Genomic DNA, 461,373 nt, shown 5'->3' with positions numbered 1-461,373 from the left:
CTTTGATAATTCATTTAGAATCTCACCTTTTATCGAGGAATAAAGATAAGCAGAAAATTGTCCCTTTGCTGGATCTGCTTTTAGCCATGCCCTCCATACCGCAATAGAAGCAATATGACGATAGTAATCAAAATCCTTGTAAATATGAAGCTGCGTAAAAATGGCTGTAATCATTGGTTGCACAGCCTCTAAAATTTCTTCAAAAGATTGTGTTAATGAAAGCTTGTGATTGTTGCGAATGGACATACCACTCTTCCTGTCAACTGTGCACAGTTTTATATTCCTAGGTAACACAATCTTAGACTGTCATGTTGCTTGAGAGCTAATGCCCATTTTCAACATTTCAGCGCGCAGAAAGAATAAAATGCCTGGCATATTTAGTCATAATTCCTCCAAAGTTATTGCAAAAATTATCTATTTTCTTTGGTATTTCATACATATTTAAACGATAGTTGGACAAATTACTACTAAGGAGGCGATATAGATGAATTTTCAAATAAGAGATGCAATTACAGCGAATGTACATGGTCAATCTGCCGCAGAATTCAAAGACATTGTGGAAGATGCTATTAATCGCGGAGAAGAGCATTTACTACCAGGGCTTGGGGTGTTTTTTGAAAAATGGTGGAAGCAATCCAGTCCATCAGAACAAGATGAATTTGTTCAAAAACTAGAAAAAGTATTTGCTAACTGATTTTTAATGAACTGTGCATTCCATTTCCAATAAATGCGTGATAAAGTTTTACTTATCAGAAAATTTTGGAGGGATTGGAATGACTGTTGCAGTAGAATTACTTGTCAATCAACTCAAACAGGTTTTATTAGAAGAACAAGTGTCAACAAACGAAACGGTACGACAGCTACATGGAAAGGATGAATCTCATCATATGATGAGATTACCTGATATCGTTGTCTTTCCCCGTTCCACAGCTGATGTCAGTGCCATCTTAAAAATTGCACATGCACAACGTGTACCAGTTGTACCATTCGGTGTTGGCTCCAGCTTAGAAGGAAACGCGATTCCTATTGCACATGGTATTTCTATTGATTTCTCTGAAATGAATAAGATTTTAGAAGTTCGACCTGACGACCTTCTTGTAAAAGTTCAGCCTGGCGTCACGCGCTCTCAACTGAATAAGGAGTTAAAAAAACACGGTCTACAATTCACAGTGGATCCAGGTGCAGATGCAACACTAGGTGGCATGGCTGCGACGAATGCTAGTGGTACGACTGCTGTGCGTTACGGTGTTATGCGTGATCAGGTTCGTGATTTAGAGGTTGTCCTTGCAGATGGCTCTGTCATCCATACAGGTAATTTAGCCGCGAAATCCTCTTCTGGTTACCATTTAAATGGTCTATTTGTCGGCTCTGAAGGAACACTTGGCTGCTTTACGGAGTTAACGTTAAAAGTGTATGGTATACCTGAATTTGTGACAGCGGGGCGAGCTGTTTTTGACACAGTTGGAGATGCTGTTAGTGCTGTTACCGCCTTATTACAGGCTGGTATTTCAATTGGTCGAGTGGAATTGGTCGATGAATCCTCTATGAAGCAGGCCAATGTCTATAACGATACATCCTTTAGCGAAAAACCAACATTGTTTTTAGAATTCCACGGAAACGAAGCGGGTATGCATGCGGACATCGCATTTGCTACAGAAATTTTTGAGGACTACAGCTGTCTATCCGTCGAATTCGAGCAAGATAATGCTGCTCGTAATAAGCTTTGGGAAGCACGACATTCTTTAGCCTATGCATATATTCATGCTTATCCTGGTAAGAAGCTCATGTCAACGGATGTCTGTGTACCAATCTCTGTGCTTGCTGAAACCATTTTATATGCACGAGAACAGCTTGATCATGTTGGACTCGCAGGTGGGCTTGTGGGCCACGTGGGCGATGGAAATTTCCATGCACTTTTAATGTTAAATCCAAATGACGCCGAGGAGCAGGCAAAAGCGGATCGCTTCAATGAACAAATTGTGCAATATGCATTACTTCGAGGTGGCACATGTACGGGCGAGCATGGTGTTGGCATTGGCAAAATGAAATACCAAGCCACTGAGCATGGTACCTCTTTAGTCGTCATGAAAAGCATAAAAGCAGCGCTTGATCCACTTAACATTATGAATCCAGGAAAGATTTTCACACTATAATTAACATTAAAACCCGCTGATTGACTAGAGCATCAGCGGGTTTATCATTATAAATCATAACGGAAGCTCTTGACTAATATATCTCCCTTGTAAAATTCCTTCGACTCATCTCGCACAAAACCTAATGATAAGTAAAGATTTATGGCAGCCTGCATCATATCACCTGAGTGTAAATAAAGTGCCTGATCCTGTCTCTTTCTAGCAAAGGCAAAACTTTCATTTAATAATTTCTTAGCAACCCCTTGCCCTCTGCCTTTTGGATGCACACCTAATAAGCGCACAATCGTCGATTGAATATTTAGCTCTGGCAAGCCATACGCTTTCCCTGCATCCGTAAATAGTTGTAATCCACCTAATATGTCATCTCCGCGTTTTGCAATTAGAATTGTTTCTGCATTCGGATTACCAACCGAAGCACGGATATCACTTAAATATGATTGCCAGCGCTCTGGGTCTTCATAGTCCTTTTCATATTGCGCATAGCTCTCAACTAAAACTTCAAGATAGTTTGCATAATCTTCCTCTTGTAAATGTTCAATCACAATGTTCGCTACTGTCATTCTAATTTCCCCTTTCTATGATGAAAAACCGCCTTTACTATAGGCTGTTACTCTTTTTTCAATTCGGTGTGAAACCCATTCTACTATGATTGAAATTCCCCAATAAATAAGACCAACAGCAATAAATGACTCTAAAAACTTTAAGTTCATGGAAGCAATAATATTTGCCACACCGGTCAATTCTTTAATGGATAGGAAAAATGCTAATGATGTAGCATGTAAAAAACCAATAAAAACATTCGTTAAGTTGGGAATAGATTGCCCAAATGCTTGTGGTAAAATATAACGTCGCATCGCTTGAGGAAATGTTAATCCAATCGCATATGCTGCTTCTAATTGTCCTTTAGGTACAGCTAATATCCCTGAACGAATAATTTCTGAGGCATAAGCCCCTGCACTAAGTGTTAAGGCTAGTATGACAAAAAATAAAATAGGAATAGAATTTGATTGTATCTTTAAATGAAGCAAATTAGCTACACTATCAACTAGCATTGGCAAGCCAAAATAAACGAGCATGATATGCATAATGATAGGTGTTCCTCTGAAAAATGAAACATAAAAATTAAGTACAGATGAGACTATTTTTATCTGTTGAATGCGCACGAAAGCTACAATTATGCCAATAACGATTCCTAATAAAACAGGTGTAATAGTCATGAATAAGGTTAACGGTATTACTTTACTAATTTCTCGTAATGCTTCTCCTATAAAAGCGATATCAATGGTCATAGCATATTCCCCCTATTGTGAAGCAAGCTCCTTTGGCATATAGCGATTAAAATAGCGTTCATTAAATTTAAATACTTTTTCAAGGATTATAACGATGACATAGTAAACAATTGACAAAGCTACATAGATTTCAAACGCTCGTGTCGTAGAAGCAATCAAGGTTTCTCCCCTCCCCACCATATCCATTACACCGATGGAGAATGCTAACGATGTATCTTTTAATGAACTAATCATTGTATTTGCTATATTTGGAAAAGCAACACGTATTGCCTGTGGAAAAACAATTCGCATAAAAGCCTGTGATCCACTTAAGCCTACTGAATAGGCCGCCTCCATTTGACCCCGATCAACGGTTAAAATTGCTGCACGAAATATTTCGGCAAAGGCTGCCGCATTGCTGAATGTGTACGTAATAATAACAAAATACATTGCATCCATTCGTGTCACATCAATATGAATGAGCTTTAACAATGCGGGTATACCGTAAAATACTAAGAACAACTGCACTAAAATGGGTGTACCACGAATAAAGGATATATAGATTGTAATAATTTGCTTCAATATTGGTATGTGAAGTAGCTTTGGTATGGCTAGCACAATCCCAAGCATCATACCAAAAAGTATGGAGAATACTAGAATCTCGAAAGTTATGGGTAAATACTGAAGCAATGTTGGAAGTACTTCCGCAATTAGCACGACATCAAAGTTATTTTCCATACTGCCATCTTCCTTTCCTATTCATTAGAAGTCTACTGTATAATCATCACCCAACCACTTTTTACTAAGCTCACTCACTACCCCCTCATTCTTTAATTCAACGATCGCTTCATCTAAGCGCTCCTGTAACTTCACTTCATCTTTATTGAGTAAAAAGTAGACCTTTGAATTTAATAATGCATCACCTACAACCTTTTGCTGTGCCTCATTGCTTTCGTTATAGTATCGAACAGCAAACGGTGTGGTAATAATGGCATCAATTCGTCCCGTTGCAAGTTGATTATTAACATCGACAGAGCCAGAAGAATAAACGATATTTGCTCCTAAATTATGCTCTTTATTATACTTTTCAATAAAAACAGCAGAATTACTTGTTGGTGAAACACTCACATTTTTCCCTTTTAAATCCTCAATGGATTGAATTGCATTATTTTTCTCGTTGACTGTCACCTTTAATGGGAAAACATTATACGGCTCTTTATTAAATAAAAACTTCTCTTCACGCTCACTATTAACTTCCATTTGATGGGCAATAAAATCTATTTTTCTTGTTTCTAAACTTAGTAATAAATTGGAGAATTCCAATGTTTTAAATTCAAACTCATATTCTGGTAGCTTCTCATCAATTGCACGAACAAGCTCTACATCATAACCAGTTAAATTTCCCTTGTCATCTAAAAAACAGATGTTTGGAAACTGAGTTCCCGTACCAACTATAATTTTTTGAACATCCTTGCCACTCTGTGCTGTTTTTTGAGCACTTGCGTCACCAACTGTTTTTTCTGAGTTTGCACACGCAGTTAATAGCGCTGCTAGCACAAGTAGCAAATAAAATGATATTTTTTTCATAAGATTCCTCTCTCCTTCTGTTATGCATATGAGGGTAGATTCACAGCAAGTGCCTTCTGTAGATGCTCTAAACCAATTGCCGTTACGGCTCTATAGATACCTGTTTCACTTGAACCAATTTCTACAACGGGTACATGTCGAACACCATACTTTATATCAAGGATGTCTCTAAAATTATCATTAGACGTGACATCAACTGTTTTGTAGGAAATATGTCGTTCTTGTAGATATGCTTTTATTTCCTCGCAATAACTACAACCTTGCTTCGACCAAATAATTATATCTAAACTTTTTGTCATATCATGACCTCCCTTAGATTACCTTCACCTTTTGCTGTAACTGCAAATGGACAGGACTTAAAAGTTCAAACGAACGTTGACGTTCAAATTCCTTCAAGATGGGCGTATGCAAAATAAATTCATCAATTTGGAATCGTACATGGTAGTCATCTAAATTGGCTCTAATGTCTTCTGCTGTACCGTATAAAATATCGGCTTCATACTGTTCCACTGTATATTCCTCTCCAGATTCCTGACCAAATTTCTCTGCTTGCTCTACTGATTGTAGCGTCAGGCTTCTGCCACTTGCTAAATGCACCTTTGTAATTTTTTGATCTCCTATTAGTTCTTTCGCTTCCTCTTTACTTGGAGCAGCAAGTGCAGCAATGGAAATCGCAAAAGTGCCGTTTGGATGATGACTGCGATAGATTCTAGCCGCTTGCGCCAAAACATCATTATCACTATTAATAAATCGAGCAAAGACAAATGCAATGCCTAGTTTTCCTGCAAGAGCAGCACTTTCAGGGCTAGCGCCAAGCAAAAATAATGTCGGCTTTGCCTTTGGAATCGGCGTTGCTTGTATGCCATATAATTCGTGCTCTTTTGGTATGGATTGCTCAATTAATTGCTGTAAAAATATTAGTCTCTCTTCAAAATCTTCCCCTTGATTGAGTGTGCCATATTGTAGAGCCTTCGTGGAAAGTGGCAAGCCACCAGGGGCTTTACCGATTCCTAAATCTACACGTCCTGGCTCCAATGATGCTAGAACATGGAAATTTTCTGCTACTTTATAGGGACTATAATGCTGTAGCATAACCCCACCTGATCCAATTTGAATGGATTTGGTTTTGGCAAGTAAATAAGAAACCAATACTTCTGGAGAAGAACCTGCTAATGACTCTGTATGATGATGCTCCGATACCCAAAAACGTGAATAGCCTAACTGCTCAGCTCGTTGTGCTAAAGTCACCGTTTTTTGTAATGTTTGTTCATTGCTTGCTCCTTCAATAATAGGGCTTTGATCTAATATGCCTAATGTATAACTCATACAACCCCTCCTAATTTCTTTTATTCAAATAAATTTACTAGGTTTTTAGACAGACTGTTTAACATAGCGACTTTCCTTGAATGGTAAACCTAAATTCCCACGCAAAGTATCTGCCTCATAATCTTTACGATATAGCCCTCTTGCTTGTAAAATTGGCACTACTTTATCAACAAAATCTTCAAGAGCACCAGGTACTGTCACGCCAATAATAAAACCATCTGCTGCTTCCTTTTCAAACCATTCTTGTACAAGATCTGCTACTTGCTCAGCTGTCCCAAAAAAGGCTGTTTTTGGTGTCGCCTCGCGTAAAGCGACTTGACGTAATGTCAGACCCTCCTGCTTAGCATAACGTTTAATATAATCGGTTGTGCTTCTAAAGCTATTGGCTCCAATATCCCCTAGATCAGGAAACGGTGCATCCACATCGTATTGGGTAAAATCATGATGGTCGAAGTAACGTCCAAGATAAGCAAGAGCACGGTCTATGGAAACTAACTCAACAATTTCTTGATATTTCGCCTCTGCTTCCTCCACCGTATCGCCAATAATTGGTGATATACCTGGAAAAATCTTTACTTCTTCGGGATTTCGTCCAAATGTTGCCACCTCTTTTTTTACTCTCGAGTAAAATTTCTGTGCCTCTTCAATAGATGCCCCATGTGTGAAAATGGCATCTGCATCTTTTGCAGCTAATCGAATGCCTGCATCAGACGACCCAGCCTGGAAAATAACGGGCTGGCCTTGCTTTGTTCGACCAATATTGAGTGGTCCTTGGACTGAAAAATATCGCCCTTTATGATGTAATGTGTGTAATTTTTCTGGATCAAAAAATTGATCTTTGTTGACATCTGCAATAAACGCATCATCATCCCACGAGTCCCATAAGCCTTTGACAACCTCTAAGTATTCTTCCGCAATGAGATAGCGTTCTGCATGGCTAGGATGTTGGTCGATTGTTTTGTTATAGTTCAAAGCAGTACTTTCTAATGGTGTCGTTACAACATTCCATCCAGCACGCCCAGCACTAATATGATCTAATGAAGCGAATTGGCGTGCTACTGTAAATGGTTCGCTATAGGAAGTTGAGACTGTTCCAACTAACCCAATGTTTTTCGTCGCTACTGCTAAAGCCGATAAGATTGTAATAGGTTCAAATCGATTTAAAAAATGAGGGATGGATTTTTCGTTAATAAATAAACCATCCGCAATAAATGCTACATCAAATTTTCCCTGCTCTGCTTTCTGAGCCTGCTGAATATAGAAAGGTAAGCTTACACTTTGATTGCTCGCCACCTTTGGATGACGCCAACCAGAAATATTTCCTCCTACCCCATGAATAATTGCTCCAAATCGAATTTTATCCTGTCTAGCCATGTCAATTCCTCCTCAATCTTTATTTTACTAAACATAGTGGTTAAGTATGTTTTGTTGGATTGAGAATGATATTACCGTTCCTTTAGACGATATGCAATAGGTACAGTAATAGAAAAAATTTTATGTGGTGATAAAATTTTTTATCAATACGTGTCTCCTATGCTTTCAAAATGCTTAGCTGTTTCACAAATTGTCTGCCAAAAGGATGATGGCAACGTCTCTTTCTCTTTATAGGTTAAAAATATATGTTGATTCATATCCAGCAAATGCTTAACGTCTATCTCCACAAATTCACCGCTTTCCAGTTCCTTTTTAATGCATAGATGTGGTAAAAAGCTTAGATAGTCTTTTGTCCGAATAAACTCTTTGGCAACTTCTAAATGATCTGTTCGTACCTCAATATTGGCTGCTACTCCCTCTACCTCGAACATTTTATGCACATAATTCCAATCAAACGCGCCACATTCAAAAAACACCATTTTCTGTTGAGCTAATTCTTTTGCTTGAATAAGTTCATCTAGTTGTAATGGGTGATCACGGTGTTTGACAAGTTTCACTGTATTGTTCAATAAAAGCTCGTTCTCAATGTCATCCCCATGTACATATTGAATAAAGCCTAGATGAATTTGGTGGCTTTGTAGCTTTTCTAAAATGTTTGTTGTGGAACCTGTAAATAATTGAAAACGCAAATAAGGAAATTGCTCTTTCCATTTAGGCAATGCATAGGCTAAAAAATACTGTGCTGTTACACCGTTTGCACCAATACATACCTCATCGGTCTCCTGCGTTTCTTCTAATTGCTTCTTTCCTTGCTGAAATGTTTGCACAATTTGCGTGGCAAATGGTAAAAAATCTTTCCCTTTCTCTGATACGCTCACACTTCTTCCATCTCGGTAAAATAACTCAACACCTAGCTCTCGTTCTAATGACTTAATACGTGCAGTTACAGTCGGCTGTGAAAGAAATAATGCATTGGCTGCTTTATGGATACTTTTGTAATGGACAACATATAAAAATGCCTCGATATGGTCTATATTCACGAGGAGTTCACTCCTTCATTACTTATTTAACCTATTATATAAATAATCCCTTATATTCTCTATAACTTATAAGAAAACTATGTTTTATATTTTTGACAAAGAAAAAAAGTAACCCAGCGTCTCCCAGGTTACTTTACTATGTAGCGATGTAGCCATCCATCTTGACAACAAACATCGCACGTGGTGAACATCCCTCTGTCTGCCTACCACTTTTATGTTATTCACATGAACACCCTCTGTTGTCCATGTAAACTCTATCTATCGTACTTCTCAACTCGAGAAAGCATATGTCTCAATTTAAGCTAAAATCGATGCTAATACAGCTTTTTGAGCATGCAATCTATTTTCGGCTTGCTCAAAGATGTAAGAATTAGGTCCGTCAATAACTGAAGTCGCAACCTCTTCCTCACGATGTGCTGGTAAGCAATGTAAGAACATATAATTTGGTTTTGCATAGGCTACTAGCTCATCATTAATTTGATAGCCAGCAAAATCTTGTAAACGTTTTGCTGTTTCTTCCTCTTGACCCATAGATGTCCAAACATCAGCATAGACGACATCTGCATTTAATACTGCTTCAACAGGATCATTCGTGATCATAATCGTACTGCCATTTGCTGCTGCAATGGCCTGTGCTTTAGCGATGACTTCCCCATCACATTCATACCCTACAGGTGTCGCAACAGCTACATTCATGCCAACGTGTGCTGAAGCTACTACGAGTGAGTGTGCTACATTGTTGCCATCACCTACATAGGCAATTTTAAGTCCTTTTAACATGCCTTTATTTTCTGCAATCGTCTCTAAATCAGCTAATGCCTGGCAAGGATGATAAATATCCGTTAATCCATTGATGACAGGGATTGCTGCATGCTCTGCAAGCTCTTTGACCATTTTATGAGAGTTTGCGCGAATCATAATGCCATCTAAATAGCCAGATAATACATGCGCTGTATCGTAAATTGATTCACCACGACCAATTTGCAAATCACGTGCATGCATAAACATGCTTTTCCCACCTAATTGATTCATACCAACTTCAAATGAAATACGTGTACGAGTTGAATGTTTTTCGAAAATCATGCCAAGCGTTTTACCTTCTAGTAATCTTGGACATTTCCCCTCTTTTGTAATCATCTTAAGCTGTGTTGCTAATTCAATAAGATCCTGGACCTCTTGACTTGTATAGTCTAGCAAAGTTAGTAAATCTTTTCCCTTTAAACTAGACACTAACTTTAACTGTACTTCTTCGAGTAATTTCATAGCCTTCGCTCCTTATATCGTTGCTGTTGAAATTAGTATAACATGCATAAATATAAAATCAACTGAATTTTTATAATTAATCTTAATTATTATTCATTTGTTATTAAATGTGTCAAAAATTCGTCAAAGAGAATATTTATACATATTTTCTTTTTTACTAAACATTCATATTCTTAAATAATTGCATTATAGTTTATATATATTTATAATTAATATGCATTAACTATTGAGGCGGTGAAAAAATGGAAAAAGAGCTGATACAGCTGGTCAAAGAGCTGAACCAAGTAGAATATGAAACAAATGTGATGCTAACAGAAGAATTCTCCACCCTATTAGATGAAACATTAACTACAAAGCAGGCACTATTTTTAAGTCTTCTTCAAACACATGGCCCTTTGCAAACCTTCGAATTAGCAAAGTTGATGGGGACATCTGCTAGTGCTGTAAGTCAATTAGTAGGAAGATTAGAACAGGAGAGCTTTATAAAAAGAACCATAAATCAAAAGGACCGTAGAGAGATCATCATCGAGTTAGATACGCGGGGCTTTGATTATTTTCAAAAACAGGAAGAAATTGAACTAGCCATTATCAATAAATACTATTCACAGCTCTCTAAAGAGGATTTACTGCAATTAAAAGAAATATACACGAAACTCCATGCTATCGTCTCTAGCGATCAAAAAAATTAGAGATTGAAAAGGAGGAATATTTGTGGATTTAAATGATTTAAAAAAGGATATTTTTAAAATTGCTTATCCTTACGTAAAGACTCGTCCGAATGTAATCCTATCCATTGGTGTTATTTGTCGTAATCTAGATGCTGCTTTTATATTCAACGGCTCAAATGTCACATATGATAAAAAACCCTATGTCTATGAAATTGGGTCAATCTCTAAAGTTTTAACAACATCCATGTTTGGGGAAATGATTCAAGAAGGAATCGTGAAGATAGAAGATTCTATCGCCAAATACTTTTCTGAAATTCCCGATAATCACCCTGTAACTTTGAGGCATTTTGCAAATCACACATCTGGTCTACCGGGAATTGGTGTACTGAAGAACATCTATAATCTTTTTGATAGCCAAACACCTCGTGACCCCTTTTGTCCCTACTCATTGAATGAGGCAATACAGTATTTTAAAACCCATACCCAGGAGCCTAAAGTTAAGTTTAGATATTCTAATGTAGGAATGGGCCTTTTAGGATATTTATTAGCAAATGAACTTCACACTGACTTTGAAACAGCCATTACTCGTAGAATCGTAGAACCTTTAAATTTAACGAATACCTTTATTTCTATCCCCCCCTCTAAAGAAAATACCGTATTGAAGGGATATTCTGTTCGGGGACATAACAAGCCCCCACTTGAAATGAATGAATTTATGGCAGCTGGCGCTCTACGATCCACTGTTGATGATTTATTAAAATTTTTAAAAATACACATTGGCAATCAAAATTCAGGCTATCTATTAACACATCAAGCTACTCATACTATTTCAAAAGATGTAAGCATCGGATTAGGATGGGTACTTGAAGACGATATTATTTGGCATAACGGATCAACGAAAGGCTTCTCTAGTTATCTAGGATTTAATAAAAAACAGCAAACAGGTGTCGTGATTCTATCCAATTATCGATCCTCTATACTAGCAACAAACCCTCTTGAAATGGGGAAAAATATTCTACAGCTCTTGCAAAATTCTTTATAGCGAAAATGGGGTGTTTCTTGAATGGTATAAACGGGAATACCCTATTCTTCACAAGAACTACTTGTAGCTCCTATACATAGCTTGAAACCTGTCAACCTTTACTCATTCTTAATAGTTCTATGCTTGTTAAACGCTTCTAGAAGCTAGCAATGATTCTTGTCATAAGCTAACTTAACATGGGCTGTTGCTCAGCACAGCAACAATCAATTTACTTGCAGCTATTTTCCATTAACCTACAAATTAATACTTCTCTATATTTTGATTTCTATAAGAGTCTTACTCACTAATAAGAATGGGACTTGTGTTTATAATTACTATTCATATTAGCAAGTCTAATTGTCTTGGAATGATAAAAAAGCCTCCTAACATTTTGTTAGAAGGCAAAATCATGCTATATCTTTTTAGCAGTATCAGTCAAAAGTAATTTTATTGACTGCATCACGGTCTAATTTTTTAATGACTTCTACCATTAATTTAACGGCATTATCATAATCATCACGATGTAGGATACCTGCATGTGAATGAATATAGCGTGTTGCAATACCGATTGATAGTGCTGGTACACCATTTGCTGTTACGTGGATGGAGCCAGCATCTGTACCACCGCCAGCCATCGCTTCAAATTGATATGGAATATTGTGCTCATCTGCTACATCTAATACGAATTCACGTAAGCCACGATGTGAAACCATAGATGCATCATACACAACGATTTGAGGGCCTGCACCCATCTTACTCGTTGATTCTTTTGCTGTAACTCCAGGAGTATCTCCTGCTACACCTACGTCCACTGCAAATCCAATATCTGGTTGGATTTTATGTGTAGCAGTTTTTGCACCGCGAAGTCCAACTTCTTCTTGTACATTCCCTACAGAATAAAGAATATTAGGGTGCTTTTCATTTTGTAACGCTTTCATAACATCAATCGCGATTGCACAGCCGATACGGTTATCCCAAGCTTTAGCTAATAGATACTTATCATTTTTCATTACATTAAATTCAAAGTACGGTGTTACCATATCGCCAGGACGTACGCCCCACTCAAGTACTTCATCTTTAGAAGCTGCACCAATATCAATAAACATATCTTTAATGTCTACTACCTTATTACGTACATCCGCAGGTAAAATATGAGGTGGCTTTGAACCAATAACCCCAATCACTTCATCGCCCTTACGTGTAGTAATCGTTACACGCTGTGCAAGCATAACTTGGCTCCACCAGCCACCCACTGTTTGGAATTTGATAAAGCCTTTGTCATCAATTTGTGTAACCATGAAGCCTACTTCATCTAAATGTCCTGCTACAACAATTTTAGGACCGTTTTCATCGCCAACTTTTTTAGCAATGACACTACCTAAGTTATCTGTTTCTACAGTATCTGCATATGGTGCGATGTATTTTTTCATGACCTCACGCGGTGCACGTTCATTACCTGCGATACCATTCGCATCTGTTAAATCTTTAAACATTTGTAATGTTGGATCTAGTTGTGTCATCCTTTTGCCTCCTACTTCTTGTATCTATTTTATTATACTTCGTTTACCGAAATATTCCTAGCTTAATCGTCTGAAAATTGGTGTATTTCTTAATTTAATAACCTGAACGCTGCCGATGATAATTTTCTTGATTTTTTTCAAGATAAGCACCAACTACATCCTCAAATGTAAAACCGAGATTATACGCTAGTAATCCATAGTATTGCCAAATAGCTAAATAACGCTCCTCTGTAGGTTGATGAATAAATGCTAAAATAACACTTTGTGTTTCTAAAAAAGTAGCTGTTAAATCTTTGTTTTCTTCTACGAAAGGCCACATTTCAATCGATGTATAGCCCTTTAATAAGCCAAGAGATAAGATAAAATGAATCGAATCTACATATTCTTCTAAAATGACTTCACGTGCTGATGGTCCCTTTGTGCTCCAAAATTTAAAGCAACGTGTTTCATTAGCAAGCTCAGCTAGTTCCACTAGTAAGGCTAAGCCCTTTTCCTGAAACACATCTTGCTGAATATTTTGTGTTTGCTCGATAAAATCATCAAGCTCTTTTTGCATGGTAAACAATTGTTGTAAATTCATTTTTTTCTCCTAAATTTCTAAAAAATTTTTTATAAAAAGTGAAACTATTTGACCCTTCTAATCGTATAGGAAAGAATAACCTTTCTTCAAGGGGGAAATTTAAACATGTTGCCGTTACTAATTCGACTTGCTGTAATAGCGCTTATTATCTATGTATTTTACAAAGCGATTCGTTATATAACTGATCCTAAACGCAAACTTGATGAAGCCTATGAAAAAGGCCAGTATTATTTCTATGATGACGTTAAAAATGTCCGAAAAAATTTCTTTATTTCCTATAAGGGTGCTCTTTTTGAAGGTGAAAAATACCTAGGCACAACAGAGGATGCATTTGAGGTTGTAACCATTTTCGTCGGTGCGCGCGATGCTGCAACATTACAAGGCTTCAGCAAAAGCGACTTTGAATATTTGCAGCAAGAAATATTATTGAACTATCCAAGCGCCAAAATCAATTGGAAGCAGCCCATTGAACAGCTTATGCGAAACACATCCTCATCATGAGGATGTGTTTTAATTATTCTCATTTATGTCCAAAGCTGCACAATGATAAAAATTTGTATGGCTGCAAGTAGGGGAAAACCAAATGCAAAACGATTATGACGTGTTTTGTGGCGGAATAAATACATACCCAATACACCTCCAGCTGCCCCTCCTGCTATGGCTAGTGTAAATAATGTACGCTCTGCTATACGCCATTCATGATTCTTTGCGCGTGATTTATCCATCCCCATTAATATGAGCAATACAATTGATACAATGCTCATATAAGCTAATAATGCTTGTCCCATTTCTTACTCCTTTAAAACCGTGATACTATTAATCTAACACAAAAAAGACTGATGGAAAAACCCATCAGTCTTTTTATTGCACTTATGATATTTTGCACCTGTCGCTACGCTTTCGGTGCAGAAATAATAGTGAATGTTGTCAGCTATTATTTAGCTACTGCTTTTTTAGCAGCGTCTGCTAATTGAGTGAATGCTGTAGCATCAGTTACTGCAAGGTCAGCTAACATTTTACGGTTAACTTCGATACCTGCAACTTTTAAACCGTGCATTAAACGGCTATAAGAAAGACCGTTCATACGAGCAGCTGCGTTGATACGAGTGATCCATAATTTACGGAAATCACGTTTTTTCTGACGACGGTCACGGTATGCATATTGACCTGATTTCATTACTGCTTGGTTAGCAACTTTGTATAATGTATGTTTTGAACCATAGTAACCTTTAGCTAATTTCAATACTTTTTTACGACGTTTGCGCGTCACTGTTCCGCCTTTTACGCGTGGCATATGAATTACCTCCTGCTTTTCATTAAAAAATGAATGTTAGTATTTTTTTGTAGTCAATTATTTCATGTAAACAAGTAAAGATTTGATGCGTTTGAAGTCACCAGATGATACGATGTTCGCTTTACGTAGGTGACGTTTTTGTTTCGTAGATTTGTTTGCGAATAAGTGGCTTCCATAAGCACGGTCGTATTTTAATTTACCTGAACCCGTTTTTTTGAAACGTTTCGCAGCTCCACGGTGAGTTTTCATTTTTGGCATGTCGAATTCCTCCTAAACTGTTCGTCTAATATTATTTCTCGTTCTTTGGTTGAAGAACTAAGAACATGCTTCGGCCTTCCATCTTCGGTTTTTGTTCTACCGTTGATACTTCAGCACAAGCTTCAGCAAAACGATCTAACACACGTTGACCAATCTCTTTGTGTGTGATCGCACGACCTTTGAAACGTAGGCTACATTTTACTTTATCGCCTTTTTCAAGGAATTTAATCGCATTACGTAACTTCGTTTGGAAATCATGCTCATCGATTGTTGGGCTCAAACGAACCTCTTTCATTACGATGACCTTTTGATTCTTACGAATTTCACGGTCTTTCTTTTGCTGTTCAAACTTAAATTTACCATAGTCCATGATACGAGCGACTGGCGGCTTGGCTTGAGGGGCCACAAGGACAAGATCCAAGTTTACACGAGCGGCGATTTCTAGCGCTTCATTACGTGTCTTTACACCAAGCTGGTCACCATTGTGATCGATTAATCGAAGTTCACGTGCGCGAATGCCTTCGTTTACATACATGTCTTTGCTAATAGTAATCCACCTCCAAGTAGTTGTCGCGAATACATGGTTTGGGCAAAGCCTTGCCCGGTTGAACGGTACATCCTCTCGTCATGTCCATAAAAAAAGGACGGACATTTTTGAAGATGTCCGCCCGCTATATGTGCATGCGCAAGTCTACGCAAAACAATTCAACGTGTCATACCTGTTCACAGCCTTTAAAGCGTTGTATCAGGTGAGAAGCGGGCAGCCTCTACTTCAACCACAAACTTTGTATTCATTAACCTTAATTATATTAGCATGTATATGATAAGCTGTCAAATATTTATTTTCTTATCTGTGCTAACATAACCAAAATGAAGCTATTCTATACAAATGCAAGATTTATTTTAACTAGAAACCCTCACTTTGGCAAGCGAGGGTTTCTAGTTAAAGCTTATTTTGTAATTTCTGTTTTTATAGCTGCTAGGAAATCCTCAAAGCTAATTGTTTCGGAATCTTTCGAGCCATAACGTCGAACATTTACGCCATTTGCCTCAACCTCTTTATCCCCGATAACAAGCATATAAGGAATCTTTTTCATTTGTGCCTCACGGATTTTATAGCCTAATTTCTCTTCACGATCATCCATTTCCACACGTAAACCAGCCGCTGTAAGTTGCTCTTCAATTTGCTTTGCATAGTCGAAGTGAGCTTCATTCGATACTGGAATAACTTCAACTTGTACCGGTGCTAACCAAGTTGGGAATGCTCCTTTGTATTCTTCAATTAAGAAGGCAACAAAACGTTCCATTGTTGATACAACACCACGGTGGATAACAACTGGACGATGAGGCTTACCATCTTCCCCAACATAAGTTAGGTCGAAGCGTTCTGGTAATAAGAAGTCTAATTGAACTGTAGATAAAGTCTCTTCTTTACCAATCGCTGTTTTTACTTGAACGTCAAGTTTAGGACCATAGAATGCAGCCTCACCTTCCGCTTCAAAGTAGTCTAAGCCAAGTTCATCCATTGCTTCTTTTAGCATACTTTGTGCTTTTTCCCACATTGCATCATCATCGAAGTATTTCTCAGTATCTGCTGGGTCGCGATAAGATAAACGGAATGAGTAATCATTAAGGTCGAAATCTTTATAAACCTCTAAAATTAACTGTACTACTTTTTGGAATTCCGCTTTAATTTGATCTGGGCGAACAAAAATATGGGCATCATTTAATGTCATCCCACGAACACGTTGTAAGCCTGAAACAGCCCCTGACATTTCGTAACGGTGCATAGTGCCAAGCTCTGCAATACGCAATGGTAGGTTACGATATGAATGCATGCTGTTTTTGTACACCATCATATGGTGAGGACAGTTCATTGGACGCATAATTAATGTTTCATTATCCATTTCCATTGGTGGGAAAATTGAATCTTGATAATGATCCCAGTGACCAGAAGTTTGATAAAGCTCTTTAGAACCTAATACTGGTGTATAAACGTGCTTATAGCCAAGTGATAATTCTTTATCGACAATATAACGTTCAATAACACGACGAATTGTTGCACCATTTGGTAACCAAAGTGGTAAACCTTGGCCAACTTTTTGGGAAGTTGTAAACAGTTCTAATTCTTTTCCGATTTTACGGTGATCACGTTCTTTTGCTTCTTCTAGCATTTGAAGGTGGTGTTTTAATTCCTCTTTTTTGAAGAACGCTGTACCATAAATACGTTGTAACATTTTGTTATCAGAGTTCCCTCTCCAGTAAGCACCCGCTAATGATAAAAGCTTAAATTCACGAAGTTTACCCGTAGATGGTACGTGGATACCACGGCAAAGATCAAAAAACTCGCCTTGATAATAAATAGATACTTGCTCATCTGCAGGAATTGCTTCAAGTAATTCTAATTTATACTCATCGCCAATTTCTTCATAAAGGGCTTGTGCTTCTGCACGGCTTACATTTTTGCGTTCTACCTCAAGGTTTTCAGCAATAATTTTCTTCATTTCTTTTTCAATGGCTGGTAGATCTTCAGCAGTGATTGGTGTTGGTGAGTCGATATCATAGTAGAAACCACCTTCAATTACTGGACCAATCCCAAGCTTTACATCTGGGAATAGACGTTTAATAGCTTGCGCTGTTAAATGGGCAGTTGAGTGACGTAAAATTTCAAGTGCTGCCTCATCATCTTGTGTAATGATTGCAATTGTTGCATCCTCTTCAATTGGTGTTTTTAAATCCACTAACACACCATTAATTTTACCTGCATACGCTTTTTTCCGTAAGCCAGGGCTAATAGATAATGCTACGTCATCAGTTGATGTGCCTTTTGCAAATTCCTTTACAGCGCCATCTGGGAAAGTTAATTTAATCATTTCTGACATATCCTTTGCACTCCTTTGTTTTTGATAAATACATAATGCTTGATGATTGGCTGGAGCAATGTTTGTGTGACTCTACGGCTTGGTTTGAGCGGAGTCATTGCTTTTTTAAGCATTTCTCTGTTCAATCGGAGCGGCATCTTCATGTTTCTGAGCGGTTTCTTACTCTCTATGAGCGAATTTACCACTTTCGCGAGCGACTTATCTCCCTATATGAGCGGAGCCACCACTATTTCAATGAAATCTGAGAAAAATAAAAAAAGCTCCGTCCCTCACAAAAGGGACGAAGCGTATGCTCGTGGTTCCACCCTTCTTCCTTCCGACTTACATAAAGTCAGACGAAGCTCAAGGCTAGCTAACGGGCTAGGGACCGGCGAAAGATTATCCCTTTCGCTGCTCAGTAGGTAGTAAATAATGTGCCCATACTAGGAAGTTTTCAGCCGATGACTTCCCTCTCTAAAAGCTGATACACAAAATTCATGTCCTCATCAATGCATATTGATATTAAGTATATGAGTCAGTATACGCTCGATTGTCGAAAAATGCAACTATCAATGTTACATCCGACGATTTTTGCCTCGCATTTCGATCGGCACTGTTAGGGCTTTAATTCGCTCCATAATTCGTCCCGCTTTAACAACCTCAATATCACCTTTTTGTGACTGAGCTAAGTGATGCTCTAATTCTTCATAGTTAAAATTAGACGTAATAAAAGTTGGCAATTGCTCTGCCATCCGATAATGGAAAATAGTCCCCAATATTTCATCACGTGTCCAGGCAGTCATTGTCTCCGCACCTAAATCATCTAGCATTAAGACAGGAGCCTTTTTAATATAATCAATTTTCTCATTCAATGTATTATCGCCAATGGCATTTTTCATTTCTCGTAAAAATTCTGGAACGAAAACTACCACAGAGCGGATTTTAATAGAGGCTAATTCATTGGCCAATGCCCCAAGTACAAAGGATTTCCCTACACCGAATTTACCATATAGGTAAAAACCTTTTGCAGGTAATTGACCAGTTTCTTTTGTTATTTTAACAAATTGAGCTGCTTTTTGTGCAATCGCCACACGTGATTCATCATCAATACTTAAATCATGAATTGTTGCTTGTAGCACATCTTTTGGCATATGCATACTTGCAATCATATTCGCAACATCTCGGCGTTCTTCTTCCCTAATCTTTTGCTCACAGCGCACATAGTCCATTTCAATAGAATTCCGAACAACCCTTAATGTCGGGATGAATCCTTTTAAATAGTTTGTACAATGTTCGGTATTATCACACCCACAGCACTCAGTAGATTGACTAATAAACTCATGCAGTTTAGGTAAATTTCGCTCAACATTGTCATAGTTTAATTCATCTGCATGCTGCGCTAAAAATCCCTGCACATGCGGGTGCTCTAAAATTTCACGTCGCATGGCTTCATAGCGTTCTTGGAACGAGGGTACATTAATTGCTCGCTTTAGTGGTCCATTTATAGGTTCGATTACTGCTCACCTTCTTTACTATTCGCTTTTTCCTAGCATCTCTAATATTTTTTGTCGCTCTTTTTCAAAATCTATAGTACTAGAAGTAGATTCCTCTTGATTGTCATTTCGTTTATAGAACCATTCAGGCACTTTTTCTTCACGTTGATATCTTGAACGTCCTTTAGTCTGTTGACTCGTTTTATTGGACGTTTGCGGCTTGTTTTTCCAAGCTGTATATTTATCATGCTCTTGGCGTGCAAGTTCCATTGCTTCCTTAGCGGTCTGGACATTTTTTCGTACCCAATGATCAGCAATCGTTTCCACATATTTTTTAGGGAGCTTCATATCTGTTGTTAGCATAACGTATTCTAACAATGCATTAACCACTCCAATTGGCATGCCATGTTGAACGATTAAATTTTCTGCAAGTTGGACTGAGGTTTGTAATGGTTCTTTACCATTATTTATATCTCTTAAAACTTGGACAGGTGCCGTTGTTTCTAAATAGTGTTGAAGTTCCTGATCCTTCGTTTTTTGTCCCGCTTCTGCTACTGGTAGAGGATCGGTGACACGGGCAAGTTTTGGCGGCTCCTTGGATACGGTTAATTTATAAAAATCAGCAGCAGCCTTTCGTAAACGTTCCTGAGAAATTCCTAAATCATCATCTAAAGCAAGTATGACTACTTTTTGCATATCAAGGGCTGTTAAATGATATAAAAATGCCAACTTGGCTATAGCTTCACGCACTTCAAATGTCAACAAATTGGAAGGTACCAATTGCTCAGACAAACCTGCTTGCAATAAATCAAAATCGAATTGCTCCAAATAAAAAGGATATACTTTTTGTTGTTTATCCTTATGACTCGTATCCACTTGTAAATCTGATGGGATATTGGCATGAACAGGCTTATAGACATCAATAAAAGCACGAGATACATCCTTAAACGCCGAGTCCTTTACAGGTGACATAAAGCGCTGACGTAAGTTGCGATAAGCCTGCTCTCCAATTTTACTAAACAAAAACATCGACAGCAGCGGGTCTTTCATAAAGCTATCTGCATCTAATGGGCGCTGTAGCTCATATAAAAAACTACGCTCACCAGCATTTTCTTTTTTCCATGTACGCAACAAACCAATAGCTTCTAAAGCAATACGAGCCTCAAACACTTTACCAATTGGTAGCCCTAGCACATTCATTAAATAATAATGTGTCATTTGCTGCTTTGGCATTTGCTCTGCTTCTGCCCATAATGTTAAATAGAGGCTAACTGGCTCTGATCCCGTTAATGGTTGATAAAATAATGTAACTAATTGACGCTCTTGTGTAGAAAATGCATGAGGTAGACGAATGTCGAAAGGATCGCCAGGCTGCAATTCCTTATATAAATGAATCAACGTCATTCATCCTCTCTGTTTGCTATGATTTCTTCTCCGTTTGACGTTGAATAATGTCCTTTATTTCTTCAATAAAGACATTGATATCTTTAAACTGACGGTAGACCGACGCAAAACGCACATAGGCAACCTCATCAATTTTGGCTAAGCGGTCCATGACCATTTCGCCAACATCTTCTGAGCGTACTTCCGAATTTCCAATACGACGAAGATCTTTTTCAATGGACAGAACAAGTTCCTCCAGCACATCAAGTGCCACTGGGCGTTTTTCACAAGCACGAATAAGCCCACGAAGTACCTTCTCACGGCTAAACTCTTCTCGTGAACCTTCCTTTTTCACAACGACTAATGGTGTCTCTTCAATTTTTTCAAACGTTGTAAAACGGAAGCCACATGACTCACATTCACGACGTCTACGAATTTCTTTATTATCATCTACTGGCCTCGAATCCACAACACGCGTTCCGTTAAATTGGCAAGATGGACATCTCATATAATTACTCTCCTGGTTTACAACAATTTAATATATCTATTATAACAAATTTCCTACATGTAAGAAAAGTGCATTCACGTTTGTGGGCTCATGATAAATCTAAAGCACCTGAAGTACAAGAATAGTTTCTGTAAAAAAAGAGCACATTGAAACCTTTTCGATTTCAATGTGCTATCTATAGAAATTATTACGCGTTTACCGTTTCCAAAGCATTTGCCACTTTTTTCACAAGGTCAACAACGCGTGCAGAGTAGCCCCACTCGTTATCATACCAAGCAAGTACTTTTACTTTGCGGTTGCCTAACACCATTGTAGAAAGTCCATCAACTGTTGAAGAATAAGTTGTTGTATTGTAATCAGAAGATACTAATGGCTCAACAGAGAAATTAAGGATACCCTTCATTGGACCTTCTGTTGCCGCTTTTACAAATGCTGCATTAACTGCATCAACTGTTACATCTGTATTTAAATCTACTACAAGGTCAACTAAAGATACGTTTGGTGTTGGAACACGAAGTGCCATACCATGAATTTTACCCTCTAATTCAGGTAACACTAATTTTAAGGCTTTCGCTGCACCTGTAGATGTTGGGATAATGGATTGGGCGCATCCACGTGCACGACGTAAATCTTTATGCGGATTGTCTAAGTTCTTTTGGTCATTTGTATAAGCATGAACTGTTGTCATTAAACCATTCTCAATACCAAATGTGTCATTCAATACTTTTGCTACTGGCGCTAAGCAGTTTGTTGTACAAGAAGCATTTGAAATAACATCATGTTTCGCAATATCCAATTTGTCATCATTTACACCTAAAACAATTGTGACATCCTCGTTTTTACCTGGTGCTGTTAAGATTACTTTTTTCGCTCCTGCTGCTAAGTGCATTGCTGCTTTATCACGTTCATTAAATTTTCCTGTAGCTTCAATAACGATATCTACACCCATTGTAGACCAAGGTAATTTTAAAGGATCACGTTCACTAATAATTTGAACTCGTTTACCATTTACAACTAAAGCATCGCCTGCTGGTTCTACCGTACCTTCAAATGTTCCGTGATTTGTGTCATACTTAATCAAATGTGCTAACGTTTCTGCAGGATAGCTAGCGTTAATTGCAACGATGTTTAAATCTTGTTGTACGATAGCCTGGCGGAAAACCATACGTCCGATACGCCCGAAACCATTAATAGCAATTGATACTGTCATTTATAATATCCTCCTGTGAGTACATACTCAGATTAATTAATTATATACTTTATGGTGATTAGTATAACACAATTTTAAAAAAGATGAACATTATATATTGAGAATATAAAAGTTCTTATTTTCTGAAAAATTATTCTTTATTATGGCGTTTCCCCATAAAAAAATGCGTAGCAAGGTCGGCTTGCTACGCATTATAAAAGAACTCATGAAATAACATCCCAATAATGCAGGATTTTTTTTAATTGTTCTTCTGTACTTTCTATATTTTCATTATTATAAATGACCGCATGTGCACCCTTTTCTTTGACAGACATCGGCAGTTGAGAGTGCATACGTGCCAATGCATCTTCTTTAGATAAATTATTTCGTTCCATTAAACGTCGAAGCTGAACTTCTTCACTGACCGATACCACAATGATACGTTCCACAAAATGTTGAAGCTTACTCTCAAATAACAAAGGAATGTCCATCACAACATGTTCATGTCCTGCTTCTAAATAAGCATCACGCTGACGTAACATTTCTTTTCTGATTGCTGGATGCATGATATCATTTAACGTTTTGCGTTTGGCAGGCTCATGAAATATGATATCTCCCAGCATAGTTCGATTTAAATTGCCGTCCTCAAGCAAGATAGCTTGTCCGAAGCTTTCAGCAATCAATGCTAATGTCTCAGTTCCAGGTTCTACGACATCTCGTGCTACAACATCTGCATCAACAATCGGTAAACCCAGTTCGCTCATCATTTTAGCTACTGTACTTTTTCCACTTGCAATACTTCCTGTTAGTCCGATAATCATTGCTAAATCCCCTTTAATGTTGACAATTTGGGCAATAGACAGAGGTACGCCCTCCAATTGTCATTTGACTTGTTGCCGTTTCACATGCTGGACATACCTTTTTCCCATACATTTTTAATCGATTCTGCATACTCCCTGCTTCCCCATTAATATTCCGATAATCAGAAATAGTTGAACCACCCGCTTCAATGCTTTGACGTAGGACAGCAACAATCTCCTCAAATAATGCTCGCTTCCGCTTTTCACTAATGCGGCTCATTTTGCGTGCAGGGTGAATTTTCTGAGCAAACAATGCCTCTGTTGCATAAATATTGCCACAGCCCGAAATGACTTGCCCATCCATAATTACTTCTTTTACGGCTTTATTTTCATATTTCGGTAGCTTAGATTTTGTTATAAAAAAATCACATGCATGCTCATCAAATGGCTCTGGTGCCATTTTTGTCAATGGCGCATGATCTTCAATTTTTGTCAGAAAACGAAGTTCACCGAATCGACGAATATCTGAATATATCAAGTATCCCCCATCTGCCATTTCAAATGTCGCATGGATATGCTTTTGAAATTTCGCCTCATTGATTTCTTCGGGTGAATTCACAACAAACCAAGCACCTGTCATCCCTAAGTGACTAACAAGAACATATGGAACATCATCCTTCAGCAAATGAAAGAAAATATATTTTGCTCTTCGTTCAATTTTGGTAATGGTCATCTGGGACAAAGTACTTTCAAATGCATCAGGCGTTGCTTGTTTGACAATACATTGTTTACCCTCACTAAAAGAGAAATGTACTCGTTCAGAAAGCTGAACCTGTTGAATGGTACGTCCTTCAACTGTTGGCTTCAATGCCTGGACGACACCCTCTACCTCTGGTAATTCAGGCATTTGAATCCCTCCTTATTTTGCCTCGTACCAAGTTGAGCCATGGTTAAAATCTACTTTAAGCGGTACAGCAAGCTCAATAGCGTTTTCCATGACTTCAGGTACAATTTTTTCGAGTAAGGCAATCTCTTCCTTTGGTGCCTCAAAGATTAGCTCATCATGCACTTGAAGTAGCAGTTTTGCCTGCATCTTTTCTTTTTTCAATCGAGCATCCATATCAATCATTGCCTTTTTAATGATATCAGCTGCACTACCTTGAATTGGCGTATTCATCGCCGTACGCTCAGCAAAGCTTCTTAAATTAAAGTTTGAGCTTGTTATATCCGGTAAATAACGGCGTCTATTTAATATCGTTGTCACATAACCATTAAATTTTGCATTTTGTACAATGTCATCCATGTACTGTTTTACACCAGGGAAACTTGCGAAATACTTTTCAATAAAATTAGCCGCTTCCTTACGCGTAATATCTAAGTTTTGTGATAGACCATAATCACTAATACCGTAGACTATTCCAAAGTTAACAGCTTTCGCTGCGCGACGCATATTACTATCAACCTCATCTTCTGACACATGAAATACATCCATAGCTGTACGTGTATGAACGTCCATTCCTTCACGGAAAGCCTCAACAAGGTTTTTATCTTCTGACATATGTGCAAGAACACGTAATTCAATTTGCGAATAGTCAGCAGAAAATAATATCCAATCCTCTTTTGAAGGTACAAAGGCTTGACGAATTTTGCGGCCCTCCTCCAAACGAATTGGGATGTTTTGTAAATTAGGATCTGTTGAGCTTAAACGCCCTGTTGCAGTTAAAGCTTGCTGGAAGCGCGTATGCACTTTACTATCTGATACATGAATCTCCTTTAGTAAGCCTTCAATATATGTGGATTGTAATTTTCCAAGTTGGCGATACAACAGAATATGTTCGATGATAGCATGCTCTGACTGTAATTTTTCTAGGACATCTGCAGCAGTTGAATAGCCTGTCTTAGTCTTTTTAATCACAGGTAGCCCTAGCTTATCGAATAGAATCACACCTAATTGTTTTGGTGAATTAATATTAAAGGTTTCTCCAGCTTCTGCATAAATTTCTTGCTCAATTACTACAAGTTTATCATTAAGCTCTTGCCCCATTTTCTCTAACGTAGCGCGGTTAACCGTAATCCCTTCGCTTTCCATTTCACCTAAAATTCCTGCCAATGGTAGCTCTAGGTTTTTATAAAGATCGAATTGTTCATTTTCCTTTAATAAGGCTTCCAGTTTCGGCTGTAATGACCATACTGCAAAAGCTTTACGGCTAACATGCTGTGCAAGTTGGTCCAAATCAGGTATTGCACGCTTGGCACCTTTTCCATATACCGCTTCATCTGCTTGGACATCATAGTAGCCTAATTCCCTTGCAAGTGTTGCGATATCATCGCCACTTAATGCTGGATTATTAATATAAGAGGCAAGTAGCAAATCAAAGTCAACGCCAGCTAATTGAATCCCAGCTCGCTTTAATGATGCTTGAGCTGCCTTAGAATCGGACATATATTTTATTTTTGTGGCATCTTCAAGCCAACGACAGAGAATATCTGATTTTGCTGCTTTATCAAATGGAATATATTGCGTCTTTACGCCATCTGATAAGGCAATTCCCAGCTGCTGACAAGTATGATAGTGCTCGTTTTCGAGCTCTACATGCACAGCCATCACGTCTTTTAAATCCTCAGGTCGAACTTCCTGGACAAGGTCATAATCGAGAGGCGCCTGTTCTTCTTCTTGCACTGTAAAGTCACTTTTATCAAGCAGCGATTTAAAGCCAAGCTCACGCCACACATTGATTAATTCATCTTCTTTTGGCCCATTATATGCAAGATCAGCCAGCGAAATGGTGATTGGAGCATCCGTATAAATCGTTGCCAGCTTCTTACTCATGATGGCTTGCTCTTCATTAGCTACAAGCTTTTCCTTCATTTTAGAAGCTTTCAATGTATCCATTGCTTCATAAAGTGCTTCAACGGAGCCATGCTCTTTTAATAATTTTACAGCCGTTTTTTCCCCGACGCCTGGTACACCAGGAATATTATCGGAGGAATCCCCCATCAAGCCTTTCATATCAATAATTTGGAGCGGCGTTAACCCATACTTTTCCGCAATAAAGGCTGGTGTATTTTTCTCTATTTCCGTAATACCTTTTTTCGTTATATAAACGGTTACTTGCTCTGTCGCCAGCTGAGTTAAATCACGGTCTCCAGAAACGATGATAACATCCATATCCTGCGACGAAGCCTCTTTAGCAAGCGTTCCGATAATATCATCCGCTTCATATAACTCCTGCTCATATTGCTTAATACCATACGCATCAATGAGCTTTCGTAAATAAGGAAATTGCTCTGATAATTCTGGTGGTGTCTTTTGCCGTCCTCCTTTATATTCTGTAAAGGTTTCATGGCGGAATGTTGTTTTCCCAGCATCAAAAGCAACCAATATTTTGGTTGGCTGTTCTTCCTCTAATATTCTTTGTAGCATTGTTGTAAAGCCGTATACAGCATTAGTATGAATGCCACTATCATTCGTTAGCAATGGCAACGCAAAAAACGCGCGATACGCTAAACTATTACCGTCCAATAATAGTAATTTTTCCTTGGTCATGATTTTATCCTCCTGCGTTGTCTTCTTCTTCTACTTTATCATAACAATACATTTCAAGTAAAAAAAGCAGGCGTCCACCCTCAAGGTTATCCATTATTTTTAATGGTTTATCCACCACTTTTAAGACTTTATCCGCTACTTTAGCATTCCTATTCATTCAAAAAAGCCAACCGCGCGCAGCGGTTGACTTGTTTAAAATATTTTAACTCCTTAACGCATATTACCTATAATAGATGAACGACTATCCTGCATTTTTTTTACAAAATTAGTCATTACATCAAAAGCCTCATTTCGTTTACTATTCATGCTTTGTAAACGGAGCATATCCATTTGACCTTGCTGTGCATTCAAATCAGCTAGCTGTTGATTTCGTTGTTGAACATCCTCTAGTTGATCCTTAAGCTGATTTTCTAACAGCTGTGCTCGCTGTGATTGGACTGCTTGTAATGCTGATTCTAGATCCATGCCTTGAATATCAATTGGTTGAATTAGGCTATTAGCAGAGGATTGCCCTGCCCCACTAAATAATAATCCGACTGCTAAAGCACTTCCAAACACGACCTTTTTCATCTTTATTACCTCCTATTAAAATGAATCTTTGCTTATCATACATACTAAAGGTTAAAACTAGGTTAAAAAATTCAATATGGTATGTATGCATCTGCCTATCAAGTTTAGTCATTGACTATTCTCAATAACTTGACTGTACTACAGATTAAATAAGGGCAATACTGACAAATGTTAATAATTTACGTATTTACAAGGCATAAGACGTATTACATCCATTACTAAAAAGCAAAAACTTTCATTCAAGGACAAGTCTCCTGTAAATGAAAGTTCTTAATAGTTGTTATTGATTTGAAGTACGATAAAAAACTTCTTCATAGATGACAGTTAATATAAATGCATTCATAAAAGCAAACACAAGAAATAACGGCATGCCGCCTAATTGTGGATATGTTAGCTCTTGATTAAATACCATTACTGTACTAATTTGTGCCAAAAAGAAGATTAAGCCAATTCCAACTTGCCAAATAGGACGCTTGACCTTTCTTTTTTCATACCAAAATAATTTCTTAAAAAGGTTTCTTACATCATCTGCAATAATGATACTGATTAAAAAGATACAAACAAAAAATACTGGTATATGATAAACACTTTTCGTCACCCACGAAAAATCGGATAGACGGTAGAAAAGTGTTAATATCGAAGCTATACTACAAGCAATCCCTAAATTTTGGAGCCATTTGCTAATTTGTAATTTCAAAGCCCTTACCCCCAACTATTCTTTTTTAAACATTATCATTCTATCAAATTATAGCTGATTCGGGAATACAAACTTATAAATTTCTATTATTTTCATACTATAATAATTCGATTTCACGGATAGTTATAATTTGTGCAACAAAAAAGTCGTCTCCTTCAAGACAGAGACGACTTTAAACTGCGTTTATTTAATATAACCAGACAAGATGTTGGCATATGGTGAAGTAGCTGGCAAGATAATAACCGTATCTTCCCCAATCGTTTTCTTATAGGATTCTAATGTGCGGTATAAAGAATAAAATTCAGGATCTTGAGAGAAAGATTTATTGTAAATCTTTGCAGCCTCTGCTTCTCCTTCAGCTTGAATTAAAGCAGCTTCTTTACTTGCTTTAGCAAGCATTTCTTGTACGTGTTGATCCGTTTGTGCCTCAATACGACGTTTCTGTGCATCTCCCTCTGAAAGATACTTTTGTGCAATTGATTCACGATCTGAAATCATATTCGTAAAAACGGATTGTTCATTTTCAGTTGGTAAATCAATGCGACGTATACGTACATCTACTACTTCAATACCATAGTTATCATTGGAAAGAAGTTCATTAACACGTTCAGTTACTTGATCATTTATGCTGCCTCGAGAAGAATCCTCATCATTTATAATCTCCGTATAGTTAATTCGGCCAAGTTCAGAGCGAATAACAGAATAAATGAACTCTTCCATACGTGATTCAACTTTTTCTATCGTACCAGCATTCGAAATCAATAGCTTAGGATCCGTAATACGCCATACAGCATAATTATCAATAATAATTCGTTTTTTATCCTTTGTATTAATTTCTTCTTCCGAAATCTCATATGTCATTTGGTTTTTTGGTAACTTTGTGACACTTTGAATAAAAGGAATTTTCATATTTAAACCTGGTTCACGCTCAAATTTAACAACCTCTCCAAACTGCCGAACAACAGCATACTCTGATTCTTTAACTATATAAATATTCGTTAATAAAGTAATCACTAGAGCGAATATGACCGTTAAGGTTACAGCTAGAGAGATATATTTTTTAGGATTCTTCGGTCCTTTCTTCGACATTTTAACTACATTGTCTCCTGAATCACCTTCTGAAGGAGCAGCTTTTTTACTTTTGCCAGATAAGAAATTGAGGAATTTTTCTAGATCCTTATTTTTTTGGTCCATTAGTTACCGCTCCCCTCTTTTTTCTCTGTTTGTGTCTGTTGCGACTGTTGAGGCTGTAGTTGCTGAAGTGGTAAATACTTCATCGTACTACCATCATCATTCATAATGTAAATTTGTGCTTTCGGTAGGACATTTTCAAGCGTCTCTATAATTAACCGCTCTCGTGTAATTTGCTGATTGCCCTTGTATTGCTCATACATTTTATTAAAGACCGCTACATCCCCTTGTGCTTGCTCGATACGGGCTGTTTTAGTTCCTTTTGCTTTCGACATAATAGCATCACGTTCGCCTTCAGCTTCACTAATGCGTTGGTTTTCATATTTTTCAGCTTCATTTATTTTTGTATTTTTCATTTCACGTGCATCTGTTACAGCAGTGAATGCTGCACGCACATCTTTATTTGGCAATTCTACATCTTGCAATTTCACACCTAACACGCTTATTCCAATATCGTATTTTTCAATAAGAGAAACTAATAATTGGCGAGTATTTGCTTCGATGTCAGCTTTACCTTCTGTTAACGCTGCATCGATAGAAGAGCTTCCGATTATAGAACGAATGGCACTCGATGTCGCGCTATGTAATATTCTTTCTGGATCCTGCGAATTAAATAAAAACTTGTTAGGCTCTGTAATTTTCCATTGAACAACAAGGTCTGTTAAGACAATATTTTCATCCCCCGTAATCATTTTTGTTTCGGCATCGTATGCCTCTAACTCACCTGCTTTATTTTGTTTATAACCAAATTGCAGACTAAACGTTTCTTTTGACAAAATTTCTACGGATTGGACGGGCCAAGGTAATTTAAAATGAAGACCTGGATTTGTTACTGTATCATCGGCACGACCAAATGTAATAACCACAGCTTGCTCTGATTCATCTACCGTGTACCATGAAGTAAAAACTGTAATAAGTGCAATAATTCCAAATATTCCAAGTCCAACAATCATTAGTGTCCTTTTCACACTCATGTCTGTTCCTCCTTTTGCTTAGTACTATTGTTTACGGTGAACCCTTATAAAAAGTTTCAAAATATTTTCATATAATGATTGTAAAGGACAGAATCCTCTGTATCTCACTCTTAACAAAAGCTTATCAATGCAAAAAAATCCTGTTACCTTTTAGGGCAACAGGATATTGATAACCAGATGTTCAAATACTGGGAAAATGGTAGTGGATAATACAATACTAATTAATGCAGCAACGATCATCGCTAGACTAGCAAATGTGCCTTCTAGCTCTCCAAATTCAAATGCTTTTGATGTACCCGTTCCATGAGCACCCATACCAAGCATTAATCCTCTAGATGAAGGTCTATGAAAACGACATACTTTGATAACGATTGGTGCTAACAAGCTTCCTAAAATACCAGTCGTCATAACGAAAACAGCTGTAAGCGTAGGAGAACCACCAATCATATTAGAAATATCCATCGCAATAGGTGTTGTTACAGAACGTGGCACTAAACTATGCACCAACTCATCATTTAAGCCCACCAATAGAGCCATCATAAAGGATGACACAATAGCAACCGCTGAACCAACAGCAATGCTGATGAAAATTTCAAATGCGTGTTTTTTTAATAGGTTGACATTTTTATATATAGGAACGGCAAACGCAACGGTTGCTGGTCCTAGTAAATTTGTTAAGACACTCGCTCCAGAATTGTAGGAATTATAAGATACACCTGTCAGTAGTAAAATACCTATAATGACTAAAGGTGTAATCAGCATAGGTGTCAGCCATTCTTTTTTATATTTTTTATAAAACATTTTACAAATATAAAAAATAGCAACGGTCCCAAGTAAGCTGACAATGGCGATTAATAAAGTCATATCGCATCACCCTTCTTTCGCCGCTCTAGCCATTGTGCTGTATACCCCGTTACAAACATTACCACAATGGCACTCACGACAATGACCAGCACAACCTTCATTCCCTGCACACCAAATAAGGCATGATAATCAATAACACCAATGGCAGATGGAATAAAGAATAATAAGAGTTCACTTAATAGTACGGCTGCTCCTAATTCAATCCATTCAAGCTTGATTATATGAAACTGTAACAGTAAAAATAATAGGACAAGTCCTATTATACTCCCTGGAATCGGCAAGTGAAGTAGGCGTGCAATAGTATTTCCGATTAATAATAGGATATAAAGATAGCCGATTTGCACGATACTTTTGACGATTTTCATGGTCATCCTTCTCTCATTTTTTTCTCTGCCTCAACAGTCAGGAAAACACGATTCGAATGATAAGAAGATTGATTCACTGACTGTCAAAGCGTTCGTCTAACAGACAATCGCGGGTAAGATGGTTGTTAAACTTTATGCTACTATACTTTACACCTATTTACGTTCCCTGTAAAACAGAAAAAGAACCTAGTGTCTAAAAAACACTAAATTCTTTCTGTGGGGAATATAAAGCAGTTAAAAATCTTCTATTAGATTTTTATGGTCATCGTCTTAACAATCATATTGGGGGTTTCTAGAAATAAGTATAGTGCCCAAATATGAATGTAACATGTTGTTCATGTAAAGGATTTGTTAATTTTTCGGAATCATGACAATCATTTTAGTTCCTATGCCGACTTCACTCTCTACTTGAATTCGGCCATGATGCGCCTCGACTAAATGCTTAACAATCGCTAAGCCTAAGCCTGTTCCACCAGAATTACGACTTCTCGCTCGATCCACCCGATAAAATCTTTCAAAAACGCGCGCTATTTCATGTTTTTCAATACCAATTCCTTGATCCTCTATTTCGATAATGCCATGTGTTTCATTTTCCTTTAATCGAATAGAAACAGTCGTGTTTTCAGGTGAATATGTAATCGCATTGGTAATTAAATTCGTCACAATCTGAATGATACGATTGGCATCCCCCATAACCTGGACATCTCGTTCGATATCCACCTGGAAGCTCATATTTTTTTCATCCAATCGCGGAGCTGTCAATTCTGCTCCACGAATTAGAACATCCTGTAAGCCCATCGGCATAATATTGACAGTAAAACCATGCTGCTCGATCTTTGAGAGCTCTAGTAAATCTTGAATCAGCATTTGAAGTCGATTACTTTCTTTATATATAATCTCCAAAAAGGAAATCAGCATTTTTTCGTCTTTATAGGCCCCATCCAATAAAGTTTCTGAAAAGCCTTTAATAGATGTAATAGGTGTGCGTAATTCATGTGATACATTCGCAACAAAGTCTTTCCGAATTTGTTCTAATCGAACTAGTTCCGTTATATCATGCATAACGATAACAACGCCTAGCCATCGTCCGTGGTCCCCGATGACCGGTGCCCCATAAACTTCTTTGTTATAAAGTTCTTGCTGTACTTCCATTTTAATTTGTTGTCGATAAGGCATTTCTGTCAGAAAAACATGATCGATAAATTGTTCTAATGATTTAGGTAAGCCTATTGTACGAAAAACCTTTCCTTGTACATCATCAAGCTGCATTCCAAAGCGCTCCAGAAATACTCGATTTACAATGGAAATATTCCCCTCACGACCAATCATCATAAGGGAGCTCCCCATATTTTCAATTAAGGTTTTCAGTCTTTCTTCCTCTACTTCACGTATCGTTGTAATATCTTGCAAATTCCGTGCCAATATGTTTATGGAATGACTCAGTGGTATCATCCGTTCATGCTCATTTTCTTGAGCACGTGCACGATAGTTACCCTTTGCAAGCTCAAGGGCAGTGTCTGTCACATTATCAATCGGTGCAGTAAAGTTACGTATCATATAACGACTTATAATTGCTATTAATATCAACGTGATGGTAAAGAGAATAGCCAGTACTCCGTAAAGGCGAGCACGCACATAGTTCAATAAGGATTCGTCTCGTTCCATAGCCTGAGCTGCGTACAAAGCTTCCTGATCTTCCTTCGTTAAATCCATTTTGCGTTCATCGATTACTTGGTCCATTGATGTCCGTATCTCAGTGGTTGCTTGCTCGTTATATTGCTCGATATAAACAGGAAAAAGCTGACCTATAACAATCATTAGGACAGCTAGTATCGTTCCAAGTAAAAGCATGAATGTCAAGAATAAGCGGTTGCTCATCGATTTCATGTCGTTTTCGGCTCCTCAAATTTATAACCAAGACCTCTAATTGTTTTTATAAACATCGGCTTACGGCTATTTTCTTCAATTTTATCGCGAAGGTGGCTAATGTGTACATCCACAATTCGAGTATCGCCAGCAAAATCATATTTCCATACAGCACTTAATAGCTGATCACGTGTTAATACACGATTTTTATTTTCAAGTAAATAGATGAGTAGCTCAAACTCTTTTGGTGTAAATTCCAGTGCCTCATCCTGTAAAAATACTTCAAATCGCTCTGGGTACACTCGCAATTGTCCAAACTCATACATTTTTTCCTGCGCCTCATCCTTATCATCTGCGACAACATTTTGCGTGAAACGTCTTAATACAGCCTTGACACGCGCTAAAACTTCACGAGGACTAAAAGGCTTTGTCATGTAATCATCTGCTCCCAACTCAAGACCAAGAACTTTATCAAATTCGTCATCTTTAGCAGTTAGCATAATAATTGGCGTATTCATACGTTGCTGTCGTATTTGTTTACAGACCTCCATGCCATCTAGTTTTGGAAGCATCAAATCTAAAAGAATTAAATTTGGCTGTAAGTCGATTGCTTTTTCAAGCCCTTCCTGACCATCAGCAGCCGTTTCCACTACATAGCCTGCCTGTTCTAAATTATATTTCAATAATGTTGCAATCGAAAATTCGTCTTCAATTACTAAAATCGTTTTTGTCATGTCTAATGCCTCCGTTAGTGATTTGAAACCCCCATTTCAAATCTCAAGACGTCTATAGCGCAAGTGGTGGAGTCACAAGCAATAAACCTTCAATTACAAGCTGCTTCTGCTCATTATATGAGTGGACAGATACAGTGATGGTATTGTCATATTTATTGATTGCTGTAACCTCTAATAGCGTATCGAACAATTCATAATGATAGAGAGGTCCTAAATATTTCAAATGTTGCTCAATAATTCGTGCACCTGGTCCTGGAATATACTTTGACACAGCTGATGTAATAATACCATTTAACATAATTGTCGGCACAATTGGCTTTTGAAAAGGTGTCATAGCCGCATAATCATGTTGAATATAAAGCGGGTTACTATCGTTTGTAAGGCCTAAATAAAGCAATAGATCCCTATCTTCAATTTTTTCAGTGATATGGATTTTCTCGCCAACTGTAATTTCATCGATTGTGAGACCAAGTTTACTATTTTTTTGAAGCAAAGATACGCCAACCCCTTTTCTATCATACTACATTCATAGTATCAATTTTATGCTAAAAGTACAATGAAAAGCAGAAGAACCTTACCTTTCTCAACCCTGGAAACATAAAAAAACGAGCAGGAACATTCCCTACTCGTTTTAAGACTTAGACTGATATTCTACACTAAAATTTTCATCACATTACGAACTGCTTCTGCCGATTGATCTAAAGCTGCTTTTTCTTTGTCCGTTAATTCTAACTCAAAGATTTTTTCAATACCGTTTTCGCCAAGTAATGTAGGAACACCTAAGTATAAATCATGATAGCCGTACTCGCCTTCTAAATAAGCAATAGATGGTAAAATACGTTTTTGGTCTTTTACAATAGCTTCAGCCATCTCTATTAGTGCCGCAGCAGGCGCATAATAGGCTGAGCCGTTACCAAGTAAGTTGACAATTTCTGCTCCACCATTACGCGTTCGGTCAACAATTTCTTCTAAACGTTCAGCAGAAATAAGTGATTCTAACGGAATACCACCAGCAAATGAATAACGTGTTAACGGTACCATTGTGTCACCGTGACCACCTAATACAAAACCCGTAATATCTTTCACTGAAATCTTAAGTTCTTCTGCCACAAATGCACAGAAACGAGCCGTATCAAGAACACCTGATTGACCAATTACACGGTTTTTAGGGAAGCCAGTTTCTTTGTATACTGTGTATGTCATGGCATCAACTGGGTTTGTCAGTACAAGGATTGTAGCATTTGGTGAATGCGTAGCAATCTCTTTTGAAACAGTTTTCATAACACTCTGATTGATTTGAACAAGGTCATCACGGCTCATACCTGGTTTACGTGCAACACCAGCGGTAATGATCACTACGTCAGAATTCGCCGTATCTGCATAATTGGAAGTACCTTGCACATAAGAGTCAAACCCTTGTATTGGTGCTGCCTCCCACATATCTAGCGCCTTACCCTTTGTAGGGTTTTCTGCTTGTGGAATATCCACTAATACGACGTCACCAAGTTCTTTCTGAGCTGCTAAAAATGCTGCAGTAGCGCCTGTAAAACCGCCACCGATAACTGAGATTTTTTTTCGTTTCAGAGACATTTGAATACGCTCCTTTAAAATTAGGTTATATATTTTAAAAGAGGGAGGAGACTTCCATCTCACTCCCTCAATTAAACAAGTTTATCGTAAATATTCAATTAAAATTTACTGTCACCCTAATTATATCGGCAGAAAAAAGCATCCGCTTTAGCGATAAATTCTATTGTAGAATAGAAAATTATAGGTTTTTGATTAACTCATTAGCGAATTCTGAACATTTCACTTCTGTAGCGCCGTCCATTAAACGTGCGAAGTCATAAGTAACAACTTTAGAAGAAATTGTTTTCTCAACAGATTGAGTGATCATGTCAGCAGCTTCTTGCCATCCTAAGTGTTCAAGCATTAATACACCTGAAAGTAATACTGAAGATGGGTTTACTTTATCTAAACCAGCATATTTTGGAGCTGTACCGTGAGTAGCTTCGAAGATCGCATGGCCAGTAACATAGTTAATGTTAGCTCCTGGAGCGATACCGATACCACCAACTTGTGCAGCTAAAGCATCAGAAATATAGTCACCATTTAAGTTCATTGTAGCTACTACATCGAACTCAGTTGGACGAGTTAAGATTTGTTGTAAGAAGATATCAGCGATAGAATCTTTCACTAAGATTTTGCCAGCTGCTAAAGCATCAGATTGAGCTTTGTTTGCTGCTTCTTCACCTTGTTCAGCTTTGATAGCATCGTATTGGTTCCAAGTGAAAGTTTGATCAGCAAATTCTTTTTCTGCTAATTCATAACCCCATTTTTTGAATCCACCTTCAGTGAATTTCATGATGTTACCTTTATGAACTAAAGTAACAGATGGGCGTTTATGTTTAATTGCGTATTCGATAGCAGAACGTACTAAACGTTCAGTACCTTCTTTAGATACAGGTTTAACACCGATACCAGAAGTTTCTGGGAAGCGGATTTGATTTACACCAAATTCAGATTGTAGGAAGTTGATGATTTTTTGAGCTTGTTCTGAACCAGATTCGAATTCAATACCAGCGTAGATGTCTTCTGTGTTCTCACGGAAGATAACCATATCAACGTCTTCTGGGCGTTTAACTGGAGAAGGCACTCCATCAAAGTGACGTACTGGGCGTAAGCATACATATAAGTCAAGTTGTTGACGTAATGCTACGTTAAGAGAGCGGATACCACCACCGATTGGTGTAGTAAGAGGACCTTTGATTGCAATTAAGTATTCATTAATTTTGTCTAAAGTTTCTTGTGGTAACCATTCACCAGTTTGGTTAAATGCTTTTTCACCAGCTAAAACTTCTAACCATTCAATTTTCTTTTCACCGTTATAAGCTTTTTCTACTGCTGCGTCAATTACGCGTGATGCTGCTGCCCAGATATCTGGACCAATTCCATCACCTTCGATGAAAGGAATTACTGGATTGTTTGGTACATTAAGTACGCCATTTTCAACTACAATTTTGTTTGACATTCTGTTGCCTCCTAAATTCATAATCATAGGACTGTGTTAGTGATAACACAGTCCCAAACATTCTAGCATATTTTCCAAATTAGCGCTCGCTGATTGGAACATATTTTTGCATGCCTGGTCCAACATACTCAGCACGTGGACGGATTAGGCGGTTATTAGCATATTGCTCAAGGATATGTGCCACCCAACCTGAAGTACGTGATACTGCGAAAATTGGTGTGAACAGGTCATGATCAATACCTAAAGAATCATACACTGACGCAGAGAAGAAATCTACGTTTGCAGGTAATTTCTTTTGTTCTACGATCATGTCATGGATTTTAACTGACATTTCGTAAAGCTCTGGTTTACCAGTTAGCTCAGTTAATTTTTTAGACATTACGCGTAAATGCGGAGCACGAGGGTCGCCTTTACGATATACACGGTGACCGAAGCCCATGATTTTTTCTTTGTTGTCTAATTTATTTTGAATATAAGATTCAACATTTTCAAGTGAGCCAATTTCAGTTAACATTTTCATAACTTGCTCATTTGCTCCACCGTGAAGTGGTCCTTTTAATGCACCGATCGCTGCAGTTACACCTGAATAAACGTCAGATAATGTAGCTACACATACACGTGCAGTGAATGTAGATGCATTTAACTCATGGTCAGCATGTAATACTAATGCTTTGTCGAATGCTTCAATTTCAATATCTGCTGGCTCTTCGCCTTTAAGCATGTATAAGAAGTTTGCCGCATATCCTAGTTCAGGTTTTGGTGAAACTGGTTCTAAACCTTTACGAACACGTGCAAAAGCAGTTACTACTGTAGCAATTTTAGCTTGAAGACGAATTGCTTTACGGTAGTTTGCTTCTGGATCCATAACATCCGCTTCTTCATCGAATACACCAAGTAAAGATACTGCAGTACGCAATGCAGCCATTGGATGTACAGTTGAAAGTGGGTATGTTTTAAATTGGTCGACAATCGCTTGCGGAATTGACATGTTGTCTGCCAATTGTTGTTTTAATTCAGCTAGCTCGTCCTCTTTTGGTAAACGAGTATGCCATAACAGGTAAATTACCTCTTCGAATGACGCATTTTCTGCTAAATCATCAATGTTGTAACCAACATATGTAAGTGTGTCATCGATAATTGAACTGATTTTAGATTCCGCTGCTACGATACCTTCTAAACCTTTAGTTGCTGACATAAATTATCGCTCCCTCATACTTATTTTTTTGTTGCAAATGCGTTTTTTATGTTGCATTTACGAATTTTGCTCATATGAACCATTAAGTAAATCGCTTACATTGCTATTATAATCATTTTTGACAGCTTTGTGAATGAAAATCCTCCAAATAAAGAAAAAGACGTCCGAACGACTATATAATTGTCCTAAAGAGATTTTTTTGTATATTTTGACATTAATTTATCAATTGGTTTGGGGTGAATTTGTAAAAATGAGGAATTTAAAGTATTTTTCATACGAAAGAACTACGAGCGTTTTGCTATTTATTTTTTATTTAGTCATACTTTGGTTTGTATTACCTGTGTCACTCGCAATTTTTTTATCATTTTCGACGTATCCTATCATAAATTTTTTACACAAATATTGTAGGATTGCGTATTGGATTGCAGCAATTATTGTGGAAGTATTAATATTAACCTGTATTTTTCTACTAGTTGTCATATCTATTAACAGTATTATCGTCATTTTCCCAGAAATTCGAGAGACTTTACAAAATTTCCCGCTTTTCAGTGAATATGAATCCATGTTTGTACAAGTTTTAAAAGAAAAATCACTGTCCATTTTCGATTCCATCATCGTATATACAGCAGATCTTTTCCAATTATTAATGAAGCATGTCATTGAGGTTTTCATCTTTTTAGTCGCTTATTACTTTGCGCTTCTAGAAACACGTAAATCACGCTATTGGTTCTTTCAATATGTGCCTAAAAAATATCGTCAAGAGTGGCAATCTCATTTTGCAAAAATCATGCAACTTTTTCATTATTTCTTATTTGTAGAGTTTCAATTATTTACGATTACCCTACTCATTCTTTGTGCTGGCTTTATGATCCTTCAATTTGAACAAGCCATTATTAAAGCATTTATTGTAGCATTTGCAGATGTACTACCGTTTTTCGGAATTGGCGTTTTTCTTGTGCCAATGAGCATTTATTTTTATTTCAATGGCAATACCTTTTTATGTGTGGCCATTTTACTACTCTATTTATTTGTACAATTAACAAGGCAGCTAGCCGATTCGATGCTTTGGTCCAATACGCTTCAGCTACGCACATTCCATACATTCTTTATCAGCGCTGCCTCTATTCTATTATTTGGCTTTTATGGTATATTACTGAGCCCCATCTTTTTATTTCTAGCTGTAAAACTGAAAGAAAACTCTATCTTTGAACGATGATGAATTGACCTTTTTTCATTTTTTTACGCATCCAGTAATAGACAATAGGTTGGAACATTTTTCGAGAAAATGGCATGAGTAGGAATAAACCTAGGACATCTGTTAAAAATCCAGGTAACGCTAAAAGCAAACCACCACCAAAAGTTAAGAAAGTATCCACTAATGCAGCTCCTGGCGCTTCTCCGCGTGCCAATGTATTTTTCACATTTTGAACAGAGTTCATACCTTTATTTTTCATGACATAAATCCCAATCACACTCGTAGCAATAATGAGCAATAATGTACTTAAAACACCAATATTTTGTCCAATGACTATTAATAACGTCAATTCGGCTAATGTGTAGACAATGAAACCAAGAAAAATTTTTCGCATATTTTTCTCCTTTCTACTTGAAAAGCTATACCTTTTATACGTTATTATAGCCCGTTTAGTTTCATAAAAAAATGAATAGACCTATTCTATGAGAAAGCAACTTCTGTTAAAGGAAGGAATTAATAGTTTCCATAAAGTGTGTGTACAACCTTTATGGAAAAGCTCTAGTACAACAAACCGCACTAGAGCTTTTTGTTAATTATTAAAGAACGCTTGCATGTCCTTTGTAAATCACACCTGTTTCAGCGTCCATTGTAATTTCTTGACCATGACGGATTAATGTAGTTGCTTCCTTTACACCAACGATTACTGGAATACCTAGGCTTAACCCTACAACTGCTGCATGGCTAGTAAGTCCACCTTCTTCAGTAATTAGGCCAATACAATTTTCTAAAGCAGGCATCATATCACGATCTGAACCGACTGTAACAAGAATGCATCCGTCTGTATCGTAGGCAAGTGCCTCAGCAGCATTTTTAGCAACCACTGTTTTACCAACAACTGATGCTTTTCCGATCCCTTGTCCGCGTGCAAGTAAATCTCCAATAATGTGAACTTTCATTAAGTTTGTTGTACCCGCTTCACCTACAGGTACACCTGCTGTAATGACAACTGCGTCTCCATGTGTAACAAAACCATGCTTCAAGCTTTCATCCACAGCTAGTTCTAAAATTTCATCTGTTGTTGTCACACGTTGACACACAATTGGGTATACGCCCCATACTAGTGTTAATGTATGAGCTGTATTTGTAGAGCCTGTTACGGCAACAATTGGCACTCCTGGTCGATATTTCGCAATCATTCTCGCTGTATTACCACTTTCAGTTGGAGCTAATACGGCTTTCACCCCTAAGTTGATAGAAGTATAAGCTACAGCTTGTGAAATTGCCTCTGTCATATTTGCTTCTTTCTCACGACTACGTGTAGAAACAATTGATCGATAATCTAATGAATTTTCAGTACGTTGTGCAATTTTATTCATCGTTTGTACCGATTCAACTGGATAAAGACCTGCGGCAGTTTCACCAGATAACATGATAGCATCTGTTCCATCAATAATTGCGTTGGCTACATCACTTGCTTCTGCACGTGTTGGTCGTGGGTTACGCTGCATGGAATCTAACATTTGAGTTGCCGTAATTACCGGTTTACCAACTTGATTACATTTTAGAATTAATTTCTTTTGTACAAGTGGTACTTCTTCTGCTGGAATTTCAACACCAAGATCTCCACGAGCAACCATTAAACCGTCAGATACCAGGATGATTTCATCGATGTTATCGACACCCTCTTGGTTTTCAATTTTGGGGATGATCTGAATATGACTACCACCATTTTGTTCAAGCAATTCACGAATTTCAAGAACATCTTTTGCACGACGAACAAATGAAGCAGCAATAAAATCAACACCTTGTTCGATACCAAATAAAATATCTTGTGCGTCTTTTTCTGTGATACCTGGTAGTTGTACAGAAACACCTGGTACGTTAACACCCTTTTTATTTTTTAGTACGCCAGCATTTTCAACAATTGTATGAATTAATCCTTTTTCCATATCCGTTGCTAATACACGTAGTTGAATTAGTCCATCATCAAGTAAAATAATTGAATTTTGCTCAACGTCTTCAATTAAGCGCTCATATGTGACAGAAAAGCTCGTCTCAGTACCTTCTACTTCTGTCATTGAAATATCAATTACTTGACCAGCTGACAAATGAAGCTCGCCATTTTTCATGTTATGTGTACGAATTTCCGGTCCCTTTGTATCAAGTAAAATTCCCACTGGTTTATTTAATTTTTGTGCCACTTCACGAATTAAATGGATACGCCCTGCATGTTCCTCATGTGATCCGTGTGAAAAATTCAAGCGGGCTACATTCATACCTGCTTCGATTAATTTTTCTAAAATTTCTGGTGACTCACTTGCAGGTCCAATTGTACATACGATTTTTGTTTTTCTCATTTTTGCCCACTCCGTTTTATAACAAATTATATTGATAGTTCTTTCATTAGTGTATATAGGCTTATATCAGCCTCATGATTCTTTTCAAAAGCCTCTGGCATATCATAATCAATGACTTGATGATTGCGAATACCTACTGCTCGACCAGCCTTGCCTTCCATAAGTAATTCAACTGCATGTGCGCCAAACTGACTCGCTAATACGCGATCTCTTGCTGTAGGTGATCCACCACGTTGGATATGACCTAATACTGAAACACGTGTTTCTTTTCCTGTTTTTTCTTTTAACAGTTTTGCCAGCTCACTTCCTGACATAACACCCTCTGCCACAATAATAATACTATGCTTTTTACCACGTGCAGCACCACGATCTAAGCGTGCGACAATATCATCTAAATTATAATCTTCTTCTGGAATTAAAACTGTTTCAGCACCAGCAGCAAGACCTGCCCATAAAGCGATATCTCCTGCATCACGTCCCATTACCTCTACAATGAAAGAATTTTCATGAGATGTAGCAGTATCTCGGATTTTATCAATGGATTCTACTACTGTATTTAGGGCTGTATCAAAGCCAATCGTATATTCAGTTCCAGGAATATCATTGTCAATTGTTCCAGGTACCCCTACAACTGGGAACCCTTTTTTCACCAAATCCATGGCACCTCGATAAGATCCATCACCACCAATGACAACAAGTCCTTCAATACCAGCAGCTCGTAAATTCTCAATACCTCGTTGCTGAACAGCATCTTCTTTAAATTCTGGGCATCTTGCCGAATTCAAATGCGTTCCACCACGTTGAATAATACCACCAACTGCACCTAAATCAAGTTCTTCCATAAATCCTTTTACTAAGCCTTCATAACCATGCTTAATTCCGACAACATCAATTCCATGAAATGCTGCCTTACGAACGACCGCTCGAATAGCAGCGTTCATTCCAGGCGCATCTCCACCACTAGTTAATACAGCAATTTTTTTCATTGTCGAACCTCCTGCAGTTACTATTATTATTCACATTAACATGAAAAAACAAACTATGTAAGGGTTCTGGGGATACAAAAACATAACTTTTACATAAAAAATGAAAAGAATGCGCTTTCACACACTCTTTCCACCTAAAAACATCCTAAATCTAACATTTTTTCAAGAAGTCTGGCGTTTATTATGCGCTATTATCTTCTTTAATTTTTATAGCTTTTTAATATGTTAAGAAACAAATTTTGTCTCTTATCGAGCAAATATATAACTTTTAAATTTTATATCCTATTAAAGTAAACAACATTCATCTTTTTACAAACAGATTTACACTTCTGTATACTGTCCAATTTTTTTAAATTTTTCATAGCGATCTTCAACTAATTGTTCTCCATTTAAAGAATTTAATGCATGAAGTGTGTCACTAATGCATTCTTTAATAGAAAGGGCCTGTTTTGCTACATTGCGATGTGCTCCACCAATAATTTCAGGAATAATGCCATCAATTACACCAAGTTCTTTCAAATCAGGTGCTGTGATACGCATGGCTTCTGCTGCCTGCTTAGCCAGACTACCATCACGCCATAAAATAGATGCCGCTCCCTCTGGCGAAATAACAGAGTAAGTCGAGTTCTCAAGCATAAAGACACGGTTTGCTACACCTAATGCTAATGCACCACCACTTCCTCCTTCACCAATAACGATACTAATTACAGGCACAGTTAAGCCAGCCATTTCTACAAGGTTTCTAGCGATTGCTTCACTTTGACCACGTTCCTCAGCAGCTTTCCCTGGGTAAGCACCTTTTGTATCAATAAAACAAATAATTGGTCGTTTGAATTTTTCAGCTTGCTTCATCAAGCGTAGTGCTTTTCGATATCCCTCTGGATGAGGCATACCAAAATTACGACGGATATTTTCCTTAGTAGACTTACCACGTTGATGTCCAATTATTGTTACTGGTTGCCCTTCGAAAATGGCAATCCCACCAAGAATGGCTGCATCATCACCAAATGTACGATCACCATGTAATTCAATAAAATCTTCACACATTGCTTCAATATATTGAAGCGTTGTAGGTCTTTCTGGATGCCTTGCTACTTGCACACGATCCCACGGCTTCATATTGGCATAAATCGATTGCTCTAATTGTGATAAACGTGTTTCAAGCTTCTCGATTTCACCAGACATATCAACTTCTGCTTCAGCAGCAATTGTTTTTAATTCATCAATTTTCTCACGTAATTGTACGACTGGTTCTTCAAATGCTAAATTTTTAGACATGTTGTACGCCGCCTTTCGTATGCATTTTTACAAGTAAAGAAACTTGGTTACGTAAATCTTTGCGATGGAAAATGGCATCAAGCTGACCATGCTCTAATAAAAATTCTGCTGTTTGGAAATCACTTGGTAGTTTTTCTCGTACAGTTTCTTCAATTACACGTCGCCCTGCAAAGCCAATCAATGCCTGTGGCTCTGCAATATTTATATCACCAACAGAAGCAAAGCTTGCTGAAACTCCGCCTGTTGTTGGATGCGTTAAGATGGAGATGAACAATAAGCCTTGATCACTGTGGCGTTTTAATGCGACACTAGTTTTCGCCATTTGCATTAATGATAATACGCCCTCTTGCATACGAGCACCACCACTAGCGGTAAAGATAATAAATGGTACACCTAGTTCAGTTGCCTTCTCTACTGCTCGCGTAATTTTTTCACCGACTACAGAGCCCATTGACCCCATACGGAAGTGCGAATCCATAATCGCTACGACAATTTCTTCCCCATCTATTGTACCAACGCCTGTTAGGACAGCCTCATTCAAGCCTGTTTTCTCTTGGTCTGCTGCAATTTTTTCAACATACGCTGGGAAATTAAGGGGATTACTTGTTTGTAAATGATCATCCATGGATTCGAATGAGCCTTCATCTAAGAAATAGTCCACACGTTCTTGAGCAGTCATTTTGAAATGATGACTACATTTTGTACATACTTTATGATTTTTTTCTAATTCTTTTGTTAATTGAATGTGACGACATTCAGGACATTTTGTCATTAACCCTTCTGGAAATGCCTTTTCTTGCCCGTCCTCTTTCTTTTTTCGATTACCACTAAATAAGCTACGTATTGCCATGTTCGACTCCCCCTTTGTTGTTGTCTAAATGCTCTGTACAGTACTCATCCACTGCTCATAAGCTTTTAATGCTTCTTTTTCGTAACCCAGCTGCATCGATTTCAACATCGTTTGAATCATTAATTTTTCATCTTCTGTTGAGTTTCGATTTAAACGGTCGCCATCATAAGCTGCTAATTGAAACCAGATTTTTAATGAAAGACGATTACCTGTCGTAATTAATAGTTCTCTTAAAATATCTCGACAATTAATTGTACCTTCTATTTCTAGTTTCACAAAAAAACTATCCCACACAGGTAGTGTGCGAAGAATCTCTGTACAACTTATTACGCGGATTGCTTCCATTTCATGAATTTGTCGCGTTAATTCGACATCTTTTTTTGATTTTTCATCTTCTAATATAAACATCGACAGTATTTCTACGAGCTGATGCTTATGTGTGGACGCAAGAAAAGTACCACCACCATGTCTCGTTTCAATAAGCCCTAGCAACTCTAAGCTTCGCAAAGCCTCTCTCACAGAGGATCGCCCGACACCTAGACGCTCTGATAGAACTCGTTCGGAAGGTAGCTTCTCACCTGCTTGAATTTTTTCCATTTTAATGAGTTGACGTAGTTGTTGGACGATTTCTAAAAACACTTTTTTTTGTTCGGTTTTTTTATCCATACGACTAACTCCCCTTATCAAAAAAGTGGTCTGACCACTTTTTAACGTTGACTCTAGCTTACAAAATAACTGTGCAAAAGTAAAGAAAAAACTGCATAAAATTTAATGCAGTTTCTAATTTCTTGTTTCATTTTATATCTTTTCCGTCGTTTGCGCATGTTTTACTTTGATTTGCGGCTTGCCAAAACGTCTTTCCAAAACACCTTCAATCCATAACATTTCCTCCTCTACCAGCAGGTCTTGGACTAACTGAAAGGTTTGTGGAAAAAATGTAGTGGAAACTGTTCCAAACTCATCCTGTAGCTGAACAAAAGCCATTTGTTCACCTTTTTTCGTACGGATTTTCTTCACTTCTTCAATCAGACCAATCATTTTTATGGAGGTACCATCACGCTTCTGCTTCAACTCTCGACAGGTACTATTGATATCCGCCCAGAAGAGTCTTTCCTGTGCAACTGGATGGGTAGAAATATAAAAGCCCAAGCTCTCTTTTTCATGCATCAATTTTTCCTTCTGGGACATTGCTTCTGCCTGCATATATTTTGGTTTACCAAAACTAAATGCCATTGCTGATGCTAAATCAATATCTTCAGTTGGCCTTAAAAGTTCTGCGTGTTTCAAAGCTGCCTCAACTGTCATGATGAGGACGGCTCTATCTTTTTCTAGATAATCAAGCGCCCCAGCATATATCAATGATTCCAACACTTTTGGCTTAAAATGCTGCGCACTTAAGGCAACAGCTAGATCAAATAGGTTATTTAATACCTCTGGATTTGTTTGACGGAATCCATGTATTTTTTCTATAAATGTATGAGGCACACCTTTAATTCCTAATAAGCTGTAGCGAATGCCTTCCTTTTCCACCGTAAAATATTTCGTACTACTTTTTAATGAAGGTGGATAAAATGGGATGCCCTTATCTTTTGCCTCATGGACAAATTGTTGAATCTTTTCTACATTTCCCGTGGCATTTGATAATAACGCTGCATAAAAGTTTTGAGGGAAATGCGCCTTTAAATAAGCCATTTGATAGGAAATAACACTATAGGCCACAGCATGACTTTTAGGGAAACCATAATCCGCAAAGCGTACAATCAGTTCGTATACTTCTTCAGCTAAACGCTGATCAAAGCCTTGGCGTAGCGCCCCCTGAACAAATGCTGTGCGTTGCTCCTCTAAAACTTGTCGATTTTTTTTACTCACTGCTCGGCGAAGCAAATCTGCCTGTCCCATTGTAAAGCCGGCCAGTACTGATGCAATTTTAATAATTTGTTCTTGATAAACGATCACACCAAAGGTCTCTTGTAAAATAGGCTCTAGCACTGGATGTGGCATCGTTACCATTTCTCTGCCAGCCTTCCGTTTTGCATAGACAGGAATAAAATCCATTGGACCTGGGCGATAAAGTGCATTTACAGCCACAATATCTAAAAAGGTTGTAGGGCAGATATCACGCAAGGCTTGCTTCATACCGTCTGATTCTAATTGAAAAATCCCCAGCGTATCCCCTCTTTGTAATAGTTGAAACGTCTTGTCATCATGCAGTGGGATTCGCTCAAATTCTATCCAAGGACCACCAGCTTTATAAATTGACCAACGTATTTGCTCTAAAATAGTGAGATTGCGCAAGCCTAAAAAATCCATTTTGACGAGACCACATGCTTCAATATCTCCCATTGGCCATTGCGTACTATAAATACCATCATGCCCTTCTTCAATCGGTACAGTATTCACTAAAGGCGATGGAGCGATGACAATACCAGCTGCATGTATAGACGAGTTTCTTGGTAGGCCCTCCAATTTTAACGCCACCTCGTACCAACGCAAATGCTTATCATTCTCCGCTAACCAGCCTTGAAAGTCCTGTGACTCTGCTACAGCTCTTTGTAATGTAATTCCCGGCTTATTTGGAATCATCTTCGAAATTTTTTCTAGCATTTCCGCATCAAAGCCAAATACCCGTGCAACATCCCTGGCAACTGCTTTTGCAGACAATGTACCAAATGTAATAATTTGTGCGACATTTGCTTTGCCATACTTTTGGGCAACATACTGAATGACTTGATGCCTTTTACTATCAACAAAATCGATATCAATATCAGGTAAGGTAATTCTTTCAGGATTTAAAAAACGTTCGAATAATAAACCATAGGCAAGTGGATCTACTTGGGTAATCGAAAGACTATATGCCACAAGCGAACCTGCTGAGGAACCACGTCCAGGTCCCGTCAAAATTCGATTTTCTTTTGCATATCGCATAAAATCCGCCACAACCAAAAAATAGTCAGCAAAGCCCATAGAGCAAATAATTTCTAGTTCATACTGTAATCGTTCATGGTAAGCACCGGGTATTGCCAGTTGCTTGAATCGCTCTTCTAATCCAGTAAATGCTTCTTTAACAAGCAAGCTTTCAGCTGTTTCACCTTCAGGTACAGGAAATTTAGGCATTTGCACAGGCATTTTTGGTAAATCAGCTTTACAGCAAGCAAGCATTTTCGTACTGGCATCAAGCCAATCTGGACGATCCGCAAACCAATTTTGCCATTCGAATGCTGTTGGGGCAAAATAGCCCTGTACATCAGCTGTTTGCATAGTATTACCAAGCTTTTCTCCTGTATCAATTGCTCTTGCTACTTCATAAGCAAAATGATCTTCTGGACGCAAGAAATAACAGCTTTGAGATGCTACAAGTGCAATAGCATGTTCTTCACACCAAGAAACGAAATCATCTTCTTGTTCAGCTTTTATCCCTCCAGGTCTAGCAATCCCCATATAGAGGTGATGGTTAAACAGTTGGACCAAAGCAGAAACCATTGCCTGCCAGTCATCTACATCTGTTAAATCGTCTGAAGAAAGTAGCGCTATACAACCTGCTGAATATCCCTCAAGCCATTTCCAAGGCAGCATATCATCTTGTCTAATTGAAATCGCACTACTAATCTTTAATAAATGTTGATAGCCCTCCTGTGTCTGCGCATACAGAACGAGGGGAAGCGTTTTATCATGCCACTGAACGTTAACCGAAAGCCCTATAACCGCATGGATATTTACTTGCTGCAATGCTTTACAAAAAGGCAAAAGCCCGTACAATTTCGTATTAACGATTGCACAGGCTTGTGTCTTTTGTTCTTGTAAAAAAGGAATCAATTGCTCAAGCCGAATTGTGCTTTTCAATAAATCCGCGCTCGTATGCATCTTTGTATATACATGTGTCAAATGAATCCCTTCCTTTTCTCTGTTAATGATACGCTTTACAAATCTCTTTTAATCTTGCAATAACGAGGTCTGCTTCTTCCCATGAATAGGCAGTAGCACCAGATGCAAGCGGATGTCCGCCACCGTTAAATTCTTTTGCTAATGTATTGATAACGGGACCCTTCGAACGTAATCGTACACGGATCTGATCCCCCTCTTCAATGAAAACAACCCATGAGCATATATCTTTAACACTGCCTAGGCAGCCTACTAATAAAGAAGCCTCAGATGGCACAGTGTCATGCTCTGCCAGTAATTCTTTTGTTAGCTTCACATAGGCAGCTCCATGCTCATCCATTGTAAAGTTTTGATAAATATATCCCTGTAAATTAAGTAATTTTTGCTCCATTTCGTACATGCCATCAAATAGTTGGTTTCGATCAAAATCATATGTAATCAGATCCGCAGCAACTTTAAATGTTTTAGCTGTTGTACTTGGGAATTGGAATCTGCCTGTATCGCCCACTATTCCTGCAAATAATAAGCGTGCAGCAGCATCTGAAAGTTTCCAGTTTGCTACTTCCTTGCCTTCTTCATATAATTCATAGATCATTTCACTACAAGAGCTTGCTGTCGTGTCCACCCATAAAAGATCACCATAAGCATCATCATTTGGATGATGATCAATTTTTATCACCATTTTTCCTTTTGTGTAGCGTTGGTCGTCAACACGTTCTGTATTAGCCGTGTCAGTGACAATAACTAAAGCATTTTCATACACTTCATCCGCTATTTCATCAGGCTGTGCCATAAAAGATAATGAAGCATCATGTTCCCCTACAGCAAAAACCTTTTTCTCAGGATAATTGGCTAAAATAATCTCTTTTAAGCCTTGCTGTGAGCCATAAGCATCAGGATCAGGACGTACATGACGATGGATAATAATGGTTTCATTGGCCTCAATTGTGTCGATGATTTGTCTTTTCACAATAATTTCCCCCAAAATGATAGTAAGAACCGTTAGCATTTTTACATAATTATCGTTACAATAATGTCTAGTTATGCTAGGAGGTTTACTATGCTCAATTTAATATTTGTGTTTGCGATTATCATATCTTTTGTTTTTTATTTTTATTTTAAAACAAAACAATTCCGTTCTCCATTACCTATTGCTAAAAACTGGTATAAAAGCAAAGCGAACATCGGCTTAGGTTCCTTAATATTGTCATTTGCTTTAAATCAAGCTTATTTATTCCCGAGCTTATTTACATTTATTATTGTAGCAATTCTTGCCGCGCTCGGCATCTTAGTTATTGTAGAAAATATAAAAAAAGCACGTCATTATGGACAATTTGTTGAGGAAGAATTCCGCATTAATCAATAATATATGTAACAAAGGGATGACCAAGCAATTGCGCTAGGCCATCCCTTTTCAATACTTAACGTTCTAATAGTTGGAACATCATCATTGCCTTACCAACAAGCATTTGTTGATTATACACTTCAAAATCCATCTTCACAAACTTACGACTCATATCTAAAATCCGAGGCTTAACAGTTAGCGTACTTTCCATTTGGACTGGTTTAATAAAGTAAATAGTCATATTCTCTGCCACTGCATCTCCACGTTTACGTCGTTTTAATGCGAATGAACCGACCTCAGCTAGTAAAGTTGTAAAAGCACCGTATGAAATTGCTCCATATTGATTAGTCATTTGTGGTGTGACTTTAAATTCAACGATGAGTTCTTCATCACCTAATACCTTCATTTCATTTTTCACTAAATCATCAATCGTTTCACCATGCTGTGGCTGTCTTTGTGCTAATTGCAACGCCTTCAGTACATCTTGACGGCTAATAACACCCTGTAAAATATTGTCGTCATCTACAATTGGTAAGAGATCAATCCCCTCCCAAATCATTCGATGCCCTGCCGAAGCGACACTCATTTTCATGGAGCCAGCAATTGGGTTTTTCGTCATTACTTTTTCAATAAGCTCGTTTTCTTCACGACCAATGACGTCTTTTACGGTAATCATACCGACCAATTTATTTTGGTGGGTAACTACAGGAAATGCACCATGGGTTGTACGTTCATTCAGCTTCTGGAAATGATGAATTGTTTCATCATTTTTTAATGCTGCAGTGTCAGTCATCGGTACATAAATGTCTTCGATAAAAAGAATATCTTTTTTAATCAATTGGTCATAGATTGCCCGGTTAATCATTGTTGCTACTGTAAACGTATCGTAGCTTGTTGAAATAATTGGTAAATCTAATGAATCTGCAAGCAACTTATTATCTTCCGTAGTATCAAAACCGCCGGTGATTAAAACAGCTGCCCCCGCTCGAAGGGCATTCTCATGTGCTTTAATACGGTTACCAACAATTAATAAGCTACCTGCATCAGTGTAACGCATCATGTCCTCTAATTGCATAGCTCCAATAACAAATTTTGTTAGTGTTTTATGTAGACCTGATTTACCACCTAAAACTTGGCCATCTACAATATTAACAATTTCTGCAAAAGTTAAGCGCTCAATATTTTCTTTCTTTTTTTTCTCAATACGAATTGTTCCAACACGTTCAATAGAACTTACTAAGCGACGATTTTCAGCTTCCTTAATTGCACGGTAAGCTGTTCCTTCACTCACTTGCATTTCCTTTGCTATTTGCCGTACTGAAATTTTATCGCCCACGGGTAGTGATTCGATGTATTGTAAAATTTTCTCATGTTTTGTAGACAAAATATCACCTATTTCCTAAGCTTCAATTCTGCTCTTAGTGTACCATATTTTTTATTAAAATATTTAATATAAAGTGATGAAATTGTTTAACTTTCCCCATCATTTCAACTACCAGCGTGGTGTCAATTCATATAGTACAGCATTACCAACGATTAGAAACAGTTTACTTTTTCGCCAGCTTTCAAAATTTGAACTTCTGTATTTTGTACTAAATCTGCAAAAATCTGTGGATCTTGCTCGATTGGTGGGAATGTATTGTAATGAATCGGTACGACAATTTTCGGCTTTAAAAACGAAACTGCACACGCTGCATCCTCTGGCCCCATTGTAAAATTATCACCAATTGGTAAGAATGCAATATCAATTGGATGTCGTTCACCAATTAGTTTCATATCACCAAAAAGAGCTGTATCGCCCGCATGATAAATTGTTAATCCTTCAATAAATAATAAAATTCCAGCAGGCATGCCCATATAAATTATTTCGTTATTTTCTGTTACATAAGAAGAGCCATGAAAGGCTTGTGTAAACTTTACTTTACCGAAGTCAAATTCCTTTGCACCACCTATATGCATTGGGTGTGTTTTTACACCTTGCCAAGAAATCCAATTAGCCAGTTCATTTGGCGCAATGACTAGCGCATCTTTTTTCTTCGCTAATTCTACTGTATCTCCAACATGATCATTATGGCCGTGTGTAAGTAAAATAATATCTGGCGCTTCGTCAGCCACTTTTAAGTCTGTTTGCCCATTGCCATTAATAAAAGGGTCAATTAATATCGTTTTTCCATTTGTTTGAATTTTGACAACTGAATGTCCATGATAACTTATTTTCATCTTAACATCCTCCTCGATTAACAAAGTACAGTCCAACATTTTAATTCGCTACCCATGCGCTTTTTCCCTTTTTTTGATATGCTTGTACAGAGAATAATGGTAGTATTCTCTAACAGCTTTATACCCTGTTAGAGCATAATTATTCAGTACTCGATAAGAAACCTCGCTACTTTTTTCGGCAGTCGAAGCTTTCTTACGTAAAAAATTTTCCATGCACTAAAAGGAGGACATATTAATGTCAAAGGTTGAAGAAATCCAACGTTACTTGCAGCAAAATCATATCGATGCAGCATTCGTAACAACACCTGACAATGTTTTTTACGTTTCAGGCTTTAAAAGTAATCCACATGAAAGATTACTAGGAGTCATGATTTTTAAAGATGCGGAGCCTTTTCTAATTTGTCCACAAATGGAGATTCCAGATGCAAAGGCTGCTGGTTGGTCTTATGAGGTAATTGGTCATCAAGATACAGAAAATTCGATGGAAGTTCTTGCTCAAGCGATTGTAGCACGCCAAATCACCCCAGCTACATTTGCTATTGAAAAAGCACAACTCATTGTTGAGCGCTTGGAAGCTTTACAGCAATCTTTCCCTCAAGCTAGCTTTGTGCGTCTTGACGAAAAAATTAATGCGATGCGCGTAATCAAAGATGAAAGTGAATTAGAAAAATTACGTAAAGCTGCTGAATTGGCCGATTATGCAATTGAAATCGGTTGCAAGGAAATTGCTGAAGGTAAAACAGAAATGGAAATCCTAACAGCAATCGAAAGTGCCATTCAAGATAAAGGCTGTAAAATGTCTTTTGAAACAATGGTATTGAGTGGTCCAAAAACTGCCTCTCCTCACGGGAAGCCAGGTGCACGTAAAATTGAAAAAGGTGATATGGTACTATTTGACCTTGGCGTTATTTACGATGGCTATTGCTCAGATATTACACGTACTGTAGCTTTTGGGGAGCCTAGTGAAGCACAAAAAGAAATTTATCAAACTGTTTTAGCTGCCAATACAAATGCTGTCGCAGCAGTAAAACCAGGTGTTCGTGCGATGGACTTAGACAAAATTGCGCGTGATACAATTACAGAGGCTGGTTATGGTGAATATTTCACGCACCGCCTTGGACATGGTCTTGGTATTTCTGTGCATGAATTCCCATCTGTTACAGGTGCCAATGAGATGACGATGGAAGAAGGTATGGTCTTTACGATTGAGCCTGGCATTTATAAATCAGATGTAACAGGCGTACGTATTGAGGATGATGTTGTCGTTACAAAAGATGGCGTTGAAGTATTAACAAAATTCCCGAAAGATTTAATCATTCTATAATGCAAAAAAGGAAGCAACTAGTGTGCTTCCTTTTTCTCTGTCTAGCAAAGTTTATTGAATTAACTCATCCACATTGACAAATGGTAGTCCTTGCGAATCTGCCACTGCTTTATAAACAAGTTGTCCATCTAATGTATTCACACCTTTTTTCAGTGCTGCATTATCAAGGCAAGCTTGTTTGTAGCCTTTGTTGGCAATTTGAAGTGCATATGGAATTGTATTATTTGTTAAAGCAATTGTAGAAGTACGTGGTACCGCACCAGGCATATTTGCAACTGCATAGTGTACAACGCCATGCTTCACATATGTTGGATCATCATGTGTTGTCACACGATCAGATGTTGCAAAAATACCACCTTGGTCAATTGCAATATCAACTACAACAGAGCCGGCTTGCATTGATTGAATCATTTCTTCCGATACAAGTTTCGGTGCTTTTGCGCCTGGAATTAATACAGCACCAATAACTAAATCTGAATCTTTCACTGATTCTGCAATATTATATGGATTAGACATTAATGTTTGAACATCGCGTCCAAACATATCTTCTAATTGACGTAAACGTTCTGGGCTTAAATCGATAACTGTCACATCAGCACCCATGCCAACAGCAATTTTTGCAGCATTTGTACCCGCAATACCACCGCCAATTACTGTCACTTTTCCACGTTGTACACCCGATACACCACCTAGTAAAATACCTTTACCAGCATGGTTTCTCTCTAAGAACTGTGCACCAATTTGTGTAGCCATTTTACCAGCGACTTCACTCATTGGTGTTAACAAAGGTAATGAACCATTTGCTAATTGTACTGTTTCGTAGGCAATTCCTACAACTTTTTTATTTAAAAGTGCCTGAGTTAATTCAACCTCTGGCGCTAAGTGTAAATAAGTGAATAAAATTTGACCCTCGTAGAAGTAATCATACTCAGAAGCTACAGGTTCTTTTACCTTCATAATCATTTCTTGGGACCAAGCTTCTTTAGCTGTTTGAACAATATGAGCACCTGCTGCAATGTAATCAGCATCCGTAAAGCTTGAACCTAGCCCCGCTCCTGTTTCAATGTACACTTCATGCCCTGCATGTGTTAAAGTGACAACTCCTGCTGGTGTCATTGCTACACGGTTTTCATTGTTTTTAATTTCCTTTGGAATACCAATCTTCATTGTTTCCTATCCCCTTCCATAACGTAAGAAATAAGCATCATTTATGTAACTAAACTTGATGCACCCCTTGCACTTCCATATTACCAAACAATTGCAAAAAAAGCTTTAACTAATGCAAATACAGATAAAATTTATAAGATTTCCAAAATAACAAATATTCAAACGTTGTATATCATTATAAATTACTATATTTAAAAACTAAAAAGGAGTATAGGTAGCAGTTAATGGAGCTGATTCATGTGTAGTTGAAACCAATCAAAAGACGTTTACACACTGCAAATAGTGGGAATTAGATATTTATAATTAATTAACATTTCTACATGAAATGCCTTCACATTTTCATAATTTTTCTTGCGGAAAGTATTTCCTTTAGAAAATCATTTGGTATAATCAACATATACAAATCAGGGAGGTTTTTCAAATGGCTAATCATTATAAAAGCATTGTTGTTGCAGTAGACGGTTCAAAAGAAGCTGAATACGCGTTTCGTAAATCAATTGATGTTGCAAAACGAAACGAAGGTGCAGTGTTAAATCTAGTAAATGTAATCGATACTCGTTCATTTGCTGCTATCGAAGCATATGACCGTTCCATTGCAGAGCGTGCTCAAGCATTTTCTGAAGAACTATTAAATGGTTACAAAAAGCAAGCTGAAGATGAAGGTTTAACGAATGTTAATCTTATCATCGAGTATGGCTCTCCAAAAAATATCATAACAAAAGAGCTTTCTAACATCGTAGACGCAGATTTAATCATTTGTGGTGCAACTGGTCTAAATGCAGTAGAACGCTTCCTAATCGGTTCTGTATCTGAGGCTATTGTACGTTCAGCTAAATGTGACGTACTAGTTATCCGTACGCCTGAAAACTAATTTGTAATACATAAAAAGGTATCCTTGTATAGGATACCTTTTTACTTGCACTCAAGAGCAATTACTTGCCCTCTTTCCACATCTTCACTTTTTCAAAGAATAGCGCAAGTGCCTGCTTATTCTGCATATTTGGTACTTTAGCTAATAGGACTTCTTTAGGTGCTTTCAATTCCTTCGATTGTTTTTGTAAAATCACAATGCTCTTCTCTAATGATTTATTTGCAAACATCGAGTCAGGTAATTGAATAATCGCTTGAATCCACGCATGTTTTTGAATGTATTTGTGTAATTGCTTAGACTGCTCTGACTCAAACAGATGAGATGGTGCAAGGAAAAATAAATAGCCGCCATCCTTTGTATAATTCATTGATTGCTCGATGAATAAATGATGGGCATAACTCATCCCCTCCGCTGGACATAATTCATAATCGAGCGCCACTTCTTCATTTGGATAATAACCTACAGGTAGATCACAAACAACGGCATCCACTGGATTGACCAATAAATCTTCTAAGGCATCTTGACGGTATAAAGAAATAGGTTGTTCTGTTAAGTCAGCAGTTGCCGCAGCAAGACGAATAAGTAGCTCATCCACCTCTACACCTGTTGCTTCCACTTTTCCATCTAATAAATTCATAACCGTCAGTAATAAATTGCCCGTGCCTACTGCTGGGTCCATGATCGAGATCTTTTCATTTTCAAGACGCTCTGCAAAAATCTGCTCCACAAAGTAGCCCACTAATAGCCCTAACGTGTCAGGAGTCATTTGATGATTCGGCTGTGAGCCTTTGCGCATCCCTTTTAAAATAGCAATTTGAATAGCTTTACGAATATCCTCTTTTGTTGCATCTTTTTGAGAAAAATCAACTTCGCCATCAAGCCATGCCTCTAACCCATCTAATAATCCTTCTAGTAACGTTATATTGTGTTCTTTTTCGATTTTTTCGGCATGCTCATTTAGCAAACCAAATAACTTTTCGATATTTTCCATATCTAACTTCCTTTCACGCAGAAAAGAGCCGTGACAAACACTTGTCACAGCCCCTTTGTCTAGTATTATCTTAGCCTAAAAGCAGCTTATTATGCTAGTGCTTTGACAGCTGCAATGGCCGCTTCATAGTTTGGATGATCTGTAGCTTCAGGTACATATTCAACATATGTTACTTTATTGTTTGCATCCACAACGAATACTGCACGTGTCAGAAGACGTAATTCTTGAATGTATACGCCATATGCCTCACCAAATGAAAGGTCGCGGTGATCTGATACAGTTTGGACAGCATCTATACCTGCTGCACCACACCAACGCTTTTGAGCGAATGGAAGATCCACAGATACTGTATAAATGACTACATTATCACCTAAGTTCGCTGCTTCCTCATTGAATCGACGTGTTTGCGCATCACATACACCAGTATCTAATGATGGTACAACACTAAATAAACGAATTTTTCCTTCTGAATCATTTAATGTTACAGGTGATAGGTCATTCGCTAATACCGTAAAATCTGGAGCTTGATCGCCCACCTTTACTTCATTTCCTACTAGTGTCACTGGACCATTTTTAAATGTTACTTGTGCCATCTAAACGCCTCCTAATCATCATATGTACATAATATTACTAAATGAAGGGAATTAATTGCAACTATGATAGCTTACATACATAGAAATAGATAAGACTGTCTCCTAATTTGAGACAGTCTTATGTTTATTGTTCATTTTTTTCCTCTAGCTTGGCTAAGTCTATTTTTTCTTCTTGCACAGTAATTTCTATATGTTCTTCTTGTTTTGGTAAAGTAGTCGGTGTTGAAGCCTTTTCAATAAAGATCTTTTCGTGCACCACTGTTGTATCGGCAAAATAATCATGTAAGCCTTGATTTTCTGGCAAAATCACTACCAAAATATACAGTGGCATAAAAATATTATTGATGATACGACCAATCCAATCACGGAATAACACATCTGACCAAGTTAGCTGATCGTGCTTTAATGAAATTACACGTAATCCGAACACCATTTTCCCTAGTGTTTGCCCAAAGAACTTGGTCATCAGCACAAAATAGCTATAGTAGAAAATTGCTGTAATAATAGAAATTGGCGCATACCAAACCGAATCAGATAAAGACCAATCCATTAAATAGAAGATAGGATTGACGAGTATTCCACCTACAGCAGAAATGATGAATCCATCTAATAAAAATGCCCAAAATCGTACCCAAAAACCAGCAGTTTTTAATGCATAGTTTTTTTCATGTGCCGATTCTCCTGAAGTGTTTATATAGAAGCCATTTTCCAATGAGGGTGAACCTTGCATAACAATTTCATTGTTTGTCATTGTGCTCCCCCCTTAGTATTCCCCATATAGATACATCATTTTCGGAGCGCTATAGTCCGTCATGATTTTCATTAGCATTTTTTCTTCGGCAGAGGGACCGAACATGGAGCCAATTTTCATACCTACGTACGATTGCCAGCCACCCATATCGTATGAATACTCAAATAAAGCTGCATCTTCAAGTCCATAATCCTCACGAAGAGCTGCAATGGCCGCTTCTTCATCACCAATTTCATCAATTAACCCTGCTTCAAGTGCTTTTGTACCGCCAAGAATACGACCATCTGCAACCTTCTTTACTTCTGCTTCAGACATATTACGTCCCTGCTCTACAATATCTACAAATTCTTCGTACGTTTCATTAATCATATCTTGCATCATTGCACGTTCCTCTGCTGTCACTTCACGCATTGGACTTAGCATATCTTTATGCTCTCCCGATTTAAACGTTTCAAATTTGACTCCTACTTTTTCAGCCAGCTCTTGATAGTTAATTGATTGCATGATGACACCAATAGAGCCTGTTATTGTATCACGATGGGCAAATATTTTATCTGCTGGTGCAGAAATATAATAACCACCTGAAGCTGCCATAGAATCCATTGATACATAAATTGGAATTTGTCGTTCTTCTTTTATTTTTAGTAGCTTTTTATAGATATCTGCAGATTCCTTTACACCACCACCTGGTGAATTAACGCTTAAAACAACACCCTGTATGGACTCATCATATAAAATATTATCCAATTGTTCTAAGAAAAATTGATGATCATAGGCAACTGGTTGCCACAATGTACTTGAGCCGATATCTTGAATCGTTCCATCTACCTTTAAATAAGCAATTCGCTTATCAAAATTCTCCCCTTCAATGACATTTTCATATACATCTAAGCTATTACCTGCCATTAAGCTATCAAAATTACCTAGGAAATCTGCTTTAAATAGCGCAAAAATGGTATTAATTCCTAACGAAAATAGTAAAAGAACACCAGCCACTACTAAAGCAACCCACCTTTTTACATTCATGTCTTTCCGCCTCCTCAACACGTAATACGTATGACTTGCCAATTTGTTTCATTTTTTTGCAATAATTAAACACAAAAAGCTTTAAGCTATGTATTTCCTCATATTACCTTACCTAAAAAAAATAAAAAAATCAAAGTCCATACCTTTGATGAACTTTGATTTTCGACATTATTTCCTAGGAAATATTATAATTGGAGGTGTTTGATTTCTTGTTGCCGTAATTCGACACGTCTAATTTTCCCAGAAGATGTTTTTGGTAGTTCCTCTACAAATTCAATAGCACGTGGATATTTATAAGGAGCAGTCAATGATTTAACATGACTTTGGAGTGTTTGAATAAGCGCTCCATCACCTTTTTCACCATTGCGCAGAACAATAAATGCTTTGACAATATTTCCTCTTACTTTATCAGGGCTCGCTATAACAGCAGCCTCTTTTACAGTTGGATGTTTCATTAAAGCATCCTCTACTTCAAAAGGGCCAATTGTATAGCCTGAGGAAATAATAACATCGTCTCCTCGTCCGTCAAACCAAAAGTAGCCATCTTCATCTTTATAAGCACGATCTCCTGTAATATACCAATCCCCACGAAATTGTAAATTTGTACGTTCAGGATCATTTAAATATTTTTTAAAGAGTGCTGGCGTTTCGCGATGAACAGCAATATCACCAACTTCTCCGATTGTAACAGGTTTGCCCAAATCATTAATAATTTCAACAGTGTTGCCAGGAGTAGGTTTTCCCATAGAACCAACTCTCGCTTCCATCCCTACCATTGTGCCTACCAATAATGTATTTTCCGTTTGTCCATAGCCATCTCGCACTTGTAATTTGAATGTTTCCAAGAATACTCTAATAACCTCACTATTTAATGGCTCACCAGCTGATACAGCTTGGCGAATTTCACTTAAATCATATTCATGTAAATTTTCAAGCGCTGCCATAAAACGATATTCAGTTGGTGTACAGCATAGTACATTGATTTTGAATCTCTCAAGCAATGCTAAATAAGAAGCTGCTTCAAATTTACCTTTGTAGACAAATGCAGTAGCACCACTGCCTAAAGTAGCTAGAAATGGACTCCAAATCCATTTTTGCCACCCTGGTGCTGCAGTCGCCCAAACAATATCATTTTCTTGTACACCCAACCAATGTGGTGCTGTTGTTCGTAAATGAGCATAGCCCCAACTATGCGTATGCACTGCTGCTTTTGGATTTCCTGTTGTTCCGCTTGTATAGGCTAAAAATGCATTGTCTGTGCTTTTTGTTGGGATAGGATTTATGTAGGTTGTAGGTTGATTATTCATTTTTTCAAGTATGTTCTGCCAAGGTTCATGTGCATTCCCTATGACAAATTGCAGTATGTCTTGTAAATTTCCCACTTTATCGAACTGTTCAATATAGGGTTCAAATGCAATAACTGCTTTAGCATTTGCATGATGAATTCGATACTCAATATCCTTTGTTCTTAACATCTCAGAACTTGGAATAATAGTTAAACCCGCTTTCAATGCAGCAATATACACAATATATGCTTCAACCGAACGTGGTACCATTACTAAAATGACATCACCTTTCTTTAAACCTTGCTTGGTGAATACATGTGCTGCTTGATTCGCTTTTTCCAATAAATGTGCATATGTAATACATTGGATGTCTTGGTTTTCTTCATAAATGATTAAAGCATTTTTGGCTGCATCCTGAGCATATTTTTCAATTTCCTCTACTATGTTATACCATTCTGGTGCAACTAAATCTTGTCTTTTCATGGCAATTGCCCCCTTTTGTTATGACACATTATAAAACTCTTTTTTCAGCATTTTCAATGGTTTGTGCTTAATTTCGGTAAAGTCATGACAACTATCATACCCTCCTATATGGCATCGGTCACATTTTATCTATAGGAAAACTTGCTATTGAATACAAATGAAAAGTATGGTACATTTTGGTCAACTAAAAGCAAGATTGCAGGGGGACTCGTAAGAGTTGAGAAGGTAAAACCTGACCCTTTGAACCTGTTAGTTAATACTGACGTAGGGAGCAATAAACATCGTTTTCAGATGAAAGGCTCTTTTCGTGCATTTTTACACAAAAAGAGCCTTTTTTGCATGCTTACGTCCATCCCTAAAGGAGGACTACAATGATTTTTCAAACAATTCGTCAACAGCAACCACTTATCCATTGTATAACCAATTATGTAGTGGCAAATTTTCAAGCAAATGGTTTATTAGCGATAGGTGCTTCACCAGTAATGGCCGATGACTACCAAGAGGTAGAGGAGATGGTGGCCATTGCTCAAGCATTATTAATTAATATTGGAACACTTAATGATCGCACAAAAAGTGCCATGTTATTAGCAGGTGAAAAAGCCAATAAACTTGGTATTCCTGTTATTTTAGATCCTGTCGGAGTTGGAGCCACAACTTATCGTAAGGAAACCGTAAAATACTTACTGGAAAACATACACTTTGCCGTGATTCGCTGTAATCTCGGCGAGCTAGCAGCAATAGTTGGTGTAAATTGGCAACAAAAAGGTGTTGATAGTGGTCATGGCACTATCGCTATGGAATTAGAAGCCACATCATTGGCTCAACGCTATCAATGCATTGTTATTGTCACAGGAGAACGCGATTTTATAACTGATGGCAAGCATAGCCAATGGATCGCTGGTGGTCATCCACAAATGACGGAAGTAACGGGTACAGGTTGTTTACTTAGCGCAATTTGTGGCGCAGCCTATAGTGTAAGCCATAATCCTTACCAACAATTAACAGAAACACTTACTTACTATAAAAAAGCAGGTGTACTGGCATCCGCATTTACTGCAGACATTGGTGATTTTCAAATAGCCTTACTCAATGCTATACATCGCTTATCAAAGGATGGTGCAGCTTCATGCATATTGTAACAACAATCGCTGGCTCAGATAGTGGTGGTGGCGCGGGTATACAGGCTGATTTAAAAACATTTCAGGAATTAGAAGTGTTCGGTACTTCTGTTATTACTGCTCTAACTGCTCAAAATACTTTGGGTGTAACAGGTGTTTGCCCTATTGACGTTTCCTTTATAAAAAAACAATTAGAGGCCTTAGTAGAAGATTTTCCAATCGCTGCGATTAAAACAGGAATGCTTTATTCCTCAGAAATTATCAAAGCAATTGCACACAAGATCAGGGAGCTAAACATTCCGCTGATTGTTGATCCGGTGATGATTGCAAAAGGTGGGGAAAGCCTATTACAGCAAGAAGCTATCGATGCCTTACGCTCAACTTTATTACCACTTGCTACGGTTGTTACGCCCAATATACCCGAGGCAGAGACACTTACTGGGAGATCTATTCATCATTTTGAAGATATGAAAGAAGTAGCTCAAAGCTTGTTACAGCTAGGTGTACAATGTGTCATCATTAAAGGTGGTCATTTAGCAGATCCACTTTATGCCATTGATTATGTATTTTGCAAAAATGGACGTTCTTTTTCTTTGCAGTCTCCACGAATCCAAACAAAAAATACGCATGGTACTGGATGTACATTTTCCGCAGCACTTACTGCTTTTCTTGGACAAGGATTTGCTCTGGAAAATGCCATTATAGAAGCTAAAAAATTTATCCAATTAGCTATTATGTTTAATTTATCGATTGGAAATGGTCATGGACCCACTAATCATTTTGCTTATCAACAGTATAAGGAAGGCTGTGAGGTGATTATTCATGAAACGTGAGGATTTGGAGCTTTATTTTATTATGGGTACGAGCAATGTTCCTCCTCAAGAACAACCTATCTATATCCTAGAAAAAGCCTTGCAAGCAGGCATTACAATGTTTCAATTTCGTGAAAAAGGTCCTCACGCGTTAACTGGACTTGCGTATGAACAATTTGCACGCCAATGTCAAAAACTATGTCATCACTATCATGTGCCCTTTATCATTAATGACGATGTTGATCTAGCGATACGACTAGGGGCTGATGGTGTTCATATCGGACAAGATGATTTACCTGTAAGTGTAGCACGTAAAAGAATCGGGGATATGATTCTTGGTGTATCTGTCCATTGCGAGGAAGAATTGCAAATAGCTATTAACCATCAAGCTGATTATGTTGGTATCGGTCCAATCTTTCCAACATCCTCTAAAAGTGATGCACAACCACCATGTGGTACATCTTTTTTACAGGAGGCACATTCATTACATCCTGAATTACCAATTGTAGCAATTGGTGGAATAAATTTCACAAATGCACATTCTGTATTTCAAACGGGGGTTGATGGTGTTGCTGTTATTTCAGCTATTTGTCAAAGCAAAGATGTTGATCATACAGTAGCTACATTTAGATCCTTATCTCGTATAAATAAATGATCAATAAACAAACTAAAACCAGTGCCTTTTACGGTCACTGGTTTAAGTTTATAAATGCTTAATCAGCATTTATTGGTTGTTGTTTGGCATACCTTTTAATTGAGATTCTGCCATTTGTACAAGACGTTTAGTGATTTCACCACCAACGGAACCGTTGGCACGAGCTGAAGCTTCAGCTCCTAATTGAACACCAAATTCTTGTGCAATTTCGTATTTCATTTGATCTAGTGCTTGTTGTACACCAGGTACTGCAAGCTGGTTTGAACTACGGTTGTTGTTTGAAGCCATGTTTCTCACCTCCTTGTGAATATAGAATGTGCGATATTAGATTTTTAATACAAAAAATTTAGAGGTAAATTGTACCTCTATTGGAATAACAATATCCATACAAAAAAGCCGTCTCAAAATGGGCTTTGAGACGGCTTTTGAATCCTTATAGTAGATCTGCAAATTTATCTTGTTGTTCTTCTTTCTTAGGGAAAATATAGACCTCGCGATTCTTCACTGCTCGCTCGATCAATTCATCAAAGTCAGAGAAGCTTTCATAATGCTCAACCTTTTCAAGCTTCGGTTTTGTTTTTGGACTTGCTGGTGTAAAAATCGTGCAGCAATCTTCAAATGGCTGAATAGATGTTTCGTATGTGCCGATTTTTTCTGCAATATCAATAATCTCTAATTTATCAGTTGAAATCAGCGGACGAAGGATAGGTGTATTTGTTACTGCGTTTATTGCTGTTAAACTTTCAAGCGTTTGACTCGCCACTTGTCCAAGACTTTCGCCCGTTACAATAGCAAGTGCACCAATTTCCTCACGCACCTGATCAGCAACCTTCAACATCATTCGGCGTGTTGTCGTCATCGATACATTAGAAGGTACTTTTTCTTTAATAAGAACTTGTATTTCAGTAAAAGGAATGACATGCAAACGAATACTAGCACCAAATTTTGTTAATTCATTGGCAAGCACTTTAACTTTTTCCAATGAATTTTGGCTTGTATAAGGTGGACTAAAGAAGTGAATTGCCTCTAATCGCACACCACGCTTCATCATTAAATAACCTGCGACAGGGCTATCAATACCGCCAGATAGCATTAATAAAGACTTGCCATTTGATCCTACAGGCATTCCACCTGCACCAGGAATGACTTGTGCCATCATATAAGTTGCATCATGACGAACTTCTACACGTAGCTCAATATCAGGCTGCTTCACTTTAACAGATAAATTTTGAAATTGTGGTAAAACATAGCCACCGATCTCACGTTGGATGGCATGAGATTCTAAAGGAAATGTTTTATCAGTACGTTTTACCTCTACTTTAAATGTATGTGGCTCATCTTTAAATGTCTCCATAATAGTGATAGCGAGCTTTTTCATACTGTCCATATCTTTTTCGCATGCAGCGACAGGGCTAAATGATTGAATACCAAAAATTTTAGGTAAACCTGTAATTAGCATTTGCATTTGTGCTTCGTCTTCTATGGCAATAAACATACGGTCACGTTCTGTGCGAATATGCAGTTGTCCTAAATCTGCAAAGGCATGACGAATATTTTCACGTAAACGGCGGATAAAATCCATTTTGTTGCGACCTTTTGTAGAAAGCTCACCATATCTAATTAAAATTTCTTTCCAAATCATTTACTTTTTTTCTCCTTTGAGTTCCAACATTACTTCTGCTAGTACTTGTTTAAAGTTTTCTATATCTTCTATTGTGTTATGTGCGCCAAAGCTAAGGCGAATCACGCCTTTTTTATAATGCTCATCAAGGTGAAGCGCCTCGACGACATGACTTGTTTTCGTTTGCTTGGAAGAACATGCACTTGATGTCGACACAATGACACCACGTTTTTGCATAGCATTAATAATGACTTCCCCTTTTAAATCACAAACACTAAATGACACAATATGCGCAGCTCCCTGTGGCGTTGATAAAACATGGACTGCTTCGCCATAACTTTCTAGCTGAGTTCGGATTTCATCGTGCCATTGACGGTATTTATTTGAGCGTTCGTTCATTGTTTCAACAGCAAGTCGAGCCGCTTTCGCTAAAGCAACAGCTTGCGGAACTGCTACAGTACCACTACGCATACCAAATTCCTGACCTCCACCAAGAGCAAAGGGCTGCCATCTTATGGGTTTACGGAATGCTAACACTCCTGAGCCTTTAAAGCCATGAATTTTATGACCAGAGATAGAAATTATGTCAGGTCCTTCTTCTTTAAAGGATATTGCTAATTTCCCAAAGCTTTGCACAGCATCAACATGAAAGGCAGCACGACTCATTTCATGAATCATTTTTGCTGCTTCCTTAATAGGCTGAATTGCACCCATTTCATTATTCACATGCATGATGCTAACTAAAATTGTTTCTTTTCGTATTTTAGTACGAAGCTCATCTAGAGAAATCACACCTCTTCGATCGACACGAAGATATTCAACATCAAAGCCCTCTTTTTCAAGTTGTTTCATTGTTTCTAGCACTGATGGATGTTCAATTTCAGTCGTTAAAATATGCTTTCCTATATGCGTATTACTACGTGCTATGCCAAAAATAGCTGCATTATTTGATTCTGTACCACCTGAAGTAAATAGCACATTTTTTGCCTCTGTCTGCAAAATATCTGCTACTTGCTCACGCGCACGTATTAATAAATCATTTGCTTCAACACCCATAGCATGGATGGAAGCAGGGTTGGCATAATACTGCTCATTTACAACCATAAAAGCCTGCATAACCTCTTTTAAAGGCTTCGTTGTTGCACTATTATCCAAATAAATTGTATTAACCATAACTTTTCACACACTTTCAAAACGTTGATTTAACGGTATTTATCATAACGCAATCTTTGGCGATTGACCACTAACTTTAACAATTATTTAAATTTTAATTGATATCCTACATTTTTTTCACCATCGTGACAAACTCTGTTGGTGTACTAAATTCAATTGCTTTAAGAAAACCAAATTTTTCATAAAGATGGATTGCTCTCTTATTAAATAGTGCAACTGTTAAACGTAATGGCAGCTGATATTCTTCTTGAACTGTTTGAACAATAAACGAAAAAAATGCCGTTCCTAATCCTTGACCCGTTAGATTTGGCTTCAACCCAATTCCAATATCTATACAGTACTCTTCATACGCCCCAAAACCTTGCCCTTTTGGCACTTGGGCTGCTTTACCTGTACAATAATAGCCAATTAGTTCACTATGATTATTAAAGATCGCAAAGTAAGGATTATCAAGCATTTCTTGTACATTTTCACCCGATAATTCATTATTGTAAAAATCGTAAGGTGCTACATATTGCCATTGTAAAATTTCACTTGCGAAATGTTCATTCATTTCTTTGATGGACAATTTCATACTGAATCACATCCTAATCTAAGCATAAATAGAAAGCTGTCTAAAAAGTAATCGCTATACTTTTTAGACAGCTCAAAATGTTATTTGAATTATTTTGCTATGAATTCTTCGGCAACCATTTCTTGAATACGCTTTAAGGCACCTGGCTCCATTTCTTCCACTGCTGTACCTGCTTCTTCTAAAGCCTTTGCATAACGGAATTGATGGAAAGCCTCTTCTGCTTCTCTTAAACGTCCGTTCAATTTTGGGTTCGATGCGCGATGACGATTACCGTACTGAATAATACGCTCAATGAGCATCACATTTTCTATTAACTCATGTGCCTTTACTTTAACATCCTCTACACAGAGTGTTGCTGCATTTAGATTATTATGAACAGTACCCATATTAAGTGGTACTTCTTGCAAGCTTTGCATGACAACATAGATGTGCTCTGCTGCCTCATCAAGTCGTGCATCCATCTCCTCAGGAATTCCTGGAATATTTGCCTTGTTCAATAAACGATCAGTATCCTGTAATATTTTCTTTAAGTTTTCGACTTGAGCGCGTGCCTTATTTTCATCTATTCGAAGTTTCTTCATTGTATTCGACAGATGACCTTGTTCTTCGTGAATTCGTTCAAGCTCTTCACTAATTTCGATTAACTCTTCCTGTAAGCTAGAATAAGCTGATTTTTCTTCCCTAACTCGCATAGCTAATAGATCATAGCGACGTTGCAGTGCTTCCAATTGTTTTAAAGCGGCTTTTGGAATTTCGGCATCTTTTTCATTTAAATGATAACTTTGCTGTACATACGTTGCCTCGTCATTCACTAATTTTGTTGAAGAAATGACATTGGTAATAGAACTTAATAAACGATCACAATTTTGATCTACATAATTTTTAGCAATAACCTCTTTTTCAAGTAAATCATAAAAATGGTCGATTTCTTCATTTATTTCTGTCACACGCGGTTTAACAACTTTTAAATTCAGCTCTGCAAGTTCGAGTTTTAATGCCTCGAATTCTTTTTCATATTTATTAAGTGCATCTGTCAATTCTAAATGCTGTAAATAGTAAGATTGGTCTTCCATTTCACGCTGACCATTACGCAATTCCTGAACCGCACCTGGTAGCTTCACTTGAATTTCCGTTAAGATGGTTGGAACATCATTAATATATTCGAATGTCTGCTGCGATTCTTGATTTAAGCTAATGACAATTTCTCGCGCTTGCAAATAATTACCTTCATTCGTTAGGACATCGAACTCTTCAAATTTTTGAACAAATGTCTCTAGCTTCTTCTCTAATGCAGGTAATGCTACACCGAATGAATGCTGATGAGCCAGCAATGTCTTTCTTGCAGAGCGATAGTATTCTTTTAATTGTTCGATTTCAATTCGATTTTTTTCTTCGCTGCCAATTAATTCATTCAGTTCTTCTAAAATTTTATTTTTATCTTGGTCGCATTTCTCAATGTAATCTTCAATTTCACGTTCTATTAAAGTTGCCCTTTTAAAACGAAGTCGATTAATTTGATCCTCAGCATCAAATAGAAGAGAATCGATTTTAGTCATATGTACGTCGATGACTTCATCCCAAGTATTGCGCCATCGTTCAAACATTTCTTCCGTTTCACCGTTCATGTTTAAAGATTTTACTTTTGAAATTTCTTCATTTATAGGATTATGTTGTATTTGTAATTTTTCATTTTCTAGTTTTGCAATAATTGCAACATGTTTTCTTCGCATCATAAATCCTACTATGGCTAAAATTAATAGTAGGATAATCGGAATGATGATATACTCCATCGTAAGCCTCCTATTCTACAATAAACGAATTGGCTAGTTGTATTTATTATATACTATGTTTTCGCCTTTTGTACTAAAATTTAAGTGTTTTTCAGAAAACTGTATTTTCGCTATTGTGAAATATTTAAATAGCGTATCTATAGAGCTAAAGGAGTGGTAAATTATGAAACGTGATGGGCATATACATAGTCCTTTTTGTCCACATGGCACTACGGACTCATTCAAGCAATATATTGAAAAAGCAATTTCTCAACATTTCACAGATATAACATTTACAGAACACGCCCCATTGCCCAAAAGTTTTGTCGATCCAACCCCGCAACAAGATAGTGGCATGAATCCTGATGATCTCATGTCTTACATTGAAGAATTGCAACATCTACAACAACAGTATGCACAAGATATTCGTATCCGCATCGGACTAGAAGTTGACTACATCCAAGGCTACGAACAAGAAACTCGTCAATTCCTTGATACCTATGGACATCTTTTAGATGACGCTATTTTATCAGTCCATTTTTTAAAATGGCAAGATACCTTTGTATGTATCGACTTTTCTTCTGAATGCTTTATTGATTTTTCAAAAAAAGTTGGCTCTGTTGAACTGGTATATGATTTATATTATGATACTGTCCTACAATCGATTAGTGCAGATCTTGGACCATACAAACCAAAACGGATTGGACATCCATCACTTATTCATAAATTCCAACTAGCGCACAACGAAAAAATCAATGACACCCCACGTATCAAAGAAGTATTAGACAGCATGAAATTCGCGGGCTATGAATTAGATTTAAATAGTGCAGGTTTAAGTAAACAATATTGTCAGGAGCCATATCCACCATTTGCCCTTATCAATTATAGTCAAACTATTAAACTACCATATGTATTTGGTTCAGATGCACATTGCGCAGAAGATTTACATCAACACTATAATGTTATATTACCAATTTAAATAACTTTTAAACGAGGTGCTTAGTATGTTTACACAAATTAATTACGAAGGATCAATTGCTGACCAGTATCTGACATTATCAAAACAATTAGATGCACTATTAACTGGCGAAACCAATCAAATCGCCAATTTAAGTAATGCCTCTGCTCTGTTAAATCAATTTTTAACGAACATTAACTGGGTTGGTTTTTATCTCTTGCAGGATAATGAGCTTGTGTTAGGACCATTCCAGGGTCTTCCTGCCTGTGTTAGAATTCCTATTGGGCGTGGTGTTTGTGGTACAGCTGTGGCAACAAGAGAAACAGTTGTTGTAAAAGATGTACATGATTTTCCAGGGCATATTGCCTGTGATGCTGCATCGCAGTCTGAAATTGTTATACCGCTAATGAAGCAAGGTGAAATTATTGGTGTGTTAGATATCGATAGTCCTATCGTGAATCGATTTTCAGTGGAAGATCGTAATGGCCTAGAGAAATTTGTTAAAACACTTCTTAACCATTTATAATACAATATTAAAAATTGCCCTGAAATGTTTTATATTGTCATTTCAGGGCGATTTATTTAAACAACCATTTACGTTTTGCTTTATAATCCTATGAATTCGTTTGGAACGATCCATTGTGAGTACAAAAGCGATTTTTCCCGCTGTTTTTCGCCTCATACAAGGCTGTATCTGCATGTAAAAACACAGATTGGAATGCTGGTCGATCTCGCTCATCCCATGTTATAAGACCCGCAGAAATGGTTACTTGTGGATCTGTGGTACTTGGGATGACTTCCACAATGGTTGATGCTAATTCTAAAGCTTCTTTTTCATCGATGTTAGGGACATAGACAGACATTTCTTCTCCACCCCATCTTGCACAAATTCCACGACTTCCAATAGTTTCTTTTAATTGAACCGCAATCTGAACAAGAATTTTATCTCCAACTTGGTGACCATACGTATCATTAATGCGTTTAAAATTATCAATATCAATTAACAAAAACATACCAGATTGATCATATTCAAGCGATTTTTCTACAAACTGATCGAGGTAACTACGAGCATACAGTTTCGTTAAATGATCCAAATCGACCATTTCCTGAAGCTGTGTTCGTAAAATTGAGTTTGCAATGGCTAATGATGAATGGTGAATTAAAGATTGCATTAATTTGAAACTATCGAATGAAAAGAAATATGGCTCTTTATGTAAGACAATACTAAAACCATTAATCTTTTCCTCCATAAGTATAGGAATCGCCATAATAGAGCGATACTCAATTTGATTAGGAGTTAGACGGCTGAAATCGGCAACAAATAGTGGATCATTCGTTTGAGCAAAGTGCTGTTCAACATGTTTTATATAACTTTGACCGTTTTCTGAATGGAACAGGGAGGTACTTGCACCTGTTATTTCAAATGTATCGTGTTTTTTAAATGCGAAACATACTTCCATTGGCTGAAAGGATTTCAGTAACTGCTTTTGTAGGAAAAGTAACATTTCATGAATGTCAATTCGCATATTTAAACGATGCGAAGTTTCATTGATGAGTTGTAAGTCACTTACGAGGCGATGCGATTGATGATATAACTTTGCATTTTCAAGAGCATTTCCTGAAGCTTGTGCCAGCATCCGTACAAAATCTTTTTCGGTTGTTGAAAAAAGATAAGTGGTGGGTGCACTTACTTGCAAGATGCCATAAATAGCTTGCCTGCCCTTAATCGGTGCATTTAACAACCGACAATTTAAATCGCTCGCTAGCTCTGTCGTCAACTCTCCTGATACAAAGGCTTCAATTGTAGCAGGTCTTTCTGATAAATAATCAAAAAGCTTAATATCGATGGTCGTGTGTCGATCTTGATCATTCGATAAAATAAGCTCCACATTAAACTCAGGAAAATTATCCCGTATATTTTTTAATACATTTTCTAAAATTAAATCAATATCCATTGTTGAATGAAATAAGTCAGTCATGTTATATAGTTTTCTATATTGGTCTTCATTTATTTTGACATCTAAATTGTCTCTAATCATTTGAAGAACCTTTGAAAGTGTTTCTATACACTCTTCACCATACTCCGAGGTCATAAAGTCTGTCCAAGACTCTGTTGCCTCCACAAGTAATATACCAATGGGATTTTTGCCCTCTGCTTGGAAAAGCACCATATCTGTCATCATTGAATAGGCCTGTCTTGCTTTCAATATATAAGGAATTTTCACTACTTTTTGTTGATAAAAACTAGCTTCAATCATCAGCCATGACACAGCATTTAGCTTTGTTTCAATTGTTAATGAAGCCATCTCTTCGATTGGGATTAAGGAATTACCTTCAAAACTAAGAAAAGCAGCATTATCAATTTTCAAGCGCTTCTTTAGAAACTGTTTCAATGAACAAAAATACCCATTAAAACTAGTTTGTTCTTCATAAGAACTCACCCAAAAGCTCAAAACATCAGATTTTATATATTTTAGCGTTTGTAAATGGTCTGTCATGAAATCACCTTTTCTATATAACGTCCAAATCAATTACTATTAACTTATAATATATTATACATAATTTGTGTCATTTTGACTATGTAATTATCCCTTACTTTTACAATTTACATAACACAGCGTATCATTAACTATTCCCATATTATTTTAAATAGGTAGTGAGGAATTTCCTACTATGTTCTTTTATATTTTTTTACTAGCTAATAATTGACGTCCTTGTCCGAAGCAGTTACAATGGAGGTTGTGTAAAATAAACGCAGCAGTGGTATAAGCTTATGATTGTATTTTATTCCTCTATTTTCTGATGTACAACCACTTAGATGATCAGCAATGAAAATTAGATGGTGTATTGTGTAACCTAACGGCTGCATAGGCGAAAGTACATGAAAATAAAATGCGTGTAAGAATGGGTACTACTGGTTTTTGTTTTACAACAAAAAAACCAAATTTAAAGGAGGAGACAACAATATGTCTCGTTATACAGGTCCATCTTGGAAATTATCACGTCGTCTTGGTATCTCACTAAGCGGTACAGGTAAAGAAATCGAAAAACGTCCTTACGCACCAGGACAACACGGTCCAAACCAACGTAAAAAATTATCAGAATACGGTTTACAACTTCAAGAAAAACAAAAACTTCGTCATATGTATGGTATGAACGAACGTCAATTCCGTACTCTATTTAACCGCGCTGGTAAAATGAAAGGTGTTCACGGTGAAAACTTCATGATCCTTCTTGAAACTCGCCTTGACAACTTAGTTTACCGTTTAGGTTTAGCTCGTACTCGTCGTGGAGCTCGTCAATTAGTTAACCACGGTCACATCTTAGTAGATGGCAAACGCGTTGATATCCCATCATACAGCGTAAAACCAGGTCAAACGATTTCTCTTCGTGAAAAATCTCAAAACCTTGCTGTAGTAGTAGAAGCAATCGAAGTAAACAACTTCGTACCTGACTACTTAACATTCGATGCTGACAAAAAAGAAGGTACATTCACTCGCCTTCCAGAGCGTTCTGAATTATCAGCTGAAATCAACGAAGCATTCATCGTAGAGTACTACTCTCGTTAATCAATTGATGCTAATAAAAGCCCTGAAATCCCTTGTATACCAAGGCTTCAGGGCTTTTTTTCTATGAACAATCAATTAGAACCTACGTTTTTTCCGCTTTTAATCATTAGCGCAAAAACTAATCCAGTACCGAGTATTGTAGCAAGTAGGAGGAAGGCTACAGTAAAGCTACCAAATTGTATGAAATAAGCAGATATGAACGGTGCAACACTTGTTCCAGCAAATAAAATTACTGTGTACATAGAAACTGCAATTCCTCCCATATTCCAACCTAACTGACTAACAAGCGTTACTAATGAAGGAACAGCAAGTGCAATCCCACCAACAAATAAAATACTACTGATTGTTAAACCGGCTATAGTTGAAATAAAGCTCATCGCGGTCAGTGCAATAATCGAAAGAGTTAAGGCCATTTTCAGTACAAACAGCACATTAAAACGCTTTGCTATTTTCCCCGCAAATGGTGACATAACCATCCCCACTATCCCAAAGATACGAATGTAAATAAGGTTCTGACTTTTCATACCAAAGAAATCACTCGTTAAATAAGCCCCTAAAATAATGTACATACTGACAAATGACATTATTAATACAAACGCAATGATATAACTAAAGATCAAATTTCTATTGGTGAAAATAATACCAATTCTCTTCAGAGGAGCCCATATATTTTTAGTTTCAATCTGAATTATTCCCTTCGGTAAGATCCACACGACTAACAAAGCAGTCATAACATACACTACAGCAAGTACATAAAAGATGACGTGCCAATGACTATGGTCGCTTACATATCCACTAAACACCTGACCAACTATACCCGCTACAAGAAATCCCGTACTGATAAAACCTACTGCCCCAACTTTTCGATCATTTGGAAAAACCTCAAGAGTATAGGCAAGTGCTACTGGTGAAAATGTTGCTGCCGCAAGCCCCTGTAATCCTCTCAATAGAAGGATAAAAGAAAAGTCATTAACTAAACCTAGAAGTAACGTTATTACGCTTAATAAAAAAAGCCCAAATACAATGATATTTTTACGACCATATTTTTCTGATATCGCACCATAGAAAAAACACCCTAGTGCAAATCCAAGTGAAAAAACACTAGATGTTTGGCATCTTCTCGATTTGTATCACTTGAAGAAGACATTTGAATCAGTTCAATATACGGCTCTACCCCTAATACAGGTAAATTATCTTCATGTGTTAATCCAAAGCAAGAATTTTTATTTTCACTGATTTCTTCAAAATGATGCACTACTTTTTTAGCGCAGACGCATTGCCCAGATTATTATAACCAACAATAATTTTCTCTCTTATATTGTGGCAATTTTATGTACTTTAAAATAACAATTACATAGTTTCAAAATAACATAATCACTACCTTTATAATAAAAACAAAATATCAGTTATTTACTATTCATTAGATCATCAAAATAGAACTGTTTTCCAAAAAATATATTTTACTTTCATAGTAAAATATTTTTAAAACCTTTTTAAATTCAATATTCTACAACAAAACAACATTCCAATGCTCCTATCATCACCTTAACTTTTTTGTAAAATAATAACATGAAGAAATTTAACAATTTTAATAAAAATACGAGTTGAACTTTTACAAAAAATAGAATACGATGAATTGCGAAAGGTGGTTCACCATCATTCAAGCAATAATAATTTTTTAAAAGGGGTTGGAAATATGTCAGACGTTCTAAAGCAATTTGTTATGCCGAAAACAAACTTATTTGGACCTGGAGCAATTCAAGAAGTTGGTAAACGCTTAAATGATTTAGAAGTGAAAAAGACATTAATCGTAACAGATGAGGGTCTACACAAATTAGGTCTCTCAGAACAAATTGCAAACATCATTACAGCTGCTGGAATTGATGTAGCAATTTTCCCTAAAGCAGAACCAAATCCAACAGATCAAAACATAGAAGATGGCATTTCCGTGTATCATGCGGAAAACTGTGATTCTATTGTTTCTCTTGGAGGAGGCAGCGCACACGATGCAGCAAAAGGTATCGGACTTATTGCTTCGAATGGTGGACGCATTCATGATTATGAAGGCGTTGATAAATCACAAAATCCACTTGTGCCATTAATTGCAATTAATACAACTGCTGGTACTGCCAGTGAAATGACTCGTTTCACTATTATCACGGATACAGCACGCAAAGTAAAAATGGCCATTGTTGATAAGCATGTGACACCGTTACTTTCTATAAACGATCCTGAATTAATGATTGGTTTACCTCCTGCTCTTACGGCAGCTACTGGGGTTGATGCGCTAACACATGCTATTGAATCATTCGTTTCTACGAATGCTACACCAATCACGGACGCATGTGCTGAAAAGGTCCTTCAGCTAATTCCTGAATATCTACCACGTGCCTATGCAAATGGAGCTGATATAGAAGCGCGTGAACAAATGGTATATGCACAATTTTTAGCGGGAATGGCCTTTAATAATGCATCACTTGGCTATGTTCATGCAATTGCTCATCAATTGGGTGGTTTCTATAACCTACCACATGGCGTGTGCAACGCTATTTTATTGCCACATGTTTGTCGATTTAATGTCACAGCACGTACAGAGCGCTTTGCTCGTATCGCTGAATTATTAGGAGAAAATGTAGAGGGTTTAAGTAAGCGAGATGCGGCTGAAAAGGCTATTACAGCTATTGAGAAGTTATCACAAGATTTAAATATTCCTAGCGGCTTCCGTGAATTAGGTGCAAAAGATGAGGATATTGAGATCTTAGCAAAAAATGCATTATTAGATGTGTGTGCTGAGACGAACCCTCGTAAAGCAACACTAGAGGATATCAAACAAATCATCACAAATGCAATGGGTCCTATTGTGAAAAAAGAAGAGTCACTCGAGGCAGTTGCCCTTTCTTAATCGACGGTTTCCTATAAGCCTATACAAAGGATGGAGAAAACAAATGTTTTCTCCACTTTTTTATGGACTCGATACACACACATTGTCTATCAAGGGAACTCTCGCTATACTTTTCTTAAAAAGAATAGGAGAAAATAATATGCGTTTAATTTCAATTTGTCCTAGCAATACAGAATTAGTCGCCTATTTAGGGCTGTCAGACCAGCTCGTTGGAGTTGATGATTATTCTGATTGGCCATCATCGGTTAAAGATCTACCACAGCTTGGGCCTGATTTATCAATTAACATGGAGGCATTAGAGGCATTACAGCCTGATCTTGTTCTGGCTTCCTTGAGTGTACCTGGTATGGAAAAAAACATTGAGGCACTAAAAGAAAGAAATATTCCTCATATTATTTTTAATGCAAACTCATTAGAAGAAATTGCGCAAGATCTTCTGACACTCGGGAAAGCTTGTCAAGTGGAGGAACAAGCAAAGACAATTGCTGAAGAGTACATGCATTCCATCGAAAAAATGTATTCCATTGCACAAACAATTCCGAAGAAACCTACCCTGTATTGGGAATGGTGGCCGAACCCTATTTTCACTCCTGGGAAAATAAATTGGCTAACAGAAATTAGCGCTCTTGCTGGTGGCATAAATCTATTTCAAGATGTTGAGCTTGCTAGTGTTCAAACAGATTGGACAGATGTTGTTAAACGCCAGCCTGACTATATCATGATGGCTTGGGTTGGTGTCGCATTTGAGCGTATCCAACCTGCTAATTTATTAAAACGTCCATATGCCAAAGAGTTACATGCCATTCAATCGGAACAGCTCCATGTAATGGAAGAATGGCTGTATTGTCGCCCTTCTCCACGACTTATTGAAGGTGCTATAAAGCTTGGAAAAATACTGCATCCTAAAGAATATGAACAAATAAAACCTCCAAGTTTCTTATGATTAAAAAACCACATCCAGTGTTTTTGGGGATGTGGTTTTGCAAATAGAAATTAGATAAATTTCACCATATGATATTTTTTCTTACCTCGACGGACAATGCTAAATGCATCCTCTAAACGATCCTTCGCATCGACTACATATTCTAAATCTGTTACCTTTTCACCGTTTACACTAATAGCACCATTTGATACATCTTCACGTGCTTGACGTTTGGAAGAGGAAATGCCAGCCTCCACAAGTAGATCCACAATGTTTTTATCATCTTTAGTCATTTCAATAGAAGGAACATCTTTAAAAGCGTCCTTCATTTCTTCGGCTGAAAGTGCTTTTAGATCTCCTGAGAATAAAGCAGCTGTAATACGGATGGCTTGCTCTAATGCCTCTTGACCATGTATTAAACGAGTCATTTCTTCAGCTAGCGCCTTTTGTGCCTTACGTAAATGTGGCTCCTCCTCTACAGAAACGGCTAAAGCTTCAATTTCTTCACGAGATAGGAACGTAAAGATTTTTAAGTATTTTATGACATCTGCATCAGCTGCATTGATCCAGAATTGGTAGAACTCATATGGAGAGGTTTTCTTACCATCTAGCCAAACAGCACCACCTGCTGTTTTACCAAACTTTGTGCCATCTGCCTTTGTTACTAATGGAATCGTAATACCAAAGGCTTTCGTTTCTTCCTCGTGTGTTTTACGAATAACCTCTAACCCTGTTGTAATATTACCCCATTGGTCAGAGCCACCTACTTGAATACGGCAATTGTAGTGATTGTATAAATGATTGTAATCAATACCTTGAATTAACGTATAGGCAAACTCTGTAAACGAGATTCCTGTGTCAAGACGAGAAGCAATCGTATCTTTTGCTAACATATAGTTTACGTTAATTAGTTTCCCGTAATCACGTAAAAATTCGATTGTGTTTATATTACCAATCCAGTCACGATTGTTCACAAGCTGAGCACCATTGCCATCTTCCGCAAATTCGAAAATACGTTCTAATTGACTACGGATTCCTTGAACGTTTTTATCGATTTGCTCTACTGTTTGTAATTGGCGCTCTTCTGAACGGCCAGATGGGTCACCGATCATCCCTGTCGCACCACCAACAAGTAAAATTGGACGGTGGCCCGCTTTTTGGAATCGACGAAGCGTTAACAATGGAACAATATGTCCAATATGCATGGAGTCAGCTGTTGGATCTACCCCACAGTATAAAGATACAGATTGTTCATCTAATAATTTTGCCATGCCTTCCGCATCTGTTTGTTGGTATAGCAAACCACGCCATTCTAAATCTTGTAATAATTCGTTTGTCATGTTCATTCCTCCTAAAATGGTTAAATTCATTACGTGCATGGACATGTTTAAATAAAAAAAGTCCCTACACGCAAACAATTGCATGCAGGGACGTTAAGTTGCAAACTAACGCGGTACCACCCAGCTTGAAGATGTCATCCACCTTCCACTTCATTCAGCCGCCTTTATCGCAGGCGCGCACGTCTAAGCTCCAAGCACGTAATTCGTCTCTACAATATGACCAGTTTTCACCAACCACTGGCTCTCTAAACAGGGAATATAGACACTACTGCAAGCTCTTCATCACCAGAAAACTATAAACATAATTTTATACGATTCTTTTTAAAAGTCAATAACTATGTTCGTGCTAAAACAATATGTGCTATAATAGACAAGATTTTAGGAGGTCGATACATTGAAAGATTGGATTGAAAAAATCAATGCAAAGATCGATGAATTACTTGAACAAAAATGGATGAAGAAATTACGTATTTCAGGTAGTGTTACCTGGAACTTATTTTTACTATTTTTAGTCTTTGCATTGGTTGGCACTGTATTTGTCGGTTCAGTTGGAGCTGGTTATTTTGCTTCTCTTGTAAAAGAAGAACCGTTACGCTCAAAACAAGAGTTAAGGGATCAAATTTTTAGCTATGAAGAAACCAGTGAGATTTATTTTGCCAACGATATTTATATTGGGAAATTAAGGACAGATTTAGATCGACGTGAAACTTCGCTTAGCAATGTTGCACCAGAGGTCGTGAATGCTGTTCTGGCAACAGAAGATGAATATTTCCGAGAGCATAACGGAATTGTTCCTAAAGCAGTTATTCGTGGGTTATTACAAGATGTCACAAACTCTGCAACGCAGACAGGTGGTTCTACACTTACCCAGCAGCTTATTAAAAACCAAGTACTAACTAATGAAGTATCATACGAGCGTAAAGCTAAGGAAATTTTACTAGCGATGCGTTTAGAACATTTTATGACGAAGGAAGAAATATTAGAGGCTTATTTAAATATCATTCCCTATGGTCGTAACTCTTCAGGACGAAATATTGCAGGTGTTGAAACAGCTGCGGAAGGAATTTTTGGCGTAAAAGCAAAAGAATTGTCTCTTCCTCAAGCTGCGTACATAGCTGGTATTCCACAGGCACCATTTGCTTATACACCATTTACAAATACAGGTGAACTGAAAAGTGAAGAAGCTTTGAAACCAGGTATTGATCGTATGAAAACAGTACTTTATCGTATGAAAGAAGCTGGTTATATTGATGATGCACAGTATAATGAAGCGTTAAACTATGATATTGCTGCCGATTTCCGTGGACCAGAAATGCGCGCGGAGGATCGTTATCCTTGGTTGACTTATGAGCTTGAAGCTCGTGCAAAAGATATTATTGCTGAAAAATTAGCAAAAGATGATGGGATTGACCCAGAGCGCTTAAAGTCAGAAAAAAAATTAAAGGATAAATATACGATTTTAGCAGATCGTGATGTTCGTTCAAAAGGCTATCGTATTTATTCAACCATTAATAAAGATATGTATGATGCGATGCAAAAAGCAGCAAAAGACTTCCAGTATTATGGTCATACGTATACTGGTAAAGGGAAAGATCCTGTTACTGGTGAAGAAATTGATATTGAGATGCCGGTACAAGTAGGTAGTATTTTAATAGAGAATACGACAGGTCGTATTTTAAGCTTTGTCGGTGGTCGAGACTTTAAAACCACTCAAGTAAACCATGCAACACAAGCTTATCGTTCTAACGGTTCTACAATGAAACCATTACTTGTTTATGGACCTGCCATTGAGTATGGCGTAATCGGTGCGGGTAGTCCATTAGTTGACGTGAAATTCTCAATCGGTTCTTGGAGTCCAAGTAACTATATTACGAGTGATGAGCGAGGTCTTATTCCAGCACGTGAAGCTTTAGCAGATTCTCAAAATATTTCAGCACTACGTTTATATAATGATATTATTAGTAGACGCCCTGCAGATTTGTTAGTAAAAATGGGATTCTCAAAATTACATCCAGATGATTTTACTAACCTAGCAACTGGGATCGGTGCTTTAAGCGAAGGAACTACTGTTGAAGAAAATACAAATGCATTTGCTACCTTTGCAAATGGTGGCCAATTCATTGACGCTTATATGATTGATCGAATTGAAGACCAAGAAGGAAATATTGTTTACCAACATGAAGTAGAACCTGTTCAAGTATTTAGCCCAGAAACATCTTATATCGTGACAGATATGCTACGTGATGTTCTCACTAAAGGAACAGGGACAATGGCACGAAATACATTAAAATTCTCTTCTGATTTCGCTGCAAAAACAGGGACTTCTCAAGAATATAAAGATGTTTGGTTAGTTGGTTATAACCCTAATGTATCTCTTGGTGTTTGGATGGGTTACGATCAACCTCGTACACTTTATGCATTTAACAACACCTATTTACAGCCAAGCGTTCGGGTGAATAAGCTATGGGGTACTTTAATGAATGCTGTTTACGATGCGGACCCTCAGCTAATTGACCCTCCAACAAGTTTTAAGGCGCCTAAAAATGTTGTGACAGCATCATTCTGTGGCATTTCCGGCATGGCCCCTTCTGCAGCTTGTGCTAGCGCAGGTCTTGTACGCTCAGATTTATTTAATGCGAAAGTATTTTTACCATCACAACCTGATGATAGCTTAGCCTCTTCAAGTGTTGTGACGATTAAAGGAAAAACTTATAATGCGTTGCCAAATACACCAGCAGAGTTTGTAAAAGCAGGTGGCGCAGGCATTAATCAAGACTTTATTAAACGAATGTTAGGTAGACTTGGCGGGAACCCTGCTAGTCTGTTACCAAAGAATTCTACATTGTCGAATTCATCTGTATCAGCAGTTGATTTCCCAGCGGATGGTAGCCCTCCAGCAGCTGTCTCAGCTTCAGTAAATGGCTCTACATTATCATGGTCAGAGTCATCGAATGATGTTGTTGGTTATCGTATCTACAACGTTACGAATGGCGGTAATACACTTGTAACGTCCGTACTAGAGTCAACACAAAGCATTACGGTTGCTAGTGGACAAGCTTATGTAGTGGTCGCTGTAGATATTACAGGTTTAACATCACCACATTCCAATGTTGTGTCTACTGGCGGTAGTGAAAATGAACCTGACCCAGAGGAAAACGACCAAGAACCAATACCACCTACAACGCCACCTACTAATGGCAATGGTAATGGTTCGGGTAGTAACGGCAATGGCTCCAATAACGGGAACGGGTCTGGTAATAACGGCAATGGCTCCAATAACGGGGATGGTTCTGGTAACAATGGCAATGGCTCCAATAACGGGGATGGCTCCGGAAGCAATGGCGATGGATCTGATAACCCCGGAGATGGCACAAACGGAGGAGACAATGGTAATACCACTACTCCAACTGAAACATCAAGACGCTAATCCATTATGCCTTAGCAAAAGCATTTGTATTAGATAATCAATTAAACAGACTTACTGCATATTCCTTATGAATTGTAGTAAGTCTGTTTTTTTGTCATTATTAAGAGGACTACTATTTTGAAGGGGTGAAAATATATGAACATATTGATTTTAGGAGGCACACGTTTTTTTGGAAAAAAGCTAGTTGATCTTTGTATTCAAAATGGACATAAGGTAACGATTTTAACACGTGGTCAAAGTGGCAACCCCTTTGGTACACATGTTAAGCAATTAGTAGTAAATCGTAATGATCGTGATGCTTTAGAACAGGCACTAGCCAATACAACATGGGACATTGTCTATGATAATATTTGCTATTCGCCCAACGAGGCACAAGCGATTTGCGAGATATTAAAGGGAAAAACGAAAAAGCTCGTCTTTACTTCTACTCTTTCAACATATGAGGTAGATGGTAAGATAAAAAAGGAAGAAGACTTTGATCCATACCAGTATCAAATTCGTATGGGACATCAAGAGGAATTTTCTTATGGAGAAGGAAAACGACAAGCGGAGGCAGTCTTATTCAAAGAAGCTTCATTCCCAGTCGTAGCTGTACGTTTCCCAATTGTGATGGGTGAAGATGATTATACTCGACGTTTACATTTCCACGTTGAACATATTTTACAGAATCAGCCGATTACTTTACCGAACATTGATGCAAAGATGAGTTATATTACAGATGGGGAAGCTGCTGAATTTTTATACTTTGCGGGCGTTACTCCTATTGAGGGACCATACAATGCTACCGCATCAGGGGCCATATCTCTCAAAGATCTAATTGCGCTAATTGAAGAAGCAAGTGGTCAGCGCGCAAAAATTTCCTTCATTGGTGGTGATGAGGAATCACAGTCTCCTTATGGGGTGCCTGCTGATTGGTATATGTCTAATGCTAAGGCTGAGAAGGCAGGATTTACGTTTAGTCAGCTTGAAGATTGGTTACCAAAATTAGTGGCAACATTAGTAAAACAGCTACAATAGCATTTATAGCGCAAAGAATCTGCTCATATCTAGCAGATTCTTTGTTCATCCTAATGTCTAGTCATTTTTGCCGCTAATGCCTCACTTTCTGCTGAACGAAAGTGTATTTTCACGGTAATATGTTCTTTAAAATAGCTACTGCTTTGTCAATCTCTTCCTTTGTGACCGTTAATGGAGGCAAAAGACGAATAACTGTTGGCCCTGCCCCTACTAATAAAAGACCACTTTCTTCCGCTGCCGCGATATAAGGCGCAACTTCCGTGTCCCCACAGCCAATCCCTAACAAGAGACCCTGGCCTTGAACAGTATAGCTAGAAGATAAATGAGCCCTTAGTTGTGCCACAAAATAGGCAGATATTTCTCGTACCTGCTGTAAAAAATCCGGCTCAAACACATGATTTAAAACAGCTTGTGCCACATTCATCGCAAGAGGGTTTCCACCGAATGTTGTACCATGTGTTCCTGGACTAAATGTAGCATGAAGCTCAGCAGTTCCGAGCATTGCACCAACAGGGAAACCACCACCTAAGCCTTTTGCCAAAGTTACGATATGTGGCTTTAATACCGTTTGTTCAAATGCATAGCGTGTTCCTGTTCTTCCAATGCCCGTTTGCACTTCATCAACAATTAGTAGTACACCTTGCTCCTCACAGACTTTTGCAATAGCTGCGGCAAATTCTGCTGATACACTATTGACGCCACCCTCTCCCTGAATCATTTCTAGCATTATAGCTGCAACTGAATCATCAACGGTTGCTTCAAGTGTAGCAGCATCATTAAATGGCAAAATCGAAAATTTTTCTACGAGTGGTCCAAAGCCATTATGTACTTTGCCTTGACCTGTTGCAGACATTGCTCCAAAAGTACGACCGTGGAATGATTTTTCAAATGTAATAATATGATGTTTGCCTGTATGCTTACGAGCTAATTTAATGGCCGCTTCATTAGCCTCAGCCCCGCTATTACAAAAAAAGGCATGTGAAAAGTGTGTATTAGCAATTAATTTTTCTGCCACCTTTTCCTGACCTGGTATTTCAAAAAGATTTGAAATATGCCATAGCTTTTGGCTTTGCTCTTGAAGTGCCTGTACAACGGCTGGATGGGCATGACCAAGACTCACCACAGCAATGCCACTAGTAAAATCCAAGTATTGCTTCCCTGTTGAATCCTCAACAATTGTCCCCTGACCTTTAACAATTTGTGCACGACGCTTGCCGTAATTCTCAAATAAAACACTCATGTTATCATCTCCACTATCATTTAAAATAGTTTCTTTCAACAACTATACTTCTCAAGCTATCCTATTTAGAACACTAGGAAGAAAGAAGTTCACTTGTGGCTACAATTGTTGTACCAATTAAAGTTGCGCCTACAATTTGTACAGAAGGAATCCCTGCCCGTAAACAGTCAATCGCTCCTTGCACTTTCGGAATCATTCCACCGTAAATATGGCCCTGCTCTGTCCATTGATCTATAAGACTAGGTGTAGCTATTGCTTGATATTCATCTTCAATACGGATACCACTCACATCTGTCACGAGTAGTAAGCTATCTGCTCCGACGGCTAAAGCAATTTCACTTGCTACCGTATCGCCATTAATATTAAGAGCCTGACCTGCTTCGGTCGTACCTACGCAGGCAATAACAGGTACAATCCCTACACCCATTAAAGCTTCCAATAAGGATGTATTGATATTTTTAATAGCTCCTACATACCCGTAAGTCTCTTGATCTAAAAAGTCTACGACTATCAACTGATTATCAAAGCCATTTAATCCGATGGCTGCTATACCAGCTGTTGTTAACTCATGAACTAATGCAGTGTTTACTTGCCCTATTAGGGTCGATTGGACAACTTTAATTGCAGCCTCGTTCGTGACACGTATTCCATTTAATGTATGTGATTGTAGGCCTTGAGCAGCTAGTTCTCGATTTATGGCTGGCCCACCCCCGTGGGTAATAATAAGCTCTACCCCACTCTCTTGTAATCTTTTAAAATTATCAAAGAAAGCCTCATTTAAACCTTCCAGTGTACTGCCCCCAAGCTTAATGACCACACGTTTATGAGCGGTATGATGCATTGATTTGGACATAGTCATATGTTAAGTCACATCCCCAAGCATGCCCCTTACCATCACCCACACCAAGGGACACATAGATTTTTACTTCATGCATTTTTAATATTTGAATTAACTCGTCCTCAGAAAAGGGAATTGGTTCACCGTTTTCTACCATAGTAGCACCACCGATTTGGATAGTAATTTTATCTGGATCAACTGTTGCGCCACTATACCCTACTGCTGCAATAATACGCCCCCAGTTGGCATCACAGCCGAAAACTGCAGTCTTTACAAGTGGTGAACCAACGACTGTTTTTGCAATTTTACGTGCCTCCTCGTCTGAAATTGCACCAACAACTTCCACTTCGATAAGCTTCGTTGCTCCTTCACCATCTTTGGCAATCATTTTTGCTAAATCTTCCGCTACTGTTTGCAAAGTGTTAAAGAAATTTTGCCAATCTGGATGCTCTGGAGTTAAAGAATTATTCCCTGCCAAGCCATTAGCCAATATTACCACTGTGTCATTAGTGGATGTATCCCCGTCAACTGTAATAGCGTTAAATGTTAAATTAGTAATAGTCGATAAAGCTGCTTGTAACACATCAGATTCAATGTTGGCATCTGTTGTAATAAAGCCTAGCATTGTTGCCATATTAGGTTCGATCATACCTGAACCTTTTGCTACACCAGCAATGATAACTTCCTTGCCATCCACAGTTGTACTATAGCTTGTGTTTTTCATGACGGTATCTGTTGTCAAAATAGCCTGCGCAAAGTCAATCGCACTTTCTAAATTGTCCTTTGGCTCTAACTGAAGAATACCATTTGCTACTGGCTCTAATTTCATCATTTCTCCAATAACACCTGTCGAGCAAACTCCCACCAAATTTGGTGCAATCCCTAATTTTTCAGCAGCTAGCGCTTGCATTGTTTGGGCATCTTTTACACCTTGTTTACCTGTACAAGCATTCGCATTGCCTGAATTCACGATCATCGCTTGCATTTTCTTAGTTGCATAAACAACTTCCTTCGTGACTTTTAATGGTGCTGCTTGCACAGCATTTGTAGTAAAAACACCCGCAACACTTGCTGGGACTTCACTTACTAAAAGGGCTAAATCCTTTTTCTTATGTTTTAAACCACAGTGTAATCCGGCTGCCTTAAAGCCTTTTGGTGAAACAATATTTTTACTTGATAATTTTTTCATTACATTCGTTGAAGTGGTAACTGTCATCCGAAATTCCTCCTTAGATTAATAAATAAGAGAAGCATACAGTTGCCTGCATGCTGTTAAATAAAGAACGGTACGACATCTAGCCCTGTCGTTTGTGGTAAGTCAAATTGCACATTCATATTTTGGATAGCTTGCCCTGCTGCTCCTTTGACAAGGTTATCAATTACACTAACAATTGTGGCGCGATTTGTACGGGAATCTACTTTCACTAGAATGTCACAATAATTTGATCCCTTGACACGATTTGTCCCTAAACTAGATGCATCCGTAACGATTCGAACAAATGGATGATTCTCATAGGTTGCCTGTAAGCAAGTGATCAATTGCGACTCTGTAATTCCCTGCATTACTGGTGCATAGGATGTCGCCAAAATTCCCCTGGTCATTGGAACCAGATGCGTATTAAAAGTAACCTTTGTATCTGCTTGAGCAAACATGGAAAGTGCCTGTTCAATTTCGGGAATATGTTGATGTGTATTTACTTTATAGATTGAAAAATTCTCATTTGTCTCACTAAAATGGGTAGTTTGTGAGGGCTTATTGCCTGCTCCTGAAATACCACTCTTTGCATCAATAACTAGAAAACTAGGATCAATTAAACGTTCTTTTACAAGTGGTAGTAAGGATAATAAAACTGCTGTTGGGTAGCAACCCGGATTAGCAACAAGTGTTGCTTGACGTATAAGCTCTTCATTCCATTCTGTTAAACCATATACACTTTGTTGAACACTATGGAACGGTGCAGCTTTTTTGCCATACCAGGTTTCATAGCTTGCTAGATCTTTTAACCGAAAATCACCAGATAAATCGATTAGCTTTGGTCCTTTCCCAACCAAAGGCGGTAATAGCTCACTTGTCACCCCAGATGGTGTACTCGTAAAAATAACATTGAATTTTTCTAAAGTGTCATACGCAATCTTTTGTAACGGTGTATCAGCTATCCTAACAAGATGGCCAAATTTCGAAGAAAATTGGACACCCTCTTCTGAAGAAGTAAATAAATCAATTCGTTCTACAGCTGGATGATTATGTAAAAATCGAATAAGTTCTAGACCACCATATCCAGTTGCTCCAATAATACCTACTTTCACTGCACTCACCTCTGAAATAAGTTAAAAATAGTATACGTCTGCATATTTATTAAGTCAACTGAATTTTTATTTAATTCATTGTTTTTTGAAATAGATAATATTTCACCTACTCTCACCTCTATACTATTGTAAATCCAGAAAAAAGAAGGCAAGAATCCTTTCGCCCATCGAATGAATCCCTGCCTTCTTTTTATGCACATGTTGTATAAATATCAATTGATGTTTTAGATAATTAATCTTCCATGGTTGATAAATCACCAGTTGGTAAATTTAATTCCCAAGCTTTCAAAACGCGACGCATAATTTTACCACTACGTGTTTTTGGCAATTTATCTTTAAATTCTATTTCACGTGGTGCTGCATGTGCAGATAAACCTTTTTTAACAAAATCACGTATATCTTCAATTAATGCATCAGAAGGTTCTACCCCTTCTCGTAAGGATACAAAGGCTTTAATGATTTCACCTCGCACCGGATCTGGTTTCCCGATAACACCCGCTTCAATCACATCTGGATGCTCAAGTAGCTTACTTTCTACTTCAAAAGGTCCTACACGTTCACCAGCCGTCATAATGACATCATCCACACGCCCCTGGAACCAGAAGTAACCTTCATCATCCATATAGGCTGAATCTCCAGACACGTACCATTCTCCTTTTAGGAAATAAGATTCATAGCGCTCTGGATTGCCCCAAATTTGGCGCATCATGGCAGGCCAACCACGACGAATAGCTAGATTCCCCATTGTAAATGGTGGAACCTCATTGCCTGCATCATCTACAATCGTCGCATGAATACCAGGAAGAGGTTTCCCCATTGAACCTGGCTTAATATCCATCGATGGATAATTACAAATCATATGCGCTCCCGTCTCTGTCATCCACCATGTATCATGTATACGATGACCTAGTTCCTCTACTCCCCAGCGAATAACTTCTGGATTCAAAGGCTCACCAACAGACAGCACATGGCGTAAAGATGTGAGATCATAGCTTTCAAGCAAGCCACTACCTGCACCCATCAGCATTCGGAACGCTGTTGGTGCACTATACCACACTGTCACACTATAATCTTCAATAGCCTGATACCATGCTTGTGGTGAAAATCTTCCTCCGACGATTAGCATTGTTACACCGTTTAACCACGGACCAAAAATGCCATAGGCTGTTCCTGTAACCCATCCAGGATCAGCTGTACACCAATAAATATCATCTTCACGTAAATCAAGTACCCATTGTGTCGATTGATATTGCTGAATCATAGCATTATGGACATGCAATACACCCTTTGGAGCACCTGTTGATCCAGAGGTATAGTGAAGAATCATCCCATCTTCTCTGTCTACCCACTCTATATCAAAATGAGCTGAAGCTTCTTTTAAATGTTTAGTAAAGTCTAGTATTTGAGCTGTTTCCTCAACGCCCTCCCCTACTAAAAAGATATGCTCCAATTTAGGTAATTTAGCTAAAGGTACACGTTCAAGTAAAGCAGGTGTCGTGACTAATACTTTCGCCTCACTATCAGCAAGTCGATCATACACAGCACCTTCCATAAAAGCTTCAAACAATGGTCCAACAATAACCCCCATTTTCAACGCACCTAATAATGAAAAATAAAGCTCAGGTGAACGAGGCATAAAAATAAATAAACGATCACCTTTCTGCAGATTAGTAGTCGCTTTAAAAACATTTGCTGCTTTGTTTGTTAACCTTTTCATTTCATTAAATGAATATGCCTCTTTCCGTTTACCATCATTAAAATACAATGCCACCTTATTTTTGCGATGTGTTTCTGTATGGCGATCAATAGCCTCATATGCCATATTCACTAAACCTGTTTCGCTCCAACTAAATGCCTTTTCCGTATCTGCCCAATTATGAGATTCTGCCACTTCTTCATAATTCGTTAAATGGTGTTGACCAGGTAAAGCCATTAACTTCTCCTTCATTTTCATCCCCATGAAAATACCCCTTTCTTTGCTTTTGTTTTTGACTAAATTTCAACAATCCCCCCTGTTGAAATTCAGAGAATTTCCCAAAAGCAAAATTGATATGTAGCAATTGTTATATAACAGTTATCCATAGTATTAATGTCCGAATCCCTAATAGCACTACTTTTATCTGTTAAATAACAGAAGCAATATAATCTTATTTTACACGAATTCAGATAGATTGTCTCAATATTTTTATTTTTCCAAAAATACAGGTATATTTTGCAAAAATAAGCGTTTTTACGCAAGAAATCAGCTATAATGGAATTATTAAACTCAGGTGGTGTAATTATGGAACATAAAAAAACTTTTTTTTCTGTCACAAAGGAAACAAAGCATGGTACTGTGTATGTGGAAGGACCTGTGCCTCCAGAAAAATTAGCTACATATTCATTCCATGAAGGCTTGGTTGCCTTCAGACCTCCAAAACAGCAACAGCAGGCCATTATAGAAATTGCTGGACTACCCGAAGGCCGTATTATTATTATTCGAAACGAAGATATTATTGTAGGCTATGTTACCTATCTTTACCCTGATCCACTTGAACGATGGGCAGAAGATCGTATCGATGACATGATTGAATTAGGTGCCATTGAAGTCATTCCAGACTACCGTGGTACTGGTGCTGGGAAGGCACTACTAGCCGTTTCATTTATGGGGGATGAAATGGAAGATTATCTTGTGATTACTACCGAGTACTATTGGCATTGGGATTTAAAAGGAACTGGTTTAAATGTTTGGGATTACCGCAAAATGATGGAGAAAATGATGAGCTCTGCTGGTTTCGAATATTTTGCAACAGATGATCCTGAAATTACATCACATCCAGCCAATTGCCTGATGGCGCGCGAAGGAAAACGGGTGCCTCCTGAGACAATGGAAAGATTTGATAGACTTCGTTTTAGAAATCGTTTCATGTATTAAAACTAATACAAAGGGGATGCATATATGATTGTAGAAGAAATTATGAATGATAAGCCTTATACATTAGCTCCTACCAATACAGTGCAGGAGGCACTAAAGTTAATGCGTGAAAAGAAAGTTCGTCATTTACCAGTTGTAGATGATGAACACCACGTTTTAGGTGTAATTACTGAACGAGATATTAAAGAGGTCTTGCCCTCATCTTTGCAGGATGAACCAAACTCTCCTATTTTTAATGCAAAAGTAGAGGATATTATGGTGAAAGACCCCCTTATAGGTCATCCATTAGATTTTGTTGAAGAGGTGGCACTTACGTTTTACGAATCAAAAATAGGCTGTTTACCTATTGTCTCTGGTGGAAAATTGGTAGGCATTGTTACGACAACAGATTTACTCTATACATATATAGAGCTGACTGGTGCTACAGAGCCTGGGTCAAAAATCGAGATTCGGGTATCCGATACCCCGGGAGTTTTATTTGAAATTACAAAAATATTTCATCAACATCATGCCAATGTCCAAAGCGTCTTAGTTTATCCTGACTCTGAAAATACACAAAACAAAATTTTAAGCGTCCGAGTAAAAACACTAAATCCTTTAGCAATGATTGAAGATCTACGCAAAGAGGGCTTTGATGTCCTATGGCCAAATTTACCGGGTGTTTCGCTATAATGAAAAAGGCCGTATTCGTATACTCGCCAGAACAACTCGGATATAAATTTTCAGATACACATCCTTTCAATCATAAACGCTTGACGCTAACTATGGATCTACTAAAAAATATTAATGCACTCGATGATGTAGATATTGTACCAGCACGTGTTGCAACGGAAGAAGAGCTATTGCTTGCACATGATTCAAAATATATAGATATTGTAAAAAAAGCAGGACATGGTGAATTATCAGAAGCACAATGTGAAAGCTATGGGATTGGCACTGAAGATACCCCTATTTTTGAAAATATGCATGAAGCAAGTGCACAGCTAGTTGGTGGAACTTTAACCGCTGTTGATTATGTAATGGAAGGAAAAGCCGAACACGCCCTTAACCTTGGAGGAGGACTCCATCATGGTTTCCGTGGTCGTGCATCAGGTTTTTGTATTTACAATGATAGCACAGTGGCTATTCGTTACTTGCAGGAAAAGTACAACGCTCGTGTACTTTATGTAGATACAGATGCTCATCATGGGGATGGTGTCCAATGGAGCTTTTATGAGGATCCTAATGTTTGTACACTGTCCATACATGAAACTGGTCGTTATCTATTCCCTGGAACCGGAAATATTACTGAGCGCGGCAATGGGCAAGGCTATGGAACCTCCTTTAATTTTCCAATGGATGCGTTTACTGAGGATGAAAGTTTCCTAGAGATCTATGAACAGTCAATGCGAGAGATTTTTGAATTTTTCAAGCCAGATGTTGTATTAACACAAAATGGGGCAGATGCACATTATTTTGATCCATTAACACATTTACATGGAACAATGAATATTTATCGCGAAATTCCTAAGCTAGCTCATCAATTAGCACATGAGTATTGTGATGGTCGATGGATTGCAGTGGGGGGCGGTGGCTACGATATTTGGCGAGTGGTGCCCCGTGCCTGGTCCATGTTATGGTTGGAAATGACTGACCAAGCGTTACCAATGGGGCCACTCCCTCAAGCATGGCTGGATCGCTGGCAACCAGAAGCACCTGTTCCTTTTATTCCAACATGGGAGGATCCGATTCCTTTATATGAGCCAATTCCTCGTAAAGCGGAAATAGAGGAAAAGAATGCTCAAATGTTAGCCAAATCGCTACATATTATTCGGAATGAAAGACGGGATTAATTTCTTGGCCTCACGATATTCGTGGGGCTTTTTAAATTAGATGAATGCTTTTGGTGGTATATCCATCAATTCTTTTGTTCTATCCCTCACTTTTGAAACGCTATCCTCTATTTTTGACGTTCCATCCAGCAAATAAAAACACGCAAATCCTTCATAAGCGATTTACGTGTTAGTATCATTATTTACTTTTGACAGATTGTCGATGCTCAATACGGTGTGGTAAAATAACCGCTTCGTCCTCGACAGTTTCCTTGCTCATTAATTTTGTCAGCAGGCGCATTGCAACAGCTCCAATATCGTAAAGCGGTAGCGCGACACTTGTTAACTGTGGGCGAACCATTCGTGCTAACTTTGAGTTCTCAAAGCTGATAACTTCAATATCTTCTGGAACATTTTTGCCCGCATCTTGTGCGCCATGAATTAAACCGATGGCCAATTCATCACTTCCTGCAAAATAAGCTGTTGGTGGCTGTTCAAGAGCAGATAAAATCTCCCAAGCCTCTAAGCCCATATCATAGCTGGACTCTTCTGCAGCAATTAATGCTTCATCTATTGGTAAACCAGCATCCTGCAATGCTTTCTTATAGGCTGCTAGCTTGAATTTTCCGTTAATTGTATACGAAAGTGGGCCAGTTACAAAACCAATCCGTGTATGGCCATTTTGAATAAGTAATGAAATAGCTTCATAAGCCGCCTGGAAATAATCGATATTCACAGTTGCAATTGTTTGGGATTCATCCACAGAGCCTGCAAGCACAATTGGTACTGGCGAATGATCCATCGTTTGCTGCATCTTTTCTGTAACCTCATCACTCATCATGACAATACCATCAACCTGTTTTCCAAGCATTGTATCCAGTAGCTGTAACTCTTTATCTTCATGTTGATCTGAGTTGGCTAAAATAATATTGTAACGATACATTGTGGCAATATCCTCTACACCACGAGCCAGCTCCGCATAAACATTGTTTGCAATATCTGGGATAATCACGCCAACTGTTGTTGTTTTCTTACTTGCTAAACCTCGCGCTACTGCGTTTGGACGGTATTCTAATCGTTCAATTACTTCTAGTACTTTTTTTCGTGTTGCTGGTTTTACGTTTTGATTACCATTGACTACACGAGAGACCGTTGCCATGGAAACATTTGCTTCTCTTGCAACATCATAAATTGTAACAGTCATCGTACGTGCCTCCCTTTTTTCCTATTATAGCCTTATCATACGATAATTTTCATATTATTTTCAAGAAGAACTACGTAAAAACCAAGTACTAATAGTCCTATTCTAGACATTATTTTGTCACGATATAATAAACACCGCCTGCCGAAGTAAGCAAGCGGTGTTCGCTGTTAACAATTAAGCATGAATTTCATGGTTTTTCATGAATTTTTGTAGCGTTTCATAGAATGCGTCAAATGTTGGGATGTCCATTTGTTGTTGTGAGTCAGACAATGCCACAGATGGATCTGGATGCACCTCTGCCATGACGCCATCAGCACCAATTGCAATAGCTGCTTTTGCACAAGGTAATAATAAATCACGACGCCCTGTTGAATGTGTAACATCTACGAATACTGGCAAATGCGTTTCTTGTTTTAAAACTGGTACGGCTGAAATATCTAATGTATTACGAGTTGCTTTTTCATAAGTACGAATACCACGTTCACAAAGGATAATGTTTTCATTTCCTTTAGACATAATGTATTCTGCAGCATGAATGAATTCATCAATTGTTGCAGCTAAACCTCGTTTTAATAAGACAGGTTTATTTGTTGCACCTGCTGCTTTTAATAATTCAAAGTTCTGCATATTACGTGCACCAATTTGGATGACATCAATATAATCCAATGCTTCCTCTAAATGACCTGGTGTCACGATTTCTGTAATAACACCTAAACCATATTCCTCGGACACACGTTTTAAGATTTTCAGACCTTCTAATCCAAGACCTTGGAAGTCATAAGGAGAAGTACGTGGCTTATAAGCACCACCACGAATTAACTTTTCGCCTTTTGCTTTAATAGAAGCAGCAACTGCTGCTACTTGCTCATAAGACTCAACCGCACAAGGACCAAATACGAAAGATGGTTTTCCTTGCCCAATTAATTCACCATTGATATTAATAATTGTATCTTCTGACTTCTTCTTACGAGATACAAGCAACTCTTTCTTTTTATCAGCCTCAAGTTGTTTTAAAGCTGTTTTAAAGATTTGCTTAAATATATAATCAACCGTCATTTGGTTTAATGGACCTTGATTGTGTTCTTTAATAAGATCAAGCATGTGTCTTTCACGCAGCGGATCATAGCGATTCACACCTTGTTTTTCTTTAATTTTACCGATTTCATCAACTACAGCTGCACGTTCATTAATTAGACGAAGAATTTCTAAGTTTAAACCGTCTATTTGACTACGTAAGCTTTCTAAATCTTTTTGGCTCATGCTTTCTTGCTCCTCTCCTCATGACAGACACTTTCAGAACTCTGAAATGTATGTTACATTTTTAGATAATAGCATTATTATAATCAATGTTGTTCAGAATGTCACGCATTTTTAATTTAGCGCTTCAACTCGCTAAATTATTTTCAAGTATGACGCGAAAGGAAGCGATTACATTGAGTTCTAAACTATTCGCACTTGATATTGGCACTCGCTCAGTGGTCGGGATTATTCTCCAAGAAGAAAATGATCATTTTCATGTGGAAGATATTTTAGTAAAAGAGCATAAAGAACGTGCCATGGTAGATGGACAAATACATAATGTCATGTATGTGGCAGAATTAATTAATGAAATAAAACGTGAACTTGAAGAGAAACATGGGCCTCTCACAAAGGTAAGTGTCGCTGCAGCAGGTCGATCTTTGAAAACTGAACAAGCTAGTGTGACCATCAATATTCGTAATCGACCAATTTTTACTGAAGAAGATATTAGTCGCTTGGAACTTCAGGCTGTTCAACAAGCACAGCAGCAACTCTTGCAACAAAAAGAGGATGCAAAAATTAGCCACTATTATTGTGTAGGTTACTCAGTCCTGTATTATCGCTTGGATGGCGAGGAGATCGGAAGCTTGTTGGATCAACAAGGGGATGAAGCCCAAATCGAAGTGATAGCAACGTTTCTACCTCGTGTAGTTGTGGAATCATTGATTGCCGCTCTTAAACGAGCTGATTTAGAGATGGAAGCATTGACGTTAGAACCGATTGCTGCCATTAATGTGCTGATTCCTCCAACGATGCGTCGCCTAAATGTGGCACTTGTTGATATAGGAGCAGGTACATCAGATATTGCCATTACGGATAAAAGTACAGTTGTAGCTTATGGCATGGTCCCTACAGCTGGCGATGAAATAACAGAAGCTTTAAGCGACCACTATTTGCTAGACTTCCCTGTAGCTGAAGAGGCTAAACGTCAGCTACAAACCTCTGAAGAGATATTGATTCAAGATATTCTAGGCTTTGATCAGTTCTATCCAAAGGAAGAGGTTTTTTTAGCAATTGAGCCTGCAGTGAAACAGTTGGCGAAGTCTATCGGAGAAGAAATTCTACGACTCAATAACCGAGTAGCACCCAAAGCCGTTATGCTGGTTGGTGGCGGTAGTTTAACACCCAACCTTACTACAGAACTAGGTCAAGTTCTAGATTTACCAGCTAATCGTATTGCTGTTCGAGGCATTGATGCTATTCAAAACTTAACAAAAGAAGATCATATAAAAGCCTCACCTGAATTAGTCACACCTATTGGTATTGCCATTGCTGCTAAAAAGATGCCGATTCAATATATGAGTTTAACAGTCAATAACCAAGTGGTACGCCTTTTTGAACTAAAAGAAATGACTGTTGCAGATGCCTTTCTAGCTGCAAATATTCGCGCAAAGCAATTATATGGAAAACCAGGACATGGACTATCTATCAGTGTCAACGGACAGGACATATTTATACCAGGTGGACATGGTCAGCCTGCTGAAATATTGGTAAACGGGCAACAGGCATCAACAAAAAGCCTGATTAAAACTGGAGATGCCATTCAGTTAATAGAAGGCCAAGATGGGCAACAGGCGACGGCTACAGTAAGAGATCTTATAGATGATGCAGCAATAAAGACTGTGACAATCCAAAACACCAAATATGTGATTGAGCCCAAAATTTCTGTCAATAACTCTTCTGCATCACTCGATACCGTTTTAAATGATCGTGATATCGTCGTTTTTGATATTGCCGAAACAATTGAGGATGTATTCAAAATCACTAATAATTGGCATTTGTTAAAGCAATTTGAGTCCTATACGATTCAAGTAGATGGACAACCTTTATATTTACCAGAGTTCTCTTCTCAGCTAATGATTAATGGAAAAGTAGCCAAATTGAGCTATGCTGTACAAAATGGAGATGTGATAAGCTTCCAACAACCATCTCTACCAACAGTACAGCATATCGCAGACCAAATGAATCTTTTGCTAGAGGATAAAATCATTATTCATTTCCAACAGGAAGTTTTGGAACTAAAGAAGACTGCAAATGAAGCGATTGTTAATAAAATGGTTGTGTCACCACAATCCACTGTACCCAATGGAGCGACTTTAGTATTTAAAGAAAAGGATCGTAGTCGTTGGATTTATCAAGATGTTTTCCGATTCTCTAATTGGCAGCTGCCAAGTGCCTTTAAGGGGAATTTTACGATTTTAAGAAATGGTCAGCCAGCGAGCTTTGATACAGAGATATTTGGTGGTGATCAATTAGAAATAATATTAGAAGCTACACCTATCATTTAAAAAAAGGGATACGTTACAACTTTATCTTGTAACGTATCCCTTTATATTATGCATTATGCACGAACTTCTTCATTTGTTTCTTCTTTTTGATCTGCTTTTTCTGTCGTTTCTTCGGCTTTTGGTTCCTCACTTGGAATATAATCCTCTAATGGTTCTTCCCCTTCAAAGGAAACCGTACCATCATCAAAAACAGTTGGTGCTTTTGCTGTTTTTAGTGTTTTTACTTTCTCTACTAATTGTGTAGATTGCTCTTGAATTTGTTTAGAAAGTTGAACTGTTTTATCTTTTGCAGTTGTCGAGAAGTCTGCACTCTTATCTTTTAGCTGAACAGCTTGTACAGCCACATCACTGCGTAAATCTTTTCCTGATTTTGGAGCTAACAGTAGACCTGCAGCAGCCCCTACGATTCCACCAACTAATGCGCCAATCACAAAATCTTTCATGTTTACACGCTCCTCTTCATAAATCGAGTCTTGCGGATGATAAAGCTGAGGCAAAGAACTTTCAAGCTGCTGTTCCTTTACTTCGTTAAAATTTGGCTTTTGAGTTGTCATGCAACAATTCCTCCCCATCTAATTATCAAATTTGTCTAGACTGGTTGTCCATCTATTTTCACAGATGCATCTTCAACTTATATGTCTAAGACTTTATTTTTATTCAGCCAGCATAGAATACTCACTGAATAATTATCATTTTTTACGACCCCATTTTCTTTTTGGTGTTTCTTCTACTTGCACAGTTTCAAATGCATAAGCATCAGGTGATACCGTTTCCTGCTCGATGATTTTTCGCTTTTTCCATTTATCAGCAATACCCATCGCAACATTACTCCATTGTACAACTTGTGCAATTTTTTCTTCATTTTGTTCTACGCTTTTAGAGACAGAAGTAGTAATCTGCTGAACAGAATTATTTAAACCATTAACGGAGTCACCAATACCTTTAACAGCTTGAACAACTGAATTTAATTGTTCAGATTTATGTTGAATATCCTCTGCTAAGCTATTTGTTTTTGATAATAAAGAAGTTGTTTCGCGTGTAATGCCTTCCATTTGGCCTTCAATCCCAGATAATGTCCCTGCTAAGCTGTTTAAGATGGATTTAAGCGAGAATAATGTCATGCCCACGCTCACACATAAAATTAAAAAACCGATTGCAGCAATAATGGCTGCAATATACAAAATCACTTCCATAAGTTGACCTCCTGCTAGTAAATTGTCTTTACTATTACTTTCCCTATCTTCGACAAAAAAAACGGAATTCCTGCTTAAATTTGAGAAAAAACAGCTTAACCCCTACGGACTAAGCTGTTTCATTGTTTTTAAGCACGTCCTCAAAAGCATCTTGGAACTTGTGAACATCACCAGCGCCCATAAATAAAAATACTGCGCCATTATGTTTTGTTAATATATCAATTCCTTCAGTGGTAATCACTGCACTGCCTTCAATAAGTGACGCTAAATCATGAATAGAAAGCGCGCCTTGCGTTTCTCTCGCAGAGCCAAATATATCACATAAATAGGCTGTATCTGCAAGGCTCAAACTATCCGCAAAATCTTGTAAAAAAGCTTGTGTACGTGTAAATGTATGTGGTTGGAAAATCGCAACTAGCTCACGTTCAGGAAATTTTTGTCGTGCTGATTGAATTGTCGCGCGAATTTCCGTTGGATGGTGTGCATAGTCATCTATTAAAACATTATCCCCTATATCCGTCTCAGTAAAACGTCTTTTTACACCTTTATACGTGTGTAAACGCTCCTGAATAATATCTGGAGAAATGCCTTCATATTCACATAGCGTAATAACCGCCAATGTATTTAAAACAGCATGATCCCCAAATAATGGGATAAAGAAAGTGCTATAAAATTCATTACGTACAAAAACATCAAATTTTGTACCCTCAGTTGTTTTTTCAACATTACGAGCTTCAAAGTCATTTTCAGCACCAAATCCATAATACACAACTGGTACTTTTGCTTGAATACGTTGAAGCTGTTCATCATCACCACATGCTATAATTGCTTTTTTCACTTGTAATGCTAATGATTGAAATGCAGAATATACGTCCTCTATATTAGCGAAGTAATCTGGATGATCAAAATCGATGTTCGTCATCACAGCATAATCAGGATTATATGCTAAAAAGTGACGGCGGTATTCACACGCCTCCATTACAAAGAAATCAGCATTTTCATGACCTGCCCCAGTACCATCACCAATTAAATAAGATGTCGGTTTATAGCCACCTACCACATGTGCCATTAAACCAGTCGTAGATGTTTTACCATGTGCACCTGTGATGGCAATAGATGTATAGTTGCCAATATATTCACCTAAAAATTTATGGTAACGAATGACTTCTACACCTATTTCTCGAGCACGTACTAATTCAGGGTGATCATCGGAAAATGCATTACCTGCGATCACTGTCATACCTTCTTTAATATTATCTGCATTAAATGTAAAAATTGGAATATTACGTTCACGTAACGGTTGCTCCGTGAAGAAATATTTATCGACATCTGAGCCCTGTACTTGTTCACCAGCATCAAATAAGATTTGTGCAAGCGAACTCATGCCAGAACCTTTAATGCCTGTGAAATGAAAAACTGTCATTAATTAAACCCCCCGGGAATTTCAATATCCCATCTATCATCTATTAGGTGTATCGTATTATTTCACGAATGGTTAGGTATTAATACCTTCACAAGTGTTAAAAAATACGTACTATTCAACACATCTTGTCTATTATAGCACTTTTTATGCATAAGGATAGATGTGTAACTTTTCTAAAAAAACTAAATTCGACGTAAATTAGATAATCTAGACGAAAACAATGCAATTCTTATTCAAACATAGTAATTAAATCTTCTTCTGTAATGTAACTTTCACGTGGCTTACTTCCTCTTGCTTCCGAAACAAAACCATGTGATTCTAACATGTCAATTAAACGAGCAGCACGATTATAGCCAATATGATACTTTCGTTGAATCAATGAGGTAGAAGCGCCACCTTGCTCATAGACAAATCGACAAACATCTTCAAATAAATCGTCCTGTTCTGCGGACACCTCTGTTTTCTTTAATAATTCCTCTTGATCGAAAATATAATCAGGCTCACCCTGTTCACGAACATGCTCAATAATCGATTCAATTTCATCATCTGTAACAAAAGTTCCCTGTAAACGCACGGGCGCTGACATACCATTACCTAAATATAGCATATCCCCTCGACCAAGTAACCTTTCAGCTCCCTGCCCATCTAAAATGGTACGAGAATCAATTTGAGAGGAAACTGCAAAGGCAATACGTGTAGGGATATTTGATTTGATTAACCCTGTAATAACATCCACTGAAGGTCTTTGCGTTGCAACAATTAAATGAATACCACATGCACGTGCCTTTTGAGCAATACGGCAAATGGCCTCCTCTACATCTGCTGGAGACATCATCATTAAATCTGCTAACTCATCAATAACAATTAAAATGTAAGGCAACTTCAGGCTATGTTCATTATTTTTATCCGCTATGGCATTAAAACGTGTAATATCACGTGCACCTGCATGAGCAAATAGTTGATAGCGACGCTCCATTTCCTCAACTGCCCATTTTAGTGCAGCCGTTGCCGCCTTTACATCTGTAATGACAGGACTAACTAAATGCGGAATATGGTTAAATGGCGCCAGCTCTACCATTTTAGGGTCGATCAGCATGAGTTTTAGCTCGTGTGGTGCAGCTTTATATAATAAACTAACCAAAATAGAATTAATACAAACGGATTTACCCGAACCCGTTGCACCAGCGATTAAGCCATGTGGCATTTTACGCAGATCTAACGTAACAGGTTTTCCAGTCAAATCAAGTCCTAATGCTGCCTCTAATGGTGAATCTGACTCAACGAAGGAGGCACTATTTGTTACCTCAGATAAGCGAACAGCTCGTGATACTCGATTTGGGATCTCAATACCGATCGAACTTTTCCCAGGAATTGGTGCTTGAATACGAATATCTTTTGCTGCTAGGGCAAGTTTTAAATCATCTGCTAAGTTTCGAATTTTACTCACCTTTGTACCATGGCTCACTGTTATTTCAAATTGAGTAACAGCAGGACCTTGCATAATCGATTCAATTTGCGCAGAAACTTGGAAATAAGATAGTGCTTCGACTAATGTGTCGCCCTGTTGCTCCATCCAATCCGTATCCTGTGTTTTTTCCTCTGGTGGCTCTAGATATTCATCCGTTGGCTTTTGATAGACGTGTATAGGCTTTGCTGGTATCTCAGCTTCTACTTCTACTTCTACTTCTTGTGGTGCTACTTGATTCTCAACAGATTCTACCGGAGCATACTCTACAATTTCTGAAACTACTTCAGGTTCGATAGCTAGTTCTGGTTCTGACACTTGGTCCCGTTCTGAAGATAGTTCAAGTTCTGGTTCTAACTCAAGCTCTGGCTCAATAGTTGCAGAAATTTCATCAGCAGCTGCTTTTTCAATTTCTATTCTTTCATTTGTTGAGATACTTGACATTGATGTAACAGGAGCCATTGTAATTACAGCAATAGGCTCTTCAGCACTACTTTTTGTAGGGACACTTTCTACTTCATCTTTTACCTCAAGTTGCACTGGACCATCTACTTGCAATTGAACAGTCTCTGACATATGGAAATCGTTGTCATCTTCTGGTGGTGAAACGGACATTTCATTTGTTGTCATGCTGTCTAAGGACGATGATTTTTCTGGCATCACATCCACTAGTTTGTTTTTCTCTGTTTCTGGCATGCTCTCTACACGTATAGGCTGCTGAGCCATCTTCAATTGCTGTTGGATTCTCCATTTTTCTTTATCTGTTTTTAACATTAGTACATTAAATGGAATTCGACTTTTTTCTTCCCTCGATGCAGTATCAGGAGATTGGTCATCCATTGACGGTTGAACGACAGTAACTTCTCCAATATGGATCGTAGAATTTTCTATTTGTACTTGTTCCACAATCATTTCTTTGACATGGATTTCCGATTGATCTGCTGAAAGTTGTTGAACTGTTTGATCTTGAACAACAGCTTCCTTCTCTTGCCCTTCAAAATCCATAGCAAAAGAAGTCGTTTGAGGCACAGCTACATTTGATGACAAATTTTCCTTATCATCGTTCTCTTCAACCAACAGTTCTTCCTCAAAAATAATTGGTTCACTTACTGTCGAAAGTTCTTTCGATTGAATAATCTCATGGTGTTCCGTTAAAACCGTTTGGTTTGTGCTAGCCGGCTCTTTTTCTTCTAGTATATTTTCATTGACCTCATTTGTTGTCGCTTCTTTTAAAGGCTTTGCAACAGTAACCCTTTCAACTGCCTGTACATCGGTTTCTTGCTTCTCATATTCCTCTTTTCTTTTATCTAATAAATCTTTGATGGGACTTGGTTTTGCAAAACCATAGACAGGTGAAGGCACATCTGTTGGAACAAATCGTTTGCGATTCTCAGGCATAATATTTTCAACTTTTTGTTCTTTTCGCTGACTCTTTTCTTTTGGTGCAGGTGCAGTCATAGGACTTATAGTAGCTGTTTCATTTTGTGCATCTCGAAACACTAAGCTTGCTCTTGAACGAAATTCTTGTTCTGAAGGGTGACTTTTCATCATTGTTTTTCTACCTGTACGTTTAGAGCGATTTGCTAGTAAATCTCGAATTCCTGAAACCTCAACATCATAAACACTAGAATCGACAATATGATGATTTAAATGTTTTGGTAACGATAAATCCCCAATTTGTCCATAATCATCATCTTCCATTTGATCAAACATTTCTTTTGAGTGCGTATAGGATGCTTCACCTTCATCATCGTCAATCAAAGGGAAACGGAAAGTCTTTTGCTTAGCGATTGGTGGTTCTTTTTGTGTATGTAATTGCTCCGACTGAACTTCTCCATAATCCTCATAATATTCTTCATACTCATAGTCTTCATCTTCTTTATTAATAAATTTACTAATTTGTTTTTTAAACCAGTTCACTTCGTTTCACTCATTTCTCTTACACTTCATTTATAGCATTGTCTAGTTTTAAATTTATCAATAGCTCAATGTCTACATCAAAAAGCATACCATAAAAACGGTCTTGAAACTTGCATTTAGAGGCTCATTCTAAACAAAAAAATCGTTATGCTACTAGCATATTAGTAACATAACGATTTAGGGCATTTCACCTTGACACAAGGAATAATATCATGATAAAACATTTAAATTTTAATAATTTCTTTTTTAAATAGGGGAATTTTTATTTAGTTGGTGATTCAAAAGCACTACCAACTATAGCATCCTCTGGTAATACTAAAATTCCTTTTTCAGATGGTGCATTAGGAATCGCTAATTCACGCGCTGAACAAAGCATGCCGTAAGACTCAACACCACGTAAATTTCCTTCTTTAATAAGCATTCCCGAAGGCATTACGGCACCAATTTTCGCAACAACTACCTTCTGACCTGCTTCTACATTAGGAGCTCCACATACAATTTGTAGTATCTCATCTCCTACATTGACTGAACAGATACTCAATTTGTCAGCATTTGGATGCTTGTCCTTTGTTTCTACATAACCAACCACAAATTTTGGTGAAAAATCAACATCAAGATTAATATTAGCTCCATTTTTTTCGATTGCCACCGCTAGCTGTGCTACTAATTCTGGTGTCACTTCTACTAAGCCTTTAGCATCTGTTTGGATGTAACTGCTCGCATTAAATAAATTGAAGGCTTTAATTTCTCCCGTTTGAGCTTCCCTTAAAATAGCAATATCACCAGCACGTTCTACTTCTGTTTTCACAATAGCCTCCGTTGATAGTTGAACTAGTAAGACATCTCCTACATGCTCTTTGTTGTAAAATACGTTCATTGTTATTCTTGCTCCTTTTTCACTCTGTTTTTTGCTAAGATAAAGATTGGTTCTAGTTCTCCATCTTCATAAATAAAAGATAATGACGTAATCGGTACAGTACCGACTGCAAAGAAATGCATCGTCATCTGTGCTAATACATCATACCCTGTTTCATTACGAATATCACCTATAATTAATACATCTTGATGAGGCACGGATAATGTCATATCGCCCTCCACTTGTGCCTGCATTTCTTTTAAAAAGCTCTCATTTAAAATACGGCTAGCATCATAGCCATCATTCACATTGACAAAATAAAAAATATTACCTGCTACCTCATCTTTTTTATAGGCGGTTGGTAGTTGTTTCACCGAAAAGCGTGCCATTTCTCGAATTTGTTCTACCGTTAATTGTAAGGCTTCTAGCATGGATTCATCAATAAAGCGATAGGTTTTACCTAAATCGAGTGCATAAAAAACGCGCGTTTCAGCTGTATGCTCAGTTGTAATAAAGGCATGCCCTTCTTTCGATGCCTGTGGATAAGAAGCGGCACGAATCACGGGATAAATCTGTGTAGTCGTTTGGAAACCCTGTTCTTTTTCTTGTACCATTGCATTAAAGGTTTGCTCAATTGTATATACAACTTCTTCAATCGCTGACTCTTGCTTGTCATTATATTTTGCTAAGATCCCAGGTAAGGAGAGCTCCATCCCTTTTTCAATTGTCTTATGATTCAAGCGTAATTTATCGTACTTTTTATCAAAATGAAATTCATATTTCTCTTCAGTTAATTGCTTTTTTAATAGCTCGACTAGTTGTTCAGACTTCATTCGCTTCATCTTTTTCACATCCTAACTTCAAAATGAAACGGCTCACATGTTTGTGAACCGTTCTGTTCATTCCTTCTATTTACTTCATCTTAACCGAATGAACGATTTTCGTCATCTCACGCAAATTATTTTCAATTTGTTTTGCTTTTGAAATGGTTGTCATCTTCACACCACCACTACTAACAATGAGCTCCAATTCATTTTCTTCGTCCGTTTTTAGAACCGCTGTGAAGCCAAAACGACCATCCTTATCAAAAGTCGATTCCTCGATAATTTTGTCCGCTTCATTTTCTTTTAAAAGATTATAATAAAGTTTACTGTCTTGTGCTTCACGATCATTGATAAAAAGAATGTAGCTTTCTTTGCCTTTTGAAATCACAATATTATAAGCATCTGAACTGTCTTCAATTTTAAAGTTTGAAGGTAAGTATAATTTGATATCCCCAATTTCTACTGTATGTTCTTCTGGCTCTTCAGCAAAAACCTTCTCCGTTAATTGGAGCCCATTAGCAATTTGATCATCAATAGATTGATTGCAGCCAGAAAGGACAAGAAGTATAAGCATTAGGCCAATTGCTCTTAGCCATGAAAATAACATGTCTCTCTTCCTTTCACTACTAACTTTTTTCTATTTTAAAAAAATTAATCATAAGATGCAACCTAACTATCCTCTCACCACTAATTCTTTTTAACTATTTTTGTGAAAATGTGAACAAATATTGACCAACTAAAAGCGAGACAATATGCTCAAACATCATCTGTCTACTAACTAAACCTTGCGTAAAAATACCTACAGCACCTGCGCCTTGACGAATATCTCGACGCTTTGTATATTGCTCCATAATCGGTCCAAGTTCTCCACCAGTTCTTATTTCCTGGGCAATTTCTTTTGGCAGAATAATTTGTGCGCCAGCAGCTGTAAACATTGTTCCATCTGACACAGTTAATGCACCCCAGTTACAAACATACATGTCATCATCGATTTCAGTTACGCCACCTTCTAAGCCAAATGATAATTCTGCATCCGTTAAAATCAAGGCGTTTTTAGCACGATTCATTGCCCCTAATCTAGTTTCTTCATTACTTATCGGTTGATCTGATACTTCAGAAGCAGCTTTGACATGAGTAAAGAGAGAATCCTCAAAGTATTTGCGAACAATTACTTCAACTGCTTCTGTTTTGGCCTTATTGGTTGTGCCAATGGCTATTTTCATTTAATCCCCACTTTCTTTCCATAGAAAAAGATGCCTTTAAAAGGCATCTTCCTAGCTTCTTATACATTAGCGTGAATTGACTCTAATGTCGAACGATCTGCTTTTTTCACTAATTCAACAATTAAAGCTTTGGCAGCTGCATAATCATCAATGTGAATAATTGATGCTGATGTATGAATATAACGTGAGCATACACCAATAACTGCACTTGGAACGCCATCGTTTGCCGTATGCACTCGACCAGCATCTGTTCCACCTTGGGAGACAAAGTATTGATAAGGGATATGATTGGATTCAGCCGTATCTAAAATGAATTCACGCATACCACGATGTGTTACCATTGTACGATCTAAAATACGAAGTAAAGTACCTTTGCCGAGCTGTCCAAATTGACTTTTTTCACCTGACATATCATTGGCAGGAGAAGCATCTAGTGCAAAGAATAAATCTGGTTTAATCATGTTTGCTGATACTTGTGCACCGCGCAAGCCAACTTCCTCCATTACATTTGCACCTGAGTATAAATGTGAACCTAATTTTTCGTGCTGTACTTCTTTCATTAGTTCAATCGCTAGACCACAGCCATAGCGGTTATCCCAAGCTTTAGCCATAATTTTCTTCGGATTAGCCATTGGTGTGAATGGACAAATTGGTATGATGGATTGTCCAGGACGAACACCCATAGACATAGCATCTTCTTTATTATCAGCACCAACATCGATAAGCATATTTTTTATATCCATTGGCTTCGCTCGTTCTGCATCTGTTAATAAATGGGGTGGGATGGATGAAACTACACCAGGAATTGCCCCATTTTTCGTATATACTTCTACACGCTGTGCAAGCATAACTTGGTTCCACCAGCCGCCCAATGTTTGAAAACGGATCATTCCATTATCTGTGATAGAAGTAACCATAAATGCTACCTCATCCATATGACCAGCAACTAATATTTTCGGTGCATCCGTAACATCACTGTGCTTAACACCAAAAATACCCCCCAAATTATCTTGAACGATTTCATCCGAGTACTTTTCTAACTCAGAACGCATGAACGCGCGTACTGCGTGTTCATTACCCGGAGCGCCTGGTAATTCTGTTAATGTTTTAAATAATTGTAATGTTTCCTCATTCATGATGACTCTCTCCCCACGAAGTAGAATATTCTTCCTTGCCTATTGTAACACAATTATTTCCGAATTCGAAATATTGATACATTTCCTCAATCCGCTTAATTGTGAACGTGCATTCACTCTATAGGCTATGCTAAAATAAAGGTATAGAAAAAGGAGGAAAAAAGTATGAAATTACGTGATTTTTTAATTGGTGTCGCAACTGGCTTAGCTGCCGCAGTCATTATTAAAGAAGCTAGTGAAAAAGTTTCTCCGTTCGTACCTGCAGGACAAGTACTTGAAAACATAAAAAGAGAATTTAAAAAGGATTCACCGATTGATGGTTCTTGGATTTTTATGAAAACTGAAGATTTTACAAACGGTATTATTACCATCCCAGTATATCGTGGGGGGATCTCGCGTATGCATGAAGGTGAGATGCAGACATTCGAATTTGCTGCCGATGCACGCTCTGGTGTTGTCGTGGAACTAACAGAAGTTTAATTATGTATATACAATAGAAGCCATCTCATAAATTGAAGATGGCTTCTTATAATATTAAAAACAAAACATTTTTGTGAAAGGTGAAAAGAGATTTCCAATGCGCTGGCGGAACGGAAATCAACCCCTCACCTTGCTAAAGGGCCTTTTCTGCTACTCATAATATCTAATTCAACAACATAAGAAGCCATCTCATAAAATGAAGATGGCTTCTCTATGTTATTCGGATAAACCTTTATTATTAAAGTACTTTTTATACTTACGGTAATAATTTAAATTATTGAGTGTTAGTTTCACCCAACGCTTCGCATTCATATCCTCGTTAAAGTAAAGAGAATTTGTGTATTTACCCTCACTAATTAATTTTTTTGCTTCTAGTTTGAGCTTTTCATTCGATGCATATTTGAATAATACACCTTTAGGAATAATCATCCATAAATGCTTGTCCTGCACATATGTGACTTCTTGCTCGATATTTAACATATGGTCATCCGCAACATACTTCATTAAATTATGCCCACTTGCTGTTACATAATAGCTAGAACGCCCATTACGTAAATTGATTTCAAAAAGTTTATATTGCTTGTCTCGAATATCATATTTCATATCAAAATTCGCAAAACCTGTATAGCCAATGTCCTCTAGGAAGAAACGTACTTGATCCATTAATTCTTTATCATAGGTTGTCACGATGGCTGCATAACTTCCGATTCCTTCAGGAGAGTGTTCTTCTAGAATAGGATTACCTAGACACATCAGCTTCACTTTTCCATCCTTTCCTACATAGGCATTTAACACACGCATATAGGAATCGTCCCCAGGAATAAATTCTTGAATAATCATTGTATCCTGATAAGTAGAGCTATAAATAGCTTTTAATATAGCCGTTTTTTCCGCTTCATCATGTGCAACAAATACTTTTTTCTTCCCAGGGAATTTACAAGCCCAATATTCTACAGAGTTGGAAGCCTTTAAAATGATAGGGTAAGCAAATGGTGGTGTAAAGTTTTCATAGTTGTCAGCTGTCACCGTTGTTGTACCTGGATATTTAAAATTATATTGATCACACATTTTATAGAAATTTTCTTTCAATAAAATTTCATCCATCAACGATTCGTCGATATAAGGTACGGTAAAATGCTCTTGTAATGCTGGCTTATTTTTGATGATCAGCTTGGCATAATCGTCCCCACATGCTAAAAGTAATAGTTTTTTATCAGCATATTTTTTTGCAACTTCTGCAAGGGCAGGTGCAAAAACATCTTGTTCATTTAAACGGTCTATTTCTTGAAATTGTAGGATATGGCTATCTTGTGTTGCTGTTAAATGAGAACGTCCTAAAACAAGTGGTTTAATACCATATGCTTCATAAAACGCACGTGCCATACCATATGCATTCATATCTGATCCAAGTAAAACGGGTAAAAATGGTTGTTCAGTTGCCATGTTTATTTCAACTCTCTTTTGTATTTTAGTATCGTGTTAAGTGTATCATATTTTCTATCCTGTTCACGAACAAAAACGCGAGGTATTGACATTTTATATGCCAAATACCTCGCCTTTGCTTGCTCGATTAAAATGTAATAACAGCTTGTCTACTACGCTCTAGTTTATCCACAATCTCTTTGCCTGACTCATCCCATCGAATCATACGGTAATAAGCATCGTGATAGAAAATAAAGCCATAGTTATTTGCAAGGGCTTCTTTCATCAGTCGCTCTTTTGCAAATACACTTGTCATTGGATAATCGTCATAGGCTAATACCCATAATGGATTTTGATGAGCATGAGTCGGCATAATATCTGCCATATGCAATAACACTTCATCATTTTGCGTTAGCTTGATGACAGCATGTCCCTCACTATGACCACCAGTATGAAGCATTTCGATTCCAGGTACTACTTCCAATGACTCTTCGTAGGTTTCAACTAAATGCTGAACTGGCTCCCAATTTTCTTTCCAATAAGTATTTTTAGAACGGATATTGGGGTTACGCATTTCATCCCATTCAATTTTCGTTACAAAAATCTTGGCATTTGGGAAAGTTGGTACAAGTACATCCCCTTCCCACTGCGTTAACCCCCCAGCGTGATCAAAATGTAAATGCGTCATTAACACTGCATCAATATCTGCTGTCGTTAATCCTAACTCTTGTAAGCTATCAGCTAACGAAGATTCTTCTGTTACACCAAAGTTTCGTAGCTGCTTTTCATTTAATTTGTTAAAGCCAACCCCCGTATCAATAAGGTAGTTTTTGCCCCCAAATTGAATAAGGATAGGTTCTGTTGGTAATTCAATTTGGTTTTTTTCATTGACTGGATATTTGCGGGACCAAAGAGGCTTTGGTACAACACCAAACATCGTACCACCATCTAGGCACGTAACACCCCCGTTTAGCCATGATAATGACATATTGTGAAACTGTAACTGATCCATCCATATTCCCCCTACAATTTAGTGATAAATTGCGATTCTAAGCGATAAATCGGCTGCCCCTTCGCAGAAAACTTCTCTTCATATTCTGTCATCACATTATCCTCTGGCATATTTGCATGCAGGTCGAGAGATACATACTTTAATAACATCCCATATTCAGACATACTGATTAAAGAATACTCGAAAAGACCTCGGTTATCCGTTTTAAAATGGACTTCCCCATTATCCACTAAAATCGACTCATATAATTTCAAAAAATCCCCGTGCGTTAAACGTCTTTTTGCATGTCGTGTTTTTGGCCAAGGATCTGAGAAATTCAGGTATACACGTGATACATCGTTTTTGTCAAAGAATTTATATAAATCTGCGCCATTTACTTTTAGTAAACGTAAATTCGCTGGAGATTTTGCCTCTAGCACTTTTTCTAGTGCACAAACAATCACACTATCGTAAAGTTCAATGCCAATATAATTGATTGTTGGATTTTGCAAAGCCATACCGGTCACAAATTGTCCTTTTCCAGACCCTACTTCAATATGAATAGGGTTGTCATTGCCGAAAACAGCCTGCCAATTTCCTTTAAAGTCTTCAGGATTTGGAATAATCACCTCTGGGTGATCTGTAATCATTTCCTCTGCCCAAGGCTTATTTCTTAATCTCAATGTTGTTCCTCATTTCTTTCTTGTGAAATTATTGATTTTTTTATAGTATAACGTATTCCCTTATAATTCGCATGAAATTATTGCACAATGATATTTTTATGAATCCTTAACAATAACCTGCCAAGCATTTTGTTGTATTGTACAGTGGATATTGGTCTCTTGATTGACAATGCCAATATAATTACCATCCGTATGGCAGTCAACCTTATCTGCTACGATAAGATCAAAGACCTGCCCCTGTAAAAAAGTAACTTCCTTAAATTTTGTATGTTTTTCAAAAAACACAGTGACAAATACCAGTAATAATTTGATACGAGAAATACCATGTACAATTGTGATATCCACTTGCCCATCATCTGCTTTTGCGGCAGGTGATATTTTCATGCCGCCTCCAAAATAAGGTTGATTACTCATCGCCACAAACCACGTCTGCTGAAATTGCCATTCCTGTCCCTCTGAACGTATCGTTATGTCAAAGCGTTCAAAGCGAAATAACCCTCTAATTACAGCGACAGCATACGAAAGTTTCCCTAGTCCAATCTTATTGAGATAAAACTTAAGACGAGAAGTGTTAATTGATTTTGTCACAAAGGCATCGAAGCCTATGCCAGCATTATTAACAAATATTTCTTTTCGTTGATTATCAATCTGAACGATCCCTGCATCCATTCTTACATTAGCCAAGGTAGTCTTTACATAATCCTCGATTTGCTGGGCATTGGAAAAGGTATGAAAATAACGTGCAAAGTCATTACCAGAGCCAGCACGAACTACACCAATTATGATGTGTTTATTATGTATAACACCACTAACTACTTCATGAATGGTGCCATCACCACCAACAATGACAAGCAATTTCTTCTCTTGTTGCTGGTGTGCCCATTGTTGAGCGATTTCCTGTCCATGTCCTGCATATTCAGTAAAAGCCACTTGATAGGAAATCGTTAGATGCTCTTGAAGTTGGAGCCAAACTTTTTTTCCTTTTCCATTCCCAGCGGCCTCATTGACAATAAATAGAACGTTCATACATCATTCCTCTGTTGGCTGAGATGCTTGCTGCCATATATCTCGGTTAAAGGAGGTGGTTTGGACCGTATTTAAAATTGTCTGTGCAGCTCGGATTTGCATATGCTTCATAGGAGAGGAAACTTTTCTTAAATGCTCTATCCATTCATGGTAATTTCGACGATCAACAAAGCGTACCCCAAATGGTGAACCAGGATAATCAAAATACCCATTACGAGATAGCACAACCTTACGGATGGGCATATCAATATCCTCTTGTTTAAATAATTGCGACAGTACCGATTCCATCCGCCCTAAGTTAATCGTTGGATTCAAAACTTTAGAATCCTTCGTCCCTACTTTTTTAATCCAGAAGCGATCGCTGCCACCTACATATACAGCTTGATTTTCAGCCTCTAAGACCGTAATACAAATACACTCTGTCGGCGACATTAACACTACATCTAGCTCTATAGGTGCTTTTCTAATTTGTAGTATTGGATAATAAAACAATAGATAATTATCTGGCAATGTTTGCAATAGCATACGGAGCAATGAGTCACGCATGAAGCGAGGATCTACATATGATTTTTCCCGTAATGTTGAACTAGCCCATTTCATTTGAAAATGAAAGAACTGATCAATAAACATTCGTTTCAACTCATGGATGGATTGTGGTGCATACACAATTTTAGGTTCAAATGTGAGTGTCGTTTCTTCTTCAGGAATTATATCCTCATCGCTGACAAGCTCATTTGATATTTCTACTTCTTCAACATCATCTGTTGTTTCCTTTTGCCGCCCAGCAAACCATTTTTTTATGAAGGTAAAACGTTCTTTTTCCTCGTAAGCCTCCGCTTCCACCTCATTGTCGACATGTTGCCACTCGCTAATATCTTCTCCCAATTCCCACTGTCGCTTAATGCGCTCCCATTGGTTTTTCTTCAAGCGCACAAATTGTGTTGGGTATCTCGCTAAATCAATTTGATAGCGTGAAATGTAATCTTGTAATTTCACCAATTGTGCCATGTAAAGGTCACTCCATTCTTACTCACCATATCTATAGTTCTCTTTTTATCTAGATTGCTTTGGAGAAAAGAGGCATTGTATTCAATACATCGACAATTATTCTACAAATTTCAATCTGTAAAATTATTCATTACTATCCTTTTTATTTTACATGACGATACCAAACATTACATCCATAAAAAAGAGAACTACCCTTATCGATAGTTCTCTTAAACGGTTCTTTTATTTTGAATTCAAAGAAAGTGGTAATTTCGCCTCAAAAGCTTGTTGCAATTTACGCGTCCATTCACCTGGCACTCCAGTACCGATTTGGTTTCCATCCACATCAATAACAGGAGTAACTTCTGAAGATACAGAGGATACAATAATTTCATCCATTGTTAATAAATCAGCTTTTGTCATTGGTTCTTCAACTACAGGTAAACTAATCTCTTCTGCACATTTTAAAATGACCTGACGAGTAATACCGTTTAAAATGAAATTATTTGCTGGGTGTGTATAAAGCTTACCGTCTTTAATCCCATAAACATTTGCTGATGAACATTCTGTTACGATATCCCCGCGATGTAAAATTGCTTCGTAGCAGCCCTTTTCAGCTGCCTCTTGTTTTGCTAATACTGCACCAAGTAAGTTTAAAGATTTGATATCACAGCGCAACCAACGAATATCCTCTACAAACGTAGCCTTAACCCCTTTTTCAAAGTTTTCATATGCACGTTCACCAGCTTTCACATTACCAGTTAATACAGCTGGAACACTTGCATCTGGGAAAACGTGATTACGTGAATTGGCACCACGTGTAATTTGGAAATAAACATGCCCTGTATCAAGATTATTTTTTTCAATCAGCTCATGTAATAATTTGTGTAAGACGTCTTTTGTATAAGGAATAACAAGACGAATTTTTTCGGCGCTTGCATAGAAACGATCAATATGCTCTTGTGCTGTAAACATATTTCCGTTATAAACTTTGATTACTTCATAAATACCGTCACCAAATTGATAGCCTCTATCTTCTGGTGATACTGCAATGGATCCTTCTTCAACAATTTGATCATTCCATAATGAATATGCCATGTTTTGTTCATCCTTTTCGTCTTTGAGTTATTTTTTTCCTGCAAGTTCAACAATTGCTTCAGCATAAATTGCCGCTGCTTTTACAAGGTTTTCAACGACAACAAACTCATCCGCTCGATGCGCTACATCTGGCTCCCCTGGGAAGAGCATGCCAAATGCCACGCCTTTTTTCATCACACGTGCATACGTCCCACCACCAGTTGATAATAAAGGTGTTTCTGTATCTCCCGTTTGACGTCTATAGATAGCTGCTAATGTCTGGATGAATGGATCATCTTCGCTGACATAATGTGGCTTGGAGTCGTCTTGTATGTCTAGAGAAAACCCTTTTTCTACCGCTAAGCGTTGTGCTGCTGTTATTTTTTCATCGAATGGATAGGAAACTGAATAGCGCATACTAATTACTAAACTGCCGCCTTTATGGACATCATAGCTTACGATCCCTGGATTTAATGTTGTTTGTCCTGACATTGTATCCTCAAACTGCAGATCGAGCTGACTACCATAATGATCCTGATAAAAAACATCTGCAATAAAGTCGACAAATTGTTTACTTGCTTCTGTCGTCAACTCTTGTTGTAAAAATGCTGCAAGATAAACAGCTGCATTGATACCTTTATCTGGTTCCATTGCATGGGCTGCTTTACCTTTGATAGTTATTATATAGCGAGACTCCTCCATTAATAAAGAGCCTTCTAGCTGATTTTTACTTAAAAATGTTTGAAAATTCTGTTCGAATGATGCTGTTACGTGCTGAATTATTGCTTTTGCAAAATCAGGTACCATATTTGGGCGCTTTCCTGCATTAAATAGTAGTAGTTGTTCTTTCGTTGCATCACCCACTTTATTTTGAGAGAACACAAGCTCTGCAATGCCTTTTTCTGCATTGATGAGCGGGAAATCCGCATCTGGTGCAAAACCAATTGTCGGCATTTCCTCCTGTTTAAAATAGTGGTCGACACAGCGGAATCCTGTTTCTTCGTCTGTACCAATAATCATTCGTACTCTTTTTTCTAACGGAATACCTGCATCTTTCACAAGTTTCATGGCCATCCATGCCGCAATCGTAGGCCCTTTATCGTCAATCGCACCACGTGCAAATAATTTACCATCAGCTACTGTGCCGCTGAAAGGAGGGTAAGTCCAATCTGCTTCTTCTCCAATTGGGACAACATCAACATGACATAAAATACCAAGTAAATCTTCACCAGTTCCCATTTCAATATGTCCAGCATAATTATTAACATTTTTCGTGAGCAGGCCTTCACTTTGACCTTTTGCTAGTAACCATTCAAGCGCTTGAAGTGGACCATCTCCAAAAGGTACTTCAGTAGTTATTGTATCCTCATCGAGCACACTATTTATTTGCACAAGCTCCTGTAACTCTTGTATTAATTCGTCTTGCCTTTCTTTTGCAGCTTGTAACCAATCCATACCATGTACCTCCTTCAAAGTATTAACATTATTCTACACCTTACAACATATATGACAATCAGCTTTCTGACAACTATTTTCAGTAACTTCTACTGTCACTACCATATATAGCACGTTTTTCACGTATTCCCACAAAATACAGTATAAATTTTATATATTAATTGTAAATTTCTCTTGCATTCACTAGAAAATTAAGTAGTTTTTCTATATAATAAAGTTATCAGAATAATTGTTCTGACTATAAAATTAGAAAAGGGGATGTCTAAGGCAGCTACTTATTAGCCTAAGTGCACTCCGCACATATTGTCGTCCGCTAGTCTTTGCCAAGAGAATTAAGATGAAGGAGTGGTTCATTTAATGAAACCAACTACTGATCGAATGCTTAATCGTATTAAAGACGTGTACATGTTTATTTTAGACAAAGGAACCGTGTCTACACAGGATTTAGTCGAAGAGTTTAGTATCACTCCTCGCACCGTTCAAAGAGATTTGAACGTGTTAGCCTTTAACGATTTGGTGACGAGTCCAAGTCGAGGCAGATGGACAACGACGAAGAAAAAAGTAAAATTAACGTCTTAGTTTTACGTTTTGTACGTAAAGCATTGTGTATGGAAAAAGAATGACCTTTCGTCGGGGTCATTCTTTTTTGTCGTTAGAAGATTATTAGATTTTTTTCCCACTTTGCTTACTGACTTCTCCAGCTTGCTTTCTGTGTAAAGTAATTATTTTCATCACTTTTTCAGTCATCTATCTATGCAAGCAATGATTTTTATCTTACTTCCATTCATCTATATAAAACGATTATTTACATTGCTCCTTTACCCTTCAATCTGAGCCTCACATCTTAGCATAGCAACATAAATCTGCGCGCCATTATCTGCTTTGTGCTCTTTCAAGATTATTTTAACTATTTACAGTTGCTTAACAATCCGTTAAACTCGAAACATTCTAAATGTTGAGAGGAGGATTTTATATGACTTTGTCAAAGTTGTTTCATCCATTAGTTTGGATTATTTTAGGTGGAACAATTTTTACACGTATTGCAAGCTTTATGGCAATGCCTTTTTTAGCTATTTATTTACATAATGAAATTCAAGCCTCTCCCTTACAAATTGGATTGACAATTGGTATCGCGCCGCTCATTTCCACAGTAGGTGGATTTTTCGGGGGTTATTTAACAGATCGCTTTGGTAGAAAAAGCGTTATTCTATTAACAATTATCGTTTGGAGTCTTGTGTTCTTTGGCTTCGCAACAGTTCATGCTGTTTGGCTTTTTATTCTATTCAATGCTTTGAATGGACTTTGTCGATCATTTTTTGAACCTTCCACACAGGCATTGATGATTGATTTTACACCTGCCGATAAAAGAAAAAGACTATTTTCCTTACGTTATACAGCCATTAATATTGCAGCGGTTATTGGTCCAATTATTGGCGTGTATATCTCACAGCTCTCCAGTCCAAGTATCCCTTTTATGCTGACAGGGATGATGTATATTATTTACGCAGTCTTTTTATTTTTTGTGTTAAATCGCTATCAAATGCAGCAACCCAAAGCGGTTACACAAACAAAAATACTCAGTACATTCACAATTCTTTTGACAAATCGTGTGCTGCTTAGCTTTATATTGGGTGCCATTTTAATCAATATTGGTTACTCGCAATTTGACTCAACGCTACCACAAATTATCGAATTAAAAATTGATGAAGGTGCGAAACTTTATTCGTTATTAATCTCTCTCAATGCAGCAGTTGTGTTATTACTACAATTACCTATTAGTATAGTATCAGAGCGCTTTTCATCTACAGCAACATTATTAGTAGGTGTACTGTTCTTTGCTATTGGATTATGTATGTTTGGATTCTCCAATAATTATACGCTCTATATCATTGCCATGATTATTTTTACCATAGGTGAAATCTTTGCCTTCCCTACAATGAATGTTATGATTGATGAAATTGCGCCAGATACTCAAAAGGCAACCTATTTAGGTGCTGCACAATTTAAAAATTTAGGTGGCTTTATTGGCCCAATAATAGGCGGTTGGCTCTTGACTCATTATATGAACGCTATGTTTCCAGTCATCGCTGTTCTTGTATTATGTAGTTGTATCTTTTATAGAACAAAAATAGCTGCTCATTAATAAACGCCCCATTGCTATCAAAATAGCTAATTATGCTATCGATAGAATGGGGCGTTTTTTAACTAATAAAATCCTCGTCAGCAGCGACCTCTGCAAAACTAGAATATTGATCCTTACCAGCATTTTTGGATTGATAAAGCGCTTTATCGGCCCGTTCAAATAAGCTCATTTCTGTATCCTCAGCATGATTATAAATGGCTCCGCCCATGCTCACAGACAACACAGACCATTTCTCGCTAGCTTGGCCATCATATCTAACTGACCTTATTTGAGTCAAAATGTCCTCTGCTATGTGCTGCATCTGTTCCTCTGTTGTATCGTATAAAACAATGGCAAATTCATCCCCACCGAAGCGTACAACAAAGCCACTTTGTTTCACAACATGCTTTAAAATTTTCGCTGTTTCAATGAGGATATGATCTCCTTCTACATGACCAAATTGATCGTTTACTTGTTTAAAGTTATCTAAATCAATTAACAATAAACCTGGCACATTCATTTTTCTTTTTCTTAATAAATTATCAATTTTCCTAATATATGTAGCACGGTTGTAGACACCAGTTAGCGGATCGAAGGTAGCTAGGTGTATTGTTTTAGATAAAATTTTATTAATAACTAACAGCATAATAAAGGATGTTAGTAGGGCAATAGACAGTAAGATCCAAAATTGCTTTGTATTTTTTTGGAGAGCTTCCATTTTAGTGAAATTGATAAATTTCACATAGACAATTCTTTTGGATGACTCCCCTCTCACTGTCTCTGCTTCATAGGGCAGAAAACGATGTGTTTCTATATAACCATTGTCTAATGCCTTTTCATACTCAACTGGCTCCATTGTTTTCTTAGCTAGCTCGAAGTATTTTTGAAATTTCTTAGATTGCTCCTGTACAGTGATTCTCTTCGATCTCGAATCATTAAAGAAAACGCCACCTGCATTAATAGCTTGCACATCCACTAAATCAATATACTTACCTATTAAGTACTGTGCAGTTTTCTCAAAATTAAAGGTTTGGAAGACAGGATCATTTAGTAGGTCTATACCTAACTCGAGCAAATATTTCTTATCATGTGTTGCCAGATAGCCAAATTTTCGATATTCACCTGTTGATGTTGAAATATCGAGTCCATCTGTAAAAAATTCGCCACTAGCGCGCCGTTCATCTAATAAAGCAGAAAAACGTTGACAGCAAAGCGAGAAATCCAAGCCAATATCTTTGGCAAAAGTTGTGTAAACTACTGTATTTGATTGATCCACTATGTAAATATCCACACCATGTTTCTTTTTCATTTGCTGCAAATCCCAAGTAGCTACATTAGGGTTTTCATGGTAATAGTTTTTTAGCTGTCTAAGCTCCTGTTCCATTTTGTCTGAAATATTATTATCAAAATAAAAATGGGCATCATCGACAGTTTGCATATCTGTCAAAATATGATTTTCAATTAATAGTTTATTCATGCTCACTTGCTTTTCTATCTCTGTTACCAGTATTTGTCGGTTCACATATGAAATAACAGCAACAAGTATGACTGCAAATGCTATTAGAGATAGTAATAATTTAATACGCAGGTTCTTCATTTAATTGTCCTCTACTTATTTTATACCATCGTCTTTTGGGGAATATTTCAAAATATGATACATTCTATGACTATATCACAATAACTCATTTCATATTATACAGTTACAGTCATATTACTGTATATAAAAATCCCCGATGCTATGTGATGCATCGAGGAATAATATGTTTTAATGATTGTTTTGTAGACCGTTTAGCTCTTCAGCAGTGAGCTCACGATATTCACCTAACGCTAGATTTTCATCTAATTTCAGGCTTCCCATGGAAATACGCTTTAAATATGTTACACGTTTTCCTACAGCCTCAAACATTCGCTTTACCTGATGAAACTTGCCTTCTTGAATCGTTAGCTCTATTTCAGATTGCTGTGCAGACTTTAAGATCACAAGCTTTCCAGGTTTTGTAACATAGCCATCATCTAGCTCAACACCATTTGCAAATTTCTCGGCGTCTTCTTCTGTCACAACGCCTTCAATCTGTGCGTAATAAACTTTTGGCACATGCTTTTTGGGAGACAATAAATTATGAGCTAATTGACCATCGTTTGTTAATAAGAGCAACCCTTCTGTGTCTTTATCTAATCGACCAACAGGAAACGGTTGAAAATGCTGGTGTAATGGCTCTAATAAATCAATGACTGTTTCATCTCTTAAATCTTCAGTGGCAGAAATAACACCAGGCGGTTTATTCATTATAAAATAAACAAATTCTGTATAAACAACGCGCTCTCCAAACACTGATACAATTTGCTTTTCTGGGTCTACGTGTAAAGCTGCATCCTTGACATAATCACCGTCTACTGTGACAGCTTTTTGCTTTAATAGCTGCTTCACTTCCTTACGAGAGCCGTACCCCATATTTGCTAGTAATTTATCTAAACGCATCGTTCCACTCCTATTTCAATCCCAGTTTACTCATAATACGGGTTAATCGTTCACCTAATAGCTTTTGGGCTAAACCTAGGCGTAATGATAAAAAGCCATAAACAGCCGCACCAACACCCGCACAAATAATTGAGAATAGTAATGCTGAGAATTTACTATCAACTGGTCCCATTAGTAATTCCAATAATTTATGCACAATCAGCACGCTAATGGCCATCGCCATTGTCAATAAAGCAATTAGCATGACACGACGCACAACCATTTCTGATCGATAATTCAACGTTTTTCGTAACACAAGCATATTAATGATAATCGAAACACTGTAGCCAATAGCTGTAGCTACTATAGCACCATCAGCCTCTAACCAGCGAATTAAAGGAATATTTAATGCTAGCTTTACGAAAATTCCAGATAATAAGCTAAAAACAATCCACTTTTGAAAATCAATTCCTTGAAGTAAGGCTGCTGTGACTTGAAATAACGCAAATAAAATCGCGACAGGTGCATAATGCGCTAAAATGGTTGCCCCCATTTCGCTTTCTGAATAAAGCATAAAATAAATTTCATTGGCTAATAAAGAAATACCAACCACAGCTGGCAATGTAATAAAGATTAAAATTTGATAGGTCTTATCCATTGCATGGCGGAGCGCTAAATACTCCCCCTGTGTAAAATACTTTGTAATTGTTGGTACAAGCGCCATCGAAAATCCAGTCGCTAGCATAACAGGGATGATAACAACTTTATGTGTCATAAAGTTAATCATTGATAAATAAGTATCTGTTACTTCTGCTAAACCAATGGACGTCATTGCTCCATTAAACGTAAGCATGTCGACTAATTGGAACAATGGATTCGCCACCCCTACAAACACCATTGGGATGGAATAGGTAATCACTTCTTTATAAATATTGGACATTGGTAGCTGTGTGGAAGTCACACTTTGGCTACGTAGTAGATTAAATTCAGGCTGATATTTTTTCCAGTAGTAATAAAGAACACCTAATCCACCGATTGCTCCGATAAATGCAGCAAACACAGCAAAGGAGATGGCTGTCTCTGGTTTTCCTTTAAACACAATCACCACTAGGAAAGATCCACCAAGTAACACAACAATTCGCACAATTTGTTCCACCAATTGTGAAACGGCAGTAGGCTCCATTTTGTCGTAGCCTTGGAAGAAGCCCCGCCATAGACTCATAAATGGCACTACGATTAAGGCAAAACTAACCCATCGTATTACTGAAGCAATTTGTTCAACTGTAAAGACCTGTTCCTCACTCTTAATAACTAGCCCTGCAATTGGCGTAGCAAGTAGAAAGAGGGCAATAAATGCTGCAAAGCCAGTCATCATCATAATAAGAATGCCAGATTTCATCAGCTTGCGACCCGATTGATAATCTCCCATTGCGTTATATTTGGATACAAATTTAGAGACGGCTATTGGCGCACCTGAAATGGCGATTGCCAGCATAATTGAATAGGGAATATATGCATATTGGTAAAGCGCAATGTTCTTCTCGCCAACAATTGCATAAAACGGAAAAATATAAATTAATCCGAGTACCTTCGATAAAAACATCCCCATTGTTAATATCGCAGTACCTTTCATTAAATTGGACATCATACCCATCCATTCATTGTAAAATCAATATTATTATCGTAACACTTCAAAGCATACTTATAAAACTTTTTCGTTTTAAAACAAACGATATGCAAGCGCTGTCACTCTAAGAGCAATAAAGTAAACCAACTGTAATCTTAACATATTTATAGGAAATGAGACGCATAAAAACACCAAAAAGTTCATTCATAAAGAAACTTGATGAAAAAAGGCCTTAAAATAATCGGTGAGGAATTGAACATCCCCACCGATTAGGTATTTCTTATACCATGTCCACAAAGAACTTTTTATACCATACTAGGAATACATAAACTGTCCAAATATAACGACCGCGATTTGCTTTCCCTTCGTAGTGCTCATCTAGATAGCCAACTAATTGTTTTGTATCAAAAAATTCATTTGCAAAGTCAGTTGTAAACATTTCTTTTACCATACTGTAATACTTTTCTTCACGTAACCAGTGGCGAATTGGCACTGGGAATCCGAGTTTCGGACGCTTTGCCCATTCTTCTGGCAATTCCTGATGCGCAGCTTGACGTAGAACATATTTTGTATCGATATCATTCACACGGTATCTTGAAGGAATATTTTTCGCTAATTCCATTACTTCTTTATCTAAAAATGGTACACGTAATTCAATTGAGTGTGCCATACTCATTTTATCTGCCTTTAATAAAATATCACCAGGCATCCAAAGATTTAGATCTAGATACTGCATTTTTGTCACATCATCATCGCCAGGTACTTCATCATAAATACGTTTTGTAATCGATTTTACAGATGGGGCATTTTTATAAGCTGGCTTTAAAACATTAATAGCATCCACTTCATCCCAAACTACCGCTTCCCCAATAAAACGCTCTTCTACTGTTTGAGCACCTTTAATAAGGAAATTCGTGTATTGATTTTTCGGTAGGGCTTCTGCCATTCCACGTAATGTTTTACGAAGACCTAATGGTAATTTTTCGTATTTTTGCATTCTTCCTGAGTTTTGATACCAAGCATACCCACCAAAAATTTCATCAGCACCTTCACCTGATAAAACAACCGTTACATCTTTTGAAGCAAGCTCCGAAAGGAAGTAAAGTGGCACTGAAGATGGATTGGATTGTGGTTCATCCATATGCCATTGAATTTTAGGTAGCGCTTCAAAGCACTCATCTGCGGTAATGTATCTACGTTCATTTTGAATATTCAACGTATCTGATAAATCTTTTGCAAGATTTGTCTCATTGAACATATCTTCATAGTCCGCAAACCCGACTGAGAAGGATTTATCTGGGCGTAATAAAGACGTAATATAACTAGAGTCAATACCACCCGATAAGAATGAACCAACTTTTACATCACTGATTTGATGAGCCTCTACAGATTCTTTAACAGTTGAACGAATTTCTTCAATATATTTTTCGATTGGTGCTTCTTTTGCATGGAATTTTTTATCCCAATATTGCACGATTTGCTTTTGTCCATTTTGTATCAGCATATAGTGAGCTGGTGGTAATTTAAAGACACCTTTAAAGAATGTTTCATCCATAGATGAATACTGGAATGTTAAATAGGGGCGAAGTGCCTGTTTATTTAACTCTTTAATAAATGATGGGTGTGGTAAAAACGATTTAATCTCAGAGCCAAAAATAAACGTACCGTCTGTTGTATGCTCAGAGTAATACAATGGTTTGATTCCAAAGCCATCGCGCGCAATGAACTGTAAATCATTCTTTTTATCCCAAATACAGAAGGCAAACATCCCACGCAGTTTCTTCACAAAATCTACGCCATATTCTACATAGCCATAAATAATGACTTCACTATCTGACTGCGTTTTAAACGTATGACCTTTTTCAATTAAATCTGCACGCAGCTCTTGGAAGTTAAAAATCTCTCCATTAAATACAAGCACGATATTGCCGTCTTCACTATATAATGGTTGATTCGCTACGTCTGATAAGTCAATAATACTTAATCGACGGAAACCTAACGTTACTTTATCGTCACTATGAATACCGCCGCTATCCGGTCCGCGGTGAATAATTGTATTCATCATATTTTCTATCGTCTGATGATGATCAATCACATTTGTTCCATTAATATAACCTATAAATCCGCACATTCTATTTTTCACCTCATAATTTAGTGCATAACCTTTACCATAATAGCACGAAAAGACATTCATTTCATGCTGACAATGCTAATAAAGGAAAACTTTCATTCATCCAATTGTATAACAAAGAATATTGTGTTTCATTCTACTGTATAAGCTCTTCATCCCAAAAGAAGAGATAAAGAATTATAAAACACTTTTCTATTATTTTCAATGTCAAAGAAAGTCCCTCTCTATATAGACTTCATGTATAATAGGAAAGATTCCTAATTTGAACAGAAAGTGAGTTTCTAACTATGTATGATGTAATCGTGATTGGTGGTGGCCCATCTGGTTTAATGGCGGCGATTGCTGCTGGAGAGCGCAAAAAGAAGGTGTTATTGTTAGAAAAAGGCACAAAACTAGGCAAGAAATTGGCCATTTCTGGCGGAGGACGCTGTAATGTTACAAATCGTTTGCCTGTTGAAGAAATTGTGAAACATATACCCGGTAATGGCCGTTTTCTCTATAGTCCATTTACCGTTTATAATAATGAAGATATAATTGCATTTTTTGAAGGGCTTGGTGTCGCCCTAAAGGAAGAGGACCACGGTAGAATGTTCCCTGTATCCAATCGCGCACAAGATGTCGTTGATGCGCTGATTAGACAGCTACAACGTCTTCATATTGAAGTTCGTTTACACACAGCTGTCAGTAAGCTTCTAATGGATGAAGATAAAATTTTGGGTGTACGTCTTGCTGATGGCACCGAAGTCCGTAGTCAAGCAGTCGTTGTAGCTGTTGGGGGCAAGGCGGTTCCACAAACAGGCTCAACAGGTGATGGCTATCCTTGGGCTGAACGTGCGGGTCATACAATCACTACCTTATTCCCAACAGAAGTCCCTGTTATTTCAAAAGAAGATTTTATTCAAGCACGTGAACTACAAGGACTAGCATTGCGTGATGTTGCTGTCTCCGTGCTCAATAAAAAAGGTAAGACACTCGTCACCCATCAAATGGATATGCTCTTTACCCATTTTGGTTTAAGTGGTCCTGCTATTTTGCGTTGTAGTCAATTCGTTGTGAAAGAATTAATGAAGACAGGCTATGAGCCCGTGACAATGCGTATTCAAACACTGGTACATTATAATGAAGAAACATGTCTACAATATTTAAATAAATTAATAAAAGAAGATCCGAAAAAGGCTGTGAAAAATGTTTGGAAAGGCATAGCACCTGAACGATGGCTCTTGTTCTTATGTGAGCGAGCACATATTGATGTTCAATTGACGGGCGCTGAATTATCCCAAGAGAAAATTCGTCAGCTAGCACGTTTACTAGTAAACTTCACGTTAACAGTGAGTGGCACACAGTCACTTGATAAGGCGTTTGTAACAGGTGGCGGTGTCTCTGTAAAAGAAATCGAGCCAAAAACAATGGCCTCAAAGAAAAAAGAAGGACTGTTCTTTTGTGGAGAAATTCTTGATATTCATGGCTATACAGGCGGCTATAACATCACTTCAGCCCTCGTAACGGGACGTATTGCAGGAATGCATGCGGCATTATAATAGGAGAAAAAGCGTGTCCGTGGAACAACGGACACGCTTTTTTAGCTTTCACTAGACATATAAACTTCTTCAAATGGTTGGATAATGACAAAGCCCTCACCAGAAAACGCCATCTGGATGGATTCTCCACTGCCTCGGCCGATAAATGTACGGAAGCTAATATCTGTTTTAAATTCAGGTGTTAAGTTGCCTGACCATGCAACAGTAGCATGCGGATCAGTATATACTGTTTCACCTGGTTTCACTAATAATGTCAGTGGTTCAAAATGAGTTGTAATCGCAACCTTCCCTGTTCCTTGAAGGGTTACATTAAATAAACCACCTGACATGATGCCAGCCATTTTACGCATCAAACGTATATCCCATTCGATGCTAGGCTCAAAGGCAAGTAAATCATTGCCATTGACACAAATACTGTCGTTTTTCAAATCAAAAACAGTTACTTTCTTTCCTTGATCCGCTAAGTAGAGTCTGCCCTTTCCGCTAGCTTTCATCAATTGCGTACCTTCACCCGTTAAAGCCTTTTTAAACATTTTGCCAAGACCATGCTCCAAGACGCGCTCACGTTCAAATTTAATATCACCTGTATAGGAAATCATAGCGCCCATTTTTGACCACACTTCACCGTTTAGATTAACCTCTAATACACGTTCAGTTTCCAATTCAAAATAATCATTCTCATTATCGTCCTGCTGTGTTTTATGAACAAATTCATCTAAAGAAAATTTCCCCATGATTGATCCCTCCCTAATTACTTTATATACGTTGTTCTTTGAGAAAAGATTCAATTTTTAATAGTTTGTTCCTCATCATGAATTTCGTTACAAAATTTCTCTTTTAATTACGAAATCACTTTATTTCCAGTAATGTTATTGACATCAGACATGCGCTGTTATACATTAAACAAAGAAATTACAATTGTTATATAACAATCACTTCAAAAAAATAACTATATAAGTGCCATCCACGAAATGACACCTATATAGTAAATTGAAAGTTCATATTATTGTGTAGCAGATACATCTCCAACATTTTGCGCTGCTTTTAAAGCTGTTTGCTTACGTACATCTGCACGTAACGTTAAGGAAATAATCAACGAAGCTGCGATTAAACCTGCGAATACATAGAATACAGGAATATAGCTTCCGTACGCATTTTTGATTGCACTTACTAACAATGGTCCAAAAACTCCACCCAATGACCACGTTGTTAATAAATAACCATGAATCACACCAAGTTGCTTTGTGCCAAATAAATCACTTGCAAATGCAGGTAGATTTGAGAACCCACCACCATAGCAACTAACAACTAAGAAGATAAGTGCTTGGAAAATAATTACGTTAGTTGTATGTGGTAAAACGATAAATGTGATTAGCTGTGCAGTAAAGAAAATAACGAAAACGTTAGAACGACCGATATAATCAGACACAGCGGCCCAGATTAAACGACCACCACCATTAAATAACCCCATAATTCCTACCATTGCGGCAGCACCTGCTACTGATAGACCGACAATTTCCTGTGCCATTGGTGAAGCAACAGAAATCATCATAATCCCTGCTGTTACATTAACTAAATGCATGGACCAAAGCATCCAGAAGTGCTTTGTTTTAACAGCTTCTCGTGCTGACATAACAGCTAAATCTTTCTTAACTACGTCCTTACCATTATTGGCAGCTGCTTTCATATTAGCAGGCATATAACCTGGCTTAGGTGGTGCTATATATGAAGCCCCTAAAATCATTAACGTGAAGTAACTTGCCCCTAGAATAAAGTATGTTGTAGAAATGCCAACTGCCTCCATTAAGTTGGCTGCGACTGGTGCTGTAATAAGTGCACCCGATCCAAAACCAAGTACGGCCATACCTGTTGCTAGACCACGACGGTCTGGGAACCATTTTACAAGTGTTGATACAGGTGCAATATAGCCAATCCCCATTCCTAATCCACTAAGAACACCATATGTTAACCAATACATAACAACAGAATCCATTGAAATGGCTACACCAGCACCAGCTTGTCCTGCTCCAAATAAGACAGCTGCTACCATCGCCGATTTACGTGGTCCCATTTTTTCTACTAAACTACCAAATAATGCAGCTGAGAAACCAGCTAATCCCATCATAATGGTAAAGGCAATCGTTACCTTTGTTTCACTCCATCCCATTTCTGTGACAATCGGTAGCTTGTATACACTGTATGCATAGGCTCCACCGATTGAAAGGTGAATAGCGATTGCAGATAATGCAATTAACCATCTATTTTTATTCATAAATTCTCATTTCTCCCCTCTTTTGCTACCTGTGAAAATTCTATGAACGTCCATGTAAAACAATTTACCACTTAGAATTATTCAAATGCAAGATGTTTTTCTAAAAAATATTATTTCTCCAAAAAGTTTTTCATTCTTTTCTTAAAAATTAAAATCAAACAAATCTTACAGCCTCTAAGAAAAATGAAGTTTTACAAACTAAAAAATCCGCATATACTAGATTTTATTATTTTTCTACTCTACTTTATCGTTATATATTAATTATTCTTAAATAATTATTTTTGTGTATATATTCACATACTGTTTATGAATAAAATCTTAATTAGAATATCAATTCTATTATTTATCTACAGAAAGAACGTTTTCTTTAGTTTATTTACGCTAGAATTTTTAAGAACAGAAGAGAAATTCGAAACTATTTTCTACAAGATTTTCACTTTTATATGTATGAATAAAAAGCTGATTCCCGTCTTTTATTTCCATATTTTTTATTTTATTTAAAAAATCAATAATACAATCAATGTATATTTCAAATTATTTATTGAAAGTGAAATATTTTTTATTATTCAAATATATATATTAGAGTGCAATTTTCTGGCATATGTACGCCACTACAACAATATAAATCATATTTATCATTTGTTTTGTTATACTACACAATAAAAAAAATACTCTTCAACAAATCTTGTATTACAACAGCTTTGTTATTTATGGTAATTTAGTATAAACTAAGAATTTTTAGCAGGTTTTAAGGTAAACATGCTTATTTTGTAGAATTGGGGTGATGAATGTATAAAAGAAAGCTAATAGCTATCGCTCTTTTATATGTCTATGAAAAATATATCTTTACGTCTAAAAATGTTTATTTTTTCATTTATTATTGTCCTTTTTTCTATAGCAACAAGTGGTGCTATCATGATCCATAACCTTTCGGGTGCATTTGAGAAAGAATTTGGAGCACGAGCCATTGCTATTGCGAGAACCGTTTCACAACTGACAGATGTACAAAATAATGTTGGGAAACCGAATGGATTTGAAGTTATTCAACCCATTGCAGAGAGAATTCGTTTAACAACTGATGTTGATTATATCGTGATTATTGATATGAAGAAAATCCGCTATTCTCACCCTTCTGAGAGCAAACTTGGCACAGTTTTTGAGGGTGGAGACGAAATAGAAGCTTTTTCACAGCATGAATACATATCAAAAGCTCAGGGAGTGCTTGGCTATTCCATCCGTGCATTCGTTCCTATAATGAATGAAGAAGGTACACAACAAGTTGGTGTTATTACAGTTGGGTTACTCACCCCAAAATGGTACAACCTACTAGATGAATATCAATTTGATATATTGATTTCTCTTTTTTGGGGACTAGCTATTGGATTAGGTGGTTCAGTCTGGGTGGCTAATCACCTAAAGCGTCAAACATTTAATTTAGAGCCATACGAAATCGCTCGCTTAGTGGAAGAGCGATCTGGCATTATACAGGCAATGGATATTGGTATATTAGCAACCGACGAAAGAGGTAATGTATCATTTATTAACCGCCTCGCAAGGCAATATACTCATTTCTTTGAACAGAGTATTTCTCGCAAAGAATTATTTAATGGGACATGGCTTGCGGAAGACATTTTACAGCAGCATGAAATATATAGACCTCTACTTATACATGACCAGATGTATTTAGTACGCACCTTCCCTATTCGAATTTTAGATCAAAATGCCGGATATCTTATAATGTTAACGGATCGTAAAGAGGCAAATATGTTAGCTGAAGAATTAACAGGGATTAAAATGCTTGTGGATTCCTTACGAGCTCAACAACATGAATATATGAACCGTTTACATAGTATTGCAGGATTAATTCAACTAGATCGTAATGATGAAGCTCTGAGTCTTATTATTGATGAAATTACGGATGAAGAGGAAATTATACAAATTTTACATGATAAAATACTTGATTACTCGATTCAAGGTTTACTACTTGGGAAGTACTCGCGAGCAAAAGAACTCGGCGTGGAACTGACCATTGATGATGATTCAAAGCTAGCCGATATTATGAGCGGTTTTTCTAGTGGTGATTTGGTAACTATAATTGGAAATTTGCTTGATAACGCGATGGAAGCATGCTTTGAATGTACGTATAAAGATGTACGATTAACGTTAATTGGCGATAAGCATTATCTATATATAGAAGTACAGGATAGTGGCTTGGGGATAATAGGTTTACCGCAACGAATTTTCGAATATGGTTTTACTACCAAACAAAAGGAAGGACATGGTATTGGCCTTGCACTTGTTAAACAAATTGTAGAATCTAATAACGGAAATATACAAGTTGAATCAACGGTCAATATCGGTACAAATATTACTATTGAGGTAGGGGTGATAGAAGAACAATGAGCAAACTTTCAGTTTTTATTGTAGAAGATGATCCAATGGTGCTTGAAATAAATAAAGGTTTTTTAAATAAAATGATTGGTTTTCAGCTTGTAGGCGAATCTATCACTGGTCGTGATGCTTACGAAAAAATTAAAGTGAAAAAACCAGATTTAATTTTACTAGACATGTTTTTACCAGATATGACCGGTATGGATTTATTTTTAAAACTCCGTTCAGAAAGGATTCCCTCAGATATTATTCTGATAACTGCTGCGCGAGATGCACCGACTGTTCAAGAGGCTTTACGATTTGGTGCAAGCGATTATCTCATTAAGCCCTTTCGCTTCGAACGTTTTGAAAAAGCTTTACAGCAATATAAAAATAGCTCTAAATTGTTTACTAATTGCACAGCCTTCAATCAAGAGGATATTGATAGTTGGCTAGGTATACAACAAGAGTCAAATGAATTACCTAAAGGCTTAAACAATTTAACGATGAAACAAATATTAGATTATTTAACAACATATCGAGTAGCTATAACCTCCGAGCAGCTGGCTCAAAATGTTGGAATGGCAAGGGTCACAGTTAGGAAATATTTAGATTTTTTAGCAACTAAAGGAACCGTTAGCATTGAACTACAATATGGAACAGTTGGACGACCAACGAAATATTATTCCATAAAATAGTTAAGCATAAATAGTTATAAAAATAAAAACTCATATAGAATCTGCTATTTTTCTTATTATGCATAGGTTTATGATGCTTTACTATGCACATTAATAAAAGAAAAGTAAGCAGATTCTTTTTTCTCTAGCAATTATCTTGTATTATAACAATTTATCAATATAACTAATTGTTATATATCATAAATACCAAAATGTTCATTATAACCATAATATTGAATATTTATTCGTATAAAATACAATAGAAAGCGTTCACATCTTATACAGTTAGGAGTGAATTAACATGTGGCGTAACCCTATAAAAGTACTTTTCTTAAACTTATGTTTTTTAACCATCCTCATAGGTTGTCAACAGCAGACCTATCCAACTGACAATGAGCAATTAAGTCATGAAGAACAAATTGTCATTCGCTTTTCACATGTTGTTGGTGAAAACACCCCTAAAGGAATGGCAGCAATTAAATTTGCAGAGCTTATTAAGGAACGAAGTAATGGTCATGTAGAAATTCAAGTTTTCCCGAATGGTGTACTGTACAAGGATGGTGAGGAGATGAATGCTCTTTTAAGAGGAGATATTCAGATGATTGCCCCTGCCATTTCAAAAATTACTACGTTTGTACCCGAATGGTCTGTCATGGATTTACCTTATGCATTTAAAAATGCACAAGAAGTTCATACATATGTTGAAAGCGAAGTTGGACAATCATTAATGAAGAGATTAAATAAACACAATCTAATCTCGATGGGCGTATGGGATAGTGGCTTTAAACAGTTAAGTAATAGTATTCGTCCCATCCAAAACTTAACTGATCTACAAGGTTTACGCATGAGAATAATGCCAAGTGATATTTTAGCAGAGCAATTTTCCATTGCCGGTGCCTATCCTAGACGAATTGATTTTAATACGGTCTTCCATCAACTACAAAAAGGCAATGTTGATGGGCAAGAAAATACGCTCACTAATATTACAAGCAAAAATCTACATTCACTTCAAGATTACTTAACTATTAGTAATCATGGTTATCTAGGCTATTTGTTATTAATGAATAATGAATTTTGGAATTCCCTCCCTAAAAATGTACAGGAGCTTTTGATTGATACTCTTGAGGAAGTACAAAAATGGGAGTGGCAACAAGCAGAGAATTTAAGTACGGAAAGACTTCAGGAAATGGAAGCATGTCAATGCATACAAATTCATTATTTAACGGAGGAAGAAATAGAGGATTGGGAGAACGCCTTTAAACCTGTATACGACTATTATGCAGAAAATTATGGTTTTAAATATATTGAGGCACTTCCTAAAAATCAATTTCATTAACTAGGGTTTAAAAGGTTGCCCTTTTAACTATAAATATAAATTTTAGGGGGATATAGAATGAAAAAATGGCTTTTCATGTCATTCATGGCTTTGCTTTTACTAGTACTTGCGGCTTGTGGTGGCGACAAAAAAGAAGCAGCTTCTGCTCCAGCAGCTGAGGGAGATGGTGGCTACACCAAAGAAAAACCTCTTGTTATTAAATTCTCTCATGTAACTTCAATTGATAGTGTTAAAGGTAAAGCAGCTGAGGCATTTGCAAAACTAGTGGATGAAAAAACAGAAGGTAAAGTGAACGTTGAGGTTTATCCATCCTCACAACTATATGGAGATAATGATGAATTAGATGCCTTAGTATCAGGAAATGTGCATATGATTGCGCCTTCTGTAACGAAAATGGTAAAAATCGATCCTCGTTGGCAATATGTTGATATGCCATACCTTTTTGAAAATCAAGAGCATGCTCGTAAGTTCTTTAATTCAGATGTTGCAAAACTGATTCTAGAATCTGACCAACTAGCAGCTAACGATATTAAAGGTCTCGTGTTCTGGGAAAATGGCTTTAAACACTTTTCCAATAACAAACATCCACTTGTGACAGTGGACGATTTTAAAGGACTAAAATTCAGAGCACAAGCAGGTAAAGTTTTAGAATCGCAGTTTAAAGCTTTGAATGCTGGTTCTGCGACCATTGCATTTGGTGAAACGTACGCTGCCTTACAACAAGGAACAGTAGATGGACAAGAAAACACATTTAATAACTTTGATACTCAAAAATATCAAGAAGTTCAAAAATACTTCTCCGTATCTGAACATGGTCGTCTAGACTATGCTATCTTTGTAAACAAAACATTCTGGGAAAAAATACCTTCAGAGCTATTGACAGCAGTTGAAGAATCATTAAATGAGGCAACAACGTTAGCTTGGGATTTAGCTGCGGAAGAAAACGAAAAATCATTCGAAAACATTAAAAACTCTGGTATTGAAGTCCTTGAGCTATCAGATGCTGAAAAAGAAGCCATCAAAAAACAACTGGAACCAGTTTATGAAGAGTTTACTGATGTTATCACAGAAGAACTAATTAATGGTATTCGTGATTTAAAATAAACATGGTTCTTAAAAAAACTTACTATTCCAACAATTAGTTGATGTAAGGAATAGGAAATCGCAACAATTTCTTGGGTATTCTTTGTTAGGAAGTTGCCCGTAGTAGTGAGTTATCGTCAATATCAATAATTTTATTAGTATATCGCTTACTTACAAACGGGTGCTAAGAAGCTCACTTCAAACAGCAACATTTACAGTGGGAATAAAAGCATCCGTTTTTAACTTTAAATAAAGGAGGCTACAACATGAAGGCCGTTTATAAAATATGGGGCTACTTAGAAGAAATTCTTGCTGGAATTTTTTTCGTAGCAGGTGTCGTGCTCATTTTTTATGGGGTTATTATGCGCTACATATTTAATGAACCACAAGCATGGGTAGAGGAATTAGCACGCTATTCTATAATTTGGGGTACATTTTTGGGGTTTGGCTTAGCTCTTCGCCACAATCAGCATATACAGGTGGATATTCTATATGACAAATTAAAGCCATCGAAAAAACGTCTATTAGATTTAGTAGCAACAGGCTTGAGCATCGCCTTTTGCTTAATTTACACGTACTATGGTTTTGTTTTAGTGGAAAATCGCTATACATCTGGTATGGTTTCACTTGATATCGGGATTCCAATGTGGATTGTATATTTAGTCCTACCTCTTTCAGGTATTTTATTTTTACTAAGATTCGTAGAACGATTAGTTAATATTCTACGAGGAAAGGATGAAGAATATGCTAATCCTCTTACTTAGTTTCTTTTTGCTATTATTTCTACGCGTACCTGTTGCTATTAGCTTAGCACTTTCGACAATTCTAGTGTTCTTCCAAATAGATTTTAATATGAATATGATTCCACAGCGCATTTTTACTGCATTAGATTCCTTCCCTATGATGGCCATCCCAGGATTCGTGCTGGCTGGCGTATTAATGGCGCGCGGTGGGATATCCAAATATTTAATTGAAGCTTTACGTGCATGGATTGGGCACCTTCCAGGTGGTCTTGCAGTTGTTACAATTGTTGCCTGTGCTATTTTTGCCGCTATTTCAGGCTCTTCACCTGCCACAGCAGCAGCAATCGGCTCTATTATGATCCCTGCAATGATTTCAGCAGGCTATAAAAAACGTTATTCCATGGGACTTGTGGCAGCAGGTGGTACATTAGGAATTTTAATACCACCGAGTGTTCCACTAATTATTTATGGTATCACCTCGGAGCAATCAATTGGTGAGTTATTTATGGCTGGGGTTCTTCCTGGATTAGCTTTAACAGGAATTTTAATTATTGCTGCTATCGTTTATGCGAAACGCAATGGATTTAATGGAGATCAACCAGCTTCTTGGGAAGAACGTGGGCGTAAATCTTTAAAAGCCATTTGGGGAGCATTTTTACCTTTTTTAATTTTAGGAACAATCTATTCAGGAGTTGTGACACCAACTGAATCAGCGGTGATAGCTGTTTTCTATGGTCTTATTGTATCCTTGTTTATCTATCGTGAAATGAAGCTAAAGGATTTCCGCGAAGTATTAGTAGAATCTATTAATATTACCGCTATGATTTTCTTAATAATAGGTGCCGCTTCGTTATTTGGACTCTATTTAACAAATGCACAAGTACCACAGCAAGTGGGTGCATGGATTGCAGAAAGTGATTTAAATAAGTGGATTTTTATGATAGTTGTCAATATTTTGTTCTTTATCATGGGTATGTTCTTAGAAGCCGTCTCCATTATTCTAATTACTTTACCAATTTTATTACCAATCCTTGCACACTTCGATATAAATTTAATCCACTTTGCCATTATTATGACGATTAATATGGAATTAGGAATGATCACTCCACCAGTTGGATTGAATCTCTTCGTGGTTAGCGGTATTGCAAAAGAAAAACTTGGGGAAGTGGTAAAAGGCGTTATACCGTTTATCATTTTAATGATTATCTTCTTAGCACTTGTTGTCTTAATCCCACAACTTTCTCTCTGGTTACCAGAGCAAATGAAATAAGGTTTTAAGATGGGCATAAATACAAAGGGTTATTCAATAAGAGATCGCTCTTTTTGGACAATTGTCATTAGTTTGGGCGGGGCTTCTGTTTTTGTCTTTGCAGCAATGTATTCTGTTCAGCCCCTGCTCCCCTTCTTTACAGAGCAATTTCATATTTCTGTATCCGTTGCAAGTCTATCCGTATCTATGACTACTCTATCAGTAATTCTTGGATTAATCGTACTAGGTTTTTTATCAGATCGTTATGGAAGAGTTTTGTTCATTCATTTATCCATAGTTTTTACTATCATACCTTTTTTTTTCATGCCACTAACTGATTCTTTTTCTACTATTATTTTATTACGCTTTATTCAGGGCTTTGCTATTGCAGGTGTACCTGCAGCAGCACTTGCCTATCTTAGCGAAGAAATTGATCAACAATCAATGGGCTTTGCCACTGCATTGTATATTTCTTGTAATGCACTAGGCGGAACAATTGGTAGACTCATGATGGGGTATGTCACTGAATATTTTTCATGGAAAATGGCATTTGTTTCATTAGCCATTATGGGGTGCATCGTTATGGTAATTGTCTGGTGGATGCTACCTAAATCCAAAAATTTTTCGGTACAACAGCGTACGATTCAACAGGATTTACAAGGCTTTTGGTTTCATTTGAAAAACCCTCAATTATTGATGCTTTTTGGATTAGGAGTTATTTTACAATTATCCTTTACTGGAGTTTGGTCATTTATTCCCTATTACTTAACAGCGCCTCCTTTTTTATTATCTTTACAAAGTATTTCTTTTATTTTTTTAGCCTATGGTTTAGGTATTATTGGTTCGCCTATTGCTAATTCACTTGCAGGAAAAGTAGGATTACATACCATTCGAACATTTGGTGTTTGTTTATTAACTGTGGGAATACTTTTTACATTAAGCAAGTCACTTTTCATTATTGTAATTGGACTTTGTCTAGCATGTTTAGGTTTTTTTACTGCTCATGCATTAACTTCCTCATTGGTAAGTCGGCTAGCTCTTTATCAAAAAGGAAGCGCCTCTAGTCTATATTTGGTCGCTTATTACCTTGGGGTGGCCTCTGGAAGTACAATACTAAGCCCTGTTTGGTCATTATTTCAGTGGCATGGTATCGTAATCATTACTGCTTTTCTGCCAATAACATACCTATTTATTTTAAATTCGCTACAGAAACAGCAAAAAAGAGATGTACTCAAAAAATGAGCATCTCTTTTTTTGCTAATTCATTGTTTTTTTTACAAGGACAATTGCTTTAATTTCTTTATAATAAATACACAACAAAATTCCTACTAAAATAAATAAAGAGCCATATATTTGAACACTTGTAGGGAATTGTTTTAAAAATACAGCACTCAATAGCATGGCTATAGCTGGCTCAAAGTTTAACAACAACGACGCATTTGTTGAGCCGACCTCCTTCATTTTTTGATTCCACATTAAATTGCTTACCCCATGAATAATAATCGCTGATAAAATGAGCAAAAACCAGTAGGGTATTGCAACTTGCCAATTCGTCTGCGGCAAAATAGTAAATGAAAACGGTACAAGCACCAGTAAACCTATTAAATTTGTATAGAACGTAATCGACTGGGCTGACATTTTCAGACTAAGATGATTGACAATAATGAGGAACAAAGCAAAGCTTAGCATTGTAATTAAGCTCAGCACCTCACCCTTACCGATTGAAATGGTGATAAGTGCCCCTTTTGTAATGATGAGGCCAACACCAACAAATGAAAGTATTGCACCTAGCCAAAATATGCCGTTACGTGATTCATGATAGATCATTTTATTCAGCAGAGATGTGACAATCGGTGCACAGGCTAATATTAAAGCCGCAGTGATAGGAGAAGTGTGCTGGAGACTAGCATAAAAGCTATAGTGATTAATGGAAACGCCCAGTATTCCTGCAAGAATCAATAACAATAAATCATTTCTTGTAAATGTTGTTCGGTAGATTGCTTTCCAACTAATCCCCCCTAAAAAGAGAACAATGACAATCAATCTAAAAATGGCAACCGTTAAAGGATCCCAATGTTCAATTAAAATAGAGCCAATAATGAAGTTACTGGCCCAAAAAAATACACAGCTAAATAAAATCATATAGATTGTTAGTTGTTTCATATTTTATCGCACCCGCAAATAAAGAGATTTCTACATAAGTAATGGCAAATCTACTTCCCTTTCCTTTATTCATCTTTTCTATTAAAACATAAGTATAGCAAACTAGAAAATTTCTAGTTTGCTATGTTATCTAAATAAGGGGGATTTAGATTTATGCTTAATTGATAAACTTTCCTTTAGACATAACCACTCGGTTGGGTGGTTTACGTGCAATAACTTCCGCGCTTGATACTGCGTCAAAGAATACAAAACTTGCTTCGTCCTTCACATTCGGCCAAACCTTCTGACCATTTGCATCTAATGGCGTGACACCACTTGTAATATATTTTAATGTTTGTCGAATAGAGCGTTCGTCAAGTTTACGAGAAATATCTGCAAAAGTAGTCGCTTTTTCTAAAATATCTCCTGAGCCATTAGGACTCCAAGAATCATAAAAGCCGTCACAACCAAAATGGACATCCACGCCGTGCTCTGTTAGTAATTCAATCGGTGGAATTAATCGTCGCAAATCAAATGGCACCGTTGACATTATTTTTACTTGTTGTTGTGCTAAACGATCTGCAATTTTATGTTGCTCCATGATAGATACATCACCAAGTGAAAAGGCATGACTTATTGCCGTTCTCCCCTGATATTTGGCATCCTCCACGATGTCTATCCATTTATCGATTGTATAATACCCAACATGCCCACCATCATGTAAATGAATATCGACATCAACATTAAATTCCTGTGCAATATCCATCACTTCATAAAGAGAAGGCTCGATCGAGTTATCGATGCCCGCTGGATCTAGGCCGCCAATCATCGTCGCTCCATTGCGTAAAGCTTCACGCAATAATTTAGGGACATCATCTCTTAGTAGACCATGCTGTGGAAAGGCAATGACTTCGGATGTCACGACATCTTTATAATCGTCCAATGCCGCTAGTACACCTTCTAAATTTTTTAATCCAATGTATGGATCGATATTGACATGTGTACGAATATGATTCGCACCATTCTTAAGGATTTTTTCAATCATTGCAGCCGCACGTTGTTTACCTGTTGTAGCAAGAACGGATAACTCTTGTGCTTCACGATCTAGTCGTTCCTTTAAATTCTTTACGGGCACACAAGCCTTCCACGGTAAAGATAAGTATGTTTTATCTAAATGATTATGCATTTCCTTAAAGGCAGGTAATAGCAGCTTCCCTTTCATATCTGTGACTTCGTTTTGAGAATCGATTGCGTCTGTTGCGGGTACAATTTGCGAAATGAAGCCATCTGTAATTTCAAGATGAAAAAGCTCCACTTTCGTTCCAACTGTATCATTTTCCTTTAGATATTCTCCTGTTTCAAGTAGAACATTTGTAAGCCAGTGCTTCATCTGAATTCTCCTTTCAACTCTCCTACATCCTGTTGGTGAATCATTTTGCCTTGTGAAATGACCGTAGTAATTGGGCATCTTCTTGCTATCACATGGGCAGTGCTCACGCCATCCACTAACAGCATATTCGCTTTATCACCAACTTGTGGCCAAACACGTTCTCCTACATCATTCAATGGTGTGATACCACCAGAGGCGTATTTCCAAGCTCGACTTAATGAATATTCATCAATAAAACGGAATCTCTCCGCCATGACATTTAATTTCATAATCGTATTACCAGTACCATATGGTGACCAATGATCTGTTAAGCTATCATGTCCCACAGATACCTTTACACCATTGTTATAAAGATAAGGAATTGGTATTGTCGAACGGTTCAAATCGATTGGTACAGTTGTTGTTACATCCATTTGTACCTCAGCCATGGCTTGAACTAAATTTTCTAAACGTGACTGTTCTAAATCAGCAAGTGCCATCGCATGGCTAATTGTGACTTGACCTTCTTTTTTCGCCTGTTTCGTTAACTCAATCAGTTTATAAAATTCAAATTCGCCTAGCGTGTTCGCTGTGTGAATATGAATATCGATCCCTGCATTATAGTCTTGTGCAATACCCATCGTTGTTTGCAATGACTTTTCGATATTGCGATCTACAATGGATGGGTCAACGCCTCCAACAAGCGTTGCTCCCATCGCCATTGCCTCACGGATTAGTCCCTCTACATTGGAGCGTAATAAGCCATGCTGTGGAAAGGCTACAATATCATAGGTGATTTGATCTTGATAGTTTGCTAAAACCTGTTTTGTAATTTCAATATGCTTTGTCCCAATTTGTGGGTCAACATTACAATGTGAACGAATATGTGTGTGTCCTTGGGAAATGAGCCACTTCACCATTTCCTCAGCTCGATAAGCAGCTGTCGGCAATTGTTTAGGTAGTAGTGTTCTTTCTTCTTCAATGCGTGTTAAAATCCCTTTAGTAATGGGTCTTGGTGCCTGCCATTCTCCGCCGAAATACGTTTTATCAATATGAATATGCATTTCTCGGAATGAAGGGACTAATAGTTGCTGTTGTGCATCTATTACTTCTACATCTTCATCAGCCACTATATCCTTATCTACTTGTTGAACATGTCCATCTTCGATTAGAACATCATAAATACCTGTACGAGTAGCAACAATGTGTTCATTTTCGCGCTCATATGCTTCTTCTAATCTCACATTTTTCAGCAATAGTTTACTCATAGTTTCCTCCCAATTGGTATTTTTTCGTCTATCACCAAATTTGATTACTCTACAATTTCAACGCCACTGATCATCGTGTAGTTAGATGCATCTAACCAGAAACCTTTTACAGCATTGCTGTAAACTGCTAAATGCTCATAGTTACGCACTGGAATATACACAGCTTCGTCTAACTCGATTTGCATTGCTTTTTTGTAGATTTCATTACGTGCCTCTTGGTTTGCTTCAGAACGCCCTTGCTCAATTAGCTTGTCTACTTCTGGATTTGAATAGTAGAAATGGTTTCCTGGAGGCCCCATAGATGCAGTGTGGAATAGATTGTATTGGTTATAATCAGCATCACCCGTTGCATTACCCCAACCACTAATAAAGATTTGATGCTGTTCTTTCGTAATTTCAGAAATAAAGGCACCATACTCCATTACTTGAATATCAACATCTAATCCGATTCCTTTTAATTGAGATTGAATAACCTCCGCCATGTTGATACGCTCTTTACGGTCACTTGTCAGTAATTTAACTTTTGTTCCCTCTTGAACGCCAGCTTCTTTTAACAATTCTTTAGCCTTCACTACATCATAGTCATACGGTTTCGTTTCACTAGAATATCCAATAATTTTTGGACTCATTGCAGAATTTGCAAGTGTTCCTACATTATCATAAATACCGCTAATAATTGCTTCACGGTCAACAGCATAGCTAATAGCTTGACGTACTTTTACATCAGATAATAACGTATCTTTCACGTTGAATCCGATAAATTCTACTGCTAGTCCTTCTGCACGGAATAAATTCATCGTTGAAGAATTTTCAATACGATCAATCTCTGTTACAGGTACTTGTTCAGCAATATGTGCTTCTCCACTTTCAATCATTGCTAGACGAGTAGAATCCTCTGGTACAACTTTAAATGTTACTTTATCTACTTTCGGTACAGTCCCCCAATAATCTTTATTCGAAATTAAAGTGATTTCTTGACCAGATTTCCAAGTTTCAAATACAAATGGGCCTGTCCCTACTGGATGAGTTGCTAATTCGTCCGCTGCTTCATCAATCGCTTTCGGGCTCATCATGCTACCCTCTTGACTGGCTAAAATAGATAGAAGCGGAGCATATGGTTCTTTTAATTTCAACGTTACAACATATTCATCATCTACCACTACTTCACTAATCATAGATAATTTATCACGCTGTGGTGATCCAGTTGCAGGATCTAGAATTCGGTCAAATGTCGCTTTTACAGCCTCTGCATTAAAATCTGCTCCATCATGGAATTTAATGCCTTCATTTAATGTAAATGTCCAAGTGACTTCATCTTTTTGCTCCCACTCTTTTGCAAGTAATGGAACAATTTTACGATCTCTATCAAAAGCGACAAGTGTTTCATATACCTTGCCATGAATAATATTTGCTGATGGAATATCTGTAATAAAGTGAGGATCAAGACTTGTTGCATCTGCTGCTCTTAGAACAACTAATTCTCCTCCTACGCTTTTTGATCCCTCTTTGGAACCTTCTGTACTATTATTGCTAGCAGTAGAGCAGGCTTGCAGAATAAGTACAGTTATTAGTGCCATGAATAAAAACAACTTCATTTTCTTCATCAACATTTCCTCCTTGTGTGATTTGTTCCTTACATTTCGAATTATAAAGAAATAAAATTCACTTGTTTTTTAAAATTTTTACGTGTTTTTTAAATTTTCTGACTAATAAGCCATAAAATATTTACATTCTTTACGCTTTTCACTAAATTGAAATCAAATCAAATAGAAAAGGAGTATTCGATATGAATAAAGTAACAACTACTATTGATCATTCTGTTTTAGTAAATGCACGCAAGGCATCTAGAAAAAAGAATCTTGTTTCTTTCCTAAACAAAATCAAAAAGAATAAAGCAGCTGTCGTAGGAGGCATCATCATTCTTCTATATATATTGATGTTTCTTATCGGGCCCATTTTAGCCCCTTACGATCCCTACGACGTACAATTAGATCAAAAATTACAAGGACCAAGCGTTGAACATCTAATGGGAACGGATGACAAAGGGCGAGATATTTTAAGTCGAATTTTATATGGATCACGTTTATCAATTGGTGTTGGTATTTCAGCTGTTTTATTCGGTGGTACAATTGGCACTTTCTTAGGTCTTATTGCTGGCTATTATGGCAGATGGGTTGATTCTATTATTAGTCGAATTTTAGATATCATGCTTGCGTTCCCAGGTATTTTGCTAGCTTTAGCGATTGTTAGTGCATTGGGGCCGAGCCTTATCAATGTCACAATTGCTGTTGGTTTTTTCTCTATTCCTATGTTTGCTCGTATTGTACGTGGCTCAACAATGGAGGTTAAAAAATTAGAATATATCGATGCTGTCAAAACACTTGGAGCAAATGATATGACGATTTTAATTAAGCATATTTTTCCAAATATTTTATCACCCATTATTGTACAAGCATCTATGCGCTTAGCAACCGCTATTCTATCTGCAGCAGGACTATCATTCTTAGGTTTAGGTGCTCAGCCACCATCTCCTGAATGGGGTGCCATGCTTTCTAACGGACGAGATTTCCTATTTACCGCTCCTTATATGGCGCTATTCCCAGGTATTATGATTTCTATACTTGTATTAGGTTTTAACTTATTTGGTGACGGTTTACGCGATGCGCTAGACCCAAGAATGAAAAATTAAAGGAGAGAAGACACATGACATTATTTATCTTAAAACGACTAGCTCAAATTATTCCAGTAACACTTGGTGTAACGCTTGTTGTTTTTCTAATTATGCAGATGATTCCCGGAGACCCAGCGATTATTTTAGCAGGAGAAGGAGCTTCTCAAGAAACGGTTGCAGAATTACGTGAAAATTTAGGGCTCAATAAACCATTAGCAGTTCAATATACAGACTATATTAAAAATCTTCTACAAGGAGATATGGGTAACTCTTTAAAAAATAATCAACCAGTATTCGAGGAAATTACCTCCCGATTACCGATTACCATAGAGCTAGCCTTTTATAGTATTTTAATCACCATTGTTCTGGGGCTTATTGCGGGTATTATCTCCGCTATCCGTCCTTATTCTTTGATGGATGTAGGATTAATGGTAGTCGCTTTATTAGGGATTTCCCTTCCAAGCTTCTGGTTAGGAATTTTATTAATGTATGTATTCTCTGTACAGTTACACTGGCTTCCTGTAGCAGGCTGGGATAGTGCCAAACATATTATTCTACCAGCTGTCACACTTGGTGCTGGTGGAGCTGCCATCGTCGCTCGTATGACTCGCTCTAGTATGTTAGAGGTTGTAAACCAAGACTATATACGAACAGCGATAGCAAAAGGCTTAAAAGGATACATCATCATTTTAAAGCACGCATTACGCAATGCCTTGATTCCAGTTATTACAGTAGTAGGCTTACAGTTTGGTAGTTTACTTGGCGGAACAGTTTTAGTTGAATCTGTTTTCGCTGTAAACGGATTAGGACGAATGATTGTAGATGCCATTCGAACACGTGATATACCAGTCGTACAAGGTGGCGTTCTTGTTGCCTCATTAATATTTGTTTTCATTAATCTTTTTGTAGACATATTGTATCGATTCTTTAATAAACGAATGGATTTAAACTAAGGAGGGGAAAAACGGATGAAACAAGAAACCGTGTTGGAAGTAAAAAATTTACAAACCTATTTTTATTCGAGTGAAGGGGTTGCCAAAGCTGTCGATGGGGTATCATTTACTCTTCAAAAAGGAGAAACACTGGGCATTGTTGGTGAATCTGGTTGTGGAAAATCCATGACTTCCCTGTCATTACTTCGTTTAGTACCATCGCCTCCTGGTAAAATCATCAATGGCGAAATTTTATTAAATAATACAGACATATTGAAGCTCTCAGATGAAGAGCTACGTAAAATTCGGGGCAATAAAATTTCGATGATTTTCCAAGAGCCTATGACAAGCTTAAATCCTGTATTATCCGTTGGAGAGCAAATTGCTGAATCCATTCGATTGCACCAAGGCTTATCACGTAAAGAAGCATGGCAAAAGGCTGTCGATATGATTCGCCTAGTTGGGATTCCTGCACCCGAAAAAAGAGCGAAGCAGGAGCCTTATCAGTTAAGTGGTGGGATGCGACAGCGCATTATGATTGCCATGGCACTAGCGTGTACACCAGATGTGTTAATTGCTGACGAACCGACAACTGCCCTTGATGTAACTATTCAAGCTCAAATTATTGATATTATTCAAAACCTGCAAAAACAACTAGGCATGAGCATTATCTTCATTACCCATGACCTTGGTGTTGTAGCAGAAATCTGCGATAAGATTGCTGTTATGTATGCGGGACAGGTTGTAGAAGAAGGCACAACAGAAAGTCTTTTTGAAAAACCGCTACACCCTTATACAAATGGATTAATTCAATCATTACCAAAGCTATATGAAGACCAAGAAGAATTATCTACTATTCACGGAACTGTCCCAAGTCCCTATAATTATCCAATTGGCTGCCGTTATGCAGAACGTTGCCCATTTGCTACAGATTTATGTCGTGAACAACAGCCTGAGCTTTTGACTGTTGAGCAAGGAAAAAAGGTAAGATGCTGGATGTACAGTAATGAATGGCAAGGAGAAACACTTATGAAGGAGCTGACAGTATGACAACAGCGCAACATACACAACCACTATTACAAGTAAATGATTTAAAGCAGCATTTTTTCTTAAAAAAAGAAAAGCTCTTCGGTCCACAGCAGGTTGTAAAAGCTGTGGATGGGGTGTCTTTCGACATCATGCCTGGTGAGACGCTCAGTATTGTTGGAGAATCTGGCTGCGGAAAATCAACTACTGGTCGTTCTATTTTAAGATTAGATGAGCCTACTGCTGGAGAGGTATTATTATTCGGTAAAAATTTAGTGAATATGAACAAAAAAGAGCTTCGTGCTGCACGCAAGGACATTCAAATTATTTTCCAAGATCCCTATGCGTCCCTTAACCCACGAAGAACCATTCGTAAAATGTTAACAGAGGCCATGTCTATTCAAAAAATTGTACCACCTGAGCATCAAGAAGCACGCATGATTGAATTAATGTCTCTTGTTGGGTTACGTCCTGAATACTTAGAGCGTTATCCACATGAATTTTCGGGTGGTCAGCGTCAGCGGATTGGTATTGCCAGAGCCCTTGCTGTTAATCCTAAAATTATTATTTGTGATGAGTCTGTTTCTGCCCTAGATGTTTCCATTCAAGCTCAAATACTAAATTTACTAAAACAACTACAAAGAGATTTAGATTTAACCTTTTTATTTATCTCACACGATTTAAGTGTTGTTCGACATATTTCAGACCGAATTATGGTGATGTATCTTGGAAAGGTCGTAGAAATTGCTGATAAGCATTCCCTTTTTACTCAGCCACATCATCCTTATACAAAAGCACTGTTTTCTTCTATACCTGTTATTGATAAGCAGTATCGTAAGGAGCGTATTATTTTAAAAGGTGACCTACCATCACCTCTTAGTCCCCCTACTGGCTGTAGCTTTCACACACGTTGCCCATTCGCAACGGATAAATGTAAAGCAGAAGTGCCAGCACTACGAGCGATCACTGCAACACATAAGGTAGCTTGCCATTTCGCAGAAAATTTAGTTTAATGTATCTTACACTTACAAAATAAACGGAGAGGTCATTATGTTACAACCAGAAACCTTCAACATATATATTCTCCTATGTGTAATTGCTCCAATTATTGGAGCTTTTCTGCTTACTTTTATATTTATTTTCGAAAAGCAAATCGATAGCCTTGAGGAGGAAAAAAGAAATTTAGAGCTTGAGCAGGATTTACAAAGAGCAAATATTCTCCAGTTGAATCAGCAAATACAGCCACATTTCTTTTTTAATGCATTAAATTCATTATTAAGCCTAGCTCGCATCAATCGTAAGGAAGATTTGGTTGCGGGCATTGAGGCTTTGGCAACATTTTTTAAATTTAAATACAATAATCATGAGGTGTTAATTGCGTTAAAGAACGAGATACAATTTGTCGATAGTTATTTAAATATTCAACAATTGCGATTTGGCCATCGTTTGACTGTAAATAAATATGTTGATGATGAAGCACTATCCGTCCAAATACCACCTTTTATTCTGCAGACTATTATTGAAAATGCCTATAAACATAGCTTTGAAAAACATATAGGACCTGCAGAGCTATCCATTACAATCAAAAAAATGGATAATAGCTTATTAATTGAAATTAAAAATACACAGCCTTTAGAAAAAATAGAAATGACTACTGAACAGGTAGTAGACGAACTGCAGCAAGGTTATGGGCTCGAAAATATTAGAAAACGGCTTGAGCTCATTTATGGGCTCGAAAATATTTTATTCTCGATTCAAAACAATGAACAGCATTACACTGTTACCATCCATGTTCCCGCTTAGGCATTCTATCAACTGGAAGGAGAAAGGAGTATCTCGCCATGAATATTTTAATCGCAGATGATGAGCCATTAGAGCTTGAGCAAATGATTTATTTATTAAAGCCACATTTTCCGAATTGGACCTTCCATACTGCCCAAGATGCCTCACAAGCTCTGCAATTAGCTAAGAAGCACCGTATGACTATCGCCTTTTTGGATATTCAAATGCCTGGGAAAGATGGAATCACGTTGAGCAAGGAATTAAAAGCGCTTTATGAGGTAGACATCATCATGGTAACAGCTTATCAAACCTTTGAATATGCCCAACAAGCATTGCGTATCGGGGTAAAGGATTATCTTACAAAACCAGTCATTGCAAGTGAATTAGATGCTATTGTGGAAAAATATAAGGTGTGGAGTTCTAACCATGATGCGATTCAAAGCGCACTTTCCTATATTCATGAAAACTATTATGAAAAACTGAGTCTCAATATTATTGCTGAAAAAATTCATTTGAATCCGAGCTATTTAAGTCGTAAATTTTTGGAGGAGCAGTCTATTGGCATTAATGAATATATTAATAATTATCGCCTAGAAATGGCTGTAAAGAAAATCAATGAAAATCTAGACACAAGTATGTCTGCAATTGCTGAGAGCTGTGGTTTTAATAGTCAGCACTATTTTAGTGTTGCGTTTAAGAAAAAATATAATCAATCACCACGTCAATATAAATCCTCTAAAATGAGTAAAGGTCTTTAATAGTATGCTAAGGAAGTTTTCATTGCTTGTTCCATTTGCAAGTTTAAGCACAGCAGCAGGAGTCATTATTCTTTTAGCGAGATGGATTAATGGTAATTTATTATTGTCCTCTCCTTCAGCCCTTATTTCTTTTGGTTTTATGGCGGGCATTTGTTATACATTAGCAACAGCTATTTCGTTTATCATACTTGGCTCATTGCTGAATAAGAGCGATTACACACAAAATCAGCATACACAAAGCTTTTTGCTCTTTACCATACAGCGTAAATTGTCTGGAATGAATTTAAAGGTTATACGTCTATTTTACTTGTTAACAGGTATTGAACTTTGGCTTATTCAATTAATAAGCATTAGTGTATTGTCTGAAATTATGTTAAATATTCCAGTCCCTATTACACTTTTTTTCTTTTTAATCGGCATCTTACTTCTTGACCGCATCATGTCAGTGAAAAGTATACTATGGTTGGAAATTTTATTTATTATTGCTCTTTTTTCATTACTTATTTTTATCCCTATTTATTACTTTGTACTAAATGGGGCAAGCACAGTATATGAGGGTATTCGCTTATATCACCCTTATTTATTTTATTTTAAAAATAGCGAAATTTTGCTGTTCTATGTCATTATTCAACTAGCCGTTTTAGGACAAGTATTTTTTGATAAATCAACATGGTATTTAATTGCCTTTATAAAACCTAAAAAAGTACGTAGCAGTCTGTTTTCCTCTGGTGTAATTTTAGCGTTATTAACGCTATCATTTACGGCAATTTTAATGATTGCCCTATATAGCGGATCATTTGGCCAATTCCAAATACTGATTTTTACGTTTTTATATGAAGTACAACCAGGCTTTCTGACATTTGCTTTTCTCGTCATTGTCCTATTAGCCATTGTCACAACCTTGCTTGTAGACATGCGGGCAACGAAACGTTTTTTTGTGACGAAAAGACCCTATTATGTCTATTTGATTGGCCTGATGATTATTTTATTCACCTGTTTCTTATCTATCGATTTAACGATTTTAGGTGTTATTTATTCTTTTGCCTTTCTGCACATTACCATGCTACCGTTTGTGTTAATCCTTTTATTTACGAATCGACATATTCATAAGCATAGCTGGCTTGTCATCCTGCTATCCATCATCATTGGCATTGGTGTTGGTTTAAGCTTTAATACGCTTTACGGATTAGCTACCAGCTTTATGATCTCGAGTATTTATCAATTAATGCTTCAGACTGAAACGATAGAAAAAAATACCTGAACTCGAGATTATTCGGGTTCAGGTTTATAAGTTATTTAACTGATATAAAATAAAAATAGGATTAGTGATAGCAAGCCAACAATGGCCGAACTAATGGAAAGATAATGTCTTTTTTCCTCTCGACCATAGTAATAGTCAATGAAAATAGAGCTCAAAAGGCTGACAACTAAATATCCTCCAATGATAACAGTAAATAAAATCCACCCTTTAATTATGATCACCATGAGCATCATGGTATTCAAAATTTTAATAGCCCAAACAGCACGTCTATGATGACTATTGACATACTCCTTTGGTATATTAAACATTTTCCTCATTAGTTTATCGCCAAGCATTTGGATAGCTAGAAAAATAACTAGCATAACGATTAAACCTGACATTTCAAATTTAGCATCATCATTGAGAATAAGCTCTAAATAAGCCTTGGCCAAATCTTTATTTTCTACTTTATAAAATGAATTGTTATCATAATCAACAATTCCGATATCCTCGTCGTTTATGAACATTTTCAGCTTCATAACCTGACCTTTTTTAAATTCTACCCAGACATCACGTTGTAATCTAAAAAAAGTTTGCTCATTCATTTGAGTCACTGTAGCTTGCTGTAATAGTTGTTGTAATAACACTTTTTCTGAACTTTGCTCCATTACTCGTTGTCCAATGACCCACCCAGGTCTTCCAGCCTTAAAGATCTCCTCATCCGAATTGTAAATCATTGTATATTTTTTTATTGATTGCTGCTGTGCTAATTGAACAATTGAAGCATGTTGCGTTTGCTCTATCTGCCCTAATGGACCGATTTCTATTATCAATAGAAACATAACTATCGCGCCTATGATAATCAATGGATATGACCAGCGTCTTGTCTTTTTTGTTTGCCGCACTTGCCGTAAAATATCCTCCTGTAAGGATTTCGTAAATCGTGGTGCTTCGCCAAGTTCTTGATCCAATTTCTCTTTAAAAGTTGTCATTCATTAACACCTCCCACTTATTATTCGCTAATTTTTCCTGTAACATTTTTCTTGCTCGATGCAATCTGGTTTTAACTGTATTTTCTGCACATGTAAGAATATCTGCAATTTCTCTAACCTTTAATTCCTGATAATAATAAAGGATGACGACTTCTCTATAAGTAATAGGTAACTCAAATAAAGCATTTGTTAATGTTGTCCGTTCATCCTGTGCTAATAGCATCGTTTCTGGTGTTCGTTTACTTGTACCAATATGCAATTTTTCCAACAGTTGATGGCGTTTATTTTTCCAGCTTCGCAAATAATCATGACTTTTATGTACAGTTATTTTAACTAAATAGGTCTTTAGAGATGCTCTTTGTTCAAAGCGATCCTGCTGCAGATAATAAGAAAAAAAGACATCCTGGACTATTTCTTCTGCCATCGCCCAATCCTTTACATAAAGATAAGCCACTCGTAAGCAATATTCTCCGTGTTCTTCCATAATGGCCACTAAATGCTCACTCATCCAAACACCTCCTATAAACATTCACCCTATAGTCGTAATCCGAACTTAGTTGGTTTCAAAAAAAATCGAAAAGTTTCGTTAACATGAGGGTCATAAAAAGAAAAAATCCTCACACAATAAGAGGGTATTTTTATGAATAGTAACTCCTAAAGAAATAACCTACATTTTTAAGAGTGAATTTATTTGTATGCCATGTTGCATACTTTTTTTCTTTTATCTATTGAATAACTAGCAAAAAAACTGTTATAGTGAGATTGTTTGTCTGACGTCTGACTAATTAAGATCTTTAGCTGTTCTTCTGAAATTGGAACATCAGGACAAAATATCACAGATACTTATGGAGGAACTTATGAGATACTTAATATCCTTTTGTGGATTGTTACTTGTTTTTGCCTTAGCTTTATTAATGAGTAAAAACAAAAAAGAAATAAAATATAAATATATAGTGATTATGTTGATCATCCAATTTTTATTGGCAGCTTTACTACTTAATACAACGGTCGGCTATGTGCTAATCAAAGGAATCACCAAAGTGTTTGATCACTTATTGTCCTATGCAAATGCAGGTATATCATTTGTTTTTGGTGGCTTAGCAAATGAAGGCGAATCACCCTTCTTTTTAACAGTTTTATTACCGATCGTCTTTATATCTGTTCTGATTGGGATCTTGCAGCATTTTAAAATTCTTCCTTTTCTGATGAAATGGGTAGGTTTATTTTTAAGTAAAGTAAGTGGCATGGGGAAATTGGAATCCTATAATGCTGTTGCTTCTGCTATGGTAGGCCAATCCGAAGTGTTCATAACTGTTAAAAAGCAATTAGATAAGATTGCACCACAACGTATGTATACATTATGCGCTTCTGCTATGTCGACTGTTTCGATGTCAGTAGTTGGAGCTTATATGACGATGATTGAGCCAAAGTATGTTGTTACGGCCATTGTATTAAACCTGTTTGGTGGATTTATTATTGTTTCCATCATTAATCCATATACTGTGGATGAAAAAGAAGATATCTTAACAATTGAAGATGAACAGAAGCAAGCGTTCTTTCAAATGATTGGCGAATATATTATGGATGGCTTTAAAGTAGCCATCATTGTTGGGGCAATGCTTATTGGTTTCGTAGCATTAATGGATTTAATCAATTCATTATTCGATATGATTATCGGTATATCTTTCCAAGAAATATTAGGCTATATCTTTGCGCCAATCGCTTTCCTAATGGGTATCCCATGGGCAGATGCTGTGGCTGCTGGCGGTATTATGGCAACCAAATTAGTAACAAACGAATTTGTTGCTATGATTAACCTTGGCGATGTTGCCGAGTCCATGAGTGAACGTACATTAGGTATTATTTCTGTATTCCTCGTATCTTTTGCCAACTTTTCATCAATCGGGATTATTTCGGGAGCTGTAAAAGGTTTGAATGAAAGGCAAGGGAATGTCGTTGCTCGATTTGGACTAAAGTTGTTGTACGGTGCTACACTCGTAAGTATCCTAACAGCTATTATTGTGGGATTGATTATTTAATTGTATCAGGAGCTATTTATTGAACTGCACTCAGTTAGATGGGTGCAGTCCTTATTTTATTGCTTAAGCTCTAAATTAAAAAATGTACATTACTAAAATTGAATTTAGTAATGTACATTTTTACTTTATATCTCTTTATTTTACGACAATATTGACAAGTTTGCCTGGAATAACGATGATTTTCACTAAGCTCTTTCCTGCCATGTATTCTTGAACCTTTTCATCAGCAAGTGCTACTTTTTCAATATCCTCTTTTGAAGCATCTTTTGCTACGACGATCTTAGCACGAACTTTACCAGCAACTTGTACAGCAATTTCTACTTCATCATCCACAAGCTTTGCTTCATCATATGTTGGCCATTGCTCATATGAAAGAGTTGAATCGTGTCCTAATAGTTGCCATAGTTCTTCTGCAATATGTGGAGCGATTGGAGCTAGCATTTTCACAAAGCCTTCAGCATAAGTCGTTGGAATCACATCAGCTTTATAGCAATCATTAATAAAGACCATCATTTGTGAAATAGCTGTGTTAAAGCGGATGCCTTCATAATCCTCTGTCACTTTTTTCACTGTTTGGTGGTATGATTTTTCAAGTGATTGATCGTTAGACACTTGAATTTTTGCTGAAATTGCGCCATCTTCTTCACTGACAAATAGACGCCAGATACGGTCTAAGAAGCGACGTGCTCCATCTAAACCATTTGTAGACCATGCAACAGAAGCCTCTAGTGGGCCCATGAACATTTCATATAAACGTAATGTATCGGCACCATGTGACGTAATGATTTCATCTGGGTTGACAACATTGCCCTTAGATTTAGACATTTTCTCGTTACCTTCACCTAGAATCATTCCCTGGTTAAATAATTTTTGGAATGGCTCTTTTGTATGGACAACGCCTAAATCATAGAGAACTTTATGCCAGAAGCGAGCGTATAGTAAATGTAATACAGCATGCTCCGCACCACCAATATAAATATCAACAGGTAACCAACGTTTTAGTAACTCTGGGTCTGCAATCGCCTCTGTATTTGTAGGGTCGATATAGCGTAGGAAGTACCAGCTCGAACCTGCCCACTGCGGCATTGTATTTGTTTCACGACGTCCTTTTTTACCTGTCTCTGGATCGACAACATTTACCCATTCTTCAATATTTGCTAATGGTGATTCACCAGTACCTGATGGACGGATATTATCTGTTTTTGGTAGCATTAAAGGTAATTCTGATTCTGGAACTGGCGTAATCGTGCCATCTTCCCAATGAATCATTGGAATTGGTTCACCCCAATAACGCTGACGGGAGAATAACCAGTCACGTAGACGATAAGAAATTTTCTTCTCCCCTACACCTTTTTCCGCTAACCATTCAATGGCTTTTGCAATGCCATCTGCTTTATTTAAGCCATTCAGGAATTCAGAGTTAATATGTTGACCATCACCTGTAAATGCTTCTTTGCTAATGTCTCCACCTTCAAGTACAGGAACGATGTCTAAGCCAAATTCAGTTGCGAATTCATAGTCACGTTCATCATGTGCTGGCACCGCCATAATAGCACCTGTACCATAAGACACTAACACATAGTCAGCAATCCAAATCGGCACTTTTTTACCGTTAATCGGATTCACTGCATAAGCACCTGTAAATACACCTGTTTTTTCTTTCGCTAAATCTGTACGCTCTAAGTCAGATTTCATTTTAACTTTCTCTAAATAAGCCTCAACAGCTTGGCGTTGGTCAGCTGTTGTAATTTGTTCCACTAATTTATGCTCTGGTGCAAGCACACAGTATGTAGCACCAAACAATGTATCAGGACGTGTTGTGAAAACTGTGAAGTTTTGATCTGAACCGTCAATGGCAAATGTCACTTCTGCCCCTTCTGAACGGCCAATCCAATTGCGTTGCATATCTTTAATAGATTCAGGCCAATCAACTTCTTCTAAGTCATCGATTAAACGATCAGCATAGGCTGTAATTTTAAGCATCCACTGCTTCATTGGTCTGCGTTCTACTGGATGACCACCACGCTCTGATTTCCCATCAATTACTTCTTCGTTAGCTAATACCGTGCCAAGTGCTGGACACCAGTTAACAGCTACTTCATCCACATAAGCTAAACCTTTCTTATAAAGCTGGATAAAAATCCATTGTGTCCATTTATAATACTCTGGATCAGTTGTGTTAATTTCGCGATCCCAATCATAGCTGAAGCCTAGCTCTTGAATTTGACGTTTAAATGTCGCAATATTTTTAGCTGTAAATTCAGCTGGATCATTCCCTGTATCAAGTGCATATTGCTCAGCTGGTAAACCAAAAGCATCCCAGCCCATTGGATGAAGTACATTATAGCCTTGCATACGTTTAAAGCGTGATAGAATATCAGTTGCCGTATATCCCTCTGGATGGCCTACATGTAGTCCTGCGCCAGATGGATAAGGGAACATATCTAAAGCAAAGAATTTAGGCTTCGCTGTTTCATTTTCAGTTTTAAATGTTTTGTTATCAGCCCAATATTGCTGCCACTTTTTTTCAATTTGTTCATGATTAAAACTCATTTTTTTTCCTCCTTCGATTGATCGTGCTGCTCTCCATCATAATTGACAAAATATTTAAAAAATAAAAAAAACTCGCCCCTTTCTTATAGAAGGGACGAGAGAATTTGTACTCCCGCGGTACCACCCAAATTAGTGATTACACTCGGCTCAAGCTTCCTTAACGCGGAAGAAACGACACACGCTGTTTCACGCGGGCAGACTCAGAAGGCGAGTTCAACTTGCATTCTTACTAGCTCCCACCAACCGCTAGCTCTCTAAAAAGAACCACAAATCTACTATTCCTCATCACAGTCTTTACATGATATTGCATTTATTCTAATGGAAAGTATTGAAAAGCACAAGCCTTTGTTTACAGCTTACCCATTACTGAACAATTAAATCCTTTTCTTCCTTAGACTTTGATAAATCCTGACATTCATGAAAAGCAAAGTGCTGACAACCAATACATTGATTGACGTTTAAATAATGGAAAGCTTTTGTAATCGCTTCTCCAGTATGCTGAAAAAAATGCTGCGCGCCTATTTTATCGTAAAGTCCATTGTGCTGAAGAGCATCCTTTAAATCTCCTTGCACACCCGTTACCAAAATAGTACCGCCCTGTGCTGTATAATTTTCAATGATATTACTAAAATATGCTTCTCCAGTAGAATCCATAAAGGGCACTTTCCCCATCCGTAATATCAAAACTCTTGGTTGCTGATGCAAAGTACTTTCAATCGTTTGTTCAAACATTTGTGCAGCACCAAAAAACAACGGCCCTTCAATTGTGTACATACTAATTTGCGGGCAATCATGCTGCTGATGCACTACATGTGGCTGTACCTTTTCACTTTTATTTGAATGATCTGGAAGTACTTTTGTAACAACAAGCTTTTCACTCATGCGTTTCGCAAATAATAGCACAGCCAGCACAAGCCCTACCTCAACTGCTAATGTAAGACTAGTGAATACCGTTAATAAAAAGGTAATCAATAATACCAGTGAGTCGCCTGATTTTAATTTTGCGATATGTGAAAAATGATGTCGCTCACTCATATTCCAAGCTACGACCATCAATACCGGAGCCATGCTTGCTAACGGAATATGAGATGCATATGGAGCTAATAACAATAATGTGATTAAAACAAACACACCATGAATGATACCAGACATAGGAGATACTGCGCCTGTTTTGATATTGGTCGCTGTGCGTGCAATGGCGCCTGTTGCTGGAATACCACCGAATAAAGGCGTCACAATATTAGCAATCCCCTGACCAATTAACTCACGATTACTGTTATGCTTACTATTTGTCATCCCATCCGCCACAACTGCCGATAATAGAGACTCAATACCACCTAGCATTGCAATGACAAACGCTGGGCCAATAAGTTGTTGTAATCGTTCGAGCGTGATGTTCGGTAAGGCGAAATGAGGTAATGTATTAGGAATTTGCCCATAAGCCGTTGCAATGGTAGCAACTTGTCCTGAAAAGAAGAAAGTTGCCAAAAGTGTAGAGACAACGATACCCGCTAATGCTCCTGGAACCTTTGGAAAAAACTTTGGAGTTATCATTATTGTCGCCAAGCATACGACAGCAGTAAGAATACTATACGTATTTGTCGTACCAAGCTGCTTAATGATTTCCTGTATGTTGGCGATAAAATATTCATGCCTTTTAACATTTGTGAGCCCTAGAAAGTTAGCGATTTGACCTGTAAAAATAATCACTGCTATCCCTGCTGTAAAACCAACTGTTACAGGACGTGGAATAAACTTAATTAAAGTCCCTAACTTAAAAAAGCCCATGACACAAAGCAATACCCCTGCCATTAAACCCGCAAGTAATAAATCTTCATAGCCATAGGTAAGAACAATCCCCAATAGAATTGGCACAAACGCCCCCGTAGGCCCACCTATTTGATATTTAGAACCTCCAAAGAGAGAAATAAGAATACCTGCAATGCAAGCCGTATAAATCCCATATTCAGGTTTCACACCCGATGCTATGGCAAAGGACATGGCAAGTGGAATAGCAACGATTCCCACAATAACCCCTGACAATAAATCCTTCTTTACATGTTGAACTGAATATCCTTCAAAGCGTCCTGTAAACAGTGACTTCATAGATAAATCTTCCCTTCGAAATAATAAGCAAAGCCCAATTTTTCATCATCATTGATTTACTTATTCTCTTCGTCACCTTCATTACTTGTCATTTCCTCTAATCTCGAAATGGTATTAACCAAATGGTTATTAAAAATATCCTTTGCCACCCCAAGTAATGCACCAATCATTGGGTCACTTAAAGAATAATAAACTTTTTTTCCTTCCTTCACGCCATAAACAATATTTTTAGCACGCAATACACTTAATTGCTGAGAAACGGCAGAACCCTCTTTCTCTAAGCAATCTTGAATCTCATTGACACTTTTCTGTCCATCTACAAGGAGTTCAAGTATTCTGATGCGTAACGGATGTGCTAATGCTTTGAAAAAATCCGCTTTAAACTGTTGTAAGCCCTCGTCCATAAAAAACCCCTCCATATAACTACATATTCAAATATTTGAATATGTATGATTGTAATCCTGTTACAACATTTTTTCAATATCTACTATTAAAAAAAGAACAAAAACAAGTGCTTAACACTCGTTTTTGCTCTTTTCAGTGCGACATTATTAATCTGCTACTATTTTGTTCTTCTTTAAAGGATAATCGTATGTTAAACATGGAATAATCGCCAATAGTACGATGACCACCAATGTTAAAACGAGAGGAATCATGCCAAATTGATCTACCATAATACCACCAAATAGTGGACCAATCATCCGTCCTCCAGTAGCAGCACTATTGATAATCCCTTGATAGAATCCTTGACGACCTTTTGGTGCCAGTTGATTAGCAATCGTTGGTAATGCAGGCGTATAAAACATTTCACCAAATGTTAAGACAAGCATCGCTGCTCCAAACATTTTAAAATCGTTTGCAAAGGCAATAATACCAAAGGAAAGTGCAATCAGCGTTACACCAAATACTAACTGACGCTTTAAATTGTGTTCCCACCGCTTTACGAGCGGTGCAATGAGTGGTTGCCCAATGACAATTAGAAGACCGTTGATTGTCCAAAGTAAGCTATATTGCTTTAATCCCAATCCTAAATCTTGTGTATAAGATGAAATGGTTGCACTCCATTGTGAATATGCTAGCCAGCATAAAACGGAGGATGCACTAATTATTAACAAAGCATAGAAAGGTGCCTTGTTTACGATTCGCTTACTTTCGCTCAAGACATTTTTAGGTGCAATACTGCCCGCCTCCAAACGCTTAAATGTAAATAAGGCAATGAAAAAGAATAAAATATACATACCTAAATTCACTTTAAACACATAGTCAAATTGATAATCTGCCACTATACCTGCAAGGGCAGGACCTACGGCAACACCGACATTTTGTGCTAAATAGATAGTATTAAAAGCCTTACGTCCACCTTCTGGCCAGGCAGCCCCAGCTAAGGCAAACATACCTGGGAAAACAATGCCCCCACTAAAGCCTAGTATCGTTAAAAACCACACATAATGTGGCCAACCGTGCCAAATTGTTAAGCCAATTAATGAAGCAATCGTTAAAAGGATACCAAGCATAATAGCTTTATAGCCACCAATTCTATCAAATAAGTAACCACCTAATAGATTACCTAATACTCCAGCAGCAGAATTCAGCATTAAGACAAAACCAGCCATAGCTAAAGATTTGCCTAAATAATCATGCATATAAATGGCATTCAAAGGCCATAAAAAAGAGTTGCCTGTTGTGTTCACAAGCATTCCGATAATTAAAAACCAAACACGTTTTGGCATAGGATGACCTCCATTATTTCGCTTCTCTAAATAGTTAGTGTATGCTGAAATACTTAAAAGTACAAGGAAAATAATTTTACCTTTTTTACAAGACTTCTATCCTATTTTCAATCGTATTTAGTTTTGTTCCTTTCCATTTTTCTTTATCCAAATCATGATATTACCCTTACCCCATGACGGAACGAAATGCACATGATAGAATAGAGCGTTAGAGGAGTGAAATAAATGACAGAGACGAATTTTCCTTTTCCTTCAGAGGGGAAAAGATACTATACATGGAATCGCTATTTACGTGACCAATTTGGTCATAAAGTATTTAAAGTGGCATTAGATGCAGGATTTGATTGCCCTAACCGCGACGGCACAGTTGCTTTCGGTGGCTGTACATTTTGCAGTGCTGCAGGTTCTGGTGATTTTGCTGGTAATAAGGTAGATCCAATTGATGTTCAATTTGCTGAAATCCGAGACAAAATGCACCAGAAATGGAAGGATGGCAAATACATGGCCTATTTCCAAGCCTACACAAATACACATGCCCCTTTGCCAGTTTTAAAAGAAAAATTTGAAGCAGCTTTAGCGCAAGAAGGTGTAGTAGGTCTTTCTATTGCTACTCGTCCTGACTGTTTACCCGATGATGTTGTCGAATATTTAGCAGAGCTAAATGAGCGGACGTATTTATGGATTGAGCTCGGTCTACAAACGGTGCATGAGAAAACGGCTAATCTTATTAATCGTGCCCATGATTATGCAACGTATGTGGAAGGCGTTGAAAAATTGCGTAAGCATGGCATTCGTGTTTGCTCACATATCATTAACGGATTGCCTCTCGAAGACTATGACATGATGATGGAAACGGCACGAGCAGTTGCACAATTAGATGTCCAAGGCATTAAAATCCACTTACTTCATCTATTAAAAGGAACGCCTATGGTGAAGCAATATGAAAAAGGTATGCTAGAATTTTTAGATCAAGATGTATATACAAAACTAGTAGCAGACCAATTAGAAATTTTACCACCAGAGATGGTCATTCATCGTATTACAGGTGATGGACCGATTGATTTAATGATTGGACCCATGTGGAGTGTAAATAAATGGGAAGTACTGAATGGCATTGATGCTGAGCTTGAACGTCGTGGTAGTTGGCAAGGGAAGTTGTATAAGGCAGAGGTTATGAAATGATACTACAACGCGTTTTACAATATGCCCAGCAGTTATTAAAAGATAATATAAAAGAGGGAGATACAGTTGTTGATGCAACTGCTGGAAACGGCCATGACACATTGTTTCTGGCACAGCTTGTTGGGGATGAAGGGCAAGTTTATGCCTTTGATGTCCAAAAAGAGGCGGTTGACGCGACACTCCTCCGACTTTTAGATCATGGTTTAGAACATCGAGCACTCGTTTTAAATAAAGGGCATGAAGAAGTTACACAGTTTGTACACAAGCCTGTAACTGCGGCAATCTTCAATCTCGGCTATTTACCTGGTAGCAACCATGATATTATTACAAGACCTAATACAACAATCCAAGCCATTGAGAATATATTAAAGCTCTTAAAAGTGGGCGGTTTGATTGTTCTTGTTATTTATCATGGTCATCCAGGTGGAAAAGAAGAGCGTGATAAGGTCATTGATTATGTAAGCCAACTGCCACAAAAATATGTTCATGTCTTAAAATATGCATTTCTGAATCAACAAAATGATCCACCCTTCGTCATTGCATTAGAGAAAATGAAAGAACATCCTATTCAATAATTACATGCTAAAAGGCGATCAGCTAGTTTCTATCAAACTAGCTGATCGCCCTTGCTCTTTATCTACTTGTTATTGCGTTTTTCATTATAGTCAACCCAGAAATCTGCACCTTTAATTCCTAGTTTACGAGGATCAAAGACTGGGTCTTTTCCTTCTTTTTTCTGTTTCTCGTAATCTTTTAATGCGACAATAGCTGGTTTCATGATAATTAAAATAGCTATAACGTTAATCCAAACCATCAAACCAAGACCTACATCTCCCATTGCCCATGCTAGACCAGACGTACGGATTGTACCATAAAAGGCTGCAACTAAAATGGCAATTTTCGCAATCCAAATGAATACCTTTTCTGTGCTACCTCTAAATAAGTAAGCGACATTTGTCTCTGCAATATAGTAGTAAGCCATGATTGTTGTAAAGGCAAAGAAGAATAACGCAATGGCTACAAATGGAGCACCAAAGCCAGGTAATGATGAGTCAACTGCATATTGTGTATAGGCTGCACCTGCTTCAATACTTTTCGCAAAAGTCATTTGCTCATCGCCTGCTAATCCACCACTATTAAATTCTCCAATATGGATAAATGGATCTGCTCCCTCAGCTGCCTTTTCATCTTGTACATTGTACATGCCTGTAAATAAAATCATAAATGCCGTAGCAGAACAAATTAATAATGTATCAATATAAACAGACGCCGCTTGTACAATTCCTTGCTTAGCAGGATGTGATACTTCCGCAGCTGCCGCAGGGTGAGCACCAGTTCCTTGACCAGCCTCATTAGAGTAAATTCCACGTTTAACACCCCAAGCAATCGCTGAACCAATAATGCCGCCAAAAATTTCTTGAGCCCCAAATGCACTAGAAAAAATTAATCCGATAACCGTTGGTACTTGTGAAATATTCATAAAAATAATGATAATGGCCATAATGATATAGGCTAATGCCATAAACGGTACAATAATCTGGGCAGCATTTGCGATTGATTTAACACCCCCGATGATAATAGCACCTAATAAAACAACAATAATAAGTCCTGTGATCCATGTTTCCAAACCGAAAGCGTTTTCAACAGCACCTGCGATGGCATTCGACTGCACACCAGGCATCAAAATTAACATTGCTATTAAAGCCGCCACAGCAAAAATAACTGCAAACCATTTTTGGCCCATTCCTTTTTCTATGTAAAAGGCCGGTCCACCACGATATTCTGTATCTTTCTCTTCTTTATAGATTTGAGCTAATGTTGACTCTACATACGCGGTAGCCGCACCTATGAAAGCGATTGCCCACATCCAAAAGACAGCACCAGGTCCTCCCATTCCAATCGCTGTCGCAGTACCAGCAATATTACCTGTACCTACACGTCCTGATAATGCGATAGACATTGCTTGGAATGAAGATATTCCCTTTTCTGACTTCTCCCCTTTAAACATTAAAACAAACATATCTTTAATGTGCCTTACTTGTAGGAACCTTGTAATAATTGAGAAAAATAACCCAATTAATAAGATGCCATAAATAAACCATGGTCCCCATAAAATACCATTCAACTTCTCTACAATTACATCCATTTTACCCCTCCAATTTGAATTACCTTACTTTAAGTCATTATAGTATTACACTTTTCTGAAAATTGCAATATTATTTTTAAGTAACAATATTTAAGTAAGTAACCTAGTAAATGGAAGGGTATAAACCTATTTAATTATATAACCAATTCTTCGAAGAGCATTATTAATAAAATCTCGTATATACATAAAAATCTCTTCGCGCTCTCCCTCATGAAATAAATTATGATAACAATTTGCCCATTCTTTAAACTGAAATTCCGTGAATTCCTGTTGATGAAGCCAATTTCGAGTTTGGCGAGTGTCCGTAATTTTATCCTTCTCAGCTGTCATAATTAGCATAGGCATATTAGGCATTTCACCTTTAGGCAGCATCACTAAATTTTTCATCATCTGCTGAAGTTCTCGATACCATTTCACAGAAACTACAGTCATGAGCGGTACATCATCTTTCATTTCTTCTCTGCCTTCAACACTACGCGTTAATTTCTCTAATGTAATATCATGTGTCAATTTAACATTGGCCGTTAACGCACTTAGACTTGTTAAAGCATTTGTTAATTTACCTGGTAATAGCTTTAGTTGCAACCAAGGTGATGTTAAAATAATGCCTGCACATTCATATTGTCTCTTTTGCAGTGTATGGAGGATTAATGTTGCACCTAGTCCATGCCCTATTACAAAGGTTGGTAAATTATATGAAAAAGCATTTTCAATCAGGTTTCTTGTATACTTATTGTACAATTTGAAGTCTTCATCATGGACTCGAGCAAACCTTGCATTACCCCCATGATTCGGTAAATCTCCCATGACTATGTGGAAGCCTTCTAATCTTAATTTCTCTATCAGCCATGCATACCAACGGTGATTTTCATAAGCACCATGAAAAATAGCAATCACAGCTTTTGCTTGTCCATCAGCTTCCCATTTCCACATTACATAGTCCTCCTAAAAAATAATTACACTTTGATTATATCGAAATAAATAGCACATTTTAATTTTATATTTCCATAAAGTTGCGTATTTGATACGATAATACTACATTATAGAAAGAAAAGAGGCGATTTTCATGATTTATCCATTTAAAGATAAAACGCCAAAGATCGATCCGTCTGTTTTCATTGCTGACTACGCAACTGTTACGGGCGACGTAACAATTGGCGCCGAAACAACCATTTGGTTTAATACGGTTATTCGTGGTGATGTTTCCCCAACGATTATTGGTAAACGTGTCAGTATCCAAGATCTTTGCTGTTTACACCAAAGCCCAAAATATCCGCTCATTATTGAAGATGAGGTAACAGTTGGACACCAAGTCACTTTACATAGTTGTACAATTCGCAAAAATGCCTTAATCGGTATGGGATCCATTATTTTAGACGGAGCTGAGATTGGAGAAGGTGCATTTATTGGAGCTGGAAGCCTAGTACCTCCTGGTAAAGTCATTCCTCCAAATAGTTTAGCATTAGGTCGTCCAGCAAAAGTTGTCCGAGAATTAAATGCTGAAGATAAAGAGGATATGGAACGCATCGTACGAGAATACGCAGAAAAAGGTCAATATTATAAATCACTTCAGAAATAAATAACCTACACAAAAAATCAATACTAACGAAAAAATCCCTCGCGTTTTCGTGTACCGAATATGTTCACGAATCCTAGCGAGGTATTTTTGTAAAAAAAACAAAAGGAGCAATGTTGCCCCTTTGCTTATTAATACATCAGAATAATTTTCTAATGACTTCATTACTTTAGTTCAATAGTTTATAAACGTGCTTTTTCTCGTAGCGCGTCTGCTTTATCAATTTGCTCCCATGGTACATTTAAATCTGTACGACCAAAATGTCCATACGCAGCAGTTTGTTTATAAATTGGACGACGAAGATCAAGCATTTTAATGATACCTGCTGGGCGTAAATCGAATAGCTCGCGTACCCATTCAACGATCTCGCTTTCTTTCACTCTACCTGTGCCAAATGTATCGACAGCAATGGAAACAGGCTGAGCAACGCCAATCGCATAGGCAAGTTGCACTTCAGCACGCTCTGCTAAGCCAGCTGCTACGATGTTTTTCGCTACATAACGTGCTGCATATGCCGCCGAACGGTCTACCTTGGTTGCATCCTTACCTGAGAAGGCACCACCACCGTGACGTGCATAACCACCGTATGTATCAACAATGATTTTACGTCCTGTTAATCCAGCATCACCTTTTGGCCCACCAATTACAAAACGGCCAGTTGGATTGATGAAGTATTTCGTATTAGCATCTAATAATTCACTCGGTACAACTGGTGCAATAACAAATTCTTTTAAATCTGCTTGAATTTGTTCAAGTGTTGCTTCTTCATCATGCTGTGTTGAAATAACAATTGTATCCACGCGAACCGGTACATTATTGTCATCATATTCAATCGTTACTTGCGTTTTACCATCAGGACGTAAATAGGCAAGTTCACCTGATTTACGTACTTCTGTTAAACGGCGTGCTAATTTGTGTGCCAAGCTAATTGGTAATGGCATTAGCTCTGGTGTTTCATTACATGCATAGCCAAACATTAAGCCTTGGTCACCAGCACCAATTGCTTCTATATCAGCATCTGTCATAGAGCCTTCACGTGCCTCTAATGCCTGATCAACACCTTGAGCAATATCAGGTGATTGTTCGCCAATTGCCACAAGCACCGCTAAGTTCTCAGCATCAAAGCCATATTTACCTCGTGTATAGCCAATTTCAGCTACAGTGTCACGAACAATACCTTTAATATCCACATAAGTAGAAGTAGTAATTTCTCCTGCTACTAATACTAATCCTGTTGTTACAGTTGTTTCACACGCTACACGTGCATTTGGATCTTCTGCTAAAATAGCATCTAAAATGGCATCCGAGATTTGGTCACAAATCTTATCTGGATGTCCTTCTGTTACACTCTCTGATGTAAACAGTCGACGGTTTGTCATTTGGTTTTCCTCCTAAATACTCTTACAATAAGTAGTTGTGTATGAATACGGTACTCATTACCCATGTCAAGTCCGCTCCTAAGGATTGAACTCTCAAGCCGTTACTGCTGCTTTTAACACGAGGATTTCGAAAGATCCGTCATTATAATAAGGAAAGAACTACATATACTTACCTTTACATTGATTTTTAACAATAAAAAAATCCTTTTCTCACGTTACTTTACATGAGGAAAGGAATAATGACTGCGTAACCTTTCACTCTTATCGTTCAAGGGATGTTCCCTTGCATCAGGTTGGCACCAACGCATGTCGTGAAATAGTTCATGCAGGTTGCCGGGTTTCACAGGGCCTGACCCTCCACCAGCTCGGGATAAGAGTATCCGTTCAATCTCATGTTACTGAAAAGGTCGAACGTTGTCAAATATTTTCTTATGTATTACTGTATAGAAAGGAAAGAACTTATTACACAAAAACTTTTCATACTTGGATGATGATGTAAATAGAAGCAAATTAATCCCTACAACATACCTAGCTACTTGTGGTAACATATGTGTGGCTCAATTTTCGTGCCTAATTACAGTAGGATTGATGGTATTCTACTCGAAAAACATTATTTTTTGTCAGTTTATTGAAAAGTGGTAAAAACTCTAAAATAATTTCTTAATTAGTATAGATTATTTAAGCAATTGTGTTATACTATTTTTGAAATTAAGAAAAAATCCCTCTAAATCAAGGGAATACTATAAAAAAGGATGGTATTTAATCGATGAATTCAGTAGAAATTGCAAACGAACTGAAGGAATTATTAAACGGCGGTAACATTAATGTTCAACTTTCAGTACCACAATTAGCAGAAAAAGCTACATCTCGTGGTGAAGCAATGTTAACAGTAGATGGCGCAGTTCGTGCAGAAACTGGCAAATACACTGGTCGTTCACCTAAAGATAAATATACGGTAGAAGAAGAAAGCACAAAAGATCAAATTGACTGGGGTAAAGTCAACCAACCGATTTCTTCTGAAGTGTTCGATAACCTATATGTAAAAGTAATAAAATATTTAAAAGAACGTGACGAGTTATTCGTATTCAAAGGCTTTGCAGGTGCTGACAAAGACTCACAATTAAGCATTCAAGTTATCAATGAATACGCATGGCACAATCTTTTTGCTCATCAATTATTTATCCGTCCAACAGCAGATGAATTAGCTTCTCATGTTGCCGACTTCACTGTCATCTCAGCTCCTAACTTTAAAGCAGATCCTGCGGTTGATGGTACTGCTTCTGAAACATTCATCATCGTATCACTTGAAAAGAAAATTATTTTAATTGGTGGTACAGAATATGCTGGTGAAATGAAAAAATCTATCTTTGGTATCATGAACTACTTATTACCACAACAAGGTATTCTTTCAATGCACTGCTCAGCAAACGTTGGTGAAGCTGGCGATGTAGCGTTATTCTTCGGTCTATCTGGTACTGGTAAAACGACGTTATCAGCTGATCCTGATCGTAAGCTAATCGGTGACGATGAACACGGTTGGTCTGATAATGGTGTATTCAACATTGAGGGTGGCTGCTATGCAAAAACAATCAACCTTTCTGCTGAAAAAGAACCAGAAATCTACAATGCAATCCGCTTCGGCTCTGTATTAGAAAACGTAGCTGTTGATCCAGAAACTCGTATTTGTGACTATGATGATGGTTCACTAACAGAAAATACACGTGTAGCTTATCCAATCCAATACATCGAAAATATCGTTGATCCTTCTGTTGCAGGTCATCCAAAAACAATCATCTTCCTAACAGCTGATGCATTTGGCGTGTTACCTCCAATCAGTAAATTAACAAAAGAACAAGCGATGTATCACTTCCTAAGCGGGTTCACTTCTAAACTTGCTGGAACTGAACGTGGTGTGACTGAGCCAGAACCAGTATTCTCTACTTGCTTCGGGTCTCCATTCCTTCCACTTCCTGCAACAGTATACGCAGAAATGTTAGGACAAAAAATTGACGAGCACGGTGCACAGGTATACTTAGTAAACACTGGTTGGACTGGTGGCGAATATGGCACAGGTAGCCGTATGAAACTATCTTACACACGTACAATGGTCCGTGCAGCAATCGATGGTAAATTAGCAGATGTTGAAACAACACAAGATGCTGTGTTTGGTTTACACATTCCAAAAGCAGTTGAAGGCGTACCTTCAGAAGTGTTAAATCCTCGTGAAGCTTGGGCAGATAAAGCTGCATACGATGCAAAAGCTGCTGAGCTTGCAGGCTTATTCAACGAAAACTTCAAGAAATTCTCAAACGTTTCTGAAGCCATCACTACACTTGGTGGTCCATTAAAATAACGTCTATATAAAAGACAAAGGGAACAATTTATTCGTTCCCTTTGTCTTTTTGTTTTCTCTATGCTTTATTGTTGTTTCATCCACTTGCAAAGAGCACGGACAGTTTCACGATTTTTTGCTGGTGGATATTGATGTGCATAGTTAAGATCATACCAAGTTTCGAATGATTTATTTGCTTCCTCTAAAAAAAATGCCAATTGTCTGGCATGTTCAATATCCACATTTTCATCACGATAGCCATGAATGATAAGAACGGGAGCTGTTATACGCTCTATCTCAAAAAGTGGTGTTCTTGCATCATACGCTTCTGGTACACGATTAGGTGTTCCTCCAATAACACGCTTCATCATTCTGCGCATATCTGTACGCTCCCAATAAGTGGCCGTTGCATCAGAAACACCTGCCCATGTTACAACAGAAGTAATATCCCTTCTTAAAATAGCTGTCCACAGAGCCATAATACCACCTCGTGAAAAACCAAAAACATGGATATTGTCATTGCAGAATTGTTTGAGTACATCTACGGCATAGACCGCATCGTAACGGTCTGCCCCTGCAAACTCGTCACGCCCCTCTCCCCCACGATTCCCACGATAATATGGGGCAAATACGATAAAGCCCTGCGCCGCAAATTGTGCAATACGAGAGGGTCTTACCATCCCAATGCTTTGCATGCCGCCTCTTAAATATAAAAAGCCATCATATGTACCTTCAGTCTTTGGCTCTGCTAATAGTCCTTTTATACGTAAGCCCTGTGAAAGATAGGTTATTTCCGTTAAACGTATAGCTGGATTTGGTGAAGGATAGGGGCGTTTTTCGATAATATCACCATTGTGTGTCACGATGTTTCAGCTCCTCCAGCATTTTCTTCATCCCCTCATCCTTCATGTGAAAACTCAAGTTAGGATGCTGAGCAAATTCTTCATCGGTTAACCAAAGCATGCCTGACGTTTCTAAATCAAATTCTATATCCTCTTGCGCTAAAAATTGTGCAGTGAAAACGGATTTACAAAAAACGATTTCATCATACACTGCATACTCTGCAAACCATTGAAGATTCTTCACATGAACACCCGTCTCTTCAAAAACTTCTCGAATCGCCGCCTCCTCTAAGGTTTCCCCTTCTTCTAATTTCCCTCCTGGCACTTCTACACCACGTCGTTTATGGACAGTACATAACCATTTATTTTCATGCTTTAAAAGGACAAGGACGTGTTTAGGTTCTACTTTAAATTCGCCTCTTGTAAAACTCAAATCTACTTGTAGGCCATGTAAATCTGTAAATGTTAACATCTCTTCAACCTCACGTTCTTTCTTGTTGCAAAACAAAAGTTACTTTCTTTATCATTACTTCTATTTTATGGACGGAATTTAATCATCATTCCTATTCCTATCTATATTAACTATATTGTAAACCTACAATGACAAGCAACCCTAAGCTACAGTCTTGTAAAGCATGAAAAAAAGCGTGCTTCATAGGAAGACACGCTTTTCTTTAGATTACTTGCTGACCGTCAAAATAGACGATAGGACTTTTCACAACACAATCAATATGAACATCTGACGCATTGGCTCCACCAAATGGCGCATTACTGCCAAAAGCGATATGGATGGTCCCATACACCTTCTCATCCTCTAATACATTGCCACATAGGATAGCACTTTTATTGGCTCCGATGCCAAACTCTGCAATGACTCTACCATTGCCTTCACCAAGTAATGCCAGTAGTGGTGGACCATCAGGACCGATTGCTTCTTCTAAGCGACCATTCTTTATTTTTAATAATAATGGCTCCTTTAAAACACCAATATTAGCAATAGAGCCATCTACTAAAATCTCTCCATTCGCAGATGTTTCTATTGGTGCAATATACGATTCTCCTGAAGGAATATTCCCGTACTCACCAGGTTGACGAATAACCCCTGTAGAACGAATTCCGAAACGGCCGTCTACACTAAACGTCAGCTCATGACCATCCTTGACAATACGAATATCTTTTGTCGTATTAAGTAAAAGGACATATTTTTCTACCGTAGCTTCGATCTCCTGTGCATCTGCATGAAGGGCACCTTGCTCTAGCATCTCCAATGTTACCCCTGGCATTGTTGCTACACGTCCACCCTTTTCACAGGCATGTTTACGAGCCAGTGTATGTGTTAGGGAGTGGGAGGTAATACACAGTGTAACATCGGCATTTGCCATAAGCTCAGAAACTGCATGGATTGGCTCCTGCCCAGATTTCTCTAACAGGGGCATCACCATGAACATTGTATTTGCAGTAATTGACAGTCCAGCTTCATAAAAAATTTTTGCGATGTCTTGTTTGTGGCTATCTGTCAAAATTAATAGTGACTCAGAAGATTGAACATTTAAATTGCCTTTTAAAACATTTAGTGCAATATCATGTAAATGATGCATAATAGGGCTCCTTAATTAAAATACAAATGATATCTACGAATAATTCCTTCTATTTCATTTCTAGCTTCCGTTAAAGGTCCCAAAAAATCAGGAACACGTTGCTCTGTAAAACGATAAATTGGTCCAGAAACGGTAATAGACGCTACGACCTGTTCCTCACTATTAAATATAGGCATTGCTAGCGCCAATACATCGACCGAATACTCACTGTTACTAAGTGCATAGCCACATGTTCTAATTTTTTCTAGCTCTGCCCTTATTTCTGTGGCATCTGTCATCGTATTATTTGTATAAGCTGTTAATGGTTCATCTATTACCTTTGCAATTTGCTCTTCATTTAAAAAAGCAAGCATTGAACGGTAAGATGCTCCTACATACAGTGGCGATCTACTTCCTCTTGAAACTGTAAACTTCACCTTATTTACAGGCTCTGCTTTCAGTAATGTTAACGCTTCCAGTCCATTCAGTACGGTAAAAATAGCTGTTTCACCAGTGACATCCTTTAATTTCTCAAGAACTGGCATACATAGCTGATCTATGTTTAATGAATCATACATATTCATACCTATTTCCCATAATGCAATACCAAGAGAATATTTTTTTGTTATAGGATCTTTTGTTATAAACCCATTATTTTCGAAGGTTTCAAGAATGCGATATAAATTTGTATGATTCATGTTCATCGCCAGTGCTAACTCTCGACCACCCCATGTGGGCTTTTCCTTTGTAAACATTTTTAAAACCGCAATTGATAAATTTAATGTCTTTAGCATATCTCTCATCCTTCTGAACTATTTATCTGTACAAACGGCTGCAAATCTCTCTCTTAAGGGGGAAATAATCGACAGATTTAGCAGCCGTCAGCACCTGATATCACTTTATCAAAAGTAAGAGAGTAGCTAATCTCTTACTTTTGATATAGGAAATCAACAGCAGCAGTTATATAAACTTTTGCACAGCGTACGATATCCTCAACACGCACTTTTTCATTATAACCATGAATACTTGGTAAATAAGCTGGGCCGTATTGCAATACAGGAATATCATATTGTCTGAAATGACGAGCGTCACTGCTTGCCCATTGCATGACACCATATGCCTCTTGCCCTGTAACATATGATATATTTTCCACTATCGATTGGCATACAGGATTTTCAGCAGGCGTATAATTGGCTACGCTTTTAAAGCCAAAACGTTGGATTGAATAATCGATAGCCAAGCCATCTAGTTTAGTTGTCAAGATTTCTGTTACTTCTTCTTGTGTAATACCAAATGGTAAACGACAATCGACCTGGACCTTACAGTAATCTGGGATTACGTTTGACTTCGTACCTCCCTCAATTGTACCAATATTTACAGTAATTTTCTCTAAAACTTCTTGATATTTCAAGCGATCTTTCTCCACTTCACGCATGTATTTTTTTGATACCTCGATAAGTGGCTTTACCTCTTCAGGAATTGTGATTTCTACATCCCATAGTGTACGAATCTCTTGTATAGCTCGGATTGCATCAACAATGGCATTTCGTCCAGCCAATGGTGATAGGCTTCCATGACCAGGTTCCCCACGCACCTCTAATTCAAACCAGTAAGAGCCCTTTTGTCCAATAGTTGGGTTTAAAGGTGAAGAGGGCTCAGCGATTAAACAACCATCTCCCTGCACATAGCCTCGCTCTAACAGCCAAGGAACACCAAATTCACCGCCAGTTTCTTCATCTGGTACGATCGCCAAAGTTAATTTCCCTGGTAGTTCAATGTTCAGTTTCTTTAATAACTTTGTTGCAAAAATAATACCTGCTAAACCGGCTTTCATATCACTCGCCCCACGTCCAAGCATCCAGCCATCCTTCACTTCTCCTGAAAACGGATCAAAATCCCATTTTGATAGATCACCGACAGGAACAACATCGGTATGGCCACAATAAACGAGTTCTTTTCCTTCCCCATTTCCAATAGAAGCTACTAAATTAAACATTTTATCAGCAGCTTCATATTTTTGATAAGTAATGCCTACATCATTTAAATAGTTTTCGATAAAAGCTGTTATTTCAGTCGTATCCCCTGGAGGATTGACACTTGGAATTTGAATGAGCTTTGAACAAAACGCTATCAATTCATCTTGATGATTTTCAACTGCCTCTACTAATTGAGCTTTAAGTGCTTGTAAATCATTCATGTGTGTGTACCTCCTTTCCTTTCGTTTGTAGATGACTCATGCTACCATATAAGCCTTTCATATGTGTAAATTGTGTTTCATCAAAGAAAGAGCATTTATTAGCACCGTAAGTTTTTGCTACCTCTAACACAAATCGCACAACATTTTCTACATCTGTGACATGGGTTGCACCTGTTGCACAGCCTGCCACAACAGATTCAGTTGTAATCGCTACACCTACAACAGGGCTAGATGTTGCAACTGCTGGTTGTAAAATACTATTGATATGGAATAAACCATTACCATAGGGTGTAATGTCTTGCATCGTGATTGGCAGGACAACTGGAGAAATGCCAGCAGATTGTGTATATACGTGCAATAAATCATCACTAATTTTTAATATGTAACCTTCTTTGACAGTTGGCGTTATCGCAAATCCTTTATGGTTACATACTTGATTGCCTTTTGTTGTATCAATTGATAGAATAGCATCCATTGTATCTTCTACTTCATTTTCGTTCATGACACTAATATCCACTGGCGAGTTCATAAATGGCACTGGCTCATGTGGTAAGGTTGGAGCTGTTGGACAAATATGTGTGGAGAAAATAACGTCACCCTCTAATTGATCACCCTTTAAGGCCATATCAATAGCTTTTGCTGCTCCTGCCAGACATGCCAGTGCGCCGTCTCCATCTGATACAAAGCCTGTCATTTCAGGGCGTGCTCCGATACCACCTAATCGTCCAATAATTCCTAATGTAGGTGCATTTCCGCCAGAGGATTTGCCATTCTTTCCTTTCACGAGGACGCGAACAAAATCTGTTGAGCCGCTTTCGCCTTGAATAGTTTTTACCTTGACATCTGCTGTGGAATCAATATTGTGTAAATACTTCTTAATCGTGTCTCCGTTTACATAAATACTATCCATTACCTCGTATAATTCAATAACATGCTTCAATGACATAATCAGTCCGCTCCTTTTTCTGCTTCAATAAATTTTATCTTTCGTTAAATTGATGTACTTCTTGCTGTATCGACTTATATAAATGACACGATACTTGATGTGTAGCTGATACTGTATCAAGTGTCGGTTGGACCTCTGCACATTTTTCTGTAGCAAAACGACAACGCTTATGGAATGCACAGCCACTCGGGGGATTAACCGGGCTTGGAACATCGCCAGATAAAATAATACGGTCCTTTTTATCAAAAGGATTTTCCTTAGGTATGGCCGATAACAAGGCTTGTGTGTAAGGATGCTGAGGGATCTTATAAATTTCCTTGTATGTGCCAATTTCCACTATTTTTCCTAAATACATGACAGCAATACGATCACACATGTAGTTCACCACATTCAAATCATGTGAAATAAAAATATAGGTTAAACCGAATTCTTTCTGTAAATCTTTTAATAGATTGATAACCTGAGCCTGTACAGAGACATCTAATGCTGAAACAGGTTCATCACACACCACAATATCTGGATTCAGTGCAAGAGCCCGAGCAATATTTATACGTTGTCTTTGTCCACCAGAAAATTCATGTGGATGGCGCTTTGCATGGTATGCACTTAATCCGACTGTTTCAAGTAATTCAACCACTCGCTTTTTACGGGATGCCTCATCACCAATCCCATGGATCACTAATGGCTCAGCAATAAGATATTCAATCGTTTTACGAGGATCGAGTGATGCATAAGGATTTTGGAAAACCATTTGGATGGATTTTCGAGCAGAGCGGATATCTTTTGAATTTAAGCTTGCTAAATCCGTTCCCTTAAATTCAACTATTCCCTCTGTTGGTGAAATTAGCTGGTTGATTAAACGGGCAACCGTTGATTTACCACACCCCGACTCTCCCACAATCCCCAGTGTCTCACCTTTATATAACTCAAAACTTACACCATCTACCGCCTTCACAAATTGTGTTGGTTTTTTAAAAGGAATTGAACTTTTAATGGGAAAATGCTTTTTTAAATTACTTACCTTTAAGACAAGTTCATTGTACTGTTGCATTAAAAATTCCCTCCTTCCTAGGGACAATTTGATCTTTTGCTTGTAAATGGCAGGCTACAAAATGGTTGTCCTGTACTTCCACTAAATCAGGCACAGTACTACGACAAATATCTGTCGCTAAAGGACATCGTGCTGAGAAGTGACAGCCACTATGTGGCATTGTTAAATCTGGTGGACTACCAGGAATAGCCGGCAGCCTTTGTTGCTCTTGAGTCCCCATTGTAATTTGAGACTCTAATAATCCCCACGTATAGGGATGTAAAGGTTTTTCATAGAGCTGTCTTGTTGTAGTAGACTCTACTGTACGACCTGCATACATAACATTTACTTTGTCACATAGCTCCCAAACTACACCTAAATCGTGCGTAATCATAATGATGGCTGTATCATGTTCTTGTTGTAATTTTTTCATTAAATCAAGAATTTGAGCTTGTACAGTTACATCTAGTGCAGTTGTTGGCTCATCAGCAATGAGTAGTTTCGGGTTACAAGCTAGGGCAATAGCAATCATGACACGCTGACGCATTCCACCTGAAAATTCGTGAGGATACATTTTTAATCGTTTCTCTGGCTCAGGAATCCCAACCATTTTTAACATATCGACGGCTTTGATAGCGGCATCTTTCTTCGATATTGTTTCATGTGCTTGGATGACTTCAATAATTTGATTGCCCACTGTTAAGACAGGATTCAAACTTGTAATTGGATCTTGGAAAATCATTGAGATGTCATTGCCTCGCACATTGCGCATTTCCCTTTCAGAAATTTCGATTAAATCGCGGCCATTAAATAGAATTTTTCCATTCGTTATTTTTCCTGGCGGAGATGGAATTAAACGCATGAGAGCAGTGGCTGTAACACTTTTTCCTGATCCTGACTCTCCCACAATACCTAGTGTTTCCTTCTTATTTAATTGTAAATTTACTCCATTAACAGCTTTCATTGTAGAGCCGCCACTTTTAAATTCTACTGTTAAGTTTTCTACATCTAGTAAACGTTCAGTCATGACTCCACCCCCTTCCATTAAACTTTCATTTTCGGATCTAGTGCATCTCGTAATCCATCCCCTAATAGGTTAATTCCAAGAACTGTTAATAAAATACAAATGCCTGAAAATGTTGCCATTTGGGGATTTAATACTAAAAAGTCTTTGCCATCTTTTAAAATACTGCCCCATGAAGCTGTCGGTGGTTGAACGCCTAATCCTAAAAAGCTAAGGGCAGCTTCTGAAATAATAGCGCCAGCTGTACTCATCGTTCCATAGACAATTAAAGGGGCTAAACAGTTCGGTAATATATGGCTAAAAATGATCCTCGTATGTGTAGCACCTAAAGAATGCGTTACTTCAACGAATTCTTCCTCTTTTACACTTAACACCTGTCCTCGAACAAGTCGTGCGAAACCTGGAATATTAGCAATACCAATCGCAACAATAACATTGACAAGTCCTTGCCCTAATACCGTCATTAATGTAATAGCTAGTAATATAAATGGGAATGCGAAAAGACCATCCATTGTGCGCATAATAATGGAATCAATGCGTCCACCAAAATACCCTGCCACTAAGCCTAGCAGTGTGCCAAACACAGCACCAAATAGCACCGCCGCAATTCCAACAATCATTGAGATTCGTGTACCGTAAACTAAGCGACTAAACAGATCACGGCCATAGTTATCTGTTCCTAATAAATGTCCTTCTGTATTCATCGGTAAAAACGATTTACCGACAATCATTTCATTCGGTGGATGGGTAGCAATTAATGGGGCAAAAATAGCAACAATACCCATTAAAGTGACAATGATTAACCCAATTGTCGCTAATTTATTTTTTAGCAACTTGCGCAATAACGTATTTCTTTTTTTCGTTTCTTGGACGATTGCTTGAGTCATTGTTATTTTTTCCCCCCATCCGATTCTAAATTGACCTTAGGATTAACCACTTTATAAAGTACATCGACTACTAAGTTAACAAGCACAAAGATAAACGCAATGAAAATAACAGTACCTTGGACGACTACAAAGTCACGTTTATCAATGGCATCTACAATTAATCGACCCATCCCAGGCCAACTAAAAATTGTTTCTGTTAAAACCGCTCCGCCCAGTAAATTAGAAATTTGCATTCCTAACACGGTTAAAATCGGTGTTAGCGCATTCTTAAATGCATGTTTACCAATTACTAAATATTCTTTAATACCTTTAGAACGAGCTGTTTTAATATAATCTTGCGAAATAACCTCTAACATACTTGAACGGGTAATCCGTGCAAATGTCGCCATTGGAATCGTTGCTAAAGCAAATGCTGGCAAAATTAAATGCTTCAAATAGGTCCATAGGCCATCGCTGATATTCCCCATCCCAGTTGCTGGGAACCAACCAAGGTTAACACTAAAGAATAAGACAAGCATGATACCCAACCAGAAAATTGGCATAGATACACCAACTAATGACACAAGCATTACAACATAATCAATGATGGTATTTTGCTTTCTCGCTGCAAATATTCCTGCTGGGATGCCAATCACGACTGCTATTAACAGCGCTGCCAATGCCAATATCACTGTATTAGGGAACCTTTCGAGAATAAGTCCGATGACAGACTCACTATAAGAATAGGAATATCCTAAATTTAACTGTGCTAGATCTCCTACATATGAAATAAATTGCGAAGGCATGGATTTATTTAATCCTAGCTCTTCTCTTAAATTCTCTACATCTTCTACACTCGCTTGTGGTCCAAGCATGACTGAAGCCGGGTCACCAGGAATCATTCGCGTAATAATAAAGACGATAATTCCTACTACTAGCAGTGTCGGGATGAGGTTAACTAATCTTTTTAAAATAAATGAGCCCATCTTAGCAAGACCTCCTTTTCATTATTAGAATCAGTGGTTCATATTGTGAATAATCACATAGTACACCACTCAATAATTGTTTGTAAATATATTTTTTTCTGAATCTTTGTAATTTTATATTTACTTTCTATTTACAAGTGTGCTAATTTTAATCTCGAACCTACCATTTTTGAATCAACGGTTCATATTGTGAAACAAAAACTAAGGAGGCTAGTGCATATGAAGAAATTAAACGTAAGAAAGTCTTTACTACTACTCTTTTTAACTTTACTAATTGGTGTTTTAGCTGCTTGTGGTGGAAACACTGAGAAAAGTACTTCAACGGATGAAAAAGAGGGAGAAGCTACTTCTGGAGGCACATTAAATATTGGTCTGTCAGCCAATGCAAAAACATTTGATCCTATCAAATATACAGGGGTTTATGAATCACAGGTAATGCGTCAAATGGGTGATACGTTAGTTGTTTATAACAAAGATCTATCTGATATCATCCCTTCGTTAGCAACTGAATGGAATGTATCAGAGGATATGTTAGTCTACACATTCAAATTACGCGAAGGTGTTAAATTCCAAAAAGGTCAGTATCAGGATGGCCGTGAAATGACAGCTGAAGATGTGAAATACTCTTTAGAACGCTCTGCTAAAGAATCTGCTATGAATCGTTTAAGTGGTGTAACAGAAGTGAAAGTGTTATCGGATTATGAAGTAGAGATTCACTTAGCTACACCAAATGCTGCCCTACTTGCTATGCTAACGGATGCAGGGAATATTATTATTCCAAAAGAAGAAGTTGAAGGATGGGGCGATAATTTTTCTGAACACTTTGTTGGTACAGGTCCATTCCAACTAACAGAATGGAAAAAAGACCAAGAAGTAAAATTAGTTCGTCACGATAATTACTGGGGCGATAAGCCAAATGTCGATAACTTAACAATGAAGTTTATCTCCGATCAAAATATGATGACAAACGCATTACGTTCTGGTGATATTGATATTGCCATGGACGTTAAAGGTCAAAACCGAGAAATCATCAACCAAGATAGTAACCTTGAGCTTTTAACAAATCCAGGTCTATCGATTGTTTATCTTGATCTTAATAACAAAGTAGGTCCAACTGCTGACAAACGCGTTCGTGAAGCGATTTATATGGCAACAAATGTAGAGGAAATTATTTCTGGCGTTAACCAATGGGGTGGCGGCGATGTTTCTTATTTACCATTACCACCTGGTTCATGGGGATATGATCAATCGTTAGTTGATATGGTACCAAAATATAATCCAGAAGAAGCAAAAAAATTACTATCAGAGGCTGGTTACGCTGATGGCTTCAAGACAGAGATTTTCGTATCAGAAGCACGTGTTCCTTACGCAACGATTTTCCAAAGTCAGTTAAAGAAGAACTTAAATATTGATGTGGAAATAAAAGTGCTTGAATGGGGTACTTACAGTGATACTGTGGCAAAGGGTAATGCGCCAATGAATATTGGTGGCTGGACTTGGTACCCAGATCCTTATTTCTTCCTTTATCAATTATTCCACACAAATCAAATTGGTGCGTTAGGAAATGGTAAAGGCTACAGCAATCCAGAAGTGGATAAATTATTAGAACGCGCCGTATCAGAAACAGTAGTGCAAGAAGAACGTGCAAAATTATACCAAGAAGCATTAAAGCTGATTTTAGCAGATGTTCCTCGTATTGAATTAGAGGCAACACAAACGGTTGCAGGTGTAAACAAAAAAGTACAGGGCTTTGAGGTTTCTGCTGATAACTCCGTACAAATTGTGCATCCAAATGGTACAAACGTATCCATTACTAAATAATTAAACTTGAAAAGTGGAGATACCAGTCTCCGCTTTTCTCTTCATAAGGAGAGATTTGACCCGATGACACGCTATATAAATGGACTTGTTTTTAATTCTGAGACTCGTAGCTTTAATAAGCAATCTTTTCAAGTGCAAGGGCAATACTTTGAACCCGCTACTCATTCACCTGAAACAGAGTTGGATTTAGATGGCTACTATATTACACCAGGTTTTATCGATAGCTGCTCACAAATCGGTCTAGCTGAAATAGGGATTCGTTGGGAAGGTGATGATAGCTATGAATTTGACTCACATTTGCAATACTCTGTAGTTGATGGCATATACCCATTTGATACTGCTTTTCAAAAAGCTGTTTCTCATGGGGTGACTGCATCTCATATTGTTCCCTCTCCTAAAAGCTTGATAGGTGCAAAAACGGCTATTATTCACCATACACATACAACGGTTGATGAAATGGTTATTTCAAAAGATGTGGCTTATTCCTTCTCTATTGGACATCAGGCAAAAAGTACTTTTTTCGCTGAAAAGAAAAAACCACTCACTCGTATGGGCATGGCCAAAATTTTAAGAGAAACATTACAACAAATTCAGCAACAGGAGCCGTCCATTACGAAAATCGTTATTCGAGCGCACAAAGCTGTTGATCTTGAATTCATTAGCCGCCTTCAACAAGAATTTGGGTCAATTTTTGATTTTCATATTATCCATGGCACTGAAATTACATTCCTTCATGAAACATCCTTTAATACGGTTATAGCTGGTCCTACATTTCGATATATTGAGCACAATGAGATGATGGCACTATCACCCAAACTGTATCATCAACTGTATAAGAACAATATTCCATTCGTTTTTTGTACGGATCATCCTGTTAGTAGCACCTCGCATCTAACATTAGAAGGATGCTTAGCTGTAAGAGAAGGTATGGCACGCCAGGACGTGCTATATGCTCTGACAACCGGGGCTGCAAATTTTCTAGGGATTGCCCATAAAACAGGTGCTATTCGTGATGGTCTTCTTGCTGATTTTGTTATTTGGGATAAGCATCCATTAAATTTAGATGCCCAGGTTGTCGCAACCTATATTAAAGGAACAAAAGTTTATGCACGGGAAGAAGGGTTTACACAATGATTATTTATCATCATGCAAAGTTTCATACAGTCAATGAGCAGAACGATACTTGTGAACAGTTATGGATCGAAGATGGGCGTATTGTTTATATTGGACCAGCCAAAGAATTTCCCCCACAAGCAGAGCTAGTTGATCTACAGGGAGCTTATGTTACACCAGGATTAATTGATATTCATGCACATGTCGGAACATGGGCTGAAGTCACTGAAGACATTAATGATGCCAATGAATATAGCGAACCCTTTACACCTCTTATGCACGCTTTAGACAGTGTAGATATCCGACACTTTTCCTTTCAACATGCGTTAGAAGGGGGCGTAACCACTGTGCAAACTGGGCCAGGTAGTGCCAATGTCATAGGTGGTATTTGGAGCATTCTTAAAACAGCAGGACCTACCCTTTCCTCTCGTGTTTTAGTAGAGCGGAGCGGTTTAAAGGGGGCCCTAGGGGAAAATCCGAAAAACGTCTTTGGCAATCAGTATAAGCGCAAGCCGATGACTCGTATGGCCATTGCACAGCTTTTACGAGATGGTTTCCAACGTGCAAGTCAACTCAATGAACAACAACAAACTGAGCAAATTAAAGAAAATGCTGAGTTACGCCCGTTTATTGAAGTACTTCGAGGCGACATGCCACTTCGCCTTCACTGCCATAGAGCAGATGACATTATGACAGCAATTAGAATTGCCAAAGAATTTAATGTGAAGCTTCATTTAGAGCACTGCACAGAAGGCTATCTCATTGTGGATGCCGTTAAAGAAAGTGGATTCCATGCAACGCTTGGGCCCTATATGTTAACGCCATCTAAATACGAAACGCGTCATTCTACACCAGCAATTGCTGCCGTTTTTAAAGAACATAATATTCCATTTGCTATCATGACAGATCATCCATTTGTACCAATTCAATACTTAAAGTATTGTGCCACAGAAGCGATTCGTTATGGTTTAGATAAAGACACAGCCCTCAAAAGTATTACGATCAATGCAGCTAAGCTTGTACAGCTTGATCACCGCATTGGCAGCCTTGAGGAAGGCAAAGATGCTGATTTTGTTGTTTGGTCGCACCCTATTTTTGAAACAGAAGCAAAGGTTTTACAAACTTATGTAAATGGACAAAAATATTACGAAGCGGAGTGAGCGCAATGCAACATTCGAAAATTGCCGTTGTAACAATTGGTCAGGCACCTCGTAAAGATATGGCAGAGGATATACAGCAATTAAGAGAAGCAGGTTTAGATGTTCATGAATTCGGTGTACTTGATTTACTATCCTCAGAGGAAATTGCTACACTTTCGCCTTCTCTTGAGGACTCAGATGTTTTAGTGACACTTCTTACCAATGGTCGACAAGTAAAGCTCAGTAAACAAAAGCTCATGCCTTATATTCAAAGCTGCATTGATGATCTACATGAATTCACTTGGATACTACTTATGTGTACAGGAGATTTTACGAATAAATTATCCTATAAAAATCTTTTACTACCTGATCGTATGATGACTAATTTAGTGAAGGGCTTACATACAGAATTAGCCATTGGTTTAATAGGCCCCGAACCCGAACAACATCGAACGGTTGCAGAGAAATGGCAAAAAGCACAGTTCGATGTAACTTTTTCAGCAAGCTCCCCATACCACTTTGATAACCAACATTTATTGTCAAAAGCACAACAATTAGAAGAGCAAGGAGCCGATTTGCTTATTCTTGATTGTATGGGCTATTCCACAACAATGAAAAACATGATTAAAGATCAACTCACTATCCCCATCATCGTCCCTCGAGAAGCGGTTTTTACAATTTTAAAAGCCATTTGTTAATAGAAGAAAAGGTCACTTCTGATTCAGTGACCTTTTCCCCTATTCGCTAGACACGTTTGTTGAAATAAGGAAGCTGCTCAACGAATGCCTTCGTATCATCATCTCCATATTCATGAACAAGTGCATAGATTTTCATTAATCTTTTATCTATTTCATCATTTTCTCTGTCTTGGTGATACTGTATATACGGTAACTGTGCACGCCATGCATTCGAAATTTCTAACAGTTGCATTTGCTGAAAGATTCTCTCAAATACATCTAATGCTTGTCGATCTACATTGAGTTCGAAATTCCATGGCCCTGCATATGGGTTGGTATAATACGTTCTATTGGCAAGTGAAAAATATACGCGCTGACGATCCATCTTTACGATTCACTCCTTTTTCCATAGTATGGGGTGATAGGTGGTGTTTTATTCGCTTTTATGTCAAACTTCCTTCACAATTAATAGAACCAGATAATTTATAATAGGTATGATGAATAAAGAACGGAGTGAATACTATGAGTTTAACTACGCTCTTAATAGTCGCAGTTATCATCGTTATTTTAATCACCATTGCGACAATTATCAGTGTCAACCGTGCCTATGCCTTTAAACATACTGTTGATGAAAAACCGAAGCAAAACTATCATCAAGAGGAAAATTAAATACCATTACTGAATTTGGAGTGAAAGAAATGGGCGTACCTTTACCAATTATCATTATGATTGCGATGATGATGCTAATGTTTGGTGTTTCTGTCATTATCATTATGAAGAAAAAAAATAATATTTTTACACAAACAATTGATCCAAAACCTGAACAACATACGTCTCAGCAAAAGGAAGAGCAACGATGAAATACCCCTTTATTTGGCTCATCCAGTTTTATAGACAATTTATTTCACCTATGACGCCACCTACTTGTCGTTTTCATCCTACCTGTTCTTCTTATGGGCTCGAAGCTTTTCAAAAGCACGGTGCCTTCAAAGGCTTCCTCTTAACCATTACACGTATATCCAAATGCCATCCATTTCATCCTGGTGGCTTTGATCCTGTGCCTGAAAAATGGCCTTCGAAAAAGAATTAATTTCGGAGGGCATTTTTTTCTTGTACTTTTTTAAGTTGTGCGTTATTATAATAACTGTTCTAAAAAATAAATCGTAATGATTACTATTTAAGAGAGGTATCTTACTTATATGAAAAAACTATCTGTATTATTGTTAGTCGCAGTTCTTGCTTTATTTACTGCCGCTTGTGGAGACAAATCGTCCACATCCCAAAAGACTGAGGAAAAAGATAAATTAAGTATTTATACAACGGTTTATCCATTAAGCTATTTTGCACAGCGCATTGGTGGAGATTATGTTGAAGTAGCTTCAATTTACCCAGCTGGTGCGAATGAACACACCTTCGAGCCAACTCAAAAAGATATGATGAAATTAGCAGATGCTGATATCTTTTTCTATATTGGCTTAGGACTTGAAGGCTTTGTAGAAAACGCTAAAAAAACTTTAGCGAACGAAGATGTCACAATGGTGGCAACTGCTGATGACGTTTCAGATGAAAAATTAGCTGTAAGCACAGGACATGTTCATGCAGAAGAGGAAGAACATGAAGCAGACGCTCATGATGAGCATGAGCACGGTACAACCGAGGAAGAGCATGAACATGAAGGTGAAGAACATGGACATGATGAGCATGAGCATGGCGATATCGATCCGCATGTTTGGTTATCTCCTACAATTAGTCAAGACTTAGCACTGGCTATCAAAAACACACTAGTTGAAAAAATGCCAGCTCAGGAGGCAACTTTTAACACAAATTATGATGCATTAGTAAAAGAATTACAGGATTTAGATCAAGATTTCGAAGCAATGACTGACAAAGCACAAAATAAAACATTCTTTGTATCCCATGCTGCATTTGGCTATATTGCTGGTCAATACGGCTTAACTCAAGTGCCGATTGCTGGCTTGAATTCACAAAATGAGCCATCTCAAAAGGAATTAACAAAGATTGTAGACAAAGCAAATGAATTGCACATTCACTATATTTTATTTGAGCAAAATGTCTCTTCCAAATTAGCAGAGATTATTCAAAAAGAAGTTGGTGCAGAATCTCTTGTCTTGCATAATTTAAGCGTATTAACAGCTGATGATGAAAAAAATAAGGAAACCTATTTCACATTGATGCAAAAAAATATTCAAACATTAGAAAAAGCTTTAAGCGTTCAATAATATGAGTAAGGAGGTGCCCCTCTATTGGGACACCTCCTTTATTATGACGTATTTTTCTTGTGGCATCCGTTTTTCCGTTCGATAAAAAGACCCTAGCCACTTCATTGTTTTTTGCTTAGTCACATGCTTAGCTTTTGGCTGAAGGACAACAAAAGCCATTATACTACTTTCTACTAGCATAGGTGGCCACTCAGTAAAGTTAAACTGAACTAAATTGTCTTGTTTATTTGTTTTTTGAGTAACAAGCTTCATCGGCTGCTCCACTAATGGTTGTACGGCTAACCGATTTTCTCCGATGATTGATAACCCCATAATTTCATTCAATTGATGTTGTATAGGTGACGCTAAACTTTGTCTTTTTGTTTCTTCCTGTAAATCTATATATTTTTCGCTTGTTGCAGCAGGGAAACTTGCATAATCCCAGGTATGATCTTGTGCTAATTGGCGATCCGACACTAAAAAATATTGATAGCGAACTTCTCCTTTACGATCAGGCAAAGGGTCATCCCATGTCACATCAATATGATACCAAGCATGATCAAGTTTCACTAATACCCAGGCATGTAGCTGTTCTCCTACTTTTCCTGGTACATATTGTACCTCAAAACCCAGCATTTCTAACATTCGATATAGCACTAAAGCATATGCCTGACAGACGCCCTTATTCTCCGTTAATAATGTATATGGAGAATATTGACTTCCTTCTGTTTCCTTAGAGTATTCCGCGGACAATACAATAAAATCATGTGCAGCCTGTAGTTTTTCTATGTCACTTAATCCATGCATAGGTGCAATAATATTTTCCAAAGTTTGCTCGACAAATAACGCCTCTGTTTGTGATAGATGGTACGTAAATGCAAAGGCAATGACAATATTATTGCTATAACCTTCGTACTTCCATTGGAAACTTGAAATATTAGTATAAATATAAGAGTTTTCAATTGCATTTTTAGTAATTTCTGTTAGTTCATCTTTTATCTCGGCTAAGTCACCAGTATAACGAATCGAGAATTCGGATGATAGATGCATAACTTCTTTATTAATGAGAGATTGTAGTGTTTCAATTGAATGAGCTGTTGCTACATCTTCTTTTTCATAGTTTGCAAATACTTGCACATGACTCATTTGTAGAACAAATAATATAATGACAACATTATATATATATTTCCTCATATGAGTCATTCTCCTTTACTAAATAGTTTATGCCTCTCTTTTTTTATTATGTTAATAAATGATTAATTTCATGCTAAAAGTTCAAATAAAAAAGAAGCCTTCCTTTTTAGAAGACTTCTTAACAAGATTTTTATTGTAATAATTTCCGTCTCAACAATTTATCCGCACCATTGCGCGGAAGACTGTCTGTAATAATCATTTCTTTAGGCACTTTATATTTAGCAAGTTTCTGTAAACAAAAGGCCTTTAGTTGCTCAACAGATACCTGCTCATTTAACACGATAAATGCAATGGGTACCTGACCCCATTGTTCATCAGGCATACCGCATACACCCGCCTCTTTGACAGCTGGGTGTGTGAGTAGTACATTTTCTATTTCTGCAGGATAAATATTTTCTCCCCCTGAAATGATTAAATCTGCCCTTCGATCAATGACGAATAAATAACCCTCTTCATCCACATAACCAATATCACCTGTATGAAGCCAGCCAGCCTTCGTTGCATTTTTTTGTGCAAAACGTCCAATATAGCCAGGTGTGACATGAGGACCTCGAATGCAAATTTCCCCTTCACCTTTAGCATTTGGCTCAGCAATCATAATTTGATTAAAAAATAAAGGCTTTCCAGCAGAACCAATTTTCCTCATAGCATCTTCACTTGCCAATGTGGCTGTCTGTGAAGAGGTTTCTGTCATCCCATATGTTTGTGCGACAGCTAAATTTAACGCATGTGCTCTCGCTAAATAATCAACGGGAACAGGTCCACCTCCAGCTAACATTAACTTAAAATAAGATGACGCTCTCGCATTGCGTTGCTCTAGCGTATGTAGAATTCGTTCCAAGGTCACCGCTACAACAGACATATGGGTGACATCCCCATCCATAATATTTTGTGCGATAGATTCCACATCAAATTGCTCATATAAAAAGATTTGATTTCCATATAGCAGTGAACGCACTAAAATGGAGAACCCACTAATATGGAATAAAGGGACCGCGCATAGCCAAACGTCCTGAGCCTGTAGCCCAATATTTAAAACGGAGGCAGTGGCACTAGCCTGATGATTTCCAACTGTTTGGCGAACCCCTTTTGGGAAGCCGGTTGTACCTGACGTATACATAATAGTTGTTGTTTGATGAAGAGGCCATTCCTTGACAATATCTACTGCACCCTCTGCACCCTTTTCAATTGCTGAAAATAAATGATAGGTTGTTTCAGTTGGTAGCTTTTCTACATCCTCATCGGCAACTAATACCGCTACAGCCTCTGAATCCTCTAGCTGATAAGCTAGCTCATCCTGTGATAGTCTACGATTAAGCATCACCATTTCACATTGCAGATGCATGCAGGCATACATCATGATTACAAGCTCAGGCTTACTTGGCCCCATAATAGCAATTCGATCACCCTGTTGAATACCGAGTGTTACTAATTGTCGAGCACGTTTTATTGATTCATCATTCAATTCTTGAAAAGTCCAGCTTTGCTTTTTAAAGGTAAGTGCCTTGCGGAATGGTGTTAAATAAGCTCTTTGTAAAATCCAGTTAGGATACATCTTTGTCACTCCAATCACCCTACATCTTAACGCTTTCCCATCTAGTTTGTCTATTATCCATGTAGTATCTAGTTTTTTAGTGAATACCTCTATCCTTCATCTATTGAGTTTTATCCACCTTTTAGCCACTTCTATCCCCTATTTTTATCTCCCCTCTGTTCAAGACATATAAAAAGCTCGTATCTCCAAAAGATACGAGCTTTAAACCCCCTACTAATCAAGGGAATCTTGGGAATTGACCGAAATCTGGTTGACGTTTTTCTTTGAATGCATCGCGGCCTTCTTTTGCTTCATCAGTTGTGTAGTAAAGAAGTGTAGCATCTCCAGCCATTTGTTGAAGACCTGCTAAACCATCTGTATCTGCATTCATCGCTGCTTTTAAGAAGCGTAGTGCAGTTGGTGACATTTGAAGCATTTCTTCACACCATTGAACGGTCTCATCTTCCAATTGCGCATAAGGCACAACTGTATTGACTAAGCCCATATCAAGTGCTTGTTGTGCATCGTACTGACGGCATAGGTACCAAATTTCGCGTGCCTTTTTATGACCAATAATACGAGCAAGATAGCCTGAGCCATAACCAGCATCGAATGAACCTACTTTTGGTCCAGTTTGTCCAAAGCGAGCATTGTCAGCTGCAATTGTTAAGTCACAGACAACATGTAAAACGTGACCTCCACCAATTGCGTAGCCAGCTACCATTGCTACTACAGGTTTTGGAATTACACGGATTAAACGTTGTAAATCAAGAACGTTTAGACGTGGAATTTCATCTTCTCCTACGTAGCCACCGTGACCGCGAACTTTTTGGTCTCCGCCTGAGCAGAAAGCATGTTCACCTTCACCAGTTAGAATAATAACACCGATATTTTTATCATCGCGTGCACGTGAGAATGCGTCAATCATTTCCATTACCGTTTTTGGGCGGAATGCATTACGCACTTCTGGACGGTTAATCGTAATTTTTGCGATACCGTTATAGAACTCATACTTAATATCTTCATAAGTATGTAATGTTGTCCATTGACGTGTCATTGAATTGCCTCCTATATCATTAAATTCGTCTCGTTTCTAGCGAGGCGCTAACGTAATCGTATATTACGTTAAATACTCCTCTACTATTGTAGCAAACTCAGCGGGATTTTCCACATGAATTGCATGTCCAGCGTCATTTACTGTTAAATGCTTAACAGTATTTAATAGCGCTTTCATTTCTAGTGCAATTTTACAAAATTTCTCATCCAATGAACCTGTAATTAACAGGACAGGTATTTCTAGTTGCGACAATCTATCCCAATTTGAAGGTTGAACGCCTGTCCCGATACCTCTCAAGCTACCAGCAAGCCCCTCTTCTTTCTGTGATAGTCGCTCTTCTCGAATAGTTTCTCTTACAGTTTTAGGTAGACGTTGCTGTGAAGCAAAAAGCGGTATGCTTTCCCAAGCATTGACAAAGGACAGTACACCATTCGTCATTATTTTTTGCGCTAGTGCTTCATCTCGCTTACAACGTTCATTTTGCTCTTCCATTGTTCGCAAGCCAGGAGATGCACTTTCTAAAATGAGCTGATGTATACGAGCTGGATACGAAATGGCATAGGATAAAGCGATTCTTCCACCCATTGAATAGCCCAACAGCGTAAATTTCTCTAAATGAAGCTGGCAAAATAGTTGTTCTAAATCCTGTAATTGCTCCTCCATAGAAAAACGCTGTACGTGCTGTGGAATAGCTGTTTGACCATGTCCAATTAAATCAACGGCAATAACACGCACATGAGGTAGAGCTTGTGCTAGATTATGCCATGTTGCTGAGCTACCAGTAAATCCATGTAAGGCAACGACTGTATATTCACCGTTTTCATTCCATATATCTACATGGGTTTCAAGACCACGAATCATCCACTTTGTCATGCTTTTAACTCCGCATTAATTCGATTCCATAGACCTCGATGTGCATTCACATTCTCGGTTCTATCTGTAAATATTTCAACTAATCGTAAAGAATGGTTTTTACATGTTGAAAATTTCTCAGAAAGCTCCGATATTGTTTCGACACGTACATAGTCCATATCATACATATGTGCAATGTCACGGAATTCAAGGGCTGTTGGTGTGCCAAATAAATCCTCATAGTGATCTTCAACAGTTGACTGTGGTAAATAGGAAAAAATACCACCACCATCATTATTCATCACAATAATCGTTAAGTTACATTCCTGATATCTGGAAGCAATGAGTCCATTCACATCATGTAAAAAGGCTAAATCACCAATCAGTAAATAACTTTCTCGATTATTTCCCTGACTGAAACCGATTGCTGTTGATACGACACCATCAATCCCGTTCGTTCCTCGATTGGCAAAAACACGTAGATCTTTCGGTGTAGCCAATAAAAATGTATCAATATCCCGTACTGGCATACTACTGCTAACGAAAATATCACTACCGTCAGGAATCATTTTGAGTAAACGACTGACTATAGCACCTTCATCTTTTTCTACCTCTGCGTATTGTTCAATTAACATAGAAGCAAGCTGATTTGCTTTTTGCCATTCGACTAAGTATGTTTCCTCGATAGCCGTTTCAGTGATAGCTAATTCTGTTAGCCACTGATCGACATTCGCATGAATAAAATGCGTAGATACGCCTGTAGCATCTCTAAACATAGGGTCTTCATCGATAATCACATACGCATTTGGGCGTGACTTTGTAATAAATTGCATTATAAACTTCGAAACTGGTTGTGCCCCTATTCGGATTACTGTATCTGGTTGTACCAGTGCTTTGAAGTCATCACTCTTCATAATGGCATCATAGGTTGTCACGATAAATGGTAAACAATCCTCTGGTACGGATGTACGCATATTCGATAAACTTTCAACAATGACAGGCCACTTCAGCTGACGTACAAATTCCCAAACTATGGATAATTCTGTACCAAGAGCTAACTCACCAATGATCATAAAACCTCTTTTAGTTGATTGTATAATAGAGGATAGTTCCTGTTGATCCCCGCGTGTTGGGGTTAATTGTCCCATCCTGCTGTGCTTAAACGTCACTGCTGGTAGCTCCTGCTGTAAATCAATTAATAGTGGTTCACGGAAAGGTACATTAATATGGACTGGTCCAAAAGGTGCGCTCGTGGCAATGGCTACCGCACGAGCAAGATGACGCTCAATAAAGGGCAATGTTGGTTCAGCACCATCTGCTAATGGAAAATCAACACTCCACTTCACATGTGAACCATATAAATTGGGTTGGTTGATAGCCTGTGGAGCGCCTACCTCACGTAATTCATGTGGGCGATCAGCTGTTATAATGATTAATGGTACACGTGCATAGCTTGCCTCCACAATCGCAGGAAAATAGTTAGCTGCTGCTGTACCAGATGTACATAAAAGAACCACAGGCTTAGTAGTTGCCTTAGCAAGCCCTAGCGCAAAGAATGCTGCTGAGCGCTCGTCTACCTGCCGATACATTTTTACTTGTTTAGTAGAAGCAACCGCATAAGCAAGCGGTGTTGAACGTGAGCCTGGACTAACGACAACATTCTCTACACCAGCTTGCACTAGCGATGCGACCATTTTATAAACATAATCTGTTAGTATTTTTCGTTCACTCATGTAATTGTCCCCCTAGCGCACGAAGCATTGGACGGAATTTTACTAATGTTTCTTCATATTCAGATTGCGGCTCTGAATCTGCGACGATTCCACCGCCTGCATATAAATAAGCTTTATCATTTAGTAAGGCTGCTGAACGTATGGCAACTGCAAACTCACCGTTACCCTCTGCATCTAGCCAGCCTATTGGCGCAGCATACAGTCCCCGATTCATCGGCTCATATTTACGGATGGCTGCCAATGCTTCTTTGCGTGGTACACCACCTAAAGCGGGTGTTGGATGTAATGATTTAGTCAATTGTAAGATTGTTGCATCCTGATTTAACTGACCTTCAACAGGCGTATACAGATGTTGAATATCTCGTATTTTTAACAAGCGTGGTCTATCTGGCACCGTCATGTCCACACAATTTTTACGGAATGTTTCCGCAATCATATCCACAACATACTGATGTTCTCCGCCATTTTTAGGGTCATTTAATAAACTTTGTCCAAAAGCCTCATCTTCCTCTGCAGTCTTACCTCGTTTAATTGAGCCAGCAACACAAGAAGAAAATGCTCGACCATCTTCTACTTTCACAAGTCGTTCAGGTGATGCTCCGAAAAATAATAAATTTCTATGCTCTAAACCAAATAAATAGCTTTCTGGTTGTTCATGAATAATTTGAGAAAGTACTTGTGGTGCGGATACATACTCTTTAAATTGCAAAGCAAGTGATCGTGCAATGACCACTTTATCTGCCTTTTTCTGTTTAATTAATGCTGTCACTTGATCGATTGAGACTAAATAAGGCTCTTTATATGGTTCAAAATAACTTATGATTTCAGGTTTTGTATACGTTTTCACTTCTTTAACCTGAGCTGCATGGATTAAATGATCGCGCTCTTTTCTTAGCGCTTCGAACTGATCCTCAGCCTGTTGGTCTTGTGTCAAAAGGTGAATACTTACGTATGCTTTATCATCGCGTATCACCAGTTGAAACGTTGCTAATGCAAAATAAGCCTCTGGGAAATCCGTCCATTCCCCGTCTACATTATTTTGAGGATCAAATGTAAAACCGCCAAACAAAATTGGTTGTAACGCTTGTTGACCTTTTGGACAGTTTTTCGTTATGTTTTTCCATTCCGCTTCAACTGCATCAAAGCGGTTTTCTTTAGCGTTGTTTTGAATAGTATGAGCATGTCCTAGCCCAACTAATGTCATTGTTTTTTCTCTATTTTGCCAATAAAATCGTTCACCTTTATAACATTCCTCGCCAGCTGCATAGAACGCCAGTGCAGATAGGCGACTTACTTCAATTGTTTCCATATAAAAATGAAGGCTTTGGCCCAAAGAGTCCACTTCTACTTCTGTGGCTTGGTACCACTTCTGTTGCATGAAAATTACCTCCGTTGTTGCAATGTACATAATGAATGATGGTTAAATAACACATCATATTTTAGTTGGCAACACGTTATTCGTACTGTTGCTAATTGTTCTTTTTTATTTTCAGTTCATAAATGCATGTTCTATTGTATCACTTTTTTTCATTAAACAGTATGTAATAAGCTGTGAACCTACCCATTTTCTCAATCTTCGTTTAAAATAAGAAGAGTCGACAACATTTGAAGGAGAGAAAGACCTTATGACCAAAGTCATTGAAGCTGATAGGGGTTTTAAAGTGTGGTGGCATTTAACACGTCCACATACTTTAACCGCTTCATTTGTTCCTGTATTCCTAGGAACAGCAATTGCCTTAGCAATTGAAAAAGAAACAATTGATTTTGGACTATTTTTTGCTATGCTCATTGCAAGTATGCTTATACAAGCAGCAACGAATATGTTCAATGAATATTATGATTACAAATTAGGATTAGATAACGAGCATTCCGTCGGGATTGGCGGAACGATTGTCCGTCATGGTGTACAGCCAAAAACAATTATGATGATTGCATTAAGCTTTTATGCTATTGCCATGCTTCTTGGCATTTACATATGTGCCTCAACATCTTGGTGGTTAGCTGTTGTCGGACTTGTTTGTATGCTTATTGGCTTTTTATATACAGGTGGACCATACCCAATCGCCTATTCGCCATTTGGTGAAATTGTTTCTGGCGCAGTAATGGGGATGGGCATTGTATTAATTGCCTTCTATATTCAAGCGCTTACAGTAACACTAGATGCTGTCTTGCTCTCTGTACCAAGCATGATTTTAGTCGGTGCCATTATGCTATCGAACAATATACGTGATATTGTTGGCGATACAGAAGGCGGACGAAAAACCTTAGCTATTTTGGTAGGACGTGATAATGCAATTTCCGTGTTATCAGGCTTTTTTATCGTCTCTTATTTATGGGTGATTGCTCTTGTAGCAGTTGATGGTATTACTTTTTGGGCATTAATCATCTTCCTAAGTGTTCCAAAACCATTACGTGCCATTCAAATTTTCCGAGACAAAAAAGAAGCCAAAGAGGTAATGCCTGCGATGAAATATACAGCGCAAACAAATACATTCTTCGGCTTCCTATTAGGAATCGGTTTATTAATTCATTATTTCTTTTATTAAGATGCGGCAGCCTTAACGGGTTGCTGCTTTTTTTACATAGCGTCGGAAATTTTGGCTTGCAATACCATACACTTCTTCATCTGAAAAGCGTGTACGTAATGCCTCTAGTAAATTTTGTGCCTCTCCTGCATGGGCTAAGCCACTGACAGTCCTATCAATCCCATCAAAATCGGAGCCTAATCCAATATGCTCCACACCTACCAGTTTAGCTAAATGCTCCACATGCCCCACTAAATGGTCTAGTGTTGCACCTTTGCCTATAAAGAGTGGGAAATAAACTACATGGATATGTCCTCCCGCCTCAACAAGTGCCTTTGCCTGGGCATCAGTTAAGTTACGCGGGTGATCACATAGTGCACGTGCATTACTATGGCTTGCAATAATATGCTTTGCAAGCGGCAAGACATCCCAAAAGCTTTGCTCATTTAGATGGGACACATCAATAATAATATCGCGTTCATTTAATAATTGTATAACTTCTTTACCAAATGGCTTTAAACCAAGAGTTGCATCCTGTTCAGCACCATGGGCCACAGCATTTTCTTCATTCCACGTTAAACCTACCAACTTCACCCCTGCATCCAGTACAGCTGTCAGTTTTGTTAAATCTTCGCCAATGGCACTACAGCCCTCTAAGCTTAAAATGGCTCCTATTTCGTGGGGAGCTAATTGATCTAACTGTGCCCAATCTGTAATATGCACCATGCCCTCTGTTTGTAATACGTGAGTATGGAATGCTTCGATTTGGCGCATGACCTCAAGAAATTGCAAATTTTGTGGGATTTTTGGGTCAATAAAGATAGCGAACACTTGCGCCTCTACTTGCCCTAATTGCAATCTTTTTTGATTAGCATGTATTCGTACATCCTCAGCAAAATTAGCCGTTTCAAGAGTAGTTAACTTTAAAAGCGCATCACAATGTAAATCAATAATCTTCATATCCTCACCTCTACAGTTATTATACTGCTTCTGCGAGGAAAAACTTACTAAATTTTATCCTGTGGTGTATCAGAAGAGCCGAATTCCTCCAGCTCAATAAAATCATCTGATTTTGGTGTTGAAGAAAGAACATCTTCTTCCACTGGTCGTAAATTGTCTTCTTTCTTTTCTGCATGTTCCACACATGTCAGAGCTTGCGGCATTGCCTCTAAGCGACCAATTGGAATTTCTTTACCACAGACGGTACAATTGCCATATGTACCGTCTGCCATTGCTTGAAGAGCTTCTTTTATTTCTTCAGCATTATCACCACGATGCTCATCAATAGCCATTTCTGTAAGCTGATCCGTTAAATCACTTGCATTATCAGCTGGATGATTATCATAATTCGATAATTCTGTCGCTTGAGGTCGCTCTGATTCTTCTATTCGTTGTTCTATTTCTTGTAATTCTTGCTCTAGTTGTCTTTTTAATTGTTGCATTACTTGTTGATCCACAATAATCTCCTCCTCATGCTTTCATTTTTTCCTATTTTACGATTTCTAAAACATGTCAGCATAAGGAAGACCTATTTACTTACTTGTATAAGCTATAATGGCGTCATGCAAAAATTGCGCTGCTCCTGTTTCACCACGTTCATCATAATAAGCTGTAAAGCGTTCATCGGCAATATACATTTGTGCCAGCCCTGCATGTGCCTCTTTGGAATACTCTTTCCACGTAAAGTTGAGCCAGCGTTTATGCAACTCTGCAACTTCCATCGCAATGTCACTTGTAGTATCTCCAAGTTTCATTGCCTCTGCTAAACGTTCAAACATTTGCTGTTCTAGCTGTTGCATCGCTTGATATTGTTGCTCCGTCATGTTCATAAGCTTAGCATTGGATGCATCCACTGTTTCATTCCCATATTTCTCACGGATTTCTTTGCCGTACTGCTTTTCGTTATTCTCAATTAACTTTTCTTTAAAGCCTTTAAATTTTTCTTCATTAGACATTGGTTGTTCCTCCTCAATGGATTGTATTGTTTTTTCTACTGTCTGTAAGATCGTTTCCAACTGCTCTTTGCGTTGAAGCAAAGCAGCTCTATGTGTTTTGAGCGCCTCAGCATGCTGAAAATTTGGTGCTTGAATAATAGCCTGAATTGTCGCTAATTTCATATCCAAAGCACGGTAAAATAAAATCTGCTGCAACATATCGACCTCCCATTGGCCATAAAATCGATAACCTGCCTCATTGGTTCTTGCTGGTTTCAGCAATCCAATTTCATCATAATAACGCAATGTTCTTGTACTAACGCCCGATAGTTGAGCAAGCTCCTGAATGGTATATTCCATCTCATCACCTCCACTAATGCTACTGTAAGCTTTGACGCAACGTTAAGGTCAAGAGTTAAAATAAAAAAATTTAATTAAACTTAATTATACTTTCAAATCCTTTTACAAAAGGAAAATAGCAAACTAGTAAATCACTAGTTTGCTATTGATTCGCATATTTCCCATGCCATACTATTTCTCGATAACTCTCTTTATCTGTATCACCTTCTGTATTAATAAACAGCACCCTTGCTTGTTCATTTAGGTGCAAGGCATGTTTTAATTCCTTATATTGTTCATTAGTCATTATTTCATAAAAGCAACCAAATGGCGCCGCTCCTGATTCACCAGCTATAATGCGAGTGTCTGTAGCTAAAGGATTTCCTAGAACGCGCATACCTGTTGCTGCTATTTCTTCCTCACAGGAGATACTTATTTTTGTGTAGGCTTTTAAGATTTGCCAAGCCTGTGGATTCGGTTCACCACAAGCAAGACCTGCCATTATAGTTTGCATCTCCCCACCAACAGTGACAAATTGATCTGTATTTTTCTTAAAGCTTTCATAATAGCAATTAGCGACATGTGGCTCAACCAAGACAAATGTAATATCCTGCTCATAGTATTGCTGTAAAAATGCTACTACTGCTCCGGCAAAGGACCCCACACCAGCTTGCAAAAATACATGTGTTGGGGCTTGCTGAATCTGTTCATCAATCTCCTGTACAAGGGTTGTATACCCCTGCATAATCCATAATGGAATTTCTTCATAGCCTTCCCACATCGTATCTTGAATCAAGACCCAGCCATTTTCTTGTGCAAGCTGTGAGGTATAACGAACAGTATCGTCATAATTCATTGTCGTAATTTCAGCAAAAGCCCCTTCACTTTTAATATGCAGTAACCGCTCAGCGGCGCTACCAGCCGGCATATATATTCTTGCTTGAAAACCCAGTTCTCTTGCAGCCCATGCCACACCACGACCATGATTTCCATCAGTCGTTGAAATAAATGTTAAATTGCCTACTTGCGCTCTTACTTCTGGAGTTTTTAACTGTTCAAACGATAGCTCCTCTATATTCCTTCCAAGCTTATTGGCAACATATTGCGCAATTGCATAAATACCTCCTAAAACTTTAAAGGCATTTAAACCAAATCGATAAGATTCATCTTTAATCATAATTTTTTCTACATCCATATATGAAGATAGTGCCTCAAGATGATGGAGTGGTGTCTTCTCAAATTGCTCATATGTACGCTGAAATTGACCAACCTTCTTCACTTGATCTAGTGAAAAATATGGAAGTATTGCTGTTGCTTGTTTTATATGATCTTGCTCTAAATAATGCTGATTATAAACCCACCTTAATTTTTCCTTCATCGTCATCCCCCTCAATTTATGGTCAATATCTACATCATAGTCTATCTAACTTTAAAGTACCAGGAGAGTATATATTAGGAAGTAAAAAAACTATACATTTATCGAACATCGATAAATGTATAGTTTATAAGAAAATTATTTAACAAAGATTTCTTTCACTTGATCTAGCATAATATTCGCAGCTAAAATGCCTCCAGCCGTATTCCAAATGACATCATCCACCTTATGTGCATTGCCTTTTTGGACAGCTGATAAGTTTTTCCAAAGCGGGTCTTGTGTCCACTCTTGTTCAGTTGCTAGTGCTGAATCATCGCCTGTTGGCATGTACGTGAAGTAGAAAATAACATCCCCATCCATTTGAGGGATTGCTTCTTTCCCTACTTCAATCGCTAAGTTTCCTAGTTTAGCATTATCTTTAAATAAATCTGCTTGCGCTGCAACACGTTTAAATCCTAAAGCATCAAAAATCACACCTGAGAATGAATCTGTGTAATAGATACGAGATTTATCGGCCATAAAGCGTACAAATGAAACTTCTTGGTTGGTTTGTTCTCCAAGTTCTTCTTTCAGAGCTTGTAACTTATCTTCGTAAGCTTTTAGAACTTCTTCACCTTTTGTTTCTTGATTTACTGCTTTAGCGTATAATTTAAAATTCTCTTTCCAGTCACCACGTAATGTATCAGAAAACACAGTTGGAGCAATTTTGCTAAGTTTAGCATAATCTTTTTCTTGTCGTAATTTATTGCCAATGATTAAATCTGGCTTTAAAGAAGCAATTTTTTCGATATTTATTTCATGTTCAATACCGACAACCTCTACACCTTCCATTTGATCCTTGATGTGATCATACCATGGATCGCCTGTCCAAGATTGAACAGCACCTACTGGTTTAATACCTAGAGCTAATAATGCTTCTGTTCCTTCATTAGTTAAAACAACGATACGTTTTGGTGTGTCTTTTACTTCAGTTGTCCCCATTGCATGGTCAACACTGTAAGCATTGCTTTCTTTTGTACTTTCTTCTTTGGCATTATCTTTAGAAGTACCGCATGCTGCCAGAACAAAAATAGCAACCACAGCTAGTAAAACTAATAGTTTTTGAAAAGCTTTTTGCACCTTTTCTTCCTCCATTGTATATGATAAAATATTTAAGCATATTTGACGAGAATGAAAATCACTTTCATCTGTCTAAGAACGATATTAATCGTATTGTATGTAACTATCAAAGTCAATAACTAATTTATTAATTTTCCAAGAAAAGAGTACACGTTAAATATGATATTAAAAAATAATTATTCCAAAATGATTGCTTTACTAGTAGGAGTCATACTATTACTTCTTTCTATGGGGATCAGTATTGTGTATGGTTATGCAAATACTTCTATTCAAACTACGTATGAATCTTTTAGACAATTTAACAATTCAAATGAGCATCTTATTATTCAAAATGTTCGAATTCCAAGAGCTCTTATAGCCAGTTGCGTTGGTGCTTCATTAGCTATTACAGGCGTGCTTATGCAGACCTTAACGAAAAATCCATTAGCCTCTCCTGGAATTTTGGGCATTAATGCAGGAGCAGGCTTTGCTGTTGTCTTTGCCATGATTTTTTTCCACATTTCAAGCTTGCAATCTTTTGCGTGGATTGCATTTCTTGGTGCTGCAATCGCTGCTTTATCCGTTTATGGGATTAGTTTCTCAGGTAGAGATGCTGTTACTCCAGTGAAAATAACTTTAGCTGGTGCTGCCATCAGTGCCCTATTTGCATCATTTACACAAGGTTTACTCGCTACAAATGAAGCAGAGCTTGATCAAGTTTTGTTTTGGTTAGCAGGTTCTGTACAAGGTAGAAAACTTGAAATTCTACTATCTGTTCTACCGTATCTAGTAATTGGGTGGATTGCTGCCCTCATCATTTCCCCCAAAATGAATATTCTTGCTCTTGGCGATGATGTAGCAAGAGGTCTTGGTTTACGTTTAGGACTTATGAAGATATTGGTCGGTCTTATTGTTATTTTTTTAGCAGGGGGAGCAGTTGCAATTGCTGGCCCCATTGGTTTTATAGGGATTGTCGTTCCCCATTTTGCGCGCAAGTTTGTCGGCACTGATCATCGATGGCTTATTCCTATGGCTGCTTTACTTGGGGGGATACTTTTATTGCTGGCTGATGTTGCGGCTCGTTATATTATTATGCCACAAGAAGTTCCAGTAGGCGTCATGACTGCTATGATTGGCACACCATTCTTTATTTACCTTGCGCGAAAAGGTGGAAAAAAATAATGAAACATGTAAAAACAATTCGTTTACTTCAACAAAAAATTTCATTTTTAATAGATGTACAAGCTATAAAAAAATTAACAGTGATTTGCATACTAACTCTTGCCGTTTTCTTTCTTAGTGCATCATTTGGTGATTCATTCATCAATCCATTTAAAGTTTTACAAGCTTTTTTTGGTTACGGCTCAGATTTTGATCAACTGATTATTATTGATTTTCGAATGCCTCGAATTTTCATGGCCTTGTTTGCTGGAATGGCATTAGCCGTCGCAGGTGCAGTTTTACAAGGAATCATTAAAAATCCACTTGCCTCACCTGATATAATCGGCATATCTGCTGGTGGTGGGGCAGCGGTTGTTGGTTTCTTAGCCATTTTCAGTGATTCTAATCACTCTTTAACAGTTAGTATAGAGTGGTTGCCATTAGCAGGATTCATAGGTGCTACTATCGTCGGATGTATAGTCTACCTATTTGCTTGGAAAGATGGTGTCACACCAAATCGTCTTGTCTTAATCGGTATTAGCGTGTCGGCATTCATGCAAGCAATTACTACAATGTTAATGATTATCGGCCCAATTTATCAAGCAAGTGAAGCGAATAAATGGATTACGGGTAGTGTCAAAAGTTCGGATTGGGATCAAGTACAAATCGTTGTTCCATTGATTTTTGTACTTCTACTTATAACCTTTTTTATTACTCGGCAGTTAAATGTTCAAGAATTAGGTGATGATACAGCATCAAGCCTAGGGCAGCCTGTTCAAAAAACACGCCTTTACTTAATTCTATTATGCTCCAGTTTAGTAGCGAGTGCCATAGCATTTGCTGGTGCTATTGGGTTTGTAGGATTAATGGCTCCTCATATTGCACGACGCATTGTTGGTTCATCGTTCGGTGTACTTATTCCGGCATCCGCAGCAATTGGTGCATTGCTTGTAATGGTTGCAGATATTATAGGTCGTACAGCATTTAGCCCATTAGAAGTACCCGCAGGCGTCTTTACTGCTGCTATCGGTGCTCCTTACTTTATCTATTTATTATTTAGAAACCCTAAAAAATAAAGGAGTCTATACTACATGACTGAATCTTTATTAACCAAATCTCTAACATTAAGTTATGGTGATTTCAATATTATCGAAGATCTCAATTTATCTATTCCTTTGAATGAAATTACTGTATTAATCGGAGCGAATGGCTGTGGTAAATCCACACTCTTACGCTCCATTGCTCGATTATTAAAACCTAAAAAAGGCTCCGTTTTATTAGACGGTGAGGATATTTTTAAATTATCAACAAAACAAGTGGCTAAAAACCTCTCTATTCTTCCTCAATCTCCTGTTGCACCAGAAGGCTTAACTGTCCTACAACTTGTGAAACAAGGTCGCTATCCTTACCAAAGTTGGCGACAACAGTGGACTGAAAAGGATGAAGAAATCGTTTTAAGCGCTTTAAAAGCTACAGGTACAGAGCATTTACAAGATAGACCAGTAGATGAGCTATCAGGAGGACAACGTCAACGTGCTTGGATAGCTATGACGCTTGCTCAAGATACAGATATCATTCTTTTAGACGAGCCTACGACATACTTAGATTTAACTCATCAAATAGACGTTTTAGATTTACTATTCGAATTGAACCAACAGCAAAAGCGAACTATTATTATGGTACTACATGATATTAATCTTGCTTGTCGCTATGCCGATCATATTATTACAGTGCGTGACCGTGGTGTCTATCGTCAAGGGAAACCAGAAGAAATTATGACCACTGATTTAGTTAATCATGTGTTTGACCTTGATTGCCAAATGACGACAGATCCAATATTTGGTACACCTCTTTGCATCCCATATGGAAAAGGGCGAAAAATTTAATCGCTAATTTGAAAAACAACAAGCCTACACAGTTTAATCCTTCTGTGTAGGCTTTCATTTATTATAGCTTTGTTATAAATCTAAATATCAAGTAAATTAAAAAGTGCAGTAGATGTAAATTCATCTACTGCACTTAGTATGACCCGTACGGGATTCGAACCCGTGTTACCGCCGTGAAAGGGCGGTGTCTTAACCACTTGACCAACGGGCCCATGGCGGAGAAGGAGGGATTTGAACCCTCGCGCCGGTTACCCGACCTACACCCTTAGCAGGGGCGCCTCTTCAGCCTCTTGAGTACTTCCCCAAAATAAAAATGGCTCCGAAGGCAGGACTCGAACCTGCGACAACCTGATTAACAGTCAGGTGCTACTACCAACTGAGCTACTTCGGAATAATGGTGGGCCTAAATGGACTCGAACCATCGACCTCACGCTTATCAGGCGTGCGCTCTAACCAGCTGAGCTATAGGCCCTTGGAGCGGGTGATGGGAATCGAACCCACGACATCAGCTTGGAAGGCTGAGGTTTTACCATTAAACTACACCCGCATAAATGGTGGGTCAGGACGGAATCGAACCGCCGACACTTAGAGCTTCAATCTAATGCTCTACCAACTGAGCTACTGACCCATTTCGTCCATGCTAAGCTTGCTCACTTTTTTGCTTCTCATGACTTTTATTTTAAAAATGGCGGTCCCGACCGGGATCGAACCGGCGATCTCCTGCGTGACAGGCAGGCATGTTAACCGCTACACCACGGGACCTTTTGGTTGCGGGGGCCGGATTTGAACCAACGACCTTCGGGTTATGAGCCCGACGAGCTACCACTGCTCCACCCCGCGATAATTTTATGTTGTTTCGAGTTTTTAAAGCACCATTTATAAAAATTTAAAACTGGAGGAGGTAGAGGGATTCGAACCCCCGCGCGGTGTTACCCGCCTGTCGGTTTTCAAGACCGATCCCTTCAGCCAGACTTGGGTATACCTCCGTTACAATATATAAATGGTGGACCTTGCAGGACTCGAACCTGCGACCGGACGGTTATGAGCCGTCTGCTCTAACCAACTGAGCTAAAGGTCCTTTAAGATGGCGGCAGAGGGGATCGAACCCCCGACCTTACGGGTATGAACCGTACGCTCTAGCCAGCTGAGCTACGCCGCCAGGATCTTTATACTGGTTAATTTACTTATGGTGGAGCCTAGCGGGATCGAACCGCTGACCTCCTGCGTGCAAGGCAGGCGCTCTCCCAGCTGAGCTAAGGCCCCATAATTTTTTGGAAATGGTCGGGAAGACAGGATTCGAACCTGCGACCCCTTGGTCCCAAACCAAGTGCTCTACCAAGCTGAGCTACTTCCCGTTGTTCTTTTGGCGCGCCCGACAGGAGTCGAACCCATAACCTTCTGATCCGTAGTCAGACGCTCTATCCAATTGAGCTACGGGCGCATTTAAAATGGTGCCGAGGACCGGAATCGAACCGGTACGGTAGTCACCTACCGCAGGATTTTAAGTCCTGTGCGTCTGCCAGTTCCGCCACCCCGGCACATTTGGAGCGGAAGACGAGGTTCGAACTCGCGACCCCCACCTTGGCAAGGTGGTGTTCTACCACTGAACTACTTCCGCATGTGCATAAGCTTTTTTATCTGGCAATGAAAATAATGGTGCGGGTGAAGGGAGTCGAACCCCCACGCCTTGCGGCGCTAGATCCTAAGTCTAGTGCGTCTGCCAATTCCGCCACACCCGCTTATTATTATTTATAAATGGTGAGCCATGAAGGACTCGAACCTTCGACCCTCTGATTAAAAGTCAGATGCTCTACCAACTGAGCTAATGGCTCGAAAAAATGGTGCCGGCTATAGGAATCGAACCCACGACCTACTGATTACAAGTCAGTTGCTCTACCTGCTGAGCTAAACCGGCATATGGTGGAGGATGACGGGCTCGAACCGCCGACCCTCTGCTTGTAAGGCAGATGCTCTCCCAGCTGAGCTAATCCTCCTGGGTATTATGCCTAGCGACGTCCTACTCTCACAGGGGGAAGCCCCCAACTACCATCGGCGCTAAAGAGCTTAACTTCCGTGTTCGGTATGGGAACGGGTGTGACCTCTTTGCCATCATCACTAGACTTTGTTATGTATCTTGTTTTGAAGTTGTTTACCTGTCCTTCAAGACAAGAATTATTGTATAACGTTTTCTAACATTGTGCAATACTTTTTTATAAAAAAAAGAAATTATTACTTTTTAAAGATATTTTTGTTAAGTAAGAGAAAATATTGCCCTGCAAAATATTATAGCAATTGTTGGTTCAAAAGAAAACAATTATTTTATTTGGCCGATATTATTAGCTTATAATCTATTTCACTACAAGTGAAGAATATAGATAATCCTTCACTCGTCTTTTCGTTAAATATTTGAAAGCTCTATTTTTAATTTTACAATATCCTCAAGTGTAGTGGAAGGTCCAAAAGATATTCTAAAAAATTGGCGTGCCGCTTCCAAAGAGAACCCCATTGATAGAATAGCCTTTGTTCCCGATTCACTATGAATATCACATGCACTACCTGTAGAGATACAGATTCCCGCCTCATTTAACTTTAAAAGAACATATTGCCCCTCTACTTTTTCCATCATTACCCCACAAATATTAGGTAGTTGCTGTTTACACTCAACGAGCTGACATTTTTCAGGTAAATTATTTTCAAAATAATTTCTTAGCGTTTCATAATGTTGCAATTCATATTGATAGTTTTCAATTGCCGCGGCAAAGGCCACGATTGCAGGAGTATCTAATGTCCCCCCTCTAAGACCCCTCTCATGTGTCAAACCTGGTGTTAATGCAGGTACTCTGATTGCAGGGTTCAGATATATAGCACCACAGCCCTTTGGTCCGCCTATTTTATGAGCCGAGATGGTAATCGCATCTGCCCCTTGTGGTATAGCTAGTTTGCCAAATGATTGTACACAATCAACATGACAGAATATATTTGTTTTTCTTGCCATCTTTACGATTTTCTCTACAGGCTGGATTGAACCAATTTCAGAATTGACATGTTGAATGGTAATCAAAGCAGTCTCTTCCCGGATTGCTTGTTGCAATTGCCCCAGATCAACACAACCATCCTTCTGCAAAGGTAATTTTGTTACAGTAAAGCCCTTTTTCTCAAGTGTATTCAAAGCCGCATGCACTGACGTATGCTCAGCTTGAGATGAAATAATGTGTTTTCCTTTTTTTGAGGCTAGCGCTAACGACAAGATGGCTATGAGATTTCCTTCTGTTCCACTACCCGTAAAAATTACGCCATCACTAGTTACACCTAGGGCTTGGGCTACAACCTCCCTTGATTGCTGGACAAAATAAAAAGCTTGTCCCCCTAAATCATGCAAACTCGCACTATTTCCATAATACCGTTGTGCCACCTCTACATATGCCTCAAGAGATTCCCTCATCATAGGTGATGTTGCAGCATAATCCATATAAATCATCGTCTTCTTCCTCTCTTGTTCATCAGGTCTTGTTTTCTTTTATATTTTATGTAAAGATAAGTGTCAAGACAACTGTAAAGAAGGTATAACAATGGATGTAAAGACAGACGTCCTTATAATTGGTAGTGGTATTGCTGCACTTCAGGCTGCTTTAGTGCTTGAAAAACATTTTCAAATACAAATTGTTACAAAATCATCTATATATATGAGTAGTTCTTATCGTGCACAAGGTGGGATTGCTGCTGTTACCAGTGAGGAGGATCATATTCAACATCATATTGCTGATACATTGAAAGCTGGAGAGTATCATCATGAGAAAAGGCATGTTAAAACACTTATAAAAGATGGCACTGAGATTATGCAAAACTATCTAAAGGATGGCCTCCCTGTTGATCGGCAGGTCGATGGAAAACCTGCTCTAGGACTTGAAGGAGCACATAGTCATCATCGTATTCTACATGCAGGTGGTGATCGTACTGGTCAGATTTTCATAGATTACTTGCTTCATAAACTTTCGCCCAAAACAAAGATCAATTGCTATGAAATGGCTTATGAGCTTTTACGGAATACAGATGGTGACTGTGTAGGAGTGCTAACTAAAGGAGAAAAAGGTACAAAACGTTATTTGGCTCATCATGTTATTTTAGCGACAGGTGGCGCAGGTGCCCTTTATTCAAGTACATCTAATTTTCCAACTAATACAGGGGATGGGATCGCATTAGCATTTCGAGCAGGCGCTGCCATTAGTGATATGGAATTTATGCAATTTCACCCGAGTCTTCTGTGGTGTAAAAATGAAGCAAAGGGATTAGTTTCTGAAGCTGTCAGAGGGGCTGGTGGTATTTTTGTTAATGCCCAGCATCAGCCCATTATGACAGGTTTACATGCTCAACTTGACCTAGCACCAAGACATATTACTGCACTTGCCCTATTTACAAAACGTGCAGCGGGTGAAGAAACGTTTATTGATATCACTAACATTCAAGACTTTGAAGCAAAGTTTCCAACAATTGCTCAGCTGTGCCATGTTCATCACGTTCATTTACAAGATGGTCTAATCCCCGTGGCTCCAGGAAGTCATTTCTTGATGGGTGGTGTTATTGCTGATGACAAAGGAAGAACTACTATACCGAACTTATATGCAGTCGGTGAGGTTGCCTGTACAGGCGTACATGGTGCGAATCGTTTAGCAAGTAACTCCCTATTGGAAGGTATTACATTTGGTCAAAAAATGGCGCAGTTCATTATTCAAAAAGGGTGTCATCAAAAAAACTTTTTACTGGAAAAGCATCAATGTCCTGATAAAATGCCACCTTTATTTAGCAAACCCCAATTACAGCAACACATGATGCGGTTCCTAGGTATTGTTAGAAATATTGATGACTTGCAACATTTTGTAAAGCAACTACCCTCCTTGCAATCACTTATTCAAGTTAATTTAAAGGGTCTAGAACTAGCTGAGTTGGAATTATTTATGATGCATGTAGTCGCCACATTAATGGCACATGCAGCAATTACGCGAACGGAAACAAGAGGAGCTCATATTCGGAAGGATAAATCCGAAATGAAATCACAATGGGCAAGTCGATGGATTATTTTTTCGCAAGGACAAATGAAAGTGAGGAACTCATTGTATGAATATCATCAAACTTGAGAAAATGCTCAAGCAATTTTTTAATGAGGATTTAGGAGATGGAGATTTATCGAGTGAATTTATCTTTTCAGCCGAACAACAGGGAGCTTTTTCTTTTTACGCGAAAGAAAGCGGAATTTTTTGTGGGGCTAACATTATTGAGCATGGCTTTCTCTTACTCGATCGATCAATCGAAGTCAACCTTCATACAAAAGATGGAGAGATGGTGAAGTCAGGTGATGTACTCGCTGTGATTAAAGGTCCCTTACAAAAATTATTAATCGGTGAGCGTGTCATTTTAAATCTTATTCAACGTATGTCTGCTATTGCAACGGCTGCCCATCTTGCCGTTCAAGAAACAGTAGGTACTCACGCAAAAATATGTGATACGCGTAAAACACTACCAGGACTGCGTATGCTAGATAAATATGCTGTTAGAATTGGTGGTGCTTTTAATCATCGTAATGGCCTGTACGACGCAATTATGCTAAAGGACAATCATATTGCCTTTGCTGGTAGCATTACAAAGGCAGTTCAGACCGCTAGAGCGAAAGTCGGTCATACCGTAAAAATTGAAGTTGAAATTGAATCAAAAGAACAATTAGAAGAAGCTATCAACGCAGGAGCAGATATTATTATGTTTGATAACCGTAGCCCAGAAGAAATCCGTGCATGGCTTCCCATTGTTCCTCCCACTATTGCGACTGAAGCATCTGGGGGCATCACACTTGAAAATTTAAAGGCTTATGCCCAAACGGGTATTCAATGGATTTCACTTGGCTCCTTAACACATTCAGTTAAAGCTTTTGATATTAGTGCACTCGTTCAAATGAAAGGAGATCATTCCCTTGTCCATCACTAGTTTATTACAACAGACGACATTACTCCCAGAGCATTATCGGGCACTATCTGTAAAGGAAATGGAATCTCGTATTTTATCAATAAAGAAAAAATTAGGTTCTAAATTATTTATTCCTGGCCACCATTATCAAAAAGATGAAGTCATTCAATTTGCAGATTCAACTGGGGATTCTTTACAGTTAGCTCAATTATCTGCAGCAAATAAGGAAGCTGAACACATCGTATTTTGCGGTGTACATTTTATGGCAGAAACTGCTGATATGCTGACAACGAAACAGCAACATGTCTATTTACCAGATATGCGCGCTGGTTGTTCAATGGCTGATATGGCTGATATTTATCAAACTGAACAAGCATGGCCAATTCTTCAAGAACTCTTTGGTGATACGATTATTCCTCTAACCTATGTTAACTCAACTGCGGCTATTAAAGCCTTTACTGGAAGACATGGTGGTGCTTGTGTCACTTCATCGAATGCAAAGGAACTTGTTCAATGGGCTTTTACCCAAAAACAGCGTATCTTCTTTTTACCTGACCAACATTTAGGAAGAAATACTGCCTATGATTTAGGTATACCTCTTGAAAATATGGCTGTTTGGAATCCACATAAGAACTTGCTCGAAACAAAAGAGCCACTTGAAAATATCCAGGTTATTCTTTGGAAGGGTCACTGCTCTGTGCACGAAGGTTTTACTGTTCAACATACAGAGGTTATTCGCAAAGAACACCCGACTATGAGGATAATTGTTCACCCTGAGTGCAGCCGTGAAGTGGTTGCAGCGGCTGATGATGCAGGCTCCACAAAATACATTATTGATACAATCAATCGAGCTCCAAGCGGATCTGCATGGGCAATTGGAACAGAAATGAACCTTGTCAATCGCATTATTAAGCAGCATCCTGATAAACATATTGTCTCCTTAAACGAAAACTTTTGTCCTTGTTTAACAATGAATCGAATTGACCTTCCACATTTGTTATGGAGCTTAGAAAGTATTGAGCAAGGTCAACCTCATAACCGTATACAAGTAGATGAACATACTACCGCTGAAGCACTTAGTTCACTTGAAAGAATGCTAGCCAGAGGATAAATAGTTAAAACTTTTTAAACAGAAAGGTTGAAGATATAACCTTTCTGTTTTTGTTGACATAACGCCTACTTCTAATAGTGCTAATGGCTTCCATTTGCGCCCCGCTTTGCTATAATTGACACGACTTTATGCTCCATGATACTGTCAATTTGGAGGTGATACTAAATGGCTTTTCAATCGAAAAATATCTTTATCAATTTACCAGTACAAGATCTAAACAAATCTATCAGTTTTTTTAAGGAATTAGGTTTTGAGTTCAATCAACAATTCAGTGATGAAACAACAGCCTCAATGATTATTAGTGAAAATATCTTCGTATTAATAATGGTTGAAGAACGATTTAAAGGATTTAGTAAGAAAGAAGTTACAGATACTACTACTTCTGCAGAAGCAATCTTATGTCTTTCTGCTGAAAATCGTGAACAAGTAGATCAATTAGTGAATAAGGCTCTTGCCTCTGGTGGTAAACCTTATAGTGAACCACAAGATCACGGATTTATGTATGGTTGGGGTTTTCAAGATGTAGATGGGCATATCTGGGAAGTAGTTTATATGGATGAAAATGCATTGAATCAAGAGTAAATTTTGTATCTATGAATATCAAAAAACAGTAGATGCAATTGCATCTACTGTTTCTAGTATGACCCGTACGGGATTCGAACCCGTGTTACCGCCGTGAAAGGGCGGTGTCTTAACCACTTGACCAACGGGCCCATGGCGGAGAAGGAGGGATTTGAACCCTCGCGCCGGTTACCCGACCTACACCCTTAGCAGGGGCGCCTCTTCAGCCTCTTGAGTACTTCCCCAAAATAAAAATGGCTCCGAAGGCAGGACTCGAACCTGCGACAACCTGATTAACAGTCAGGTGCTACTACCAACTGAGCTACTTCGGAATAATGGTGGGCCTAAATGGACTCGAACCATCGACCTCACGCTTATCAGGCGTGCGCTCTAACCAGCTGAGCTATAGGCCCTTGGAGCGGGTGATGGGAATCGAACCCACGACATCAGCTTGGAAGGCTGAGGTTTTACCATTAAACTACACCCGCATAAATGGTGGGTCAGGACGGAATCGAACCGCCGACACTTAGAGCTTCAATCTAATGCTCTACCAACTGAGCTACTGACCCATTTCGTCCATGCTAAGCTTGCTCACTCTTTTGCTTCTCATGACTTTTATCTTTAAAAATGGCGGTCCCGACCGGGATCGAACCGGCGATCTCCTGCGTGACAGGCAGGCATGTTAACCGCTACACCACGGGACCTTTTGGTTGCGGGGGCCGGATTTGAACCAACGACCTTCGGGTTATGAGCCCGACGAGCTACCACTGCTCCACCCCGCGATAATTTTATGTTGTTTCGAGTTTTTAAAGCACCATTTATAAAAATTTAAAACTGGAGGAGGTAGAGGGATTCGAACCCCCGCGCGGTGTTACCCGCCTGTCGGTTTTCAAGACCGATCCCTTCAGCCAGACTTGGGTATACCTCCGTTACAATATATAAATGGTGGACCTTGCAGGACTCGAACCTGCGACCGGACGGTTATGAGCCGTCTGCTCTAACCAACTGAGCTAAAGGTCCTTTAAGATGGCGGCAGAGGGGATCGAACCCCCGACCTTACGGGTATGAACCGTACGCTCTAGCCAGCTGAGCTACGCCGCCAGGATCTTTATACTGGTTAATTTACTTATGGTGGAGCCTAGCGGGATCGAACCGCTGACCTCCTGCGTGCAAGGCAGGCGCTCTCCCAGCTGAGCTAAGGCCCCATAATCTTTTTGGAAATGGTCGGGAAGACAGGATTCGAACCTGCGACCCCTTGGTCCCAAACCAAGTGCTCTACCAAGCTGAGCTACTTCCCGTTGTTCTTTTGGCGCGCCCGACAGGAGTCGAACCCATAACCTTCTGATCCGTAGTCAGACGCTCTATCCAATTGAGCTACGGGCGCATTTAAAATGGTGCCGAGGACCGGAATCGAACCGGTACGGTAGTCACCTACCGCAGGATTTTAAGTCCTGTGCGTCTGCCAGTTCCGCCACCCCGGCACATTTGGAGCGGAAGACGAGGTTCGAACTCGCGACCCCCACCTTGGCAAGGTGGTGTTCTACCACTGAACTACTTCCGCATGTGCATAAGCTTTTTTATCTGGCAATGAAAATAATGGTGCGGGTGAAGGGAGTCGAACCCCCACGCCTTGCGGCGCTAGATCCTAAGTCTAGTGCGTCTGCCAATTCCGCCACACCCGCTTATTATTATTTATAAATGGTGAGCCATGAAGGACTCGAACCTTCGACCCTCTGATTAAAAGTCAGATGCTCTACCAACTGAGCTAATGGCTCGAAAAAATGGTGCCGGCTATAGGAATCGAACCCACGACCTACTGATTACAAGTCAGTTGCTCTACCTGCTGAGCTAAACCGGCATATGGTGGAGGATGACGGGCTCGAACCGCCGACCCTCTGCTTGTAAGGCAGATGCTCTCCCAGCTGAGCTAATCCTCCTGGGTATTATGCCTAGCGACGTCCTACTCTCACAGGGGGAAGCCCCCAACTACCATCGGTGCTAAAGAGCTTAACTTCCGTGTTCGGTATGGGAACGGGTGTGACCTCTTTGCCATCATCACTAGACTATGGTCGACCTTCCATACACGGCGTACTGCTGTATCTAGAAGCTCTCTTTTTAGAAAGATTTGCTCTTTCAAAACTGGATAAACGGTGCATTGAATGTTTCAAACGTTTTGGTTAAGTCCTCGATCGATTAGTATTCGTCAGCTCCATGTGTCACCACACTTCCACCTCGAACCTATCTACCTCATCGTCTTTGAGGGATCTTACTTACTTGCGTAATGGGAAATCTCATCTTGAGGGGGGCTTCATGCTTAGATGCTTTCAGCACTTATCCCGTCCACACATAGCTACCCAGCGATGCCTTTGGCAAGACAACTGGTACACCAGCGGTGTGTCCATCCCGGTCCTCTCGTACTAAGGACAGCTCCTCTCAAATTTCCTACGCCCACGACGGATAGGGACCGAACTGTCTCACGACGTTCTGAACCCAGCTCGCGTACCGCTTTAATGGGCGAACAGCCCAACCCTTGGGACCGACTACAGCCCCAGGATGCGATGAGCCGACATCGAGGTGCCAAACCTCCCCGTCGATGTGGACTCTTGGGGGAGATAAGCCTGTTATCCCCGGGGTAGCTTTTATCCGTTGAGCGATGGCCCTTCCATGCGGAACCACCGGATCACTAAGCCCGTCTTTCGACCCTGCTCGACTTGTAGGTCTCGCAGTCAAGCTCCCTTGTGCCTTTACACTCTACGAATGATTTCCAACCATTCTGAGGGAACCTTTGGGCGCCTCCGTTACCTTTTAGGAGGCGACCGCCCCAGTCAAACTGTCCGCCTGACACTGTCTCCTGCCCCGCTAAGGGGCATGGGTTAGAATTTCAATACAACCAGGGTAGTATCCCACCGACGCCTCCTTCGAAGCTGGCGCTCCGAGATCTCTGGCTCCTACCTATCCTGTACAAGTTGTACCAAAATTCAATATCAGGCTACAGTAAAGCTCCACGGGGTCTTTCCGTCCTGTCGCGGGTAACCTGCATCTTCACAGGTACTATAATTTCACCGAGTCTCTCGTTGAGACAGTGCCCAGATCGTTACGCCTTTCGTGCGGGTCGGAACTTACCCGACAAGGAATTTCGCTACCTTAGGACCGTTATAGTTACGGCCGCCGTTTACTGGGGCTTCAATTCGCAGCTTCGCTTGCGCTAACCACTCCTCTTAACCTTCCAGCACCGGGCAGGCGTCAGCCCCTATACGTCACCTTACGGTTTTGCAGAGACCTGTGTTTTTGCTAAACAGTCGCCTGGGCCTATTCACTGCGGCTCTCATGCGCTTGCACGCTCAAGAGCACCCCTTCTCCCGAAGTTACGGGGTCATTTTGCCGAGTTCCTTAACGAGAGTTCTCTCGCACACCTTAGGATTCTCTCCTCGACTACCTGTGTCGGTTTGCGGTACGGGCACCTCTCACCTCGATAGAGGCTTTTCTTGGCAGTGTGAAATCAGGAACTTCGTCCATACGGACTCGCCATCACAGCTCAACGTTACAGTGTGCGGATTTGCCTACACACACGCCTTACTGCTTGGACGCGCACAACCAACGGCGCGCTTACCCTATCCTACTGCGTCCCCCCATTTCTCAAACGGTGAGGAGGTGGTACAGGAATATCAACCTGTTGTCCATCGCCTACGCCTATCGGCCTCGGCTTAGGTCCCGACTAACCCTGAGCGGACGAGCCTTCCTCAGGAAACCTTAGTCATACGGTGGACGGGATTCTCACCCGTCTTTCGCTACTCATACCGGCATTCTCACTTCTAAGCGCTCCACCAGTCCTTCCGATCTGACTTCAACGCACTTAGAACGCTCTCCTACCACTGACATCGTAGATGTCAATCCACAGCTTCGGTGAATCGTTTAGCCCCGATACATTTTCGGCGCAGCGTCACTCGACCAGTGAGCTATTACGCACTCTTTAAATGATGGCTGCTTCTAAGCCAACATCCTGGTTGTCTGTGCAACGCCACATCCTTTTCCACTTAACGATTACTTTGGGACCTTAGCTGGTGGTCTGGGCTGTTTCCCTTTTGACTACGGATCTTATCACTCGCAGTCTGACTCCCGTGTATAAATATCTGGCATTCGGAGTTTGTCTGAATTCGGTAAACCGGGATGGCCCCCTAGTCCAAACAGTGCTCTACCTCCAGTATTCTCATCACGAGGCTAGCCCTAAAGCTATTTCGGAGAGAACCAGCTATCTCCAAGTTCGATTGGAATTTCTCCGCTACCCACACCTCATCCCCGCACTTTTCAACGTGCGTGGGTTCGGGCCTCCAGTAAGTGTTACCTCACCTTCACCCTGGACATGGGTAGATCACCTGGTTTCGGGTCTACGACCACGTACTATTTCGCCCTATTCAGACTCGCTTTCGCTGCGGCTCCGCCTTCTAAAGCTTAACCTTGCACGTAATCGTAACTCGCCGGTTCATTCTACAAAAGGCACGCTATCACCCATTAACGGGCTCTAACTACTTGTAGGCACACGGTTTCAGGATCTCTTTCACTCCCCTTCCGGGGTGCTTTTCACCTTTCCCTCACGGTACTGGTTCACTATCGGTCACTAGGTAGTATTTAGCCTTGGGAGATGGTCCTCCCGGATTCCGACGGAATTTCACGTGTTCCGCCGTACTCAGGATCCACTCAGGAGAGAACGAACTTTCGACTACAGGGCTTTTACCTGCTCTGGCGGACCTTTCCAAGTCGCTTCATCTAACTCGCTCTTTTGTAACTCCGTATAGAGTGTCCTACAACCCCAAGAGGCAAGCCTCTTGGTTTGGGCTCTTCCCGTTTCGCTCGCCGCTACTCAGGGAATCGATTTTTCTTTCTCTTCCTCCAGGTACTTAGATGTTTCAGTTCCCTGGGTCTGCCTTCAAGACGCTATGTATTCACGTCAAGATACTACGCGATTAAACGTAGTGGGTTCCCCCATTCGGAAATCTCCGGATCAAAGCTCACTTACAGCTCCCCGAAGCATATCGGTGTTAGTGCCGTCCTTCTTCGGCTCCTAGTGCCAAGGCATTCGCCGTGCGCCCTTAATAACTTAACCAAGTTATTAAGCCTATAAAAAACTTAAAAAATAAATGTGTTTGTTACAATTTCAATGTCGTTTTATCCAGTTTTCAAAGAACAAGTTTTGAAGTGTTTCATTCAGATAGAATGAACCTTCAAAACTGAACGCAAAACGTAATCTTACAAACCCAAGGTTTGTATTCCGAAATAATCCTTAGAAAGGAGGTGATCCAGCCGCACCTTCCGATACGGCTACCTTGTTACGACTTCACCCCAATCATCTATCCCACCTTCGGCGGCTGGCTCCAAAAGGTTACCTCACCGACTTCGGGTGTTACAAACTCTCGTGGTGTGACGGGCGGTGTGTACAAGGCCCGGGAACGTATTCACCGCGGCATGCTGATCCGCGATTACTAGCGATTCCGGCTTCATGTAGGCGAGTTGCAGCCTACAATCCGAACTGAGAACGACTTTATCGGATTAGCTCCCTCTCGCGAGTTGGCAACCGTTTGTATCGTCCATTGTAGCACGTGTGTAGCCCAGGTCATAAGGGGCATGATGATTTGACGTCATCCCCACCTTCCTCCGGTTTGTCACCGGCAGTCACCTTAGAGTGCCCAACTAAATGATGGCAACTAAGATCAAGGGTTGCGCTCGTTGCGGGACTTAACCCAACATCTCACGACACGAGCTGACGACAACCATGCACCACCTGTCACCGTTGCCCCCGAAGGGGAAACTATATCTCTACAGTGGTCAACGGGATGTCAAGACCTGGTAAGGTTCTTCGCGTTGCTTCGAATTAAACCACATGCTCCACCGCTTGTGCGGGCCCCCGTCAATTCCTTTGAGTTTCAGTCTTGCGACCGTACTCCCCAGGCGGAGTGCTTAATGCGTTAGCTGCAGCACTAAGGGGCGGAAACCCCCTAACACTTAGCACTCATCGTTTACGGCGTGGACTACCAGGGTATCTAATCCTGTTTGCTCCCCACGCTTTCGCGCCTCAGCGTCAGTTACAGACCAGAAAGTCGCCTTCGCCACTGGTGTTCCTCCAAATCTCTACGCATTTCACCGCTACACTTGGAATTCCACTTTCCTCTTCTGCACTCAAGTCCCCCAGTTTCCAATGACCCTCCACGGTTGAGCCGTGGGCTTTCACATCAGACTTAAAGGACCGCCTGCGCGCGCTTTACGCCCAATAATTCCGGACAACGCTTGCCACCTACGTATTACCGCGGCTGCTGGCACGTAGTTAGCCGTGGCTTTCTAATAAGGTACCGTCAAGGTACAGCCAGTTACTACTGTACTTGTTCTTCCCTTACAACAGAGTTTTACGATCCGAAAACCTTCTTCACTCACGCGGCGTTGCTCCATCAGGCTTTCGCCCATTGTGGAAGATTCCCTACTGCTGCCTCCCGTAGGAGTCTGGGCCGTGTCTCAGTCCCAGTGTGGCCGATCACCCTCTCAGGTCGGCTACGCATCGTCGCCTTGGTGAGCCGTTACCTCACCAACTAGCTAATGCGCCGCGGGCCCATCCTATAGCGACAGCCGAAACCGTCTTTCAGTCTTTCACCATGAAGCAAAAGAGATTATTCGGTATTAGCCCCGGTTTCCCGGAGTTATCCCAAACTATAGGGTAGGTTGCCCACGTGTTACTCACCCGTCCGCCGCTAACGTCAAAGGAGCAAGCTCCTTTTCTGTTCGCTCGACTTGCATGTATTAGGCACGCCGCCAGCGTTCGTCCTGAGCCAGGATCAAACTCTCCATAAAAGAAATTTGATTAGCTCAAATTGTTTTGCTGGCATCATGTTTGATGTCCAAAATTGTGTTTTATTCACTAGCAAAACTAGCTACTTAAAACTTTATTGATTACGTTTTGCTTGTTCAGTTTTCAAGGTTCATTTTATTTAAGTCGTTTTCAGCGACTTTATTATCTTATCTCATTCCCAACTAAAAGTCAACAACTTTTCAAAACTTTATTTTCAAGCGTTCCTTCTTGTTAAGGACAAGTAATAATATATAATATAGCATTTTAAAAATCAAGCATTTTTCTTAAAAAAATTAAAAATCTTTTTAATATCTATTACAAACAATAGAATTCCTGCTAATACAATCAATCCACCGATGATTTGTGTCATGATTAAATACTCTTTAAATATCACCAAAGCTAAAAGAGCAGCTCCTACAGGCTCAAATAATATAGCAATTGAAACAACATTCGTACTAACATATTTAATTGACCAATTAAACAAAGTATGACCAAGTAAATTTGGTATTAACGCTAATAAGATAAACCATAACCAATCCATCGAAGAATATGGACCAAAAGATTCCCCTTTAACCATTACATATATAAATAAAGTGATGGTACTTACAACATATACAACCATTGTATAGGTTACAAGTGATAATCTCTTACGTACATCCTGTCCTAATAGAAAATAAGCTGTCGCTAGGGCACAAGCAACGAGCGCCAGTACATCTCCATATAAGGCTGTTCCACTTACTTTAAAATCGCCCCAACTAATTAAAATACTTCCTATTATTGCAATTGATCCTGCTACGATTGTTTTCACCGTAATTTTCTCTTTAAAGAAAAAGTAAGTGCCCACAAACGCAAACAAAGGTTGTAGTGTTACTAAAACTGTTGAACTTGCTACTGAAGTATAGTTGAGTGATTCAAACCATAATATAAAATGAAAAGCTAAAAAAATCCCTGCAACTGAAGAAAATAGCCAATCACGTCTTTTTAAAGTCGTTAACTCCTTTGTATATCCCCTTAAAAACCATGGCGCCATGATTAAAACGGAAAATAGCATGCGATAAAATGCTATAATCCCCGCTTCCGCCGATGCTAATTTCACAAAAATAGCTGACATCGATACTGAAATTACACCAATCACAATCGGGATGTATGGATGGATTTTTGGCTGCTCCAAAAAACCCCACCTTCCTAAAAAAATACTTATATGTCCTTACTTCATGTTGTACAATACAAAAAAGTGATGCACATATAATAATGACAGTTTGCATATCTCTTAGCAATACGAAATATCAATGGAGGGTTGTGTATGGAAACATTATTCGAAAATATGATTACATATGAAGTTGGCATAAAATTAGTTATTGCAGCCACATTAAGTTTAGTAATCGGTATCGAAAGGGAATTAAAGAAAAAACCAGTTGGATTAAAAACAAGTTTAGTTATTGCTACTTTCAGCTGCTTATTAACGATTATCTCCATTGAAACTGCCTACTCAACCCCCGCTAGAGAAGATATTAATATTACGATGGACCCTCTTCGTTTAGCCGCACAAATTGTTAGTGGAATTGGCTTTCTTGGTGCAGGAGTCATTCTAAGACGCGGGAATGACAGCATTACGGGTTTAACAACCGCTGCTATGATTTGGGGAGCCGCTGGTATTGGTATTGCGGTTGGTGCAGGTTTTTACATGGATGCAACACTAGCTGTTGTGATCATTGTTTTTGGAATTGAAGTACTATCACCTTTTCTTATGAAAATCGGACCAAAGCGAATTCGTATGCGGGAAATTTTATTAAAAGTCCAAATTGATGATGACAACCATACAGAATCATTTCTATTATTTTTAAAGGACAACAACATTATCATTGAAAATATACGCATTAAAGATGTGCACTTAAAAAACGATAGTGTTTTACATGAGTTAGATTTACGTCTTTCCTTAATCGTCTCGGATAATTTGTTGTCATTTTATCGTTCATTACGAGCACTATCTTATATAGAAAAAATCGAAATGGAAATTTTAAACTAGTTGGAGGATTTTTTATGGCAGAACTATTAAAACTACTAAAAGACGGTAACAAACCCTCTCTAATGGCTGCATGTGTAAATGCATTTTTAGGAATTATTAAAGGAATCGCCTTTTTCTTTACAGGTAACGTTGCGATGTTTGCAGAAATGATGCACTCTCTAGGCGATGCAGCAAACCAATTATTTGTGTATATAGGGTCAGCACTCTCTAAAAAGGCACCTACAAAACAATTTCCCGGTGGCTTTGGTCGTATTGTCAATTTAGTATGCCTTTTCGCCGTAATAATTGTAGCTATCCTTTCTTATGAAACAATAAAAGAAGGTTGGCATCATTTTATTCATCCCACAGGAGAGTCTAGCGGGATATTGATTGCCCTAGGAGTATTATTCATCGGGATTGTTTTAGAAGGGACAGTGCTAGCTAAAGCGGCTGCAGAAGTGCTACATGAATCAGGTCAAGAAAAAGCAGGTATCGCATCTATTCCGAAAGCATTCACATACTTGAATAGAGCAAAACCGGCAACAAAATTAGTTTTTATGGAAGATTTAGTTGCTACTGGGGGCAACTTCTTAGCCTTTGCTGCTATTTTAATTGCTTATTTTACAGGTTGGGGTCGAATAGAAGGACTAGTTTCGATGATAATTGGGGTCATGATGTTTTATGTTGTAGGTAAGGTATTCCTTGATAACGCACGTGGTGTCATTGGTGAAACTGATGAAGAGATGTTAAACCATATCGCTCATCTCGTAATGGATGATCCAAATATCAAAGATATTGTGCGTCTTGAAGTGATTAAAGAAGGAGAGTTTTTACATGTAGAATTAGTGGCTGAAGCTGATCCGCTTTTATCGTTAGCCTTTTTAGATGATGTTCGGGATCATTTAACAGAGGTAATCCTAAGCCAAAAAGGAGTATCTAAAGTAGCTATATTATTCGACGAAGATGACGGGAAAACAAGCTGGATACACGTTGGTGAAAAACCAAACAACTCCATTTAATACTTTATAAAAACAAATAGCCAATTGCCGTATTTCAGGCAGTTGGCTATTTGTTAGACTAATTTTAAATTAGGAATATCCTCATAACCTACATAAACATGGTTTGTAATCATAAAAGTAAGTAATTTATTACAAGCAATCATTTGTCTTTTACCATTCTGCTGAATAACGATTTTTGAAAATAGTAAGGAGGCTTGACGATTAGCTAATGCATATTCTTCTGCATTGAGAATATTTCTGCCATCCACATGACAACCCAACACGAAATTTCCTAAAAAAGAATCCTTTAATACATTCGGATGCATGGATTGATAATGTACTTCAGCAATTGAATCTTCTATAATCATAAATTGATGGGCTACCAAATAATGTTTTAAAGCACCTTTTAAATCAATTGCAATAGCTGTATCTGCTAAAATTGTTCGATAATAAACAGGAACAATCTCAGCACCCCCCAAATACGGCTTAACTTCTACAACAATTTCTCCAGAAGGACGAACAAATAATTGTACAATTGCTTTATTTACACCATCCGAAAAAATAACATTCGTTTGCCCAAAACGCACGCTTTTAAAAAATATACTTTGATCTACAATGTATCCAGTGATAATTTTATCATTTTCAATTTGCAATGATTTCGCTTCAATCCCCAATACCTCTACACAATTTTGCATTTTATAAACATGTTGCTGAAATGGCATTTCTATACAACTTAATGTAACAATACGATCCTGTAGCAATTGTTTCAACATTTGATCCCTCTCCTCTTTGTTTAATATTGTAATTATTTTAGTAAAGGTGGCTGAACAACTTCTGAACATTGACACACGAATTGACTGATTACGACAAAAAACTATCCTTTTCTGTCATTCCATAAATCACCTTATAGTAAAATAATCTACAATATAGGTTGAATGACTCAATTAAAAACATGACTTTCCTCACTTAAAATAAAGAAAAATACATTTATATTCCTTCTATTATGTATCTATTTTATTATATTGCAGGACTAAAGAAACTTCTACGACAAAATTCTACATTAATCGTTAATTTTTCTTAACCTTGCAATAAAAAAAAGTATGAGGCTATAAGCATAGCCTCATACTTAAAGTATTAAAGAGAATTTCGTAAAATGGTTCTTACATCTTCCTCTTGCAATCGATTAAAGTTGCCAAAAGGGCCATTTTGCATAGCATGATCTACAATTTGCTGGAATTTCGAATCATCAATATCATAATCTGCCAAACGACTAGGTGCCCCTAATGATGTCCAAAATGCAGATAAACGATCAATCCCCTCATAAGCAACCTCTTCTACTGTTTTGCCTGTTGCATCGACTCCAAACACACGTGTTGCTATACCTGCAAAACGCTCAGGATTTACTGGTACATTTAAACGCATCCAATGCGGTTGAAGAATGGCTAAACCACCTGCATGTGGAATGTCATATACAGCAGACACTGCATGTTCAATATTATGAGATGCCCAATCCCCTCGTGAACCAATTGATAGGAATCCATTTAAACCAATTGTCCCTGCTAATAGAATGGTTTCGCGTAACTTTGTATTTTCTAGGTCCTCTAATAATTTTGGAGCTGTCGTAATAACCGTTCGCAATACCCCTTCACACATTTCATCTGTGATAGGAGTATTCGTTGTATTGTGGAAATATTGCTCAAATACATGTGACATCATATCCACTATTCCATACACAGTGTGATTTTTAGGTACAGTCACTGTATATGCTGGGTTTAGTATCGAAAATTTCGGGAAGGCTGCTGGACTACCCCAACTTAGTTTTTCTTCTGTAGCAGCATTCGTTATCACAGATCCAGCATTCATTTCTGAGCCTGTAGCAGCAAGTGTTAATACCGTTCCTAGTGGTATAGCTTGTTCTACAAACACTTTACGTTTCACGATATCCCAAGCATCTCCATCATACTTAGCGCCAGCAACAATTAATTTAGAACAATCGATTACTGAACCACCACCCACAGCAAGAACTAAGTCAATTCCTTCAGTTTTGCATATCTCAATACCTCGTCTAGCTGTTTCTACTCGTGGATTTGGCTCTACACCACCTAATTCAAATACGGTTTTATCCGCCTGTTGTAATTTTTCTATAACAGCATCGTATACACCATTCGATTTAATACTTCCTCCACCATATACAACTAATACCTTGTTTCCAAATTGCTCTAATTCTTTCGGCAATTTTTCAAGTGCATCCTCACCAAAATGTAGTTTCACTGGGTTAAAAAAAGTAAATGAATCCATCTAATTCGCCCCTTTCTAGTTGGATTTTCTCATAATTACGCTAGAGAAAGCAAAGATTAAACGCTGTCAACACTTTGCTATTTCGAAAGCGTTTTTTCAAACTGTTCAGATTTTGTTCAGACAATAGTTGTATAGTACTACTCATTACATAAAATAAAAGGAATTTTTGCACATGCTTATTATTGTAATTGTTGTCGTAACCATAATTTTGGGCTTTTTTCTGCTAAGATTTTTTAAAATCAAAAAAATAAGGAACGAAAAAAAGATGCTATTAGAGCAGCGCCTAGACCACCTTCTTCAATCAAATAAAAACGAAAAAAATGAGTCATCCCAATAATATAGGAATGACTCATTATCTTCTTTTTACTTAAACCCAACCACGGAAGCGAGAAGCTTCTGCAGTACGGCGAACACCTACCATGTAAGCTGCTAAGCGCATGTTGATGTTACGTGTTGTTGCTGTTGTATATACATTATCAAATGCTTCGACCATTTTTTTGTATAGACGTTCTTCCACTTCTTCTTCTGTCCAATAATAACCTTGGTTATTTTGCACCCATTCAAAGTAAGAAACTGTAACTCCACCTGCAGAGGCTAATACGTCTGGTACAAGTAAAATGCCACGCTCTGTTAAGATTTTAGTTGCTTCAGCTGTTGTTGGACCATTTGCTGCTTCTACTACGATATTTGCTTTCACATTATGTGCATTGTCAGCAGTAATTTGGTTTTCAATAGCAGCTGGTACTAAAATATCACAATCAAGCTCTAACAATTCTTTGTTTGAAATTGTGTTTTCAAATAGAGTAGTTACTGTTCCGAAGCTATCGCGACGATCTAATAAATAGTCGATATCTAAACCTTCAGGATCATGAAGTGCACCATAAGCATCTGAAATACCGATTACTTTCGCACCTAAATCATGCATGAATTTTGCAAGGAAGCTTCCTGCGTTACCAAATCCTTGAATAACAACACGAGCACCTTTAATATCAATACCACGTTTTTTTGCTGCTTCTTCGATTACGATTGTAACACCTTGTGCAGTCGCACGGTCACGACCTTGAGAACCACCAAGTACTAGTGGCTTACCAGTGATGAAGCCTGGAGAGTTGAACTCATCCATTCGGCTATATTCATCCATCATCCATGCCATAATTTGTGCATTTGTAAATACGTCTGGCGCAGGAATATCTTTTGTTGGTCCTACGATTTGACTTACCGCACGAACATAGCCACGGCTTAAACGTTCGATTTCGCCCATTGACATTTGACGAGGATCACAAATGACACCGCCTTTACCACCGCCGTACGGTAGATCGACAATACCACATTTCAATGTCATCCACATTGAAAGCGCTTTAACTTCCTCCTCAGACACTTGTGGGTGGAAACGAACCCCACCTTTAGTTGGTCCTACAGCATCATTATGTTGTGCACGGTAACCAGTAAATACTTTTGTTGTACCATCATCCATTTTCACTGGGATACGTACTTGTAGCATGCGAAGCGGTTCTTTTAGTAATTCATACATTGCTTCATCATAGCCAAGTTTATTTAGAGCATCTTGAATGACATCTTGTGTTGATGTGAAAAGATTTAAGTTTTCAGACATTATTAAATCGCCTCTTTGTTTTTTTTAATGATAGTTATCGGCATCATTGTAACATACTTCCGAATTAAAATGTGAACATTTTGTTAAAGTTTAAATACTTTTTCAATTTGTTCAATTGACCAATCTAAATCCTCTTGAGAAATAACAAGTGGTGGTGCAAAACGAATTACTGTATCATGTGTTTCTTTACATAATAGACCTAATTCTTTAAGTTTTTCACAGTATGGACGAGCCGCTTCTGTTAGCTCCATACCGATAAATAAACCACGACCACGTACTTCCTTAATAACTGGGTTGTTAATTTCTTTTAATTTACCTTTGAAGTATTCGCCAAGTTCGTGTGAACGCTCTGCTAATTTTTCATCTAATAATACTTTAATTGATGCAATTGAAACTGCACAAGCTAAAGGATTACCGCCAAAAGTTGAACCATGTGAACCCGGGTTGAATACACCTAAAATACTACGGTTTGCAGCCACACAAGAAATTGGGAATACGCCGCCACCTAGAGCTTTACCCAAGATATACATATCTGGTTCTACTTCTTCCCAATCACAAGCAAACATTTTACCTGTACGTGCTAAACCAGCTTGAATTTCGTCAGCAATGAAAAGTACATTGTTTTCACGGCAAAGTTCACGAGCTGCTTTTAAGAAGCCTTCTGTTGGAATGACGATACCCGCTTCACCTTGAATTGGCTCAATTAAAAATGCAGCAGTGTTTGGTGTAATAGCCGCTTTTAAAGCTTCAAGATTACCATAATCTACTAATTTAACATTTGGTAGCATTGGACCAAAACCACGACGGTATTCTTCATCAGAAGATAAAGATACAGCTAGCATTGTACGACCATGGAAGTTACCATTACATGCAATAACTTCAGCTTTACCCTCTTCTACGCCTTTTACATCATATGCCCAACGACGAGCTGCTTTAAACGCAGTTTCTACTGCTTCAGCACCAGTATTCATTGGTAATACCATTTCTTTATTTGTTAATTTCCCTACTAGCTCATACCATTCACCAAGGTTTTCACTGTAAAAAGCACGTGAAGTTAACGTTACTTTATCAGCTTGCTCTTTTAAAGCAGCGATAATTTTTGGGTGACGGTGTCCTTGGTTTACTGCTGAATAAGCAGATAACATATCTAAATATTTGTTACCTTCTGGATCTTTAACCCAAGCACCCTCAGCCTCTGAAATAACGATTGGCAGTGGATGATAGTTTGCTGCACCAAAATTTTGTGTTTGTTCAATAACTTGTTGAGTTTTTGTCATATCCTATTCTCTCCTTACTAATCATGTTGAAAAACTTTATAAAAGAAAGGGACTATGTATCACTATAAGTAGAATGATTAAGAATATAGCAACAATTCAAACGGTAAATTTGCTAACTTCTCCAAGGTAAACTACGTCATGAAAGTCTACGGTTTTAGCCAGGTAGCGTTACCTGGAGAAGTGTCACAAATTCATTCAAAATGCCTCAATTTCTACCTACTTTGAACAGCCCTCACGTCAATGTGAAAATTAAAGCATTTCTGAAGTTGTTTTTGCTTGCATATGCAGTTGTAGGTAGTCTGGGCCACCTGCTTTTGAATCTGTACCTGACATGTTGAAGCCACCAAATGGTTGGTAACCTACGATTGCACCTGTACAGCCACGGTTGAAGTAAAGGTTTCCTACATGGAATTCTTCACGTGCTTTTTCTAGGTTCATACGGTTTGTTGTGATAACAGCGCCTGTTAAACCGTATTCTGTATCGTTTGCAATTTCAATCGCATGGTCGAAATCTTTTGCTTTTGCAATGGCTACCACTGGTCCGAAGATTTCTTCCTTCATAATACGAGCAGAAGGCTCTACGTCCGCGAATACAGTTGGTTGTACGAAGTAGCCGACTGAATCGTCTGCTGTACCACCAGCTACTAAACGACCTTCGCCTTTACCGATTTCGATGTACTCTGTAATTTTATTGAATGCTGCTTGGTCAATAACTGTTGCCATGAAGTTGCTATAATCAGTTGGGTCACCCACTGTTAAAGCGTTTGTTAACTCTTCTACGCGATTTACCACTTGCTCATACACATCTTCTACGATGACAGCACGAGAACATGCTGAACATTTTTGACCTGAGAAACCAAATGCTGATTTCACGATGGATTGTGCAGCTAATTCTAAATCTGCTTCTTTATCCACTACGATTGTATCTTTACCGCCCATTTCAGCGATGACACGTTTAATCCAAATTTGGCCTTCGTTTAATACAGATGCACGTTGGTTGATACGTAAGCCAACATCACGTGAACCTGTGAAGCTGATGAAGCGTGTTTTTGGATGATCGACTAAGTAGTCACCTACTTCAGCACCAGAACCTGGTACGAAGTTCACCGCACCTGCTGGAAGACCAGCTTCTTCTAATACTTCGATAAATTTATACGCTATAACTGGCGTTGTTGAAGCTGGTTTTAATAACACTGTATTCCCTGTTACTAAAGCAGCTACTGTTGTACCAGCCATGATTGCAAATGGGAAGTTCCAAGGAGAAATGACAATACCGATTCCTAATGGAATGTAGTCATAACGATTATATTCACCTGGACGGCTTTCGACTGGCTGACCGTTTTTAATGCGTAGCATTTGGCGACCATAGTATTCCATGAAGTCGATTGCTTCCGCTGTATCTGCATCAGCCTCTGCCCATGGTTTCCCCGCTTCTTTTGTTAATAGTGCAGAGAATTCATGTTTGCGACGACGGATAATCGCTGCCGCTTTGAAAAGAACGTCCGCACGAATGGCTGGATCAACTTTTTTCCATGTTTTGAATGTTTCATCTGCCGCTTGCATCGCTTTTTCAGCTAAATCTTTGCTTGCTTTCGAAACGCGACCAATGACTTCTGTTTTCTTTGCAGGATTGTACGAAACGATTTTATCTTCTGTTGTAATGCGCTCGCCACCAATAATTAGTGGGTAGTCTTGACCTAAGTAACCTTCAACTTTATTTAAAGCCTCTACATAAGCATTGTAGTTTGCCTCTTGTGAAAAATCTGTGAATGGTTCGTGTTTGTATGGAATCATACTTAATCCTCCCTTGTGAGATGTGTTTGGGTATGCAAAAAACATTGACGCAAAATATCTTTGCGTATAAAATATTCTTACACTTATTATAATGCAAAATTTCGTTGCATATTTCAAGTAAAAAATTTTTGAGGTGCACATTTTTATGAAAAATTCTGAACCTTTACTACCTTTTTATGAGTTTATTGCAACAAATGTATCCGTTGGTATTCATGCAGTAGACCTATCTGGCAAAACGATTATTTACAATACGAAAATGAAAGAAATTGAAGGATTTCATTTTGATGAACTTGCGGATCGTTCCATTATTGAAATGTTTTCCTTCCGTCAACATGAAAGTACGTTAATGCGTGTTTTACAAACGGGAAAAAAAGAAATTAACGTTAAACAATCCTACTGGAATAAAAATGGTCATGAAATTACAACAATCAATGATACTTTTCCACTTTTTGTTGAAGGCAAACTGATTGGCGCAATTGAATTTGCACGTGATATTACCTCTCTGGAAAAGCTTGTTTATCAACCCCTTCGTCGTTACGATGAACCATTAACATTTGATATGATTAAAGCTGATTCTGAATCCATGAAGCAGGTTATCGACAACGCTAAAAAAGCAGCTGCTGTAAAATTACCAGTATTATTAATTGGCGAATCTGGCACAGGGAAAGACTTAGTAGCAGAGGGCATTCACCACGCCGCTTCACCTGATCCTGATGCCTTTGTGACACTCGTTAGTCGCCGTTCAGCTCAATCGGTGCTTGATAAATTACAGCAATTATTAGAAGAAGATAAAGATTACACCTTCTTCTTCGAACGTATAGATTTTTTAAGCTTAGACATTCAAGAGCAACTTTTGGATATACTACATTCACTTCCACAGTCCAAATATATGCTAATTGGCAGTGTGGGCAGTGATCCCATTACATTGATTGCCGAAAAGAAGCTGTCAAAATCTCTATATTATTTCTTTGCTACAATGGCCATTACCATTCCTAATTTAACGGATCGAAAAGAAGACATTCTTCCATTTGTAGAAGATTATTTTAGTCGACATCGAGAACGATTTGCTTCACAAGTCACTGAACTTGCACCAGATGTACAGGAATTATTTTTACAATATGATTGGCCAGGAAATCTAAAAGAGCTTGAGCTACTACTGGATGAAATTGTTTCATTTATGACAACGGAATCCACTGTTACTTCGGATTTATTACCTTTACATTTCCGCTTCAAAGTGCAGCAACAAGATACAAATAATCGTGAACCAGAATTTTTTATGTTCCATCAAAATCACAATGTCATGCCACTCGATGCCTATTTGCGTGAAGCCGAATCATATTATGTGCAAAATGTCTTAAATTTATATGAGGGCAATATTACAAAGGCAGCGAATGCACTTGGTATGAGCAGACAAAACCTGCAATATCGAATCCGCAAAATAAAAAAGCAATAGAAAAAACGAGGATACTTTCATTCGAAAGCATCCTCGTTTCTTTATTGACCAGATTGTTCAATCCAGTCCTGCAATTTATCTTTTAAGGAATTAAAACCATTTGCATCCGATTCATCTACACGGTCCTGCAATGATTTACGTGGTGGTGCATCTTTTTTTCTTACTGTTGCTGGGCGATCCTGTAGCGCTCTCATCGATAAACTAATTTTTTCGGCCTCTTCATCGATTTCAAGAATCTTGACTTCAACTTCTTGCCCAACAGCTAAAAATTCACTAACGTCCTTCACAAAGCCGTATGTTATTTCCGAAATATGCACAAGGCCTTGCGTATTGTCATCTAGTGCAACAAATGCACCGTATGGTTGAATACCTGTAACTTTTCCGGTCAACACGTCTCCTAATTCATATTTTTTTACCATAACCTTTGCCCACTTTCTTTTGTTTGCTACGTATATATCGCTTAAATTATAACATACGTGTAAAAACGGGGCAAAAAATCATCTCATCAATCCATGATACCAATTATACGGTAAAAACCATCTTCATTTTGAGATAATCTAAACAAAATTTGCTTGCCATACTCTTTTTGATGTTCTTCATCAAGTCGTACAGCCACCATTGGATAAATTCCATTGTATTGTGATATTTGGCTAATTATGGATAATCCTTTTACTTTGTTTAAAAAATCAGACTCTATTTCTACATTTGATAGGATTACTTTCTCTTGCAATGATTCATCTCCAATAGAAATTGCATATAAATAAAGGGATACCATATTTAAAGGACTGAGCTGATTAATAAATGGTTCAGGGTCACTTTTCAAATACTGATCATAAATTCTCTTAATTTGTGCAATCTCTGCATCATCGATGTCTACAATATTAAATTCTTCAACTGCCGTATCTTTCCTAACTTGCAAAATGGCCGTTGAAATATCTTGTATTGACAGCCCTACTAACGTTTCTGAGTTGTTATATTGGTGTAATTCATTTAAAATAGTTGCCGCATTCTTTGTCATTACCTCCCCATACTTTCCATTAGCAACTTTTTGTAAAAAATTCAGGTATTCTTTATTAACGATTCCCTTTTCAGCATACACTTGATAATTAGTGGATCCTTTCATTAGAGCTAACCAAGTATTTTCAAATACTGCCTTTAATTCCTTATAAGTAACATTCGCCGTATTGATATCAAACAGCAATGAACGCTCCATAATTTTCAAGGATTCAGCTGTTTCTTCTCGTGTATACCTCAAGCCTTCTTCTCCTACTAAAAATCCTTTTTGTAAAAACTCAAAGTAACCAAAAATATCAGGGTGCATGTATTTTATAGGCTCAAAAGCATATTCCCCATCGATGGGATTAGCTTTAAAATAATAGGAACCATCCGTATCCAAATGAAGTTCCATATATTGCTTGCTTGCTGTTTCAATGATTGCTTTTAAATCTGATGGATACTGACTACGATCTATCTTTTTCTTTAAAAACTGTTCATAAGGTTCAAGTAAAGAATTAAAATACATTTCTATGTCATTAAGCGATTGCTTATATAAGCTAAAGATTCCGTAAGATTCATTAAAGGATAATGGCCCATATCCTTTGATTGTCTCTAAGGCTCGTCTTGGGGTCATTAATCCGTCTAAAATTTCTTTCTCCATTATTTGCAATTCCCAATCCTCTTCTATCGGACGTTCGTAACTCGTATAGAAGGCTAACATGGAATCTGCATTTTGAATATATGAAAAAGTATTCAGTTCTTCTACTGAAACTTTCAACTCTCTACTGATATCTTCTTTCACTCTCTTATATTTCTTGGTGATTCGCTCTACCCATTTTTCATACGTCCCTATCGTTTTGTCATCATTTTCTTGGGAAATCTGTTTATCACTGTTATTGTATGTTTCAGGCTGTCTAATCATATATGAAGTTCCTAATAAACCCACTAATAACATGCTCGCAATACTTACAAACCAAACAACCGACTTTTGCCATCTTGAGGGGCGCTGATGACCTTTATTAATAATTTCAAAAGATAATTCCTTGGATATATCCTCTTCTTCAATTTGTTTAAAGACAGTATCAGGATCAAGCTTCGCTTCCATTCGTTCATAGGATTTTTTCAGTAGTGCCATACGTTGGTCAAATTGCTTATCATCCATTTTCAACACTCCCATCTTGCATTAATGCTGCCTTTAGCTTTTCCTTCGCTCGTAATAATCGCACTTTCACCGTCGATAACGAAATATTTAAAACTTCAGCGATTTCTTCGTATTTTAATTCGTGGAAATAATACAACACGAGAGGATAACGGTATTTTTCGTCAAGTGCCTGAATAGCACGATGTAGATGCCTGTCCTCTTCAAACAAAAGAACATCCTCTTCAGCAGATGAATGAGTCTTTTGCTGTTGGGCTTGTAGCTTGTCCTCTTTAGCCTGCTGCCGTTGTTCCTTACGATAATAATCACGCGTAGCATTTAATGTGATTTTATAGAGCCACGTGGTAAATCGATCCTGTTTAAATTGGTGTAAAAAGCGATATAGTTTAACAAATACCTCCTGTGAAACATCAGCTAAATCATTTGTATGTACGCCACATTGAAAGGCAAACTTTTCAACGGTTTGCTGATGTATGCGGATAAGCTCGATATAGGCTTCTTTATCTCCTTGCTGCGCCCTTGCTATTAGTTCAACCTCCGTCATAGCTCTCCCCCCTTTTTGATAATGAAACGAAGTATTCTACCTAATTGTTACATAATTTAAATGTCTTTCCTCATATGTCATCTCTCTATATTTTTACTCCATCAAATGTCTTTCTTGCTATCATCAATTTTCTGATATTTGCTTGTGTTATGAGAATATTGAGGTAAAATAATACTTTAGTATAAGGAGGATTTATTTTCGTGTCATCGAGGGATCAATTTACAACAAAAATTGGGTTTATTTTAGCTGCCGCAGGAAGTGCTATAGGTTTAGGAGCCATTTGGAAATTCCCCTATATGGCGGGTACGAATGGCGGTAGTGTCTTTATTTTATTATTTATTTTATGTACTTTCTTTATTGGCTTACCCGTCCTCATTGCTGAGTTCATGATAGGTCGTCGAGGTCAAAAGGATGCCGTCACTTCCTTTAAGGAACAAGCACCAGGAAAGCCATGGTATTTGATTGGCTGGGGCGGTATGGTAATTGCAGGCCTTATCTTATCATTCTACAGCGTTGTTGGTGGATGGATTTTAAGCTACTTAGGTCGTGCCTTTACATTTAAGCTAACGAATGCTGGCTCTGACATCAACTACGCTGATTTATTTGGCGATATTATTTCAAGCCCTTTCGAAGCAGTACTTGTACAGGGACTATTTATGTTATTAACAGTAGTCATTGTGTCAGCAGGTATTAAGGGCGGAATTGAAAAAGCCAGCACATGGATGATGCCTCTCCTCTTTATTTTCTTTATTGTCCTAGTTATTCGCTCTTTAACTTTAGATGGGGCTATGGAAGGCGTTAAATTTATGTTTGTACCTGATTGGTCCTATTTAAATGCTGAAACATTTTTAATGGCCTTAGGACAAGCTTTCTTCTCATTAAGTGTAGGTATTGCGGTTATGATTACATATGCTTCCTATTTATCTAAAACAGAGAAGATTGGTAACTCTGCGATTAATGTAGCATCTATGAATATTATTATCTCTTTACTTGCAGGACTTGTTATTTTCCCAGCAGTATTTGCGCTTGGTTATACGCCTGATCAAGGGCCAGGCTTAGTATTCATTATTTTGCCAGCTGTATTCGAGCAGTTACCTCTTGGTGGCTTATTCTTAACTATTTTCTTCATTCTATTGCTTTTTGCTACAGTCACTTCTTCCATTTCCATGTTAGAAATAGTCGTGGCAATCGCTATTGGTGATAAACCAGAAAAACGTAGAAAAATTGCTTGGATTGGTGGAATCGTTATTTTCATCTTTGGTATTCCAAGTGCCCTTTCATTTGGCATATTAGCAGATGTAAAAATAGTAGATCGCTCTATTTTTGACTTTGTTGATTTTATGACTAATAGCATCGGAATGCCGATTGGAGCTTTGTTGATTTCAATTTTTGCAGGTTATTATTATACAAGGGATATTTCACGTAAAGAATTAGCTGCGTCTAGCTTCATGTTTAATATTTGGTACATTTTAATTCGCTACGTCTCCCCACTCGCCATTTTTATTATTTTCATTCAGGGGATTTTGCCTTTATTTAAATAAGTACTAGCCTCATGATGCATTAAAAAAGAGGTTGTCCATTGACAACCCCTTTTTTTATAAGGAATATGCAAAATATTTTAAATAATACATTTCGCTTCAAATTTAATGGCAATTAGTTTGTAAGAAATGGCTACACAATCTTCAAACGGTATCCATTGCTCAAACGAATGCTCATATGTTTCTTGAATAACTTTTGCAAGTGTTGATGGATCATCAATCCCTTGCAATGCTGCAACTACATCTGCTGTTTCTGTATCATAATGGTCTGGACCTAAGTGGAATGGATCCCACTCCTCTAGCAGATGGACAGCTGCTTGATTCATTTTTATATTTTCCAAAATACTCACCTATTATCCTTTGATCATACTCGTATGATACCATAGTAAAAAAAAAAGAAAAGAGTGATTTGCTTGTCTATTTTTGATCAAACTATCAAACGTCGATGTACAAACTCAGTAAAATGGGACGCAATGGAAAAGGTTTATGGCCTAAACGATGCCTCAGATATCTTACCAATGTGGGTAGCCGATATGGATTTTCCTGCTCCAATAGCCGTTTCAAAGGCTTTACAACAACATGCTGAACATACTATTTTTGGCTATAGTTATATGAGTGAAGAAGCGATACAATCCATTGTAGACTGGCAAAATACTCGCCATGACTGGCACATAGAGAAAGAAGCCATCCTATTCTGTAATGGTGTTGTGGCTGCATTAGCTAACAGCATTGTTGCCCTAACTAACCCTGGGGACAAAGTACTCATTTCACCTCCAGTTTATCCGCCATTCTTTAACATACCAAAAAGTAATGGTCGTGAAGTTGTGAGCTGCCCATTAATTGAAAAAGACGGATTGTTTGTCTATGATTTTGAAGCCTTCGAGCAGTCTTTAGCTCAAGATGTGAAAGCCTACATACTATGTAACCCGCATAATCCAGGAGGCTATGTATGGGATGAAGCTACTTTAAAGGAAATTGTACGACTTTGCGCTAAATATGATGTCATCATTATTTCTGATGAAATCCATGCTGATTTAATGATTAATGGGGATAAACATATTCCTTTAGCTAAAGTTGCAGGTGATGAAATCAATCGCATTGTTACGTGTATGGCTCCTACTAAAACATTTAACTTAGCAGGAATTCAAGTTTCATATATGATCGTAACAGATAAGAAAAAACGCTTGAAGCTAGAGGCCATCAATATGGCAAGTGGTCAAGGCTCATTAAATACATTTGCCTCTGTTGCCCTTCATGCAGCATACACAGAAGGGGCTCCTTGGTTAGATGAATTACTTCCTTATATTTCTGCCAACATGGATTATGTGAAAACGGAGTTAGAGCAGATCCCAGGTATTCGTGTTACGATTCCTCAATCCACTTATTTAATCTGGATTGATTACCGAGAACTAGCGCTTGAAGAGAAGGAGATCATGAACCGCTTACTTGAAATCGGAAAGCTTGCTCTAGAACCAGGGACAAAATACGGAGAAGAAGGTCGTGGCTTCCTACGTATGAATGTTGCTTGTTCATTTGATACTGTGAAAGATGGAGTCGAGCGTTTTAAAAAGGTCTTTGCGCAATAAAATGATTGAAAGGATATCTCTCCCCTTAGAGCTATCCTTTTTCTATGTTTAAAAACAAAATTTTGTGGAAAAGGTTCTTATCAATCGGATTTATACAGAGGTGATTTTACATGGACATTGTCCCATTAACGATTAAATGTGCTTATATGACATTCCTATTTCCCTTCGCCTATTCCGAAAAAAATCGTCAAAAAATCAGTGATATACTACTAAACGAGGGCTTTTCCTTTTTCACCTTAAACAATACATCTCTTGAAGACGCTTTTTATGGTGATATGACGATTATACATGAGGAGCTTGCCCAATTTTTCTATCCTTTTTTGGAGGATAAATTATTTCCAAACGAAATGAATAACCCTGACTTTATTCGTTTTTCGAAAGCTTTTTATACACAAGGCGCCTTACATCTGCAAGAAAGTCAAATCAATTATGATTACGAAGTGATGAGTATTGATGTGACATTATGTCCTTTTGGGAATGGGATTATAACAGTCAGAACAAATATTACAGATCAATCGCATGATCTAAGTGATATCTTAAATTTTATCCACTATTTTAGAGTATTAGAGGCTAAACTAAGAGAGGAAAAAGGTGCAAGTCATCATTTTTCATTTGGTCATTGTTCTTCTACGAGTGAATTATTATTTAAGTATTTTATACCTTATTTAAAACCCTTTCTATTACATCAACAAGACCATAGCTATGAAGGCTTACCTTTCTTTGAAGATGAGAGAATGTTTGCCTCAGCTTATTTAATTGCAGAGGAAGAAGCTAAAATTATACCTGAGCATTTATTTCGCTTAGGACAAGTAGACGGTAGGACACCTGCTGGCAAACCCTTTATTTCTAGCACTAATCCTTCATATATCTCTAATTATGTACAAGAGCATGCCCATACACGCTGGGCTCCTAACAGTTATATTATCACCTCCTCACAAGCACAAATAACGATTACAAATAGGCCGTTTGCCAAATGTACACATAGTATTCAAGAATTTATGGGTACGCACTATTACAATTTGTTCATTCATTATTTTTATAAAATGATGCTCTTAAAGCTTTCCTATGAGTATAGTGAAATAAAGTGGGGCAAAGATAAACAGGTTGTCAATGAACTAATCGAGCTGATTACAAAGTTTTCTGCACGCTATTATTTTGAAGAAGTCATCGTACGAACAGAAGGCAGAGAAATTGCTCAATTGCTACGAAAGTACTTCCGTATAAATGAACATTATGTAGAAACGAAAGAAACATTGAATAGTTTGTATCGAACACAGGAAGATCAATCCGATAATCGAAGTAATAATTTACTATTTATTTTAACAGTCTTTACTGTGGTATCGGGCATTTATGGGATGAACTTAGTCATTGAAGGGTGGAAAGATAGCAGTGATTTCGATAGCATCGGTAGTTATACACTCTTTGAATGGGTAGCCTTTATTACTGCATTGAGTGGGATTGGCTTGTCACTTGTACTGGTTTGTTTCACTGCCATCAAGGCCCTGCAAAATACTATTCGACGCTTTAAAAAAAATTGATACAATAAAAAAGAATCTGCTCGCCCTCTGTGGCAAGCGGATTCTTTTTCTTATATATTCTGTTGATTGTTTGTGTTTTTCTTTTCTGCTAAAATACGTGCTTCAATTTCTTTTGATTTTAATTCTTGTTTCTTAGAAATTTTTCTGAAAAGCGTAAACACGATAATACATAAAATAAGCATAATTAAAAATTCAAATGCTGCTGGAATATAACCTGATTTGTCTTCTGGGAAATATAAAAATTGATACATAAAGTTCTGCATGTTCTACACGTCCTTATACGTATTATTCAAAGACTGTAATTGACTCAATTTTCACATCTTCTAATGGTTTGTCACGGAAATCTTTTTCCACATCTGCAATTTTATCCACAATGTCCATACCTTCTACTACATGACCGAATACTGTGTGTTTATGGTCTAACCAAGGTGTACCACCGTTTTGAGCATAAGCTTCGATGATCTCTTCAGGGAAGCCCGCCCCTTGTAATTGACGAAGCATATCACTTGGAAGGTGCTTCATTTGTACAATAAAGAATTGAGAACCATTTGTGTTTGGTCCTGCATTTGCCATTGAAAGCGCTCCACGTAGGTTAAACAATTGCTCTGAGAACTCATCTTCAAAGGAATTACCCCAAATTGATTCTCCGCCCATACCAGTACCAGTTGGGTCGCCACCTTGAATCATGAAGTCTTGAATAACACGGTGGAAAATAATGCCGTTATAGTAGCCTGATTTAGCATGACCTAAAAAATTCTCAACCGTTTTCGGTGCGTGCTCAGGGAATAATTTAATTTTGATAGCACCTAATGTTGTGTTCATTTCTACAAGCACTTCGCCTGCTTGTACGTCTGTTGTTAACTGTGGAAACATGGAAGTCTCTCCTTTAATGATAAATTTCAGTTTCAATGAAAAAGATGCCCTTGCACCTTTTCTGACCTCATTTTAGTCTAACATACTTCCTACTGGTTTTCTCCCTCTAAGTATTGACGATTTTTGCACTTTTACTATTCATGTTTAAAACTATGTAAATAGGTCTGAGCGAGTATTTGGAATCAATCCAAAATATGTTATTCTGATGAAGGATTTATAGAAAGAGTGGAGGCACACATGAAAAAGGCTTTTGGTTTTTTTATTATCGTTCTATCCCTTCCTGCTTTATGGTGGATTAGCACAAACATTAAAACAGAAATCAATATTGCACAAGCACATGAGGAACAAATGACTAATGCAATACATTTACCCGAGGTAGAGGCCCAACTACCTGTTACACTTATTGATCGAAATGGGCAAACATTTAGTGAGGAATATGTCGAATGGCGGCAGCCACTAAGTTTACAAGAAATTCCACAAATTGCCCAGGAAATATTCATTACCAGTGAGGATGCTGATTTTTATACGCATATTGGCTTTGATTTAAGTGCTATTATTCGTGCAGTTGTAGCCAATTCAAATAGCAACACAACCTCTCAAGGTGGTAGTACAATTACGCAGCAGCTTGTTCGGATGCGTTATTTATCCGAAGAAAAAACATATGAACGTAAATTAACAGAGCTTTTTTATGCCTATGAATTAGAAAAAGAATTTGATAAAGAAGCCATTTTAACGATGTACCTAAATGAGTCCTATTTCAGCAATCAAGTTTATGGCATTGGCGGAGCAGCCACCTATTATTTTCAAAAGCCACTCCAAGAATTATCCATCGCTGAAATAGCTTTCATTGCTGCCATCCCAAATAACCCTTCCCTTTATAATCCTTTAAAGAATTATGATCAAACTAAAGCAAGGCAGGAGCGTTTGTTAGATACCCTTGCAGCAAATGGGGCTATTACAGAGGGAGAGGCAAAAAACTATAAGGCTGATGCCATTACATTAAATGTGAAAGATAAAATTCAAAGTTATCCAATGTATAGCACTTATGTTCTTCAAGAGCTAAAATGGCTTATTGCAGAAAAAGAAGGTTATGCGGATCGACTAAGCTCTACAGATAATGAGGAAGAAAAGAAAAAAATTAAAGCACAATTAGACATTCGACTCAATACATTATTTCAAAATGGACTCATCATTCACACAGCACTTGATCCTACTAAACAGCAACATGATGAGGAAAAAATATCAGCTATTTTAGGTACTAGCCCATGGCAAGCTGCAGGTGCAGCCATTGAAAACCAATCAAGAGAAATAGTCAGTCTGTATGCAGGAAAGAACTATGAAAAATTTGATTTCCATCGTGCATTCCAAGGAACACGTCAGCCTGGTTCAGCTTTTAAGCCTCTAGCAGTCTATGCACCATTCTTCGAAACAACATCTCATACACCTGATTCGATTGTCAATGGTGGGCGTTATTGTGTGGGCTCTTTTTGCCCACAAAACTATGGGGGCTATACGTATGGTGATGTGTCAATTCGTACTGCTTTTCGACATAGCTATAATACATCTGCACTTCGTCTCTTTCAAACCGTTGGCGTCGAGACAGCCTTTCATTACCTTAATCGCTTTCACTTCCGCTCGATTGTAGAGAAAGATTATAATTATGCTGCATCATTAGGAGGACTAACCTATGGTGTAACAGCATTAGAACTAGCAGATGCTTATACTAGCTTTATTGATGGCTCTTATGTACTTGCACATAGTATTCGAAAAGTCACAGCATTAGATGGAACAGAGCTTTATAGTTGGGATACACAGCGTGATCAAATTTGGTCTTCTAAAACAGTAAAATACATGCGTGAACTCCTTGCAGATGTTGTAGCAAACGGTACGGGTCAAGGTGTCTATAGTAATAGCAGCTACGTTGGTGCAAAAACAGGGACAACGAATGACTATCGTGACTACTGGCTTGCTGGACTCAATAATGAATATACTGCTGCTGTATGGCTAGGGTATGATAAACCTCAATCGATGCAGCAATTAGAAGAGTACAAAATTCATCACCAATTATTTAACGTGTTGCTTGAGTAGTGAAACATGCAAAAGGTAGTAGTCGCTAAGACTACTACCTTTTTAAAGTGTTAAAAAACAAAACCATCAATTAAATTTTTATTAAAGATGTAAATGGTTTTCCGTTACAGGCTACTTGCTTTCCTGTGGACGAGCGCCGAGCCGCTTCCTCCGCTCCGTACAGGGGCTCGCCTGTCTCACTATCCATGGGATTTAACGTCACAGAGGAGACCCTGGAGCGAATGTAAAGGAGTGAAGCGGCTCATCGAACGCCCCCTGGAAAGGACGCTGGCGGAGCGGAAATCAACCCCTCGCCTTTCAAACTCTCTTTTTCTACTATTAACATCACCATTTTAATAGTATGTATTAATTTGCAAACGGCAAACTTGCCAAAATGCCATTATATAGCTTTAATACGACATAAATAACTAATGTTATAAGAATCGTCCACATAAAAAGCTCAAAGATTAATAGACCGATTGTGCCGCCCATTGATATAAAATGACTCATTTTATAAATCAGATAAATAAAGTAGGTAAATATCGTTATGACGAAAATACCTATTAAAACATAAATAAATTGGATGGCAAATGCAGAACACATAGCACCTACAAATAAGATAATATAGCCACCTCGAGCCTGACTAACTGTGGCTCCTTCGTTGTCCTTTGAAAAGAACAGCATTCCTACTTCATGAATGGTTTCGCCTACTAGTTTAAGGGCAGAAAATAACATAAAAAAAACAATGGCAAAGACGATGAGAAGAAATACACGTAACTCAAAATCTGATAAAAACTCTCGCATTCCTGAATACACACCGATGGCTTGAAAAATCTGTAAAGATTTACCAACAGCATACATCCCAAATGTCAAACTAAACAATAAAATTGTAATTAATGGTAGATAACCATAGATATATGGGTTCTTCATAAAAAATTTTTTCCTCTATTTTTATTGATAACTTCCTATTTATAATATAACGAAAATTCTCCAACGACCGCAAGCTAAATCCCAATAGTACATATGCATTCCCAATTAAAGTACGTTATAATTGATTTACTTACCTGCATAAAGGAGGGTTTTTTTGTTACAAGTACTTTATATTTTTATTCCAATGCTTGTTGCAATATTAGTGCCATTATTATATAAACGCATGAATAATATTCACACAGGTTGGTTTGTTCTTGCTGTACCTGTTACGCTTGCTGTTATTTATACAACATATATTGCTCAAGTTGCTAAAGGTGAAGTATTTACTGCAGAGCTACCTTGGATTCCATCGCTTGATATTTCCATCATCTCATATTTAGATGGACTTAGCTTATTATTCTCATTACTCATTACTGGAATTGGCTCGTTAGTTGTGCTTTACTCCATTTTTTACTTAGATAAACATAAAGAAAAATTACATAACTTTTATGTTTACTTACTGTTATTTATGTCAGCCATGCTGGGAGTAGTACAGTCAGATCATTTAATTACTCTCTATTTCTTCTGGGAGCTAACATCCATATCATCATTTTTACTCATCGGCTATTGGTATAATCGGGATGCCTCACGCTTCGGTGCATTAAAGTCTATGATGATTACAGTTGGCGGCGGTTTAATGATGTTAGGTGGCTTCGTTCTTCTTTATTTAATGGGAGGAACCTACTCGATTCGAGAATTGATAGTCATGGCACCAAATTTAGTAGACCAACCTTTATTCACTTGGTCACTTGTCCTATTACTCTTGGGAGCATTTACAAAATCCGCGCAATTCCCATTCTACATTTGGTTACCAGATGCCATGGAGGCGCCAACACCAGTAAGTGCATACCTTCACTCAGCTACAATGGTCAAAGCAGGTATCTATTTAGTTGCACGATTTACGCCGATATTTGCAGCCTCTGAACTTTGGGTGTGGCTTGTAACAGGTGTAGGTATCTTAACTTTATTCTGGGGTTCCTTCTTTGCAGTGAAGCAAACTGATTTAAAAGGTATTCTAGCATTCTCTACAGTCAGTCAGCTTGGACTTATTATGTCACTACTCGGGGCAAGTGCTGTTGCTTTTCATGCAAATGGCTCAATCGATACCATAAAATTTGCTGCATTTGCTGCCATTTTCCACCTTATTAATCATGCAACATTTAAAGGCAGTCTCTTCATGATTGCAGGCATTGTGGATCATGAAACTGGAACTCGAGATATTCGTAAACTCGGTGGTTTAATGAGTATTATGCCAATTAGTTTTACTGTGGCTGCAATAGGAAGTTTATCAATGGCTGGTCTTCCACCATTTAATGGGTTCTTAAGTAAAGAAATGTTTTTAACAGCCATGCTTGCACTTCAAAAGTTTGAATTCTTCGGCTTTGAAACATGGGGAGCACTCTTCCCTATTGTTGCGTGGATTGCTAGTATTTTTACATTTATCTATAGTTTCTATTTTGTTTTCCGAACATTTAATGGGAATTACAAACCAGAGCAGTTACCTCATAAACCACATGAGGCGCCGATTGGTATGCTAATTTCTCCTATTCTTTTAGCAGCTTTAGTTGTGACAATCTTCTTTATTCCAAACTTTATCGGTAATACCTTTGTAAAACCAGCCGTTCAAGCGATACAGCCATTTTTGTATGATTCACCTCAAGCTGTTGATATTCATGTATCTGCTTGGCATGGCATTACCCCAGAGTTACTGATGACCATTGGAATTATAATAGTTGGGGTATTGTTATTTGTTGCCTTACCAAAATGGCAAGGGATGTATCAACGATTCCCGCAAGCGTTAACATTAAACAATGCCTATGACAAAATCATGCAGGGATTAGATGTTGGCTTAAATCGTATTTCCCGACGCTATATGACAGGTTCTATGCGTCACTATTTACTCTATATGTTTAGCGGAATAACTATTATTGTTATCGGCTCTCTATTCGTGAAAGACGCATTTAGTATTTCATTCCAAGGAGCCTCACCAATTAATTTGTATGAAATTATCTTGATCGTAGTTTTATTAATTGGTACTGCCATCACCATCTTGGCCAAATCACGTTTAACAGCCATTATTGGGCTTGGTACTGTAGGCTATACAGTAGCCTTATTCTTTGTCATTTTTAACGCACCTGATTTAGCGCTGACACAGCTCGTTATAGAAACGATTTCAGTAGCACTATTTTTATTAGCATTTTACCATTTACCTAAGCTTGGTAAACGCGAGGAGCGAATGAGGTTCCAGTTAAATCGTGCCATTGTTTCCATTGCAGTTGGTGTGATGGTAACACTTGTTGCGCTATCAGCTCATTCCCAAAAACTAATTCCCTCTATTGCTAAGTACTACGAGGAAACCGTCTATTCTTTAGCTGGTGGTGGAAATATTGTAAACGTAATTTTAGTAGACTATCGAGGTTTCGATACATTGTTTGAAATTACAGTACTCGGTATAGCTGGCATGGCCATCTTAGCTATGATTAAGTTACGTATGAATAGAAAGGAGAACACTCATGAAAACAAATGATGTGATAATACAATTTACAGCTAAAATTGTATTTTTCATTATTTTCTTCTTCTCCATTCATATTTTTTTAGCTGGTCACTATACACCTGGTGGAGGCTTTGTTGGAGGGCTGTTAACATCAAGTGCACTTGTTCTTTTAGTGTTAGCCTATGATATCAACACAGTCCGCCATATTCTACCTATTAATTACACATATTTAACAGCCATTGGCTTACTATTAGCCCTTGCTACTGCGGCATACCCAATGTTTGTGGGCAAACCGTTTTTCACACATTTCTTTGATTATTTCGATTTACCGCTTCTAGGCAAACAGTCATTACACACGGCTATGCTTTTTGATAGCGGGGTCTATTTGGTTGTTGTCGGCGTTACGATGACCATTATTCAAACGATTGGAGAGGATGAATAATGGAAATAATTATGGCCTTTGTGATCGGCTTTCTTTTTATGGCAGCGGTCTATTTAATCTTATCAAAAAGTTTATTGCGCATTATTATTGGAACAGGTCTGTTAAGTCATGGTGCTCATCTACTCATCTTAACAATGGGTGGTCTTGGTGGTGAAGCTCCACCTGTCTTAAACGAAGGAGCCAAAACATTTGCTGATCCCTTACCCCAAGCACTTATTTTAACTGCAATTGTTATAAGCTTTGGGGTGACAGCATTCTTCCTTGTACTTGCCTACCGTTCCTATCAAGAGCTTAACACGGATGATATTAGCCTAATGAGAGGAAGTGATGAGGATGAATAACTTCCTACTTTTACCCATTATCATCCCGTTTTTCTTCGGTATGATTTTAATGTTTGGACAAAAAAATCTAACTTATCAGCGATCATTTTCATTACTTGGGATTGGACTAGCCCTCCTCTCTGCCCTCTCACTGCTTTTAACAGTGAAAGAAGATGGTATTCAAAAGGTCACATTTGGAAATTGGCCTGTTCCTTACGGTATTACAATGGTATCTGATATGGTGTCTGCATTGCTCGTTACAACGACATTGCTTATTGCACTATTTGTTGTTTGGTATGGCTTCGGTTCTATCACGAAGGAACGTGAACGCTTCTTTTATTACCCTGGTATTATGTTTATTTTAACTGGGGTCAATGGTGCCTTTACAACAGGTGATATTTTTAACTTATTTGTGTTCTTTGAAGTATTGTTAATGGCTTCCTATTTACTCATCGTTTTAGGTGGTGAGAAGGGGCAACTGAAAGGGTCAATTAAATATATTTTAATTAATGTTATTTCTTCGGCATTATTTGTTATAACCGTGGCCTATTTATATTCTGTAGTAGGAACATTAAATATGGCTGATATTGCGGTAAAAATTGCTGAAATTAATCAACCAGGGATTATTACTGTTATTGCTGTACTATTTTTAATGGTATTTGGACTAAAAGCAGCTATTTTCCCATTATACTTTTGGCTTCCTACTTCGTATGCAGCAGCCCCGATCCCTGTCTTAACTCTATTTGGCGCTCTGCTCACAAAGGTTGGGGTCTATGCCATTACACGTACCTACACACTATTTTTTGTACATGATTTATCCTATACGCATGATTTACTAATGGCATTAGCTATTGCAACAATTGTGGCTGGTTGTATTGGAGCACTCGCTTATTTTGATGTAAAGCTCATTATTATCTATAACATTGTCATTGCAGTAGGTGTCATTTTATTTGGTGTCTCTCAAATGAATGAGGCCTCTTTAAAAGGAGCGATGTTTTATTTAATTCACGATATGCTGATTAAGGCAGCACTCTTTATGTTAATCGGCATTGTCATCTACATTACTGGTACATCTGACTTGCGTAAAATGGGTGGACTTATGAAAAAATACCCTGCACTGGGTTGGTGTTATTTAATAGCAGCTTTTGGCTTAGCTGGAATTCCACCACTTAGCGGGTTTGTTGGAAAGCTGTTAATTGTTCAGGGAGGCTTTGAGGCTGGCAGTATGTGGAGCAGTATTTTCATTTTAGCATCTTCACTGCTTGTTTTACTATCCGTGATTCGTATTTTCCTCTATGCCTTTTGGGGTGAGGAAAAAGAAACACAAGGTACCGTCGACAAATCTACCTATAAAATGCTGTTTATGCCTACTGCCTTGTTAGTACTTATTACGGTCGCATATGGTGTGGGTTCTGAATGGATTACGCCATTTATGGATGATGCTGCAAAACTATTAAATGATCCATCTATCTATATAGATGCTGTGATGAAGGAGGATTAGCACTATGGCATTTCAAATGATTTTAAATTTTGTACTTGCCTTTGTCTGGATGTTCCTTTCCTCTAATTACACAGCAACTGGTTTTATCATAGGATTCATGATGGGGATACTTTTACTTATTCTCATGCGGAGGTTTTTCAAGTCCCGTCTTTATGTCTATCGATTATGGGCCCTGCTAAAATTAACGTTGTTGTTCTTTAAAGAATTAATTTTAGCAAATGTTCAAGTGTTAAAAGTAGTGTTGAAGCCTAAACTGGACATGCAACCAGCCTTTTTTGCTTATCCAACTGTTTTAACACAAGACTGGGAAATTACGTTATTATCAAGTCTTATTACTTTAACGCCAGGAACAGTTGTAGTGCATGTTTCGGATGATGCGAAAACTTTGTATGTACATGCAATTGATATTAACGATGTGGATGAAGCCATTGCTTCCATTCGAGATTCATTTGAAAAAGCGATTTTGGAGGTGAGTAAATCATGACAACATTTATTATTGCTGTAATCGTAGTGATTTGCTTATCTATGATAGCGGTCATTTATCGAATGGTAAAAGGTCCTTCCGCATCCGATCGTGTTGTAGCTTTGGATTCACTTGGTGTTTCACTCATTTCCCTAATCGGACTATTTTCGATTTTAGTGGAAACAAGCTTCTTTCTTGAAATCATTTTATTGCTAGCAATTTTATCGTTTATCGGTACGATGGCTTTCTCTAAATTCATAGAGAAAGGAGATATCATCAAACGTGACAATTCTCGCTAATAGTTTAGTTATCTTTTTCATTACTGTTGGAGTACTCTTTATTGTCGTGACAGCTATTGGACTTGTCCGCTTACCTGATTTGTATACACGTGCACATGCCGCGTCAAAAAGTGCAACACTTGGCGTCATGTGTGTACTAATTGGTGTATTCTTTCACTTTTGGCTCATTGAAGATCATTTCAACCCTCGTATTTTATTGGGGATACTCTTCCTCTTTATTACTGGTCCTGTTGGCGGACACATTATGACACGTTCTTCCTATATTGCTGGTGTTAAGCCTTGGAAAGGTACCGTACGTGATGAACTAGGTCCTGAAATTGACAGAATGAAAAAGGAACAAGGTGTAAAATAAACGTAAAAATCTGCCCGATTACTAAATCGAGCAGATTTTTTTTAGTTAAATATATCCCTTGGCAGTTAAAATATTTGTCAGTTGCTCCACACATTCTTCAATGGAATGCTGTTCTGTATCCAAAATAACTTCTGGGTTAATCGGTTCTTCATATGGAGCGCTAATCCCTGTAAAATTAGCAATTTCAGCATTCCTTGCTTTTTTATACAAACCTTTAGGATCTCTTTTTTCACATGTTTCTACTGAACACTTTACAAAGACCTCTAAAAATTCACCATCCTCTACAAGTTCACGGACTACCTGACGATCTTCTCGATAAGGTGAAATAAAAGCCGTTAGCACAATTTGACCGCTCTCTATAAATAACTTTGAGACTTCACCTATTCGACGAATATTTTCTTTGCGCCCTGCCTCATCGAATCCTAAGTCACTATTTAAGCCATGACGCACATTATCACCATCTAATACGAAGGCTTGATTGCTCCTTTCAAATAATCGTCGGGCAAATGCATTGGCCACTGATGATTTCCCTGAAGCAGATAAACCCGTAAACCATAAAATAAAGCTTTGATGTTTATTTTTTGAACGGCGTTCTTCTTTTGTAATGGAGGCTTCATGCCAAACAATGTTTGAACTCATTTCACTACCTCCTTACTCATGCCTTTAATTAAAATGTCTACGACTTCTTTACGACTGAATGTACTTGGTGGTACTTCTCCATTTCGTAGCATCTCACGAACCTTCGTTCCTGATAGAATGACATGGGCAGAGCTATCATGTGGACACGTCTTTGTCGTCGCCATGCCTTCACATTGCTGGCAATAAAAGCTATGCTCAAATTTCAGTGGGACAATTGCTAATTCATCTTCAGTAAACTGTTCAAAAATCTTTTGTGCATCATATGTGCCATAATAATCACCAACACCTGCATGATCACGACCAACAATAAAATGAGTACAGCCATAATTTTTTCTAACAAGTGCATGGAAAATAGCTTCCTTTGGTCCTGCATACCGCATAGCGGCTGGAAAAATACCTAATTGTACACGACTTTCAGGATAATAGTTTTTTAATAAAACCTCATAGCTCTCCATACGTATAGCAGCTGACACATCATCTGACTTTGTTTCACCCACAAGTGGATTTAGAAATAACCCATCAATCGTTTCAAGTGCTGCCTTTTGAATATATTCATGCGCCCTATGGACTGGATTACGTGTTTGGAAGCCAACAATAGTTTTCCATCCCTTGTCAGCAAATAATTGTCGCGTTTCTATTGGATCAAATGAATAAGCAGGGAACTTTTGTGTAAGACGTTTAATTAACGTAATTTTCCCTCCAACATAAATGGCAGGACGATCAAAAAGCTTTTGAACGCCCGGATGTGCTAAATCCTCTGTTCCATAGACAAGTAAAGCCTCTTTTCGTTTATTCGGCTCATAAATATCTGCTACTTCAATAACGCCATATACTTCATCACCATAAACCAGCTTCACCTCGTCACCAGGCTGTAAAATGGACGCTTTCTCTTTTGTAACAGGTAAGGTAATCGGAATACTCCATACTACACCTGATGCTAAACGACTTTGTGCCACGACTGACTCATAGTCTACTTGTGTTAAAAAACCTTCAATTGGGCTATACCCCCCTATAGCAATTAGCTCTAAATCACTCAACGAAATTGCATCCAACTCAATTTCCTTATGAATAGTTGTGATTTTTTTTTCCGGATTAAATGCTTGCACAAGTAGTCCACCATGTGGTTGTAGACTCATAAAAATCTCCTCCTAATTCTAGTTAAATACTAAGTTTTGTAGTCAAAAGATAGTGATGATATGATTCAATTTAAATGCCTTCCCCTGCATCATAGATAGACTGCTCTTCTTCACGCATCGTACGCATCAGACTAATGACCCCTAGCGTCCCAACAATAATGCTGCCATTTAAAATAATGGCATAAAGGTCTTTTTCTAAAAATAACTGCACTAAAAAATAAGAAATGACTAATGAAAAGATGGGTGATACAACCCAAATACATATAATTTTTTTCACAATATGCTTATGGAAGATTTGCTTTCCGTTTTTCGCCATCCCCATCCCAATGATGGATGAAGAAGTGACTTGTGTTAAGGGTACTGGAAGCCCAAAAATTGAGCTTACGCCAACAAGCAGTGCACCTGTACTTGAAATGAGAATGCCCTCTGCCTTTTGAAAGCGCACTATTTTTTTACCGTTTGTTTCAAGCACTCGTTTACCAAGTAGCAGAGCACCTATTGCGACAAATGCACCGCCAAGCACAATGCCCGTTGTCACATCCATCATTCCTGCTCCCACCAAGGGTCCAACTGCATTGGCAACATTATTCATCCCCGCTGAAAATGCTTCGAAAAATCCTGCTAAAACGAGAAGAACAGTTAAAATTGGCCGATCTTTCAGCAACCCTGTGTTTTGTAACTTATATAATAACTTTCCACATACAAGAGCAATGACAAAGGCAACAAGCGGTACAATCACCCAAAATGATATAATGACAAGCAGCGAATTGACGAATAGTACTTTATAGGCAATTCCTACACCCACGACAGCACCCACTGTTACTTCACTCGTTGATAAGGGAATGCCTAAAAGATTGGCGAAAAATAACGAGCTTGTCGCAGAAATCAAGATAATGATGACAACCTTTACCGTAATATATTCCTGGGGCATAATGCCTGAGCTTATCGTTTTAACTACCTCTCCTCCGCCTAATACAGCTCCACTGTAGACGCCTATCGCGCATAAAAGCAATGCTTGCCACGCTTTTTTGATGGCACCTGCCCCATAAGCAACACCCATTGAGGCTGCTGCACCGCTTGCTCCTATGTTCATCGCAAAAAATAAACTAATAGCTATTGCAAAATATTCAAGCATGGCAGAACTCCTTTATTCATGTAACCCGCACTCGGTTTTACCAGAACCTTGCCATCTACCTGAACGTAAATCCTCCATTGTAAATGCTGGTTTCGTACAATGCTCACAGCCGATGCTTGGATAGCCTTGATCGTGTAACGGATTATATGGCAAACTGTGCTTCGAAACATAACGCCAGACATCCTTCCAAGTCCAATGAATCAATGGACAAACTTTAATCGATTTAAATTTATCGTCACGATTTAAAAAGTTTGTTTGTTGACGTGTTGGTGATTGCTCACGACGTAAACCTGATATCCAAGCCTTTTTACCTGATAAGGCTTCGTGTAAAGGTTTTATCTTACGAATATCACAGCACTTATTTGGGTTGGTTTTCCATAGTTCGTCACCATGTTGTGTAGCTTGTTGCTCAAGTGTAAGGGTTGGCTTCTTCATGACAATGTTGAGTTGTGGATATTTTTCTTTGACTTTATGAATGGTTTCATATGTTTCTTTAAAGTGTACATCTGTATCTAAAAATACAATCGTAGCGTTAGGCTTTACCTTTGAAATGAGATCAATTAAGACAATGCCCTCAATACCAAAGCTACATGCATAGACGATTTCATCTCCATATTCTTGATAGCTCCACTGTAAAACCTCTAGTGCAGCCTTATACATATCATCAACCTGAAAATCAATGATCGGTTCTTGCCAATTTTCGTAAGTTAACATCGAATCCCCCTCATAACAAAAAAGGCGTTCTAACAAAAGACATAGGAAAAACAGGTCTTTGTTAAAACGCCTCTAGTTTGACTAGCCAGCTCTATATTTAATGATTGTTCACTAGTAGTTGTTACCTCGTACTACAATCATTCTTCTTATTACCAAATATATACTAAAGTACACCAAGCAGTCAACTAGGTTTTTTAAATATCTTTTCCATACACCCATTTTTTTTGCTCTTTGCTGCATATGATGAGTGGTATCTAAGGACACTTTTATTAATTTTCAAAATAAATAATCTTTTTTATAATTCCTTGTTGACTAATAGGAAATATATGTTTAATGTATTACTAAAGCTTTGACCTAAAAAAACGCTGATCAGAGGATCTGAAGGCCATCTACCCAATGTTGTCATGTCATTGTGGGTGATGGCTTTTTGCATTCTTAAGACAGAAAAGGGGCGGATTAACTATGAAAAAAAAGAGCTATGTTCTACAATCCTTGGCATTATTAACTATTCTAACGCTTAGTTTAACTGGCTGTGGAAGTGCTAACTCAGATGAAAAAACAAGCGGTCAGGAAGACAAGAAGTCTGTAGAGCTACTAAATGTTTCCTATGATCCAACACGGGAGCTTTACAATGAGTTCAACAAAGATTTTATAAAAAAATGGAAGGATGATACTGGCCAAGACGTCACAATCAATCAATCACATGGTGGATCTGGCAAACAGGGGCGTGCAGTTATTGATGGTCTTGAAGCCGACGTTGTGACACTCGCACTCGCTTACGATATTGATGAAATTGCTCAAACTCGTGAGCTGCTGAATAAAGATTGGCAAACCGAATTTGATCTTAATTCGACTCCCTATACATCTACAATTGTTTTTTTAGTTCGCAAGGGTAATCCCAAAAACATACAAGATTGGGATGATTTGATTCAAGATGATGTATCTGTCATAACGCCTAATCCCAAAACATCTGGAGGTGCACGGTGGAACTACTTAGCTGCTTGGGCTTATGCCGGAAAGTTATATAACAATGATGAGACAAAAATAAAGGAATTTATGAAATCACTTTACAGCAATGTAGAAGTACTTGATTCTGGCGCTCGTGGAGCTACAACAACATTCGTAGAACGTAAAATTGGTGATGTCTTAATTGCGTGGGAAAATGAAGCATACCTCTCTCTCAATGAATTAGGTAAGGATGAATTTGAAATCATCACGCCTTCATTAAGTATTTTAGCAGAGCCACCAGTTGCAGTTGTAGACAAAATCGTAGATAAAAAAGGGACACGTGATGTCGCTGAAGCTTACTTACAGCATTTATATAGTGATACAGGGCAAGAAATTGCGGCGAAAAATTATTATCGACCACGTAGTGAAACGATTCTAGCAAAGTATAAAGATCAATTCCCTCAGCTTGAACTTGTTTCCATCGATGATTTTGGTGGTTGGTCACAAGCACAAGCAACCCATTTTAAAGATGGTGGTACCTTTGATGAAATATACGTACCACAATAAGGAGCGTTTTGATGAGCAGTTTAATCATTCCTAAAAAATCGCGTCGAATTATTCCAGGCTTTCATTTATCTCTTGGTTATACAATGCTTTACGTAAGTTTACTAGTGTTACTACCACTTTCCATGATTTTCATTCATACCATGTCCTTAAGCTGGTCAGCATTTATAGATATCATTACAGATCCCCGTGCTGTTGCTTCCTACAAAGTGAGCTTCAGCACTGCACTGATTGCAGGCTTACTAAATGTTTTTTTCGGTACGACTATTGCATGGGTTCTCGTTCGCTATCAATTTCCCTTTAAACGAATCATTGATGGGCTTGTAGACTTACCTTTTGCATTGCCTACTGCTGTCGCTGGAATTGCTTTAACATCTCTTTATGCAACAAATGGTTGGATTGGTCAATTTTTTGATTTTAAAATTGCCTTTACACCTCTTGGCATCATTATTGCTTTAACCTTTATCGGGCTACCATTTGTTGTACGAACGGTCCAGCCCGTTTTACAAAATATCAGTGCTGAGGTGGAGGAAGCTTCGGCAAGCCTTGGAGCCAATCGTTTACAAACCTTCCGTAAAGTCATCTTACCAGAGCTAGTACCAGCTATTTTAACTGGCTTTTCCTTGGCCTTTGCGCGCGCTTTAGGTGAATATGGCTCGGTTGTTTTTATTGCAGGAAATATGCCGATGAAAACGGAAATTACGCCGTTAATTATTATGACAAAGCTTGAGCAATATGATTATGCGGGGGCAACTGCCATAGCTGTTGTCATGCTTGTGACATCCTTTATTTTGTTGTTCACCATTAACTTGATACAATGGCTAGCCAATCGTCGGTTTGTACATTAGGAGGTACTATATGGAACAATCAACTTTTATTCAGCAGGCTAGTACAGGAAAAAGGAAAGCAGCTACACAGACTGCTGCCTTACAGGAGCCTCGTATTATTCGCTATACGTTAATATTTATTGCCTTAGCTTTTTTAGCTTTCTTTATCGTACTACCTTTAGTATCTATTTTTATTACAGCCTTTCAAAAAGGATCCGATGTTTACTTTGCTGCGATTACACATCCAGATGCATTAGCTGCTATTAAGCTTACATTAATCGTCGTAGCCATTACTGTACCCCTCAATGCGATCTTTGGCGTAATGGCTGCCTGGGCACTTACAAAGTTTAATTTTAAGGGGAAAAATCTATTACTTACTATGGTAGATTTACCTTTTGCAGTTTCACCTGTTATCGCAGGTTTAGTGTTTATTTTATTGTTTGGCTCACAGGGACTATTTGGTGAATGGTTGTTTGCACATGATATTAAAATTGTTTTTGCACTACCTGGCATTGTCCTTGCCACAATTTTCGTCACATTGCCCTTTGTTGCACGTGAATTAATACCGCTGATGCAAACCCAAGGTATATCTGAGGAAGAAGCGTCCATTTCATTGGGGGCAAGTGGCTTTAAAACCTTTTGGTATGTCACTTTACCCAATATTAAATGGGGACTATTCTATGGTTTGATTTTATGTAATGCACGAGCCATCGGAGAATTCGGGGCTGTGTCTGTGGTATCTGGTCATATCCGTGGCATGACAAATACGATGCCCCTTCATATTGAAATTCTCTATAATGAATATCAATTTGCAGCAGCCTTTGCAGTTGCTTCCTTAATGAGCGTAATGGCCATCTTTACATTAATTGTGAAAGACATTATTGCTTGGAAATCAAAATCTAGTTAAAAGGAGATGGTCTCAATGAGTATACAAATTCAAAACGTATCCAAAAAATATGGGTCCTTTCAGGCACTAGAGGATATATCCGTACATATTCAGTCTGGGGAGCTAGTAGCACTGCTTGGCCCTTCTGGATCAGGAAAAACCTCATTATTACGTGTGATTGCTGGGCTTGAAACAACGGATGTCGGCAATATTTTATTTGATGGTCAATCCATCACAGATCGTCATCCAAAGGAACGCAATGTGGGCTTTGTCTTTCAACATTATGCGCTTTTTCGCCATATGACGGTCTTTGACAATGTAGCTTATGGCCTGAAGGTACGTCCTCGAAAAAGCAGACCTTCAAAACAACAAATCAAAGATAAAGTGATGGAATTATTGCAACTTGTGAAGCTTGAAAATTTCTCAGATCGATATCCAACACAGCTCTCAGGTGGGCAACGACAACGTGTCGCACTGGCAAGAGCGCTTGCTGTAGAGCCAAAGGTACTGTTACTAGATGAACCATTTGGAGCTCTCGATGCAAAAGTACGCAAGGAGTTACGTCGCTGGCTTCGAAAGTTACATGATGAATTTCATATTACAAGTATTTTTGTGACACATGACCAAGAGGAAGCTCTCGATGTTGCAGATCGCATTGTGGTCATGAATAATGGCAAAATCGAGCAAATTGGTAGTCCAGATGAGGTCTATACAAATCCCAAAAGTCCATTTGTCTATGACTTCTTGGGCAATGTTAATCTATTTAAAGGTCGCTTACATAATGGTAAGCTCATGCAGGGTGAAGTTGCACTTGATGTACCTGAGGCCCTAACACATTCAGAGGACAATGCGATAGGCTATGTACGTCCACATGATATTCAGATTGAGAAAACAAGTATTTCAGGTACAGTTCCTGTTAAAATCAGCCACATTCATTTGCTAGGACCTATCGTTCAAATTGAACTACGACGTGAGGATCTTGATGAATTTTTAGAAGCGGAGTTATCAAAAGAACAATTTCATCTTCTTCAACTGAAGGTGGGCGATCAGGTATTTGTAAAGCCGAAACAATTAAAGGTATTTATTCCTGAGGATTATTCTATATAAAAAACCATGTAGCAAATTTTTCTTTGCTACATGGTTTTTATTTTTAATGAAATTCTCTCCCATCATAGACAGCTGTGACATACCCAGCACGAATGACAAAGTCTCCAAAATGTTCGCCCTCTAAACGTTCCTTTGAAAAATGCAGAAGAATTGGTCGTAGCTCTGCTAAAATTTCCTCCTCACCAATATTTTCACGATAGATTTTATTTAAGCGATTGCCTGTAAAACTTGCACCAAGGTACATATTATATTTACCTGGCCCTTTGCCAATAAAGCCGATTTCACCCATTGCTGCACGTGAACAGCCATTTGGACAACCAGACATGCGAATAACAATTTCTGTTTCATTTAAGCCAGCCTCATCAATAATGGCATCAATTTTTGTTATAAGAGAAGGTAAATAGCGTTCTGCTTCTGCCATGGCTAAGCCACATGTCGGTAATGAGACACAGGCAATGGAATTGCGGCGTAAGGCAGAATAATGCGCACCGTCTGTTAGCTTGTATTGTTCAATAAGCGTATTTATTTGTTTCTTTTTCTGGGGTGTTACATTGCTAATCATTAGGTTTTGGTTCGGTGTTAAACGAAAATCACCCGTGTGCACCTTAGCTATTTCACGTAAGCCAGTTAACAACTGATAATTCTCAAAGTCTTTTATACGGCCATTTTGAATAAATAACGTATAATGCCAATGACCATCTGCACCTTTAATCCAGCCAAATTCATCACCTGTACGCTCAAAAGTATAAGGACGAGCCTGCTGAATTTCCCAGCCTAGACGACGCGTTAATTCTTCTTGGAACCATTCAAGTCCTCTCGCATCAATCGTGTATTTAAATCGTGCATTTTTACGGACAGAGCGATTCCCATAATCACGCTGTATCGTTATTATTTTTTCTGCTGTTTCTAGTAATTTATCTGGCGTTATAAAGCCAATTTCACGAGCAAGCTGTGGATAGGTTTCATGATCACCATGTGTCATGCCCATGCCTCCACCAACCGCTACGTTAAAACCAACAAGCTGATTGTCTTCAACGATGGCAATCAGTCCGATATCTTGTGAAAAAACATCTACATCATTACTTGGTGGAATCGCAATACCAATTTTAAATTTACGCGGCAAATATTGAGCTCCATAAATCGGTTCAATTTCTACATCCTGACTATCTACTACCTTTTCTCCATCTAACCATAATTCATGATAAGCGCGTGTTCTCGGCAGTAAATGCTCACTTAGTTTTGCAGACCAATTATAAACCTCTTCATGTAATGCAGACTGGTTTGGATTGACATTACACATTACATTACGGTTCACATCTCCACATGCAGCAAGAGAATCCAATAACACCTCATTGATTTCCTGCATATATTTTTTAACATTCCATTTTAAAATGCCATGTACTTGAAATGCTTGGCGTGTTGTTAATTTTAAAGAGCCATTGCCATACTTTCTAGCCATTTCATCCATCACAAGCCATTGCGCTGGGGTAGCTGCTCCACCTGGTGTTCGTACACGTACCATAAATTGATAGGCCGGTTCCAGCTTTTGTTTCTGACGTTCATTCCGAAGATCTCGATCGTCCTGTAAGTAACTGCCATGAAATTTCATAAGGCGATTATCGTCCTCTGGGATACCAGAGCTTAATGGATTATTCATGGTACGTTCGAGTGTTCCACGTAGGTAATTACTTTCGGTTTTAATACGCTCTACATCACTTGGTTTCCCGGGCTGTGGAGGTAACACTATTTTTTCAGTCATTCTTTATCGCTCCTTTAATCCATTACACCTCAGCGTATTGGGCATACCTGAGGGTTTACTTGCTAACAAAGAGATCAACTCATTAATAAGGGAAGGTTTTCGAGAAATTTGTGTTGAACTCCATTAATAAACGTCACGTTGGTAGCGTTTTTGCTGTTTTAATTCATTCACATAGACTTTTGCTTCCTCTGGTGTTTTCTGTCCTTGCTGCTCAATAATTTGATGAATGGTTGCATCCACATCAGATGCCATTGATTTTTCGTCACCACATACATAAATGACAGCCCCCTGCTCCAGCCACTCATAAAAACTTGCGGCATTTTCATGCAATTTATGTTGAACATAGATTTTTTGGTCTGTATCACGTGAAAAGGCTACATGCATGTGACTTAATGTGCCAGCAGCTAGCCAACGTTGCCAATCCGTTTGATAGAGGAAATCCGTAACAAAATGCTGATCACCAAAGATGAGCCATGCTTTCCCCTCAATCCCTAACTCTTCTCGCTCCTCTAGAAAAGCTCGATATGGTGCAACACCTGTGCCTGCACCAATCATAATAATTGGCGTTTCATTATTCTCTGGCAATCTGAAATTCGGATTTTTATGAACATAGATTGGTAATGTATCACCTATTTGTATTCGTTCTGCCACACTTCCAGAGCAAACACCAAGACGTTGTCTACCTGCTGTTTCATAGCTTACCTTGCCAATCGTTAAATGAACCTCTTCGCTATTGGCCTTTTGGCTACTAGCAATAGAATAAAGTCGAGCTGGAATTTTACGCAGTAACTCTACAAATTGCTGTGCACTCCAAGTAAATGGTGTAAATTCCTCTACTAGGTCGAGCAAGTCTCTTCCTTTTGCATAGTCCTTCCAGGCTTTTGGTTCTTCAAATAGCTTAGAAAATTCTTTATGCTCTGTATAAGCAGCAATTTTTTCGAGTAACGGTTTAGATAACACCGTAATTTCTAATTTTTTCTGTAGTGCTTCTTTTATTGTTATTGTTTCATCAAAAACAGTCACTTCTGTCTCCGAATCAAATTGAAGTGCTGTCAGCAATGCATTGACTAATTGTTCATCATTCTCTGGCAGAATGCCAATGCTATCGCCAGGTTCAAAATGAAAATTAGCTCCCTCAATCGATAATTCAAGATGACGCGTCTCTTTATTGGAGCCACGACCATTTAGATTTATATTTTCAAGTACTTCAGCGTAAAATGGATTTTTTCTTGAATATGTAGATTCTTCAAGTACTTGCGCCCCTTCGGTGTGTGCTGAAGTAGACGTTGCTGAAGTTGTATGCTGAAGAAATTCCTGTTGAACCGCGGAGAACCACTGTGCAGCTGCGTCATCATAATCTACATCGCAATCTACACGAGGAACAATTCTTGTTGCACCTAATTGCGCAAATCGCTCATCGAAGTCCTTACCTGTCTTACAAAAAAATTCATAGGAGCTATCCCCTAAAGCAAGAACCGAATATTGTAGGTGTTCTAATCTAGGCGCCCGCTTGCTATGCAAAAATTCATAGAATTGTATCGCTTGATCTGGTGGATCTCCCTCTCCATGAGTACTCACAATAAGTAATAGATTGGTGATCTTTTTTAAATTACTAGCTTTAAATTTCCCTAATGATGAGACAGTTACATCTATCTGCTGCTCTTTTAAAGCTGCTGCATACTTTTCAGCTAATCCTTGACTATTGCCTGTTTGGGAACCATATAAAATTGTTATTGTTTTGGTAATCGGCTGGGCTGCTGGTGGTGCCTGTTCAACAATTGCTTCAAGAGTTGCTTGGGGAGCACTTAGGTAACCGTTTAGCCAAAATTTTTGTTCAATTGTTAATTTAGGGAGAAGCTCGTTTAATAACTTCACCTGCTCTTCATTAAATGGACTGTTTATTACTTGTAATTTCAATCTTTGCCACCTCACGAATCATCTTCATTTCATATTTTTTAATTTATCGAAGCCTTATTTTTTCCTTTTTCTCAATCTGAACCACATAGGAATTTTGAACAATCAATGTAATTGATCCGTGGTTCACAGTATTTAACATTTGGCGGACATTATCTAATGCTAGATTTACATTTTCAGTTCTTTTATCTACCATTACGAAACACCTTCCTCTTTAAAATGTAGTAATTCATCAATACGTTCCACTAATACTTTTTTCACATTGTCGTCATAGCCTAAGCTTTCACATAACATAATGTTTTGACTGTCAAAGCCTTGTAATCGCTTGGCAATACTTTGTCTTAAAATGCCTGTAAATAATAAATAAGGGACAATAAAAATTTGCTGTTGCTTCCCTTTAACTTGCAGTAACCAGTCTTCAAAGGTTGGTCCCATTCCGTATAAGAAGCATGTATCAACGGCTTTATAGTGATATTTAGTACGTAGCCTTTTGGCAATTTTGGCTAAATCCCTCTTGACGGCTGGATCACTACTCCCACGTCCTATGAGTAAAACACTTGCATTGCTGTTAGGTTGCTGTTTTTCTATTATCCTAGCTTGTAATGTGTCAATTAATCGTTCATGAATGCCAAGAGGCTCACCATATGTAAACTTTACATATGGGTATAGTTTTTGAGCTTTTGCCATTTCTTTCGGAATATCATGCTTTGCGTGTTGAGCAGCTAGTAGGAGAATAGGCATTACGGCAATCGCTGTTGCCCCTTTCCGAATACAGCTAGCAATGCCTTCTGCAATGGTTGGTGTTGCCAGCTCTAGAAAGCATATTTCCTGAATAGCTACTGTCACTTCTTGTTGTACGCCTTGAAGAAAGTTTACGGCCTGCTCTACACCTTCCTTGACACGACTGCCATGTGCAATATATAAAATAGCCTGCATAATCCCACAACCTTATCCCGTTATTTGGATTGGCTGTGCGGGGTTTTGCTCAAACCAATGAATGGTTTCTCTTAAGGTCACAACCTTCCCTACTAATATGATGCTAGGGTTATGAATATTTTCTGTACGCACAATTTCCTCAATTGTAGCTAAAGTCCCCGTAACAGTTCTTTGCTTGGTAGAAACTGTTCCCCAGTGAATAACAGCCACAGGCGTTTTTTCATCACGGCCATATTTGAGTAATTGTTGACGGATATACGGAAGATTACCAACACCCATATAAATGGCAATCGTATCAATTCCTTTTGCAAGACTTTCCCAACGGATAGCATCTTCTTTTCCATCCTGCATATGCCCAGTAACCATAGCAAAACTTGAACCTAAGTTACGATGTGTGACAGGAATACCTGCATATGCTGGAGCTGCTATACCTGACGTAATACCAGGCACAATTTCAAAGGGAATTTGATGCTTCGCTAACACATCTGCCTCCTCTGCCCCTCTACCAAAAACAAATGGATCTCCTCCTTTTAATCTTGTGACAACATATCCTTGTTGGGCATAATCAACAAGCGTTTGGTTGATTTGCTCCTGAATCATGGCATGTTGCTGAGGCAATTTCCCGCAAAAGATTAATTTAGCGTCTTTCTTGGCATAGGCTAATAGCTCTTTATTAATGAGTCTGTCATATAAAATGACATCTGCACATTCAATGCAACGTAATCCTTTAATCGTAAGGAGGTCAACATCTCCAGGACCTGCACCAACAATATAAACTTTCCCCATTTCATCTCACTCCTTCTGTCAATTACGCCTCGTTGTCATGGCATTTCAGATTGATTAAACTTACTAATAAGGGTCCTCGATTTTCTAAACCTGACACTTTGCTTTCGGTACAAAAACCTTTACTAAATTAAGATAAAGAAAAAAGGCTAATATTATCCTTAGACACAAAAATGCCTATGAATAATAAAAGCCTCTAGTTTGCTAGTCAGCCACATATTTAATTCTTAGTAATATAATAAGAATAATAAATAATTTAGTATATTCTGTCAACACTAATTTTGATACTTCGTTAGGCACAATAAAAACCAGTTGTCGATATCAAGATCGACAACTGGCTGATCTAATTATGTGCTTACCATGGTCTACGATATCGCGGACCTGGTCGAAAATATGGACCTGGTGGATATGGTCGATAGTTTGGATAATATGGATTGTAAGGATATTGATTAAATTGAGAGCCAAGGAAACTGCCTAAAAAACCACCAAAAAACGGTGCGCCAAATGGCCAAATAAAGCCTCCAAATCCTCCGCCTGGATAACCTCCGAAATTGCGCATATGCTACCTCCCCTTTTTACTCTATCGTATGAAGGAAGATACATCTATCATATGTAGAATGCCTATTCTATCGAGATTAGTGCATAAATCACAAAAAATCAGCGAGAATAAACTCCCGCTGATTGACATGCTTTATTATTTTTCTTCCCCTAAACGTTGGACAAAATTCGCGAGTGTACGGACCATAACACCAGTACCACCCTTAGGTCCTAAATCATGTACAGCTACTGCATCAGATGTGCCTGCTATATCCAGGTGAATCCATGGTGTATCACCAACAAATTCGCCCACAAAACCGCCGCCGAAAATCATATGACCATCACGACCAGGTGAATTATTTAAATCAGCTACATCTGATTTTCGAATTCGTTTTTTATCACTTTCTGTTAAAGGCATACGCCAAACAAATTCATCAGTCTCTTTTGCAGCTTCCATAAATGCTTCAAAAAATGCATCATCATTTGCAAGAGCACCTGTTTTATCCATACCTAGTGCAGTAATAACGCCTCCAGTTAAAGTAGCAACATCGATCAGTGATGTAGCCCCTTGCTGTTTAGCATATGTAGTTGCATCTGCCAGAACTAAACGCCCTTCTGCATCCGTATTTAATACTTCTACCGTTTTTCCGCTGTACGTCGTAATCACATCATCTGGTTTAAACGCTGTATCAGACACCATATTATCTGTAGAACCGATAACGGCTACAACATTTTTATTTGGACGTAATTCACCGATAATTTTCATCGCACCAAGTACAGCAGCGGCACCGCCCATATCACCTTTCATACCAACCATAGAGTCCTTTGGTTTTAAAGAATAGCCGCCTGTATCATACGTTACACCCTTACCAACAAGGCCAATTGGATCTTCAAAATCTTCAGTCGCTTTATATTTTAAGGTAATTAATCGTGGTTCTTCATAAGAGCCTTGGTTAACACATAATATACCACCCATACCTAGTTCCTCTAATTGTGCTTTATCTAATATCTCTACTTCAAAACCGTATTCCACAGCAAGAGATTGTGCATAGTTAGCTAAATCCGTAGCTGTTAGTAGGTTTGGAGGTAAATTAATTAAGCTACGAGCTTCATTGACAGCATCTGCATAAATCACACCTACCTCAAAGCTTGCTACCACTTCATCTAAATCCTCTGCTGTAGTCACAAGGTGAACAGCATCAATACGTTTATCTACTTCGTTTGAAGTTGTTTTATAATGTGGGACAGCATAATAGCCAAGGCCAATTCCTTCACCCGCTAAAAATGCTACATCTGCTGTTGAAATTGACTCTGTTGTAAATGATTCAAGCCAGATGGAATACTCTTTTACTTTTAAAGATCTTAATTCTTTTCCCACTAAACCAAATGCTGTGCGAATATCACCTTCTGTGAGGTTTTTACGCTCATCTAAACCTACAAATACAATGCGTTTCAGGTTGGCATGGTCTTTCACAAATGGTAATTTCGTTAGTTTCTTTAATTCAGTTGAGACGTCTCCTGCACTAATCCATGTATCAAGGGCTTCACCGTAAAAAGATGAAAAGCTTGCCCAGTCCTGCATTTGTTCACGATGTTTTGTGACTCCTACCACTAATAGTTCAGTAGAAATCGTTTCAAATGTTTTTGCTTCTTTTACAATATGCATGTAAATTCCTCCATTCCATATACTATTATAACGAAGTTTCTGAAAAGCGCGTAATATTTGCCTATATCTTCTTTTAGAAAATAATGAATGTTATAATAAAAGCAATTATTTGCGAAGGTTGTGATGAAATTGAGTTTACTCCATAATACCCCATTACTAATTGCCCTCTTTGCGGTTCTCTTTGCACAGTTTGTTAAAATCCCCATTCATTTTTTAATGACCAGACAAGTAAAATGGGGACTTTTTACCTCAACAGGTGGAATGCCTAGTTCTCACTCTGCTTCTGTCACTGGATTGGCAACCTCAATTGCCTATGAGACGGGTTTGGAATCCCCCATTTTTGCGGTAGCCGCAATGTTTTCCATTATCGTGATGTATGATGCTAGTGGTGTTCGTTACCAAGCAGGTCAGCATGCAGCCATTTTAAATCAACTGCGTAAGGATTTCCAAACATTGCTTCATGATTTAAAAAAATGGCCACAGATGGACGGACAAGAAAAAATGGAGGAATTAAAAACATTATTAGGCCATAAACGAAGTGAAGTATTTTTTGGGGCTCTAACGGGTATTTTTATCGCCATCATAGCCTACGAGTTTTTCATCTAACAGACATCAACACATCCTCTAGAGGAGGCTGTGTTTTTTGTATAAAAAAAGTATTCTTTCTTCAATTGAAGAAAGAATACTAAGCACGTTAGAACATTCGATAGCCACTTTTACGTAAATAAATCATCACGATACCAGCCACAATAGAACCCGCAAAGCCACCTGATAAAATAGCAATATCCACAAACTGAAGTGCCTGTAATTTATCAATTAATGCTGGGAATGCAGAGCCTGGCTTAAAAATATAATCTAAGAAGCTTACTTCATCTACAATAAAGATGACAACAATTGGATACACAATTGCCATTAACCATGTCATCCGTAACAGCATATTTAACAAGAATCCGATACCAAAGAACATGACGAAAAATAACAAAATAGAAATGATTAACTGTACTAATGAAACTGGACCATCCATGTATGTATAACCTCCGTTTTCCTCTCATTAGTTTACATGATTACGACACCGCTTTCAATGAACATATCCTTGTTTTCGCTTGTTCGTCATATTTAGGAAAATCATCAATCGATCATCTATGGTTGATCTTTGAATTTAGGGGTAGATGCTTCTTCCGCGGGTATTTGCTTCTCCTTCGTCGTAGATGCTTTTTTCACCAAAAAACTATTGAAGACAAATGCTTATCTTCAATAGTTTCTATGATTTTATGAAGTTGATTGAGCTACTAAAAACTTTGGTGATTTCCAAAGCTGGGCCCATTTTTTAAATGCTGTCAGCACAATTAAGAAGCCAAGCATTAACATGATAACAGATAAAATCCCATTTAACATATTAAAGCCTGCAGCGGCTGGATTCCAGTATACATTTTTAATCATCCAATAGCCTGCAACGTTGACCGTAATGTATAAATAAGCCAATGGGATAAAGCATGTCAATGCATAGATGCGTTTATCTGCGACCTTCAATACCATCGTCACTCCACATACTAGACCAATGGCTGCCATTAGCTGATTGGATACACCAAATAATACCCAGATTGAGCTTATATCCCCTGAATACAATAAATAGCCCCACATAAAGCAGGCAAGTGCACTAGCAAAAATTGTACCTGGTACCCAATTGGTACGCTTCAGTGGTTTATAAACATTGCCACCAAAATCTTGTATTAAATAACGAGCTACCCTTGTTCCAGCATCAATGGCTGTAAGAATGAAAACCGCCTCAAACATAATGACAAATTGATAGAAGTACGAAGATAACTCTGCGAACCAAGGAATACCTGTAAAGATATCTGTCATACCAACTGCTAGCGTTACAGCACCTCCTGTTCGTCCTTCCAAGTCCATGCCGATACTTTGAGACAATGCTTGTAGATGAACGGGCTCCATTCCTAATGTAGCAAATACAGCTGGTGCTGAGTTAATCGCAAAATAGTCGGCTGGATGAAGAGCAGTAGCTGCGATTAAAGCCATCACACCTACTAGTGACTCTACTAACATAGCACCAAAGCCTACAATACGGATGTCCTCCCAACGATCAATCATCTTAGGTGTTGTTCCTGAGCCTACAAAAGCATGGAAGCCAGAAATGGCACCACAGGCAATTGTAATAGAAACAAACGGCCACACAGGACCGGCAATTACTGGTCCACCACCATGAATAAACTCTGTCAATGGTGGGAATTGAATAGCAGGATTAACAAAGAAAACGCCAATAATTAGTGCAATAAATACCCCAATCTTCATGAAACTACTTAAATAATCACGAGGTGCTAATAAAAGCCACACAGGTAATGCAGCGGCAAAAAAGGCATAGATTGGTAAGATGATAGCTAATGTATCCCGATCAAATGTTAAAAAATCACCGAATGCTGTGCCTTGAATAAGCGGTCCGATAAATACCCCAATCATTAATAAAATAAAGCCTACAGTAGATGTAACAATTAAATTGCCTGTTTTACGATAGGCAATACCCACAAGCATGGCGATTGGTATCGTAATACCTACAGCAAACGTTCCCCATGGATTGCGCTCTAAAGCACCTAACACCACCATCGAGAGACCTGCCATTGTAATCGTAATAATGAATAGCATCGCAAGGCCTGTACAGAAACCTGCGATAGGGCCTAACTCCTCCTTCATCACTTCTGATAGGGATTTACCACCATGACGCATGGAAGCAAATAAAACAACAGCATCATGAACTGCCCCACCAATTACTGCTCCGATTAATAGCCATAGAAGTCCAGGCAAATACCCAAATTGTGCAGCTAGGATTGGTCCAACTAAAGGTCCTGCTGCTGCAATCGCTGCAAAATGATGCCCAAAGGTTACCCACTTATTCGTCGGAACATAGTCTTTACCATCTTCCAAAGCGTGGGCTGGGGTGGGCGTATCATCTTTTATTTTAAGTACCTTCTTTGTAAAGAAAATGCCATACAAACGATAGCTGATCATCAAAATACAAATAGACCCTATCACTATTGTAATCGCATTCATGCAAACACCCCTTTTACTTTTTCCACATCATAGCAAAGGAATGTCCATATTATTCGTAAAATAACTGAAATGTCAGAAATTAAAGTTGAAAGGTAGTAGTTGTCCGTTGAAATGCAACTACTTCGATAGGTCAAAAATTTTCCGTACATCCTTCATATATAGCCTACTTACTGGAATGGAATGTCTGTTATGCACAATTAAATTAAATTTAGAACTACTCCAAGGCTCTAATTCCACAATATGCTCTAAATTGACAATATACGCGCGATGGACACGTACAAAGCCTTTTAAGGTAAGTCTTTTTTCTAACGCGGCCAATGATTCAGAAGCAAAAAAACGCCCCTGCTCTGTCACAACAACCGTTTTACTATCCTCAGAGGTACAATACAAAATATCCTGTATTTTCAATAATAAAATTCGATCGTTTACATAAACTGTTAACTTATCGAGCTTGTCCAACTGAGATGCCTTTAACTCCTCCATTGTTTTTGCTTGCGCAGCTCTTTTTTTAGCTAACAGTTTTTCCACAGCTGTTTGTACCCTTTCTGCCTCAAAGGGTTTCAATATATAATCAAATGCATTGACTTCAAATGCCTGCAAAGCATAGTCATCGTAGGCTGTAGCAAAAATAATTTCAGGTCTCTGTGCATTCAGTAATAATTGTTTGGCTAAGTCAAGTCCATTGTTCATGCCTAATTCAATATCTAGAAATATACAATCGACTTCTTCAAGCTGTGACGCTTTGCACAACTCCTCAAGATTTTCAGATTCACCACAAACATTCACTAATGCTGTTTGCTCTAATAAATATCGCAGTTCCGCGCGTGCTAAGGGTTCATCATCCACAATATATACATTCAAATTTTTCTACTCCCATCTAGTCGCCTTTAACGGCAGTTGAATCATAATTTTTGTGCCCACATCTAACGTACTTGTTATATGAAAATCCGCTTCAGAACCATAAATTTCATGGATCCTCTGATAAATATTCCAAAGAGCGGTTCCTGTCCCCTGTTCGGATTGCATTATACGCTTGCCAAGTTGTTTTACCTGCTCCTTCCTCATACCACAGCCGTTATCTTCCGTTAACAGGACCAGCTTATCATTCACACGTTGTACTTTGACATAGATTTTGCCTTCATTACGATTTTTAAAGGCATGATAAATAGCATTCTCGACAAGAGGCTGTAAGGTAAATGGAGGAATTTGCACATCAAAGAGTGTTTCATCCATGATAAATTCAACTTCGTAACGATTTGGAAACCGTGTTTGCTCAATAGATAAATAAGCTTCAACATGATCTATTTCATTTTTCAATGGAATGAGCATTTGCCGTGCGCCCTGCAAATTGCTTCTAAAAAATGTACTAAGCTTGATTAATAATGCTCTTGCCTCATCTGCATCTGTCCGAATCAAGCTTGAAATAGTATTCAGACTATTAAAGAAGAAATGTGGATGAACTTGTGCTTGTAATGCCTTGATTTCAGCATCCTTTAATAATTTACGCTGTTGCTCAATTTCAGCATATTCAAGCTGAGAGGAAAATAGTCTACTCAAACCCTCTGCTAGCTCCTTCTTCACCCCTGTCAAAGAATCCGCTTTAGTGAAATAAAGCTTTAAGCTTCCCACTGTTCGATGCTGTACCTTCAAGGGCAAGACAATGGCAGCACTTAATGGGCAGCTAGCGTGTGGACATTGAATTTCCTTTTGAGATGTAGCCATTAAAATTTTGCCTTCCTCTAATACTCGTTTTGTCAAAGCTGTCATGATTTCTCGATGAATTAAATGATGATCCTCACCAACGCCAACATGTGCTAACACCCCATTTTTATCGGTAATAGCGACCGCATCTACTTTTATTTCTCTTTTAATAATTTCTGCAACCGTTTGGCATGATTCTTCATTCAAGCCCTTACGAAAATGCTCAATTGTTTGTTGGGCAATTGAAAAAGCTTGATGGGTTTGTAATGCCTTTGTTCGCTCCTCTTCATCAATAAACGTTTTAATAATCATGAAAAATAAAAATATCCCAAAGGCATTCATTAAAATCATCGGCATTGCAATTAATGAGACTAACTGCAAGGCCTGCTCAAATGGCTTCGCGACTACTAAAATCACCAGCATTTGAATCGTTTCTGCACAGATGCCGATAATAACTGCTTTCTTATAGGAAAAAGTTTGACGTATTTTAAAGCGTTTACTTAAACCACCTGTAATAAAGCCAGCTAGAATCGTTGAAACACCGCAGGCTATTGCTGTAAAACCACCAAGTGTAATTCGGTGAATACCTGCAATAATTCCTACACATACACCAACAAGTGGTCCACCAAAAATTCCTGCAATGGCGACACCAATTAATCTCGTATTAGCAATGGCCTCCTCCGCATTGATCGTACTATGTATCATCTGATTTAAAGGATGGATTGTCCCACTTTCAATTTTAATCCCTGTATAACTGCTGATAATACATAGGCTACTAAAGATAATAATGAGCCATATTTTCTCTTTCGTTCCTTGCTCCTGAAACAGCTTTTCTCGAAAGAGTCGCCATCTTGACATTAAAAAGGCAAACACAATGATCAGCCCAACTCGCTCTAACATAAATAAAAACAGCTCCATCAAAGGTCACCTCCTAAAAGTCATATTATTTTTTAAAGAATAAACGATAAGAGGTATAACCAAAAATATCACCAGGATTAATCCCTTCTATCGCCTCTAATTGATGTCTTTCAAATTGATTGGAAGCCATTTCCTTTAACATCACAGAGGTTGTTTCATCTTGTGCTAGTTCCTGTGGATACAACCATTTAGCTTCTAAAATTTCTTTTTCTTGAATGGAAACCTGCTGCTGCTCATCTAGCATTCGACAATAAAAAATGGCCATATTATCACTGATGTCATCACGGATGACACCTGTTCTAAATCCAATTAAGCCTGAGACTCTACAATCGATGCCTGTTTCTTCTTTGATTTCACGAATGACCGCCTCATCTACCGTTTCTCCTGCATTAACAAAACCTGCTGGCAATGACCAACGTCCTTTCAATCCGCTATAAGCCTTTTTCACAACTAACCATTGTCCAAGCTCATTCACCGTAACTCCTGATACACCCAACCATATTTTCCCTCGATCTTTTCTCATAACCTTCACCTCTATCTACCTATTATACCTGCTCACTTTCTATGGAATGAAGCATTTATTCTGAATTTTACAGTTAATCCACAGTGAAAATGCTTCTTTCATTCAACCTCAATGAAAGAAGCTATTATACATTGCCTTGAATTTCACTAAATAAGGTCATAAAAATTTGTTGGAAGTGTCAGATGATTTTTAACATAGTTACTTACAAACGGGAAAATAAAAAGAAAGAAAAAAGCTCCTTTCATTCATCATGTTTTGCAACATCATCAATCAAAGAAGCCTATTATTGTTAGCCCATTATTCGAATGGATTTATTTACTTTTACTCACAAACCTCAGGTGTACCTTCACGCTTTGCTGTTCTGAAAGACGTACCGCAGCCACATGATGCAATGGCATTTGGATTATCGATTGTGAAGCCACCGCCCATTAGCGATTGTTTATAGTCAATTTTTGTTCCCATCAAAATCGGCGCATCTTCACGGGAAACAAGAATTGTTAAACCATGCTGAACATCTTCAAAATCATCATCTTTTTTCTCTTTATCAAAATGCATGCCATAGGATAGCCCGCTACAGCCGCCACCATTCACCACTACACGTAAAAAAGAACCTTGTTCTTCATTATGCTCCATCATTTCATTAATATGAAAGCCAGCAGCCTGTGTCACTTCTATAATTTGCTTTGTACTTGTCATCCCAATCACCTTCCTTCTTACGTATTATCATAACAATTTTGACCATTGTATGACAAACATTCAGCTTCAAGTCGATTATAAGTTATAATTCTCATATTTTTCACATTAATAGTATTTTTTATTCATGTTAATAAAAACATCATTGGTATAATAGTTACAACGAATTCTTGGCAGGGGGTAATATATATGGAGATTTCACCATATTATGAGAAAAAAATTCAATGTTTAAATTGCAAAAAAGAATTTCCAACATTAAAAGTGCGTTCAAAATTTATTAAAGTAGATCATACGGAAACAGATTTTCAACCTATTTATGCAGATGAAGTGAATGCTCTCTATTATAATGTTTTTGTATGTGAACATTGTGGCTTTTCCTTTACAGAAGACTTTACAAAATATTTTGCACCGGGTATCCAAGATGATATACGTACACAAATTACAGAAAAATGGGTGCATCATGATTTCAAGGGTGAACGTACCGTATTTCAAGCGATTCAAGCCTATAAGTTAGCGTTTCTTTGTGGCACGATTAAAAAAGAAAAAAATGTAGCGATTGCTGGACTAACTCTACGTCTTGCATGGCTTTATCGTTCCTTAAACAATAGTGGACAAGAAGAGCGCTTTATGAAATTAGCACGTGATTATTATATGGAATCTTATTCTACCGAGGACTACAGCTCTACACAAATGTCAGCTGTCCGAATTATGTATATGATTGCTGAATTATCTAGACGTATTGGAGATATTGAAAATGCGACACGCTTCTTTTCTAGAGTCATTGAAAAACAAAGTGTCGGTGGTGAGGCAAAAATTATAGATATGGCGAAAGAACAGTGGGCCATTATTCGTGAAGAAAAAGAACATGCGCGTCATAAATAGGTAAATAAAAAAGTTCTAGCTTGCAAACAGCTAGAACTTTTTAAAAAGGCTTAGAATACTTGCTCTACTTCCACGATACCTGGTACTTCTTCTAATAATGCTCGTTCAATACCAGCTTTTAATGTAATCGTAGAACTTGGGCAACTGCCACAAGCACCTAATAAACGTAATTTCACAACGCCATCCTCAACATCTACTAATTCACAGTCTCCACCGTCACGTAGTAAGAATGGACGTAATTTATCTAATACCTCTTGAACTTGGTCGTTAATTGTTGCTTCTGCCATTTATCTCGACTCCTTTCCTTATAATGATTATAATGTTAGCAACAGAAAAAATCCAATATTGAATCACAAGGAGAGAAAATACTATGCCATCAACAAAACCTATGATTGAAATTTATGGAACAGCTGTCATCTGTGCTAGTTGTGTCAATGCCCCATCTTCCAAGGATACATATGAGTGGCTACAAGCAGCCATCAATCGCAAATATCCAGATCAAGCATATGATATTCGCTATATCGATATTGAAGGTCCAATTGAGAATGAACGCGACCAAGAGTATGCGTCACGTATTCAAGACGATGAATTTTTCTACCCCCTTGTCCTCATTAACAATGAGGTAGTTGGAGAGGGCTATGTCCAATTAAAGCCTGTATTTACGGCCCTTGAAAATTTAGGGTTTGTCCCAGACGAAACGGTTTAATAAAAATAAAGGGATTGTTTCAAAATGATTTTTGAAACAATCCCTTTCAGCTAATTAATCATTTTGACGTTTGTAATACCATAATAATCCTGATTTCATTAAGCGAGCGATACGCCCAGTTACTGTTGTATCAGCTAAGTATACAAAGCCTTGTTTTTTACCAAGAGCTCCCATAAAGCCTTTTAATTTAATATCTGGCATCTTCTCTGGTAAATGTTCACCTTTCCAACGCATACGAAGTACTTTCACAATTTGCTCCGCTTGTTCCTCTGCTAATTGTGCTGTTGGGGCTAAATCTGATGAAGCACAATCTCCTACAACATAGACATGTTCATCATCGAGTAAATTAAAATACTGTGTGACAAGTGGACGGTCATGTTTATCTTTCTCAACATCCATATCACGCACAATTTTGACTGGCTGGACACCTGCAGTCCAAACCACTGCATCGAGTAAAATTTCATCATCATGATTAAAAATTTTACCTGGCTCTACTCTTGTAATATTTGAATTGGCAACCACATCAACATTATGCTTAACAAACCAATCCTTTACATACTTACTTAGTTTTTCTGGAAAATCTTTCAATATACGTTGACCACGGTCAAATAGCTTGATTTTTAAATCTGAGCGACTTTCACGTAGCTCACTTGCAAGCTCAATTCCACTTAGGCCAGCCCCTATAATTCCAACTGTAGACCCAGCTGGTAACCCACAAAGTGCTTGGAATGTTGCACGTGATTTACCCATTGTTTGAATGCTGTACGTATACTCTTCCGCACCTGGTACACCATGATATTTATCTTCACAGCCAAGCCCAATGACTAAATCATCATATTCTATACGTTGTCCGTCTTCAAGAATGACTACTTTTTCCGCACGATTAATTTCAACGACTTCTCCATATACGGCTGTTAAACGTTCATGCTCTGGGAAGCTTACACGAATTTCTTTATCTGTTGCTGTCCCTGCCGCCAATGCATAAAACTCTGTTTTTAAACTATGGAAAGGGGCTCTATCTACTATAACTACCTCTCTGTCTAATGGTAGGCTGTTTAATAGACGAAGCATGACACGCATATTGCCGTAGCCGCCACCTAAAAGTACTAATTTTCCCATAATAGTCTCCTTTTATATCTCTTTTAATAATTGTTCACAAAGTATCCACAAACGAGTATAACCGATTGTGAGAAGTTTCACAATATCAGAATGAAATTTTGTGAAAGATTTCACAAAATAAACGAGAACCTGTTCATTTCTATTGATTTTTAAGCCATTAATAACAAATTCCCTTTATCTTTTATTAAAAAACGTTTCTTTTCTCTTAAACATAAATAATTGACGAAAATCGTAAAACCGAGTAGCATTACTTTGGTGAGGTGACATGGATGAATCCAATGGTTGAATTTTGTATAAGTAATTTAGCAAATGGCTCTCAAGCAACTTATGAAGTACTCGAACGCGATCCAAACATCGACGTTTTGGAATATGGCTGCCTCAGTTATTGTACAAAGTGCTCAGAATCCTTTTATGCAATAGTAAACGGTGAATTAGTAGAAGCAGATTCTCCTGATGAATTAACGAAAGCCATTTATCAATTTATTGAAGAAAATCCTTTATGGTAGTTTTCTAAAATACCTATATGAATAAATTTGAACAAATAAAAAGGATGTTATGCTGAAAATTAGCATAAACATCCTTTTATTACTTTAGTACGTCCACTACATATGTAGGTTGGCATTCTTTTTCGAGGACAATCTTTGTAGGCGTCACCCCAGTATTCACATGAATGGTGTCACAGCCAAATCGAATGCCACACATAATGTCCGTATCATAATTATCACCGATCATTACCATGTCTTCTTTCGCAATTCCATGTTCGGTCGCAATTACTTCCAGCATGGCTGGCGATGGCTTACCAATATAGATTGGTTCAACATCTGCAACTTCTCCTACCAAGCGTGCAAAAGAACCATTGCCTGGTAAGAACCCATATTCTGTTGGGAATTTAATATCCTGATTCGTGGCAATAAAGGTCGCTCCTTGCTGAACAAAAACCGTTGCCCTAGCAAGTGCCATATAATCAAGCGTACGATCAATCCCCATAACAAATACATCGGGCTCATCCTCAACAGGCACAATATTTTCATTGAGTAGTGCCTGACGAATACCATCTGTACCCATCATCGCTACCTTTTTGCTTGGAAAATGTAGGGCCACATACTTTGCTGTGACCAATGCACTTGAATAAATATGCTCTAATGGCGCGTTCACGCCAATAGACAGTAAAGCTTCTTGCAGTTGTTCTCGCGTCTTCGAAGAATTATTCGTTACATAGAATGGCTCAATTCCTGCTTGCTGTAAACGATGAATAAAAGCTACCGCAGAAGGAATACCTTCCTTCCCACGGTAGACAGTACCATCTAAATCAAAGCAATAGGCCTTATATTGTTTCATTGATGATCCTCTGGCAAAAATGCTGAAACAGGTCCTAATTCATTTGTTAAATAATTATGAACTGCTGGCGAGAACTGCTTTAAAGCCGTTAGATTAGCTGTTAGTACATGGATAACCTCTTGGATATCTACCTCTATAAACTCACGCACTAGCATTTTACGTAAGCCAACAACTGCTTTGTATGGTGCTTCCAAATCAGCAGCTACAACTTTTTCATCGACTAAAATATCAATAATATCCTCGTAGCTTCCTGGATCGCGCATAATGAAACCGTCAATCATTAAATTTCCTACATCCATCATTGACTCCATAATGTTGTGTCCAATTCGCTCGATAGCTAATTTCTTTATATCATTCTGAAGCCAGTTATCCTCTGTCTCCAAAATAGTTAATAGCCCATCTAAGTACTGTAAATTTTTTGTGATTTTATTACGATCTACAAAATACACAAGGAAAGCCCCCATTCAAATCTTTAAAAGTTGATAGTCTTTTCTCTTCTATAGTACCATAACTATAGGATTGGAAGGAGATTAAAAGATGGAACGTTTTTTTTTATATGATGATGTAGAAGATACGAAAACAAGATTTGTTAGTTTTGCTGGACAAAAGCTACGTTATGATTTAGCTATATTACAATCTGGCCGCTTCTTTGGAAAAGTGCTTGTCATGGATATCCAGTTCGGTCGCTTTGCTATTATTGGTCCTGATGATGTAGAAGAGCCTGGTTACTTAGAACATGTGTACAATCGCACAGAGGAAGAAACAATCGAATTACGGGAATACTTGCGTGAATTATTGAACTAACACCCATTTTATTGGGTGTTTTTTTATATAACATAAAAAAATTTCGCTAACCCTGAGCGATTGCGAAATCTTTTTACGTATTGTTATTTATTTAAAGTGGATGGATTATCTTTATTATGGGGCTTGTCTTTATTTTCATTATCATTTTGCTTTTTCGCTTGCTGATTTTGACCAATCACAGCTAAATCGTCTACACTAATATCAAAACCATACCCATATTCCTCTCGATCTAATGGCTTTTTATTGCGGTTTTCTTTTGCCAACATCATCACCTCCATTCATAAATTATCCCTTTTTTAATGATTTATACGCCCTTTTTCTCAATACATTTAAGCTGTGACATCCTTAATAATCCACTGGGCAGCGCTTATTAAATCTGGAAAGACAGCATCTGCTAATGGATCTTGTTCTCCTAGGAAAACACCCTTTGTTCCTGCCCGTTTTCCTGCAATAATATCCGTATCTGTATCGCCAACCATATAGGATTTTGATAAATCAATGTTATATTTCTTTCCTAAATCCACAATTAATTTGCTATTGGGCTTGCGGCAGGCACAACCTGACTTAGGTTTGTGCGGACAATAAACGACTTCATGGATTACTGCCCCTTTTTTCTCTAGCTCCTTCACCATATGTTCATGTATTTTCTGTAAGCCACTTTCCTTCATAAAGCCTAAACCAACCCCACCTTGATTTGTCACGACAAACACATAATCAAAATGCTTATTTAGCTTTCTGATTGCTTCAGGCACTTGCGGTAAAAAGTACAAATCCTTAGGCTTATTCACAAACTTCACACGATTGGTCAGTACTTCATTGATAACACCATCACGATCTAAAAATACGGCTCTTTTCATTTGCAACACACCTTCGATAAGCTGTTTTGTGCTTTAGTTTTCCCCAATTACACAAAAGCTAACAATCATGAAAAAAAACCTGATGCCTATCACATCAGGTTTTTGTATAAGAGTTTATTCTGCTAAAGGTTCATGGTCTGTTGGCTTTGTTACTTCACTCATATCCACTACTTCTGGCTGTTTCATAACTTTCCCCAATTTACGTAATACGAAATAAGCACAGCCAAAATTACAGTATTCGTATAGATAATCTTGAAGCGTACTTATTTTTGTATCAAAAGTGGATTTTTGATTTTTATCATCAAAAAACCCCTTTAAACGTAACTGGTTATAGCCCCAATCACCTACAATATAATCGTATCTGGCTAAGATATCTGAGTATCTTTCCTGAAAAACTTCCTCCTGAAAGGCCTCGCGATAATCTTCTATTAGTTCATATTCTAATCCTTCAACTATGATCAAAGTGACACCACCCTTTTCGTTCAGCCTTGACGTTTACACTTCCGCTTGTAATTGACGTTCTTTCGTTGCAGCATTTACTTGTTCGTCTGCATGATAACTACTACGTACAAGTGGGCCAGCCTCACAATGCTTAAAGCCTTTCTCCATGGCAATCTTACGCAGTTTACCAAATTCTATTGGTGAATAGTATTTTTTAACTGGTAAATGCTTTTTCGTTGGCTGTAAATATTGACCGATCGTCATAATATCTACATTATTTGCACGTAAATCGTCCATGACTTCTAAAATTTCTTCATGTGTTTCGCCTAATCCAATCATTAGTGATGATTTCGTTGGAATTTCAGGCTGCATCTCTTTAGCTAAACGCAGGAACTCTAAAGAGCGTTCGTATTTTGCACGAGCGCGCACTCTAGGTGTTAAACGGCGTACTGTTTCAATATTATGATTTAAAATATCTGGTTTTGCATCCATTAACATTTGAAGGTTCTCCTTCATCCCGCCTAAATCTGATGGCAATACCTCAACAGATGTGAAAGGACTTTTACGACGAATTGCACGTACTGTTTCTGCTAAAACTTGCGCTCCGCCATCCTTTAAATCGTCACGTGCGACCATTGTAATAACAACGTGCTTTAAATTCATAATGGCTACTGAATCTGCAACGCGCTCTGGTTCTGCCAAATCTAGTTCATTTGGTAAACCTGTTTTCACTGCACAGAAACGACAAGCACGTGTACAAACGGAACCAAGAATCATCATGGTAGCAGTACGTCTCTCTCCCCAGCATTCATGGATGTTTGGACAACGAGCTTCTTCACATACTGTATGCAGATTTTTCTCACGCATCAGCTTTTTAAGCCCTTTATATTCATCATTCGTGTTTAGTTTTATTTTTAGCCAATCTGGTTTTCTTACATGTTCTTCTTTACTTGTAGGTTTACAAGATGTCATACGAATATCGCCCCTATCAAAAATATACATTTTTTAATATTAACTATCTTCACTGTTGTCAATGTAACATATTAAAGGCACTCCAACAACTATCACAACAAACATTTCTATTTATAAGGGACAGGTATTTCTATGGACGGTTGTGGCGCGTCACTACTATTGGTATAAATGTTTGGAACAGGTCCCCTTGTTAGGCCCATCGCTACAGGTATATCCTGTGCAACGGTAGAAGATTTACTAGCGAAAGGAACAATAATCTGAACATTTACCTCTAAATGAATACCTACCTCCACATAAGCACTATTGATTCCAAATTCTTGAATAGAGGATGTCACATTACTATGAACATTCCCAATCACATGGAAGCGAATCGGGATCTTTGGCCCCAAATTTCCAAGCAAGGGAATATTGGCTGCTTGACCAAGCGGTACAAAAAAGACAATGCCATCACCATCTTGGATCCTGTTAATATCATATTCAACATTATCTAATTCAGGTAAATGGGATAGCTCTCCCTGTTCAGCTTGCTCCAAATACATTTTAACAAGCTCTAATGTCTCTGCTCGAACACGATTAATGATTTCTGTATTAAACTTAGTCGTCATCATTTCAGACGTACCTGGAGGAATATCTTCAATGATATCATTTACATCTAATACATTAGAGGTACGTGAATTAATGGCTTTACTCACAACATATGAGGCAATCTTCGTAGTTTGCACTTCCGCATATTGCAAATAGGTTGGCATGAGCCGTTCATTTAAATAATAAATAAATAATATAAGGCAAACAACCATACTAACAATTAAAATCGTTAATTTATTAAGACGCATTCCCCTTCTACCATATGAGCGTAATTTCATTCTTTTTCGAGGGAAAAACAAAAAAATCTCCTCCTGTTCCATAACGTATGAACAGGAGGAGTAATTTATTCTACTTTTGCGGGAACCACATAATCCGTCTCAACATTTTCAATTGTTACATCAGGATAATCCACTAAATTAATTTCATATGTAGCTGCCAGCAATTGATCTTGTTCTTCAAAAATACGAATCCATGGTAATGCTGCATCCAACGTGTTTTGTCTAGATACAATCCCACGGCGTCCATCTGATAATTTTAAAATAACACCATTTGGATAATGAACAACAGCTCTTTTTAAAGCTTTTACAATTCGAGCATCATAAAGAGTGCCCGAGCCAGCTTCAACAATAGCTAGTCCTTGTGAAGGGAGCATCTTCTCCCGGTATACACGATTCGTTGTCACCGCATCAAAAACATCTGCAACACCAATTATCTTGGCAAATGGATGAATTTCAAAGTCAACAAGTCCTCTTGGATAGCCACTTCCATCAATACGTTCATGGTGTTGGAAAGCACAGTGCGCCACAAGCAGAGAGATTGAATGTAAATTCCGTAATAAATCAAAACCGTAACGAGCATGCATCTTCATCATTTCAAACTCATCATTCGTTAAACGTCCTGGCTTTGTTAAAATATCTTTCGGTACCATTAGTTTACCGACATCGTGTAATAATGCACCTATCCCGATCAAACGTAAATCCTCAGCAGAGTAGCCAAGTTCTTTGGCAATGGCAATAGAATACAATGTCACTTGGAAAGAGTGTTGATATAAATATTCATCAAATAAATAAGCATCTGTTAAAATGGTTAGAATTTCATTATTTCCAGTAACTGCAGAAAGTAATTCATCTACGATCGAAACAATTGTCTTTGATTGCTGATCTAATATATAAGAAGCATTTACTGGATTCAAACCATCAATGGACTGGAACGAATCCTTTATAGTTTTGATGACTTTATTTCGCATAGCAGGTGGAACGGTCTCTTCTACTTCTATTCCCTCAGAAATCTCATCGTCAATATATAAATAATGTGTATTTAACTGTTGAAGTCTTTGAATAATACGGTCATTAATGACAACATCTTTCTTTAAAAGCGGATGACCTGCCTCATTCCAAATGGTTCTTCCTAATACCATTCCTTCTTTTAATACATCGATTGAAATTAATCGCATGACTTCTTCCCCATTCCATTCTTTAAACTCTCTCTATTGTTTAAAGAATCTTTGACCATAATCTATCATAATGTTTCGTAAAAATTCAGGTAAAATATATTGTTTTTTTGCATATTTAAAACTTGGATAAAAATAACCAAATGTAAACAGATCCAATGTGACCAGTTTATAAATGTGATTTTGATCTGCTAGCTTACCATTAATTAATAATTGCCGATTTTCATTCATGGAAAATCCATATGTCAATATTTTTCCAAAAATGACGCCTCTAAACCCTAGTCCTTTTAGTTCGATATAGGGCCATTCTTCATTTTTAGATTGCATATAAATTTCTTTCATTTCAGCGACGGATAATTCAATTGTACATAAATTAATTGGATGTGGAAAAATTCGGTGCAAATCTAAGGCAGTCACTATTCCCTTAGGAAGACCATCTAAAAATATCCCTGCATTGAATAATGCACAGTCCGCTCCGCTTTTTTCCAAAATTGCATGTGCAAATAAATCAGATAGCTGTGAATAATGGAACCATTCCTTGTTGTAGGCTTTCTTTGTTGTAAAAACTGGAGTATCCAATATTCTGTTTCCTTCATCCTCCAAAAACTGTACCACTTTCTGTTCATTTTTAACAATTGGCAAATCCTTATTATGAATTAAAGTATCCTTTTTTTCAACAATTTTCCTCAATTTTTTATCATATTCTATGATAAGATGTCCAGTATATTGGCCAAACTTACCTCCACCTGTCAGTAAAACCCCATTAATCACTTTGCCCTCTGGTAGGACATGATGAGTATGAGAGCCGAATATAACATCAATTTCTGGACACTCATCCGCTAAGAGCTCATCCTCTGTAATGCCTAAATGGGATAAGCATACAACAATGTCTACTTCTTCACGTAGTTGATGCGCTAAACGTAGCAGTGTACTTCTAGCGTCGTCCATATGCCAATTTAATTCTTCATAATATACTTCAAACATGGCCGTGGCTGCAATGACGCCAATCTTCGTACCCATTGCTGTTGTTAAGATTACATAAGGCTTCATCCATGCTGGCTTCTTCCCGTGGGAGGCATATACATTTGCAACCACAACATCAAAATTAGCATTGTCATATAAGTGGAAGAGCTCTTCATGGGATAATGTAATACCTTCATTGTTGCCGATTGTCACCACATCGTAACCCGCCTCATTTAGCAATCGCACATTACCTTTCCCAACTGTTGCTTCTGTATAAATGTTGGAACGATCTAAATGATCTCCAACATCAAACAAATAGCTTGTTTCCCCGATATTCCCTAATTTATTGCGCATTTCTTTCACATAGCTTTGCATTCGTGGCCAATACTTAAAATGACTATGCAAATCATTTGTGTGAAAAATATGGATCTTTTCAAGCATTAAAGCCACCTCACTTCAAATTAAGCTAATATGCCTTCTATAATAGATCGAATTCCTAGTAATAATAGAATAATCCTTAAAGCTAGTACAAGTGTATCGGATTTAATCCTCTTATTTAACGCAGCACCCAGCTTTGCTCCAACATAAGCCCCAGGAATAACTGGAATAGTATAAAGCCAGGGTACATGACCGAAATAAACATGGCTTGCAGAATTAACAATGGACGTTAAAAATACCATAAACATCGATGTTGCCACCGCGACATGTGGGGGGAATAAGAATAAAATAATCATTGCTGGCACGATCATGGAGCCGCCACCTATTCCAAATAAACCAGAAGCAAAGCCAATACCAAATGTTAATGTAATAGCAAACCAAATGGGATAGCCATATACATAGGTTTTTCCCTCAGAGTCAGTAAACTCTTGCTGCATACCATTTTTTACAAACCATTTTACAGGCTTCAGTTTGTCTCTCACAAGCAAAATAATCGATAAAATAATAAGTAAAATACCGAAATATAAATTAAAGGATGGTAAATCTAATCCTTTATTGACCCATGCGCCAAGGATTGTTCCTGGAATACTTCCAATAAAGAATATAAAACCACTTTTATAATCCACCGTTTTAGATTTCATATAGCTTAGCGTGGAGGCAAGTCCCGTGAAAATCATCATCACCACTGATAAACCGACTACTTTTTGTGGTGTAATATCTGGGATCATTCCTAAATTTAAGCCGATGTATAATGTTGCTGGTACTAATACTACACCACCACCTAGCCCAACTAATGAGCCAATTAGACCAGCAAGCAAGGCAATGATGACTAATAAAATAAACTCCATTATAGTTCCCCTTCAAACATGTTTAATTGTTTAGGTGCCAACCCGACATCGTTAATATTCAACATACCTTGTAGCTCCTTTGCGTTTTTCGCTGCATGATTACCAGAATTATTATTAAATAAAACGAAGAGTTCATTGACCTCTGGTTCAAGCTTTTTCATGCTATCCCCAAGCTGCTGTAATTCTTCTTTATTATAATCATATAAGAAGCGAACTTTACGCCAATTTTCTGCATTTCCTGTGTTCCGCCATCCATGTATATTGCGACCATGGAGACGAATCAACGCTTTATTTGCAGTCACTACAGGGTAGAAAGGAACAGATCCTACACCAGCCTGTGGTTCATCACAAATCGTATGGATAAATTGATGTTCTCGTAAGAAATCTATCGTCTGCTTGACAACATTTTCTGCATACCATGTTTGATTTCGAAATTCAATCGCTACTTCAAAATCCTTTAACTGCTGTCGGATATACAATAAATATTGCACATTTTTTCCTTGGCAATCAAACCATGGTGGAAATTGTGCTAATACCATGGCTAGCTTTCCATAACGTTTAAATTCATTGGCACATTCAATAAATGCATTGAACATATCATTTTTTGATTCAAAGGGAATCTCTCCACGTAAATGACCCGTCATTCCTTGGTAAGCTTTCACAACAAAACGGAAGTTTTCAGGTGTATCCTCACACCATTTCCGAACATGCTCTTTGGCTGGTATGGCATAAAAAGAAGTATCTACTTCAACCGTTAAAAAATGACCTGTGTAATCAAATAATTTATCCTTTGAAGTAGTCACTCCACTATAAAGTGAAGGGTGATCGCCCCAACCAGTTAATCCTACTACAATCATGTGACATCCTCCTCTATGTACATAATCATAGCACACAGTATGTCACTACAAATAAACATCATGTAAAAAATATACCTTCTTTTATCACTTAATTATGCCAAAGAAAAAGCATGAGTCCATATTCCATTGAACTCATGCTACTATAACAGGCGACGTTTATTTCACAAGATTTTGCTGAATAGCCTCTAAAAACTTAATTCGGCTATATGCAGGGCCACCTTCCATTAGTGGATCTAGTACATTAACAAATACTCGGTCATTTTTAAATGCAGTAATATTTTGGATGATTGGATTCTTTTTAAAGTCTTCTAAAGCATTCGGCGCGTCCGCATTTTCATCTGTTGAAAACTGCACAAATAAATAATCAGGATTCATATCTGCAAGCTGTTCTACAGAAATGGCCTCTTGAGATTTAGCTTTAGCAACTTCATTAGGTACTGCTAAACCAAGCTCGCCATATAGAACTGCATTTAAAAATACTTCTTTTGGATAAACATACGCTTGTCCTCCACGAATACGAATAGCCGCTACTTTTTGATCTTGTAGTTTTTCAGTTAACGTGGACTTAGCAGCTTCAATATCAGCTTTATATGTAGATAAGATCTTCTCAGCATCTGCTTGCTTACCAGTTAGTTCTGCTAGTAAATTCAAATTAGATTCCCAGTTCGTCGAAATATGTGAAACTAAAATTGTAGGTGCAATTTTCTCTAATTTACTTTGTACCTCTTCTGGGAACTTTGTGGACCCTAAAATGACATCTGGATTTAATTCTAATATTTTTTCAAAGTTTGGTTTAATCTTCTCACCAATAGATTCTGCTTTGTCTGTTACAGAAGCATAGAGCTCAGGGAACTTGCCACCAATAGCAATAGCTCCAACTGGGTGAACATCCAGCACCACCATATCCTCCATTGCTTCCATAGCTCCTGTTACAACAATTCTTTCAACTTTTTCTGGCACTTCATAGCTTTCACCAAGATATTCAATCGTTCTTGTGCCATTTTCATTTGTTGATTCTTCTTTTGTTTGTGTCACTTCTTCTTCTTTTGGTGTATCAGTGGAATATTCCTCTTCTACTGCCTTCTTCTCTCCACATGCGGCGAGAATGAGCATAAATAATGCTATGAAACTAATAAATAAAAACTTCTTTTTCATTTACCTATTCTCCTTTGAATGATGATTAACTATCTCATCTTGCTTATTGAAGTACTGCACATCTTCTAGATTTACCATCCCCCTTTTCAATTGATATTGATTCTCATTATCATTTTAGTATGTAATCTTAAATAAATCCAGTACTATTTCGATATATTATAATTATCCACTTTCTTTCACGACGTAAAAACACAAAAAACCCCTAGTCACAATTTATGTTGGGACTAGGGGTGGCTAATAAATTAACCGATAGAACCTTCCATCTCGAATTTAATCAGACGGTTCATTTCTACTGCGTATTCCATTGGTAGTTCTTTTGTGAATGGCTCGATGAAGCCCATTACGATCATTTCTGTTGCTTCTTCTTCGGAAATTCCGCGAGACATTAAATAGAATAATTGTTCTTCAGATACTTTTGAAACTTTTGCTTCGTGCTCTAAAGATACATTATCATTAAAGATCTCGTTATAAGGAATTGTATCAGAAGTCGATTGATTATCCATAATCAGCGTATCACATTCGATGTTAGCACGTGCACCACTTGCTTTAGGACCGAAACGAACTTGTCCCATATACGTTACCTTACCACCTTGTTTAGCAATCGATTTAGAAACGATTGTTGAAGATGTGTTTGGTGCCATATGGATCATTTTAGCGCCAGCATGTTGGTGTTGTCCTTTACCTGCTAATGCAATCGATAATGTCATACCACGAGCACCTTCACCTTTTAGGATACATGCTGGGTATTTCATTGTTAATTTAGAACCGATGTTACCATCAATCCATTCCATTGTACCGTTTTCTTCTACAACTGTACGTTTCGTTACAAGATTGTAAACATTGTTCGCCCAGTTTTGAATTGTTGTATAACGGCAATATGCATCTTTACGAACAACAATTTCTACAACTGCTGAGTGTAAAGAGTTTGTTGTGTAAACAGGAGCTGTACAACCTTCAACATAGTGTACGTGAGCGCCTTCATCTACAATAATAAGTGTACGTTCGAATTGACCCATATTTTCTGAGTTAATACGGAAGTAAGCTTGTAACGGTGTTTCTACTTTAACACCTGGTGGCACATAAATAAATGATCCACCTGACCATACTGCTGAGTTTAAAGCAGCAAATTTATTGTCTGTGTAAGGAATCACTTTGCCCCAATATTGTTTGAAAATATCTTCGTTTTCACGTAGAGCAGAGTCAGTATCTTTGAACACAATACCAAGATCTTCAAGGTCTTTTTTCATGTTGTGATAAACTACCTCAGACTCATATTGTGCAGATACACCTGCAAGATATTTTTGTTCAGCTTCTGGGATACCTAATTTATCAAAAGTTGCTTTGATTTCATCAGGTACTTCATCCCATGATTTTTGAGTAGCTTCTGATGGTTTTACATAGTACGTAATTTCATCAAAATCTAAATCCCCAAGATCGCCACCCCATTGTGGCATTGGTTTTGTATAAAATGTTTCAAGAGCTTTTAAACGGTATTCTAGCATCCATTCTGGCTCTTGTTTCATATTTGAAATTTCACGGACGATTTCTTCAGTTAAACCGCGTTTTGAACGGAAAATTGATACGTCCTTGTCATGGAAACCGTATTTGTAATCGCCGATATCAGGCATTTTTTTAGCCATCGTTTCTCCTCCGTTCATTGATGTATTTTTCTAGGTAATCATCCCTTGCTTTGAGTGAAGCCATAGTAGCTTTCACTCAAGAACAAGGAAGTAAGAGTTATTTCACACCTTTTTCCATTGCTTTCCAAGCCAATGTTGCACACTTAATTCGTGCTGGGAATTGTGAAACACCTTGCAGTGCCTCAACATCCTCAAGGTCATATTTATCGCTGTACTCCTCACCCATCATCATTTTAGAAAAAATATCAGAAAGCTCAATAGCTTCCTCTACTTTTTTTCCTTTGATGAGCTGTGTCATCATTGATGCAGAGGACATAGAAATAGAACAGCCTTCACCATCAAATTTTGCATCCTCTACAACACCGTCTGTCACTTTCAATGTTAAGTGAATACGGTCGCCACAAGTCGGATTATTCATATCGATCGTTACAGCATTCTCATCTAAAGATCCTTTATTGCGAGGATTCTTATAGTGATCCATAATGACTGAACGGTATAGTTGATCTAAATTATTAAAAGACATCGCCAAAATACTCCTTCGCAGAACGTAACCCTGCAACTAAACGGTCAATATCCTCCTCTGTATTGTACAGATAGAAGCTTGCTCGTGCTGTCGCTACTTGCTGAAGACATTTCATTAGTGGCTGTGCACAATGATGTCCTGCACGAACAGCAATACCATTCATGTCAAGCACCGTTGCCACATCATGTGGATGTACATCATCTAGATTAAATGTTACTAATCCACAACGCTTCATAGGGTCACGTGGGCCAAAAATTTTCAAACCGTCAATTGTTTCAAGTTGATCCATTGCGTAGCCTGCAAGCTTATGCTCATGCTCTAGAATGTTATCTAACCCGATATCAGTTAAGAAATCAATAGCGGCTCCTAAACCTATTGCACCTGCAATAATAGGCGTTCCACCTTCAAATTTCCACGGTAATTCCTTCCACGTTGACTCATAAAGCCCAACAAAATCAATCATTTCGCCACCAAACTCAATTGGCTCCATCTTTTCAAGGTGTTCCTTTTTACCATATAGTACACCTATTCCAGTTGGTCCGCACATTTTATGCCCTGAGAAACCTAAGAAATCTACATCCAAATCTTGCACATCAATTTTCATATGTGGCGCAGCTTGTGCACCATCGGCTACCATGACAGCACCATTAGCATGTGCAATTTGAGCAATTTCTTTAATTGGATTTATTGTTCCAAGTACGTTTGATGCCATAGACACCGAAACAATTTTTGTTTTAGGTGTGACTGTCGCACGTACTTTCTCTAGGCTAAGAGTGCCGTCTGCTTCAAGCTCAATGTATTTTAAAGTTGCATTTTTTTCTTTGGCTAATTGTTGCCAAGGAATAATATTGGAATGATGCTCCATATGAGTAATGACAATTTCATCACCCTCAACAACATTTGCACGACCATAACTTGTCGCAACTGTATTTAAAGCGGTTGTTGTACCACGCGTAAAAATAATTTCCTGTGTTGATTGCGCATTAATAAACTTACGAACCTTTTCACGAGCACCTTCATATTTATCTGTTGCACGGTTTCCTAGTGTATGCACGCCACGGTGAACATTGGAATTATCAAATTCATAATAAGCTTTAATCGCTTCAATCACTTGAACAGGCTTCTGAGACGTCGCTGCACTATCAAGATATACAAGTCTATGACCATTTACATCCTGATTTAAAATTGGGAAATAGCTTTTAATGTCTTTATTCATCATTAGCGAACTTTCCTTTCAATAACCTCCGTCAGTTGCTTTTGAACGCCTTCAATTGGTAATTGCGTAACAACTGGCGCAAGGAATCCATGGATAACAAGGCGCTCTGCTTCTGCTTTCGAGATACCACGGCTCATTAAATAATAAAGCTGTAATGGATCTACTCGACCAACAGATGCTGCGTGTCCTGCTGTTACATCATCTTCGTCAATTAATAAAATTGGGTTTGCATCCCCACGAGCTTTTTCTGACAGCATTAATACACGTGATTCTTGTTGTGCATCGGCTTTTGTCGCACCATGCTCGATATAGCCAATACCGTTAAAGATTGACTGAGCTGCATCTTTCATTACACCATGCTTTAAGATATGCCCGTTTGAGTTTTTACCCCAGTGACGAACCTCAGTAGTGAAGTTAAGTTTTTGTTCTCCACGACCAACTACGACTGTTTTTGTATCTGCATGAGAACCGTCACCAATCAAATGCGTAATGTTTTCAGAGATTGTATCAGAATCATTCATTAGACCAAGAGCCCAGTCAACTTTTGCGTCACGCGCTAAACGTGCACGACGATTAACATATGTCGTAAATCCTTTTGCAAGGACATCTACTGCACCATATGTCACCTGTGCATTATCTTGAACAACGACTTCCGCAATAATATTCGCTTGCCCTTTTGCCTCTTCAACTGTTGAAACATAAGTTTCCACATATGTTACTGCTGAATTCGCTTCTGCTACTACTAAAACATGGTTATATAATGAAGCTTCCGCATTGTCATTAAGGAAAACAACTTGAAGTGGTTGCTCAATGATCACGTTTTTTGGTACGTATACAAACACTCCACCATTAACAAGTGCTGTATGAAGTGCTGTTAACTTATGCTCATCTACTTTAACAGCTTCTGTCATAAAGTATTTTTGTACAAGTTCGCCATGCTCACGAACTGCTGTGAAAATATCAGTAAAAATAACACCTTTATCAGCAAGTTCTTGTGATGCCTTAATATATGCTGGTGTATTATTACGTTGAATATATAGGTTTTCTTGTGCTTCAAGGTCAATTAAACCTTTTGCTTCTTCAGGTAGAGCATCCAATGAAGGGAATGCCTCACTATGAACTGCCAACACTTGGAAGTTCATGAAATCCCATTTTGTAATATTCGTTCTATCTGGTTTTGGCAAATCTAAACCAGCTACTTTGTCTAGTGCTGCCGCGCGAAGTTCTGTAAACCAAGTAGGTTCACCATTTGCTTCTGAGAACGAGCGCACGTCCTGTACTGTTACAGGCAAGTTAAGTTCCACTGTCATGCTAGTTCGTCCTCCTTCTTATGCTTCTTGTTCTTCTGTTTCTTCTTCGATTCCTAATTCTTTTTTAATCCAGTCATAACCTTCTGCTTCTAAGCGTTGTGCAAGCTCTGCACCACCTGATTTTACAACACGTCCTTGCATCATTACGTGTACATGGTCTGGTGTAATGTAGTTTAATAGGCGTTGATAGTGTGTAATCATTAAGCAGCCAAAGCCTTCACCGCGCATTGCGTTGATGCCTTTTGAGACAACTTTCAATGCATCGATATCAAGACCAGAGTCAATTTCATCTAAGATTGCAAATGTTGGTTTGATCATCATTAATTGAAGAATCTCATTACGTTTTTTCTCCCCGCCAGAGAAACCTTCATTTAAATAACGTTGAGCCATATCTTCGTTCATTTCAAGGAATTCCATGTTTTTATCTAATTCGCGGATAAATTTCATTAATGAAATTTCATCGCCTTCTTCACGACGCGCGTTAATTGCTGAACGTAAGAAATCAGCATTTGTAACACCAGCAATTTCAGATGGATATTGCATTGCTAGGAATAAACCAGCTTGAGCACGCTCGTCTACTTCCATTTCAAGCACATCTTCGCCATCTAACTCAACAGTACCTGAAGTTACTTCATATTTTGGATGACCCATAATAGCAGAAGCTAGTGTTGATTTACCAGTTCCGTTTGGTCCCATAATTGCGTGAATTTCGTTTGTATTAATTGTAAGATTTACGCCTTTTAAAATCTCTTTTCCGTCGATAGCAACGTGAAGATCTTTAATAACTAAAGTTGACATGAAAATACCTCCATAGTGTTCAGTGAATGGGTCAACCATTCCTTAATTATCATCATTCTAATCTTAACTGAAAATCGTTCTCTATGCAAACCATTTCAATTACTTTCCCATTCCTTAAATAAAATCTTTAAAAATAAAGACTTTGTAAGCATTTTCAGATTATTACTACTTCACCTAAACAATGAGAATAGACTTTCTTCATTTTCAATAAAATCTCCCTAATTGAGAATTGATTTCATCTAGCTACATAGTGAAAACCTCGAGAAAAGTGCTAATTGTAGCGGTTTTGTGACAAATTAGCATAAACAACATATCTATACTATAACCTATTTCATTAAAATGGAATCAATTTAAGTTCATATTGGAAGAAAGAAATTTTGCTATAAAAATTGATGGATTGTATCCTCAAAAGAAAGTAATTTTAGGTAAATGAAAAGACAGAAACGTAGATTGTATCCAACATTTCTGCCATTTCTCCATTAATTTAGATGATATGCCCATAAATATCCTTTTGATTCCAGTAAAAAAGCATCTGACTCTAAGGTAGAAGTGATAACAATTGCATCATTTGTCTTCAGCTCATAGCCTTCATTCACGCGTTCTATTTGAATAGGTAAACCTAGCTCTATAAAAAGCTGACGTAGACGGTAAATCGTATTATAAAGATTAGCTAACGCTTTTTTCTCATCTATATTAGGCCAAATATCATCTAAAATACGATACTTCGATACTACGATTCCTTCATGGACTAATAAATAATAAAAAAGCTCCTCCGTAACCTTTGTTCGCCATTTAATAGCTTTGTCATGTATCCTTGTTCCAACCTCACCTTTTAAACTAACTTCCAACTTTGTAGTGTTTCGCTGTGTTTGACGCCCATAATATTTTGTAAGTCTTTCATTTACTTGTAGTACAATACTTGGTGTCATGGGCTTTAATACATAGTCTAGTGCTTGGACTCGAAATGCATCTACAGCATATTTTGCATAGGCTGTTGAAAAAATAATAGGGACATCAATGCCTTCTTCTACTAAAATAGCTGCAAGCTCTAATCCATTCATCTTTGGCATTTCAATATCTAAAATTAGCGCATCATATTCACCCTTAATGGACAAAATTTGAGTTATTGCTTCTAAAGGTGATGTAAAGGTGGCAATAACTTGAAAAAGCCCCTCTTTTTCAAGTAATAGTTTGTGCAAATCTAAAATTGGCTGTTCATCCTCTACCATAATAATTTTCCACATGTTGAAGCTCCTTTAAAGGTTGTATGAATACCATTGTTGTACCTTCATCTTTCTTAGAAGTAATAGAAAGAGTAGCACTCGGCATTTCTTTTACTCGACGTAGAACATTGGTAAATCCGATGCCATTTGAAAATATATTTTCTCCATTGTTTAAAGCTTTTACCTGTTCCTCAGTCATACCAACGCCATCATCCCTCACCTGAATGCTTAAATTATTTTGCTGCCTTTTAATTTCAATAAAGACTGTCCCATTTCCATCCTTTTCAAAAATCCCATGACGAATTGCATTTTCAACTAAAGGCTGTATCAGTAAACTTGGGATTTCTATCTTTTCAGCATCTAATGTATCTTCTATTGTCAAAATAACCGTTAACTTATCACCAAAGCGTGCTTGTTCAATCTCTACATAGGCACATATAATTTCAAGCTCTTTCTCTAACGTTGCGCGTTGCCCATCCTTACCTGATTCTAAAATATAACGTAAATAGGTAGAAAGCATCGTTAATAAATGCCCTGCTCGCTCTCCGTCTGTATAACAAAACGAAATAATACTGCTGAGTGCATTGTATAAAAAATGAGGATTGATTTGTGCCTGTAGAAAAGCCATTTCATGCTGTATCGCTTTGCCCATAGCCTCTTTCGTTAATGCTATAGCCGATAAACGTGAAAGTAACATTTCTTTTGTAGCTGGCTTACGGATATAATCATTGGCCCCTGATTCCAGGATAAGAGAAATATTCGTAGGATATTCATTGGCTACTAACATAATAATCGGTAAATCTATATAGCTATAATACTGACGTATATATTTGGTTAGGGCAATGCCTCCCATTCCAGGCATCACTTCATCTATCAATAAAAAATCAGGTCTTTTTTGCTGAATAACGTTGAGTGCCTCCTCAGGGCAATGCACTACCTCTATAGCGTAGTGGCTTTGTAGTAACGATTGTAAAACCTCTGCATGAATGACATCATCCTCAACTATGAGTAATCTTGGCAAATTTTCATTGAACAGTGGCTGATCATTCATAATGATAATCATCTCATTGTCTTTTAGCACTTGCTCATAGCCCCCGAATGGCAAGGTGATGATAAATCGAATGCCATTTTGTAATAAATCTACCGAATATGTACCACCCATCTGCTCAATGATGGCTTTCCCTATCGACTGTCCAGTCTCATCTGCTGCTTTTTGCTGTATAGGCTCAGGGCCAGCTCCTTCTACCAAGATTCTTACGTCTGTATCAAGATGTAAAACAGTTAGAATCATATCCCCATTCCCAGCATGAGCAATAGCTGTTTCAAGTACCCTGTATAAGATTTGACCTAGACGTTGCTCATCAGCTTGAACTAATAATTTTGGATTGGTGTGCTTGTATAAACGAATATGCGTTTTTTTATTTTCTTTTCGTGCATAATTAATACATGCTGAATAATCATTTGAATATTAACTGGGTGTACATCTATTTTAAAATCCTGAAACCTTATTCTAGTGAAATCTTTTAAGTCATTTACTAGATATAATAAACGTTCTAATTGTTGTTCTAGTAGTTGTTGCTTATCCGTCATAGATTGAGTTGATAAGGATTTTGTAATATTTAATGCATGATAAAGAGGTTGTTCTAATTCATTTGTTGTCACTTCTAAAAAGGAATCCTTACCGATTGTCGCCTTTTCCAGACGTTGACTATATAATTCAGCGTCTCTTGTTCGATTAATTAGTCGCATTGCCAAATAAATATTCATACATACTACAAAGAATAGCAGACCAATACGATTAAAAACATTTCGCCCAGAGAAAAAAAGCTGATCAAATGTTCCACTTATGCTAAAAATTAATAGAGATATAATTGTTGCACTTAATATTATCAGTTCATTTTTCGGAACATGAGCACTTTTCTTCATGATCAAATACAATAATCGTCCTATTATAAAAAATGCTAGGAAATTTATATAGGTAAAAAATATATATTGTAGCTCTGATAAAGATCTTGCTGGTAAAAGCAGTGTTCCAACGCCATATAATAGTAGTGGTGACACAAATAATAAAGCTGTCCTACGCTTCATCATAGCTGTTACCGTATAGGCAAAGAACAGGAATAGCATCACTGCATTTATATACGTTATAAAATCTTGCAAACGAAAATAAAATTCAAATTCTATAGTAGGAAACTCTCTATAAAGAGTTCGTTCGCCTCTTGTACATACCAAAATTGCCAACGTAAAAAAATACATTGCACTATAAAAAAACGCTTTGTCTCTTATTCTTAATAAATACAAACTAAAATGAAAGATTGAAAATATTAATAACATGATAATCGTTGTTTTTTCTAAGTACACATCTTGAATGACATCTTTTGCAAGAGCATCCGCATCTCCTATATCTATAGGAAATATAATGCCATGCCTTGCATTATGAAAATCTGCAACTTGTATTGTTAGGATCACCGAATCTGAAGAAGGTGAAAAATACACTTCATAAACAGGATTACTTGGTTTCGATGCTTCACGAGCAGTAGCTAGTTTACCATAGGAGGCAGCGATCTCATTATTTATAAACAGTCGATGAGATGACCAAATATTTCGTACCCGAATACCTATTTTTTTGAAATGAGGTGGTAGCTTAATTTTAAGTTGATAAGTACCATACTCTGCATCGGCCTGCCATGGTCCAGGAACCTTTTCAATTGGAGCATGATCAGGAAAATTAGCAGGTTCAAGAAATTTATTGCCTATAAAACGCCATTCTCCAGACAATGCTACAATCTCTTCCTCTTTTGTTATTTCTGATAAATCTAATTGACCATCTACCGCCTGTAACTTAGTATTGCTTGTATCTTGATCGTTAAAAATTAAATAAGTTAGCATCGTGATGGCTAATAAAATAAATAACCAACTTAAACTTTTTTTTATCATGAATCCCACCTCCTCCTCATCTTACAATAGCGAACTCTCAAATATCTAACAGCTTATAATTTTTATTTTGACATAAACAGTCATTTTTCATCTTAAATAATATATAATTAAGGTATAATCAATCTTATTTTTAGATTAATAGAGGTGAAATGTTAGTGGAGTTACGTCAATTACGCTATTTTGTAGAGGTTGCTGAACGTGAGCATATTTCAGAGGCTGCTGAGCATCTTCATGTAGCCCAATCTGCCATTAGTCGGCAAATCGCAAATCTTGAGGATGAGTTAGGCACTCCGTTATTTGAACGAGTGGGACGAAATGTCAAATTAACACCAATAGGGAAGACATTTCTTGAGCATACCATTACGGCATTAAAGGCCATCGATTTTGCAGCAAAGCAAGTAGAAGAATATCTTGATCCTGCAAAGGGCTCAATTAAAATCGGCTTTCCAACAAGTTTAGCTAGCTATGTTCTGCCAACCGTTATTTCAGCCTTTAAACGCGAATATCCTGATTTACAATTTCAACTCCGTCAAGGGTCTTATCGATTTTTGATTGATGCAGTTAAAAATCGGGAGTTGAACCTCGCCTTTTTGGGACCCCTGCCCCCGAAGGACGAATCCATTCAATCAACCATTCTGTTTACTGAAAATATTGCCGCACTCCTACCAGCCAATCATCCATTAGCTAAAAGAGAAAGCATACAGCTTGCAGAGTTGAAAAATGATTTATTCGTATTATTTCCAGATGGTTACATTTTGCATAAGGTAGCGATGGATGCTTGTAGAGCTGCAGGCTTTTTACCAAATGTCATTTCAGAGGGAGAAGATTTGGATGCACTAAAGGGCTTAGTCGCCGCTGGCATAGGTGTTAGTCTATTACCAGAAAGTTCTCTTTATGATTCAGCAGCTCGCTTTACCATTAAGGTTCCTATTGAATCTCCTACAATCCCTAGAACTGTTGGTATTATTTCACCCGTAAATCGAGAAATTGCACCATCAGAAATCATTTTCTTAGACTTTGTGAAAAACTTTTTTTCTCGCCTTTCACAATTCCAATAAAAAAATCGCCTTTTGGGCGATTTTTTTATTATTCTGTTGATTGCTCAGCAATCCATTCTATTGTTTTCTCTCCTAAGCCTCCTGCACGCCATAATACAACGTCATGATAGCTTTTCTTTTGAACGTAAGTAACCCATTTTTCTAGCGTTTCTTGATCAGCATACCAAACTTCATGGCTGACATTATTGTCATCTACATATGAAAAATAAACGGCTCCACTTGCTTGATCACGCTGCTTAGCTGCTTTTCTATCGGCTAGTAATTGTTCGGCCTCAAGCTCTGTTAAAGCGACTATTTTGCCCTGAGCTACCCAATCAAAACCTCCAGTGGCAAAGGCGATAGCTAAATCTTGATTAGACTTCTTCATTTTTTTTACTAAATCATCTAGAAAAGAAAAAGTAGCTTTAGCACCTGGCCCACTGTGGTAACCATGAACATTATAGGCCATTACTGTATAGTGAGGTCCATCTGGCAATTTCACATCAAATGGAAAGCGTGGTTCGAGTACAACATGCAATGTAACATCCTTTTTGGAAAGCTCTTGGTAAAGCTCTTCTAAAAATAGGATATAGTTTTGAAGGTCATCTTTAGCCACCTTTTCATAATCAATCTCAATGCCATTTATTTGATATTGTTCCACAACCCGCAAAATATTTCCAATATGCTTTTGCCTTGCTGAGGAATCCTGCAATAATCTATGCAAAAGCGTGCTATCCTTTTGAACAGATGGAGCATTCTCTGTTACATAATCATTGATGAGTGTTAGGATCACATGATGGGAATCATTAAATTGCTGCTTGGTCTTTTGCAACATATCTACGGCATTTTCTGTTAACAATAGTTCATCATTGCTATTAAAATATGCACCAAAAACACGTATATCTTGTAATCCAAGTTGAGAATTTTCTACATCTTTCATGGCGGATTTATTTTGCCATTCTGGTAACCAAATAGATAATCGGAGCTTCTCCTTATCGTTAAATTCTTCCTTTGCTTTAGCTGGCTGTTCTTTACTATTACTACAAGCTGTAATAAATAGTAGCGCAATACAAATAAATAACATAATGTTCTTCACTTGACTCTAATTTCACCCCGATTTAGAAGGTCTCGATAAAGAAATCAACGACATGATTAAATAACTCAGTGGATTTATACTTAACCTTCTCGAAATTCGTATATTGGTTCGTAAAAATAGTTTGATTGTTTTTATCTGTAATCAAAATATCTTCAATTAATGTATCGTAAATATCATCTGCATACTGTTCGTGTGAAGTGTTCTTATTACTGTACAACGCACCAAATCCAATCTGTGCCCCTTGTAATTTCGGATTTATTTGAACGGTCTTGGATAATACATTATCTACATCTATTTCTATTTTATCCTTATTTATAGCAATGTTAAATACTCTTTTTTCCGTTAAGTTTCTTGGGTACTCTTCTTCATCTATACGTGACCCTTTTTGCGTATCATGATAAGTGTAAACTGTTGCTTTATTAAATGCGTATTCTTCTTCATTCCACTTAATTTCATTTAATGGAAAGCGTTCTTTTTCAACAATTCCCCCGCCTGGTAATTTTTCATTTATTACAATCTCATTATCGACTAGTACAATTCGTAAATAACTATTTGTTTTTTCATCGTAATTTACATAGAAAGCTTGTTGGCCAACCACATTCCCTTTAAACGCAAAATTCACATTATATTGATCTGGCATTTCCTCCTTTAAAAGAATTCTGCCTTCACTTGATGGAGCTGAAGTTAATGTAATCTCATTATTTTCATATTCTGCCGCACCATTTATCACTTTCCAGTGTTGTGCTACTTCCTGATCTCCTATCTTAAATTGTATGTTTTGCCTACTGGCCTGTCTGATCTTCATCATCACATGATTAGTTGACCAATATGGCGATACTTGTAATCTGCTTAAATTATAAATATCTGCCTCTTTATCATTGTAGGCTCCTAATTCTAGATTAAAATGCATACGAAACTTGTCTTTAATTTCTTTGTTATTCACACTTTCTACGAGAGGATCCATATTGTTATAAAGTGAGTTTGCATGCATAATTGCGTAGGCTTTAGGGACTTCCCCCAACTCTTCATGATAGATATCCTGCATTAAATTGTAGTCCTTCTTAATACGAGCCTCCATCTCTTGTCGAGTTTCACTTGGTATCATATATTGATTACGAATAAAATCCATTAAATAATGATTATAGTATTCTATTGTTGTTTTATTAGGTACGTTATTTTCATCTATGACGCCTAAGGACTGTCCTTTATCATTAAAAATATTAATATAGGTTAACCTATATCCATTGGAGCCCATTTCCCAATAACCGCTTTTTTCCATCAGTTTTAAATCTTTGGGCTTTAAAAATTTATTATCGGTTGTATCCATTTTATTGGCATACGTAAACATCGTTGCCTTATAATTTAATTTTTCCATAATATTTTGAGCAAAAATACTAGAATCTGTACGTCCATCTTCAAATGATAGATACAAAGCTTTTTCTGGCAATGGTTTATCATGCTGATAGAAGTCTAAAATATCCTTTTGAGTAATGGTTTGATACCCTTGTTTTTCTAACAAAGTTAATTGTTCTTCTAAATTCTTTTTAGACACATATTTAGGTGATTCATTTCTACTGACACCAAAATAAGAAAGGGCAATAAAACCCTCTTTATTATTTAATGGAACTGTTTCAGCTCCCCTTTTCTCTGTTAGAAAAACAGCTTTAATTAAAATGACAGCTAACAATACTACTATAATTAATTGAGCGATCGAACGGATGATTTTCCGACGATTTTTTTTAGCTGGCTGAAGCTCTACACTTTTTCCGTTCATTCCTTCTCACCCTTTTTTCTAATTTTCAACATCGAAAATCGGGATTTTCGTAATTTTTGCTTTTCCATTTTCTTTTCCTTCGCTAGAACATCCTGAGGTGTTTCCCTTGTCCCCCATGTAGATTTCCAAAAAGTCACCCAAGCAACTGGCATCTGCCATAGCAAAATAAATTCATAATAGAGGACAAAGATAAAACCAAATCCCCATAGTTTACTTTTTCTAAAGAATAGATGAGCCAAACTCATAAGCATGGCCATTAATAGTAAACCTATTAAAAACGTTGTAGGAAAAATACCATACATGACTGGTACATAAATTAAGTTATAAACAACGACAATTGGTGCTGCAATCGGCACAATTAAACCAATAATGAAGAAAAGGAACATAAACGGTTCTTTTTTCCACATAAATAAAAATGCACGCAAAGATTCTCGAAGCCAAGAACGTTTCCATCTCATTTGCTGGGATAGAAAAACTTTTGTGTCAGATGGAACAATTGTTGAACAAATGGCATTGTCCTGATAGCCTGTTCGATGTGTTTTTAAAATATAGTTTGTCATACTACGGTCATCACCAAAAGTTGCTGGCTGACCAAGAAATTTTTGATTAAGCCATGCTGTTTCATTTTTTAAAATTAGCTCTTTCCGGTAACAGGCTAGTGGTCCTGATAAGCAAGTAACCGTATCAAACCATGCTTCAGCTGCTTTCATGATACGGAAGGCAATATAATAACGAACCGTCTGTAATTTAGTTAGCGCATTAGTAAATTTATTTTCAACCTCTGTTCGGCCAGCCACACCGCCCATTTTGGGATCTTGAAAAGGTTGCACTAAATTACGGATTGCATGTGGCTCTAAAAAACTATCGGAATCCACAAAAACAACTAAATCATGCTTCGCTTGATGAACACCCGCAACTAACGCTTCCCGTTTCCCACCGTTTTGCGGAAGCTTATAAAACTTTAATCGATCATTCGTCTTAAATCGTTCACCCTCTTGATGAATAAGGTTAATCATGTCGTATGCCTTTTCCTCTGTACGATCTGTTGAACAATCATCTACAACGATTACTTCTAATTTATCTACTGGGTAATATTGATTGATACAACTAGAAATCGTGCGATGAATCCACTCTTCCTCATTAAAGACTGGAATAATAATGGAGACACCTGGTTCAAATTTTGGATTGATCGGTACATTTTTATAGAAAATACCAAATAAATATCTACTTAATAGAAATGTTGCTGCAATAATACTATAAAGATATAAAAATTTATTAAACCTAAAGTAAATCACGCTTTCTGCTCTCATTAACATGACAATAATCGATACGACCAATAAAAATAAACTAGCCATAAAAATAGAAATGCCCCAACGTTTTTTTGTCATATATTCGTTTAAAGGCTGTAAAAATTCACAGGCAGCATAATAACGTAGTTCTCCATCCACTTCTTTCGTAAAATAACGGACAACCTTAGCCTTTAACTTCACTTTGGCTTCATAGCCCTCAGGCATTGCACCACCCGGTATGTTAAAATTCATTGTTAAAATTTCATTTATTAAAAATTCATGAGGTTGATTAGAGTAAACGAGGATACCCGTTACCGAAATATCCTCTGCAAAAAGTTTTTCTGCGTTCACTTGGCGTTTTGCCCTTTTAATATGAACCTCAAAATGAGTTTCGTAGCGTAAACTTAATTGTTGAAGTCGATAGATTTCATTCACATCTGTCGGATCAATTTCCTCTTTCTGATAGGAGGCGCCACGACGATTCACAAGGCTCCTTACATTTTCGGGATCGGGAATATTTGAAAGAATCCGACGGTCAGAGCGTGGTATCGTTAAGATCTCTTTTTTTGTTTTCATTGTTCATTCACATCCCTATTTGAATCTTCTTCAATCCAAGTAGACATTTTGCTAAAGCTATAACCATCTTCTAGAAGTTTTTCAATAATGAGTGGAAGTGCTTCTACCGTATTTGTTCCATCTAGGATATGCATGACAATGACCTTGCCGGGCCCAACCCTAGAAATCACCCGTTCGTAAATGTCTTGTGCTGAGTAATCTAAATTCCAATCAAAAGAAGCGATATCATACATAGCAATCGTTTTAATTCCCGCAGCAGTAATGATCTTGGCCGTTCGCTCATCCATTATTCCTTGGGCTGGTCGGAAATATAGAAGAGGGGGCTCTTGTAAAGCATAGGTTAATGCCTGATGTGCCTTCACTAAATCATCTTGTAATTCTTCGGGTGTCATTTTTGTAACATCTAAATGGTAATAGGAGTGGCTCGCTACCTCATGACCTTCCTCTACAATCATCTTCGCTAATTGTGGATTCTTCTCCACACCACTTCCTATTAGGAAAAAGGTACTTTTGATATTATATTTACGTAAAACATCCAACACTTCTTTTACTCGTTTTTCATGTGCCCAATCATCAAAAGTAATAGCTATTTCCTTTTTTGTTGTCTCTTTTCGATAATATAAATTCGGCTTGGCTTGCTCATAATTTACATTTGGACTGACAGCATCATATCCTGAAATTTCTTCCACGGACTTTGTTAAATAACGTTCATCTAATAGATCACTTAAGGTAGTAATGGTATACTCGCGTTCTTTAGCTAATTGAGCTAATAATGGTATAGCATCAATAATGGCAGGATTAATGTATGTGTTGAGATGAATAATAGAGCCCCTATCAATATATTTACTGATATAATTAATCAGCTCCTGAGCACTTTGCATTTTTCTATCAAGTGGGTTAATAGATAATCCAATAACAGCTTTCATATCAAGCGCCTTTGCTGCTAAGCGCATATTATCGGTAACATCGCCTGAACGACTACGAACAAATTTCGGTGTATAGCCTAAATGCTCTTCAAAAATTTGATTGGTTAACATGATTTCTTCATACGTTTGGTCATAATCCAAAGATGTTACATCTGGAAATGTCAATGTACCGTTTTGCACCTCATGTCCCCTTTTTAAGATATCTTTCACAAGCTCTGGCTCTTGAGCAACACGCATTCCCTCTAGAAAAAAGGTAGCCTTCATATTCGATTCATCTAGTTTCGTTAATAGCAATTTCATTGTGTCGTTATCTGCTAAGCCATTAAATGTTAACGATACTTTTGGTACCACAATATTGGCATGACTAATTAATTCACTTTTAGTACCATCAGATTTTTTGACCTCTATAGAAGAATCAACTGGATGAATCGTTTCTTGTGTCGCTGACTGACAGCCTGCTAAGAACAGCATGATGAGCAGACCACATAGTTTTAGTCGTTTCATTTCCTATGAATTCCCCCTTATAGTTTGTAATAATTTTTATTTTCGAACAAAAAATGGGTATTACGTGTATCAAAAATTAAAGAAGCTTGTTGATCAATTAAAGAGTAATCAATAGTTGAATGATTCGTTAAAATTAATACTGCATCTGCTTGTTGGATTATTGGTGCTGTTAATGCAACCGTATTGAAATGTGATTGTTCGATAGAGAATGTTTGTATATAAGGATCAATGATCGTTAATTGGCATTGTTTATCTAGTAGTTGCTGAATAACATGAAGTGCTGGCGATTCACGTGAATCGTTTATATTAGGTTTATAAGTGACACCGATGACAACAATATTGGCTCTATACAGCTCTTTATGTTGAATACTTAAGTAATTACTTAGTCTCTCGACTACAAAGTTGGGCATTGAGTCATTGATTTTATCAGCTGCTTCAATTAACGTTGCAGAGATACCATGTTGTTGCCCAGCCCATAGTAGATATTTAGGATCGACTGGAATACAATGCCCTCCCACTCCTGGCCCTGGTGTAAATGGCATAAAACCATACGGCTTTGTAGAAGCTGCATCAATAACTTCCCAAATATCAATGTTCATCTTATAGCAAATCTGACTTAACTCGTTTACAAGGGCTATGTTAATTTGGCGAAAAGTATTTTCCAGTAATTTCTCCATTTCAGCCACTCTAGGGCTTGTCACAGTACACACATGGGTATGAAGAACTGTTTCATAAAAAATCTTTGATAATTCTAGGCATGTGGCTGTTATTCCCCCAATCACTTTTGGTGTATTCGACACGGAAAAGTTGCTATTTCCTGGATCAACACGTTCTGGTGAATACGCTAAAAACAAATCATGACCAATAGTAAAACCATATTTTTGTAAAATAGGCTGGACCATTTCTTCTGTTGTCCCAGGGAAAGTCGTACTTTCAAGAATAACTAGCGCATTGGCGTTAATATTTTGACCGATGGCATGCGTTGCTTCTTCGATATATGAAATATTAGGTGTTCCATCAGGAGTAGTAGGTGTAGGTACACAAATAATCACAACGTCTGCTTGTGAAAGCATAGAAAAATCTTTAGTTGCTTCAAAATGTTTACTTTCGATCATTTGCTCTATATTTTCTCTCGGTAAATCAGCAATATAACTTTCACCATTTTGCAATTGTCTGATTTTTCCTTGATTCTTATCAAAGCCAACTACCTTAAATCCATTTTGAGCCATTTCCACAGCAAACGGTAAACCTACATAGCCAAGTCCAATCACTCCAATTGTTGCTTTTTTTGTTTGGATTTTTTTCAATAAAGCTGTACTTAGTGATTTCGTTTCGCTCGTCATTAAAATTACTCCTTTATTTAATCTGTATTTTCATTGTTTTTTCTTTATTTAATTGAGGAACGCATTCCATAAAGCAATGGTTCAATTCTCGTCATCTTTTGTAAAAACCCCCTTCAACATTCAAACTTACACAGGACTCTTTAGTCGAAATAGATCAGTAGGATTACACATCACTCAAAATAAGTTTATTAACGTTTATATAGTACTAATTGAAGCTAAACAATTTCTAAACAATTACATCCAAGGTAATAAAAACCTATTCTCCTAAAAAATAAATCAAATTTTCATTATAAAAACGTCTATTTACGACGTTTTTTACATTAACCATTAACTGTAAATTTTTTTGTTTAGAAAAATTTTTCTTTCTACAATTCTAAAAATCCCCTTAAGCCTCGGTGAACTGCTCCCCAAATGTTAGACACATCTAACATTTGGAGGAGCAGTTTTTATATGGCTAAATTTACATCGGAAGAAAAACTACAAGCAGCCTTACGTTACATAAAAGGCAATGAAAGTTCACATGAAATTGCTAAATCTATCGGAACAGATCACAAAGCAATTCTTAATTGGGCGAAACAATATGAGTATAATGGCGTAGAAGCGTTTATAAAGCGATATACAAATTATTCGGCACAGTTTAAACTAGACGTACTAAACTTTATGATTGAAAATGGTACGTCCTTACTTGAAACAGCAGCTATCTTTAAGATAGCTACGCCTTCTACACTTCGTAGTTGGAAAAAGCAATTTAAAACAAAAGGATTCGATGCCCTTCAATCAAGGAAAAAGGGGCATCCATCCATGAAAAAAGAAACGAACAAACAACCAAAACAAGCACCAGTAGAAGGGACACCTGAAGCACTTCAAGCAGAAATCAATCGTCTACGTATGGAAAATGAGTACTTAAAAAAGTTGAACGCCTTAGTTCAAGCCAAGGAAAAATCACCAAAGAAGACAAAGTAAAGGTCATCTATGAATTAAGGCATAAATACTCGGTGAAGGCGCTTGCGAAATTCGCAGGCATTCCACGTAGCACGTACTATGATTTAGTGAAGAAGATGGATCGTCCAGATCCAGATGCCGAGTTAAAGGCCGAAATTCGAGCAATTTATAACGAACACGAAGGTCGTTATGGTTATCGTCGTATTCGTGATGAGCTAGCAAATCGTGGGAAAAAAGTGAATCATAAAAAGGTTCAACGTATCATGAAAGAATTAGGTTTAAAGTGCTTAGTGCGTATGAAGAAATACAAATCTTATAAAGGGACAATCGGTAAGATTGCGCCTAATAGATTGGATCGTAACTTCATAGCAGAAGCACCGAATGAAAAATGGGTTACAGATATTACGGAGTTTAAGCTGTTTGGTGAAAAGCTCTATTTATCACCTATTTTAGACTTATTTAACGGCGAAATTATTACGTACACAATTGGTCATAGACCAACATATTCGCTTGTATCAGAAATGTTGGAGAAGGCACTAGAGAGGTTGCCAGAGGAACATCAATTATTGATGCATTCAGATCAAGGTTGGCATTACCAAATGAAACAATATCGCCACGCCCTTGAATCAAGAGGCATTGTGCAAAGTATGTCACGTAAGGGAAACTGTTATGACAACTCTGTCATGGAGAATTTCTTCGGCATCATGAAGTCAGAATTCCTCTACTTAAAGGAATTTGATAGTGTCGAGCATTTTAAAAAGGAACTTGAAAAGTATATAACGTATTACAACACGAGACGTTTAAAGGCAAAATTAAAACTGAGTCCGGTAGAATACCGAACTCAGTTTACCCAAGCTGCCTAAACGAAATAACCGTGTCTAACTTATAGGGGTCACTTCACGGTTGACCACCGACACTTAAGGGGATTGGTAAATAAAAAAGAACTAAGGGCAGAACAATCTACCCTTAGCTCCTTTAATATGCTTTAAATAATTTTTGTAAAATATAATAGGATTGTTTTAAGCGCTCTTCATATTTTGGTACTTGCCATGTTTCCCATGTATAAGTAGAGAGTGGTGGTAAAACACCATTAGAAGCTGCTGGCATAGATTGAACAACGTTGTTCTCTTTATCTACAAATAAAGCACCAATATAAATATTGTCTACTTTAACCGCCGCTTTATCGCCATCTTTATACAGGTTACCTATAAACTCACGCTGACTCGGATCTTTAGCTTGAATCAATAACCAAGGGATGCGAAGTTCGATAACATTGTCATCGGTCCAAGTATAATCAACTAAAGAATCATAATCTTTTGCTTCTGGATTAGCATTTCCTTGAAGTAATTTTCCTGTTTCGTAGATACTAAAATCAGTCGTTCTATTTTGCTCAGGTAAAAATAGTTGTTTATTTAACACATAGTAAATAGGGGCGAACTTTCCACTATTTTTCAAGGCATTTGCCATTCGGGGAGCAACTAAATTTAAACGGTGGCCATATAAATAATCATAGAAATCGTAGTATTCATCAATAACAACCCTAGATTGACCGTTTTTATTAAGCTCAACTATAAAATCAACACCATTGGAAAACGTCATATTTTTTATAGATGTAGCTGACGTATTTCCTTGACCTGGTACAACATCTAATAAAATGCGAGGGGAGGTATTGGCTAACTCCCCACTTTTTAATTTAATGTACAAATAGCGCTCATCATAGTCTACTGCAAAATCTGTTGGGTTGTTTGGTGCAGTATCATATAGCTGTTTACCCGTCCATTCCGTTGTCTCTCCATCTACTTTTACCTTAAGTCTATCGAAGCTTAATAATCCAAACTGTTGCTCATTTGTTTGAGCATTGGACCAAAATGGTCGACGATTCGGATCATCATAATCCATCGTATTCCACGTTCGTTTAAACCACTCATCTTGCCATGTAAAAACAAGTCCTCCCATGAGCCCCTCATGCATAATATCCTCAAATAAATGTTGAAGTGTTTCTCCCTGTGCTTGCTCTGACATTTGCCCCTGATTCCAACCATATACATTATCATGTGTTTTACCACGTGATGCTGGGATACCAAATTCCGCAATAAGAACAGGCATAGTATGAGCTTCATGGAGCTCTTTTAAATAACCTGCATAGCTATTTTTGTTCCCTCGGAAATCGACATAATTTAAATAATCTTTATCGAAATTAAAGAAGTCAGGGTAATAAGGATACACATGATAGGAAGCAAATTGTCCTGGTGCTGTCATCTCTCCTTTTGTATAAATAACATTTGGATTGACCCCTACTAAATCTTCCTCCTCTGATGGCTCTGACGGATGTTCAAGAATGTCAGTTGTGACCCAGTTCGTGAAACTCATTGGACGTAGCCAGTTATATTTTTCCTTTTCATAAACTGACACCACATCCATTTGTTCTGCTAGCCAATGCTCAAACGGAGAGGCACCCTTTGTTTCAAAAAAAGTACCGTTGTATTGACCAATATTTGCATGTTTTTCATTCGTTCCCACAACCATGTGTGGATACCATTCAATTCCTAGTACCCATCCTATAACATATTTCGATACGTCTACATCATACAAGCCAGATGCATGTCCTGGGTGAGGCTCCACATAGATATTTCCATGAATGACATCTACCATTTGTTTCATTTCTAATTGGAAATCTTCTAACGTATCTTTGTCATAGGCATCCAATGAACCTGCTAAGCCCTCTTCATTAATCCAAACTCCATGTAAAACATATAATGGTTTTTTTGGATGTTCTTCATTATATTTAGCAAGTGCTCTATAAAAGCCTGGTGGATGTAATGTATAGACTCGTATCGTATTAGCATTCATGTCTGCTATTTGTTTAAACCATCGATAATATTCCTCTTCAGTAATTGCTGCTTCTCCAGGAAAGGCGCCAGGTTTCCCCATTCCGATATTGACACCCTTAAATACGATTGGTTCCCATTTGCCATCTCTTAGCACCTCAAAAGATTGTCCCTGAATCCTTGCATTATAGTTTAATTTCTCATGATTTACAGTATCCTGAACCTCTTTGTGCTCAAATGAATCAAATATTTTATGCATTACTGGGATGTAAATGGACCAATAAAACGAACTGTCCGCATACTTCTCAGCATATTTATAGATTGTAGGTAACCCTTTTATTTTATAAATATTCGGTACCCGTGCGATATCATTAAAATCTCCCGCAAAATAATAACTAGATGTGTAGCTTTTATCTTGGCCTACAATTGCTGCAAATTGTTCTGGAATGCCATTATCCTTTAACAGCTCTGTTCCTTTTTTTGTTAAATCCCATTTATAATTTGCAAGAGCATCTTCAGCATATTTAGGTGTAATAATATCAAACCAATAATCGTATTGCGCCCTTGCAGATGAATGAAAGAATTTTTTCCCATTTTCAGTAAACTGCACTTGAATACCTTCAGATTTAACATGCTTGTTCATTTCTAGAACAAGTAGCTCCTCAGTTATTTCGTTAAATAGTAAAAAGCCTCCACCTTTATATGACCAATTATCGCCATGTTCATCGATCACCCATTGCGGTATTTCTAAATTTTTATGATAATCAAGCTCATCGAAATAACGCCCGATCCAGCCAGACCATGTGATTCCTAAATAATCCTGTAATTCTTTACGAACTTCCCCTGATGTTGGTGAAGCAAACGTGTTATACTCAGCTATTAACATGCTCTTTTTTTTGCTGGCTAAGCGTTCGACGATTGCCTGCCATTCTTTTTGTTCAAGTCCCCCAACAATTTTTTCAGAACGTTCACCTAAACGTTTTGTTTGTTGTAAATCATCTTTATAAACTCCGTACGTATCTGCCAAATAAATGACATCATAGTCACTATAATCATTTGGCAAATTCTTTTCTACAACACTTTTAGTTTCATCATTTGGGACCGTACCATAATAATCGCGTTCTACGTCATAAGGTTCATTATTTAATCTATATTTATAATGGTTTAAAAACCAATTCACCCCTAAGTGCTCTCGGTAAGACTCATTCGGAACAGTTTTATCTATAATGGCCACATTAAGCTGTTTTTCATCTTCTAAGTACCACCATGTAATAGGGATTATCATGAGGACTAGTACGACCATAACCCCTATATAGATTCGTTTCATACACTTTTCTCCTTTTCAGCAATGCCGACACGTTTCATATTACCCCAGTCACTTTTTCTTAAGACAAAACGAAGTAATCCCTCACAGCGCCAGAATAATGTTAGTGGGCGATACCAAAAAATTTCTGTAAACGCTAAAAGAATCATGCGTAACAACTCTCTTTTTTTCGGATACGTATTCATACTCCATGATTCAAACAATACTGCCGCTATTGAAAAAATAACACCATAAATAACGAATAGTAGTAGCAGCATGAGTGCAACCTCATAATAAATTTTCCCTAAGAAAAAGGCTATGACAATATAAATATATCCTCCTAACTCGACAAGAGGCCCTAGACATTCCACTAGCCAAAAATACGGGAACGAAAGAAATCCAATCATTCCATATCTAGGATTCAAGGTCATTTTTTTATGCTTCCATAGACTTTCAAATAACCCTTGATGCCACCTTCTTCGTTGATTGCGTAGTACTCCTAATGTTTGAGGTGCTTCCGTCCAGCAAACTGGGTCAGGTACAAATTCAATACGCTTATTTTCTTTTTTTTCTTTTATAAGTCGATGGATATTCACCACCAGTTCCATATCTTCCCCAATAATATTGGTTGAATATCCACCTGCTTCAACAGCCCATTTTTTAGAGAAGACACTAAATGCTCCTGAAATAATAAGGACTAAATTGAATTTACTTAACGCTATTCTCCCCATTAAAAATGCCCGCAAATATTCGATTACTTGCATGATTACTAGGTAATTACTAGGTAATTGAGTTTCATAAATAGAGCCAAACTGCATCTTCGCGCCATTTGCAATACGTATATTACCACCTGCTGCAATGACCTCACCATCAGATAAAATGATAGGCTTCATCACCCGCAGCAAGGATTTTTCATCTAAAATGGAGTCACCATCAATGGAGCAAAAATACGGATATTGAGATACATTAATACCCACATTTAGCGCATCAGCCTTACCACCATTTTCTTTATCTACTAAAATACAATTTTTATAGATTTCAGATTCATATATTTGTTTAATGTCTTTTGTAGGGATGTTAGTTCGAACAATTTTATTGATTGGCTTCATTTGAAAATGTTCGATGACCGTTTGAAAGGTTTGATCTGTAGATCCATCGTTAATAATGATAATTTCAGTTTGAGGATAACGTAAATTCAATAATGAATATACTGTATCTACAACTCCTACTTCTTCATTGTAAGCAGGAACAAGTAACGATACCGGTTTTGAATAAAAGGCATCGATATGTGCATCATCATACTCTGATAGATCGAGACGATAGCGTTTTCTTAAATCCAGCAAAGCAATGATGAACATTGTACAATATGAAACAATAACGAACAGCATATAAAATAAAATAATGCCCCCAAAAAACATCATGCAATAATCAATTATTTTCATTTACTTCCCCTCTTTTCTCGCTGCAATTTCTTGGGCCATTTCAATTGCATATTGATCATTTGAGGATTCAATGAATTGCTGTAATTTGGCAATACCATGTCGATCTTCTACAATCGTTTTTGCCGCTTGGGAACGTACCCACCAATTCTCATCTTGAAGAAGCTGCTCTAAATAACTATAAGTGTAAGTAAGCGGTACATGCTTAAAAATTTTGGCAACCATTAATCTGGCTTCCCACATTTCAGAAGTCACAAAAGGGACAAAGGAATCCATCTCATCAATAATTCCTATTTCATATAGCCCTTTTAATGCTCTGATGTTAATTTCCGGTGTATCATGGTGTAATAATTTTTTTAATTCATCCAAATACTCCATATTTCTTTTTACAGCAGCAGTATCAATAACAGCAAATTGCATTTTGGCCGACAAACTATTAAAATCATGGAAAAATCGAATAAATACATTATCATCTAATAATATAAATAGTCTTCTATATTCACTTTCAGCGTAATTTACATTGGAATTTTTTATTTTCTCCATAAATAAATCTGGTTGGAAAAGCGAGTATATTTTCAATAACTGGAAATGTTCTTCATCTGTAATGTTATTTTTTTCGAATTCTTGGCACTTCGTTAGCAATTCATCTATTTGTAAGTCTGCAATTCGATAGAGGGCATTCATTCGAATACTCCATCGTTTACTGGATAAATCTTTTTCGTAGAATGCTTTTAAATATTGATTGGAGAATTGTTTAATTTTTAGTTCCACCTGTTCATTCCTTATATTCTTTAAATAGGATGAAAAAATTTTTTCAATAGCTTCTACTTGGGCGCTTCCTCTAGGTACCAATACGATACTAAATAATGCGTTATTGAATAAGTAATCATACCAAAATTGAGAATAATTTTGTAAATAACGGTCACGAACTTTTTCAAAATAGCTTTCACGCTGTCGCTGAACAAGTAAATACATAAAAAAGATAAAGAGCACAACTAATAAAAAGGAAATTATTGCTAAAATTGTCGAAACAGTCAGCTTGATCATTGCCAAAACCTCGCAAACGTTCTTTTAATTTTGGCTTCTAGCAAACGTAAATTAAATGGTTTGACAATATATTCATCAACACCGCCCTCATAAGCATTAAGCGCTGCCCCTTCAGAATTGCGTTCTGACATCATATAAATAATAAATTTCTTTTCATTTGGCATATGTCGTAAGATATGCAATATTTCTAAGCCATTTTTCAGCGGTAAAATATCATTCATAAGAATTAGATGCATATGCCCTGATTTATAATCATCCGATTGCAAAAAGCTATAGCCATCCTCATAAACCTTTACATCTAAAGAAAAATAAGGGATATTTATTTGCTTAAGCGTTGACTCTAATACTTGTCTAAAAATGGCGTTTTGCTCAATAATACTAACTTTCACTAATTCAGTTGGTTGCTCACAGTAATCCTTTACCTCTGCTATACTCCATGTTAATTGCTCATCCCCTGATAACATCTGTTTATTTTTATTTAACAGCTCTTCAAAAATAACGTTATTATTTCTTATTTCTGTTATAGAGGCCTTTAATGCAATCTGTTGGAACTTCCGTTCTGCTTTTAAGATGGCAAATATTCGTTTTAAAAACGCCCTAGCTTCTACATCACTACTTTGTAAAAAGAAGATGCCCCAATGATCCCCGTCGGATAATTGAAAAAGCAAGTCTGTCTTGCGTATTTTTGATTGTAAAAACGAGGTAACTTGATCATTCACATTTTCATTCAGTTGTGTAGCATTAGCTGTTTTTAAAAAGACTGCTGTTATAGTAAGGCGTGATCTAATAACACTTTCTCGCCATATTTTAAAGTAGCGCTCTACTTCATGTTCTTGCATGATGTCATGGGTGAATTTTATATCATTCATTAGAATCACTCCATCTAGTTTTTTCTTATTATTACTTTCTATCATTTATTTCGTAGATTAACAACATTACTATAGTAATAAATGTGACTAAACAATAAATAGACGTCATAAAAAATACATAGTTTCTCATCAATTTAACTACAAATAAAAAAGAGTACATAAGTCGTTAAACTTATGTACCCTTTTATAAAATTTTTAATTCTTATTTTACCGGTACTACTGCACCTTTCCACTCTTCTAAAATGAAGTCTTGGATTTCTTTAGATGTTAATACTTCTAATAATTTTTTAATTTCAGGTTTTGATTCATCACCTGCACGTACAGCGATGATGTTAACATATGGAGATTCTTTATCTTCAAGAGAAATAGCATCTTCAATTGGGTTTAAACCGTTATCGATGGCAAAGTTAGAATTGATAAGTACTGCATCGCCTTCATCGTTTTCGTACATTTGTACAAGCATTTCTGGGGCAGTATTTGCATCGAATTTAAAGTTTTTAGGATTTTCTTCAATATCCTTTAATTCTGCTGCTGTTTTATCAATGCCTTCTTTTAATTTGATTAAGCCTTTAGCCTCTAACAATGACAGCATACGACCATGGTCAGATACTGAGTTAGAAAGTAAAATTGTTGCGCCTTCAGGCAGGTCTTCTAACGTTTTATATTTTTTAGAGTAAATACCGATTGGTTCAATATGAACGCCACCTGCATTAACGAAATCATAGCCATTGTCTTTAATTTGTAGCTCTAAGTAAGGAATGTGCTGGAAATAGTTTGCATCAAGTGTTTTTGAGTCTAAATCTTGGTTTGGTAGAACATAATCTGTATACGTTTCAATTTTAAGGTCTATGCCTTCTTTAGCTAAGATCGGTTTTGCTTTTTCTAAAATAACTGCGTGTGGTGTATTAGAAGCACCTACTTTTAATATTACGTTTTCTTTGCTATCTGTTTGATCGCCAGATGCTGATTTTTCATCTTCTTTTTTATCTGTACCGCAAGCTGCTAATGCTAGTACAAGTATTGATAAAAATAATCCTGCTAATAACTTTTTCATTTATGACACTCCCTTTTATTTGTTTAAAATATGTTAGCGGTAAAAACCGGAATAACCTCATTTTCGTGCTAGCGTTTATCAATTTTCTCGGTAATTAAATCACCAATCCATTGAATAATAAATACGACTACTAAGATCAAAATAGTTGCCATTAATGTCACATCTTGGCGATTTCGCTGGAAGCCGTCTAAGAAAGCTAAGTTACCAAGACCACCTGCACCAATAATTCCTGCCATCGCTGTATATCCTACAAGAGCAACAGCCGTTACAGTGATACCAGAAATCAAAGCTGGTAATGATTCCGGAACCAATACTTTCCAAATAATCGTAGAAGTTTTTGCTCCCATTGAACGGGCTGCTTCAATCACACCTTTATCAATTTCACGTAACGCAATTAATACCATACGAGCATAAAACGGTGCTGCACCGATAATTAAAGCAGGTAACGCCGCATTGGCACCGCGAATTGTACCTAGTAAAAACTTCGTAAATGGAATTAATAAAATAATTAATACGATAAATGGAATGGAACGGAAAATATTAACGAGTGATCCTGTTAAAAAGTTAACGATTTTATTTGCCCATAACTGATTGGGGCTAGTTAGAAATAGAACAATACCAATGACTAACCCAAGAATAAATGTCACAACCGTTGATATAGCTGTCATGTATAAAGTTTCATAGGTAGCTTGCCACATATTTTCCCAGTCTACATTCGGAAAGAGATTAGTTAGCATTTTCAATCACCTCCGTCTGTACTTCCACTGTATTTAAATAACGAAGGGCTTCAGTGACGTTTGTCTGAGAGCCATCAATTTGCACAATCAATGTACCATATGCACCATTTTTTGTTTGCGAAATATTTCCGTGAACAATACTTACTTCTACATCAAATTGTTTCACAAGATGTGAGATGACAGGCTGTTCTGTTTTTTCACCAACAAAAATCAATTTGACAAGTTGTCCAGTTGGATAGTTTGTTTTAATTTGTGCTACCGTATCCTGTGTTTCCTTAGTGTCTGTAATTTGAGATACAAACTTCTTAGTAATAGCCGCCTGTGGGGCTTGGAAGACTTGTAATACCTCACCACGTTCCACAATTTCGCCTGCCTCCATCACCGCTACACGATGACAAATTTTGCGGATGACATGCATTTCGTGGGTAATCAGGACGATTGTTAAGCCTAAGCGTTCATTTATATCTACGAGTAAATCAAGAATGGCATCCGTTGTTTCAGGGTCGAGTGCGGATGTCGCCTCATCACATAGTAAAACCTCTGGATTATTCGCTAATGCACGTGCAATTCCTACACGCTGCTTTTGTCCCCCAGAAAGCTGGGATGGATATGCCTTATCGCGCCCTTCTAAGCCTACAAGGGCAATTAATTCCTTCACACGCGCTTCACGTTGAGCCTTTGGGAAGCCTGCGATTTCTAAAGGGAATGCAATATTTTCGGCAACTGTTCTTGACCAAAGTAAATTAAAATGCTGGAAAATCATACTTACCTTTTGTCTAGCTGCTCTAAGCTTTTGCCCTTTTATCGATGAAAATTCTTGATTGTTCACCGTTACTGTTCCTGCTGTCGGTTTCTCTAAACCGTTTAATAAACGAATCATGGTACTTTTACCAGCACCACTATAGCCGATAATGCCAAAAATTTCACCTTTATTAATAGTAAGGTTGACGTCTTTGACTGCCGTTAATTCGCCATTTGCTGTTTTGTATTTCTTTGTAATATTTTGAAGCTGGATCATAGCGAATACTCCTTTTCTCATATAGAAAACCCCTTCACTCACAGACAAGTAGAAGGGGTCACGTATGATACGTTAAACCGTTCTCTCATCTTTCAAAGAAAAATCTTTGGGTGATTTGGCACCTTTTCACATTGTGATGGTTGCCGGGCTTCATAGGGCACTTCCCTCCGCCACTCTTCATAAGAGTTCGATATATTTAATGTTTTAGTAATATATTTGATACTTTACCACGCTAGTAAAGTTCAGTCAATTGATTTTTTTAACAATTCATATAAAAATGGTACGGATTGAAAAGCATAAATCTTTTCTGTCACTTTTCCGCCATCACTGATGAGTAGACATGGAACACTTTCAATTTGATGCTCATAAGCTATGTGTTCCAAAAAGTTGATATTTGCTTTACCAATTTGTAGCTGTGGCAGTAATTGCTCAATAATGGACATCATTTTAGATGCCACTGCACACGTTCCACACATCGGTGTATATAAATAAAATGCAGTTTTCTCTCCCGACTGTTTAGCCGCTTCCCACTGCTCTATTGACCATTCTTCCATTTACTCACGCAACCTTACAAAATATATTCATTATGGATTGAAAAATGTGCACGCAGTAAGATCATTGCTAGCACTTTTCTTGGTGTCGTTTCTACTTCCTTGTATGTTGGCATTGTGCGCAGATGCTCAGCCTCTGGATAATGTCTGTCCATTAATGCACGTAGCTTATCACCAGAAGTATCTGCATCAAAAAAAGTAAATAGCTCACAGCCCTCATAGGGATCCAGTAGTTCTTCTAATTGATGCACACCAATTGTACCATTCGTACATAGTATTGTAACATTCTCATTCAAAATAGGCTCAATTTGTAGCTTATCTGAGCGCCCTTCTACTATCAAGCATTTTCCCTCGAACATTACGCCACCTCCATTTAGAGATCCCCACTTATAAGTCATTATATAACAAAAAACGCCGGTAGTTTCCGACGTTTTTCGATTATGGCTTGTCTTATTCAGCGATCATTTCTTCGTATTGCTCTGCTGTCATTAGTTTCTCAACTTCTGATGCGTCAGCAGGCTCAACAACGATCATCCATGCTTTTTCATATGGTGATTCATTAACGAATTCTGGGCTATCTTCTAAATCTGCATTTACTTCAACTACAGTACCTGAGATTGGTGCATATAATTCAGAAACAGTTTTTACTGATTCTACGCTACCGAATGGATCATCTGTTTTGATTTCGTCGCCAACTTGTGGAAGCTCAACGAATACGATATCTCCTAATTCAGATTGTGCGAAGTGAGTAATACCAATACGTACTTTTCCATCTTCTACTTTTACCCATTCATGTTCTTCAGAGTATCGTAAGTCTTTAGGTGTGCTCATGCAAAAAACCCCTCCATAAATATGTAATATATTCACTTTCAGTGTGCCATACTTCTCCTATAAATACAAGGTTTAATACGGTTATTTCCAAGCTTGCTCAAAATCTACTTCTTTAAAACCTAAAGTAACTTTTTTTCCATCTGTCACGATGGGACGTTTAATTAACATGCCATCTGAAGCAAGTAGCTCAAGCTGCTCATCCTCCGTCATTTCCGCTAACTTGTCCTTTAAGCCAAGCTCACGATATTTCATGCCTGAGGTATTAAAAAATTTCTTCAAAGGCTGTCCACTAGCTTGCCAAATAGCTGTTAATTCTTCTTTAGTGGGAGGTTGCTCTGCGATATGTACCTCTTCATAGGAAACCTCATGCTCATTTAACCACTTCTGTGCCTTTTTACATGTTGTACATTTCGGATAATGGAAAAATTGAATCGTCATTACAATGCTCCTCTTCTGTCTTTTTCTGTAGTATACCATCATAGTTGTTTTCAATGGTGAACTTCACTCTTTTTTGTAAGTTTATCCACCAGTTGTGCAAATTTATCCGCTCCTTTTACGATTATCCATCTCATATAAAAAAACCTAGCTATCTTTTGCAGATAGCTAGGTTAAATTTGCACTATTATACAATATATTTTTCAGCATCAATTAATTTAACGGAAGCCTCACGCTTCTTCGCAATTAAATTGTATGGATTATTACGCGTTAGCTTACGCAGTGCAGATAATGTCATACGGGCTGCATCGCCATCCGCTGAAGCAAGAATTGTGTCTTTTGCTTCTTTTTCGATTTCTGCGAATGCTTCTTGGCAGAAAATTTGTGTGTATAGCAATTTTTGATGTGCTTTTTCAGCACCGTCACGAGCAATTGCTTTTTCTGTACGTAAGACAGCTGATTCCATTGCAAATAATTGGTTAGCTATATTCGCAATGTTTACCAATACTTCTTGCTCTTGATCAAGTTTTGCACCAAAGCGTTGTGCTGCTAATCCTGCAGCTAATACAGCAATCTTCTTGGCATTTTTCACTAAATATTTTTCTTGTGCTAACGGCTCTGTACCGATTTCCTCTGGCATTAGCATAAGCAGCTCTTGCTGTAAATTTTGAGCAACTTGTAATAATGGCAGCTCACCTTTTAGCGCCTTTTTCATAAATGTACCAGGTACAATCATGCGGTTAATTTCGTTTGTACCTTCAAAAATTCGATTAATACGAGAATCACGGTAAATACGCTCTACCTCATATTCAGCCATAAAGCCATAACCGCCATGAAGTTGTACTGCTTCATCTGCAATATAGTCTAATGTTTCTGAACCGAATACTTTGGCAATAGAGCATTCAATAGCATATTCAGCAATCGCACCTGCAATCACTTTTCCTTGCTTTTGCTCTTCTAGGCTTAATTGGCTTAAGCGATCCTCAAATAGACCCACAGTACGATAGTTTAATGATTCTGAAGCATACAATTGAGAAGCCATCGTTGATAATTTCTCTTTTGTCAGATTGAAATCAGAAAGCTTTGTCTTAAACTGCTGACGTTGGTTTGTATACTGAATAGCTAACTCCAATGCACGTTTCGATCCGCCAATTGTGCCCACGCCTAGTTTATAACGACCAATGTTTAAAATATTGAACGCAATGATATGACCACGACCAATTTCGCCTAATAGATTTTCTACAGGTACTTCCGCATCTTCCAATACCAATGTACGAGTTGATGATGATTTAATCCCCATTTTCTTTTCTTCAGGACCAACTGAAACACCATTGTAGGCACGTTCTACGATAAAGGCAGAGAATTTATCGCCATCAATTTTTGCGTAGACCACAAATACATCAGCAAAGCCTGCATTCGTAATCCACTGTTTTTCACCATTTAAAATATAATGTGTGCCAGCTTCATTTAATTTTGCAGTCGTTTTTGCACCTAGAGCATCTGAACCTGAACCTGGCTCTGTTAATGCATAGGCAGCGATTAATTCACCTGAAGCAAGCTTAGGTAAATATTTTCTCTTTTGATCTTCATTACCGAATAGAACAATTGGTAATGACCCAATACCAACGTGGGCACCATGTGTGATTGAGAAACCACCTGCAACAGACATTTTTTCAGCGATTAAAGCTGAAGAAACTTTGTCTAATCCTAACCCTTCGTATTCTTCAGGCACATCTGCTCCAAGTAAGCCTAATTCGCCTGCACTTTTTAGGAGACGCACTGAATGCTCAAATTCATGGTGCTCTAAATTTTCCACTACTGGTAAAACTTCATTTGTAACGTATTCCTCTGTTGTTTTAGCAATCATTTTATGCTCGTCAGTGAAATCTTCCGGTGTAAATACACGATCTAATTCCACATCTTCAATAAGAAATCCGCCACCTTTAATGAAATCAGTTGTTTTTTCAGTCATGATTAATTCCTCCCAATATATCTTTTTGTTAGTTGATTCCCCTAATGATCATGTATAGAAAAGCTTGACGTATACAATGTTCGGAGGCAACCGTAAACAGTACACCTCAAGCTGATCTAGCAAAAATTATAGAATTTCAAATACGCCAGCAGCACCCATGCCGCCACCAATACACATTGTCACTACGCCATATTTCTTCCCTTGACGCTTCAATTCATGAATTAGCTTTAATGTTAAAATAGCTCCCGTTGCGCCTAGTGGATGACCTAATGCAATCGCTCCACCATTGACATTGACTTTCTCTTGGTCGATGCCTAAATGACGTACCACCTGTAATGACTGTGAAGCAAATGCTTCATTGATTTCCCATACATCAATATCTTCGATGGATAAACCTGCAATTTCCAACGCTTTTGGCACTGCCACGATAGGCCCGATACCCATTACTTCAGGAGGTACACCGCCAACTGCAAAGCCTAGGAATTTTGCCATTGGTGTCAGTCCTTGCTTATCAGCCTCTTCACGATCCATTACTAGTACAGCTGCTGCACCATCAGAAGTTTGAGAGGCATTGCCCGCCGTTACACTGCCTTTTACGTGGAAAGCTGGACGTAGTTTGGCTAAACCTTCAACTGATGTACCTGGACGTACACCTTCATCCATACTGAATGTGAATTTTTTCACTTGTGGTTTATTGTTATCGTCTACGTAATGCTGTTCCACTTCAATTGGTACAATTTCATCATTGAATTTACCTTCTTTAATTGCCTTTTCAGCAAGCTCATGCGAGCGAACAGCAAAAGCATCTTGGTCTTCACGACTAACATTATATTGACGAGCTACTTCCTCAGCTGTATGCCCCATGCCCATATAATACTGTGGAGCCGTTTCTGCTAAAGTCGGATTTAAACGTGGTGTATTCCCTACCATCGGCACCATGCTCATGGATTCTACACCACCAGCAAGAATAGCCTTTGAGTGTCCTAGCATAATTCGCTCTGCTGCATAAGCAATTGCCTGTAAACCTGATGAGCAAAATCTATTGATTGTCAGAGCAGGCGTTGTATCTGGTAATCCAGCTAGTGCCCCAATACTACGTGCTACATTCATTCCTTGCTCTGCTTCTGGCATTGCACAGCCTAAAATTAAATCATCAATTGGCCCTTCATAGCCTGCTCTTTTCAATGTTTCTTTGACTACAACAGCACCAAAATCATCTGGTCTTACTGTTGCTAAAGAACCTTTTTTTGCTTTTCCAATTGGAGTTCGTGCTCCTGCTACAATAACGGCTTCACGCATCGTATTAATCCCCCTTTGTTTCATGTGCAAGATTGATCTATTTCGTCAATTAGTTACGAAGTGGTTTACCTTTTAACAGCATGTGTTGCATTCTCTGCTGTGATAGCGGATCAGCAACAAGACTAAGGAATGCCTCACGCTCTAAGTTCAATAAATATTGCTCATCGACTAATGTGCCGTACGGAACCTTTCCACCTGCAATAACATAAGCTAATTTTTTAGCAATTTTTAAATCATGTTCGCTAATAAAGCCTGACTCAAACATCCCTTGCGCACCGATGAGTAATGTACCATAGCCTGATGCACCGACCACTGGCACTTTTGTTGGTACAGGTGGTTGATAGCCCGCTTCGTAAAGTGCTAATGCAACCTGCTTCGCATCATACAATTGATGATCTGGATTAACTGAAATACCATCCGCAAAGTTTAGGAAATTATTTTCACGTGCTTCCTCACCAGATGTTGAAACCTTCGCCATCGCAATTGTTTCAAATACTTTATTAGCAATATGTTGATAGTCTACCTCTACGCCGTTTGGTAAGCCCTTTAGGAATTTCTGATAGAGCGCTTTATTTCCGCCACCACCTGGGATTAATCCAACCCCTACTTCCACTAAGCCCATATATGTTTCCATTGTTGCTTGAATATGTGCAGCTGGTAAGCAAACCTCTGCTCCTCCGCCTAATGTCATGGCAAACGGTGCTGCTACAACAGGCTTACGTGAATATTTAATTTTCTGCATAGCATCTTGGAATGCTTTAATGACGAAATCTAGCTCAAATATATTATCATCCTGTGCTTCTACCAAAATCATTCCTAGATTTGCCCCAACACAGAAGTTTTTCCCCTGATTACCGATGACTAAGCCCTTATAGTTAGCCTCTACTTCATCTACCGCAAAGTTAATCATTTGAATAATATCCAAGCCGATTGCATTGGATTGCGAATGGAACTCCAGTAATGCAATTCCATCCCCTAAATCTATTAAACTAGCACCTGTGTTTGATTTAATCACACCATGCTTTTTCTTATAACGTTTTAAATTAATCTCTTTTTCATTGACTGGCACTTTCACATATTGTGAACCATTATAGTAAGCTAAATCTCCGTCTAATTCTGTATAGAATGTCTCCACGCCATTTGCTAACATCTCTTTGACAAAAGCAGGTACCTCTCGGCCCTCAGCCTCCATTTTCGCCACAGAGTCTTTTACGCCTATAGCATCCCAAATCTCAAATGGCCCTTGTTGCCAGCCGAATCCCCATTTCATCGCGTTATCAATGGCTACGATATCATCTGCAATCTCCCCATGTAGCTGTGCAGAATAAAGGAGCGTTGGTGCAAAAATCCCCCATAATAGCTCGCCTGTACGATCCTTTGCATAGGTTAACGCCTTCACTTTATTAGCCAATCCACGAGTTTGTTTTGCCATTTCAATAGAAGGTGTTTTTAATTTTTTGGCTGGACTATACGTTAAGGTTGCTGGATCAATCTCATGTATCTCTTTTCCTTGTTTTAAGAAGAAACCTTGACCTGATTTTGCTCCTAGCCAACCGTTTGTGACCATTTTTTGTAAAAATTCAGGTACTGCAAATACTTGCTGCTCCTCACCTGTTGTTTGATCGTAAACATTTTTCGCTACATGAATGAATGTATCTAAACCAACTACATCTAGCGTACGGAAAGTTGCAGACTTTGGACGGCCGATAAGCGGACCTGTTACAGAGTCTACCTCACCAACAGAGTAACCACCTTTTAACATTTCCTGTAAAGTGATAAGTAAACCATATGTTCCGATGCGGTTGGCAATAAAGTTTGGTGTATCTTTTGCAAGTACAACTCCTTTACCAAGCACATCTTCCCCAAACGTTTTCATGAAGCTAACTACTTCAGGTGCAGTTGTATTGGCAGGAATCACTTCTAATAATTTTAAATAGCGAGGTGGGTTGAAAAAATGTGTGCCAAGAAAATGCTTTTGAAAATCATCTGAACGTCCCTCTGCCATCGCATTAATGCTAATACCAGATGTATTTGAACTAATGATTGTTCCTGGTGAACGAACCGCATCAATTTTTTCATAAAGACTTTGTTTAATTGGTAAATTTTCTACAACAACCTCAATAATCCAATCTACATCTTTTAGTTTCCCTAGATCGTCTTCAAAGTTGCCAACTGATAATAGTGATAAATTTTTCTTAGAAGTAAGTGGTGCTGGCTTTTGCTTTAATAACTTTTGCAAAGCTCCGTTTACAATACGATTTCTAACAGCTGGATGCTCTAAAGAAAGGCCTTTTGCTTCTTCCTCTTGCGTCAGTTCCTTCGGTGCTATATCCAATAGTAATGTTGGTATACCGATATTTGCTAAATGTGCTGCAATTCCAGAGCCCATCACCCCAGAACCTAGAACAGCTGCTTTTTTAATGTTGTAAGTCACAAGCAATTCCCCCTTATTCTCCCATTGAATGAATAGCCATTCATTTTTTGGCCAAAAAAATATCAAGTGTTCCTTAGTGAATTTTTTGTCCTTTTGTTGAATGAGATTCCCTCCACTCAACCAAGCACGACTAAGGTTTATCTTCGCTCCAAAATGACACTTCTTAATGAATGAAGATAAAACTACTTTTCTGTTTTTAGTGTAGATTATTTTGTCTAATTTAGCAATCTTTTTTCAAGAATTATTTTTGCAGTATACATCTTTTTTTGTTTTTAACGAGCTAAAAGAGGACAAGAAGTAGCGATTGAAACGGCCAAACAGAAAACTTTCAGATTGCGAGAAAAATGTGTAGAATGGAAAGCAAGGAGAGTGAATACTTAATGAAAACTATTACTACTGCAGAACAATTTAACGAATTAATCGCTGGCGACCAAAAAGTTTTAGTGAAATTTTATGCTGGCTGGTGCCCTGATTGCACACGTATGAATATGTTCATCGATCCAATCATTGAAGAGTACAACCAATATGATTGGTATGAGCTAAACCGAGACGAGCTCCCAGAAATCGCTGATAAGTACGATGTTATGGGAATTCCAAGTCTATTGATTTTCCAAAATGGTGAAAAACTTGCACACTTACATAGTGCAAATGCAAAAACACCTCAGCAAGTAACAGAATTTTTATCTGCTCAATAATAATGGCGAGAGAGCTGCATTTCTTCTTGAAATGCAGCTCTTTTTGAAAGGAGTTTATTATGCGTCAACAATTGGCACTACGGGGGGCTTCACAATATGAGATTTCCATTGCACCAAGCTATCGCAATTCTGCCTGTGGACCTACTACGATTCATGTCATCTTAAAATTTTTAAATGAGTCAGCTCCTTCAATTAATGAGCTATATAAACTGCTTGGTGGTACAAAAATTGGCTTATTCAAATGGAGACTGATTCACAATCTTCGTCAATTGCTTCCAACTTGGGATATTCGAACATGTTCATTAAAGGAAGCTCTACAGGAAATTGACGCAGGTCGACCAGTTGCTATGCGTTTTGATCGCTATTTTAGCCTTCAGTGGCGTGATAAAAAATCAACCTTTGCTTATCATTGGGTACCGCTTATAGGCTATGAGATAAAAAATGATGAGCTATGGCTAATATTCCATGATAATGGTGGTCCACAACGTGATAGCCAAATTCGTCAGGCTCTCTATAAAGACAACGAAAAGGTATTATCCTTCGTGAAAATGGTTCCTTACTAGAGCAAATATCGATTAGCCTTCTTTTTGCTCTCTATTCTTTTCCTTACAATAAAAAAAGCAGAGCATATGACTATACTCTGCGATGATTGATTAAATAAGCGAATACAAAGAACGGGCGTGCTTGGCAATTAGTGTGTAGCCACGCTCTTCTATTGCTTTAAAAATATGTGGTTCGTAAGTTGGTAACACAAGGCTTGTAAAATCAGCGTCAATTGGTACATTGGTTTGAATCGTTGCAAGTTCATGTGATAGCTGCAACATATCTAAATTATCTTGAATTTTTGTTCTTTGACCTGGCTTCAATTCACCGAGTGATGCCAGTATTTTGTCTATTGAGCCATATGTTTGAATAAGCGTTAACGCTTGTTTTGGGCCAATCCCTTTCACACCTGGATAGCCATCACTTGAATCACCCATAAAGGCTTTCACCTGTGCAAACTGTGAAGGTTCAATACAATATTCTTCTTTAAAGCGAGCATGCGTATAAATATCGTATTCTGTATAGCCCTTTTTCATAAACGCAATTTCTGTAGATGGCCTTAAAAGCTGAAGTAAATCCTTATCACCACTAATGACCGTAATGTCTGCCTCGTCCTGCCATTTCGTTATCATGGAGCCAATTAAATCATCTGCCTCCATGCCCTTCACCCCGAAATTTTGCCAACCCATTTGCTGCGATAAATTTTTCGCCATATCAAATTGTGGTAGCATTTCCTCTGGAGGTGCTGGGCGATTCGCTTTATAGCCATCAAATAAATCATTGCGGAATGTATGTGCGCCCATATCCCAGCAAACAGCCATATGTGTTGGCTTCATAATAGTTTGTGCTGTTAGAACATGTCGCACAAATCCTTGGGCCCCATTCGTAGGTGTTCCATCTGCCAAGCGAATAAAATGCCCCATGGCAGCCGAAGCGAAAAAAGAACGGAATAACAGTGCCATACCGTCGACAATCAATAATCTTGGTTTTGTTGTCATCATAAATTTCCTCTCTATTACAATACAAAGTTTGTATTTATTTATTGTTTTCTATTTAAACATTATAGCAAACTTTTAAAAATCAGCATTGTTAATACTCGGAAATACACTTGCTTTACAACATAACCTTTCCTTTTTTCGAGATACGATTGCGATGATCTAGTTGAATGCCTGTCAACCATTGTAAAAATGCAGTTACACCGATTTTAACAGTTTCTGGACGTAGTATACCTTCTTTAGGATCAGCATAAACAAAATCAATATGACGAACACCCTCATTTTCGCCAATAAGCTTGAGGATATCGAATAACTCATAAGCCGTTAAACCACCAGGTGAAGCTGCAGGAACATCACAGGCAAATACAATATCAAGTGCATCTAAATCCACAGACACATAAATGCGATCTACTTCATACATAAGCTGACGCAGCATTTCACGTATTGTGAGTTGAATACCATCACGCCGCATTTGCTTTAACGTAATCATATGAATGCCTTGTTCTTTAGCATAATGAATCATTTCGGGTGAATTGAAAAAGCCATGCAAACCGACATTATAGACATGTCTCCCCTCCACAACCCCTGCTGCAATTAACTGATGAATTGGAGAATCTTGTGCTAAACCAATTTCCTCTTGGTTTCTTGCATCTAAATGCGTGTCAATCTGAATGATGCCAATGCGATCCTGTGGGAAGGCATTTTTTATACCTTTTATGGAGTGCGCTGTAATAGTATGATCTCCCCCAATCAAACAAGTAAAACTTCTTTGAAAGGCTATACTTAAATTTTCTGCAGCAGCCTCGATGGCAGATTCCGAAAGCATTCGATCATATTCTAGAATCGCCACATCCCCAATATCCACAACTGAAAGGGCACGTAAATTCACCTGCTCATCTAAATTATATGATTGAAAACCTGGCCAAGCCTTACGAAAGGCTGTTGGGTATTGCGCTTTTGACGACGCACCATTGGTATATGATAAAAGCGCTCCATATACGACAATATCCACCTCATTCGGATTCGGATTTGTTTGCTGCTTTATCCACTGATGCATAGCTGATCCATTCTCCTGCTTCCATTGGCATTCTGATTGTATAAACATATTCATCTACCACCTTCTTCTCTTTTCCATTCAAGTTCAATTGACCTAAATCAATTGGTGCTCCCCTGTAAATGTCCTAACATATTTTCTTTATAGTAATAGTACCATTCGTACAATGATTTTCGTCAAAGTTTTTCTTTTTTTCTCTTATATTGAAAATATTCTTTTGATAAACAAAAAAAGCAAACTTGAAATCAGTTTGCTTAGAAATTACATGTTTCTTTTGTTAGGAGATTGTGGCTGTTCTCAACTTTTTGAGTGTTGTTCACCTACCTTGAGCGCTTTGACACTCTTAATAAATGACTTTCTCTCGTTTACAAGCACTTTAATTACTCTTCAGAGAGCAAACCTCTTTTTACCAACTCTTCGTACAGAGAGCTCTTCCATTATTACTTCTGCTGTTTCGAAAGGCTATCGCAAAGTTCCGCTACCTCATACATAGAATAGCTTTGAAAATTATATTGATTACGCAGTTCTTGATGATAACTTAATAGTTCTTCTAGCATCGCCAAATTCTTATCAATATGCTTGCCAAAATTATGAGGATGCCACCATAAATGATAAAAGGCTTGTGCCTGTGCAGCCTTGAGCATGCCTTCCTTTATTCGCTTTACTTTTAAATTTTCGAATATACGCAATGGACTACAGTATGGCCTTAAAAAAGCACTTGATCGAATATTAATCAGTTGCTCCTCTTGCATTTCTTCCAGGGTGGCTATATGATGACCAGTTATATTCCAATAGCTATCTATCCACTTCTTAGCACCTAAAAGTCTTCCCTTTTTCGTAAACTTTTGTGCGTCATATAGCTCATGATTTTCGGTGCCTCTATAGCAAACATATCCCTCTTCTAAACAAGCTGTAAAATAGTCTTTGTTTATTTGATTACGAGGAAAGACAATCGATTTCATAGGCGCAGTATAGCCGTCACTGATTGTTTTGGTTGCATGTAAATCCGCACAAAAGGCAGCTTTCGTTTGGCCCTTCTCCAAGCAATAAAAATGAGAAAAGGTATGACTTCCTATTTCCTGATGTGGTGTACGTTTAATTTCCTCAATTAATGATTTACCAAAATGCAGGAGATCTTCTTGTTCATTTTCGCCAACTTTTGCTAGCTGTGTATGTGCTGCAAAGCGCATATTTTCATATTTCACAGGGATACCTCGCAAATAATGAGCCATTTCTGCCTTTGATTCAGCAAACAATAATCCAACTGTAGCCCAAGTTGCATGGATGTCATATTGCTCAAATAACGCTAGTATCCTGGGCAAGGCTTTACGGACACCATATAGGTTTTTATTGTATTGGCCATAACGAAATACGTCATGGACACCCCAATTCAGCTCAAAATCTAATGAAATAACGAGACCCCCACCATTCATGTTGCTACTTCCTCCATTTTTGCACACCTAGTAAAAGTGCACGTATTTTTGATTGGATAATGTAGCCTGAGTAAACATGAACAACCTGGCCACCAAAGCTTAATTTAAAGGCTCGTACATTTCGATTGTCCGTTAATTCTCCCATATCATATAAGACAAAACCTTGCTCCTTTAGGTGTAGCAGGTTATGCCAAATTAAAAACCGATTTGCATAACGGAAAGGACGTTTTAATTGTGCAGGCAATGCGGTTGCATGACATGTTGCCTCGAAATAAGACATCGCTTTTTTCTCATGCACAATATCTAATCGATAACATAATGTCTGTCCACAAAAACTCTGGATCTCCGATAATAATAAGGCACCCTGTTCATTGAGGAGCAGAATGGTTTCCATTTGCGACTTGCCGATTGCTTCAATTTTTTTTCTTTTGGCAAATTGATTGTAAAATTGCTGAAAGGCTTTCAAATTTTCTATGGATGGCTCTTTATACAAAATGACTTGATAGGATTCTTTTTGGGCACGTCGTAAGATTTTACGATTACCTTCAGACAGTGCTAAATACAATGAAAGCTCATGCTCTTGCAAATAAATGTGAATCGTTTCGCTTTTTACAAGCTTCCGACTTGGTACTAATGAATGCGTATAGCCTACAACTTTCATAGACTTTCGAAAATTGGCTGGCTTTTCGAGAAAATAAAAATGCTGCATTGCGATATTCCATCGCTTACTTTTAATGGACAGAATGTACATCGCCCCCACTCTCTGTATATTTTTCTACACGGTGTCGCTCAAAACGAGCAAGTTTATAATGTTTCATTCGAGAAATAGGTTTATAGCCTAGTTGTACTAAGCGCTTGCGCTTGCGCCATTGCCAAAAACTTACCGATACCCACAATGTTTGTGCTGGTTTTATTTTCCGTAAAAAAGCTGTAATAATGTCGATTTGTTTGAAAACATCATAGGCTAAAAAATAGGTTTGCTTCGGTAAGGCTTCTACAATTTGCATTGAATCCACTCGCCAGTTTGTGGCATGTAATGCAAACGCCAGCTTATTCGTTTCCGCAAAGGAGTCTTTATAAATCGTATAGCCCTTATAAAGGAGGGCCATGACTTCTTCCTGATCAAGTTGCATCGCTTCCTGAATCGACATTTCTTCAAATAAGTTTCCGACAGGTTGCTGTGGTGATACGTCATCTGATGGGGATAATTCATACAGCTCCACTTGTTTCAAACGAATAAATTTTTCTACGAATTGTTGTCCATATTCTAGCCAATCTTTTACCTTTCCATACTTTACTAAATATCGTAAATGGCCCAGTGTGTTACGCTTCCAATCTACGACTCGTTGGTTCCCTTTCATAAATTCTTTGAGCCTTTGCTTTAACGATAAAAAACCTGCCAGTAGATTTGTACGTTTCGTACCGCTGCTAGCAAGCATCTGTCTTGTAAAATCAATGTCTGAGCGCCAATCAAATTTATAAGACTCATAGCCTATGCTCATATCATATAAGCGATAGTTAGCAGTAAACGTTCGCTGGATGGCTTCCTGAGTGACTATCCGACCAGCACCAAATAAATTAAAAGTTGGCTCATGTGCAAGGGCATAGGTTACATAGCGGCCACGACAGCATAATCCATAAGTAAAAGCAATCCACTGGTTTTCAAAGACAAGTGCATCGACCTCTACCTGTAACGCCTCACCTTTAAGCATCGTTAAACGCTCAAAAAAATCTCTTTTCTTGCCTTTTGTAAAGCCACTTGTATCTAGTTTTTTTGCCCATCGTCGATCAAATAACCGAAACATTTGCCAAAGCTCGTCCTGTGAAGCCTCACGTCTTTCTAAGGAGCCTAAATTTCTTAGTTTTCGTTCTCGTCGATCAACGCCATGCATTTTTCGACGTTGATTGAAATGGCGCTGAAAATCAATTTCTGAAAAAGCAAGATAGGGTGTCACAACTCGGAACAGGCTTGTACGTAATTGTCTTTCTACAAAGTATTGCTCTAAGATCTTAGTAGACACCTTGCTTTCTAATAACCCATGCAAGGAAAAAAGAATATGTCGATGCTTTTTAATGAGCTCATCAAACACAAAGGTTGTAACTTGCTGTAACCATTCCTTTTTAGCCACAACCCCTGTATAATTGGCGATGTTTTCTCCCGCAAAAGCATACACCCTTACCCCCCAACGAATAGACACTGTAAAAGGAAAAAAGGCCCTAATTGTCCCCTCATGTTCAATGGCGTAAAGCTCTACACGCTCTTTCCGTCCTACAATTTGCCACCAATTATAAAACCAAGCAAATTCTATAAATGGATTATCATTGTTCTCTTCTTCTAAAATGGCATCCCAAATTTCCTTGTACCACATAAGCTCATCATCAGTTCTAATGCGAATTAATTGCAATTTAATCCCCTTTCTTCACTAGTTCTGAAACAGCCTGTTGATAAACCATTAATGTTTTTTGATACATGGGGATGAAGGTGAAGTACTGTAAATAACGCTGCTCACTTGCCGTCCCCATTTCCCCTCTTAAAGGAGCATCCATTAATAATTGATGCAGCCTCTTCTTCAATAATTCATTATTCTCTCGCTCCACTAAAAACCCATTGTCACGATCAATAATAAGCTCTTTCACACCACCTACATTTGTTGCAATAATAGGAAGTCCTACACGCATCGCTTCAATAATCGAAATCGGCAAGCCTTCCCAATCTGATAACAGAACAAATAGGTGGCCTTTCTCAAGATAAGAATGAACGTCTAATTGATTACCTAAAAATGTTACACGATTGGATAATCGATTTTGTTCAACGAAATGTTCTAGAGCTGGACGCAGAGAACCATCTCCAATCAATTGAAGGTGCCAAGGGATATCTGTCAGTTCCGCTAAAGTCTTTAACAGGACATCTTGTCTTTTAGGCACTTCAAAACGAGCAACCATGACAATGACTGGCTGCTCCATGCATATCTTTTCAGTTGTCTTATTTCTCTCGATAGGGTCAATGCCGTTGTGAATAGTCAGCAATTTATGAGCAGGAGCGACCTTTTTCATTAGTGCTAGTTCCCGATCATATTCAGACACTGTAATAATTTTTGTCGTAAATGGCTGAATTGATCTTTCCATCCGTTGATAGAATAGCTTTTTCTTGTAAGGAACACCTTCTGTAAAGCTCCAGCTATGTGCCGTAAAAATAGTTGGAATTTGTAACAACCTACCAACTATGCGACCAATCACACCAGCCTTAGAGGAGTGGGTGGCTATAACGTCTGGTTGTAGATGTTTGAAAACGGCTCTTAATTGCCAAAATGCTTGAAAATCTTTCGCTAGATGAATAGCCCGTTGAAGAGCAGATATACTGATAACAGGGATTTTATGCTCTTGTAAGTGCCACAGTGATGGTTGATAGGAGCCCGTCACTACTGTGACATCATGCCCATCCTGTTTTAAGTGGATAGCAAGTGCCTCCACATGTTTTTGCGCACCTCCAACTTTATCCATTCGTGTAATAAGCTGAACGATCTTCAGTATGGCCACTCCTTATTTTTTAATAAGCACCTGTTCGTGCAACAACAACATAAATTGTCTTCAACAAAATTTGGACATCCAACCAAAAGGAATAATGATCAACGTATTCAATGTCATATGATATTTTTTGTCCATGTGAAATATTCGACCTACCATTAATTTGAGCGAGGCCTGTTAATCCTGGCTTTACCTCCAAACGCCGAGCCTGTAAGGAATTATATGCATTCGTGATCGTTGGTACTTCAGGACGTGGACCTACAATGCTCATATCACCTTTTAACACATTTAAAAGTTGTGGAATTTCATCAATACTGAGTTTTCGAAGAATAGCGCCCACTTTTGTGATGCGTGTATCTTGCTCTGTTTTAAAATAATAATCATCAGGGATACCATCAGCACAAATAGTCGGCATATTGACTGGAACTGCCTGAATACACATTGTTCGTAGCTTCCAAATCACAAAGCGGTGATGATCGAGGCCAGTTCGGATTTGTTTAAAAAAAATGGGGCGACCTGTCGTTATGAGTAAAATGAGGAATATAGCTAGCATTAGAGGAATTGTTATAAAAAGCAAAAATAATGCCCCAATAATATCGAATATTCTTTTGCCGTACTGACCATAGAATGTGAGATTCTGAGCTGTCTGAACGTGCAATACATCATCCTTTGCATTTTTTTAGCACTTAACTCTATATATTCATTTTGAACATTTCTAGAACTATTTTAGAAAAAGTGCTTATTTTATGAAAAAAAGAGTTATATCAGCGTTACTTGCTGAATAACTCTTGCTGTCTTATTATATGCTTGCTTCAAAAATTTGAACATCACATTCAATTACAACATTACCTTTTAATGCTTTACTGATCATACATGTTTGTTCAGCCTTGTGTGCTAAGCGTAGAAGTCTTTTTTCAAGATGTTCTGTTCGCTCTTGCACAATAATAGTCGGTTTATGGACAATTTTTTCATACGTAAAAATGCCATTTTCTACACTAACAAATCCATGGGCCTGCATGGATAATTCCAGTACATCTATTTCTGACCTTTCGAATAAAGCAGCTAGTGTAATTAAATAACAGGTTGCAGCTGCCCCTAAAAGCATTTCATCTGGATTTGTACCAATGCCAGGTCCATTCATTTCCCGAGGAATAGAAATTTGTGTTTGCAAATTACTAGCTTGGATATTTCCTGTACCGTTTCTTCCTTCTGACCAAGTTAAGTCCATTGTAAATTTATGCTGAACCATTCTAGATCCTCCTTTATTTGTAAAGCGAAGAAAAATGCCCGCTTACAAACGTAAGACGAGCATTCCATTTATTCAACTGTTACTGTATTTTTTTCTGTGTCAATATGACGACCTTTCTTAGTCACGGTTTGGTACTCTGCAAGACGAGCGGTCGTACGCCAATAGTGATAGACAAGTCGATCAATCCACAGCAAAGTCTCCACTTTCGATACAGCTGTCTCTAACTCTACCACATTTTCAACAGTGTGCTCAAAGTATGCGTTTCGTTTATCACGACGCACCGTAGCCATTTCAGAGGAAGTAACCTCAAGCAAGGTAGCAATCTCAGGTAGACGTTCATCCTCATCAATGATTAGTAGTACTTTTTCCAATACCTCTAACCACTTTTGGGTTAATGTCTCCTGTAATTGAAAGGCATTTGGATGTTGCTCACGTAATGCCTTTGACAAACGATATAAGTGGTCTAAAGCATGTAAAAGGGCAATATGCTTATACCGTTCTTTTTGAGAGGAAGATTGAATAGCATCCATAAATAAACGTGTTTTTTCGATTGCCTCATCTATTTGAGCCAATCTACTGTCTGTTTCAGCTGTGCGTTTTTTTCCTTGAATAAGGGAAACGAGTACTGTCGTCATTTCCTTAGTAATATCTTGCAATGTATTAAAGGATACCTCTACAGCAACTCCAGGTAGTTTGGCAACACTACTATCTAAATTACGAGTTAAATAATTTCCTTTTTCAGGGATCATTTTTTCAATGGCCTTTGCAAAAGGACGAACAAATGGCACAAAAAGTATCGCGCCAATCACACTAAATAATGTATGGAAAACAGCAATGCCGAGTGTTTCATCAAAGCTACCATTGATGGATTTCGTGACAAACTCTGTAAGAGCAAACATAAACCTTGCACCCAATGTCACTAGTATAGCAGTGACTACATTGAACATTACATGTGTCACAGCTGTTCGTTTTGCAGCTGTTGATGCACCAATCGCAGCAAATAACGCTGTAGCTGTCGTCCCGATATTTTGACCAATGACTAAATAAGCAGCCTGTTCAAAATCAATAGCACCTGCATATAAAGCTGTTAAAGTGGCCGCTATTGCAGCACTAGAAGCTTGCATAATAACCGTCATGATAAGACCCAAAACAATTAAAACTAGTTTTCCACTAATAGAATTTGCACTAAATGCATCGAATGGAATTTTATCTTGTACCGCAGCCATTCCTCCCTGAAGAACATCAATACCTAAAAATAATAAGCCAAAACCAGTCACTAGCCCTCCAATTGCTTTGTAATCACGTGGTGCGAGCAATTGGACAAATACACCAAGCGCAATAAAAGGTAGTGACATTGTCTGCATATTGATCTTAAAGCCGATTAATGAAATAATCCAACCAGTACTCGTACTCCCGATATTGGCGCCAATAATAACGCCAATCGATTGGACAAATGTAAGAAGTCCAGCACTGACAAAACCTATCGTAATCAAGGTCGTGGCCGTGGAGGATTGTACAAGCATTGTCATAAATGTACCAGATAGTACCGAGCTAATGGTCCCACCTGTAAAACGATTGAGCCATTTTTTCAAGGCATCTCCTGCCAATTCCTTTAAACCGTTTGTTAGCATCGTCATTCCAAGTAAAAATAAACCTATGCCCCCAAGCACATTGATCAACCTATCAACACTCCCTACTAAAATTGTATCTCTCTTATGAAAGCTCCTTTTTAAAGGAGTTTTATTCCCCAAACATTCTTAATAGTACCATTATTAATTTTGAGAAAATAGGGATATTTCCCTGCATTGTACAAAATCATCCATTATTTTACGAAAAACAATGTGATAATTTTTATGGTAGAATAGAATAAATAATTCTTTAGGAGATTTTCAAAATGATTTTAACAAAGCAAGAAGCAATACAAGCACTTAAAAAGAACAAATTCATCGGTTTTACTATTACAACGGGTAATATTATTATGAAAAAGATTAATAAAACCGAGTATAATATTTTTGTTTTCGAAGAAGGAAGAGAAAAACCATTACGCTATGTAGGCTCTATCATGAACGTGATGGCGACAATGAGCGATAAAGCTTCTAAAAAAGATTTTGTAATTGTTGAACAACTACCAGCAGGAAACAGCGCTAAAGAAACTCAATCTTCTGAACAAGAAGCAACGACAGAGGAAAAAGTAGCACCACATGAAGAAAAGCCTTTAGTTGAAGGACAAGAAGAAAGCCGTGCGATTGCTGGCTATGAAGGCTTATATGAAATGACGGCAAGTGGTCGAATTATTACAGTAAGAGAAAACCGCCCATTGGCTCGCTGTAATGATGAATATGGCTTCCATATTGCGCGCTTAACAAAGGACGGCAAAGCATCTAGCCATAATGTCTTTGAACTTTGGAAACAGACATTCCCAGAGCTGGAGCACACTCTTTTCAGAGGTGCCTTAAAAGCCAAGTATGGTACAGGCTGTAAGCTAATTGATAAACCTGGTATTCATTTTTAATGAAACACCCTCAGCAAATATGCTGAGGGTGTTGTTATTTAGATATCGTATATTTTTTGCCACTTGAAAATCTTTATTATATTAATTTTAGCTACTTTATGGAAGCCTGCCTGCATGAGCTTTCTTCGTCTGGTTCTCTTATACCAAGGGACTATTGTACAGACTGCTCTCCCTTCCCGTTGCACATCTGCAACGATCTCCTCTAGTCGCAAGCTATCATATTCTTTTATAAACGACATATTGTCTGACAGCTCATAGGAATAGTTAACCGTTTCTTCGGCTACCGTTTGATCGTGTCGCTTATAGATGACATGATCGCTATCTGCAAAGAGTCGATAGCCCTTATAGAAATCTGTAACATTTTTCGCTCGATCCTTCGTTGTCATGATGTCTTTCATTGATAATTCTTGAAATCTCACATTTCCGTTACTCTGTTGTTGCTTTGCAATATAAACTTCTAAAATATGAATGGCTAGCATTCGTTGGAACATTTTTGTAAAAGCTCTTAGCCAATCTTTCGTGCTTGCATGCTTCAGAAAATAACGCAGTTCTCCTAATCGGTCTCGCTTCAATTTTACTAGCTGATGATTATTCGTTAATAGCCCTTTTAGGCGATCACGCATGACCATCCATAATCGAATACTACGCTCTTTAACTCCTTTTGTACTCATTACAAACTTCCTAGTAAAATCAATATGTGTATACCATTCAAACTTATATGGCTCATAGCCACTTCCTAAGTCATAATAACGATAGCCAGCTTGATGTGCTCTTAGCATATTCTCTTTTTCAATGAGGCGTCCTGGACCAAATAGATTAAAATCTGGCTCATGGCCCATTGCCTGACAAAAATTGCGCTCTCTACAGCATAGGTCAATTGTAAAAGCAATCCACTGTCCTTCAAATTGTAAGCTATCGACTTCTACGCGAAGCTCCTTACTGTTGCTTTTAGCTAGCTGCTCATAAAATAGACGAGTTTGCTTTTCAGTAAAGCCACTTTTATCAATTTTCTTTTGCCATCTTCTCTTGAACAACGTAAACATGTCTTGTAGATGATTGTGATTCACTTCCTGAAAGGTGAGATGACCAAGAGACTTTAATTTGTTTTCACGCCGTTTAAGGCTTTTGAATTTCTTGCGATGCTTCTTTAGAAATGTTTCCATAGGAATGGTTTGGAAATCAATATAAGATGTGACAGTTCGAAAAATCGAATGAGGCATCTGATATTCAATCGCATATTTTTCTAATTCTTGAGAGGTATTTTTACTTTCTAATAATCCATGTAACACGATTAAATAACGCTTATATTTTCGTGAAAACTCCTTCAAAAGAAACGTAATCGAAGGTTCTAACCACTCCTTATCAGCAATCACTTCCATATAGGTCGCAAAACCTTGTCCTAAAAAGCTGAAATAATGGATTGTACCAAATCGTACAGAATGCACTAACGGAAAAAAGGCCACTGCTATACCTTGATGCTCCACTATGTAAATTTTGACATTGTCATGAATCCCGAGCGTTGTCCACCAAGTTGAAATCCATTCATACTCAATAAAAGGGTTATTATTATACTCTTTTTCAAGAATCTCTGACCAAATGCTCCGATAGGGCTCTAACTCTTCGATAGTCGTTATGAGTTTATAAGCTAGCAATGAACTAAATCGCTCCTTTTCACATGATCATCGCCATACATTTAGTAGCCACTATATTCCTAGCAAGAAAGTATTAGAACATTACACCAACGTAAAAACCCCTCCTTATTAGAAAGGAAGGGCTTCGTTTCATTTACACGTTTACAAGTGATACCTCATCTTTTGTCACTGCATTGGCCATATGTGCTGTCGCCACAAAGCTTAGTGTCATACCAGGCCCAATGGTTGCGCCTGGGCCAGGATACGTTTCCCCCATGATAGACGCTGAACAATTGCCAGAAGCATACAACCCCTCAATGGGTTCGCCATTCTCCTTTATTACACGAGCATATTCGTCTACTACGAGGCCACCTTTTGTGCCGATGTCTCCAGGATATAGACGCAATGCATAGAATGGTGCTTTCTTGATTTCTGCTAAATTTGGATTTGGTAGTGTCGGGTCCCCGTAGTAATTATCGTAGGCACTATCTCCTCGATAAAAATCATCATCATGTCCGTTCCGCGCAAAGTCATTAAAACGATTCACCGTTGCTACTAGGTTCTCCGCTGGCACTTCCATTTGTTTGGCAAGCTCTTCAATCGTTTCCGCACTTTTTGCAACTCCATGCTCAAACCAACTTTTCGGGAATGCCTGTCCTGGGAACAATCCTGTAAAAATATAACGGCTTTTAGCTGAAGCATCAATTAATATCCAGGAAGGAACTGCCTGCTGTGTGACCTCTTGATGCTTATACATCGTATCCACGAATTCATGATATGGAGCCGCTTCATTGACAAAACGTTGCCCTGCACTATCCACTACAATCATATTGGGCACGCCACGATCTGCCACAAGGAAGAATGGATGTCCTTGTGGATCAATAACAGAAGGTGCTCCCCATACTTTATCCATTAAATCCAACGTTGCACCAATTTTTACGCCAGGTTCAAGGATGTCACCTGTTTGACCTTCTGGAGAAGAAGTCCATGCAGCATTCGTAGGACTTGGTAAATACTTTTCACGAAGTATCTGATTATGTGAGAAGCCACCTGATGACAGAACAACACCTTTCTTTGCCTCAATTTTAAGCTCTTGTCCATCTCGTTCCACAATAATTCCAATTACTCTTCCTTTGCCCATAATGAAATCTTTAAAGGCCGTTGATAGCCAAAGCTCACCATTTGCTTCTGCAAGGGAGAGGCGTAAACGTGCAATTAAAGCTTCTCCTAAGGCTACTGGATCGCTCTTAGTCACCTTTGACTTGACTAAACGCGCCCCTAATTTCAGTGCAGTAGTTTTACCTTTTAGCGTCCGGGTAATCATATTCACTTTATGAAACTCGTAGCTATTCATCGTGAAGCCTTTTGTTGATAGAGTTGCACGACGCATAGAATTTGCTAAAGAGCCCATTTTTGTTAAATCGAAAATAAGTGGTTCAATGGAGCGTCCCTGTGACAACCCACCTGGTTTTTCTGGATAATAATCCGAGTAGCCTTTTGCATATTGGAAGCGCATATGCTTTGTTTTATTGTATAAAAAGCGTAACATTTCAGGCCCTCTCGTAATATAAGCTTCCTTTAGCTCTTCTGGCACACGATCACCGATTGTTGAATCTAGATATTGGCGTGCAAGTTCATGTGTATCTGGGACACCTGCACCTTTAATGATATGATTATTAGGAATCCATAAAGCACCGCCTGAAATAGCAGAAGCACCACCATAGCGATCTGTTTTTTCGATCACTAATGATTTCATTCCTTGTAACTTTGCTGTTAAACCTGCTGTCAATCCCGCTGCACCAGAGCCTACTACTACTACATCATAACTAGCATCCCATTTCATTCAACCATTCCTCCCTATATGAGCTAAATCGATGAATCCATCCTTTCTATTAAAAAGTATAGAATTAAACCAATATTCAGTCAATTTAAACCATTCCCTATTTTTCCACAAAAAAAGGAGCATACTCACTCGATTTAAGGGTTTAGAATCACCTTTATACAGTTATCTTCCCGTCCACAAAATATTTCATAGGCTACTTGCTTCTTCTAATGGCAATTGATATGTAATGGTACGATACATTAAAAGGCAAGAGGACACGGTCTCCCTTTTTCACTTTTGTCACATGCTCTTACCTATTACATAATTCTTATGTGACAGAATAGCGCCTTGGTAAATATGCAAATCAGTTCCACGAAGAGCAGTAGAAGTGATTTTCACAATAATATCGGCCTTCTTTTAACAGTTGGACCCTCTAATATCTTTATTTCCATGATAGGTTACAGCCTTCACGACAACACTCCCTTTGCATAGTATCATCACAACAAGCATATATTTTCGACTCTATTCTTTCCTTCGCTAACCTGCAGTATGCACATCTTTGTCATGATCGTTTTTATGCAGGCAATTCAATGTCAAGCATATTCATTTCTACTTAGCATATAGTTTGAAAAAGGCATTAAGTTGATGATAGGGCGGAGGAATTTTACAGGTGAGTGCAATGATACTTGGCGGTTTTCTATTTTTCAGTGTGAGCATTGGGGGCGCGATTGCCTGGATTTTCTCTAAGCTATTTCAGCATACGACACAGGGGTTATCATTATTGTGCGGAGGTTTTTTAGTAGGCTTGCTTGTGCTAGATATCATCCCTTCTTCCTTTCAAATCTATCAATCATTTGGGATTATATTAGGTATTTTTATTGGTTATTTCATCTTCCAACTACTAGATACCTTATTTCATGCTTCTCATGCACAGAATCCCTCTGTCTCTCTATTAACACTAGCTATGATTATCCATACAATACCTATTAGTCTCACTGTTGGAAATTTACTTGGAAATGCTGCATTAAGTATTTCTCTCACAGCCTCCATTATTCTTCATCATGTTCCAGAGGGATTTGCATTATCTACTGCACTCATCTCTCAAGGTGAAAGGCTTTGGAGACTTTTCATTTATTTCTTCATCTTCTCTATTTTCTTTAGTATTTTCATCTGGTTTGGTCAGTATTGGGCTTTACCAGACAAAGCACAAGGGATTTTAATGGGCATTTCGATAGGATTGATTGCTACAGCTAGTATTTCTGAATTCATTTTGCATCAGCTACAGAAAGTCTCATTTAAAGCATTTTTTATGTATCTCTTTCTAGGTTATTTCCTAAGCTATATTTTCCATATACTTGTTGAATAACAAAGGGATGTCTCCGCGCATGAGACATCCCTTTCCTCTTTTATTCTTCTTCACTAACTAGCATTAAAGTAAGCGTTAAAATTTTAGAAACCTCTGCCCGAGTAAGATTACCTTTTGGGTTAAACTTACCATTCGTACCATTTAAAATACCTAGATGTTGCAATAGACCGATAGCCTCTACTGTTTCTTGACGCATTTGATTTTTATCTGTGAATGAATTGTTTTTGCTCACTTGCGCAACATTCACTTCCATACCTTCTAAATACCTAGCAGTAATATAGGCCATTTCCTCTCGTGTAACGGGCTTTTTCGGCTCAAATTTTTCACCATTGAAAATATCGATTAAGCCATACTCCTCAAGAATCGCTACCTCCTTAGCACCCCAGAAACCACTAAGATCAGTATAAGAAGCAGGACCCTCATAATCTTCATTCACATTTAAGCCAGATGCACGGAAAATAATAGCCGCCAGTTCTCCACGCGTCACTTGTCCATTTGGATTAAACATAGTAGCCGTTGTCCCATTAATGATATCTGTTTGATATAGTAACTGAATATAGCTTTCAGCCCAATGACCAATAGCATCCTTGAAATATCCACCTGCTTTTAACTCAACGTCGGCACGATCAAATACCTGTACCATATCATTTAAATCTTCTGCACTAACTGCTTCCCATTTGCCAGCTGTATATATCTCACTCTTATAGTCATTACTAGTTTGTGTAATTTTTATTTGAATCGCAGGCCCAAATAACTTCTTCAGTTCTTCATAGTTTTCCTTAAACTCTTTTTCTCCCTCAGGATAGAGGTTTGTACCATCTTTGTACGATTGAAGAATCGCCTCTAATGAAATTTTCACTGTAATACTATTTTTTGTTGTAACAATCGACACTTCATTATTTTCAAAGCCTATTTTAGATAACAAAAGCATTTTATAAATATCTTGATAGGGCATGGCTTGTAACTGACTAGTGGCTGCAACATTCTGCTTTGGATGGATTATATTTTCCACATTTACTACATCCTGTGCATACGCCTGTCCACCAACCCCTGTAAAACATGCAATACTCAGTGCACCAGCTAACATTATTTTCTTCACTGTTTTTCCCCCTTCAATTCATAGATTCAGTGTACTAAAACAACAGTTTATAAATCTATAAAAATATGGGAATTAAACAATAATTATATAAAAGACCCATTTTTAACACATTATAATTTTCCTATTTTACTTTTGAGTTTGAAACTAGTTTAACAGAAGGACAAATTACTTAATGCTATCTACAACAATTACATATGTAATTAGATTTATCTCTTAAATGAGGGCAGCTTAAAGGCTGTTCTTTGTTATATTTCTTTAACAGCGGGTACATACTTGAAATGAAACTTCTTTCAGAGAACTTTATATTTATATAATATCAGAGGCTTTCATTTGATTTTTATTCAACGGTAGAAGTAGTATGGAGTTGTAACGAAGGATTCTCTACATATCCATACTATTATATTAATGTAACAATTCCAAAGGAGGAATTTCGATGAATTATCAAAACATTACGGTTGCAGGTAGTGGTGTATTAGGAAGCCAAATTGCTTATCAATCTGCTTTCAAAGGTTTTAATGTAACAGTGTATGACATTAACGATGAGGCATTAAAAAATGCACAGGATCGTATTACAAAATTAAAACCATTTTATCAACAAGATTTAGGTGCTTCACAAGAAGAAGTGGATGCAGCCTATGCACGTCTTACTTTTAATAGTGACTTGGCGCAAGCCGTTGCCAATGCTGACCTTGTTATAGAAGCAATCCCTGAAGTTGTGAGCATCAAAACAGAATTTTACACGAATCTTGGAAAAGTAGCACCGGCAAAAACAATTTTTGCAACAAACTCGTCTACTTTACTACCAAGCCAATTTGCTGAAGCAACTGGCCGTCCTGATAAATTTTTAGCTCTTCACTTTGCTAATACAATTTGGAAAAACAATACTGCGGAAATTATGAAACACCCTGGTACAGATATGAAAGTATTTGATGAAGTGATTGAATTTGCACGCGCCATCGGCATGGTACCACTACCATTGCATAAAGAGCAACCTGGCTATATTTTAAACTCTTTACTAGTTCCGTTTTTAGATGCAGCAGAATCTTTACTTGTAAAAGAAGTGGCCGATCCAGAAACAATTGATAAAACATGGATGATTGGTACAGGCGCTCCACTTGGACCATTTGCTATTCTAGACATCGTTGGCATTAACACTGCCTATAACATTGTGGAAGCGAAAGCAACTGCCACTGGTGATGAAAACATGAAAAAATTAGCTAACCTCTTAAAAACAGAGTACATCGAAAAAGGCAAATTGGGCCGCGCAACAGGTGAAGGCTTCTACACATATCCAAATCCAAGCTTTGCAAAACCAGATTTCTTAAAGGGTTAATGATTAAAAAGAGCAATTGTCCTTCTTAAAAGGGCATTGCTCTTTTTTTATTATACAAAAAAATTCCAAAAACTAGGTGTGTTTTCAAATTCTTTCGTTGTCAGCTTTTCAATAATTTTCAGCTTAATCTCCTGCTCCAAGTCTTCTCTATCCTGGTAACTTGTTTGATGAAGACACTGCTTAATTTTTGGCGTAAAATTTTCGATAATTATTAGCATCTCCTCATTCATATTGTTCTGCATTGACTAAATCTCCTCCTTTCTAATAATATGATGAAGCTTCTTTAAAGCCTTTCGATGCAGGTTGGATATATTCTGTGGTGTTGTTTGTAATGTTTCAGCGATTACTTTTATAGAATAGTCTTTGACATAAATCATTTCTAAAATTTGCAGTTGCTTGTCTGTTAATTTTTGCAAGCCTTTAAAGAGCTGTTCATTTTCAATTTTTTCTAATAATCCTTCTTCTTCGCTCTCTTCGTCTCTTATACCATCGTCCATTAGACCACTATCTACGACTAATAAAAAGCGATTTTGCAATCTTCTCTTTTTTTTATCGAAATCCAAGCTAAAGAAATAAATTAAATTGCTGATATATTTTATTTTCTGTACCCTTTGATAATGAGCTTGAAATGTTTCATCAACCATTTTCAAATTACAATCATTGGGATATAAGATTGCATGTTGTACCAAATAAAGATTTTGTGCATCTGCCAAAAAACTTCTGATAATTGGGTTTTTAACCTGTTCTCTATTTCTGTAAAAAAACTCTTCTATTATTTTGTACTCATTACACATTCGCATCACTCCTATATATTCGCCTTCTTGTTCATTAAAGTGAATATCATATATCTATTATAAACCAAAAACAGAACAAATGTTCCCTAATTTATTCATTCATATTGATTTTATTAATCGTACGTTCACTTTTCATAACTGTAAGCATCACAATAATGAGGGAGGAAGATGTTATGATACCAATTGAAACTATACAAATGTGGGTTCACCTAATAGGTAATTCAGGTTTCCCTATTGCCATTACCATCTATCTCTTTATGCGTTTTGAGAAGAAAATAGAAAATTTGGAAGCGATCATCTTGAAATTGTTAGATAAAAGGGAAAATTAATAAGCCTATAAAAAAATATACGGCAGCATCCTTTAAAAAGGATGCTGCCGTGTGACTTAAAGATGCTTCTGCATACCATATATGTAAGAACAAATATGTAGATGGGGGGATTTTATGGAGCTTATATTGACCATTTTTCTCATGCTAGATATTCCCTACAATTACTTTCACCATTCATTCCCCATTATGATTGAATACTTGGGGTATCTTGGATTTTGGCTGGCACTCCCATTATCGGTCCTTACTATCTTGCTAAGTCTATGGTTACTTATAAAAAAAGTGGGCATTGTTAGCTCTTTACTTATTCTTTTTATTACGGGGATTCTTTTATTCCTTGCTTTAATTCCATTGTTCCATTGTTACTCATCCTAATAAATTGAAGCCTTTGAAGATGGAAGTCTTCAAAGGCTTTTTAGCATTTTTAGAAATACAGCACCATATAATCCTCATCAAAATATTGCTGCCCTATTTTTAAGGCGTTTCGTTCTGTTCCAAAAACGTGAAAACCTAACGATTTGTATAATCCTTTTGCTGATTCATTGGAAGAAACAACTGTTAAATTAATTTGCTCGACGTCTACTAGTGTCTTTGCTTGATTGATGATCTCTACCATTAGTTGTTTTCCTATGCCCAATCCCCGCTTTTTTGTAGAAACATAAACGGCAAAAATACTCGCTTTATGCTTTAGCTTCATTTTATTTGCTTGCACCAATGTCGCCACACCGAGTAAATCCTCCTGGTCAAATGCCCCAAACGTAAATGTTCCCTGTCCTTCGAGCCTACTTGCAAACGACCCAATTGACAAATCCTTTTCTTCCTCGAAGCTAGCGCCAAAAGCTTCTGGATTTGTTTGCAATCCCTCTAATCTTAAATCTCTATATACTTCAGCATCTGCAGCTGTTAATTGTCTAATTTCCATGCCTTTTCCTCCTATCATACTTTTCCTATTTATCGGCCATAACGATTGGCATTTGATGTACTTTTCCAACAGTAATCCTTAAAATGGAAATAAGGGAGCTGAAAATCTATGGAATCTACTAATATGTCAAAACACTTTCTTACATTACATGCACAACGAGCACACTATCTACCAGCTATTCATTCACTTTCACAGGAAGAACTATGGCGTGTAACACGCGAGGGAAAATGGTCCATTGGTGAACACTTTTATCACCTTTATTTGATTCTCAAAATGCTCCACACAGCAACCAAATATTCTTTATTCCTTACGCCTATCGCTAAAATGCGAAGAAACAAGCCATTCTCTACTGAAATACATGATATTTATGAAGAATATCAATCCAAAAAAGGACATGGAATGCGAGCACCCAGTATTTTGATTCCACCTAAGAAAATACGCTTTGTATTAAACAGTTATGATATCGAGCAATTACTTATCAACGAGACACTTGCTTTGCAAAAGTTAGTACAAAATATAGACGAGGATGTTGCAGGGCATATTGTTTTTCCTGATCCCATTGCGCATTATCCTAATCTCATTCAAGCTATTCAGTTGCTGTCTATTCATGAGAGACATCACTTTAATAGGATGGAAGGGCTTTTAGGAGGAAAGAATTTGAAAGGTACAATTAAAGAAATCAAATAGAGCCAATTTGATTTTATGCCCATCATAACTGGCTCTGGATTTTTCAGTGTAGCAACTTTGTCATGGAAAAATTTTATTAGGAAACGCTACGAGCTCTTTGTTCTAGAACTACACTTAAAATTCCAAACAATAACAGTAACAACACACCCATTAACGTAATATTTGACCATTGTAACCGTGTATCGAATAGCTGAAAAAAGAAGGTGAATACAGGAATAAAACACAATGACATCATGACTAAAAATACTTCACAATATTGAATACCCTTCTGTAATAAATACATTGGTATCAACACACCGATGACTGTCATCAATAAAATCCAACCAATGTTTTCAAGCAAATAAGTAAACATGACATCATATGTAGCGATAAATGAAAGCAAAATGATACCATAAAATCTTTTTGATAAAATCATCGAGTTTGTCCATCCTAATTGACTGAGCTGCTTAGAATAGACTGTACATAATACTGCACCAAGTCTAGACTATTTAATTTTCTTTCAACAAAAAAATCCGTAAAGGTCACTATGAATCTGACATTTACGAATTTTTTATCACTATTACTTATTTTGAGCTTATTAACTTTTACAGCAGCATGCTTAAAAACTTTTCAAAATGCACGCCTGCCTCACGAGGTACTTGCTCCTTCGAAGTAGCTTCAATTGCAGCAGCTAAAAATGTTTCTGCTAGTTTCATTGACTCCATTAAATCTTGTCCACGCATCATGCCGCCCATCATGATGGATGCGAAGAGGTCGCCTGTGCCTGAATAGCTCTCACCATTATAGTTGCGGATACTATGAAAAGACCGCTCAGAATCGACAAACATATTCCCAACATAACGCTTGTCCCTATCACCTGCTGGGGGATTCAAACCAGTAATAATGACGTTTGCTCCAGTTGTTTGCTGTAGCTGCTGACCTGCCTCCTTAAGGGCATGAATATAATCTGTATCATTTTGATAGCTCAATAGCCTTTCATAGGATAAACCTGTAAGCAAGCAACATTCCGTAACATTTGGCGTAATAATATCAGCACACTTTACTAACGCTTTCATACGATCAAGCAATTCACCAGTAAACATCTTATAGACCTCACCATGATCGCCCATTACTGGATCGACAAGCAACGTCGTCTTATTTGAGTGAAACACGTCTAAAAAGCGAAATATATTATCGATTTGCTCCTTACCTGTAACAAAGCCTGTATGAATACCATCAAAGGTAGCTCCAAGCTTACTCCACTCGTCTATAAAAGAGTCCATCTTTGACGTTAAATCTTCACAATAAAAGCTTGAATATCCTGTTTGTGCCGTTAAAATAGCTGTTGGTAGTGGGACTGCTTGCACACCCATCACAGAGAGTACAGGCATCGCAGCCGTCAATGAGCACTTTCCAAAGGACGACATATCTTGAATTACAGCAACTTTTTTCATCATACATTCCACCTAACTCATCCTGCTTTTACTCTCCCCATCGTATCACAATTAGAAAGATGCGAAAATAACCTCAAACTGACCCTTAACTTTTTTATGAAATTGACACTTTTACAATAGTCAGTCCTTTGTTAAAGTAAAAATCATCAAAATATTCATCATAGTGAGGAAGAGACAAATGCAAAATATACAAAGGCCAACATCCTATACAAAATCACGCACAAAAACATTTGATTTAGTCATTACAGCGATTTTAGCAGCACTTGTTTTCGTTGCTACAATGTTTATCAATCTTAAGCTACCGATTGGGCAAGGGGGCCTTATCCACTTAGGAACATCTATGCTGTTTATCTCCGCTATTCTATTCGGGCCTAAAAAAGGAGCACTTGCTGGAGCTATTGGAATGGGTTTATTCGATATCGTAGGTGGCTGGTTAATTTGGGCACCCACAACCATTATTTCACGCGCATTACAAGGCTTCATTGTCGGTAAAATTGCTTGGTCAAAAGGACATAAAGGTGATAATCTTGGGCTGAATATTTTAGGAGCAGTAGTATCAATGCCCGTGATGATTGCTGTTTACTATGTTGGGCAAGCCATTATGTTCAACAGCTGGATTGCCCCGCTGGCATCCATTCCTGGGGACGTCATTCAAAACATCGTAGGCTTAGTTATCGCCATCCCAGTATGTGTTGTACTGAAAAAAACGCCATACTTCAAAAATAATTTTTAATGAAAAACACCATCTTGCTGTTGAACAGTAAAGATGGTGTTTTTTATGGAGTGATCTGCAAAACAACGAATTTCAAGATAAAGTGAAACTAGCCTTGTTCTTTTTCATACTATAAGGTGGAGGTGGAAAAATGCCAAGAGTAAAATACCGTGATGCAGACGTTGCTTTAATGGCAAGGATGATGAGAGCAGAAGCAGAGGGTGAAGGTCAACAAGGTATGCTTTACGTGGGCAATGTCATTGTGAATCGTGCTGTGGCGTCCTGTTTAGATTTCAATGATGTAAGAACGATTGAGCAGGTTATTTACCAGGTACAAGGTGGAAACTATTCTTTCGAAGCTGTTCAAAAAGGCAATATGTTTTACCAACGAGCAAGAGAAACGGAAAAAAGATTGGCGAAACAAAACTTAGATTTCTGGCGAGAACATCCAGCAAAATACGCACTCTGGTACTTCAATCCATATGCACCATGTCCCCCAACATGGTATGGTCAGCCGTTTACAGGACAATTTAAGAATCATTGCTTTTATGAACCTGCTCCAGATACTTGTGCAAGTGTATATATGGGATAATACGTTCAACGTTAAAAAGGGAATACCTCTATTGCAGGTATCCCTTTATGCTTATATTTTATAGCATGGCTTAATCCATCACTCTTAAAAGCTTTTCCTTAAACATCATTACTCCAATCAAGCCAATGATAGAAAATATGACTGGCGAGATGAAGCCATAGTAGTATCCATCACTTACATTGCCTGTGGCAGCTTGAAAGTAATCTAAAATATACCCAAAAATAATCGGCAGCAATGCGGCACTTAGAAAGCCCCCTGTATTGGCAAATCCAGAAACAATGCCTGATTCATTTAAAGGGAAAGTTTGACGAACTGCCGCAAAGGTTAAAGCACTTGCACCATAGCCAAAGCCGATGATAAAGAACAGGACAATGAGCATGAAAATGGACGGATGCCCTTTCAATAAAAGAAAGGCAAACCAACTCGCTAAAACCGCAATATGCACAACAATATAGGGTCTCTTAATTGTACCTAAACAGCCAGCAATCCAGCTCATTAAGGGTGCTCCTATTAGTGCTCCGACTAGACCAATCATAATTAGCTGACTAGCCTCTGACCGTGACATCTCATACATATTGATCCCATATGGTACTGCCCACGAGCTAATAAAGCCAACATACCCGCCAACAACGCCAAAATGACAAAAAAATAAAGCCCATGCTTGCCTGCTTGAAAATATTCTTCGTAATAATCTGGAGCTTTTTTCACGTTGTATTTCTTCAGTTTTGAAGACTGGTTCCTTTGAAAAGATGCGTTTTGTGTTTTGTACGAGCACAAAATAAAGAAGTACACCACATAAGCATAGTAAAAGTCCTGTAGAGAAAAAGGTGATTCGCCAACCTAATAAAAGAATCAATGTAGCAAAAGGCACTGTTGCCAATAAGAAGCCTAAGCTCCCTGTCATACCTGCAAAGCCAATTAATCGTACAAACTCCTTTTTATGAAACCATTGTGCCAAAATAAGCACCATATTCACCCATATGGTGGCATCTCCTACACCAGTAAGTATTCTAGAAAAGAATAGAATGAATTCATGTGTACCTAGACTGTAAAGAATGGTTCCTATACCTGTAAGGATGGCACCAATGATGAGGAAAAGGTTTGGCCCAAATCGGTCAGCTAAAATCCCCATCGGCATTTGCAAACTCGTGTACACAAAAAATTGAATACTCGTCAATAAGCCAATTGTCGAAGCCGTTACCCCAAAATCCTCCATCAATTGATCTGTAATTAACCCTGGAGCAGTTCGCTGACTTGCCATTAACAAATAGGTAAACAATACAGCAACAAACACAATCCATCTGTACTTATGTTGTTGTTTGTCCAATAATCACTACTCCTATTAGCTTTTATGTTATGTATATGAGTTCGAGGTCAGGATAAAACCTGCTTTTGAGGAAGCTTGAAAATTACGACAGAAAGAAAACGCACCCAGTCTACACTAGGTGCGTTCATGCTATATTATACTGCTGGCTGAGGCTGTTCACTGACATGTACTGCTGGTTGACGGTCTTTCCAAGGCATTGCTTCCTCTAGCTGTCTACCTAGCTGTAATAACGTCAATTCATCTGCAAACTTACCTGTCATTTGTAGACCAATTGGTAGACCTGATTTACTTTCTGCTAAAGGCAATGATATGGAGGGCTGACCTGTAGCATTGAATAAATTTGTAAACGGTGCATACGTGAAAATTTGCTCTGTCCATTCAACAGCCGAAATGTTAGGATTGTTGGCATTTAATTCACCAATTTTAGCAGGAAGTGTGCCAATAGTTGGACTCAATAAAATATCATAATCTTCAAAGAAGCCTGCAACTTGACGTGAAACGACTGCATTTGTATGAATAGCTTCCAATAAATCAGCCGCCTTTAATTGACCACCATATTCATAGCATTTCCAAATGGCTGCTTCAATATAGTCTGGAGAAACTGCTTTACTAGTTCCCGCTGCAGCCCCCTTAATCATTTGATAAATATTCGCTGTCCAAATATCGACCGTCGCCTTTGTGAATGATGCTTGTTCATATTTCGGACGCGCCTCTACTACCTCGTGTCCTAGTTCTTTTAATACTTGAACTGTTTTATGAACCGCTTCTATACATTCCGGATCGACAAATGCCCCAGAATTTGTTTCAGTTGTCCAAGCAATTTTTAGCGGGCGCACTGTTTCCTTGATAAGTTGACCATACGGTGCATGTGTTACCTCTAATTTGGAATAGCTCCCTAAGTCAGGGCCTGCTACTTGATCCAATAGCACCGCTGTATCACGAATTGTACGAGTCACAGCGAACTCAATGGCAATACCATTTAAAGGCTCACTATTGAATGGACCAGCTGGAACTCTTCCCCGTGTTGGCTTTAATCCCACTAACCCACTACAGGAAGCGGGGATACGAATAGAACCTCCGCCATCATTAGCATGAGCGATTGGCACAATACCACTTGCCACAGCGGCTGCTGACCCTCCACTCGAACCGCCTGGACTATGATTTAAATTCCACGGATTGCGCGTTGCACCATAAATAACTGCTTCAGTCGCTGCATTATAGCCAAACTCAGGTGTTGTCGTAGTACCTGCTAAAATCAAGCCAGCCCTTCTAAAGCGCGCCATTAATTCACTATCGACGGGTATAACCGTCTTTTCTCCAATACGACTCCCCATACTATGCGGAACACCCTCTGCATGTAACACAAGCTCTTTAATTAAAAACGGAACACCTGCAAACGGCGCATTTTCATCAACTTTCTCAATTGCTTTGTCAGCCTGCTCTTCTAACACACTAACAACTGCATTAATGGATGGATTGACTTTTTTTATTCCTTCTAACGCTAGCTCCTTTAATTCCTGTGGTGTTACTTCCTTTGATTTTACTAGCTCTGCTAACCCAATACCGTCATATGATGCATACTCTTGTAAATTCATATTCTCACCTCGTATAATAGTGATCTTGCAACTATAATGTACTGAATATTCTAAAATTAAGATATTACCCAAAAGGATAATTCTGTTTTAAGTAGAATATAAAAGCATAATAGAGAAATGAGGTGTTTTCATGTTTTTAGAAAATGATTTAGAAAACATTCTTAAAGCGAGCTATCATATTTCAAATATGAATGTGAAACAAAGTAATGAAGGGTTTAAACATGAACTATTGCATACAATAAGTCAGCATCTCGGCTATCACCATATGTTATTTTGGGAAATAGCAAATAATGAGCTAACCGCCCCTGTGCTTTTTAATATAGAGCGTCATACGATTAATGAATATTTACAAAGATATAAAAACTTTGATCCATTACACCCTCAAAATATAAATACACAGCATTCCATTCAGCTAATGAATAGGAATGAAGTTATGTGCCTGCAAAAACAAACCCACTATAAAGAAGTTTTTTTGAAAGAAAATCGCTATGAAGATGAAATGGCCATGTATTTAAGAATAGACAATAAGCTCGTAGCAGTTATTGGCTTTTTAAGGAAAACAGGAGAGAAGCTATTTAATGAAAAAGATATATTAAAGTTAGTGTATTTGAAAAGAAATATCGAAAACATGTATTCCCTCCATCACTATTCACAGCCTTCCATCTTATTTGAAATGACAGAAAGAGAAAAAGAAGTTTTAAGCTTTGTTTTAAAAGGCTTAAAAAATATAGATATCGCCCAGCAATTATTTGTCAGTGAAAATACAATCAAAAAACACCTTCAAAACCTATATAGAAAGTTTCAAGTAACCAATCGTACCCAACTGCTGGCAAAGTGTTTGAAGTATATTGATCATGTTTAGTAGGGTCCTCCATTGAATTCAAAGATAGTATTATTAATTTCCTTTTAATATTCATTTGCTGATTAATTGGCATAAAACTATTTTTCCTCAGTAAAAAAACTGCCCCACCAATTGGTAGAGTGAGTCTAACAATGGGTGGGGCAGTTGTAATTTTGATTCTAACTATAGAGGTGCTCTTTTACTTAATTACTTTGCACTTTATACACTTTACTATCAAGCTGTCTATTTATTGCCTGCTGTAAAAATCGTGTCGCGGTAAATAGTTTTTCTTCATCAATATTCGTTTGGACGCCTAAACGATGCAGGAAATTTACTAAATCATTCGTTGACACATTGCCGCTTGCACCAGGGGCATAGGGGCATCCCCCTAAACCTCCAATAGCACTGTCGTATTTTGTAATCCCCAGCTCAAGTGCTGCAAAGATATTTGCTAAAGCACGGCCATACGTATCATGAAAATGAAGGGCAAATAAATCACTATCGTATTGAGTGAGTAGCTCTGATAAAATAGCCTTTACTTGTACAGGATCCGCTACCCCAATTGTATCGCCGAGAGAAATTTCAGAAACGCCCATTGCTAGATAGGCATCAATGATTCCCTTTACTGTTTGAAGCTTTACTTCATCACCAAACGGACTGCCAAATACAGTTGAAATATAGCCTCTTAACGATATACCTTCACGATTTGCTGCTTCAGCTACAGCTTTTAAATTCTGTAAAGATTGGTTAATTGAAGCGTTTACATTACTTTGATTATGCTCCTCAGAGGCAGAGATAAATAACGCAATTTCATCAACCTTTTGTTGAATGGCTCCTTCTACCCCTTTCAAATTAGGCACAAGAGCTGCATACGTTATTTTTTCATCACGTGCGATTTGCTCAAACACTTCATGATGATCGGCTAAAGCTGGTATCCACTTGGGACTAACAAAAGAGGATACTTCGATATGGCGGACACCTGTTTCACTGATTAAGTTAATCCATTGCACTTTCAAATCAGTTGGAATAAAAATTTTCTCATTTTGTAAGCCGTCACGCGGACCTACTTCTCTAATCTCCACTGCTTTTGGTAAGTTCATCAAGATACACTTCCTTTAATTAAATGCCGAACAGCTGTAGCATAATCCAGCTTGATGCGTAGAATACCATGAATTGCACTCCAGCCCCTACACCTAAAATACGATTTAATAAACCACCAACAGTTGCGACTGTAAATGTTAACACTACTCCTAGTAATTGTGCCTCGTTATAGGCAAGCAAAAATGCTAATCCGATGAACATCGCTACGATTGCTTCCTGGCTAATATATTTCAATACTAATACAGATGCTTTACGTGCATAATTCATCGCAAATGGATAAGCAATTAAAGCGGCTACACTAATACCGATTAACCCAAAAATGAAAAAGTCCCATGAAGACATTAGCGTGTGTAAGTTGTTAACTGGATCTACTGTAAAAATCGGTGGTGCATTAAATAATGGTGATGCTGGTCCAAGTGCTACTGGGCTTAACGGAATACCGAATGCAATTAATGGAATAATCGCTTCAGCAATATATGTCGATTCCGTTACACCATTCATAACAGTAAGACTCGTTGTTGATTTTTTATAGGCACCTTTTGTACGAGAGCCTACAATTTCTCCCATCAATGACGTCATCCCAACAGGACTAAAGACAAATGTAAGGGAGGAAAGAAACGTTGTAATACTCGTAAAAATGGTCTGCCTTTTCGATAAAATTTTAAATGGATTCGGGAAATAGCCTTTCCATGATTTCGTTTCGGGAGCAAGATTATATTGATTTGGCTTACTGCGTGCTAGATCATTTTTAGCAACAGAAGAAGCCGCCATTAAAATATTACAAAACATCGGTCCAATCGCAATTCCTAAAAAGAATGTAATACTTAAATGTTTATCCAGCATCGCGAAGCTAACGCTATCTAAAGCTTTAATGAAAAATGCAAATGGAATAATGATTAAAATACTTGCCCATTTTCCTTTTGAAAAGAATGCGATTAAAATAGCGGCAAGTGTAAAAATGATGCCTGATGAAGATTTAAAAAAGTCGGCAAATTGACCTAAAAATTGACCTAACAATACAGCGGTTGGTAGGGCGATAAATGCACCGATAACACCGCCAGAAATCATTTTACGTAGTGCAACGTGCGGCATGCCTAAACGGCGTAATGTATTGGCATGATCGATTAACGGTACAGCCGTTGTATCCCCTGGAATGCCTAATAACGCAGTTGGGACAGCATGTGTTAAATGCTTAGCTAACACGCCCGCCATGAAAAAGGCGAATACCCCTTCAGGAGGCGCTCCCAGCAAAATAACTAACAATGTAATTGGTACCATAATTGCTGTTTCATCTGTACCTGAAATAAGTCCAATTATAGTAAAGATTGCTGCACCAAGAAGTGCAAATAAAAGAGCTATTACATAAATACTCATTTTTTATCCGCTCCTTTCAAGCCTTGTAAGCTAGAAAGAATGCCAAAATCCTCAAGCTCTTTTTTTGTCACCGGATCTTCCTCGATTAAGCGTATTTCCTCGTCTATATCAATTTGTAAATCCTCAAATGCTTCCTTTAAAGAATGACTAGATGCTTCATCTTCTACTAAAATACGCTTTGGTTTAAAAAGAATCGTATTAATAGCAACAACAATCAGAATACCCGTGATTCCTGTTAACAGTGAATAAGAGTTAATCATCTGAGGGTCTGCAAACTTCGGAAAAACCCACTGACCAAACTGATAGCCTAAAAAGCTTGCGGCAACGCTTAAAATAATTGAAATAATTAACTGATTGCCAGAAACCGTGTCTCCTAAAATTTCAATAAACTTCTTTTCCTCTACATTTTTTTGCTCATTGTATGGAGTATTCGCCATGTATTATTCACCTCGCAGAGAGTTTGTAATCTCTAAAACACGATCATAACGGAAATCCTTCTCTTCTACCGCCTGCTGCACAACTCGATCAATAATATCGCCTGTTGCCCCAGCCATTACAGCCAAGTTTTTCGCATGCAGACGCATATGACCAGATTGAATACCCTCTGCTGAAAGTGCGCGTAAGCTTGCTAGATTTTCTACTAATCCTACTGCGGCAATGGAGCTGGCTAGCTCCTCTGCTGTTTGCACATCCATAATTTTTAGCGCTGCTTTTGCAACAGGATGAGTCTTCGTAGCCCCTCCCACAATACCAACAGCTAATGGCAATTCCAACGTACCAACAAGATTGCCTGCTTTATTCAGCTCCCACGTTGTTAAAGAACGATATCTACCAGAACGAGCAGCATAGGCATGAGCACCAGCCTCAACAGCACGTGTATCATTACCCGATGCTAATACTGCAGCAGTAATACCATTCATAACCCCTTTATTATGTGTGGCAGCCCGATACGGGTCAGCATCTGCAAATTCGTAAGCACTTACAATATTTTTCGCAATCTCTATCCCCCCGAGCATTTCTGTCGAGAATTCACCACGCGCACGAACAATACGCTTATCTGCTAAATTTGAAATAATCCGTAGCACAACTCGTCCATTTGTAATACGTTCGATTAATGGTGACACAGATTCCGCCATCGTATTGACTGCGTTTGCCCCCATTGCATCCTTCGTATCTACGATTAAATGAACGACAACCATTGTTTCTTTTGCTGTGTCGATTAAGTGCACTTCTATATCCTTCACTCCACCGCCTAACTTGACTAACGTTGGATCCTTTTCATTACAATGCTCGATGATCTCATTTTTATGTTCAAAAATTTTCGCCCTCGCTGCATGAGGGTCCTCAATATTTAATACCTGAATCTGTCCGCGCATAACTGTTCCCGAGCTGGAAGTAAAAATACCCCCTAACTCATATGCTGCACGGGCAGCATTACTAGCCGCAGCAATTACTGACGGCTCTTCAGTAGCCATCGGAATAAATACCTCTTTGCCATTCACCTTAAAGTTGGCCGCTACCCCTAGAGGCACTGAAATATGTCCAATAACATTTTCAACCATTGCATCAGCAAGCTCTAATGAAATTCCACTTTTTAAAGCTTCAACTTCCTCTTTGGTTAAATTTGATTTTTCAGCGATTAACTTAATTCGCTCTTCTACTGAAAGTAAATAAAATCCCTTAATACGTGAAGTCATCCCCATACCCCCAAAATTAAAAAAGTGTAATATAATTCAACTTAGTTGAATAACATTACACCAATTGTAAATTGTCTGAATAGTATTGTAAACAAGAAATTTGTATTTTCGATAATATTTACGTTTTAAAGAAAGATTTAATCCTCAACATAAATCGTTAATACCTTTGAGTTTTCTACAGAATTATTAATAAAGATATGCTCCTTTTTCCCAGAAAAATACGCAGAGTCCCCCTCTTCTAAATGGTAAAATTTATGATCGTATTTCAAGACGATACTACCAGAGATGACATAAATAAATTCATCATTATCGTGTGTATAAGGAGCTAAATTTTCCGCCCCATTATGTACAGTAACAATAGAAGGATTGATATTGCTCATATAGCTCTTATTCGCTAACAGCTCATATTGATAGCCAAGTTCATTCGTCTCAACAGTCTCATTGCGTTCTTTTTTCGAAACAATCGAAATGCCATCAAATTGATCCTGAATAACAAACCAAGCCATGGGCACATCAAATATTTCCGCAATCTTAGACAATGTCACCAGACTCGGTGTCGCTTTGCCATTTTCTATTTTTGAAATATGACTTTTCGTTAAATTAATCTGCGAAGCTAAATCATCCTGAGACATTTTATTTTTCTTCCGCATCTGCTTTATTTTTACTCCAACTTCTAGTAAGTTCATCTATTCCAGTCCCCTCGATCATTTCGGTTTTTACAATAACTATACTATATTTTTAAATGATGGATAGAAAAATACAGGAGTATATTACTCCATCATTATCGTCTGTTCAATTAAATACAAAAGGGTGTGCTGAAAGTTTCTCGATTTTAAAATAAATTTGAGAAGCAATAATCAGCTTAAATAGAGGAAATAAACGGGAGTTTTATTTATAAATATTAAATTACATTTAGTAAAAACGAAATGTTGGTCACAGTTTTTCTATACGAATAACTTTGATTTTTGCTGGATTTGACTCCAAAATTTCAGAATACCAAATCCTCACTTCATCTCCACTTTTAATTCCTTTCATAGAAAGTTTTGATTCATTAATTAAAATTGAAACTGATTCAAATTTATTTGAGAACAGGAGATTTTCGCTAGAGAAACTCTCTATATCTGATTGTTGAACGTCCTTTCCTTGAATAAAATAGACTATTCCTTCATGCATTACTATATAACCAATTTCACTTTCGGTATTTTCTTTACTAGCAAATAGTTGGCTAACATTACCTAAGAACCATAAAGCAACAAGAAAAAGTAACAATAAGACTGTGTTGATAATAGGTTTGGGGATTCTATTCTTCATTTAAACCACCACCTTATACATTTAATAATTTTCATAATGAATATAATTTAGCGTTTTTAAATGTACATAATATATCAAAATACTGTACTCACCTCTTTATACAAAACGATACTTTAAATATTTTGAAGTTTTCAAAATGTAATTGGATAGAATTAAGCAAATAAAAAAGCTCTTGTATTGAACTGCTCTCCAATTATTGGACACAACTAACAATGGGAGGTACAGTTTTTTTACGGTCAAATATACTGCCGAAGATAAATTACAGGCTTTTGAGCGCTACTTAAGTGAAATAGAACGGAAAGCTCCTATGATATAGCTAAATCTATGGTGACTGATAATAAAGCAATCCTAAAAAGGATTAAGCAATATGAAATACAATGGAGTTGGGCTTTTAATCAGCCGTATACAAATTACAAATAGAGTTTACTCTAGACCAACCTATTCACGTGTTTCAAGCATGTTGGACAAAGCTACTAGAACGTTTACCTGAGTACCACCAGTTACTCATGTATACCGTTCAAGACTGGCATTATTAAATGAATAAATATCGTCGCGCCTTAGAATCAAGAGGGGTTGCTCAAAGTATGTCTCGTAAAAGAAATTGTTACGACAACTCTGTCATGGTGAATTTCCTTGACATTATGAAATCCGAATTCCTTTACATGAGGGAATTTGAAAGTATAGAGCATTTTAAAATAGATTTAGAACAATATATAAACTACTATAATATGAAACGGATCAAGGCAAAATTAAAAACGAGTCCGGTGCAATACCGAACTCATATACCCAAACAGCCTAATGAAATAACGAAGCTAACATAAATGAATTAACTATTTAATTCATTTATGTGTAACCTACTTAATTGCGCTCTGATTTTAGGAATGCTACAAATAAAGATAATTTTTTATTAGAAAAACCTTAGTTACCTCTAAAGACATTAGTCTCTATTATTGAAAGCAGATGCAAATAAAAAAAAATACTAAGAGACTGAGACATTCAGATGTAAAAACAATTATAAAAATAATACCCAAAATAGAGCCTTTGAAGAGTTTGATATGCATATATTCACATGAATTCTTTCACATTTAACCAAAAACGATGGATATCAGTTTAAAGAGATAGACGGGTGGTTATCTCGATCTCGCTTTATGACTACTCCCACTCAATCGTCGTTGGGGCTAAGATGTAGTTTTAAGATTATTATCAAAACAGAAAAATGCATTCAAATCATGTAATTTTTTGTCCTCAATTGTAGATGGTGACTCCCATTTATATGTCTTTGTCGTCTCAATGTCTTTATTATCAATTTGAAAAGAAAAACATAGGGAAATTTTAGTCTTCCTATGTTTTCATTCAAATTATTGATCTGTTTGTTCTTGCTTCTTTTTCAAATACTCCGCACGTATTTTCTCAAGTTGCTGCTTTTTATCAAATTTGGCCGGCTTGTTTTTTTCATGATACTTTGCAACAGCCACCTTACCTTTAGTATCCAATTGATATTTCCCCACTTTGGTTCACCTACTTTTCCTGCCTTTAAAGAAATCTATTCAACAAGTATAGTATACCTTATTTTGCTGATGTAAACCTTTTTCCTATATTGGTGTATTGCTTAATCTTAAATTCAGTAAAAGCTTAGTAAATCATTCATTGCCAAATGTATTGTCTGTATCCACCCATTTTTATATTATGATACCTTTATCATTATTTACCGCTACAATATTACTCAGCTTTATGTATGGAGACGGCGGGTCTTCAAACGGAAAGTTTGAAAAGTGCTGAAATACCAATGTTTTCAATAGTTTTGCGGCATTTCATAAAATGTCTGACCCAAATTTTGACCCAAAATAAAAAATTTGCTTACGGAGATATAGAAAGTAAATATTTTCTTTCGTTTTTTACATTCGATAATTTTGCCATACAACGTTTGACACTTTATATTTAGAACACAATGAAATAAATGCAAAAACATAACTTGATGTGGGAAAGCTTTTGATTTGATTTATCGATACTTCTTATTTCCTTATCGAAATTTATTATCTTCTATAGTAGTTTCATTTGGATTAAACTAATCTTTAATTAGCCAGTAATTCTTATAAAAATGGCTCATAAACTCTATTCGAATGTATCCAAGTTCGTCAATCTCATAGTCTTCCCCTACTATATATCCCCACTCAATCGTTAGTTTTTTCATTAAGAGCTTATATAATTTAAATAGTAACTCTTCGTACTTTTGCAATCCACAAACATGAATTTTACCATTTAAATCGCTTATTGAGTTACTCTCTTGGACCCAATACACATCAAATAACGCTTCTACTTCTTCAAATGGTAACAAATTATAAAAATGAAAATTGTGTAATCTACCTTCTGGTTGTAATTTCTTTTTTAAGTCTGGGTTAAATATCTTAATATTATAGCGATAATAACCACTATGATTGTTACTCTTCTTATCAAACTCTGATTTGCCGTAACGATTTTCGTAAAAGTTCCATGACATCTTAATTACTTCCTCTCTAAAACTATTTCAACCATTATAAATCACAACTTCTACCATTCGAACCATAAAATATGATTATTTTTTTATATAATTACAACAACATTCCGATACTTATTTGTACAATCATATTCCATCTACACTTAGAGTTACTATAGAGATCTCGTATCAAACGTTTTTAAATTTATTTAATCGTATAAGCAGCATTTCCCTCAAAAAAGTAGTAAAATAGATACTAGCATATACATATGCAAGAACTTGTGTTCTTAAACACTAGTTCTTAAACGTAGGAGATGAAAAAAATTGATTTTTAAAAAAGGCGAATTATTTAACGGCCCAGGTGGCCTTAGTTTAGCAGCTAAGAACACAGTCGTTATCCATCCAGAAACACAAGAAGAATTCCGTATTGAACACACCTGGTCAAATGACTATGATCAAAATGCTTGCCGAACATTTGCACTCAATATCTGTGGTAATGAAAACGATCCTAGTGTTATTTGTGGACCAGTAGAAAAGTTAAATATAAGTGAGTTACCAGAAATTCAGTGCTTTGCATTTGGTTTTCCCTGCAATGACTACAGTCTAGTAGGTGAAAAAAAGGGACTAGGAGGTTCATTCGGACCTCTTTATAGCTACGGTGTAAAAGTTTTAAATACCCATAAACCAAAATTCTTTATTGCTGAAAATGTCGGAGGATTACAAAGTGCCAATGAAGGTCGTGCCTTTATTAAGATTTTGAAAGAATTAGAAGCACCAGGTGATGTGGAATACGTAGTAACACCACACTTATATAAATTTGAAGAATACGGCGTCCCACAAGCCAGACACCGTATAATTATTGTAGGCATTCGTAAAGATCTTGCTGATAAAGGAATTGAATTTAAAGTTCCTGCACCAACAACACCAAACTCAGCTGATTATAAAACATGTAAAGAAGCGATAGAACATCCACCAATCCCTGAAAATGCACCAAACCATGATATGCCACGCCATACAGCGAGGGTTCAAGAAATGTTAAGCTATATTCCAGCAGGGGAAAATGCTTGGTATATTGGTATACCTGAAGAATTACAATTAAATGTTAAAGGTGCTCGTTTAAGCTCAATCTATAAACGTCTCGATCCAACACGTCCAGCTTATACCGTAACAGGTAGTGGAGGAGGTGGTACACATATGTATCACTGGGAACAAACACGTGCTTTAACAAACCGCGAACGCGCACGCTTACAAACATTCCCGGATGATTTCATTTTTACAGGAAGCAAAGAAGCTGCACGCAAGCAAATTGGTATGGCTGTTCCACCTGCAGGTGCTCAAATTATTTTTGAAGCGATTTTAAAATCATTTGCAAAAATCCCTTATGAATTTGTGGAACCAACAAAAAAATTTCAATTTGAATATCTTCAAAAAGAGAAAGCCAAAAAGGTGGCAAAAAATGAGATTAATGCCGACAATCAACAACTATCTTTTAACAATATCTAGTATATAATGGAATCATTCACCAAGGTATCTATACACAAACGCAAATTTAACTCAGTGAAAACCAATTTTATTGTGAAACTCAGGTTTTAATATTGAAATACTTTCTAATTGAACCTAAGTTTAACTTAACAAATTGAAAAAATATATTTCATACTCAAGGAAATACTATTAAAAAATTACTTTTTTTGAATTTTATTCATTTTTCACGTAAAGTTAGATTTGGAGGTGGCGTTCTCATGCTTATAACTCATAATTTTGAACAATATATTGTAAGGGATATATATAATTCCGGATATAGAAACCTAAAAATTTTATCTAGTAATGTTAGTCCTATTCTTGTTACAAAAATGTTAGATGAATTCTATGATTTAAACTTAAAAATCTATGTCGGAATGGTCTCTCAAGATGGTATTTCTGAATTTACACATCTAGCATTCCAACACTTAGTAAAAAGATATGTTAATCGTCTAGAAGTATACTACCAAATTACTAAACCAGGTCAGCATAGCAATGTTTACTATTGGGAAAGTCCACTTAATTTAGGATTAGATCAAAAAAAAGTATTTGTAGGTTCTGCGACTTTTACATTGAACGGATTCTGCCATAGAAATGAAATATTAGTAGAACACGATGGGGATGTAGAACAGATATTTGATAATTTAAATATTATAGATTGCACAAGTGCAAATATTTCTGAGGAAATAATAATTCACCACAACAAAGAAAGTGAATTAATTGTTTTATATGAAGATGAACAATTGGATATTTTTTCTTTAACTAAAGAAGGAGAGTTAGAGAGCAATTACGAATCCATAAATATTCCCCTAACAATTAGGGGAGGTGAGACACCGCCTAAATCAGGAATCAATTGGGGACACAATGGTCGAAATGGTTTGAGACAACCTACACGTACTGGGAACGAAGCATATCTCCCAATCTCTAAACAAGTACATCGCGAACGTCCCCATTTTCTTCCTCAAAGACGTGAAAAAATGCTTGTTTTAACAGACGATGGTGAAATGTTTGTTTGTAAAGTCGCACAAGAAGAAAGAAAAGCTATAGAAACATGCGATAACAATAGTATTTTGGGCGCTTATATTAGGCAAAGAATTGGTGTAGCCTCAGGCACCTTTATAGAAACTAGGGATTTAATAAGATACGGTAGAGATTCAGTACAATTAACAAAAATTCATGAAGGTCTGTACTTACTTAACTTTGCTACAAATTTAACTTTAGCTAACTGCGAAGACCATCTTTGGGATATCGAAGATAGGGGTACTGATATCCTACAAGAAAATGAAAATATGCAAATACTAATAGAAACAGTATTTGTAAGAGTTCCTGATCTTAATATTGATGTGTATGGTGGATTAATATGTTCTTGGAATGAAAATTCGAAGGAATACTTAATAGATTCAGACTTAATTATTATCAAGACTTTGGGTACAGATGATATAGTCTACGATGAAGGAGGTAGTTCACTAATTGTTGCAGTCTCTAACTATTGCTATTCAGTTGGTAGAGAATCAAATATGAATTATCTAGAATCCTTAGGTTGTGAAATAATCATTGAAAATTAATTTAACTATCAATTAAAACAATTCCTTATTAAAAAACGGTTATATCTATTTTAAATTTAATAGATATAACCGCTTTTTTATATACTAAGTTATTTTATTAAATAAATCATTTGGCACTTGGCACTTTCTTTTTTAATCCTTACCAATACTACTTGATTTTAGAACGAGTAGCAATTATATTTATTATTTTCTATAAACTCCTAGTTCATTTAGATGGACGGAGATATAATACGACGGTAACCAGATAAAAATAATTTTGGACATACTTAAATGTATTTCGGAAAATGTCAAAGACTTTATAAAATTTAAATAATAATTGGTCCGTTCTACTGCTCTATTCTTACATTTAAACAGCAACGATAACTCGCTTTTCTACTAAATTTTCTTGCCCTTTTACAGTCAAAATTTTTTCGTTAATTTCATTAATTTGGTTAAATATACTTTCTAAAACTTGTACAACTATACTATTGCCTGCTAATTGGATTAATTTTGTTTGTGACAATATTTTACGATCTTGGCCAATTTGTATGTTGTTTTCCATTAATAATTCGTATTGTTCCTCTTTAAAACCCATTAATAAGAAACATTCTCGTGGAGTAAGGTTCCTATATTTTTTATTTATACTTGTAAGTTCTTGATTTCTAAATTCAATAATACCTGAATTAGGATGACGATCTTGTTTCGTTGTAATAGTACGCGCATGCTCTTTATTATGAGCAATATTATCTGTTGCTAAAATCACATTATTTTCATAGATTTTTTTACGTGACTCCGTAAAAGCTGGTGTACTCTCAATTGCTTCCATATAATAAAGTTTTTTAGAATAATCTAATCGTAAAAACCTTTCAATAGGAGCTATCTGTTCTTTATCTAAATAAATATTCTCTAAATTATTTAAAAGAAAATAATTATTTATTTCATTTGCTTGTTCTGAGTTTTCGGCAAGTACGCTAACTAGATATGTTCTAATTCTAGATTGTGGAATTCCGAAATTTCTCGCATCTAGTGTATAAATTTTATTAATGTAGCCCAGATTCTCTAAAAAGTTTTGCCATTCATTGAAGTTTTTAATATGCTTGCTAGAAAGAATGTTACTTACGTTCTCCATAAGTAAAAACTTTGGTAATGCTTTCCCAATTTCTACAAACTCTTTTAAAATTCTTTCAATCTCCCAAAGCAGCGTAGAGCGATTATTGGCGTCTCTATCTATGCCTGAATGATTGTTATGCCAATATCCACTTACCGATAGATCTTGACAGGGAAATGAGTAAGTTAATACATCTGTATCAGGTAATTCAATTGCTTTAACACTTTTTATATCAACTAAATTGTTATTTCTTTCAATTGAGGATAGAATAGCCTTAAGTTGCACTAAAGATAATTTAGTTAATGCTCTGTAACTTAATGGTACTTTACCATCGCTTGATAAGGTATAATTGTCTAATATATTAACTAAAGATTCTTTAGTATGATGTCTATACTCTTTCAAGTATTGAGGACCATTATGCATTATATCGTATGCATACATTGCTCCTATCTCCCACTCTACTGTAGCGACTACTCTGTGTTCTATATTAATATTTTTAAGAGCTTGTACTTGGCTTCCAATGCCGCTAAATGTTTCTATTATCCTTAACATTGAATTCCCTCCGATCTCTTAAAATTTTTTAACTAGTAGTCCTTATTAAAGCTCATTTTATATTCATTATGATTTATTCTTGTAAAATACATTGTTGCATACCCATTAGAAACTAAATCATCATAACTAATTGGCCTTTTTTCTACTAAACCAATGCGCTCTCGAATATAATCATATAAATTAAAATTCAAAACTTCTAATTCCCCATTAAATTTACCAGTTAATTTTGCATTAAATAATTTATTATCATCGGTATAGATACTAAATTTTTCATCGCAAGGAAATACTTTAGCAAACAGTAATTTAGGAGTTTGCACTAGTACTGGGTTTCTTCCATCCACCCAAGCATTAATACCTTTATTTGCCCATCTTGGATTGTTATTCCGGTGCAATATCACAGTCACTTCAAATGAAAGGTAATATTCATAATCTATTCTACCTCGTAATAAACTCCAACTTTTAATAGATTTTCTTTTACCTACATTTCCTTTTATTTTGCTTGAAATTGTAGTTGCATTTTGCTGAAGCACATTTTCGTTTTCCAATTCATTAGAAACTTCACACTCATCTACTTCAACTAGACTTGCTGCAGAATCTATTTTACCATTAACAAGACTTAGATCATTTGTATCTTCGTCATAAAATTTAATAAAATCGTTTATGCTTTTATCGTTACATATTAATGAATCATTTACTTGGTCTATAAATAATGATTCTGGAAGGAAATCAATTTCCGTCAATACTTCTTTATGATTAAAAAATCCATTTTCTGAAAAATTGGCAGATCCTATAAAAATCTTATTACTTGTTTTTGTACTAAATTCAAGGATTTTCATATGATTTGGCTTACCCTTTATTTGATAGAAAACATTAATATTCTCATATCTTTTTATTAAAGATTGGAATTCTAAATGATTATTTTTAGATACACCATGTAATGTCATTCCTAAGAATAGTTCAATTTTTAAATGTGGAAAATCATTTATCACACGCGATAGAAAACTAGCAGAAGCATAACCGCTGATTATTCGCAAATGAGTGTAATTATTAGCTATTTTTCCAAAGATATTTTCATAAAGATTCACAAAATATGTATCCATTGAAATCAATCCCTATTTTGAACAGTTTCAAACAAGTCTGAAACATACCCCTGTAATCCACCCTCAACTAATTCTGGAGAAATGGTTAAAAGACGTGCGGTATTTAATTTAAGAACTCTTCGGAATAGATCGCGTGACTTATCCTCAAAAGTAGAATATTGCAACATTAACTCTCGATACATTTCTACATAGTAACCTATTCCTGGTCGTTCAACTAACTGCAATATCGTATCGGTAGAATTATTCTTTAAGATCTCATAGGTATCTTTTTTATTTCCTCTCCAAGATAAATGAATGTACCACCAAATCGTTTTTAACCAAATTCTTCTAGATATTTTATAAAAATGATCTGCATTTAAGGACCAACGAGAATGTACTATATCTGGTATCACATAAATGGAAAGGTAACGCCAAACATCGTCATTAGTAGCTACTCGGTTTGCAAAACCTATATCCTCGTTTAAAATTTGATACACTTCTAAGCCAAATAATAAATCAAACGGGTAGTCTAATTTATTTACTTTGTCCAAATTGTACGCTTCAAATATATTGTCCCGAGCTTTAATTAACTTTTGGCGAAGTTCGATAAATTCATTTCTTGGGTTTATTGGCTCTATAGAAGTGGATTTAACTTTAAGTTTTTCGAAATCTTTACTTGCTTTATTTATATCACAATTTAAGTTTTCCCAATTAATCATATTACTCCCCACCTAGCATTTCCTGATCAAGCTTCGTTCTCAGTGAATTCATTATCGTAAATAGTGAAGTCGTATCAACTTCAAAGGTAGTTACCCAGTACTTTACAACAGCCAATATACTATTCGAAGTAAACTCATCCACTATATCTAAAGTGTTCTCTTCTATAATTAATACTTGTTGGATTAGCATTGACATTGCTTGAACCATAATATCACCCATTAAAGCTCTACTTGCTTTTGTTTTCCCACCTTTTATTTGTTCAAAAAGTGGGTGGGCAATATTTAAGCTTAAATAGACATTCGAACTATCAAATATATCTTCAGAAGCGTCTACCCAATTTTTTTCAAGAATCCACAGAGGTCCATTCTTATCATTAAACTCAGTGATAGGGAATGATGACCCTTCTCCATCCACAACAATGGTTAGACTATATAAATCTTCTTCACTTAATCTCATCCCAATTTGATTAGCATGGTAAGGTCTAGTCTCTAGGTTATCTTGTAGATACAAAAAGAAATCCATTTCTATATTTCCACGAAGACTATCTTTTGGAAAGTAATGTTCAAAATGAACAATTATTTTCTTTTGAGTGTTTATAATGGTACCAAAATTAATTTTCTTTTGATTACTAGAAGTTTTAGAATGAATATGGACAGCTATTCCTATTTTATTATCGATTGATGTTACTCCTTCATCCCCAAATAAGATTGAAGGATTGTAAAAAGTAAATTTTTGCTTAACTATTAAATCATTTTCGTTTGGGGACCATTCTGTATCAAATTCATTTATTGTTAAAACGTTCTCAAACTCTTCACCGACCTCTATTTCTTTTAATCCTTCAGCAGTACTGTAAAAATATTGAGGTATACCTATTTCTAATCCTGCTTCTTCAATCATTTTTGAATCTATTTTTCGATATAACGATATTTGATTAGTAGATTGTAACATTCTCATATAACTCCTTCCCTAGAACGTACGGATAGCAATATTTGGTATATATTGATTAGAATGCATATTTAAAGTCATTGTACCTTCAATTACACTATCGGCTTCTGAATCTGAAATAATTTCAAATACACTCGATTGATTACTATCTAAGTTAAATATAAAATCTTCATTTTGATAATATCTATATGACTGATTTATATTTTCATCATCGATTCTTTGAATATTAACCTCAGAAATCCAAAATGGGTAAGGAATAGTATTATCCATAACTTTATTCCATGCACTTGAATCCATACGCTGATCTTGAGTTAGAACTTGTACTAATATAATATTTTTTGTTTTTCTTTTTATAAATGCTTTAAATACTACCTCTACTTTTGTTCCATTTAGAGGGATAGAACTAATAACAGAAATATCAGAACCTCTAGATTTAGTGCCAGCTTTTCTATCTGTTTCTTTCTTTTCTTTTTCTCGAGAAGATGTTTTACCAAAGTTTTTTGGTGGTAATAGCATTGCCCCAAATTTACGAGATAGACTTGATGTAGCTGATGAATTTTCTGTATCTTTATCGCCTTGATAAGTATTTGTAATACTTATATTTGTACGCTCTCTTATACGCTTTACAACTGTAATATCTACAGCATCTTCCCAGTTTGCATGGTCAGAGTTTTCAATTGATCTTAAATAAGATTCCAAAGTTGTATAGCCGGCTTCTTGAAAGCTATCTGTTAATAAAGCCTTAGAGTTTGGCACAAAGAAGCCAAGTAAAATATGGTCTTCTTTTAAAGCGATATTTCCATTTGCCCATAATCCATTAATACTATATTCAACAACCATTCCTGGCTTTCGGCTATAGGCGATAACTTTTGGCATATTATTTTCGAATAAACTTCTATCCTTCACACCTAAATAAGCCAATCCAGATGGTTTATTATCAGGAGGCGTCATTTTTAGTTCAATGTTGCTTACTTCACGAAAAGCCACATACCCTACTTCTTCTTTAGAATCTTTCAATGCATTACGTCCTAGGTTTATCGCTAGTACTTGAATATTTGGTTTTACAGGCTTTCCTAATAAAGCCGAGGTGTATAACTCTTGATAAATTTTAAAAATAGGTTCGAACTCAATAGCTGGATGTATAACATTATTATTAACTGTACATTCCAAAAAAGAATTTTCGAGTGTTTCACGATATTGTTCATTCCATATCCTCGGGAAGTACCATCGCTGAATTGCCATAGTAATAGCATCTTCATAATTGTTCTCCCATGGGAACTTTAAAACATCTTCTTCTATCATTTCTTTATTAAATTCATTTAAATATGGAATAATAATAGTTGTACCAGTCTCCGTACCTGAGTAACTTTTAATACCGAATATTGAAAGTATATCTGCGATTTCACCTTGGTTTGTAATCGGATAAATTCGATCACTATTTAATGCGAATTCACCCCACCAAGCAATACCACGCTCATTATTAGATAGTAATCGGTCTTTTTTAGATGGATCTTCAATAATTGACGCAATTAATCGTTCTTCATATCCATCACCTTCTTGTATGCGAGTGTAATAAAGAACGACTCCAACACCTAATCTAAAATAGCTAGTTTTACCGTAACCCCAACTCCCTCCAGCTCCATCTTTGCTTTGATTTTTACCGATACCAAATACTAGTTTATGAAAATTACTTTTATCTAGAATTTTAATGTCTTCAGATGTATAATCGCCTATCAAACCATATGTTTTTTTATCACTTATAGCAAGGAAATCTTGATACCCAGGGAATCTTTCAATTAAAATTTTGTCCACATCTTCGAATATTGGTGCCAACTTTTCCGATTCAAATTTATCAATTTTAAAATCTACATAGGTACTATGTTCGCCTTCAATTGAGGCGTCTAAGCTATTTTGAATTGATTCTCGTACTACAATATCAATTAAAGGTAAGTAGTTGTTTTGTAATGATTTTAGGATTTTCCCTCCATCATGTGACATACTCTGTACGTCGTTTATTGCATGTTTAATCCTCATAATCATCTAACTCCTCATAATAGTTCTCATCATTAATTTCTTTTAAATTTAATTTTGCAGATATATAAGTAGCTAATTGACTTCCTTTAGATACTCCTGGAATCATTACATTTATACCAATAACATCTTTAGAGAAGTTTAGCGGCTCTCGGTTCGCGCTAACTTTCTTATTTTTATTGTTACTTGCCTTATCAATTTGGCCCTTATCAATTCTATAAATGGTGATTAGAGGTACTTTTCCGTAGCCATATTTCTCACGTATTGAACGAATCTCCAAAATTTTAGATGTATTTCTTTCTTCCGAAGTTAACTCTTCATCAATATCAGCTAATAAATCAGATGGTGTACGTAAAGCACCTATATTAGCTATCTTTTCTGTACTACGTTTTTCTAATTTTGTTCGGACTATCGACTTAGGGCTGTATCCATGTATATTCCAGTCACTACACATCCCTTGTGTATCTTCAACTTTCCCTATGCTAGATAAAGTAATATTCCAATTAGATAGTTCTCCGGAATTTTTCTCAGCCCATTCAATTAAAGCTGGTAAATTTGACATTTTCACATCATTTTCGCACACATAATAGCCTTCTAAGAAAAACTTTATATCTTCAACCGGTATATTTCTCCATATCATATTGCTATTCTTGATTTTTGGTGATTTTAAACCATTCAGGAATTTTTTCGTATGTTCCAAATTATGTCCTAATACATCTTCATTGTTTTCAAAATACACAGTTTGTGAATTAAAACCAGCAAAATCATACTCGCTTGGTTCAGCTGACTGCATTTTATTACTTGAGGTTATTCTGATTAATTTATGATTTATAGAATTCTTGACTCTTGGTGCATAAGTTGTCGGAGTGAGGCCGTTCTGGGCATATAATGCAATTTCCTCTCGCAATTCTTCATTCATTTGTGACAAAAATTGATAACGTTCTAAAGCCTCGCTATCCAGCCAAATACGAGGGAAAATTTCATATCCCTTTCTATATCCAAACCATCGCGCCATCTGCATTAATGTATCTGCTTGATTTGTTGTCCGTAAGAAATACGTTGTAGTTAATCCTTCTAAAGTTAGGCCACGCGAAAGTGTATTCCCACCTATAACGATAAATGCAGGGGCTGGATTCAGGGCTTTAACTTTAGGATAAACAAGCCTCACAATTTGGTTTTCAGCCTTAGCTTTACTGTTATCAATAACTAAATGGAACCCTTTATGATATTTCGGTTGTCCTTCTTCACCTATTGGTATATGACTAATAAATTCATCCATATCTAAACGAATCATTCTTTCAATATAACGTGATACTTCTTCCCATTCAGGGTAATCTGGTACTTCTTCTTTAGTAGAATATTCTTTCATTCCTTCTAAGAAATACGAACGTTTAAAATCCAAAGACTCATTCTCATACATTACTTTTAATTGAGGCATTATTTTTTTGTAATTTATTTTGAAATCACGTAAGTATTCTTCAATTTTTTGCGCGATACTTCTATGGTCCGATATTCTAAAACTAGTATGTATTAACATAGAAATTGGCTTACGATAATCAATAGCTCTCATGGCTGCAACTGTTAACATAAACCAATGCAGAGAGTCAACCAGACTGTTTACTAAAGGAACATCTTGATTTACTTTTTGTGCTCCACGAATATTTTCCGCATCTGCTGAAGTAATATCCCTTACAATGTCTATATAAGGACTCATTTCTGGCTCTTCTGTACCAAAAATTTGCTTTGGGCCAATATAATCTTCTGAAGGCTCTAACAAAACAATAAAGTCTTTAGGGTATAACGTATCCTCGCCCGTTTCATTCAATATGTTTGCATATGGTGTAGCTGTATAAGCTATATAATTCATACCTTTCACCTTGTCTGAATTTACTAGCTTTAGGATTAATTTATTAATTTCTGTTCTATCTTCTTCTTCTATCTTTTTTGTATTAACACTTGCTTGATCGGCCTCATCATCAATAACTAAGATTTTTAATTGTTTTGTTTTATTCACATCATCATACAGCCATTTTATTAATGAGTTTAAACGCGTACTATTTTTTAAACAAACAGTAAAATATCTATCCTTTGCACTTGTGTCCAAATTAAAATTACTAATATTATGTTCTGGTAACTTTGATCGTAAAGAAGGATTATCTACTTGATGCCAATGCAAATGACCATTTCCAGCTGTATTCATATCCCCATATAAACGATTAGCTGTCTGTTGACGTAAATTTTCAATAACACCAGATAAAATAATGAAATAATTAAAGCCATTATCGGCTGCCATTGCCATCAATCCCGCCATATTTGCCGTTTTTCCTGACTGAACATTACCTACAACTAACCCTTTAATTGGACCTGACTCTACAGTATCCATTGATAGATTTTTCAATATTTCAAATGAAGATTTTTCAATATTTTTAATCGAATCCTCCGACCAATCTTGTTTAATTAAAACGTTTTTATAAAGTTGCCACGCTGAATATTTATCAACTGGTATTTTAGCATCGTTAAATGTATCTTTACCTAATTTAACTACCTTGTGTTTTTTCTCTCGATTTTCAAAGTAATCAATTATTTGGTTCCAAATATTTATATTTAATTCTTCATTACTCAAATTACTAAACATTCTAAGTGCTTCTAAAGCTCTATCTTCGGAAAGGTCCGCCAAGCTTTCAAAATTTCTAACTTTATTCCAATCAGCTAGATTATTAAATTGATTTTCTATTATTTGAAAAAGTTGCGAATACTTTATCTTGTTAAATGTCATTTAATCCCCACCATTTAGTTATATTTTCCTAATATATATTAACTTATTTAAACAATTTTTTATATATAAGATTTTAAACAAATTTTGAGACCATACCTTGATATCTTTTATAACCATATAATCTAAAAAGTAACCATAAAATAGTCGTTCCATTAATAGTTTTATAATAGTTTGTCTCAATATCTGTTAATGTTAGAGGAACATTCGTTTATATACCAACGTCTCCGGATTCAATCTTCTAAAAAGGGGTTTCATTGATCTCACGATTATACTACAGAAGAAGTAAATAATTAGGAAGTAGTTACCACTAAACTACCACTATAGTATATAATAATATTATAAGTTAAGTTTTTTATAATTTACTTAAATTTTTACAGATTGATGGTGATACGTTGTTTTACTCAGTTAAACCAAACGGGGCTGGTTACGAAGAAGAAGTACTTTTATTATCATTATTAAACGATGCATTTAAAAAAGATAATGCCTTTGCTTTTCAACAACTACCAATAAATACTCTTAATGAAGCGTATAGATATGAATCTGATATTATGTTTTTTCATCAGCAATTAGGTATGTTTATTTTTGAAGTGAAATCCTATAAAATCGATCAAATAAAAGGTATATTGGGGACAGAATGGAGATGCGAAGGAAGTCAAGGTCTTTTTACAGTTAGTCCACAAAAACAGGCAGAAAATCAAATGTTCCATATACGAAATATATTAAATCAGCGTTGCATGTTACACAACCTTTTCAATACACATGCTTTTGTTGTACTACCTAACATTAGTTATGAGGAATGGGATGCACGTAATGATTTACAGAAGGAGTATATTAAGCGCCCTCTTTTAAAAGACGACCTCCTAAATGCGAACATATTGTATGAAACAATCCAAACCTTCGCAAACCGTCTAAAGCTTAAGCCTTTAGATGACATAAAATGGAAGGATATTCTAGATTACTTTATGATTTCACCAGAACGGAAAATTAGCGGAACATCAACACAGGCCTTTTTTTCAGAATTGCACTTACTAAATACATTGCCTAATGACTATGCAGATATGCTTCAAACAAAGCTTTCACAAGGTCTAAAGCTATATGTCTTAACTCAGCAACCATTTAATTCTGAATTTAAAAAAGCCTTTTATCCATTTATAGAAAACTTTCAACTTTTAATTTACGAACAGCCAACTAGCATCTTTTCTGAAAAGAACGAATTTATCTTAGATGGTGATATTTCAAACGATCGCTTGAAATCGCTTGAAGCGGCCTTCCCAAATTTTAATTCAGGACAATATGCCATTATTCATGCTCCTCGAGACGGTAACTTAATGGTATCCGCTGGTGCAGGAACTGGAAAAACACATGTAATGGTTGATCGGGTTTTATTTCTTCTATTAAAGGAGCAAGTACCTCTAGATGATATTACCATGATTACCTTTACAAATGACTCAACAAACGAAATGAAGCAACGTTTAGAAAATCGCTTATTAACTCTTTTTAAATTAACAAATAAGTCTTTGTTTTTAAATTTCGCAGAGGATATTTCAAGTATGGAAATTAGTACAATTCACTCCTTTGCCAAACGCATACTACAAGCATTGGCTCATGAACTTGGCTACGGTACAGAGCTATCGTTACGTTCTTTTAAGTATGAAAAGCAGAAAATTATCTTTGAAATTTTAGATGATTATTTTTTATCTAACACCATTTCTGAATTTTTAGATACAAAGATTCGCTACTATGATTTTGTTACGATTTTGCTTGATATATGGGAAGGTATGGAGAAAAAGGGGTTATCCATGAATGAAATTGATGAGCTGGATTTTGGAAAAGCAAATCATCCATTATTACACAACTTGATTCTTGAAGTGTTTAGTAAATGTGAGCTTGCACTGGAAAAAGAAAAACAAGCTCAACAAGCGATTACAATGAGCGATTTAATTCGTAAACTAAAAAACTTTACTGGAAACGATAAAGCTTTAAGGCAGCTAGCTCCTGGCAAATACTTATTTATTGACGAGTTCCAAGATAGTGATGATGTGCAGATTGAGTTCATTGCAAAACTACAAGAAATATTAAACTATAAAATTTTCGTTGTTGGAGATATAAAACAAGCAATATACCGTTTTAGGGGCGCAGATTATCGAGCGTTTAAGGAATTAACAGAACGTTCAAAAAAACCTTTCCTACCGTACACATTACATCATAATTATCGTACAGCAGAAACCCTGCTTAAACGGATGCATGAACTTTTTTCTAATTGGGGTCAATCATATAATCAAGATTTAACCTACTCTGAAGAAGATTGCCTAACTAGTAATATTCCATCGTATACAAAAGAGTGGCATATAAAGGAGTATAGTTATCACGAAATGGATACAGTTAATAGATCACTTTTACAAGAACATGTACTACAGCTAAAAGGTGAAGAAAAGCTTGCCATTTTAGTACGTACAAATAATCAAGCACGAAAAATGAAAATTTTGTGTGATGCTCTTTCCATATCCACAATACAAAATTTAGACGGACAATTTTACTTATGTGACGCTGTAAAACATTTCCGTACATTATTAGTTGCATTACAGTATCCTGATCAACCCATGTATGTATTCGAAGCCTTACAAACACCATACTTTGGCTATAAACTGAACGATAAAAACTTTATTGCAACCCAAGGGAATAAAAATCGTTTAAAGCAGTTTTTAAATGAACATGTAGGTACTACTTTTTCAAAATATGCAGTGTTAGTACGAGATTATTCGCCACTAACTATAATTCAAATGATAATGAATGAACAAAACTTCTACAGCCGTATTGAAGATTATTATAAACAGCAACTCACGGTACAAAAACAGGAACAAGAAAAACAATTAGCCTTACTAGTACAACGCTATAAAGTAAACATGCAACATTTATTAACAATTATAGAACAACATTTTGCAACAAATGCTACTACAATTCCAATGATTAGTAATTGGTTAGATATTCAAATGAAGACAAATCGCACTGAAAATGAACCCACTATTCAATCTCATACAGCTCAGGTTGTTATTTCAACAGTTCACCGTTCAAAAGGGTTAGAATATCATACTGTATTTTTACCTATTACAAATAATCCTTACAATGCAATCAAACCAAAGTTTTTTATTGAAGATGGGATTGCCCTAAAAGAAGGAAAAAACAGACGCTTTGGTTGGCGTATCGAAAACTTCTCTAATAATTATTTCGACTTATTAAATGTTGAAGAAAATAATGAAGCAAGAAAAGAAGAAACTCGCCTCCTTTATGTAGCCTTAACACGAGCTAAGCAAAAGGTAATTATTACGCTTCCATCTAAAAACATAAATAATAGTTGGTCTGAATTATTAAAAGAAGCTGGCATTTTAGGAGGTGTATGAAGATGCCTACATTTACTCGCACATATATGAATCCGCATGATTGGGATAATCACCCTCTAAGAAATCAGTTAGAAAATGGTATTCATATTTGCGCTTCATCCAATATGCGTACAGGTATTAGTATGGCTTATCAAAACTATACTAATCTGTGCTCCATTAACGCCTTGATGAAAGAGTTATACCCTATGTGGAATTCGAGTGAGTTTCAGCTTGAGCAATATTTAGAGCTTTCAAAATGGTTGCAGGAAAATAAACAACTTTTTCCTTCAAATAAACTTTTTGATGCATTCCGCACAAATACAAAGGGACTTGTAATGCTCATGCGTAAGCTAGCTGAATCAGGGGTGAAACCAAAAGATTTAAAAGATACCTATACCGATATGAATTTACGTGGTCAAAGCGTATCTGAAAAAGAATTGATGTTTTTAAAAATTTGGACTGCCGTTGATAATGGCTCAGCTGGAAGCTACAGCTATGCGTCCTACCGTCATCAATTAATAAATAAAAAGTTAACTATTGAAGATTTAAATAAAGCACTAGAGTCTCTAAAAGCTAAAGATAAACATGTTCCTTTACCTGCAGAACCGGTAATTTTTTTACATGGCTTTTACTTCATTACACCTGAGCAGCAGTTTTTCCTAGAGCAACTCAAGGAATCTTTTACAGTTATTATGTTTTTATACTATGAACCGAAATATGAACGTACATTTAGCTTCATGCGTTCATTTATACAACCAAAATACGGATGGGAGGCAATTCCTTATAAAAATGATTCAGCTGCCATGACTGACCATATCTCAGACCTATTTTTAAGAGTTTATGAAGATGGGAACGGAACTTTTAAAAAGGGGACACAAGAAGTATTAAGTTATTCAAACTTTTTTGAGTTTATACAGGATGTTATATATCCAAATTATCCAACCGAAAAAAATTCTATACTCAAGGAGTTTAATATTTTCACACCAAATGCAAACGAAATGAACGAGCTTCTATTAAATCATTATCCTGAATTTGATCAAAAAAATCGGAACTTTTTATCATATCCAGTTGGACGTTTCTTCTCTATCATCCATGAAATTTATCAGGATGGACAATATCGCCTGACATATGATCAATTACATGAGCTATTCGCTTCTGGTTGGCTCTATAACAGAGAAACTAGACAAAACGCTCGTAACTACACGCATGATTTAAAAGATATTGAGGCTTATGTAGAACAAGCCAATACTATTGATCAATTAATTACGTTGTGTGAAAATTTAAGGAATCAAATTTTATTTATCCATAAACGGTTCCCCCTACCTGCAGATGCTTCTCGTATGCAAAAAAGTACACGTAGTCCTTTTACAAAAAACAGTCACTTCTCGATGGAAATGGACCGTTTAAATCATATCATTAAGTTTTTAGTTGAGATCAAAGATATTTGTAATGAGTTATTTGAAAGTGGGCAATCAGGAACAAAAATTAACCTTCATTTTAAGAAGTTAGAACACTTAATGAATAGACGTATAGGCCATGTACAACAAGACTTTAATAAGGTAGAACAAAAACTTGTCGAAGATTTACGTACTCGTCTATCTTATATCCGATCAGATACGGACCTTCTTTATAACGATTTACACGAAGCTGTTTCACTATATTTAAGTGGCAAATTCGATTCAAAAAAAGAAAAACTAATTCGACCTTTTATGGAAATTGACGGTGAAGCATTCAAACAAAAGAATCTGGATTATGATTACAAAGTTTATGTAAGTGGCTTAGACGAACTTTCTCTTCCATTGGTAGCAGAAACTATACATTGGCCACTACAAAGGGACACTTGGATAGCTTTAGGTGATCGTGTACCACGTATTGCCTATGATTATATGAGAACTGACGCGAAGAAATATATTTCAAGATATTTATTTTATATCATGTTGCGATTTATTTCTAAGGACCGACTACACTTATCTTGGATACGCCATTTTATCAGTCAAGATGAAAGAAAGAGTGCTTTATATATACGTCAGTTAGAACTACCCACTATTAATTATACCCCACCAATTCAGGAAAAGATGTATGTACAAAATCGACTGTTAACAGAAATGGTATATTCGCAAGACGAGCTTGAAAGCGGTTATAAAACCTTACTTTACAACGATTTCTTTGCCGAGTACGTGCAATGCCCAAAACGTTTTTACTACAGCTATTTAATGCAAGAGTATCCAGTGTTCCGTAGCGAATATACGCAAATTTTTTTATTTACTGAGTTGGTTAAAATTAGTGCTAAGGCTGCAAATTATGACTCTAAACAACTTTATAGAAATCTCGATCCTTTCTTTCCTCAGTGGATTACAGTAAAGAAAAGACTAGAAGCTGAGAATGCATTAAACTATGCTTACAAACGGACATTACAACAAAATCAGGTCGATGAAAATGTTTATGTATCTGAAATACGTAAAAACTTCCAATTTCCCGGCCTAAAAAATGGACGGCGAGAGGCTCTCTTTGAACAGGCAGTAATGCAACGCCATTCAATCGAGGAAAAATTAATGACTGAACAACAAGTGTCCTTAGATGCTACTCCTGGCTATCATTGCCGTTTCTGTCCACATAACGACCTTTGTCCTTCTGTTACTCATGGCATTGATTTAAAGGAGGACACTGATGACTAATGAACAATTTTGGATCTTTCTAGCAACTGGCTGGTCTACATTACAGGAGCAAGCAAAAAGTTCTAAATTTGATTCTGTTCTGTTAGAGAAAGTAATTCAAGCGCAAGTTTCAAATGCAAAAGCAATACGTAATAATTATTATGTTAATGATGGTTTTTTAGCATATGCAGATGATGATGAAAATGATATATATTAAGGTGGAAAATCAATGAAGCAACCATTTATTTTAGAAAAAATAGAATTTACAAAACGACAAACAGAAGCAGTAAACTATAAAGGCGATCAAATGTTATTACGTGGTATTGCTGGTAGTGGTAAAACACTAGTTTTGATGGGTAAGGCAGTTAAAGTAGCAAGAAAATATCCGAATGATAAAATAGTATTCATTTGCTATGGAGAGCCTTTATCAAAGGCAATTGGCGAACAACTAAACGAAGCTGGATTCAATAATATTACAGTCATTAATTTTAATAAGTGGATTTCTGCTGTTTGCCGTAGTATGAAAAAAGTAAGCTACTTAAGAAAGAACAGGAAAAATCCTAGTAAAGTCATTTTAGAAAATACTTTTGAGCAGTTAGAAGTTATTTACCCAAATCATCGATTTATTAAAGATGAACGCTTTATAGATTTCATACTAGAAGAGATTAGCTGGATTAAAGGTTCTGCAAATACAACAAAGGAAAAATATTTAGTTGCATCTCGTCGAGGTCGTGGTGGCAAAGTCAATGTTTCAAAAGCTGATCGTGAAGTTTTATTTGATATTTACACAACTTATGAGGTAGAAAAGAAGGGTAAACATGACTACGATGACGATGCGTTATATGTTTATAATAATTTAGATGACTTGCCAACTTCTCAAAAAATGGATCATATATTCATTGATGAAGCACAGGATTTACCAAAGACAGCATTAACAGTTTTAATTAATGCTGCTCAAAAGACATGTACAGTTGGGGCTGATCTAGGACAAAAAATTTATTCGACTTCATTCACTTGGAACGAAGTTGGACTAAACGTTTTAGGTGGACGTACAAAGATTTTAGGTACTTCCTTCCGTTCTACAAAGCAAATCGTACTTTTAGCAGAAAGCTTGCAAGCTCATGATGAGATTCGAAAAGATGAGGAATATACAGCACTTTCAATTCCTGATATCGAAGGCGACATACCAAAGCTTTTCATCTTAAAATCTAAGGAAGGACATGACGAAGCATTAATAAATGCCCTAAAACAAACTCGTTCAGAGGACCCTGAAGGATCTATCGGTGTTTTAATCCGTAACTGGGAAACTTATTGGGGTATTCGTTTGCAAACTGTTTATAAAAAGGGGTTACGTCAAAAATTTAACGACAACTGTTTGAACCACGACATTATTAAAAACGGTGAAAATGGATCCCATTTAAAACCCGGCATTCATATCACATCTTTCCATACTGCAAAGGGCTTAGAATTCGATTATGTTTATGTTGTAGATTTAGTAGACCCTACACAGGCAGAAAAATTAGGTGAGGAATTTGACTGGAACGTTGAACGTCGACTCCTATACGTAGCTATGACTCGCGCCCGCGCCTCTCTTGGCTTATTTACTTACAATGAAAATACGAAATTGATTACAGAATTTGATTCCAAATTAATGGATAAGATTTACTTATAAAATTAATCTCTCCCTCCATTAATAAAGGAGCATAATAATATATTAAAGGTACTACTACCGAAATTAATATATAAACTTTCATATTTAAGTTTTAAACTGTATATAAAAGTAGAAGACTGGATGTGACTATTTCACAGTCTAGTCTTCTACTTTTTCTTTCACACAATCACTCTCCCTCCAATTAGTGTGGTGATTTTCGATAATGAAAAAATTGTATATGGTTAAAATCACTATTTTTTCCAACGTATAAACGCATTAGCGAATTCATTACTATGGAATATAATTATCTAAATAATTCCACAGTTTTTTTAACAATCAGTTCGAATCTAGTTAGCCAACTGCTATCATATATATATAAACATCTTTTTTATATTTTTATTTATGTCTATTAAAAATTAATAAGGTCTCTTTGACTGAAAAACTAATTACTATTTTACCTTTTTCATTTAACAAAATTCTATTTTTATAGATGTCCCTCAAAAATTTCCTGATGCTCATTTTAGAGCCTACTTCTTTTTATCAAATAATCCGTTAATTCTTCTAATCGGAGTTTAAACCCATTATTCAATATAGTATAGAGCAAAAAAGAACGCTGATTTTTTGCTCAAACAGAACAATCACAGCGGTTTATATAGATGAAGAAATCCAATATCAGATCGTGCTGTTGCCAACCTCTGATTTGGTCTGGATCACATAGCTGTTGCTCGATACCAGTTGTTTCAAAAACTTATCTCAAATTTAGCTTGGAGATAAATATTAAATGGTGATAGTACACCTAAAAATATAAGGAGCTAACACTCAATGGGCAGGAGTGACAGAAATATCGCCAAGTGCATTAGCGACTACTTTTTAAAGTAGGTTACTTATTACATTTAGTCATTGGATTTTTTGTCTGCGGACATTGACCTCACTTCTCATTTTTTAAAGTGAAGCTTACTTTAGAGTAAGCATAAGTGAGCTGCACCCGCTACATTAGCGTTAAGCATTATTGCTTAAAGTTGTGCAAATTTATTACTTAACACTTTAATATCGTTATGAAATTGTATAGGACCATATAGACAGTATGTATTATGAGAAAGGAACGCTTGCTATTGCAGGCTTTTTCTATATCCCATTATATAAATTTCATAAAGATAAGCTAATTGCAAATATGGGTGGGGTCTGCCCTTTTTTATACAACTATGAAGGAAGGAATGTTTGTTATCGGAAATCGAGGATGGATTAAAACAGAAAGAGAGATTCGTATGGCCATATCTACTAATGAAGATGTGAGCAATAAAGGTGCCTATTTAAACTTGATGTTGCAATTAAATAAAATTGCTAGACATGCAAAAGGTGTTAGTGTGAATAAAACACTACCTCAATACTACAATCATATGGACTTATTTTGCCGTTTCGTAGCTGACAACTATAATTTAAAAACGCTTGCTAACATTCAAAATAAGCATCTCGTAGATTATGTAATTGAACGACAAAGCGAGGGCAAATCCGCTTCTACAATAAAAAATGATTTAGCTGCTATCAGATATTTTCATGATCAAATCCCTAACCCTCGTTATCAGCTAAGTAGCAATCAAATTTTAAGCGAAAATTATAATGAATTCCATTTAGAGAGAAGGCGCTTTGGTGGAGTTGATCGTCGTCCTACCGAACTGGAATATCAAGCCTTAGTAAGATTGGCACAACAATCTAATTCTTCTTCCCTTGCACTTATTATTATGCTGTGTCGTGAACAGGGCTTACGTGTACATGAAGCGGTTAGACTAAGCCGTGTGGATGCTGAAAAAGCATTACGTGAAGGCTTTCTAACTGTTAAAGGAAAAGGTGGCCTAATAAGACAAATCCCCTTACAAACTCAATCATTTAGTGTTTTACAAGATGCAATGCAACAGGTCAATCGTGGAGAGAGACTTTTTGTTTTGCGAGATCAGAAAGCGCATCAAGTAATTCAACGTGTGCAAGATTTTATTAGGAATAATCGCCAAAAAGTATTAGACCCACTCAACACTCGGCCAAAGGGTGTTGAAATTACAATGCATAGTTTTAGACATGCCTATGCAAAAGAACAATATGAATTATTTATTGAAAAAGGTTATACAGAAGGAGATGCACGATTAGCAGTCTCTAAATTAATTGGTCACAACCGTGAGGATGTTACACGAATTTATTTAGCTGAATAAAATTTGTAATTACTCTAGTAATATCATTTTTTGCAGATATAATGTTTTAAAATATCAAAGGATGTGGTTAAAATACGAAATCAACACGAAGAAAATGAACAAATTGTAGAATTAGAAAAAAAAATTAATTCATTGGAACGCTTATTAAAAATTGAAACATATCGATTAAAAGAAGCAATTGGAGCATGGAGACGTAAAATTGAAGGGAGAGGGTTACGTAAAGACTCTATTAGAGAAGGCTTCAATGCTGAAAGAGGAACACATTATAAAGTATTTGTCTTAGATTTACCTGGGGATTTAGAGATTGAGTTTGTGTTAGATATTATTAAAAATGAAATGTTAGAAGACTTATATCCCTTTACTTTTCGCAAGGTTGATTTTTCGCGCCGCTATAAAGGTTGGTTAATGGAGGTAGAAAGAACTTTAAATAAAGAAATGCAACTAGAAACAGATTTTTTAATGAAATACTATAGTCAAAACTAAAAACTCATTTTCCATATAATCAAAACAGAATAATACAAAACACAAAGAAAGGAGCTTATTCCATCTCTTTATGTTTTGTATTATTTAGTCATTAATAAGGTACCATCTTTAAACCCCATCAAAATGTCACTCTCTACTAATTCTGATCCCATATTTAATCTAAGTAGAATTTAAATTCGATATAAAGGTATTTATAATCTCTCTATTTCTTTCAGTAAACTCCATTTTCTTAGTAGTTTCTCTCTCAATTTCTTTATATAGTAGAAAGAGTTCTTTTTCTAAATTACTTTTACGTTCTTGTTCAACAATAATTTTATTTTTAAAACCATGGATCTGTTTACTTAAATTTGATGTACATTCACTATCTCTTACATCCAATGGACTGTTATTTAATAACCTTTTAAAATAACCTTTCTTTGTTTGCTTTATAAAATCTTTAAGCTCATGAACTTTCGAACAATATTCATTTTTCAACAACAAAATATTAAAATCACTTTCAAGATAAAGTAACTTTCTCAAACATACATTTATCTCGTCATTTATCCCAAAAGCTTTCTTATGCAATATATATAAGGACTGCTCTATTCTAAAAATTTCTTCCTGATTTTCATTCCAAGACAATATTACTTTTTCAATTATCCTGATTTTTTTATTTAATACTTGGACTTCTTCATTGGTTTGCATATTCCCTTTCTCAAACTTAAAAAGGAAGCCAATATTTTGATCCAGTCTTTTTATCGCATTCTTTATTAATTTAATTTCTTTTTGATAACTATCAACGTTTTCATATAACAATAGCTTAACATTATTCAAATTTTTACCTTGCCTCTTTAAAAACTGCTGCACTAAATACAATTTATAAATACTTATATAATTAAACTTATAATTTCTCCCCTCTCTTACATTCTCAAGATACTCAAATTTACAAAGGTTTTTAACATAATAGCGGAAACTACTAACGTTCATATTAAGCATTGTAGAGACTTCTAAAGAAGTATAAAGCCTTTTAGCATTTAAAGTTTTAATAAACTCAGGAAAAAGCACCTCTTCCTTATAACCATACTTTGTTAGCACATTATAGATTTTATCTTCTAAAAATAATGATTTAAATTTCTCAATTTCTATGTTGTCATTATTCAATTACGTCACCTCTTGTATACAAGGATTTCCAAATTGAATTTATAAGTTACAAAAAAGCAGTTTTTTAGAAGATTTTACTTACCAAAAAAACTGCACCTTAAATGCCATTTAAAAAGTTATATTTGTTATAGTCCCTTTTCCACGAATATATATTTCACTATTCTTAGCTTCTTTAATTGCTTTATTTACTATTGATACATATTGTGGAGTAGGTACACCCTCATATTCTAACTTTATCCCCACGTAAGGAACACGATAGCCTCTTGCTTCCACTAATGTCCTTAGTTCTTTTAACAATTCAGATGTAATATCTTCATGTGCTAAATTTCGTGTAGCTTCTTCATCCTCTAAACTCTCTACAATTTTGTATACATCCATCGTGAGTTGACCTTTAAAAAGTGCTTTCATCGTTTATCGATCCCCCTGGTATTTTTTCTCTGAGTACAATCCCATCTAAAAAGCCTTGCTTGTATATATCTTGAAATAATAAGTGCTGATAATTAAGAATTGATATTTGTATCGACTCAGAAATCTCTTTAACTTCTTTTTCACTTATGCCTGAAAGAGCTTTGGATAATTTCTGTTTAACATCTTTAACCATTTTATTTTGATGATTCCTAAAAACCTTGTTATGATAAAGCACATCAATCCTTTCATCTATAAATAAAATAAGTGCCGATTCAAAGTTTCCGATAGCGTTCAACCCCATTCCTTACTCATTATGTATATTTACGTTTTAAGTATAATTTATTTTCTATTGATTGTAAAATACAATAACTGTACGATTAATTAAACGATAAAAGTGGAGTTGAAATAATATTTATGAATAACTTGCAAATAGGACAGTTAATACGTTCGTTACGCAAAGAAAATAATTTAAGTATGAGTGATCTTGCTCAAAAATTAGATATTTCTCAAGCATCTATTTCACGAATAGAAAGCGGTATTCAGGAAGCTAATTATGCACTGTTAAGTGAAATTTGCGAACAATTTGGACTAACGCTTAGCTCATTCTTTTTATTACTGGAAAACAAAGTTGATACAACTATTAAAATTCCACAAGATAAATCTCTACTACAAAGTGAAAATATAGATGACGAATTATTTAATATCATTAAAAATTTATCAGAGGAACAAAAAAAGGGATTATATGTACTGTTACTACCCTATATCAGATAATTAACCATAAGAAAAACCTTAGTTTCTCGCATTCAAACGAAAACTAAGGTTTTTAGATTGCCTTTTAAATGTTTTATAAATTTATATCTCATTGTATTTAGTATTTTTTCCAGCAAACTTTTCAATTGGGTATTTTTCATTATTTTTTTGAAGTTTATTATTTATTATTTTTACTAAGTCCAAATCCGTTTCATTCGCAAATAATATCGCATAAATCAAAACATCCGCTAGCTCCTCCTTCATCTTATCTAAATTCTTTTCAACTGCTTCCTCACTTGTTTTCCATTGAAATAGCTCTAATAATTCACTTGCTTCTAATGATAAGGAGAGTGCTAGATCCTTAGGATTATGGAATTGCTGCCAGTTACGTTGGTCTCGGAATTGCAAAATACTTTTACGTAGTTGTTCTAACTCACTTATACTATTCACCTGCTTTTTGATATTCTAAAAGTTTATTGCGCAACGCTTCATCACTTGAATAAATGTACAGACCCCTAATTCCACGCTTCATCAAGATATTGATTGAATTTAGGACGATTTTTTCCTTTGCTTCATTTACATTTTCAATTCCGTCCATACCTGTATATGCACCTTTATCCATATACTTACTCGTATCAATGCTGATTTCATCTTTAACAGCGTCATATTGAACAGATGGCCCAAGCACGACACCAACATAATTTAAATCAAAGCCCTGTATTGTATAAATTGATCCAGCTTCGTGAACGGTTTCTGCTTTTTCTGCCCATGTATATTTCGTACTTGTTGTATTCCACGGCAGTTGGTATTCACCATTGGATTCTTTCACGTAGTAGGTCCCACCATCTTTTTTATGTATGTAATCAAACGTTGATACAACACGACTTAAACCGTGCTGAGTATTTTGGGATTTAATTTCATCATGCATGTCCTTCAAAGATTCAAATACTTTAAATTCATAGTTTTTATCTTTAGGAAGCGGCAATAATTTTTTTCGCTTGAATTCGTTTATCCAATTGATTACGTCATCATTTGCTTGCATGCGAAATTGATTTGTTAACTGGTATTCTTCGTGAAAAGTACTTAATTTCTTAAGCCCTTCTAGTGTTGCTGCTCCCCATAGACTCTTCAGTTTTAATACTTGATCTTGATCATAAATAATGACAACTACCTTTGCTAGCTTCAAAAACTCCTCTAAATGATTATTGCCGTGGAATCCATTATAAGTATCTGGCTTTGTTAGCAATAAATGTGCTTCATCTACGAAAATGATATCAGCCTTTTTTCCCTCTTTTTGCAACATATTAATCAGAGATGTAGGTTTTGCAAAGTTTTTCCCTTTTAAATGTTTCACTTGTTTTGCTATGTTTTTATATGTTTTAAACATTTCCTCATGGTTCACAGCTAGATAATTTTCTGTACGATATAAATTTGAAGATGCTTCTTCTACTCTTTCTTGAATCGTATTGAAAATAGAACTTAACACAACGCTTTTTCCAACGCCCGCTTCACCTTCAATGATTAATAGACTTCCATATTCGCTTGTGTTTTGAGTAACCCGTTTCTCGCAAAACTCGAGTACTTTATCTTTTAATTCAAGTTGTTCTAAAGATAAATCTTTGAAAGGAGATAATTTAAAAATATCTTTGTTTTCAATTACATGTAACTCATTGTCAACAAGCTTTTGTTCATATAGTTTTTGCCAAAGTTCTTTAAATAGTTGTTGATCGTAATAAGATTTATTGTAGTAGTTATGAGTAAAATCGTTAGCCGTCTTACTTTTATTTTGAAGCGTATATTTTTCATCACCAAGGAAATAGTTAATCAGTTTTGTCTCTAGATGAAAGGTTGCTGATCGATTAAAGTGTTCGTGCTTAATCAAATTTACTTGTTGAATATTTTTACGTGCTTTTAAATGAGCTTTCATACGATTTTTAAAATAAACCGTTTCACCAATATAAGCTTCTTTATTGCCATTCAAAACATAAATAACTGGATAATTTAAATACTGCTCTTTGTTGTTGATTTGATTAATGCTTTCTTGTATAAAAGGCCATGATAGTATTTCGATAGCTGTCATTTCTTTTCTCCTTATCACAATACTACGTATATATAATTTAACTAGTCATAATTTATGTTACTATTTTATCATAATTATCCCTTTTTACTTGTAATAGACTTCTGATCAAATGGAAGCTAATATTTCCGCACCAATTACTACTAGGGGTTAACTTAGCATACCTTACAGGTACATAAACACCCTATTCTCTATCTCCTACTTTAAATCCTTCAGCTACCTTCAGTTACTAGAACCCTCTATAATGGTGTTGAAATGTTTAATAACTGCAAATCGCAATGGTGGGGATACATCACTATCACACTTTTTTATTTATGTGTAAAACCTGCAAAAAACCATTTGATGGGGAAAAGTTACTTTCCGTGTTTTACGATTTGTTAATAAAAAATACTATGGAATTTGATGGATAAATCATTTGCTGTTTATTTCCTATAAAAAAAGATATAATACTAGTAAAGAAAGGCAAACGGAGGGATTTTTATGACAAGATTTTTAAAATCGTTAGAAGCCCATATGAAAGAACCGGAGCTTAATCTGAATTTTTCAAAGACCGTTCAACCTAACAAAAAACTAATTAAGAAAAATGAAGCTGCCTATAACCAAGCAAAAGAAAATTTTTATTTGGCACAAGACAAATAAAATAAATTCATTCCTTACCTTCTAAATAGGTAAGGTTTTTTTTTATAAATAATATTAATCTAGAAGTTATTCAATATTTAAGGAAGTATATCGAGAGCTTCACAAGAGCCAAGAACCATCTTGTTCATGCTATAAAATTTTACTATCAATTCATCTTAATCATGTTGATAATCTTCAGATAAATCATTTTCAATATAAGAAGTAAGTATGAGAATATCTCGTACTCTAAGCTCACTAGAGTCCTGAATTTTTCATATTTATAAATACACCTCTATACAATATGGATAATTTTTCATTAGAAAAACCTTAGTTTCTGCATTAAACAGTAAACTAAGGTTTTTATATACAGCTATTAAGACTGATAAAAGAATTTATATTCAGTATTACATTGTACTTCATCTAATTATTAAATCTTCCAATGTCTTATCGTTTAATCGGTAAATAACAGACATAATTCCTCATCTATTTGCTCGTTCTCAATGTTTTATACGTCTTTTTCCTTTGAAAACACGCCCCTTATAAAATATTAGGACTCATATTTCATCAGAGATATGTTTTGTTTCATTTTTTTTAATGAAAAAGCGTCTCATAAATATGACCCCCTAATTCAAACTTTTTGCGCAATAGGAGGTCATTTGATAAGTATTCAGTTCTGTTAAAACTAGGTTTTGTAAATCTTAGCATACTGTCTTTAATTTTTCAACTTCTACCAAAAGAAATAAAAGAAGAAATAAATAAAAATTACTCTTAAAAAAATAAAATCTGGCGGGTATATTGTTTAGACAAAAAGCAAAGGAGCCAACAAAATGACAGAACCAGAATTTAAACAATATCTAGAAGAGTTGAAAAATGAAATTATTACAGCTATTACTAAGCAAATATCCAAACCTGAGAAACAGTTACTAACTATTAGAGAAGCGGCTGAATATTTAGGAGTTTCGTATAACACCTTTCAAAAATTTAAATGTGAAGGGCTAAAAGTATTTGAAATTGATGGTACTAAACGAATCTATAAACACGAATTAGATAAATTTATAGAAAAAAATAGCTACTAGCAAACGGAGGAGTTATTATGGCAAAAATAAAAGCAATTAAATCATATAAGTTAGTATCAGGGGAAACAAGATATAAATTCAAGATTTATCTAGGAACCACTTCTACCGGTAAACGAATTGAAACTACTCGACGTGGTTTTAAAACAATAACAGCTGCAACAAATGAATATTTACGACTTAAAATAAAATTTAAAGAAGGCTATCGCCCTGAAAAAAAGACATTTAGTGATATTTATAATGAATGGTTATCAATTTATCGAAAATCCGTTAAACCTTCGACATATCATAAAACAAAACAACTTTTTCATGATCATATCCTGCCTTGTTTAGGTCACATTAAAATTCAATCTATTACTTACAAACATTGCGAAAATGCAGCATACATTTGGTATGATCAATTAAAAAAACACAAAACAGTCGAACATTATGCAGCCAAAGTATTTGATTATGCGATGAAATTAGATGTTATTGAACGAAATCCCATGAAGGCAGTTACGACACCCATTAAAAAGCAAAAAGAATCCACCAAAGACTACTATAGCCGTGAAGAACTAATAGAGTTTTTAGAAGCTACTAAAAATGAAGATATAAAAAAATATGCATATTTACGGTTACTATGCTATACAGGTATTAGGCGTGGAGAAGGTTTTGCCTTACAATGGAGTGACATCAATTTTGATAAAAAGGAAATTACAATAAACAAAGCTGTTACCTATGATGAAAATGGGAAACTAATAATTTCTTCCACTAAAACATCTGATCATAGACTATTAAAGATTGATGATCGCACACTTGAAATTTTAAATGAGTGGAAAACAATTCAATCCGTTTTGCATTATAATTTAAGTAGCTATAGCCTTGTATTTTCTGATAAGAAAAATAATATTACTTATCCATCTAAGGCTTGGGACTGGTGCAATAATATCCAAGAAAAATATAAACTCAAAAAGATTTCTCCCCATGATTTAAGACGTACACATGCAACAATGTACTATATAAGTGGTGCAACACCATATGAAATAAAGAAAAGGTTAGGTCATAGCTTTAAAGATATTACTTCAGATGTTTATATTATCGAAACGGATGAAATCAAGACTAATGCATTTAAAAATTTTATTCAATATATGAACTATTAGAACAAGTTTTTTAGCTTGTTCTTTTATTTTTCTACAAACTCTAATTTGTCTTTAAACGCTATAAATAATATGATAAATATGTAAGGTACTACTCACCTTACACTCTGTCTCCGTAAGCAGAACAGAGGAGGAATTACTTTGGCGAGAAATCCCCAAATCAAAGAGTACACATTAAAAGATGGAGAAAAGCGTTTTATGTTTAAGTTTTACCTTGGTACAGATTCATTAACTGGGAAGCCTTTAACTACTACTCGACGTGGTTTTAAATCACGTAAAGAAGCTCAAGATGCTATGAATCAGTTACAGCTCGAGGTATACAGTGGCACATATAAAAAACAACAATATGAAACTTATCAAGATATTTATAACATGTGGGTTGAGCAGTACGAAAACAGCGTTGAAGAAAGTACATTTGTAAAAACTATTGGTATCTTTAAAAATCACATTTTACCTGCTATGGGTACTTATAAAGTTGACAAGATTGATATTGCAACTTGCCAAAAGCATGTAAATCAGTGGGCTAAAAAGCTAAAGCGGTTTCGCATGGTTAAGTCCTATGCTGCAAAAGTTCTCGATTATGCGATTAAACATGTCTACATTGATAAAAATCCTTTTACATTGGTTGAGATGCCTAAGAAGCGAAAGCAAATCGTTTTAGATGAGGCAGAATTTGAAAACTTTTACGAACGAGAACAATTAATAAAACTACTTCAAAGCTTTGAACAGCAAGATAATCTAATGGTTTATACAATATTTCATGTATTGAGCTATTCAGGTATGCGTAAAGGCGAGTTATTAGCACTGACGTGGAATGATATCAACTTTGAAAGAAGTGAAATTCGTATTAACAAAGCGATTTCACGCGGCAAGGATTGTCAATTGTACCTGAAGACAACTAAAAATGGTGTAGTGCGAACAATTAAAATGGATGAAACGTCAATGTCTTTACTATTAAAATGGAAGTTCCAGCAAAGTAAGATTTATTTAGAAAAAGGCATTAATACATCTAATAAAAAACAACTCGTATTTAGCAATAAACATAACCGCTTCATCCAACCTGTTCAAACGCAAAAGTGGCTTCATAAAGTAATTGATAAATATAAGCTTCAGCCTATTACTACACATGGTTTACGCCATACCCATTGCTCACTATTATTTGAAGCGGGTGCAAGTATTAAAGAAGTACAGGAAAGGCTAGGACATACAGATGTTAAAACGACAATGGACATTTATACGCATGTAACCAAGAAAACCAAAGCTAGCACAATTGAAAAGTTTGATGCATACATCAATGCACGCTAATTCTTTGACCCAATTTTGACCTAGTTTGACCCCAAAAATGACCCAAAACCGTTTGATATCAGTTGAAAGTTTTTGAAATAAAAAAAGCGCCAAACCCTTGATATATCAAGGAATTTGACACTTTTTGAAACTATATTGTTTCCAATGTATGGAGACGGCGGGAGTCGAACCCGCGTCCAGAAACTCCAATACTTCAGCTTCTACGCGTGTAGTTTGCCTATTTACGATTCACGTAACATTATGCCGACAAACAGGCGTCCTGTACGCTAACCTGGAAATCTCTTGCCGATGACTCAGGTGGCACCATCGACCGTATCCCACTAAAGTTGGGCCCCACGTTCTCTACATGGGCGATAGAGAGGCAGAGCGCTTACGAGCTTACGCTGCGAAAGCTAAGTTTTGTTGTTTGCCAGTTATTATATAACTGTCGTTGATGACGGAGCCGAGCCCTCCGACGCGCGACCAAAGCTTGAACCATCCCTGTCGAATCCGTAACGTCCCCTTGAATATGAAGCGAAGCGGCTTGGCCTCGTTCAAACAAAGAGCTAGAATTGCTTCTAGTACGGTGGGAGCTTAAAAGTACGCTTCCATGAAATCTGGCAATCAGTAATACATATTATAAAACAAAATGAGAGAGAGTTCAAGTGTACCGCTTTAATAGAAAAAATTGGCTTAGCTATAAATACTATCCGCCAGATAAAGTCTGCTATCCATCACTTTTGCTACTCTATCCACCACTTTCCAACCTCTATCCGTTACTTTCACCATTCTATCCGCCAAACTCGCTCGCGCCATCCAACAACGAAAAAACTCACCGCTATCGCAGTGAGCTTTCTCCAAATCTATTAAAATTGATTTTTTGCCTTGAAGGCACGTTCCATCTCGCGTTTGGCTTCTTTTTTGCGCATGTCGTTGCGCTTGTCGTAGTCTTTTTTCCCTTTACCGATGCCAATTAGGAGCTTGGCGTAGCCATCCTTGATGTACATTTTCAGTGGAACGATTGTGTAGCCGTCACGTTTTACGGCACCGACTAGCTCGCCGATTTGCTTTTTGTGGAGCAGCAGCTTGCGGGTGCGTAGTGGATCGTGGTTGAAACGGTTGCCTTGTTCGAATGCGCTAACGTGCATATTGTTGATCCATGCTTCGCCATTACGGACGCGGACAAAGGAGTCTTTCAGTTGGACTTTGCCTGCACGGATGGATTTGATTTCTGTACCTGTTAGGACCATGCCTGCTTCGATTGTTTCTTCAATGAAGTAGTCGTGGCCTGCTTTTTTGTTTTGTGCTAATACTTTACCAGAACCTTTTGCCATCTCTTTCACCCTCTACTTAAAAGGTTGAGCTTAAGCGAAAGCACCCTTTCAATGGATACTTTCGCTTAGGCTTATTTACGTTTTGTTTTTTTCTTTTTGCCTTTTTTGGCAATGCCCTCATAGAACTTTTGCTTTTGTTTCACGCGTTTTTTAGGACCTGGGCTTGAGTCATCTTTGCGGCGTCCACGTGGATCACGGTCGCTTTCGCGTCGTTCACCTTGCTTTGATGATGAGCTACGAGTTCCACGGTCATCCTCTTGACGACCGCCTCTACGATTGCCACTACGTCCGCCTTTTTCCTCATCACTGCGTGTGCTTCGGCGACTGCGTCCACCTTTGTTATCGCTGTAATTTTTACGTGCATGGATAACAGTTGGTGCTGCTTTGCGTGTTCGTCCATATGAAGTTACCATTCCAACGATTTCAAAGTCAATGGATGACTCCTCAATAATGACATTTGCCACACGAACTGTCACTTCATCACCAATACGGAATTGGCGATTAGTTCGTTCACCGATCATAATCATTTGACGATCATCGAAGCGGTAGTAATCATCTGTCATATTGCTAATATGGACAAGTCCTTCGATGGTGTTTGGTAGCTCCACGAAAATACCGAAGTTTGTAATGGATGAAACAATTCCTTCGAATTCTTCGCCAATTTTGTCGGACATATATTGTGCTTTTTTCAGTGCGTCTGTATCACGTTCTGCATCAACAGCACGACGTTCACGCTCAGATGTGTGGTCAGCAATTTCATCCATTGCCATACTCCACTGTGCAACGGTTTCTCTCGATGTATCCTTGTTAATTAAATACGTACGAATTAAACGGTGTACAACTAAGTCAGGATAACGACGAATTGGTGATGTGAAGTGTGTATAGAAATCCGTTGATAAGCCAAAGTGTCCAAGACTTTCAGGGTAGTACTTCGCCTGCTGCATTGAACGTAAGAGCATCGTTGAGATAACAGGCTCCTCTGGCATACCTTCAATTGCCTTCAAAACATCCTGTAATGCCTTAGGATGAACGGTATTACCAGTACCTTTAATTAAAATACCGAAGTTCGTGACAAATTCAAAGAAGCGTTGAAGCTTTTCAGGCTTTGGATCTTCGTGAATACGGTATAGAAACGGTACATTCATCCAGTGGAAGTGCTCAGCCACTGTTTCATTGGCAGCTAGCATGAAGTCTTCAATTAATTTCTCCGCTACTGTTCGTTCACGTAATTCAATATCAACTGGCCATCCTTCTTCGTTTACGATCACCTTGGATTCTTTGAAGTCAAAGTCAATGGCTCCTCGCATTTCGCGTTTACGGCGTAAAATACCAGATAGCTCAGCCATGTTTTTAAACATTGGAACAAGTGGCTCATAGCGTTCAATTAGTGCCTCATCCTGCTCCTCTAAAATTTTGTAAACGTCCTTATACGTCATACGCTCAGTCGTTTTAATGACACTTTGGAAAATTTCATGTGCAACCACATTACCATTCGCATCAATAATCATTTCACAGGATAGTGTTAAACGGTCAACCTGTGGATTTAATGAACAAATACCGTTTGATAAACGATGTGGAATCATTGGAATTACACGGTCTGTTAAATAAACACTTGTCGCACGATCGTAAGCTTCAATGTCAATGACTGAGCCTTGCGTTACATAATAACTTACGTCTGCAATATGTACGCCAAGCTTATACGTACCATCTACATTTTTCGTTACGGTTACAGCATCATCTAAATCCTTAGCATCTGCACCATCAATTGTCACAATCGTTTCATGACGTAAATCACGACGACCTACTAAATCGGCCTCGGTAATTTCATCTGGCACACGTTGTGCAGCAGCAATGACTTCATCTGGGAATTCAGGTGGAATGTCATGCTTATATAAAATGGATAAAATGTCCACACCCGGATCATTTTTATGCCCTAAAATTTTTGTAATATAGCCTGTAGCAGATTTTAAATCCTCTGGCCATGTTGCTACCTCAACAACAACCTTATGTCCATCGACAGCTCCTAATGTATCTCCTTTGGCAATAAAGATATCCATTGGTAGCTTTTTATCGTCTAGGACAACAAAGCCGAAGCCTCGATTTGCTTGGAATGTCCCAACAAAGCTTGTTTGACCACGTTCAACGACCTTTGTTACAGTACCTTCGCGACGATCTCCGAATGATTCCTTTAAAACACGAATTAAAACGATGTCTCCATTAATGGCACCATTAATTTCATGTGGTGGAATGAACACATCGTCCATGCCCTCAATATCAGGCGTTACAAAGCCGAAGCCCTTCGCATGTCCGATAAATTTACCTCTTAGCAAATTCATACGCTCTGGTAGGCCATAGCGATTGGAGCGAGAACGCACAACTAAGCCCTGCCCTTCCATGCGGACAAGCGTTTTTACAAGCTCCTTGAACTCCTCCGCATCCTCAAAGCCGAATTCATCCTCGATTTCACCGACGGTTAGTGGTTTATAATCATCTTTGCTGAAAAAATCGAGTAAACGACTTTGTAGTGTATCTTTTTGATCTTTCATACATATTCCCTCCTTCATGAGAAAATCCTATTTATAATTATTGTGCCCAATTTAGGCTTTCTAAAAAGCGATAAATGTCCTCATGTAATTGATCTTTTTCTTGATCTAATGTAATAACATGTTTTGAGTTTTCATACCACTTGATGTGCTTTTCAAGTGACTCAGTTTGATTATATATAATGTTGGCAGATTCTGTCTCTATTACTTCATCATTTGTAGCTTGTACGACAAAAATAGGCGCATAAATCATGTCAATTTCTTGACGAGTGCGGGCTATAAATTCTCGTAGTTGCTGTAGAGATGGCATGCCTTTGTCAGCAATGCTTGCAACTTCAGCTTCAATTTGCTCTTCCTGTTTCCCTTGGAACTTTTTATAGTCCCTTGCATATTTCAAGACACCCTCAAACATAACGTCGGTTGTACGCATTGTCATAGGGGCACACATTGTCACAATTCCTTTAACAGGATTATTTAATGCAACGTTTAATGCCATAACACCGCCTAATGAAAGGCCAGCAACGGCGATTTCCTGATAGCCAGCATCCTGTAACTGTTTGTAGGCGGCAACAACATCCTGCCACCAGTCTGCTGGACCTGTTGTGATTAGTTCTTCTGGTTCCACACCGTGACCTTTATAGTGAGGTGCTAATGTAGTATACCCTTTTTTCTCTAAAAATCTACCAAGCATTCGTACGTCTGCAGAGCTTCCTGTGAAGCCGTGTAATAATAAAACAGCACGTGGTCCTGCCTGAAAGAAAAATGGCTGTGATAATGATTTGTTCACTGTAAGCACTCCTTCATTCTAAAACACTTATACATACTATACCCATTCTCGTCATCTCGATGATGCCCAACGGATGGCTTTGGATATTTCGTTACAATTCATTTTTAACTACTGAGAGAGAATTTACCATTTAACAATGATAAAAGAAAACGCCCAACCAATTCGGTTAGGCGATATATCTTCAACTATTAGATTTTTGTAATAGCGATTGCTAAAATAAAGAACACTATAGCTAACACAATTGTTGCACGGTGAAGGATTAAATCCATACCACGTGCTTTTTGCTTTCCAAATAGTTGCTCAGCTCCACCCGAGATGGCACCTGATAAGCCTGCACTTTTACTAGATTGAAGTAATACCACAACGATTAACGCTAATGATACGATAACTAATGAAACTAATACTACTGTATGCATTCACTGCACCTCCCGAACTTTGAAACATCACAACAGACTACATTATAACAAAAAAAGGTTGCGATGACAAACTTCGCTTTATGTTTTGCTGGAAATTTTCCGCCTCATGCTTCCATCCTTGTCGACTTATGCTACTATTTGTGGATGTCACTCCCTATAAATTAAATTATAATGGCAAAAATGAATTTTTTTGGAGGGTGGGAAAATGAATAAAAAAATAGCAGCGCTGCTTGTATTATGCTGCATGATTCCCTTTCTTACGGCATGCTCAAAGGCCATTGACCTACTTCTTGAGGAAGAGGATGTAACAACTACAACCTTAGCAGAAGATACAGAGAATGATATGAAAAAACCAGAAAGTAAAGCGCTATCTGCCTCTTTTTCACCGAATGATCTTTTCTCAACCTCATTATTTAAGGATGATCCTGCCTTACTACAATTCACTAAAAGAGTCGAAAAACAAGTAGCAAAGTTTGAACAGCACTTTGAAGTCCCTTATACTGGGAAGCTAAACTTCGAAGATTTTGAGGTGCAGCTGAATGACTTAAATAGCCTTCTTTCCTTCGTTAATCCCTATACAGCTGGTTATTTTCTTACTTATGAATGGACGGCTTGGGAAACAGATGATGGCTATCTGGTAGAGTTGTCGATTGATTACTTAACAGATGCCAAAAAGGAGCAAAAGGTCGATCAATATGTAGAGGCTTTTGCCGACCAGTATATTACGACAGATATGACAGATTTTGAACGTGCTAAAATCATTAATGATACGGTCGTACAGTTAGCCACTTATACAGAACAAGGCTCTACTGAGGGACAAACGGTTTTTGAGCTGATAGACGAGGAAACTTCGGTATGTCAAGCCTATGCTCTGCTAGCTTATCGCCTATTATTAGCTTCGGATGTAGAAGCGAAATATGTTTATGGCTATAGTGAGGATCAGCTGCATGCTTGGAATTTAGTCAGTATCGATGGCAATTGGTATCATCTTGATACAACGTGGAATGATGTGGATTCAGCGGAGCCTTATGCGATTTCCTATGAATACTTTTTAGTCAGTGATGAAAAACTAAGCCAAGATCATTTATGGGTAAAAGAAAATTATTTTACTGCTACAAATAACAATTATGATTTTATGCATGATATGTGGTATGCCAATACTGTGGATGATGTGATTTATTATAATAGTATCAATGATAATATGGTCTATTCCTATAATTTAGCCACAAATGAAAACAATCAAATTACAGAAACGGCATGCTATTATTTAGCTACTTATGATGATTCCATTTATTGCAGTGACTATGACAATGCTGGTTATTTAACAAAAATTAATGTTCAGGACGGCTCAGAAGAAGTCTTACTAGAAGATGAAGTCCTTAACTTGTACATCGAAGAAGACATTTTATATTATGAAACGATTGATGGCGCACAACATCAGGAAAATTTGTAATGCCCCAAAAGAATCTGTGTGACTATTACACAGATTCTTTTCTTCCTCTTTATTTACATAATTACCATCTTTCATTAACAAACCTTTAACGCTAGCTTTACACCCTTCCTTTACACTTACAGTTGAATTCACCTAAAGGAGGAAAATCATGAAATACGCAAAAAAATGGACTTCATTGTTTTTAGCAAGTGCAGTGACTTTATCCGCAGTTAGTATCCCACAGCAAGAGGTACATGCAGCCGAAGTAAAGAAACCGACAAATGTCATTATGCTTGTGATGGATGGTAGCAGTAATAATGCTGTCACCCTTTCTCGTTGGTATAAAGGTGAAAGCCTAGCAATGGATGAAATTTTATCGGGTGCTATGCGCACATATTCTGCTGAATCAGCCATTACTGATTCCGCGCCTGCTGCTACAGCATTAGCAACTGGGCATAAATCGAACGATAAATATATAGGTGTGCTCCCCTCTGTGATCAACTCCCCTGGATTAGCGCAAATCGCTAAGGAAGATGCCTTCCGACCTGTAGCCAATGTGCTAGAAGGAGCTAAGCAGCAAGGTAAGGCCACTGGGTTAATTTCTACTTCCGAAATTCAACATGCTACACCAGCTGGTTTTTCTGCACACGTCAACAATAGAAGTCAATATGGGGATATTGCAGAGCAGCAAGTTTATCAAAATATTGATGTTGTCTTAGGCGGTGGTCTAGAATCACTTTCACCAGGCACATCAAAAAATGCTCGTCAAGATGGCGAAGACTTAATCAAGGTTTTGAATGAAAAAAATTATGATCTCGTTAAAACACGCGATGAGCTTTTTAATAGTCAATCCTCAAAAATTTGGGGAAGCTTTGCACCAAGTGCACTTGCTTATGATTTAGATCGTGCAAAAACAAGGGCATCTGAGCCTACACTTGCTGAAATGACGAATAAAGCAATCAATACGCTGAAAAAGGATGAGGACGGCTTCTTCCTCTTTGTAGAAGGTAGTAAGGTTGACTGGGCTGCACATGCCAACGATACAATCGGTATCATTAGCGATATATTATCATTCGATGCTGCTGTGAAAGAGGCGGTTGATTTTGCGAAGGAAGACGGTAACACTTTAGTCATTGCAGTAACTGATCATGGAAATAGCGGCATTACGATGGGGAACGCTAACACTACTAGTACCTATTCTAGCATTCCAGTCTCTGCTTACATCGACCCGTTAAAAAAAGCTACGATGACCATTGAAGGAGCTTTAAGCCAACTAAAAGAAGATCGCTCTAATTTAGTTGAGGTCGCTGCTCTATATGGCTTAGACTCTTTAACGGAGGACGAGCTTAAAACATTACAGTCTGCTAAAGACTTAGGCAATGAAATGGTAAAAATGCTAGCCAATCGTGCTAACATTGGTTATACAACAGGTGGCCATACGGGTGAAGATGTATTCTTATACTCATTTGGTCCTTCTAAATTGACAGGATTAGTTGAAAACACTGATTTAGCCCATACAATGGCACGCTTTATGGGCTTTGACTTAAACACATTAACAAATGATTTATATGTGCCTGCAACGAAGGCATTTACGGAAAAAGGATTTACAACAAAAATCGACTTATCCGATAAAGAAAACCCAACATTTATTGCACAAAAAGCAGATATCACAGTGAAAATTCCAGTTAACAAAAACACGATGACGTATGAACGAACTTCCTCAAACACGGTAAAGACTCATACATTTGATACAATCAATGTCTACAATGGCTCTGAATTTTATGTATCTAAAAAAGTTATTAATGAAGTGAAATAAAAATAATAGCACGAACATAAGTTGAACTTATTCCCTTATGTTCGTGCTTTTTTTACATAAGATAACCAACCAATAGTTTGTAAAACCCACACATTCCCCCAAAACCTTAAATTTACCTTAAATTAATCTTATGATTTACTGAATTCATCTTAATTCAGCAACATTTTTCTCCACATTCCGTCAAATCAGTGTTAAAAACATAAGGTAAGGATTTTTAACTAGTAAATTACTATTTTTTGAAAGTTTAATCTTATACTTTTTTTCATTGGAGGTGGACAAATGCAATCCATCAAAAATAATGAGTATTTACGCTTCATTGGCTTCACGCTGTTTTATTTGATTGTTTTGGTACTGTTGTTTCTTATACATGGCTTCCATGATATGAACGCTGGACCATTTATATATACGGAATTTTAAATAAAGGAGATTAAAATATGTTAAGTATTTTGGCAGCTATTGAACGTGTGGCCATCCAGCAGCCACAAAAAACTGCTTATCAGACACACAATGCCTCCTTAACTTATAGTGAGCTTTGGCATTTATCGGATCGTCTTGCCGATTATTTAATGAAGCTTAACTTGCGGAGACAACAACCTATTGTCATTTATGGACATATGTCCCCCCTGCAAATTGTTGCGTTTATCGGAGCTGTAAAGGCTGGCCATCCATATGTACCTGTTGATTCATCAACACCATCGGAAAGATTACAGCTCATTACAGAAGCTTCTGGAGCAGGTTTAATATTGACAACAGAGCTATTACAGATGCAGATGAACCTTCCCGTTATGGCAGTGCATGATATTCTGGATGCCTCCTCAAAGGACGTGATCCTATCATCCGCAACATGGGTTCAAGGTGAGGATATCCATTATATTATTTACACTTCTGGTTCAACGGGTCAACCAAAAGGGGTTCAAATAACAGCTAGTAATCTAACACACTTTGTTATGTGGATGCAGGAGCACTTCCCTTTACAGGAAGACGGCGTATTTTTAAATCAAGCACCTTATTCCTTTGATTTATCTGTTATGGATCTCTACCCAGCTCTTGTTGGTGGACACACACTTTATGCGATTACACAGCAAGAAATTGCTAATCCAAAAGCGTTGTTTGATTCATTAGCGACGTCAAATACTCGTGTATGGACTTCTACACCTTCCTTTGCCAAGATGTGTTTGATGAACAAAGAATGGGATCAAAAACTCATGCCTGCATTGGATACTTTTTTATTTTGCGGAGAGGTATTACCGATAGCGGTATGTAACGAGTTGATGCTCCGTTTTCCACAGGCAATAATTTATAATTTATATGGTCCTACAGAAACAACAGTCGCTGTATCCTATGTAAAGGTGACGAAAGAGCTAGTAGCTCGCTTCGAACAATTACCGATTGCCCCTATAACGGAGCCAAACGTATCTGTAGCTGAAGATGGAGAAATTATTATTTCAGGGCCAACCGTTAGCGCAGGGTATTTGGGGGCGCCTAAATTAACAGCTAAAGCTTTCCCGATCGTGGATGGTGATCGAATCTATCAAACGGGTGATATAGGCTATGTGCAGGACGGTTATTTGTTCTTTTCAGGTCGTAAGGATTTCCAAGTGAAATTACATGGCTACCGTCTAGAGATTGAAGAGATTGAAAAACAAATCAATAACCTGCCACCTGTTTCAAGTTGTGTTGTTGTACCTGTTTATAAAGAGAAGGAAATCATTTCTCTTAGTGCCCATATTGTTTTACGTGAGCCATTAACAGGAGCAGCCTTCAAAACGACAAAGCAATTGAAGGCACTTTTATCGGCGTACTTACCTGCCTATATGATACCGAAAACGTTTAAATATATGGACGCTTTACCACTAAATCCAAATGGTAAGGTAGATCGTAAAGGATTGGCGGTTATGGAGACAGTATGACGCCTTATGGAAATATAGCATTTTTTGTGATCATCGGACTTTTATTACTACCTACCATCCTCCTAGGGTTACGAGGCAAATCTTCGAAACGTTATAATCTTTTTATATCGGTCATTGTCTTAGCATTAATCTTCGGACATTCATTGAATGGGACCATCTCGCTCGTATTATTTACTGTCTTTCAGGTAGTACTTATTGTGGCTTATCAGCGTTACCGACTTCAGCAAAATAGCGGAACCATTTTTATAATAGCAGTGCTTTTATCCATATTACCCCTGATTCTTGTGAAGGTTTTGCCGATTCTCGGGTTACCTCATGTATTTGGCTTCCTTGGTGTATCCTACATTACGTTTAAAGCGGTGCAAATGATTTTAGAAACTCGTGATGGCTTGATGAAAGAGAAAATTTCTGTAGTAGAGCTAGTCTATTTCTTATTATTCTTTCCTACCGTATCATCGGGACCTATTGATCGTTGGCGTCGTTTTACAAAGGATTTTCATACCGTACCTTCCTCGGAGGATTACCAAAAGCTGCTATTGAGTGGCATTAACTATATTTTTGTCGGCTTTTTATATAAGTTTATTTTGGCTTATTTAATTTACAACTACACGCTTATTTATTTACCTAACCATACGTATAACTATTTGACACCCTTTCAGGGACAGCTAGCGTATATGTATATGTATAGCTTTTACTTATTCTTTGATTTCGCTGGCTACAGTGCATTTGCTGTTGGTGTGAGCCGGATAATGGGTATCCAAACACCGATTAACTTTAATCGCCCTTTCGCCAGCCGCAATATTAAAGATTTTTGGAATCGTTGGCATATGAGCCTTTCCTTCTGGTTTAGGGATTATGTCTATATGCGCTTTGTCCTTTGGATGACAAAGAAAAAATGGCTAAAAAATAAATTTGCTATTTCGTATATAGGCTTCTTTTTACTATTCTTTTTAATGGGTATTTGGCATGGTCTGGAATGGCACTTTGTGGTCTATGGACTCTATCATGCCCTATTGATTATCAGCTTTGATAAATTTGAACGCTGGAATAAAAAGCATAAGCGTTGGCCAAAAAATAAATGGACGCATGCTATTGGTGTAATCATTACGTTTCATGCTGTATGCTTCGGCTTTTATATTTTTTCTGGCACATTATTTTAAACAAAGGGCTGTAAGAGCCTGTTCACTAAAGGAGAATTATTAATGGATCAACAACAAGTTTTAGAAATGCTAGTCGAGTTATGTGAAGATGAAATTATTGTAGAAAACCCAGATATTGATTTATTTGAAGAAGGTTTACTAGATTCGTTTGGGACAATTAATTTATTAGTTGAAATTGAAAATCGTTTTAATATTTCTGTCCCTATTACTGATTTCAATCGTGAAGAATGGAATACGCCTAATCGAATTGCAGGGAAATTAGCTGAAAGACAATGATCAAAAAAGGCTTTCTTTCTTTATTTATTGCATTTGCTCTTTTTACTGGCTTTGTCTTTTTTCCTAATGCTTGGATTAAAGCATGGATATCCAATGAGGATGTGGAGCAAGCCAAAACGAACATGTCTCCACTTGTATTTCAGGGCACATATTTACAGGAGCGAATGTTGCAGGAGCCTAATTCCATGCCACTTTATGGCTCCTCGGAATTAAACCGTTTTGATCCGTTCCATCCATACAATTATACGCGAGCAACTGATGCTCCGTATTCGACATTTATGATTGGGCGTGGAGGCATGCAGTCCATTACTCACTTCTTGAATTTCGCAGCACAAGAAAAGAATTTAAAGGATAAAAAAGTGGTCTTTATCATCTCCCCTCAGTGGTTTACAGAGAAGGGCATGGGTGAATTTCACTTTTCACCGAATTATTCCATGTTACATGCTTATGATTTAGCCTTTAATCAGGAGATGGATGCCAACCTTCGTAAAAGAGCAATGGAGCGCCTACTTGATTTTGATACTGTCAAACGAGATCGCCTCTTAAAGACCATGTACCAATATCAAATGTCTAACGGCAAGGAAAAACCAATTACTGGACGTATGGCCATGGTCGCGGGGCGTTTCCACAAGGAGTTACTAGAAAAGAAGGATTTATATTATTCCATTTTCCCACGTAAAGGTCATGCATTAAAAAGTAATGACAAGCTGATTGCCAATCAAAGCTTTGAGCAACAATTGCAGCATGCAGAGGCATATGGGGAGAAGCGTGTATCCAACGACTATATGATTGAAGATCGCGCCTATCAGCGACTTGTAAATGCTAAATTTTCAAAGTTTAAAGATATACGAAAAAAAGAGGATTATACAAACTCTCCTGAATATGAGGATTTCCAACTAGTTATCGATGTTTTAAAGGATGCAGGTGCCAAACCACTATTCGTCTCCATTCCAGTTAATGGCTATTGGTATGATTATAATGGCTATCCTGAGGAACGTCGTCAAAAGTATTACGATAAAATGGAGCAAGTATTAAAGGATTCAAATGTTGCCTATGTTGATTTTTCAGATCATGAATATGATCCTTATTTTATAATGGATACAATTCATATTGCCTGGAAGGGCTGGGTCTATCTCGATCAAGAATTAGATCAGCATTGGTCACAGCCATAACAATAGTCAGGACAGTCTAATATTAGTAGACTGTCTTTTCTTATAATCATAAGAGACCTTTTATGTAAAGCGCCATTTGCTCACTTATCTCATTTAGGTTTTTCAATAGCTTCACTAAATTGTTGAACCTGCTCTGCCTGATTATTAGAGGCTGCTTCAATTTGCTCCATGCTTTCCATAAGTGCTTGAATATTACTCGTGATCGTTTTAAGGGAGGTTTCAATTTGTTCTGTTGCTGTAGCCGTCTCACTAAAAAGCTTCCTTACCTCTTGCGCTACGATGTTGAAACCTGCACCTTATTGGCCTGCTCGTGCCGCTTCACGTTAATCTTTTTTATATGTTAAAATGCCTCAAAGTTTGAATTAACTTTGAGGCATTTTTTGAAATTCGCCTATTTATCTTTCGCAAAATGGTATTCAATATAAGTCATATTCTAAATTGTGTTGAATATAAGCTTGCTCTTCAAATGGAGTTAATAGACGAATTGCTTTCCCTGAAGCTTCTTCATCCCCGCCTTGCATTTCCCATATGGAATTGTGGTCGTCAACTGCATTTGAAAAATCACCCTTCGACCATCTTTCCAATATTGAAATGTAAAGCTCTTTATATTTATAATTGCTTTCTTTGGCTATAGCTAACAATCGGTCAACCTTTTCTTGTGTTATTTGCTCGTGACCCCATTTTATTTCCGCTTCAACCTTCTGATGAGACATGCTATGAATGGTTTCGTTCATTTTGTGTTCTATTAAGTCATCTGGATATAATTCATTTTCTTTTTTTAGAACAGTTCCATCCTTAGAAGTTACTTCAACATATCCAGCGATTGTTTTTTCTTCCTCGGGAGTAGATTTATTCATATGCTCAGTGAATTTGATGTAACCAAATGCTCCACCGAAAATAATTAATATTACAATGATACTAATAACCGATTTGGTTTTTCTCTTCATGTTATTACCCCTCAGTAATTTTTTATCATTATGTAAATATGGTTGATATTAGTTAATTAGGTTAAATAATAACAGAATGTTGTAATAGGTTTCAATGAATAGATACTTAATGTCCACCGCTTTCGGTTGTTCTAATTGAATAAGCTTACTCTGTAATTAGATAAGTAACTAAAAAACCCCCAATCTACAAGTGTTTATCACACTTATAAATCAGAGGTTGAAGCAATACATAAGCCTAAATGTACAACATGGTTCAAATATAAAAGCTGTGTATTACTAAATTCAAAGTATTTTCTCTTCAATCAAATACTTATTTTAAGTTATAGAATGAATTTAAACCAAGATACTCTGCTGTTGAACCAAGTTGATCTTCAATGCGAAGAAGTTGGTTGTATTTAGCTACACGGTCTGTACGTGATGGAGCACCTGTTTTAATTTGACCAGCATTTGTTGCAACAGCGATATCAGCAATTGTCGCATCTTCTGATTCACCAGAACGGTGAGAAATAACCGCTGTGTAGCCTGCACGTTTCGCCATTTCGATCGCTTCAAATGTTTCAGTTAACGTACCGATTTGGTTTACTTTGATAAGGATGGCATTTCCTACGCCTTGCTCAATACCTGCTGATAATTTTTTCGTATTTGTTACAAATAGGTCATCACCTACTAATTGTACGCGATTGCCGATACGGTCTGTTAATAGCTTGTGTCCAGCCCAGTCGTTTTCGTCTAAGCCATCTTCAATTGAAATGATTGGGTATTTATTTGTTAACTCTTCGTACCAATCTACCATTTCCTCAGAAGTTTTGACAACACCTTCACCATCTAAGTGGTATTTGCCATCTTCTTTATTGAATAGTTCAGAGGATGCTACGTCCATTGCAAGTTTCACTTCGTCACCTGGTTTGTAGCCTGCTTTTTCAATCGCTTCTAAGATCACTGTAATTGCTTCTTCGTTAGAGCCTAGGTTTGGTGCAAAACCACCTTCATCACCTACTGCTGTGTTGTAGCCTTTTGCTTTTAGAACAGCTTTTAGGCTATGGAAGATCTCAGCGCCAATACGTAATGCATGACGGAATGATTCTGCACCAACAGGCATAACCATGAATTCCTGAATGTCTACATTGTTATCAGCGTGAGCACCACCGTTTAGGATGTTCATCATTGGTACTGGTAATTGCTTAGAATTGAACCCACCAAGATATTGATAAAGAGGTACATCTAAATAATCTGCCGCAGCATGTGCAACTGCCATGGATACACCTAGAATTGCGTTGGCACCAAGCTTGCCTTTGTTTTCTGTGCCATCTAGCTCGATTAAAGCTTTGTCGATGACTACTTGATCAAGAACAGAATAGTTACCTTCTAATTCTTCCGCAATAATTGTGTTTACATTTTCAACTGCTTTTAATACACCTTTGCCTAGGTAACGAGATTTGTCACCATCGCGTAATTCTACCGCTTCGTATTCACCTGTTGATGCACCTGATGGTACGATTGCGCGGCCAAATGCGCCTGATTCTGTAAATACTTCAACCTCTACTGTTGGGTTCCCACGTGAGTCTAAAACTTCGCGCGCATAAACTTGTGTAATAAATGGCATAATTAATTCTCCTCTTTTTCAATTAATGATTGTCCTGTCATTTCAGTAGGCTGTGACACCTCTAATAATTCTAACATGGTTGGCGCTAAATCGGCTAAAATACCACCATTTCTTAACATTATATTTGGTTTTGTCACAATTACTGGAACAGGATTTGTTGTATGAGCTGTCATTGGCTCACCTGCTAAAGTTAACACTTCATCAGAGTTGCCATGGTCAGCTGTAATAATAGCTGCGCCACCTTTTGCAAGGAGTGCGTCTACTACTTTCCCTAAGCATTCATCTACTGCTTCAATGGCTTTAATTGTTGGCTCCAGCATTCCACTATGACCAACCATATCAGGGTTGGCAAAGTTAAGAATAATGCCATCAAATTTTTCAGCCGCAATTTCTGCAAGTAAGGCTTCTGTCACCTCATAGGCAGACATTTCAGGTTTTAAATCGTATGTCGCCACCTTAGGAGAAGCAATTAAAATACGTTCCTCACCAGGGAATTTTTCCTCACGTCCACCACTCATAAAGAATGTAACATGTGGATATTTTTCAGTTTCCGCAATCCGCAACTGTGTTTTCCCATTCGTCGCTAATACTTCACCAATTGTATTTTTCAAGTTGTCATTTTCATAAGCAACCTGAGCGTTGACTTCATCACTATAGTGTGTGAAGGACACAAATTTTAAATTCTTTGGATGATTTGCAGATATAGCAAAGCCATCGAATGCTCCATTTGTAAAAACTGTTGACAGCTGAATGGCACGATCGGGACGGAAGTTAAAGAAAATCACTGCATCATGATCGCCAATTGTTGCTACTGGCTCACCATGCTCTTGAATGCTAAATGGGATGACAAATTCATCTGTTACCTCACGCTCATAGGATGCTGCTACACCACTTTTAGCACTTTCTGCTGTTTGACCGACGCCATCCACCAGTACATTGTAAGTCAGTGCCACACGATCCCAACGTTTATCGCGATCCATTGCATAGTAACGTCCATGAATAGAAGCAAATTGCCCTATGCCTATTTCAGCCATTTGCTTTTCCGTTTCTTCGATATAGTCTAATGCTGTTGTTGGACCAACATCACGACCATCTAAGAAGCCATGTATATAAACTTCCTCTAATCCTTGCTGTTTAGCTAGCTTTAATAGTGCAAACATATGCTCATAATGACTATGAACACCACCGTCTGATAATAAGCCCATAACATGTAGCTTTGACTGATGAGCTTTCACATGTGCTACTGCATCTAAAAAGGCTTGATTCGTGAAGAAATCTCCATCACGAATAGATTTATTTAAGCGTGTTAAGCTTTGATAGACGATACGTCCTGCACCGATATTTAAGTGCCCCACCTCAGAATTCCCCATCTGTCCTTCAGGTAATCCAACGGCTTCTCCCGCTGCTGTTAATGTCGCATGAGGAAATTGATGCCAATATCGATCAAAATTTGGCTTATTGGCCTGTGCTACTGCATTCCCGAATGTTTCATCTCGAAATGCAAAGCCATCTAAAATAATTAATGCTACTGGCTTTTTAGGCATTTGCTGCCGCCTCCAATAATGTTAAATAAGATTCTGGTTGTAAGCTTGCTCCACCAACTAAAGCACCATCAATATGTTCTTTCGATAAAAGCTCCTGAATGTTATCAGGCTTAACACTGCCACCATATTGAATGCGCACGGCATTCGCAGTTTCAGCATTATATAGCTCTTCTACTACTGCTCGAATCGCTCCGCATACTTGATTTGCATCGTCTGCCGTAGCCGTTTTACCGGTACCAATCGCCCAAATCGGTTCATACGCAATGACCATATGCTCAACTTGCTGTGCTTCAAACCCAGCAAGTGCCGCTTTAATTTGACCAGCCACTTTTTGCTCTGTTGTGCCTGCTTCACGTTCTTCTAGTGTTTCGCCACAGCAAATAATAGGTACGATAGTATGTGCAAGTGCTGCTGCTACCTTCTTATTAATCGCTTCATCTGTTTCATTGTAGTATTCGCGACGTTCAGAGTGTCCTAAAATGACATAGTCAACATCCACACTTGCTAGCTGTGCTGGACTAATTTCACCCGTAAAAGCACCTTCATTTTCATAGTGCATAGTTTGTGCACCAATTGCCAGCTCTGACTCACTAGCAACTTGCACAAGTGTAGGTAGGTAAAGAGCTGGTGCGCAAATAACAGCATCTACTTTGTCATTGGAAGGAAGTTTTTCTTGTACAGCATCTACAAACTGAATAGCCTCTTCAAATGTTTTAAACATTTTCCAGTTACCTGCAATAATTGGTTTACGCATCATTTTGCCTCCGATTAGCTTATTTATCGTTTAGTGCTACAATCCCTGGAAGCTCTTTGCCTTCCATTAATTCTAAGGAAGCACCACCACCTGTAGAAATGTGATCCATCTTATCTGCTACTTCAAATTTTTCAACTGCAGCAGCTGAATCTCCGCCACCGATTACTGTGTAGCCAGCTGTTGTTGCCATTGCATCAGCAACTGTTTTTGTGCCGTTTGCAAATTTGTCCATTTCAAAGACACCCATTGGTCCATTCCAAATGATTAATTTAGATTTTTTGATAACTTCTGCATAGTTTGCAGCCGTTTTAGGTCCAATATCTAGACCCATCCAATCAGCTGGAATAGCATCTACATCAACGATTTGTGTTTCAGCATCCTGTGAAAATTCATTTGCCACAACAGCATCGACTGGCATATGTAATTGCACACCTTTTGCTTTTGCCTTCTCAATAAAGGACTTTGCTAGCTCAATTTTATCTTCCTCTAGCAATGATTTACCGATATCGTGGCCTTGTGCCTTAATAAAGGTAAAGGATAAACCACCACCGATAATTAAGTGATCTACTTTTTCTAAAAGGCTTTCAATAACACCAATTTTATCTTTTACTTTGGCACCACCAATAATGGCTGTAAACGGATGCTCAGGGTTAGACAATGCCTTACCTAGTACATCTAATTCTTTTTGCATTAAGAATCCAGATACAGCTGGAATATGCTTAGCAATTCCTTCTGTAGAAGCATGAGCTCGGTGGGCTGCACCAAAAGCATCATTAACATAAATATCTGCTAGCTGAGCAAATTGCTGTGCTAATGTAGGATCATTTTTCTCTTCACCAGCATGGAAGCGTACATTTTCAAGCAGTAGAATATCTCCATCTTGCATGTTTGCAACGGCTTCTTCCACCGCTTGCCCAATGGATTCATCAAGCTTCGTAACAGGCTTGCCCATTAATTCCGCTAAGCGAATGCCAACAGCCGTTAAACGCATATCCTCTTTTACTTCACCTTTTGGACGACCTAAGTGAGAAGCTAGAATAACTTTAGCACCCTGCTCTACTAAATACTCAATTGTAGGAATAGCTGCACGAATACGCGTCTCATCGGTAATAGCACCGTCTGCCATTGGTACATTAAAATCTACACGTACAAAAACGCGTTGACCCTTAACATCAATATCTTTCATTGTTTTCTTATTTAACATGAAGAAACTCCCTTCAAAGTTTGTTTTAGTCTTACACTTTTGTGTTTTACCCATCTTGGCTCTACACCATGCTTACTAAATTGAATAGTCATTTTGGTACTTTTTCAGCGTCACTATCTCGTGTAAGTATGATTCTCCAACTTTTGATAATGAACCCTAATACTTGTTTTTATAGTAGCAAAAGTTAACTGCGATGTCTTGCAATCAACATGTATCAATTACGCCTCAGCGTAATTGCGTCCAGATTTTTTTTGAACTTGCTCGAAACATTTCTCTTCAAAATCTGTGACGTTAGCTGACCTTTTAGCTTGATTCAGTCGGTGATTGAACACCAATGAATCAAGAGAGTCATTTGTGTAATCATCTCATTACCTATAGAGGTGGGGTTTTCTGCTGAATCTAGAAAAAAAGGAGTAAGGGTTATCCCTTACTCCCAATACCCTTGTATATTATATCTATTCGATATTATAAAGGCTATACTTTTTGTGCATAAAAAGCAGTAATATGTCACACTTTTTACTCAAAATGTCGAAATATGATACTTATTTATGGTTTAAGCCTTGTTCAGCAATGTATAAAGCTAGGTCCATTAAGCGAGTAGAGTAACCAATTTCGTTATCATACCAAGCTAAAACTTTCACCATTTTGTTTTCTAACACCATTGTTGAAAGGCCATCTACCGTAGAAGAATAATGGTTACCGTTATAATCAATTGATACTAATGGTAGCTCATTGTAATCTAAAATACCTTTTAATTCATTTTCAGAAGCTTCTTTTAATGCTGCATTAATTGTTTCTTTCGATACATCTGCTTTTAGCTCTACAACTAAGTCAACACATGATACGTTAGGTGTTGGCACACGCATAGAGAAACCATCTAGCTTACCTTTTAATTGTGGTAATACTTTTGATACAGCTATCGCTGCACCTGTTGTTGTTGGAATCATAGACACCGCTCCAGCACGTGCACGACGAGGGTCAGAGTGTGGGAAGTCTAGAATTCGTTGATCATTTGTATAAGAGTGAATTGTTGTCATCATACCACGTTCAATGCCAAATTTCTCATCAAGCACTTTAGCTACTGGTGCTAGACAGTTAGTTGTACAAGAAGCATTGGAGATCACATCATCAGTTGCTGGGTTATAATCCTCATGGTTTACACCCATAACAAATGTAGGCATTGCGCCTTTTGCTGGTGCCGATAGAATCGCTTTTTTCGCCCCTGCTTCAATATGCTTGCCTACTTCTTCCATTGAACGGAATCGACCAGTACATTCAAGCACTACATCTACGCCTAATTCGCCCCATGGTAATTGGGCAGGATCTTTTTCAGCATATACTTTTACACGTTGACCATTTACTACGAAAGAATCTTCATCTGCATTGACTTCAGCATCATAGATACCGTGTACTGAATCATATTTCAATAAGTGCGCAAGCTGACCAGCATCTGTTAAGTCGTTTACGGCTACTACTTCAAATTCATCATGCTTCATTGCCTCACGAAATACTAAACGTCCAATACGTCCAAATCCATTAATCGCTAATTTTAATGCCATTGTTAATTCCTCCAATAATGTGTGATGTCTGTCTCTATGAATAGAGACATCAAAATTTACTTTATGCTCATTCAAAAAATGCTTTAGCACTTTCTGAGATCGAGTGACATGTTTACAACTTTGCCATCATTCAAGATGCTTATTTTCTATAGAAGATATTTTAGCAGCAATTGCTTTGGCCGCTGCTTCATCTGTTACAAATATGGTTTGCTTAGGTGCTACTTTGAAATAAGAAAGCATTGCATTGACCTTCTGTTTTCCTGCTGCAACAGCAATGACCTGCTCACTGTTTTGTACCTGCTCAAGCTGGATACCAATTGTCCGTATACGATGTACTATTTCTCCATCGGCATTGAAATAATAACCGAAAGCCTCACTCACAGCGCCTTTTTCCTCAAGAATTCGCAAATCCTCAGGAGATGAGTTGCGACGAATCGCCATTTCCTCTGCAGAGCCAATCCCATGAATGACGCAATCTGCTTGATCATAGAAGGCCATCATTTCTGTTACCATCGGCTCTGTTAGCATCGCTTGATAAGCTTGCTCACTTAAATGCTCTGGTAAAAATAAAGTACGGTATTGTGTTTCCATTTGCATGGCAAATGTTGCAACAAGTGTATTGGCCTGCATTTGCATTTCATGTCCAATCCCCCCACGTGCAGCTACAAAAGTGATATCCTTTTGTCCGTCTAAAGGATGTAAAAACTGTGCAAGTGAGGCAACAGATTTTCCACCAGTGACAGCTACAACTTGCTCATCAAAAGCAGCCGACATAAATTGCAATGCTGCTTCTTTGCCTAGCATGCTTAGGATTGTATGATCCTCATTGTAATCACCAGGAACTACGACTACACGTTGAATGCCAAAGTGGCTTTCAAGCACTTTTGCAAGCTGGGTTAAACCAGACCATTCATAAACGATAGCTCTTAATTTTTCAATGACTATATCACCATCATCTGTACATACCATACCCGACTTTTGCGCATCTAATAACCCTTGTTCACGTAAAATATCAGTTTCTTTGCGTATTTCTCTTTCTGTCATTTTCAGTGAATCAGCTAGTGTACGTCGCCCGATTGGTTGCATAAGTTGAACGGCTTGCAATATTCGATATCTTGCTTGCAGAAGCGGATACATTTCAGGAAGTAGCCTTTGCTGTGCCTCTGGAACAGTTAACATATCTATCTACTCCCCTAATTAATAGCGGTGGGTTTGTTTTTAACCCACTTAATTATTTTGTGTCCCACTTATGCTTTTATTATAATATGCATTGTTTTAAAGTGCAAGTAGTTGTATTGTTCTGGATAAAAAAAAGCCTCATAGCTCTAAAAACAGCTACAAGACTTTGTTGAACTTATTTAGTGAAAGATAAAATCGCATTCTTTTTAAAACCTTCTAAAGCTTTTGTTGCTTCAGTTTTATTTGTAAATTCAAAAATACGAACGTCCTTTTTCTCAAATACTGTAATAACCCACATTGTAAAATCTCCCTTCACATCATTCATTTTTGTAATATAACAACCACTAAAATTTGTGATACATTTGCTAAACTGTTTTATAACAACTTCTTACTTGATACCTATTCTACTCCGATTTTTAGGAAAAGAAAGTCTAATGTGAAGGTCTTCACAAACTGTTCAAATTCAAACCGCTTTCATTGAACAATTTGTGAATTGTGAGAATGACAGCTAATAATAAAGTCATTTATACCGTTAATAATTCTTTATACTTTCAGTAGATTAACTGCCTAATCGCTCCATTAACGTGGCATAATCTAAATGACCATACTGAATGACGACACCCTCTTTTTCAACTACCGGAATCATTAGCATATATTTTTCATGTATACGATCATCCTGCTCTATATCAATTATTTCAATATCAAATAGAACATCTTCCTGAACAAGCTTTAATGTCTGTAATCCTTCTACACATAAAGGACAATTCGCCCGACTAAAAAATTGAATCTTCATAGATAGCACCTCCTCCTTTATTATAAACGATGTGGCAATGTAGAAATGGCTACTATTCTTTGATGATGTTTATTTGAGCTGTCTTAGCATCCTTCTTTGTAATGGTTGTATTTTTGCCAACAATGACGGAAATCACGACAATCATTGCCACGACGATCGTAAACCAAGAGATGGATTCATTTAAAAATAGCGTAGCAAAAAGAATCATTAAAAATGGCTGTAAATATTGGATCTGACTAACTCTTGCAATACCTCCTAAAGCCATTCCCCCATACCAAGCAACATATGCTAAAAACTGACTGACAACAGCTAAATATAACAGGCTAACCCACGCTGTAAGAGGGGCATGTAGCATTTCCAAGGAAAATTGGGAAATGACAGGGACAATAAAAAAGGGAGCCGCCATCAAAATAGCCCAAGCAATCACCTGCCAGCTCCCTAATTCCTTCGCTAACTGTCCTCCTTCTGCATAGCTAAGACCTAATATTACAACTGCTGCTAATAATGCTAGATCTGCCATATGTAATTGGCCTAAGCCTAAAAAGCTAGCATAAATAATAACGGCTATAGCCCCAATAACACTCGATAACCAAAACTTAAATGAGGGACGTTCACCTGCTCTGAATAAAGCAAAGCCCGCAGTCGCTAAAGGTAAAAGTGCTAATTCTACCGCTCCGTGAGAAACTGGTAACCTTATCATTGCCCAAGATGTAAGTAAAGGAAACCCTAATACAGCGCCAAAGGATACTATTATCAAGCTTTTAAATTGTCTAGCAGTCGGTAGTCTTTCTTTTCTTACAAGTAAAACAATGGCTACGATGAACGCCGCAATGACAGCTCTCCCCAATCCTACAATCGTCGCTCCAAAATATGGTACAGCTGTACTTGTTGCGGGTAACGTTAGACTAAAGCAAATTACGCCCACAAATCCTAACAGCAAACCTATTTTTTCTTTTCTTTTATCCTGCATGTTCTCATCCTTTCATTTTCCTCTCCATCTGTCCCTGGTATAATCCATAGTAAGTGGCGCTATCTCAAAAATAAACAGAATTTTCTACCAACTGTCCTGGTACAGATAAAGGAGGAAGGATGATGATTGCAAAATATTTAGAAGTTGTAGAGGACATTAAAGAGCAGCTTGCTAATGGTGTGCTCCTTGCAGGCAGTAAACTACCTTCCGTTCGACAACTGTCTGAGCAATTTTCCTGCAGTAAAAATACAGTGATAAGAGCGTATAATGAATTAGAAAAGGAGCATCTTATTTTTTCCAAACCCAAAAGTGGCTATTATGTTGTGAATAACATAGAGCAACCAACTACAAACCAACAAGTTATTGATTTTTTATCAGCTGGCCCAGACAAAAGCATTATGCCCTATATTGAATTTCAGCATTGCATCAATCAAGCTATTGACACATATAAAGAAGAATTATTTAGTTATAGTGATCAGCAAGGGCTTTACTCGCTGCGTGTACAATTGGCTAAGTATCTACAGGACTTACAGGTCTTTACTGAACCTGATCGATTATTTGTTGTCTCGGGCTCACAGCAAGCATTACATTTACTAGCGGCAATGCCTTTTCCGAATGGTAAAAATAATATATTAATAGAACAGCCTACCTATTTTGGTTTTATAGAATCTGTCCATCTGCAACAAGCTACAACTTTTGGGATTGATTTAACAATGGAGGGCATTGATTTAGATCGTCTTGACTATATTTTTCGCAATAATGACATTAAGTTTTTTTATACTGTGCCGAGATTCCATAATCCTCTTGGTCATAGCTATACAAATGACGAAAAAAGAAAGATTGTGGAATTAGCAGAAAAATATGATGTTTATATTGTGGAGGATGATTTTTTAGGAGATTTAGATCCTAATAAAAAAGCGGATCCGTTTTTTTCTTTTAATCCCACTGGCAGGGTTATTTATATTAAAAGCTTTTCAAAGGTATTTCTTCCGGGTTTAAGAGTAGCGACAGTCGTCCTTCCCACTATAATGACAAATCATTTTCTACGTTATAAATTTAGTGCTGATTTCAATAGCTCTGTGCTCTCGCAGGGTGCCTTAGACATTTATTTAAAAAGCGGTATGTTTAATAGTCATATTAAAAAGATTAAAGAGCTTTATGTAAGAAAAATGAGCGTTTTACAGGAGGCTTGCGAATCATTACTTCCCACCTCTACTAACTATACGAAACCAGTATCAGGCTTTTATCTTTCCGTTGTTCTTCCTGATAATGTAAGTGCTAGGCAGGTGGTTCATTTATTAAAGGAAAAAAATATATTGATGGATGACGCTGCTAGAATGTATCTACCAGAATTTAAAAAAGATAATCTTATTCGTTTAAGTATTTCTCAGGTAGATGAACCATTAATTTATACTGGTATTGAGGAACTAGCACTGTGCATTTCATCATTTGAACGTAAAATGCGCTATCCAAATCCCATTCACCTATTGTAATAAAAAAAGGCATTGATTGTGAGCAAGCTACACATCAATGCCTTTCGTTTTAAATTATTTTAAATGACTATCGAAGAATTTTACCATGGCATTATAGAATTCAATTCTATTTTCTTCATTTGCAAAGCCATGTCCTTCATTATCTTTTAGCATGTACTCTACATCCACACCTCTAGCGCGTAAGGCTTCCACAATTTGATCGGATTCTGCTTTGTTTACACGTGGGTCATTTGCTCCTTGTGCGACAAATAATGGTGTTTTGATTTTATCTGCATGGAAAACTGGTGAAACAGCAGTTAACAATTCTTTGTCTTTCTCTGGATGACCTACGCGCTCATAAAACATGTTACGCATAGTTTCCCAGTAAGGAGGGATGGTATTTAATAATGTAAATATGTTAGATACCCCTACATAATCAACTGCAGCAGCATATAAATCAGGTGTATACGTAATACCCGCTAATGTTGCATAACCACCAAATGATGCCCCATAAATACCGATGCGATCAGGGTCTGCAATGCCTTGGTCAATTGCCCATTGGACACCATCAGTGATGTCATCTTGAATCTTCAGACCCCATTGCTTATTACCAGCCTGAAGGAATTCTTTACCATATCCAGTTGATGAACGGAAATTCACCTGTAGCACTGCATAGCCACGATTAGCTAATAATTGTACTTCTGGGTTGAAGCCCCACATATCACGTGCCCAAGGCCCACCATGAGGATTGACAATAAGAGGGAGATCTTTTGCTTCTTTATTTTTCGGTAAAGTTAAATAGCCATTAATCGTTAAGCCATCTCGGCTCTTATATGAAATTGGATGCATTTCTGCCAGTTCATTCGGATTTAACCAAGGGCTTAAAGTGGCCAACTCGGTTAATTCATCTGTCGTAGAATCGTAATAATAATATTTTCCATAGACAGTATCACTTGAAACACTCACAATAAATTTGGTCATTTCTTTATTGTAATCATTGATACCAAGCTCACTTTCATGCACATTCAGCTTGCTTTGGATTTTACGGAAAAGCTTTTCAAAGTTCTCGTCAAAGAATTGGTAATGTGGTTTATCTGTTATATACGCACCATATAGCAATTTATCGTGTTCGGCACTATATAAGACACCAGAAACATCTACTTGATCATTAGACATAATTACTTCTTCATTACCTTTTAAGTCGTATTTCACAACTTCTACTTTGTCTCTACCTTTGTTAGATGTAGCGTAAATGTATTGATTGTCTTTTGAGAAAGCTAGTGGCATTACTTCATCTCCAGCTTCCATTTCAATAAATGGCTTGAATTCATCCTTTTCAGAATCTCGATAAAGGATCGTTCCTTCCACACCATCTGAGGCTACGGCAATTCGCACATTTCCATTGCGATCGGCTAGCCAGCTCGTAATATTACCCGGATTTTTTGCAACGTGAGTTGTTTCCCCAGTCTTTACATTCAACTTGTAGACATCAAAAACTGTTGCATCTTCCTTATTCATCATGATAAGAATTTCATCTTTAACACCCTGTAGGCCACTTAATATCCCAACTGTGACATTTGGATATGGCGTTAGATCTTTTTCCTCAGAGCCATTAAATGTTGTAGAATAAATATGGAAGTTTTCATCTCCACCTTTATCCTTTACGTAGAGTAAATTATTATCCTTCCAGTAAAATCCTGCAACGTCTCGATCTTTTGAATTGGAAACACGAACAGGCTCACTATCATCATTCATCTTTTTCACGAAAACATTCGCTCTGTTCTCCCAAGCAGAGGAAAAAGTAATGTAATTGCCATCTGGCGAAAGTTCATAACCAAAATTACCAGGATTTTTCATAAAGTCTTCAACTGAAATTTCCTTTACACCTTCATGATTGGAACCATTTTTTATTTGTTTTGCATTGTTTAATATTTTTACTGCATCTTGTTTTGAAATTGCTTCTGTATTTAATGATAAGCCATTAAATAAACCAATCTTATTGGCCTTCTCTAAATAGTCAGCAAGTGAAGCTTCTTTTTCTTCTTTATTTAACGCTCTAACTAAAATACGAGCCGCTTCATCACGTTTAATTGTCAAACTTAAATCTGTGAATTCTCCAGCCTTGACCCATTTATCAATAATTTGTTGACGCATTGAATCTGAACCGTGCTGGAATGTTAAAGTTGTTACAGCTAAATTCAAAAATTCCTGCGCTGACACATGTTCTTCTTGTGCTGTTACTGTGCTATTAGTTTCATTTGCAGCACGGACTTCTTGCATTGTTGCAGGAATAACTACAGAGGTTGTTAAAATAATTGCTAACGATGCAGATAAAAATCTTTTTTTCAAAATGATTCCTCCCTATATCAGTTTACGCTATATCGTTTGTCGATATATTTAAATTATAACAATTCTAGCATTATTGTCAATAATTGAGAGGTTTTTAATTAAGCCAAAATGAAAGCGAACTATATAGAATAGTTCGCCATACCTCTATTAAAATTTCCTGCTTGCTCCCCCACCAGCAGAAGATCCGCCACCAAATCCGCCAAAGCCTCCTCTATTCGAATGTCCTCCACCAAAACTTCCTGGATAACCGCCATAGCCTCCAGAGCGAGGACCTCCGCCGCCTTTCGAAAAGAATGAATAGATAATAATAACAACGATAATGATTAGGATAATTAACCAAGTGGGTATGTCATCCTCTTCTTTTGTTTGCGCTGGCAAATCACCGTTCCAATTATACTCTTGGGCAACAGCGCGAAAAACTTCAGAATAGGTTGCTTGAAATGCTTGATCTAGATTACCAGCACTTGCTGAGGGATAAAATGCATTATCTAAAATGCGTCCTAATTTACCATCTGGTAATGCTCCTTCTAGTCCCTGACCCACGGCAATTACAACGTCGTTATTTCCTTCCCCTTGACCTAAGGTAGCTAAAATTAGGACACCGTTATTTTTATCCTTGTCACCAATGCCCCATGACCGAATCAATTTTGTCGCATACATTTTCGGCTCTTGTCCATGAAGACTATCAACTGTGACTACCATGATTTCAGCACCCGTGCCTTGATCCAACTGCTCAGAATATTGATTTATCTCTTCTTTGACATTCGCAGAAATTACATTGGCAAAGTCATGTATATACGTATTTTTCATCGGTGATGGCATCGTTGCTTCTGCTAGATTCGAGAAAAAAAGAAGCACCGAACAAACGATGATCATCTGTACAATGCAACGTTTCATTATTGTGTACCCGATTGACTAAAATCGATAGATGGTGCTTTGTCCGCTCCTGCTGTGGCTTTAAAGTATTCTTTTTGTTCAAAGCCAAACATCCCTGCCATCAAATTCCCCGGGAAACGTTTAACATGTTTATTGAATTGCTGCACCTCATTATTGTAATCCTCACGTGCTACTGCCAGACGATTTTCTGTACCTGCTAGCTCATCCATTAACTGGCGGAAGTTTGCATCTGCCTTTAAGTTTGGGTAATTTTCTACAACTACTAGTAAACGACTAAGAGCGCCAGTTAAAGCATCATTGGCAACAGCTTGCTCCTCTGGTGAGCTTGCACTTCCCATTTGTGCACGTGCCTCCGTAATATTCGCTATCACCTCTTGCTCATGATTCGCATAGCCTTTCACAGATTCCACTAGATTGGGAATCAAATCATAGCGACGTTGGAGCTGATTTTCAACTTGTGCCCATTTAGAATCAACATTTTCCTCGGCTGTCACCAGACTATTGTATTTAGGTATAAATAATAAGGCGATTACAACAAGAATGATGACAATTATTCCAATTGGTCCAAGTAACTTTTTCAATTTTAATCCTCCTTGACTTGCTTTTCCTTCTATCTTTAGTCTACATTTTTACCTTTACATTTATACCGTATGAAATTGAATTGACACGACATACTAAATACTGCAACAAAAAATTATTGAGGAGGCGTTTTTTTTGTCACAATCGTTTTACAATGAATCATCAAACCAAACAAATTTAAATCAACAACATAGCCTAAATCATGGTGGACATGAAATGATGGACATGCATGAAACAATTGGCGAAATTATTGCAGGTATGAACCAAGCGATTATTTTGCGTCCCCATGTAAAAGATCCTGAATTACTCAACATTTTGGATCGCCAATATAATTTCACTCTTGGTATGTACAATACGATCGTAGAGTCCTTTAAAACAGGACACGATCCATCTGTTCCAACAGGACGCTACCAAATGGAAACAGGAAATGATTTCAAATATGGCCTAAATCCTGGTCAACCAAAAAAGCCGATGCAAAACGCTAATGAAATTAATGATGAAGCTATTTCTGGATTTTTACTTGGAGCTCAAAAAGGAGCAGCGAAATGTATGACAACTGCTGCGTTGGAGACAACAAACCCTGTAGTTCGTCGCGTTGTTGCGGATAGTATTCCTAACTGTATTGAAATGGGATACGAATTATCCATTTATCAAAATAAACACGGCTATTATCAGGTGCCTCAGTATTCCCAACAGGATATGCAAACGATGCTGAATGCATTCGACACAACATCTAATCCCCTTCATTAAATAAGAACAGCACAAAAAAAGCGAACGAGCATGTCGTTCGCTTTTTCAGCTTTATAATACTTTTCCTAAAAACGCTTTCGTACGGTCGCTTTGGGGATTGCCGAATAGTTCCTCTGGAGACCCTTCTTCTACAATATAGCCCCCATCCATGAAGACTACTCGATCACCTACTTCACGAGCAAAGCCCATTTCATGTGTCACAACTACCATTGTCATCCCTTCAGCTGCTAGATTTTTCATAACATCTAGCACCTCTTTTACCATTTCAGGGTCAAGTGCTGAAGTTGGCTCGTCAAATAAAATAGCTTTTGGCTTCATTGCTAAGGCACGAGCAATCGCCACACGTTGTTGCTGACCACCTGATAGCTGCTCAGGATAATTATAGGCCTTGCTGTCGAGCCCGACCTTTTTTAATAGCTCATGTCCTAAAGCTTCTGCGTCTGTACGATTCATTTTACGAATTTGCATAGGTGCCATCGTGACATTATCGATAACTGTCATATGCGGGAATAAGTTAAATTGTTGAAACACCATACCCACTTCAGCGCGAATTTCATTGATATTCGTTTTAGGATCATTAATTTTTACATTTTCAATATAAATAGCACCATCCGTTACTTCTTCTAACATATTGATGCAACGGAGAAATGTACTTTTTCCTGAACCAGACGGCCCAATAACACAGACAACTTGTTTTTCTTGAATTTCATAATCGATTCCTTTTAATACTTCAAGCTTGCCAAAGTATTTGTGTAGGTTTTCAATTTTTATCATCTAGCTTCCCGCCCTTCTACCTTAGCTTTACGAGGGACATAGCTATTGCTAAATCGTTTCTCGATAAATGCTACAATCTTCGTTACACCATATGTCAACACTAAATATAATAATGCTGCAACGATATACGGTTCCCAGAAGCGGAAGCTTGCACCAGCTACGACCTTACTAGCGTATAAAATATCTGGTGCTGCAATTACAGTTACGAGTGAAGAATCTTTTAATAATGCAATAAATTCATTGCCCAATGGCGGAATCATACGTCTAAATGCTTGAGGTAAAATGACCTTACGCATCGCTTGGTTATGCGTTAATCCAAGAGAGCGAGCAGCCTCCATTTGCCCTTTTGCAATACTTTGAATCCCTGCACGGAAAATTTCCGCATTATAAGCAGCACAGTTTAAAATAAGCGCTGTAATCCCTGATACCATATAACCTAAAGAATGACCAAAAATTGTTGGAATAACTGCTAAGTGAATTAACAAGATTTGTACAAGCATCGGTGTTCCACGGAATAAATCGATATATAGTTTAGATGGCCAATAAATCCATTTTTTACTCGATAATTTTCCAAGGCCTAAAAATAGTCCTAATAGAATACCGCCAAAATAACCACTAAGTGTCAAAATAAGTGTTACGCCAATACCTCGTATAAACATATCTCGGTAGTTCCAGACAATGTCCCAGCGTAAGTCAAAGATGTCCATCCGAAAACCCCATTCCCCTTTAAATTACAATTAATAAATGAGCTGTTAGCACAGTTACTATGTTAGTAGCATCATTTCATTCATTTTTATTGAAAATCAATGCCTGTAATTTCTTTTAATTTACCGTTTTCTTTAATCTTTTTAAGACCTTCGTTTAATTTATCTAGCAATTCTTTATTCCCTTTTTGAACCATGAAGCCATAGTATTCTTTTTCGAATGCATCATCTTCAATTACTTTTAGTTTTTGATCTGGGTGAGCTTTGATATATTCATAAACTACTGCATTATCTCCGATAGCTGCATCAACATTACCATTTAGCATCTCTTGGATAGCGATTGGCTGACTTTCAAAAGCCATAATATTTGTACTTGCTTCCCCTTGTAGCTTTTTCGCTGCCATATGACCAGTTGCATTGATTTGTACAGATACTTTTTTATCTTTTAATTCATCAAGAGATTTAATCTTTGAATCTTCTTTCACAACAATTAATAACTGAGACTCATAATACGGTTCTGTAAAATCAAATGATTCTTTACGCTCTTCCGTAATTGTGATTCCAGAAGCACCGATATCTGTTTCACCGTTCTTAATTGTTTGGAACACTGGCTCCCATCCAATATTATTCCACTCAACCTCAAAGTCCATCTCATCTGCAATAGCTTGTAGAATATCGACATCAATCCCTACAATTTTCCCTGAATCGTCAACAGATTCAAATGGTGCAAAAGTTGCCTCAGTACCTACTTTGTAAACCTTTTTGCCATCTCCACCATCTTCTGAAGATGAGCTACCTGAAGATGCATCATCTTTTGTACCACAACCTGCAAGTGCTAATGTTAAAGCTGCAATAATCATCAGTAACATCCAACCTGTTTTTTTCATTGTATTTCCCCCTAGTTCGATAATTTTCCGAATTACGTATTATTTTTCGCAATTCGGAAATGTTAGACTATTAGGTCAATTATATTAACATTATAGTATTTAGACAACAACTTTTCGCATAAAATTAAATATTTTTTCATATAAATTTATAATAAATTCATATAATTTGAAAAAACATGTATAAATAACAAGAAAATTAACCTAAAACTAATATATATACAATAAGAACCATGCCAAATTTCGATAAATTTAGGCAAAAAAAAAGAATCCCCTCAGATAGGATTCTTTTTTTTCGACTATTACTAGTCTCACGTACAGTATGTTCACTAAAAAATAATTTGGAGTTGTTGCTTTTTTGAAGGTTTGAAAGGAATAAATAGGGGAATAATGCCAACTAGGACAGTATTCCCTTTATTCTTCCTCTCGATCTCCAGTAAGCAGGCTGCTAAACTACTTATTAGGAGATGAGCTATAACAGTATATCAATTGATCAGTAAAATGGCGCCCTCGGAGGGAATCGAACCCCCAGTGCAAGAACCGGAATCTTACGTGTTATCCATTACACCACGAGGGCAAAAGACACAAAAAAAAAGTACTCACTCTAGGCTTACGAAAAGCATGATGTAGATAACCCTCATTTTTGAAGCATACCTGCAAAATAGTGTCCTGTACTTTAAACCTTATAACCTTAATCATTATACAAGCCTATCCTATATAATTCAACCATAGAATGCAAAAACAATTTATTTTTTTTAATTTCACTTTAGCAGGGTTAATATTTGACCTTCCCTGACTATAATGTGTATGATAAGGATACAGCTGAAATACAAAGGAAAATTTTCAGCAAAGGTATTCGAATTTAGCTTTTTAAGGAGGATTTAACATGAATTTAATTCCTACAGTTATTGAACAAACTAGTCGTGGTGAGCGTGCATATGACATTTATTCACGTCTACTTAAAGACCGTATTATCCTTTTAGGAAGTGCTATTGATGACAATGTTGCTAACTCCATTGTCGCTCAGCTTCTTTTCCTACAAGCAGAAGATCCAGATAAAGATATCTCTCTTTATATTAACTCACCTGGCGGATCCATTACGGCTGGTATGGCTATCTATGACACAATGCAAATCATTAAACCACAGGTACAAACAATTTGTATTGGTATGGCTGCATCAATGGGTGCTTTCCTACTTGCAGCTGGAGAACCCGGTAAACGTTTTGCCTTACCAAATGCTGAAGTCATGATTCACCAACCACTAGGTGGTGCACAAGGTCAAGCGACAGAAATTGAAATTGCTGCTAAACGTATTCTATTCTTACGTGAGAAATTAAATGGCATTTTATCTGAACGCACTGGTCAACCACTTGAAGTCATTGCAAGAGACACAGATCGTGATAACTTCATGACTGCTGAACGTGCAAAAGAATACGGTTTAATCGATCATATTATGCACCGTAGCGATAATAAATAAAAAATAGAAGGCATCACAGAATTGCTCTGTGATGCCTTTTGTATTTAATGAATATTAATCTTCATTTTCAATAATTGTTGCCAATGCTGTAACCGCTTGCTCAGCATCGTTACCTTCACTGCTTAAAGTCACTTCGGTACCTTTAGCAACTGCTAAGCTCATAACACCCATAATGGATTTGGCATTTACTTTTTTCTCATCTTTTTCTAGAAAGATATCAGCACTAAAACGATTTGCTTCTTGCACAAATAGTGCTGCTTGTCTAGCTTGTAGTCCTAATTTTAATTTAACCTGGACTCTTCTCTCAATCATTCTCAAAACTCCCCTTCACTACCGTTCGTCTATTAGTTTTATCTTACCTTACTTACTGGCAAAAGAACAATAAGCGATTAGCATGACATTCATACCTGAAAAGTATGATAACTTAACCACCTATTTTTTCACCACGCCTTAATGCATCCGCAATCTCATCAATTTTTCTCAATCGATGGTTAACACCTGATTTACTAACCGTTCCACTAGATACCATTTCACCAAGCTCTTTTAATGTCACATCTTGGTATTCAACACGGAGACGTGCTATTTCACGAAGCTTCTCCGGTAGTTGATCAAGACCAATTGAATTTTCAATAAATCGAATATTCTCAACCTGCCGTAATGCTGCTCCAATGGTTTTATTTAAATTGGCAGTTTCACAGTTCACAATACGGTTGACACTATTACGCATATCTCGCAAAATCCGAACATCTTCAAATTTCATCATAGCCTGATGCGCTCCAACAATATTAAGGAAATCTGAAATTTTTTCTGCTTCTTTTAAGTAAGTTACAAAGCCTTTTTTACGTTCAATTGTTTTGGCATTGAGTTCAAATTCATTCATCAAATCCATTAATGCCTCACCATGTTCTTTATATAAAGAATAAACCTCTAAATGATAAGCCGATGTTTCTGGATTATTGACGGAACCTCCTGCTAAAAAGGCTCCTCTTAAATAAGCTCTTTTTTGGCCGCTCTTTTGAATGAGCTTTCTTGAGATAGTATGGTTAAATTGAAAGTCGTCTGAGATGATTTCTAAATCAATTAATAGCTCACGCGCTCCTTCTCTTACACGGCATATATACACATTATTTTTTTTCAATCGCATTTTCTTACGAACAAGTAATTCAACATTGTACGGATACAATTTTTTCATAATCGTATATAGTCTTCTGGCAATTGCAGCGTTTTCGGTTTGCACGTCTAAGCTTAGTTGTTTATTTGCAAAGGATAATGAACCATTCATACGAATTAGGGCAGAAACTTCTGCTTTCATACAATGATTGTCCGCTTCTATTTGTGTCAATTCTTTTTTTGTTTCAGAAGCAAAAGACATATCACGCCCCCCTTTCAATCATGATTTCTATGTATATGTTCATCTTACCATATACAATAAAGCCATTATGTTTCTATTATTGGTCCTCTTACTTTTTGATGGTAAATATCAGCATAATCTACCAGCCATTCTGCAACATTTGTAGCATTATGTCGAACCGTTCCATCTGGTCGAATTGTAGCAATGTCTCGTTTGATAACTTCTAAACCCATACTTTCAAGTTTTGCTACGTCAAATGTTACTGGTTCCGCTCTTTCTTCTTTATACAGTTCTTTTACAGGGTTAGGGAGTTCTTCATCATTTACTAAGATGGAATCGATAAAATCATGGCCAACATGCTTATGTATGGCTGTTACATGATCGCCTGCTGTATAGGAAATGGTTTCACCCTTTTGTGTCATTAAATTACAAACATATATTTTTCTTCCTTTAGCCTTAACAACTGCTTCACCTATTTCCTTAACAAGCAAATTCGGAATAATACTTGTATATAAGCTTCCTGGTCCTACTAAAATATAGTCTGCACGAAGTATTGCACGAATAGCTTCTGGCAACGGTTGCACATTTTCAGGTACTAAAAAAACGCGATTAATGCGTTTCGTCGCTGTCGGGATTTTTGATTCTCCCTCGATAATTGAACCGTCCTCAAGCACAGCATGTAGGGTGATTTTTTTATTAGCTGCTGGAATAACTCGACCATGAACTTTTAAAACCTTTCCCATCTCACTGATAGCATGATTGAAATCACCAGTAATATCAGTAAGGGCTGTAAGCATTAAATTCCCTAAGGAGTGACCTCGTAAGTCTTCAGATGCCGAAAAACGGTATTGAAACATTTGCTCTACAAGGGGCTCAATATCTGATAATGCTGCAATCACATTGCGTACATCACCAGGCGGTGGGATATCGTAATCATCACGTAAACGACCTGAAGATCCACCATCATCTGCTACTGTTACAATAGCAGTAATATCAAATGGGTGATGCTTCAGACCGCGAAGTAACGTGGAGAGCCCTGTGCCACCACCAATTACCACAAGCTTTGTTTGCTTTTTCCCCATTCACTCATTCCTTTCTACGATTAATATCACGATGCGTAATAACCGTATTTTCCTTGCCCGCAAAATATGCACCAAAAAATTCTGCTAATGTCACGGAGCGATGCTGGCCCCCAGTACAACCAAAAGCAATAACAAGCTGTGATTTACCTTCTTGTCGATAGAGAGGAATCATAAAGTCTAATAAATCCGTCAGTTTTTGTATAAGGATTTGCGTATCTTCCAACGCTAACACATAAGAAGATACCTCTGTTTGAAGACCCGTTTTTGGACGTAGCTCCTCCACATAGTATGGGTTTTTAAGAAAACGAACATCAAACACTAAGTCCGCATCAATCGGCATACCATGTTTAAAGCCAAAGGACATAATGTTAACGGTAAAAATAGTATCTGCCTCACTTGCAAATTCTTTTACGATTTTTTCACGTAATTGCTTTGGTTTCATGTTAGATGTGTTATAAACAAAATTGGCACGACCCTTTACTTCAGATAAAAGTACTCGTTCCTGTTTAATTCCATCTAGAGGTAAACCATTCACTGCTAATGGATGTGCACGTCTTGTTTCTTTATACCGTCTGACTAATGTAGCATCATCCGCATCTAAAAATAAAATACGAGCAACAATATCGCCTTCTTTTAGTATATGGTCTAATGCGCCAATTAGAGCATCAAAAAAGTCGCCTCCGCGCATATCCATTACTGCTGCAATTCGGGTACTGTTTTTACCAGAATCTCTTAATAAGGTTAAAAAAGTTGTAAGTAACGCAGGTGGTAAATTATCAATACAGTAATACCCTAAATCCTCAAAGCTTTGAATAGCTACTGTTTTCCCAGCCCCAGACATTCCTGTAATAATAACCAATTCATGTGTACTTTGTTGGCCTTCAACCACCACTGTCATGCAACTCCTTTATTGTTCTTTTGAAATTTGTATTTTCTGATGAAGTAATTCAAAATTCGTTGTATAGTCAAACGTGCCATACTGAATGCCTGATTGCGAAACAGCAAATTGTAAATTAGTTCGATCTCCTTCAGCCATTGGCAAATGTGCTAAATCCTCTACTGGGTGCCATGCAAGTTTGCCTTCTCTTGTTTCTTCGAATGGTACTCCATCTACATCCTTTGCAACAAATGTATAGAGCATCCATTCATCCACTACGTCATTGTTTTCTTTAATGATCATCGTATAAACACCCTTTAAATGAACATGTAAAGGTATGACGTTTGTCTCTTCTTGAAACTCTCGAATAGCAGCCTCGAAGATTGACTCGCCACTCTCCATTTTCCCCCCTGGAGCTACATACCAGCCTCGTCTTGGTTTCTGAAGTAATAATACTTTACCGTCTTTTACGGCAATTAAATTTGCAATTCTTTGCATAGGCACACCTCTAATCACTTTTGCATTCTACTCTTCATTATAACAAGACCTTGTAAGTTTTGTCCTCATTTACAACTCTTGTACGCAGACAATTAACAATTTAGTTCTATTCAAAGATAACCATTTCATCTTGGGCGAAATTTACGTTTATCGTGATATTATTATTTGATTTTTTACACATAAAAAAGTAGGTTGCTCCCACCTATTGGAGGCGGAAACAACCTACTAAACAAAATAAAAGGGGGATTGCTAATTACATTTTTAATCATACACCTTTTATATGTCATTCAAGTTACAGCAATATTAAAACCACATTAAAATTGTATTTTTTTCCTTAAAATAGCCCTATTAGGCATTAATTTTCTCTAATAGCTCTTCTACATAATGTTGAACAGCTTGCGCGGCAATACTACCGTCACCAGTTGCTGTTACAATTTGACGAAGTGATTTTTCACGAACATCTCCAGCTGCAAAGATACCTGGGATTTTTGTTTCCATCGTTTCATTTGTCAAAATATAGCCAGCCTCATTTAAAATACCTAATGACTCAAATGGTTTCGTTAACGGAAGCATACCTATATAGACGAAAACACCATCTGTAGCAAATTCAGATTCTGTACCATCAACAGTTGATTGTAATGTTACACTGCCAACTTTACCATTCGCTTCATTGATTTCTTTTACAGTTGCATTCCAAATGAAATCAATTTTTTCATTGGCAAAGGCACGATCTTGGAGAATTTTTTGTGCACGTAATTTATCACGACGGTGGACAATTGTCACTTTATCAGCAAAGCGAGTTAAATAAACACCCTCTTCAACAGCTGAATCTCCACCACCTACGACAACTAGATTTTTTTGTTTAAAGAATGCACCATCACATACTGCACAGTAGCTGACACCACGGCCACCAAGCTCTTTTTCACCAGGCACACCCATTTTTTTATACTCAGCACCAGTGGTGATAATAATGGCACGTGTTTTATATTCTTTTGCACCTGATTTAATTGTTTTATATTCTTCTCCATCGATGACTTCCGTTACATCACCATAGGCATATTCAGCACCAAATTTTTTAGCATGCTCAAACATTTTTGTAGAAAGCTCTGGTCCTAAAATTGTCTCAAAACCTGGGTAGTTTTCTACTTCTTCAGTGTTTGCCATTTGTCCACCAGGAATGCCACGTTCAATCATTAAAGTAGACAAATTTGCACGAGATGTATAAACAGCGGCAGTCATCCCAGCAGGACCTGCACCAATAATTACTACATCATAAATTTTTTCTTCCGACATAAATACTTCCCCCTAAACAGAATACTTTTTATCTTCATTCAACCAATACATATAACGTCATCTATAGAAGAAGATCAATGACGCTAAGGAAAAATTGGTGATAGCGTTAGTATGTTCATCGTATGTGAAAGTATAAAGTTATTCAACTATGTTGCTCACACATTAATCATGACTGTTTGGCAAAAACGTTAAGATTTCGTCAATATACTTTGATAAAGTAGATACAGAAACTCCATATTGCTGCGCAATTTCCTTTTTTGTCACTTTAAGCATTTGTGAAGATCTGAATAAATAATCATTTGCTCCTGCAATTGCTGTTGGATTTGTAAAACGATAATTTTCTATTAAAGCTTGTTCACATAGCACAAACCACATTTGAAACAGCGGTACAATTAATGATGATAGCTTTCCATATTGTTCTAATAAAATTTCTGAGACCTGTACTGATCGTAAAAAGCTTGCTTCTACTTTATTTTTCTTATCAAATTCATGTCCAAGTGCATAAGCTAAAAACAATTTTTCAAAAGAGCCTAATTGTTCAATATTAATCCATTTCGGATGGGCGATAATTTCTTGCTTATGCGCTGTACCTTTCAGTAAAAATAAACCAAAAATGCGCTCACTCGTATAAGTGCTCTCTAATTTTTCAACAATAAAATCACGATCATGCTCCAATGCATCAAGTCCAAATTCATTTTCTTGTTGGCGCCAAGGTTCGAAGCCCTCTTTGTCTGGGTCTAGCTCTAGAAGCTGATCCCACGCACTTTTCGAAATCTCCTCATGTCCTGAGAAATAGGCAGCATGTGACAGCCAAAAGTAAAATCCTGCATCTCCTACATAGCCTCTCTTTTGCATGCTACGCAACCATTTATAGGCTAATTCATATTGGCCGATTAAGGCTAAGGTAGCACCAAGTTTATAACGATGCTCCCAAGTATAGGGTTGAATTTTAACAAGAACATTTAACAGTTCTTGTAAATCATCTTCATTTTTTTCATAATACGCAATTACCGTTAAATTGCATAATGCATGTAGATTGCCCTTATTTTCACGTAGCACTGTATGCAAGAGAGCCTTTGCTTGCTCTTCTTCTCCAACATAAAAATAAGCGAGTGCTAGATTATTATAGGCTGACCAAAATGCTGGTCGATCTTCAATTAAATCTTCTAAAATAGTAATAGCTTCAGGAAAATCTCCCTTTTCCATACAACGACGAGCTTGCTCCTGACGATATAAATCCTCACCAGAGCCTTCAAGCTCTTCAAAATCATCTTGCTCAAAAGCGACAAACTCTAATATTTCTGCTGCTTCATCGGCATAAGCACCCTCAGGTTCTAGCTTTAAATATTCTTCTGCAAAGCGTTTTGCATCATGCATGATGCCTACACACCCTGATACTTCTGCCATGTAAAATATGATTTCTGGATTATCTGGATCAATTTGATAGGCGCGACGAAGTAGGTCATACGCTTCCTCAAAACGTTGACCTTCTAACTCTACTATGGCTAACTGCAAGATAATCATTGGATCGTCGGGACTTAAATCTACCGCACGCTGTAAATATTTATAGGCTTTATTCATTTGTCCACTGTTCATTGCTTGAATTGATTTCTTATAATAATAGTCGCCTGTTGGAATGAACGACACTATATTCGATTGAGTCTCATTTTGACGTTTCTTTTCCAATATATTTCCTCCGAAACAAGAAATAAGGAACGTATTCTACGTTCCTTTACACAGTAACTCCTATTATACCACACAATCAATAATATGCTGTTATTTCTCCTCGTGACGTTTTTCCAACACATGCAGAACATCATAAATGCTTACTTTTTGTTCTTGTAATAATACGAGTAGGTGATAAATTAAATCAGCTGCCTCCCATTTTACTTCCTCAGCATCTCGGTTTTTGGCACCAATGACCACCTCTGTTGCTTCTTCCCCAACCTTTTTACAGATTTTATCAATGCCCTTATCAAATAAATATGTAGTGTACGCTCCTTCTGGCATTTCCTGCTCTCGCTTTTCGATGACACGAGCAAGTTTAGAAACGATGTCCACAGAGCCTACCTTCTCTTTTTGCTGAATAACCTCAGTGAAGCAAGAAATTGTCCCATTATGACATGCTGGCCCTGTCGGTAGAACCTCCACTATTAAAGCATCTTGATCGCAATCCGCTTTGATTGAAACCACCTGTTGTGTATGGCCACTTGTTGCTCCCTTATGCCAAAGCTCTTGACGGGAACGAGAATAAAACCAAGTTTCCCCTGAGTCAATTGTTTTAGCTAATGACTCCTTATTCATATAAGCTACTGTTAATACCTCTTTTGTATTGGCATCTTGTACTACAGCTGTAACAAGACCTCTCTCATCAAATTGAATGTTCTCTATCATCTTACTGCCACTCCTTTTGCACGTAAGTATTCCTTTACTTGCGCTACACTTGTTTCTTTATAATGGAAGATAGAGGCTGCTAGTGCAGCATCTGCATCTACCTCTTGTGCTAATACTTCGTAAAAATGTTCGGCATGTCCCGCTCCACCACTAGCAATCACAGGGACTGTCACAGCTTCACGCACTGCTTTGGTTAAGGCTAAATCAAAGCCTGATTTTTCTCCATCTTGATTCATACTTGTTAATAAAATCTCACCAGCTCCTAAGCGTACAGCCTCTTTGGCCCACTCAATGGCTGACCAAGGGGTTTTGTTGCGACCACCATGTGTATAAACCATCCATGTGCTATCTTCCTCACTATAGCGAGCATCGATTGCTACAACAATGCATTGTGCGCCAAAGTAATCAGAGCCTTCCTGTATAAGGGCAGGTCTTTCCAGCGCGGATGTATTCACTGAAACTTTATCAGCACCTGCTCGTAAAATACGCTTCATATCATCCAACGTACGAATGCCTCCGCCAACAGTAAAGGGTATGGCAAGCGTAGCCGCTGTTTGACGAACCACATCTACCATCGTTTCTCGACCTTCATGTGATGCAGAAATATCTAAAAATACAAGCTCATCTGCTCCTTGTTCATCATAGAACTTCGCAAGCTCCACTGGATCTCCTGCATCTCGGATAGAGACAAATTGTATACCTTTTACAACACGACCTTCTTTCACATCAAGACATGGAATAATACGTTTTGTTAGCATGCCTTCACACCTTCCAACCATTGCTCTAATAAATAAACACCTAATTCCCCTGATTTTTCAGGGTGAAATTGCATGCCAGTCACAGAACCATTCATCACAATACCAGGTACTTGAATGCCGAAGTAATCAGCATAGGCAACAAGCTCTGATTCTACGATATCTGTTGCATAAAAGGAGTGAACAAAATAGACATGCTTCGCTGATACTTCATTGTGTAACCATGCAGGACGATTTGTCACAATTAGTTCATTCCACCCCATATGCGGTACTCTGTATGCTTGGCCCTCTTGGCTACCACTAAAGCGTTTAATACACCCCTTGAAAAACCCTAGCCCTTTTGTTGGGGTTACTTCATCACTTTGCTCGAATAATAATTGCATACCTAGACAAATTCCTAAAAGTGGACGGTTTTCTCTTTGTGCCTTCTGTAAATATTGATCTAAGTTTGTTTCAGCTAAACGCTTTCTGGCATCAGGGAATGCACCCACCCCTGGTAATAAAAGTGCGTCAGCTGTATCTAATGCCTTCTCATCAGCAGTTATAATAACTTCACAGCCTAGCCTTTTTAATGCCTGCTCCACACTAAATAAATTACCCATTCCATAATCAATGACACCCATTTTCACGTCAACAGCCCCTTAGTCGATGGTACGCCTTTAACACGTGGGTCAATTTCCACTGCGGCATCAATCGCACGTGCTAATGCTTTGAAAATTGCCTCAATAATGTGATGTGTATTCTGACCATAAGGTACAATTACATGAACATTCATCCTTGCCTCAAGGGCAAATTTCCATAAAAATTCATGCACTAATTCTGTATCAAACGTTCCTACTTTTTCTTTTAATGCTGGCACACGGTACTCTAGATGAGGTCGATTCGAGCAATCGACCACTACCTGAGCTAGTGCGTCATCCATCGGTACAAAGGCGTTACCATAGCGTTTTATGCCTTTCTTATCACCAAGTGCTTCTCGAACAGCCTGTCCTAATACAATACCAAGGTCCTCTGTTGTATGGTGATCATCAATATAAGTATCGCCATTTGCATGTATTGTGCCGTTAAATAGTCCATGCTTAATAAATAAGTCAAGCATATGGTCCATAAACCCCACGCCTGTTTGGATATCTGCCTTGCCTTCACCATCTAAATCAATTGCTACAGAAATTTGCGTTTCATTCGTTGTACGCTCTATCTTTGCATATCGTTTCTTTTCTGTCATCGTCCTATTCCTTCTCCCATCCACGTGATTCCACTGCACGAGCATGGCCCTCTAAGCCTTCCATACGCGCTAAACGTGCAATTTTTGGTGCATTGTCTCTCCAAGTTTTTTCACTATAGTAAACAATACTTGATTTTTTCACAAAATCATCAACATTTAAGCCACTTGCAAAACGAGCCGTACTATTAGTTGGAAGTACATGATTGGTCCCTGCAAAATAATCACCAACTGGCTCAGAACTATACCGACCTATAAAAATACCACCAGCATGTCTTATTTGCTCAGCTAACGCCTCCGCATTTTCCATCACAATTTCTAAATGCTCCGGTGCTAATGAATTAATGGCTTCCACTGCATCTGCCAACGTTTCAGCTACATAAATTACCCCAAATTTCTCTATGGAAGCACGAGCTACTTCTTGACGCGGTAAGTTCAGCAGCTGCTTCTCTACTTCCTCAGCCACTTTTTTGGCTAATTGCTCTGAGGTTGTGACAAGAATTGCACAAGCTAGTGGATCATGCTCTGCTTGTGATAAAAGGTCTGCAGCAATTTCATCAGGATAGGCTGTGTCATCAGCCAGCACAGCAATTTCACTCGGTCCCGCAATCATATCAATGGCTACTTCTCCAAATACCTCTCGTTTGGCAAGTGCCACATAAATATTTCCTGGACCTGTTATTTTATCGACTGGGGGAATTGTTTCCGTGCCATAGGCAAGTGCAGCTATTGCTTGTGCCCCACCAACTTTATAAATCTCATCAATCCCTAAAAGGTGAGCCGCCACAAGTACACCTGCTGGTAGTTTCCCATTTGACCCTGCAGGTGAAGTAATAACAATACGTTTCACCCCTGCAACCTGCGCTGGTATTACATTCATCAAGACTGATGAAGGGTAGGCTGCTGTACCCCCTGGAACATATAGTCCTACTGCATCTAAAGCTGTTACCCGTTGGCCTAACCAAGAACCATCTCCCAGCTCTAGGTGATACCCTGAACGTATCTGTTGTTCATGATAAAAACGAATATTTTCTGCTGCTTCCGCTAAGTCCTTATATAGTTGAGGATCGAGTTCACTTACTGCTTCTTGTATTTCTTCTTCAGAGACACGTAAATTTTTAGGGACATAGCCATCCCATCGCTCAGTATAGGTGCGTAAAGCCGCATCTCCCTGTGTCTTAACATCCGAAAGCACTTGTCGTACAACTTTTATTTGTTCTTCATTTCCTCCTTCAAGGTGTCTTTTTAAGGAAATGCCTTTTTCAAGCTTTGTTATTTTCATAGGATTAATCCCCTTTAGTCCTTCATATGTAGCTACAAATGATTACTTTTTCTGCTCATTTACACATTTCTTTAACCGCCTCACAAGATCAATAATACGCTCACCTTTCATACGATAACTTACAGGATTTGCAATTAATCGAGAAGAGACAGCAGTAATAAATTCATATTCTACTAAGCCGTTCTCTTTTAATGTACGACCAGTAGAAACAATATCGACAATTCGATCAGCTAAGCCAATCATTGGTGCTAATTCAATAGAACCGTTGAGCTCGATAATTTCCACTTGCTCTCCAATGCCTTTGTAGTACTTCATGGCAATATTCGGATATTTCGTAGCAATTCTAGGCGCAATCTCATTCATGGAGGTGTTTGGTAGGCCTGCAGAAGCGATATAGCAATTACTAATTTTCAAATCAAGTAATTCGTGCACTTCTCGCTGTTGCTCTAACAAAACATCCTTACCAGCAATACCAATATCAGCAACACCATGTTCAACATAGACAGGAACATCCATTGGCTTTGATAAAATAAAGCGAATTTTTTCCTCTGGTATTTCAATCATTAATTTACGTGACATTTCTACTTCTTCTGGTAAATTAAAACCTGCCTCTAACAACATTTGATATGCCTCTTCAAAGATTCTTCCTTTGGGCATTGCAATCGTTAATTCATTCACCGCCAACTTCCTCCTGTCCAACTACCACCACTTCTGTAAAGTATGCTAAAAAGGCCGCCTCATCGACTAGACTACTACGTAACTGCAAAGTAGCTAATTTTCCTGCTGCTCGTAAATTTTTAACCTTTAGTAAAGCTTCCTCAAATTGTTCTTCTTCAAAAAGAACAACTGTTGCTTCCTGTCGTTTCACTGATTGCCCGTTTAATGTTTCTAATAAACGATCCACACGAATACTAAATCCTGTAGCACCAACCTTTGAACCAAAAACTTCTAACAAGCCATCATAACGACCACCATTTCCTAATAAAAAGCCACTTCCCACAGCAAATACTTCAAATAGCATACCCGTGTAATAACTCATATGACTCGAAAGTGTGAAATCGAAAGCTACATAATCAGCTAAATCAGCCATTTCAAGTAGTTGAGCAAGTTGTTGCATATATTCTAATGCATCATTTTTGCGGACATATTTTTCAATATCTCGTATATCTCTGACATTCATGGCTTCTTCAATAAATTGTAAGAGGGCATCGGATTTAGCTTTAGGCAGATCAAATGACTCTACTGCTTCTTCAAACCCTACGTAATTTCGTTGGACAAGCAATGTTCTAAGCGTTGTTTGCTGTTCGATACTCTCTGTGTAATCTTGTAAAATGCAATTTAATATACCAGCATGTCCAATTGTGATTTTAAACTCTTCCAATTTAAAATGCTTTAATAGCTCCATTGCCGTTACAATGACTTCTGCATCGGCAAAAACTGATTGATCACCTATTAACTCAATCCCCATTTGATCAAACTCAGCAGGCCTGCCTCCCTCTGCTTCCTGAGCCCGAAAAACGCTTGCAAAATAGGCAAGACGTAGTGGGATCATTTCCTTTAATAGTTTCGATGTAGCTACTCGAGCAATCGGTGTAGTCATGTCAGGTCGCAGCACTAACGTATTTCCTTGGCTATCCACTAGCTTAAATAAATGAGCATCAGCAATCGCTGAAGCCTTCCCTACTGTATCGAAATACTCCACCGCAGGCGTTTTAATAAACTCATAACCCCTTTTATATAAAAAGTCTCTGCCCGCATGTCTAACTGCTTCAACTTTCTCATAGATTTGCGGGAATGTATCGCGCATTCCAAGTGGCTTTTCAAACATTTTTATCGACGACATATGGACACTTCCTCACATTTCACTTTAATTCACTAGAGTATTAGAGAATTAGATTATGAAAGAATTTTAACTTATTTCATTAATACAGTCAACGATATCCTTATTAATTATCGAAATCTTTAAATACTTATTATTCTGTTAATTATACACATTGAATTGCAAAGACTTCCAAAAAAAGCATGACTCATTTTACTTATAATTTGACAAAATACTTTAGTGACAATGAGAATATGTCTAAATTGTGACAAACCAATTTTTAATCACTTTAAGTATTCGCTAAAAATTGATAATGATTCTCTCTTAACAAATCATTGATAAAAATAAAGAGTTTTCAATAGAGTATTCTCAATATCGAAATCCAATAATTATATCTATATAATTATTTTTAGCCAATCACTTAAAATGATTCTCAATCTCATTATCATCAATAATACTTTTATATCAATACATTTATTGATTATTACTCTCATTCTATTTTACTTTTTACATTTCAAAAAACTTAATATAGAATAGCATTAATAACAAAAAGAACCACATACACTACGCATTGGAGGGATTTATTATGGCATGTCCATTCGTACAAATTAGTGAGCAAATGATCGTTAGTATTTGTAAAGGCGAGTTTTATCCTGGTGACAAGGTAACACTTCACACAACTGAAGATATTGATGGGACTGCAATTAAATCAACTTTTGTTGAAACAACTTGCTTAGGTGATCATGACACTTGTGAATTCAAATCAGATTATGACGCAGCTCTTGCTTAAACAGTAAAAGCTACTCCCAAAACCTAGTGTTTTTGGGAGTAGCTTTGTATGCAAAAAACTCACGAAGTATATCACTATACTACGTGAGTTTTTATTATTTCTTTGGTGTACACCACTCTACAGCCTCATTACGTTTGCGCTCAGCCATTTGTTCAGCAGTATATATTATTCGCATTGGATTACCCCCTGCTAAACAGCCTGCTGGCACATCCTTATGTACAAGAGTGGCAGCTGAAACAATGGCACCATCACCAATTGTTACACCTGGTAAAATAGTTGTATTTGCCCCTATCATTACTTCTTTTCCGATATGAACATCACCTAAGCGATATTCCTCTATTAAATATTCATGCGCTAAAATGGTTGTATTAAAACCAATCACAGTATTGTCTCCAATGAAAATACGTTCAGGAAACATGGTATCTGGCATGACCATTAAGGCTAATGACGTTTGCTTACCAATAGTCATGTTTAAAAAAGTACGATATAGCCAGTTTTTCACACGTAAAAATGGTGTGAAGCGTCCAACTTGAATGACAATGAAACACTTCATCACCTTCCAAAAGGACACCGTGTCATATATATTCCAAAGTGAATTGGCTCCTTCGACACGGTAACGTTCTGTATTACGCGCCATCTACCTTACCCCTCTTTCACAATATCAAATAAATCTGACATATGCTGCAACATATATTCTGGTTGATACTGCTGTAAGTAAGCCTCTCCCTTAATTGCCCAAGCAACACCCGCTGCTCTTACACCAGCACGATGTCCAGCTTCAATATCGTGCGAATTATCACCAATCATAATCGCATAGTCTTTTTCTATCCCTAATCGTTCCAACGCAAGCAATACTGGCTCTGGATCAGGCTTCACATTGTTCACATCATCTGTACCAATACGCACATCAAATAGATGCGTTGCACCAAGAATAGCAAGTCCACGATCAATGGTCTCATTACGTTTCGTCGAAACAATAGCCAATTTTATACCTTGAGCTTTTAACTGCTCTAGAGTTGACACAACATCAGGATATTGGCTGACTAGGTCATCATGGTGTGCAATATTCCAAGCGCGATACATCTCTATCAAATCGTCTTCTTCACCTGGTGCAATGTCATTAAATGTCTGTTTCAATGATGGACCAATGAATTTCAGGCAATCTTTTGGCGAATATTGCCCGGGAAATCGCTCATTTAATACATGCATAAATGTTTGAATGATTAAATCATTTGTATTTAGTAAAGTCCCATCGAAATCAAATAGTAGTGCCTTAACAGCCATCTTTTACAACCCCTTATTTATTATCCAAGTATTTTACGGCTGGTTTCACCTTTATTCTACGATAAATAATTGCACCTAGACCAACTACAATACCGATAATGGATACAACCTGTGCTGAACGTAAATCTCCCACTAAGTAAAGGCTATCTGTGCGCATTCCTTCGATGTAGAAACGACCAATTGAATACCAAATTAAATAGCTAAAGAATATTTCTCCACGATGTAAGTTCACTTTACGCAAAACTAATAGAATAATAAGCCCAATTAGGTTCCAAATCGATTCATATAAAAAAGTGGGATGAACATATGAACCTAATTCTTCAATATACATTTGATTAATAATCCAGTCTGGTAGCATTAGGTTTTCTAAAAATGCTTTCGATACCTCGCCACCATAGGCCTCTTGGTTCATAAAATTGCCCCATCGACCAATAATCTGCCCGATTAAAATACTAGGTGCTGCAATATCTGCTACTCGTAAAAAGCTTACATTTTTTATACGAGTATATATGTAAGCTGTGACAAATGCCCCGATGAGTGCACCATGGATGGCAATACCACCATTCCATATCTCTATGATCTTGCCTGGATTTTCGCTATAGTAATCCCATCGCATTGACACATAGTAAATACGTGCACAGATAATGGATATAGGAACTGCCCATAATAATAAATCTGCAAGAAAGTCTTCAGGCAAACCTCGCTTAACGGCTTCTCTTTGCCCAACAATATAGGCTAAAATGATTCCCGACACAATTAGCAATCCATACCAACGAACTGGAATTGGTCCTAAATGAAAGGCAATCGGGTCAATTTGCAATAGTAATAAATCCATCTTCTACTCCTCTCAATATGTCATGAACAATGTTGTTCGCTTTTTAATCGTCTAACACATCATTTGATGAAATCACTTCATCTAAACGTCTTGAAAATTCCTCTGCCGCATTGACGCCCATTTTCTTTAAACGATAGTTCATCGCTGCCACTTCAATAATAACGGAGACATTGCGTCCAGGTCTTACTGGAATTGTTAGTTTTGTTAGTTCCGTGTCAATTATTTTCATTTTTTCTTCTTCTAAGCCCAATCGATCATAAACTTTTTGTGGATCCCATATTTCGAGCTCAATGATGAGGGTAATACGTTTATAGGGGCGTACTGCACTTGCACCAAAGAGTGTCATAATGTCAATAATGCCAATGCCTCGTATTTCCAATAAGTGCTCTAACAAAGGTGGAGGGCTTCCAATTAATAGGTTTTCTGATTCTTGACGAATTTCAACACAATCATCAGCAACTAAACGATGACCCTTTTTTACAAGCTCAAGTGCTGTTTCACTTTTACCTACGCCGCTTTTACCGATTATAAGCACACCAATGCCATACACATCGACAAGTACTCCGTGTGCTGCTGTCATTGGAGCTAAGCGCCCCTCTAAGTAGTTCGTCAATCTACTCGAAAATTTGGTTGTTGTCATATGTGTTTTAAACACAGGTACATGCTTTTCGTTTGAGGCCTGAATAAGTTCCTCTGGTACTTCTAAATCTCTAGAAATAATAATAGCAGGTGTATCCTGTGAACAAAGTAAACGCATACGCTCAAGCTTAACATCCGCTGGTAGCATTTCAAAAAAGGAAAGTTCAGTCTTGCCAAGCAATTGTACTCGATTTGCTGGATAATGAGTAAAGTATCCTGCCATCTCAAGCCCTGGTCTTGAGATATCACTTGTCACAATTGTCCTGCCTATTCCTTCTTCACCAGCTAATAACTCTAATTTAAATTTCTCCATAACATCTCTTGTTAATACTACGACCAATGAAAAAGCCTCCAATCAATGGATAAGGTTCATCTTATTTTAGCATGTCTATGTGTAAAAGAAATGTATTTACTCTCAATACAGCGTTTACTTGCACTAAAAAAACTAGCGGCTCTCCAGCCCGCTAGTTTTTAAAAAGCAATTATTTTTGAGTTGCTAACCATTTAGCAACAGCTTCAGCATCTGCACCTTTTACTAATCCTGCAGGCATGCCGTTTTTACCATTATTTATAATATCTAAAATTTCTGATTCAGACAAACGTGAACCTACATCATTTAATGCTGGACCATTTGCACCTTGTAGCTCGCCACCATGACAAGTAACACAAGATTTCATCGCTATTGCTTCGCCATCTGGCTCTGTAGCAGTTTCATTACCATTATTAGATGCAGTTTTATCTCCGCCGCCACATGCTGCTAAGAAGATTGCTGATCCGAACACTAATGTTAACATTGCTTTTTTCATTAGTACCCCTCCTCATAATAAATATCTTACGCCGCCATTATACCAAAATTATGCACGTTTGAAACCTTCTCCTAATACCTCATATGCATCAGAAACGATAACAAACGCTGATGGGTCAACGCTTTTAATGAGTTGTTTCAGCTTTGTGAATTCTGTTTGATAAACAACAACCATCAGAACTGGTCGTGCTTCTCCTGTATACCCTCCAATTGCTGGTAACTTCGTTACACCACGATTAATTTCAGCATAAATGGCTTCCCTTACCTCATCTTGTTTCAATGTAATGATATAGACCATTTTTGACTGACTAAAACCTAGCTGAATAATATCAATCGTTTTTGTGGTAACATAAAGTCCAATCAGAGCATACAAACCTTTTTCTAAGTCAAAAACAATTGCTGCACTAATTGCGATAACGCCATCTATTAACAGCACACTTGTTCCAAGCGACAATCCTGTAAACTTCGTAATGATTTGCGCCAGTAAATCAGTGCCACCAGTTGAAGCATTCCCCTTAAAGACCAGTCCTATTCCTAGGCCAACAACAATTCCACCAAAAAGAGCACCCAATAAAGGATTATCAGTCCACGGCTCCCAGCTATTTGTTAATAAGACGATAAAAGGTAATGTAATTGTCCCAATAAAGGATTTTATTCCAAATTTTTTGCCCAATAATAAAACACCAGCAATAAAAAGCGGAATGTTAAATGCATACTGAACAATTCCCGGATTCCAACCAAATAAACCATGCAAAATCGTACTTATTCCACTTACCCCACCTGAAGCGACTTGATTTGGTAATAAAAAGACATTAAAACCAATAGCAATTATTGCCGCTCCTACAATGACATACACATACTCCACAATGCTATCTCTCACATCATGTTTCATTTCCCCACGCCCACTTCAACTATCAGAATTTTTTAAAGACGAGATGATTATAGCAAATACTTTTAGCATTGAGAACTTCATCATGATGAAGGGTTACTAGATTGAGGAAGATATAAAATAAGCTATCTTACAGTATTCAATAAGATAGCTTTTGTTGATTTGGTTTAAAATGATTTTTCTGCCCATTCGATGGCTTCATAATATAAAAGATCAATGTCAACTAACTGAATATTCAACTGTACAGCTAGCTCTTCTAATCGTGGCCAATCAAGTTTACTTAACGCAATACTAAACTCCAAATATGGGGTCATTTCCGTTTCAAAGCCTAAAATGGTATTCGTAATAGCCTCTGAGAATGGTAGCTGCTGTAAAATAACATTCATCGGTCTTTGAAGTAATGTATCAATTAGAGAAAACATGCCGACTAAAAAATATTCTGAGAAATTCTTTTTATAAGCAAGCTTAGCTAGTTTTTCACAAACCTTAGCTCGGAATAAAGACGTACACATCACTTCTTTAAAAAGATCAGAATCAGCATCAATATCAATTTCACGCATGGCCAATAAATAAATCCATTTTCGTAAATTGGATACGCCCAATAACACAATCGCTTGCTTGATGGAGCGCACTTTAGATTTAGAACGTTTAGATGAGTTATTAATCATTTGCAATAATTTGTATGTCAATGAAATATCACGTTCAATATTTTCCGCTAACAAATGAATATTTGGTTCTTCCTCTTTTAGTAAAGAGATAATGTGAATATATTGAATCGCATTTGCTGGAATGTCTGTTGCTCGTATTATTTGCGGTTGTTCAAAAAAATAACCTTGAAATAACACATAGCCTGAGGATTTAGCGACTTCAAATTGATGACGCGTCTCTACCTTTTCAGCGAGCAATTGAATATGTGGAAATTTCTCCTTAACTTTATTTTCGATTTCCATTCTTTTTACGATGGAAGAAGCTAAAAAATCCACCTTAATATAATCAATTTGTTCAAATAATTCATCATAAACTTCCACTTGATCATCCATCATAAAATCATCCAAGGCAATTTGAAACCCCTGTTTTTTTAGCTCAATTACACGCTCCACTAATTGAGAGGTAAGTGGAACATCCTCTAATATCTCAATCACTACCTGTGAGGGATTTAAAAATTCATGTATAGAGCTCATCAATAAGTTTTCAGTAAAATTAACAAAGCCAGGCTTACCTTTCGTTACCTCTTCAAAACCAATTGAAAGAAATGAGTTCACAAGTACATCAATCGTTGCTGCATCTGAATCGACCATTGGAAAGGCATTTACATTTTTGCTACGGTATAACAATTCATATGCAACGACTTGCTCATGAAGATTAAATATAGGCTGTCTGCCAATGAATACTTCCATTCCATTGCCCCCCATTTCTCCATTTTCTAGTAATTTATAGTATAACATTTTTTACGACCTGATGCTTATACTTCAAGCTAACTTAACATGCCAACTTTGCTTTTTCAGCAAATAATAAAGAAAGGACAGTCCCTGTGATGATGAATCACTTAAGGACTGTCCATATTATTTACCGACTTTGGATTTTATTGCACCGATCACTGCAGGCACAACTGATATAAAGATAATCAGAATCAGTACAACTGAGAAGTTATCTTTAATAATTGGAATATTCCCAAAGAAGTAACCTAATAACGTACAACTGAATACCCATAAAATTGCACCAAAAATATTATAAAATAAGAAATAACTATATTTCATTTTACTTGCACCCGCCACAAACGGGATAAATGTACGAATAAATGGCATGAAACGTGCGATTACGATCGTTTTCCCACCATGTGTATTAAAGAATTTTTCAGCTGCTTCCATACGCTCTTTCTTAACAACTCTACCGAGGAGGCTCTTTGGCGGAATAGATGTCCCTACCTTATGTCCAATATGATAGTTCATCGTATCTCCCAAAATAGCTGCTGCTAAAAATACAGGGATTAAAATCCACATATCGAATGCGCCCATTGCCGCAGCTAATGTTCCACTTGCAAATAACAAGGAATCACCAGGTAAGAATGGGAAAATAACAACCCCTGTTTCTACAAAAACAATCGCAAATAAAATAAGATAGCTCCAATTACCAAAATCACGAATAATTTCTTCTAAATGCACATCGATATGCACAATAAAACTTATTAACTCCTTAATGAGTTCTAACATGTTTTTGTATGCTCTCTTTCAATAGTATTTTTACCTAAAAGCTTTGACGTGGCTTCACCTCAAAGGGTTCCAGTTTTGTACGTCTTTTTACATTACTTCCTCACTATATGACAAGCTCTTGAAAAGTATGTAGAAGATTTCACAAGTTTGATTTTATCACTTACAGACATCTACTCTCAACTGATTTTACTATTATACGAATAATGTACAAAAAAAGAGCTACCATTTTTCAATAGTAGCTTTTCTCGTTTAAACTTTTTCTTTTAATGAGCGTCTTAGTATTTTTCCTGTTGTGTTTTTTGGTAGTTCATCCAGTATTTCAATTACTTTCGGAACCTTATACTTCACCATATGTTTAGCACAATAGGATAGTAGATCGTCTGTTGTAGTAGCAGCCACTTCTTTCAACACAACGTAGGCATGTACAGCTTCCCCTAAGTTAGGGTCTGGGAAGCCTACCACCGCTGCCTCTACAATATTATTATGGGCAAACAGCACTTCCTCCACTTCCCGAGGATAAACATTAAAGCCCCCTACAATAATCATATCCTTTTTACGATCGACAATGTAAAAATACCCTTCTTCATCTACCTTTGCTAAATCTCCTGTATAGAGCCAGCCGTCACGAATCGCCATCGCCGTTTCTTCAGGCATTTTATAGTATCCCTTCATCACATTTGGACCACGTACAATTAGCTCTCCAACTTCGCCCACAGGTACTTCCTGACCATTAACATCAACAACTCTATTCTCGACATTGCTAATGGATGTTCCAATAGAGCCAGCTTTACGATCACGATCTAATGGGTTAAAACATGTCACGGGTGAAGCTTCGGATAAGCCATAGCCCTCTGACACACGCACATTAAATTTCTGTTCGAAATTATGTAGTAGCGCAACAGGCAAGGAGGCACCACCTGAAATAGCTAAACGAATTGTCGAGAAATCTTCAGGATTGCCCTCAGGTAATTGGTACAAGAAATTATACATAGTAGGAACACCAGCAAATACCGTTGCTTTTTGCTCTCGTGCTAAAGCAAAAATTTCGCTAGGGCTAAAGCGTGGTGCAAGTAAAACTGTTGCCCCACTTAATAAAGGCGCATTCACCACTACCGTTAAGGCAAATACATGGAATACAGGTAGTGTCGCAATAACACGGTCCTCTGCATTAATGCCTAAATAATGCGCAACATCACGTGCATTTGAGTACACATTGCCATGTGTCAGCATGGCTCCCTTTGGACTACCTGTAGTTCCTGAAGTATATAAAATAATAGCATTGTCATCCTCTGCAACTTCAACAGGTTGTAAAGATTGAGTGGTTTTGGCGATTACATGTGTAAATAAATGTGTTTTTTCTTGTGCTTGTGGTGATAAAGCTGCCACTTTTTCCGCTATATCTGGTGTGGTTTCACAAACTATAAATGTTTTTACCTGTGGAAATGCTTGTACACCTTTTTCAACCAATGGCAGCAACATATCCAGAGCAATGACTGCTTTTACATCTCCATTATGCAAAATGTAAGAAATTTCATCCGGTGTATAGATTGGATTAACAGGTATTGCTGTTGCCCCTAAGCGCATTGTTGCATAGAGGGCAATTAAGTAGTGTGGCGTGTTGCCGAGTAAAAACGCCACATGATCCCCTTTTTCAACGCCTAAATCTTGTAATCCCTTTGCAAAGCGGCCAACTGTATGCTCAAATTCCCCGTAAGTCGTATCTTTCCCCATAAAATGATACGCCACTTTTTCAGGTTGTTCTGTTGCCTGTTGACGAACACGTGAAACTAAATTCAATTACACCATCCCCTTATCGTATAAAATGAATCGTTATTCAGTAATATTATATAAGAAATATATCTAAAAAACAATGAGTCTTTTTATCTCATGTCATAAATTACGTTAAATAATTCATTTTTTTCTCTTTTAAACCATTACTTCATGAGCGAATATGGGAGATATAGCGCCATCGAATTAAATAAAAATAAACCACTTGTATTAATACAAAAAAGCCAAAAGCAAAGAATACTTCTTTTACAATCGATATATTCGCAATGTCCCTTAAAATACCTTGAACCATTAGAAAAGCAAAGGCACTATGCATCATCGCAACACCCCAAGGTAAAAAGAATTGGGGAAACAAATGGCGATTAACTAGCTTTTTTAACTCTGTATCTGTTAAACCCATACGTTTTAATACATCAAATTTACGCTTTTCACGTTCGAGGGATGTATGCAATTTAAAATAGATAAAGCTACCAGCTGCAAGTAAAAATACAGTGGCTACTAAAACACCCACTAATGTAAATAATGAGTAGGTAGCTAGTATATAAGAATAATTTAATCCTGCATTTTCAAAGTAAAAAGGGCTAAACTTATCCTTTTTAATAAAATATAAATTGGATTCTAGATGATCGATATCCTTACCAATATCCTTCGTTTCCATCCATTGAGGAATAACAAATGTAAATAGATGATAGCTTGGTTGAATAATGTCTTGATCGGAAATCGGATGAATAAGCTTCGCGAAGTCTTCATCACTAATGACAATCGAATTGACACTGACAATCGAGCCTGGAAACACTATTTTTGGATAGACACTATCAATAGTGAGCGGTATATTGTTTTCTTCTAAAACAGTATGCACAACTCGATCTTTTAATTTTTTTAGGGAATCCTCCGAATAAGGAATGAATACTGCCTCACCTGCTTCCAGATTCAATAATGGATAACTGTAGGAAGAAAGCAGGACATTCATATCGGACTCTCGAAAAACCTCCACTTCATTTCGAGTGAAAGAGGAGGTTTGCTTCACAACAATAAAACGGGATAGCTGATAAGATAAACCTTTCTCCTCTAATTGCAGCCTTAAAGAATTGATATGCTCCCGTTCATATGGATTATCGACATCCCCTTTATAAACCAGCCCGAGTGGATTTAATCGATCATATTGCGTTGTATAGGAGGACATTGTTGCTAAAACACCAACAGATAAAAATGCAAGTGTCGATACCATCGTCACAACGAAAAACATTTTCACGTTATCCATCATTATATGCGTTTGTTCTGCTAGCGATAGTAGACGGTAGCGTTGCCAATGATATTTGCGTTTCCCACGTGCTAAATCTAAAAAACAAGGTACAGAATCACTGAAAAAATAGTAGGTGCCAAATGTTGCGGAAAATGGTATTAACAGCGTTAGCCCAATTAGTGATGTATGTCCGACAACAAAAGCGAGAATATACGTCGTTACAATTAAAGCAATACCATAGAAAGCTCGTATTTTGGAATACGTTGTTAAGCTATTTAAATAATCACTGCCTTTTATAAGATCTCGTAATTTTCTCTCTCGTGTAAAATACACACTAATAAAGGAAATGACGAAAAATGCACTTGTGAAAACACCAATCGTTAATAAAAATGGCTCCCATGAAATATAGAGTGGTAAATCTTCTAAATGTAAAATTTCCCGAACAATCATAAAAAAGAATTTTGAAAAGGAGAAACCAAAGACAATACCTACAATAATGGAGCCTGTTCCAATAATCATTGTCTCTAAAAAGACAAGTTTATTCATCTGACGTTTTTCCATTCCCAAGTGCAATAAAATAGCAAATTCATGTGATCTGGCCTCTAAAAAGGCACTCATGGAATAATATAAAAAGAATAATGTAAACAGGACGAGAACAATTTCAGCCCCCACCATCCCAATGAGAGACATCTCCCCTAATATCCCACGTTCAATATCAGGGTGAAACATCAGCATGGAATAGATAAAAAATACAGCCACAGAAAAAAAGCTTGCCATGAAAAAGGCGCCATATATCCGGCTGTTCCGCACGACATTACGGTAAGCGAATTGTCGAAAGGTCACCTACTTGCCCTCCTCCTAGTAAGCTCAAAACATTTAAAATACGTTGGAAAAACATCTGACGGCGGTCATCTCGATAAATTTCATTAAAAAATTCACCATCTTTAATGAATAACACTCGATCACAATAACTTGCTGCAATTGGATCATGCGTGACCATCACGATTGTCGTTTGTTTATCCTGATTCACTTTTGTCAATAGTTCAAGCACATCACGTGAAGAATTTGAATCTAAATTACCTGTAGGTTCGTCCGCTAAAATGAGACTTGGATTATGAATAAGCGCACGACCAATTGCTGTTCTTTGTGCCTGTCCCCCAGATATTTCATTTGGACGTTTATGAAGGAAGGAAGTTAAATCTAGCTTTTCTACAATACTTGCCAGACGCTCCTCCATTACCTCTAGCGGCTGTTGATCTAACGTTAAGGGCAACACGATATTTTCCTCGACCGTCAGCATATGCAAAAGATTGAAATCCTGAAACACAAAGCCAAGCTGTCTTCTTCTAAAATAGGCAAGCTCTGTTGCATTCAACTTATGTGGATTCATTCCATCTAAAATGATTTCTCCACTAGTTGGTTCATCGATGGTCGAAATAATATTCAACAATGTCGTTTTACCGCTTCCTGAGGGCCCCATAACAGCTAAAAACTCGCCTTCTTCCACGTCAAAGCTCAATTGATTTAATGCTCGATGCGTTACTTTACCTTCGTACACTTTTGTCACATCTTTAATTTGTAAAATAGGCATACTTCATTCACCTTATTTCTTCATTAATTCTAAGGATTGAGGTAAAAGCCACTGTAAAACGACCTCAAAACCAATGTGAAAATGAGGCTCTGTTAAAGCCAGTATTGACTCTTCCTCTACTAAACTAAAGCAATGCTCCCCAATAATCACATCCCAAGCATCCATTTCTCCCTCTACGATTTCCCCACATACAGTATAATACCCACTATACATAATCTGTTGACCGTCTACAGGAAAAGCATTCAATAATGTTGGTTGCTGTAAGTTTAACCCAAGGCTCTTTGAAAAATGCAGTAGTTCTTCATCTAACTTTTCATTTGCCAGGATAAAATTTTGATAGGCTAATGGATCTCCCGCTTGCAGATGTGTCATATAAAGCGCATTTGTTTTCTCCTTATCAATCGTTAGTTTCCAATCTTCTATACGTACCTCTACCATCCTAGTGCCCCCTAATTTGTAAATGTTACTGTCACAATCGTCCCTTTTCCTACCTCTGATGTAATAGCCAGCTCATGCCCTAGCTTTTCACAGATTTCTTTGGCTAAATAAAGGCCCATTCCAGTTGATTCACCTGTTTTCCGCCCATTTTCGCCAGTAAAAAAGGCTTTCGTAACACGAGAAAGATCGGAAGCTGGAATCCCAATACCCTCATCACAAATCGCAAGTTGTACATAGTCATCCTTTTCAATGGCAGAAATAACAATTTTTTTATTGGCTTCAAACGTGTATTTCACTGCATTGGTGATAAATTGTCCAAGAATGAAACGAAGCCATTTTGAATCACTGGCAACAATTAGATCGTCGTCAATATGAATTTCCGGGAAAACTCTTTTCGTAATAAATAAACGTTTATTTTCATTAACAGTTGCAGTTACAATACCTTTTAACGCAACCCGCTCTACTTGCATATCATCCTCAAAATTTTCTAGGCGTGCATTAACAAGTACCATGTCCAATCCTCTACGCAAGCGATCGATTTCCTCCTGAACATTTTTTTTATCAAGAGGTCGGTCATCTTGTAATAATAATTCAATCACTGAAATAGGTGTTTTCATTTGATGGACCCACTGGTTCATAAATTGATCATGCCTTTTTTGACTTGCATATAAAGCATGCAGCTCATGTTGATAAAGTCGATACAATTCATGCATATACTTCTCGGTTTGTATAGCTTCTGGCGTTTTTGCATTTTTTTGTAGCACATCCTCCATTGCTGATGGAAGCTGAGTTATCTTCAATAAGTAGCGTTGCCGCATTAAATAGCGGACAAGTAAAAAGGATGCTAATAGCACAAGGCTAATACAAAAGGAATAAATAGCCGTATCAATATTTCGAAAACCGTCGAGTGCATAGATAACCATGATGAAGCCAACTAATAAGAGCTGGAACACAATAAATGATGCATAATCACGTAAAAAAAGTTTCCAGCCCACTATAGCTCACCTGCACTTAATATGAATCGATAGCCTGCACCACGTACCGTTTCGATTGTTGACGATATATGATAATCCGCTAACTTTTTTCGAACTCGGGTCATATTCACATTCAAAGTGTTTTCATCGACAAATGCTTGATCGTCCCAAAGCTCCTCTAACAATTGCTCACGCGAAACTACTTTCGGTGCATTGCCCATCAATAGCTCTAAGATGATACATTCTTTTTTCTGAAGTGGAATTTCTAAATCATTTTTATGTAGCTCCATTCTTTCTAAATGAAGTACAAGCTGTCCTTGCTTGATTGTCCGTTCTTCTTGCCTTGCTGCATATTCACCATATGTACGGCGTAGATGACTACGGATTTTAGCCAACACAATTTCGTAGTTAAAAGGCTTTGTAATAAAATCGTCGCCCCCATTTTCAAGCGCAAAGATTTGGTCCATTTCTCCTGAGCGTGCAGAAATGAAAATTATTGGACATGTTGTATGCTGACGTAGCTGGCGACACCAATAATAGCCATCGTAAGCGGGTAAATTTATATCAAGCAGCACCATATGTGGATTAAATGCTGTAAATTCTTCTATAAGATGATCAAATTCTTGAATTGTTGCAACTTCGTATTGATATTTTCTAAGCGTTTCCGCTAGTAATGATGCAATCTTGACATCATCTTCAACTATGAATATTCGATGCTTTTCCATATCAACACTCCTTTCTTTCTATATTGTATCAAAAAAAGGTTCGACGACATAATTGTCAGCGAACCTTTAGGCTAAAACATTACATGAAACCGTATTTTCCTTAATAAATTAATTGTAAAAAGTCCTCAGTTGAAATTCCACCAAAATATGTAGGGATATCAATGTCTGCTAATGCCTTAGCAATTGCAGCTCTGTCATAGTTTGTCCCAACTAAGCGCTGTTCTATATCAGCCATATCACCGACACCAAAGAAATCTCCAAAAATATGCACTTCTTCCATCACACCATGATTTACTTCTAGGCGAATATCAATGCCTCCTGTTGGGAATCGGTGTGTTTTTTGAATATTAAAGCGAGGTGATTTCCCAAAATTCCACTCCCATGTTTGATAGCGTTCCTCTGATAGCTTGTGGATATTTGCCCAATCATCTTCGGTTAGCTCATAATAACGAATATTTTCTTCCCCGCCAAAAATGGATTTTAAAATTTCAAGACGGAATTCCTCAACTGTCATTTGCTCTTTTAAAAACTCTGAAATGTTTGCTACTCGTGAGCGAATTGATTTAATACCTTTTGATTCGATTTTATCCTTTTTGACCTTTAAGGCTGAGACAACCGCATCGATTTCTGTATCAAACATCAATGTACCATGGCTGAACATACGTCCTTTTGTAGAGAACTGAGCATTTCCTGAAACTTTACGTCCCTCTGCTAGTATATCATTACGTCCTGAGAGCTCTGCATTCACACCCATTTTTGCTAGAGCGTCAACAACTGGTTGCGTGAATTTTTTATAGTTCATAAAGCTATCGCCATCATCATTTGTAATAAAGCTGAAGTTAAGATTGCCTAAATCATGATAAACAGCACCACCACCTGAAAGACGGCGCACAACAATAATGCCATTGTCCTCTACATAGTCTGTATTGATTTCTTCAATCGTATTTTGGTTTTTACCGATGATGATAGACGGTTGATTAATATAGAAAAGGAGCACTGGCTCTTTCTCAACGTCCATTGTTTTTAACAAATACTCCTCAATAGCAAGATTAATACGTGGATCATGGATCCCTTTATTATCAACGAAAATCATAGTTCACGTTTCCTCCTTCACAAAATATCCATATTTATTTTACCGTAAATTAGGCATTTTGTGTTGACGAAAAGCATCTGTTATAATACACTAGAAAATATCAAAACAGTAATAGTACAGATGAACTTAAAGGAGGAGTCCACAATGTTAGAAAACGTAGTTGAATTTTTCAAGAATTTACCTGCTAAGCAATGTACTGAGTGCGGTGAAAAAATGGAAGAACAAAGCGAATGCTACAGCAACACTTGTGAAAAATGTAACCACCTATAAGCATTTGCCTATTCTGATATAGTCATATACGTGCCCCACACGTAGCAATCATGACACCCTTCATCATATTTTGATGAACCCTTAATTAAATCTCTTACACTTACAAAAAACAACAGCTGATACGCTCATATCAGCTGTTGTTTTTATGCTTTTGAAAAAGACAATCACTAGCAGAGAAATACCTTTTGGCAAGGGAAGGGGGATTTCCGTTCTGCCAGCGTCCAGAGGGAGCAGCTCACCTACTTAAAAACAAATGATCGCAATGGAAATCCATACTTTTTTTCATAAAATTTCTATAGATAACTTCGTTTTTATTTATGTCATTTGAGGCTGAAGAATTATTACATAACCCCTATGAACAACAAAGCACTCACCGTACATTAGGTGAGTGCTTCATGATTAGTTTTCTTCAGCTACTTTAGAGTAACGTTTATTGTGCAGTAGCATAAAGTAACCAAATGTGATCGCTAAGAATGCTACTAAGAAGCCAGCTAGAACTCCATAGTTTTGCATTAAGAATGACGTATCACCAGTAGAAATACTTGATTTAAATGCTTGAACTGTATATGTCATCGGTAATAGCTTGTTAAATACTTGTAATGGTGAAGGTATTAATTCTAATGGGAATGTACCTGCACTTGTTGTTAATTGTAAAATTAGTACAACAATTGCCATGAAACGACCAGGGTCACCAAAGATCGAAACAAGCATTTGGATTAAGGCTAAAAATACATAGCTTGTTAATAAGGCTGTTAAAATAAAGTAGCCCATGTTATTCACTTCGAGGCCTAGACCCCATTTGACAATAACTACTGTTAGTAATGTTTGCACTAAACCTACTACTGCTAGTACAGTCACTTTACTTGTAAACCAAGATGCCCCGTTTTTAGGACGAATAGCAGGTTCAACAAGTGGGAACACAATTGAAATTAATAATGCACCTACGAATAAACCTAGAGAAATAAAGTACGGTGCAAAACCTGTACCATAGTTAGGAACATGGTTTACAGACTCTTTTTCAACTTCAACTGGACTACCTACCATATCATACGTGTCTTGATTTGCTTTAACTTCATTTGCTTTTTCACTAGCCTCACCTAATTTACCAGATAAAGTAGCTGTACCATCTGCAAGCTCCGTCGAACCATCTGCAAGTGTTGCAGATCCTTGTGCTAGCTCACCAGATTTTGAAGCAAGTGTTGAAGTACCTTGATTTAATGTTGTTGTACCATTCGCTAATTCATTTAAACCAGATGCTAATGTTTTTGAACCTGTTACAGCTGTATTCACACCTGCATGTAGTTCACCTAATTTTGCAGCTAATGTAGCATTACCTGCTTGTAGACCTTTTGCACCTTCCAATAAAGCATTACTTTTAGCTGTTAATGCATTCGCACCAGCTAGCACTTCTGCTTGACCTGCTGCAATTTGAGTTGCCCCAGAGCTTACTTGATTGGCACCAGCTTGTAATTTTTCTGTACCAGCTGATAAGGATGTTAAACCGTTATGCACACTAGCACTACCTGCCTGTAGTTCCGCTAATGTTTGTTTCAACGCTGCTGCTTGCTCTTCAGGCATTGAAGCCATCATCGTTTGTAATTGATTTGATAGAGCTGTAATGCCTGCCTCTACTTTTGCAGATCCCGCTGTTAATTGAGTTGCCGCACCATTCAATGCACCGGCATTCTCAGCAATAGATGCTGCACCTGCACTAATTTGCTGTTGTTTGTCGTTTAAAGTGTTTAAACCAGCACCAACTTTTGCAACACCTTGTGTATATTGTGATAACCCCTGTTCAAGGCTCGTTGCTCCATTTGCAGCTTGCTGTGCACCCTGTTGTAATTGAACAGTACCATCTTGTAGTTTGACTAAACCACTAGATAAGTCATTCGCGCCTTTTGCGGCATCTCCTGCACCTTTTGTTAATTTATCAGTACCATTTGATAGTTCAACTGTGCTCGATGCTAGTTGCTCCAGATATCCTTTTAAATCTTTTGCACCATTCGCTACTTTTTGTGCACCCTCATCTAGCTTATTTGAGCCATCTGCAGCTTCTGTAAAGCCATCTCCAAGTGTTGCAATGGAATCAAATAATTTTTCAGCATAAGTCGCTGATACTTGAGAATTTACTTCAGCGCGTACACGATCCATTGCAGTCTCACCAATTTGAGCACCAAGGAAGTTCAATCCCTCGTTTGGAATGTAGTTCATTACTAATTTTGATGGTTTGTCATCTAATAGTGTTGTTGCATGTTCAGAGAAATTTGTTGGAATTTCTAAAATCATATAATAGTCACGACTATTTAAGCCTTTTTCAGCTTCATCTTTTGAAACTTCTATAAAGTTAAATTGCTCGCTATCTATCAATTTATCGACCAAGGTATCCCCTAAGTCTAATTTAACGCCATCCATCTCAGCACCAGTATCCTCATTAACAACAGCTACTGGAAGATTAGGAAGCCCCGCATAAGGATCCCAAAACGCCCATAAAAACATACCCGCATACATTACTGGAATAAATAATACAGCAATGATTGACACAAGCATTTTTCTTGTTTTAAAGATCTTCAGCCACTCAGCTTTAATCATATAATATCCTCACTCCTAAACTATTTGACCGAAAACGTCATTTGGTCATTTTCATTCAAAAAAAATAATCAACCTCGACAATATTGCAAAAAGAGCACTTGATTCAATACTTATACAGCTGTATTTTATCGAATCAAGTTAAAATCAAACCTCGAAAGATAGTTTCCTTAAAAAGATTAAGAATCTTTTCTTCAGGGATTACATCACCATGTAACTCATGCCAATCGACAACAAAAGCAAGATATGCCTTCAGCAATAAGTAACTAACTAGCTCCGCATCACACTCTCTAATTTCACCTTTATTAATACGTCGTTGTATTAACTCTGCGACATACGATAAGATTTCAGTCTCGATACGTAGTAGCACCTGTTTAACTGCTGGTGTTCGTAATTCTTTTTCTTCCTCGATTAGCTTTGCAAATAAAAGATGTTTTTCTCGGAACTGTAGCATTTTCATTAAAGCATTATGCGCATTATCCATAAAGCTTGCTGATGCATCCAACACTGCATCTGCTTCCGCTTTCATCTCTCGTACAAGTGACATTGCGATCTCTTGAAATAAAATTTCTTTATTTGCAAAGAATGTATAAATCGTACCTTTACCGACATTGGCGATTTTAGCCACTTGCTCCATTGTTGTTGCCTTGTAGCCAAACAATGTAAAAGATTTTGCAGCTGCTTCAAGAATTTCCTGCCTACGATCCATTAGTAACATCCTTTCTAGTTAGGTTATGTACATCTCTCGTACACTTCAATAAAAATGACCAGAAAACCATTTCGGTCATCTGGTCATTATCATATTCCTATTTCAAAAAAATTGCAAGCCTTTAATGATGATTTTTTTCATCTTTTTTCTCTTCCTCATGATCCATATCATCTGAAGTGTCATTATTATGATCCATCATGTTATTATCCATGCTGTTATTGGCTTTTTCATCCTCTGGGACAACCTTTGTCATATCAGGGCTTCCAGCAATAATTTGTTGCTTTGGCATATTATGAACACCGTTAGCTGTTGTATGTGCATACATATAATACACACCATCATGATCAAAAGTAGTCGTTGCTTTATATACACCGTCTTGCTCTAATTTCCCATCAATCATTTGTCCTTCATCGCGTTTTCCTGATTCCCAAACTTCAAATTCTACTACAGCATCATCGACATTTTTTCCACCTTGTTCAACATGTGCTGCCAGCTCAATCGTTTCATTGAGTGCTACTTCTTTTGGTGTTAAAATTTCAACTTCTGGGATCTGTGGTACTTCTGGTTCTGGCAATGCCTCTTTTTTTTCTCCACATCCTACTAATAATGTAGGGACTGCAATTAGCGCAAATAACCACTTTTTCATCTTTTAATCCTCCATTAATGGCAACCGTATCTTCACGGATGTGCCTTTTTCAACAACACTTTCAATTTCTAACGTTCCTTGTAACTGTTTTAATAACTGTTCAACAATCGATAAACCTAGTCCACTACCACCGTCCGCACGACTTCGAGCTTTGTTAACACGATAAAATCGTTCAGTGACATGGGTTAAATCCTCGACAGGAATACCAATTCCATAATCCCTAATGATAATTTGTGCACTACCAGCCTTTTCAGCAGCAACAATTTCCACCTTAGAATTTTCATGCGAGTAATTAATCGCATTTTCAATAATGTTAATAAATATTTGTTTTAGTTTTACTTCATCCGCTTCAATAATTAGGGCATCATCTACATCTAAATATAAAGTTATGTTCTTTTTATTTGCTTGATGCGTTAAGATTTTTTGAACCTCTCGTAATGTTTCACCTAACGGAATTGGATATAAATCAATGTCAGTTTGTTCATTTTCTGTTCTTGCCAGCTGAAGTAATTCGTTTGTTAAGCGTTCCATGCGATTGGCCTCACGGACGATTAGCTGAATGGTTTCTTCTTTTTGGCCTTCTGTGATGATGCCATTTTGCATGGCTTCGCTATAGCCCTTTACATAGCTAATCGGTGTTCGTAATTCATGCGAGACTGTTGCCAAGAATGTTTTTTGTGCTTCATCCTCTTGCTGAATGGCCTCTGCCATTTTATTAAAGGTACTAGATAATTTACCGATTTCATCTCGTGAATTGACAGGTACACGAGTCTCATAATTCCCATAGGACATCTGCTCCACTGCAAGCTGTAAATCGTTTAATGGTCGCATAATATGTCGAATCCCTTTATAAATTAAATAGCTAACAACTACTAAAAATATGAAGGCACTAATAAACAATAAAATAACGCCACTATTTGCCAATTCACTAATTTTGGCCAGTGGGAAATAAATATAAATAATACCTTCTAATCGATTTTGATCAACAAGTGGTACAACCACCGAAATAAGTTGTCGATCAAAGCGAGGCTCGTACCCAATTTTTTGCACATACTTTCCTGCCAATAATTTTTGTCTTTCCTCAGGACCAATCAATGTCTCATAATCGATATCAAATGGAACACAGGCACTTAATTCACGAGGATTCCTTACCGCAAATATATTCAAATTGGAATAATCATTAAATTCTTCAATATCTGCAATAAATTCATCCGTTACCTTGCCATTGTCATACATTGTTTGTAGCTTCAATCCAACTTCGACCATTGTATCTTCTGTATCTTGTACATATAAACGTTGATATAAAAAATTTGTGAGAACATACATAAAGACAACGGTAATAATTAAAAAGGCGAAAATTAACAACCAAATGCGCGTGGCAATTTTTTTCATTCGCCAGGATCAAAGCGGTAGCCCACACCCCAAACGGTTTGAATATGCGAAGCCGCATCCTTTCCAAGCTTTATTCGTAAAGTTTTAATATGTGTATCTACCGTGCGTGTTCCACCTACATAATCAATATCCCAAATGCGTTCTAATAATTGCTCTCTCGAATAGGCATTTCCTGGATTTTTCATAAATAAGTGTAAGAGTTCAAATTCCTTTAAAGTAAGTGGAATACTCTTTCCATCAACGGATACTTTTCGTGCTATTTCATCTATTTTAATAGAGCCAAAAATTACGTACTTTTGCTGTAGTTCTGTAATATTTGCACCACTTCGTCTTAATACAGCATAAATTCTGGCTACGAGTTCATCATGTGTAAATGGCTTAACAATATAATCATCTCCGCCAAGTGTAAGACCTTTCACTTTATCCTCATTCGCATCACGTGCAGTTAAAAAAATAATCGGCACATTGGACATAGCCCGAATACTTTGACAAACAACAAAACCATCCTCATGTGGCATCATTACATCAAGTAATACTAAATCTATATTTTCACGCACTATTACATCGTAAGCCTCAGTTCCACTAGCGGCAGTAAATGTCTCTATATCAGAGTTATTGAGCATCATTTCAATTAAATTACGCATATCCTGCTCATCATCAACTATTAATACAGTTGTCATCATTGTTCCTCCCTTACTAACAGCTGAAAAGCACCTTTCCCCACATCAACTGTTTTTTCCTTCTGGCCATCTTTTATAAAATACAATGTGTGATCATCATAGCCAGCGACAACAATATAATCTTTAAATTGATCCACTACAAATGGATTTGCCCCAACCTCTTGCTGCCATTTGATATGGCCATCAAAGTCAGCCACATATAACTCGTTGTGACCATGACTTACAACAAGAATAGCATCTTTGGTCTTTTTTATTCCTACTGGCATCAAAGGCATGTCAATCTCTCCATGCAGTTGACCTGTAGTCAAATCATATTTTTTAACAGAACTATTTGGCTTACTTCCTTCCCCATGACCGCCTACCCATAGCTCATGTTTTTCTTCTAGAACAACTATTCCATGTGCAGACTTTTGAATCGGCCACTCTTGCTCAATTTTTAAATCCTTCATATTTAATACAGATAACTTTGTATCTTTAAAATTAATAACATATAGTTTATCCCTATACGATGTCATTGACATTGGATAATTGCCAAGTTGTTGTGAAGCTAGCTGATTGCCTTCTTGATCAAAGCTTGTCACTGTATTGGTTTTACTATTCGTGATAAAAAATTGCTTGATGTTGTCATCGTAGTATACATTGGTCGTACCAATCTCTACTTTTTTTGAATAGAGCTTTTCTCCGGTGGATATTGTATAGACGTCGATGTTATTTAGTTGGTGTCCATATAATAAAACTTGGTCATCTCCTAATAATATGGCCCCTGAATAAGCCTTATCAAATAACCATGTCGCAAGCATATTCCCATCCTCATCAATAAAATCTAATGATGGCTCTTGTATGTTCAATGAAGCTATAAAACTTCGTTCCCTTTCAATGGGTTCATATGACTTTTCAGCGCAACCCGCTAACCATATAATTTGTAGTAACGAAAAAATGAAGAATGCCCATTTTTTCAACTTTATCACCTCTGCCCCTTTACTATACTTCACAATTGTGAAATTCGGGTGAAACTTGGAAGGTAAATTTATGACAAACCATGAAAATACATTTCACATATCAGGCGCGCAATTCTTCTAACAGTTCAATCATCCAACCAATATTTCCGTCCTTACATATATTACAAAGATAATGGTAAGGAGGAATAGAGTATGATATCCATTAGCTTATGTATGATTGTAAAAAATGAAGAAGATGTTATTGGTCGATGTCTTGACTCTGTCAAAGATATAGTAGATGAAATTAATATTGTTGATACGGGATCAACAGATAGTACAAAGCAAGTGGTTGCACAATATACAGACCGAATTTTTGATTTTAAATGGATACATCACTTTGCAGCAGCACGAAACTTTTCCTTTCAACAAGCAACAAAAGAATACATCCTCTGGCTTGATGCTGACGATGTTTTTTTAGAGGAAGACCGCCAAAAATTAAAGGCACTCAAAGCATCTCTTACTTCCGACATTGATGCTGTTTCTATGAATTATCATTTAAGTTTCGATCATGAGGGAAATGCAGATGCCTTAATAAGAAGATATCGCCTTGTCAGGAGGGAAAAGCAATTTCAATGGATTGGTGCAGTTCATGAATATTTAGAAGTTTGTGGTATGTTGTTTGATAGTGATGTTGCTGTCAGCCATTTACCGTTAACCCATGATCACTCCCGCAATATTACGATTTATAGACAACTGATTGAAACGGGAGAAACACTATCACCACGTGATACATTTTATTTTGCTAATGAATTAGTAGATCATGGCCTGTTTGAGGAAGCTATTTATTATTATGAATTATTTTTAACGTCCAAATTAGGGTGGATTGAAGATAACATACGTGCCTGCTTAAAATTAGCTGATTGCTATTCCCATTTAAACGATAAAGAAAACAATTTCAGCGCTATACTACGAAGCTTTGAATACGATATCCCCCGACCAGAAGCCTGCTGTCGCCTAGGTTATCACTTTATGGAACAATCCAGAAATTACGAAGCTATATTTTGGTATGAGCAAGCTCTAGTGATTAAACAGAAGCCAAATGCGCCCTTTCAAAACAAAAGCTTTTCTACATGGCTACCCCACTTACAGCTCTGTGTTCTTTACGATCGCTTACAACAATATGAACTAGCCAATGCCCATAATGAATTAGCGGGCTCGTTTATTCCGAATGACCCAAAAATTCTACACAATAAAGAATATTTCAAGCGTATTTTAACAATCAATCAAAATGACTCTTAAAAAATATCTATCACCATCTAAAAAGTTTCGTCTCCTATTCGCAGGATAAACATCCAATTATCTTAAATACAGTTGCAACGAATCTATAAATAACTCTCTATTTACAAGTAATTAATAGTTATGTGTCTACCTCCCTTATCATTCATCAGAATACGATATTTGAGAGAGGAGGTGAGATTATGCATTTTGGAAATTTTATAGATAGAGTTTGCAGTAAGTGTCATTCATTTCCTTGTTGTTGTAAAACTGGTCCTATTCCAAGTTGTCCAATTTGGCCAGTGAAACCTACAGGACCGACTGGGGGGATAACTGGACCTACAGGTAGTACAGGTGTGACTGGCGTTACTGGGGCTACTGGCGTTACTGGGACTACTGGTGTTACTGGTGCTACTGGCGCTACTGGGGCTACTGGGGTAACCGGCGTTACTGGTTCTACGGGTGAGACTGGGGCTACTGGAGTAACCGGCGCTACTGGGGTAACCGGCGCTACTGGCTTTACTGGCGGTACTGGGGTAACTGGGGCTACTGGGGCTACTGGGGCTACTGGGGCTACTGGGGCTACTGGGGCTACTGGGGCTACTGGGGCTACCGGTGTTACTGGAGTAACCGGCGCTACTGGCACTACTGGGGGAACTGGGGCTACTGGTGTTGCTGGTTCTACTGGCGCTACCGGCGTTGCTGGGGCTACGGGTGTTACTGGTTCTACGGGTGTAACCGGGGCTACCGGCGTTACTGGGGGAACTGGGGGAACTGGGGCTACTGGCTTGACTGGTTCAATCGGACCTACTGGCGCTACTGGGGTAACCGGCGCTACTGGCGTGACTGGTGCAATCGGACCTACTGGAGTAACCGGGGCTACCGGCGTTACTGGGGTAACTGGGGCTACTGGCGTTACTGGGCTAACTGGCGCGACTGGTGTAACCGGGGCTACCGGTGTTGCTGGTTCTACGGGCGCTACAGGTGTAACTGGCGCTACTGGAGTAACCGGGGCTACCGGCGCTACTGGAGTAACCGGGGCTACCGGTGTTGCTGGTTCTACGGGCGCTACAGGTGTAACTGGCGCTACTGGAGTAACCGGGGCTACCGGCGTTACTGGGCTAACTGGCGCTACCGGTGTTGCTGGTTCTACGGGCGCTACAGGTGTAACTGGCGCTACTGGAGTAACCGGGGCTACCGGCGTTACTGGGGTAACCGGGGCTACCGGCGTTACTGGGGTAACGGGGGCTACCGGCGTTACTGGAGTAACCGGGGCTACCGGCGCTACTGGGGTAACCGGCGCTACTGGCGTGACTGGCGCAATTGGACCTACTGGCGCTACCGGCGTTACTGGTTCTACGGGCACTACTGGCGTGACTGGCGCAATCGGACCTACTGGCGCTACTGGTTCTACCGGCGCTACCGGCGTTACTGGGGCTACCGGCGTTACTGGGGTAACCGGGGCTACCGGCGCTACTGGGGTAACCGGCGCTACTGGCTTGACTGGTGCAATCGGACCTACTGGCTTGACTGGTGCAATCGGACCTACTGGCGCTACTGGAGTAACCGGGGCTACCGGCGTTACTGGTTCTACGGGTGAGACTGGGGCTACCGGCGTTACTGGTTCTACAGGCACTACTGGTGTTACTGGTGCAATCGGACCTACTGGCGCTACTGGTTCTACCGGCGCTACCGGCGTTACTGGCGCTACCGGCGTTGCTGGGGCTACGGGTGAGACCGGCGCTACTGGGGTAACCGGGGCTACCGGCGTTACTGGTGTAACCGGCGCTACTGGCTTGACTGGCGCAATCGGACCTACTGGCGCTACCGGCGTGACTGGTTCTACGGGCACTACTGGCGTTACTGGTGCAATCGGACCTACTGGCGCTACTGGTTCTACCGGCGCTACCGGCGTTACTGGGGTAACTGGCGCTACCGGCGTTACTGGAGTAACCGGGGCTACCGGCGTTACTGGGGTAACTGGCGCTATCGGCGTTACTGGGGTAACTGGCGCTACCGGCGTTACTGGGGTAACTGGCGCTATCGGCGTTACTGGTGTAACTGGCGCTATCGGACCTACTGGCGCTACTGGCGTTGCTGGGGCTACGGGTGTGACTGGCGTTGCTGGGGCTACGGGTGTGACTGGCGTTACTGGTTCTACGGGTGTGATCGGCGCTACTGGTTCTACGGGTGTAACCGGCGCTACTGGCACTACTGGCGTTACTGGGGCTACCGGCGTTGCTGGGGCTACGGGTGTGACCGGCGCTACTGGCGTTACTGGTTCTACGGGTGTAACCGGGGCTACTGGCGCTACTGGTTCTACGGGTGTAACCGGGGCTACTGGCGCTACTGGGGTAACTGGGGCTACCGGTGTTGCTGGGGCTACCGGCGCAATCGGACCTACTGGCGTTACTGGAGCTACCGGCGTTGCTGGGGTAACTGGGGCTACTGGCGTTACTGGTTCTACGGGTGTGACCGGCGCTACTGGTTCTACTGGTTCTACGGGTGTAACCGGGGCTACTGGCGCTACTGGTTCTACTGGAGTAACCGGCGCTACTGGCACTACTGGCGTTACTGGAGCTACCGGCGTTGCTGGGGCTACGGGTGAGACCGGCGCTACTGGGGCTACTGGGGCTACTGGCGTTACTGGTGCAATCGGACCTACTGGCACTACTGGGATAACTGGGGCTACCGGCGTGACTGGCGCAATCGGACCTACTGGCGTTACTGGCGCAATCGGACCTACTGGCGTTACTGGTTCTACGGGCACTACTGGCGCTACTGGGGTTACTGGTTCTACGGGTGTAACTGGGGCTACCGGTGTTACTGGGGTAACCGGGGCTACCGGCGTTACTGGTGTAACTGGCGCTACGGGTGCTACTGGGCCTGCGTTTTCTGAAGGATTCTCTGCCTTTAAAAACACGTTGGCTGTTAGTGGATCTACTTCAATCACTAACTGGAGTGTTGCTTCACCATACTTTACAACACCTGCTTTCAATCCAACAACTGGGATATTCACTGTACCAACTACAGGTAGGTATTCCTTTGAAGCAACCATTAACTACTCCACTGCTGCGGCTATTACCGTTACTTTAGGAGCAGGAATAAACCCTTCATTTGCAATTAGACAAAATGCTACTACAAATTTAATTAGTGGCTTGTTCCCTGTACTAAACGTCAATGTGGCGCTTGTATTAACTTTACGCGCAGTTCTTGGAAATGGCACAATCACTTTAGCAGGAGAAGTGAATTTAAATGCTGGAGATACGATTGATTTGTTCTATGAAGCAAATGGATTGACTATCTCTCTTACACTAGGCGGCGCTAACTCTGGTGGTATTGTTTGGTCATGTCATCGAATTTCTTAGAGTTAGGACATTAATCAGCAATACAGCTCTTAGTAGAAATAGCAAACCACAAATAGTGGTTTGCTATTTCTTTTTCATGTAACAATATAAAAAATAGTACAAACATTGATAATAAATGTTTGTACTATCTGATTTGCATTACTTGAACATTTCCATTAATACTTCATTCGCAACCTGTTTACCTTGCTGTACACATTCTGGAATTGATATTCCTTCAAACGAGCTTCCTGCAAGCTTTACAGTTGGAAAATGTTCTTGTAATTCTTGTTTGATACGAAGGACTTTCGCCTCGTGGCCAACTGTATATTGTGGCATCGCATTTTTCCAACGTGTTACAACCGTTGTGACAGGTGCGCCATCGATACCAATCGTTTTCTGTAAATCCTGTAGCACGGTTTTTTCGATCTCCGTATCCGATAAAGCCACAATCGCTTCGTCGCCCACTCGACCAATATAACTGCGTAATAATACAAAATCCTTTGGTGAAGTACCTGGCCATTTTCGATTCATCCAAGTGCAGGAAGTAATTGAAAAATCACTATTTCGAGAGACATAAAAAGAAAGTGCATCTAAATCCCCGAGTTGTTCCTTTTTAAAGGCCATTGTAACGGTTGCAATAGTAGCAGCCTTCATTGTGCCCAATTCATGTAATAGACTTAACTTACTAAACATTTTTTCAGCCATATTAAAGGGGGTGGCAATAATAACAGCATCTGCTTTGATATGTGAAAAATTATTGAGCATTACCTGAACTGAACCATCCTTGCCATGCTCTATTTCCTCTACTTTGACACCCTTCATCACTGTCCCCGGAAGTAGTGATTCTTCTATACTTTCAATGAGTGTTTCAAGGCCATTGCTAAAGGTTTGAAAGATACCTTTATTTTCAGCTATGTGATGATTGCTTAAGAAATTCGTGCCTGACTTCTTCATACCAATCAGCAAACTACGATATTGTTGTTCTAAACTATAAAGCTGTGGGAAGGTTGAGCTCATACTTAACTGCTCAATATCCCCTGCAAATGTACCTGCTAGTAGGGGCTCTACTAGATTTTCCACTATCTCAGCACCAAATCTTCTTCTAAAAAAAGCGCCTAACGGTTGATCGTCATCCTGTGTAGAACGGGGAATGAAAAAGTCCCCCGCCGCACGAACTTTACCACTTAGTGAGAACAAGCCTGAAGTTATGAATGAAGAGATATGTGGTGTCTCTCCAGATAAGAGATGACTAGGTATTGGATATAACTGACTACCAACAGCTATATAGTTTGGACCCGCATTACTTGTTAATAGTTTCTGTTCGATCCCAAGATCCTTTGCTAAATCATTGACATAGTTTTCACGATCAAAAAAAGATTCTGGCCCACGCTCAATAATAAAGCCATCTTTTCTTAGAGTTTGAATTTTTCCGCCAAGACGTAATGACGACTCGACAAGTACGATATCTAATGGCAATTCTTTTGCGCTTGCTTCTTTTTGCATATAGAACGCAGCTGTAAGGCCTGTAATGCCACCGCCTACGACAACTACCTTTCGTCTTTTCTGAGTCACCAACATCATCACTTTCTTTTCGCTTAGCTTAATTTTTTATGAATCGCCTCTACCATCGCATCAATAAATAAAGGATGTGTATTTGGCATCGCTGGACGATAGTATTTTGCACCAAGTTCATCACAAACAACTTTACATTCAAAATCGTTGTCATACAACACTTCTAAATGCTCTGTTACGAAACCTACTGGTGTATAAACAAATGAACGGAAACCTTTTTCTTCGAATAGCTCACGTGTTAAGTCTTGAACATCTGGACCAATCCAAGGCTCTGGTGTTTGGCCTGCTGATTGCCAGCCAACCTCTACATTTTTTAAACCGGTCGCAGCTTGAATAAGACGAGCTGTTTCAATTAGTTGATCTTCATATGGATCACCTAAGTTTTTAATTTTTTCAGGCAATGAATGTGCTGATACAATTAGACAAGCTGTCTCACGTTCTTCTTCTGACATTGCATTGAATGTCTCATTCACTTGTTGTTTCCAGTATTCTATGAATTTTGGCTCGTCATACCAAGATTCCACAGAAGTTATCTTTAAGCGACCTCCTGCGGCCTCTTCAGCACGACCATTATAAGACTTAATTGAGAAAGTAGAGAAATGAGGAGCTAAAACAATAGAAACCGCTTCTTTTATGCCCTCCTCCACCATTTGCTCTACTGCATCTTCTATAAATGGATGAATATGTTTTAAACCAATAAACAATTTATATTCTATAGCATCCTGTACTTCGTTCAAACGTGTACATAATGCTTCAGCTTGTGCTTGTGTTGCCGCAGCTAATGGGGATAAACCACCGATTGCTTCATAGCGGCTACGCAAATCTTCTAAATGCTCTGCAGAAGGTTTACGTCCATGACGAATATGCGTATAGTAAGGTTCAATATCTTCTTCTTTATAAGGTGTTCCATATGCCATTACTAGTAAGCCTTTAACTTCTTTCATTACCCTTTTCACCTCTAAAATTGTTTTATGTTTTTCATACATTATGTGATAAAAAGAAGCTGCCCAATCTTGATTGTTGGACAGCTCCTTTTCTACATTGAAATTAAAATTCCCTATGTAGAAAAGGACATATTATTCACGCTTGATTGACTTCCATTAAGAACGAGCTTGAATTTGTTGAGCACTATATTCATGAATAAGTGTTGTAAGACGTTTTAAGACATCTGGGTCAACCTCTGGGAAAACACCATGACCAAGATTAAAGATATGACCTGGCATTTCTAGACCTTGATCAATAATATCCTTCGTTCGTTTTTCAATAACTGACCAATCTGCAAGTAATAGGGATGGATCTAAGTTTCCTTGTACAGGCTTGGTAATACCATTGGCACGTGCATCTTTAATCGGTAAACGCCAATCTAAGCCCACAACATCTATCGGTAAATCATTCCATTCCTTTGCTAAATGGCTAGCACCCACTCCAAATTGAATTAATGGTACATTTTCTTTTTGCAACTCTGCAAAAATACGAGTCATAATCGGTTTAATAAATACACGGTAATCCTCTACATTTAAGGCTCCAACCCATGAGTCGAACACTTGGATAGCTTTTGCACCAGCTTTAATTTGAGCCGTTACATCTGCAATAATCATGTCAGCGAGTTTATCCATTAAAGCAAACCAAGCTTGAGGTTCAGATACCATAAATGATTTTGTTTTATTATAGTTTCTTGAAGGACCACCTTCAATCATGTAGCTTGCAAGTGTGAATGGGGCTCCAGCAAAACCGATTAGAGGTACATTTAATTGCTCTTCTGCAAGTAACTTGATTGTTTCTAATACAAATGGTGTATGCTCTTTAGCATTGAATTCACCTAATTTTTCTACATCCGCTACTGAACGAATAGGATTTGAAATAACAGGACCAACACCTGCCTTGATTTTCACATCTATCCCAATTCCAGGGAGAGGTGTGACAATATCTTTATATAAAATAGCAGCATCTACATTGTAATTTTCTACAGGTAGACGAGTGACATACGCACATAGCTCAGGTTGATGTGTAATTTCCTCTAAGGAATACTTTTCTTTAATGGCACGGTATTCTGGCTGAGAACGTCCTGCCTGACGCATATACCAAACTGGTGTATGTGCGGTCCTTTCTCCACGTGCAGCACGTAGAAGTGTATCATTAAAAGTTGTCATGAATAGTTCCTTCCCCTCGTTAAATTCTTACTATAAAAAATCGCATGTTTATTCCTTTATTATTGATATCCGTTTCCAATAGTAAACGCTTCCTCTGTTATTGTATAGTTTTCCTAGTGAAATGTCATAAAATTGTTCTTTCTCGGCATATTCTTTTTGAGCGGAGCGTTAGACTTACGCCAGAAAGGGTATAATCACGCTATATTAGTAAGATTCATAAGGAGGATAAATTCATGTATATTTATTTAACTTCTGGTACTGGCGATTTTTTGGAACAGGTAAAAAATAAGTATCCTAATGAACATATGATTTTAATTCATGGGGAAGGTAACTCTGTACTGATACATGAAACAGAAGGAAAAACAGTATTTGCGACACCTCGTAAATTTGAAGTGCTAGATTCAGTAAATGATTTAGAGGAACACGGTTTCTTTGTTTTCAACAATATTCCTGTAACAGATGAAGGAAGACCAGTTTTCGAGCATCGCTTTTTAGAACGTTCACGCGCTATTGAAAACGAGCCTGGCTTTGTTGCCTTCCGTTTATTAAGGCCTATCAAGAGTGATACTTACATTGTCATGACTCAATGGCATGGACCTCATTCATTTGACGCATGGAAGAGCTCTAAAGCCTATGAAACTGCCCATGCTAGAAGAGATGATTCAACTGGGATACGCCAGCAAAACATCTTCTCAGCAGCTTCTTATGTAACAACCTATAGTGCTATACCAAAAGAAGAAGATTCACAATAAGTTTAAATAATTAAAAGCTCATTTATCCAACAATATCATTGGTAAATGAGCTTTTTAGTATTCTATTTCTACTTTGAAACCTTCGACGTTAATTCACTAATCACCAAAACAATGATAAAGGCAATATAAAACATTGGTTGTGTCATAGCACATAAGCCCACAACAATAGCTTGTGTAATCATGGCTAAACGCACAATTTGCTTCACAGCTAGTTGACGAGCATGATCTGGTAACGGATAGAGCATGTCCATTCGAAATTCGCCACTGGATAACAGAGCTTGTTTTAACTGAATAGTTGTCGCAAAGCTGAGTGCACCTGCTACAATCCATGTAACGACAGGAATATCTACAAATGCTGCAATGATTGCTGAAATAGCAGTAAGGCGTACCCATAAATAGAAATGGTCATCTGTTCGAATAAAGGTACGAAATACCAAGTACTTTTGAGCATTTTCCTTACCGTATGGTACAAATTTATAGAGCCAGTCCATCCAGCTTCGACGGCGAATGCTACCGTGTAAATGAGGTACATCTGTAAAATAATTTGCAAAACGATAGAAGCTCATCATACGATTCTGTTCAAGCTTGACAAAATGCTCATACGGCACTGGTTCACCAACTGATTTTTTACTAAAGACCATCATATAAACAACACTAATAACTGTCGCGATTACTGCTAATAACAACTGTGCATGGAGCCCCATATAAATAGTAGCTGCAAAAATGACAGCTCGGATAAACCTATCCACCCAAACCATCTGCCCTCGTTCACTATAACGATAGCTGAATTCTCCTCGAACACTTAGATATTTCAACACAATAGTAAGTAAAAATATTGTCCATATTTCGACCGTTGTTAATTCAGTCACGGCTTTTAATAAAGGGATACTAACAATATAGACAATCGCTACAATCCACACCTGAGACCAAAACGTCCAAGCCAACGCCTTGCTGAAGTACAAAGACATCTTTGATTCTAAAGGTAATAAGTATACTTGATCTGGCTCTCTCAACAATGTAGTCGGACGGCTAAAGGCCAATAAAATCCCGATGATAACAGCTATCAGGACTTCTGCTGGAAAGTCTGTTTGAACAACTTTCAGCCATTCGCTATATTGATAGCCCCCTGCTCCTATTAGAAATACAAGTACGATAGCAATATGCCCTGTAAAAATAAATTGCATATATTTTTGTACTTCTCCTATATAATGCATGAAGCGAGAGGACCATACATCACGCAAGTTCTTCATGGTCCCGCTCCTTTGTCATAGCAATATAGAGGTCATCTAATGTCGCATACGGCATAGCAAATGATTGACGTAAATCAGCCATTGTTCCTTGTGCTCGAACTCTTCCTTCATGCAATAAGATAATGCGATCACA

Annotated in this window: 420 protein-coding genes, 41 tRNA genes, 4 rRNA genes, 1 other RNA gene, 2 pseudogenes, 3 riboswitches and 2 other annotated features (2 of these 473 only partly in view); of the genes and pseudogenes, 126 read left to right on the top strand and 342 right to left on the bottom strand. The window is 37.6% G+C overall.

All coding sequences use genetic code 11. The annotated features are described in order from the left end of the window. Nucleotides 1-246: the 5' portion of a sigma-70 family RNA polymerase sigma factor gene (locus AAJG31_RS19925; protein ID WP_054549971.1), read on the bottom strand. Its footprint begins 282 nt before the window's first position; 246 of the gene's 528 nt are visible here — the first part of the coding sequence; its start codon is at nucleotides 244-246; its stop codon lies off the left edge, out of view. Between the two features lie 238 nt (nucleotides 247-484). On the opposite strand from AAJG31_RS19925, the gene sspI reads away from it, so the two are divergent. Both sspI and AAJG31_RS19915 read left to right on the top strand, forming a co-directional pair. After that, nucleotides 485-694 carry a small acid-soluble spore protein SspI gene (gene sspI / locus AAJG31_RS19920; RefSeq protein WP_004226361.1) on the top strand — a complete coding sequence of 70 codons (210 nt, stop codon included), beginning with the start codon at nucleotides 485-487 and terminating at the stop codon, nucleotides 692-694. A gap of 79 nt (nucleotides 695-773) precedes the next feature. Further along, nucleotides 774-2,153 carry an FAD-linked oxidase C-terminal domain-containing protein gene (locus tag AAJG31_RS19915; protein ID WP_257960580.1) on the top strand — a complete coding sequence of 460 codons (1,380 nt, stop codon included), beginning with the start codon at nucleotides 774-776 and terminating at the stop codon, nucleotides 2,151-2,153. 47 nt (nucleotides 2,154-2,200) lie between these two features. On the opposite strand, the gene AAJG31_RS19910 is transcribed toward AAJG31_RS19915, so the two are convergent. The 9 genes from AAJG31_RS19910 to argF all read right to left on the bottom strand — a co-directional run bounded on the left by AAJG31_RS19910 (nucleotide 2,201) and on the right by argF (nucleotide 10,011). After that, a complete protein-coding gene (locus AAJG31_RS19910; RefSeq protein WP_054549969.1) occupies nucleotides 2,201-2,713 on the bottom strand; it encodes a GNAT family N-acetyltransferase in 513 nt (170 codons plus the stop codon). A 15-nt stretch (nucleotides 2,714-2,728) separates the two neighbouring features. Continuing rightward, complete coding sequence (locus AAJG31_RS19905; RefSeq protein ID WP_054549968.1) at nucleotides 2,729-3,442, bottom strand: amino acid ABC transporter permease; 714 nt, start codon at nucleotides 3,440-3,442, stop codon at nucleotides 2,729-2,731. 12 nt (nucleotides 3,443-3,454) lie between these two features. Continuing rightward, on the bottom strand, nucleotides 3,455-4,159 hold the full coding sequence (locus AAJG31_RS19900) for an amino acid ABC transporter permease (RefSeq protein WP_054549967.1): 705 nt from the start codon (nucleotides 4,157-4,159) through the stop codon (nucleotides 3,455-3,457). A gap of 24 nt (nucleotides 4,160-4,183) precedes the next feature. Then, nucleotides 4,184-5,008, bottom strand: a complete 825-nt coding sequence (locus AAJG31_RS19895; protein WP_054549966.1) for a transporter substrate-binding domain-containing protein — start codon at nucleotides 5,006-5,008, stop codon at nucleotides 4,184-4,186. Nucleotides 5,009-5,028: 20 nt separating this feature from the next. Continuing rightward, entirely contained in the window at nucleotides 5,029-5,307 is a 279-nt protein-coding gene (locus tag AAJG31_RS19890; protein ID WP_004226351.1) for a glutaredoxin family protein, read from the bottom strand. Nucleotides 5,308-5,320: 13 nt separating this feature from the next. Further along, nucleotides 5,321-6,334 (bottom strand): LLM class flavin-dependent oxidoreductase, encoded by a 1,014-nt coding sequence (locus AAJG31_RS19885; RefSeq protein WP_259419404.1) that lies wholly within the window; start codon nucleotides 6,332-6,334, stop codon nucleotides 5,321-5,323. Nucleotides 6,335-6,379: 45 nt separating this feature from the next. Next, the gene (locus AAJG31_RS19880) at nucleotides 6,380-7,708 is read right to left on the bottom strand and encodes an LLM class flavin-dependent oxidoreductase (RefSeq protein ID WP_054549964.1); all 1,329 of its coding nucleotides are present in this window, start codon (nucleotides 7,706-7,708) and stop codon (nucleotides 6,380-6,382) included. A 143-nt stretch (nucleotides 7,709-7,851) separates the two neighbouring features. Then, nucleotides 7,852-8,748: a LysR family transcriptional regulator gene (locus tag AAJG31_RS19875; RefSeq protein WP_054549963.1), complete on the bottom strand. Its 897-nt coding sequence runs from the start codon at nucleotides 8,746-8,748 to the stop codon at nucleotides 7,852-7,854. 297 nt (nucleotides 8,749-9,045) lie between these two features. Beyond that, on the bottom strand, nucleotides 9,046-10,011 hold the full coding sequence (gene argF, locus AAJG31_RS19870) for an ornithine carbamoyltransferase (protein ID WP_048393624.1): 966 nt from the start codon (nucleotides 10,009-10,011) through the stop codon (nucleotides 9,046-9,048). Nucleotides 10,012-10,253: 242 nt separating this feature from the next. Between argF and AAJG31_RS19865 the strand changes: the two genes are divergently transcribed. Together AAJG31_RS19865 and AAJG31_RS19860 are read left to right on the top strand one after the other, a co-directional pair. Beyond that, nucleotides 10,254-10,700, top strand: coding sequence for a MarR family transcriptional regulator (locus AAJG31_RS19865; RefSeq protein ID WP_054549962.1), 447 nt, complete (start codon nucleotides 10,254-10,256; stop codon nucleotides 10,698-10,700). Nucleotides 10,701-10,722: 22 nt separating this feature from the next. After that, complete coding sequence (locus tag AAJG31_RS19860) at nucleotides 10,723-11,721, top strand: serine hydrolase (RefSeq protein WP_279495729.1); 999 nt, start codon at nucleotides 10,723-10,725, stop codon at nucleotides 11,719-11,721. Between the two features lie 410 nt (nucleotides 11,722-12,131). Here AAJG31_RS19860 and AAJG31_RS19855 read toward each other — a convergent pair whose 3' ends face one another. Continuing rightward, nucleotides 12,132-13,220: a M42 family metallopeptidase gene (locus AAJG31_RS19855; protein ID WP_016994857.1), complete on the bottom strand. Its 1,089-nt coding sequence runs from the start codon at nucleotides 13,218-13,220 to the stop codon at nucleotides 12,132-12,134. Between the two features lie 94 nt (nucleotides 13,221-13,314). Then, nucleotides 13,315-13,800: a dUTP diphosphatase gene (locus AAJG31_RS19850; RefSeq protein WP_054549960.1), complete on the bottom strand. Its 486-nt coding sequence runs from the start codon at nucleotides 13,798-13,800 to the stop codon at nucleotides 13,315-13,317. Nucleotides 13,801-13,905: 105 nt separating this feature from the next. Between AAJG31_RS19850 and AAJG31_RS19845 the strand changes: the two genes are divergently transcribed. Beyond that, the gene (locus AAJG31_RS19845) at nucleotides 13,906-14,301 is read left to right on the top strand and encodes a hypothetical protein (RefSeq protein WP_016994855.1); all 396 of its coding nucleotides are present in this window, start codon (nucleotides 13,906-13,908) and stop codon (nucleotides 14,299-14,301) included. A 23-nt stretch (nucleotides 14,302-14,324) separates the two neighbouring features. Here AAJG31_RS19845 and AAJG31_RS19840 read toward each other — a convergent pair whose 3' ends face one another. The 25 genes from AAJG31_RS19840 to citZ all read right to left on the bottom strand — a co-directional run bounded on the left by AAJG31_RS19840 (nucleotide 14,325) and on the right by citZ (nucleotide 38,620). After that, nucleotides 14,325-14,588 (bottom strand): DUF1294 domain-containing protein, encoded by a 264-nt coding sequence (locus tag AAJG31_RS19840; RefSeq protein ID WP_048393614.1) that lies wholly within the window; start codon nucleotides 14,586-14,588, stop codon nucleotides 14,325-14,327. 146 nt (nucleotides 14,589-14,734) lie between these two features. Then, complete coding sequence (rplT, locus tag AAJG31_RS19835) at nucleotides 14,735-15,094, bottom strand: 50S ribosomal protein L20 (protein WP_025114500.1); 360 nt, start codon at nucleotides 15,092-15,094, stop codon at nucleotides 14,735-14,737. A gap of 57 nt (nucleotides 15,095-15,151) precedes the next feature. Beyond that, nucleotides 15,152-15,352 carry a 50S ribosomal protein L35 gene (rpmI, locus tag AAJG31_RS19830; protein WP_004226312.1) on the bottom strand — a complete coding sequence of 67 codons (201 nt, stop codon included), beginning with the start codon at nucleotides 15,350-15,352 and terminating at the stop codon, nucleotides 15,152-15,154. A gap of 31 nt (nucleotides 15,353-15,383) precedes the next feature. Next, nucleotides 15,384-15,887: a translation initiation factor IF-3 gene (gene infC / locus AAJG31_RS19825; protein ID WP_016994853.1), complete on the bottom strand. Its 504-nt coding sequence runs from the start codon at nucleotides 15,885-15,887 to the stop codon at nucleotides 15,384-15,386. A 95-nt stretch (nucleotides 15,888-15,982) separates the two neighbouring features. Continuing rightward, nucleotides 15,983-16,131, bottom strand: a sequence feature (ribosomal protein L20 leader region). A gap of 171 nt (nucleotides 16,132-16,302) precedes the next feature. Next, a complete protein-coding gene (gene thrS / locus AAJG31_RS19820) occupies nucleotides 16,303-18,234 on the bottom strand; it encodes a threonine--tRNA ligase (RefSeq protein ID WP_048393612.1) in 1,932 nt (643 codons plus the stop codon). 554 nt (nucleotides 18,235-18,788) lie between these two features. Further along, the gene (gene dnaI, locus AAJG31_RS19815) at nucleotides 18,789-19,694 is read right to left on the bottom strand and encodes a primosomal protein DnaI (protein ID WP_279496378.1); all 906 of its coding nucleotides are present in this window, start codon (nucleotides 19,692-19,694) and stop codon (nucleotides 18,789-18,791) included. Nucleotides 19,695-19,745: 51 nt separating this feature from the next. Next, entirely contained in the window at nucleotides 19,746-21,110 is a 1,365-nt protein-coding gene (locus AAJG31_RS19810; RefSeq protein ID WP_048393607.1) for a DnaD domain protein, read from the bottom strand. Between the two features lie 16 nt (nucleotides 21,111-21,126). After that, a complete protein-coding gene (gene nrdR / locus AAJG31_RS19805; RefSeq protein ID WP_004226277.1) occupies nucleotides 21,127-21,597 on the bottom strand; it encodes a transcriptional regulator NrdR in 471 nt (156 codons plus the stop codon). Nucleotides 21,598-21,784: 187 nt separating this feature from the next. Next, nucleotides 21,785-22,807, bottom strand: a complete 1,023-nt coding sequence (locus AAJG31_RS19800) for a glyceraldehyde-3-phosphate dehydrogenase (RefSeq protein ID WP_004226274.1) — start codon at nucleotides 22,805-22,807, stop codon at nucleotides 21,785-21,787. A 203-nt stretch (nucleotides 22,808-23,010) separates the two neighbouring features. Beyond that, nucleotides 23,011-23,607 carry a dephospho-CoA kinase gene (coaE, locus tag AAJG31_RS19795; RefSeq protein WP_103118646.1) on the bottom strand — a complete coding sequence of 199 codons (597 nt, stop codon included), beginning with the start codon at nucleotides 23,605-23,607 and terminating at the stop codon, nucleotides 23,011-23,013. Between the two features lie 13 nt (nucleotides 23,608-23,620). Continuing rightward, on the bottom strand, nucleotides 23,621-24,493 hold the full coding sequence (gene mutM / locus AAJG31_RS19790; protein WP_279495730.1) for a bifunctional DNA-formamidopyrimidine glycosylase/DNA-(apurinic or apyrimidinic site) lyase: 873 nt from the start codon (nucleotides 24,491-24,493) through the stop codon (nucleotides 23,621-23,623). Nucleotides 24,494-24,505: 12 nt separating this feature from the next. Next, nucleotides 24,506-27,133 (bottom strand): DNA polymerase I, encoded by a 2,628-nt coding sequence (polA, locus tag AAJG31_RS19785; RefSeq protein WP_279495731.1) that lies wholly within the window; start codon nucleotides 27,131-27,133, stop codon nucleotides 24,506-24,508. Nucleotides 27,134-27,137: 4 nt separating this feature from the next. Beyond that, on the bottom strand, nucleotides 27,138-27,290 hold the full coding sequence (locus AAJG31_RS19780; protein WP_279495732.1) for a hypothetical protein: 153 nt from the start codon (nucleotides 27,288-27,290) through the stop codon (nucleotides 27,138-27,140). Between the two features lie 53 nt (nucleotides 27,291-27,343). Then, nucleotides 27,344-27,703 carry a hypothetical protein gene (locus AAJG31_RS19775; protein WP_048393597.1) on the bottom strand — a complete coding sequence of 120 codons (360 nt, stop codon included), beginning with the start codon at nucleotides 27,701-27,703 and terminating at the stop codon, nucleotides 27,344-27,346. Between the two features lie 280 nt (nucleotides 27,704-27,983). Next, nucleotides 27,984-28,400 carry a hypothetical protein gene (locus tag AAJG31_RS19770; RefSeq protein WP_048393595.1) on the bottom strand — a complete coding sequence of 139 codons (417 nt, stop codon included), beginning with the start codon at nucleotides 28,398-28,400 and terminating at the stop codon, nucleotides 27,984-27,986. A 183-nt stretch (nucleotides 28,401-28,583) separates the two neighbouring features. Then, on the bottom strand, nucleotides 28,584-29,594 hold the full coding sequence (gene hflC / locus AAJG31_RS19765) for a protease modulator HflC (RefSeq protein ID WP_279495733.1): 1,011 nt from the start codon (nucleotides 29,592-29,594) through the stop codon (nucleotides 28,584-28,586). Beyond that, entirely contained in the window at nucleotides 29,594-30,565 is a 972-nt protein-coding gene (gene hflK / locus AAJG31_RS19760; protein ID WP_048393591.1) for an FtsH protease activity modulator HflK, read from the bottom strand. Before hflK ends, hflC begins: the two co-directional genes overlap by 1 nt. Before the next feature lie 150 nt (nucleotides 30,566-30,715). Next, nucleotides 30,716-31,429, bottom strand: a complete 714-nt coding sequence (locus AAJG31_RS19755) for an LrgB family protein (protein ID WP_048393589.1) — start codon at nucleotides 31,427-31,429, stop codon at nucleotides 30,716-30,718. Then, nucleotides 31,426-31,794 (bottom strand): CidA/LrgA family holin-like protein, encoded by a 369-nt coding sequence (locus tag AAJG31_RS19750; RefSeq protein ID WP_103118651.1) that lies wholly within the window; start codon nucleotides 31,792-31,794, stop codon nucleotides 31,426-31,428. Before AAJG31_RS19750 ends, AAJG31_RS19755 begins: the two co-directional genes overlap by 4 nt. A 351-nt stretch (nucleotides 31,795-32,145) precedes the next feature. After that, on the bottom strand, nucleotides 32,146-33,681 hold the full coding sequence (locus AAJG31_RS19745) for an ATP-binding protein (protein WP_048393584.1): 1,536 nt from the start codon (nucleotides 33,679-33,681) through the stop codon (nucleotides 32,146-32,148). Further along, nucleotides 33,678-34,394 (bottom strand): response regulator transcription factor, encoded by a 717-nt coding sequence (locus AAJG31_RS19740; RefSeq protein ID WP_016993215.1) that lies wholly within the window; start codon nucleotides 34,392-34,394, stop codon nucleotides 33,678-33,680. The genes AAJG31_RS19745 and AAJG31_RS19740 overlap by 4 nt, the downstream gene beginning before the upstream one ends. A 52-nt stretch (nucleotides 34,395-34,446) precedes the next feature. Continuing rightward, entirely contained in the window at nucleotides 34,447-34,887 is a 441-nt protein-coding gene (locus tag AAJG31_RS19735; RefSeq protein WP_004226245.1) for a MaoC/PaaZ C-terminal domain-containing protein, read from the bottom strand. Between the two features lie 158 nt (nucleotides 34,888-35,045). Beyond that, a complete protein-coding gene (gene mdh, locus AAJG31_RS19730) occupies nucleotides 35,046-35,984 on the bottom strand; it encodes a malate dehydrogenase (protein ID WP_048393582.1) in 939 nt (312 codons plus the stop codon). 178 nt (nucleotides 35,985-36,162) lie between these two features. Continuing rightward, nucleotides 36,163-37,425: an NADP-dependent isocitrate dehydrogenase gene (gene icd / locus AAJG31_RS19725; protein WP_048393581.1), complete on the bottom strand. Its 1,263-nt coding sequence runs from the start codon at nucleotides 37,423-37,425 to the stop codon at nucleotides 36,163-36,165. 79 nt (nucleotides 37,426-37,504) lie between these two features. After that, on the bottom strand, nucleotides 37,505-38,620 hold the full coding sequence (citZ, locus tag AAJG31_RS19720; RefSeq protein WP_048393579.1) for a citrate synthase: 1,116 nt from the start codon (nucleotides 38,618-38,620) through the stop codon (nucleotides 37,505-37,507). A 250-nt stretch (nucleotides 38,621-38,870) separates the two neighbouring features. Between citZ and AAJG31_RS19715 the strand changes: the two genes are divergently transcribed. After that, complete coding sequence (locus tag AAJG31_RS19715; protein ID WP_048393721.1) at nucleotides 38,871-39,836, top strand: AI-2E family transporter; 966 nt, start codon at nucleotides 38,871-38,873, stop codon at nucleotides 39,834-39,836. Here the strand turns inward: AAJG31_RS19715 and AAJG31_RS19710 are convergent. The 8 genes from AAJG31_RS19710 to AAJG31_RS19675 form a co-directional block, all read right to left on the bottom strand. After that, nucleotides 39,820-40,209, bottom strand: a complete 390-nt coding sequence (locus tag AAJG31_RS19710) for an FxsA family protein (protein ID WP_054549955.1) — start codon at nucleotides 40,207-40,209, stop codon at nucleotides 39,820-39,822. The two genes, AAJG31_RS19715 and AAJG31_RS19710, sit on opposite strands and share 17 nt — an antisense overlap. 202 nt (nucleotides 40,210-40,411) lie before the next feature. After that, the gene (gene pyk, locus AAJG31_RS19705; RefSeq protein WP_048393575.1) at nucleotides 40,412-42,172 is read right to left on the bottom strand and encodes a pyruvate kinase; all 1,761 of its coding nucleotides are present in this window, start codon (nucleotides 42,170-42,172) and stop codon (nucleotides 40,412-40,414) included. A gap of 26 nt (nucleotides 42,173-42,198) precedes the next feature. Beyond that, the gene (pfkA, locus tag AAJG31_RS19700; RefSeq protein WP_279495744.1) at nucleotides 42,199-43,158 is read right to left on the bottom strand and encodes a 6-phosphofructokinase; all 960 of its coding nucleotides are present in this window, start codon (nucleotides 43,156-43,158) and stop codon (nucleotides 42,199-42,201) included. Between the two features lie 321 nt (nucleotides 43,159-43,479). Next, on the bottom strand, nucleotides 43,480-44,436 hold the full coding sequence (locus AAJG31_RS19695; RefSeq protein WP_004226227.1) for an acetyl-CoA carboxylase carboxyltransferase subunit alpha: 957 nt from the start codon (nucleotides 44,434-44,436) through the stop codon (nucleotides 43,480-43,482). Beyond that, nucleotides 44,429-45,286: an acetyl-CoA carboxylase, carboxyltransferase subunit beta gene (accD, locus tag AAJG31_RS19690; protein WP_259948462.1), complete on the bottom strand. Its 858-nt coding sequence runs from the start codon at nucleotides 45,284-45,286 to the stop codon at nucleotides 44,429-44,431. Before accD ends, AAJG31_RS19695 begins: the two co-directional genes overlap by 8 nt. A 24-nt stretch (nucleotides 45,287-45,310) precedes the next feature. Next, nucleotides 45,311-45,952, bottom strand: coding sequence for a GntR family transcriptional regulator (locus tag AAJG31_RS19685; RefSeq protein WP_115674494.1), 642 nt, complete (start codon nucleotides 45,950-45,952; stop codon nucleotides 45,311-45,313). Nucleotides 45,953-46,084: 132 nt separating this feature from the next. Further along, nucleotides 46,085-49,168, bottom strand: coding sequence for a DNA polymerase III subunit alpha (gene dnaE, locus AAJG31_RS19680; protein WP_305193051.1), 3,084 nt, complete (start codon nucleotides 49,166-49,168; stop codon nucleotides 46,085-46,087). A gap of 22 nt (nucleotides 49,169-49,190) precedes the next feature. Next, a complete protein-coding gene (locus AAJG31_RS19675) occupies nucleotides 49,191-50,135 on the bottom strand; it encodes a bifunctional oligoribonuclease/PAP phosphatase NrnA (protein WP_082148153.1) in 945 nt (314 codons plus the stop codon). Nucleotides 50,136-50,225: 90 nt separating this feature from the next. Here AAJG31_RS19675 and AAJG31_RS19670 point away from each other — a divergent pair, with 90 nt between their 5' ends. Beyond that, a complete protein-coding gene (locus AAJG31_RS19670) occupies nucleotides 50,226-50,531 on the top strand; it encodes a YtpI family protein (RefSeq protein ID WP_048393558.1) in 306 nt (101 codons plus the stop codon). 55 nt (nucleotides 50,532-50,586) lie between these two features. On the opposite strand, the gene AAJG31_RS19665 is transcribed toward AAJG31_RS19670, so the two are convergent. Further along, on the bottom strand, nucleotides 50,587-51,894 hold the full coding sequence (locus AAJG31_RS19665; protein WP_004226205.1) for a DRTGG domain-containing protein: 1,308 nt from the start codon (nucleotides 51,892-51,894) through the stop codon (nucleotides 50,587-50,589). Nucleotides 51,895-52,046: 152 nt separating this feature from the next. Further along, nucleotides 52,047-52,730, bottom strand: coding sequence for a metal-dependent hydrolase (locus AAJG31_RS19660; protein WP_016994815.1), 684 nt, complete (start codon nucleotides 52,728-52,730; stop codon nucleotides 52,047-52,049). 235 nt (nucleotides 52,731-52,965) lie between these two features. Between AAJG31_RS19660 and AAJG31_RS19655 the strand changes: the two genes are divergently transcribed. Next, nucleotides 52,966-54,054, top strand: a complete 1,089-nt coding sequence (locus AAJG31_RS19655; RefSeq protein WP_004226198.1) for a Xaa-Pro peptidase family protein — start codon at nucleotides 52,966-52,968, stop codon at nucleotides 54,052-54,054. Nucleotides 54,055-54,105: 51 nt separating this feature from the next. Here the strand turns inward: AAJG31_RS19655 and ald are convergent, their stop codons facing one another. Beyond that, nucleotides 54,106-55,221, bottom strand: coding sequence for an alanine dehydrogenase (gene ald, locus AAJG31_RS19650; protein WP_004226195.1), 1,116 nt, complete (start codon nucleotides 55,219-55,221; stop codon nucleotides 54,106-54,108). A 421-nt stretch (nucleotides 55,222-55,642) separates the two neighbouring features. Between ald and AAJG31_RS19645 the strand changes: the two genes are divergently transcribed. Further along, complete coding sequence (locus AAJG31_RS19645; RefSeq protein ID WP_004226191.1) at nucleotides 55,643-56,092, top strand: universal stress protein; 450 nt, start codon at nucleotides 55,643-55,645, stop codon at nucleotides 56,090-56,092. Nucleotides 56,093-56,153: 61 nt separating this feature from the next. Here AAJG31_RS19645 and AAJG31_RS19640 read toward each other — a convergent pair whose 3' ends face one another. The 5 genes from AAJG31_RS19640 to AAJG31_RS19620 form a co-directional block, all read right to left on the bottom strand. After that, nucleotides 56,154-57,083 carry a class I SAM-dependent methyltransferase gene (locus AAJG31_RS19640; RefSeq protein WP_259419417.1) on the bottom strand — a complete coding sequence of 310 codons (930 nt, stop codon included), beginning with the start codon at nucleotides 57,081-57,083 and terminating at the stop codon, nucleotides 56,154-56,156. 89 nt (nucleotides 57,084-57,172) lie between these two features. After that, the gene (gene tpx, locus AAJG31_RS19635; RefSeq protein ID WP_004226187.1) at nucleotides 57,173-57,676 is read right to left on the bottom strand and encodes a thiol peroxidase; all 504 of its coding nucleotides are present in this window, start codon (nucleotides 57,674-57,676) and stop codon (nucleotides 57,173-57,175) included. A gap of 124 nt (nucleotides 57,677-57,800) precedes the next feature. Beyond that, nucleotides 57,801-58,427: an RDD family protein gene (locus AAJG31_RS19630; RefSeq protein WP_054549949.1), complete on the bottom strand. Its 627-nt coding sequence runs from the start codon at nucleotides 58,425-58,427 to the stop codon at nucleotides 57,801-57,803. 12 nt (nucleotides 58,428-58,439) lie between these two features. Beyond that, the gene (gene sppA / locus AAJG31_RS19625; RefSeq protein WP_048393549.1) at nucleotides 58,440-59,453 is read right to left on the bottom strand and encodes a signal peptide peptidase SppA; all 1,014 of its coding nucleotides are present in this window, start codon (nucleotides 59,451-59,453) and stop codon (nucleotides 58,440-58,442) included. A 185-nt stretch (nucleotides 59,454-59,638) separates the two neighbouring features. Continuing rightward, on the bottom strand, nucleotides 59,639-61,222 hold the full coding sequence (locus AAJG31_RS19620) for an acyl--CoA ligase (RefSeq protein ID WP_279495757.1): 1,584 nt from the start codon (nucleotides 61,220-61,222) through the stop codon (nucleotides 59,639-59,641). A 190-nt stretch (nucleotides 61,223-61,412) separates the two neighbouring features. After that, nucleotides 61,413-61,510, top strand: a riboswitch (TPP riboswitch). 83 nt (nucleotides 61,511-61,593) lie between these two features. Here AAJG31_RS19620 and thiM point away from each other — a divergent pair. Genes thiM through thiE form a run of 3 tightly spaced genes read left to right on the top strand, consistent with a single transcriptional unit; the run spans nucleotide 61,594 to nucleotide 63,807 of the window. Continuing rightward, nucleotides 61,594-62,361 (top strand): hydroxyethylthiazole kinase, encoded by a 768-nt coding sequence (gene thiM / locus AAJG31_RS19615; RefSeq protein ID WP_066037555.1) that lies wholly within the window; start codon nucleotides 61,594-61,596, stop codon nucleotides 62,359-62,361. Further along, nucleotides 62,349-63,173: a bifunctional hydroxymethylpyrimidine kinase/phosphomethylpyrimidine kinase gene (gene thiD / locus AAJG31_RS19610; RefSeq protein ID WP_066037556.1), complete on the top strand. Its 825-nt coding sequence runs from the start codon at nucleotides 62,349-62,351 to the stop codon at nucleotides 63,171-63,173. The genes thiM and thiD overlap by 13 nt, the downstream gene beginning before the upstream one ends. Continuing rightward, on the top strand, nucleotides 63,163-63,807 hold the full coding sequence (gene thiE, locus AAJG31_RS19605; protein WP_279495760.1) for a thiamine phosphate synthase: 645 nt from the start codon (nucleotides 63,163-63,165) through the stop codon (nucleotides 63,805-63,807). Before thiD ends, thiE begins: the two co-directional genes overlap by 11 nt. 69 nt (nucleotides 63,808-63,876) lie before the next feature. Here the strand turns inward: thiE and AAJG31_RS19600 are convergent, their stop codons facing one another. From AAJG31_RS19600 to ezrA, 5 genes are all read right to left on the bottom strand, one after another. Further along, on the bottom strand, nucleotides 63,877-64,095 hold the full coding sequence (locus AAJG31_RS19600; RefSeq protein ID WP_004226165.1) for an alpha/beta-type small acid-soluble spore protein: 219 nt from the start codon (nucleotides 64,093-64,095) through the stop codon (nucleotides 63,877-63,879). Between the two features lie 145 nt (nucleotides 64,096-64,240). Then, nucleotides 64,241-65,449 (bottom strand): tRNA uracil 4-sulfurtransferase ThiI, encoded by a 1,209-nt coding sequence (gene thiI, locus AAJG31_RS19595; protein ID WP_048393538.1) that lies wholly within the window; start codon nucleotides 65,447-65,449, stop codon nucleotides 64,241-64,243. Beyond that, on the bottom strand, nucleotides 65,450-66,601 hold the full coding sequence (locus tag AAJG31_RS19590) for a cysteine desulfurase family protein (RefSeq protein ID WP_279495762.1): 1,152 nt from the start codon (nucleotides 66,599-66,601) through the stop codon (nucleotides 65,450-65,452). Between the two features lie 106 nt (nucleotides 66,602-66,707). Next, complete coding sequence (locus AAJG31_RS19585) at nucleotides 66,708-67,175, bottom strand: GNAT family N-acetyltransferase (protein WP_048393534.1); 468 nt, start codon at nucleotides 67,173-67,175, stop codon at nucleotides 66,708-66,710. An 89-nt stretch (nucleotides 67,176-67,264) separates the two neighbouring features. Further along, a complete protein-coding gene (gene ezrA / locus AAJG31_RS19580; RefSeq protein ID WP_054549944.1) occupies nucleotides 67,265-68,965 on the bottom strand; it encodes a septation ring formation regulator EzrA in 1,701 nt (566 codons plus the stop codon). A 163-nt stretch (nucleotides 68,966-69,128) separates the two neighbouring features. Between ezrA and hisJ the strand changes: the two genes are divergently transcribed. Beyond that, complete coding sequence (gene hisJ / locus AAJG31_RS19575; RefSeq protein WP_259948491.1) at nucleotides 69,129-69,923, top strand: histidinol-phosphatase HisJ; 795 nt, start codon at nucleotides 69,129-69,131, stop codon at nucleotides 69,921-69,923. 25 nt (nucleotides 69,924-69,948) lie between these two features. After that, nucleotides 69,949-70,428, top strand: a complete 480-nt coding sequence (locus AAJG31_RS19570; RefSeq protein WP_259948494.1) for a GAF domain-containing protein — start codon at nucleotides 69,949-69,951, stop codon at nucleotides 70,426-70,428. A gap of 88 nt (nucleotides 70,429-70,516) precedes the next feature. Here the strand turns inward: AAJG31_RS19570 and AAJG31_RS19565 are convergent, their stop codons facing one another. Next, nucleotides 70,517-72,400 carry a GGDEF domain-containing protein gene (locus AAJG31_RS19565; protein ID WP_048393527.1) on the bottom strand — a complete coding sequence of 628 codons (1,884 nt, stop codon included), beginning with the start codon at nucleotides 72,398-72,400 and terminating at the stop codon, nucleotides 70,517-70,519. A 468-nt stretch (nucleotides 72,401-72,868) separates the two neighbouring features. On the opposite strand from AAJG31_RS19565, the gene rpsD reads away from it, so the two are divergent. Then, nucleotides 72,869-73,471 carry a 30S ribosomal protein S4 gene (gene rpsD / locus AAJG31_RS19560; RefSeq protein ID WP_004226141.1) on the top strand — a complete coding sequence of 201 codons (603 nt, stop codon included), beginning with the start codon at nucleotides 72,869-72,871 and terminating at the stop codon, nucleotides 73,469-73,471. Between the two features lie 71 nt (nucleotides 73,472-73,542). Here rpsD and AAJG31_RS19555 read toward each other — a convergent pair whose 3' ends face one another. Next, nucleotides 73,543-74,526, bottom strand: coding sequence for an MFS transporter (locus AAJG31_RS19555; RefSeq protein ID WP_259955493.1), 984 nt, complete (start codon nucleotides 74,524-74,526; stop codon nucleotides 73,543-73,545). Between the two features lie 641 nt (nucleotides 74,527-75,167). Here AAJG31_RS19555 and AAJG31_RS19550 point away from each other — a divergent pair. Together AAJG31_RS19550 and AAJG31_RS19545 are read left to right on the top strand one after the other, a co-directional pair. After that, a complete protein-coding gene (locus tag AAJG31_RS19550) occupies nucleotides 75,168-76,373 on the top strand; it encodes an iron-containing alcohol dehydrogenase (protein WP_004226138.1) in 1,206 nt (401 codons plus the stop codon). 139 nt (nucleotides 76,374-76,512) lie between these two features. After that, nucleotides 76,513-77,316 carry a cobalamin-binding protein gene (locus tag AAJG31_RS19545; protein WP_279495764.1) on the top strand — a complete coding sequence of 268 codons (804 nt, stop codon included), beginning with the start codon at nucleotides 76,513-76,515 and terminating at the stop codon, nucleotides 77,314-77,316. A 50-nt stretch (nucleotides 77,317-77,366) separates the two neighbouring features. On the opposite strand, the gene tyrS is transcribed toward AAJG31_RS19545, so the two are convergent. Continuing rightward, the gene (gene tyrS / locus AAJG31_RS19540) at nucleotides 77,367-78,635 is read right to left on the bottom strand and encodes a tyrosine--tRNA ligase (protein ID WP_048393520.1); all 1,269 of its coding nucleotides are present in this window, start codon (nucleotides 78,633-78,635) and stop codon (nucleotides 77,367-77,369) included. A gap of 394 nt (nucleotides 78,636-79,029) precedes the next feature. Between tyrS and AAJG31_RS19535 the strand changes: the two genes are divergently transcribed. Next, entirely contained in the window at nucleotides 79,030-82,062 is a 3,033-nt protein-coding gene (locus tag AAJG31_RS19535) for a transglycosylase domain-containing protein (RefSeq protein ID WP_279495765.1), read from the top strand. A gap of 135 nt (nucleotides 82,063-82,197) precedes the next feature. After that, a complete protein-coding gene (locus tag AAJG31_RS19530) occupies nucleotides 82,198-83,079 on the top strand; it encodes an NAD-dependent epimerase/dehydratase family protein (RefSeq protein ID WP_279495766.1) in 882 nt (293 codons plus the stop codon). A 109-nt stretch (nucleotides 83,080-83,188) separates the two neighbouring features. On the opposite strand, the gene AAJG31_RS19525 is transcribed toward AAJG31_RS19530, so the two are convergent. The 5 genes from AAJG31_RS19525 to acsA form a co-directional block, all read right to left on the bottom strand. Next, nucleotides 83,189-84,319, bottom strand: coding sequence for an acetylornithine transaminase (locus AAJG31_RS19525; RefSeq protein WP_048393719.1), 1,131 nt, complete (start codon nucleotides 84,317-84,319; stop codon nucleotides 83,189-83,191). Between the two features lie 73 nt (nucleotides 84,320-84,392). Continuing rightward, nucleotides 84,393-85,178, bottom strand: a complete 786-nt coding sequence (argB, locus tag AAJG31_RS19520) for an acetylglutamate kinase (protein ID WP_048393515.1) — start codon at nucleotides 85,176-85,178, stop codon at nucleotides 84,393-84,395. After that, on the bottom strand, nucleotides 85,141-86,373 hold the full coding sequence (gene argJ, locus AAJG31_RS19515) for a bifunctional glutamate N-acetyltransferase/amino-acid acetyltransferase ArgJ (protein ID WP_048393513.1): 1,233 nt from the start codon (nucleotides 86,371-86,373) through the stop codon (nucleotides 85,141-85,143). The genes argB and argJ overlap by 38 nt, the downstream gene beginning before the upstream one ends. A gap of 56 nt (nucleotides 86,374-86,429) precedes the next feature. After that, on the bottom strand, nucleotides 86,430-87,464 hold the full coding sequence (gene argC, locus AAJG31_RS19510; protein ID WP_259948506.1) for an N-acetyl-gamma-glutamyl-phosphate reductase: 1,035 nt from the start codon (nucleotides 87,462-87,464) through the stop codon (nucleotides 86,430-86,432). 232 nt (nucleotides 87,465-87,696) lie between these two features. After that, nucleotides 87,697-89,418, bottom strand: coding sequence for an acetate--CoA ligase (gene acsA / locus AAJG31_RS19505; RefSeq protein WP_054550108.1), 1,722 nt, complete (start codon nucleotides 89,416-89,418; stop codon nucleotides 87,697-87,699). Nucleotides 89,419-89,745: 327 nt separating this feature from the next. Between acsA and AAJG31_RS19500 the strand changes: the two genes are divergently transcribed. The 3 genes from AAJG31_RS19500 to AAJG31_RS19490 are packed head-to-tail and all read left to right on the top strand — an operon-like array spanning nucleotide 89,746 to nucleotide 92,210. Then, entirely contained in the window at nucleotides 89,746-90,378 is a 633-nt protein-coding gene (locus tag AAJG31_RS19500; protein ID WP_036078398.1) for a GNAT family N-acetyltransferase, read from the top strand. A 24-nt stretch (nucleotides 90,379-90,402) separates the two neighbouring features. After that, nucleotides 90,403-91,050, top strand: a complete 648-nt coding sequence (locus AAJG31_RS19495; protein ID WP_048393508.1) for an acetoin utilization AcuB family protein — start codon at nucleotides 90,403-90,405, stop codon at nucleotides 91,048-91,050. After that, a complete protein-coding gene (locus AAJG31_RS19490; RefSeq protein ID WP_048393507.1) occupies nucleotides 91,050-92,210 on the top strand; it encodes an acetoin utilization protein AcuC in 1,161 nt (386 codons plus the stop codon). Before AAJG31_RS19495 ends, AAJG31_RS19490 begins: the two co-directional genes overlap by 1 nt. Before the next feature lie 178 nt (nucleotides 92,211-92,388). On the opposite strand, the gene ccpA is transcribed toward AAJG31_RS19490, so the two are convergent. Both ccpA and AAJG31_RS19480 read right to left on the bottom strand, forming a co-directional pair. Continuing rightward, the gene (gene ccpA, locus AAJG31_RS19485) at nucleotides 92,389-93,393 is read right to left on the bottom strand and encodes a catabolite control protein A (protein ID WP_048393506.1); all 1,005 of its coding nucleotides are present in this window, start codon (nucleotides 93,391-93,393) and stop codon (nucleotides 92,389-92,391) included. A gap of 174 nt (nucleotides 93,394-93,567) precedes the next feature. Next, on the bottom strand, nucleotides 93,568-94,653 hold the full coding sequence (locus tag AAJG31_RS19480; protein WP_004226108.1) for a bifunctional 3-deoxy-7-phosphoheptulonate synthase/chorismate mutase: 1,086 nt from the start codon (nucleotides 94,651-94,653) through the stop codon (nucleotides 93,568-93,570). Nucleotides 94,654-94,826: 173 nt separating this feature from the next. Between AAJG31_RS19480 and pilM the strand changes: the two genes are divergently transcribed. Then, entirely contained in the window at nucleotides 94,827-96,980 is a 2,154-nt protein-coding gene (gene pilM, locus AAJG31_RS19475; protein WP_048393505.1) for a pilus assembly protein PilM, read from the top strand. A 53-nt stretch (nucleotides 96,981-97,033) separates the two neighbouring features. On the opposite strand, the gene AAJG31_RS19470 is transcribed toward pilM, so the two are convergent. From AAJG31_RS19470 to AAJG31_RS19430, 9 genes are all read right to left on the bottom strand, one after another. Further along, the gene (locus AAJG31_RS19470) at nucleotides 97,034-97,534 is read right to left on the bottom strand and encodes a YtxH domain-containing protein (protein ID WP_004226105.1); all 501 of its coding nucleotides are present in this window, start codon (nucleotides 97,532-97,534) and stop codon (nucleotides 97,034-97,036) included. Between the two features lie 135 nt (nucleotides 97,535-97,669). Beyond that, nucleotides 97,670-98,173: a DUF948 domain-containing protein gene (locus AAJG31_RS19465; RefSeq protein WP_048393503.1), complete on the bottom strand. Its 504-nt coding sequence runs from the start codon at nucleotides 98,171-98,173 to the stop codon at nucleotides 97,670-97,672. Nucleotides 98,174-98,282: 109 nt separating this feature from the next. Further along, on the bottom strand, nucleotides 98,283-99,596 hold the full coding sequence (murC, locus tag AAJG31_RS19460; RefSeq protein ID WP_004226102.1) for a UDP-N-acetylmuramate--L-alanine ligase: 1,314 nt from the start codon (nucleotides 99,594-99,596) through the stop codon (nucleotides 98,283-98,285). Between the two features lie 229 nt (nucleotides 99,597-99,825). Further along, nucleotides 99,826-102,981 (bottom strand): DNA translocase FtsK, encoded by a 3,156-nt coding sequence (locus AAJG31_RS19455; protein WP_279495775.1) that lies wholly within the window; start codon nucleotides 102,979-102,981, stop codon nucleotides 99,826-99,828. Between the two features lie 262 nt (nucleotides 102,982-103,243). Further along, entirely contained in the window at nucleotides 103,244-103,858 is a 615-nt protein-coding gene (gene ytpR, locus AAJG31_RS19450; RefSeq protein ID WP_279495776.1) for a YtpR family tRNA-binding protein, read from the bottom strand. A 2-nt stretch (nucleotides 103,859-103,860) separates the two neighbouring features. Further along, a complete protein-coding gene (locus AAJG31_RS19445; RefSeq protein WP_279495778.1) occupies nucleotides 103,861-104,679 on the bottom strand; it encodes a DUF1444 domain-containing protein in 819 nt (272 codons plus the stop codon). A 70-nt stretch (nucleotides 104,680-104,749) separates the two neighbouring features. Beyond that, on the bottom strand, nucleotides 104,750-105,268 hold the full coding sequence (locus AAJG31_RS19440) for a hypothetical protein (RefSeq protein WP_279495779.1): 519 nt from the start codon (nucleotides 105,266-105,268) through the stop codon (nucleotides 104,750-104,752). 94 nt (nucleotides 105,269-105,362) lie between these two features. Beyond that, a complete protein-coding gene (locus tag AAJG31_RS19435; RefSeq protein ID WP_054549934.1) occupies nucleotides 105,363-105,884 on the bottom strand; it encodes a DUF84 family protein in 522 nt (173 codons plus the stop codon). A gap of 59 nt (nucleotides 105,885-105,943) precedes the next feature. Next, nucleotides 105,944-107,020: a M42 family metallopeptidase gene (locus AAJG31_RS19430; RefSeq protein ID WP_054549933.1), complete on the bottom strand. Its 1,077-nt coding sequence runs from the start codon at nucleotides 107,018-107,020 to the stop codon at nucleotides 105,944-105,946. 165 nt (nucleotides 107,021-107,185) lie between these two features. On the opposite strand from AAJG31_RS19430, the gene AAJG31_RS19425 reads away from it, so the two are divergent. Continuing rightward, complete coding sequence (locus tag AAJG31_RS19425; protein ID WP_004226089.1) at nucleotides 107,186-107,500, top strand: hypothetical protein; 315 nt, start codon at nucleotides 107,186-107,188, stop codon at nucleotides 107,498-107,500. Nucleotides 107,501-107,716: 216 nt separating this feature from the next. On the opposite strand, the gene AAJG31_RS19420 is transcribed toward AAJG31_RS19425, so the two are convergent. The 7 genes from AAJG31_RS19420 to pepV all read right to left on the bottom strand — a co-directional run bounded on the left by AAJG31_RS19420 (nucleotide 107,717) and on the right by pepV (nucleotide 115,141). Beyond that, on the bottom strand, nucleotides 107,717-108,943 hold the full coding sequence (locus tag AAJG31_RS19420; protein WP_066037570.1) for an ATP-grasp domain-containing protein: 1,227 nt from the start codon (nucleotides 108,941-108,943) through the stop codon (nucleotides 107,717-107,719). A gap of 127 nt (nucleotides 108,944-109,070) precedes the next feature. Then, on the bottom strand, nucleotides 109,071-109,934 hold the full coding sequence (locus tag AAJG31_RS19415) for an MBL fold metallo-hydrolase (protein ID WP_279495781.1): 864 nt from the start codon (nucleotides 109,932-109,934) through the stop codon (nucleotides 109,071-109,073). 11 nt (nucleotides 109,935-109,945) lie between these two features. After that, the gene (trmB, locus tag AAJG31_RS19410; protein WP_016991781.1) at nucleotides 109,946-110,596 is read right to left on the bottom strand and encodes a tRNA (guanosine(46)-N7)-methyltransferase TrmB; all 651 of its coding nucleotides are present in this window, start codon (nucleotides 110,594-110,596) and stop codon (nucleotides 109,946-109,948) included. 96 nt (nucleotides 110,597-110,692) lie between these two features. Next, nucleotides 110,693-111,622, bottom strand: coding sequence for a diacylglycerol kinase family lipid kinase (locus AAJG31_RS19405; protein WP_279495783.1), 930 nt, complete (start codon nucleotides 111,620-111,622; stop codon nucleotides 110,693-110,695). Between the two features lie 3 nt (nucleotides 111,623-111,625). Further along, a complete protein-coding gene (locus AAJG31_RS19400) occupies nucleotides 111,626-112,630 on the bottom strand; it encodes a nuclease-related domain-containing protein (RefSeq protein WP_048393486.1) in 1,005 nt (334 codons plus the stop codon). Nucleotides 112,631-112,852: 222 nt separating this feature from the next. Then, a complete protein-coding gene (dat, locus tag AAJG31_RS19395) occupies nucleotides 112,853-113,707 on the bottom strand; it encodes a D-amino-acid transaminase (RefSeq protein ID WP_103118672.1) in 855 nt (284 codons plus the stop codon). A gap of 27 nt (nucleotides 113,708-113,734) precedes the next feature. Beyond that, nucleotides 113,735-115,141, bottom strand: a complete 1,407-nt coding sequence (gene pepV / locus AAJG31_RS19390) for a dipeptidase PepV (RefSeq protein ID WP_279495784.1) — start codon at nucleotides 115,139-115,141, stop codon at nucleotides 113,735-113,737. Nucleotides 115,142-115,498: 357 nt separating this feature from the next. Here pepV and AAJG31_RS19385 point away from each other — a divergent pair, with 357 nt between their 5' ends. Together AAJG31_RS19385 and AAJG31_RS19380 are read left to right on the top strand one after the other, a co-directional pair. Beyond that, entirely contained in the window at nucleotides 115,499-115,720 is a 222-nt protein-coding gene (locus AAJG31_RS19385; protein ID WP_004226074.1) for a DeoR family transcriptional regulator, read from the top strand. Between the two features lie 394 nt (nucleotides 115,721-116,114). Further along, the gene (locus AAJG31_RS19380; protein ID WP_004226066.1) at nucleotides 116,115-117,284 is read left to right on the top strand and encodes an MFS transporter; all 1,170 of its coding nucleotides are present in this window, start codon (nucleotides 116,115-116,117) and stop codon (nucleotides 117,282-117,284) included. Nucleotides 117,285-117,342: 58 nt separating this feature from the next. On the opposite strand, the gene AAJG31_RS19375 is transcribed toward AAJG31_RS19380, so the two are convergent. The 4 genes from AAJG31_RS19375 to asnB form a co-directional block, all read right to left on the bottom strand. Next, nucleotides 117,343-118,860: a GGDEF domain-containing protein gene (locus AAJG31_RS19375; RefSeq protein WP_279495787.1), complete on the bottom strand. Its 1,518-nt coding sequence runs from the start codon at nucleotides 118,858-118,860 to the stop codon at nucleotides 117,343-117,345. A gap of 168 nt (nucleotides 118,861-119,028) precedes the next feature. Beyond that, a complete protein-coding gene (locus AAJG31_RS19370; protein WP_048393477.1) occupies nucleotides 119,029-119,742 on the bottom strand; it encodes a pseudouridine synthase in 714 nt (237 codons plus the stop codon). 10 nt (nucleotides 119,743-119,752) lie between these two features. After that, complete coding sequence (locus AAJG31_RS19365) at nucleotides 119,753-121,366, bottom strand: polysaccharide biosynthesis protein (protein WP_081011001.1); 1,614 nt, start codon at nucleotides 121,364-121,366, stop codon at nucleotides 119,753-119,755. Between the two features lie 262 nt (nucleotides 121,367-121,628). After that, entirely contained in the window at nucleotides 121,629-123,479 is a 1,851-nt protein-coding gene (gene asnB, locus AAJG31_RS19360) for an asparagine synthase (glutamine-hydrolyzing) (RefSeq protein WP_048393475.1), read from the bottom strand. Nucleotides 123,480-123,766: 287 nt separating this feature from the next. On the opposite strand from asnB, the gene AAJG31_RS19355 reads away from it, so the two are divergent. Then, on the top strand, nucleotides 123,767-125,017 hold the full coding sequence (locus AAJG31_RS19355; RefSeq protein ID WP_048393473.1) for an NAD(P)/FAD-dependent oxidoreductase: 1,251 nt from the start codon (nucleotides 123,767-123,769) through the stop codon (nucleotides 125,015-125,017). A gap of 41 nt (nucleotides 125,018-125,058) precedes the next feature. On the opposite strand, the gene AAJG31_RS19350 is transcribed toward AAJG31_RS19355, so the two are convergent. Both AAJG31_RS19350 and AAJG31_RS19345 read right to left on the bottom strand, forming a co-directional pair. After that, nucleotides 125,059-125,751, bottom strand: coding sequence for an AIM24 family protein (locus AAJG31_RS19350; protein ID WP_036118779.1), 693 nt, complete (start codon nucleotides 125,749-125,751; stop codon nucleotides 125,059-125,061). 269 nt (nucleotides 125,752-126,020) lie between these two features. Then, nucleotides 126,021-127,289 (bottom strand): OFA family MFS transporter, encoded by a 1,269-nt coding sequence (locus tag AAJG31_RS19345; RefSeq protein ID WP_004226054.1) that lies wholly within the window; start codon nucleotides 127,287-127,289, stop codon nucleotides 126,021-126,023. A 915-nt stretch (nucleotides 127,290-128,204) separates the two neighbouring features. On the opposite strand from AAJG31_RS19345, the gene AAJG31_RS19340 reads away from it, so the two are divergent. The 7 genes from AAJG31_RS19340 (at nucleotide 128,205) to AAJG31_RS19310 (ending at nucleotide 135,989) form a co-directional block, all read left to right on the top strand. After that, nucleotides 128,205-129,692: a sensor histidine kinase gene (locus AAJG31_RS19340; protein ID WP_083225408.1), complete on the top strand. Its 1,488-nt coding sequence runs from the start codon at nucleotides 128,205-128,207 to the stop codon at nucleotides 129,690-129,692. Beyond that, entirely contained in the window at nucleotides 129,689-130,357 is a 669-nt protein-coding gene (locus tag AAJG31_RS19335; RefSeq protein WP_066038081.1) for a response regulator, read from the top strand. Before AAJG31_RS19340 ends, AAJG31_RS19335 begins: the two co-directional genes overlap by 4 nt. A gap of 280 nt (nucleotides 130,358-130,637) precedes the next feature. Then, complete coding sequence (locus AAJG31_RS19330; RefSeq protein ID WP_066038082.1) at nucleotides 130,638-131,672, top strand: DctP family TRAP transporter solute-binding subunit; 1,035 nt, start codon at nucleotides 130,638-130,640, stop codon at nucleotides 131,670-131,672. Nucleotides 131,673-131,729: 57 nt separating this feature from the next. Continuing rightward, the gene (locus AAJG31_RS19325) at nucleotides 131,730-132,776 is read left to right on the top strand and encodes a DctP family TRAP transporter solute-binding subunit (protein WP_066038083.1); all 1,047 of its coding nucleotides are present in this window, start codon (nucleotides 131,730-131,732) and stop codon (nucleotides 132,774-132,776) included. Nucleotides 132,777-133,021: 245 nt separating this feature from the next. Continuing rightward, the gene (locus AAJG31_RS19320; protein WP_048391136.1) at nucleotides 133,022-133,519 is read left to right on the top strand and encodes a TRAP transporter small permease; all 498 of its coding nucleotides are present in this window, start codon (nucleotides 133,022-133,024) and stop codon (nucleotides 133,517-133,519) included. After that, nucleotides 133,500-134,768, top strand: a complete 1,269-nt coding sequence (locus AAJG31_RS19315) for a TRAP transporter large permease subunit (protein ID WP_048391134.1) — start codon at nucleotides 133,500-133,502, stop codon at nucleotides 134,766-134,768. Before AAJG31_RS19320 ends, AAJG31_RS19315 begins: the two co-directional genes overlap by 20 nt. Before the next feature lie 9 nt (nucleotides 134,769-134,777). After that, a complete protein-coding gene (locus AAJG31_RS19310; protein ID WP_259948528.1) occupies nucleotides 134,778-135,989 on the top strand; it encodes an MFS transporter in 1,212 nt (403 codons plus the stop codon). A 15-nt stretch (nucleotides 135,990-136,004) separates the two neighbouring features. On the opposite strand, the gene AAJG31_RS19305 is transcribed toward AAJG31_RS19310, so the two are convergent. The 4 genes from AAJG31_RS19305 to AAJG31_RS19290 all read right to left on the bottom strand — a co-directional run bounded on the left by AAJG31_RS19305 (nucleotide 136,005) and on the right by AAJG31_RS19290 (nucleotide 141,130). Continuing rightward, on the bottom strand, nucleotides 136,005-136,910 hold the full coding sequence (locus AAJG31_RS19305) for a DMT family transporter (RefSeq protein WP_259948530.1): 906 nt from the start codon (nucleotides 136,908-136,910) through the stop codon (nucleotides 136,005-136,007). Between the two features lie 157 nt (nucleotides 136,911-137,067). Then, on the bottom strand, nucleotides 137,068-138,279 hold the full coding sequence (locus tag AAJG31_RS19300) for an amidohydrolase (RefSeq protein ID WP_259948533.1): 1,212 nt from the start codon (nucleotides 138,277-138,279) through the stop codon (nucleotides 137,068-137,070). Continuing rightward, nucleotides 138,276-139,526: an amidohydrolase family protein gene (locus AAJG31_RS19295; RefSeq protein ID WP_066038087.1), complete on the bottom strand. Its 1,251-nt coding sequence runs from the start codon at nucleotides 139,524-139,526 to the stop codon at nucleotides 138,276-138,278. The genes AAJG31_RS19300 and AAJG31_RS19295 overlap by 4 nt, the downstream gene beginning before the upstream one ends. A gap of 44 nt (nucleotides 139,527-139,570) precedes the next feature. Beyond that, nucleotides 139,571-141,130 (bottom strand): glutathione ABC transporter substrate-binding protein, encoded by a 1,560-nt coding sequence (locus AAJG31_RS19290; protein WP_279495793.1) that lies wholly within the window; start codon nucleotides 141,128-141,130, stop codon nucleotides 139,571-139,573. 182 nt (nucleotides 141,131-141,312) lie between these two features. Here AAJG31_RS19290 and AAJG31_RS19285 point away from each other — a divergent pair, with 182 nt between their 5' ends. Genes AAJG31_RS19285 through AAJG31_RS19255 form a run of 7 tightly spaced genes read left to right on the top strand, consistent with a single transcriptional unit; the run spans nucleotide 141,313 to nucleotide 147,956 of the window. Beyond that, entirely contained in the window at nucleotides 141,313-142,215 is a 903-nt protein-coding gene (locus AAJG31_RS19285) for an ABC transporter permease (protein ID WP_048391122.1), read from the top strand. 14 nt (nucleotides 142,216-142,229) lie between these two features. Further along, on the top strand, nucleotides 142,230-143,150 hold the full coding sequence (locus AAJG31_RS19280; RefSeq protein WP_279495795.1) for an ABC transporter permease: 921 nt from the start codon (nucleotides 142,230-142,232) through the stop codon (nucleotides 143,148-143,150). Nucleotides 143,151-143,165: 15 nt separating this feature from the next. Next, nucleotides 143,166-144,179 (top strand): ABC transporter ATP-binding protein, encoded by a 1,014-nt coding sequence (locus AAJG31_RS19275; protein ID WP_054549920.1) that lies wholly within the window; start codon nucleotides 143,166-143,168, stop codon nucleotides 144,177-144,179. Next, entirely contained in the window at nucleotides 144,176-145,168 is a 993-nt protein-coding gene (locus tag AAJG31_RS19270) for a dipeptide ABC transporter ATP-binding protein (protein WP_048391115.1), read from the top strand. Before AAJG31_RS19275 ends, AAJG31_RS19270 begins: the two co-directional genes overlap by 4 nt. Before the next feature lie 37 nt (nucleotides 145,169-145,205). Continuing rightward, nucleotides 145,206-145,958, top strand: coding sequence for a histidine kinase (locus AAJG31_RS19265; protein ID WP_048391114.1), 753 nt, complete (start codon nucleotides 145,206-145,208; stop codon nucleotides 145,956-145,958). Between the two features lie 38 nt (nucleotides 145,959-145,996). Continuing rightward, nucleotides 145,997-146,695, top strand: a complete 699-nt coding sequence (locus tag AAJG31_RS19260; RefSeq protein ID WP_004226027.1) for a response regulator — start codon at nucleotides 145,997-145,999, stop codon at nucleotides 146,693-146,695. 22 nt (nucleotides 146,696-146,717) lie between these two features. Further along, nucleotides 146,718-147,956, top strand: a complete 1,239-nt coding sequence (locus tag AAJG31_RS19255) for a permease (protein ID WP_233732141.1) — start codon at nucleotides 146,718-146,720, stop codon at nucleotides 147,954-147,956. 35 nt (nucleotides 147,957-147,991) lie between these two features. On the opposite strand, the gene AAJG31_RS19250 is transcribed toward AAJG31_RS19255, so the two are convergent. Together AAJG31_RS19250 and AAJG31_RS19245 are read right to left on the bottom strand one after the other, a co-directional pair. After that, nucleotides 147,992-148,927, bottom strand: a complete 936-nt coding sequence (locus AAJG31_RS19250; protein WP_279495801.1) for a DUF4181 domain-containing protein — start codon at nucleotides 148,925-148,927, stop codon at nucleotides 147,992-147,994. After that, nucleotides 148,914-149,435, bottom strand: coding sequence for a sigma-70 family RNA polymerase sigma factor (locus tag AAJG31_RS19245; RefSeq protein WP_048391107.1), 522 nt, complete (start codon nucleotides 149,433-149,435; stop codon nucleotides 148,914-148,916). The genes AAJG31_RS19250 and AAJG31_RS19245 overlap by 14 nt, the downstream gene beginning before the upstream one ends. Nucleotides 149,436-149,784: 349 nt before the next feature. Here AAJG31_RS19245 and AAJG31_RS19240 point away from each other — a divergent pair, with 349 nt between their 5' ends. Continuing rightward, nucleotides 149,785-150,966 (top strand): nucleoside transporter C-terminal domain-containing protein, encoded by a 1,182-nt coding sequence (locus AAJG31_RS19240; protein WP_048391105.1) that lies wholly within the window; start codon nucleotides 149,785-149,787, stop codon nucleotides 150,964-150,966. 135 nt (nucleotides 150,967-151,101) lie between these two features. On the opposite strand, the gene leuS is transcribed toward AAJG31_RS19240, so the two are convergent. From leuS to AAJG31_RS19220, 4 genes are all read right to left on the bottom strand, one after another. Continuing rightward, nucleotides 151,102-153,519, bottom strand: a complete 2,418-nt coding sequence (gene leuS, locus AAJG31_RS19235; RefSeq protein WP_054549916.1) for a leucine--tRNA ligase — start codon at nucleotides 153,517-153,519, stop codon at nucleotides 151,102-151,104. An 87-nt stretch (nucleotides 153,520-153,606) separates the two neighbouring features. Beyond that, nucleotides 153,607-153,817: a binding site (T-box leader), on the bottom strand. A gap of 65 nt (nucleotides 153,818-153,882) precedes the next feature. Further along, nucleotides 153,883-155,625 (bottom strand): sulfate permease, encoded by a 1,743-nt coding sequence (gene sulP / locus AAJG31_RS19230; RefSeq protein ID WP_103118681.1) that lies wholly within the window; start codon nucleotides 155,623-155,625, stop codon nucleotides 153,883-153,885. Between the two features lie 56 nt (nucleotides 155,626-155,681). Continuing rightward, nucleotides 155,682-156,029, bottom strand: a complete 348-nt coding sequence (locus AAJG31_RS19225) for a metalloregulator ArsR/SmtB family transcription factor (protein WP_048391099.1) — start codon at nucleotides 156,027-156,029, stop codon at nucleotides 155,682-155,684. Between the two features lie 147 nt (nucleotides 156,030-156,176). Further along, nucleotides 156,177-157,355 carry an MFS transporter gene (locus AAJG31_RS19220; protein ID WP_048391096.1) on the bottom strand — a complete coding sequence of 393 codons (1,179 nt, stop codon included), beginning with the start codon at nucleotides 157,353-157,355 and terminating at the stop codon, nucleotides 156,177-156,179. A gap of 225 nt (nucleotides 157,356-157,580) precedes the next feature. Here AAJG31_RS19220 and AAJG31_RS19215 point away from each other — a divergent pair, with 225 nt between their 5' ends. Both AAJG31_RS19215 and AAJG31_RS19210 read left to right on the top strand, forming a co-directional pair. Then, nucleotides 157,581-158,537, top strand: coding sequence for a TIGR01212 family radical SAM protein (locus AAJG31_RS19215; RefSeq protein ID WP_048391094.1), 957 nt, complete (start codon nucleotides 157,581-157,583; stop codon nucleotides 158,535-158,537). Next, nucleotides 158,534-159,112: a class I SAM-dependent methyltransferase gene (locus AAJG31_RS19210; protein WP_048391092.1), complete on the top strand. Its 579-nt coding sequence runs from the start codon at nucleotides 158,534-158,536 to the stop codon at nucleotides 159,110-159,112. The genes AAJG31_RS19215 and AAJG31_RS19210 overlap by 4 nt, the downstream gene beginning before the upstream one ends. A gap of 62 nt (nucleotides 159,113-159,174) precedes the next feature. Here the strand turns inward: AAJG31_RS19210 and AAJG31_RS19205 are convergent, their stop codons facing one another. After that, nucleotides 159,175-160,683 carry an alanine/glycine:cation symporter family protein gene (locus AAJG31_RS19205; RefSeq protein WP_048391090.1) on the bottom strand — a complete coding sequence of 503 codons (1,509 nt, stop codon included), beginning with the start codon at nucleotides 160,681-160,683 and terminating at the stop codon, nucleotides 159,175-159,177. A 126-nt stretch (nucleotides 160,684-160,809) separates the two neighbouring features. Further along, nucleotides 160,810-161,616 (bottom strand): alpha/beta hydrolase, encoded by an 807-nt coding sequence (locus AAJG31_RS19200; RefSeq protein WP_279495806.1) that lies wholly within the window; start codon nucleotides 161,614-161,616, stop codon nucleotides 160,810-160,812. Nucleotides 161,617-161,749: 133 nt separating this feature from the next. On the opposite strand from AAJG31_RS19200, the gene AAJG31_RS19195 reads away from it, so the two are divergent. Further along, complete coding sequence (locus AAJG31_RS19195; RefSeq protein ID WP_016994472.1) at nucleotides 161,750-162,262, top strand: gamma carbonic anhydrase family protein; 513 nt, start codon at nucleotides 161,750-161,752, stop codon at nucleotides 162,260-162,262. A gap of 179 nt (nucleotides 162,263-162,441) precedes the next feature. Here the strand turns inward: AAJG31_RS19195 and metK are convergent, their stop codons facing one another. Next, entirely contained in the window at nucleotides 162,442-163,638 is a 1,197-nt protein-coding gene (gene metK / locus AAJG31_RS19190) for a methionine adenosyltransferase (protein WP_004225981.1), read from the bottom strand. A gap of 258 nt (nucleotides 163,639-163,896) precedes the next feature. Further along, nucleotides 163,897-164,015: riboswitch (SAM riboswitch) on the bottom strand. Between the two features lie 389 nt (nucleotides 164,016-164,404). Between metK and pckA the strand changes: the two genes are divergently transcribed. Continuing rightward, nucleotides 164,405-165,991 carry a phosphoenolpyruvate carboxykinase (ATP) gene (gene pckA, locus AAJG31_RS19185; RefSeq protein WP_048391084.1) on the top strand — a complete coding sequence of 529 codons (1,587 nt, stop codon included), beginning with the start codon at nucleotides 164,405-164,407 and terminating at the stop codon, nucleotides 165,989-165,991. A gap of 65 nt (nucleotides 165,992-166,056) precedes the next feature. Here pckA and AAJG31_RS19180 read toward each other — a convergent pair whose 3' ends face one another. The 10 genes from AAJG31_RS19180 to AAJG31_RS19135 all read right to left on the bottom strand — a co-directional run bounded on the left by AAJG31_RS19180 (nucleotide 166,057) and on the right by AAJG31_RS19135 (nucleotide 175,438). Beyond that, nucleotides 166,057-166,833 carry a prolyl oligopeptidase family serine peptidase gene (locus AAJG31_RS19180; protein ID WP_048391082.1) on the bottom strand — a complete coding sequence of 259 codons (777 nt, stop codon included), beginning with the start codon at nucleotides 166,831-166,833 and terminating at the stop codon, nucleotides 166,057-166,059. Then, nucleotides 166,817-167,284: an NUDIX domain-containing protein gene (locus AAJG31_RS19175; RefSeq protein WP_054549912.1), complete on the bottom strand. Its 468-nt coding sequence runs from the start codon at nucleotides 167,282-167,284 to the stop codon at nucleotides 166,817-166,819. Before AAJG31_RS19175 ends, AAJG31_RS19180 begins: the two co-directional genes overlap by 17 nt. 202 nt (nucleotides 167,285-167,486) lie before the next feature. Continuing rightward, nucleotides 167,487-168,410: an aminopeptidase gene (locus AAJG31_RS19170; protein ID WP_279495810.1), complete on the bottom strand. Its 924-nt coding sequence runs from the start codon at nucleotides 168,408-168,410 to the stop codon at nucleotides 167,487-167,489. A gap of 11 nt (nucleotides 168,411-168,421) precedes the next feature. Then, nucleotides 168,422-169,183, bottom strand: coding sequence for an IclR family transcriptional regulator (locus AAJG31_RS19165; RefSeq protein WP_279495812.1), 762 nt, complete (start codon nucleotides 169,181-169,183; stop codon nucleotides 168,422-168,424). A 134-nt stretch (nucleotides 169,184-169,317) separates the two neighbouring features. Then, nucleotides 169,318-170,586: an ArgE/DapE family deacylase gene (locus AAJG31_RS19160; protein WP_054549911.1), complete on the bottom strand. Its 1,269-nt coding sequence runs from the start codon at nucleotides 170,584-170,586 to the stop codon at nucleotides 169,318-169,320. Beyond that, on the bottom strand, nucleotides 170,579-171,532 hold the full coding sequence (locus tag AAJG31_RS19155) for a DUF1177 domain-containing protein (RefSeq protein ID WP_066038100.1): 954 nt from the start codon (nucleotides 171,530-171,532) through the stop codon (nucleotides 170,579-170,581). Before AAJG31_RS19155 ends, AAJG31_RS19160 begins: the two co-directional genes overlap by 8 nt. A gap of 34 nt (nucleotides 171,533-171,566) precedes the next feature. Then, nucleotides 171,567-172,583, bottom strand: a complete 1,017-nt coding sequence (locus AAJG31_RS19150; protein ID WP_279495815.1) for a dipeptide ABC transporter ATP-binding protein — start codon at nucleotides 172,581-172,583, stop codon at nucleotides 171,567-171,569. Next, nucleotides 172,567-173,589, bottom strand: a complete 1,023-nt coding sequence (locus AAJG31_RS19145; RefSeq protein WP_054549910.1) for an ABC transporter ATP-binding protein — start codon at nucleotides 173,587-173,589, stop codon at nucleotides 172,567-172,569. The genes AAJG31_RS19150 and AAJG31_RS19145 overlap by 17 nt, the downstream gene beginning before the upstream one ends. 17 nt (nucleotides 173,590-173,606) lie before the next feature. Continuing rightward, entirely contained in the window at nucleotides 173,607-174,473 is an 867-nt protein-coding gene (locus AAJG31_RS19140) for an ABC transporter permease (RefSeq protein WP_004225950.1), read from the bottom strand. Nucleotides 174,474-174,475: 2 nt separating this feature from the next. Then, nucleotides 174,476-175,438, bottom strand: coding sequence for an ABC transporter permease (locus AAJG31_RS19135; protein ID WP_004225947.1), 963 nt, complete (start codon nucleotides 175,436-175,438; stop codon nucleotides 174,476-174,478). 219 nt (nucleotides 175,439-175,657) lie between these two features. Here AAJG31_RS19135 and AAJG31_RS19130 point away from each other — a divergent pair, with 219 nt between their 5' ends. From AAJG31_RS19130 to AAJG31_RS19115, 4 genes are all read left to right on the top strand, one after another. Continuing rightward, nucleotides 175,658-177,259, top strand: a complete 1,602-nt coding sequence (locus tag AAJG31_RS19130) for an ABC transporter substrate-binding protein (RefSeq protein WP_279495819.1) — start codon at nucleotides 175,658-175,660, stop codon at nucleotides 177,257-177,259. Between the two features lie 63 nt (nucleotides 177,260-177,322). Continuing rightward, a complete protein-coding gene (locus AAJG31_RS19125; RefSeq protein ID WP_279495821.1) occupies nucleotides 177,323-178,393 on the top strand; it encodes an amidohydrolase family protein in 1,071 nt (356 codons plus the stop codon). Beyond that, nucleotides 178,390-179,532, top strand: coding sequence for an amidohydrolase (locus AAJG31_RS19120; RefSeq protein ID WP_279495823.1), 1,143 nt, complete (start codon nucleotides 178,390-178,392; stop codon nucleotides 179,530-179,532). The genes AAJG31_RS19125 and AAJG31_RS19120 overlap by 4 nt, the downstream gene beginning before the upstream one ends. Nucleotides 179,533-179,537: 5 nt before the next feature. After that, the gene (locus tag AAJG31_RS19115) at nucleotides 179,538-180,209 is read left to right on the top strand and encodes an AroM family protein (RefSeq protein ID WP_112116405.1); all 672 of its coding nucleotides are present in this window, start codon (nucleotides 179,538-179,540) and stop codon (nucleotides 180,207-180,209) included. 46 nt (nucleotides 180,210-180,255) lie between these two features. On the opposite strand, the gene AAJG31_RS19110 is transcribed toward AAJG31_RS19115, so the two are convergent. Next, nucleotides 180,256-180,573 (bottom strand): hypothetical protein, encoded by a 318-nt coding sequence (locus AAJG31_RS19110; RefSeq protein ID WP_009371464.1) that lies wholly within the window; start codon nucleotides 180,571-180,573, stop codon nucleotides 180,256-180,258. Nucleotides 180,574-180,710: 137 nt separating this feature from the next. Here AAJG31_RS19110 and ytzI point away from each other — a divergent pair, with 137 nt between their 5' ends. The 4 genes from ytzI (at nucleotide 180,711) to AAJG31_RS19090 (ending at nucleotide 182,428) form a co-directional block, all read left to right on the top strand. Beyond that, complete coding sequence (ytzI, locus tag AAJG31_RS19105; RefSeq protein WP_004225932.1) at nucleotides 180,711-180,857, top strand: YtzI protein; 147 nt, start codon at nucleotides 180,711-180,713, stop codon at nucleotides 180,855-180,857. Nucleotides 180,858-180,886: 29 nt separating this feature from the next. Next, complete coding sequence (locus AAJG31_RS19100) at nucleotides 180,887-181,048, top strand: hypothetical protein (protein ID WP_004225927.1); 162 nt, start codon at nucleotides 180,887-180,889, stop codon at nucleotides 181,046-181,048. Continuing rightward, nucleotides 181,045-181,278, top strand: coding sequence for a membrane protein insertion efficiency factor YidD (gene yidD, locus AAJG31_RS19095; RefSeq protein ID WP_279495829.1), 234 nt, complete (start codon nucleotides 181,045-181,047; stop codon nucleotides 181,276-181,278). The genes AAJG31_RS19100 and yidD overlap by 4 nt, the downstream gene beginning before the upstream one ends. Nucleotides 181,279-181,387: 109 nt before the next feature. Next, nucleotides 181,388-182,428 carry a zinc ABC transporter substrate-binding protein gene (locus AAJG31_RS19090; RefSeq protein WP_054549905.1) on the top strand — a complete coding sequence of 347 codons (1,041 nt, stop codon included), beginning with the start codon at nucleotides 181,388-181,390 and terminating at the stop codon, nucleotides 182,426-182,428. Between the two features lie 21 nt (nucleotides 182,429-182,449). On the opposite strand, the gene AAJG31_RS19085 is transcribed toward AAJG31_RS19090, so the two are convergent. From AAJG31_RS19085 to AAJG31_RS19060, 6 genes are all read right to left on the bottom strand, one after another. Continuing rightward, the gene (locus tag AAJG31_RS19085; protein WP_048391056.1) at nucleotides 182,450-183,601 is read right to left on the bottom strand and encodes a transglutaminase domain-containing protein; all 1,152 of its coding nucleotides are present in this window, start codon (nucleotides 183,599-183,601) and stop codon (nucleotides 182,450-182,452) included. Nucleotides 183,602-183,731: 130 nt separating this feature from the next. Beyond that, nucleotides 183,732-185,156 (bottom strand): o-succinylbenzoate--CoA ligase, encoded by a 1,425-nt coding sequence (locus AAJG31_RS19080; RefSeq protein ID WP_054549904.1) that lies wholly within the window; start codon nucleotides 185,154-185,156, stop codon nucleotides 183,732-183,734. A gap of 217 nt (nucleotides 185,157-185,373) precedes the next feature. Beyond that, the gene (menB, locus tag AAJG31_RS19075) at nucleotides 185,374-186,192 is read right to left on the bottom strand and encodes a 1,4-dihydroxy-2-naphthoyl-CoA synthase (protein WP_004225917.1); all 819 of its coding nucleotides are present in this window, start codon (nucleotides 186,190-186,192) and stop codon (nucleotides 185,374-185,376) included. Nucleotides 186,193-186,255: 63 nt separating this feature from the next. Further along, complete coding sequence (gene menH, locus AAJG31_RS19070; protein WP_066038110.1) at nucleotides 186,256-187,065, bottom strand: 2-succinyl-6-hydroxy-2,4-cyclohexadiene-1-carboxylate synthase; 810 nt, start codon at nucleotides 187,063-187,065, stop codon at nucleotides 186,256-186,258. Then, nucleotides 187,062-188,777, bottom strand: coding sequence for a 2-succinyl-5-enolpyruvyl-6-hydroxy-3-cyclohexene-1-carboxylic-acid synthase (gene menD / locus AAJG31_RS19065; RefSeq protein ID WP_279495833.1), 1,716 nt, complete (start codon nucleotides 188,775-188,777; stop codon nucleotides 187,062-187,064). Before menD ends, menH begins: the two co-directional genes overlap by 4 nt. Beyond that, nucleotides 188,770-190,155 (bottom strand): isochorismate synthase, encoded by a 1,386-nt coding sequence (locus AAJG31_RS19060; RefSeq protein ID WP_048391047.1) that lies wholly within the window; start codon nucleotides 190,153-190,155, stop codon nucleotides 188,770-188,772. Before AAJG31_RS19060 ends, menD begins: the two co-directional genes overlap by 8 nt. A gap of 247 nt (nucleotides 190,156-190,402) precedes the next feature. Here AAJG31_RS19060 and AAJG31_RS19055 point away from each other — a divergent pair, with 247 nt between their 5' ends. Further along, a complete protein-coding gene (locus AAJG31_RS19055) occupies nucleotides 190,403-191,323 on the top strand; it encodes a 1,4-dihydroxy-2-naphthoate polyprenyltransferase (RefSeq protein WP_054549900.1) in 921 nt (306 codons plus the stop codon). A gap of 12 nt (nucleotides 191,324-191,335) precedes the next feature. Here the strand turns inward: AAJG31_RS19055 and AAJG31_RS19050 are convergent, their stop codons facing one another. From AAJG31_RS19050 to AAJG31_RS19030, 5 genes are all read right to left on the bottom strand, one after another. Further along, nucleotides 191,336-192,262 (bottom strand): dipeptidase, encoded by a 927-nt coding sequence (locus tag AAJG31_RS19050; RefSeq protein WP_066038114.1) that lies wholly within the window; start codon nucleotides 192,260-192,262, stop codon nucleotides 191,336-191,338. A 47-nt stretch (nucleotides 192,263-192,309) separates the two neighbouring features. Then, a complete protein-coding gene (locus tag AAJG31_RS19045) occupies nucleotides 192,310-192,759 on the bottom strand; it encodes a TraR/DksA C4-type zinc finger protein (protein WP_131521250.1) in 450 nt (149 codons plus the stop codon). 75 nt (nucleotides 192,760-192,834) lie between these two features. Beyond that, nucleotides 192,835-193,596 (bottom strand): MerR family transcriptional regulator, encoded by a 762-nt coding sequence (locus AAJG31_RS19040; RefSeq protein ID WP_048391040.1) that lies wholly within the window; start codon nucleotides 193,594-193,596, stop codon nucleotides 192,835-192,837. Between the two features lie 142 nt (nucleotides 193,597-193,738). Continuing rightward, the gene (locus AAJG31_RS19035) at nucleotides 193,739-194,953 is read right to left on the bottom strand and encodes a diaminopropionate ammonia-lyase (protein WP_054549897.1); all 1,215 of its coding nucleotides are present in this window, start codon (nucleotides 194,951-194,953) and stop codon (nucleotides 193,739-193,741) included. A 135-nt stretch (nucleotides 194,954-195,088) separates the two neighbouring features. Beyond that, nucleotides 195,089-196,084: an iron-siderophore ABC transporter substrate-binding protein gene (locus AAJG31_RS19030; RefSeq protein ID WP_054549896.1), complete on the bottom strand. Its 996-nt coding sequence runs from the start codon at nucleotides 196,082-196,084 to the stop codon at nucleotides 195,089-195,091. Nucleotides 196,085-196,228: 144 nt separating this feature from the next. Here AAJG31_RS19030 and AAJG31_RS19025 point away from each other — a divergent pair, with 144 nt between their 5' ends. Genes AAJG31_RS19025 through AAJG31_RS19015 form a run of 3 tightly spaced genes read left to right on the top strand, consistent with a single transcriptional unit; the run spans nucleotide 196,229 to nucleotide 199,095 of the window. Next, nucleotides 196,229-197,230 (top strand): iron ABC transporter permease, encoded by a 1,002-nt coding sequence (locus tag AAJG31_RS19025; protein WP_048391034.1) that lies wholly within the window; start codon nucleotides 196,229-196,231, stop codon nucleotides 197,228-197,230. After that, nucleotides 197,230-198,285 carry an iron ABC transporter permease gene (locus tag AAJG31_RS19020; RefSeq protein ID WP_054549895.1) on the top strand — a complete coding sequence of 352 codons (1,056 nt, stop codon included), beginning with the start codon at nucleotides 197,230-197,232 and terminating at the stop codon, nucleotides 198,283-198,285. The genes AAJG31_RS19025 and AAJG31_RS19020 overlap by 1 nt, the downstream gene beginning before the upstream one ends. Nucleotides 198,286-198,300: 15 nt before the next feature. Then, a complete protein-coding gene (locus AAJG31_RS19015; protein ID WP_054549894.1) occupies nucleotides 198,301-199,095 on the top strand; it encodes an ABC transporter ATP-binding protein in 795 nt (264 codons plus the stop codon). Between the two features lie 139 nt (nucleotides 199,096-199,234). Here AAJG31_RS19015 and AAJG31_RS19010 read toward each other — a convergent pair. From AAJG31_RS19010 to AAJG31_RS18905, 22 genes are all read right to left on the bottom strand, one after another. Further along, a tRNA-Glu gene (locus AAJG31_RS19010) sits at nucleotides 199,235-199,306 on the bottom strand. 2 nt (nucleotides 199,307-199,308) lie between these two features. Then, nucleotides 199,309-199,399 (bottom strand) — tRNA-Ser (locus AAJG31_RS19005). Nucleotides 199,400-199,409: 10 nt separating this feature from the next. Next, nucleotides 199,410-199,486, bottom strand: a tRNA-Asn gene (locus tag AAJG31_RS19000). 4 nt (nucleotides 199,487-199,490) lie between these two features. Further along, nucleotides 199,491-199,567 (bottom strand) — tRNA-Ile (locus AAJG31_RS18995). Between the two features lies 1 nt (nucleotide 199,568). Further along, a tRNA-Gly gene (locus AAJG31_RS18990) sits at nucleotides 199,569-199,642 on the bottom strand. Between the two features lie 5 nt (nucleotides 199,643-199,647). Beyond that, a tRNA-Phe gene (locus AAJG31_RS18985) sits at nucleotides 199,648-199,723 on the bottom strand. A 58-nt stretch (nucleotides 199,724-199,781) separates the two neighbouring features. After that, a tRNA-Asp gene (locus AAJG31_RS18980) sits at nucleotides 199,782-199,857 on the bottom strand. 3 nt (nucleotides 199,858-199,860) lie between these two features. Beyond that, nucleotides 199,861-199,935 (bottom strand) — tRNA-Met (locus tag AAJG31_RS18975). A gap of 53 nt (nucleotides 199,936-199,988) precedes the next feature. Beyond that, a tRNA-Ser gene (locus AAJG31_RS18970) sits at nucleotides 199,989-200,081 on the bottom strand. A 15-nt stretch (nucleotides 200,082-200,096) separates the two neighbouring features. Continuing rightward, nucleotides 200,097-200,173 (bottom strand) — tRNA-Ile (locus AAJG31_RS18965). A gap of 7 nt (nucleotides 200,174-200,180) precedes the next feature. Then, nucleotides 200,181-200,254 (bottom strand) — tRNA-Met (locus AAJG31_RS18960). A gap of 28 nt (nucleotides 200,255-200,282) precedes the next feature. Further along, nucleotides 200,283-200,358, bottom strand: a tRNA-Ala gene (locus AAJG31_RS18955). A gap of 15 nt (nucleotides 200,359-200,373) precedes the next feature. Further along, nucleotides 200,374-200,450 (bottom strand) — tRNA-Pro (locus AAJG31_RS18950). 9 nt (nucleotides 200,451-200,459) lie between these two features. Continuing rightward, nucleotides 200,460-200,536 (bottom strand) — tRNA-Arg (locus tag AAJG31_RS18945). 8 nt (nucleotides 200,537-200,544) lie between these two features. After that, nucleotides 200,545-200,633: transfer RNA gene (locus AAJG31_RS18940), tRNA-Leu, on the bottom strand. 5 nt (nucleotides 200,634-200,638) lie between these two features. Next, a tRNA-Gly gene (locus AAJG31_RS18935) sits at nucleotides 200,639-200,713 on the bottom strand. A 36-nt stretch (nucleotides 200,714-200,749) separates the two neighbouring features. Further along, nucleotides 200,750-200,834, bottom strand: a tRNA-Leu gene (locus AAJG31_RS18930). A 17-nt stretch (nucleotides 200,835-200,851) separates the two neighbouring features. Next, nucleotides 200,852-200,927, bottom strand: a tRNA-Lys gene (locus AAJG31_RS18925). 7 nt (nucleotides 200,928-200,934) lie between these two features. Next, nucleotides 200,935-201,010 (bottom strand) — tRNA-Thr (locus tag AAJG31_RS18920). A gap of 3 nt (nucleotides 201,011-201,013) precedes the next feature. Then, nucleotides 201,014-201,089, bottom strand: a tRNA-Val gene (locus AAJG31_RS18915). Between the two features lie 10 nt (nucleotides 201,090-201,099). Beyond that, nucleotides 201,100-201,215, bottom strand: a 5S ribosomal RNA gene (gene rrf, locus AAJG31_RS18910). 278 nt (nucleotides 201,216-201,493) lie between these two features. Then, complete coding sequence (locus AAJG31_RS18905) at nucleotides 201,494-202,564, bottom strand: cysteine desulfurase family protein (RefSeq protein ID WP_279496381.1); 1,071 nt, start codon at nucleotides 202,562-202,564, stop codon at nucleotides 201,494-201,496. Between the two features lie 100 nt (nucleotides 202,565-202,664). On the opposite strand from AAJG31_RS18905, the gene nadB reads away from it, so the two are divergent. The 4 genes from nadB (at nucleotide 202,665) to AAJG31_RS18885 (ending at nucleotide 206,740) form a co-directional block, all read left to right on the top strand. Beyond that, nucleotides 202,665-204,227, top strand: coding sequence for an L-aspartate oxidase (gene nadB, locus AAJG31_RS18900; protein ID WP_103118699.1), 1,563 nt, complete (start codon nucleotides 202,665-202,667; stop codon nucleotides 204,225-204,227). Further along, nucleotides 204,208-205,068: a carboxylating nicotinate-nucleotide diphosphorylase gene (gene nadC / locus AAJG31_RS18895; RefSeq protein WP_279495841.1), complete on the top strand. Its 861-nt coding sequence runs from the start codon at nucleotides 204,208-204,210 to the stop codon at nucleotides 205,066-205,068. Before nadB ends, nadC begins: the two co-directional genes overlap by 20 nt. Next, complete coding sequence (gene nadA / locus AAJG31_RS18890) at nucleotides 205,055-206,158, top strand: quinolinate synthase NadA (protein ID WP_054548463.1); 1,104 nt, start codon at nucleotides 205,055-205,057, stop codon at nucleotides 206,156-206,158. Before nadC ends, nadA begins: the two co-directional genes overlap by 14 nt. 165 nt (nucleotides 206,159-206,323) lie before the next feature. Continuing rightward, a complete protein-coding gene (locus tag AAJG31_RS18885; RefSeq protein WP_279495843.1) occupies nucleotides 206,324-206,740 on the top strand; it encodes a VOC family protein in 417 nt (138 codons plus the stop codon). 59 nt (nucleotides 206,741-206,799) lie between these two features. Here the strand turns inward: AAJG31_RS18885 and AAJG31_RS18880 are convergent. The 24 genes from AAJG31_RS18880 to AAJG31_RS18765 all read right to left on the bottom strand — a co-directional run bounded on the left by AAJG31_RS18880 (nucleotide 206,800) and on the right by AAJG31_RS18765 (nucleotide 214,722). Further along, nucleotides 206,800-206,871 (bottom strand) — tRNA-Glu (locus AAJG31_RS18880). 2 nt (nucleotides 206,872-206,873) lie between these two features. Then, nucleotides 206,874-206,964, bottom strand: a tRNA-Ser gene (locus AAJG31_RS18875). Nucleotides 206,965-206,974: 10 nt separating this feature from the next. Beyond that, a tRNA-Asn gene (locus AAJG31_RS18870) sits at nucleotides 206,975-207,051 on the bottom strand. Nucleotides 207,052-207,055: 4 nt separating this feature from the next. Beyond that, nucleotides 207,056-207,132, bottom strand: a tRNA-Ile gene (locus AAJG31_RS18865). Nucleotide 207,133: 1 nt separating this feature from the next. Then, nucleotides 207,134-207,207, bottom strand: a tRNA-Gly gene (locus AAJG31_RS18860). Nucleotides 207,208-207,212: 5 nt separating this feature from the next. Continuing rightward, nucleotides 207,213-207,288 (bottom strand) — tRNA-Phe (locus tag AAJG31_RS18855). Nucleotides 207,289-207,347: 59 nt separating this feature from the next. After that, nucleotides 207,348-207,423, bottom strand: a tRNA-Asp gene (locus tag AAJG31_RS18850). A gap of 3 nt (nucleotides 207,424-207,426) precedes the next feature. Next, nucleotides 207,427-207,501 (bottom strand) — tRNA-Met (locus AAJG31_RS18845). A 53-nt stretch (nucleotides 207,502-207,554) separates the two neighbouring features. Beyond that, nucleotides 207,555-207,647, bottom strand: a tRNA-Ser gene (locus AAJG31_RS18840). A 15-nt stretch (nucleotides 207,648-207,662) separates the two neighbouring features. Further along, nucleotides 207,663-207,739 (bottom strand) — tRNA-Ile (locus tag AAJG31_RS18835). A gap of 7 nt (nucleotides 207,740-207,746) precedes the next feature. Then, nucleotides 207,747-207,820 (bottom strand) — tRNA-Met (locus AAJG31_RS18830). 28 nt (nucleotides 207,821-207,848) lie between these two features. Further along, nucleotides 207,849-207,924 (bottom strand) — tRNA-Ala (locus AAJG31_RS18825). Nucleotides 207,925-207,940: 16 nt separating this feature from the next. After that, nucleotides 207,941-208,017, bottom strand: a tRNA-Pro gene (locus AAJG31_RS18820). A 9-nt stretch (nucleotides 208,018-208,026) separates the two neighbouring features. Beyond that, nucleotides 208,027-208,103 (bottom strand) — tRNA-Arg (locus AAJG31_RS18815). Nucleotides 208,104-208,111: 8 nt separating this feature from the next. Then, nucleotides 208,112-208,200, bottom strand: a tRNA-Leu gene (locus AAJG31_RS18810). A gap of 5 nt (nucleotides 208,201-208,205) precedes the next feature. Beyond that, a tRNA-Gly gene (locus AAJG31_RS18805) sits at nucleotides 208,206-208,280 on the bottom strand. Between the two features lie 36 nt (nucleotides 208,281-208,316). Next, nucleotides 208,317-208,401 (bottom strand) — tRNA-Leu (locus AAJG31_RS18800). A 17-nt stretch (nucleotides 208,402-208,418) separates the two neighbouring features. Further along, nucleotides 208,419-208,494, bottom strand: a tRNA-Lys gene (locus tag AAJG31_RS18795). 7 nt (nucleotides 208,495-208,501) lie between these two features. Beyond that, a tRNA-Thr gene (locus AAJG31_RS18790) sits at nucleotides 208,502-208,577 on the bottom strand. Between the two features lie 3 nt (nucleotides 208,578-208,580). Then, a tRNA-Val gene (locus AAJG31_RS18785) sits at nucleotides 208,581-208,656 on the bottom strand. A gap of 10 nt (nucleotides 208,657-208,666) precedes the next feature. Beyond that, nucleotides 208,667-208,782, bottom strand: a 5S ribosomal RNA gene (gene rrf, locus AAJG31_RS18780). A 110-nt stretch (nucleotides 208,783-208,892) separates the two neighbouring features. After that, nucleotides 208,893-211,820: ribosomal RNA gene (locus AAJG31_RS18775) — 23S ribosomal RNA — on the bottom strand. Between the two features lie 181 nt (nucleotides 211,821-212,001). Further along, nucleotides 212,002-213,553 (bottom strand): 16S ribosomal RNA (locus AAJG31_RS18770). The 16S, 23S and 5S rRNA genes sit together here with 20 tRNA genes alongside, the layout of an rRNA operon. Before the next feature lie 269 nt (nucleotides 213,554-213,822). Further along, nucleotides 213,823-214,722 (bottom strand): DMT family transporter, encoded by a 900-nt coding sequence (locus tag AAJG31_RS18765; protein ID WP_279495844.1) that lies wholly within the window; start codon nucleotides 214,720-214,722, stop codon nucleotides 213,823-213,825. 132 nt (nucleotides 214,723-214,854) lie between these two features. Between AAJG31_RS18765 and AAJG31_RS18760 the strand changes: the two genes are divergently transcribed. Further along, a complete protein-coding gene (locus tag AAJG31_RS18760) occupies nucleotides 214,855-215,577 on the top strand; it encodes an MgtC/SapB family protein (RefSeq protein ID WP_004233792.1) in 723 nt (240 codons plus the stop codon). A 14-nt stretch (nucleotides 215,578-215,591) separates the two neighbouring features. Further along, entirely contained in the window at nucleotides 215,592-216,575 is a 984-nt protein-coding gene (locus AAJG31_RS18755) for a cation diffusion facilitator family transporter (RefSeq protein ID WP_048395811.1), read from the top strand. Nucleotides 216,576-216,628: 53 nt separating this feature from the next. Here the strand turns inward: AAJG31_RS18755 and AAJG31_RS18750 are convergent, their stop codons facing one another. The 5 genes from AAJG31_RS18750 to pruA all read right to left on the bottom strand — a co-directional run bounded on the left by AAJG31_RS18750 (nucleotide 216,629) and on the right by pruA (nucleotide 223,535). Further along, a complete protein-coding gene (locus AAJG31_RS18750) occupies nucleotides 216,629-217,327 on the bottom strand; it encodes a hypothetical protein (protein WP_279495848.1) in 699 nt (232 codons plus the stop codon). A 361-nt stretch (nucleotides 217,328-217,688) separates the two neighbouring features. After that, the gene (locus AAJG31_RS18745; RefSeq protein WP_279495850.1) at nucleotides 217,689-218,852 is read right to left on the bottom strand and encodes an iron-containing alcohol dehydrogenase; all 1,164 of its coding nucleotides are present in this window, start codon (nucleotides 218,850-218,852) and stop codon (nucleotides 217,689-217,691) included. 367 nt (nucleotides 218,853-219,219) lie between these two features. Further along, on the bottom strand, nucleotides 219,220-220,464 hold the full coding sequence (locus AAJG31_RS18740) for a Glu/Leu/Phe/Val dehydrogenase (protein WP_004233781.1): 1,245 nt from the start codon (nucleotides 220,462-220,464) through the stop codon (nucleotides 219,220-219,222). 83 nt (nucleotides 220,465-220,547) lie between these two features. Further along, nucleotides 220,548-221,741, bottom strand: coding sequence for an ornithine--oxo-acid transaminase (locus AAJG31_RS18735; RefSeq protein WP_004233780.1), 1,194 nt, complete (start codon nucleotides 221,739-221,741; stop codon nucleotides 220,548-220,550). A gap of 249 nt (nucleotides 221,742-221,990) precedes the next feature. Then, the gene (gene pruA, locus AAJG31_RS18730; RefSeq protein ID WP_279495853.1) at nucleotides 221,991-223,535 is read right to left on the bottom strand and encodes an L-glutamate gamma-semialdehyde dehydrogenase; all 1,545 of its coding nucleotides are present in this window, start codon (nucleotides 223,533-223,535) and stop codon (nucleotides 221,991-221,993) included. Nucleotides 223,536-223,680: 145 nt separating this feature from the next. Here pruA and AAJG31_RS18725 point away from each other — a divergent pair, with 145 nt between their 5' ends. Beyond that, nucleotides 223,681-224,988, top strand: coding sequence for a sigma 54-interacting transcriptional regulator (locus AAJG31_RS18725; protein ID WP_103118704.1), 1,308 nt, complete (start codon nucleotides 223,681-223,683; stop codon nucleotides 224,986-224,988). Nucleotides 224,989-225,029: 41 nt separating this feature from the next. Here the strand turns inward: AAJG31_RS18725 and yugI are convergent, their stop codons facing one another. From yugI to AAJG31_RS18710, 3 genes are all read right to left on the bottom strand, one after another. Further along, nucleotides 225,030-225,407, bottom strand: coding sequence for a S1 domain-containing post-transcriptional regulator GSP13 (gene yugI / locus AAJG31_RS18720; RefSeq protein ID WP_004228409.1), 378 nt, complete (start codon nucleotides 225,405-225,407; stop codon nucleotides 225,030-225,032). An 86-nt stretch (nucleotides 225,408-225,493) separates the two neighbouring features. Further along, nucleotides 225,494-227,146: a hypothetical protein gene (locus tag AAJG31_RS18715; RefSeq protein ID WP_279495856.1), complete on the bottom strand. Its 1,653-nt coding sequence runs from the start codon at nucleotides 227,144-227,146 to the stop codon at nucleotides 225,494-225,496. Next, entirely contained in the window at nucleotides 227,139-227,687 is a 549-nt protein-coding gene (locus tag AAJG31_RS18710) for a sigma-70 family RNA polymerase sigma factor (protein WP_048394469.1), read from the bottom strand. Before AAJG31_RS18710 ends, AAJG31_RS18715 begins: the two co-directional genes overlap by 8 nt. A gap of 200 nt (nucleotides 227,688-227,887) precedes the next feature. Between AAJG31_RS18710 and AAJG31_RS18705 the strand changes: the two genes are divergently transcribed. Continuing rightward, complete coding sequence (locus AAJG31_RS18705) at nucleotides 227,888-229,228, top strand: sodium-dependent transporter (RefSeq protein WP_048394467.1); 1,341 nt, start codon at nucleotides 227,888-227,890, stop codon at nucleotides 229,226-229,228. 77 nt (nucleotides 229,229-229,305) lie between these two features. Here AAJG31_RS18705 and AAJG31_RS18700 read toward each other — a convergent pair whose 3' ends face one another. Further along, on the bottom strand, nucleotides 229,306-229,566 hold the full coding sequence (locus AAJG31_RS18700) for a DUF1871 family protein (RefSeq protein ID WP_004228396.1): 261 nt from the start codon (nucleotides 229,564-229,566) through the stop codon (nucleotides 229,306-229,308). Nucleotides 229,567-229,638: 72 nt separating this feature from the next. Between AAJG31_RS18700 and AAJG31_RS18695 the strand changes: the two genes are divergently transcribed. Then, a complete protein-coding gene (locus tag AAJG31_RS18695) occupies nucleotides 229,639-230,811 on the top strand; it encodes a pyridoxal phosphate-dependent aminotransferase (protein ID WP_279495859.1) in 1,173 nt (390 codons plus the stop codon). 110 nt (nucleotides 230,812-230,921) lie between these two features. Continuing rightward, a complete protein-coding gene (locus tag AAJG31_RS18690; RefSeq protein WP_279495860.1) occupies nucleotides 230,922-232,349 on the top strand; it encodes a hypothetical protein in 1,428 nt (475 codons plus the stop codon). A 50-nt stretch (nucleotides 232,350-232,399) separates the two neighbouring features. Here the strand turns inward: AAJG31_RS18690 and AAJG31_RS18685 are convergent, their stop codons facing one another. Both AAJG31_RS18685 and AAJG31_RS18680 read right to left on the bottom strand, forming a co-directional pair. Further along, nucleotides 232,400-232,612, bottom strand: a complete 213-nt coding sequence (locus AAJG31_RS18685) for a hypothetical protein (protein WP_004228391.1) — start codon at nucleotides 232,610-232,612, stop codon at nucleotides 232,400-232,402. 22 nt (nucleotides 232,613-232,634) lie between these two features. Beyond that, a complete protein-coding gene (locus tag AAJG31_RS18680; RefSeq protein WP_004228389.1) occupies nucleotides 232,635-233,222 on the bottom strand; it encodes a peptidylprolyl isomerase in 588 nt (195 codons plus the stop codon). A 237-nt stretch (nucleotides 233,223-233,459) separates the two neighbouring features. Between AAJG31_RS18680 and AAJG31_RS18675 the strand changes: the two genes are divergently transcribed. Then, nucleotides 233,460-235,310, top strand: coding sequence for a transglycosylase domain-containing protein (locus AAJG31_RS18675; RefSeq protein ID WP_279495862.1), 1,851 nt, complete (start codon nucleotides 233,460-233,462; stop codon nucleotides 235,308-235,310). Between the two features lie 345 nt (nucleotides 235,311-235,655). Here AAJG31_RS18675 and AAJG31_RS18670 read toward each other — a convergent pair whose 3' ends face one another. Further along, nucleotides 235,656-236,219 (bottom strand): DUF5366 family protein, encoded by a 564-nt coding sequence (locus AAJG31_RS18670; RefSeq protein ID WP_279495863.1) that lies wholly within the window; start codon nucleotides 236,217-236,219, stop codon nucleotides 235,656-235,658. 154 nt (nucleotides 236,220-236,373) lie between these two features. Here AAJG31_RS18670 and AAJG31_RS18665 point away from each other — a divergent pair, with 154 nt between their 5' ends. The 7 genes from AAJG31_RS18665 to mnhG are packed head-to-tail and all read left to right on the top strand — an operon-like array spanning nucleotide 236,374 to nucleotide 242,129. Further along, the gene (locus tag AAJG31_RS18665; protein WP_103118709.1) at nucleotides 236,374-238,785 is read left to right on the top strand and encodes a Na+/H+ antiporter subunit A; all 2,412 of its coding nucleotides are present in this window, start codon (nucleotides 236,374-236,376) and stop codon (nucleotides 238,783-238,785) included. Next, complete coding sequence (locus AAJG31_RS18660; RefSeq protein ID WP_004228380.1) at nucleotides 238,772-239,194, top strand: Na(+)/H(+) antiporter subunit B; 423 nt, start codon at nucleotides 238,772-238,774, stop codon at nucleotides 239,192-239,194. Before AAJG31_RS18665 ends, AAJG31_RS18660 begins: the two co-directional genes overlap by 14 nt. Beyond that, nucleotides 239,194-239,535, top strand: a complete 342-nt coding sequence (locus tag AAJG31_RS18655; RefSeq protein WP_004228379.1) for a Na(+)/H(+) antiporter subunit C — start codon at nucleotides 239,194-239,196, stop codon at nucleotides 239,533-239,535. Before AAJG31_RS18660 ends, AAJG31_RS18655 begins: the two co-directional genes overlap by 1 nt. After that, nucleotides 239,528-241,015: a Na+/H+ antiporter subunit D gene (locus AAJG31_RS18650; protein WP_054549430.1), complete on the top strand. Its 1,488-nt coding sequence runs from the start codon at nucleotides 239,528-239,530 to the stop codon at nucleotides 241,013-241,015. Before AAJG31_RS18655 ends, AAJG31_RS18650 begins: the two co-directional genes overlap by 8 nt. Nucleotides 241,016-241,019: 4 nt before the next feature. Continuing rightward, entirely contained in the window at nucleotides 241,020-241,499 is a 480-nt protein-coding gene (locus AAJG31_RS18645) for a Na+/H+ antiporter subunit E (RefSeq protein ID WP_048394455.1), read from the top strand. Further along, a complete protein-coding gene (locus AAJG31_RS18640; RefSeq protein WP_004228375.1) occupies nucleotides 241,496-241,777 on the top strand; it encodes a Na(+)/H(+) antiporter subunit F1 in 282 nt (93 codons plus the stop codon). The genes AAJG31_RS18645 and AAJG31_RS18640 overlap by 4 nt, the downstream gene beginning before the upstream one ends. Beyond that, a complete protein-coding gene (gene mnhG / locus AAJG31_RS18635) occupies nucleotides 241,761-242,129 on the top strand; it encodes a monovalent cation/H(+) antiporter subunit G (RefSeq protein WP_004228373.1) in 369 nt (122 codons plus the stop codon). Before AAJG31_RS18640 ends, mnhG begins: the two co-directional genes overlap by 17 nt. A gap of 45 nt (nucleotides 242,130-242,174) precedes the next feature. On the opposite strand, the gene cysC is transcribed toward mnhG, so the two are convergent. The 4 genes from cysC to AAJG31_RS18615 all read right to left on the bottom strand — a co-directional run bounded on the left by cysC (nucleotide 242,175) and on the right by AAJG31_RS18615 (nucleotide 245,753). Next, nucleotides 242,175-242,768, bottom strand: a complete 594-nt coding sequence (cysC, locus tag AAJG31_RS18630; RefSeq protein WP_048394453.1) for an adenylyl-sulfate kinase — start codon at nucleotides 242,766-242,768, stop codon at nucleotides 242,175-242,177. Continuing rightward, nucleotides 242,765-243,904: a sulfate adenylyltransferase gene (gene sat / locus AAJG31_RS18625; RefSeq protein WP_259949583.1), complete on the bottom strand. Its 1,140-nt coding sequence runs from the start codon at nucleotides 243,902-243,904 to the stop codon at nucleotides 242,765-242,767. The genes cysC and sat overlap by 4 nt, the downstream gene beginning before the upstream one ends. A gap of 70 nt (nucleotides 243,905-243,974) precedes the next feature. Then, complete coding sequence (locus tag AAJG31_RS18620) at nucleotides 243,975-245,039, bottom strand: inorganic phosphate transporter (RefSeq protein WP_279495876.1); 1,065 nt, start codon at nucleotides 245,037-245,039, stop codon at nucleotides 243,975-243,977. A gap of 12 nt (nucleotides 245,040-245,051) precedes the next feature. Next, complete coding sequence (locus tag AAJG31_RS18615; protein WP_054549431.1) at nucleotides 245,052-245,753, bottom strand: phosphoadenylyl-sulfate reductase; 702 nt, start codon at nucleotides 245,751-245,753, stop codon at nucleotides 245,052-245,054. A 462-nt stretch (nucleotides 245,754-246,215) separates the two neighbouring features. On the opposite strand from AAJG31_RS18615, the gene AAJG31_RS18610 reads away from it, so the two are divergent. From AAJG31_RS18610 to AAJG31_RS18595, 4 genes are read left to right on the top strand one after another with little or no spacing between them, the layout of a single operon-like run. Further along, nucleotides 246,216-247,268, top strand: a complete 1,053-nt coding sequence (locus AAJG31_RS18610; protein WP_279495880.1) for a sulfate ABC transporter substrate-binding protein — start codon at nucleotides 246,216-246,218, stop codon at nucleotides 247,266-247,268. Nucleotides 247,269-247,279: 11 nt separating this feature from the next. Then, nucleotides 247,280-248,113 (top strand): sulfate ABC transporter permease subunit CysT, encoded by an 834-nt coding sequence (gene cysT, locus AAJG31_RS18605; protein WP_279495882.1) that lies wholly within the window; start codon nucleotides 247,280-247,282, stop codon nucleotides 248,111-248,113. Nucleotides 248,114-248,123: 10 nt separating this feature from the next. Further along, entirely contained in the window at nucleotides 248,124-248,999 is an 876-nt protein-coding gene (gene cysW / locus AAJG31_RS18600; protein ID WP_048394442.1) for a sulfate ABC transporter permease subunit CysW, read from the top strand. A gap of 15 nt (nucleotides 249,000-249,014) precedes the next feature. Beyond that, entirely contained in the window at nucleotides 249,015-250,085 is a 1,071-nt protein-coding gene (locus tag AAJG31_RS18595) for a sulfate/molybdate ABC transporter ATP-binding protein (protein WP_048394440.1), read from the top strand. Between the two features lie 43 nt (nucleotides 250,086-250,128). On the opposite strand, the gene cysI is transcribed toward AAJG31_RS18595, so the two are convergent. The 7 genes from cysI to AAJG31_RS18560 form a co-directional block, all read right to left on the bottom strand. Continuing rightward, the gene (gene cysI, locus AAJG31_RS18590) at nucleotides 250,129-251,844 is read right to left on the bottom strand and encodes an assimilatory sulfite reductase (NADPH) hemoprotein subunit (RefSeq protein ID WP_048394438.1); all 1,716 of its coding nucleotides are present in this window, start codon (nucleotides 251,842-251,844) and stop codon (nucleotides 250,129-250,131) included. A 123-nt stretch (nucleotides 251,845-251,967) separates the two neighbouring features. Next, on the bottom strand, nucleotides 251,968-253,761 hold the full coding sequence (locus AAJG31_RS18585; protein WP_279495884.1) for an assimilatory sulfite reductase (NADPH) flavoprotein subunit: 1,794 nt from the start codon (nucleotides 253,759-253,761) through the stop codon (nucleotides 251,968-251,970). Between the two features lie 43 nt (nucleotides 253,762-253,804). After that, nucleotides 253,805-253,954 (bottom strand): YezD family protein, encoded by a 150-nt coding sequence (locus tag AAJG31_RS18580; protein ID WP_004228347.1) that lies wholly within the window; start codon nucleotides 253,952-253,954, stop codon nucleotides 253,805-253,807. After that, nucleotides 253,954-254,694 (bottom strand): sirohydrochlorin chelatase, encoded by a 741-nt coding sequence (locus AAJG31_RS18575; RefSeq protein WP_054549435.1) that lies wholly within the window; start codon nucleotides 254,692-254,694, stop codon nucleotides 253,954-253,956. The genes AAJG31_RS18580 and AAJG31_RS18575 overlap by 1 nt, the downstream gene beginning before the upstream one ends. Before the next feature lie 12 nt (nucleotides 254,695-254,706). After that, the gene (gene cobA, locus AAJG31_RS18570; RefSeq protein ID WP_054549436.1) at nucleotides 254,707-255,480 is read right to left on the bottom strand and encodes a uroporphyrinogen-III C-methyltransferase; all 774 of its coding nucleotides are present in this window, start codon (nucleotides 255,478-255,480) and stop codon (nucleotides 254,707-254,709) included. Nucleotides 255,481-255,832: 352 nt separating this feature from the next. Next, on the bottom strand, nucleotides 255,833-256,036 hold the full coding sequence (locus AAJG31_RS18565; protein ID WP_016991509.1) for a hypothetical protein: 204 nt from the start codon (nucleotides 256,034-256,036) through the stop codon (nucleotides 255,833-255,835). Nucleotides 256,037-256,171: 135 nt separating this feature from the next. After that, nucleotides 256,172-257,680 (bottom strand): leucyl aminopeptidase, encoded by a 1,509-nt coding sequence (locus AAJG31_RS18560; protein WP_279495890.1) that lies wholly within the window; start codon nucleotides 257,678-257,680, stop codon nucleotides 256,172-256,174. A gap of 123 nt (nucleotides 257,681-257,803) precedes the next feature. On the opposite strand from AAJG31_RS18560, the gene AAJG31_RS18555 reads away from it, so the two are divergent. Next, nucleotides 257,804-258,286 carry a divergent PAP2 family protein gene (locus AAJG31_RS18555; protein ID WP_048394429.1) on the top strand — a complete coding sequence of 161 codons (483 nt, stop codon included), beginning with the start codon at nucleotides 257,804-257,806 and terminating at the stop codon, nucleotides 258,284-258,286. Nucleotides 258,287-258,374: 88 nt separating this feature from the next. On the opposite strand, the gene AAJG31_RS18550 is transcribed toward AAJG31_RS18555, so the two are convergent. The 6 genes from AAJG31_RS18550 to AAJG31_RS18525 all read right to left on the bottom strand — a co-directional run bounded on the left by AAJG31_RS18550 (nucleotide 258,375) and on the right by AAJG31_RS18525 (nucleotide 264,581). Then, on the bottom strand, nucleotides 258,375-258,704 hold the full coding sequence (locus AAJG31_RS18550) for a YuiB family protein (RefSeq protein ID WP_004228336.1): 330 nt from the start codon (nucleotides 258,702-258,704) through the stop codon (nucleotides 258,375-258,377). Between the two features lie 245 nt (nucleotides 258,705-258,949). Continuing rightward, the gene (locus AAJG31_RS18545; RefSeq protein ID WP_237898570.1) at nucleotides 258,950-260,743 is read right to left on the bottom strand and encodes a carbon starvation protein A; all 1,794 of its coding nucleotides are present in this window, start codon (nucleotides 260,741-260,743) and stop codon (nucleotides 258,950-258,952) included. Between the two features lie 117 nt (nucleotides 260,744-260,860). Continuing rightward, nucleotides 260,861-261,604: a LytTR family DNA-binding domain-containing protein gene (locus tag AAJG31_RS18540; protein ID WP_054549438.1), complete on the bottom strand. Its 744-nt coding sequence runs from the start codon at nucleotides 261,602-261,604 to the stop codon at nucleotides 260,861-260,863. Between the two features lie 6 nt (nucleotides 261,605-261,610). Continuing rightward, complete coding sequence (locus AAJG31_RS18535; RefSeq protein ID WP_054549439.1) at nucleotides 261,611-263,362, bottom strand: sensor histidine kinase; 1,752 nt, start codon at nucleotides 263,360-263,362, stop codon at nucleotides 261,611-261,613. 25 nt (nucleotides 263,363-263,387) lie between these two features. Continuing rightward, on the bottom strand, nucleotides 263,388-263,885 hold the full coding sequence (locus tag AAJG31_RS18530) for an NUDIX hydrolase (protein WP_036078588.1): 498 nt from the start codon (nucleotides 263,883-263,885) through the stop codon (nucleotides 263,388-263,390). Nucleotides 263,886-264,206: 321 nt separating this feature from the next. After that, the gene (locus tag AAJG31_RS18525) at nucleotides 264,207-264,581 is read right to left on the bottom strand and encodes an iron-sulfur cluster assembly accessory protein (RefSeq protein WP_048394421.1); all 375 of its coding nucleotides are present in this window, start codon (nucleotides 264,579-264,581) and stop codon (nucleotides 264,207-264,209) included. A gap of 186 nt (nucleotides 264,582-264,767) precedes the next feature. Between AAJG31_RS18525 and AAJG31_RS18520 the strand changes: the two genes are divergently transcribed. Then, complete coding sequence (locus AAJG31_RS18520; RefSeq protein WP_048394419.1) at nucleotides 264,768-265,460, top strand: DUF2225 domain-containing protein; 693 nt, start codon at nucleotides 264,768-264,770, stop codon at nucleotides 265,458-265,460. 50 nt (nucleotides 265,461-265,510) lie between these two features. Here AAJG31_RS18520 and AAJG31_RS18515 read toward each other — a convergent pair whose 3' ends face one another. Next, entirely contained in the window at nucleotides 265,511-265,747 is a 237-nt protein-coding gene (locus tag AAJG31_RS18515; RefSeq protein ID WP_004228295.1) for a NifU family protein, read from the bottom strand. An 83-nt stretch (nucleotides 265,748-265,830) separates the two neighbouring features. Here AAJG31_RS18515 and AAJG31_RS18510 point away from each other — a divergent pair, with 83 nt between their 5' ends. Then, a complete protein-coding gene (locus AAJG31_RS18510) occupies nucleotides 265,831-266,166 on the top strand; it encodes a YuzD family protein (protein ID WP_054549443.1) in 336 nt (111 codons plus the stop codon). A 54-nt stretch (nucleotides 266,167-266,220) separates the two neighbouring features. Here AAJG31_RS18510 and AAJG31_RS18505 read toward each other — a convergent pair whose 3' ends face one another. After that, the gene (locus AAJG31_RS18505) at nucleotides 266,221-267,285 is read right to left on the bottom strand and encodes an NAD(P)/FAD-dependent oxidoreductase (RefSeq protein ID WP_004228288.1); all 1,065 of its coding nucleotides are present in this window, start codon (nucleotides 267,283-267,285) and stop codon (nucleotides 266,221-266,223) included. A gap of 269 nt (nucleotides 267,286-267,554) precedes the next feature. Here AAJG31_RS18505 and AAJG31_RS18500 point away from each other — a divergent pair, with 269 nt between their 5' ends. Then, nucleotides 267,555-267,791, top strand: a complete 237-nt coding sequence (locus AAJG31_RS18500) for a YuzB family protein (protein WP_004228286.1) — start codon at nucleotides 267,555-267,557, stop codon at nucleotides 267,789-267,791. Nucleotides 267,792-267,870: 79 nt separating this feature from the next. On the opposite strand, the gene AAJG31_RS18495 is transcribed toward AAJG31_RS18500, so the two are convergent. Together AAJG31_RS18495 and AAJG31_RS18490 are read right to left on the bottom strand one after the other, a co-directional pair. After that, nucleotides 267,871-268,623 carry a TIGR01457 family HAD-type hydrolase gene (locus tag AAJG31_RS18495; RefSeq protein ID WP_066038189.1) on the bottom strand — a complete coding sequence of 251 codons (753 nt, stop codon included), beginning with the start codon at nucleotides 268,621-268,623 and terminating at the stop codon, nucleotides 267,871-267,873. Next, a complete protein-coding gene (locus AAJG31_RS18490) occupies nucleotides 268,620-269,072 on the bottom strand; it encodes a DUF86 domain-containing protein (protein WP_009371987.1) in 453 nt (150 codons plus the stop codon). Before AAJG31_RS18490 ends, AAJG31_RS18495 begins: the two co-directional genes overlap by 4 nt. Before the next feature lie 88 nt (nucleotides 269,073-269,160). Here AAJG31_RS18490 and AAJG31_RS18485 point away from each other — a divergent pair, with 88 nt between their 5' ends. Beyond that, on the top strand, nucleotides 269,161-269,427 hold the full coding sequence (locus AAJG31_RS18485; RefSeq protein ID WP_009371988.1) for a DUF3055 domain-containing protein: 267 nt from the start codon (nucleotides 269,161-269,163) through the stop codon (nucleotides 269,425-269,427). Nucleotides 269,428-269,510: 83 nt separating this feature from the next. Here AAJG31_RS18485 and AAJG31_RS18480 read toward each other — a convergent pair whose 3' ends face one another. The 18 genes from AAJG31_RS18480 to AAJG31_RS18395 all read right to left on the bottom strand — a co-directional run bounded on the left by AAJG31_RS18480 (nucleotide 269,511) and on the right by AAJG31_RS18395 (nucleotide 287,640). After that, nucleotides 269,511-269,705 (bottom strand): hypothetical protein, encoded by a 195-nt coding sequence (locus AAJG31_RS18480; protein ID WP_279495903.1) that lies wholly within the window; start codon nucleotides 269,703-269,705, stop codon nucleotides 269,511-269,513. 51 nt (nucleotides 269,706-269,756) lie between these two features. Beyond that, entirely contained in the window at nucleotides 269,757-270,284 is a 528-nt protein-coding gene (locus AAJG31_RS18475; protein WP_279495904.1) for an HAD family hydrolase, read from the bottom strand. A 114-nt stretch (nucleotides 270,285-270,398) separates the two neighbouring features. Then, nucleotides 270,399-270,746, bottom strand: a complete 348-nt coding sequence (locus tag AAJG31_RS18470; protein WP_004228271.1) for a YutD family protein — start codon at nucleotides 270,744-270,746, stop codon at nucleotides 270,399-270,401. Nucleotides 270,747-270,779: 33 nt separating this feature from the next. Next, nucleotides 270,780-271,697, bottom strand: coding sequence for a lipoyl synthase (lipA, locus tag AAJG31_RS18465; RefSeq protein WP_004228269.1), 918 nt, complete (start codon nucleotides 271,695-271,697; stop codon nucleotides 270,780-270,782). 107 nt (nucleotides 271,698-271,804) lie between these two features. Continuing rightward, on the bottom strand, nucleotides 271,805-272,602 hold the full coding sequence (gene yunB, locus AAJG31_RS18460) for a sporulation protein YunB (RefSeq protein ID WP_048394406.1): 798 nt from the start codon (nucleotides 272,600-272,602) through the stop codon (nucleotides 271,805-271,807). A gap of 23 nt (nucleotides 272,603-272,625) precedes the next feature. Beyond that, nucleotides 272,626-273,735, bottom strand: a complete 1,110-nt coding sequence (locus AAJG31_RS18455; protein WP_066038192.1) for an HD-GYP domain-containing protein — start codon at nucleotides 273,733-273,735, stop codon at nucleotides 272,626-272,628. A gap of 33 nt (nucleotides 273,736-273,768) precedes the next feature. Continuing rightward, nucleotides 273,769-275,136, bottom strand: coding sequence for a bifunctional UDP-sugar hydrolase/5'-nucleotidase (locus AAJG31_RS18450; RefSeq protein ID WP_048394403.1), 1,368 nt, complete (start codon nucleotides 275,134-275,136; stop codon nucleotides 273,769-273,771). A gap of 20 nt (nucleotides 275,137-275,156) precedes the next feature. Continuing rightward, complete coding sequence (locus AAJG31_RS18445) at nucleotides 275,157-275,981, bottom strand: sulfite exporter TauE/SafE family protein (protein ID WP_054549446.1); 825 nt, start codon at nucleotides 275,979-275,981, stop codon at nucleotides 275,157-275,159. After that, nucleotides 275,981-276,838, bottom strand: a complete 858-nt coding sequence (locus AAJG31_RS18440) for a DUF72 domain-containing protein (RefSeq protein ID WP_054549447.1) — start codon at nucleotides 276,836-276,838, stop codon at nucleotides 275,981-275,983. Before AAJG31_RS18440 ends, AAJG31_RS18445 begins: the two co-directional genes overlap by 1 nt. Before the next feature lie 156 nt (nucleotides 276,839-276,994). After that, the gene (locus tag AAJG31_RS18435) at nucleotides 276,995-277,993 is read right to left on the bottom strand and encodes an ABC transporter substrate-binding protein (RefSeq protein WP_259949611.1); all 999 of its coding nucleotides are present in this window, start codon (nucleotides 277,991-277,993) and stop codon (nucleotides 276,995-276,997) included. 242 nt (nucleotides 277,994-278,235) lie between these two features. Further along, the gene (gene sufB / locus AAJG31_RS18430) at nucleotides 278,236-279,633 is read right to left on the bottom strand and encodes a Fe-S cluster assembly protein SufB (protein ID WP_016993620.1); all 1,398 of its coding nucleotides are present in this window, start codon (nucleotides 279,631-279,633) and stop codon (nucleotides 278,236-278,238) included. Between the two features lie 97 nt (nucleotides 279,634-279,730). Further along, nucleotides 279,731-280,156 (bottom strand): Fe-S cluster assembly sulfur transfer protein SufU, encoded by a 426-nt coding sequence (gene sufU, locus AAJG31_RS18425; RefSeq protein ID WP_016993621.1) that lies wholly within the window; start codon nucleotides 280,154-280,156, stop codon nucleotides 279,731-279,733. Then, nucleotides 280,146-281,375 carry a cysteine desulfurase gene (locus AAJG31_RS18420; protein ID WP_048394396.1) on the bottom strand — a complete coding sequence of 410 codons (1,230 nt, stop codon included), beginning with the start codon at nucleotides 281,373-281,375 and terminating at the stop codon, nucleotides 280,146-280,148. The genes sufU and AAJG31_RS18420 overlap by 11 nt, the downstream gene beginning before the upstream one ends. Beyond that, nucleotides 281,375-282,682: a Fe-S cluster assembly protein SufD gene (gene sufD / locus AAJG31_RS18415; protein WP_279495920.1), complete on the bottom strand. Its 1,308-nt coding sequence runs from the start codon at nucleotides 282,680-282,682 to the stop codon at nucleotides 281,375-281,377. Before sufD ends, AAJG31_RS18420 begins: the two co-directional genes overlap by 1 nt. A gap of 18 nt (nucleotides 282,683-282,700) precedes the next feature. Further along, a complete protein-coding gene (gene sufC, locus AAJG31_RS18410; protein WP_088364074.1) occupies nucleotides 282,701-283,486 on the bottom strand; it encodes a Fe-S cluster assembly ATPase SufC in 786 nt (261 codons plus the stop codon). Nucleotides 283,487-283,959: 473 nt separating this feature from the next. Further along, nucleotides 283,960-284,724 (bottom strand): response regulator, encoded by a 765-nt coding sequence (locus AAJG31_RS18405; protein WP_115672964.1) that lies wholly within the window; start codon nucleotides 284,722-284,724, stop codon nucleotides 283,960-283,962. Next, nucleotides 284,696-285,994 carry a histidine kinase gene (locus tag AAJG31_RS18400; RefSeq protein WP_279495924.1) on the bottom strand — a complete coding sequence of 433 codons (1,299 nt, stop codon included), beginning with the start codon at nucleotides 285,992-285,994 and terminating at the stop codon, nucleotides 284,696-284,698. The genes AAJG31_RS18405 and AAJG31_RS18400 overlap by 29 nt, the downstream gene beginning before the upstream one ends. An 80-nt stretch (nucleotides 285,995-286,074) precedes the next feature. Beyond that, nucleotides 286,075-287,640, bottom strand: a complete 1,566-nt coding sequence (locus AAJG31_RS18395) for a hypothetical protein (RefSeq protein ID WP_279495926.1) — start codon at nucleotides 287,638-287,640, stop codon at nucleotides 286,075-286,077. A gap of 155 nt (nucleotides 287,641-287,795) precedes the next feature. On the opposite strand from AAJG31_RS18395, the gene AAJG31_RS18390 reads away from it, so the two are divergent. Next, nucleotides 287,796-288,698 carry a LysR family transcriptional regulator gene (locus AAJG31_RS18390; RefSeq protein WP_048394390.1) on the top strand — a complete coding sequence of 301 codons (903 nt, stop codon included), beginning with the start codon at nucleotides 287,796-287,798 and terminating at the stop codon, nucleotides 288,696-288,698. A gap of 28 nt (nucleotides 288,699-288,726) precedes the next feature. Here the strand turns inward: AAJG31_RS18390 and AAJG31_RS18385 are convergent, their stop codons facing one another. From AAJG31_RS18385 to AAJG31_RS18365, 5 genes are read right to left on the bottom strand one after another with little or no spacing between them, the layout of a single operon-like run. Continuing rightward, entirely contained in the window at nucleotides 288,727-289,773 is a 1,047-nt protein-coding gene (locus AAJG31_RS18385) for a glycosyl hydrolase family 18 protein (protein ID WP_345803554.1), read from the bottom strand. Nucleotides 289,774-289,795: 22 nt separating this feature from the next. Then, a complete protein-coding gene (locus tag AAJG31_RS18380) occupies nucleotides 289,796-291,547 on the bottom strand; it encodes a polysaccharide deacetylase family protein (RefSeq protein ID WP_279495929.1) in 1,752 nt (583 codons plus the stop codon). After that, complete coding sequence (locus tag AAJG31_RS18375; protein ID WP_279495930.1) at nucleotides 291,544-293,412, bottom strand: glycosyltransferase; 1,869 nt, start codon at nucleotides 293,410-293,412, stop codon at nucleotides 291,544-291,546. Before AAJG31_RS18375 ends, AAJG31_RS18380 begins: the two co-directional genes overlap by 4 nt. After that, complete coding sequence (locus AAJG31_RS18370; RefSeq protein ID WP_279495932.1) at nucleotides 293,409-294,842, bottom strand: polysaccharide deacetylase family protein; 1,434 nt, start codon at nucleotides 294,840-294,842, stop codon at nucleotides 293,409-293,411. Before AAJG31_RS18370 ends, AAJG31_RS18375 begins: the two co-directional genes overlap by 4 nt. A gap of 17 nt (nucleotides 294,843-294,859) precedes the next feature. Next, a complete protein-coding gene (locus AAJG31_RS18365; protein WP_279495934.1) occupies nucleotides 294,860-296,185 on the bottom strand; it encodes a nucleotide sugar dehydrogenase in 1,326 nt (441 codons plus the stop codon). A gap of 450 nt (nucleotides 296,186-296,635) precedes the next feature. On the opposite strand from AAJG31_RS18365, the gene AAJG31_RS18360 reads away from it, so the two are divergent. Further along, nucleotides 296,636-297,990, top strand: a protein-coding gene (locus tag AAJG31_RS18360; RefSeq protein WP_139111235.1) for an IS3 family transposase whose coding sequence is annotated in 2 segments (ribosomal slippage) — nucleotides 296,636-297,089 and nucleotides 297,089-297,990 — 1,356 coding nt in all. Because the reading frame shifts where the segments join, the coding sequence is not laid out codon by codon here. A 112-nt stretch (nucleotides 297,991-298,102) separates the two neighbouring features. Here AAJG31_RS18360 and AAJG31_RS18355 read toward each other — a convergent pair. The 14 genes from AAJG31_RS18355 to AAJG31_RS18290 all read right to left on the bottom strand — a co-directional run bounded on the left by AAJG31_RS18355 (nucleotide 298,103) and on the right by AAJG31_RS18290 (nucleotide 314,944). Continuing rightward, nucleotides 298,103-301,282 carry a hypothetical protein gene (locus AAJG31_RS18355; protein WP_279495936.1) on the bottom strand — a complete coding sequence of 1,060 codons (3,180 nt, stop codon included), beginning with the start codon at nucleotides 301,280-301,282 and terminating at the stop codon, nucleotides 298,103-298,105. Then, nucleotides 301,279-302,700, bottom strand: coding sequence for a glycosyltransferase (locus AAJG31_RS18350; protein WP_279495938.1), 1,422 nt, complete (start codon nucleotides 302,698-302,700; stop codon nucleotides 301,279-301,281). Before AAJG31_RS18350 ends, AAJG31_RS18355 begins: the two co-directional genes overlap by 4 nt. Continuing rightward, entirely contained in the window at nucleotides 302,701-303,744 is a 1,044-nt protein-coding gene (locus AAJG31_RS18345) for a HEAT repeat domain-containing protein (protein ID WP_279495940.1), read from the bottom strand. Beyond that, nucleotides 303,741-304,613 carry a response regulator gene (locus AAJG31_RS18340; RefSeq protein WP_054549458.1) on the bottom strand — a complete coding sequence of 291 codons (873 nt, stop codon included), beginning with the start codon at nucleotides 304,611-304,613 and terminating at the stop codon, nucleotides 303,741-303,743. Before AAJG31_RS18340 ends, AAJG31_RS18345 begins: the two co-directional genes overlap by 4 nt. Nucleotides 304,614-304,815: 202 nt before the next feature. Further along, entirely contained in the window at nucleotides 304,816-305,667 is an 852-nt protein-coding gene (locus AAJG31_RS18335) for a MetQ/NlpA family ABC transporter substrate-binding protein (protein ID WP_066037172.1), read from the bottom strand. Between the two features lie 68 nt (nucleotides 305,668-305,735). Next, entirely contained in the window at nucleotides 305,736-306,404 is a 669-nt protein-coding gene (locus tag AAJG31_RS18330; RefSeq protein ID WP_004228234.1) for a methionine ABC transporter permease, read from the bottom strand. Next, the gene (locus AAJG31_RS18325) at nucleotides 306,394-307,422 is read right to left on the bottom strand and encodes a methionine ABC transporter ATP-binding protein (protein WP_004228232.1); all 1,029 of its coding nucleotides are present in this window, start codon (nucleotides 307,420-307,422) and stop codon (nucleotides 306,394-306,396) included. The genes AAJG31_RS18330 and AAJG31_RS18325 overlap by 11 nt, the downstream gene beginning before the upstream one ends. 82 nt (nucleotides 307,423-307,504) lie before the next feature. Continuing rightward, nucleotides 307,505-307,608: riboswitch (SAM riboswitch) on the bottom strand. 56 nt (nucleotides 307,609-307,664) lie between these two features. Then, the gene (locus AAJG31_RS18320; protein ID WP_054549461.1) at nucleotides 307,665-307,976 is read right to left on the bottom strand and encodes a thioredoxin family protein; all 312 of its coding nucleotides are present in this window, start codon (nucleotides 307,974-307,976) and stop codon (nucleotides 307,665-307,667) included. Nucleotides 307,977-307,990: 14 nt separating this feature from the next. Further along, a complete protein-coding gene (locus AAJG31_RS18315) occupies nucleotides 307,991-308,332 on the bottom strand; it encodes a hypothetical protein (protein WP_004228229.1) in 342 nt (113 codons plus the stop codon). A gap of 91 nt (nucleotides 308,333-308,423) precedes the next feature. Further along, entirely contained in the window at nucleotides 308,424-308,804 is a 381-nt protein-coding gene (gcvH, locus tag AAJG31_RS18310; RefSeq protein WP_004228227.1) for a glycine cleavage system protein GcvH, read from the bottom strand. 81 nt (nucleotides 308,805-308,885) lie between these two features. Continuing rightward, nucleotides 308,886-309,242: an arsenate reductase family protein gene (locus tag AAJG31_RS18305; protein ID WP_004228225.1), complete on the bottom strand. Its 357-nt coding sequence runs from the start codon at nucleotides 309,240-309,242 to the stop codon at nucleotides 308,886-308,888. A gap of 184 nt (nucleotides 309,243-309,426) precedes the next feature. Beyond that, nucleotides 309,427-311,211, bottom strand: a complete 1,785-nt coding sequence (locus AAJG31_RS18300; RefSeq protein ID WP_112116512.1) for an acyl-CoA dehydrogenase family protein — start codon at nucleotides 311,209-311,211, stop codon at nucleotides 309,427-309,429. Nucleotides 311,212-311,337: 126 nt separating this feature from the next. Further along, a complete protein-coding gene (locus AAJG31_RS18295) occupies nucleotides 311,338-312,510 on the bottom strand; it encodes an acetyl-CoA C-acetyltransferase (protein WP_066037170.1) in 1,173 nt (390 codons plus the stop codon). A 49-nt stretch (nucleotides 312,511-312,559) separates the two neighbouring features. Beyond that, entirely contained in the window at nucleotides 312,560-314,944 is a 2,385-nt protein-coding gene (locus tag AAJG31_RS18290; protein WP_066037169.1) for a 3-hydroxyacyl-CoA dehydrogenase/enoyl-CoA hydratase family protein, read from the bottom strand. Between the two features lie 380 nt (nucleotides 314,945-315,324). Here AAJG31_RS18290 and AAJG31_RS18285 point away from each other — a divergent pair, with 380 nt between their 5' ends. Together AAJG31_RS18285 and AAJG31_RS18280 are read left to right on the top strand one after the other, a co-directional pair. Further along, nucleotides 315,325-315,639: a thioredoxin family protein gene (locus tag AAJG31_RS18285; protein WP_279495951.1), complete on the top strand. Its 315-nt coding sequence runs from the start codon at nucleotides 315,325-315,327 to the stop codon at nucleotides 315,637-315,639. A gap of 59 nt (nucleotides 315,640-315,698) precedes the next feature. Next, the gene (locus tag AAJG31_RS18280) at nucleotides 315,699-316,202 is read left to right on the top strand and encodes a C39 family peptidase (protein WP_054549466.1); all 504 of its coding nucleotides are present in this window, start codon (nucleotides 315,699-315,701) and stop codon (nucleotides 316,200-316,202) included. A 90-nt stretch (nucleotides 316,203-316,292) separates the two neighbouring features. Here AAJG31_RS18280 and AAJG31_RS18275 read toward each other — a convergent pair whose 3' ends face one another. From AAJG31_RS18275 to AAJG31_RS18235, 9 genes are all read right to left on the bottom strand, one after another. Beyond that, nucleotides 316,293-317,180: a 5'-3' exonuclease gene (locus AAJG31_RS18275; protein ID WP_004228212.1), complete on the bottom strand. Its 888-nt coding sequence runs from the start codon at nucleotides 317,178-317,180 to the stop codon at nucleotides 316,293-316,295. 115 nt (nucleotides 317,181-317,295) lie between these two features. Further along, nucleotides 317,296-318,282, bottom strand: a complete 987-nt coding sequence (locus AAJG31_RS18270) for an agmatinase family protein (RefSeq protein WP_254660017.1) — start codon at nucleotides 318,280-318,282, stop codon at nucleotides 317,296-317,298. Nucleotides 318,283-318,671: 389 nt separating this feature from the next. Next, the gene (locus tag AAJG31_RS18265; protein WP_279495956.1) at nucleotides 318,672-319,664 is read right to left on the bottom strand and encodes a polysaccharide deacetylase family protein; all 993 of its coding nucleotides are present in this window, start codon (nucleotides 319,662-319,664) and stop codon (nucleotides 318,672-318,674) included. Nucleotides 319,665-319,668: 4 nt separating this feature from the next. Further along, nucleotides 319,669-320,415, bottom strand: a complete 747-nt coding sequence (locus AAJG31_RS18260) for a hypothetical protein (RefSeq protein ID WP_231595696.1) — start codon at nucleotides 320,413-320,415, stop codon at nucleotides 319,669-319,671. Then, nucleotides 320,396-322,069 carry a GNAT family N-acetyltransferase gene (locus AAJG31_RS18255; protein WP_103118739.1) on the bottom strand — a complete coding sequence of 558 codons (1,674 nt, stop codon included), beginning with the start codon at nucleotides 322,067-322,069 and terminating at the stop codon, nucleotides 320,396-320,398. Before AAJG31_RS18255 ends, AAJG31_RS18260 begins: the two co-directional genes overlap by 20 nt. Before the next feature lies 1 nt (nucleotide 322,070). After that, on the bottom strand, nucleotides 322,071-323,201 hold the full coding sequence (locus AAJG31_RS18250) for a glycosyltransferase family 4 protein (RefSeq protein WP_199768277.1): 1,131 nt from the start codon (nucleotides 323,199-323,201) through the stop codon (nucleotides 322,071-322,073). A 10-nt stretch (nucleotides 323,202-323,211) separates the two neighbouring features. Next, nucleotides 323,212-323,847, bottom strand: a complete 636-nt coding sequence (locus AAJG31_RS18245; RefSeq protein ID WP_048394351.1) for a sugar transferase — start codon at nucleotides 323,845-323,847, stop codon at nucleotides 323,212-323,214. A 141-nt stretch (nucleotides 323,848-323,988) separates the two neighbouring features. Continuing rightward, nucleotides 323,989-324,438, bottom strand: coding sequence for an SACOL1771 family peroxiredoxin (locus tag AAJG31_RS18240; protein WP_115672950.1), 450 nt, complete (start codon nucleotides 324,436-324,438; stop codon nucleotides 323,989-323,991). A gap of 68 nt (nucleotides 324,439-324,506) precedes the next feature. Continuing rightward, nucleotides 324,507-326,108, bottom strand: a complete 1,602-nt coding sequence (locus tag AAJG31_RS18235; protein WP_279496385.1) for a Na/Pi symporter — start codon at nucleotides 326,106-326,108, stop codon at nucleotides 324,507-324,509. Nucleotides 326,109-326,332: 224 nt separating this feature from the next. On the opposite strand from AAJG31_RS18235, the gene AAJG31_RS18230 reads away from it, so the two are divergent. After that, nucleotides 326,333-326,950 carry a 3-ketosteroid-delta-1-dehydrogenase gene (locus tag AAJG31_RS18230; protein ID WP_048394346.1) on the top strand — a complete coding sequence of 206 codons (618 nt, stop codon included), beginning with the start codon at nucleotides 326,333-326,335 and terminating at the stop codon, nucleotides 326,948-326,950. A gap of 38 nt (nucleotides 326,951-326,988) precedes the next feature. Here the strand turns inward: AAJG31_RS18230 and AAJG31_RS18225 are convergent, their stop codons facing one another. From AAJG31_RS18225 to AAJG31_RS18215, 3 genes and pseudogenes are all read right to left on the bottom strand, one after another. Next, nucleotides 326,989-328,602 (bottom strand): GNAT family N-acetyltransferase, encoded by a 1,614-nt coding sequence (locus AAJG31_RS18225; protein ID WP_279495962.1) that lies wholly within the window; start codon nucleotides 328,600-328,602, stop codon nucleotides 326,989-326,991. 133 nt (nucleotides 328,603-328,735) lie between these two features. Next, nucleotides 328,736-330,424 (bottom strand): FAD-dependent oxidoreductase, encoded by a 1,689-nt coding sequence (locus AAJG31_RS18220; RefSeq protein ID WP_279495964.1) that lies wholly within the window; start codon nucleotides 330,422-330,424, stop codon nucleotides 328,736-328,738. Nucleotides 330,425-330,656: 232 nt separating this feature from the next. After that, nucleotides 330,657-330,874 (bottom strand): annotated as a pseudogene (locus AAJG31_RS18215) (alcohol dehydrogenase catalytic domain-containing protein); the annotation flags it as partial. Nucleotides 330,875-331,082: 208 nt separating this feature from the next. Here AAJG31_RS18215 and AAJG31_RS18210 point away from each other — a divergent pair. Beyond that, complete coding sequence (locus tag AAJG31_RS18210) at nucleotides 331,083-331,769, top strand: zinc transporter family protein (protein ID WP_231595704.1); 687 nt, start codon at nucleotides 331,083-331,085, stop codon at nucleotides 331,767-331,769. A 40-nt stretch (nucleotides 331,770-331,809) separates the two neighbouring features. Here AAJG31_RS18210 and AAJG31_RS18205 read toward each other — a convergent pair whose 3' ends face one another. After that, entirely contained in the window at nucleotides 331,810-332,868 is a 1,059-nt protein-coding gene (locus AAJG31_RS18205; RefSeq protein WP_279495966.1) for an S-layer homology domain-containing protein, read from the bottom strand. A gap of 433 nt (nucleotides 332,869-333,301) precedes the next feature. Here AAJG31_RS18205 and AAJG31_RS18200 point away from each other — a divergent pair, with 433 nt between their 5' ends. Further along, a complete protein-coding gene (locus AAJG31_RS18200) occupies nucleotides 333,302-334,201 on the top strand; it encodes a 3-hydroxyacyl-CoA dehydrogenase (RefSeq protein ID WP_048394338.1) in 900 nt (299 codons plus the stop codon). A gap of 50 nt (nucleotides 334,202-334,251) precedes the next feature. On the opposite strand, the gene AAJG31_RS18195 is transcribed toward AAJG31_RS18200, so the two are convergent. After that, on the bottom strand, nucleotides 334,252-334,443 hold the full coding sequence (locus tag AAJG31_RS18195) for a hypothetical protein (RefSeq protein ID WP_004228187.1): 192 nt from the start codon (nucleotides 334,441-334,443) through the stop codon (nucleotides 334,252-334,254). A 3-nt stretch (nucleotides 334,444-334,446) separates the two neighbouring features. Further along, nucleotides 334,447-334,995 (bottom strand): sigma-70 family RNA polymerase sigma factor, encoded by a 549-nt coding sequence (locus tag AAJG31_RS18190; RefSeq protein ID WP_279495968.1) that lies wholly within the window; start codon nucleotides 334,993-334,995, stop codon nucleotides 334,447-334,449. Between the two features lie 173 nt (nucleotides 334,996-335,168). Between AAJG31_RS18190 and AAJG31_RS18185 the strand changes: the two genes are divergently transcribed. Then, on the top strand, nucleotides 335,169-335,324 hold the full coding sequence (locus tag AAJG31_RS18185; protein ID WP_082148167.1) for a YvrJ family protein: 156 nt from the start codon (nucleotides 335,169-335,171) through the stop codon (nucleotides 335,322-335,324). A 421-nt stretch (nucleotides 335,325-335,745) separates the two neighbouring features. On the opposite strand, the gene AAJG31_RS18180 is transcribed toward AAJG31_RS18185, so the two are convergent. Next, nucleotides 335,746-336,243, bottom strand: coding sequence for a GNAT family N-acetyltransferase (locus AAJG31_RS18180; RefSeq protein WP_279495972.1), 498 nt, complete (start codon nucleotides 336,241-336,243; stop codon nucleotides 335,746-335,748). Nucleotides 336,244-336,351: 108 nt separating this feature from the next. Between AAJG31_RS18180 and AAJG31_RS18175 the strand changes: the two genes are divergently transcribed. After that, on the top strand, nucleotides 336,352-336,930 hold the full coding sequence (locus AAJG31_RS18175) for a DinB family protein (RefSeq protein ID WP_279495974.1): 579 nt from the start codon (nucleotides 336,352-336,354) through the stop codon (nucleotides 336,928-336,930). 76 nt (nucleotides 336,931-337,006) lie between these two features. Here the strand turns inward: AAJG31_RS18175 and AAJG31_RS18170 are convergent, their stop codons facing one another. After that, nucleotides 337,007-337,345 (bottom strand): hypothetical protein, encoded by a 339-nt coding sequence (locus tag AAJG31_RS18170; RefSeq protein ID WP_279495976.1) that lies wholly within the window; start codon nucleotides 337,343-337,345, stop codon nucleotides 337,007-337,009. Between the two features lie 169 nt (nucleotides 337,346-337,514). Beyond that, nucleotides 337,515-338,363: a pyridoxamine kinase gene (locus AAJG31_RS18165; RefSeq protein WP_279495978.1), complete on the bottom strand. Its 849-nt coding sequence runs from the start codon at nucleotides 338,361-338,363 to the stop codon at nucleotides 337,515-337,517. A 178-nt stretch (nucleotides 338,364-338,541) separates the two neighbouring features. Between AAJG31_RS18165 and AAJG31_RS18160 the strand changes: the two genes are divergently transcribed. Together AAJG31_RS18160 and AAJG31_RS18155 are read left to right on the top strand one after the other, a co-directional pair. Beyond that, nucleotides 338,542-339,096, top strand: a complete 555-nt coding sequence (locus tag AAJG31_RS18160; protein WP_004228177.1) for an ECF transporter S component — start codon at nucleotides 338,542-338,544, stop codon at nucleotides 339,094-339,096. A gap of 130 nt (nucleotides 339,097-339,226) precedes the next feature. Beyond that, nucleotides 339,227-339,667: a cell wall hydrolase gene (locus tag AAJG31_RS18155; protein ID WP_004228176.1), complete on the top strand. Its 441-nt coding sequence runs from the start codon at nucleotides 339,227-339,229 to the stop codon at nucleotides 339,665-339,667. Between the two features lie 70 nt (nucleotides 339,668-339,737). On the opposite strand, the gene AAJG31_RS18150 is transcribed toward AAJG31_RS18155, so the two are convergent. Together AAJG31_RS18150 and AAJG31_RS18145 are read right to left on the bottom strand one after the other, a co-directional pair. Continuing rightward, nucleotides 339,738-340,994, bottom strand: a complete 1,257-nt coding sequence (locus AAJG31_RS18150) for an MFS transporter (RefSeq protein ID WP_279495981.1) — start codon at nucleotides 340,992-340,994, stop codon at nucleotides 339,738-339,740. 134 nt (nucleotides 340,995-341,128) lie between these two features. Continuing rightward, nucleotides 341,129-342,589 carry an amidase gene (locus AAJG31_RS18145; RefSeq protein ID WP_279495983.1) on the bottom strand — a complete coding sequence of 487 codons (1,461 nt, stop codon included), beginning with the start codon at nucleotides 342,587-342,589 and terminating at the stop codon, nucleotides 341,129-341,131. Nucleotides 342,590-342,719: 130 nt separating this feature from the next. Between AAJG31_RS18145 and AAJG31_RS18140 the strand changes: the two genes are divergently transcribed. Next, nucleotides 342,720-343,451 (top strand): helix-turn-helix transcriptional regulator, encoded by a 732-nt coding sequence (locus tag AAJG31_RS18140; RefSeq protein WP_279495985.1) that lies wholly within the window; start codon nucleotides 342,720-342,722, stop codon nucleotides 343,449-343,451. Nucleotides 343,452-343,633: 182 nt separating this feature from the next. Here the strand turns inward: AAJG31_RS18140 and AAJG31_RS18135 are convergent, their stop codons facing one another. The 6 genes from AAJG31_RS18135 to AAJG31_RS18110 all read right to left on the bottom strand — a co-directional run bounded on the left by AAJG31_RS18135 (nucleotide 343,634) and on the right by AAJG31_RS18110 (nucleotide 348,913). Continuing rightward, nucleotides 343,634-344,530 (bottom strand): hydroxymethylglutaryl-CoA lyase, encoded by an 897-nt coding sequence (locus tag AAJG31_RS18135; RefSeq protein ID WP_279495987.1) that lies wholly within the window; start codon nucleotides 344,528-344,530, stop codon nucleotides 343,634-343,636. A 19-nt stretch (nucleotides 344,531-344,549) separates the two neighbouring features. Further along, the gene (locus AAJG31_RS18130) at nucleotides 344,550-345,905 is read right to left on the bottom strand and encodes a tripartite tricarboxylate transporter permease (protein WP_004228168.1); all 1,356 of its coding nucleotides are present in this window, start codon (nucleotides 345,903-345,905) and stop codon (nucleotides 344,550-344,552) included. Beyond that, nucleotides 345,902-346,342, bottom strand: a complete 441-nt coding sequence (locus AAJG31_RS18125; protein WP_048394316.1) for a hypothetical protein — start codon at nucleotides 346,340-346,342, stop codon at nucleotides 345,902-345,904. Before AAJG31_RS18125 ends, AAJG31_RS18130 begins: the two co-directional genes overlap by 4 nt. Before the next feature lie 3 nt (nucleotides 346,343-346,345). Next, a complete protein-coding gene (locus AAJG31_RS18120; RefSeq protein WP_279495990.1) occupies nucleotides 346,346-347,602 on the bottom strand; it encodes a hydroxymethylglutaryl-CoA reductase, degradative in 1,257 nt (418 codons plus the stop codon). A gap of 137 nt (nucleotides 347,603-347,739) precedes the next feature. Next, the gene (locus AAJG31_RS18115) at nucleotides 347,740-348,288 is read right to left on the bottom strand and encodes an XRE family transcriptional regulator (RefSeq protein ID WP_257961981.1); all 549 of its coding nucleotides are present in this window, start codon (nucleotides 348,286-348,288) and stop codon (nucleotides 347,740-347,742) included. A gap of 247 nt (nucleotides 348,289-348,535) precedes the next feature. Beyond that, complete coding sequence (locus tag AAJG31_RS18110) at nucleotides 348,536-348,913, bottom strand: DUF3221 domain-containing protein (protein ID WP_004228160.1); 378 nt, start codon at nucleotides 348,911-348,913, stop codon at nucleotides 348,536-348,538. Nucleotides 348,914-349,322: 409 nt separating this feature from the next. On the opposite strand from AAJG31_RS18110, the pseudogene AAJG31_RS18105 reads away from it, so the two are divergent. After that, nucleotides 349,323-349,734: pseudogene (locus tag AAJG31_RS18105) on the top strand (IS3 family transposase); the annotation flags it as partial. Between the two features lie 537 nt (nucleotides 349,735-350,271). Here AAJG31_RS18105 and AAJG31_RS18100 read toward each other — a convergent pair. Together AAJG31_RS18100 and AAJG31_RS18095 are read right to left on the bottom strand one after the other, a co-directional pair. After that, complete coding sequence (locus AAJG31_RS18100) at nucleotides 350,272-350,421, bottom strand: hypothetical protein (protein WP_004228154.1); 150 nt, start codon at nucleotides 350,419-350,421, stop codon at nucleotides 350,272-350,274. Nucleotides 350,422-350,978: 557 nt separating this feature from the next. Continuing rightward, entirely contained in the window at nucleotides 350,979-351,410 is a 432-nt protein-coding gene (locus tag AAJG31_RS18095; protein WP_279495992.1) for a hypothetical protein, read from the bottom strand. 300 nt (nucleotides 351,411-351,710) lie between these two features. Between AAJG31_RS18095 and AAJG31_RS18090 the strand changes: the two genes are divergently transcribed. Next, nucleotides 351,711-352,889 (top strand): DNA cytosine methyltransferase, encoded by a 1,179-nt coding sequence (locus AAJG31_RS18090; RefSeq protein ID WP_279495994.1) that lies wholly within the window; start codon nucleotides 351,711-351,713, stop codon nucleotides 352,887-352,889. Nucleotides 352,890-353,125: 236 nt separating this feature from the next. Further along, on the top strand, nucleotides 353,126-354,469 hold the full coding sequence (locus AAJG31_RS18085; protein WP_279495996.1) for a restriction endonuclease PLD domain-containing protein: 1,344 nt from the start codon (nucleotides 353,126-353,128) through the stop codon (nucleotides 354,467-354,469). Between the two features lie 346 nt (nucleotides 354,470-354,815). Here the strand turns inward: AAJG31_RS18085 and dcm are convergent, their stop codons facing one another. From dcm to AAJG31_RS18055, 6 genes are read right to left on the bottom strand one after another with little or no spacing between them, the layout of a single operon-like run. Then, a complete protein-coding gene (gene dcm, locus AAJG31_RS18080) occupies nucleotides 354,816-356,108 on the bottom strand; it encodes a DNA (cytosine-5-)-methyltransferase (RefSeq protein ID WP_279495998.1) in 1,293 nt (430 codons plus the stop codon). A gap of 32 nt (nucleotides 356,109-356,140) precedes the next feature. Further along, a complete protein-coding gene (locus tag AAJG31_RS18075; protein ID WP_279496000.1) occupies nucleotides 356,141-357,208 on the bottom strand; it encodes a phospholipase D family protein in 1,068 nt (355 codons plus the stop codon). 5 nt (nucleotides 357,209-357,213) lie between these two features. Then, nucleotides 357,214-357,906 (bottom strand): hypothetical protein, encoded by a 693-nt coding sequence (locus AAJG31_RS18070; protein ID WP_279496002.1) that lies wholly within the window; start codon nucleotides 357,904-357,906, stop codon nucleotides 357,214-357,216. A 1-nt stretch (nucleotide 357,907) separates the two neighbouring features. Beyond that, entirely contained in the window at nucleotides 357,908-358,855 is a 948-nt protein-coding gene (locus AAJG31_RS18065) for a hypothetical protein (protein ID WP_279496004.1), read from the bottom strand. A gap of 18 nt (nucleotides 358,856-358,873) precedes the next feature. Beyond that, entirely contained in the window at nucleotides 358,874-360,886 is a 2,013-nt protein-coding gene (locus tag AAJG31_RS18060) for a hypothetical protein (protein WP_279496006.1), read from the bottom strand. Beyond that, nucleotides 360,876-363,659, bottom strand: coding sequence for a Z1 domain-containing protein (locus tag AAJG31_RS18055; RefSeq protein WP_279496008.1), 2,784 nt, complete (start codon nucleotides 363,657-363,659; stop codon nucleotides 360,876-360,878). The genes AAJG31_RS18060 and AAJG31_RS18055 overlap by 11 nt, the downstream gene beginning before the upstream one ends. 392 nt (nucleotides 363,660-364,051) lie before the next feature. On the opposite strand from AAJG31_RS18055, the gene AAJG31_RS18050 reads away from it, so the two are divergent. The 6 genes from AAJG31_RS18050 to AAJG31_RS18025 all read left to right on the top strand — a co-directional run bounded on the left by AAJG31_RS18050 (nucleotide 364,052) and on the right by AAJG31_RS18025 (nucleotide 374,025). After that, a complete protein-coding gene (locus AAJG31_RS18050) occupies nucleotides 364,052-367,057 on the top strand; it encodes a UvrD-helicase domain-containing protein (protein ID WP_279496010.1) in 3,006 nt (1,001 codons plus the stop codon). Nucleotides 367,058-367,059: 2 nt separating this feature from the next. Then, a complete protein-coding gene (locus AAJG31_RS18045) occupies nucleotides 367,060-369,711 on the top strand; it encodes a hypothetical protein (RefSeq protein WP_279496012.1) in 2,652 nt (883 codons plus the stop codon). Beyond that, complete coding sequence (locus tag AAJG31_RS18040) at nucleotides 369,704-369,907, top strand: hypothetical protein (RefSeq protein ID WP_279496014.1); 204 nt, start codon at nucleotides 369,704-369,706, stop codon at nucleotides 369,905-369,907. Before AAJG31_RS18045 ends, AAJG31_RS18040 begins: the two co-directional genes overlap by 8 nt. A gap of 12 nt (nucleotides 369,908-369,919) precedes the next feature. Beyond that, nucleotides 369,920-371,362: a 3'-5' exonuclease gene (locus AAJG31_RS18035; RefSeq protein WP_279496016.1), complete on the top strand. Its 1,443-nt coding sequence runs from the start codon at nucleotides 369,920-369,922 to the stop codon at nucleotides 371,360-371,362. A gap of 1,193 nt (nucleotides 371,363-372,555) precedes the next feature. Further along, the gene (locus AAJG31_RS18030) at nucleotides 372,556-373,542 is read left to right on the top strand and encodes a tyrosine-type recombinase/integrase (RefSeq protein ID WP_345803553.1); all 987 of its coding nucleotides are present in this window, start codon (nucleotides 372,556-372,558) and stop codon (nucleotides 373,540-373,542) included. Nucleotides 373,543-373,605: 63 nt separating this feature from the next. Continuing rightward, entirely contained in the window at nucleotides 373,606-374,025 is a 420-nt protein-coding gene (locus AAJG31_RS18025; protein ID WP_279496020.1) for a hypothetical protein, read from the top strand. Nucleotides 374,026-374,184: 159 nt separating this feature from the next. Here AAJG31_RS18025 and AAJG31_RS18020 read toward each other — a convergent pair whose 3' ends face one another. The 3 genes from AAJG31_RS18020 to AAJG31_RS18010 form a co-directional block, all read right to left on the bottom strand. Continuing rightward, nucleotides 374,185-375,165 carry a hypothetical protein gene (locus AAJG31_RS18020; protein ID WP_279496022.1) on the bottom strand — a complete coding sequence of 327 codons (981 nt, stop codon included), beginning with the start codon at nucleotides 375,163-375,165 and terminating at the stop codon, nucleotides 374,185-374,187. A 108-nt stretch (nucleotides 375,166-375,273) separates the two neighbouring features. Further along, nucleotides 375,274-375,573 (bottom strand): hypothetical protein, encoded by a 300-nt coding sequence (locus AAJG31_RS18015; protein ID WP_103118773.1) that lies wholly within the window; start codon nucleotides 375,571-375,573, stop codon nucleotides 375,274-375,276. Further along, nucleotides 375,557-375,874 (bottom strand): hypothetical protein, encoded by a 318-nt coding sequence (locus AAJG31_RS18010; RefSeq protein ID WP_103118774.1) that lies wholly within the window; start codon nucleotides 375,872-375,874, stop codon nucleotides 375,557-375,559. Before AAJG31_RS18010 ends, AAJG31_RS18015 begins: the two co-directional genes overlap by 17 nt. Before the next feature lie 113 nt (nucleotides 375,875-375,987). Between AAJG31_RS18010 and AAJG31_RS18005 the strand changes: the two genes are divergently transcribed. Next, nucleotides 375,988-376,344: a helix-turn-helix transcriptional regulator gene (locus AAJG31_RS18005; RefSeq protein WP_279496027.1), complete on the top strand. Its 357-nt coding sequence runs from the start codon at nucleotides 375,988-375,990 to the stop codon at nucleotides 376,342-376,344. Between the two features lie 81 nt (nucleotides 376,345-376,425). Here AAJG31_RS18005 and AAJG31_RS18000 read toward each other — a convergent pair whose 3' ends face one another. Both AAJG31_RS18000 and AAJG31_RS17995 read right to left on the bottom strand, forming a co-directional pair. Beyond that, nucleotides 376,426-376,773 carry a nucleotide pyrophosphohydrolase gene (locus AAJG31_RS18000; RefSeq protein WP_279496029.1) on the bottom strand — a complete coding sequence of 116 codons (348 nt, stop codon included), beginning with the start codon at nucleotides 376,771-376,773 and terminating at the stop codon, nucleotides 376,426-376,428. Further along, the gene (locus AAJG31_RS17995; protein ID WP_279496031.1) at nucleotides 376,766-378,403 is read right to left on the bottom strand and encodes a DUF2075 domain-containing protein; all 1,638 of its coding nucleotides are present in this window, start codon (nucleotides 378,401-378,403) and stop codon (nucleotides 376,766-376,768) included. The genes AAJG31_RS18000 and AAJG31_RS17995 overlap by 8 nt, the downstream gene beginning before the upstream one ends. Before the next feature lie 477 nt (nucleotides 378,404-378,880). Here AAJG31_RS17995 and AAJG31_RS17990 point away from each other — a divergent pair, with 477 nt between their 5' ends. The 4 genes from AAJG31_RS17990 to AAJG31_RS17975 all read left to right on the top strand — a co-directional run bounded on the left by AAJG31_RS17990 (nucleotide 378,881) and on the right by AAJG31_RS17975 (nucleotide 382,532). Then, nucleotides 378,881-379,039 (top strand): hypothetical protein, encoded by a 159-nt coding sequence (locus AAJG31_RS17990; RefSeq protein WP_175423075.1) that lies wholly within the window; start codon nucleotides 378,881-378,883, stop codon nucleotides 379,037-379,039. 806 nt (nucleotides 379,040-379,845) lie between these two features. Next, nucleotides 379,846-380,094, top strand: a complete 249-nt coding sequence (locus tag AAJG31_RS17985) for a helix-turn-helix domain-containing protein (protein ID WP_101966571.1) — start codon at nucleotides 379,846-379,848, stop codon at nucleotides 380,092-380,094. A gap of 17 nt (nucleotides 380,095-380,111) precedes the next feature. Beyond that, the gene (locus AAJG31_RS17980) at nucleotides 380,112-381,230 is read left to right on the top strand and encodes a site-specific integrase (protein ID WP_279496037.1); all 1,119 of its coding nucleotides are present in this window, start codon (nucleotides 380,112-380,114) and stop codon (nucleotides 381,228-381,230) included. Between the two features lie 138 nt (nucleotides 381,231-381,368). Continuing rightward, entirely contained in the window at nucleotides 381,369-382,532 is a 1,164-nt protein-coding gene (locus tag AAJG31_RS17975; protein WP_279496039.1) for a site-specific integrase, read from the top strand. A gap of 146 nt (nucleotides 382,533-382,678) precedes the next feature. Here the strand turns inward: AAJG31_RS17975 and ssrA are convergent. The 5 genes from ssrA to secG all read right to left on the bottom strand — a co-directional run bounded on the left by ssrA (nucleotide 382,679) and on the right by secG (nucleotide 387,591). Continuing rightward, nucleotides 382,679-383,034, bottom strand: a transfer-messenger RNA (tmRNA) gene (ssrA, locus tag AAJG31_RS17970). Between the two features lie 343 nt (nucleotides 383,035-383,377). Next, nucleotides 383,378-383,845 carry an SsrA-binding protein SmpB gene (smpB, locus tag AAJG31_RS17965; protein WP_016994795.1) on the bottom strand — a complete coding sequence of 156 codons (468 nt, stop codon included), beginning with the start codon at nucleotides 383,843-383,845 and terminating at the stop codon, nucleotides 383,378-383,380. 71 nt (nucleotides 383,846-383,916) lie between these two features. Further along, nucleotides 383,917-386,391 carry a ribonuclease R gene (rnr, locus tag AAJG31_RS17960; RefSeq protein ID WP_279496043.1) on the bottom strand — a complete coding sequence of 825 codons (2,475 nt, stop codon included), beginning with the start codon at nucleotides 386,389-386,391 and terminating at the stop codon, nucleotides 383,917-383,919. Between the two features lie 37 nt (nucleotides 386,392-386,428). After that, nucleotides 386,429-387,175 (bottom strand): carboxylesterase, encoded by a 747-nt coding sequence (locus AAJG31_RS17955; RefSeq protein ID WP_016994797.1) that lies wholly within the window; start codon nucleotides 387,173-387,175, stop codon nucleotides 386,429-386,431. 188 nt (nucleotides 387,176-387,363) lie between these two features. After that, nucleotides 387,364-387,591, bottom strand: coding sequence for a preprotein translocase subunit SecG (gene secG, locus AAJG31_RS17950; RefSeq protein ID WP_205445394.1), 228 nt, complete (start codon nucleotides 387,589-387,591; stop codon nucleotides 387,364-387,366). 205 nt (nucleotides 387,592-387,796) lie between these two features. Between secG and AAJG31_RS17945 the strand changes: the two genes are divergently transcribed. The 7 genes from AAJG31_RS17945 to dltD all read left to right on the top strand — a co-directional run bounded on the left by AAJG31_RS17945 (nucleotide 387,797) and on the right by dltD (nucleotide 395,357). Then, nucleotides 387,797-389,044 carry a DUF5050 domain-containing protein gene (locus AAJG31_RS17945; protein ID WP_279496047.1) on the top strand — a complete coding sequence of 416 codons (1,248 nt, stop codon included), beginning with the start codon at nucleotides 387,797-387,799 and terminating at the stop codon, nucleotides 389,042-389,044. 148 nt (nucleotides 389,045-389,192) lie between these two features. Beyond that, nucleotides 389,193-390,839, top strand: coding sequence for an alkaline phosphatase (locus tag AAJG31_RS17940; protein ID WP_279496049.1), 1,647 nt, complete (start codon nucleotides 389,193-389,195; stop codon nucleotides 390,837-390,839). A gap of 279 nt (nucleotides 390,840-391,118) precedes the next feature. Continuing rightward, nucleotides 391,119-391,256 (top strand): teichoic acid D-Ala incorporation-associated protein DltX, encoded by a 138-nt coding sequence (locus tag AAJG31_RS17935; protein WP_004228095.1) that lies wholly within the window; start codon nucleotides 391,119-391,121, stop codon nucleotides 391,254-391,256. Between the two features lie 17 nt (nucleotides 391,257-391,273). Further along, nucleotides 391,274-392,749 (top strand): D-alanine--poly(phosphoribitol) ligase subunit DltA, encoded by a 1,476-nt coding sequence (gene dltA / locus AAJG31_RS17930; RefSeq protein WP_279496051.1) that lies wholly within the window; start codon nucleotides 391,274-391,276, stop codon nucleotides 392,747-392,749. Beyond that, on the top strand, nucleotides 392,746-393,909 hold the full coding sequence (dltB, locus tag AAJG31_RS17925) for a D-alanyl-lipoteichoic acid biosynthesis protein DltB (RefSeq protein WP_279496053.1): 1,164 nt from the start codon (nucleotides 392,746-392,748) through the stop codon (nucleotides 393,907-393,909). Before dltA ends, dltB begins: the two co-directional genes overlap by 4 nt. Nucleotides 393,910-393,951: 42 nt before the next feature. Beyond that, nucleotides 393,952-394,185 carry a D-alanine--poly(phosphoribitol) ligase subunit 2 gene (dltC, locus tag AAJG31_RS17920; RefSeq protein ID WP_016994756.1) on the top strand — a complete coding sequence of 78 codons (234 nt, stop codon included), beginning with the start codon at nucleotides 393,952-393,954 and terminating at the stop codon, nucleotides 394,183-394,185. Further along, on the top strand, nucleotides 394,182-395,357 hold the full coding sequence (gene dltD / locus AAJG31_RS17915; RefSeq protein ID WP_279496057.1) for a D-alanyl-lipoteichoic acid biosynthesis protein DltD: 1,176 nt from the start codon (nucleotides 394,182-394,184) through the stop codon (nucleotides 395,355-395,357). Before dltC ends, dltD begins: the two co-directional genes overlap by 4 nt. Nucleotides 395,358-395,773: 416 nt before the next feature. Here dltD and AAJG31_RS17910 read toward each other — a convergent pair whose 3' ends face one another. The 10 genes from AAJG31_RS17910 to AAJG31_RS17865 all read right to left on the bottom strand — a co-directional run bounded on the left by AAJG31_RS17910 (nucleotide 395,774) and on the right by AAJG31_RS17865 (nucleotide 405,910). Further along, nucleotides 395,774-396,304, bottom strand: coding sequence for a DUF6241 domain-containing protein (locus AAJG31_RS17910; protein WP_279496059.1), 531 nt, complete (start codon nucleotides 396,302-396,304; stop codon nucleotides 395,774-395,776). 310 nt (nucleotides 396,305-396,614) lie between these two features. Further along, nucleotides 396,615-397,907: a phosphopyruvate hydratase gene (gene eno / locus AAJG31_RS17905; protein WP_048390885.1), complete on the bottom strand. Its 1,293-nt coding sequence runs from the start codon at nucleotides 397,905-397,907 to the stop codon at nucleotides 396,615-396,617. A gap of 2 nt (nucleotides 397,908-397,909) precedes the next feature. Beyond that, nucleotides 397,910-399,451: a 2,3-bisphosphoglycerate-independent phosphoglycerate mutase gene (gene gpmI / locus AAJG31_RS17900; RefSeq protein ID WP_103118783.1), complete on the bottom strand. Its 1,542-nt coding sequence runs from the start codon at nucleotides 399,449-399,451 to the stop codon at nucleotides 397,910-397,912. Next, entirely contained in the window at nucleotides 399,444-400,205 is a 762-nt protein-coding gene (gene tpiA / locus AAJG31_RS17895; RefSeq protein WP_048390882.1) for a triose-phosphate isomerase, read from the bottom strand. Before tpiA ends, gpmI begins: the two co-directional genes overlap by 8 nt. 19 nt (nucleotides 400,206-400,224) lie before the next feature. Continuing rightward, on the bottom strand, nucleotides 400,225-401,409 hold the full coding sequence (locus AAJG31_RS17890) for a phosphoglycerate kinase (protein WP_279496061.1): 1,185 nt from the start codon (nucleotides 401,407-401,409) through the stop codon (nucleotides 400,225-400,227). A gap of 542 nt (nucleotides 401,410-401,951) precedes the next feature. Beyond that, entirely contained in the window at nucleotides 401,952-402,968 is a 1,017-nt protein-coding gene (gap, locus tag AAJG31_RS17885) for a type I glyceraldehyde-3-phosphate dehydrogenase (protein WP_269897811.1), read from the bottom strand. A 126-nt stretch (nucleotides 402,969-403,094) separates the two neighbouring features. Continuing rightward, nucleotides 403,095-404,147: a sugar-binding domain-containing protein gene (locus tag AAJG31_RS17880; RefSeq protein ID WP_048390878.1), complete on the bottom strand. Its 1,053-nt coding sequence runs from the start codon at nucleotides 404,145-404,147 to the stop codon at nucleotides 403,095-403,097. 175 nt (nucleotides 404,148-404,322) lie between these two features. Beyond that, the gene (locus AAJG31_RS17875; protein ID WP_004228055.1) at nucleotides 404,323-404,445 is read right to left on the bottom strand and encodes a hypothetical protein; all 123 of its coding nucleotides are present in this window, start codon (nucleotides 404,443-404,445) and stop codon (nucleotides 404,323-404,325) included. 261 nt (nucleotides 404,446-404,706) lie between these two features. Next, entirely contained in the window at nucleotides 404,707-404,940 is a 234-nt protein-coding gene (locus tag AAJG31_RS17870) for a glutaredoxin family protein (RefSeq protein ID WP_048390876.1), read from the bottom strand. 52 nt (nucleotides 404,941-404,992) lie between these two features. Further along, a complete protein-coding gene (locus AAJG31_RS17865) occupies nucleotides 404,993-405,910 on the bottom strand; it encodes a DMT family transporter (RefSeq protein WP_054549561.1) in 918 nt (305 codons plus the stop codon). A gap of 122 nt (nucleotides 405,911-406,032) precedes the next feature. Between AAJG31_RS17865 and AAJG31_RS17860 the strand changes: the two genes are divergently transcribed. Further along, a complete protein-coding gene (locus AAJG31_RS17860; RefSeq protein WP_115673015.1) occupies nucleotides 406,033-407,403 on the top strand; it encodes a PLP-dependent aminotransferase family protein in 1,371 nt (456 codons plus the stop codon). Nucleotides 407,404-407,457: 54 nt separating this feature from the next. Here the strand turns inward: AAJG31_RS17860 and AAJG31_RS17855 are convergent, their stop codons facing one another. The 3 genes from AAJG31_RS17855 to AAJG31_RS17845 all read right to left on the bottom strand — a co-directional run bounded on the left by AAJG31_RS17855 (nucleotide 407,458) and on the right by AAJG31_RS17845 (nucleotide 411,209). Next, nucleotides 407,458-409,731, bottom strand: coding sequence for a S9 family peptidase (locus AAJG31_RS17855; protein ID WP_279496066.1), 2,274 nt, complete (start codon nucleotides 409,729-409,731; stop codon nucleotides 407,458-407,460). A 147-nt stretch (nucleotides 409,732-409,878) separates the two neighbouring features. Continuing rightward, nucleotides 409,879-410,628 carry a TPM domain-containing protein gene (locus tag AAJG31_RS17850; RefSeq protein WP_279496067.1) on the bottom strand — a complete coding sequence of 250 codons (750 nt, stop codon included), beginning with the start codon at nucleotides 410,626-410,628 and terminating at the stop codon, nucleotides 409,879-409,881. Next, nucleotides 410,628-411,209 (bottom strand): LemA family protein, encoded by a 582-nt coding sequence (locus AAJG31_RS17845; protein ID WP_259949813.1) that lies wholly within the window; start codon nucleotides 411,207-411,209, stop codon nucleotides 410,628-410,630. The genes AAJG31_RS17850 and AAJG31_RS17845 overlap by 1 nt, the downstream gene beginning before the upstream one ends. Before the next feature lie 133 nt (nucleotides 411,210-411,342). On the opposite strand from AAJG31_RS17845, the gene AAJG31_RS17840 reads away from it, so the two are divergent. After that, nucleotides 411,343-411,957 carry a spore coat protein gene (locus tag AAJG31_RS17840; protein ID WP_004228038.1) on the top strand — a complete coding sequence of 205 codons (615 nt, stop codon included), beginning with the start codon at nucleotides 411,343-411,345 and terminating at the stop codon, nucleotides 411,955-411,957. A gap of 51 nt (nucleotides 411,958-412,008) precedes the next feature. Here the strand turns inward: AAJG31_RS17840 and AAJG31_RS17835 are convergent, their stop codons facing one another. The 4 genes from AAJG31_RS17835 to AAJG31_RS17820 all read right to left on the bottom strand — a co-directional run bounded on the left by AAJG31_RS17835 (nucleotide 412,009) and on the right by AAJG31_RS17820 (nucleotide 414,896). Next, on the bottom strand, nucleotides 412,009-412,731 hold the full coding sequence (locus tag AAJG31_RS17835; RefSeq protein ID WP_048390865.1) for an amino acid ABC transporter ATP-binding protein: 723 nt from the start codon (nucleotides 412,729-412,731) through the stop codon (nucleotides 412,009-412,011). Then, nucleotides 412,728-413,438 (bottom strand): amino acid ABC transporter permease, encoded by a 711-nt coding sequence (locus AAJG31_RS17830; RefSeq protein WP_004228035.1) that lies wholly within the window; start codon nucleotides 413,436-413,438, stop codon nucleotides 412,728-412,730. Before AAJG31_RS17830 ends, AAJG31_RS17835 begins: the two co-directional genes overlap by 4 nt. Before the next feature lie 86 nt (nucleotides 413,439-413,524). Further along, nucleotides 413,525-414,322 (bottom strand): basic amino acid ABC transporter substrate-binding protein, encoded by a 798-nt coding sequence (locus AAJG31_RS17825; RefSeq protein WP_004228033.1) that lies wholly within the window; start codon nucleotides 414,320-414,322, stop codon nucleotides 413,525-413,527. Between the two features lie 499 nt (nucleotides 414,323-414,821). Then, nucleotides 414,822-414,896 (bottom strand) — tRNA-Arg (locus tag AAJG31_RS17820). Nucleotides 414,897-415,205: 309 nt separating this feature from the next. Here AAJG31_RS17820 and clpP point away from each other — a divergent pair. Then, complete coding sequence (gene clpP / locus AAJG31_RS17815; protein WP_004228025.1) at nucleotides 415,206-415,796, top strand: ATP-dependent Clp endopeptidase proteolytic subunit ClpP; 591 nt, start codon at nucleotides 415,206-415,208, stop codon at nucleotides 415,794-415,796. Nucleotides 415,797-415,850: 54 nt separating this feature from the next. On the opposite strand, the gene AAJG31_RS17810 is transcribed toward clpP, so the two are convergent. From AAJG31_RS17810 to AAJG31_RS17745, 14 genes are all read right to left on the bottom strand, one after another. Then, nucleotides 415,851-416,108 carry an HPr family phosphocarrier protein gene (locus AAJG31_RS17810; protein WP_004228023.1) on the bottom strand — a complete coding sequence of 86 codons (258 nt, stop codon included), beginning with the start codon at nucleotides 416,106-416,108 and terminating at the stop codon, nucleotides 415,851-415,853. A gap of 112 nt (nucleotides 416,109-416,220) precedes the next feature. Then, nucleotides 416,221-417,168 carry a DNA-binding protein WhiA gene (whiA, locus tag AAJG31_RS17805; RefSeq protein ID WP_004228019.1) on the bottom strand — a complete coding sequence of 316 codons (948 nt, stop codon included), beginning with the start codon at nucleotides 417,166-417,168 and terminating at the stop codon, nucleotides 416,221-416,223. Between the two features lie 65 nt (nucleotides 417,169-417,233). Next, nucleotides 417,234-418,229 carry a YvcK family protein gene (locus AAJG31_RS17800; RefSeq protein ID WP_048390863.1) on the bottom strand — a complete coding sequence of 332 codons (996 nt, stop codon included), beginning with the start codon at nucleotides 418,227-418,229 and terminating at the stop codon, nucleotides 417,234-417,236. 4 nt (nucleotides 418,230-418,233) lie between these two features. Continuing rightward, the gene (gene rapZ, locus AAJG31_RS17795) at nucleotides 418,234-419,127 is read right to left on the bottom strand and encodes an RNase adapter RapZ (RefSeq protein ID WP_054549566.1); all 894 of its coding nucleotides are present in this window, start codon (nucleotides 419,125-419,127) and stop codon (nucleotides 418,234-418,236) included. 9 nt (nucleotides 419,128-419,136) lie between these two features. Then, nucleotides 419,137-419,604, bottom strand: coding sequence for an 8-oxo-dGTP diphosphatase (locus AAJG31_RS17790; protein ID WP_048390859.1), 468 nt, complete (start codon nucleotides 419,602-419,604; stop codon nucleotides 419,137-419,139). 348 nt (nucleotides 419,605-419,952) lie between these two features. After that, nucleotides 419,953-420,897 (bottom strand): thioredoxin-disulfide reductase, encoded by a 945-nt coding sequence (gene trxB, locus AAJG31_RS17785; RefSeq protein WP_259949818.1) that lies wholly within the window; start codon nucleotides 420,895-420,897, stop codon nucleotides 419,953-419,955. Nucleotides 420,898-421,059: 162 nt separating this feature from the next. Beyond that, nucleotides 421,060-422,583 carry a tetratricopeptide repeat protein gene (locus tag AAJG31_RS17780; protein ID WP_112116617.1) on the bottom strand — a complete coding sequence of 508 codons (1,524 nt, stop codon included), beginning with the start codon at nucleotides 422,581-422,583 and terminating at the stop codon, nucleotides 421,060-421,062. Between the two features lie 90 nt (nucleotides 422,584-422,673). Then, nucleotides 422,674-423,291 carry a bifunctional phosphoribosyl-AMP cyclohydrolase/phosphoribosyl-ATP diphosphatase HisIE gene (gene hisIE, locus AAJG31_RS17775; RefSeq protein WP_048390853.1) on the bottom strand — a complete coding sequence of 206 codons (618 nt, stop codon included), beginning with the start codon at nucleotides 423,289-423,291 and terminating at the stop codon, nucleotides 422,674-422,676. Continuing rightward, entirely contained in the window at nucleotides 423,288-424,049 is a 762-nt protein-coding gene (gene hisF, locus AAJG31_RS17770; protein ID WP_259949819.1) for an imidazole glycerol phosphate synthase subunit HisF, read from the bottom strand. The genes hisIE and hisF overlap by 4 nt, the downstream gene beginning before the upstream one ends. Further along, on the bottom strand, nucleotides 424,043-424,675 hold the full coding sequence (gene hisH / locus AAJG31_RS17765; RefSeq protein WP_279496082.1) for an imidazole glycerol phosphate synthase subunit HisH: 633 nt from the start codon (nucleotides 424,673-424,675) through the stop codon (nucleotides 424,043-424,045). Before hisH ends, hisF begins: the two co-directional genes overlap by 7 nt. Continuing rightward, nucleotides 424,672-425,271, bottom strand: a complete 600-nt coding sequence (hisB, locus tag AAJG31_RS17760) for an imidazoleglycerol-phosphate dehydratase HisB (protein WP_004227994.1) — start codon at nucleotides 425,269-425,271, stop codon at nucleotides 424,672-424,674. The genes hisH and hisB overlap by 4 nt, the downstream gene beginning before the upstream one ends. Before the next feature lie 4 nt (nucleotides 425,272-425,275). Continuing rightward, nucleotides 425,276-426,550: a histidinol dehydrogenase gene (gene hisD, locus AAJG31_RS17755; protein ID WP_279496085.1), complete on the bottom strand. Its 1,275-nt coding sequence runs from the start codon at nucleotides 426,548-426,550 to the stop codon at nucleotides 425,276-425,278. 42 nt (nucleotides 426,551-426,592) lie between these two features. Further along, the gene (hisG, locus tag AAJG31_RS17750) at nucleotides 426,593-427,228 is read right to left on the bottom strand and encodes an ATP phosphoribosyltransferase (RefSeq protein WP_048390844.1); all 636 of its coding nucleotides are present in this window, start codon (nucleotides 427,226-427,228) and stop codon (nucleotides 426,593-426,595) included. After that, nucleotides 427,221-428,393: an ATP phosphoribosyltransferase regulatory subunit gene (locus AAJG31_RS17745; protein ID WP_048390842.1), complete on the bottom strand. Its 1,173-nt coding sequence runs from the start codon at nucleotides 428,391-428,393 to the stop codon at nucleotides 427,221-427,223. Before AAJG31_RS17745 ends, hisG begins: the two co-directional genes overlap by 8 nt. A gap of 562 nt (nucleotides 428,394-428,955) precedes the next feature. Between AAJG31_RS17745 and AAJG31_RS17740 the strand changes: the two genes are divergently transcribed. Then, the gene (locus AAJG31_RS17740) at nucleotides 428,956-429,159 is read left to right on the top strand and encodes a hypothetical protein (RefSeq protein ID WP_257962194.1); all 204 of its coding nucleotides are present in this window, start codon (nucleotides 428,956-428,958) and stop codon (nucleotides 429,157-429,159) included. A gap of 94 nt (nucleotides 429,160-429,253) precedes the next feature. Here the strand turns inward: AAJG31_RS17740 and AAJG31_RS17735 are convergent, their stop codons facing one another. The 15 genes from AAJG31_RS17735 to AAJG31_RS17665 form a co-directional block, all read right to left on the bottom strand. Then, the gene (locus tag AAJG31_RS17735; RefSeq protein WP_279496088.1) at nucleotides 429,254-429,796 is read right to left on the bottom strand and encodes an acyltransferase; all 543 of its coding nucleotides are present in this window, start codon (nucleotides 429,794-429,796) and stop codon (nucleotides 429,254-429,256) included. Between the two features lie 5 nt (nucleotides 429,797-429,801). Then, nucleotides 429,802-430,443, bottom strand: coding sequence for a pyrophosphatase PpaX (ppaX, locus tag AAJG31_RS17730; RefSeq protein ID WP_048390836.1), 642 nt, complete (start codon nucleotides 430,441-430,443; stop codon nucleotides 429,802-429,804). A gap of 13 nt (nucleotides 430,444-430,456) precedes the next feature. Beyond that, entirely contained in the window at nucleotides 430,457-431,278 is an 822-nt protein-coding gene (lgt, locus tag AAJG31_RS17725; protein WP_054549573.1) for a prolipoprotein diacylglyceryl transferase, read from the bottom strand. A gap of 43 nt (nucleotides 431,279-431,321) precedes the next feature. Further along, on the bottom strand, nucleotides 431,322-432,257 hold the full coding sequence (hprK, locus tag AAJG31_RS17720) for an HPr(Ser) kinase/phosphatase (protein ID WP_004227974.1): 936 nt from the start codon (nucleotides 432,255-432,257) through the stop codon (nucleotides 431,322-431,324). 142 nt (nucleotides 432,258-432,399) lie between these two features. Next, nucleotides 432,400-432,723, bottom strand: coding sequence for a cytochrome c551 (cccB, locus tag AAJG31_RS17715; RefSeq protein WP_048390832.1), 324 nt, complete (start codon nucleotides 432,721-432,723; stop codon nucleotides 432,400-432,402). A gap of 48 nt (nucleotides 432,724-432,771) precedes the next feature. Further along, complete coding sequence (locus AAJG31_RS17710; RefSeq protein ID WP_004227970.1) at nucleotides 432,772-433,614, bottom strand: YitT family protein; 843 nt, start codon at nucleotides 433,612-433,614, stop codon at nucleotides 432,772-432,774. Nucleotides 433,615-433,778: 164 nt separating this feature from the next. After that, nucleotides 433,779-435,008 carry an HDOD domain-containing protein gene (locus AAJG31_RS17705; RefSeq protein WP_048390830.1) on the bottom strand — a complete coding sequence of 410 codons (1,230 nt, stop codon included), beginning with the start codon at nucleotides 435,006-435,008 and terminating at the stop codon, nucleotides 433,779-433,781. 165 nt (nucleotides 435,009-435,173) lie between these two features. Next, the gene (locus AAJG31_RS17700; RefSeq protein ID WP_048390828.1) at nucleotides 435,174-435,821 is read right to left on the bottom strand and encodes a VTT domain-containing protein; all 648 of its coding nucleotides are present in this window, start codon (nucleotides 435,819-435,821) and stop codon (nucleotides 435,174-435,176) included. 249 nt (nucleotides 435,822-436,070) lie between these two features. Beyond that, nucleotides 436,071-437,618, bottom strand: coding sequence for a fatty acid--CoA ligase family protein (locus tag AAJG31_RS17695; protein ID WP_103118789.1), 1,548 nt, complete (start codon nucleotides 437,616-437,618; stop codon nucleotides 436,071-436,073). Between the two features lie 142 nt (nucleotides 437,619-437,760). Further along, a complete protein-coding gene (locus AAJG31_RS17690) occupies nucleotides 437,761-439,695 on the bottom strand; it encodes an ABC transporter permease (RefSeq protein ID WP_066037085.1) in 1,935 nt (644 codons plus the stop codon). Continuing rightward, nucleotides 439,667-440,443 carry an ABC transporter ATP-binding protein gene (locus AAJG31_RS17685; protein ID WP_004230460.1) on the bottom strand — a complete coding sequence of 259 codons (777 nt, stop codon included), beginning with the start codon at nucleotides 440,441-440,443 and terminating at the stop codon, nucleotides 439,667-439,669. The genes AAJG31_RS17690 and AAJG31_RS17685 overlap by 29 nt, the downstream gene beginning before the upstream one ends. Nucleotides 440,444-440,455: 12 nt before the next feature. Further along, nucleotides 440,456-440,881, bottom strand: coding sequence for a hypothetical protein (locus tag AAJG31_RS17680; RefSeq protein WP_048390821.1), 426 nt, complete (start codon nucleotides 440,879-440,881; stop codon nucleotides 440,456-440,458). An 11-nt stretch (nucleotides 440,882-440,892) separates the two neighbouring features. Next, nucleotides 440,893-441,876, bottom strand: coding sequence for a sensor histidine kinase (locus AAJG31_RS17675; RefSeq protein ID WP_048390819.1), 984 nt, complete (start codon nucleotides 441,874-441,876; stop codon nucleotides 440,893-440,895). Continuing rightward, nucleotides 441,876-442,580 carry a response regulator transcription factor gene (locus AAJG31_RS17670; RefSeq protein ID WP_004230457.1) on the bottom strand — a complete coding sequence of 235 codons (705 nt, stop codon included), beginning with the start codon at nucleotides 442,578-442,580 and terminating at the stop codon, nucleotides 441,876-441,878. Before AAJG31_RS17670 ends, AAJG31_RS17675 begins: the two co-directional genes overlap by 1 nt. A gap of 100 nt (nucleotides 442,581-442,680) precedes the next feature. Next, nucleotides 442,681-443,673 carry a lipoate--protein ligase gene (locus AAJG31_RS17665; protein WP_048390817.1) on the bottom strand — a complete coding sequence of 331 codons (993 nt, stop codon included), beginning with the start codon at nucleotides 443,671-443,673 and terminating at the stop codon, nucleotides 442,681-442,683. Between the two features lie 144 nt (nucleotides 443,674-443,817). Between AAJG31_RS17665 and yhfH the strand changes: the two genes are divergently transcribed. After that, entirely contained in the window at nucleotides 443,818-443,943 is a 126-nt protein-coding gene (gene yhfH, locus AAJG31_RS17660; RefSeq protein WP_004230455.1) for a protein YhfH, read from the top strand. Between the two features lie 399 nt (nucleotides 443,944-444,342). Here yhfH and AAJG31_RS17655 read toward each other — a convergent pair whose 3' ends face one another. From AAJG31_RS17655 to AAJG31_RS17630, 6 genes are all read right to left on the bottom strand, one after another. Continuing rightward, nucleotides 444,343-446,532: a YhgE/Pip domain-containing protein gene (locus AAJG31_RS17655; protein ID WP_048390815.1), complete on the bottom strand. Its 2,190-nt coding sequence runs from the start codon at nucleotides 446,530-446,532 to the stop codon at nucleotides 444,343-444,345. Nucleotides 446,533-446,665: 133 nt separating this feature from the next. After that, nucleotides 446,666-447,238 carry a TetR/AcrR family transcriptional regulator gene (locus tag AAJG31_RS17650; RefSeq protein WP_009373269.1) on the bottom strand — a complete coding sequence of 191 codons (573 nt, stop codon included), beginning with the start codon at nucleotides 447,236-447,238 and terminating at the stop codon, nucleotides 446,666-446,668. A gap of 121 nt (nucleotides 447,239-447,359) precedes the next feature. After that, nucleotides 447,360-447,884, bottom strand: a complete 525-nt coding sequence (locus AAJG31_RS17645; protein WP_004230451.1) for a FixH family protein — start codon at nucleotides 447,882-447,884, stop codon at nucleotides 447,360-447,362. Nucleotides 447,885-447,887: 3 nt separating this feature from the next. Then, nucleotides 447,888-449,276, bottom strand: coding sequence for a HAMP domain-containing sensor histidine kinase (locus AAJG31_RS17640; RefSeq protein WP_279496104.1), 1,389 nt, complete (start codon nucleotides 449,274-449,276; stop codon nucleotides 447,888-447,890). Continuing rightward, complete coding sequence (locus tag AAJG31_RS17635) at nucleotides 449,273-449,956, bottom strand: response regulator transcription factor (RefSeq protein ID WP_004230448.1); 684 nt, start codon at nucleotides 449,954-449,956, stop codon at nucleotides 449,273-449,275. The genes AAJG31_RS17640 and AAJG31_RS17635 overlap by 4 nt, the downstream gene beginning before the upstream one ends. Further along, complete coding sequence (locus AAJG31_RS17630) at nucleotides 449,956-450,924, bottom strand: YncE family protein (RefSeq protein WP_259949839.1); 969 nt, start codon at nucleotides 450,922-450,924, stop codon at nucleotides 449,956-449,958. Before AAJG31_RS17630 ends, AAJG31_RS17635 begins: the two co-directional genes overlap by 1 nt. A gap of 183 nt (nucleotides 450,925-451,107) precedes the next feature. Between AAJG31_RS17630 and AAJG31_RS17625 the strand changes: the two genes are divergently transcribed. Beyond that, nucleotides 451,108-452,193 (top strand): glycosyltransferase family 2 protein, encoded by a 1,086-nt coding sequence (locus tag AAJG31_RS17625; protein WP_112116627.1) that lies wholly within the window; start codon nucleotides 451,108-451,110, stop codon nucleotides 452,191-452,193. 179 nt (nucleotides 452,194-452,372) lie between these two features. Then, a complete protein-coding gene (locus tag AAJG31_RS17620) occupies nucleotides 452,373-455,537 on the top strand; it encodes a collagen-like protein (protein ID WP_341715414.1) in 3,165 nt (1,054 codons plus the stop codon). A 138-nt stretch (nucleotides 455,538-455,675) separates the two neighbouring features. Here the strand turns inward: AAJG31_RS17620 and hemY are convergent, their stop codons facing one another. From hemY to hemE, 3 genes are all read right to left on the bottom strand, one after another. Beyond that, the gene (gene hemY, locus AAJG31_RS17615) at nucleotides 455,676-457,097 is read right to left on the bottom strand and encodes a protoporphyrinogen oxidase (protein ID WP_048391734.1); all 1,422 of its coding nucleotides are present in this window, start codon (nucleotides 457,095-457,097) and stop codon (nucleotides 455,676-455,678) included. 14 nt (nucleotides 457,098-457,111) lie between these two features. Further along, nucleotides 457,112-458,032, bottom strand: coding sequence for a ferrochelatase (gene hemH, locus AAJG31_RS17610; protein ID WP_112116630.1), 921 nt, complete (start codon nucleotides 458,030-458,032; stop codon nucleotides 457,112-457,114). 156 nt (nucleotides 458,033-458,188) lie between these two features. Then, on the bottom strand, nucleotides 458,189-459,238 hold the full coding sequence (hemE, locus tag AAJG31_RS17605) for a uroporphyrinogen decarboxylase (RefSeq protein ID WP_048391738.1): 1,050 nt from the start codon (nucleotides 459,236-459,238) through the stop codon (nucleotides 458,189-458,191). A 233-nt stretch (nucleotides 459,239-459,471) separates the two neighbouring features. Between hemE and AAJG31_RS17600 the strand changes: the two genes are divergently transcribed. Next, nucleotides 459,472-459,990 (top strand): antibiotic biosynthesis monooxygenase, encoded by a 519-nt coding sequence (locus AAJG31_RS17600; protein WP_048391740.1) that lies wholly within the window; start codon nucleotides 459,472-459,474, stop codon nucleotides 459,988-459,990. A gap of 68 nt (nucleotides 459,991-460,058) precedes the next feature. On the opposite strand, the gene AAJG31_RS17595 is transcribed toward AAJG31_RS17600, so the two are convergent. Both AAJG31_RS17595 and AAJG31_RS17590 read right to left on the bottom strand, forming a co-directional pair. Further along, nucleotides 460,059-461,240: an ABC transporter permease gene (locus AAJG31_RS17595; protein ID WP_066037078.1), complete on the bottom strand. Its 1,182-nt coding sequence runs from the start codon at nucleotides 461,238-461,240 to the stop codon at nucleotides 460,059-460,061. Beyond that, nucleotides 461,224-461,373: the 3' end of an ABC transporter ATP-binding protein gene (locus AAJG31_RS17590; protein ID WP_066037077.1), read on the bottom strand. Its footprint extends 600 nt past the window's final position; 150 of the gene's 750 nt are visible here — the last part of the coding sequence; the start codon falls outside the window, past its right edge — the gene reads right to left on this strand; the stop codon is at nucleotides 461,224-461,226. Before AAJG31_RS17590 ends, AAJG31_RS17595 begins: the two co-directional genes overlap by 17 nt.

The sequence above is a fragment of the Lysinibacillus sp. BS3 genome (genome assembly GCF_039614735.1).
GTDB lineage: Bacteria > Bacillota > Bacilli > Bacillales_A > Planococcaceae > Lysinibacillus > Lysinibacillus capsici.
Note: the sequence above shows the minus strand (reverse complement) of the source record. Positions and strands in the feature narration are given on the sequence as shown.

Bases quoted from the DNA above. Each gene is read 5' to 3' on its own strand.
- sspI (WP_004226361.1), top strand. From the start codon at position 485: ATGAATTTTCAAATAAGAGATGCAATTACAGCGAATGTACATGGTCAA.
- AAJG31_RS19915 (WP_257960580.1), top strand. From the start codon at position 774: ATGACTGTTGCAGTAGAATTACTTGTCAATCAACTCAAACAGGTTTTA.
- AAJG31_RS19910 (WP_054549969.1), bottom strand. From the start codon at position 2,713: ATGACAGTAGCGAACATTGTGATTGAACATTTACAAGAGGAAGATTAT.
- AAJG31_RS19905 (WP_054549968.1), bottom strand. From the start codon at position 3,442: ATGACCATTGATATCGCTTTTATAGGAGAAGCATTACGAGAAATTAGT.
- AAJG31_RS19900 (WP_054549967.1), bottom strand. From the start codon at position 4,159: ATGGAAAATAACTTTGATGTCGTGCTAATTGCGGAAGTACTTCCAACA.
- AAJG31_RS19895 (WP_054549966.1), bottom strand. From the start codon at position 5,008: ATGAAAAAAATATCATTTTATTTGCTACTTGTGCTAGCAGCGCTATTA.
- AAJG31_RS19890 (WP_004226351.1), bottom strand. From the start codon at position 5,307: ATGACAAAAAGTTTAGATATAATTATTTGGTCGAAGCAAGGTTGTAGT.
- AAJG31_RS19885 (WP_259419404.1), bottom strand. From the start codon at position 6,334: ATGAGTTATACATTAGGCATATTAGATCAAAGCCCTATTATTGAAGGA.
- AAJG31_RS19880 (WP_054549964.1), bottom strand. From the start codon at position 7,708: ATGGCTAGACAGGATAAAATTCGATTTGGAGCAATTATTCATGGGGTA.
- argF (WP_048393624.1), bottom strand. From the start codon at position 10,011: ATGAAATTACTCGAAGAAGTACAGTTAAAGTTAGTGTCTAGTTTAAAG.
- AAJG31_RS19865 (WP_054549962.1), top strand. From the start codon at position 10,254: ATGGAAAAAGAGCTGATACAGCTGGTCAAAGAGCTGAACCAAGTAGAA.
- AAJG31_RS19855 (WP_016994857.1), bottom strand. From the start codon at position 13,220: ATGACACAACTAGATCCAACATTACAAATGTTTAAAGATTTAACAGAT.
- AAJG31_RS19850 (WP_054549960.1), bottom strand. From the start codon at position 13,800: ATGAATTTACAACAATTGTTTACCATGCAAAAAGAGCTTGATGATTTT.
- AAJG31_RS19845 (WP_016994855.1), top strand. From the start codon at position 13,906: ATGTTGCCGTTACTAATTCGACTTGCTGTAATAGCGCTTATTATCTAT.
- AAJG31_RS19840 (WP_048393614.1), bottom strand. From the start codon at position 14,588: ATGGGACAAGCATTATTAGCTTATATGAGCATTGTATCAATTGTATTG.
- rplT (WP_025114500.1), bottom strand. From the start codon at position 15,094: ATGCCACGCGTAAAAGGCGGAACAGTGACGCGCAAACGTCGTAAAAAA.
- rpmI (WP_004226312.1), bottom strand. From the start codon at position 15,352: ATGCCAAAAATGAAAACTCACCGTGGAGCTGCGAAACGTTTCAAAAAA.
- infC (WP_016994853.1), bottom strand. From the start codon at position 15,887: ATGTATGTAAACGAAGGCATTCGCGCACGTGAACTTCGATTAATCGAT.
- thrS (WP_048393612.1), bottom strand. From the start codon at position 18,234: ATGTCAGAAATGATTAAATTAACTTTCCCAGATGGCGCTGTAAAGGAA.
- AAJG31_RS19810 (WP_048393607.1), bottom strand. From the start codon at position 21,110: ATGACGTTGATTCATTTATATAAGGAATTGCAGCCTGGCGATCCTTTC.
- nrdR (WP_004226277.1), bottom strand. From the start codon at position 21,597: ATGAGATGTCCATCTTGCCAATTTAACGGAACGCGTGTTGTGGATTCG.
- AAJG31_RS19800 (WP_004226274.1), bottom strand. From the start codon at position 22,807: ATGACAGTATCAATTGCTATTAATGGTTTCGGGCGTATCGGACGTATG.
- coaE (WP_103118646.1), bottom strand. From the start codon at position 23,607: ATGATTATCGGACTAACAGGAAGTATTGCAAGTGGAAAAAGTACAGTA.
- mutM (WP_279495730.1), bottom strand. From the start codon at position 24,493: ATGCCTGAATTACCAGAGGTAGAGGGTGTCGTCCAGGCATTGAAGCCA.
- polA (WP_279495731.1), bottom strand. From the start codon at position 27,133: ATGACCAAGGAAAAATTACTATTATTGGACGGTAATAGTTTAGCGTAT.
- AAJG31_RS19780 (WP_279495732.1), bottom strand. From the start codon at position 27,290: ATGAATAGGAATGCTAAAGTAGCGGATAAAGTCTTAAAAGTGGTGGAT.
- AAJG31_RS19775 (WP_048393597.1), bottom strand. From the start codon at position 27,703: ATGAAAAAGGTCGTGTTTGGAAGTGCTTTAGCAGTCGGATTATTATTT.
- hflC (WP_279495733.1), bottom strand. From the start codon at position 29,594: ATGGACCAAAAAAATAAGGATCTAGAAAAATTCCTCAATTTCTTATCT.
- hflK (WP_048393591.1), bottom strand. From the start codon at position 30,565: ATGAGTGTGAAAAGGACACTAATGATTGTTGGACTTGGAATATTTGGA.
- AAJG31_RS19755 (WP_048393589.1), bottom strand. From the start codon at position 31,429: ATGACTTTATTAATCGCCATTGTCAGCTTACTTGGGACCGTTGCTATT.
- AAJG31_RS19750 (WP_103118651.1), bottom strand. From the start codon at position 31,794: ATGAAAATCGTCAAAAGTATCGTGCAAATCGGCTATCTTTATATCCTA.
- AAJG31_RS19745 (WP_048393584.1), bottom strand. From the start codon at position 33,681: ATGAAATCGATGAGCAACCGCTTATTCTTGACATTCATGCTTTTACTT.
- AAJG31_RS19740 (WP_016993215.1), bottom strand. From the start codon at position 34,394: ATGACAAAAACGATTTTAGTAATTGAAGACGAATTTTCGATTGCAACA.
- mdh (WP_048393582.1), bottom strand. From the start codon at position 35,984: ATGTCTCTGAAACGAAAAAAAATCTCAGTTATCGGTGGCGGTTTTACA.
- icd (WP_048393581.1), bottom strand. From the start codon at position 37,425: ATGTCAAACAAAATTGTAGTTGAAAATGGCGTACTTAATGTACCAAAC.
- citZ (WP_048393579.1), bottom strand. From the start codon at position 38,620: ATGTCAGCAACTAAAGGTTTAGAAGGTATCGTAGCAGCGGAATCTAAA.
- AAJG31_RS19715 (WP_048393721.1), top strand. From the start codon at position 38,871: ATGAGGAATTTAAAGTATTTTTCATACGAAAGAACTACGAGCGTTTTG.
- AAJG31_RS19710 (WP_054549955.1), bottom strand. From the start codon at position 40,209: ATGCGAAAAATTTTTCTTGGTTTCATTGTCTACACATTAGCCGAATTG.
- pyk (WP_048393575.1), bottom strand. From the start codon at position 42,172: ATGAGAAAAACAAAAATCGTATGTACAATTGGACCTGCAAGTGAGTCA.
- pfkA (WP_279495744.1), bottom strand. From the start codon at position 43,158: ATGAAAAAAATTGCTGTATTAACTAGTGGTGGAGATGCGCCTGGAATG.
- AAJG31_RS19695 (WP_004226227.1), bottom strand. From the start codon at position 44,436: ATGTCTAAAAATTTAGCATTTGAAGAACCAGTCGTACAATTACGTGAG.
- accD (WP_259948462.1), bottom strand. From the start codon at position 45,286: ATGGCAATACGTAGCTTATTTAGTGGTAATCGAAAAAAGAAAGAGGAC.
- AAJG31_RS19685 (WP_115674494.1), bottom strand. From the start codon at position 45,952: ATGGATAAAAAAACCGAACAAAAAAAAGTGTTTTTAGAAATCGTCCAA.
- AAJG31_RS19670 (WP_048393558.1), top strand. From the start codon at position 50,226: ATGCTCAATTTAATATTTGTGTTTGCGATTATCATATCTTTTGTTTTT.
- AAJG31_RS19660 (WP_016994815.1), bottom strand. From the start codon at position 52,730: ATGAAAATAAGTTATCATGGACATTCAGTTGTCAAAATTCAAACAAAT.
- AAJG31_RS19655 (WP_004226198.1), top strand. From the start codon at position 52,966: ATGTCAAAGGTTGAAGAAATCCAACGTTACTTGCAGCAAAATCATATC.
- ald (WP_004226195.1), bottom strand. From the start codon at position 55,221: ATGAAGATTGGTATTCCAAAGGAAATTAAAAACAATGAAAACCGTGTA.
- AAJG31_RS19645 (WP_004226191.1), top strand. From the start codon at position 55,643: ATGGCTAATCATTATAAAAGCATTGTTGTTGCAGTAGACGGTTCAAAA.
- AAJG31_RS19640 (WP_259419417.1), bottom strand. From the start codon at position 57,083: ATGGAAAATATCGAAAAGTTATTTGGTTTGCTAAATGAGCATGCCGAA.
- tpx (WP_004226187.1), bottom strand. From the start codon at position 57,676: ATGGCACAAGTAACATTTAAAAATGGTCCAGTGACACTAGTAGGAAAT.
- AAJG31_RS19630 (WP_054549949.1), bottom strand. From the start codon at position 58,427: ATGACAAACAATGAAATTGTTATGCAAGGTTCACCCTCATTGGAAAAT.
- sppA (WP_048393549.1), bottom strand. From the start codon at position 59,453: ATGAATGTAAAAAGGTGGGTTGCTTTAGTAGTGGCTGGTGTTCTTTTA.
- AAJG31_RS19620 (WP_279495757.1), bottom strand. From the start codon at position 61,222: ATGAAAAGACAAGATTTAGTTGCACCAGAATGGTATAACATAGTAGAG.
- thiM (WP_066037555.1), top strand. From the start codon at position 61,594: ATGATTTTTCAAACAATTCGTCAACAGCAACCACTTATCCATTGTATA.
- thiD (WP_066037556.1), top strand. From the start codon at position 62,349: ATGCATATTGTAACAACAATCGCTGGCTCAGATAGTGGTGGTGGCGCG.
- thiE (WP_279495760.1), top strand. From the start codon at position 63,163: ATGAAACGTGAGGATTTGGAGCTTTATTTTATTATGGGTACGAGCAAT.
- AAJG31_RS19600 (WP_004226165.1), bottom strand. From the start codon at position 64,095: ATGGCTTCAAACAACAACCGTAGTTCAAACCAGCTTGCAGTACCTGGT.
- thiI (WP_048393538.1), bottom strand. From the start codon at position 65,449: ATGATTTGGAAAGAAATTTTAATTAGATATGGTGAGCTTTCTACAAAA.
- AAJG31_RS19590 (WP_279495762.1), bottom strand. From the start codon at position 66,601: ATGGTTAATACAATTTATTTGGATAATAGTGCAACAACGAAGCCTTTA.
- AAJG31_RS19585 (WP_048393534.1), bottom strand. From the start codon at position 67,175: ATGAAATTGTCCATCAAAGAAATGAATGAACATTTCGCAAGTGAAATT.
- ezrA (WP_054549944.1), bottom strand. From the start codon at position 68,965: ATGGAGTATATCATCATTCCGATTATCCTACTATTAATTTTAGCCATA.
- hisJ (WP_259948491.1), top strand. From the start codon at position 69,129: ATGAAACGTGATGGGCATATACATAGTCCTTTTTGTCCACATGGCACT.
- AAJG31_RS19570 (WP_259948494.1), top strand. From the start codon at position 69,949: ATGTTTACACAAATTAATTACGAAGGATCAATTGCTGACCAGTATCTG.
- AAJG31_RS19565 (WP_048393527.1), bottom strand. From the start codon at position 72,400: ATGACAGACCATTTACAAACGCTAAAATATATAAAATCTGATGTTTTG.
- rpsD (WP_004226141.1), top strand. From the start codon at position 72,869: ATGTCTCGTTATACAGGTCCATCTTGGAAATTATCACGTCGTCTTGGT.
- AAJG31_RS19550 (WP_004226138.1), top strand. From the start codon at position 75,168: ATGTCAGACGTTCTAAAGCAATTTGTTATGCCGAAAACAAACTTATTT.
- AAJG31_RS19545 (WP_279495764.1), top strand. From the start codon at position 76,513: ATGCGTTTAATTTCAATTTGTCCTAGCAATACAGAATTAGTCGCCTAT.
- tyrS (WP_048393520.1), bottom strand. From the start codon at position 78,635: ATGACAAACGAATTATTACAAGATTTAGAATGGCGTGGTTTGCTATAC.
- AAJG31_RS19530 (WP_279495766.1), top strand. From the start codon at position 82,198: ATGAACATATTGATTTTAGGAGGCACACGTTTTTTTGGAAAAAAGCTA.
- AAJG31_RS19525 (WP_048393719.1), bottom strand. From the start codon at position 84,319: ATGAGTGTTTTATTTGAGAATTACGGCAAGCGTCGTGCACAAATTGTT.
- argB (WP_048393515.1), bottom strand. From the start codon at position 85,178: ATGACTATGTCCAAATCAATGCATCATACCGCTCATAAACGTGTGGTC.
- argJ (WP_048393513.1), bottom strand. From the start codon at position 86,373: ATGACAGTTACCACTTCAACGAATGTAATGAAAAAATTATCAAGTAAA.
- acsA (WP_054550108.1), bottom strand. From the start codon at position 89,418: ATGAAAATGAAGGAGAAGTTAATGGCTTTACCTGGTCAACACCATTTA.
- AAJG31_RS19500 (WP_036078398.1), top strand. From the start codon at position 89,746: ATGGAACATAAAAAAACTTTTTTTTCTGTCACAAAGGAAACAAAGCAT.
- AAJG31_RS19495 (WP_048393508.1), top strand. From the start codon at position 90,403: ATGATTGTAGAAGAAATTATGAATGATAAGCCTTATACATTAGCTCCT.
- AAJG31_RS19490 (WP_048393507.1), top strand. From the start codon at position 91,050: ATGAAAAAGGCCGTATTCGTATACTCGCCAGAACAACTCGGATATAAA.
- ccpA (WP_048393506.1), bottom strand. From the start codon at position 93,393: ATGACTGTTACAATTTATGATGTTGCAAGAGAAGCAAATGTTTCCATG.
- AAJG31_RS19480 (WP_004226108.1), bottom strand. From the start codon at position 94,653: ATGAGCCAAAAAGATTTAGAAAGCTTACGTAGTCAAATAGACGGTTTA.
- AAJG31_RS19470 (WP_004226105.1), bottom strand. From the start codon at position 97,534: ATGACAACTCAAAAGCCAAATTTTAACGAAGTAAAGGAACAGCAGCTT.
- AAJG31_RS19465 (WP_048393503.1), bottom strand. From the start codon at position 98,173: ATGGAAGTGATTTTGTATATTGCAGCCATTATTGCTGCAATCGGTTTT.
- murC (WP_004226102.1), bottom strand. From the start codon at position 99,596: ATGACAGTTTTTCATTTCACAGGCATTAAAGGTTCTGGCATGAGTTCG.
- ytpR (WP_279495776.1), bottom strand. From the start codon at position 103,858: ATGAACGTATTTTACAACAAAGAGCATGTAGGAGATGTCTTACTAGTT.
- AAJG31_RS19445 (WP_279495778.1), bottom strand. From the start codon at position 104,679: ATGAAGCGAATGAAGTCTGAACAACTAGTCGAGCTATTAAAAAAGCAA.
- AAJG31_RS19440 (WP_279495779.1), bottom strand. From the start codon at position 105,268: ATGTTATTTTCATGGCTAAGAGCAATTGGCCTAATGCTTATACTTCTT.
- AAJG31_RS19435 (WP_054549934.1), bottom strand. From the start codon at position 105,884: ATGAAAATAGCCATTGGCACAACCAATAAGGCCAAAACAGAAGCAGTT.
- AAJG31_RS19430 (WP_054549933.1), bottom strand. From the start codon at position 107,020: ATGAATGAGGAAACATTACAATTATTTAAAACATTAACAGAATTACCA.
- AAJG31_RS19425 (WP_004226089.1), top strand. From the start codon at position 107,186: ATGAAATTACGTGATTTTTTAATTGGTGTCGCAACTGGCTTAGCTGCC.
- AAJG31_RS19420 (WP_066037570.1), bottom strand. From the start codon at position 108,943: ATGGCAACTGAACAACCATTTTTACCCGTTTTACTTGGATCAGATATG.
- AAJG31_RS19415 (WP_279495781.1), bottom strand. From the start codon at position 109,934: ATGGATCAGTTACAGTTTCACAATATGTCATTATCATGGCTAAACGGG.
- AAJG31_RS19405 (WP_279495783.1), bottom strand. From the start codon at position 111,622: ATGAACGTTCTATTTATTGTCAATGAGGCCGCTGGGAATGGAAAAGGA.
- AAJG31_RS19400 (WP_048393486.1), bottom strand. From the start codon at position 112,630: ATGGCACAATTGGTGAAATTACAAGATTACATTTCACGCTATCAAATT.
- dat (WP_103118672.1), bottom strand. From the start codon at position 113,707: ATGGCATATTCATTATGGAATGATCAAATTGTTGAAGAAGGATCCATT.
- pepV (WP_279495784.1), bottom strand. From the start codon at position 115,141: ATGGATTGGTTACAAGCTGCAAAAGAAAGGCAAGACGAATTAATACAA.
- AAJG31_RS19385 (WP_004226074.1), top strand. From the start codon at position 115,499: ATGAAACCAACTACTGATCGAATGCTTAATCGTATTAAAGACGTGTAC.
- AAJG31_RS19380 (WP_004226066.1), top strand. From the start codon at position 116,115: ATGACTTTGTCAAAGTTGTTTCATCCATTAGTTTGGATTATTTTAGGT.
- AAJG31_RS19375 (WP_279495787.1), bottom strand. From the start codon at position 118,860: ATGAAGAACCTGCGTATTAAATTATTACTATCTCTAATAGCATTTGCA.
- AAJG31_RS19370 (WP_048393477.1), bottom strand. From the start codon at position 119,742: ATGCGTTTAGATAAATTACTAGCAAATATGGGGTACGGCTCTCGTAAG.
- AAJG31_RS19365 (WP_081011001.1), bottom strand. From the start codon at position 121,366: ATGTCCAATTTAATGAAAGGTACTGCGATATTAACAATGGGGATGTTT.
- asnB (WP_048393475.1), bottom strand. From the start codon at position 123,479: ATGTGCGGATTTATAGGTTATATTAATGGAACAAATGTGATTGATCAT.
- AAJG31_RS19355 (WP_048393473.1), top strand. From the start codon at position 123,767: ATGTATGATGTAATCGTGATTGGTGGTGGCCCATCTGGTTTAATGGCG.
- AAJG31_RS19350 (WP_036118779.1), bottom strand. From the start codon at position 125,751: ATGGGGAAATTTTCTTTAGATGAATTTGTTCATAAAACACAGCAGGAC.
- AAJG31_RS19345 (WP_004226054.1), bottom strand. From the start codon at position 127,289: ATGAATAAAAATAGATGGTTAATTGCATTATCTGCAATCGCTATTCAC.
- AAJG31_RS19340 (WP_083225408.1), top strand. From the start codon at position 128,205: ATGATCCATAACCTTTCGGGTGCATTTGAGAAAGAATTTGGAGCACGA.
- AAJG31_RS19335 (WP_066038081.1), top strand. From the start codon at position 129,689: ATGAGCAAACTTTCAGTTTTTATTGTAGAAGATGATCCAATGGTGCTT.
- AAJG31_RS19330 (WP_066038082.1), top strand. From the start codon at position 130,638: ATGTGGCGTAACCCTATAAAAGTACTTTTCTTAAACTTATGTTTTTTA.
- AAJG31_RS19325 (WP_066038083.1), top strand. From the start codon at position 131,730: ATGAAAAAATGGCTTTTCATGTCATTCATGGCTTTGCTTTTACTAGTA.
- AAJG31_RS19320 (WP_048391136.1), top strand. From the start codon at position 133,022: ATGAAGGCCGTTTATAAAATATGGGGCTACTTAGAAGAAATTCTTGCT.
- AAJG31_RS19315 (WP_048391134.1), top strand. From the start codon at position 133,500: ATGCTAATCCTCTTACTTAGTTTCTTTTTGCTATTATTTCTACGCGTA.
- AAJG31_RS19310 (WP_259948528.1), top strand. From the start codon at position 134,778: ATGGGCATAAATACAAAGGGTTATTCAATAAGAGATCGCTCTTTTTGG.
- AAJG31_RS19305 (WP_259948530.1), bottom strand. From the start codon at position 136,910: ATGAAACAACTAACAATCTATATGATTTTATTTAGCTGTGTATTTTTT.
- AAJG31_RS19300 (WP_259948533.1), bottom strand. From the start codon at position 138,279: ATGAAGCACTGGCTTACAAATGTTCTACTTGAAACAGGAGAATATCTA.
- AAJG31_RS19295 (WP_066038087.1), bottom strand. From the start codon at position 139,526: ATGAGTAAACTATTGCTGAAAAATGTGAGATTAGAAGAAGCATATGAG.
- AAJG31_RS19290 (WP_279495793.1), bottom strand. From the start codon at position 141,130: ATGAAGAAAATGAAGTTGTTTTTATTCATGGCACTAATAACTGTACTT.
- AAJG31_RS19285 (WP_048391122.1), top strand. From the start codon at position 141,313: ATGAATAAAGTAACAACTACTATTGATCATTCTGTTTTAGTAAATGCA.
- AAJG31_RS19280 (WP_279495795.1), top strand. From the start codon at position 142,230: ATGACATTATTTATCTTAAAACGACTAGCTCAAATTATTCCAGTAACA.
- AAJG31_RS19275 (WP_054549920.1), top strand. From the start codon at position 143,166: ATGAAACAAGAAACCGTGTTGGAAGTAAAAAATTTACAAACCTATTTT.
- AAJG31_RS19270 (WP_048391115.1), top strand. From the start codon at position 144,176: ATGACAACAGCGCAACATACACAACCACTATTACAAGTAAATGATTTA.
- AAJG31_RS19265 (WP_048391114.1), top strand. From the start codon at position 145,206: ATGTTACAACCAGAAACCTTCAACATATATATTCTCCTATGTGTAATT.
- AAJG31_RS19260 (WP_004226027.1), top strand. From the start codon at position 145,997: ATGAATATTTTAATCGCAGATGATGAGCCATTAGAGCTTGAGCAAATG.
- AAJG31_RS19250 (WP_279495801.1), bottom strand. From the start codon at position 148,927: ATGACAACTTTTAAAGAGAAATTGGATCAAGAACTTGGCGAAGCACCA.
- AAJG31_RS19245 (WP_048391107.1), bottom strand. From the start codon at position 149,435: ATGAGTGAGCATTTAGTGGCCATTATGGAAGAACACGGAGAATATTGC.
- AAJG31_RS19240 (WP_048391105.1), top strand. From the start codon at position 149,785: ATGAGATACTTAATATCCTTTTGTGGATTGTTACTTGTTTTTGCCTTA.
- leuS (WP_054549916.1), bottom strand. From the start codon at position 153,519: ATGAGTTTTAATCATGAACAAATTGAAAAAAAGTGGCAGCAATATTGG.
- sulP (WP_103118681.1), bottom strand. From the start codon at position 155,625: ATGAAGTCACTGTTTACAGGACGCTTTGAAGGATATTCAGTTCAACAT.
- AAJG31_RS19225 (WP_048391099.1), bottom strand. From the start codon at position 156,029: ATGGACGAGGGCTTACAACAGTTTAAAGCGGATTTTTTCAAAGCATTA.
- AAJG31_RS19220 (WP_048391096.1), bottom strand. From the start codon at position 157,355: ATGCCAAAACGTGTTTGGTTTTTAATTATCGGAATGCTTGTGAACACA.
- AAJG31_RS19215 (WP_048391094.1), top strand. From the start codon at position 157,581: ATGACAGAGACGAATTTTCCTTTTCCTTCAGAGGGGAAAAGATACTAT.
- AAJG31_RS19210 (WP_048391092.1), top strand. From the start codon at position 158,534: ATGATACTACAACGCGTTTTACAATATGCCCAGCAGTTATTAAAAGAT.
- AAJG31_RS19205 (WP_048391090.1), bottom strand. From the start codon at position 160,683: ATGGATGTAATTGTAGAGAAGTTGAATGGTATTTTATGGGGACCATGG.
- AAJG31_RS19200 (WP_279495806.1), bottom strand. From the start codon at position 161,616: ATGTGGAAATGGGAAGCTGATGGACAAGCAAAAGCTGTGATTGCTATT.
- AAJG31_RS19195 (WP_016994472.1), top strand. From the start codon at position 161,750: ATGATTTATCCATTTAAAGATAAAACGCCAAAGATCGATCCGTCTGTT.
- metK (WP_004225981.1), bottom strand. From the start codon at position 163,638: ATGACAAACCGTCGACTGTTTACATCAGAGAGTGTAACAGAAGGACAT.
- pckA (WP_048391084.1), top strand. From the start codon at position 164,405: ATGAATTCAGTAGAAATTGCAAACGAACTGAAGGAATTATTAAACGGC.
- AAJG31_RS19175 (WP_054549912.1), bottom strand. From the start codon at position 167,284: ATGTTAACATTTACAGATTTACATGGCCTACAAGTAGATTTGAGTTTT.
- AAJG31_RS19170 (WP_279495810.1), bottom strand. From the start codon at position 168,410: ATGCATCATTTACATGATATTGCACTAAATGTTTTAAAAGGCAATTTA.
- AAJG31_RS19165 (WP_279495812.1), bottom strand. From the start codon at position 169,183: ATGCTAAAGACATTAAATTTATCAATTGCGGTTTTAAAAATGTTTACA.
- AAJG31_RS19160 (WP_054549911.1), bottom strand. From the start codon at position 170,586: ATGAATGATTTACAAGCACTTAAAGCTCAATTAGTAGAGGCAGTTGAA.
- AAJG31_RS19155 (WP_066038100.1), bottom strand. From the start codon at position 171,532: ATGTCATTGAAGCATGTTATTGAATTATACGAGGTAATGGATAGTATT.
- AAJG31_RS19150 (WP_279495815.1), bottom strand. From the start codon at position 172,583: ATGCAACAGTACAATGAACTTGTCTTAAAGGTAAGTAATTTAAAAAAG.
- AAJG31_RS19145 (WP_054549910.1), bottom strand. From the start codon at position 173,589: ATGACTGAACGTTTACTAGATGTAGAAAACTTAACAGTAGAATTTAAA.
- AAJG31_RS19140 (WP_004225950.1), bottom strand. From the start codon at position 174,473: ATGACTCAAGCAATCGTCCAAGAAACGAAAAAAAGAAATACGTTATTG.
- AAJG31_RS19135 (WP_004225947.1), bottom strand. From the start codon at position 175,438: ATGGGCTCATTTATTTTAAAAAGATTAGTTAACCTCATCCCGACACTG.
- AAJG31_RS19130 (WP_279495819.1), top strand. From the start codon at position 175,658: ATGAAGAAATTAAACGTAAGAAAGTCTTTACTACTACTCTTTTTAACT.
- AAJG31_RS19125 (WP_279495821.1), top strand. From the start codon at position 177,323: ATGACACGCTATATAAATGGACTTGTTTTTAATTCTGAGACTCGTAGC.
- AAJG31_RS19120 (WP_279495823.1), top strand. From the start codon at position 178,390: ATGATTATTTATCATCATGCAAAGTTTCATACAGTCAATGAGCAGAAC.
- AAJG31_RS19115 (WP_112116405.1), top strand. From the start codon at position 179,538: ATGCAACATTCGAAAATTGCCGTTGTAACAATTGGTCAGGCACCTCGT.
- AAJG31_RS19110 (WP_009371464.1), bottom strand. From the start codon at position 180,573: ATGGATCGTCAGCGCGTATATTTTTCACTTGCCAATAGAACGTATTAT.
- ytzI (WP_004225932.1), top strand. From the start codon at position 180,711: ATGAGTTTAACTACGCTCTTAATAGTCGCAGTTATCATCGTTATTTTA.
- AAJG31_RS19100 (WP_004225927.1), top strand. From the start codon at position 180,887: ATGGGCGTACCTTTACCAATTATCATTATGATTGCGATGATGATGCTA.
- yidD (WP_279495829.1), top strand. From the start codon at position 181,045: ATGAAATACCCCTTTATTTGGCTCATCCAGTTTTATAGACAATTTATT.
- AAJG31_RS19090 (WP_054549905.1), top strand. From the start codon at position 181,388: ATGAAAAAACTATCTGTATTATTGTTAGTCGCAGTTCTTGCTTTATTT.
- AAJG31_RS19085 (WP_048391056.1), bottom strand. From the start codon at position 183,601: ATGAGGAAATATATATATAATGTTGTCATTATATTATTTGTTCTACAA.
- AAJG31_RS19080 (WP_054549904.1), bottom strand. From the start codon at position 185,156: ATGTATCCTAACTGGATTTTACAAAGAGCTTATTTAACACCATTCCGC.
- menB (WP_004225917.1), bottom strand. From the start codon at position 186,192: ATGACACGTCAATGGACAACATTACATACTTATGAAGATATTAAGTAT.
- menH (WP_066038110.1), bottom strand. From the start codon at position 187,065: ATGACAAAGTGGATGATTCGTGGTCTTGAAACCCATGTAGATATATGG.
- menD (WP_279495833.1), bottom strand. From the start codon at position 188,777: ATGAGTGAACGAAAAATACTAACAGATTATGTTTATAAAATGGTCGCA.
- AAJG31_RS19060 (WP_048391047.1), bottom strand. From the start codon at position 190,155: ATGCAACAGAAGTGGTACCAAGCCACAGAAGTAGAAGTGGACTCTTTG.
- AAJG31_RS19055 (WP_054549900.1), top strand. From the start codon at position 190,403: ATGACCAAAGTCATTGAAGCTGATAGGGGTTTTAAAGTGTGGTGGCAT.
- AAJG31_RS19050 (WP_066038114.1), bottom strand. From the start codon at position 192,262: ATGAAGATTATTGATTTACATTGTGATGCGCTTTTAAAGTTAACTACT.
- AAJG31_RS19040 (WP_048391040.1), bottom strand. From the start codon at position 193,596: ATGGAATATACCATTCAGGAGCTTGCTCAACTATCGGGCGTTAGTACA.
- AAJG31_RS19035 (WP_054549897.1), bottom strand. From the start codon at position 194,953: ATGAAGGAAAAATTAAGGTGGGTTTATAATCAGCATTATTTAGAGCAA.
- AAJG31_RS19030 (WP_054549896.1), bottom strand. From the start codon at position 196,084: ATGGAGGAAGAAAAGGTGCAAAAAGCTTTTCAAAAACTATTAGTTTTA.
- AAJG31_RS19025 (WP_048391034.1), top strand. From the start codon at position 196,229: ATGATATTAAAAAATAATTATTCCAAAATGATTGCTTTACTAGTAGGA.
- AAJG31_RS19020 (WP_054549895.1), top strand. From the start codon at position 197,230: ATGAAACATGTAAAAACAATTCGTTTACTTCAACAAAAAATTTCATTT.
- AAJG31_RS19015 (WP_054549894.1), top strand. From the start codon at position 198,301: ATGACTGAATCTTTATTAACCAAATCTCTAACATTAAGTTATGGTGAT.
- AAJG31_RS18905 (WP_279496381.1), bottom strand. From the start codon at position 202,564: ATGGATTATGCTGCAACATCACCTATGATGAGGGAATCTCTTGAGGCA.
- nadB (WP_103118699.1), top strand. From the start codon at position 202,665: ATGGATGTAAAGACAGACGTCCTTATAATTGGTAGTGGTATTGCTGCA.
- nadC (WP_279495841.1), top strand. From the start codon at position 204,208: ATGAATATCATCAAACTTGAGAAAATGCTCAAGCAATTTTTTAATGAG.
- AAJG31_RS18885 (WP_279495843.1), top strand. From the start codon at position 206,324: ATGGCTTTTCAATCGAAAAATATCTTTATCAATTTACCAGTACAAGAT.
- AAJG31_RS18760 (WP_004233792.1), top strand. From the start codon at position 214,855: ATGGAAACATTATTCGAAAATATGATTACATATGAAGTTGGCATAAAA.
- AAJG31_RS18755 (WP_048395811.1), top strand. From the start codon at position 215,592: ATGGCAGAACTATTAAAACTACTAAAAGACGGTAACAAACCCTCTCTA.
- AAJG31_RS18750 (WP_279495848.1), bottom strand. From the start codon at position 217,327: ATGTTGAAACAATTGCTACAGGATCGTATTGTTACATTAAGTTGTATA.
- AAJG31_RS18745 (WP_279495850.1), bottom strand. From the start codon at position 218,852: ATGGATTCATTTACTTTTTTTAACCCAGTGAAACTACATTTTGGTGAG.
- AAJG31_RS18740 (WP_004233781.1), bottom strand. From the start codon at position 220,464: ATGTCTGAAAACTTAAATCTTTTCACATCAACACAAGATGTCATTCAA.
- AAJG31_RS18735 (WP_004233780.1), bottom strand. From the start codon at position 221,741: ATGACAAAAACTCAACAAGTTATTGAACAAACACAAAATTTTGGTGCA.
- pruA (WP_279495853.1), bottom strand. From the start codon at position 223,535: ATGATTCCATACAAACACGAACCATTCACAGATTTTTCACAAGAGGCA.
- AAJG31_RS18725 (WP_103118704.1), top strand. From the start codon at position 223,681: ATGAAAAATTCTGAACCTTTACTACCTTTTTATGAGTTTATTGCAACA.
- yugI (WP_004228409.1), bottom strand. From the start codon at position 225,407: ATGGTAAAAAAATATGAATTAGGAGACGTGTTGACCGGAAAAGTTACA.
- AAJG31_RS18715 (WP_279495856.1), bottom strand. From the start codon at position 227,146: ATGGATGATAAGCAATTTGACCAACGTATGGCACTACTGAAAAAATCC.
- AAJG31_RS18710 (WP_048394469.1), bottom strand. From the start codon at position 227,687: ATGACGGAGGTTGAACTAATAGCAAGGGCGCAGCAAGGAGATAAAGAA.
- AAJG31_RS18690 (WP_279495860.1), top strand. From the start codon at position 230,922: ATGGACATTGTCCCATTAACGATTAAATGTGCTTATATGACATTCCTA.
- AAJG31_RS18685 (WP_004228391.1), bottom strand. From the start codon at position 232,612: ATGCAGAACTTTATGTATCAATTTTTATATTTCCCAGAAGACAAATCA.
- AAJG31_RS18680 (WP_004228389.1), bottom strand. From the start codon at position 233,222: ATGTTTCCACAGTTAACAACAGACGTACAAGCAGGCGAAGTGCTTGTA.
- AAJG31_RS18675 (WP_279495862.1), top strand. From the start codon at position 233,460: ATGAAAAAGGCTTTTGGTTTTTTTATTATCGTTCTATCCCTTCCTGCT.
- AAJG31_RS18670 (WP_279495863.1), bottom strand. From the start codon at position 236,219: ATGAAGAACCCATATATCTATGGTTATCTACCATTAATTACAATTTTA.
- AAJG31_RS18660 (WP_004228380.1), top strand. From the start codon at position 238,772: ATGAAAACAAATGATGTGATAATACAATTTACAGCTAAAATTGTATTT.
- AAJG31_RS18655 (WP_004228379.1), top strand. From the start codon at position 239,194: ATGGAAATAATTATGGCCTTTGTGATCGGCTTTCTTTTTATGGCAGCG.
- AAJG31_RS18650 (WP_054549430.1), top strand. From the start codon at position 239,528: ATGAATAACTTCCTACTTTTACCCATTATCATCCCGTTTTTCTTCGGT.
- AAJG31_RS18645 (WP_048394455.1), top strand. From the start codon at position 241,020: ATGGCATTTCAAATGATTTTAAATTTTGTACTTGCCTTTGTCTGGATG.
- AAJG31_RS18640 (WP_004228375.1), top strand. From the start codon at position 241,496: ATGACAACATTTATTATTGCTGTAATCGTAGTGATTTGCTTATCTATG.
- cysC (WP_048394453.1), bottom strand. From the start codon at position 242,768: ATGAGTTCAAACATTGTTTGGCATGAAGCCTCCATTACAAAAGAAGAA.
- sat (WP_259949583.1), bottom strand. From the start codon at position 243,904: ATGAGTCTACAACCACATGGTGGACTACTTGTGCAAGCATTTAATCCG.
- AAJG31_RS18620 (WP_279495876.1), bottom strand. From the start codon at position 245,039: ATGCTTGAATATTTTGCAATAGCTATTAGTTTATTTTTTGCGATGAAC.
- AAJG31_RS18615 (WP_054549431.1), bottom strand. From the start codon at position 245,753: ATGTTAACTTACGAAAATTGGCAAGAACCGATCATTGATTTTCAGGTT.
- AAJG31_RS18610 (WP_279495880.1), top strand. From the start codon at position 246,216: ATGAAAAAAAAGAGCTATGTTCTACAATCCTTGGCATTATTAACTATT.
- cysT (WP_279495882.1), top strand. From the start codon at position 247,280: ATGAGCAGTTTAATCATTCCTAAAAAATCGCGTCGAATTATTCCAGGC.
- cysW (WP_048394442.1), top strand. From the start codon at position 248,124: ATGGAACAATCAACTTTTATTCAGCAGGCTAGTACAGGAAAAAGGAAA.
- AAJG31_RS18595 (WP_048394440.1), top strand. From the start codon at position 249,015: ATGAGTATACAAATTCAAAACGTATCCAAAAAATATGGGTCCTTTCAG.
- cysI (WP_048394438.1), bottom strand. From the start codon at position 251,844: ATGACTGAAAAAATAGTGTTACCTCCACAGCCCGGGAAACCAAGTGAT.
- AAJG31_RS18580 (WP_004228347.1), bottom strand. From the start codon at position 253,954: ATGGTAGATAAAAGAACTGAAAATGTAAATCTAGCATTAGATAATGTC.
- AAJG31_RS18575 (WP_054549435.1), bottom strand. From the start codon at position 254,694: ATGCAGGCTATTTTATATATTGCACATGGCAGTCGTGTCAAGGAAGGT.
- cobA (WP_054549436.1), bottom strand. From the start codon at position 255,480: ATGGGGAAAGTTTATATTGTTGGTGCAGGTCCTGGAGATGTTGACCTC.
- AAJG31_RS18565 (WP_016991509.1), bottom strand. From the start codon at position 256,036: ATGCGCAATTTCGGAGGTTATCCAGGCGGAGGATTTGGAGGCTTTATT.
- AAJG31_RS18560 (WP_279495890.1), bottom strand. From the start codon at position 257,680: ATGCATATTGTAAAAGAAGCAAAAACATTTGAAACGATTTCTACTGAA.
- AAJG31_RS18555 (WP_048394429.1), top strand. From the start codon at position 257,804: ATGAAATTGAGTTTACTCCATAATACCCCATTACTAATTGCCCTCTTT.
- AAJG31_RS18550 (WP_004228336.1), bottom strand. From the start codon at position 258,704: ATGGATGGTCCAGTTTCATTAGTACAGTTAATCATTTCTATTTTGTTA.
- AAJG31_RS18545 (WP_237898570.1), bottom strand. From the start codon at position 260,743: ATGAATGCGATTACAATAGTGATAGGGTCTATTTGTATTTTGATGATC.
- AAJG31_RS18535 (WP_054549439.1), bottom strand. From the start codon at position 263,362: ATGGAGCTGTTTTTATTTATGTTAGAGCGAGTTGGGCTGATCATTGTG.
- AAJG31_RS18530 (WP_036078588.1), bottom strand. From the start codon at position 263,885: ATGAGAAAAGATCGAGGGAAAATATGGTTGGGTGTATCAGGAGTTACG.
- AAJG31_RS18525 (WP_048394421.1), bottom strand. From the start codon at position 264,581: ATGACAAGTACAAAGCAAATTATAGAAGTGACACAGGCTGCTGGCTTT.
- AAJG31_RS18520 (WP_048394419.1), top strand. From the start codon at position 264,768: ATGGAGATTTCACCATATTATGAGAAAAAAATTCAATGTTTAAATTGC.
- AAJG31_RS18515 (WP_004228295.1), bottom strand. From the start codon at position 265,747: ATGGCAGAAGCAACAATTAACGACCAAGTTCAAGAGGTATTAGATAAA.
- AAJG31_RS18510 (WP_054549443.1), top strand. From the start codon at position 265,831: ATGCCATCAACAAAACCTATGATTGAAATTTATGGAACAGCTGTCATC.
- AAJG31_RS18505 (WP_004228288.1), bottom strand. From the start codon at position 267,285: ATGGGAAAATTAGTACTTTTAGGTGGCGGCTACGGCAATATGCGTGTC.
- AAJG31_RS18500 (WP_004228286.1), top strand. From the start codon at position 267,555: ATGAATCCAATGGTTGAATTTTGTATAAGTAATTTAGCAAATGGCTCT.
- AAJG31_RS18495 (WP_066038189.1), bottom strand. From the start codon at position 268,623: ATGAAACAATATAAGGCCTATTGCTTTGATTTAGATGGTACTGTCTAC.
- AAJG31_RS18485 (WP_009371988.1), top strand. From the start codon at position 269,161: ATGGAACGTTTTTTTTTATATGATGATGTAGAAGATACGAAAACAAGA.
- AAJG31_RS18480 (WP_279495903.1), bottom strand. From the start codon at position 269,705: ATGGAGGTGATGATGTTGGCAAAAGAAAACCGCAATAAAAAGCCATTA.
- AAJG31_RS18475 (WP_279495904.1), bottom strand. From the start codon at position 270,284: ATGAAAAGAGCCGTATTTTTAGATCGTGATGGTGTTATCAATGAAGTA.
- lipA (WP_004228269.1), bottom strand. From the start codon at position 271,697: ATGACATCTTGTAAACCTACAAGTAAAGAAGAACATGTAAGAAAACCA.
- yunB (WP_048394406.1), bottom strand. From the start codon at position 272,602: ATGGAACAGGAGGAGATTTTTTTGTTTTTCCCTCGAAAAAGAATGAAA.
- AAJG31_RS18455 (WP_066038192.1), bottom strand. From the start codon at position 273,735: ATGCGATTAATTTCAATCGATGTATTAAAAGAAGGAATGGTATTAGGA.
- AAJG31_RS18450 (WP_048394403.1), bottom strand. From the start codon at position 275,136: ATGCTTGAAAAGATCCATATTTTTCACACAAATGATTTGCATAGTCAT.
- AAJG31_RS18445 (WP_054549446.1), bottom strand. From the start codon at position 275,981: ATGGAGTTTATTTTATTAGTCATCATTGCCTTGCTTGCTGGTCTAATT.
- AAJG31_RS18440 (WP_054549447.1), bottom strand. From the start codon at position 276,838: ATGATTGTAGTAGGATTAACTGGTTGGGGCGATCACCCTTCACTTTAT.
- AAJG31_RS18435 (WP_259949611.1), bottom strand. From the start codon at position 277,993: ATGAAAAAGAAGTTTTTATTTATTAGTTTCATAGCATTATTTATGCTC.
- sufB (WP_016993620.1), bottom strand. From the start codon at position 279,633: ATGGCTAAAAAAATGCCTGATATCGGCGATTACAAATACGGTTTCCAT.
- sufU (WP_016993621.1), bottom strand. From the start codon at position 280,156: ATGTCTTTTAATAATTTAGATCAACTATACCGTTCAGTCATTATGGAT.
- AAJG31_RS18420 (WP_048394396.1), bottom strand. From the start codon at position 281,375: ATGATGAATAAAGACATTAAAAGCTATTTCCCAATTTTAAATCAGGAT.
- sufD (WP_279495920.1), bottom strand. From the start codon at position 282,682: ATGACAGTGGAACTTAACTTGCCTGTAACAGTACAGGACGTGCGCTCG.
- AAJG31_RS18405 (WP_115672964.1), bottom strand. From the start codon at position 284,724: ATGTGGAAAATTATTATGGTAGAGGATGAACAGCCAATTTTAGATTTG.
- AAJG31_RS18400 (WP_279495924.1), bottom strand. From the start codon at position 285,994: ATGATTCTAACTGTTTTACATCTTGATACAGACGTAAGAATCTTGGTA.
- AAJG31_RS18395 (WP_279495926.1), bottom strand. From the start codon at position 287,640: ATGATAAAAAAAAGTTTAAGTTGGTTATTTATTTTATTAGCCATCACG.
- AAJG31_RS18380 (WP_279495929.1), bottom strand. From the start codon at position 291,547: ATGAACGGAAAAAGTGTAGAGCTTCAGCCAGCTAAAAAAAATCGTCGG.
- AAJG31_RS18375 (WP_279495930.1), bottom strand. From the start codon at position 293,412: ATGAAAACAAAAAAAGAGATCTTAACGATACCACGCTCTGACCGTCGG.
- AAJG31_RS18370 (WP_279495932.1), bottom strand. From the start codon at position 294,842: ATGAAACGACTAAAACTATGTGGTCTGCTCATCATGCTGTTCTTAGCA.
- AAJG31_RS18365 (WP_279495934.1), bottom strand. From the start codon at position 296,185: ATGACGAGCGAAACGAAATCACTAAGTACAGCTTTATTGAAAAAAATC.
- AAJG31_RS18355 (WP_279495936.1), bottom strand. From the start codon at position 301,282: ATGAAACGAATCTATATAGGGGTTATGGTCGTACTAGTCCTCATGATA.
- AAJG31_RS18350 (WP_279495938.1), bottom strand. From the start codon at position 302,700: ATGAAAATAATTGATTATTGCATGATGTTTTTTGGGGGCATTATTTTA.
- AAJG31_RS18345 (WP_279495940.1), bottom strand. From the start codon at position 303,744: ATGATCAAGCTGACTGTTTCGACAATTTTAGCAATAATTTCCTTTTTA.
- AAJG31_RS18340 (WP_054549458.1), bottom strand. From the start codon at position 304,613: ATGAATGATATAAAATTCACCCATGACATCATGCAAGAACATGAAGTA.
- AAJG31_RS18335 (WP_066037172.1), bottom strand. From the start codon at position 305,667: ATGAAAAAGTTATTAGCAGGATTATTTTTATCAATACTTGTACTAGCA.
- AAJG31_RS18330 (WP_004228234.1), bottom strand. From the start codon at position 306,404: ATGCTAACTAATCTCTTTCCGAATGTAGACTGGGAAAATATGTGGCAA.
- AAJG31_RS18325 (WP_004228232.1), bottom strand. From the start codon at position 307,422: ATGATCCAGCTTCAAAATATTACAAAGAAATACAAAACAGCAAATGGC.
- AAJG31_RS18320 (WP_054549461.1), bottom strand. From the start codon at position 307,976: ATGGAAGAATGGTCAATAGAGCAGTGGGAAGCGGCTAAACAGTCGGGA.
- AAJG31_RS18315 (WP_004228229.1), bottom strand. From the start codon at position 308,332: ATGTTCGAGGGAAAATGCTTGATAGTAGAAGGGCGCTCAGATAAGCTA.
- gcvH (WP_004228227.1), bottom strand. From the start codon at position 308,804: ATGAGCACACCTAAAGACTTACGATACTCTGAAGAACATGAATGGGTA.
- AAJG31_RS18305 (WP_004228225.1), bottom strand. From the start codon at position 309,242: ATGACGATTCAATTTTTCCATTATCCGAAATGTACAACATGTAAAAAG.
- AAJG31_RS18300 (WP_112116512.1), bottom strand. From the start codon at position 311,211: ATGACTGAAAAAACAACTGATTTCATTAAAGGTGGCGGATTTCTTATT.
- AAJG31_RS18295 (WP_066037170.1), bottom strand. From the start codon at position 312,510: ATGCGTGAAGCCGTTATTGTAGCAGGAGCACGAACTCCAATTGGAAAA.
- AAJG31_RS18285 (WP_279495951.1), top strand. From the start codon at position 315,325: ATGAAAACTATTACTACTGCAGAACAATTTAACGAATTAATCGCTGGC.
- AAJG31_RS18280 (WP_054549466.1), top strand. From the start codon at position 315,699: ATGCGTCAACAATTGGCACTACGGGGGGCTTCACAATATGAGATTTCC.
- AAJG31_RS18275 (WP_004228212.1), bottom strand. From the start codon at position 317,180: ATGACAACAAAACCAAGATTATTGATTGTCGACGGTATGGCACTGTTA.
- AAJG31_RS18270 (WP_254660017.1), bottom strand. From the start codon at position 318,282: ATGTTTATACAATCAGAATGCCAATGGAAGCAGGAGAATGGATCAGCT.
- AAJG31_RS18265 (WP_279495956.1), bottom strand. From the start codon at position 319,664: ATGAATGGTGGGGGTCTCGTTATTTCATTAGATTTTGAGCTGAATTGG.
- AAJG31_RS18260 (WP_231595696.1), bottom strand. From the start codon at position 320,415: ATGTACATTCTGTCCATTAAAAGTAAGCGATGGAATATCGCAATGCAG.
- AAJG31_RS18240 (WP_115672950.1), bottom strand. From the start codon at position 324,438: ATGGTTCAGCATAAATTTACAATGGACTTAACTTGGTCAGAAGGAAGA.
- AAJG31_RS18230 (WP_048394346.1), top strand. From the start codon at position 326,333: ATGATTTTAACAAAGCAAGAAGCAATACAAGCACTTAAAAAGAACAAA.
- AAJG31_RS18220 (WP_279495964.1), bottom strand. From the start codon at position 330,424: ATGAAATGGGATGCTAGTTATGATGTAGTAGTAGTAGGCTCTGGTGCA.
- AAJG31_RS18210 (WP_231595704.1), top strand. From the start codon at position 331,083: ATGATACTTGGCGGTTTTCTATTTTTCAGTGTGAGCATTGGGGGCGCG.
- AAJG31_RS18200 (WP_048394338.1), top strand. From the start codon at position 333,302: ATGAATTATCAAAACATTACGGTTGCAGGTAGTGGTGTATTAGGAAGC.
- AAJG31_RS18195 (WP_004228187.1), bottom strand. From the start codon at position 334,443: ATGCAGAACAATATGAATGAGGAGATGCTAATAATTATCGAAAATTTT.
- AAJG31_RS18190 (WP_279495968.1), bottom strand. From the start codon at position 334,995: ATGTGTAATGAGTACAAAATAATAGAAGAGTTTTTTTACAGAAATAGA.
- AAJG31_RS18185 (WP_082148167.1), top strand. From the start codon at position 335,169: ATGATACCAATTGAAACTATACAAATGTGGGTTCACCTAATAGGTAAT.
- AAJG31_RS18180 (WP_279495972.1), bottom strand. From the start codon at position 336,243: ATGGAAATTAGACAATTAACAGCTGCAGATGCTGAAGTATATAGAGAT.
- AAJG31_RS18175 (WP_279495974.1), top strand. From the start codon at position 336,352: ATGGAATCTACTAATATGTCAAAACACTTTCTTACATTACATGCACAA.
- AAJG31_RS18170 (WP_279495976.1), bottom strand. From the start codon at position 337,345: ATGATTTTATCAAAAAGATTTTATGGTATCATTTTGCTTTCATTTATC.
- AAJG31_RS18165 (WP_279495978.1), bottom strand. From the start codon at position 338,363: ATGAAAAAAGTTGCTGTAATTCAAGATATGTCGTCCTTTGGAAAGTGC.
- AAJG31_RS18160 (WP_004228177.1), top strand. From the start codon at position 338,542: ATGCAAAATATACAAAGGCCAACATCCTATACAAAATCACGCACAAAA.
- AAJG31_RS18155 (WP_004228176.1), top strand. From the start codon at position 339,227: ATGCCAAGAGTAAAATACCGTGATGCAGACGTTGCTTTAATGGCAAGG.
- AAJG31_RS18145 (WP_279495983.1), bottom strand. From the start codon at position 342,589: ATGAATTTACAAGAGTATGCATCATATGACGGTATTGGGTTAGCAGAG.
- AAJG31_RS18140 (WP_279495985.1), top strand. From the start codon at position 342,720: ATGTTTTTAGAAAATGATTTAGAAAACATTCTTAAAGCGAGCTATCAT.
- AAJG31_RS18135 (WP_279495987.1), bottom strand. From the start codon at position 344,530: ATGAACTTACCAAAAGCAGTGGAGATTAGAGAAGTAGGTCCGCGTGAC.
- AAJG31_RS18130 (WP_004228168.1), bottom strand. From the start codon at position 345,905: ATGAGTATTTATGTAATAGCTCTTTTATTTGCACTTCTTGGTGCAGCA.
- AAJG31_RS18125 (WP_048394316.1), bottom strand. From the start codon at position 346,342: ATGGCGAATACTCCATACAATGAGCAAAAAAATGTAGAGGAAAAGAAG.
- AAJG31_RS18120 (WP_279495990.1), bottom strand. From the start codon at position 347,602: ATGACTTCACGTATTAAGGGATTTTATTTACTTTCAGTAGAAGAGCGA.
- AAJG31_RS18115 (WP_257961981.1), bottom strand. From the start codon at position 348,288: ATGAACTTACTAGAAGTTGGAGTAAAAATAAAGCAGATGCGGAAGAAA.
- AAJG31_RS18110 (WP_004228160.1), bottom strand. From the start codon at position 348,913: ATGAAGAATAGAATCCCCAAACCTATTATCAACACAGTCTTATTGTTA.
- AAJG31_RS18095 (WP_279495992.1), bottom strand. From the start codon at position 351,410: ATGTCATGGAACTTTTACGAAAATCGTTACGGCAAATCAGAGTTTGAT.
- AAJG31_RS18085 (WP_279495996.1), top strand. From the start codon at position 353,126: ATGCTTATAACTCATAATTTTGAACAATATATTGTAAGGGATATATAT.
- dcm (WP_279495998.1), bottom strand. From the start codon at position 356,108: ATGTTAAGGATAATAGAAACATTTAGCGGCATTGGAAGCCAAGTACAA.
- AAJG31_RS18075 (WP_279496000.1), bottom strand. From the start codon at position 357,208: ATGGATACATATTTTGTGAATCTTTATGAAAATATCTTTGGAAAAATA.
- AAJG31_RS18070 (WP_279496002.1), bottom strand. From the start codon at position 357,906: ATGATTAATTGGGAAAACTTAAATTGTGATATAAATAAAGCAAGTAAA.
- AAJG31_RS18065 (WP_279496004.1), bottom strand. From the start codon at position 358,855: ATGTTACAATCTACTAATCAAATATCGTTATATCGAAAAATAGATTCA.
- AAJG31_RS18060 (WP_279496006.1), bottom strand. From the start codon at position 360,886: ATGAGGATTAAACATGCAATAAACGACGTACAGAGTATGTCACATGAT.
- AAJG31_RS18055 (WP_279496008.1), bottom strand. From the start codon at position 363,659: ATGACATTTAACAAGATAAAGTATTCGCAACTTTTTCAAATAATAGAA.
- AAJG31_RS18045 (WP_279496012.1), top strand. From the start codon at position 367,060: ATGCCTACATTTACTCGCACATATATGAATCCGCATGATTGGGATAAT.
- AAJG31_RS18040 (WP_279496014.1), top strand. From the start codon at position 369,704: ATGACTAATGAACAATTTTGGATCTTTCTAGCAACTGGCTGGTCTACA.
- AAJG31_RS18035 (WP_279496016.1), top strand. From the start codon at position 369,920: ATGAAGCAACCATTTATTTTAGAAAAAATAGAATTTACAAAACGACAA.
- AAJG31_RS18030 (WP_345803553.1), top strand. From the start codon at position 372,556: ATGTTTGTTATCGGAAATCGAGGATGGATTAAAACAGAAAGAGAGATT.
- AAJG31_RS18015 (WP_103118773.1), bottom strand. From the start codon at position 375,573: ATGAAAGCACTTTTTAAAGGTCAACTCACGATGGATGTATACAAAATT.
- AAJG31_RS18010 (WP_103118774.1), bottom strand. From the start codon at position 375,874: ATGGGGTTGAACGCTATCGGAAACTTTGAATCGGCACTTATTTTATTT.
- AAJG31_RS18005 (WP_279496027.1), top strand. From the start codon at position 375,988: ATGAATAACTTGCAAATAGGACAGTTAATACGTTCGTTACGCAAAGAA.
- AAJG31_RS17995 (WP_279496031.1), bottom strand. From the start codon at position 378,403: ATGACAGCTATCGAAATACTATCATGGCCTTTTATACAAGAAAGCATT.
- AAJG31_RS17990 (WP_175423075.1), top strand. From the start codon at position 378,881: ATGACAAGATTTTTAAAATCGTTAGAAGCCCATATGAAAGAACCGGAG.
- AAJG31_RS17985 (WP_101966571.1), top strand. From the start codon at position 379,846: ATGACAGAACCAGAATTTAAACAATATCTAGAAGAGTTGAAAAATGAA.
- AAJG31_RS17980 (WP_279496037.1), top strand. From the start codon at position 380,112: ATGGCAAAAATAAAAGCAATTAAATCATATAAGTTAGTATCAGGGGAA.
- smpB (WP_016994795.1), bottom strand. From the start codon at position 383,845: ATGGCAAAAGGTTCTGGTAAAGTATTAGCACAAAACAAAAAAGCAGGC.
- rnr (WP_279496043.1), bottom strand. From the start codon at position 386,391: ATGAAAGATCAAAAAGATACACTACAAAGTCGTTTACTCGATTTTTTC.
- secG (WP_205445394.1), bottom strand. From the start codon at position 387,591: ATGCATACAGTAGTATTAGTTTCATTAGTTATCGTATCATTAGCGTTA.
- AAJG31_RS17945 (WP_279496047.1), top strand. From the start codon at position 387,797: ATGAATAAAAAAATAGCAGCGCTGCTTGTATTATGCTGCATGATTCCC.
- AAJG31_RS17940 (WP_279496049.1), top strand. From the start codon at position 389,193: ATGAAATACGCAAAAAAATGGACTTCATTGTTTTTAGCAAGTGCAGTG.
- AAJG31_RS17935 (WP_004228095.1), top strand. From the start codon at position 391,119: ATGCAATCCATCAAAAATAATGAGTATTTACGCTTCATTGGCTTCACG.
- dltA (WP_279496051.1), top strand. From the start codon at position 391,274: ATGTTAAGTATTTTGGCAGCTATTGAACGTGTGGCCATCCAGCAGCCA.
- dltB (WP_279496053.1), top strand. From the start codon at position 392,746: ATGACGCCTTATGGAAATATAGCATTTTTTGTGATCATCGGACTTTTA.
- dltC (WP_016994756.1), top strand. From the start codon at position 393,952: ATGGATCAACAACAAGTTTTAGAAATGCTAGTCGAGTTATGTGAAGAT.
- dltD (WP_279496057.1), top strand. From the start codon at position 394,182: ATGATCAAAAAAGGCTTTCTTTCTTTATTTATTGCATTTGCTCTTTTT.
- AAJG31_RS17910 (WP_279496059.1), bottom strand. From the start codon at position 396,304: ATGAAGAGAAAAACCAAATCGGTTATTAGTATCATTGTAATATTAATT.
- eno (WP_048390885.1), bottom strand. From the start codon at position 397,907: ATGCCATTTATTACACAAGTTTATGCGCGCGAAGTTTTAGACTCACGT.
- gpmI (WP_103118783.1), bottom strand. From the start codon at position 399,451: ATGCCTAAAAAGCCAGTAGCATTAATTATTTTAGATGGCTTTGCATTT.
- tpiA (WP_048390882.1), bottom strand. From the start codon at position 400,205: ATGCGTAAACCAATTATTGCAGGTAACTGGAAAATGTTTAAAACATTT.
- AAJG31_RS17890 (WP_279496061.1), bottom strand. From the start codon at position 401,409: ATGTTAAATAAGAAAACAATGAAAGATATTGATGTTAAGGGTCAACGC.
- gap (WP_269897811.1), bottom strand. From the start codon at position 402,968: ATGGCATTAAAATTAGCGATTAATGGATTTGGACGTATTGGACGTTTA.
- AAJG31_RS17880 (WP_048390878.1), bottom strand. From the start codon at position 404,147: ATGTTAACTGTTCCAGAGGCACAGCAAAGGCTACTTCCTGAAATGTAT.
- AAJG31_RS17875 (WP_004228055.1), bottom strand. From the start codon at position 404,445: ATGTGGGTTATTACAGTATTTGAGAAAAAGGACGTTCGTATTTTTGAA.
- AAJG31_RS17870 (WP_048390876.1), bottom strand. From the start codon at position 404,940: ATGAAGATTCAATTTTTTAGTCGGGCGAATTGTCCTTTATGTGTAGAA.
- AAJG31_RS17865 (WP_054549561.1), bottom strand. From the start codon at position 405,910: ATGCAGGATAAAAGAAAAGAAAAAATAGGTTTGCTGTTAGGATTTGTG.
- AAJG31_RS17860 (WP_115673015.1), top strand. From the start codon at position 406,033: ATGATTGCAAAATATTTAGAAGTTGTAGAGGACATTAAAGAGCAGCTT.
- AAJG31_RS17850 (WP_279496067.1), bottom strand. From the start codon at position 410,628: ATGAAACGTTGCATTGTACAGATGATCATCGTTTGTTCGGTGCTTCTT.
- AAJG31_RS17835 (WP_048390865.1), bottom strand. From the start codon at position 412,731: ATGATAAAAATTGAAAACCTACACAAATACTTTGGCAAGCTTGAAGTA.
- AAJG31_RS17830 (WP_004228035.1), bottom strand. From the start codon at position 413,438: ATGGACATCTTTGACTTACGCTGGGACATTGTCTGGAACTACCGAGAT.
- AAJG31_RS17825 (WP_004228033.1), bottom strand. From the start codon at position 414,322: ATGAAAAAAACAGGTTGGATGTTACTGATGATTATTGCAGCTTTAACA.
- clpP (WP_004228025.1), top strand. From the start codon at position 415,206: ATGAATTTAATTCCTACAGTTATTGAACAAACTAGTCGTGGTGAGCGT.
- AAJG31_RS17810 (WP_004228023.1), bottom strand. From the start codon at position 416,108: ATGATTGAGAGAAGAGTCCAGGTTAAATTAAAATTAGGACTACAAGCT.
- whiA (WP_004228019.1), bottom strand. From the start codon at position 417,168: ATGTCTTTTGCTTCTGAAACAAAAAAAGAATTGACACAAATAGAAGCG.
- AAJG31_RS17800 (WP_048390863.1), bottom strand. From the start codon at position 418,229: ATGGGGAAAAAGCAAACAAAGCTTGTGGTAATTGGTGGTGGCACAGGG.
- rapZ (WP_054549566.1), bottom strand. From the start codon at position 419,127: ATGACAGTGGTGGTTGAAGGCCAACAAAGTACACATGAATTGGTTATT.
- AAJG31_RS17790 (WP_048390859.1), bottom strand. From the start codon at position 419,604: ATGCAAAGAATTGCAAATTTAATTGCCGTAAAAGACGGTAAAGTATTA.
- trxB (WP_259949818.1), bottom strand. From the start codon at position 420,897: ATGTCGGAAGAAAAAATTTATGATGTAGTAATTATTGGTGCAGGTCCT.
- hisIE (WP_048390853.1), bottom strand. From the start codon at position 423,291: ATGATAGAGAACATTCAATTTGATGAGAGAGGTCTTGTTACAGCTGTA.
- hisF (WP_259949819.1), bottom strand. From the start codon at position 424,049: ATGCTAACAAAACGTATTATTCCATGTCTTGATGTGAAAGAAGGTCGT.
- hisB (WP_004227994.1), bottom strand. From the start codon at position 425,271: ATGACAGAAAAGAAACGATATGCAAAGATAGAGCGTACAACGAATGAA.
- hisD (WP_279496085.1), bottom strand. From the start codon at position 426,550: ATGAAAATAACAAAGCTTGAAAAAGGCATTTCCTTAAAAAGACACCTT.
- AAJG31_RS17745 (WP_048390842.1), bottom strand. From the start codon at position 428,393: ATGTCGTCGATAAAAATGTTTGAAAAGCCACTTGGAATGCGCGATACA.
- AAJG31_RS17740 (WP_257962194.1), top strand. From the start codon at position 428,956: ATGGCATGTCCATTCGTACAAATTAGTGAGCAAATGATCGTTAGTATT.
- AAJG31_RS17735 (WP_279496088.1), bottom strand. From the start codon at position 429,796: ATGGCGCGTAATACAGAACGTTACCGTGTCGAAGGAGCCAATTCACTT.
- ppaX (WP_048390836.1), bottom strand. From the start codon at position 430,443: ATGGCTGTTAAGGCACTACTATTTGATTTCGATGGGACTTTACTAAAT.
- lgt (WP_054549573.1), bottom strand. From the start codon at position 431,278: ATGGATTTATTACTATTGCAAATTGACCCGATTGCCTTTCATTTAGGA.
- cccB (WP_048390832.1), bottom strand. From the start codon at position 432,723: ATGAAAAAAGCAATGTTAACATTAGTGTTCGGATCAGCAATCTTCTTA.
- AAJG31_RS17710 (WP_004227970.1), bottom strand. From the start codon at position 433,614: ATGAAACATGATGTGAGAGATAGCATTGTGGAGTATGTGTATGTCATT.
- AAJG31_RS17705 (WP_048390830.1), bottom strand. From the start codon at position 435,008: ATGGAAGTATTCATTGGCAGACAGCCTATATTTAATCTTCATGAGCAA.
- AAJG31_RS17700 (WP_048390828.1), bottom strand. From the start codon at position 435,821: ATGTTAGAACTCATTAAGGAGTTAATAAGTTTTATTGTGCATATCGAT.
- AAJG31_RS17685 (WP_004230460.1), bottom strand. From the start codon at position 440,443: ATGCCTATTTTACAAATTAAAGATGTGACAAAAGTGTACGAAGGTAAA.
- AAJG31_RS17680 (WP_048390821.1), bottom strand. From the start codon at position 440,881: ATGGTAGAGGTACGTATAGAAGATTGGAAACTAACGATTGATAAGGAG.
- AAJG31_RS17670 (WP_004230457.1), bottom strand. From the start codon at position 442,580: ATGGAAAAGCATCGAATATTCATAGTTGAAGATGATGTCAAGATTGCA.
- AAJG31_RS17665 (WP_048390817.1), bottom strand. From the start codon at position 443,673: ATGATTTTCGTTGATAATAAAGGGATCCATGATCCACGTATTAATCTT.
- yhfH (WP_004230455.1), top strand. From the start codon at position 443,818: ATGTTAGAAAACGTAGTTGAATTTTTCAAGAATTTACCTGCTAAGCAA.
- AAJG31_RS17655 (WP_048390815.1), bottom strand. From the start codon at position 446,532: ATGATTAAAGCTGAGTGGCTGAAGATCTTTAAAACAAGAAAAATGCTT.
- AAJG31_RS17650 (WP_009373269.1), bottom strand. From the start codon at position 447,238: ATGGATCGTAGGCAGGAAATTCTTGAAGCAGCTGCAAAATCTTTTACA.
- AAJG31_RS17645 (WP_004230451.1), bottom strand. From the start codon at position 447,884: ATGAAAAAGTGGTTATTTGCGCTAATTGCAGTCCCTACATTATTAGTA.
- AAJG31_RS17640 (WP_279496104.1), bottom strand. From the start codon at position 449,276: ATGAAAAAAATTGCCACGCGCATTTGGTTGTTAATTTTCGCCTTTTTA.
- AAJG31_RS17635 (WP_004230448.1), bottom strand. From the start codon at position 449,956: ATGACAACTGTATTAATAGTTGATGATGAGCAGGATATGCGTAATTTA.
- AAJG31_RS17625 (WP_112116627.1), top strand. From the start codon at position 451,108: ATGATATCCATTAGCTTATGTATGATTGTAAAAAATGAAGAAGATGTT.
- AAJG31_RS17620 (WP_341715414.1), top strand. From the start codon at position 452,373: ATGCATTTTGGAAATTTTATAGATAGAGTTTGCAGTAAGTGTCATTCA.
- hemY (WP_048391734.1), bottom strand. From the start codon at position 457,097: ATGATGTTGGTGACTCAGAAAAGACGAAAGGTAGTTGTCGTAGGCGGT.
- hemH (WP_112116630.1), bottom strand. From the start codon at position 458,032: ATGAAAGAAGTTAAAGGCTTACTAGTAATGGCATATGGAACACCTTAT.
- hemE (WP_048391738.1), bottom strand. From the start codon at position 459,238: ATGACAACTTTTAATGATACACTTCTACGTGCTGCACGTGGAGAAAGG.
- AAJG31_RS17600 (WP_048391740.1), top strand. From the start codon at position 459,472: ATGTATATTTATTTAACTTCTGGTACTGGCGATTTTTTGGAACAGGTA.
- AAJG31_RS17595 (WP_066037078.1), bottom strand. From the start codon at position 461,240: ATGAAGAACTTGCGTGATGTATGGTCCTCTCGCTTCATGCATTATATA.